This is a genomic window from Spirosoma soli (genome assembly GCF_042684525.1).
In the GTDB taxonomy this organism is placed as follows: Bacteria; Bacteroidota; Bacteroidia; order Cytophagales; family Spirosomataceae; genus Spirosoma; species Spirosoma soli.
In genome coordinates this window covers 279082-609954 of the sequence record NZ_JBHULN010000002.1, presented here as the reverse complement: position 1 = coordinate 609954, position 330873 = coordinate 279082, and the positions used below count along the sequence as shown (strand labels likewise).

Sequence of the window (330873 nt, the reverse complement as noted above, 5' to 3'; positions counted from 1 at the left end):
GCGGCAGGAGGGATCTTCGGGGAAATCGAAAAGACAGCATACCGAAGATCCCTCCTGCCGCACCGGCGGACCGGTCGGGATGACAAAAACACGCTCCAATCCGCAGGAATTGAAATACCAAAAACAAAACACTAAACAGCTTCTTTACAAGTGCATCGTTTAACAGAATGAAAATTCTATAGTATTCATATTGTGATTACTAGTATTAGCAAAATATTATTTTAATAATTAAAATACAATTAAAATTATTATAATACTAATCGGGCGTAGATAGGAGGTTTGTATGGCTGACGGCAGATTATACATTTGTGAGAATTTATGTTTTCTAACCTAACATAATTACACAGATGAATAAAGTTTTAATACTAAGCTTGCTGATTTGCTTGCTCTCGGTGTCGGCCTGGGCGCAGGACCGACGTATCATCGGTAAGGTAACGACAGCGGAGGATGGTTCGCCACTTCCAGGGGTTTCGGTTGTTTTGAAAGGAACAACAAAGGGTACAACCACCGATGCCGCTGGTGTTTATGATTTTAGCGTACCGAAAGGCGCCACACTCATTTTCAGCTTTGTGGGGGTCACTACGCAAGAGATTAAGATTGGCAACGAGTCAGAATTAAACGTTAGTCTGGCGTCCGATTCGCGCTTACTTACCGAAGTAGTCGTAACGGGTAGTGGAATTGAGACCAGTAAGGCTAAATTAGGAATTGCCGTTGAGAGTGTTTCGGGTAAGAACCTCCCACAAACTCCTACAGCCTCCATTGACCAGGCGCTGGTCGGTAAAATCCCGGGTGCGCAGATTTCCTCTGTTAGTGGTAATCCGGGCGATCCGGTGAACATCTTACTGCGAGGTATCAACTCCGTGCAGGGTGGTACCAAGCCCTTGATCATGGTGGACGGTGTTCAGGTAGCAGCTACGGATATTAACTCGCTTGATTTAAGCAATGTAGATCGGATCGAGGTAGCTCAGGGAGCGGCTTCTGCATCAATATATGGAGCACAGGGGGCTAACGGCGTTATTCAGGTTTTCACCAAGCGCGGCAAGAAAGGTCGGATCGCCGTTAACTTTTCGACGAGCTACGCATCCAACGAGTTTCTGAATACCGGAAACGTGCATAAGGCTGAGCTGCACCCATACCTGACGGACGCGAATAATAACATCGTTGATACAAAAGGAAATATACTGTCGATTAATGACTACGGTTCACTGACTGGCTTGTCTTATCAATACGGTGGGGCAACGCGTTACGCCATTCAGGACATTCGGAACGTAGCCGACAAACCGTACAATGCCAATCTGAAATATTACGATCACTTCAAGCAGATTTTTCAGACGGGTTCTACTACCAACAACACCATTAATATTTCGGGGGCTTCGGAAAAGAGCGATTTTAACATTGCCGTTGCCAATAACCACAACGTAACGCCAATCCTGAAAAACGGCTATATCGACCGGAGCAACATATCGGCCAACTTAGGCACGGAACTGTTTAAAGGCTTTTCAATTCGGTCAACGACGCAACTGGTCTATACCAAGAATACCTTAAAACCAGGTCTGGGCGCTGCTGGTGGGCAGTACTACGGACTGGGCAACTCGCTTGGTAACATTGGCCGGGTCTACGGATTTTTGAATACCTCGCCCTTCTTTGATCTGACGGCCCGCGACAAAGACGGAAACTACCCCTACAAGCAATTGGCCGACTTCGTCAGCATCAATGCCAACAATCCGTATTACAATTTGCAGTATACAGACGGTCTGGATAACAAAATCGACGTTATTCAGAACTTCGACGCCAACTATAAGATCAACAAATTTGTGGAACTGGACGCCAAATATGGCATCAACTACCGGAACGAAAACGCCCGGTGGACGTACTACAACCAGTCGCAGAACGCCAGCGTAGCTTATTTCGGCGGAGCAAATTTTGCCAGTACGTTCGCCCCCGATAATACTGGTGAAATTGACAACTGGCAGTACAGTTCTACTTTTCAGAACTTTCTGGCTACGGCTTATCTGCGCACGGATTTTCAGAATGATTTTCATATCAATCTCCCCATTCAGACCAGTACGCAGGTTTCGTTTGATTACCGGAAGAATAAGTACACGGAATACGACACCTATGGGTTAGGACTGGGTCTCGCTCCGCCGTATAACATCCAGTCTACCTCGTCGCAGGCGGTGTATTTCGATTACGTCCGGCCGTTTGTGACCTACGGGTATTTAGTGAATCAGAAAGTTGATTTCGGCGATTACGGTGGTGTAACGGCCGGCTTCCGCAGCGACTGGTCCTCCGCTTTCGGAGGAGGATCAACTCCGTTTACCTTCCCGCACTTTGATGGCCACATTGCTCCGCTCGCATTTTTTAAGAACAGTGCCCTCTCGAATACCTTGCCGTACTTCAAGCTTCGGGCGGCTTATGGTGAAGCGGGTATTCAGCCGGGTGCGTTCGACCGGTATCCCGTTCTTGGCCAGCAGAATTTGGGAACTGGCCTGACCTATGCTATACCGGTCACGAGCAATAACCCCAATTTGCAGGTAGAAGTCTCGAAAGAGTTTGAAGCCGGTACTGACTTTACAATTGGTGGGAATTCGGGACGTACATGGCTCAACTCGATCTCTGGTTCGTTCACGTACTGGAAACGTAAAAGTCAGAACGTCATCTACACGGTCAGTGTACCGCCATCAACCGGCTCAACGGGGCAGTTGACCAATGCCATCGACATGTCGTCGAACGGAGTTCAGTTCCAGCTAATGCTGCCTATTTACAATGCTAAAGGACTGAAATGGGATTTCACAACCAACTTCGGTCATCAAATCTCTAAAATTGACGCTATTGCCGGAGGAGCCGATATTATCCTGACGTCAAACGCGGGTAGTACGTCCCTGGCCTTAACGCCGGGTCAACCCATCGGGCAGGTATATGGCTATAAACTGCTGACCAGCCTGGATTATACCCGTCAGGACGGCACTCGGTATATCCAGCCCGGCGACGAAAATCAGTATACCATCGTTGACGGAAAGGTGGTAAACAAAACAACTTACCAGATGCAGTTCACCGACGAGGTGTACCCGCTGATGAACCCGAACCCCAAGTTTAACGTGTCGTTCATCAACGGGATTACCTTCCGCGATTTCCTGACGCTGAACTTCCAGTTCGATTGGGTGTATGGCAGCCATCTGTATAATCAGACGAAAGAGTGGATGTATCGGGATGGCATCAGTGGCGACTTCTCCAAACCCGTCACGATTGACGGCAAAACGGGTGCCTACACGGCTTATTGGTCCAGTGCCTACTACAACCTGTGGGGCAGCCTGCGCGGAGCGGGTAACAACGCCACTAAAGAATTCTTCGTGGAAGATGCTTCGTTCGTTCGGCTGCGGAACATTTCGCTCGCATTCGATCTGGCCAAGGTTATCAAACTGCCTTACCTGAACCGGTGCCAATTAGTACTGACGGGACGCAACATCCTCACATTTACGAAGTATACCGGCTACGATCCTGAAATCAGTTCGGGTTCGCCAAACTCCTCGTTCGACCGGGGTGTCGATCACAGTACGTTACCAAATACAAAGTCATACCAGGTTGGACTGAACTTTGGGTTCTAATCGTTGACCATTTTTTCGACTATGAAACTCATGAATACATATAAAATTTTCTCTACCGTTTGTTTCGCAGCCATGATGCTAGGGGGCGTATCCTGTAAAGAGCAACTGGATGTCGGCAATCCCAATGCCCCTACGGTGGACGCCAACGTCAATAACGAAACGGGGCTGATCCAATTGGCGCAGGGGGGGGTGTACATCAATGGCTTTGCCGGTAATGGACAGGACACCTGGCTGGGTGACAGCTACTTTTCACTGCCTTTAGGCTATCAGGAACTAATGGCTGATCACGTCGGAGCGGATGCCTCCAATAACCAGGTTACCACCATTGCACAGCCCGATTACATTATTCTGGACGATGGCACTAAGCAAACGAACCCATCCCCTCAGATTGGTATCATCCGGTCGTATAATACGCGGGCGGCTACGGGCAATGCCAACAATGCCATTTATTACCAGTGGCTAAATATGTACTCGCTCAACAATGCCTGTAATGTGGTGCTGAGCCTTGTCGATGGTATTAAGTTCTCAGGTGATGCTACTTCCCGCGCCAACACGGTCAAGGCCTGGTGCTACTGGTGGAAGGGGTACGCTTATGCCTCGATTGGTTCAATGTATTACTCAGGACTGATTAATGACAAGGCCAGTTCGACCAACGGTAATTACGTTCTGCACGATGCTATTATCAACCAGTCGAATACATACTTCAATCAGGCGGCCACAACGCTGTCAGGTATTAGCAGCGCTGCGGACTATCAGGCCGTTCTGAAGCAGTTGATTCCGGCCGGAAACCAGGTCGGTCGTGGTGGAGTTCCGACGGTTGATATGTGGAAACGGAGCATCAACACCATGCTGGCCCGCAACATTGTGGCCAACAAACTGGCACCGTTTGTAAACGGTAATCCCGATGCCAAAATTGGTAAATCATCGACAACGGCAATGACGGCCGCTGACTGGAACAGTGTGCTGACGCTGGCAACGAACGGAATCCGCAAAGATGACATCGTTTTCACGGGCAGAAGCACCGACAAAAACTCGTTTTTTTCCGCCACAGGTGGTACGGTAGCGGCCCTGACAACAGGAGTCAACAACAGTACTACGTTCAAGATCAGTGAGCGGTTCATCCAGAATTTCAATCCGGGCGATAAGCGGTTCACTAATAATTTTAACACCGCCAACACCTACAAAAACAACTATATCTACACGACTCGGTACAACGTCATCGATGGAGGTGCCGGAGCGCCGGGAGTTTATGTATTCGGAACCACGGCTGTCGGTGCTTATGAGGTGTTTATTGCCGGTAGCTACGAAGAAAACGCCTTAATGCTGGCCGAAGCTAATATGCGACTGGGCAATATTGAAGCAGGATTAGGCTTCGTAGATGCGGTCCGAAGCTACCAGGGGGCAGGCGTTGCGACCGTTGCGGGTACAGGACTAAACCTGTCAAAAGCATTGACCGAGCTAACGAAGGAACGGCAGGTTGCTCTGTTTAATCGGGGGGTAGCCTATTATGATCTTCGTCGCTGGGGCTGGACTTACGACATCGCCAACGGCGGTGGCAGCTATGGTAACACCGTAGTGACAACAGCTGGAGTCGTGAATAAAAACGTCACGATTAACTACAACTTCCTCGATTACTGGGATGTGCCAGCCGACGAATCAGTATTGAACCCATCGGCCAGCGGAGTGGTCACTAAAAACCCTAATTTTTAGTCGATAAGGTAAACAATCGACTGGATGTAAGGCGGTGGAAACCCGCGACTCTAACGTCTTAAGTCGTGGGTTTCCACCCGCCTTACAACTGGTCCGAATATTTATAAACGAAACGGCTTTGGGAACTCCCGAGGCCGTTTCGTTTATGGAGAACGGTTCTATGGGCAGTTCCACATTAATTTTTTGGTAAACAACAGGAGGCTTCAACAAAAAGAAGTAGACTTGAGTCTAAGATGTCATTTAAAAATAGTAGCTGACCCTGGGTGTATAACTGAGGATGAACTGAATATATAAGACAACCTTATTTTTTCGTTTAGAAAATAGTACCTTGTACGGCTTTTCGTTCGTACTTATAGGGCAAAAGTGTGGATCAACGCTAAAAGATTTTGTTTGGATTTTTAACCTCTACATGAGAAACTATTACGTTTTTGTTTGCGGAGCCTTACTGGCTCTGTTGCCCGGTTTGCTGTTGGCCCAAGGTCAACGTATATCGGGTAGAGTAACATCCGCCCAGGATGGCCAGGCGTTGCCCGGAGTAAATATTGTTGTTCGCGGAACAACCAACGGCGTGAGCACGGATGCCAACGGTAACTATAGTATCACGGTTCCTGGCGCTAGTGCGGTTCTTCTTCTTTCCTCTATTGGCTTAACCGCCCAGGAGATAACGGTTGGCAATCGCACGGTCATTAACGTGCAGATGCAGGAAGCGCTCAATGAACTGGCCCAGGTGGTTGTAACGGGATACAACACCGCCCAACGGAAAGATATTACCGGGTCTATTGCGTCGATTACGCCTGATAAATTCAAAGATATTCCCGTTGCCAGCTTCGACCAGGCTTTACAAGGGCAGGCAGCTGGCGTGCAGGTATCTCAGTCGTCTGGTACGCCCGGAGGTGGACTCACGGTTCGGGTGCGGGGTAATACGTCCATCTCCGCATCGAATCGGCCACTGTTTATCGTCGACGGTGTACCGGTAGAAGACGGGGCACTGTCCGCCCGCGAATTTGGTGGTCAAAATGACAACGCGTTTGCGATGTTTAACCCGAACGACATTGAATCGATTCAAGTCCTGAAAGACGCGTCGGCCAAAGCCATTTATGGTTCACGGGCAGCTAATGGCGTGGTGCTGGTTACCACAAAACGGGGTAAGTCTAACCAGAAAACCACCTTTACCGCTGATGTGCAGCGTGGCATGACCGACGTAACGCGTCGCCCTGATCTATTAAATTCTACTGAGCTATTAGAGTTGCAGCGAGAAGCTGTTACCAACGCAGGCTTAGATCCCGATAAGCTCGGCCTGATAAAAGGCGTTACGGATGGTATCAATACCGACTGGATTGATGCGGTACTCCGGAAAGGCATTTACCAGCAGTATCAGTTATCGGCTCAGGGAGGAAATGACCGTACGCAGTTCTACATCAGTGGTAATATGCGTGACGAAGAAGGCGTTCAACTGAATAATCGGTTCACACGCTACACTGGCCAGGTGCGGTTAGATCATAAGGTAAATTCAAAAATTTCCTTTGGCACCAACCTGACCTTGTCGAGAGCTACAAATCATCGGGTCAAAGGCGATAACTTTCTGGATGGCGTGTATTCAGGCGCCATCAAAAGCTTACCATATTACTCACCTTACGATGAGCAAGGGCAGCTCTACGGACCGAGCAGCCCAAACTATGCTGGCTTTCCTAACTTCAACCCAGTTGGGCAGGCAGTATTACCACGGTTCGTTACGTATACCGATAAACTGCTTGGTGGACTCTATGCCGAGTATGAAATTATACCCAATCTACGATTTCGGTCGAAGGTGAGCATCGATTACAATAACATTACCGAGGATAACTTTGAACCAAGATCTACAGCTATCGGTGGTTTTTTAGAAAGCGTTGGCCGACAAGGATATGGCGTTTTTATAAATTCGGCCTTGTCAACGTTTATCAACACAAACACGCTGACCTATAACTTTCAGAAAGAAGAGAAACATCACTTTAATACACTGCTGGGTTTCGAAGTTCTGAAGCGTACCGAACGTAGCGGCAATGTTTCAGGCCGATTGTTTCCCAGTGATGATTTCACGTACATTACGTCGGCAGGTATTGTTGACCAGGGATCATCGTCGTTAGTCAACAGCGGTTTGATTTCCACCTTTGGTGAGGTGCGCTATGATTACGACGAAAAATATCTGGCAACGATAACGGCTCGCTACGATGGCTCATCGCGATTCGGCCAGGATCGGCGCTTTGGTTTATTCCCATCAGCGTCGGTAGCCTGGCGCCTTTCGGGCGAAGAGTTTATGCAGCCCTTTCGCTTCCTGAACGACCTAAAAATTCGAGCCAGTTACGGCTTTACTGGTAACGAACGAATTGGTGATTTTCAGTTTCTCGGAACCTGGGCATCGGTTACGTATAGCGGATCGACAGGCGTTGGTCCTGCAGCATTGGCCAACCCTGCCTTGCAGTGGGAGCGTACGCGCGAAGCGAACATTGGCTTGGATGCTTCCTTATATAATGGTCGGTTCAACGTAACATTCGACGCTTACGATAACCTAACTGACAAACTCCTGTTCGCTCAACCCATTCCGCAGACAACCGGTTTTGCAAGTGTGCAGGGTAACATCGGAAAGGTATCAAACCGAGGGCTCGAACTGACAATTAACACGGTAAATATTGATGGTCCTATTCGTTGGGTTACGGATCTGAACTTGTCGCGTAACATCAACAAGGTGGTGGAGTTGGCTAGCACTGAACCCGTATTTCGGGGCTACACGGCGGATGGGGTTGGATCTACTAACGTAATTCTGGCGGGCCAGCCCTTAGGGACGTTTTGGGGACTTAAGTTCCTGGGCGTCGACCCCGCCACAGGTAATGCTATCTACGATGATAAAAACGGGGACGGCCGGATTACAACTGATGATGCACAGGTTATTGGTAATGCACAGCCCAAACTGTTTGGTGGTCTGACAAATAAGGTATCCTGGAAAGGCATTGATGTAAGCGCGTTCTTGCAGTTTTCCTATGGCAACAGTACGCTCAACTACAGCAACGCAACGCTTCTTAACTCAGGTGCAGACATACAAAACAATCAAACCAGAAAAGCACTACAGCGCTGGCGGAAAGAAGGTGACATTACCAGCGTACCCAAGTACGTTTTCCAGAACTCCTATAACAACTATCTCAGCAGCCGATTCCTGGAAGACGGGTCTTACTTACGCTTAAAAAACGTATCAATTGGGTATAACCTGGACAAAAAATGGATTAGCCGATTCAAACTAGCGAATGTCCGAGTCTATGCATCTGCCACGAATCTGTTAACCTTTACCCGCTATTCGGGGGCCGATCCGGAAGTAAGCACGCTCGACGGTTCGACTACGGCTCAAGGCATCGACTTCTTTACGCTCCCCCAAATAAAAACGGTGATCGGCGGCTTAACCATAAATTTCTAAGTCGCTCCCATTTACTATTCAGTCTGTTTCAACATGAATCGATTCTCACGATATTGTATCTTGCTGGTGCTGGTTAGCATGGCTTCCTGCCGGGAAGTCCTGGAACCCAAATCAGTAGACCTCCTGGAAGATAACCTGGTACTGAATGAACCCGCCGACGTGCAGCCAGTTCGTATTGGGTTATACAGTGCGTTGCGCGCAACGGCGGCCCCGACTGTAATCGCCGGTGACTTCACCGCTGATTATATTCAGCATAACGGTACGTTCACCGACTACCGAGAGCTGGCCACCAAGCAAATTACACCGGCTAATGGTGCTGTTAGTGCACTATGGGGTAGCCTGTATCGAACCATTTACGTAGCTAATTTTATCATCGAGCGGTTGCCGCAGGTGACTGGTGTTACGGAAGCTACCCGTAAATCGGTACTGGCCGAAGCGCGATTTATGCGGGGCTATGCTAATTTCATTGCCACCAATACCTACGGCGACGTTCCTCAGGTAACTACAATTGATCAGATTGCTAACCGGACGGTACCCAGGACGCCTAAGGCTACGATTCTGGCTTCTGTGTTAGCTGATTATCAGGCTGCACTAACCGACCTGCCTAACATTACTACCGCGTCGACCAACGTAACAAATAATGCAACGTATCTAAACAAAATCACTTGCCGAGCAGCGTTGGCCCGCTATTATTTGTATCAAAAGAATTGGGCACAGGCTGAATCGTTTGCATCGCAGGTGATTAGTTCGGGAGTGTACACGCTGGTTCCAAATTATCAGGATGTAGTGGTGAAAGACTTCATTCCAGAGTCTATTCTTGAGGTCGGCTATAACTTAACCGATGACCCCGGTACGGGCAATTTTGCCCTCAACAACTTATTTGTTAGCCGTCGGGAGGTGATTCCCTCTAATCAGCTGGTGGCTTCACTTGTCAATACCGAATCGGGGGAGCGCGTTCAGACTATTACGTTTAATGCGCAGAATCAACGGGGAAATGATAATGGCTGGACCGTCCGGAAGTACGGGACGGGTACCGAAGATAATAATAATATTGTGCTCATGCGGCTGGCTGAGATGTATCTGATTCGGGCAGAAGCCCGGGCTCAGCAAGGTAAATTGGCCGGAGCAGACGGGGCCGTTGCCGATCTGAACGTGCTCCGGACCCGGGCAAAGGCACCGGCGGTTGCTGTGGCTAACCAGGCGGATGTCTTATCGGCGGTTGAACGGGAACGGGTGTATGAACTCGCTTTTGAGGGGCATCGCTGGTACGATCTCGTTCGCACGGGGCGGGCGCAGGCGGTTATGTCGGCCTTTTCGCCAAACTGGAATGTTCGTTACGAACTTTGGCCTATTCCGCAAAGTGAAATTCAACAAAATACAGCCTTACAGGGAAAGCAAAATCCTGGCTACTAATCAGCGACAGACCCACTGACATTGAATATCGACAGTATGAAAACAATACTAAATGACCGACGAACGAAGCAGCTAGGGCGCTGGCTGTTAGGGCTGATTCCTGTAATTGCGGTCGGCTGGATTGGGCTCGCCTGCGAAGAGCAGGACTTGGACCGCACGTTTCAAGGGCCGTATTTCGTTCGGTTTACCGATTCAACGCTGACGTATAAAGAGAGTTATAGTCAGCCGATTTCTATTCGAGTGCACAACGTTGGCCCGATACTCAGTCAGCCAATTACGGTTAATTATACCGTAAGCGGTTCGGCTCGGGAAGGAAAGGATTACACATTGCCCGATACGAAAGGTACGGTCATCATTCCGGCGAACAAGAGTTTTGGTGAAATTAAGCTTCAGCTCATTAACAACGCCAATAATATCCTGGAGTCGCAATCCCTGACCTTTACGCTTACCGGTGTGCAACCCAGTTCACTACAGGTTGGCTTTGGTAAAGACGGCATTGTGGGTAAAACGATGACGTTCGTTATTCAGGACGAGTGTCTGTTTGGCGGTTTCTATACCGGTGCACAACGCGTAGGCACCACCAATGCCAGTGTATCGAACGTAGAGATAACCAGCACCAACTGCAAAGACTACCGTTTGAGTAACTGGAACATTGGTGGGTACCTGTTTAATTTCAATGCCATCAAGCCGACGTTGACATTTACTGACAATGGCGACAACTCGCTGACGATTCCACCCCAGGCGAATGCTGAACTTGGGTCGACGGATACATTACGGGGCAATGGCTCATGGAATCCTCGGGATCGCCGGATCACGCTGAACATTCAGGCAAAGATTCGCATAAGCAATGAGCCTGTTCGCGATACAACAATTGCATTCACACAGACCTATACACCACAATAAAAGGTAGTTAGGTTAAACTAAATTAGTTGAAATACAGAAATTCAGCATTATGCGCACATTAATACGCTTATTCCTCATTCCTACAGCGATAGGATGGCTGTTGGGTGGGTGTTCCGAGAAAATTGAACCCAAGCCCATCACGTACTCCCAATTGCTCACCGGAACTACCCAAAAAACCTGGCGAGTGGTGTCCTTTCAGGTATTTGATGAAGGTGATGGATCAGGTACACTTCCAATTGCTCAAAGTGGTATAGACGCCTGCATTACCGATGATTTATACACGTTCTACGCGGGTAGCGAGCGGAAACTTGAAATCAGCGAAGGGGCGTCAAAATGTAACCCAGGCGACCCGGATATTTTCCTGACTGATACCTGGGCGCTCGTTAATGCGAATGCGTCCCTTGAATTTCCACTGACAATTCTTGGTGGTACGTACCCGTGGACCCTTAAAAGTATAACTGATCGAGCGTTTACAATCGAATACTACTTTGAGGATATTGATGCTAGTTATCGCTTCACGTTTAATTCTGTTTCTAAATAGGCTTATGTTTCGATCATTACTCAGCATATGTCTGTTCCTTGTAGTTACTGGTTGTAGCCTATACGCTCAGACGCCCCGCAAGCCGGAACAGTGCGCTACCATGGAAATGGATAGCCTGTTGCGGGCAAAATACCCACAGTTAGGAACGCTTAACGACTTCGAGCGGGATCTGCAGCGCAAGATGCTCGACATTAAGAAGCGGCTACAGTCGGCACGGATGGCCGCACCGGTCATTACCATCCCCATTATTGTGCACGTTGTCCATAACGGCGAAGCCGTTGGGGTAGGACGTAACATCAGCCAGGCGCAGGTTCGGGCGCAGTTAGAAACACTGAACGAGGATTTTCGCCGGAAGCTTAACACGCGGGGTTTTAATAACAATCCGGCTGGCGCAGATATTGAAATAGAATTTTGTTTGGCGGCCCTCGATCAGCAAGGGCGAACCATGCCCGAACCAGGAATTGACCGTATCAACGGCAACCGGGCCAACTGGAGCCGCGATGACATTGAAGGTGTTCTAAAACCAAGTACGTACTGGAATCCCGATAAATATTTTAATGTCTGGGTGCTTGACTTTGCCTCGGGCGAAAATCTACTGGGGTATGCTCAGTTCCCGAGCCAGTCGAATTTGCCCGGTATTCCCACTGCGTCACCAGGTAGTACGGATGGAGTAGTGATCTTGTATCGATCCTTCGGTAATGCCGAAAAAGGCAACTTTCCTGTCATGCAGGCTCCCTATAACCTGGGCCGGACTTTAACCCACGAAACAGGACACTGGCTGGGCCTGCGACACATCTGGGGCGATGCCAACTGCGGAGATGACTTTTGTGGCGATACACCCCCTCAATCGTCCGAAAGCCGGGGTTGTCAGACGGGTCGGGTTAGCTGCGGAGGCACGAACATGGTGCAAAACTACATGGATTACTCCGACGACGGCTGTATGAATATTTTCACCAACGATCAAAAAACGCGCATCCGGACGGTTATGGAAATAAGCCCACGCCGGGCCAGCCTGCTCACCTCGAACGTTTGTGGAACGCAGGTGGTTACCCGGCCACAGCCCAACTTCCGCGCCGAATCCCAACGCGTTTTGCTCGGTGGACAGGTACGGTTCAATGACCTTTCGGGCGGCTTTCCTACCCGATGGGAATGGACATTTGAAGGAGGGACGCCCGCCACTTCGACCGAACAGAACCCAACCGTTACGTACTCGCAACCCGGCAAATTCAAGGTAACGTTGGTAACCACAAACAGTGTCGGCCAGTCCGACCCACTGACACGCACCGAATACATCGAAGTATTGAATGCCGGTTTGTGCGACAATCAAACCAATTTCAATGGTAGTAACACCGTACTGCGGGAGCCAGGCGGAACAGGCTACGTAGCCGGTCAGAATAGCAAACGCACCCAGGCCGTATCGGAGTTTTTTGATAACTCCTTAGGCTACAGTAACCTGGCGGGAGCAGCGCTAAAGTTCGGTGTGGCTAAGGCCGCTGCCGGTGCCGCTACCGAATCGATAGTGACCGTCACCGTATGGAACGGCCGCGGTTTTCAGAACGGCCCTGGCGCTATTCTGGAACAGAAAGACGTTCCTTTACGCGTTATTCTGGACGATGTGGCCAACAACCGTACCACCAATGTTACGTTCGACCGGAATGTACCCGTGAGTGGTTTGCCGTTCCACATTGGTGTTACGTTGACCTATGCGGCTGGCGACACGGTAGCCCTAACGACAACCCAGAATGGGCAGTCTGTTTTTGCAACGGCCTGGCGCCAAAACCGACAGGGCGACTGGTTACGTTATGCCGATAGTCTTGGGTTGAATGTAGCGCATAACGTGGCAGCTCGTGTGGGTATGAAGTCGTCGGTACAGGTCGCGTCTTCCTCTATATTCATCAACCCCGGTGAAACGGTCACGCTGAACGCACGGGGAGCCAGTGTATTCAACTGGTCAGGACCAGGATTAAGCAGCACTCTGGGACCGCAGGTGACTGCTCAACCGACACAAACGACATCGTATACCGTGTCGGGCACGGGGACCGATTTGTGCAGCACGTCGGCGGTAGTTACTGTAAACGTTCGGGCCGGTACCGTAACGGCTACTCCATCTACGGTGGATCAGGCGCTGGAAGTTACGCCAAACCCCAGCGACGGACTGATGATGGTAATGCTGAAGGGGGCGCAACGAGGAGCATTGACGCTCAGCGTCCGGAATTTAAGCGGAGCCGAGTTGGTTCAACAGAAACACCAGAAGACGACGGACGTATTTCAGCAGCCGCTGAGCTTACAAACTGCGTCGGGTGGGGTCTACATTGTTGAAGTCAGAATAGGGGAAACGACGTATCGAAAACGGGTTGTGAAGCGGTGATCGTGGCTAACGCTCAGTTCGTTGTCTATAAAAATAACCGCCCACAAAACCGTAAAACCGCCCAGAAAGAATCAGTAGCTACGCAAGCTGAAGAGACAACATTTTTGCCAGAAATCTGTTTTTTTCAGCGCAACGCTTATTTAACACGTTAACTAACATGAAAACGAGTCATTTTACTTTACCTACCTGGCTGTTGGTTATAGGAATGCTGGTAGGAGTAATTGGCTGTAGTTTGTTCATAAGTGATCAGCAAACGGTCGGCCGACTTTTGTTAGGTCTTGGGTCAGTTAGTACCTTATCCGGGTCTGTTCTTCTTCTAGTTCGTCTGAATAGGAGAAACAATTTGGGGGTATAACCTTGATCTATGTTTGTTGGAACTAAAAACGCGAACCAGACTCTGGTTCGCGTTTTTAGCTTTAATTTAAACAATAAGCCGACTAACAGCCTGTTTAAGCATCTTAAATCGGGCCATATCCCGGATTTTGTACCAGATTTTTGTTGGTATCAATCTCACGCTGCGGGATTGGTAAAACTAGGTTATCTGCGTTAAATGGCGTCGTACCTACCGAGCCTTTAGTACGTTTAACATCAGCAAGGCGTTGACCTTCAAACGATAATTCAAGCCGCCGTTCCAGTAGAATGGCATTTAAGTCAACTGTCGTTAAAGGCGTAGCCTTCGCCCGGTTGCGTATTAGATTAACGTCTTCGAGTGGAGAGGCACCAACGCTCGTGTTCAAGCGTAAGTTAGCTTCCGCGCGAATCAGATACATTTCGGCCAGACGCACTACCGGTACATCACCGAACTGATCGTTAAACTTGCTGGTAAACGTATTGATACTCGCCGTGTTAATAAATTGTCCACGAACATCTCCGGCTCCGTAAAGCTGTAGGAACTGTTGCTGTAACCGAATGTCGCCCCGGCCCTGGTTCAACGAAGACGCGAAATAGGTGTTTAGATCATTTGTGCCGTCCTGGGTCGACACAACAATTCTGAAGATGACTTCTGCCTGATTTCCGGCAGATGCGTCGGTGAATACGTCGGCAAAACTAGGAGCCAATGAATAGGTACCCGATTCAATAACACGGTTAGCGGCATCTCTGGCTGAGGCATAATTCTGCTGTTGAAGATACACACGGGCCAATATAGCTTGTGCAGCTCCTTTGGTAGCAAAACCAATATTACTCTGTTCGGCTGGTAGTAATTCTTCTGCTTTAGTCAGGTCGTCTAACGCCTGAGCGTATACTTCGGCAACCGTGTTTCTAGCCCGAAGGTCAGCGTCTGAGATCGACCCAGTTGGCGTTAACACTATCGGAACGCCCAAGTTCTGAGCGGGGGTACCATCGCCCCAATCCTTAGCAAACGCCTTAACCAGCTCGAAATACAACGCTCCACGAATGAAGCGAGCCTGGCCTTCCACACTACTGCGATTGTCTTCGCTAACCTTATCTAAAGCCGAAAGCACATTGTTTGCCCGGTTGATAGTGTTATAACCGTCAAGCCAAAAATCTCGAACAACCGCATTGGATGGCGCAACAGTCCGCGCCGATAGCTCTAACAGCGTAGAAAAGGTACCATTAAAGTTGAAGTCCCGGTTGTTGCCCAGTAGCTCGCTAATGTACTGAATTCCTCCACCGTAAAGATTAATGCTACTTAACCCATCATAAGCGCCAGTGAGCGTAATCTGAACGTCTTGTTCAGTATTTAAAGCTTGAGAAGCCTCAATACTCGTAGTCGGAACAACGTCTAACCGACTGTCACAAGCGGTGACCAGCAGGGCCGTTACGCCAACGTATAACCAGTGTTTTATTGATATAGTCATGTTCGAAAAAAGCATGGTGAAATGTGAGCTACTCGTTAAAAGCCAATGTTGATACCGCCGGTGATGGTACGCGCCTGCGGAGCGGTATAAAAGTCGTAGCCTTGTGCAATGTTGGTTACTGTATCATCAGCGTTAACTTCGGGGTCCCAACCCGTATACTTCGTGAACGTAAGCAGGTTCTGGCCCGTCACAAAGAAGCGTACCGAGTTCAACTTCACCTTATTAATCAGCTCTTTGGGCAGATTGTAAGACAGCGTAGCCGTGCGTAAACGAACAAACGACCCATCCTGAATATATCGGCTGGAGGCTTGTGAGCCATTGGCCCGGTAGAATCGAGCTTCTGGTACGTTCGTAATCGGATTCTCTGGTGTCCAGGCCGCTAACTGATCGGCCGTTTGGTTGTCTTCGTAAATACCGTTCGCCGACGAATACTGACCAACGCCATAGAAGTTGATCTTGTTGCCAAACACACCATTGAAGAACACGCTCAGGCTAATTCCTTTGTAGGTAAACGTGTTGGTAACACCACCTGTCCACTTGGGTAGCGGACTGCCGATTACTACGCGCGTAGCCTGGTTATAAGTATTTGTTGTAGCCCGGTCGACACCAGTTACGTTTCCGTCTGAATCCGTAATCGGTGTATTTTTATACCAAAGAGCGTTACCGTTAGCCGGATCAACACCCGCATATTCGGCAGTAAAGAACACGCCCAACGGCTGTCCCTCAACGGCACGGCTCATCGCGCTGAATCCGCCTTCGATAATCTGATCTTGTAAGTTGGTAACCTTATTCAGGTTGGTGGCGATGTTTATACTTGTGCTCCAGCGGAAGGCTCCCACTGTGTTATCCGTATTGAGCACAAATTCAAAACCCTTGTTCTCCAAGCTACCCACGTTGCGGAATTGTGACGCGAAGCCACTCGTTCCCGGTACATTTACGTTGAGCAGCAGACCCGTTGTCTGCTTGTTATAATAATCTACTTCACCGTTGATTCGGTTATTGAGAAAACCAAAATCAATACCTACGTCAACCTGATCGGTAGTTTCCCATTTCAGATCTGGGTTGGCCAATTGGAAAGGGCGTTGGCCGGGGAGCGTCGAATAACTGGCATCACCCGTAAACAGGCCTAACTGCGGAAAGTTCTGTAAAGAGACGTTGCCTGCTGTTTGAATATCTGCATTACCCGTTCTGCCATAGCTGGCACGTAGCTTAAGAAAGCTGAGGACTGTACTATTCTTCAGGAAGTCTTCCTCCGTGAGTACCCAACCAGCCGACACCGCCGGGAAGAAACCGTAACGGCTATTGCTACCAAAGCGAGACGAACCGTCGACGCGGGCGCTTACGCCGAGGAGATAGCGGTCAGCAAATTTGTAGTTTGCCCGGGCAAAGTAAGATAGGAAGCGAAAATCTGATTGATCGGACGAGCCTGCACTGATGACGGCTGCACTGGCAATTTGCCGATACGCATCGGATGGAAAATCTCGTCCTTCGACAGAGTTAAGTTTACGCTGCGATTGTTGGTAAGACATCCCTACGGTTCCATCAATTCCGTGTTTGCCAATTAGCGTGCTGTACGAAAAGAAGTTGTTCGTGTTGTAGTTCTCAACCCGGTTAAAGCGGTTTTGACCTAAACCTTGCGGAGCACTGGAGTTTCGGGCCGTTTTGCTGTTGTAATACCGCTCTTCCTGCTGATTCAGAACGTCCAGACCGAACTCCGAGCGGAACGTTAACCCCTTGGCAATGGCAATCTGACCATAGGCGCTGCTGATGTTGCGATAGACGGTAGTGTTGAAAATCGCATTTCCCAGGTTAATCCGTGGGTTATAATACAGAGGAATGGTAGGATCGCCAGGAGGAGTTCCTATTTCTAAACCAGTCGCTGGATCAATGGACGGTGTTAATGGTATTAACGCATTAATTTGTAACGGGTTGTCAAACTGGCGGTCGCCCGAAAGCCGTTGGTTAAGCGTTCTTGTCAATCCCATATTCAAGCCTACCCGAACACGATCCGAAATGCGGTGGTCCAGATTAATCCGACCTGTATAACGCGTCAGTGCATTGCCGATCAAAATACCTTTCTGGTCAAGGAGTTGACCGGAGATGAAAAAGGATGTTTTTTCATTTCCACCATTTAAGCTCAGATCGTATTGCTGGAAAGGTGCATCCTGAAAGGCTAAATCGCCCCAGTTGGTCGAGCGCCAGGTTGTAGAATCAGCTGGATTAAATGTGCCGAGTGACTGAGCCTGGAAAAAATCTTCGATATAAGTAGACCGTGAGTCCGGATCGCTTGGATCAGTTCCATCAATCCGGTCTCGATTAGCCGCAGCCCGTCGGTAGAACTTTACGTACTCTGGAGTGTTCATGAACCGTACGTTATTAGTAGGTTTACTTGACCCATATTGAGCACCAAAATTGACGTTCGTGCGACCCGCTTTCCCTTTCTTTGTCGTGATCAGGACAACCCCGTTAGCCGCTCGTGACCCGTAAATTGCAGCCGCCGAAGCATCCTTAAGAATCTCGATCGATTCAATGTCCTGTGGGTTAATGTCCGTTAATGGACTGGTTGGAGCGGCATTGATACTCAGGTTTTCGGTGGTGATGGGAATACCATCAACTACGTATAAAGGCTGATTAGAGGCTGACACCGACGATTGACCTCGTACCCGCACCTGAATTCCCTGACCTAGTTTTCCAGAACCGCCGTTGACTTGCACACCAGCGGCTTTACCCTGAAGAGCCTGATCAAAGGTAGTTACGGGTTGATCCTGGATATCGGCTGCCTTGACCCGCGCGATATTACCCGTCAATTCACGTTTGATCTGCGCGCCAAATCCTGTTACAACGACTTCGTTCAGGTTTCGGACGTCTGTTTTCAACGTAATGTTAATGATGGAGCGATTGCCAACCCGCTCTTCAGCCGAAGTGAAACCAATAAAGCTAAAAACGAGTGTTGCCTCTTCGCTGGCCGTAATTCGGTAATCACCCGTTTCGTTGGTGAGTGTACCCTGTGATTGCCCCTTAACAGCCACTGACACTCCGGGTAGCCCACTTCCATCGTCTGAAGACGTGATTCTACCAGTAACCACTCGACTCTGCGCATAGCCAATCTGCGATGTCATAAACAATAACAGAAGGCTGACCTGTAGGAGTATTTTCATATTCATTCGTTAAAATTGATGAGAAGCTAAATTGTAAAAATACAATATGAAATCGAATAACAAAACTCCTGACAATTCGTACTTCGCGCTCAAGACGCAAATTGTTAAAATATAAATTTGATAATCGAGCCTATTATCAAAATAAAGTACTAGATAAAATCAATAGACTTATAAATGAGTATAATCGGTGTCCGTAGCTATGTATTTGAAAAATTATATAGCGTTGACAATGATAATTCTTTATTTGACTAATTCTGTAAAGTCGCCTTGTGAGATAGAGTAATCTATTTGTAAATTTAATTTGCTGAGCGTTGTTTTTTTACGTGAATCAAGACGCTTTATAAATGTTGCCGATAGATCAGGCTTAAACCATGTAATACCGGTTATTGTCTAAACGTTACAGCTAACGCCCAGTGAACAACGACCATGAACCGCATAGTACTTCCATTTCTTTTCTTGCTCCTGCTCGCACCAGGGCTGCACGCCCAAGTGCAGTATACGACCGAAAACCCCCGCGTGGACGATGTCAATGATCGTGATGTATCCATAAAGCGCGTAGAGTTAACGGAACAGTACACAATTATCTACATGAAGTATAAGGCCAAAGGGGAGGGGGGAGGACAGCAGGCATGGCCTTTCTCAATCCCCATGCCTAACGGACGGCGTTCTGTACCGATCCCCGACGTAACGACCAACACAATTATGTTTGAGCCAACTGCCCGCCTGTATGTGAATCAGGGAGAGCGTTCGTTTAAATTTATTCGGGCCGAAAATATTCCTATCGAAAAAAGGCGGGAGGTAGAGGCTGGTGAGCAAGTTAATTTCGTAGTTTATTTTGAGCGGGTAGCTCCTGGATACACCACTTTTGACTTATTTGAGTGCCGAGATAGTCGGGGAAGCGTTTGCTTCAACTTCTGGGGGGTTCATATTATTAACCCAGCCAGGAAGCCGAAGGATACCTATGCCCAACGTACGCCAAAGCCAAGAGTACAACCGCAGGTTCAGCCGAAAGCACAAACGCCCCGCTACACACCCCGAACTACACCTGGTGTGGGTACGCCTGACCCGGCACCAACTCAGCCACAGATAGAGCCTGCTCCCACGCCCTCAGCAGTAGCCATCAACGGGGTCACGCGGGATGCCCGCACCCAAAAACCCATTGGCGCAACGGTTACGTATAAACTGATATCGGGAGCCGAAGCCGCAGGCGACGATCCGGCCGACTCTGTACTCAGCGACAGTCCAACGGGAAAGTATAAGATTCCGGTGGGTCGGCGGGGTGTTTATGCCGTAACGGCCTCGGCTAAAGGCTATTTTAGCCAGAGCGATACGCTGGCCACTAACCGCATTGACGTAGCCCGTGATTTTGACCTGGTGCCGATCAAGACCGGAGAAAAGATTACGCTTAAGAATATTTATTTCAATGCATCGCAGTTTGACTTAAAACCCGAATCGTTTCCGGAACTCGACCGGCTGGTTGTCGTGATGCAGGATAACCCAACCATGAACATTCGCCTGGAAGGACACACGGATACAGTCGGTGATTTCGACGCCAATGTCGAACTGTCGCGCAACCGGGTTAATGAAGTAAAGCGTTATTTAGTGGGTAAAGGCATTCGAGCCGACCGGATTGATACGGTTGGTTATGGTCCGTCGCGGCCTATCAACACGAACAAGAGCCTGAAAGAGCGTCCCGAAAACCGGCGGGTCGAAATGGTGATTGTGAAGGTTTAGCCTTAGTAACCGCAAAGACGCAAGGTTTTCGCAAAGGCCGCATGGATAAATTCTTTGTGCCCTTTGCGCCATCTTCGCGTCTTTGCGGTTAAAGACTATATGAAACCTGACTTTAACCTTACCCTTGTTCTCAGCCGGATTGAAGACGCCATCAAGCCCTTCCCGAAGGCCGCCATGTTTGCGTTATTCGAGCGTGGTTACAACAGCCTGTTCGAGCAGCTGATTTCCTGCATCATCTCTATCCGAACGCTCGACGAAACGACAATTCCGGTTTCGCTACGCTTGTTCGAAGCAGCCCGAACGCCCGAGCAGTTGCTGGCGCTCGATATTCCGACCCTTACCGAGCTGTTATACGGCACAACGTATCCTGATCAGAAGGCCTACACCATGCATGGCATCGCCGAACGAATCATCAATGAGTTCAACGGTGAGCTGCCTGCCGATTATGCTACGTTAACGTCGTTAAAAGGTGTTGGTCCAAAATGTGCTAACCTTGCGTTAGGAGTTGCCACCGGGCAGGCTGCCATCAGTGTTGACATTCACGTGCATCGCGTGGTGAACCGCTGGGGTTATGTACACGCCAAACAACCCGAACAAACCTTGAAGGTACTTGAAGCGCAGGTACCCCGCGAGCAATGGGTTGATATTAACCGGCTATTGATGCCATTCGGTAAGCACATCTGCACCGGAACGCTCCCCCATTGTTCGGCCTGCCCGGTTCTCGAGTGGTGCGAGCAAGTTGGAGTCGATCGGCATCGCTAACGTGGGTAGCCTAACTACGTAGTGAGGAGTTTGGGCGTCGTTTCATTGACATACCCGTGCTTGATTATTGATTAATTTTCTCTGAACTCATTATAAGTGAGTAGTAGCTCTACTTTGTAGTGATTTGATAGTAAGAAAATTACCAAACGCTATGCGAGCGAGAATCCATCGATTACTACACGCCGGTTTATACACAGTTACTTTGCTGATTCATGGGCCACTGTCTGCCCAGGAGGCACAACCCAAACCCGTTGCCATTGACGTTGATTTGGCGAAGGACAAAGGACCTATGAAGCCAATCTGGGCGTGGTTCGGCTACGATGAACCGAATTACACCTATATGAAAGACGGCAAAAAGCTGCTTACTGAAATCTCGAAGTTGAGCAAAGTGCCGGTCAATGTACGGGCTCATAGTCTGCTGGTAACCGGCGACGGCACCGCTGCCCTGAAATGGGGTTCGACCAATGCCTACACAGAAGACAAGAAAGGAAACCCGATTTACGACTGGACCATTGTTGATAAAATATTCGATACGTATATCGAGCGGGGCATGAAACCCATCGCACAAATCGGCTTTATGCCCGAGGCATTGTCGACAAAACCGCAACCGTATCGGCACAATTGGAGTCCCGGCGATAAATACAATGACATTTACACGGGCTGGGCCTACCCGCCAAAAGACTACAAAAAATGGAGCGAATTGGTCTATCAGTGGGTGACGCATTCAGTACAACGATACGGTAAGCAGGAGGTGGAAAGCTGGTACTGGGAGTTATGGAATGAGCCCAACATTGGTTACTGGAAAGGAACACCCGAAGAATACATTAAACTCTATGATTACACGGCCGACGCGGTAAAGCGGGCTTTACCAACCGCCAAAGTTGGTGGCCCTGAAGTAACCGGCCCGGCCTGGGAGGTCTCCGAAAAATTTATGAGGGCCTTTTTGGACCACGTTGTCAGCGGCACGAATTACGTGACCGGCAAAACCGGTTCGCCACTTGATTTTATTACGTTTCACGCCAAGGGCGATCCAAAGGTAGTCAACGGTGCTGTGCAGATGAATATGGGGAAGCAGCTGCGCGACATCGATAAAGGCTTCGAAATAGTGGCTTCGTACCCAACGCTAAAACAGTTACCCATCATCATCGGTGAGTCTGATCCGGAAGGGTGCGCTGCCTGCTCCGAAGATTTCCACCCCCAGAACGCGTATCGAAATGGCACCATGTATTCCAGCTATACCGCAGCTTCGTTTGCCCGGAAATATGATTTGGCCGAGGCTCGTGGCGTTAACTTAGTAGGGGCCGTAACCTGGGCTTTTGAGTTCGAAGATCAGCCCTGGTTTAGAGGGTTCCGCGATCTGGCTACCAACGGGGTAGACAAACCCGTGCTCAACGTATTCCGTATGTTCGGTATGATGGAAGGCAATCGGGTAGCGGTAAGCAATGGGCTGGCTTATGATTATGCAAAGGTGCGGGACGAAAGTGTTCGCAAAGGCGCTGACATCAATGCGCTGGCCAGCAAAAACGCGCAAACCGCCACGGTTATGGTGTGGAACTACCACGACGATAACGTACCCGCCCCCGCTGCTCCCGTCTCAGTTACCGTGAAAGGCGTTCCGGCCACGAAAGTGTTGGTAGAGCATTACCGCATCGATCGCCAATTTAGCAACTCGTATGAAGCCTGGAAACGAATGGGATCGCCTAAAAGCCCAACGGCTGAGCAAGTTGCCGAGTTAGAAAAGGCGGGGCAGCTTCAACTGCTTGGTTCACCTGAATGGATACCGGTAAAAAACAGTCAGGCAGCTCTGAATTTTACGTTACCTCGCCAGGGCGTATCGCTGCTTAAGCTTACGTGGCAATAGATTTATGCCTTAAGGGCCCCCGAAAATTCTAAAGTAGCTGTTTTAAGTCAGCGATGGTGAGCGAAGTCTCAGACTATGCTCAACAGGCTACTCAGATACCTACTTGTTCGGGGTCGTAGTTAGCGTTTCTTTCAAGCTAGCCAGCGTAGCCCGGCAGGCCCTGTCTATTTGCTGATAAAGCTCAGCTTGTTCGGCCGCTATTTTCTCGACCAGCTGCTCGTTTTTGACATCGCTGTCGGCCGCTTTTTTTATTTCTTCAACCGTCGAGCTCGTTGCCCGGACGGGTAGGGTAAGGCCGTCTCCTTCTACGACCAGATCGGTTATGGTGGCCCGATAGCGCCCAATTTTAGCTTCTACAGTAAGCGTATAACGTACGTTTCGTTTTTCGATCGGATAAAATGACCTGACGAATACTATGCCATGTACATCATCACGCTGCTGCTCGGCTTCGTTACTAGCCGTGTAGTGCTGATCGGCCCACGAGCGAATTTGGGTGTACACCTGCCGGGCGGGCAGCGCCGGGTTAGATAAACGTACGATCTCCTGGTACTGCACCTGCCCCGCTTCGTTAGTTGGGAGCGTAAACTGGGCAAGGGCCGTTGTGGAGAGGAGTAAGAAGAAAAAGATAGTTTTCATAAGGCATGATAAACCACACAGGCGTTACTTGGCCCAGCGGCAACACTAAATTGGCTCAAAACAGCACGCAAAGGTACGAGTTATTGAGTTTAGACAGTAAGCGCCCTGGTTAGGAAAAGACAAATGAAGATCCATACTGCCTAATGGCTACTTATGCCTGAGCGCATATCGAGCGGGAACTTTATGGTAAAGGTTGTGCCCTGGTTTTCCTGACTTTGAACCGTAATTGTACCGCCCTGGAGTTCGACAAACTGACGCGTAATGACCAGGCCCAGGCCTGATCCCGGAATACTGATCGCGTTTCTGGCGCGGTAGAACGTTTCAAACAAGTGGGGTAAGTCTTCTGCCGGAATGCCAATGCCTCGGTCAACAACCAATAAACTAACCTGGTGCTCGCAGAAGCGGATGTGCAGTTCGGGGTCTTGTTTTGAGAACTTGAACGCGTTGGAAAGCAGGTTGACCAACACATGGGTCATGAGCTTATCGTCGAGGTAAACCAAGTGGGGCGTTCCATCAACGTGTAGTTGCAAGGTTCGCTTGTCGTTCCATTGATGAAAGTGAGTGGCGATTACGTCTTTGGCTAAGGCAAGAATATCAGTCAGCCGCGGGTTGAAGGCGATTTTACCCGCTTCAATCTTACCTATGGTTAGTATGTCCGATAATAGATCGCTGAAGTTAGCGATCTCTTTTTGAATAACACCCAGGTGCCGTTCAACAGATGCTTTAGCGGAGGCATCGGGGCGATTTAAGTACATTTTTACGAGATCTACGCTCGACTGAATGGTGGAGAGTGGCGTTCGGAACTCATGCGAAGCTGTGGATACAAACTGCGATTTAAGCTGGTTCAACTCTTGCTCCCGTTGCAACGAGGTCTGCAATACCAGTTCCTTTTCTTTCTGCCCGGTAATGTCATTCGCGATACCAATATAACGGATTGGCGAGCCATTGGCGTCTTTCGTGATAAACGTGCGGACGCTAATCCACCGGATGCCATCAATGGCCTTCATCCGGTATTGCACGGAGCCATCTTCACCGCTACGGTACCTGGCCCAGGCAGCAATAGCTACGTCTTTATCTTCATCGATGATAGTGTCCATGTACGTAGCTTCATTTTCGTACAGGCTTCGACACGAGCGACCCCAAACCCGTTCGTAAGCCGGGTTGATGTAGAGCAACCGGAAAGGATTGGCCGCATGAATCCAGAACACTTCATCGACGTTTTCGGCGAAGTCACGGAAGCGTTGTTCGCTTTCGCGGAGAGCATCCAGTGACTGTTTGCGCTCGGTTATATCCGTAATGGTGCCGGTAGAGCCAATCGGCTGACCTTCATTATCGAGCATAACATGCGCCAGAATCTCTGCCCAGCGGTGCTCCCCTGTTTTGTGCTGGTACTGAATTATGTAAGGAAAAGACGTCTTTTTGTGGACAATCAGGTCCTCAAAAAGTTGTATGGTTAACGGGCGATCGGCGGGGTCGACCAAGGCATTGAAGGGCTGTCCCAGCGATTCGGTTACGGTGAACCCGGTGATTTCTTCCCAGGCTGGGTTCAGGAATGTCCAACAGCCATACAAGTCTGTCTGGAACACAATTTCCTTTAAATTATTGACTAGCGAACGGTAGCGTTCTTCACTGGCTCGAAGATCTAGTTCGGTTTGCTTTCGTTTGGTGACGTCCCAGCTGACACCGACCATTTTCTCGGGTTTACCATCTTTGCCTAATACTAACCGACTATGCGTTTCCAAATAACGTAGTTGTCCGTCTGGGCGAATGATACGCTTCTCCCCGCCAATGGGCTCATCGTGTTCGGACATTCGCTCGACGTGGAGGCTTTGTATAAAAGCTAGATCATCAGGGTGAACAAGCTTTAAAAAATCGTTCATGTGGCCGCCAAAGGTATCGGCCGACGTACCGTGCATCTCGTGCTGGCGCTCATCCCAGAACAGGGAAAAATCTGTTAAATCCAGCTCCCAAATGCCTTGTCTGGCCGCCCAGGTAGCCAGTTGAAGGCGATGGTTGGCCGTGCGTAACTGTTCTTCAGATTCCCGTTGCTCCGTAATGTCCCGGGCTGATGCATAAATCAGGTTTTCGTGGGCAATGGCGTTCCACTCAATCAGGCAATAACTCCCGTCTTTCTTTCGCATTCGATTAATCACCCTGTCGAGAGGTAGTCGATCAACAATCTTACGGATATTGTCTATGGTACCTTGTCGGTCATCAGGGTGGACTAATTCCATAAAATTACGGCTTAGAATTTCCGCGGTTGTGTAACCAAACGTGGTTTCCCAGGAGCGATTAATCTTTAACAACGTACCATCTGCCTCGGCAATGCAGTGCAGATCAAGAGAGGCTTCGAAGAAGGTTTCTAACTCATCTTTTTTCCGCTCAAGCTCTAATTTGGCAGTCTTCAGGGCTGTAATGTCGGTTGCCATACCAACGTAGCCCATAATCAATCCCGTTTCGTCTTGCAGAACACTGATGGTTACTAAAGCTGGAATCGTTCGGCCTTCTTTACCATTCAGCTTGCATTCGAGAGAATAGTAACCTTGGTTGGTCAGGTTTAATCGATACGCGGACGAGTCGGCCTGATAGGAATAGTCGTGCCGATAAGAAAGTACGGCTGAACCGGAATTATTAGGATCAAACACCAGGGTTGGATGCACTTTGCCGATAAGTTCATCTGCCTTGTAGCCCAGGAGTTTTTCGGCCGCGGGGTTAACGGATTGAATTAATCCACTGGTGTCGGTTGAAACAATCGCTAGTCCGGCATGTTCGAGAATAGCGTTCTGCAAAGCCGATAACTGCCTGATTTCCGCGGTTCGTTCGACAACGCGTTGTTCCAGCAATTCAGTATGTTGCTTAACCTGGTCTCGGAGTTGCTGCTGATATAATGCAATTGATAACTGGCGGCCTACTTCCTGAGCAATCTCAAGTTGCTCTTCGGGGAAAAAATTCGGAGTTTTGGACACAAGGATAAAAACACCAATGTACTGGTCCTGGCTAAACAAAGGAACCAACGCCATCGACCGGAATCCACGGTCGTATAAATTTAGCATAGGTGGTATCCAGGGATTGTCAGTCGTCAATTCCTGGATAGAAATTGTTCGGCCGGCCAGTAGCTTTTCGGTATAGAAAAAGCGAGCTGGCAAGACAATATCGGGGTAAGCATCTACGATGCCATCGACAAGCCTTCCTTCAGCACGGGCAAGCCCCTGGGCGTGGTCGATACTGAAAATGAGCAGCCGTTCGCAGGGAATCAAATCGTTAATATGCTGTAAGGCAATAATGGCTGGATGTTTGTCGGTAAGGCTATTCTCCAGTAGAGCTTTGTCGATACGTTGTAGGCCCTCTAGGCGTTTGTACGTTCGCTGTACGGTTTGTTCGTTCTGCTGGCGATTCAGCGCATTGACAACGATACCCGCGAACGTCTTTAACAAAACGATGTCTCTCTCATCCCAGTCCCGTTCCTGCCGGACGCTGGTAAAGCCAATTAGACCCTGTTGGTTCGTAAGCTTGAGAGGAATGCTCAATATTGATTGTACGCCCTGGGTTTGTAGACCTAGTTTCACTTCAGCCGCCTGAGGAGGGAGCTCATCCAATGACCTAATGCAGATAATCTGGTTCTTGTCTATCATTTCGCGCCACCAGCTGTATTGGCCAACGGGTCGATTCTGTAGCAGATGTTTCTGGGGCTGAATGCCCGAAGCACACCATTCGTAAAGACAGGTCATAAATTGCCGATCCTTGGAATACATGGAAATGTAAACCCGGTCGGCCTGATTGTAAATGCCAATCTGTTGTAATGCATCGACAATACATGATTCTAATAGCTCAGTGTTAATGTTGATCAAACGGCTGGACAACGATGAGATGATTGACTCTAGTTTTAGACGTCGCACTATATCCGCTTCGATTCGTTTGCGATCAGTAATGTCCCGACAATAAGCAACTACGTTACCGTTGATGTGAAACATCGACACATTTAGCCATAATGACTGACCGTCGCGTTGGTAGTGATGATCGTAATCAAGCGTTTCTCCCTGCTCACTAATGCTGACCAGTTTGCTGAAAAAGCCGTTTTCTGTCCCACTAGGATAGAACTCTAACAAGGTCTGGACCTTTATTTCTTCCCAGTTTTTAGTCATTAAAGTTGCCATCAGCTGGTTTATCAGCACAGGCTGAAAATCAATGATAACTCCGGATTCGTTTCGGATGGGTGCCCACACCGCTGAAGCTCCGGGCAACTTATCCAACAGGTCTTTGAGTACTCCCTGTTGTTGAATAGCTGTATCTGCCAGAGGTACATTTTCGATACGCTCCAACATAACCACATAGCCCGTGTGGAGGGCGCTGAATCGAAAGCGGGTAAGGCCTTGTCTATTGATTATGGCATCAATGGTTGCTGATCCTGTCAGATCCAACTGATGGTACACGCTATTCAGCGATGTAGCAAGGCTGTCTTTGAGCCATGCTGAAAGCATATTACCCGGCTGAATGAGAGTTGGATCAAAAGAGAAATAAGCACCTGCCTGCGGGTTGGCCCACCGGATGATCAGATCAATAAGGGTATGGTCTTGGCTCCAGACGGGATCACACAGGAGCGTGCCAAAACCAGTATCAGCCGAATTGAAATTTGATGACACGGATGTAGAGTAAGACAAGCTCATAGGTGTTTGATGGGCACGAAAGCAGTATTAAATCTACTATTATTAGCTGATTAAGGACTTAACATAACTTAAGCGATGAAAAAAAAGACGTCTGAGTCAAAAAATACGCGTCTAGCTTTGTAACTGGCACCTTCCTTGCAGGATACCTAAGTATAAACGCAGACAAGGTCAGTAATTACCTATTCTATCAGCTATCGGAACTATGCACGCTCTTAAAGTCAACCCATCAGTTACGCGGAATTACAATCAGGCTGGCAAAGCCAATTGGGAAGTAGAAGCTGAACGCCTTCATCGTAATTTTCATGTCATTAGCGCCATCCTTAACCAATCGGCTGGCCTACCCTGTGAAACGGTAAAACGGTACCAGACTCTCCAAGATACGATATTGGATACAATGGATAATTTATTGACCGAACTTGAGCATGCTGATCGGGCAAACAAGCTGAATCAATGCGAGAGCTTTAACCAGTTTCTCAAGCAACATGCCTTGGTGATGAAAACTTTAAACACCCGCGTGGATAATTTAATAACGGAAATTACCGCGTAAGGTAAAACACAACGCTGCAAAGGCTATCTATGAACCCGTATCGTCAGGTAGGTAAGCCGTTAGACTGATTATTCTGCCGAAACCGTAGCGGTGATATTTGATTTGCTTCCTTGAAGGAAGACGAAAAGTAAGATAAGCTACTGAAACCACATCGGCTGGCAATCCATTGCAGACTCTGATCGGTTTGTATTAGATATTCGGCGGCCTTCAACAGGCGATATTCTCTTATGATTTCACCGAAGCCTCGCTGAAAATAGCGTTTTAGGTTTCGCTGTAAGGTTGATAAGCTCATGTTCATTGCCTCCGCCATCTGATCTATGGTAAACGAGGAATTGGCAAAGTTCCGTTCGAGCTGTTCTGTAAATTGGCGAATAAATTGAAAGTCAGCTTCTTCGCTGGCTACGGTCTTCTGTAGCTGATGAATGAGTAAGTCTTTCTGCTGATTGATGATGTTGTTGACTTTAAGTAACAACTCTTTGTGCAGAAAGGGCTTTTGCAGGTAATCGATGGCTCCCTCTTCCAGTCCCTGAAGCATGTCTTGCTGCGATACCTTAGCCGTCAGGAAAATAAGTGGAATTGAACGGTACAACACGCTGCGTTTGATGGCCCGGATAAACTCGATGCCGTCCATTTCGGGCATCATGATGTCACATAAAATTAAATCTGGTGTGAAAGATGACAGCAAAGCCAGGGCCTCTGCTCCATTCATAGCTGACCCAACCTCATGATTGTCGAGTTCAAGTTGTTCACTGATATTCAATCGGAGTTGCTCTTCGTCTTCAACAACTAAAACTTTTGCCATACGTATTGCGCTACGTGATATTTCGCTTGCCGAACTGCTCCTTGTGCTTTTATTACGAATGAGGGCCTTTTTCGGAGCTTCATCCTTCCTGTTACCTGCATCAAATGCTGACCTCATTGTAAGCTAAGTAAATTTATCAGTTCTCTATGTTATCTTAAAATATTTTTTAGTAACCGTTTAGTGACTAGCCTACCGGAATAAGGCTTTACCAAGGCCTCATCTTTGTATTTCTCTTCGTTTTTAAGCGTGCCACAAGTTTGAGTTACGTTCGCTCTGGTAGTGCGTGCTGCCTTATAGCGGCCGAAATTGGGCTTGGCATACAGTAACGATGAGTGCTGGCCTTTCCGTAAAAGTTAGGACTGACCAGCATAGTGTCACCGTTTATACTGTCGCTCTGCACTAGCCGTTACGTTAATTGTGTTAATTTGACACTTAAACTGGCCAATCCAGTAGCCGTACATGCATTCATGCTTAACTTCGTCCGCCAAAACTATGCGTGAGTGCATCGTTTCGTGTGTTCGTATAGCTGGCATAGTTTAGTGGATTTCGTTTAAAAAGTGTACAGAGGGTTGAAAATCAAACAGTAACGTAATAAATAAATGAAAATTCGAACAGGTTTTCTGCTCTTCTTTTTGCTAACAACCTTACTAGGAGTCGCCCAGACGATCTCAATTACCGAAACGCAAGCGAATAAGTCTTTTTCCGTTCGTTGGGGCAATGCTGACCGACTAACGGGAGGAACCGGAGCGATGCAGAATAAGGCTGGCTCATGGCCCGTACAGAAAACAGTCCGTAACGATGTGGCCTTGCTCACGTTGCAAACTGATAATGCCGACATAAAATCTCAGGAGTTCGCCGGGGTTTTCTTTGATAACATTCCTCAACTGAAGCGTGGGGTTACGCTCTGGCGTTACAAACCCTGGAACAGCTGGACGAAACCCATAGCCATTACGGATGCCACTAAAATGCAGGACTGGGATGTTCAGTTTTTCTACTGGCAGTATGCCGACGGCATCTACGGTGCTGCTGTGCCCATGAGCGGTAGCGGTTTCCGAACGACCTTGGGTAGTCAAGGGAGCCAGTGGGGCAGTAAGTCGGTGAGTTACGCCGAAAACAAGCCCGTGAAAACGATACCGGCCATTGCCGTTGCTTTCGGAAAAGATCCCTATGAACTTTTCGAGCGCATCTACCAAACGGCTTTGTCGGCCATGGGTAAAGGAGAGAATGTAAGCGCTAAAAAAACGCTGCCCGAACCGATGCAGTACATGGGCTGGTGTACCTGGAACTCGTCAGACAATGGCAATAAGCTCGACGAAGAGCATGTGCTGGAAGGCATCAAAACCTTTAGTGACCGAAAGTTTCCGCTCGGTTGGGTCTTGTTCGACGATGGGTGGTTTACGCACCGGAACCAGCAGCTGCAATCGCTGCAACCTGATCCAAAGAAGTTTCCTAACGGGTTCAAGCCATTAATCGACAAGTTGAAAACGCAGTATGGCGTTAAGTACACGGGCGTATGGCACGCCTTTGATGGCTACTGGAACGGCATCGATCCCGAGTCTGAACTAGGGCAACGCTACAACGGGCAGCTGTTCTCGTGGGTACAGCGCCAGTCGCCCGTCGGCAAAGATTCTACGTTGAAGACGTATCACTTTATCCGGCCCGACAGTGATTCCCTGACCACTTTCTTCGACAGTTGGCACCGCTATCTTAAGGGCGAAGGCATTGATTTCCTGAAGGTAGACAATCAACTGGTAGCCGAGCGAATGGCATTGAACACGTACCCAATTTTTAGTTTGTCGGAGGCTATCCACAAAGCGCTCTATAAATCAATTGATAAGCACTTTAACGGAGCGGTTATCAATTGCATGGACATGACGGCCGACGCTTATCTGAATTTTGGCACTTCGGCCGTAGCCAGAGCCGTTGAGGACTATTTCCCAGCCGACAAGGGAAAGACCTACAACCTGGAAGAAGGCAATGCTGCCGCCCACGTGTTGCAGGCGGTGTACAACTCACTGTACTTCTCGCAGATGGCTATTCCTGACTTTGACATGTTCGAGTCGTATAACCCCAATGCGGTTTTCCATGCCCTTGCTCGTACCCTTAACAACGGACCGATCTACATTACCGACAAGCCCGGCAAACAAGATTTTGAGTTACTGAACCGGCTCGTGTTTGCCGACGGAAAATCAATAAGAGCGACAACTCCCTTGCTGCCCACCGAAGACTGCCTGTTTCAGGTGCAGGCCCCTCAACTCTTCAAAGCCTATTCGTTTGCCGGTTCAACCGGACTGCTGGCTTTGTTCAACGCGGCCGATACGGAGCAGGTGAAGGGCATCTTTCGGCCGGCCGACATCAAAGGCCTTAAAGGCGATCAATTTGCGTTGTATGATTATTTCTCGGGCAAAACACGCATCGCCAAACGAACGGACTCATTCCCAGTGAGTCTGTCCCGAATGGGATACCAACTACATTACGTAGTTCCGGTTAAAAATGGATTTGCCCCGTTCGGCCTAACGAACAAGTATAATGCGCCAGCCACAATCACTAAAGAAGAAAGAAGTGCTTCAAAAGCGATAGTACGTCTGTACGAGTCGGGTACGTTCAGCGCTTATGCTGCCAAATCGCCTAAACAAGTGTCGTTAGAAGGCGGAAAAGCGCTAAAGTGGACGTTTACCAATAACTTACTCACCGTGAACATACCCGCCGACGTAGCGAAGCCGTCAGTGGTTATTGTCTGGTAGTTTATCGGTAATGGCGGGCGTTTAGTCTGCGTCCAACTCTCCTAAACAGAAGCTCCATCATTGCTTTCATTGAAAGCAATGATGGAGCTTCTGTTTAGGAACTGCTCGGCTAGCACGGTAGCTGTGAAGCTAGCTATATTCGTTGATGGTAATTGTAATTGCTACTATAAAGCACCCTTATCTCTGTTATTTCTTCTATAATGTCCCTAATTGGACAGTTTTTGTCCCAAATAGGATAGCCACTTTGCTCAGAAAACAGCCATTTTTGAGCCTTTCAAACATGTGATTGGTTAGTCATCTCTAAATAGCAAATTCAACGTGTGAATATGAGTAGCATGTTGTATGGTTATAGTAATAAGTACTTAATTGATTTTGATTGTCAATTTGTGTGAAACGCAAGGTATAACTCTCTTACAGGGCAAATACCCTTAAAATGCTTGCTTGTCAATAGTTTATTCAGGAGCCGCAGGAGTGTTGTTAATACCTGCCGAAAAATAAATGTTAGTAATTATTATCATGATTTCACTAGTCTATGTGAAGGTATTAGCAGTCAGACCTACTAACTTGTAACTCAGATTTGCATTAGCATAAGATAATCGCCTTAAACTGATGGAGAATCGTGGGTGAACCCATTGTGTGAGTCACTCAATTAGCATGCAGAAATGGACCGTTTGAACTCAGATTACAGGTTTCGAACAGCCTATTAATATAATACTTGACCGTAACATACTCACCTTCTTTTGATCAATGAAAAACAGCTGTGTTTTCATCTTCCTCATTGCGTGTTTCCAAATTAGCTGCAGCCAGAAAGCTGTAGTTCGCTTTGCACAAAAGCCACCAGAATTGGCCTCTGGGGATGCGCTGACGGAGATTATGCTCGTCAACAAATCGCCAAGAATTGTTCTCCGTGTCCCTAATACGCGCAAAGGGGTTACGAATACGCAGGGCACTACCAGTAATCAGTCGGCAGTAGTCAACCCTGTTATCGTTAGACAGGCCGGTAATGGCCGTTCAGCTCCCAAGATACAGTATGTAGAATCGCAGTATGATGAAACAGCTTTGTATAACGCGATCGAAAAGCAGCTTTTCAAAGAAGGTTTCAGCGTTCGCGACCGAGGTCTGTTCAACGAGGTATTAGATGCCAACCAAAGTGTTGCGTATTCTAAGATCAGCTCATTGACTAACACCGATCTGATCCTGGAGCTTGTCCGATTAGATAATCCGGTCGGTTATACAACTAATGTTTGCTTTACGGAAGGCGATGACCAGCAACGACTGATTAACGAGTACCGTGATATGCGTGGTGCTTCGGTTGAATTTAAACTGGTCCACGTAAAGACCAATGAAATTGTCGGCTCCTACAAAATTCATTACACGCCCTGTCTGGGAGGATGCAGAGGACTGTATAAAAAAGCCGGTGGGCAAGGTGTCTTCGTCAGTAATTTTTGGTTAAAACCCGGCGAAAAGGCTCAGCTGCGTAAGATTAGCAGCCGAGCTTATCAGTCCTTAGATCAAGATGAGCTTGAAGCCTTTATCACTGATGCAACTCACCAGCTTGTCAAATCAATGCGTTAGTCACACCAATAATTCTAATTCATGAAGCAATATCTACCCCTACTACTTTTATTTCTTAGTTTAACGTCAAAGCTTTTGGCTCAGGACGTAATCTATACAGCGAATGGTAACCGGCTGCCTAACGCACGTATTACCGATATTACCGATGACCGAGTCGTATTTTCTGTGCTGAAGGACAATGTGCCCAGTACGTATAGCTTGCAACGTCAGAACGTGCTGGTGGCTTTCAGAAAAGGTAATTTTCTGGTCGTCAGTAAACTCAGTCCCGAGCTAGACCAGGCTAAACAGGAATTACAAACGTTTTTGACGACAACTGTCTGGCAGGATAAAGACTTCTTACTACGTGCTGTACCATTTGAAGTTATTCCGGCAAAAATTTCTCTTGAAAACGATGATATTGTTAACTATTTGACGAACGACGGCAAATCAGCGTCAATCTCAAAAGGGGAACTTATTGCCATTTTCTATAAGGACGGACGGCATAGCTTAATCCGGGAAGCCACTGAGATAGCTCCAATATTAGCGACTGTACAGAAGCCTCTCAGCGCTAACTCAACAGCAGTTCCACCACAGACAACTAATGTAACGCCTGCTTCAGCTCCTGAGCCTGCCCCTATTAAAAAACCAGATCTAGAAGCTACCGTTCCATCTGCAAACTCAGATTCGCCTTCGGCAACTCCAGCCCGGCCGACAAGTAAGCTGGTTCTTAGTGAAGAAGAGTACCAGCAATACCGCAAGAAAGCTCTGGACAGGGTAGAAGAATTTGCTTCCTACCTGAAAATCATCGCGAACAAATCTAACTCTGACTACGAAAGAAATCAGGCTATCGAACAAGCCGTAAGCTTGTTTATGCCAGCCTCTACCATGGAAGTAACTTCCAACAGTCAGCCCGGCGCTCGCCGTTATCCGATTCGTACATACCTGACTAATTTGAAAAGACTTAATTATAAGTCAGTTAACATTGAATGGACCGAAATTCAGTACCTCAAAGAATTGTCTCAGGCGGCAGACGGAAATTATTACGGGGTTATAACCGGTCAGCAAACCTTTATCGGCTACGGCCGTAACACGCAGTATACTGATATAACCCAGAAGAATGTCCGGGTTAAGTTAGAGCGCTACCATATGGTTAAAAATGGCCAGGATGATGTGCGGTGGAATCTGTTACTAGGTTCTATTGGCGTATCAGCTCAAGCTCAGTAAATGAATATGAACTTGACCTGGTTGCTAACCACATGGCTAAGTGCGGCTCCGCTGCTGGTCCAGGGACAGCAGCCGGATTCTTTAGCTATTTACCTCCAGGGTCAGCTTGTTGACTATAAAACCCATCAGCCTTTGGATTCCGCCCGTTTTTTCGCGAGAACAGCTAGCCGTCGCCAGAAGGTAGGGACTAGCGATTCTACGGGAATGTTTACCGCTGCACTGCCTTTTGGGACAACGGCAATTCGTATTGAACGAGCCGGTTACCGGCCTCAAACGATTCCAGTAGAGCTCGTTGCCCGCCGGTACAACGCACCCGTTACATTGGTAATTCCACTTATTCCAACGGATAAACAGACATTAAACACCCCTTATTTACAGACCGAACAGACCAGCTATGTACTGCTCGATAGCGCTTCTAATCAATCTAGTAGGGATAGCAACCATGTTCAGCACAATACGTTCCTCGTTACTGATGCTATTCAAGGTAAGCCTCTTTCGGCTACCGTCTGCTTTCAATATACCCAGACTGGAGATAAACGCTGTCTGGGTACCAACGCACAAGGCTGGCTTCAGCGCGACTTCGACCAGAAAGACATTGTCGCCTTAGAGGTACGGTCCGACGGCTACCAATCTTACAACGGCAACCTGATTGTTGAGCAGCTAAATGGCCAATCTCTGCAACATGAAATACGGCTGCAACGTGAACTAACCCTGTTTTCCGTTAACGCGCCAGAAGCAACGCACTGTGAATTACGGACAAAGGAGAAAACGGTTTCCTTACTAGTTGTACCGGGTTACGCACACCAATATGTTTCCTATGATTTAGTCCCGGGTTCGTATGAATTGGCCGTAAGCTACGGGGACAAGGTGACCCGACGCTCGGTTCGCCTAAATAAGGGATTAAATTTTATGTCGGTTAACCAACCGTCTGTGAACCTCGTACCGGCACCGGCCCCTGTTCTCCGGCCGGAAGCTGCCGCTGTTGAGGTAACCGCCAAACCGGCTCTTTCGCTACCCGATACCATTCCAATGATCTACTTTGAGCAGGGTAGCTATCAACTAAGGCCCGATTCTCAGGATGTGTTGACGCAGGTGGCGCGTTATCTGAAAGCTAACCCAGCTTATACATTACAGATCACGGGGCATACGGATAACGTTGGTAATCCACAGATTAACCAAACCTTATCACAATACCGGGCGCTTGCTACGGCTAAGTTCTTAACTGATAGGGGTGTTCCTGACAGCCGATTAACAAAAAATGGAATTGGCAGTAACCAACCAATTGCTCCGAACGATACCGAAACTAATAAAGCGCTCAACCGACGAGTTTCTTTAAAACTAATTTCTGCTCAATGAGAGAACGTTACTCATCAAAGTTTCTTCTTTGGATTATTCTGCTGGTTGAGGCTGTTGGTTGTCATCAGGAGCCTAAAATACCGGCTTCCGCCATTCCGGGCACTTGTCAGATCTACCGAATTGCGAATATTAACGAAGGGCTTCGTGATACGACAACCTACTTATACAATGCCTTTGGCCATGTTGAAGAGGTTAACTACCGGCAATGGACGAATGGTGTTCTAACAACAAGCACCCAACAAAATTTTACATATTCAGCTGACCATTTTCTGCTATCTCAGGTCGACAAAACGACTACATACACAGCAGGCAGCAAAACACAAAACAATACAGGTTATATCTATACGTATCAGGATGGGCTGATTCAGCAGGTATCAATCAATAATGCCTTGTCAGGGCAATTGCTTGGTTTTAAAAAATATGCCTTCGAAAACGGGAAGCTTAAGACATACACCGAAACTAATGCGCAACAGCAACCCATTCGCGTCTACACATTTGATGGAGGTGGTAAGCTGACGCAGTTCACAGAGCAGGGAGCCTCGCCCATGGTATCGAACGGTAAGATTAAAGAGAAGACGCTGACCGACGGAACGACAATCTATTATGAATTTGACAACCAGGGGCAGCTAATAAGCGATTCTACAATTTCTAGTACTAGTCAGATAAAGCGGACATACGCATACGACAATGCTCCGTACTGGAACAAAACACAGCTTTTACTACGTGGCATTCCCTCGCCCGATCTGGGCGGACATACATTCGTTCATAACATGACGATGAATACCATCATACAAGTGCAGAATGGTCGTTCCATCCAGAACCAAAAATTTGAATATAAGCGCACATATACTAAAGCTGGCTACACACTAGGCTATGCAAGAAGTGATGGGGCACGACAAAATATTGTATATGCGAATTGCCTATGAAAAATACGTTTACATTCTTTTTATTACTTATAGCGGTGGTAAGTACACCGGTGTTAGCCCAAAAAGGCGCTAAAAAGATTTACGTTGCTCGTGTGAACAATAGTGACACGACTATCACCGGACGAGACAGGAATGAAATTACGTTTCAGGCCAAGAATACTATTAAAAATCTGGAAGAGTTATTGGGGCTAATAGTAACCGTCACTAGCGAAGCTGAACTGGATAAAGCCATCAAAGACAGCTATTTGCCAAATGAGAATCAGATTTTTTATAATGATGGTGTTGTCGTGGAAGATGACATTGATCCGACACATACTTCCTCAAAAAACACCGCCGATTTACCCGTAGATCGGTATCTGAAAAATCTGTTAATATTCTATTCTAAGTCCGACACTTCAACCATTAAATTCTCCAGAATCATAACGTCTTCGCTTATAGAGGGGAAGGCCTATCTATACGTAAAAGTGTTTTTCACTTCAACGTTCAATGGTAAATACAACGACCAGACTAATAATCAGATCAATGTGGCTTATCAGCCAGTACAGCGTGTAGCCGAGCTAAGAACCGAGAAAGTAAATGGTAAATGGCGCACACTCATTGTGCGTCTGGGCTTTCCGCAGCCCGATGAAAGCTTAACGAATGAAACCAAGCCGGTTATTTCGAACAACTCTATTCCTAAGCAACCAATTAAGGGTAAGCTTTACTCCTATCGTAGCACTGACAATGCTTCAGATTCTATAACGGCTAGATGGGACAAGAGCTGGCTCAATGTAGTTCGCTCGACCACGGATAAAGTACCTGTTGGCTTCTACCAATATCGCAAAATTGACAATACCAGCCAGGCGTATGTAAGCATTACGCTGACCAACAAGGATCGGTTACTCGCCTTCAGGCAGGCCAACGGCTCAAAACTTGCCTTTGGTCAGGTGGTCTCCTCCAATCGATTACTGGCCTGGATTCAGATCATTGCCGGAACGGCTGCCTTAGGCGCAAGCTATGTTGGTTATAGTTCGCTTCAAAGCAGCCACAACGCGTATAGCGACCGGCTAACGGCTCTCAATTCTGAGTATGCCATCTGGCAAACGTTAACGCAACAGCCCGGTGGCAGTTCTGCACCACCTATGACTTTTAACAGTTATGCGCAGCCTGGTATTTACGCAGTCTACGGAGGGGGGCTCGTTGGTAGTGGATTGATAATCAACGGTATCCGGCAACTAATAAGGGCCGGAAAAATAAAAGCATTAAGTAAGTAGAGAGGTATTTGCCGTAGCTATAACACCATCATTACAATGAATAGTAGTTCGTATCGAAGTTGTCAGGTTCTCCTGCTGGTATTGTTCATCAGCTTAGGTGTAGTAAAGGCACAGACGACCCTGACGCTTTCTTATGGCGATCCTGCCGCCGACCCTAGTTTAGCTTTCGACGGAAATGTTTTTCAAGTAGGCAACATGGTTGGGGATGCCCCAATCTTTGCCAAATTCGGTGGGACGGGTACGCGGTTTTTTCAGATAGAATCACCGGGTGAGGGCAAGACGATTACTGTAACCAAAGATGGCTTCTTCTCAATACGTCCCACTACCAGTACCGTTATTGATCAATCTAAAATCAAAAGCTTTACCGGAGTAGTAAGCGGCTCGATTAATATAACTGTTAAGCCGTTAAGCATTACTACGGTTAGTGCAAACGTAGCAACGGATGTGACGCCCGGTACTGAGATTACAGCTTCGTATGTCATAGGATCTGGGAGGTTTCCATCAGAACTAACGGCTAATGGTTTCAAGCTTCAACTGTTAACGAGTGGTGGAACGCTTATAGGCGATCTGATAAATTCTAATGATCAATACAGCGGTCGGGAGCAGCAGAATGCCAGCGTTGGAGGAGTACGGTACATTAAAGGGACCATTCCTGGCAATACGGCTTCTGGCTCATATCGGGTTCGGGTCGTTACGCAGGGACTAAATGCTGACAATCTTACAGGAAGCCAGAGTAGTCTATTTACTGTTAAGGCTAATATGACCCCGGCTATTATCCCTGGTAGTGTTGGTACGGGCAGTTATTGTGCTGGTTCTACCGTGTCATTTCCTTTCTCGACTACTGGCACATTCCCCGCTGGTAATTCATTTAAAGTTCAGCTAATCGATGTGACTGGCGCTGTTCTGCAAGATCTACCGGGTATAAGCTCGTCTTCTCCAATTCGGGCCGTTCTGCCGACCTGGCCCAGCAACGGTAATTACCGATTCCGTTTAGCTGCGACCGCTACGAACGTGGTAAGCGCTACCAGCAAAATAAACGTGGCAGCATTGCCAACCATGACTATCTCGGGGAGTTCGACAATCACGGCTGGTGCGACGGCTCCCGTCCAGTTAACCTTTACCGGAACGCCCCCCTGGTCAGTTACCTACATAGACAATGGCCTCACACGGACAGCTACTTCATCGGTCAGTTCAACAACAGTTACGCCGACGTTTACTTCGTCAACCTTTTACGACAGAGCGTTTATCCGGAGTTTTAGAGATGCTGGTTGCGGAGCCGGTGACAGCATCAGTGGGTATGCTCAAATCACGGTTACGCAACTAACGATTACAACCGGAACACTATCCGGAACCTACTGCCCAGGCACAGCCATTCCCGTTTCGTTTACAGCTAGTGGATCACTACCCAATGGGGCTGTCAACCAGGTTCAGATTTCGGACATTAACGGAAATTTTCAGAACGGACTGGTTATTGGCAGTAGCACCGGCACGAACTCGATTACCGCCATAATCCCTCAATCAATAACTCCCGGCACAGGCTACAGAATTCGAGTTGTACTTCAAAGCAATAATTCTGTTAATGCTGTTGCCAGTAATATAATAATTGGTCGGCCAGATGCGCCCAAAGTATCAGATGTTTTCTTTTGTGAAGGAACAACGACAACGTTACTAAGTGCTACAGGAGTGGGCAGTTTTAAGTGGTACTCTTCGAGTAGTGACCCTCAGCCGTTGACTGGTGCGCCTACACCGCCAAATGATAAAGCTAGCATTTACTACGTCAGCCAAACCGCGAATGGTTGCGAAAGCCTGCGGGCGGCCATCAACGTAACGCCGATAGCTGTCCCGGCCGCACCGACGATTAGTAGTGTGTCGCTCTGTCAGGGAGCACAAGGACAGTTCCCAGCCTCAATTTCTGGTGTATCGTGGTACACCGCCGTAACAGGGGGTACTCCTTCTGCTCAACCTCCGGTTATTAATAGCCAGATCATTGGAGACCAGACTTTTTACGCTTCGCAAACAGTGAATGGTTGCGAAAGCCTGCGGGCAGCCGTGAAAGCTACGGTTGTAGCCGTTCCAACATCCCCGACAGTGACAGCGCAAATTTCCATCTGTCAATATGCAACGCCTGGTTCTCTAACGGCAGCCGGGACGGGTTTAAGCTGGTATGGCCAATCCGGGAAGTTGATAGCAGCCCCGACGCCTAATACGTCTACTGCTGGTGCGCAATCGTATTCGGTTAGTCAGACGGAAAAAGGGTGTGAGGGGCCACGCGCTTCAATCAGTGTAAGTATTCAAGCGGCCCCAGCTTCTCCGGTAGCTAATTCGGTATCACTTTGCTCTGGAACGTCTGCTGTCCCATTAAGTGCTAAAGGAGATAATCTAAAATGGTACGAAACGAATGTAAGCTCTCAATCGCTCACCAATGCACCCACGCCACCAAACGATAAGTCAAGTGTGTATTACGTTAGCCAAACCGTAAATGATGGTTGCGAAAGTCTGCGTCAGGCCGTATCTGTAACGGTTGTGGCGCTTCCCGAAGCACCAAAGGTGAATAGCGTTTCAGTTTGCCAGGGAGCGCAGGGCCAGTTCTCAGCGTCGATTCCGGGGGCATTGTGGTACTCAACCCCTACGGGTGGGCCCCCATCTACGCAACCGCCATTGCTGAATAGCCAGTCCTCAGGAGAACAGACCGTTTACGTTTCACAAACGATTAATGGTTGTGAAAGCCCGCGGGCAGCCGTCAAAGCCATTATCAATCCAAATCCAGATGTGCCAACTGTACAGTCGGTACGGTTGTGTCAGAACACCATTTCAAAACCCCTAACGGCAGGAGGGGTAGCTTTAACATGGTATGGCCAGTCAGGGAAGTTGGCAGGAGCGCCCACACCGCAAACCTCAACTTCAGGTGTACAATCGTATTCTGTCAGCCAGACAGTCAATGGCTGCGAGAGTTCACGCTCAACCATAAGTGTGACGGTGTTGCCTGCTCCAGTTACGCCATTGGCTAGTTCCATCCGCTATTGTGTTGAGGAAACGGCACGGCCACTTTCTGCAACGGCTACAGCAGGTAACACCATCAAATGGTATACGGATTCATTGGGCGGGTCTCCCAGGTCCGAATCGCCTAGTTTCTTCACGACGGAGCCTAAAGTCTACACTTTTTATGTAACGCAAACCGATGCTAACAACTGTGAAAGCGCCCGTTTCCCCGTCGTCGTCTCGGTTGTTGCTCCTCCGCCAGCTCCCACTGTTACCGCGACTCAAGCGGTATGCCAAGGCGCTCGGGTGGGGCCGCTGACAGCCAGTCCCAGCACGGGCCTGAGTTGGCAAGGACCAGGCATTGTAGGTTCTAGTGATACGGCTCCAACGCCTGATACGTCACAGCCCAACGCCTTTACATATTCTGTTGTTCAAAAAGCCGGTAGCTGTACAAGTCCCGCGGCTCGAATAATATTCACTGTTCGGCCAATGCCAGACAGACCTTTGGTGCCATCCACCGCTGTTTTCTGTATTGGTACGACTGCTACACCGTTGTCAGCGACGGCGACAGGGCGGCTAACCTGGTATACGACTGCTGACCGTAGCGGAACACCTTTAACTCAAGTGATTCCCGTTACGGATCGGGCTAGCTTAACAACCTACTACGTTACGCAGAAAGATGAGTTCAATTGTGAAAGTCTGACTCGTGAAGTCCAGGTTCGGGTATCCGCGAAAGCAACCGCCCGGCTTACCGGTGACGGTGACGTATACCCCGGCGACAGTACTGCCATTCGTATTCGATTCACGGGGGACGGCCCCTGGACATTTATGGATTGGGACGGTTTCCCCAGAAATGCAACGGATTCTCTTTACGTAAGGTGGGTACGTCCAACTAAGAACACCACCTATGCCATCAAGAACTTGGTTAGTGCTTGTGGCGCGGGTGATAATGGCAATGAATACACGCTGGTTGTCAGAGCTCCGCTGGCTATACAGCCATTGACCGAACCAGTCCAGCTAACTGTTTATCCAAATCCGACGGTGAGCGATGTATCTGTGGACTGGAATGTACCAACCCGGCAAACGATCGAAATACAACTCTTCAACGCCGAAGGTAAGATCATCCGACACATTACGCGACAAACAAATGGTCAGCTTCAAACCGAATTATTGAAGCTAAGCAATCAACCCGCAGGTATGTATTATCTGCGCTTAACGACGCCTAAAAATGGTGTCGTGACAAAGTCTGTTGTTAAAGAGTAAAGCACAATTGTAGAATGAAACCTCATATATAATTAATCACCTAATAAATAATAGACATGTCTACTGGACTCTTCGGCTCGTTACTTGAGCTAATTAGTATCATTTCAGGAGGGCTGGCAAAGCTCACACCCGCGCAGTTGGGCTTAACTTTTGCGGCTGCTGTTGGAATAACTACTCTATGTGCCTGGGTTTGCCTTCATTATGTACAGCTTTGGAACAAGCGGTTTCAACTTACAATGACGCACAAAGTACTTACTGCACTGGCTTGCACTTTAACCTTCTTCTTCGTCTTAGCGTTTGCTGGCTTGGCCTTCATGAAGGAAGTTACCCTAGCTCGTATTACCATATGGCAAGCGACCATCAAGATTGACCCAGTTTGGTCACGAGAAACGCTACACAAAACGTATGAGTCAGTAAAAAAAATAGGTAAAGAAGATTTTTCAAACTTCCCAAGTTATGAGGTTGGGGTGCCTATATCTCAAAGCGAATCAAAACTGATAGTTGCCGAAACATACTCTAACGAAGCTTGTAAAAATTTTGACGCACAACATCCTTTCTTGAGTAAAGTTGTCTGGGCTTCCCCCAATGTTCCGACTAGGATTGTTCAGGAAGATGTAGAAGCTTATTTCAAAAATAAACAGGGTCAAGTTTATCCTACAGAACGAGCCGTCGATTTAGCCGCTGATCATATCAAAACTCAGCTTACACAGCAAGCACCACGCGTTGTAACATTATCACGTATTGGATTAGTAATAGCTTTTTTATTGGTGCAGTTAATACCTTTTGGATTGATTGGGTACGCAGCATACACTGATATTCGAAGCAGCTTCAAATCTGCGTAAAACTCAAGTATTTCACATTTACATAATACAATTATGGCTAATCATTTACTTATTGTCTCCGGTGGTACTGGAGGTAAAGTTGTAAGAGCATTCAAAAAAAATGTATACCAACAGTTTAGGAATCAGCCACCCAGCAACATCGAATACTTGTATGTGGATTCCAGCCGTGATGAAGTAGCTAAGATAGCTGAGTGGGAGGTATTAGGCGAATCAATTGCATTAGGAACTAGTAATTTTCTAGAGCTCAAGTCAGATAACTTAGCAAGTAAATTTGCTGAAATTGAAAGGTACCCTGGTGTAAAAGAATTCATTGGTGATAGAAACGAGTGGATTGGTCTAATTAATGATTCAAAAGGTCAAAAAACGGCTGGAATGCAGCGTCGGCGCATGGGTAGAATCCTTTTTGCAGGTAACGCTAATGATTTTAATAGTGCCCTTACAGATAGAGTTACAAAGCTTAGAAACAATACAAAGGAGTCGGATATTACCTTTCATGTTTGCGCAGGTTTAGCAGGAGGGACAGGAAGCGGTTCAATTGTAGACATTATTACGCAAATACGTAATTTATTTCCTGCTAATAATGCGGATTACACAATTCTTCTTTATGTCTATCTGCCGGAGGACACAACAAATTGGAATACTGTATTAGATTTCTACCATGCCAATGGTTATGCTGCTCTGCTTGAATTGAATGCGCTTAGTACAGGAGCATTACGTCCTTATGATGTAACAGGGCAGAAGGGACAACTTAATGTTGATACGCCATTTACTGGTTGTTATGTGTTTTCAAACCAGAATGAAAATGGAATCACCGTTGATAAAGAGACTGAGCTTCCTAATATAGTTGCCGATTTCCTGTACCAAAAGACGATTGGTTTAACTCAGATTTCATCCGAACTGCATCGTATTGAGTCAGGAGAAAATGGTGATCCAACGCCTGAAATGGCTGTAGGGAGTAAGACCGCTGAACGTAGCAAGCGATTCCTGAGCTTTGGAATTAAACGTATTGCAATCCCAGAGCAGGAGATAAAAGAATACTTGACGTTCAATCTTGCCAAACAGGCGGCTCTTCAGTTGCGCTTTAATAACTGGGTAGACGTATCTGGTTTTGCAAACAGCCCAAAGAACAACAGCTTTAATGAATACGTCCGACGGGACGATAAGTTGCAAGGATGGTACCTGACATTAAAGCATATCACACTTTCAGAGCCTGTATTAATAGATGAAAGTAGTAGAAAGTGGAAGGCATTTGAAACGCATTGGCGTGATAAGCTTAATTTTTTTAAGCCGCTGGCCAAACAAAGTGATAAGAAATTTTGGATTGATTCTTTAAAGTCATTAGCCTTAAAAGAATTTGAGGAAGATTTTAGGAGATCGGGTGGAGTAGTGAAATTTTTTGAAGCTAAGCGTAAGGATAAGCGGGATATGGCCCGTGAAATTCGAGGAAGAATTGAGGCCGAGTTTTTTGGTGAATGGCGAAGCGGAGATTTGTCTATTTATGATTTAGGACGAAAGATTGATGCCTTGGTTGATTACTTACGCTCTGATATCGCAAAAGGACTGGATGATAAAATAGAATCTCTCAAAAAACTTGAAGAAAAGGCGAAAGAGTTGATTCTACAGAATGACATAAACTGGGCTAAGATTGGTATTATTTCTGACTGGCTTAACAAGCGGGATGAAATTTTTGAAGCTCAAGTGATAACTATTCAGGATGAATACCGAGTTCGTACCGAAATAGAAGGCGTAAAGTTCGCTCGTGAGTTTGTGCCAGAAATTTTAGAACAGCTCGAGTTGTTGAAACACGAAATCACTGTGGCTGGTGGAACTGTTAACGACGGAATAGCCATATTTGAACAAAACATTCAGTCTCGCTGTAATGACCGTGAATGGACTTCAGAAACTGCTGCCGACAGTGTAGAAGTTTTCAAACAGCAGTTAGTTCCATTTTATGAACCTAGTCGAGTTAAAGACGTTGTTCGACGCTTTAGCAGAGATGTAAAAATTCAAGGCCCGCAAACAGCCAAAGTACGAGACGCAATAACAAAATTATTAGGTGAAGATCGGTTAACTTTCGTCGACTTCAACAATCGATTACAGAAAAACGCATTCTCAACAGAACTTGAAAAGGTATGCCAGGAAAACGCTTTAGCTATAGAAAAAGACTTAGCTAAACAAGAGCGTTTACTGGGTATGAATGTTATTGAAAAGCTACAACGGCGATACGAAGGTAATAAGTCGGCTCTGCGAGACTTGACAGGCCAGCTCATGAAATACGCTGGCTGTTATATATTATTTAATCAGAATGAAGTAGGTAAGTCGGGAGATGGATTGTCATCAGGCCCTGCTAAGCGTACTCTTTTTGTAATTCTACCAAAAAATTCAACTACAAATTACGCCACATTTATTGACGACTTGAAAGACGCGTTTGAGTTCAACAGAAATTCACAAACTGAACTCAAGTTTTTAGAAGCTGATTCGAGTGAGTATCGAATTACACTCATGGCTGTTACCAGTCTATTTCCTCTTCGTTACTTAACTCAAACTGAGCGCCTACGCGAAAAATATAGCCTACGCTTACAAAAGCCTGACACTATAAGAGCCAAAATGCTTCTCCATCTTCAAGACGATGGAGCTGGCTTGCCTAGCTTGTTTGCTCCTACACAGCAAGAACTAGTTGATCTACTCTATAAGAAGCGAGTTGATTCAGTACCTATCTTATTACTAGCTTATGCCATGAAGATAGTCAAAGAAAGAAAAAATGAGGAAGGTTACAGCAAATTGGCATTGGTAAAGGTCGATATGTTTGGTGACGAAGAATCTGTGTTCTTTATGGAGAAATCGCTTAGCAGTTCGTGGAAGTCTTTAGCGGAAGACCATATTAGTCAACTTTCTTCTATAGTAGAGCAAGAAAGCCAGACCAAGTATAGACATAAAAGTCGCAAAGATGAACTAGTAGAGGAGATCAAGAATACGGTTATCCAACTTAAGCAGGATGGTAGTGATGCTGATTATAAGCTCTTTAAAGATGCAGCTGTCAAATTAATAACGGAGTTGCAGAAAGACCAGTGATTTACTCGTTCAGTATATTGTTATATATAATTCACACTCACTTTGATGATAAGATACGGCATCTGTACTAATCAAGGGGAATGCCCTAAGGCTGATTCCTCTGAAATTATACCAATTCAGGGGGCTAAAGATTTAGTTTGTCCGAATTGTGGCAATGAACTATATCAGGTTCCTAAGCCACCTCCAACGGGTCGAAGATGGCTCAAACCGGCTTTGATTATAGGCCTTTTATGCATATCAATAGGCTTAGTCTGGGCCTTTTGGCCGGTGCCCCAAAAACCGTTAGTAGTGAAAATTTTAGGATTAAATTGTCAAACTGGCGTATTATCATTGACTACTACAGGTGGTGATGATAATGCAGTAACGTATGGAGTAGACGGCATAAAATCAGGACAAGAATCTAACGAATTTATCATTCCTGATTCTATGCGTAATGATAAACGACTATTTGTAAATGCTTCACAAAACGGAAACAAAGTAGAAACTACTTTTACTACAAGTTGTGTAACTGCACCTCCATCAGATTCAACAACGGTTGGGGAAGGAGTAGGACCAACTGGACCAGGAGAAAAGGGAGCCAAACCTCCTCGTAGTATAACATGGACCCGAGTACCAGGCAGTGAGTTTTGTGATGATCTTACTGAGTGTGTTCAAGTTTATAGTGAAAGGAGTAATCTAGGGCAAGTCAGAGAACGAAGAATTGAGAATTGTGCTGACTGCGGGGCCGCAAAAAAGTAAGGCCAATTAAGATCGCCCTCAGCCATTAGATTACCTAAACCTTTATAACTCCTAAACCCTTACCAATATGGATTTCAAAGATCAGATTAAGCAGCTCGGTGACCGGGTTGCTCGCTTGAAAGAGTCTATCCAAACCGAAGAAGCAACTAAGACGGCTCTCATCTTACCGTTTCTGCAAACACTTGGCTATGACGTGTTCAATCCCCTGGAAGTTGTCCCTGAGTTTATCAGCGACATTGGTACCAAGAAAGGGGAGAAGGTTGATTACGCCGTCATGAGAGAAAGCGCCGATGGCAGCCCCGCTGAGCCCTGTATGCTTATTGAGTGCAAGCACTGGAAACAGTCGCTTACGCTGCACGACAATCAGTTGCTACGTTACTTCCACGTCACGAAAGCCCGATTCGGTGTGCTTACTAACGGGATCGTTTATCGTTTTTACACAGACTTGCAGGAGGCTAACAAAATGGACGAAAAACCATTTCTGGAAGTCAACCTGCTGGACCTGCGTGACAATCAGGTAGAAGAGTTAAAGAAGTTCCATAAGTCGTATTTCGACGTTGAAACTATTATATCAACGGCTAGCGAGCTGAAGTACACCGGCGAATTGAAAGTGCTTATTCAGCACGAAATGGCGGCTCCTTCGGATGCTTTGGTGCGTTACTTCGCCAAGCAGGTTTACAGCGGCACGCTTACCGCTAAAATGATGGAGTACTTTACGAATCTAGTTCGTAAGTCTTACCAGCACACGTTCTCTGATCAGATAACGGATCGATTAAAGACTGCTCTGGGGCAGGAGGAAATAGTTGCTCCTCAACCCGTGGCTATGGAGTTGCCTGTTACGTCTGCTGCCGAGGAAAAGAAAGCGCCAACCATTGTAACGACTCAGGAGGAGCTGGAAGGATTTTACATAGTTAGAGCGATCCTCAGAAACACAATTGACGCTAACCGAATCGTACACCGCGACGCCCAATCATACTTTGCCATATTACTGGACGATAATAACCGTAAACCCATTTGCCGATTGCATCTCAACGGTAGTAAGAAAGCAATCACAGTCTTTGATGAAAACAGAGCTGAGCAGCGATACGAGATAAGCAGCATCAACGACATTTTTCTTTACAGTGAGGCTTTACAGAAAGCATTGTCAGCTTACGAAAAGCCAGTTGTGTCATAACACTGATTGAGTCGTAAGAACTTATTCCCTGAAAAATCATAGTAAGTTCTCACGGCCTTTTTGTTGTTTATAAATACAATACTTCATAAAAATTCACCCATGAAACGACTGCTACTTATTCTGCTGCTTTTCGCGTCGAGCCTGGTATCGTTTGCTCAGGTTCATGTACGGGGGTATTATCGCAAGAATGGCACTTACGTTGAGCCCCATGTCCGTACTCGTCCAAATCACACGATAACTGACAACTACAGCTATCCAGGTAACTATAACCCGAATACTGGCCGAATAACGGGTGGTTCGGTTAGAACACGTAGTTCTGTTACTTCGGCACCAACGCCGGATAGTGATGATTCGCCAGTTACTACAACCTATTCTGAACCTAGTCCGGTAGCGAAGGATAAAGCGACCTGGGCTACAACCAGCACAACAGCCTCTTCACAGCAACTATACGCCCAAGCAGAGCCAAATGCAGCTCTAAAAGCAGCACCAAGCTATATGGCTAACTCAAGCTATGCGATTCCCAAAGGAGCAGTTGTGAAAGTCACGAAACATGATGAATACTACTATCGGGCAGAAGCAAATGGATACAGTGGGTATTTATGCAAATGTCAAGTGAGGAGGACGTATACCAATTTGTGATTAAAGATTTTCATTTTACGAGAAAGCCAATGTCAGCGTTGGCATTGGCTTTCTTCTTATCAGGCGAAATCAATTAATACCCTGTCTCGTTAATGTCCGCTCACTTTAAACAAAGCGGTGTGCTGTCGGTTTGTCTATCTTAACAGGTAGCCAATCCTATGAGTTGGCTAAATTCTTACACTAAAACCAAGAGTATGAAAACGACAGTAATCGCGATTTGCTGTGCCCTTTTTATGGCGGCTCAGCCTTCTATGGGACAGGCAGTACAAGAGAAAAAAGCCATTAAGAAAGAGACGAAAGCTGAGAAGAAAATAGCAAAGGCTGAAACGAAAGTGATGAACGCTCAGGAGCATAAAGGCGTTGAGATTCCACACGTGTCTGACCCTAAGACACGTACCGCCAAGGCCGAAAAGAAGGTAGAGAAAGCCGTGAAGAAAGAGCTGAAGAGTGATTCTAAAGAGTTAAAAGCAGTAGCTAAAGTGAAGAAGAAGCAGGGCGAAAAGGCCGTTGACTAGCTTCTGGCTCACTAACCATACTTTTATACAAAAGCCGATTCTGAGTCAGAATCGGCTTTTTGTTGTAGTCTCATAGTGACTACCTACTATATTGGATAACCAGCTATTTAAGTCGGCATTTGCCAAATTTGTAGTAAACCGCTAGCAAAAAGGCACTGATTAGGCTTGCTATTCGTTAGTTTTGGTATCCAGAATTTTATTATCATTCTAGCCATGAGCCAGTGCGTTATTGACGTAGAAAACAGCAAACAGGCCGACGCCCTGATTCGGTACCGGGAGTCGCTTGACTTTGTTAAGCTTACTCCTGTGGAGCAGGGCCGTAAAGTGCAGGCTGCCGCTGAGGCTAAGGCTTTTTTGAAAGGGCTTCCTGACCAGTCGGCTGAACAGTCAGATTTTGCTCTTTACGCGCTTCAAGTCACTGGCTTGCGAGATAGGTCATCCATAATAACTCACGTTAAATATACCGAGTCTTCGTAGCTGGATTATTGAAACCATCCCATCGTTTGTATAAACCACAAAAAAGCCCAGACCTGAAAAGGTTGGGCTTTTTGTTTGGTGGTCGCGACGGGAATCGAACCCATATCAAACGTTTAGGAAACGTCTATTCTATCCGTTGAACTACGCAACCTGCAATAATACTTTATTAGTCTCAACGGGAATCGAACCCATATCAAACGTTAAGGAAACAGCTCGGTCCAGCGTTCTGGTTCTATCTGTTGAACTACAGGACCAAAAAGTAGAGACGCAAGATTTTGCGTCTCTACAGTCAATACAAAAATGCCAAAAATCCGTTAACCTGCCAAACCATCGCCAAACTCGGCTGATTCTGTGAGGGGTACGTTCACCCAGTTGGGGTAGATCTGGTAGTGTTTTTCTTTCACCAGATCGTACAACAGCTCACGTAATTCGCCAACGTTCTCACCTGTTTCGGCCGAAATGAAGGCTACGTAATCGGCCCTTTTGGTCAGATACGTCCTCTTCAGATATTGTAGGGCGGTTTGCTTTCGCACGGCTACCGGAATTGCTACGTCATAATCAGCGGATTCGTGTTCGTCTTCATCCTGATCATTCGACTGCACTTTATCGGTCCATTCGTCCCTTGGCACAAATTGGTCCATTTTGTTGAAGACCAGCACCATTGGCTTATCGGCGGCATTGATGTCGGCCAGCGTCTGGTTAACGACCTCAATTTGCTCCTCAAAGTTAGGATGCGATACGTCCACGACGTGAACCAGGATGTCTGCTTCACGTACTTCATCAAGCGTTGATTTGAACGACTCGATAAGCATGGTCGGCAGTTTGCGAATGAACCCAACCGTATCCGTCAACAGGAACGGAATATTACCGAGCGTCACCTTCCGTACGGTCGAATCAACCGTCGCGAAGAGTTTATTTTCGGCGAACACGTCCGTCTTGGCCATCGTGCGCATCAGCGTCGACTTACCAACGTTGGTGTAGCCGACCAGCGCCACGCGTACCAGTCGATCACGCTCTTTCCGGCGCGTCTGGCTCTGTTTGTCAATCTTGGCCAGCTTATCTTTCAGAAACGCAATCCGGTCTTTCACGATCCGGCGGTCCGTTTCGAGCTCTTTCTCACCGGGTCCACGCATCCCGACGCCCCCTTTCTGGCTCGTCAAGTGGCTCCACATCCGAGTTAGTCGCGGATACATATACTGATACTGGGCTAACTCAACCTGCACGCGGGCCTGGGCCGTTTGCGCACGTAGTGAGAAGATATTCAGAATCAGTAAGCTTCGGTCGAGGACCTTCACTTCCTTAAATTCGGCTTCCAGGTTCCGCACCTGCGCGGGAGTCAGATCATCATCGAAAATGATGGAATCTACCGGATTGTCGAGAATAAAGGTCTTAATCTCATCCAGCTTTCCTTTACCCACGAAGGTGCGGGTATCGGGTCGGTCGAGTTTCTGGGTAAACGATTTAATGGTTCTAACGCCCGATGTCTCGGCCAGAAACGCTAATTCATCCAGGTATTCTTTCGTTTGGTCGACGGTCTGCTTTTGCGTAATCAGCGCGACCAGAACGGCGGTTTCGGGTTGTTTATGGGTGTCGATCATAAAGTAATTCAATGTTGAAAAATAGCACACAACGGCTTAGCTGTTGTGTATGAAGAGAACATTCAGGCATTACTCTAAACTTGGAAAAAATGCCTGAAAACACACGCTATACTTAGTTAACGGGCCCCTTCGGGGAAAAGTTTCGGCTGGAAAACAGCTCAGAAAGGCTAGTTTTGCCTATACCTGAACGGTTTTCCAACGTCCTCTTCGGAACACCCAGATCGCAATTACGGCCAACAGGGTTTCGCTGATGGCCACCGACCAGAACACGCCAGGCGGACCCCAATCGAAGAACATAGCCAGCGCATAGGCCAGCGGAATTTCGACCAGCCAGAAGCACACAATGTTGATCAGCGTGGGCGTTCGGGTATCGCCTGCGCCGTTCAGCGCCTGACTCAGCACCATGCCATACGCCATGAACACGTAGCCAATGCAAAATACCCGTAAACACTCGACGGCCACCGTAACAATAGCTGTTTCCTTGTTAAACAGGCCTACAACCTCAACCGCCCCGATGAAGAAGCCGATGCCTACTGCCACCAGGAAGAGCATATTGCAGAAAGCCGCTCGCCAGGCCGAAGTGGCTGCCCGTTCGGGTTGCCCAGCGCCCAGGTTCTGTCCCACCAGGGTAGCCGCGGCATTGGCCATGCCCCAGGATGGCAAAATCGTGAACACAATGATTCGGATGGCAATCGTGTACCCCGCCACTACGTCGCTACCGAAGGTTGACAATACCCGCGTCAGGAATACCCAGCTGGCGGACCCCACCAGAAACTGACTCGTACCGCCAATACCGAGCTTAATCAGGTTGCGGATGATGTCGGCATTGGGTGTCAAGTCGGTGCTGCGCACCTGCACCGTATTACCGGCCCGTGTCAGCGCGTAAAGCTGATACAGCACCCCGACTGTACGACCGGTTGTCGTGGCTACCGCCGATCCTAATACACCCATTTCCGGAATTGGTCCATAACCGAAAATGAACACCGGACACAGTACAATGTTGATGCCATTGGCCAGCCATAACGAGCGCATGGCAATAGACGCTTCGCCTGCACCCCGCAAACAGCCACTTAGTGTGTGCAGTAAGACAATAGCCGGGGCACTCGCAAAAATCATTTGAGTGAAGCCAACGCCATTGGCAATTAGCCGCTCGTCGCCACCCATCAGGCGCAAGATGGTATCGGCGAACAGGTAGCCGGGCAGGCCCATGAGTACCGCCAGCGTCACCGATACCAAGATAACCTGGCCAACGGCCGTGCTGGCCCCGCGTGGATTATCTTCGCCAATACGCCGGGAGACCAGTGCCGTGGCGGCTGTGCTCAGGCCAATGGCGATTGAATACACGAGTGTCAGCACTGACTCGGTCAGGCCGACCGTGGCAATGGCTTCCGTACCGATTTTGGCAACGAAAAAAACGTCCACTACCGCAAAGAGCGACTCCATGACCATCTCCAGAATCATCGGGACGGACAGCAGGAAAATAGCTCGGTTGATGCTACCGGATGTGAAATTGGTCTCCGAACCGCGCAATGCGGCCAGGAATAACCGTAAGAATTTGGTCATTGATGCAAAACGACTATGCCGCAGCCCGACAGCTACTGACACGCACGTATAAAAATGATGGTAAAGATGAAAATGAGCCACCCAGGCGGGTAGCAGAAACTTGGGAGAGAAAGAAAAACCTACGTAAGGTTTTTAAGCGAGGAACTTCATGGGCGTTGTAGGACCGCCAGTGCGGACGCGTTTAGCGATGCAAACTTATGAATTTATTTTTGAGAAAGTCAAAAACTCTTGAGTAAACGGTCATTATGTGCCAGATTAGTCGGCCTGTTGGCAAACCATCGGGCCGGGAGGGGGTTATTGAATTATGCCACATCAACCTAGTACGCTCGATGAGATCGCAGCGTTTTTGCAGAAAGAGTTCGCCACCGAACGTTATCCCAACAATGAACAGGGCGGTATTTATAAAGCCACGAATCGGTCCATTCAACGGCTTGGTCTGGCACTTGAGCCATTTCCTGGCATAGAAGAGTGGGTTGAGCAATCGGCCATAGATGCCCTGTGGTTGCATCGCCCCTGGCAGCTCGATCTCGACACATGGCCGTCGGACGTTGGTGTTCTCTATCATCATCTTCCATTCGATGAGACTCTGGCCATGGGATTTAGTCCTAGAATGGCTACGGCCTTGGGCGCACTGGACCAACTTCAACCATTGGAAGGCAAGCAAGCCACGAACGAATCGGGTGAATTGCTTCCACAGCGCCCAATCGGCATGCTCTTCAACGGTGATGAACAAGAATTTGACGGGTGGCTACACCTGGTAAAAACGATGTTTGGCGGCTATGACCGGGCTGAAGCCGGCCGTAGTTTAGTAAATAGCCGAACGGGAATTAGCCGACTAGCCGTGGTGGGGGCCATGAATGACAGCCTGATTCGGGAGGCCGCCGATCGGGGAGCCGAGCTGTATATTACTGGCCAATACCGAAAACAAGCGCAGGAAGCCGTTGACGAAACCGGAATTGCCGTTATTGCCGTTGGGCATCGCCGTAGCGAAGAGTGGGGGTTAGGCGCACTAGCCGAGCTACTACGTGAACGCTGGCCAGCCTTGACGGTTGCCGATACTGCTGATTTCAGAATAACGACCTAATGTCAATTTGTAGCGCTGGTAACACCTTTGACTTTACGGTAAAGCCCTCCCCACGTACTAAATCTTGTACCGACGCAATGCAGTACAATTCATATTTGCCGGTTTCGGCCAGGCTGTATACCTCAATTTCCTGATTTTGCGGATCGGCAATCCAGTACTCAGGAATGGCGAATCGCTCGTAAATATCTCGCTTGTCAAAACGGTCCCGCCGTATGGATGAGGGCGAAATTATTTCAACGACCAGATCGGGCACGTACATAATGCCGTCATTGGTAATCAACGCCTTGTTCACTTCTGATACAAAAATCAGGTCGGGTTGGGGCGCATTGTAATCATTGAGAAAAACGTCAATTGGGGCATAAAATACCTCACCTAATTTTTTCTCGGTAACATGGTTATCAAGTTGACGTAATAACAAACGCGATAAACGTTGATGCCAAGGGGTAGGTGCGTTTTTCTTCATGATTTCACCATCGAGAAGCTCGTATTGGAAGGGGTCGTTGTCGTCGAACTCCATCTCCCGAAACTCCCGATACGTCAACTGGCGGAGGGCAACTGCTTCCATGCGTTTTTAGAATTTTATCAAATCTACCAATTTCACGCTAAATCCGCTACGGAATATCGCGTGGGTCAGGCGCTACCCGCGTGTTGTCGTAAAAGGTGTTCATGGTTGCCATGTCTTCTTCAGAAATCTCAAAATCCAGCACGTCGAAGTTAGCCTGGATACGCTCTTTTTTTACCGATTTAGGGATTGTAATGACGTCGTGCTGCAAGGACCACCGGACCAGAAGCTGGTACGTTGATTTGCCATACTTCTCAGCGATTGCCACGAGCCGGGGATCGTTCTGTTTTTCACCACGCACTAAAGGCGCATACCCTTCGGGCTTGATATTTTTCTGGCGGCAGTAGTCCAGCACGTCGGGCAGATAACAATAGGGGCTAAATTCGAATTGGTTAACGGCGGGCGTTACGTTTGCCTGTTCAAAGAGCTCGTCCAGATGCGCTTGGTAATAGTTCGAGACACCAATGGCCCTTGCGCGCCCATCGGCATAAATTTTCTCCAGGGCTTTCCAGGTATCACGTCGGTGTTCTTGAACCGGCCAGTGAATAAGGTATAGGTCCACGACGTCGATCCGAAGGCGCTCCAGACTTCGTTCAAAAGCCCGTAAGGTACGATCGTATCCCTGGTCGTCGTTCCAGACTTTTGTTGTGATAAACACTTCGTTGCGGGGCAGGTTTGTAGCCTGAAGGGCATCGGCCACCTGACGCTCATTGCCGTAGGCAGAAGCCGTATCGATCAGACGACAACCCGCTTCGAGTGCCCATTCGACGGCTTGTTGTACTTCGCTGTTGTGGCTAGGCGCGTAGACGCCGAGGCCTAGCATGGGCATCTCGACGCCGTTATTTAACGTAGTAACTGGTATATTCATGGGCAGGGGGTGATTCTTTTATTGTAATGATAAAACAGGGTAAGATGTTTTATAACGTGCTTGTCACCAAATTTGTCGTAGTAAGGCGGATCAACATCAGATTCGTCTTTTAATAGTGTCGGCTACCTCCTTATGCGTATACTTTACCTGGTTGGGTTTATTGGTTGGTTCAGCACATTGCCCGCGTTAGCGCAGCCGGTCGATACGGCCAAACGAATGCACTATTCGGTAGAAATAGGTGGTCTGGCGGCATCGAGCGAGCAAACGCCGTTTTGGTTACGGACGAATCAATACGGAACCGTACCGTTGCGGGGTTCTTTTGGTACGTTACGCCTGGGGGTGTCGCGAGACTATGCTCCTGGACCCGACTCAATAACTAAACGTAAAAAACGCTTTGATTGGGGGGGAGGGCTTTTCGCCGTGACTAATATTGGACCTGCTTCCACCTCAGTTAACCCGGCGTTTCTGTTGCCTGATGCCTTTGTAAAGGTTCGTTTTGGTAAGCTCGAATTGTACGGCGGTAACCGACGAGAAGTCATTGGGTTAGGCGACACCGTATTGACGTCGGGCTTCGTGGCCTGGTCTGGCAATGCGTTGCCCTTTCCTAAAATTCAGCTGCACTTACCGGAATTTATTCCGGTGCCGTTCACCAAAAAACTGATTGCGATTCGGGCGGGTTACGCGCACGGCTGGTTTGCCAACACATACATACAAGGGAGTTACCTGCATCAAAAATATTTGTACGGACGTATCGGTAAGCCAAACTGGTCTGTCAAGATCTACGCCGGCATTAATCACCAGGTACAATGGGGAGGGCACGCCGATTATTTAATCAATCCAACGTTGTCTGTTAATGGTAATCTGCCCACTTCGTTCCAGGATTACGTGTCGCTTGTGACAGGCCGTTATCCCAAGGATATCCAGAACGACCGATTCACCGGTTTCGACGGTGAGAACCGCATTGGCAACCATATAGGTAGTTATGATCTGGCCGTCGAGTGGACCCGCCCCAAAAGTAAGTGGTTACTGTATCATCAGCATATTTACGAAGATGCATCGGGCCTGGCTTTGCAAAACGTACCCGATGGCCTGACGGGACTACGTTACGCAAATCGTTCTGCTCACAAAACACGGTTTCAAATACAACGGGTTGTGCTGGAGTGGCTTAGTACGACCAATCAAAGTGGGTCTATCTTCGATCAGACGGCTCGCTACCAGGGAGGTGATAACTACTTCAATCATAGCCAGTATCGGGAAGGGTGGTCGTATAAAGGGCGCACGCTCGGCACACCATTCATTGCCCCTCGGACTACGTTGTCGTCAGCCGTTAATAATGCCTATACTGGGGGAGGCTTCTTCCCCGATAATCGTGTAATAGCCTGGTACACGGGCATTCGTGGTGCGTTTCGTCAAGGCCCGTTGCTAACCCTGCGGGCGTCGTACAGCCGTAACTTCGGTACGTTTAGTCAACCATACACAAGCCCTTTTCATCAATTTTCGAGTCTTATCATGGCTCAGTGGCCTCTACACCAGGCAAAGGGAATGGAGTTAACAACTTCGTTTTCGGTCGATCGAGGGGATCTGCTCCCCAAATCTACTGGTGGTTATCTTGGTCTTAAAAAATTATTTTAATTAATTGATTATTAATACGTTAAATTAAGGCTGGGAGTTGGTTTAAGACCGCATAATATATTTTAATTAATTTTTAATTATAAGCAATCCAGGGGCGCTAAGTTGCCGTATAGAGTGGTGCATTGTTCATATTCAATTCGTGCAGAACAACTTTTCAATTAATGACGACCATGCTTTACAAGAAAAGATTGCGCATCGTTGCTGGTTTACTAGCGGTTGGTTCGTTACTAACCCTAAATGCCTGTCGGGATTTACAGGAGCAGCTTACGCCACAGGACGGAATTTCGAGAGGTAGCGGCCGCCTATCCGCCGACCTCATGTTCTACGTGTTGACGGACAATAATCAATTATTGCAACTCAACTCACAAAACCCATCCGCCGTGATGAGAACCATCACGCTCACTGGCGTACAGGGCAGTGAACGTCTGGTGGCGATTGACTACCGCCCAGCAACGGGGCAGTTGTACGGCGTGAGTAACAACAGCCGTTTATACATGATTAACGTGGTAAACGGTGTGGCAACGGCACTAGGTACTGGCCCGTTCTCGCCGTCGGTGAACGGCGATGTGGTGGCGTTTGATTTTAACCCTACAGTTGACCGCATCCGTCTGGTTACCAACCGTGGTCAAAACCTGCGGCTGAATCCTGAAACAGGAACTGTTGCTGCAACTGACGGCCCGATTAATGGCGTAGCGGGTGTATCAATCAACGGCGTAGCTTACACCAACAACCGCTCGGGGGTTACCACGACAACCTTATATGACATTGATCCTATTACGGACAAGCTGTATCGTCAGGACCCACCAAACAACGGTACGCTGGTTGAGGTTGGCGGATTGGGTGTAGACATTGCAGGTACGGGTAGCTTCGACATTGCTCCGAATGGCGACGCAGTTGCCGTTTTGATCAGTGGTGTCACCCAGGGCTTTTATCAGATAAACTTAAGTAATGGACGGGCTGAGCGGCTTGGCGATTTGCCTAATGTGAGCATCGTTGGACTGGCTATTCCGACCGAGCCCGTAGCGTATGCCGTTGACGGTAGTAACAACCTGATCATCTTCAATCCGATGAATCCTAACCCGATTACTAAAGCAATAACGGGTTTACAAAGTGGTGAGATGATTTATGGAATTGATTTCCGCCCGGCCAATGGTCAGCTGTATGCCGTAGGTAGCACCTATCGCCTTTACACGATTAATACGTCGAATGGTGCAGCAACTGTGGTTGGCTCAGGTCCATTTGGTACCTTGTCGGGTAACGACATCGCGTTTGACTTCAATCCGACAGTTGACCGGATTCGTCTTATTAGCAATTCTGGACAAAATCTGCGCTTGAATCCGAACGATGGAACGATCGCTGCTACAGATGGCAGCCTGAACCCTGGTTCGCCTAACGTAACGGCTGCCGCCTACACGAACAACTTCGCTGGCGCAACAACGACGACGTTATACGACATTGATACCCGGACAGGAACGGCTATGTTAGCTCGCCAGAACCCACCGAACAATGGTACGCTGGAAATGATCGGTTCGCTCGGTATTGGTGCCGAAGGTGGTAATGGCTTCGACATTGGTGGAGCAAGCAATGTTGGGTATGCCTTGCTACGTACAGGGGGGGTAGCTCGGATCTATACAATTAATCTGACGAGCGGTGCCGCTACGAACGCTATCAATTTCCCCGGCAACATCACATCTATCCGTGGTTTTGCTATCGGTCTAGGTTTCTAACAACAGATGCCTAATAAAAACAGCCCTCCTTACGCTCAGGTAAGGAGGGCTGTTTGCGTTTGAATGCCATAAAGTTTGAGCAGAATCATTGAGCTATATATCGCTCGAAGAAGTTCTCGGGGCAATAATTTCAGTGGTTTGGACTTGTTTTAAGAGCAGAAGATGTTTTTCATCGCCAGTAATAAGAAAGTTTGCCTGAACTGAAAGCGCAGTTTGCAAAACATAATTGTCGTCTGGATCAGGAGAATTGGTAGGAAGTTGATTGACTGGTATGACTACCTGACTATCTGCCTTTATTTGAGCTATAATCTCTTCCTGAAGTGTAGGAGGAAGCCGAAATTTCTCTCGACTTAAGACATCTTTGAGTTTATCAAGCATCCACTCTGAGGTGTAAAGGATATAGCGCTCAGCACAATATCTGTACACTTGATCGGCGTAACCTTTGAAAATAAAAGCTGAAATTAAAACCTTGGTGTCGAAGACAATCGATGTAGAGGCTGGTAAACGCAGGGCCGTTTCCGATACATAACTAGCAAAATAATTACGAAACAAACAGCCCCTTTGTCGTTTCAGTGTTGGGTAATAGTAAGCCTTTGTTTCGAAGTTATGAAATTTCTCTATAAATATCGTCTTCGGTAAGGAAGCCTGCGGCCTCTACATAGGGCTGAGTTCTCGACCGAATTTGATCCATGCGGTATTGACGCAAATAGTTATTGATTGCTTTTCGAATCAAGTCCGTTTCGGGCGTCTGCATTGATTCAGATACTTGTTTAAGCTCGACAGCTTGTTTGTCATCTAGTTCAACTGATACAACAGTCATAGCTTTATAAGTAAAACAGAGCAATGTAAATATCTACCTACTAAACGAAAATCGCAATAAAACACTTGTGCCACGCTCCTTTAAGCGTGGCACAATGATAAGTAATCAATAACTAATTACCGGCTCAGGTACAGATTTCGTTCGCCGTAGACCTTCTGGAAGAAGTCGTCCGTCAAGTCGTCGATGAAATAGATACCTTCTCCCGTAGATTTCATCTCCGGCCCCAGCTCCTTATTAACGTTTGGAAACTTGTTGAAGGAGAAAACCGGGATCTTGATCGCATAGCCTTTCTTCACCGGTTTGAAGTCGAAATCCTTCACTTTTTTGTCGCCCAGCATCACCTTTGTTGCGTAATTAACGTAAGGCTCCTGATAGGCTTTGCAAATGAACGGAACCGTCCGGCTCGCCCGTGGATTGGCTTCAATGATATAGACAACCTCGTTCTTCACGGCGAACTGGATATTAATCAGGCCAACCGTTTTCAGCGCAACCGCAATCTTCCGGGTGTGCTCTTCAATCTGTCGAATGACGTTATCGCTTAGGTCGAAAGCTGGCAATACGGCGTAGGAGTCGCCCGAGTGGATACCGGCTGGTTCGATGTGTTCCATGATGCCAATGATATACACGTCTTCACCATCGCAGATAGCATCAGCTTCGGCCTCAATGGCGTTTTCGAGGAAGTGGTCGAGCAGAATGTTATTATCTGGAATATCCTGCAGGATTTTCATCACGTGCTGTTCCAGCTCACTCTCGTTGATAACGATTTTCATATTCTGCCCACCCAAGACGTAGCTTGGCCGTACCAGCAATGGGAAACCCAATTCGCGCGACAACTCCAGTGCCCCTTCGGCTTCCCGTACCGTGCCAAACTTCGGATACGGAATGTTCAGATCACGTAATAAGGCCGAGAAATGCCCCCGATCTTCGGCCAGGTCAAGGGCTTCCCAACTCGTACCGATGATTTTGATACCATACCGAGTCAACTTTTCGGCCATTTTTAGGGCCGTTTGACCACCCAATTGCACGATAACGCCTTCGGGCTGTTCGTGCATGATGATCGCATGAACATGCTCCCAGAACACCGGCTCAAAATACAACTTATCGGCAATGTCAGGATCGGTCGAAACCGTTTCTGGATTGCAGTTAATCATGATGGTTTCATAACCTGCTTCCTTAGCCGCCAGCACACCATGAACGCATGAGTAATCAAACTCAATACCTTGCCCAATCCGGTTAGGACCCGAGCCAAGCACAACGACCTTTTTCCGGTTACTGCGGACCGATTCGTTGCCCGGCAATTCAGAAACCGGTTCGGGCCGATCAGTTGTGATCGGAACCTGGTTATTGAATGTTGAGTAATAATAAGGTGTTTTGGCCTCAAACTCAGCCGCGCAGGTATCCACGCATTTATAGACTCGACGGATGTTGTGCCGCTGCCGATAGTCGTATATCTTACTTTCTTTTACGCTGAGGATATGCGCCAACTGGCGGTCGGCGTATCCTTTTTGTTTTGCCGTGCGCAGTAGCTCAGGGGGCAGATCGTCCAGGTCGTATTTCTCAATTTCGCGCTCCAGTTCAATCAGTTCTTCAATCTGATGCAGGAACCAGGGGTCAATCTTGGTTAATTGCTGGATGGTACGGAACGACATACCCGCTTTGAAGGCGTCGTAAATATGAAACAGCCGATTCCAGCTCGGGTGCTGAAGGCTTTGGGTTAAGGCATCGCGATCGGCTAATTCACGACCGTCGGCACCAAGCCCGTTCCGCCGGATTTCGAGCGACTGGCAAGCCTTTTGGAGGGCCTCCTGGAAGTTACGACCAATACCCATCGCTTCGCCAACCGATTTCATCTGGAGTCCCAGACTGCGATCTGCACCCGGAAATTTATCGAAGTTCCAGCGGGGTACTTTTACAATCACATAGTCGATGGCGGGTTCGAAGAAGGCCGAGGTGGTACCCGTAATGGGGTTTATCAACTCATCCAGGTTATACCCGACCGCCATTTTAGCGGCAATCTTCGCAATGGGGTAACCCGTTGCTTTTGAGGCCAGTGCCGATGATCGGCTCACCCGTGGATTAACTTCAATGACAATAATATCGTCGGTTTGCGGATTGACCGAAAACTGGATGTTACATCCACCGGCAAACTGGCCAATGCCGCTCATGACCCGAATGGCCAGGTCGCGCATTTGCTGGTACAGCGTATCGGGTAGGGTCATGGCCGGAGCAACCGTGATGCTGTCGCCGGTGTGGATACCCATGGGGTCAAAGTTCTCGATGGAGCAGATAATGACAAAATTACCGTTGTTATCGCGCAGCAACTCTAGTTCATACTCTTTCCAGCCCATCACACTTTGTTCGACAAGCACCTCATGAACGGGCGACGCGTGCAAACCATTGGTGAGTGCCTTATCAAAATCTTCGGGACGATTAACGAAGCCACCGCCGGTACCACCCAGCGTAAACGACGGCCGGATAACGAGCGGGAAGCCAATTTCCTGCGCAATTTCTTTACCTTCCAGAAACGAGCGGGCTGTACGGCCTTTACAAACGCCCGCGCCAAGTTCCAGCATTAGCAACCGAAATTTCTCCCGGTCTTCGGTGGTTTCAATGGCCTTAATGTCTACACCAATAATCTGGACACCGTATTTCGTCCAGATACCGGCCTTGTCGCAGTCAATGGCCAGGTTCAGGGCCGTTTGACCACCCATCGTTGGCAATACAGCGTCGATGGGTCTGCCCATCTCCTGGTGTTTTTTCAGGATGTCGACGATGGATTTTTTCTCCAGAGGCAGCAGGTACACATAATCGGCGTTGATCGGGTCGGTCATGATCGTGGCCGGGTTAGAATTGATCAACGATACTTCTATACCTTCATCGCGAATGGAGCGGGCGGCTTGTGAGCCAGCGTAGTCGAACTCGCACGCCTGACCAATAACGATGGGGCCAGAGCCAATAATAAGAACCGAGCGTATGTTAGTGTTTTTAGGCATTTTTTAGCGAAGCATTGACAAACGAATGATGGCTACTAAATACTGACAGATAAGATGTGGCTGTTAGATCGTTGACGGGTGGCCAAAAATCCTGCAAAATTAGTATATGCTGACCAAAGGAGTACCAACCGATAAAAAAAAGATAGGATTCTTCTTTAACCTGGTAAAGACTCTCTATCAACCTGTCGTAAAATAACTCTTAGTTGGAAAACGGGCTTCGGTAGCCTATTTTTGATTTAATTCTTTTTTAATCTGCGACTATGCCTCGCTTTTATGTACCGCTTGTTTGCACGCTTGTTGGCTTCATGGCCTTCACCTGTGTGCGAGACTTTCCAGCTACAGCGCCTTATAGCCCTGCTGTAAAACCTACCCCTCCAACGGGCGGGTTACCTCCACAGGAGCAACCTGCTGCCCCCAAACGCTTGTTTATTGCCAACGAGAAAGTGCGGCTTGCCATTGATCTCAACATGGGAGGGGCTATCAATTACCTCGCTGAAGCTGGCACTAGTGAAAACATGGTCAATAACTTTGATCTGGGTAGGCAAATACAGACCGCCTTCTACGGTGGACCTTATCCGTACTCGGTCAATGGAAAGCAGCCTGTTGCTGCATGGCTTAATCTCGGATGGAATCCGGTTCAAACAGGAGATTATTACAACCATCCAGCTCGCGTATTGAGCTATCAACAAACGGGGAATCAGTTATACGTCAAGACGATTCCGCTGATATGGCCTCTGTTTGATGAACCCGCCGATTGCGTGATGGAACACTGGATCGAGCTTCAGGGCAATAGTGTTCATGTTCGTTGCCGGGTTAACGTGAACCGACTCGATACTACGCAGTATAGTGCCCGTGGTCAGGAAACGCCTTGCGTGTACCTCAACGGACCATACTACCGCTATGTGCTCTACGATGGTTCACAGCCTTTCACGAATGCGCCGGTTACCGAAACGACTGATCGAGAGAATACTAACCGCTACGGTACCGAAAATTGGGTGGCTATCCTGAACGAGCAGGGGCGGGGCGTGGGCTTATACCGGCCGAATGTGTACCGGTATAAAACTATTGGTTTCGGAACACCTAAAGTAGGTACTGAAGCGGATGGATCGAGTGGCTACATGAGTAATGACGACTACCTGGTCATTGATCATAACGGTCAATATGAATATGACTATTATTTGATAGTGGGCTCATTGAGTGACATTCGACAGTTTGCCTACAGCCAACCCAGACCAACGCCAGGCCCTAACTTTATTTTTGCGAAAGATCGGCAGGGATGGTATTATAATAATGTTCGGGATCGGGGCTGGCCAATTCAGAATGGACTGGATGTTCGCTGGGAACGAATCGATACTACAAAAGCTGACTTTCGGCTTATGAGCCCGACTGTGTTCTGGAAAGCCACTGACGTACCTAAACTATACGTTCAGGCTGCGTTTAAAACAAAAGGTACTTCAGCACGCCTAAGCTGGAGAAAGCCGGGCGACTTTGACTTTCTGCCGGTTAGTGACCGCTATACAACCTTTCCAATCATTGGGGATGGTCAGCTACGGACCTACGAAATTGATCTGAGCCGAGTCGGAGGCTGGGATGGCGTTATATCGCAGATTAGCCTGGACCCTACCGCGGCAAAAGACTACGAAAAAGGGTCTACCCTACGATTGCAAAGTGTAACGTTTAGTCGGCCGAATGGCTGATAAATAAATAGATTTATTGGTAATTGTGTATTGAAGCCTACGATTTAGCAACAAATGATTACCAATCGACAAGCATGGTACGAAACAAGAATTGGGTAGTTTGTTGATGAGTCATCAACAAACTACCCAATTCTTGTTTTACGCTATTAGAACCTAAGCGATGAACGGTCCAGCAATGGCCAGTACCTGCTCTTTGGTAAGGATCTCATCGAACGCTTCCGACGAACGATCAGCGTTGATGTTACCTGGTAGTGTTGTCAGGTTAACGCCAGCCTGAGTGATGCTACCTTCGCCCGCATAGATAGCGGCCGGTAGTCCACTCGCATCAGAGTTGGTGATCCAGCCTTTCTGGCCACGCAGGAAACGGATACGAGCCGCGTGACGCGCTTCTACCGAGTGGATCTGAAGAGCTACCGTCAGAACAGCCGGAGCCGAAATCAGATTGGCAGCCTGACCTTTGTAAGCACGAACACCGGTATCTTCGAATGCCTGAGCAAGTGCGTAGTTCGTCTGTACATCAGAGAATACAGTTGGGAAAGCGCCTTTCGCCGTGAAATCGAAATTAGGCTTCCTGATGGCTGCTGAACCCAACGCCCCCTGAAGTAAGCTTACGTGTGCATTCTCGTGCTTGGCGATTTGCTCGTAATAAGCACGCGCTGCAGCCGGAATGATGCCTGACGACAAACTTCTGTTATAGAATTCAGCCTCCAGAAACTCTAGTGTCAGCGCATAGTTCAATACGTCAACAACAACGTTGTTTTGAGCATATGCTTTGTTAAGCACGGCCGAAAAAGCCAGCGGAGTTACTCCGGCCAAAGCCTTCTTCATCCAGCTCTGAAATACGTGGCGACGCGAGACATGGTCTAAACGCTCATAGACATCAGCGTCCACCTTTTCAATATCATTCAGTATGTTTTGCAGATTCATGGCTATGGGGGGAATTAAGCACGACGAGGCAGTTGCATGCCATTAATGGTTTCGTAGATGTACGGAGACACTATAGCTAATACCTCTGTCGGTACACGGATTTCTTCCAGACCAGAGTTCGGGTAGATGACCTCGTCACCAGCAAATGACCGTCCCTGTGGGTCCAGCAACGTAGCGATGATTGCTGCGTGACGGGCTTCAACCGACACAATCTGGCCAGCAATTGTTAGGTAAGCTGCGCTCTGGATATATTGGCCAGCTCCATTATAAGCCGATACGCCAATGTTCTCAAATACCCGGGCAGTTCCTAGTACCGATGCACGGCTGCTGAAGTTGATGCTGGTGAAGTCAGGTGTTAGGCCAGGAATAGCTGCACTGCCCAAAGCTGCTTTCAGGAATTCGCGGTGAACAATTTCATGATCGCGAATATCAGATAAGATCTGACGCTCAGCGTCTGTAATACCTGAGTAAGGCGTCATGACAGCTTGCGTGTAGAACGCAGCTTCTAATTGTTCCAGCGCATAAGCGTAATTCAAAACACCTACGTCGTTGGTACCAAGGTCGCCAAGGTCAATCGTTCTGTAACCAGCGCGGGCCGAGCCTCTGGCGCTCGTGGTTGGGTCCATAACCTGATCGTGGCAGGCACTGAGCGCAACACCAGCGGCAGCCGTAGCCCCGAGGTAGCGCATAAACATCCGGCGACCAAGCGCTGCAGACTCTTTGCCTGTCAGCAACTGACGAACGTCAGTGTGGTCTTGGGGTAGTTTCTCCATTGAGTTGCAAAAAGTTTAGTGGTATCATTCTCCGTCCCTCGGAGAATCGCAATAACTACGTGCAATTGAGCTCGCCGGTTTTTTACTTTTTGATAAACTTTTGGAGAAATCTCAGGTAATTGAGCCAACGGCCCAAATTCAGCCGTTTACTCAATGAAAACTAGAAGTTTTGAATCAAATAATTGTAAAATAATACGGTATATGTATTTAGTAGAGAATAATTTTTACATAAAATGTTTGAAATTATATAATGTAAATGTTTTCATATATTAGCGCTGTTTAGTATTTTGTTTTTGGCATTTCAATTCCTACGGATTGGAACGTGTTTTTGTCATCCCTCCTGCCGCACTGGCGGACCGGTCGGGATGACAAAAACACCCAGATTTTATAAATCCTAAACAGCTTCATTTCCTGTGTTACGATTGATAATGACTCATTGGTTTTGTTATATCGGAGTGGTTCTAAAGTTGTCGGAAAAGTCGCGCGCTCACAAACATTTGAATGCAACCAGAGTTCTATTGATTAATTCACAACTATCGCAATCAATTGTTATGATTAAGAACGAAGAAATTGTTGATGACCTCAATGACCTTGTCAAGATCAACAACGACCGTATTCAAGGCTATGAAAAAGCGGTTGAAGACAATGAAGACCCGCAATTAGACGATCTGTTTCGGCACTACGTAATTCAGAGCCAGAATTTCCGCAGCCAACTTGCTGATCACATCGTACGTATCGATGGATCGGGTGTTACCGACGCAACGTCGACTGACGTGTCGAGCAAAATTCACCGGGCGTGGATCGACATTAAAGCGGCTATCACAGGTAAAGATCGTGACACCGTATTGAGTTCAGTCGAATTTGGCGAAAACGTAGCGGTTGAAGCGTATCAGAATGCAATCGAAAAAGATCACATTCCGGCATATATCAAAGAAGATTTGCAAAAGCAGCTTGTTGAATTGAAAGCGGCTTACGAAAAAGTAAAAGCCTTGCATAAAGCAGCTTAACCGAGTCATCAGTAAACGTAAAAAGGGAAGACTTCAACAACTGAGGTCTTCCCTTTTTACGTTTACTGACTTCTTACCGTGACTGCGCAATCCGGGCTGATACGTCGTCCAGAACTTCGGCTAGTTGGTTTAGTTGGCCAACCAGGCCAACGTCGTTTGATTCGTGGGCAGCCTGCTTCGTCAGTTTACTGAGTGTATGCAATGATCCAGCAATTTGTGGAGCTTTACCTTCCGTTAGCGAACGCTTTAAAGCATACAACTCATCGGCAATGTTTTCCAGCGTTTGATTGCCTTCGCCGAGAGCCTGGCTCCACTGATCAATGAGATCGCCGACCGGAGCAATACGCTCGGCGCCCTGCTGGAGCCGTTGCAAGGTATTGACAAGCAATTGTTGCGGGTCTTGATTCAACTGAGTTGCCATAACAAACGTGGGTTTAGTGAAGCTTATTTCGGTATCGGCATGTCCTGAAAATCTTCTTCGGTCAGCTTGATCGTTGCGCCCTGCACGTTTTCCTCAAGGTGCTTAACTGACGATGTACCCGCAATGGGCAGCATCACTGGCGAGGCAGCCAGCAGCCAGGCTAAGGCAATCTGGTAATCCGTTGCATTATGGCGTTGCGCTACCCGACTGATCGCTTTTTCTGCCTGTAAATTACCCGCGCTAAGCGGATACCACGGAATGAACGCAATGTTCTGCGCTTCACAATACTTCAATACGTCGTTCCACTTCTGTTCGCCAAAGTTATACATGTTCTGTACCGACACGACGTCAAAATAGTCCTGAGCCTGTTCAATTTGCTCAACGCTCACTTCCGAAAGGCCAATGTGCCGGATCTTACCCGCCTGTTGTGCTTCCTGTAAAAAACCGAGGTACTCTTCTGCCGGAACTTTGTCGTCGAAGCGGTGAAGCTGATACAGATCAATACGCTCTAGTTTCAGTCGTTTTAAACTACCATTCAAGGCTTCTTCCAGGTGCTTACGGCTGCCGTCAACGGGCCACTGATTCGGACCAGTCCGTAGCAGACCGCCTTTTGTGCCAATTACCAGACCGTCGGGGTAGGGGTAAAGCGCTTCGGCGATGAGTTCTTCTGAAACATAGGGGCCGTAGCTATCGGCGGTATCGATAAAGTTGATGCCCAAGTCAAGACATCGTTTCAGCACCCGAATCGCTTCGTCGTGATCTTTGGGCGGTCCCCAAATGCCGTCACCGGTAATACGCATCGCGCCGTAAGCCATTCGGTTGACCGTCAGGTCTCCGCCGATCGTGATAGTGCCCGCCTGCAGGGCCGGTTGTTGTGTGCTTGCTTGCATAATGGGTAAGATTATTGTTAATAAATGTTAAGCTGCTCTTACAGATGCCGCTGTACTATACATCTACTGCGTAACTTAGAAAACTGTTTTATGAAACGACAAATCTCACTTCTGTTCGCCTTGCTACCATTAGTGTCTCTGGCTCAGACGCAACCGAAGAGCAAGCAAAATGACCTGTTAGGTCAGGGTAAGTTTAGCATTGGGTTAGGCCTTGGCGGAGGCACAGGCGGATCTACCGGAACTTATGGACGGGTAGCTCCGCGGGCGCAGTATTTCGTGAAGAATGGCTGGTCTGTGAACGTCGAGGGACGCCATGAGACCAACGGAAAGCAGTACAGTTACTCAGGCGCAGGCTTAACGACGCGGTATTACGTATTGCGCACCAATAAGGTGACCATATTTGGTCAAGCTGGTTATTTCTACGGGAGGAGCCGTAACCGTACGTACACGTTTGAGCTAACAGCAGCCGGAGGAACGTTGCGGGTTGAAGAAACGAACCAGTTTGGAATGGCTAATGCGGGTATCGGGGCCCAATACAAAGTGGGTAAGCGGTGGTCGCTCGAAGCCTTACATGAATATAATTATGGCCGTTGTATGTCCGATAACTCTATGCAACAAACCCGAACGACGATAGGGATGAATTTTTTACTTAAGAAGCCATAATTAACGAGTCATTCATCGTCATTATCTGTTATTCGTTGTAAAGGCGATAAATGACAAATAATGACTACGTTTCTACCGCTTCTCGATCCCATCCAGCACCCGCCGGATAACGTTGGCGCGCTGCATGAAGTCAAGCGAGGTTTTTATGTCCTGGTTGTCGATTACCTGTTTGAACTGTTGCAGAAATTCAATGTAAGCGGCCAGTGCATCGGAGACATTGACGCGGTTCTGGTCGAAGATAGGCGCCCACATCTGGGGAGAACTTTTGGCCAGTCGTACGGTCGAGCCAAAGCCTGTACTCGCCATATCAAAAATGGCCTGTTCATCTTTTTCCTTCTCTAAAACGGTCAGGCCAAGGGCAAATGCACTGATGTGACTTAAGTGCGACACGTAGGCCAGGTGTAGGTCATGCTCCTGGGGCGTCATGTAAAATAGCTTCATGCCAATGTCGCGGAATAGGCTTTCGGCCAGCGTTACGCTTTCGGGGTTGCTTTTCTCCCGGTCGCAGATGATGAGGTTCTTTCCCGGAAGCAACTCCCGAAACGCTGCCCCCGGACCGGAGTTTTCGGTACCGGCCATTGGGTGTGCTGCCACGAACTGCGCTCGCTTGGTGTGTTGGTCGGCCACTGCGCAGATTAGTTCTTTGGTGGAGCCCAGATCAAGTACGGTAGCTCCCTGAGGCACCAGATCAAGCACTAGGGGCAACAAATCGATAATGACGTTAACGGGCGTAGCCAGCACAACCAGGTTGCTTTGTGCCACGGCATCGTTCAGCGGAAGAATTTCATCGACAATACCTTTCGCCAGGGCTAGTTGCCCATTGACGGGCGAGGCATCGACGCCGATGAAGCGCATTTTCGGGTATTTTTCACGAACGGCGAGGGCGAACGAACCGCCGAGGAGGCCGATGCCTATGATGGAAACAGTCATCTGAACCGGGATTTAACAGATTTTTGGATAAAACAGATTTTGTATGCTGCGCTCACTTTACTATCTATCTTTATTGACGCGTCGGACGTGGGGATTTAGCACTCGCTTGAATTCTAAGCTTGACGCCCCAAAATTGATGAGGAGCCCTATTTTGAGGTTATATGTCTCCAAATAATTGATAGCTTGAGCCAGATGAACTTCTTCCAATCTAATAATAGCTTTGAGTTCAACCATTACTTTTTCTTCAATTAGAAAATCGGCCTGACGCGTTCTCATTAGCATGCCTTTGTAAAAGATTGGCATGTCACCTCTCTTGCAAAGCCAACAGCCAATTGCTCAAGCTCGTGAGCCAATGCTCGTTAATAAATTACCTCTTGAAATCCGTTACCCAATACTCTGTGTACTTCCATTGAGCACCCAATAATCCGGTGCGTTAAGTCTTTATGTCTAAAGTCCTGCTGCATTTTTGATACGGTGTGGTTAATGATATTATAAATCAAGATTAGTAAGTACAAAAAACTATATGCTCTTGCAGAGCAAACAAAATCTGTTTTATCCTAAAATCCGTTGAATCGCGGTTCGGATACGCTCCTCCGGCAGGCACAACGACACCCGTATATACCGATTGCCCTTAGGACCAAAAATGAAGCCGGGGGCGATGAAAACATGCTTATTGTACAGCAGATCGTCCACCAGCGTTTCAGCAGACTCGACCGTGTCGGGGAGTTTGGCCCAGATAAATAAGCCTTCCTGATCAGTGGTATAGGTGCAGCCAAGGGCATCCAGCAACGCATGAACGGCGTCCAGACGGCCTTGATACACCGCATTCCGTTCGCGGTGCCAGTCGTCGGAGTTATCAAGCGCTTCGGCAGCAGCGTCCATGAGTGGTTTGAACTGACCCGAATCGACATTGCTTTTGATGGTAAGTACAGCGTCGACATACGCTTTCGCACCCGCCATCCAGCCGATACGCCAGCCCGCCATGTTATGCGATTTGCTCAGCGAGTTTAATTCAACCGCTACGTCTTTAGCGCCGTCTACCGACAGCAAACTGACCGGTGACTTTTTATTCAGAATTAGGCTATAGGGGTTATCGTGACAAAGCAGAACCTTGTGCTCATGCGCGAACCGAACGGCCCGCTCGAACAAGGCGTGGGTGGCTGGTGCGCCCGTTGGCATATGCGGATAGTTCAGCCAGATAATTTTAGTAGAGGTAGGCGAACCAGCCACCAGATCAGCCATGGCTTCCCAATCGGGTTGCCAGCCGTTATGCTCCTGTAACGGATACTCACTCACCTTGGCGCCAACCATCTGGCTAACGGCCCGATAGGCAGGATAGCCCAGTTCAGGCACCAAAACGCCATCGCCTTCATTCAGGAAAGTCAGCGATATATGGGTAATGCCTTCTTTCGAGCCGATGAGGGGTAAAACCTCCGTGTCGGCATCGAGCGTAACGCCATAGGTGTGCGCGTAAAAACGAGTAATGGCCTGACGTAATGCTGGAGTGCCTTTATAGGATTGGTAACCATGTGAACCGGGCTGCCGGGCCGACGCAATGAGCGCATCAATCGTGTTCTCCGAAGGCATCAGATCGGGGTTCCCGATCCCAATATTAATAACGTCGTGACCAGCCGCCTGAAGGCGACGTACTTCGGCTAATTTGACGGAAAAGTAGTACTCCTGCGTTTGGTCGGCGCGGTGAGCGAGGGGAATAATCACTTGTCTGAACCGGAATGTTACAAGATTAGAAACGATTTACAGGATTAGCTTGCTGAGCTGAAAGTGGGCTGCAAAGATACGTGGTTTTCGCTGGAGTGAGATAGATAACCGTTCCCTGATGCACGTACCTGGCCCATCAAAGGGCCTTTGCCGCTGCTGAGCCAGTTGATGCCCATAAGTACTTTAACAACGGAGCCGCGCAGAGTGCCTGAATCATGCCGCCGTTTTCAACGATCTCCCGCGCTTGTTTGGGCGATACCAAGTGAACCGTAATTTCTTCGGTAGCTTCAAGGGCTGGGGCTTGTTTCAATTCTACGCCCGTGGCTAAAAACGAGTGGTTGACATTTGTATGCGTCCCCGGATTGGCCGATAGGGTCATCAGGGGTTCCCAATGACCACCACCGAAGCCCGTTTCTTCCAAAAGTTCGCGTTGGGCAGCGGCCAGTGGCTCTTCGCCAGCGTCGACAACGCCCGCACAGAGTTCATAGTGAACGTCGGCAATGCCGTGGCGGTATTGCCGGATGAGCACCAGTTGCCCATCAGTCGTGACGGCCACAACGTTGATCCAGTCAGGATACTCAAGGATGAAGTAATCGGGAATATAACCGCCATTGGCCATCCGAACGGCGTCTTTACGAACGTTTAGCCAGGGTACCTGAAAAATGTATTCGGCGTTTTCAACCTGCCACGGTCTGGGATCATTTTCATGTGTCATAACCCCAAAGGTAGGCACGGCTACCGGACTAATTCATCCGCAAACCGTAGGTATTGCTCCCAGTCATAGTTTGTTACGTCGTGTTTGCCTGTTCGGTCATGGTAGCGGACCGTCTGCCCAACCGGCTGATCTATAGCTGGAAAAGTCGTAGTGCCTAGGCCCGTTTTTCCATATAATCGATAAATAGGTTCTGCGCCAACAGCCCCTAAAAATTCGCCTTTCGGGTCTGACCATTGATCGCCATCGGCACTGGCTACGTAGAGTGGGCGAGGGGCAATGAGGGCGAGTAATTCGTGCTGATCAATGGGGAGTTCGGCCACCCGTTTGTTGTAGGACTTGTATTGTTTACAAAACCAATGAGGAAAGCTGGTATTGATCCGCTCGACCGTTTCGCCGTACCAACGACGAGCCAGGGCCGCTCCCCCTTCGCCAGATTCGTTCAGCACAACAGCTGCGAAACGTTCGTCTTGTGCGCCCGCCCACGCAGCTGCTTTACCAATCCGCGAATGGCCAAAGGCAATAACGCGCTTACTGTCTATACCAGGTTCTGTTTGCAGGTAGTCCAGCATGCGGCTCATGCCCCAGGCCCACGCCCCAATGGCTCCCCAATTGGTAGCCTTCGTCGTGTCGCCCAGCACCGATCGAATGCCCGTCTGCCAGCCTTGCGGATAATCAGGTTCAATGTCACCGTAGTAGGCTGTCGCGACGGCATAGCCACGCGCCAGAATGGTGTCTAGCGGCCAGCGCCGGGCCTGCATACCGCGCGACTTCTCAGTAGCCCGACTGTTAACTGAAACTTCGCCAATGGCATTAGTCATCCAACGCGTTGACAGCGGAACGTCGGACTCATTGGTGATGCAGTGATTACCGCAGAAGTTTAATCCTAAAAATACGGGCGATGGCTTTTTAGCGGCTTTGGGCACGTAGAGCACAACGTCAATGGGTTGCAGTTTCGGGTAGTCAGCGAAGAAGATAGACACCTGCTTTCGAATGGCCTTGCCGCCGAGTGCATTTGGCTCGGTATGCGTCGTTTGAAAACGCAAACGGACCGACTGGTTTGGGGTCTGGCCATATACATTATCTGCAAACAATTGCAGCAGTTCAGTTCGTCGTTTCGCCCATTCACCTTTGGTCGTCACCTTTTTTCCGTTGGTCATGCGCAACGGATCGGGCAATGTGTAAGTGCCAACTTTGGCTTCGTCGTAGTTGTACGTTGGCTCCGACGCCTGACCTGCAGCGAACCGGATTGTGAAAAAGCTGATGGATACTCCGAGTAAGATTCGATTCATGAAAATGCAGGGCGTACTAGTTGTTTAGAAAAGCTGAACAAGCCGTTTTTCATACTGATACAGGCCTCAATGAATGTGAAATTACACAGTCGTCGACCGTTACTTTTATCGCTTTTTTACCTGATTCATATTAACCGGCTTGTCTGATTCGTTCTCTAAGCGGTTTTTGCATCCGCAATTTGCTCGTACAACACAACCTGATGAAAAACGCCTTTTCTTTCTTCGTTGCTCTGTTATGCCTTTTTCTTTCATCCTGTCACCGGCCTACCGCCTATTTTCAGCGGACACCCCATGCCGCTGCTTCCCGCCTGCCAACTAACTCGTTCGCAACTCCAGCTAATGAGATAAGACAAGACTCGCTGGTCAACACTACTCCAGTCGATTCAGCGATTAGAGCCTCAGCTGATGTGGCTCTGGTAAGTGTACGCACGCAACCTTCTGCTGCTTTGCAGACAAAGGCACGTATTGAGCGCCGGGTGCATCGGATGCAGTCGTTGCTGAAACGCAATGCCGAATCTGTTGAAAAACAGCCACGGCCAAAACCTAAGCCGAAAAATCAGTTGCGGCTCGGTAACCGGATTCGTCAGGGCTTAGGTATTCCACTACGCGAAGAACTCAACTGGTGGCAACGCATCAGCTGGAAGCTAAAAGCATCGGTCATTATTATTCTCGTTGCCGTATTATTCGCTATTCTGCACGTTACGCTGTTAGCCATTATCTTCGGTATCATTGGCGCTTTCCTGCTCATTAGTGGCTTAAAGAAGTCGTTTAAAGTGCGAAGGCCGTGGTTCTGATAAGGTAATGCACAAGCTTCACTAAGTATATTTAACAACCTTTTAATTAATATTCTGCCGTAATTCGAGCGGGGAGATTGTTATTTTGTCCAGTCTCGACCATACGAATGAACGCAAAAACATCGCTATACCTCCTGTTGTTTATCAGTGGTTTAAGCCTGACTGCTTCCGGACAGGCTTCCCTGACGTTACGTCAGACGTTGCAATTAGTGCGGACGAACAGTCCCGTTTTGCGCGTTGAACAATTGAATATTAATGCCGCGCAGGCCGACCAGGTCACGGCTAATTTGCGGCCAAATCCGGTTCTCAACAACCAGACACTCTTTCAATTAAACCAAGTACCCGCCACCCCAGTATCCGATGCTGTTGGGCCGTTCAGTCGGCAGCGTCGGCAATTCTGGTTGCAAGCCACCAAAGAGTTTGATGTCTTTAATAAACGGCAGTATCGAAATCGGTTTGCTGAGGCCAGTACAAACGTGGCTGTACGGAGCGTAGCCGAAACCGAACGGGGCCTACTATTCGATGCCGCCAACCGTTTTCTGGATGCCTGGTACGCTCGCATTCAACTGGCCCTGTTGCAACGGGCTAAAGCGAATGTTGATACACTCGTTCAATTAAATAAGGTTCGGCTGAAAGATCTGGTGATTAGTAGTACTGATCTGACGAGAACCCAGCTGATTTCGGATCAATACGACCTTCAGACTCGTACGGCCCAGCAAGACCTCCGTAATCGCCTGAACGAGTTGCGGCTAGCGTTAGGAGCAACTGATAGCGTTAATGTGGCGATGAATGATTCCATCGTGAACCCCGCCGTTCTCAATCCACTTGGCTTATTTCCATCTGTGAATGCTAGTTCGGATAGTCTCCTGCGTTTAGCCGCGACGACTCGCACCGACGTTCAGGTGGCCGAAGCCAATATAGAAGCGGCACGACGTAATGTGGATTTGCAGCGCGTTCTGGCTAAGCCCAGCAACGAGGCTGGTTTTATCTGGAACCCCCAAAACGCCGTTCCATACGCGGGCGTGTTTTTAACCCTTGAGTTGCCGGTTTACGCCCGTAACCAGGGCGAGATACAAAAGTCGCAGGTGTTGCAGGAGCAGGCCGGCCGAGCAGCCGCGTTAGTGCAGGCGCAGATTCGATCGGAGGTGCAGAGTGCCTACCAATCATTTATGACCAGCCGTCAGAATATTGAACGTTACACAACCATCCGGCGCGATGCCGACCGAGTGCTGGCATCGGTGCGGTACGCTTACCTCCGGGGAGCCACTACCCTGATTGACTTTCTACAGGCGCAAAGCTCGTGGTTCGATACCCAGACGGCCTATTACCAAACTTTATATACCTACCGTCAAAATTATGTTCGGCTGCTATACGTGACCGGACAGATCAACTCCTATTAAGAAATGACTATTCGCTACTCCATTTTTCTGTTGGCTTTTCTTATCCTGTCCTGTAAAGACAAGCCGAAGCCCGCAGTGGTGTCGGTGCCACGCCCAACGGTTAGTACGGACGGCGTACGCATTACATTTCCGGATGCCGCTATGATTCGTGCTTTTGCTACGCAGCCTGCCAAACCTGAAGCCATTCGGACCGACTTTGCAGCTCCTGGCCACGTGGCAGCAATGGTCCTTCGTTCCAGCGAAAGTCCGGCCGAGCGGCTTGTGCTTTTCGACGATCCCGATTTGTCGGACAACTATACGGCCATCTTGCAGCACCGGATCAACATCCAGACCCAGCGTGGTAACCTCGACCGGGTGAAGGATTTACAGGCTCATGGGGCGGCTTCGGGTAAAGAAGTCATTGAAGCACAGACGCAACTGGCCAACGAGCAGGCGGCCATCATTTCGGATGAAGCGACGCTTAAATTGGCGGGTTTTGATCCCGAAGCTCTTCGTCGGGCGCAGCCGAATACAATCCTGGTGGTCTGCGAAATACCCGAAAATCAATTAGGTAGTATCAAAAAAGGATTACCCTGTACGCTAAGCTTTGCTTCGTTCCCGAACGAAAAATTTACCGGACGGATCGACGATGTAAACGATTTTGTCGACAACACAACGCGGCAAATTAAACTGCGCATTGCTGTCAGCAACCCGGACGGACGGTTGAAAGCAGGAATGTTCGCAACCGTGCAGTTCGGCGTTACCGAGGGTAAGTTTTTGACCATCTCTCGGGATGCCGTCGTGACGGTTCAGGGACAAGATTACGTGTTTGTGAAAACCGGGCCACAAGCCGTTGAGCGCCGATCTGTGCAACTGGGCCAGCAACGCGATGATCGCATTGTGGTGTTAAACGGCCTTCGCGAAAACGAGTCTGTCGTTGTCAGCAATGTGCTGCAATTAAAGGGCTTAAGCTTTGGGTATTAGATGTATGGTCTAACCATAGGATTAGCTGTGGTGGAACTGGCTTACGAGGCTAACCCGCGGGTTGGCCCAAACGAAAATAGATGATCCAGAAACTAATAACATTTTCCCTCCGCAACCGCTGGGTCGTCGTGGGGCTGGCTGCAGCGATGATGGGGCTGGGGCTCTGGTGTTTCAAGATGTTGAAGATTGAAGCCTACCCCGATATAGCGGACACGAACGTTATCATCATTGCCAAGTATGATGGACGTGCGGCCGAGGAGGTTGAACAACAGGTGACCATCCCCATCGAGCGGGTGCTAAACAACGTACCGCACGTAACGGATCGCCGGTCGCGCACGATTTTTGGGCTATCGGTGGTGCAATTGAATTTCGACGAAACGGTAACGGATTACTTCGCCCGTCAGCAAGTTATTGAGCGATTGAGCGGGGCCGAACTGCCCGATGGTGTCGAGCCTGAGCTGGCTCCGCTCACTACGGCCGTCGGTGAAATTTACCGCTATGTAATTGAAGCGCCGGAAAGCATGACGCCCATGCAACTGCGCGATTTGCAGGACTGGACAATTATTCCGCAACTATTACAGGTACCCGGCATTGCCGACGTGACCAATTTTGGCGGACCCGTCAAGCAGTTTCAGGTAATTCCCGACCCGGCGAAGCTGCGTAAGTTTTCGCTCTCATTGCAGGATGTAATTGACGCCATCCAGAAAAACAATCAGAACACGGGTGGTAACATCGTAGCGCGTGGCGGACAAGGGTTTGCCGTGCGCGGCTTAGGTGCGCTCAAAACGCCCGATGATATTGGTAATATTGTACTCAAAACGAACGAAGGCGTACCGGTATTCGTCCGCGACGTAGCCAGTGTAGAGATCAACCCGCCCTCTCCATCAGGTATTTTAGGGTACCGAATTCCCGACGAGAAACTAGACGTCGTTGGTGCAACTGAAGGGATTGTATTGTTACGTCGGGGCGAAAATCCGAGTGAGGTTCTGGGCTTGCTAAAGAACAAGATCACCGACCTGGAAGCGAACGAACTGCCCAAAGGTGTTCACCTGCGCGTGCTTTACGACCGCGGCTTTTTGATTGACCACTCATTGGAAACCGTGGCTCACACGCTGTTCGAAGGGGTTTCGGTGGTCATTATCGTATTGGTTTTCTTCCTCGGGAGCCTGCGCACGGCTTTGGTGGTAACAGCGACGATTCCGTTTGCCTTACTATTTGCGTTTATCCTGATGAAGTTCGTTGGTATCCCGGCTAACCTGCTGTCGTTAGGGGCTATTGACTTCGGCATCATTGTGGACGGAGCCTGCGTTATGGCCGAACATTTAGTCCGGAAATACCGGGGCGCGACCGAGGAGGACAAGCGCAGGGGTGTCTTCCGGGCGACGGTGGAAGCGGCCGGTGAAGTAGCCAACGAAATCTTTTTCTCGGTGCTCATCATCATTCTGGCGTACCTCCCCATCCTGACCATGCAGCGGGTTGAAGGTAAACTGTTTTCGCCTATGGCCCTCACGCTGGCCTTTGCCGTCGTTGGCTCGATGGTGTTTGCGCTGACGGCTATTCCGGTGCTGATTTCGATGGCCTTCCGCAAACAAATGGCGATAGGGCAGCCGGCCAAAAAGCCCTACGAGAATATCCTGTTGCACTTCCTCGAACGGGGGTATCGCTGGCTACTGGGCCGCATACTGAAACGGCCAGCCTTTGTGGTAGGCCTGCTGGCAACGGTGGTCCTGGCGCTGACCGCGCTGGGCATCCGGCTAGGTACCGAATTTTTGCCGGAACTGGACGAAGGGTCAATTTTTATGCGGGCGTTCATGCCGTCAGGAATTACGGTGCAGGAGAACGCCAAGATTGCTCCCAAAATCCGCGATGTTATCGGCAAATACAAGCCCGTCAGCTTCGTTATCACGCAGTCGGGCCGTAACGATGACGGCACTGACCCTTTCCCCAGTGATCGAACTGAAATACTGATCGGGCTGAAAGATTACAGTACGTGGGCCGACAGCATTTCCAAGAAAGAACTCGTACGCACGATGCAGACGGAGCTGACAAACGCGTTTCCGGGCGCATTTTTCTCGTCGGGACAACCGATTATCGACCAGGTAATGGAAATCGTGACGGGCAGCGCGGCCGACCTGGCTATCTCGGTTGTGGGCAACGACTTAAACCTGATGCGGTCCAAAGCCGACAGCATTGCCCAGATTGTTCGCCAGACGCCAGGGGCTGTTGCTGTTAATCTGGAGCAGGAAGGGCCGCAGGACCAGCTAGCCATCCGCATCAACCGGCCAGCGGCAGCCCGTTACGGTATCAACGTGTCCGAAATTGAGGGCATGATTGAAGCGGCTATTGGTGGTAAAGCCATCGGTTCCATTTACGACGAAGCCAAGCGGTACGACATTTTGGTGCGGTTCACGCCCGAGAGCCGGGGCAGCATCGACGCTATCCGGCAGTTGCAGGTCACCTCAGCGACGGGTGCGTTAATCCCAATGGACGAACTGGCTGATATCCGGTACGTACAGGGGCAAACCAACATCTACCGCATCAATGGCAAGCGCATGGTGACCGTCCGGACCAACATCCGCGACCGTGACCAAGGCGGCTTTGTGGCTGACGTACGCCAACAGATTGAACGGAATGTACACATCCCGCAGGGCTACCAGGTCATTTATGGAGGACAATTCGAGAACTTAGAGCGGGCCAGCAGGCAGTTGGGCGTTGTTATTCCGCTCACGCTGGTAATTATCTTCGGCATCCTGCTGGCTTTCTACCGGAACGTTCGCGAGGCCGCCATTGCTATGTCCTGTGTGTTGCTGGCGTTGCCGGGCGGTATCGTGGCGCTGTTGCTGCGGGGGTATCACTTTAACATTTCGGCGGGCGTTGGCTTTGTGTCGCTCTTCGGGATCTGTGTGATGACGGGTATTTTGTTTGTATCAAGCATCAACCTCAAGCTTACGCAAAACCTGAGCTTAATGGAGGCCATCCGAGAGTCGGCCATTGAGCAGTTCCGGCTGCGGGTGATGGTGATTCTGCTGGCGATGATTGGCTTATTCCCAGCCGCCCTGTCGGGGGGCATCGGCTCTGACATTCAGCGCCCGCTGGCAACGGTCATCATCGGTGGTTTGGCTACCACTTTATTGTTTGCGCCCCTGATTATTCCGCCCTTGTTTTACGTAGTCAATCGGCATGTGAAGCGTTCTGATTTTACGAATGACAAAGGCAAACACCTATCCGAACCAATTGAGGAAGGAACCGAAATTTAAGCTCTTTGTCAATCGCTGTCAGGTATGGTCAAGTGCTGTTAATGGCTAATCTATTGCACAACTAACTTTACCTGACCACACTTGTCTAGTCCTGACAACGATTGACCAGTCTTGGCTTTTTTATTTAATAAACCGAATCGTTACGGGGTAGCGGTAGTATTCACCGTTGTTGGCTTTAATGGCTGCAATGATGGTGAAGATGAGCCAAATCACTCCAACCAGCCACATCAGTACCAAGCCGATTAGTAATAGAAACAACACAAATGAGATTGCAGCTGCAATGGCCATCGTAATGTTGAAGTTGACCGCTTCTTTGCCGTGGAAGTCCACAAACGCTGACTTCTCTTTCTGAATCTGCCAAATGATCAACGGACCTACTAAGCTGCCAACAAGGGTGAATAAGCCTGTCAATGCGCTTAAATGTGTCAGCATAGCCCACATCCGTTCGTCGGACTGACTCATAGGGACGGGGGTAGGAGATAAGGGCGGGGTAGGGGGAGGAGTTTCCACAGTGAAAAGCAGTTTGATTTTATAAGTAAGTTGGTGCAAAAAATTGGTTATCACAACGTTTCGGTGAGAAACTAAGTCGACGTATATACCAACCGTAACCATTTATTGTTGCTGGTAGTACCGCATTGGCACCGCTTCAGGAAGCATTCTTTAACGCGCCCATAATCCAGGCCTGGATAGCCGTCTGCAGGCTAAATAATACCAAGTTTTTTTGTAATAAATTATAGCTGTCTGAGGCTTGATAAATATGAAATTTTTCATGTAATTTTGGGAGTCAGTACTTATCTGTAAACTCAGTTATTCATCAAACATGAAGGCTGGGGTAAGCTACAGGTTGTTACATTGTAAAAGCCTTGTGTATAGCTTCTTTCATTGTGGCAATTTGCTGACTATTAGCTTGTTACATCTCCCTCTTTTTGTGGCCGGTTCGTTTGGTTTTTTGCAACTAAAAGCAGTGGCAAATGTGTTTTTAGTATGTACTGCACCTACGTTCCCTCAAGAAGTATTATCGTGGAAGTTTAGATCAGCGTGGCTGACTGGCTACGCTGTGTAAAGACAAGATCTGACAACTGTTTCGGTGGGCAGACTTTTGGTGGCTCTCGGTTCATCATTGAGTAATGAACAGGGCATTTAATTAATTGGGCTAATCCCCGTCGCAATGTTACTTAACTTAAAATATGGAGAAAACAGTTCGGATTGTCCCCGACCAGGATAGTCTGATGCATGACAACCTAATTGCCCACATGGGCTACCCAAAAGAACAGGCAGACAAGGCAAACGAAGCCTTTGATGAGTCTGTCAAGCAATTCCTTCGCGATTGGATCGAGAATGGCACCGTAGCAGCGGTCAGAAGCCTGGACGTTGAAATTGATACCGACGACTTTATTGAACATGGTGCCCTGCGGAGCTTCTTTAAACACACGGACGATGCCCTCGAACGGCTACTCGACAACGAGAGCATTGCCCGCCACCTGCTTCGACCTATTGATCAAGTTTACTTTCAGAATGATGCGTATGAGCCGTTGCTGGCCAAGTTTGAGCAGCGGATCTATAATTTAGCCGCGCACCGTGAACACCTTGAAGTGCCTTTTCGGTACAGCGGTACCAGCCGCCAGGGGGCGCATGGCGATACGGTTGGTGCTATAGACGAACACACGGGACAGCCTAAAGAAGATATTGGTACGTATTTCGGTACCCGACGTTCAGACACAACGGCTCTGAATATTTTGGCTCGCGAGCTACGTCTGGAAGCGTTGTTAACGGTCACCTTGCCTATCCATGTCATTGCAGAAGGCTACATGGAGGATTCACTCCGCGTGGTTAAAGCAACTGCTGAGCGATTGCATGAGGAAGGCGACAGGCAGCCACATTGCTTCCTGATCCAGCGCCGTCACGCTGCTGATGACCGTCATTTGGGAGCCGCTTTATTGATTATGAATTCAGCGCACCCTGACAAGCCGCAACGGGTTATCTTCTGCGATACGTTGAATCCTTCAGGCGTTCCGCCCTGGTGGCATAAGTTTAAGCATAAGCTGGATATAGTGTTTCCGCAGCCTGAGGAAAGTGCACCCGTATCAGCTTTCCTTGAAGACGGTGGCGTCAACTTGCAACGGCTGCACGACGGAGTGCCGGTTCGTCACCAGGATATTGACTGTGCGTTTTATACCTATGCGATGGTACGGGCGCTTATTCAGTTGGCGAAATTAGACCCGGCTTTGATTTTGACTGGGCACATCAAAGAGATTGTTAGCCACATGACCGCTCGCATGCCTGAATATTTTGAGCAGGCTAACCAACCCCGGCATCCTGACGTGGTGCGGGAAGCAAACGTAGTGCGTCGGTGGAATACAGGCCATGAAGCGTTGAAGAATAGAATGCCAATCAAAGGAACTGAGCAGATAGTTCAGGAGCCGTATATAGCTGAAGTTGCCTAGGCGAGTTTAGCAGGATATATTAGAAGCTGTTAAGGGTGCTGAGCTTGTCATGTGACTGGTTTGATACGCTTAACAGCTTTTTTTGTATCTCTGACACTGCTACGTCTCAATCATAATCATGTAAAGTCTTGTCGTGTTCTAACTGCAATACGTGAAACTGTATGGAGCCATTGATAGTCTTGATCGAGACACTTCAGCCTATTTCTAATGAACTCAAGGCCGCGCTTATGAAAACACTTAGGCGTGAGGTGCTTCCCGATAAGCATTGGCTACTGCAACCCGGCCAGGTATCGGACCGAATCTACTTCGTTGAACAGGGCGTGGTACGGGGCTATTACATTAAACAGGGGCTTCAGGGAGACGGCCGAGAGGTTACGTCGTGGTTCATGCGAGAGGGTGATTTTATTATATCCATTATCAGCTTCTACACCCGGCAACCTGCCCGAGAGTATATTGAGCTGCTTGAAGATAGCATTGTGTGGTCTATCTCGTATGATCAGTTGCAGCAACTTTACCGCGACTTCCCGGAGTTCAACGCTGTAGGACGGATGCTGACTGAAAAGTACTATGCCCTAAGTGAGCTTCGGACGCAAAACCTACGCATGCAAACCGCGCCTGAGCGATACAGTCAGTTAACGAACGATTTTCCCGATATCCTGCAACGGGTTCCGCTTAAACACATTGCTTCTCATCTGGGCATTTCACCCGAAACCTTAAGTCGACTACGCGGTCGGCGAAATTGATATTCGTCAATTTTTGGCTGCAAAGCAGATGGTTGATTTGGGTATTGTTTCACCCAAATTTAATCGCTATGTTACCTGTTATTTTTGCTGTATTTGCTGGCTGTTTCGTGCTCGAACGGCTTATTCCTGGCTGGAAATTGCCGACTGTTCCGACCTGGACAATTCGTGTTTTGGCCATCAACTTTGTGCAGTTGATTGTTGTCGTTGTTGCTGGATTCACCTGGGAGAAGTGGCTATCAGCTTTTTCTGTATTTCACCTGTCTGATCAGGTTGGTAACGTTGCTGGGGGCGTTATTGCGTATATCATCGCAACCTTTATCTTTTATTGGTGGCACCGGTGGCGCCACACGGTTGATTTTCTGTGGACACACTTTCATCAGATTCACCACAGTCCACAACGGCTGGAAGTTATTACGTCTTTCTACAAGCATCCACTCGAAATGACGGTCAATTCGGTTATTGGGAGTCTGCTTGTTTACACGTTACTGAGGTTAAATGCCGAGGCTGGCGCAATATATACGTTGTGTACGGCGCTGGGCGAGTTTTTCTATCACACCAACGTCAAAACACCACAATGGATCGGGTATGTTTTTCAACGTCCGGAGATGCATCGCATCCATCATGAGTACGAGAAGCACACCAGTAATTACGGAGATATTGTCTGGTGGGACATGTTGTTTGGCACTTACCAGAATCCGAAAGAGTTTCGTTCAACCTGCGGCTTTGATGAAGAAAAAGAATTGCGATTAGGCGATATGCTCCGGTTTAAAGATGTGCATCAGGAGTAAACAGATAAGCCTCCGCACATTGCGGAGGCTTATCTGTTTATGCAACTTGCCGAAATTGGTCATTGATAGGTATTAATCTAAGCTCGTCAATGTCGCGGTTTACTTCGTACAGAGTATCTGGATCAAACGCCAATGGACTTTGTTGTTTGATCTCAGCACCGCCCTCAAAAGTTAAATGTTGAATTGGAATGTTAACCCAATGCTTCAGCAACGGATACGTACTTGAACGACACTTACCATGTTCATGAGGGGTTTCACTTTGCTTCCAGCATCAGTTTGAAAGTAACTAGATTGATAACGGTTATTTTGGGAAACTCAACCGTGGCCAGTACCTGATAATGGCGGTCTTCGGTTACGATGAAGTCAGCGTTAGCGGCAAAAGCACAATTGACAAATTTATCGTCATCAGGATCATGAGTGATCATATCCATCAGGTGAAAATAAATTTCCACCTGATGGATATGATCAGATTGGGTCAGCAACTGATAAACGGCTTCAGAAACATCCGGATTAAAATAATGGCTAACCAGCTCAACGTATTCAGTCAGAATTTCATTAGAGATGTATAAATCGAACTGTTTTTGCCGGATGGCCTGAAACAACCAATAATATTGAGATCGCTCTGATATCGACACCAGTAGGCAGTTTGTATCTAATACAACTCTCATCCTGCCTTGTTTTTGCGCAGGTCAGCCTTTAGCCATTCATTCATCATATCGTTTGAATAACCTTTTTCATCCCATACCTGATTAGCTGCTTTTGCCGCTTTCTCAGCGAAATAATCAACAATGCGCTGATTGATAGCTAGCAAATCTTCTTCCGAAACCTGGTTGGCATAGAGTTTTAGTAAGCGCATCTGCAGGTTTGATAATGGCGGATTCGTAGACATAATCGTGTCTGTTTTAACGAAGTTACGACAATTCCACCACGCAGTCGTCCTGCTCCACCACGGTTCCTTCCTGCAAGACGATTTTAGCTACTTTACCCTCTTTTTGGGCCGCCACAATACTTTCCATTTTCATGGCTTCAATCACAAATAGCGGCTGATTCTTCTTCACAGCATCGCCTTCTTTTACCAGGATACGCGTTAGTCGACCCTGAAGTGGGGCACCTACATCACCGTCTTTGCTAACTTTTGGATTGATTGCCTTCTCAACCTTCGACGCTTTGTCGCGCACCTGTACTTGGCGACTCTGACCGTTCAGCTCAAACGTAATCGTTCGCATGCCATACTCATCCGGCTCCGACATGAACAGCAGTCGAACCAGAATATTTTTACCTTCCTCAATGTTGATCAGGATCTCCTCGTTCTCTTTTAAACCATAGAAGAAGGCAGGAGTTGGAATCACGCTTACGTCGCCGTATTGGTCATTAGCTTTGTAATATTCCTCGTACACTTTGGGGTACATCTGGTACGAGAGGTAGTCTACGAAGCCATCGTTGTTTGGATATTTTTCCTTGAAGGAAGTAAAGTCCTGATCAAAGTCAATCGGCTTTAGGTGCTCGTTCGGGCGACCGGTGATGGGTTCTTCTCCCTTCAGAACTGCCTGCTGGATATCTTGCGGGAAACCACCGACAGGTTGTCCTAACTCGCCTTTGAAAAAGCCTTTGACCGATTCAGGGAAGGCTAGCGAATCACCTTTCTCCCGAACATCATCGGCCGTCAGATTATTGGCCGTCATGAAGATGGCCATATCACCCACCACTTTTGACGATGGCGTCACTTTTACGATGTCGCCGAATAGTTGATTGGCAATAACGTAGTTCTTCTTCAGCGTCTCGAACTTATCACCCAGACCGGTGGCAATGGCTTGCGGCTTTAAGTTTGAATACTGACCGCCGGGTATTTCGTTTTCGTACACCTCGGCGCTCCCTGCTTTCATGCCTGACTCAAACGGATAGTAGTATTCCCGAACGTCTTCCCAATAGTTGGAGTAGGCGTTGAGGGACGGCAGGTTTATAGGGCATTCGCGTTCGTGGCCCTGCATCATGGCTACCACGGAGTTAAAGTTAGGCTGTGAGGTTAGACCCGATAAGGCGCCCAGGGCACAATCGACAATATCGACGTTGGCATCAATCGCCTTCAGATAGGTTGCAGCCTGGATACCCGCCGTATCGTGCGTATGCAGGTGAATGGGAATACTTACGGCTTGCTTTAGCTCACGTACCAGTACCTCGGCGGCTAGCGGCTTCAATAGTCCGGCCATGTCTTTAATGGCTAGCAAATGCGCTCCTTCATCTTCAAGCTGGCGGGCTAGGTCGAGGTAATATTGTAATGTGTATTTTGGGTGGGCGGGACTTAGCATATCACCTGTATAGCAAATAGCAGCCTCGCAAAGGGCGTCGGTACGCTCACGAACAGCCCGAATGCTTACTTTCATGGCTTCGATCCAGTTCAGCGAATCAAAAATCCGGAAAACGTCAATACCGGTTTCCCAGGATTGCTCCACAAACTTCTCGATCAGGTTGTCGGGGTAGGCTGAGTAACCCACGGCGTTTGAGCCACGGAACAGCATTTGCAGCAGCATGTTTGGCATGGCTTCGCGCAGGGCTGCCAATCGCTTCCAGGGACTTTCGTAGAGGAAGCGCATCGATACATCGAACGTAGCGCCACCCCAAACTTCCATTGAAAACAGTTCAGGATGATTTTTAGCAAAACCTTCGGCAACCTTCTGCAAATCCTGCGTTCGGACGCGCGTCGCCAGCAAAGATTGATGTCCGTCGCGGAACGTAGTATCTGTATACAGAACGCACTTCTGGTCTTGCACCCATTGCACAAACTTCTCGCGACCGAGTTCTTTGAGCCGATTACGGTTGCCATCGGGATAAGTCCCGTAAATATCGTAAGGCGGCACAATGGGCGTGCGGAATACCTTACTATCATCTTTCTTCTTCACCTCCGGATTGCCATTAACAATCACATCGGCCAGGTAGTTGAGGACTCGGGTCGAGCGATCCTGAGGAGCGCGGAGGTTAAATAACTCAGGGTGATTTTCAATGAACGAAACTCGTGCTTCACCCCGCTGAAAAATTGGGTGGCTAATAACATTCAGCAGGAAGCCAATATTTGTTTTAACCCCCCGTATCCGGAACTCGACTAAGGCCCGTGTCAGTCGCTGCGTGGCCCCTTTCAACGTACGGCCCCGTGCCGACACCTTCACAATCATGGAGTCGAAGTAGGGCGAGATTTTCATGCCCGCATAGCTGCTGCCTTCGTCTAAGCGAATGCCAAAACCGGCTGCGTTGCGGTAAGCGATGATGGTACCGAAGTCGGGCTTGAAACCATTGGCAGGATCTTCAGTGGTAATCCGGCACTGAATAGCGTAACCATTAAGCGGTACTTCATCCTGATGATTGATATAAATACCATTGTCGGACAGTTTGTAGCCCATCGCGATCAGGATCTGGGTCCGCACGATGTCAATGCCCGTTACTTCCTCCGTAATGGTGTGTTCAACCTGGATACGCGGGTTAACCTCAATGAAGTAGATCGTTTCATTCTTATCAACCAGGAATTCGACCGTACCCGCATTGGAATAGTTCACCGCGCGTCCGAGTTGCAACGCGTATTCATACAGCTTGGTCTTCGTTTCCTGTCGTAAGCCGAATGATGGCGCGACTTCAACTACTTTCTGGAAACGCCGTTGTACCGAGCAATCACGTTCGTAGAGGTGAACGATGTTGCCATGCTGATCGCCCAACAACTGCACCTCAATATGCTTGGGGTCTTCAATGAATTTTTCGAGAAAGATCGTGTCGTCTCCGAAGGCGTTGCGGGCTTCGTTTTTAGCTTCTGTGAATGCTTTCTCAAATTGTTCGGCTTCGCGCACAACCCGCATTCCGCGACCGCCACCACCGGCAGCTGCTTTCACCATTACCGGAAAGCCAATCCGCTCGGCTTCGCTAAGGGCGAATTGCGGAGTCATGTTTTCCTCCCGCGAATCCGGAATCATCGGAACGCCCGCTTTCGTGGCTAAGTTTTTCGCCCGCACTTTATCGCCTAGTGCGTCCATCGCTTCGGGCGACGGACCGACGAAAATGATACCCTCTTCACGGCACCGACGAGCCAGTTTGACGTTTTCAGACAGAAAGCCGTAACCGGGATGAATGGCGTCGATTTGGTGTCGTTTGGCCAATAGAACGATGCCTTCTACGTCCAGGTACGGTTTTAACGGTTCATCGTCGCGGCCAATCTGGTAGGCTTCGTCAGCTTTGTAGCGGTGGAGTGAATAGCGGTCTTCATAGGTATAGACAGCGACGGTTGTAATGCCTAATTCGGTGGCGGCCCGCATGATGCGGATGGCGATTTCGCCCCGGTTGGCGACCAATAAGCGTTTAATCGGGCGGATGTAGTCCTTCATAATTATCAACAAAAACGGCTTCAGGCTATACTGGTGTCAAATGACAAGGCAAGATTGTTGAAAATTTTGAAAAATGGAGGACCGGCGGTATAAACGTTGGATAAGATAGTTTTTTCCGGGAATATTACAGGAGATGTTAAGCGCATAGGCCTTATTTGCTCCCTGATAGTCGCCTGTGCTTATAACACCCCTCGCTTTTTCAACTCGAAAAAGCACTGGGCAGTGGCCAGCCGGTCGGCCTGGGCGTTGTGCAGGCCACGCATAGGTTTGTTAAACAGCAAGGCATACAGCTCGTCTAATTTAAGCCAGTCACCGGTTTTCGATATGAGCCGACTTGCCTCCATGGTGCACACTGTTGGTTTGGCTAAAAATTCTGCCTGGCGTCCTGCCCGGACAAATTCAGCTCCAATTACATTATAATCCAGTTCGATAAAATGCCCAGCCCAACTGTTAGCGTGTTCAATGACAGCGCTTAATTGGGTCAGAACACGGGTAAGTGGCAGTCCATATGCCTGCGCTTCTTCGGGCCGAATACCATGAACGCGTTGTGCTTCCCGGTTCCAGCGGTAGCCGTCGGGTTGTACTATACACGAATCACTGCTAAGTTCGTGACCTGTTTCGTCGTACAATCCCCACGAAACTGAAATTAAACGGGGCCAGTTAGACGTGTCAGTGTAAGACAGTTCATACAACTGGGGTAGACCATTGGTTTCAGTATCAACAATCAAATAGGTCATATGGATGAGGGGTTGGTAATGTGGTCAGTTACACAACTATTTTAAATACCCGCTTCTGCGTGAACGCTTGGTTTATACAGGCTGGACGTATTGCTTCGCAGTCTATAGTTTTTAACGAACGATATGATATCGGCCTTACTTCGCTACGTTAGCTGTCTGGATACGCACCACCGCCTGATGATTGCCTTACCCGTGTCAATCATTGCTTATTTTATAATACCAGCGGATTTTGATACGCCAGCACGTATTACCATTGTGTGGGTGTCGTATGCCATGACCGTATTGTCTCTGGTCTGGACCTCAATTATCTTGCTCCATCCACGAGATCTACCCCGCATCTCGAAGATTCAGGATTCGAGTCGTACGGTGATTCTAATATTTGTGGTCGGAGCGGCCGTAGCAAGTTTGTTTGCCGTTATTGCTTTGCTCGACGGTATGGGGAAAACCGACCGCCTGGCTCACATACTATTAGCGGTTCTGGCCGTAGCCTGTGCCTGGGGCCTGGTACACACGGTGTTTACTATTCGCTATGCTCACTTGTATTATGGTAATCAGTCAGACCCCGCAAAACGGCCCGGCGGCCTTGACTTTCCGCACGAACCAGAACCAGATTACCTTGATTTCGCGTACTTCTCCTTCGTTATTGGTATGACCAGTCAGGTGTCTGATGTGGCCATTGGTTCGCGACCCATACGACGGACGGCTCTGGCTCATGGTGTTGTGTCGTTTGTATTCAATACCATCATCATTGCCCTAACCATTAGTAGCCTTTCGGGTGCGCTTTAACTGGATCGTTTAGTTTGTCTTTTGGCTTTCTCCTGTTGCTCTTTTTCATAGGCTTCACGCTGCCGTTTATCAGAGATCAAATTGCGGTACAGGCCGTTGAGGACGTAAATGTCATCCACCTCATCAATGAGTCGGTGGAGGTGTTCGCGGACTTGAGTAATGTTCATTACTGGTTAGCTTGTTGATTCAAATTCGTCGTTCTGACTGAACAACTCGTCTAAGGTGACGATGTTTGTAAAACCCCGTAGTCGCAGACCATGAGCAAAAGGCTTATCGCGAGTAAGTAAAGGTATATTCAACTGCAAAGCCAGAGCTACGTAAGCAGTATCTTTTTGGTCAATGTCCTTACAAAGCAGAAACGCCTGATAATAGTTTTGAGTCGTTATCAACAGATTTGGAACGACTGTCAGCCTGCAAACACAGAAAGTGTGAATTTCCTGAATTGCTCCGCCGACAACTTCGTGCGTTGAAGGATAACTTCCTGATAGATCTGCATTTCTTCCAACGCAAAATCAGCCGTAAAAAATCGATTGTCGGCCAGAAGCTTCAGGTAAAAATCGTGTCCACTGATGAGACAGCCAAATAGAACGTTTGCGTCAATAACGAACTCGCGAGGATGCTATGGTGACACCATGTGTCGGAAGAAGTAATGCGACAAGTACAAGTCGCCACCCAACTGCCTCTTAGTTGGAGTAATTTTGATGGATAGATATCCCTGGATTTATAGTCGGAAGCAATTTTACTTAAAAGCTTCTGGTGGAAGCTTATCTTTTATCGTATGCTTATAAGTCTCCCAAACCTTTTGGCGCGACTCTTCCATCATACTTTCCCAGTCAATATCCGATTCATCCAGATTTTTCTTTATTTCTTGTGCTTCCCGACTAAGTTCTTCCCAAGCCAGTAGCCGCTCAAATCGTTCGGCCAGGGCTTGTGCTCCATAACGGGCCAATACATCATCACTGACTTTTATCTGAATTGTTGTCATCGTAGGAAAGCTCATCTATCAAATATAACAAATTAGCTGTTGTTTTGGCTCAATGGAAAAAGAAATAGCCCAGCGCAATGCCGGCAATGACACCCATTAAGTCCGCAAACAAACCAAACGGAATGGCGTAACGTGAGTTGCGAATGCCCACCGAGCCGAAGTACAACGCTACGATGTAAAACGTTGTGTCGGCCGCGCCCTGGAACATGCAGGCCAGGCGTCCTACGAACGAGTCAGGACCGAACTGTTTCATCGCATCAATCATTAGCGCCCGCGACCCCGAACCGCTAAGTGGCCGCATGAGGGCTACAGGTAGAGCATCGGTAAACTCGGTGTTCAGTCCCGTGAAGCTGAAACCGTATTTCAAGCCGTCGATAACGTAGTCCATTGCACCCGAACTGCGAAAGGCGCTGATCGCAACCAGCATACCAACCAGGTATGGAATGATCCGTACGGAGGTTTCAAAACCACCTTTGGCCCCCTCGATGAATGCGTCGAAGATATCTACCTTTTTACGCATGGCTCCCAGCAGGAACGATACAATGATGAGCATCAGAATAAGGTTGCCCGTTACCTTCGATATAACCTCAATCTCTTCTTTAGTCTTCGTGGAGAGATACCACAAGGCCAGCCCAATTAAAGCGGTGATACCTCCAAGCCAGCCAAGCACGGTGCTGTTGATCAGGTTGATCCGTTGCTTGACGGCTACCGCCACCATGCTTACAACAGTGGCAACGTAAGTAGCAATCAGACACGGAATAAAAATGTCCGATGGGTCTTTTGCTCCTAGAACGGCCCGTTGAGCCATGATGCTGAGCGGAATGATCGTCAGGCCCGACGTATGCAGCACCAAAAACATGATTTGCGCATTAGAGGCCGTCTCTTTGGTTGGGTTCAACTCCTGTAAGCTAGCCATTGCTTTTAGGCCAAAGGGCGTAGCGGCATTATCCAGACCAAGCATGTTGGCCGAGAAGTTCATAATCATCTGGCCGTTGGCGGGGTGATCTCTGGGTACTTCAGGAAACAGTTTGTGGAAGAATGGGCCAATGATACGGGCTAAGAAGTTGATAGCCCCAGCCTTTTCGCCTATGTTCAGCAAACCTAGGAAAAACGTCATTACGCCCGCCAGTGGCAGCGCAATGTCCATCACCGCAACTTTTGAAGAATCGAATAAACCTTCGACAATGACTTTAAAGATTTCGGTGTCGCCGAGAAAGATTAATTTGACTAAGGCGACCAGAAAAGCAATGACAAAGAAAGCAACCCAAATGTAGTTAAGTGCCATGTACGGTTAGGTTTGGTGAGCAAAGTAGCGGGTTTTGGCTTTATTTGTGGTATGAAATCACATAAAAAAGTTGTAACGCAGCTATGCATACAGATACACAGAATCTCCGTGTACCTCTGTGTTTTCTTTGTGTATCTCTGTGTCACAACTGTTTTTGCACAGAGTAAATTAGAAACAGCTATGCAAAAGCAAGGCTTAGTCGATGTGCAGAAAGTAGACCCAACTATCCTGGTAGAGCTAAAATATTCAACTACCGATAATTTTGTCGGTAAGGACGTATATGGCGACTTAACCCGTGCCTATATGCAACCTATGGCCGCTCGTAAACTAGCTGAGGCCAGCAAATATTTGCAGGAAAAACACCCGGATTTACGTCTGTTAGTGTATGATGCCGCCCGACCCCGCTCGGCCCAGTGGAATCTCTGGAATGCGTTGCCGAATATGCCCGAGGGGGAGCGTCAGAAATACGTAGCGGACCCAAGAAAAGGCTCCATTCATAACTATGGCTGCGCCGTTGACCTAACCGTGGCGACGAAGGACGGTAAACCGCTTGACATGGGTACCAAGTACGACTACTTCGGTGAGCTGGCTTATCCGTCCAAAGAAGCTGAGTTGCTCAAAGCAGGTAAATTAACCAAACAACAGATTGAGAACCGGCAAATTCTGCGTACGGCCATGCTACAGGGCGGCTTCAGCCGAATCGAATTTGAATGGTGGCATTTCAATTCACTCTCCCGGGAAAAGGCTAAGATGGCGTTTCGAATTGTGGAGTGATTCGGACGATTAGGCACACAGAACACAAAGATTTTTCTATTCTGTGTGCCTATGTGTTTACAATCAACTCTGATTTTACTTGTCCTCGTTGTAATTCCTGGCCAGCCGTTCAAACTCGTCAATGATCGTGTGGCGGTGCGGATGGCCCATTCTAAAGATCAGTGATAAGTAATACGTAATACCATTTGTATCGGGGAAACTGGTGTCAATTTTGAGAAATCCCGAGTCGTTAAATTCATAAAACCAGGCGCCAAACTTACGAACACGAGCCATGTGCCGGGCATCGGCGGTTTCGCAGATGTAAAGCAGAATCCTCTCTTTATCGACAAAGAAATCATGGCAGATAGCGGCAATGGTTACTGCGATGGCTGGGTCTAGACGAGGCTTGCTAGAAGTTGGGCGTGTCAGATCAATGACTAATTCATAAACCTGTTCCCTAATTTCAGAATAAGCTTCAAATAAATATGGCGTAGGTTTGAATTTAACAGTATAGGCAGCGCCTTGAACTGTTGTAAACAAGTAAGAATTAAACTCGTCCCCAGCAAATCTAAATTTATACGGATTGATATTTTCGCTGAGCATTCTGATCGTCCAATTCTCTTACAATTCGCTGTATCTCTGGATCATTTTTAAATGCTTCCCGCATCTGCCGTTTCGTCTCGCGCTTTTCGGCCGCAAGTCGACGCAGCAACGCAATTGTTTCATTCGGAGCCTCCTGATCGTTTGTCGGTTTCATAGTATTTGTCTCTTTCTGACGAAGATAACACTTCTCCATTCAAAACACCAGATTATCAATCAATCGCACGTTACCCAGGTGAGCCGCCAGACAGATGGCCGTTTGACCCGGCGCCAGCACTTCACCGACGGATTGAAGCGTATCGGCATTGACAATGTCGACGTATTCCAGCCGAAAATTAGGGTTTGTCGTGAAGAAACCCGTTACAGCAGCTTTCGCCTGACTAGTGCTCTGACCTTCCATCAGTAAATCATGAGCAAGCGTTAATGCTTTGTACAGCAGGGGAGCCTGTTCGCGCTCTCCGGGGGCGAGGTTCCGGTTCCGTGACGACATCGCCAACCCATCGTTCTCGCGAACAGTTGGGCAACGAATTAAATCAACCGGAAAGCTCAGATCACGGATCAGTCGACGTACTACGGCAACCTGCTGTAAGTCTTTCTGACCGAAATAAGCCCGATTAGGCTGCACAATGTTAAACAGTTTAGCCACTACAATGCCTACACCGTTGAAATGCCCCGGCCGAAAAGCTCCCTCCATCACAGTCTCCAACTCGCCAAAATTCAGTTTCAACACCGGAGATTCGACATACATTTCATTTACAGACGGAGTAAAGACAATATCACAACCTGCTGCTTCCAGCTTTTGGCAGTCTTCTTCGAGCGTACGTGGGTAGCGAGCCAGATCGTCGGGGTTGTTGAATTGAACAGGGTTAACAAAGATGCTACTGACAATAACATCGTTGTCTCGTTTAGCTGTGTCAATCAGAGTAATATGGCCGTCGTGTAGGGCACCCATGGTTGGCACGAGGGCAATGCTATGAGCGGCATGGAGTGAATTAAGGTGTTGACGGAGAGTTGCAATAGTTTCGAAACGAAGCATAGAGCGTGGGGCGAAGGGCCAGGGGCGAAGGGTTTAGGGAGCCATGAAACGTACGAACGTGTCGTTCACTTACCTCTTGCCCCAGGCCCCGAGCCCTCAGCTTTTTTTGCACAAATCTTATTGAAATACGGGAAAAAATTGTATAATTTTGCAAGTTTTTTAGTTCTCTCAGACAACACACGCTTCCCTTATTATGAGCAAACTACGTATCCTCTACGTTGCCAGCGAAATCAATCCTTTCCTGAAAACGTCTGATGTCGCTGACTTCGTCCGCAAACTGCCACAGGCAATGCAGGAGCGGGGGATGGAGATCCGAATTCTGGTGCCGCGCTTCGGGCTGATTAACGAACGCAAGAACCGGTTACATGAAGTGGTGCGGTTGTCAGGTATCAATATTGCGGTGGGCGACGAAGAGAAACCATTGATTATCAAGGTAGCCTCTATCCCCACGGCCAAGTTACAAGTCTATTTTATTGACAACGAAGACTATTTCCAGCGGAAGTACGTTTTCCATGACAAAGAAAACCGGTTCTACGATGACAATGACGAGCGGGCTATTTTCTTTTGCAAAGGCGTTTTAGAAACCGTTAAGAAGCTTGGCTGGGCTCCCGACATCGTTCATTGCAATGACTGGATGACGGCGCTGATTCCGCTCTATCTTAAAACAACCTACCGCAACGACCCGATGTTTAAGGACACCAAATCGGTCTTTACGGTCTATAATAACGCGTTTGAGCACCGCTTTGAAGGCGACATCATTGAGAAAGCCCGCATGATGGACATTGATGATGAAATGCTGGCAGAATTGAAAACGGCCGATTTTCAGGGATTCATTCGTATCGGTAGTGCTTATGCCGACGCCGTTGTGCGAGCGGAAGAAGAGTCGAGCGAAAGCCTGAATGCCATTTTAACTGATTTACCCGAACATAAATTTGATGCTGCCGAAGATGAAGATGTCGCAGAACGCTATTATAACCTCTACACGCAACTGGCTGGCTAGTTGGAGCACCCGTCTTTTCTTACTGGCGGGGGCGGTAGCGGGGGTTATAGCCTGCGAAGAACCTAAAGAGATTGGATTGCCACCCACCACACCGGTGGATGTTTCATATACTGACACGATCACAGTCACGCGAGAGACGATTCGGTTCGACTCGGTACGTAGCAACGATCAAGGTAACCTGATGGTGGGCCGATACGTCGACCCTGTGTTCGGGAAAGTTCAGGCCAGAGCCTTCTTCGAGCTTAGTCAATATAGCACCGCAGGCGATTTCGTTGTTAATGACTCAGCAACGACTAATCCGACGCCTGCTAACCGTATTATCTATGACTCAACGCGGTTGTTCCTGGACTACGACCGATTTAACTCCTTCTATGGTGATACGACGCAAGCGCAGGAGTTACAGCTTTATCGCTTAACCGATAGTCTGATCACAAAAGCTAATTATGACATCAGTAGTAGCGTACCAGCCGAAAGCCAACCGCTGATTCGGCAGGTAATTCGACCGCGTCCTACAACTACCGACTCGTTATCGTTCCGTCTAGCGTTACCCGACGCGATTGGTCGTGAACTGATGACGCTGGCGAACACCGACGCAGGTAAACTAGCTAATCCTGCTTTGTTTAAAGCAAAAATTCAGCGTGGATTTTTGCTGACATCGACCAGTAATGATCGAGCAGCTGTTTTAAGTTTTTCGCGGTTATCAGCGGTGTATGTTTACTTCCACGTTGAAGGCGAGAAAACCACGAAGATCCAGGCATTTTTGTTGAATGGTAAACGCTTTAACCAGATAACAGCTGACCGAAACGGTACGCCTTTAGCGTCGTTGCAGCGTGGTCAGACATTGTCTTCTACTGCCGCCAACGGCCGCACCTTTGTGCAGCCGGCTACGGGGGTGACAACGAAATTGACATTTCCAACGCTGGTGAATCTGGTGAGGTCAGGTCGGGTTGCCATTAACCGGGCTGATCTGGTCATTACGCCCGCAAATTCAAACGGCGCTACAGTATATTTTCCGCCATATTTGGCACTGGCTGAGGCCGATGAGCAGAATCGTCTGCGTCGGCTACCAATAGGAGGTTTTCCGTTCATGGTACCCTCCATCGGGCCTGAAACTCGTTTAGCAAGTAGCTTTTTTGGGGCACAACTAGTAGCACGGGCTTCTCGAACTAATGAATACACGTTCGATATGAGTGGCTATCTGCAATCAATCGTTACGAACCTCAGCCCGAACACAGGATTGGCGTTAATGACTCCAAGTAGCTCGCTGTTTTCAGTGTCACAATCTACCGGACAAGGTGTTGATAACAGTCAACTGTATCTCACTGACCGTGTCTGGCGGATGGAGCTGAATGGCAACACCAGCGTGAAACTGATTGTGTTCTATACGACATCACAATAAGCTGGCGATTGCCAATCCAATTTACATTTTCGCGAAAAGAGCCGGACATTCCGGCTTTTTTCCGTTTATTTTACTTTTAAAGGCATTCTGGCACTGGTAGCCTTGCCGGTGAATTCGGGAGATAACACCTAAACAGATTAATCTATGTGTGGCATTGTAGCCTATGTTGGACATCGGGAAGCGTGTCCGTTGGTGATAAAAGGGTTGAAACGGCTTGAATACCGCGGTTATGACAGTGCGGGCGTAGCGCTGATGAACGGCCAGGGACTAAAAGTCTACAAAAAGAAAGGCAAAGTGGCTGCGCTGGAGCAGGAGCTAGCCGGCAAAGATACGCACGCCACAGTGGGCATGGGGCACACACGCTGGGCAACCCACGGAGAGCCAAACGACGTCAATGCCCACCCACATTATTCGTTTCATCGCAAGCTGGCCATCATACACAATGGCATTATCGAGAACTACGCGGCTATCAAGCAGGCGTTGCTGAAGAAAGGGCATACTTTCACGAGCGAAACCGACACCGAAGTACTAGGGCAATTCATTGAAGACATTTGGGAGAACAATGGGGGCACTCTCGAAGACGCCGTGCGGCTGGCGTTGCAGGAGGTAGTTGGAGCCTATGCCATCGTGATCATGAACGAAGCCGACCCTACGCAACTTATTGCAGCCCGAAAAGGCTCGCCATTGGTGATTGGTGTAGGCGAGAATGAGTTTTTTCTTGCTTCCGACGCTACCCCAATTGTTGAATACACCAAGGACGTTATTTATCTGAACGATTATGAGATTGCCGTTATTAAAGACGGTGAACTCAGAGTGGTAACGCTGGATAACACAACGACAACGCCTTACGTGCACAAGATAGAGCTGGAGTTGGAAGCCATCGAAAAAGGTGGTTTCGATCACTTCATGCTCAAGGAAATCTTTGAACAGCCCCGCTCCATTGCCGACTCGATGCGGGGGCGTGTCCAGGCTGACGCGGGTCATTTACAGCTGGGTGGACTACGCGATTACCTGGATAAACTAGCCAAGTCAAAGCGGATTGTCATTATTGGCTGCGGAACGTCGTGGCATGCTGGTCTGGTTGCTGAATACATCTTTGAAGAGCTCGCCCGGATTCCCGTCGAAGTAGAATATGCCTCGGAGTTTCGTTACCGAAATCCAATCATAAAAGAAGGCGATATCGTCATTGCTATTTCGCAGTCGGGTGAAACCGCCGATACGTTGGCCGCCATCGAATTAGCTAAGTCAAAAGGAGCAACGATTTTCGGCGTTTGTAACGTAGTGGGCTCGTCTATCGCGCGCGCAACTGATGCAGGTGCCTACACCCACGCTGGTCCAGAAATTGGTGTCGCCAGCACCAAAGCGTTTACGGCTCAGGTAACGGTGCTCACATTGATGGCCTTAGCCGCAGCGAAGCGCAAAGGCACTATTTCTGACTCCTTGTTCCGGCAGTTGCTGGCTGAATTGGAGAGTGTGCCGGCAAAGGTTGAAAGGGTATTACAGGCGGCCGACAAGATTAAGGAGATCGCCTACATCTTTACCTATGCCCGCAACTTTATCTATTTAGGCCGCGGACTGAACTTCCCGGTTGCGCTGGAAGGGGCATTGAAGCTAAAAGAAATCAGCTACATTCATGCCGAGGGGTATCCAGCAGCTGAAATGAAGCACGGACCAATTGCACTTATCGACGAAGATATGCCCGTGGTTGTGATCGCTACAAAAGACTCTTCCTACGAAAAAGTTGTTTCCAATATTCAGGAAGTGAAGGCCCGCAAAGGCCGCGTTATTGCGATTACCACGGAAGGCGACACGCACCTCCCTGGCATGGTTGACTTTACGATTGAAATCCCTAAAGTTCATGACGTTCTGATGCCGCTGATTTCAGTAGTGCCTTTGCAACTGCTGGCCTACGACATTGCCGTGATGCGGGGCCGCAACGTTGACCAGCCCCGGAACCTGGCCAAGTCGGTGACGGTAGAATAATGAAACCTTTTCATGAAAAGGCCATTGCTTTGTCAGAGCAATGGCTTTTTTATTTTCTCCGGGCAACCCTTTTGCAAGAACTGGCATTTCTGTCCTTAGAATCGATTTTGGTAATCAGTTCCGCTCATGTCGCAGCAGCTTGTCGAACAGTGTCAACGAGGTAATGCCTTCGCCCAAAAGCGGCTGTTCGACCAGTATGCTAACCGGTTGTTTCGCGTGAGTCTGCGCTACGTTCGCAATGAGCTCGAAGCTGAAGAGGTGTTGATGAACGGGTTCTTAAAGGCCTTTCGAGGCATTGTTGACTTTACGTACCGCGACGATAACGGTTTGGAAGCCTGGCTACGACGTATTGTGGTGAACGAAGCGCTGCAACATCTGCGAGCCAACCGGAGCTTACCGTTGTTCCAGGCCGAAGAAACGGCGGATGTCCAGCCCGACCCAGCGCCGTTACCCGATGCCGGGCTAGACGTTGAACGTATCTACGGGCTTATCCGCGAGTTGCCGACGGGCTATCGAACGGTATTTAACTTATACGTAATCGAGGGCTACACCCATCGTGAAATTGCCGAGCAACTGCATATTTCAGAAAACACATCAAAATCACAATTAAGCAAAGCAAGAGCCTTGCTTCAGGAACGATTAATTCAGTACGGTTATGAAGCAGAAATCCGACGAATCTCTTGATCAGTGGGTTCGGCAGTCGCTTGACCGCCTGCCCGACGCTCCTCCGCCCGGCTCAGCTTTTGATACTGAACGCTTGTGGGGCCAGATGTGGCCGCAAGTTGCGGCAACGCCCATCGGTTGGCAACGGCTGGCAGGATGGTGGATAGCAGCGTGCGTAACTGGTCTGATACTGGGAGTAGTCTGGATAGGGCAGTTGGCCGAAAACAAGCCTCTAGCGACGCAAAAACCGCAATTACTACCCGCTACACCCAAGGAAAAACCAGCCATGAACCTTACCGATCGACAGTTGGCTCAGGAGTTGGTTAGTCATCGGCAGGTAAAACCGGTAACGATGCACCGAGTAGCGGCTAAACAACTGATCAGGACTAAGCCTCAACCTACGGTGCACGTTACGGAGCCCATAGCAGCTGTTGCCCAATTAGTAGAAGCTTTGATAACGCCAGATACGGCGGCTACCTCAGTGGTAGCTAAACCAGTTGAGCCGGTGAGAACGATTGCTGCTAAACCGGCTAGCCGACGCTTCCGGGTAGTGCATGAAAACGAACTGCGGGCAGAAGAAGAAGCTCGACCTAAACTGTATCGTTCCGAACACTTTGTCAGATTGGGCACTGGAAGTCAACGAGCCATAGACGATGTTCGGCCATCATCCCCCATTATATTGCCTCTGACAACAAAAACAAATCAATAAATATGCGAACAATCAACTGGGTTGCCTTGCTCCTGATGAGCATGGCCGGGAATGTTATGGCTCAACCAAGCGGCCCACGCTTAGCAGAACCAGGCGCCAAACGTAAATACAACGGCCTGAGCCATATTGAGGTTGATTTAGGGCAGCGTAACACCTTGCTGGTCGGCTTTGATCGGTACGCTCAGGTTCAGGCGCGGCAAAACGTCGACTCGGTGCTTCGGTTGTTTGTGGCTGATTACCGAAAAGTACAGGATACAACGCAGAGTCCGACACGTGCTGTTCATGCGCTGTTTCGGCTTGGCGAGGCTGATCGAGGGGTGGACCTACGTTATACACCTCAGACCACTGAATCGTTTCGGTTCAGTGATGGCGAAGAACCGGCGGCTGTTAAAAAGCAACAAGATACGCTGCAAGTCGTGTGGTCAATTACAGGAAACCAGGCAACCTACTATGATTTCAGTATCTACCTGCTCGTTAACGATCTGAGCGATATTGAGCGATTCCTGAAAGCGGGCGGAGTTAATGCTAACCTACGAAAGGCACTTGAGTCAGTACAACAATACAAGGGGCATGATCTAACGAGTCCTCGCATGTCATTTGATATGATTCAGCAGGACAATAAAGAAGCTCGTTTTTTAAGCCCTGGTTTAGCGAAAAGTCCCTTCATTAGCTTTCAGCCAGGCGTGGGTGTTGGTTTAATTCGCAATCAGTGGGTGCCGTCGCTGAATTTTGAGGTGCAGTTTGTTCCGACTCAGCTCCACAATGTAGGGTATTCGGTCAGTTACCTATCTAACTTTTTCTTCTCGCAATCTAATTTGAATGACCGCCTTCAGACATTTCGCAATGATTTTCTGAATGTAGGAGTAGCATTTTACTATTTCAACAAAGATGGTCAGACATCTGCTTTTAGTCGACAGATATTTTCGTTTTACGTAGGAATCCCGGTACATAGAAGCGGATTCTATTTTGATCGGGATGCCGTACGATTGAGTGGTACTGCGTATCAGAAGGGTCTCTTTAAAGTCCAGCCAGAATTGTACATGAACGGCTTCTTTAGGCATGTCAATCCTGGCTTGAAACTAGTTGTTGGACTCTAAATTTAACCAGCATAGAGGAAGGTTTTAGAGAGTCTGTTTGGTGCTGGTTATCCACTCGTTTAATGCCGATAAATTTACCCTGTTATCTTTATGTTATCGCTTTGTTATCAGTGGTTTGTTGCTTATATTTACCTCCCCGATTACAATCAACAACCATACTAATGATGCCGGGTTTTGGCTTACAAACCAACGCTCGGTTTCCTCAACCGCATGAAGCGAGGACGCACAAATCCGAACCAACTCCAGATTGATTTTCTGGCGGCTTTCCGCCGGATGCTCATTAGCCTCGGTAGTCCCGAGAATCTACCCGTTAACGAAAGCTTGTTCATGCGCATGACCGATCAGTGGGAAAGCACCCACGTCATGCCAGCCGACCTATTATTTCACAAAAGCCCGGTTGAAGCTGTCGTTTTTCGGCTGCAGAAAGCCGACCGCGATAGTGGTACTGATCGCCTACGCTTTCCCGACGAAATGATTGCCGGTGAGATTCGCGGAGAACAGGGCTTAACCGGCTTTTCGGCTAAGTTTCGTGAGCAAGGCTGGATCATTCTTCCTGCCGAGCTATCGGCTATGTACAAAAACTTATTCCTTACTATTCTGACGGCTTCTATCGGACTGGAGCATTTGTATCCCTCCCGTACCGAGTTGCTGTCCGAGGCCGAACGTGTAGCGCTGGCTGCGATGCTTTCGGAAGATGAAGTGCGTAAGTTTTTTGGCCTGCGGCTTTCGAAATTTCCGGATAGCTTCCGCAGCGAAGTAGCCAACTACTTCAATTTGCCATTCGATTACGTCCTGAAACGGGCCAACCATTTAGGATTAGTTTCGGAGCAGGTGATTGAAGAGTCTCGCAGTAATACCCAACCGCTACGTTCGGCAACGCTACGGCGTCCGCAGAGCAGTCGGGCCGCGTAGGTGGGGCACCGTAGAGCTGAATTAAGCGTTAAGTATTTATTACTACCTTTCTAGATAGTAGATAAAGACCCTAGTAAAGCCATAACTTAACAAAGTTTAGCTTTAAATTGCCGGTTAAAGACGTGAACGTGTTTAACCGGTTTTTTTATGCGCTTATTTCTAAAAATTCTTTTAGGTAGTATCATGGCCTTGGGAGTATTGGCAGTCATCATGCATTTCCGAGCCAAAAGCCAACGAGAAGAAGAAAAAGCCTATCACACCGGACTACCCAAAAATCTTACCCTCTCCAGCCGCTCGTTTCCTCCCAATGGCGATATGCCCGTGAATTGTACTTGCAAAGGACAGGAGCTGTCGCCCGCACTGGCGTGGGAAGGTAATCAGCCCGACGCTGAATCCTATGTGGTGCTGGCAACGGATTACGACGTGCCAACGCCTGCCTTTCCTGTATTCAACTTATCGCACTGGGTCGTGTTTAATCTACCTGCATCGGCTCGTAGTTTGCCCGAGGGAGCCTCGGCCGAGCAGATGCGAATGCTGGGTGGTAAAGTTGGTAAGAACTCAACTGGTGATTCGAAATACATCGGCCCTTGCCCGCCCCTTGGTCGCCATGGCTATGTGTTCCGCGTTTATGCGCTCGATGAGCCTTTATCCTTTACTGTCATACCCGACAAGCAAACCATTCTGAACGCAATGAAAGGGCACATTTTAGGGTATGGCGAATTGACTGGCTATTTTGGAAAGTAAGCCTGTGCATACCCTCTCTCCGACAAACTAATCCCTGGCCTTCAGGCGCGTGACTACCCGACCAAGCACTATGGCTGCTGACGAAAGTCTAAAGTGTGAAAGACAAAAAAACGTAGTGTGCGGTTGCTGACAAATGAACTGCCAGCAGGTTGCTGAACAAACTGATTCATGTAACCAAGCTGCGCCGTCAGGCTCTTGCTGAACGGGTATGAGACCCCAACAAAGAAGCGATTCTGGTCAAAATAATTATAGGTGATCTGTTTGCCTGCATTAACAAACACTTCATCCTGCAGAACAAAGTTGGGGACTCCTGGCTGGATGGTTTCGCCCTTGAACGGTATTTGAAGCATGAAGTTGTACCGGAACCGCCAATTGAAGCCATAACCGTCGGCCAGCTGATCGCCCTGAACGCGGTGGTTGAACCGTTGCTCAGCCCTGACCCATTGTAGTAAGTTAAAACGCCCGGCCCGGCCCGTCCACCAGACTTGTTGCCAGGGCCGATGCTCAGGACGAATCGTGCCGCTGGGCGATAAGGCAGATCCAGCGTACGCGTAGCCCGCCGTGAGCCGCAGATTATCGTTTACGTAATAAGTTAGCCCGGCCCGAACCAGATTCAGGTTTAAACGGTCCAGAAAGTCGGTACGTCGGTGATGAAGGTCTACCCAGATACCCCAATGGTTACTGAATCGGGTCTGGTTGAAATATCCTAGCCAGGCTTGCTCTTGTTGCTGAACGAACTTAACCGGCGGTTGCGTCGGCTGCTGCGCCTGAACTAGACTCGAAGCAAGTAGTAAGAAGATAAGCAGTACTATTTTTTTCATAAAAGTGAACAAGAAGCTGAAATTGACTTTTTCCGCGAATAGCTAGATTCAAAACAAGAAAAAGAGTAAGACATTAAAATAATTAGGTCTTCTGTTTGGAAGTGGCAGCAATATACTACTTCCTTTGTAATCCCTATTAAATCAATAGGTTATAAGTACTAATAGTCTATCTACAACCGGGAGTATAGGGAGAATTAGTGCAAATATCTCATAGAGTATTATTAAAAGCCAACACAAATAACCAGAATGCGACACAAACCTGTCTGTTGAGGACATAAATCTACCATCTGTTAAATGAATGTGCCTGCTTAGAAAAGCGCACAATTGTGAGTTAACAAAGCCATTAAAGCGCCAGGGCGGCTCCCCTAGTTTTTTAACTTTTCGCATATGCAGGGCTGTTTTTGCGGGCCACTGCTCAACGAAGACTCTACACTAAATGCAATTGAGAATGAAACAAGTTTTAACATTAATGCTTTTTATAGGGGCCATTCTTGTTCCTCTGTTCTTGTCCGCTCAGGATGCCCCCATTATCAACGCGACTGTATCCGGAAAAGTCATTGACGCCCGCACCAAAGAATCATTGATCGGGGCCACCGTAACCATCAAAGGAACAACGAACGGCAGTACTACAGACCTGAACGGGCAATTTAATCTGATCACGGGTCAGAAGCTTCCCTTCACCGTTGTTGTTTCCTTCGTCGGTTATCAGCCTAAAGAATCCGTTATAAACGATAGTAACGTAGAAATTGAGCTTGAAGAAGGGGCCAATCAGTTAGCCGACGTGACGATTACTTCCCGTCGTCGTCAGGAGTCAGCACAGGATGTACCCATTCCAATCTCCATTGTGAGTGGTACCCGCGCTGAGGATGCCGGTGCTTTCAACGTAAACCGGCTGAAAGAGCTAGTACCAACTGTTCAGTTATATGCCTCAAATGCCCGAAACACAACGCTTAACATTCGCGGTTTAGGCTCTACGTATGGGTTGACAAACGATGGAATTGATCCGGGCGTTGGTTTTTACGTGGATGGTGTTTACTACGCTCGCCCGGCGGCAACGGCACTCGATTTTATCGATATTGAACAGGTAGAAGTGTTGAGAGGTCCTCAGGGGACGCTATTCGGTAAAAATACGACCGCCGGAGCCTTTAACATTACGACGCGCCCGGCCGGTTTTGTTCCGAGCGGAACGTTTGAATTGAGTTATGGCAATTATGGGTTCATTCAGGCCAAGGGATCACTCACGGGGCCATTGAGCAAGAAGCTGGCCGCGCGGATATCGTTTACCGGTACACAACGAAACGGGACGTTTTTCAATGTCCATACCCAACTGCCAATCAATGACATTAACAACATCGGCGTGCGCGGGCAACTTTTATACACCCCAACCGATAACGTAAAGATTACCTTGATTGGGGATGTCTCTGACCAGAAACCCAATGGGTATGGCTGGCCGGTAGCCGGGGTTGTTCCTACCAAACGAGCTGCGTATCGGCAGTTCAACGCCATCATTGCTGATTTAAATTACAAACTTCCCTATTCAAGCGCTTTTGAACGAATTGTTGATCTGGATACACCCTCAAAAGCGGATAACCAGCTTGGTGGGGTGTCGCTGAATGCCGATATTAAACTCGGCGGTGGCACATTAACGTCTACAACGGCCTGGCGGTATTGGAAGTGGAACCCATTGAACGACCGTGACTATATCGGCTTGCCAGTCTTTACAATTTCTGCCGGCAACTCGGTACACGATCAGTGGTCGCAGGAAATACGGTACTCTGGCAAGGTCTCGTCTCGATTGAGTGGTGTTGTTGGGGTATTTGGTCTTTGGCAGGATCTGCGATCTGATCCTGTTCAGACCGAAGAAGCTGGTTCTGCCCAATGGCGTTTTGCCCAAAGCTCGACCAGTGCCCTTTGGAAAACCCCGGGTCTGTTCGATAACTTCGGGATTCGCACCACTAACCGCATCCAGAGCACAGGTTTAGCGGCTTTTGGTCAGCTTGACTGGGCTGTAACAGATCGAATCCATGTTTTACCGGGCATCCGTTATAACTACGATAAGAAGGTAGCCAACTACAAACGGGAGACCTACGGTGGTCTGCAAACGACTGATCCGGCTTTATTAGCTTTAAAGAACGGCGTATATACGAATCAGGCGTTCGACATTGACGTGTCAGAGGGTAATTTCTCTGGCCAGCTGACCCTTCAATACAGAGCAAGTAATGCTTTTAATGCGTTCGGCACCTACTCGATAAGCTACAAACCCGTTGGGGTTAATATTGGTGGCTTGCCAACGGCCAATGGACAGGTGTTACTCGATCTGGCCCGAGTGAAGCCTGAGTTCGTAACTCACTACGAATTCGGTGTAAAAACGAAGCCTTCTCCGAGTTCTGTTCTGAACATTGTGTTCCATAATACCGAGATTAAAGACTTTCAGACGCAGGTACAAACGCCTGAGCCGGGGGTAAACCGAGGCTATCTGGCCAATGCCGAGAAAGTTCGGGTCATGGGGGTTGAAGTAGACGGAAATATTCGGGTAGCTAATTTTTTAACCTTGAACACAGCCATCGCTTACACCGATGGCAAGTACGTAACATTCCGTAATGCGCCAGTGCCACTTGAAGAAACGGGCGGAGAACAAGCTTTTAAAGACATTTCGGGGGGTGTGTTGCCCGGTATTTCAAAATGGTCAGGTTCTGTAGGGGGAGAAGCAACCGCCCGCGGAAAGCTCATCAGCCTGAAAGGAAATTACTTTTTTGGGGTAGATGCCTTCTATCGCTCGTCGTTTTCGTCGAGCCCATCTCCATCTCAGTATTTAAATATCGAGGGATATTCACTGATAAACGGCCGAATTGGCTTTAGAGCGTCCACCGGAATTACGATTTTCCTCTGGGGTAGAAATCTGTTCAATACCAATTACTACGAGCAGTTGCTGGCGGCTCCCGGAAGTGCCGGGCATTATGCCGGTATTTTGGGCGATCCCAGAACGTACGGCGTTACGTTGCGATATTCGTTCTAAACACCTGGCCAGACTCAATACGTTGCGCGGTTTTAGTCTGGCTCAAGCTAAAATGACATAACATAACTAGCTCCGGCTGTTTCCTCCACGAGTTTACTTGGACGAAACGCCCGGAGCTAGTTTTTAAATCGGCTGTTAACCGATTCGCGTATCTTTGCCAACCTTTGTATGGATCGAATACAACGTGTGGCTTTTCTAACTTAAATCTATGAGACAATTACTTCTATTTCTGTACTTTGCGTTATTGGTAAGTGCCAGTGCCTGGGCGCAGACCACTATTTCGGGACGAGTGACCGATTCAAAAAGTCAGCCTCTCCCCGGCGTCAATGTCCTTGTCAAAGGAACAACAACCGGAACTGTTACCAAACCGGACGGACAGTTTTCCCTTCAAACAAGCGAGTCGCTTCCCTTGACATTACAAGTGTCTTTTATCGGTTACGGTCGGCAAAACGTGGTCGTGCGGGGTAATAACTTTCGTAGCGTCGATATCAAACTTGTAGAAGAGGCTATTCTGACCGATGAAGTGGTGGTGTCGGCAAGCCGTGTACCCGAAGATATTCAGAAAGCGCCCGTGACGGTTGAAAAGCTGGGTGCCCGCCAGTTTGCCAACTCACCGGCCGCTACGCCCTTCGATGCGCTGCAGAATGTAAAAGGCGTTGATCTGCTGACGCAGAGCCTGACGTTTAAATCAGTAAACGTGCGGGGCTTTGGGGCGAACAATAACAACCGTTTCCTGCAACTTACGGATGGCATGGACAACCGCTCACCGGGCCTGGGCTTTGGCTTTGGTACGGTAGCCGGCGTGTCGGACCTCGACGTGGAGAGTATTGAACTGATTCCCGGCGCATCATCAGCTTTGTATGGCCCCGATGCCTTGCAGGGGTTGATGCTCACAACCAGCAAGAACCCATTTACGTATCAGGGCCTGAGCGCTCAGGTGAAAGTCGGGGCCAACAACTTTGGTAAAACCGGCTTCGGGCCGAAGCCTTACCTGGATTACGCCATTCGGTACGCCAAACAGCTCGGTACGCGTTTTGCCTTCAAGGTGAACTTTCAGCGGTTGACCGGCACTGATTTCATTGCTGACGATTATAGTGATCGCTCTACCAGCGCCCGAACCGGATTTTTTAGTACCGATCCTGACCGGGGGGGCATTGCTACGGGTATCGGTTACGTGCCCAATAACGATCCCAACACGAACTTTCAATACGATGGCGTCAACAACTACGGCGATGACATCAATAACGGCGGAGCATTTCGTTTTCCTAGTAACTACGCTAACACACTGCTGCGAAATCAGCTGGTTACCCGCACAGGCTATACTGAATTGGAGGTGCTGGGTAACAACGGTAAAGTGTTTAACAACCGGGCTAACGTATCCCTGCATTACAAATTAACTGACAAGATTGAAGCATCGCTGGGTTGGTATTACGGCAACGGCAACTTCATCCGTACGGCTAGCTTTCGGGAGTATTTCCCCGATTATCGACGGAATCAGTTCAAAGCTGAGGTGCGCGGAGAGAACTTCTTCCTGCGGGCGTATACGACCCAACAAAAGGCCGAAGGCTGGAACATTGGCCAGACGGCGCGGGCCATTAATGAAACCTGGAAGCCGCTGGCCATAACCGTGCCTGGCGCACCGGGGCAGCCGTCGGTGCTGACCGGCGGCTGGGCGTCTGAATTTGGCCTGGCATATTTCGACGGGGGAAAAAATGGGGGTATTGAGCAAGCGCGGTCGGTGGCTGATCGGGGGCGGTATCTGCCCGGGTCACCCGAATTTAACCGCCTGCGGGACGCTTACGCCAATACGTTCAATACAGACTTTATTCCGGGATCGACGACGGCTCGGGGCTTACGCTTCCGCGACAATTCGCAGCTGTGGCACTATGAAGGCATGTATAACTTCACAAAGCTGCTGAATGATGCCGTCGACGTTATTGCTGGGGCCAGCCTGCGCCATTACGCACTCGAGTCGGGTGGAACGGCTTTCCCACGTCGTCCTGACGGCTCCGAGTACACGATCAACGAAGTAGGTGCTTACGTACAGGCGTCCAAAAACCTTGCCTTCGGTGACCTGACAGTGAAGCCAACCGTGGCCGTTCGGTACGACAAAAATCAATATTTAAAAGGAGGATTGACGCCCCGAGCGTCGGCTGTGGTGAGCTATGGCGTGCATAACCTTCGGGCGTCGTGGCAATCGGCCTTCCGCAATCCGTCGCCGGGCCAGTTGTTTGCCATTCCGGCGGCTGGCCTGGCTGGTGAAATAGGCGGGTTACCGCAGGCCTATAACGGAGCCGGGCTGAACACGAATCCGGGTTATTTGCAGGTAGAAGTAACGCCGTACCAAAACAACACGGCAACCGCTGCTACGCCCCAGCCCTTTGTGGTTGACCCGAGCCGGTTCACGACCGAGAAAATCAAGACCTGGGAGATCGGGTATAAAACATTGGTCAGCAATAAATTTTACGTAGACATGTTCTATTTCGCGAGCCGATATACCGATTTCATCGCGGCCCAAACCGTTTACCAGTTGCTGACGCCAGGTGGTGGACCAACAGCGTTACTGACGTCTTCCAACTACCGAACGCTGCAGGTGAACTTCAATAATACCAACGAAATCTTCGTCCGCGGGGCTGGCATTGGTGCGGAGTACGGTTTCGGAAAAGGGTATACGTTGAGCGGCAACTACACTTATCAGAATGGCTTAGTCACGGCACGCGATGCCCGTGGTAACATTCGCAATGATTTGTCGGGTGTGCCGGTTGTGAAACGAAAAATGAGTAATCCTGAAGTGGCGCAACTAGGCCGTAACTTCTTTATCTCACCCGAAAATCGGTATAATATCAGCCTTAGCAACACCCGCCTGACCGACCGGCTTGGTGCCACCATCACCTACCGCTGGACCGACCGAACCTGGGTGGAGCAGGGCATAACCCAAGGCGACATCTGGCTGCCTTCGTGGAGCAGTGTTGACGCACAGGTATCGTACAAAGTTCCGTCGTTCAAATCGGTGGTGAAGTTGGGTGGCACGAATATTCTAAACAAATACTACGCGCAGGGTTACGGGTTAGCCCGTATCGGTGGCTTGTACTACGTAAGCATTACGTTTGACGAGTTGATGCGGTAGCTAAAAAGGGTGGGGATGAATCCCTACCCTTTTTGTTATATTTGGTAAAAACAGAAGTCTATGTTAACTACAATAGAGGCAACTTACGAAAATGGCCAGATTATTTGGAACGAACAGCCGCCAGTTTAGGACAAGCGTAAGGTATTAGTTACGTTTCTAGAAGATGGCGATGAATTGCCTAAAAGACGTCAGGCAGGTTCATTGAAAGGTAAAATCCATGTTCCAGATGATTTCAACGAACCGTTGGGTGATTTGAAAGATTACACGTAAACTACATGACTCTACTTATAGATACACAAGTGCTACTATGGTTTCAGGAAGATAACACGCAACTATCTCTTGCCAATAAATTAATCCTTGAAGATTCACTTAATACAATTTGGGTTAGCCAAGTTTCCCTCATTGAAATAGCGATTAAACTAAAGATTGGCAAACTGCCCGAATTTGTTATTAACCTGTCTGCTTTGATAGACCACATACAAGCAGACGGATTTAAGATTTTACCTTTGCAAAATGAGCAATCAGTAACTATAACGATATCCCCCTTTTTGAGGAGCACCGTGACCCCTTTGATTGGCTTATCCTAGCAACAGCCCTGCATGAAGGTTGGCCTGTAATGTCAGCCGACTCAAAATTTCAGTTATACAAAAACCAGGTCGACGTTATCTGGTAACCCTATGCCTGACTTTCGTTCGTCTATTATCTATCAAATTTATCCCCGCAGCTTCAACGACTCCGATGGCGATGGAGAAGGTGACCTGATGGGTATTATCCAAAAGCTGGATTACCTGCACGATTTGGGGGTGGATATTCTTTGGCTGAGCCCCATTTTTCAATCGCCGAATGCCGACAACGGCTACGATGTCAGCGACTACGAAGCCATTCAACCTGCGTTCGGCACTATGGATGACTTCGATGAGTTACTGGCTGGTGTGCACAAGCGGGGCATGAAACTGGTGCTCGACTTGGTGGTCAATCACAGTTCCGATGAGCACCCCTGGTTTGTGGAAAGCCGGAAAGGCAAAGACAATCCATACCGGGATTATTACATCTGGCGTGCCCCCAAAGACGGAGGCTTTCCTAACGACTGGGTTTCTATCTTCTCCGGTCCGGCCTGGACATTTGACGAAGCTACCGGGGAGTATTACCTACATTTATTCCTTGACAAACAACCTGATCTGAACTGGGAGAATCCAAAACTGCGCCAGGATGTGTACAAGATGATGCGTTTCTGGTTCGACAAGGGCGTAGACGGTTTCCGGATGGACGTTATTCCGTTTCTGTCCAAAGATCAGTCGTTTCCTAATTATCCACCCGGCCGGTTTGCCGATGCGTCGGTCTACGCGAATGGACCACGCATCCACGAGTTTTTGCAGGAGATGAACCGCGAAGTACTTAGCCGTTACGACCGTGGCGATGGACCGCCCATAAGTATTGGTGAAGGCATTGGCGTAACGGCGGAGCTGGCGAACCTATACGTGGGTAAAGACCGGCATGAGCTAGACATGATCTATCACTTCGACCATGCCGTGCCCCGCGACGAACACCACTTCCTGAAACGAGCGCCCGAGTTTACGTTGCTGGAGCTAAAGCGCGTCTTCGATACATGGAACGTAGCGCTTGAACAGGAAGGAGGCACCGGAAAAGGCTGGCAGAACATCTATTTTGGTAATCATGACAATCCGCGGGTTGTTTCTCGCTTTGGCGATGTTGAGCACTATCATTATGAGTCGGCGACGATGCTTGCTACCGTTCTGTTAACCCAGCGCGGCACGCCCACTATTTACCAGGGCGACGAAATCGGGATGACCAATTGCCAGTTCAACAGTATCCACGAGTTCAACGATGTGCAGGTATTGAACGCCTACAAAGCCTTGTCTGGATCGGCCGAATTCTCTGACGAAGCCTTTCTGAAATCAGTGAATTACATTGCCCGCGATCACGCCCGTACGCCCATGCAATGGTTCAACGAACGCAATGCGGGTTTCACCACGGGACGGCCCTGGCTCAACGTAAATCTGAACTACACGAAAATCAACGTAGCGGACCAGCAGGTGCGCGATGATTCAATTCTGAGCTTTTATAAACGGTTGACTCGCTGGCGGAGAAAGACGCCTGCCATCTGGGACGGTACCTACAACGATTTGCTACCCAATCACCCAACCGTGTGGGCCTATGAGCGGGTGCTAGACGAGGAGCGAATCGTTGTTTTAGCCAATTTCTCCGACGATGAAGTGTATGTGCCACAGGTAGAAGCGGGTGAGGTGATTTTGTCGAATTATGCTAGTCAATCGTTCACGTTGCAACCTTTTGAAGCGAGAATACTAGTGGGTTATTAAAATAAATAAACGCAGAGTCAACAGAGAAAGACGCGGAGGACGCGGAGAATAACTCTGTGCTTTCTGCGAAAACTCAGTGCTCTCTGCGTTTAGCTCATGCTCTCCCAACTCCAAACCATTGATATTATCGTCCTGATCCTGATGCTGGCCATTATGCCAACGGCCGGGATCATCATCGCGCTCCGGAAGAAGACCGCCGAAGACTACTTTCTGGCTGGGCGGAACATCAAGTGGTGGGCGGTGGCCGGGTCGGTGTTCGGGACGAATATCAGCTCGTTTCACCTGATCGGGATGCTGGGCATTGGCTACTCGATTGGGTTCGTGCAGGCGCATTACGAAATCGTTTTCCCGGCTATTTTGCTGCTGTGCTTCGTCTTCCTGACATCCTACCGACGGCTGGACGTATTTACCCTCTCGCAATACCTCGAAGTCCGCTATAACGACAAGGCGCGGCTGCTCTATACCATTCTGTTAATATTGATTATTCTGGTGCAGTTGGTCGGGTCGTTTTACGTTGGTAGCCTAACCTTGCAGTGGCTGTTTGGTGGCACGAGCTTTGAGATGTCATATGCAACGGGACTGCTGCTGATAGGTCTGATTACGTGTTCCTATACCATCTGGGGCGGTATGGAGTCCATCGTCATCACTGATACGATCCAGACCGTAATGATGTTGGCGGCCGGAACCGCCGTGGCTTACTTTACACTAAGCCAACCCGAAATTGGGGGCTTTACGGGTTTGTTAAATCTCGATGCGGCCCAGCCACGCGAGTTGCAGAAGATGCACCTCTACCTACCCAGCAACCACCCGAATCTGCCGTGGACGGGTATCTTCACGGGCTTGCTGCTGCAACACTGCTTTAACTTCTCGACCAACCAGTTTTTAGTGCAGCGCGTCCTAGCCGCTAACTCCGATACCGACGCTCGCCGTGGAGTTATCGCCAGTGGCTTTCTAAAACTAACGATTCCCTTTTTCAGCATCTCAGCGGGTGTAGCTGCGTATTACCTTTTTCGTTCGCGCTTCGGAGCCGTAGATTTTAACTCTGATAACGCGTTTCTAAAACTGGTTGAAACGGTCATTCCACACGGAACCGGCTTGGTGGGCATGATCCTGGCGGGGCTGACAGCTGCTACGTTCTCGTCGGTGGATTCGATGATGAACGCGGCTACGACGCTGCTAACGGTCGATGTGTACCAGAAATACGTAAACCCGAAAGCCACTGACAAGCAAATTGTGCGTTTCGGGCGGCTTATGATTTTGGTTATGGTCGTGGCCAGCATTGCCCTGGCGTTGTGGACCTACACGCCCGACCGTACCAACAACTTCATGCTGAAAGTATCGTCGCAACTGTCTTACTTCACGCCGGGCATTATGGTCGCGTTCTTTGTGGGTATCCTCTGGCGGGGCGCGTCGGCGCGGGCGGCCGTCATTGCGATGGCTGCGGCTCCTTTCTACGGTTTGCTGGCCGAGTTCATTTACAACAATTTCCTCGGTACCAATCCTGCTGTTGCGGCTGTCTTTGGTGCAAAACTCAACTTCATGCACCGGGTGTTTCTCACCTTCGTGCTGACTCTATCGACGCTCGTTTTACTAAGCCGGATTGCCTTTCCAAATCTTCGGCCAGAAGGGTTCGAGCGGTTGCGTGTCGACATTGACGCGGGGCAGTTGGCGCGAGCAGTTGGCCTGTTTCTGCTGGTGCAGGCCGTGTTTGTTGGGTTGATTTTCATCGGTGGCTTCTCGCCCAAAAGCGTTGCTGTCTGGGCGGCTTTCGCTACGTTCGGGTTGTTTCTTCTGCAAAAGAGCGAAAGAGTGAATGAGCGAAAGGGTGAAGTCGTGGCTCGCGCTGGTTTTAGCTTCAATAGCGACCTGCTTTGGGCTGGGTTGCTAACAGCCATTAGTGTGGGCGTGTTGTATTATTTTGCGTAGATGATTATGTTAGTTAAAATAAAACGAAAATGGTAGCGGGACATAAACTTTCAAACTTGCAACAGGAGCTGTTAAAGTTATACGCCCAAGATGTAAGTGAGACGGATCTGCAAAATATCCGTGAACTGATTGGTCAGTATTTTGCTCAGCGACTTACAGACATAGCTGATAAGGCTTGGAACGAACAGGGCTGGAGTGAGCAAACCATGCAAGATTGGCTAAATGATGATAAACAGTAGTCAATGAATGTTGTTCTAGACACAAATATATTATTGGTATCGCTACCAAGCCACTCTCCTTTCCATCCCATATATCAAGCTCTGCGTCAGCATCGTTACACAGCATTTGTTACAAATGAGATATTGACGGAGTATGAAGAGCAGATAGGTTTTAGGTTGGGTATTGTACGTACTGATGTACAAATCAGAGAACTGCTTAATCTGCCAGGTATGCATTTGATCGATGCGTATTACCGTTGGCAACTAATTACGGCTGATATTGATGATAACAAGTTTGCCGATTGTGCTATCGCTTGTGGGGCTGATTATCTAGTTACTAACGACCGGCATTTCGACGTTCTCAAGACAGTAACGTTTCCTGTTGTACAGGTCATTCGTGCAGAGGAGTTCTTAAACGTGCTGGCTACACTAACTTAACAATCTCTGGTTAAGCGTCACCCCTTCGATAACCTTATCAATTAACATACAGATAAAACTGGCGTAATATGGAGGACAGGCGCCGGGCGTAGCTTTGCGGTTTGGTTAGACACTTACCTTAACCAGCCCTGTAATGTCACGCAAACACACAATCAAGCGAAGAGCGTTTATCGAAAAATCCGCCTTGGGCGTAGGTGGACTAATCTTTTCAACCGTACTGGTGGGCAGTTGTACCGACCACCAGGGCCCGAATCCTAACGACCCCAACCAACAGGGCCGTTTCGATTACAACGTCGCCAGCTTTGACCCCACCGATAACCAGATCATCCTCTGGACACGCATAACACCAGCCAATGATGCTAGTCCTAAAGTTACTCTAACCTACCAGCTTGCCACCGACAATGCGTTCAACTCGGTAGTCAAAACCGAGATGGTTGATGCCGCTGCGGCCGACGATTTCACGGTTAGCATCGACATCAGCGGCCTGGCGTCGAACACGAAGTACTTTTACCGGTTCACGATTACCAACACGGCCGTAACGTCGCCGGTTGGTGAAACCAAAACGCTGCCCAAAGGCGCTGAATTGGGAGAAGTTAAACTTGCCGTGTGCTCCTGCTCAAACTATCCGTATGGCTTGTTCAACGTGTATGGCGCGATGGCTAATTCGGAAGCCGACGTAGTGCTGCATCTTGGCGATTACATCTACGAATACGGACAGGGGCAATACGGTACGAGTGCTAATACAAATGCGTTGGGTCGTGCACATCAGCCCGCCAACGAAATCCTTAGTCTGTCGGACTACCGAACTCGCTACAAGCAATACCGTAGCGATCCGCAGCTGCAACTGGCGCACCAGAAAAAGCCGTTTATCTGCGTTTGGGACGACCATGAGCTGACTAACGACGCTTACAAGGACGGTGCCCAAAACCACCAGCCCAACGAAGGTGATTTTAACGTTCGGAAAGCAAACGCGCTGAAGGCGTACCACGAATACATCGGCGTCCGGACGCAGATAGATGCTCAGATTTACCGCTCCTTCACGTTCGGCAATATCCTGGATCTGCATATGCTCGATACGCGCATCATCGGCCGGGACAAGCAGCTTGACTATTCGTCGTACTTCACCAGCAACGGTCAGTTGAACGCAGCTGCCTTCCAACAGGCCTGGTTAGACCCGAACCGGACGATACTGGGCAAAGAGCAATTGGCCTGGTTGGGTGGGGCCCTTGCCGCCGGACGAGCAACCTGGCAGGTGTTGGGCCAGCAAGTGCTGATGGCGAAGATGTTCGTTCCGGCCGAACTCTTAGTGGTCATTGCTCGGGTTGCCGCCGAAGTGGGTGCGCAAGGCTCCGTCAGTCCTGCTACGAACCAGCAGTTCCAAACCTTGCTGACGACCCTGACCCAGATTAAAGCCCGAGTGGTGGCAAACGACCCTACGCTCACTCCGCAGGAAATTGCCCGGGTGAAAACGGTTTTGCCCTACAACTTAGATGCCTGGGATGGCTACCCGGTTGAGCGGGAAATTGTATTCGGTCTGGCTAAGGGCAAGAAGTTAGTGGCACTGGCCGGCGACACCCACAACGCCTGGTATTCGGACCTGACCGCCAACGACGGCACTAAAGTTGGCCGCGAGGTGGCTACACCATCCGTAACGTCGCCGGGCTTTGAATCGATTCTCGGCAGCAATCCCGCGGCAATCGCCGGTTTTGAACAAGCGTTGGCGCTTCTGATTGACGATCTACAGTATTTGGACGCTACCCGGAGAGGCTACACCATCGTGAGCTTCAGCACCAGCCGCGTCGCAGCCGAGTGGCGCTACGTGCCGACCATCACGACGCCAACGGTAGCGACAGCGGTAGGGCGGACGGAGACCTTTACGGCTTAATAATACCGCAGAAATAGAGACAGCCAGGGCTTTGGAAGAGGCTCTGGCTGTCTTCATTTACGTCATTGCGTTTGTGTTTAGAAGCTTATGCGTAAGCCACTGCAATCAATAGTACTGGTACTACGGACGAAAGATTTTGCTGTTATGGTAGTCAAGAAAAATCTTTGAAGGCTTATTAAGGTTTAGTTCAGGCAAGATGATAAGCTGTTTACCGTGGTATTGATAGTACTCTCGACCGTTATTAAATTCCTCTCTAATACGTTTGCTTACTTCAACTCGGTAATCAGGCGTAACAGTTATATAACCGTCGTCAAATAACTTGTGCATATCAGAACGCAGAAGTAAACCGTTGGCTATCTGGTTTGGGCCTGATTCTGAAAAAGGTTTAATATGAGCCGCTTCAAGTACAGGTAGTGTTTTCTCCCCCGTAATTGCGCATCTTTTTTGGTAAGCATCGATAACCGAAATTCGAAAAGCACCCTGCCCAATTCGTACTTTGCGTAACACGGGATTGCCATACTGTGGGAATTCTTCGGCTGCCAGAAAAGAATCTTGCTTACTAGGAGCAGCTATAAGATAACTAGCCAACGTTGTCTCCACCTGTTTCCATAAATCCGCGCCGATATCATTGCTAGTATTGTACTTTTTACCCTGTACAATACTATTAGCCCAATCTGCTGGCACAGGTATCCAGTCTTCCTTTTGAAAAAATACAGGATTAGTTAAAGCAATGCAGCCAATAGTTGGATTACGTTCTGAAGTTCTACGGTACGTTTGAATTACGGTTCGGAATTGTTCTATTGAGTCAAATCCATTGCGCGATTCGAACGCATCCCAGGCTAACGATAGTGGGAGTTGACTCTGAGCAGTAAAAAAGCCAATTCCTCCGATAGCGTTATAGGGATGCTTTAGTTTAAATAAAAACGCACCACCTGGTCGAAGTGCTCGAAATACGGTTTTACCGCCAGGTTGCCAAAAATTAACATCCTCAGGAGCACGGTTGCGTAAATAATTATACCAGCGCCAGTCTGTTACGCCTACATAATAGTCCATAATTCTAAAATAATAGCATTAATGTGTACAAACTAACTGCCATTTCTGAATTTGGATTGCTATATCGATAGACAGTTTCATATTTGTCTCTTTGTTTACATAAGAAGGCACTTTTTAGTAATTGCCGTAACTATATTTTATTTAATCAATTTTCATGCTTTCCCTAGGTCTTTACGAACAGCTCATCAGTAAAGTTATACATGCGAAACTCAATGAACTTGACCGGACGCAATTCTATGTAAAAAACGAACCACTCGACCGGGCGGAAGCCGCGCAGTATCTAACTAACTACCTTAGCCGAGTCATTCGGACGGCGCTTTCCTTGTTCAATAGTGAGGATAGTATTGAACGGCAGATTGACCTAGCGAATCGTATCATTCGGTTGTTACGCGATGAACTGGCCGATGAAGCGTTTGAAGATGACTTGGTGCACGTAGAAGGGCGGGTCTTGGCGGCTATTTTCGCCAAAACTAATGCGTCGTTTACCGACCTCGACCACTACTTGCAAGAGATAACACCAGCTACCCGGCTGTCGCAGAGCGAACTTTTCACGGGCAACAACAGAGGTATTTCGCTCGATACAGAATTGCGTAAAGAGATTCGGTCAGCGGATGAAATATGCTTTCTGGTGTCGTTTATCAAGTGGACTGGAATTCGCATTTTCGAACGGGAGTTGCGCGACTTCACGGATAGCGGCAGGCGACTGAACATTATCACAACTTCGTACATGGGTGCTACGGACCTGAAAGCCGTTGAGTTCTTGGCCAGCCTGAAGAACACAGAGGTTCGTATTTCCTACAATACTGACAACGAGCGTTTGCACGCCAAAGCTTATTTGTTCCTGCGCAATACAGGCTTTCACACGGGCTATATCGGCTCGTCAAACATCTCGCATTCGGCGTTAACGAGTGGACTGGAATGGAACTTGAAGATTACCACACTTGAGGTTAGTCACATCATCGACAAGTTTCGTAAGACATTTGATACATACTGGCATAATGCCGATTTTGAGCCGTTCGACCCAGTGCACGATGTGCCTAAATTAAATATCGCTCTGCGTCGGCAACGGGAACCGTCCCAGACAGATGTGTCCGTATATTTTGACCTGCGGCCGTTTCCTTACCAGCAGGAGATTTTGGAACATTTGCAAGCCGAACGAAGTCTGCATGGGCGTTTTCGAAATCTGGTGGTAGCAGCAACTGGTACCGGCAAAACGGTGCTGTCGGCGTTTGATTACAAACGATTTCGGCAAACTAGCGCGTCGGCCCGGTTGCTGTTTGTTGCGCACCGAAAGGAAATTCTCGAACAGGCCCTGACAACGTTTCGGGGTGTGTTGCGCGATGCCAACTTCGGCGAACTGTGGGTGGATGGCTTGGTACCCGACCGCTATGATCATGTTTTTGCGTCGGTGCAGACGCTCAATAACGTGGTGAGTAACCTGCCGATGACGGCCAACTATTATGACTACGTGGTCATTGATGAGGTGCACCACATCGCTGCCAACAGTTACCGGCCAATCCTGCGCAAGTTTGAGCCAATGATTTTGCTCGGCTTGACTGCTACGCCGGAGCGAGCCGACGGCGCTGATATTCTGGCTGACTTCTGTAACACTATTGCGGCAGAGATTCGCCTGCCCGAAGCACTTAACCGCAAACTCTTATGTCCGTTTCAATATTTCGGATTAACCGACACCGTGGACTTGTCGGGTGTTCAATGGCGGAACGGACGGTACGTTCCCGGTGAACTAACTCGACTTTACACAGCTAATGATACTCGCATAGGACAGATTATCAGCCAATTGAAGAAGTGCCTCAACGACCTGCACGATGTCCGAGCATTAGGGTTCTGCGTAAGCCAAGAACACGCGCAGTACATGGCCGAAAAGTTTACGCTGGCCGGTATTGAAGCCGATTATCTGGTCAGTGGCCGGACTGAAGACCGAGCTGAATTGCGTAATCGTCTCCGGGCAAAGGACATTAATTATCTGTTCGTGGTGGATATCTTCAACGAAGGCGTTGATATTCCTGAAGTTGATACGTTACTTTTTCTACGTCCGACCGAGAGCCTAACTGTCTTTCTACAACAACTTGGTCGAGGGCTGCGCTTGGCTGATGGAAAAGACTGCCTAACAGTGTTGGACTTTGTCGGTAACGCCCGGCCTGAATATCGGTTTGACGACAAGTTTCGAGCGCTGGTCGGCCGGACTAAAACGTCTATGCTGACAGAAGTTGAGCGTGATTTCCCACACTTGCCGCTGGGCTGCTCAATTGTACTTGAAAAGAAAGCCAAGGAGTACATCCTGCATAATATTCGCTCAGCCACGCAACTTACCCGTGGTCAATTAATCGCTAAAATCAGCAACTTTCGTCATCAAACGACGCTGCCTCTTACTCTTAAGAACTTTTGCGAATTAAACCACTTACCTCTGCCGCTAATATACAAACGTGGTAGCTGGTTGCGTCTTTGTGCCGAAGCTGGTGTTCGCGCCGACTTTGATACAGTTAACGAAGCCGAAATTGTGCGAGCAATCCGGCTTAAGTGGTTGTCGGGCGGATCGGTATCATACCTGTCGTTTGTTCGGCGGTTGGCTCACCAGCAGTTTGTCGTGGAAGTGAGTTCGTTATCGCCCCTCGAGCAGCAGTTTTGCCTAATGTTACATTACGACGTCTGGCAACAGGCAGGTGGCTTTGCCAGCCTGACCGAAAGCATCCGGGCTATCGGCCGTAACTCAGCGCTGGCGGAGGAAATTGTAGAGCTACTGAACATTCTCATTGACCGTATCGAAGTCGTTGAAAAATTTATAGACTTGCCGTACAACCAGCCGCTACGCGTTCACGGGCGCTACACTCGGGATCAGGTTCTGGCGGCTTTTGGCATTCATACATTTAGCAAACGCTCATCGTCACGGGAAGGCGTTGTGTATTCTGCAGAATTGAATACAGAATTGTTGTTTGTGACGCTTCAGAAAAGCGAGAAGGACTACTCGCCGACTACATTGTACAACGATTATGCCGTCAGTGAAGATCAGTTTCACTGGCAATCACAAAACCGCGTGTCACCCAACACGCCAACCGGACAGAGTTATATTCATCACCGTGAGCAGAGAAGGCATATTCTTCTGTTTGTTCGTGAAGCTAACACCGATGAGTACAACACGACGCTGAGTTATGTATTCCTGGGTAGGGTTAACTACCTCAATCATGAGGGCGCTCGACCAATGAACATTAATTGGCGGTTAGATGAGAGGCTCCCTGCTTACCTGTGGCGCGATACGCTTAAAATGGCGGTAGGATGAGTTTGCCAAGCCGCGCCTAAGCCTCTGCGTCATAGTCAATAATAAACCACTCGTGGTAAAGGGTAGTGAGGTAGAAGCCTTCGGGTTGGCGGTCGCAGATGGTCATGTACCCGGCCCCAAAGAGGCTGTCGTCGTACGTAACGTCTTTGAGATAAATGACCAGTTTGGTGTGGTCTTCGCTTAGGAAGTGATGCAAGATGGTAATGTTCGGGTGATGGCTTCGGCTAACTGGCAATAGTACACAATGGTCGCCTATCTGCATGAATTGCGGACGGGCCGCTACCTGATCAAAGTTGGGCATCATCCGAAAGATCACATCGTCCGGCTGGTAGCCTTTGAACTTCCATTCCCACGTTTCGGGACCTTCGTGCTTTTCCATGATGCGATCCCAGCGGCTGCTTTTAATCCGGTCGAGTGTCTGAGGTGCTAGGTCTTCTACACGCATAATTGCAACTCTAAATGTAGTTGAGGTAAAGAATGTATTTGTGTGGTCGTTTATCTTGTCACCCTGGAATCAACGACTCTTTAAACTTCGGCCGTTCCCGTTTCTTAGAAGCTTGTTCATAGGCGTACCCCATGGCGAGTAAGGGGCCTTCCTGGTACGCACCGGCAATGAGGGAGAAGCCGACCGGTAGGCCGTGTACGTTGCCCATGGGGACGGTCAGGTGAGGATAACCGGCCATCGCGGCTGGTGGGCAGAAGTAGAAGCCCGTGTCATAGTCGCCGTTAATCAGGTCGATGCAGCCCGCGAAGCCGATGCTGGTTCCTCCGATGGCATCCAGCTTATTTTCTGCCAGCAATTGGTCGATGCGTTTGCCCCAGGTGCGGGTTTTCGCCAGAGCGTCAGTGTATTCTTTGCTGGTCAAGTCGCCTTTGGCCTCACTGCTTTCGAGGGTTTCCTGTTTAAAGAAAGGCATGGCTTTGGCCTCGTTTTGTTTGTTGAAGGCAATCACGTCGGCTAGGGATTTAACCTTTGCATTGGCTTTCGATAGGTAGCGGTTCAGGCCGTCTTTAAACTCATATTGCAGCACCGTAAACTCGGCTCCGCCCGTCTCGCTAAGCTCCTTCATCATTTCGATTTCAACGACCGTAGCGCCCTGTTTTTTCAGGACCTCAATCGCTTCTTTGTAGAGACCAACAACGCTCTCATGTCCTTTCAGGAACGATTTTTCGATGCCAATACGCTTGCCGCGTAAGGCATCGGTTTTCAAAAACTGCGTGTAGTCGGTCGCGCTTTTACCACGGCTTTCGAGCGTAACGGCATCGTCGGGGTCGACGCCCACCAGCGCACCCAGCAGAATGGCTGCATCGGTTACAGTTCGCGTCATCGGTCCGGCGGTGTCCTGCGTTTGCGAGATGGGAATGATGCCGCTGCGACTGACTAAGCCTACCGTTGGCTTCAGACCGACAAGGCCACAATGGGACGCGGGGGCAATGATAGAGCCGTCGGTTTCGGTGCCCACCGCCACGGCGCACAGATTGGCCGATGCCGCCGAGCCGGACCCTGAACTGGAGCCGCTTGGATTTCGGTCCAATACGTAGGGATTACGGGTTTGTCCACCGCGGCTACTCCAGCCGCTGCTGGAACGGCTTGATCGGAAGTTAGCCCACTCGCTGAGGTTCGTTTTGCCCAATATGACCGCGCCCGCTTTTCGTAGCTGAGCGACGATAAAGGCATCTTTAGCCGCTTTATGGCCCTCCAACGCCAGTGACCCCGCGGTGGTCATCATCTGGTCGCCGGTGTCGATGTTGTCTTTGACGAGCACCGGAATGCCATGCATGGGGCCACGAACCTTACCATTTTTACGCTCTTGATCCATGGCTTTGGCCATTGTCAGGGCGTCGGGGTTGATTTCAATCACCGCGTTTAAGCGAGGGCCTTTCTTATCAATAGCCTCAATGCGGTCAAGGTAAAGCTTGGTGATGGATTCGGACGTGTACTCACCCGCCTGCATCTTTTTCTGCAAATCGGGGACGGTTAATTCATTAAGTTCAAACTCATCGACAAATGGCTTGTCGTCCTCGTTCGATTCGGCGGCTTTGGGTGATGAGCAGGAGGCCGCGGCTAGTGATGTGGCCGATACAGAAACGACTGAACTGTGCTTGATAAAGCTCCGTCTGTTCATGAAGAGGTGGGTAAATGATAAATTGATTCTACAAACTGGCCATTAAGTTAAGCATGCTTTCACATAATGCCGTTTCAATGATGAGAAAAGCCTGTCTCGTCTCGGAAACAGGCTTAAAGCATTTGAAAGGTAATCGATTAGATGGAGGAGTTAGGTGGGCAGCACAGGCCACGGAATGGGTAGGTTATGTCAAGATGCGATTACCGACTCTGTGGTTTGTGAGGAAACAAACCACTCACGCAATATCAATGCTCAAATAATTCGTGAGAACACAGACGATGGGATAAGTTCACGACTTCCGAGTACCCTAATTCCACGATGGGAGACGGTACCCCTACTCCACAAAATGCCAGCAGACACCGGCCAGGTCGATTATGTTTACTTCGCGGCCGTAGGGTTGGTCAGTAGGTTGGCTGATTCGTATACCGAATTTCTCGGGGAGTTGTCTGGCCGTTACGTCCTGATAAAACTCGTCGACGTTGGTGATACGGACGCTGAGCATGAAGTTTTCGGCAAAGGTGACGTTATCGTGCTTCTGTAAAATGAATTTGTTACCGTCGCGCTCGAAACCGACGTAGTCGCCAGCGTTCCAATTGACCTGAAAGCCCAATGCCTGAAAGAACTGCGTCGAGCTTTCAAAATTGCTTCCAGACGGGACAAATGGCTCAATTGAGAGAAATTTCATAGGAAAAGGGGATAGGAATAGATTGTCTTATCATTAGGCCAGCGCCCCTTGAAACAGTTGCAGCCGTTCGCGGAGGGTGTAGCTGCTCACTTCGGGGTTCCAGCCGCCCCGTACGCTGATCGAAAACGCCCGAATCTCTGGCGAGAGGGTTGCGTATTTGTCGAGCGCTTTGTACCAAACGGTGCGGTCGCGGTAAGGAGCCAGCAGGGCACGTGCCTGGCTCAACGCCCGGTGTTGCCGGGGCGACCAGATCGGCCGTTGCTTATAAGCCGCGCCCTGGCCGTTGAGCAAGTCGGGGAGGGAATACGGTGGGCACAGTGGCAACAATTCTGCCATCAGGTATAATCCCAGTTCGACGTTCAGGAGTCGGTTGGCTACCATGCCCGGCAAGGCGTGGCGGTAGCGCAGGCGAGTCGCCATAGGCTCCTGCCAGCGCATGAGGCTGGACAGGGCCGGGCGGACGGTGGGATGAGCGGAAGTTATTGCAGTGTTCATTAGTCTTTGTCGTTTTTGTTCTTCGTATCAAAGATCACACCCTGAGAACGTAAAGTTTTTACGTTGTTCTCTTGCCGCGCCACTATTTTCAATTATTTTTTTGCTTACGCTTTACTGCGGCAAAGCGGGTAGGGTAGGGAAGTAGTACACTCGAAATAGACCGTTGTCGTTAACGGCCCAATCTTCTTCGAGGGCCACGATGAATAACCACTTCGACACCTCGGCCTGGTAGGCCTGATAGCCTCGATTACGCAGAAACTGCTTCACAATAAGGCTCGATGTACTGCCTTCGGCCAAGATTAAGGTAGTGGCGGCCATGCGTACAGCCAAAGGGGTAATTTGCTTGAGTGCTGCGTTCATCTTAAACTTTAATTTTAACCATATACCGGATAGTCGACTGAGCCGGGTTGTACACAATGAATTCGTTTTTGAGCAGGCTAACGCCCCGCTGTGCAAACACGGAATCATACTTGGCGTCGACCTGTTTCAGCCGTTCGGCGTCCAGTTGCATGTGCCAGTTTTCGTGCTGCTTCACCACTAGTTGTTTTCCCACATGCACCTCATAAATAGCCAGATAGCCTTCGTGTTGCGTGCCTCGCGCCCAGGCTGATCCGTGCAGCGACGTGTAGTTCAACGACTTGCTGAATTGATCGGCAAAATAGATGCCATACCCAAACATCTTGCCGTTGATCACGGCATTCGCCGGGCGCAGCACCAGGCCGGTTTTCAGAATAGACAGCCAGTTTTCGCTGCGGCTTCCGTGCCAGAGCAGCTGGGTTTTGCGGTTCTTCTGCCGACCAACATACCCGTCGAAAGCAGCCTGCGTGTTGGCCTGTCGTACGCTGAACGCTGCGTCGAACTTGTCGGCGTCGGGACCCATCATGCGCGTAATGAGGGTCAGCACGCGCTCATCCGTAACGGGTTCCATCGTCAGGTTCAGCGATTCTAACAGCGAAGGCGGAGCCTGAGCGGGCGTGTCGTTCGTTTGGGTTAATTCAACCTGCCCACGCATTACGTCGAGCGTATCCTGTTCACTGGCCAGGCGGTCATGCAGCACCTGTAGATCGTCGACCGACTGGAGCGGTTGCTTCACCAGATGCTCGTGGACCTTGCCCATCTTGCGGGGAATAGTCTTGAACAGGTCGAGCAACTTGCGGTTGTACGCGTCGATGTCTACGCCAACGGCTACCAGGGCGGCCAGTTCATCGAGCAGCCGTTGCGCCGTTTCTACCTGTTTACGAGTCACTTCCTCTGCTGTGACGACGTAGTTCTGGTAGATTGAGCGGTTCGCTAATTCCAGGAGTCGGTTCATCAGAACGCGAACGGCAGGATCATCAATGGTGCTGGCGTCGGTAGCGGTCGTTGTCCGGGCAAAGAGGTGCGTCTGATCTACATAGCCTTTCGCCATTTTTTCGCGAAACTTCTTATCCCACTGCGCCAGCGGATAAGTCGCCGTACTGTGCGCGCCACCCACCCGGCCATACCGCACAGTGAACGTACCATTATCGTTCTCGCGCATCTCATAAAATTTGTTGTTGTTCTCCGCCGTCACCATGATCAGCTTGGCTACCCGCCCCGGTGGAGTCGGTGAAGTTTCGGGCTGGGGAACTGGTTTAGAAATAAGTTTGGGTTGAGGAAGGTCAGATAAGGGCTGAATTTGTTTTAACGCAACCGCGGGATTCATTACGTTCGTAAGCTGCTGTAATAGACTGGTAAGCATGGTACGCTACGCTTAAATACTTGAAAAAGAAAGGAGTGGTTAGGCTACTGTCTGGCGTAGGGTGATAATTCGGTTGCGGAAAAAACCAACGGTTTTCTCGCTGAAGCGGCTCCGGTCGGCGCTGATGTCGTAGGCCTGCAACCGCTCGGGAATGGTCACGTAGGCTTCCAGCAACGCATTCCAGATGTTGCTTTGCTGGATGTGGGCCAGCATGACCCGCCCCCGGTTGAGCAGCCGAAGTTGCTTCGGTGTCCAGGTCGGGCGGTCGAGGAACGAACTGCCGTTATCCGAAAGTAAATTTGGTAAGGCGTCGGGGGGAGCCGTTGGCAAAAGTTGTGAAATCAGGAACAATCCTACTTCTACATCCATAAGCTGTTGAGCCGACAACGTAGCGCGTTTGGTCGGACGCTGAGCCGATACGGTTGACCGCTGAGCGGCCGGGTATAGGGTCAGAAACTGATTCTGTGGCTGGGCTTGACATAGAGTGTTCATTAGTATCGTTGTTTAAAATTCACAGAACAAAGTTCTACCGGGCAAAACGTAATCTTTTTCCGTTCTTCTTTTTTTGTGAAAAATATTTTCGTGATGTTTGTTATTCCGTGCTTGTCATTCCGAGGAACGAGGAATGACAAACACAGACGCTCAGCCAATGACCACTTAATGATTACCTCCTATGCCCATTACCCGATCTGCGTTCCAGCGTTACCGACTCATTGATGAAATCATCAGTCGTTACCCGCGCCAGTATTCCAAACAACGGCTGTTTGAACTATGCCAGGACAAGTGCGGAATACGTTCGATCTCGTCGCTCGAAAAAGATATTCAACGCCTGCGTGAAGACCACGACGCGCCGATTGCGTATTGCAAACGGCGCAACGGTTATTACTACACTAACCCACAGTTTCGGCTGCTCAAGCTGATGCTCACGCCCGACGACATGGAAGCGATGGAGCAGGCTAGCGAGGTGCTGGCGGCAACGCAGGGGAGATCCGTAGCAAATGAGCTGGACAATGCCTTGCAACGCGTGCGCCAGAGTCTGGATATTATCCGCGAGGTAAAGCGCGATGCCGGTGCCGATGCTGGGGCATCGCGTCGGGTTGTGTATGTCGAAGAAAAAATTCTGGGCGGTAATCGTCAGTACGTACCGGTGCTGATTCGGGCTGTTAATCAAAATCGGCAGGTGGCGTTTCGGTACAGTAAACACGAAAATCCGACGCCAAATGAAGAGCGCCCCAAACTGCGCATTCTGCACCCAATCCTCCTGCGCGAAGTCTCCGAAAGTTGGTACGTGATCGGCTATGATGCCCCGAGCGGACGAGAGAAAACGTTTGCTCTCGACCGCATGAGCGACCTCGAAATACTGGATGATTCCTGCGATGTGCCGCCAAATATCTTAACCAATGTGAGTGAGTTGTTTGAGCATATTTATGGCATTACCGACAGCAGCGGCCCGGTTGAGGAGATCTTGTTGTCGTTCTCGCCCTTGTTCGGCCGATACGTAAAAGCAAAGCCTATTCACCAGTCTCAGGAAGTTATCAGCGATACCGACACCGAGTGTGTTGTTCGATTACGTTTGGCTCCTAACCGCGACTTATTAATGCACCTGCGGAGTTACGGTGATCACCTCAAAGTCTTGCAACCCCAAAGTCTGGTCGATGAACTTACAGAATCGTTACGAGCCGCTTTAGCCCGATACTGATGCGGAGTTAGCGATGTAACGTATATCTTGCTGGTTGAACCCTGTTTTATGGAAAACCAGTACCTACTGTATTTTTTTGGTCCACAGGCCGACTATTACCTTCAGGCTGCCGAAGACGTGCAGGAAGGGAAGATCAAGTTCAATCCGGCTGCGTTCTTGTGTGGTGTTTTGTGGATGGGTTATAGAAAGATGTACGTACAAGCCTTTATAACGCTTGTTATTATTCTTGCCGAAAGCTTTGCCGAGGATATCTTTTTTCCCGCTTTGAGTCAGAATAAAGGATTTGGCGTATTGAGTCCAATTATAGTAAACACAATCATCGGGTTCATTGCTAACCGACTGTATATAAACTTTGCCAAACGCCAGGTTGAAGCGGTTGTCAATCACTCAGCCGAAAAGCCTGACGAGGCCGTGCTGACATTGATACAGAAGAAGGGTGGCGTGGCCTGGTACGGTCCTATTCTGGTAGTGTTCATGATTCTCGTGATGGCTGTCGTACTGTTTCTTGTCGCTGATTTGTTCGGAATTGAGATTGCCTGAGTTATGCACACGTTTACTGCCCTTCTAAAACGCTTTGACAACAACGGCGAGAAAACCCGCTGGACATATATTGACATCCCTGATGATGTGAGCAAAGCACTAAAACCTGGTCAGAAGACATCGTTTCGCGTACGGGGTAAGCTAGATGAATATACAATCGAACGAGTTGCGTTGATTCCCATGGGCCGTTCGGAGTTTGCCGAAGGTGCGTTCATCATGGGAATTAATGCCGTAATGCGTAAGGCGCTTCGGAAAGAGAAAGGTGATACTGTGCAGGTAAGCATTGAACTGGATGATTCGCCTATGCCGCTATCAGATGATTTGATGGCCTGCCTGGGAGATGAGCCAAAAGCACTGGATTTTTTCAGTCAACTGACCAAAGGGCATCAGGTTTACTTCAGCAACTGGATTGAAAGCGCTAAAACCGTCGAGACCAAAACGAAACGTATTACACAAGCTGTGATGGGTTTGTCAATGGGGATGGGCTACCCGGAAATGATCCGGTATTTTAAGAGTAAGCGGTAGCTAATAGATTAAGAAAACTAACTTCCGTTCGATTAAATATATTTTACTCAGTGTATTGAGTAAAATAAGGTAACTCACATTCGTAATTACATTGATGCTGGCCGCATCGACTGTCCCCAGCTTTGCAGCTCGGTCGTTGACCATAACGTTGGGAAGAATACCCGTTGTTGCTGCACTGGAGGCAGGTAGGTTTGCCAGTTGGTGCCGCCTGTTGCTTTAACATCTCCCTGCTCTTTGTGCAAATGTTTCACCGCCGACCGCAGATGAGCCAGCTTCCAGCGGACGTTAACGCTCCAGTCATACTCGCGCAGACCCGCAATCAATTCATCGGTTGCCAATCCGGCTTGTTGTAACTCGCTGAAACGACGATACAGGTTTTTTGACCGATAGGTCTCCGCCAACCGAATCAGCCGCTGGCTATAATGCTGATCAAATTGCTGAAGAGCTAGTGTTTTTTGGTGAGTGACCAGATCAGTTGCTCCCTGTTTCCAATACATTGAATCGTACAACTCTGCAATGGTAGTTGTTTCGGTGGGGTGCTGCGTTGAAGCCAGTAGGTTGCTGAAATCCGTTGATGTAATCTCAATCTCCCGAAACTGTACCGACTGAAAGCCGCTGGTGGGAAGCAACGCCATCCTGAACTTTAAAAACTGCTCTCGATCCATGCCTGTGATCAGTACACCAAATGACTGCTCCAGCAAGGCGAAATATTGATTAACGCGTTTAATCCGGGCTGTGAAAAATGCACTTGTCAACGGTTCAGCGTCGGCAATCTGCGCAATTTCGTGCAGGATCAGTTTGAAGTACAACTCCGTAATCTGGTGGTACGTTACAAAGATTAGCTCGTCGGGATAAGGCGTTTTTGGTTTTTGCAGCGATAACAGCGTTTCCAGATGAATATAATCCCAATACGTCAGATAATCAGCTTGGAGTAAACCGTCGAGATAGGCTGCCAAATCCTGGCCAGTAGCGGCAAATTTCAGCTCTAACTGGTTAAGCTTGTCAATAAGTGATTCATGCATAGTTGTGTTACCTTTTCAGGGGCTAGAAGCAGGCAAAGGTCGTCACCAGATAAGTTGTTTGTGACCTTTGAGTTAAGCTTACGTTCTTTGCGCCTAAAATTTCAACCAATGACGTTAGAAAACAAAACTGTTATTATTTCCGGCGCATCGCGGGGCATCGGTCGGGCAACGGCTCTCCTGCTGGCTCAACATGGTGCAAACGTGGTCATTACCGCCCGGAATGTGATTGAACTCAAGCAAGTTGAGGCCGATGGACAAGGTAAAATCGTGGCCATTCCCGGCGACGTATCCAGCGAAGCTGATATGCAGCGCGTTGTGCAAACGGCGCTTGATCGTTTCGGGCGCCTTGACATTGTGATTAACAACGCGGGCTACGGCGTCTTCAAAAATGTTGATGAGATTTCCGTCGATGAGTGGGATGAACTCATGGCAACTAACGTCAAAGGGACGTTTCTGTTGACCAAAGCGGCTTTGCCAGCCCTCAAAGCACAAGGTTCAGGGCATGTTGTCGTGGTTGCATCAGACGTAGCGAAGCGCACCTTCGCGGGTGGATCGCTCTACACCGCCAGCAAATACGCCCAGGAAGCCTTTATGGGCGCGTTACGGAAAGAAGTTCGCCCGTTTGGTATTAAAGTAACGGGCGTTTATTCAGGGTTGGTCGACTCGCATTTCCATGAGAAAGGCCATGGTCACGAAACATCGCAAAACTGGCTCAAGGAGCAAGATATGGCTGAGTCGATGCTATTTATTGTCAGCCGCCCGGCCCACGTCGTGATTGATGAATTCATGATTCATCCGCTGGAGCAGGAGTATTAAGAGGTGGTTTAAACACAGAGCGGGTAGAGGTATCACAGAGTACACAGAGATTTTGTGATACTTCTGCTCGCTTTTCTGCTAGTCAACTGAACGTTTCAGGATTTCCCGTTCAAAAAACTCTCGTTGTTCTTTCGGTAGTTCGTAAAGAGCTTTTTCTTCTTTATTGAATACAAGTCGGCGGTACACATTAACATAAGAGGTGATAATCTCTAATCCGGCTCGATTTTGTAGCCATAGTTCCAAATTAGTTAGCTCTAATTCGGTAGCGGTTTGATTTTGTAAGAGCCGTCTTATCGTTTCTGCTAAATCTTCAATACCAGTATCATCTACTTCTAGATCAATAGCCTTCTGATAAGCCTCAATAGCCTGCCTATAATTGTCTTGCTGGCTGTAAGCTGAAGCAAGATTATACCAACCAATTATATAGTCTGGTTTTAATTGAGTTGATCTAAGAAAAGCCTTAAAGGCTAACTTACGCTCTCCTAACTCATCATAGGTCGCCCCTAAGTTGTTCCAGGCAAACGGATCATCTGGATTCAATTGTATGATTTTTAAGAATGCGTTAAGGGCTTGATCATAATCTTCTTGCATAACATAGATTATTCCTAGGTTGCGCCAAGCTGTTATATTAGATGGATTTAATTCTATGACTTTGGAAAAAGCGTAATGAACTTGTTGATATTCTTGCTGGTTGATATGAGCTAGCCCCATATTGTGCCAAGCAGACTCAAAGTCAGACTTTATTTGAGTTGCTTTCTTATAAGCACTTATAGCTTGCTCATAGTCGTTCAACCAATAAAAACTGCTACCCAAGCCATACCAAGCTATTTCAGACTTGGGATTTATTTCAACCGCTTGTTTATAAACGCTGATAGCTTCAGCATACTTATTCTGTTCGTGATAGATGTTACCTAACTCTATCAATTCTTTAATCTCTGGGTAACTTGTCTCCGCCCTAACTCCTAACTCCATTTGCAATCTCAATGCCTTTTCTCGAGCTTCCACTTCCCAGTAGAGCTTCTGCTTCTTTGATGGCTCAACTTCATTTTGGTATAAGTCTTCAAACCGAGCTTTCTGATTCTTAATTTCATCATGCGAATAATACAGCGCCAAGAAGTCAATAAACAATGACGTTATACCTTCGCGCTGTTCACCAATCTCAATAGCTATGCGTAGTAGCGGCTCTGATATATCGTACAGTTTATTGCGTTTGTCGCTGGGATCGGTTAGGGCGTCGATCAGGTGTTGACGTTGCAGTTCGCTGAGTTGCTTAGTCAGCGACGTGGTGCCGATAAAACAATTTTTGGCAATATCAGTGCCTTTCTGTGGCGTCTTTGCGAGGGCTAAATAGTGAAGAATCTTCTGTTGCTGAGCAGGTAAATAGCGAATGAACGTCTCGTAATAGGGCTTAAGGTCGTTCATCGTTTTCATGAAAATTACCGATAAGTCGGCTAACGTATCGGCTTTCAAAAACTCGTAGAACGTAACGAGTAATCGGTGGTTACCCTTTACTAATTCATGGATAGCCCGTACCTGTGCTCGGCCTTTACCAGCCAAATGCTCTAGCATGGTTGGATTCTTCTCCGTTTCGGCCAGCGTCGTTAGCAGCGCAAGCGAGTCTTCATACGAAAGCTTCTTGAGGTAGATAGGCGAAAAGAAACCATAAAAAGGTCGGTCCTCGCGGCCTAAGTCGGGGCTGATTGCCTGGGCCGTAGCAATAATACTGATGCGGTTGTGGCGGTAAAGCCAGGCGCGAAGTTTTGACTGTCCCTTTTCTCCTAACGCTTCTAAGATGTTGTCAAAGTTTTCGCTCAGAATCAATAGCGGTTTATCTCCTACGTAGTCGCTGATGAGCGTTTCAGCCACGGCCTCCTGACGTCGTTCGGGCGTCTCGCGGAGAATGTCTAACTGTTCTTCTAGTTGTATTTTGTCGGTGTCGTACCAGCGCATAAAGGCGTTGATAATCCGAATCAGAAAATCAAGGTAGCCAGAAATGCCGTATTCTTCTTCGGCACAATAAGCCACAACGACTTGCCGACTTTGCACCAAATCTGTGATCCGGTGGTACAATACTCGCAGCAGATGCGTTTTGCCCGCCCCACGCGGCCCCACCATAAACACTTGATGGTTAACGCCATTCGTAGCGATTTCCCGCACATACTTTGTCAGCAAGTCGGCTGTCTTTTCCCGGCCAATCAGCATTTTCTCTAAAATCTCGGGTTGAACGCTTTTAGCTCCGAAACTCAGGAAGGTGCTGAGTCCCGCCGTTGCGCTCGTCTGTTTTAGGCCTTGTTGAGTTTCCACCACCGTTTGATTAAGCTGTATTTGAAGGCAAAATGCCGAGTATCGTTCTCGTCGAATGTACGTGCCAACAATTCGTCTTGCCAGAGCGTGTTAAGCGCATTTTGTGTTTCGTGCTCATCGAACGAAAGCTGTGTTTTAAGGGCCTCTTCACTCATAGGCTCCTGAGCTTTGGCTAGTAGCTTCAAGCAGCCGTACATAGCTTTGGTCTGGTCAGAAGAATAGTACGTAGTTAACCGCTCGTCGAGCTGCTTAAAAATATCGTATGCGCTTCCCGTATCGGTTAGTATTGCCTTTACTGCTTCTTCAATAGTTTTGGCTGAAAGAAGACCATCGTGTTTTGTTCGACAAATCGAGAAGACGGCGTTGATAAAATAGGGTAGGTTGTTGCATGCTTCGGTAATCTGTTGAAAATAAGTTGTTCTGTTGTCAGCTATATCACATTCAAAATCGGATAAGTATAGGCATTCGCAAAGAAAGATGGCATCGTTACCACTCATAGGCGGCAAGTGGTACTCCACCGTATAATTAAGTGGCTCGCCGGTATATCGGTGATCTTTTTTCAGTTTGCCCAGTACCACCTTCATGCCGATAGAACCGCAAAACACGAATCGGATTCGGTCACTGTCTTTTAATGAGTAATGAATATTACGAAGCAGATCTAAAAAGGCCATCGCGTCTGCGGCTTTACCAGTACTAATCCATTCCCAAAGCATAATCGGCAGCTCGTCGAAGATGAGCGTTAGTCTTTCGCCCTTGTCAGCCTGACGGTCAGCTAAGTCTTCAATACAGGCTCGAAAAGCAGCTTCCCATTCTGTCTCAAACTGAGGTAGAGTAAAGCTGAACTCAACGTCGTTGTACTTAAGACTCGTTTTGGTACCAGTCAGCTTATTGTAGAGTTCGTGACACCGATGCATACCTACGCTTAACCAACCGTGTCTACCCTTGCTACGCAACTCATTAAGAATGACGTCGGTCAGCGATTGTACATTGGGCGTGCCTTGAAACATAAAATAAATCGCCTTATTGGGCTCATCGTTCATTATGCTCAGATAAGCAAACTTTTGCAGGAATAGGGTTTTTCCCATACGGCGAATGTCATTAAGTACGACACTTTGCCCCTCAAGCAGTTGTTTAAGATGATTTATCTCCTCTAAACGGCCTACTACTTTATCACTGCTAATAGTACCGGTTGTCGGTGAAAGTGGATAAGGATGGTGCATGTATTACGATCGATAGTCAGAGGTATAAATATAAGATGAATTTATCGTGAGATAAAAAAATCTTACAATATACTTTGACGCAAATAAAAGCAGTCAGCAATGTTATTGACTGTTTTATAATAATGGCGCTAGCTCACAACGTGTACTTCAATGCCAGATTCACAATGCGGCCTTCCAGAGGTGCCCAGACGGGGCGAAAAGTAGGTTGAACGATGGGGTTTGCTCCAGTCACGACGGTTTCGTAGTTGGCTTGTTTGATATTGAAGAGGTTTTCGCCATTTAAAACCAGGCGCCAGTGTTCATTGTAGTGGTACTCAGCTGCTCCGGCAAAGAACCAGTAATTGGGTACGCGCTGGTTGTTATAGAGATACTGTGTGCCGACAAAGGAGCTTTCAATTCCAAACCGGAAATGCTCATTTTCCCAGGCTATGGTAGTCGAGAATTTGTCTTGCGGGGCAAGGGGTAAATACGTGTTGTCGGACTGCCCGTCGCGACGGGCGAGTGTGTGGTTATAGCCCAGATACAATTCGTAGGCTTTGTACTCCAGTCGAACGTAGGTGTCTGTTCCCAGGCTAAACAGATTATAGGGAGCATTGATGAATTGTGTGTAAGCGCCCAGTGCGCTCGATGTGCTGGCGAACACCGAAACGACTGGTGTATTGACTCTCGTGTAGTAGAACGCCTGATCAACCTGTACCGAAAAGCCGCTTTCAAAAGTCTTTGTATAAGCAAGGTCTACGTTGGTACCTATGGACCGTTCTGCCTTTACGGTATTGACATCAATTGGCAGCAAACGCTGCGGAATCAGGCTGACGTTTAACTGGCCCGGTGTCTGATTCACAAACAAATTTGGCGCTTTATAGCCCGTACCAACACTCAGCCGTACCGTCCACGGGTCAGACGGCTTCAGTTTTACCGACAACCGGGGTAGGAAGAAGTTACCAAAGGTGTTATGATGATCGAAGCGCAGACCAGCCTGAACGGTAACCTTCTCGGACAGCTGCCAGTCGTCCTGGACAAAAGCCCCCAGCGTCTGATACGTGTAATCGACAAGTCGAGTGCTGTCACGGTCCCGCTCCGGCGTACCGGCCGTCGCGGGGTTCTTGCGGAATTGCTCCACAATCAGGTTTGCCCCGATGATCAGCTGCTGCTTGCCTACCCGCAACAGGTCGTTGCCTTCGAGATAAATGCACGACTGCTTGCCATCTGACAATCGTTGGTAGTCGACATTTTTCCGGTGGAATGTACTTACAGCTCCCTTGAGCGTGACGACGTTGTTCTCGGAGGTGTTCTGACTGGCGTTGAAGTCGACCGTATGCCGTTGAATGTCATTGATGTTTCGATAAGCATTCGCAGCCTCTCCCTGCAGAGCTGCCAGATAACCACCTTCGCGGTGCTCATTCGTAAATGTGTAGCCGACGTTCAGGCGCGTACGATCGGACGGGTTCCAGAAAAAGCGCGGGTGCAGATTGAACTGCCGGATCAGTGGACTATCGGTAAAGCCGTCGCCTGTTACGTCAACGGCCTGTTGGTCGGTGTAGCCTGTAAACAGCGTTAAGCCTATTTTGCCGTAGTTCTGCGAATAGTACGCGTTTGCATTGGTTTCTTTCAGATTAGATCGGTTAAGCAGAGCCGTAAACTCGGGCTTTGTTGAGGTTGGGGTTTTTGAGACGATATTGATCAGACCGCCGATTGCTCCACCCCCGTACAGTGTGGACACAGACCCTTTGATGACTTCAATTTGCTTGAGATCTAACGGCGGAATCTGCAAGACGCCGAGATTACCCGAAAAGCCTTCGTACAGCGGTAAACCATCGCGCAGAATTTGGGTGTATTTCGGGTCGAGGCCCTGCATCCGGATGGCCTGGTTGCCATTCACGGCCGATGTGCGCTGGACGTGAATAATGGAAATATCGCCCAGAATACTACTGACGTTACCAGGCACAACGGCACTTTCTTCATCCATATCTTCCTGTCCCAGCACTTCAACCTTAATGGGTAAGTCTTCAATGCGCGAGTTGGTGCGTGTAGCGGTCACCGTTACTTCGTCGAGCGATTCGTCCTGGCTATGTAGGCGAAAAACGAGGGTATCCGTGCCGGGTGTTAGAGAGAGTTGAGCTGCTTCGTAACCGAGGGCGGTGGCCGTTAATACGCTGACGCTGATCGGTAGATCGGTGAACTGCGCCAGTCCATCAACGTTAGTGACGGCCCCGGTAATGGGCTTGGTTACCGTGCGGACCGTAGCGCCAATGATGGGTTCGTGGGAAAGACTATCCTCAACGCGGACGGTAAGGCGCCTTTGAGCAAGTAGTGGAAAGGCTGCTAATGTAAAGAGTAAAAGCAACGATATGTGCCTCATAGGTAGCGATTTGGGAATCGAAAGATACGGTTCCCAAATCGCTAAAAATCAATTGTGAGCGCTTTTTTAACCGAATTTTAAGTATTTCTACTGACTCCACTCGGTTGGTGTGCGGTCCCAGCGGTGACCCTTCAACTCCTGCAACAGCTCCGCCGGTAAACCTCGTCCGTCGCTAACGGCGGTGTTGGCTTCTACGTTGCGCAACTGCCGCATGCCCGGAATGGTGGTGTGTACATCGGGGTTGCTCAAGATGAAGCGCAGGGCCATTTCTGGCATTGTCATGCCTTCTGGAATGATCGGCTTAAGGGCATCGGCGTGGTCGACACTGCTGTTCAGGTTTTCGGGTACAAAGTAAGTCGAACGCCAGTCGTTAGCCGGAAATGTTGTTTCCTTAGTGAAGGTGCCTGTGAGCGTTCCTTCGTCAAACGGCACCCGAGCAATAATGCCCAGGTTCATTTCTTTGCAGAGCGGAAACAGACGGTCTTCCGGATTCTGGTCGAATATGTTATAAATGACCTGCACGGCGTCGATGAGGCCGGTTCGTAAGGTGTTTAGGCTGTTGTCGGGCTCCCAGCGGTTGACCGAAATTCCCCAGGCTCGCACCTTACCCTGCTCCGTCAGTTTGGTGATGGCTTCTTTCCACTCATCGCGGGTGGCCCAGGCGTCTTCCCAAACGTGAAACTGCATCAGATCAATGGTGTCAACGCCGAGGTTTTGCAGACTTTTATTGGTGTATTCTACGATGTAGTCGGCAGGAAAGACGTCGTCTAACTGAAACTCTGGCTTGGATGGCCATTGCCGGTTTTTGGGCGGAATCTTCGTAGCTGCGTAAAGCTTCTTGCTTAGATTACGTTTTAATAAGTCGCCCAGAATCTGTTCGCTCAAACCAGACCCGTAGCCCCAGGCGGTATCGAAAAAGTTGCAACCACGTTCGACGGCGCGGTCGAGCGCCTGGTCGATTTGAGATCGTTCGTTGCCAGTCCAGTCGGCCAGACCCCACATGCCGTAGCCAATTTCAGAAACGTCCCAGCCTGTGCGGCCAAATGTACGGTATTGCATAAAAGTATTCTGGACGTCTACGTCCGGGTGTTGAGTGTTTGAGATATGCTGTTAACGGCGCAAACATCGTACATTTAACATGAACTTACATAGCTGGTCGCCAGGACACCAGGCTGGTCAGTATACACTTATGCTCATTCGCATCGTTCGCATGACGTTTCAGGCGGATAAACTCGCCGACTTTCACACCATCTTTGACAACTCCAAACACCACATACGGTCATTTCCGGGCAATCGGCATCTGGAACTTCTGCGTGACCCTGATCACCCCAACGTTCGCATGACGTATAGCTTATGGGAGTCAGCCGATGCGCTCGAAGCGTATCGGCAAAGTGAGTTGTTCCGTACAACCTGGGGAGCAACAAAGGCGCTCTTCGCCGAGAAGCCAGTGGCTTTTTCGGGGGAGCAGCTGGAAGTGGTTTAGTGTAGGAAAGCGTCGGTTCGTAGGTTATTAAAATTGATTGCCAACAATCCTTTGCCTTGTAGATAAGCGCAAAAGTTTAAATCATCCGTTAAAACCAAGTAATTCTCTTCGGCAACGCGATGAATAACTGCATCACTTAATCCAAACTTGAGATAGCTTTTGGGGTAAGCTCTCATTGTGGGCATGCTGTCATAAAAGATTTCGTCCATCGCTTCGGCAATACTCTCTAGCAATGCAAGCGCCTTCTGTTCTTTACACGTGTAACCCTCAAGGAGGTTGCTGGTTTCTGTAAGTATGTTCGGTGTAGTGACCACCCTTCTAAATCGCTCAACGAAAGAGTATAGTAACTTATAATCTTCGGCTGAATAAAGACTAGTGCGTTTGTAGCTATTAATTTGATCCAGGCCTAACTGACCTACTACCAGTAAAACTAACAGATTTGTGTCTACTAATAATCCCCTGCTATTTCGAAGCTCAGTTAGGGTCATTACCAGGCATTCTTATCTTCATAGATTCAACTTTTCCATTTTCCGCGTCTATCTTAAAGACTTTGTACTTTCTCTGGACTTTAGGTTGAAGTATGGCCGTTAAAGTTGAAGCAGGTTCATTCTCCACTGGAAAGCTCAACGTGATAAGCCAATAATGCTGAGTTTCGTCAAGTTCTACTTCTTCTATTAACTCACCATTTATATCAGGATAAATGTCTTTGTAAAAATTTAGGGCGTTTCTAGCCGCATCTCGAACGGAAACCATAGCAAATAGAAAGTTAGAACGAATTTGCAATATTATCACAAACAGTAAAATTAGGTATAGCTAAGTCATACTACAAAGTACTGTTTTCTGAAAATAAAGGAAGGCGCTCTTCGCCGAGAAGCCAGTGGCTTTTTCGGGGGAGCAGCTGGAAGTGGTTTAAGCTATCTCGTAGTCTTTACTGCGACGACTTTTATAAAATTTGGTTTAAACGATTTTGCCAAAACAATAATCGGCTCCTAGTTCTATTGACAATATACGCTCATACAAGGTGTTATTATTACATTAAAAAAGGTATATTAGTATTATATACTCAAAATGACGTTACAATTACCTCATTCTTAGTGGTTAAAGGTGAAAATGATAAAAAATAGGCCATTTAGGCAATAATTATCAGTAGAAGAAGGATAGAAAAATTTTGCTAAACTGGCAGTTGAGTTCTTAAAAATGATAAAATAGTACTATATTGCTGCATGATAAAGCGTATAACTTTGTCATTATAATATATACTCAAATCATGAAGTTTTATTTGCAGAAAGTTGCGTTGATACTCTGCTTGTTAGTGGGCAGTGTCAGTGTTCTTGTTGCCCAGGACCGATCGATAAGCGGTAAGGTCAATGATGAGAAAGGAGAAGGCTTACCAGGAGCAACGGTCCTTGTGAAAGGAACGACCATTGGCGTCAGCACCGACGTGAATGGTGCCTTTACGTTGAGCGTACCAGCAACTGGTAAGGTGTTGGTGATTTCATCCGTTGGTATGCAACCGACGGAGGTAGAGATTGGCAACCAAACAACGTTTACCGTTTCGCTTAAGGCGGACGTGAAAGCGCTGGACGAGGTTGTCGTGGTTGGTTATGGCACCGTTCGTAAAAGTGACGTAACGGGTTCGGTAGCCTCGATCAAATCGCAGGACTTAACCCAGATTGCTACGCCAAACGTTACGCAGGCAATTCAGGGTCGGGTAGCGGGTGTCGACGTTACGTCGAACAGTGGCGAACCAGGTGGAGCAGCGCGTATCCGGATTCGGGGCGTTGGTACCATCAACAACTCTGATCCGCTCTACGTGGTCGATGGTTTCCAGACGGGTGATATCAGCTTTTTAGCACCCGGCGACATTGAGTCGATGGAAATCCTGAAAGATGCGTCGGCAACGGCGATCTACGGTTCGCGTGGTGCCAATGGTGTGGTGCTGATTACAACCAAGCGCGGTAAAGCAGGTAAGCCCAAGTTTTCGGCGGATAGCTACGTGGGTGTGCAACAGGCCTGGCGGACACAAAACATGCTGAGCGCAGCTGATTACGCTACGTTACGGCTGGAAGCGTACAAAAACGATGGAGCTACGCTCGATCCAACTAGTAGTCAGTATCAGCGGTTGACAGCTGCTCAGCAGGGTAATTTACAAGGAACCGACTGGCAGAAAGAAGTACTGCAAACGGGTAAAATTCAGAATTACAGCCTGAACGTAATGGGTGGTACCGACGTATCGCGGTATAGCCTGACCGGTACGTACTTTAGCCAGGATGGTATCGTGAAGAATTCCGGCCTGAAGAAATACTTTATCCGGTTCAACAACGATTACAACCTGGCGTCCTGGTTAACGGCGGGGCTGTCGGCTGCGTATTCGTACACCGACCGTAACCCAACCGGTAATGACTTATACGCTGGGTTGCTAACAACGGCCCTCCGGGTTGATCCGATCGCGCCTGTTCGTGATCCGATGACGGGCAACTGGGGCCGGGCCGACATTTCGTACGAGAATAACCCCGCACGTATTGCGAGCGAACAGGCCGGTAACAAGAACTATTATAGTCTGTTCAACGCCAACGCCTATGCCGAAGCTAGTTTCCTGAAGAAGTTTAAATTCCGGTCGCAGTTTGGTATTAATTATGGCAATACGCACAATAAGAGCTACTTACCACAGTTCCGGGTCGACGTAGTTGAGCAGCGGGCAAACAGCTCGTTGACTGAGCTGCGCAGCCAGCAAACACAGTGGGTGGCCTCAAACTACCTGACTTACACGAACGATTTCGGAAAAGATCATCATTTGACCGTATTAGCAGGTACGGAATCGCAGCGGAACCGGTTTGATGGATTCCAGATCACAGCGTATGACGTACCCGCTGAAACCGACCTGCGGTATCTGTCGTCGAGCCGCAATGCTACGACGTATAACTTAGGTACGGTATTGCCATCTGATGAATCGCTGCTGTCATTCTACGGTCGGGCGAACTACAATTACAAAGACCGATATCTGCTGACGGCTACGTTGCGGTACGATGGTTCGTCGCGTTTCCTGAGTCAGTATCGTTGGGGCACGTTCCCATCGTTTGCCCTCGGCTGGAACATCGCTGAGGAGTCATTCATGCGGGATCTGCGGGCGATCAGTACGCTGAAGCTGCGCGCTGGCTGGGGACAGGTTGGTAACCAGAACTCGGCTGCTAACTACGGCTACGTAACTACCCTGGCAGGCGGTAACCGCTACATCATTGGTGGTCAGACGGTGGAAGGCTTTGCGCCGACGACGGCCAGCAACCCGCAGCTGAAGTGGGAAACCACCACCAGCACCAACGTAGGGATCGACGCTGGCTTCTTTAACAACACGTTGAACCTGACGGCCGATTATTTTATCAAGAACACGAGCGACATGATCGTTCGGGTGCCCATTCCCGTATTCGCCGGTATTGGTCCGCCGAACGTGAACGCCGGTAGCATGCAGAATAAAGGTATCGAGCTGGCGCTTAACTATCGGAATCAAACCGAAAGCGGTTTCCGCTACGACGTGGGAGTGAACTTCACACACATCAAAAACCAGGTAACCAGTTTAGGAGGTGGATCGCCAATTGAGTCGGCCGACGTAAGCCGGGTTGGTAACATTACCCGCACCGAAGTGGGCCGCGAAATCTCGTACTTCTATGGCTTGAAAACGGACGGGATCTTCCATAATGCTCAAGAGCTGGCGGCTTATAAGGAGCAGATTCCGGATACGAAAGCACAGGTGGGTGATGTGAAGTTTGTTGACCTGAACGGTGATCGGGTTATCGACGATAAAGACCGGACGTACCTGGGAAGTGCTACGCCAAGCTTTACGTATGGCTTCAACACGAACCTGGGTTACAAAAACTTCGACCTGCGCGTTTTCTTCCAGGGCGTACAGGGAGCTGAAATTGTGAATGCACTGGGTTATTTCACGCGTAACTCGAATGGTCAGGCCAATTCGGTGGCTTCTCGTCTGGACCGCTGGACGCCGGAGAATCCGACTACCAACGAGCCACGCATGACCATCGCCGACGTAAACCAGAACTACCGCTTCAGCGATCGGTACGTAGAAGACGGCAGCTACCTGCGCCTGAAGAACGTAACGCTGGGGTACACTCTGCCAACGGCGCTGACATCGAAGTGGAAAATCAACACCGTTCGGGCTTACGTTTCGGTGGATAACCTGCTGACCTTTACCAAATATACGGGCCTCGACCCCGAAATTGGTGATTATGGATACAACGGTAACTACAACCCGCTGGCGTATGGTGTCGACGTGGGTACGTACCCGCAGCCACGCACAACCCGCTTTGGTTTAACCGTCAATTTCTAATACTTAATCAACTGACACTGGAAGTCTGAGCCAGAACGCTTCGGGCTTTCAGTGTCAATTACAAAATCTCAACATAGCGAATGAACTTGAAATATGGATTTGTTGCCTTACTGGTTACGGCCGGTCTGGTAACGCAGAGTTGCAGTGATTTTCTGCAGAAAGATCCGCTGGGCCGGGATACGGACCAAAACTTCTTTAACGATGCCAACAACGCCGTACTGGCCATTAACGCTGCCTACGACGTAGCGTCCTGGGATGAAGGTAGCGATGCGGTGTATAACTACATCCCGCATAACTACGAATGGATGTTTGGCGATATGTTGTCGGACGATTCGGAGAAGGGGAGCAACCCCGGCGACTTTCCGCAGCTGACCGAGCTGAAAGAATGGCGGGCTAGTGCCGGTAATGACCAGGCACGGGCTGTTTGGGGCAACATGTATCAGGGTATCTACCGGGCTAACCTGGTACTCCAGAACATTCAGAATTCGCCCATTGACACCACGTTGAAAAACCGAATCATTGGCGAAGCACACTTCCTGCGTGGTTACTTCTATTCGTATCTGGTTCGTTTGTACGGTGGAGTTCCTTTGTTCAGCGCACCCGTGTTGCCAACAGAATACCGCAGTGCGAAACGGGCCTCGGTTAGTGAAACATACGCATTCATCGAAGCTGATTTGAACGCAGCCATCAAAGCGTTGCCGGAGAAAAGTGGGTATGGTGCTGGTGATGTTGGCCGGGCTACCAAAGGAGCGGCTCGCGGTTATCTGGCGCGTGCCATCATGTATCAGCTCGGTACGGATAACTCGCGCAACCACACCTGGCAGGAAGTTTATGATCTGACGGATGCCATCGTGAAATCGGGTCAGTATAGCCTGACGCCAAACTACGCCCAGATCTTCGAAGAAGAAGGCGAAAACAATATGGAGTCTGTTTTCGAAATTCAGTTTTCGGAGTCCAACATCACCTGGGGCCAGCAGAAGATCGGTACGCAGAACAACATCATTCAGAACAACCGGACTACCTGGGGCTGGGGCTTTAACAACCCGACTCAGGATTTAGTGAACGAGTTTGAGCCGAATGATCCCCGCAAACCAAATACCGTGTATGGTAACGGCGACGTTGTATTGGGCGTAAAACAAGTGGTACCGTATCCGGCCGAAAACGCAACGGGCTACCTGAACCGCAAGGCGGCTATTGTGAAGCCAAACACACCCAACTCGTCTCCGCAGAACATCCGCAAGCTGCGTTACGCTGACGTCCTGTTGATGAAAGCCGAAGCCGCAGCCCGGACGGGTAAAGAAGGTGAAACCCGCGACATCCTGAACCAGATTCGCGACCGTGCCCGTAAATCAACGCTGCCGAAAGGTTCGGTAGAAGGTACGCTGACCTACGAGCCCGCCAACACGCCAGCAACTGCATTGCCCGCAATTAGCGCATCCGTATCGGGGCAGGCGTTGATTGACGCAGTATTGCACGAGCGCCGGGTTGAATTAGGCATGGAAGCCTTGCGTTTCTGGGATTTGGTTCGCACGGGCCGTTACTTCAGCAAGCTACCGGCTACCGTTCGGGCTGCTGCACAGAGCAAAAGCATCACGACAAATACGGTGAATCCGATTCCGGTGCTGCCCATCCCAATTAACGAAGTGCAGTCATGGGGCTTACAACAGAACCCCGGCTATTAATTACTACTGATAGAGTTAGCTTAACTATCTTTCCCCGCTTCCATGATGGAAGCGGGGATTTTTTGTGTTTTAAAAGAAGTGATCTTCTCTTGCACGCTAATGATTTACCTGCATAGGTCGCGGTAAAACGCTTTATCACCGGGTCGCATCTGCCACACTAGTAGGCAGTTCATAAAGCAGCCATGTTTTATTATGGATGGAAGCGGCCCGCTGTCGGATCAGCTTTATGAAGTCGGTAATGCCCAACGGCTCGTTGCCATTCGCGTGAATAAGCACCAGGCTACCGTCTTTAGGTTGTTGATTTTTAGCCAGCCAGGCGTCGCTACCGATGGGAAGTAACCCAAATGCCAGCACCTTATCGAAGATGACCTTATCCGACACCAAACCCGGAAACCGGAAAAAAGCCGATGGCGTAAGCCCGTTGCGGAGCATTGCCTGCTCGTTGAGCAAAATCTCGTCGCTGAGGTTCGTGTTGGTTTCCAGAAGGAAGTTGTCGGCAAGAGGTAAACGAGGGTTGTAACGGTGATGGTAGGAATGGTTAACCCACGTAATGGCCAGCAAGCCCTGACTTTCCAGATTCTTCAGGTAAACCAGATCTTTCTGATGGCTTTCCATCCACAGTCCCGTGATCGTAATCGTAACAGGAACGGGTTTTTCTTCGGGTTCAAAGGCGGCTATCAGCTGTTCGAATACCGAGCGGGTAAGCGGCTTTGTTGATGGGCATAAATCAATCGTCAGGCTAAAGCCTCGTTCGGTAGTATCGGCCCGCTCAATCCCGGCATCGGTAAGGTTGGTAGCGCGGGCTTTCTCTCGTGCCAGGGCCCGACCATAAGGCGTAGCTTGTAGCTGTGTCTTTATGGCAGACCAGGGCAGAAACTGAATCGTTCGGGTGGGTAAGGTGGCAATGGAGGTTTCCAGGGTAACCGAGTTCAGGACCAGGTAGCGTGTCTGGCCATCTTGTTGCCACTGGCGCAAGACAACCCGGCGAGGTTGTTCGCGCGTTAACCCAAATGAGGTCCGGTAATTAATCAGTTGCGCCAGCGAAGGAAAGGCAGCGCCAACGACCAGGTAGGCTATGACCGTAAAGCGTATCGTATAGATAACGGTCATAGTAGTATTTGGTAACCGCTGTTTTTTCATACTGTCAGTGTTCTGTAAGTCGTCGCCGTTTCCAATCTTTAACTGAGGCTGCCGGTTGTCTTTATCGAACCAAAGCCAGGGGTAAAATTGATAAAGTGGCCAGCCGGGCCTGGCTCAATGGCAAAGATGCATACAACGGGGTTTATAAGTAAAATAGACGTAAATTATCCTTTAAAAGACAGCTAATTACGTGTTATGCAATGCCGACTTCTACTCGTTTGGATTGTTATCTGCTGGAGGGCCTGGCTCATGCCGTATGCCTTGGGTCAGACGGTGACAACTACGCTGACCGGTCACATAACCGATGCCGCAACGGGTAAGCCTTTACCATTTGCCAATGTCTACCTGAACGGCACCACGCAGGGAGCCGCTACTGATGCGCAGGGCTACTTTACTCTCGCTAACGTACCGCTGGGCACGGTCGAGGTGGTCGCGTCATTTTTAGGCTACCAAACCGAACGTCGAACGTTGCGGCTTGATGACCCACAGGCGCAGACAATCAATTTTCGGCTGAAACCAGATGATCGGACGCTGAGTGGTGTAACGGTAAAAGCCCGCAAAAAGGATAAAGTCTGGGAAAAGCAGCTCCGGGAGTTCAAACGCGAAATACTAGGGCAACCCTACGGGAATCAGTGCCTGATTGTTAATAATTACGTACTTGAGTTCACTGAAAAAGATGGGCACCTACAGGCGAAAGCCACTGAACCACTCATTATTGAAAATCAGGCGCTCGGCTACCGGCTTTGGTACGACCTGCAATACTTCGATGCTCATAACGGACACGTTTATTACGCGGGTTCGACGCGGTTTGAGGATATGCCTTCCACCGACGAGCGGCAGGCGAATCGGTTTCGGCGCAACCGAATGACCGCTTACCGTGGTTCGTTACGTCACCTGATGGCAAGCTTAGTCGCGGGAACGTACGAGCAGGAAGGATTTTTGGTGTATCAGGAAGATCCTACCGTACCGATCACGGTTGTGGGGGTAACCGCAACTTTGCAGGCGGCCCTCAACCGCCATTTGCTACCGCTTAGGCTCAACGAGATTATTCAGCCCGGTAAACTCGCTTTTGAGCGACGGCTGGTATCTAAGCGACAATTAGCCGTTTTCTACACAAAAGCTACGTCGCAGTACTCCCCCTATCGCGATGCACGCTACGCCTATTCGCAGCTGGTTTTGCCCAGTGGGCAGATGCAGTTCACGACCGATGGCTGGATTACGTCGCCGAATGGGATGGAAGTGCAAGGATCGCTCGCTGACGACCGGCTCTCGACGCTCTTGCCCGCCGACTGGAAGCCGAGTGTGAACGGAGTCGACCCGTCGGCCGGTGGTCCTACCCTCGCCAAAGGAAAGCTGCTGCCGCTCGATGCCCGCATGGGGCGGATTCGGGACGAATTCACGAAACGGTTTCGCTACCTCTCGCCGGGAGTGTTCGTGCAAGTCGATAAACCGTTCTACGCCACCGGCGACCGGCTCTGGCTGAGCGCTTATCTGTTCGATACGCCCACACATCGCCTGCCCATCGGCGAAACAGCACTGCACGTTGATCTGCTCAGCCCATCGGGTCAACTAGTGCAACACCAATGGTTGCATGTCGTAGACGGCCGTGCCGTAGGCGACTTTCGGTTGTCCGATACGTTAATGTCGGGCACGTATCGGCTGCGCGCTTATACGGATGAGGACGAAGGGCAACCTCGACCCGCTTTCGAGCGAACCATTGCTCTGTACAACCTCATGCAGGGGGGAGCCGCTGCCAGACATGACACCGCCCAAATGCTCGATGTACAACTACTGCCGGAAGGTGGCCGTTGGGTGGCTGGGTTACCCGCTCGACTGGGCATAAAAGCGCTTGGACCCGATGGCCGCGGACGAACGGTGTCCGGACGAATTGTCGATAGTAGTGGCACTGAAGTAGCTAAGTTCGCCAGCAATCGATTCGGGATGGGCAACGTAACCATAACGCCCCAGTCAGGCAGGCGGTATTATGCCGAAATAAGAGGAAGTAGCCGCAAACAGTTAGTTCCGCTGCCCCCGGCTGAACCAAGCGGAATCGTTATGTCGGCGGATGTCGTCAGCGATAGTACGCAACTGCTCATTGACGTAGCAAGTACCAGCGGCTCCTCCACAGATCTGGTGTACGTCCTGATCCAACAACGAGGTCAGATTGTAGGTCAGCAGAAAATTCAACTGGAGAAAGGCATTGCCAGATTAACGTTGCCCCTGGCTACGCTTCCAACGGGTCTTAATCAGATTACGTTATACGACGGCATAGCCCAGCCCCAGGCCGAACGTTTAGTGTTCATACCCGAGCGGCTGCCGCCCGTAAACCTGACGCTGACGCCGAATAAAGCGCGTTTTCAACCGCGCGAACAGGTCATCATAAACATGAATGTGAACGATGATGGGCAGCCTGCCGTGGCCACCTTGTCGGCCTCTATAACCGACGCGGAGCAGATTCCCGACGATACCGTAGCGGCCACTGTTCAGACGCATTTATTATTGACCGATGAACTCCGCGGACGCGTTGAAGAACCTAACGTTTATGTGAAAGACAATACACTGGAAACGCGTCGGGCACTGGATAACTTACTGTTAACTCAGGGTTGGCGACGAGTGAGTGGCACACCCGAAACGGATTTGTTGGGAGGGGTGTCGGTAACAGGCCGAATCCTGAATGCTAAAAACGAACCGATACCAGGTGCCCAGCTTGTGCTGGCTTCCACCGTGCCGAACCGCTCGTTTGTGCGGTCGGCGGGTGCTGATGAACGTGGCCATTTTCGGTTAGCTGGCCTGCCCATTGCCGATACAACCCAACTCATTGCACAACTCACCGATCGGCAGTTCAAGGACATTCCTCCCAAAGATGCTCGCATTGAACTGGAATCGGTGGGTACTAAATGGAAGCCGGATACGTTTACCAGAATGCCCAACTGGGCAGCTTTAAAAGCGCAACTCGACGCTGCCAAAATCCGGCAAGACGCCGACCCTAACCTATACCGCGATAAAACGGTAACTGTGCTGAAAGAAGTGACCGTTCGCGCCCGAAAACGCGATGAACGCCCGGAAGACATTCGGCGAATGAGTCTGCACAATGGTGCCGATGCAACGATTCTAATCGATGATAACTCCCCCCGGTTTTCCAATCTGTACGAGATGATCCAGGGGCGATTGCCTGGAGTCACGGTCACCTCCATGACATCGGCTTCGGCGGGCGGAGGGTATCAGGTTATTATTAGAGGCATTGGTACGCTCCAGAGTGGTACGTCACCGCTATTCCTGATGGATGGTATGCCGGTTCGGGAGGATGATTCGGGAACCGCGCTGCTTAGTTTCAGCCCCGGCGATATTGAGCGCATCGAATTAATGAAAAACGGTGGGACTGCCGGCATCTACGGCGTCCGGGGCGGGAACGGCGTCATCGCTTTTTACAGCAAACGCTTCCGGCCCGATCAGGTCGATAAAAAGCCGAAGAGTGGCATGATGCCCTTATCCGTCATTGGGTTCCCCTCGGTTCAGCGTGAGTTTTACGTGCCGCGTTACGAAGGCCAGCCCGAAGAAACAGCTTTGGTCGATCGTCGGGATGTACTGTACTGGAAGCCATTAATAAAAACTGATGCCAATGGTCAGACCCGACTCATGTTTCCGCTCTCCGACGTAGTGCGGACGTTGCGGGTAACCGTGCAGGGTATCACCAACGATGGTCGACCCGTTACGAGCGTAGCGTTGATTCGAGTACAGTAATCGTTTGAGGCTTTCAATAGAATTACTGCTTAACGGCTTTCAAAGGTGGCCTCCCGGCTGATGTTTACCCGTAGCAAACACAGTCCGGTTCGTTGCTGGCCTACGGGGAGCCTTACCTGCTGCACTTGCGGATGAGCCGGTAGCTGTTGATCAAGAACAACCCGCCCCCGGTATTGTCTCCGTGCTGGCTGCCCATGACGCTGGCAGTCAGTCAACGGTTAAGATCAGTAAAATGAATACAGGAACAAGACGTATCAAGGACTGGGCTAGAGCGACTTAATTTCTACTGCGGAATAAACGAACCGGTGCGGCTATAGATGATAGTGCCATTGCTCAGTTCAACATAAGCCCGGAAATAGTGTACTCCTTTGTCTGTTACTACCAATGATACGGAGACCGGTAAAACAGGCCTTCTGGCAGCTACTAAGCCATCATTGCTGAGTGTGGTTGGCAATTGGTTGGTCATGGAATAACATACGCCAACGTCAGTTATACTGATCTCAGGGGCTGAAATAGGATTACCTCCTAACGCGAAGGTCACTGTCCATCTTGAGCTTGACGTGGCCACAAGATCGTACGTGTACACCTGGATTGGGCTTAACTCTTTTGGGTCAACATTCCAGGACGAGCACCCTGCCAGCAAAAAACTGCTCAGGATAAATGAAACTAAAGACAGTTGGTATGATCTTACAAACCTGCGCATGATGTTGGCGGTCTATCAGCCAGCAAATAACCGTACCAGCTTTTGAAATTAAATAAAGAAATTATTGATTGTCAGTACCTTTGAGCGAACGGTACTAAAACAAAGTTATAGTTAAGAGATTATTGCTTTGGGCTGCTTTAGCTGATAATTAGCCATCCAGGCAACCGTAGCCAGGCAAAGCGCGAACCACCCGAATGGTACCCGCAGATCGAGTAGTGACAAGGCGCCAAACACCAGCGTTGTTACGAAGCTAGCCAGCCCCTGCATAGCCTGATTGATACCGAATACTTCGCCCCGGTCTTCGTCGGTCGTGCGCTGCGCCATCAGTCCTTCAATCAACCCCTGAATGAGCGAAAGGGTCAGGCAGTCGATCGTAATGAGAATATACAACCAGAGCGTCGACGAGCCAACCAGCCCATAACTGCCCAGCACCGGAGCACCAATTAGTGCAAACCAGAATATAGCCCGGCGCTGGTTGATCCGGTCAGCAATGTAGGCGTAAAACACGTAGCTGATAACGATACTCAGGCCACCGAAATACATGAAAAAATAGGAGATGTCCTTAGCGTCCATACGCAGTTCGCCAAAGCTGACGAACGTAACAAAATAGTTGTAGTAGCCCGTGCTTAGCGTCAGTGCCAGTTGCATCAGAACCAAGCGTTTAAGGCCTGGGTGCTGTTGGTCTTTGGCGGTTAGGCGAGACCAGAGCGTGTGAACATTAATTGACTGAACAAGCTCTGCTTTCAGGGCCGCAGCTTCAACGCCGGGCGGATTGGGGTGAGTTTCTTTCAGAAGCCAGCTCAACAGCATATTGACGCCCGATAGCGTAACGGCGAAAATGGCGACAACCTTGGCCTGCTCACCCTGAACTACGTTGAAGGTGGTTAGCAAGAGCCCCGACGCAGCTGGACCGACTACAAAGCCCAGTGAGATAATGGAGCCTTCGATACCCAGGTTTCGGAATAACTGCTCTTTGGGCGAAATATCGGTGATGGCCGAGCGAACCGTGGCATACATGCCATTAGTAGTACCGTCGCTTAATCGGTTGGCAAAATAAAAACCTATCCGGACCGGCAATAGTAAACAATTGGCCAGAAACGTACCGACGGCTGAAACAATGAAGATAGGCCGTCGGCCGTAACCGTCAGATAATTTACCGAGCAGTGGAGCCGAAAACAGTTGCACACCTAAAAACAAAGCAGTACCCACGGCCAGCCATAACTGCGGCCGCTGATGTCCCTTTACAAACTCCGGTAGGATAGGGCTGATGGCCGAGCCGACAATGACATCAATCAGAATGATGCTGTAAATCAATGTTAGGCGATAATCTCGGGCGGTCGGGTGTTTTGGCATGAACAAATCAGCTAACCCAGACAAAGAAGTCTGGTGATGGTTTAGTAACCTGACCGGACGCCAATAAGGTTTTAATTTTTACAACCCATTGGTTAGAGAATCGTTACATAAACATGAAGACAACCAACAATACGATCTTGATTACCGGTGGCGCTACCGGCATTGGACTCGCTTTGGCCGAAACGTTTTTAAGAGCACGTAACACAGTAGTTATCTGTGGTCGGCGCGAAGATCGGCTGGCCGAAGCCAAAGCTAAGTTTCCTGCCTTACACACCTATACCTGCGATGTTAGTCAAGCCACTGAACGTGAACGGTTAGTAACTTGGTTAACCGAAAATTTTCCGGGGCTGAACGTATTAGTGAACAATGCCGGTATTCAGCAGATGCTCTCGTTTGCCGACCAACCGGTTGCCTTAGACCGCATTGAACAGGAGTTGGCCACGAACGTAACAGCACCCATTCACTTAACCTCATTGCTGCTGCCTTTATTGACGAAACAAGCCGAATCGGCTGTCCTGAATGTCTCGTCGGGGCTGGCGTTTACTCCCCTGGCGGCTGTGCCGGTCTACTGCGCTACGAAAGCAGCCTTACACTCTTTCACGCTGTCATTGCGCTATCAACTGCGCCATACATCGGTCAAGGTTTTTGAAGTAGTGCCTCCTATCGTAAACACTGAGCTGGGCGGTACTGGCCGTGACGAACGAGGACAGCAAGATCGGGGTATTCCGCCGTCTGATGTAGCTCAAGAAACGTTGGCTGGGCTTCAGGCCGATACGCCCGAAATTTTAGTCGGCATGGCGCAGAACCTATATAACCAGCGGGAGAAGCTCTTCCCGATGATCAATCATTAGAATTTGAAGACGTAAAACTGGCAGTCATACATCTTTCCAAACTCTTCGATCAACCGCCGTCGGGTGGGTTCGAAGCCGTTGCGTTCATAGAACTGCATCAGCGCCGGCCGTGTGGCATCAGTTTCGAGCTGCAGTTCATGAATGCCACGGCTTAGACAGGTTGAGCGGCAAAAATCCAGAATAGGCTGGAACATGTTCTGACCGCTAAACTGCCGCCGAATGGCTAGTTTATGAATGAAACCGGCTGTGTTGTCGGGCACATCGGCGTAATACAGCGGGTCGGACCATTGCAGAATAAAAACGGCTGCTGGTTCAGCGTCGGCATACATTACGTAGAAATTATTCTGCGTGTACTCATCGACTAAGTTTGGGTAGGTCAGGTCATCGATCGCCCAGAGTTCACGGTCGTTGTCAACCAGCCATTGCGCTACTTCGCGCAGGACGGTGATGGCCACATCGGGCTGGTCGTTTCTGAAGGTAAATTGCATGTGAACTTGTTCACTTGTAAGAAGTAATAATTTGTAAGAGCCGACCACAGTCTGTGAGACTTGCTGTTTAAGGCGGCTAAACTATCTAACTTTTTAACTGAAGTAGGTCGATGCCGACGCAGCCTCAAAGCTGATGTGTTGACACCTTTCTACTCAAAAAATGAACTATCCATCACGATTATAAAATTTTGTCGTTAGGATAGCTTCAAATTTAAATAGCTCCTTCAAACGAGCAGCAGCTTTGGTCTCACTTAGTTGGTCGGTACAATTTTTAATCTCATAAAGAGAGTTTGTTCCGATCATTACTGGAAAAGCCAAACGTTTCAAACCTGTATACACAAACACTTTTCTGTAGATATTAGTGGTATCAGCTGACCAAGTTGCTCTCATTGATGAGATAGAGAGTTATCGAGTCAGAATATAATCCCTTAAACATGGACTTCGTTGTTGTAAAATCTGTATTGCATACATCTATGGTGTTCAAGCCAACTACGGGCCATGCCCCTTCAGATTACATCCACTAGCGACGTTTATGTACAGCTTTAAAAACTATTGTTAAAATAAAGACGTCAAAAGCTCTCGTAAACGACTATTTCTTATATCATTGCTTCTTACCAAGGCCTGATCCATCATCGACTACTTTGCTTAACGCCGATACGCCGTTCTCGTCGAACGCTTCAATGGCAAAATAGTACGGTACATCAACGTTTAAGGCGCGCAACTCAAACTTATTGTTTAAGCCAACGCTCGGGTCGTCGTGCCAGAACTGGTACGTCTGGTAAAGCTTGTCCGGAGCAATGCCCCAGCGGATGTTATACCCCACGGCACCTGGCACTTTCGACCAGCTTATGTCGGCATTCCGCTGGTCTTTCTGCCGTTTGGCCGTCAAGGTCGCAGGGGTAGCAGGGGCTTTGCCAAGACCATTGCCGAACACCCGAAAGGCGTTAATGGCCAACGTTGGTCCGGCCACGTAAATGTGCTCGTAACGGACATAGCGTGCGCGGGTAGGTTGCTCTAATTCAACGTAAGCGCAGGCCCGGTCACGTTTCGGTTCCTTGCCTAGATCAGCTACTACCTTCCACTTCTTGTTGTCGGTCGACGTCAGAATTTTGAACTGGGTGTACACCGTCGAGTCGGAGTCAAAAATCGTTTGTTTGTAGTCAATGTAATCGACCTGGACAGCCTTAATGTCGCGGTCGGCTCCGAGGTCAATAGTCAGCGTTTCGCCGGGCTTGTTTTGCCTGGCCACCCAGAATGTGCGCGGGTTTTCGTCAGTTACCCGATCCGCGCTCAACGTGTCGGTGGGCGCGGCTGCTATGGTTGAGGATGCGGTTACTGATTTGCGGTAGGAGAGGAGCATCCAGCCCGTGAACAGCTCATCGCGATTCTTCCATTCTTTGGTCGGTAAATAATGGGGAAAATCGCCGAAGCGGGTGTTCGCAAACAGCTGGTCGTCTTTGTCGAAACCGGCCGGGTTCATCACAATCCGACGTTCCATGCCCCAATTGTAGCCAATCCAGGTGGTACCCGTATTCCAGTAATTGCCAAAGTTGTCCTGAAACGTATTGCCGTGGCCACAGCCTGTTGCAAATCCCCCCGGTTTGTAGGCAACCGGATTGTATGGCGCATACTCGAACGGCCCGAGTGGATCTTTGCCGACGTACGTACCATTGCCATACACGTTGTACTCGGTACCCGGAGCGCCATATTGCAGGTAGTATTTGCCGTTGTGTTTGGTCATCCAGGCCCCTTCTGTAAATGGCTTGAATGGGTCCGAGTGATTCGGTCCAAAGCGCTCCCAGCCGTGTTTGTAGGGGTCAAGCCAGAACATGGCTTTGTAGGCCTGAGCCGGATTATCGCCCGCATAGGTCAGGTTGCGGCTTTTGTCTAGCTCGGCTCCGAAAATGGGATACACATTCGACGAGCCCCAATACATATACCATTTGTCGGTATCGTCGTCATGAAACAACGCCGGGTCCCAGGGGCCAATGTCTTTCGGAAGCCGGGGAAGCCAGCGGTTGTAGAACTTGAGTTTCCCTTTCTGGGGCTCGGTAGAAATAAAGATGGGTCGCTGCTCGAAAGTGGACTGAAACAAGTAGAGCGTATCACGCACAGACAAGGCCGCCGGAGCACACATATCTTCCATGGGCCACTTGTCCGGCACAATGAATGTCCAGTTGACTAAATCCTTGGAATGCCACCAACCACCCTGAATCGTGACAAACAGATAGTACTCCTTCTTATGATTGATGATGACAGGGTCGGCTCCGGAACGGTAGGATATTTTCTCGTTTAACTGCTCGAAATTGTACCGATAGCTAATGTCCATCGGATTGCAGTAGGTCCGCTGTTGGGAGTGAGCAGTAAAGGAGAAACTGCTCAATAAGGCGAAATAGAAAGACAAGATAAGGCGCTTCATGTTGTAATAAGCAACCAGGCCGACTGTCTTACTACTCAACCTGAGCGCCTTCGTCGGCAAGGTAGTGGCCGATGTTAAACGTCTGGCCGTCGAACAGTTCCAGATCGCGGTTCCACGGGAGCACCGGAGCGATCCATGGTGAGCCAGGCGTCAGCGTTACGTTTGGCAACCATCGGCTGTTGTGAGCTGGTAAACACCCAGATTACTTTATCAGAGCCGAAGTCAAGTAGTTTCTTTGTCTTGCGGTTGGCATAGTTGAAGTCGGCAAATAGCCTAGCCATCCAGGTTTGATATATCGGCTTTTAGGTCAATTGCAACGGCTACTTTCGCCGGAACGTTCGTGTAGTGGGTGTTGATTTTGTCAGGTGTCAAAACGTTCCGTTCGTACATAGTCGGTTAATCTTACACCGCGACCGATAAAGAGATGGCTGCTAAATCTTCCTCCATCAGTTCCTTGTGTAGCCCGACACCTGCCAGACTGCCATTGGCGACAGCGACCGAAACTTGCCGTAGCAAGGTGCTGTTGTCACCCGCAGCGTACAGACCTGGTACGTTCGTCTGTCCGAATTGAGTTGTTTTAACCAATCCCATGTCCGTTAGTTCGCTACCTAACTGTTCGGCCAAACTGGAATGTTGACGAAACGGAACCCGACTGAAGATAGCTGTTAGCTCGTGACGAGAGCCGTTTTGGGACCGGAGGGCTTGCAGGTTGCCGTCCTCATGCTCAAGTCTGCCAACAAGATCTTCAACAATAGGAACACCAAGTTGAGCGATGGTTTGCCGTTGATTATCGGTCAATGCCGCCGGGCCATTGGTAAACAAGGTGAGGCTTTTGCTCCAGTTCTGAATCAGGCGAACCATTTCGTAGGCCGTTTCGCCATTCGCTAAAATGCCGAGTGGCTGGCTATGAACCTCGTAGCCATGACAAAACGGACAGTGAAGCACCGATCGGCCCCAGCAATCCGCAAAACCACCAATGTCGGGCATTATGTCTTCAACGCCCGTTGCCAACAATAACCTGCGCGAGGTAAACCGATGTCCCGTGACGGTTTCAACCACAAAACCAGTCGAATGCTTAGTAGCGTTAACGGCCAAACCGGTCAGCCACGTAACGGTTGGGTAAGCGAGTACTTGGGCTTTCGCGATGACCGTAATCTGGGCGGGCGTTGCGCCATCCTGGGTCAGGAAATTATGCGAATGGGGTGTTTGCCGGTTGCAGGGCTTGCCACTATCAACGATCAATACATTGCGTAGCGAACGACCAAGAAGCATGGCTGCACTCAAACCAGCGTGGCTACCTCCCACAATAATTACATCATATCTTGTCTCAGCGTCCATATCAAGTAGGTTTATGGATACGAAACTATTATGAATTTTCCTTAAATGCAACAATGTTGCATTTAAGATGCTCACTATTTTAACAAAACATAGGAGAGCGAGTTGGTCAATCAGTTGATTACTAAACTTCAGGATTGATGCAAACTCAACGGAAAGACATGGAAGGAAAAGTGGCGTTCATTACGGGGGCTGGTTCGGGCATTGGCAAAGCTGCGGCTTTGTTGCTGGCTAAAGAAGGGGCAAAAGTGGTAGCGCTCAGTCGAACACAGGATGAAGTTGATCAAACGGTTGATGAGATCAAAAAAGTTGGCGGACAAGGAATCGCTATTGCCGCTGACATTTCTAGTCCTGACGACATGCAGCGGGCCTATACTGAAGTCGAACGACAATACGGCCGGTTAGACATTGTGTTTGCGAACGCTGGTATCAACGGTGTGTGGGCGCCCATCGACGAGCTTGAGCCAGAAGAGTGGAACAAAACCATTAATGTTAATCTGACCGGTACGTTTCTGACGGTCAAATATGCCTTGCCGATGCTTAAGCGGCAGGGCGGGTCAATCATTATTACGGCGTCGGTCAATGGTACGCGTATCTTTAGCAACACAGGAGCCACGGCCTATTCGTCTACCAAAGCCGCTCAGGTGGCATTTACCAAAATGGCTGCTCTGGAGCTGGCCAAACACCGCATTCGTGTGAATGTCGTATGTCCGGGAGCCATTGAGACGAATATTGAAGAAAGTACTGAAAAACGCGACATTGAGCAGGAAAAAGAGCCCGTTGAGTTTCCAGAAGGGAAAATTCCGCTCACCGACGGTAAGCCCGGTACGAGTGAGCAGGTAGCTGACCTTGTGCTGTTTTTGGCGTCTGACCGCTCCAGCCACATCACCGGAACACCGATCTGGATTGACGGAGCCGAGTCGCTGATTATGGGTTAAAATTTATATTACTTTTACAGACCAATGAGGACAACGCATCCCGGTTTCAGCAGCCCGAACGCGTAGTTCTTGTTGGTCTTCTATGATTGCTCAGACCCCCGAACCGCCTTACTACGCCGTTATTTTCACCTCGCTCCGCACCGACATTGACGATGGCTATGGCGATACCGCCATCCGCATGGTTGAACTAGCACACCAGCAACCGGGCTTCCTGGGTGTCGAGTCGGCTCGCGACGAGCTGGGCATCACCGTCTCGTACTGGGAAAGCCTCGACGCTATTCGTAGCTGGAAGCAGCACGCTGAGCACCGGTTGGCTCAGGAGCGGGGCCGGAAGCTATGGTACGAGACGTATAAGACACGAATCTGCAAAGTCGAACGCGACTACGGGGCTGAGTTACTCTAAAACACACATTTTTAAAGGAACTCTTCATTTGTGTAACAGTGTTACAAACACATTATGTCACGTAAGGCCGCTTATCAGGAATCATTAAAGCAAGATATTCTTCGTCAAACGCTCGCGATAGCCGGAGAAGAGGGGTGGCCAAATGTGTCGACGCGCAAAATAGCGGACCGCTTGCAAACTAGTACGACAGCGATCTATCATTATTTTGGTGGGAAAGAAGCTATTTTAATTGAGTTGCAACGCGATGGTTTCCGTCGGTTACATGATGTACAGGCCGCAGCGCTGGCCATTCATCCCGACGACCCAGAGCAGCAACTAGTTGATGTGTCGCTGGCTGTATTGCAGTTTGCCTATGAGTATCCTGAGTTGTATGCCGTCATGTTTAGCCTGGACGGGGTGAGCTGTCATAGTAATGATGCCGTTGAAGAAATGGCGGCTACGGGCGATATGCTCAAAGCTATACTTGCCAAGTTGACGAAGCAGGATGTTCATTCGGTGTTAGCGCATTGGGGAGCCACTATTCAGGGGTTTGTAGCAATGGCCCGGAATGAGTCTAGTCCAGGTGCTGATGAACGATTCAAACAATACGTAACGGAGTCAATGCAGCGCTTCGTAAAGGGCTTGTAGCCTTTTATTTTTGCCTTTATTAAAACAGTGTTATAGTTTAAAACGAGTGAATTAATCAATTTTTACACGTCAAACCAATTTATCTTCTAATGTCATGGCAACACTAACCAATTCCGCTGTCAATACCCGAAAGTTGTTATATCTGGTACCAATCGCTGGTCTCGCGGCCGCTATTCTGAATGCCATCCTATTTCTGATCGGCTCGTCGACGGGCGCTTTTTCTCCGGATTATATTAACCCCAACACAGGTCAACCGATTACGGTTGGGCCGGTAATTATGGCCTCTATTGTGCCAGCATTGGTAGCAGGAATCCTCCTGGCATTGCTTAACCGCTTTACGAAGAACCCATTGAAGATTTTTAACATCATTGCGCTTGTGGTTTTCGTACTAATGTTCGCCACTCCTCTCATGTTACCTAACGCACCAATGGGTATGGTTGTCATCCTGGAATTGATGCACGTTGTTGTAGCGGGCGTAGTGGTTTGGGTATTCAATAAATACGCTAAGAACTAACAGTCGTCTAGATGAAGGTAAACAAGCCTGGCCCGAGACGTCTCGGGCCAGACTTGTTTACAGACAAGTGTAATCGCACTGTAGCCTACTGTTTTCGAGGTAAATCAAGGTAAAATCGGATCAAAGCGATTCTTTTACGATGGTTTCCAATAAGTTGTTCAACAACCAAGTAAGCAACGCAACAGATGCGTATTGCCAACCGGATGTTGTGTTGTTAAATAAGCATTGACTTAACAATTTTCGGCTTCGCAGTCTTTTTCTGCAATCACTTCCGTTTCGAGGGTAGCATGGCCAATGCCCATATGTAATAACCTATGGCGAACGTCAGCTTTGAGGGTTGTTTCGTCGGCATCAGACAGGCCGGGCTGCAAGACAAGGTGAGCGGTCAGGGCGTTTTCGGTTGTGCTCATAGCCCACACGTGCACATGATGCACATCGCGAACGCCCGCCACGGCCCGCAGGTCAGTTAACACAGCGTTGAGGTCAATACCAGCCGGAACACCATCGAGCGAGAGCCTGACACTATCGCTCAAGAGTCGCCATGTGGAACCCAGGATAACGGCGGCAACGACTAAGCCAATGATCGGATCAAGCCAAACCCAGTTGGTATAACTGATCACGATACCTGCAACAACTACGCCGAGCGAAACCAGGGCGTCGGCCATCAGGTGAAGGTAAGCACCTTTAACATTGAGATCATGGTCTTTATCCCGGAAAAACAGTAGAGCGGATACTGTATTAACGATAATGCCCAAACCAGCAACCCAGGCTACCGGTCCGCCGGCAACCGGTTCCGGATGGCGAAATCGTTGTAGGCTTTCCCAGGTAATTGCGCCAATGGTGACGAGAAGGATAACGGCGTTTGTCAGCGAGGCCAGCACCGTGCTCTTGCGGTAACCATACGTAAAGTTGGTTGTGTTACGTACCCGCGCCAGCCGGAACGCTAACAGCGAAAGCAATAATCCAGCAACGTCGCTAAGGTTGTGTCCGGCGTCGGCCACCAAAGCCAGCGAGTTGTAATAAAATCCCAAAATAAATTCAACAGCAACGTAAACTGTATTTAACACCGCACCGATAATCAGCGCCCGATTGACGTTTGTCAACGTGGTAGGGCCATGATGATGGTGATCGTGTTCGTGAGTATGAGAATGTGCGTGTGCCATCGGTTCTTACTGCCTAAACTGGATTGCGCCGTTAAAAATTCGGCCATTTATTGACCAGTTCATAGTAGAAATGTAAATAGTTATGATGAAATTTGGCTAGACATGTATTCTATAGAAAAGCAAGGCTAGTAATGGCCAGGTAAATTATTGGGATGCATGCGGCTGTTAAGCAACATTTTACTATGCATGTATAGACGTAGTACTCATGGTTAAAAACGATAATTGCCTTGATGTGTGAAATAAGTCAGCCAAACTACCTGCAAATTAGTTATTGAGTCATACTTCCCTATCAAACACTAAGCGAAGACCTTAACTACCGTGTTATGAATTTCACCGGACCTTACGATAAACAAGTTGCTGATCAGTATAAGACAGCCCGTATTACACCACTATGGAGTGGTTGGGAGTTCGGGCACAAATCCCTTCTGGCGAATAGTGCCGCCGGTTGGCTAGCCTTAGCCCGAGAAAAACAATGGCAGCTTCCGGCTCCGTTGCGCCATAATTTGATATCTGGTGAGTGGGCTGTTGTGATCACGGATACCGCTCAGGTTATACAGTACGTCAATAGCCGCTTTGAACAGATGTCGGGCTATGCTAGTCACGAGGTGACGGGGCGCAGCCCAAGTATGCTGCAGGGAAATAATACGGATCAGCTGACCCGGCAACGCATAAAGCGAGCGCTCGAACAACAAAAGCCAGTAGACGAACGGTTGTTAAATTACCGGAAAGATCAAACGCCGTATTGGTGTAATGTATCGATTCGTCCGATATTTAATCGGCAGAAAGAATTAGTCAATTTCATCGCCTTCGAGCAGGAAACAGTGCTTGAAGACCAGCTCGTTTGTCGCTAAAGCGTTACGGGAGACATGCTGAAATAAAGGTGCGAAGCCGGGCCCGAAATTATTCTGGGTAACTGCATCGTTTACAAGATAGCAGCCTCTACCTTTGCGGACGTTATCCCCCAGTTATGCGGTCTGTCCTGCTTCACGTACTGCTTATTGCAACGCTGCTGCCAACCATCAGCCCGTGGGGAACCATTGCGTATTATCACGCTAATAAGGATTACATTGCCCGGGTTCTCTGCGAGAACAGAGACCGCCCCGAACTCCATTGCGACGGTAAATGCTACCTTGCCAAAAAACTGAAAGCCCAGCAGGATAAACAGGATAAAGAAACTACGGAGCGCGTACAGAATACGCCCGTATTGCAACTGTTTTGCCAGGCTGATCTGCCATTTCAGTTTGGCTCGGTCTGGACGGCGTCTGAGGTAGTTCGTTTTTCGACGTATCGTTTTCCCTCTTACCTGAGCCCATCAACGGGCCTGTTTCGTCCGCCCCAGTGTTAAGTCGAGTTTGCGCTAACCTTGTAGGTTTCAAAAATCTATAAGGTTTATAGGCATTCACCTCTGTTTTCTCGACTTAAACAAACTTTCATGAAATTCACTATACTGCTCATAACCTGCGGGTTGTGGGTCATTGGTGCATGCTGTGCAGTAGCGCAGGGCACGAAACAGGGTCTTGTTTTTGACTCTCAAACAAAAGAACCGCTGCCCGGGGTAGCTCTGTCGTCGCCCGATGGCAAATCGGGCACTACTACCGACGCTAACGGACGCTTCTCACTGACTGTTGACTGGATAAAAATTGTGGTAACCGCTGTTGGTTATCGTCGGCAGGAAGTTGTATTGACGCCTGGCCATCCTATCCGTATTGCGCTCGAACCCGCCGTTGAGGATTTGCAAACGGTCGTTGTCACGGGTAATCGCGAAGCGGCTCTGCGAACCGAAACGCCCATTGCGATCTCGAAGCTGTCACCCAAGCTGATCGACGAAACTAAGCCAACGAGCCTCTACGAAGTCATCAACAAAACGCCGGGTGTGCTGATGGTGAACCTGAATAACGAGCAGCATATGATGGCCATTCGGCAGCCGATGACGACCAACGCTTATTTTCTGTACATGGAAGATGGCGTACCTATTCGGCCAATGGGCGTGTTCAACCATAATGCCCTGCTCGAAATGAATCAGTTCACGGTCAGTTCGATTGAGGTAGTTAAGGGGCCGGTATCATCCATCTATGGGCCCGAAGCCGTTGGTGGAGCCGTTAACTTCGTTACACAACGCCCAACGGCCGTACCAACAGCCCGCGTCGGGGTTCAGTTTGATCAGTGGGGATACCAGCGGCTTCAGTTCGGGGCCGGGGCTACCCAGGGAAAGTTTGGTATATACGTTGGTGGCTTCATGTCGCGTCAGCGCAATTCGTGGTTGGCTAGTTCCGATTACAATAAATCGTCGTATTTCACCCGGCTCGAATACGCCTTTACGTCACGCACCCGGCTGACTGGTACGCTGTCATATAACGACTACAACTCTCAAACCAGCGGCAGTGTAGACAGCACCGCCTTTTTCGCCCGGCAGTACGTTAGCACAACGGATTTTACGTATCGCAAAACGTTCTCGCTACGTAGCCGCTTAACGCTCGAACATAATTGGAAGAACGCCGGGGCCGGTGCATCGGCGCAGTCGTTTATTACAGCTTTCGTTCGGGACAATAGCGTCGGGCAAAATCCGGCTTACTCGATTCGGTGGACTACTGGCTCGTTGACTGCTACAGGGCAGATTAACAGTAATGACTTTAAGAGTTACGGATTCATCGCGCAGCACACGCAACCGATCCGTTTCCTGAACAGCAAGTTAATTGCAGGGGCTACGCTCGACTTGTCGCCTAATACCTATTATGCGTACCAAACCGAACTGGCAGCAGATTTGCGACCGGATAAGAAGTCGGTACTCCGCTATACCCAGTTGCGGGAGCGGCCAGACGTTCAACTGGCCAATTATCAGGCTGATATTCATAACACAGCGGCCTATCTGCAATACGATCTTGAGCCGCTGCCTAAGCTGCGCGTGTCGGCGGGGGTGCGCTACGACCGGATGGCGTTTGATTACATAAATGCCTTGGACAAAAGTTCGGGTGGGAAGTCGTACAGCCAGGTAACGCCGAAGATTGGAGCCACTTACGATCTGGGTAATGGCAAAGGGCTCTACGCCAACTATGCCAAAGGGTTTGCGCCACCGGCACTCACGTCGATTTTCCTCAAACGAACCACGCCAACGCCTTCTGGTGACCTGTTCTATTACAACCTTCAGCCGGCCAAATTCGATAATATGGAGATTGGCGGCTGGGCTTCACTTCTGAACAATAAGGTTTATGTAGACGGGGCAGTTTATCAGATGAATGGCTCGAACGAACTGCTCAATATTCGTCAGCCCGACAATTCCGTTGATTATCAATCGGCAGGCCGTACGTTGCACCGGGGGGTGGAGTTAGGCGTAACGTATCGGCCGTCGAAGCAGGTGTTCGTCCGGTTGGGTGGTACACATGCCGTGCACCGATTCGTTGAATTTACGCTTAGCCAGCGGGCGACTGATGCCGTGCAGAATGTCAACGGTAAGGACATGCCGTCGGCTCCCCGCTGGCTCTGGAATACCGAAATCAGCTACTATCCGGTCTGGCTCAAGAATTTCCGTACGTCGGTGGAATGGCAGCACGTGTCGGGTTGGTTTCAGAACCAGATCAATACCGTCAGCTACGGCGGCTACGATTTTGCCAATGTTCGCGCAGGGTATCAATGGAAAGGTATTGAGGTCTTCACCAACGTGCTCAACGTGACGAACGCGCTCTTTGCCACCAATGCCACCCGAGGCAACAATGCCACTGATCGAACGACATACACCCCAGCCGCTCCACGCACGTTTGTGGTTGGCGTACAGTATAGTTTCTCAGGTAAATGAAAACGGTTAAACGCAGAGGGGCAAGAGGAAGCGCAGAGTGCGCTGCGAGCATCTTTGTTCTCTCTGCGTTTAAAAAATTAAACTATGAAAAGCTTATTTATCGCAATTCTATTCTTCGGTTTGATCGCCGAAAATCCGATCCGGCAAATAACCGTATCTAATCCAAAATTTGTTGGGGCCGTACCGCGTTTGACCACCGATGCGGCTGGGAACCCTCTCTTAAGCTGGGTTGAGAAGACGGGTGAAAAAGAAGCTGCTTTTTACTTCGCTGTCTCAAAAAATGATAGTAACGACGGACAAGGGCCGGTGTTTGGCGAAAAAGTGCGCGTAAAAGCGCCGGTAACAATGTCTACCCACGCCGAGGGAATGCCGAAAATTGCTGTCAAAGCAGACGGCACAATACTGGCTGTTTATGAAGTACCGCGTCCAACGGCAGCGTCGCGTTTCGCCGGTGACTTATTGTACACGATGTCAATCGATAACGGAAAAACCTGGCTGGAGCCGCAGCCGGTCCATCAGGATGCTACACCGGGAAAGAGCCATTCATTCAGCAACATCACTCGTTTGCCCAATGGCGAAATCGGCGTGGTCTGGTTGGACGAGAAGCTACCGGGCCAGGAGGGGCGACCCGTTAAATTCGCTCAGACAACATCCGGAAAGGGCTTTGGCACGGCTGTACTTGTTGATGATAATGCCTGCCAGTGCTGCCGAACGAACGTTTTTGTCGATGCCGAACAGCGTGTTCATGTAACCTACCGTGATTTGTTACCCGGCGCCAAAGTAGAGATCGCTTCCCGCGACATCAGCCACGCTGTCTCGACGGATGGCGGAAAAACGTTCAGTAAACCTAACGTGATTTACGCCGATCATTGGCAAGTCAACGCCTGTCCACACGCGGGGCCAGATGTTACGCAGGTTGGAAAGGATATTGTGGCTACCTGGTTTTCAGGGAAGGAAAACGCCGTCGGCCTACGGCTGGCTCGCTTAGGGTCTGACAAGCTGGTAGCGAGCGTACTGTCGAACCGGGCGAAACATCCGCAGGTAGCGACTGTTGATGGGCAACTCGTCTGGCTGTGGGACGAAGCCATTTCAAAAGATGGTTCTAATGAAATGGGAACGTTTGTACAGCGTATTGCCATGCAGCGAATCAGCGGTCAGAAGAACGGTTCTACTACGTATCTGACGCCTGAAACCATCAATGCAGCCTACCCGGCCGTGCTGGCGACCAAAGACGGACTGTTGGTGGCTTACGAAGCAAAGAAAGGTGAGGAGAACGTAAGCATTGTAGTACAACTCATAGACGTGTCATTATGAAATGATAACGGGTTGTAAGTCAGTATAAAACATGGCCGTATTCAAATTCTAAATCATTAACGCACAGAATATGAAATTCATCATCAGTTGGCTGCTCCTCGTTGGTTTATTTAGTAAGGAGGGTGAGCCAAAACAGACCACCGTTGTCATTCTGCTTTATCCGGGTGTTGAGCTGCTGGACTTTGCAGGACCTCTGGAAGTATTTAGCCTGATGGAAAATACGAAAGTTGTAACGGTAGCGGCTAAACCGGGCTCGTTGGCCATCATGAAAAAAACACTTACCATTACGCCCGACTACCCTTTGGAAACCTGTCCGCAGCCCGACATCCTGGTTGTACCGGGGGCATCGCCCGACCACATTCGTACCGTAGTCGATGACGCGGCCGTTATCAACTGGATTCGGCAAACTACACCTAAGCGGGCCCTTACTATGTCGGTCTGTACGGGGGCTTACGTATTGGCAAAAGCAGGACTGTTTACCGGGAAAACAGTTACAACCCACTGGGCGTCGACCCAAATGTTGCAGCAGATGAATGCCGATGCGCGGGTCATGGAACATACCCGATTTGTCGAAGATGGCAAACTAGTCACAACGGCGGGGGTATCGGCGGGTATCGATGGAGCGCTGCGTGTCGTTTCCCGTTTAAAAGGCCCCGCAGCGGCCCGTTCAATCGCAGAAACTATCGAATACGATAAGTGGGACCCTAACTCTGGGTTGATTGTCGGCCAGCAACCGCCCACAAAGGGGATCAGGTCTGGTAAGAAGCAAGCTGTGGCAAAGCCCGTCAGTCCGATTAAGCCCGCTGGGCCTGGCACTGCTTTGGCAACGGATGGCGTTGATCCCGTTTGTGGTATGACCGTTCAGAAAGGAACGGCTGTCACGATGATGTTCGGGGCAACGCGGTACGGGTTTTGCAGTGAAATTTGCCGCACTCGATTTAAACGCGAACCCGCCAAATACGTAAGCCGGTAAAAGCGGGAGTAGGGTTGTTGTAGACTTCGCTAAGTAGCACGCTGGATGAAGCTCTGCCTACTATGTCTGCGGAAAATATCGGTAGGTGGAGCTCTTTACACAACGGTTAGTTTGTCAGACGCGGCTGATCGTTGATTTTATAAACTATTTAATTTGAGCCTATTCAATGATTTCGGGCAATGTTCGTTACTCATTTACCAGGCCTTCTATTCTATGCTTCGTCGACTACCACCCATCATTCAGTTCATTTTCTTTAGCATGATCGGTATTTGCCTTGGGTCAATGGTTGGCTTAGGGTACGAATTTCTTGAGCGGCCATTCAGCGCTACAAACGCCGTTGTCTGGTTGTTTATCACAATAGTCAGCGGAGGTATTGTAACCCTGATTTATCTATATGGTCGTAATCGATTAGGATAAACAAGTGGGCCAAAGTAAGCACTGTGAAAGCTATGAAAAACAACGTTTTCTATATTTTGTTAACCCTGATGGTCATGGGCTTGGCTATTTGGGCGTGTGATACGACAGATACTGAATTTTCTGGTCCAACCCCATCGGGACGGATGAACATTCTGTTCGATAACGTAGTGGGTTCATCAGACCTCGCGCTCGGAACAGGTACCTACCAGAATGCGGCTGGCGAGTCGTTCAACGTAACCAAGTTCAACTACTTCATCAGTAACATTCGACTCCGTAAAGAAGACGGTAGCGAATACGTTGTTCCGCAGGACAGCAGCTATTTTCTGGTCGAGGAAAGTCGGCCTGCGTCGCAGACTCTTACGTTAAGGAACATTCCGACGGGTAACTACACTGGTATGACGTTCCTAATAGGTGTAGACAGCTTGCGTAGTTCGGCTGATATGAGCCTGCGAACGGGTGTTCTAGACCCCGGCCTGACCACCCATGACCCTATGTATTGGGAATGGAATTCCGGCTATATCTTCGTGAAACTAGAAGGCACTTCATCGGCGGCTCCTGCAACACAAAACAATGAGTTCATGTACCACGTGGGCGGATTTGGGGTCATAAAAAAAATCAATAACCTGCGTTCTGCTACCGTGACGTTCAGTGGCGATTTGGCGAAAGTTGAGAGGGCTACCGTGCCCACCATACGCTTAAAGACCGACGTGCTTAAACTCTTCAACGGGCCCACGCAAGTCAGTATCGCCCAGCATTCGTCAGTGATGTTCGAGCCTTATTCGAGCAACATTGCCGATAATTACAGGCAGATGATTAGCTACGACCGGATTCAGGCAAATTAGTAAGGCTAATGAAAACGTCTATCACGAAGCGTATTGGATTGTCGATCAGTATAGCTCTGTTTGGGCTGGCGGTCGCCTGTCAGACGCAGACGGGGAACGATCCGGAGCCCGTACCGCCCCCAACCGGCGGCACAACCTATAAGCCTGAACCCTATTCCTTCCGTAAGCCCAGTAATTTTCCTGATATAGCCTACAATCTGGCCAATAACCCGTTAACGTTTGATGGCGTTGCTTTAGGAAAAGCCTTGTTCTATGACCCGCAATTATCGCGCGACAGCACCATTAGCTGTGGGTTTTGCCATCAGCAGTTCGCTGGTTTTGGCCACTCCGATCATGCACTAAGTCATGGTATCGATAGTAAGTTCGGTACCCGCAACGTGCCGGGGCTATTCAACTTAGCCTGGAGCCGGGAGTTTTTCTGGGATGGTGGTGTAACGAACCTGGATGAATTACCCATTTCGCCGATTCAGAATCCGGTCGAGATGGATCTCCAATTCTCGAGCGCACTGGCGCGGGTTCAACAAAGCCCCAAGTACCCACCTATGTTTAGGAAAGCATTCGGATCGGATACCGTAACGACAGCCCGCTTTTTGAAAGCTATTTCGCAGTTTTTGCTAACCTTGGTGTCGGCCGATTCGCGCTACGATAAGTACGTCCGCAAAGAAGCGGGGGGCGATCTGACTCCGGATGAACTGGCAGGATTGACTCTTTTTCAACAAAAATGCGCGAGCTGCCACGCAACGGACCTGTTTACGGACCACACGTACCGCAACAATGGGCTCCCGGCCAGTAACATCAATGACCAGGGCCGGTTTATCATTACGCAGAATGAAGCCGACCGGCTGAAATTTAAAGTGCCGAGCCTACGCAACGTTGAGCGGACGCCCCCCTACATGCACGATGGCCGGTTTACAACGCTGGAGCAAGTGCTGAATCACTACGCTACTGGTGTGAAAGACAGCCCCACGCTCGACCCAGCCTTAAAAGCCAATGGGCAGCTAGGTATCCCGTTGACAGCCACAGAGCAGAAACAGCTGGCCGCTTTCCTACGCACGCTGACCGACGATCAGTTTATTAACAACAGGGCTTTTGCGCCTAATTAGTCAGAACCGGGAAGCTGATACATCCCAGTTCTAATGCGCGTGATTCAATCGGTGCTGACGAATGTTCACTAAGTGCGTCATAACCAGGCCGGCTGATGCGATATAGGCCAGGTATTCAAACACTGGGGAGGCCTCTTCTAATAAGAGAGCGGCAGTAAAGAGCGCCAGAAAGCCCCATAAACTTTTCTTTACAATCGGAGAAGCGTAGTGCCGTGTAGCCGAATAAACGGCTAGTATATTGACGATAATGAAGACGTAGTCCAGACTTAAATAGCCAAAGCGAAGTTTCTCGTCCTGCAATACAGTAGTTGTCATCAGCAATACGGGTGTGACAAGGCAATGAATAATGCACAGCACCGAACCAGTGATACCAATGTAATCAGCTTTTCTAGAGAGGAGGTCTGTTTTCATGGGCAAGCGCAAAAATACGACGTATTCATGAATCGCACTTTCCATCAACCCAGTTTTTTGCAACTAAGTTGCGAATAATTGATGATTTTTATTTAACCCTCCTTCTGAAGCGCTGACTATGAGGCTAGTACCTCAGTATCCTAATTGGCTTTACTGAGTAACGTGTAGCCCGTCAATTTGCCTTTTTTATCGTAATTCTCCGACTTTATGTCGAACAACATATTGTTCGCCCGGTAGCTAACCGTTCGCATTTTGTTACGTACGGGTATACCCATCACTCGGGTTTCGTAGTTGATATCCGCCGTAATCTTGTACGTATCATAGGAACCAGCGGGTGTCGTTACTGCTTGTTGACTTTCCACCTGTCTGTTCAATAACGTCATATTCATCTGGGCCATCGGTGCGCCGTCCATATACATTTCGGCTTCCATTAGTCCATCATCAAGTTTTTGGCCCACGCTCAATTTAGCTGGATAAACGATTGTATTGGTCTTCATCTTTAGCTCCTGCTTTGAATTGGCCCCCAGAACGCCCATACCCAGGCCAGACATATCGGCCACTAACTCGTTGCCTGTGCAGGTATAGCGGATGGTGGACGGTTCACGTTGATTTCCTTTTTCATCCTGGAATTTTGCTACGATGTCGATAACTGTTGAACCACCTTCTTTGTGAACGTCTTTAATCTGGTAATCAATTTTGCCGATAGGCTTGTCATTCGTATTATACATCGTCAGTTCGTAGTTCATGCCCGACTTAAAAGCCATTCCCAGGCAGTCCTGTGCCTGACCAGCGACCTGAACCGCTATCACAAGCAGAAAAGCAAAAAGTAGTTGTTCCATAAGACGCAGTGTTTTAACGCTTTGTCGTTAAAGCTACGTATTGAAGAAACGCCAGATGGGAACCTTTGAGGGAACGGGGAGAGAATTATGATTTATGAGGTACGAATATGACTGACCAAGCCAGTTGTGCATAAGTCATAATTCGTAAATCACAAATCGCAACTTTCTACGCCCACATCATACTAATGACGCCCATGAGCATGATGAGCTTGCAGAGGTTGCTGAGATATCCGAAATCGCGCCGAGTGTCGGCAAAAACGAGTCGGTAGGTAAGCCAGGTGATTGGCACAAGTAATAAGAGGAAAATGTAGCCAAGACGTGGGTTGTCCAGCGAATGAGCAATCAAAAACATGGTCATGATGAACGACCCAATAAGCCCGTAGAGGAGGTATTTAGTACGGCGCAAACCCCAGACAATCGGTAGCGTCCGGCAGCCGAAGCGCGCATCTCCGCGAATGTCCTGCATGTCTTTAATGATTTCCCGAACGAGCGAAATGCCAAACGAGAACAACGCATAAATTAAGAGCATATCGGCGTTTTGCCGGTAATACACCGCCAGAACAATCAGCGAAAGGGCTGTCAGCAGCGAAATCACGAGGTTGCCAATGAAGGGTTGTCGCTTAAACTGCGCGGAATAGAACCACAAAAGCGATACCGACATAACATCGGCCAGAAAGACCCATTTACTCAGGTAAAGCCCAATCAGACAGCCAATAACGTTCAGCACCTGATGAGCTCCCATGGCGACTCGGCGTTTCAGATAACGACCGATAACCACCCGCTCGGGTTTGTTGATAAGGTCAATCTTAATGTCGAAGTAATCGTTGATGATGTAGCCAGCCGCGGCAATGCAAACTGTCGATAAGGAGAGAAGCCAGATAGTCGGATCAACCAAAAGCCGGGGCCATTCGGCACGGGGGCCAACCAGAAAGATCCGGGCCATAAATTGCGTCAGCACAACAATCAGCAGATTCTGCACCCGAATGAGCCGCAGAAAGCCGAAAGCAAAGGCCGAGAAAGGAATGGACTGACGCGCTACCATGATGGTTTTTTGCAAAAATACGCGATTTTCGGGCATACAGGGCAACAGCAAATCTGTTTGCCCGGCCCATAGACTAAGTTGTTGTAGCTATTCGGCAATAAAAAGATAGCTATGCTCCGCAGAGAAGCGTTTGTGCCAGCGCCCTTTGGAGCATAGCTATCTGAATGGTTTTATTTGAATGGAGTATGGGTAAACGGGAACATGTAGAATTGTGGGCGGTACGTTATCGTTCGGCCAGTTCCTGCATCTGGACCCGAACCTTCATTCGAGGCTGTTCTCCGCTGGGGACGATCACAATGATGTTGTCTGAGACGGTTTCACCATTCGTGAGCATGTGGCCCGCCTGAACCTGTATGGTATTCGTTACCGTTTTTCCTTCGGCGTTTTTACTGGTTGTCGAATACGGCACCGAAAATGGCCGCGCCCGAACGGTGCTGCTTTTCGATGTTAAGCGGGCACCGGTAGCGTTCAAGCAGTCGAACTGGGCGAGCTGGTCCTGATTTTGCAGCCCGAACGGCGTCTGACGAGGAAAAAAGAGTTTCGTGCAACCACTTTTGTTGGTTACGTAGATGCTCAATTCATACCGGCTGAATGTATCCTTGCCAACTTCCTTTTTTGATTCATTGCGAATAGCAAACCCGTACTCAATACCGTTGAGTTGGGCCGGTTGGTCTTCGGTAATATCATACGCTGTTTGCGCAACACTGGGCAAGGTAGTGAACACGCTACAAAGGCAGATGAGGGTCGTAAATAAGTGCTTCATAAATGAGAAAGAGGACGTTATTTTATGGCTTGCAACTTACAAAGAAAACAAAACGTCATCCAGCTATTTATCGTGACCGGTAAGAGTAGATAGTAATGACCAACAGTTAATGTGTAGTTCACACAGCAACGGGATTCTTTTTGCCCTGGTTTGTTGTTGAGTAGCAAACCGTTCCTTACGTATGAAAATTGGCATTGTGTGCTACCCGACATTCGGGGGCAGTGGCGTCGTGGCTACCGAACTAGGCAAGGCGTTGGCTAAGAATGGCCACCAGATTCACTTCATCACCTATCAACAGCCACCCCGGCTCGATTTCTTCAATGAAAATGTATTCTACCACGAAGTTAACATCCCTTCATATCCCCTCTTTCAATACGCTCCGTACGAATCAGCCTTAGCGAGCGAAATGGTTAATGTAGTGACCAACGAAAACGTTGATTTGCTGCATGTTCACTACGCGATTCCGCACGCGTCGGCGGCCTACATGGCCAAGATGATTCTGCGTTCACAGGGACGAACGGTGCCGGTGGTAACAACGCTGCACGGTACCGACATTACACTGGTGGGAAAAGACGCGTCGTATGAGCCGGTTGTTACGTTCAGCATCAACGAATCGGATGGTGTTACGTCTGTCTCGGAGAATTTGCGGCAGGATACGTACGCTCATTTCAACGTTCACCGTGAAATTGAGGTGATTCCGAATTTCATTGACCTGGACCGTTTCAAGCGGCAACAGAAAGAGCACTTCAAAAAAGCCATTTGCCCAAACGGCGAAAAATTGATTGTGCATACGTCGAATTTCCGGCGGGTGAAACGTATCGACGATGCTGTCATGATGTTCTATAATGTGCAGCAACAGATACCAGCTAAGCTGCTTCTTGTAGGCGACGGACCCGAACGGGCACGCATCGAACGACTGGTGCGCGACTTGGGCATCTATGATCAGGTGCGGTTTCTGGGTAAGTTAGACGCCGTGGAAGAGGTCCTGTCGGTCGCTGATCTGTTCGTGATGCCTTCTGAAAACGAAAGTTTCGGTTTGGCCGCTCTCGAAGCCATGGCGTGCCAGGTTCCCCTGATCACGTCGAATGCCGGTGGCCTGCCCGAACTAAACGTGCAGGGCGTAACGGGTTTCTTAAGCCCCGTAGGCGACGTCGACGACATGGTTAAGAATGCGCTCTATATTTTAGATGATGAGCATTTACCTACTTTTCAAGAAAATGCACTGGCGCGGGCCAAAGAGTTCGAGCTATCGCGTATCTTGCCCCTCTACGAAGCCCATTATGAACGGGTGCTGACAAGTAGCAGTGAGCAGTCAACCGCCAACAGTATTCGTGTATGAAATGTTATCTATACAGATGATGGCTAGTGGTGGCTGTTGGCTGATAACTGATCTCTGAAACGATGAACCCAAATATTCCTCGCACCGACCGTACGCGTGTAGTCATTGTCGGCGCTGGTTTTGGCGGCCTACGACTCGCCCGCAAACTTTCGCAACGAAAGGAATTCCAGGTCGTGCTGATTAACAAACAGAATTACCATGAGTTTCAGCCGCTTTATTACCAGGTGGCTACCGCCGGATTAGAAGCCAACTCAATTCTGTTCCCATTGCGGGCGGTTTTTGGCAATTGCAAGAACGTGCATATCCGGGTCACCAACGTAACGGGGGTTCGCACCACCGACAAAGCTGTTGATACTGATCTGGGGCCGATTGAGTATGACTACCTCGTTATGGCTACGGGCGCGGATACCAACTTTTTCAATCAGCAAAATATCATTGAAAAGGCATTACCCATGAAATCGGTAGCCGAAGCGATTGCGCTACGTAACCGAATGCTACAAAACTTCGAGGATGCCTTAAGCGTTGAGACCGAAGACGAGAAAGAAGGGCTGATGGATGTGGTGGTGGTTGGCGGAGGACCAACGGGCGTTGAACTTTGCGGGACCCTGGCCGAAATGCGCAAGACAGTGCTGCCCCGCGACTACCCGGAACTCGACTTTAAGATGATGGATATCTATCTGATTGAGTCGGGTGGTGAGTTGCTGGGTCCCATGTCGGTGCAGTCGCAAACCCACTCGCTGGACTATTTGCAGGAGCTGGGTGTCAACGTTCGGCTCAATACGCGCGTAAAGGATTTTGACGGTCGTGTTGTCACCATGAACGATGGCTCAACGCTTCGAACGAATAACCTCATCTGGGCGGCTGGGGTTAAGGCCAATCCACTGGCGGGCCTGCCCCCTGAGGTTATCGGCCGGGGCGGACGCGTGACGGTCAACCGGTATAATCAGATACAGGGCTTCACTGATGTCTTTGCCATTGGCGATGTGGCTATGATGGTCGAGGAAAAGTGGCCTAATGGGCACCCACAAGTAGCTCAGCCAGCCATTCAGCAAGGCAAGCACCTGGCTAAAAACTTGTTGCACCTGGTCCGTAATGAACAAATGGAGGAGTTTACATACCGAGACTTGGGCACAATGGCAACCATCGGTCGGGGTCTAGCCGTAGTCGATCTGCCTTTTTTGAAGTTTCAGGGATTTTTTGCGTGGCTAACGTGGTTGTTCGTTCACCTAATGGCCATCGTTGGCGTAAAAAACCGGCTGGCCATTTTCATCAACTGGATGTTCAACTATTTAACGTACAATAACTCGTTACGTTTAATTATTCGTCAGAAGCTGCCCAAAGGCGATATGTCTGCCATGCAGGAGAAACTTTCTGACCAATTAGAAGTTAGTAAGACAGTATAAGAATATAGTAAACCAGATTTACTATCTGGGTCTGCCAAACCAAATTTTCCTTGTATTTTCGCGACATTAATTGGGTACAACTCTATGGAAGAAACTACTGATACACTAAGAACGATGGCCGGACACGGTAAGACCCGGCCTAAGAATAGTGGAACGAAGAAGCTGTTCGACAATCCAATCTTGGAGGCACTTTCGCGAACGCACATCATGATTCCTATATCGATGTGGTTAATTTTGTCCGCGTTTTTGGGCTGGTATGCGTTTACGTATACAGATATGGGAACGGGTATGATTGCGACTCTATTTGTAGTAGGCTTATTTTCGTTTACGCTGTTTGAGTATATTCTGCACCGCTATTTGTACCACATAGCACCCACAACGCCACAGCGGGCTAAAATTCAATACACCTTTCACGGTGTTCACCACGAATACCCGAAAGACAAAACGCGCCTGGCCATGCCACCGGCATTGGCCATTTTCGTAGCCGCCTTCTTTTTCGGTTTGTTTTTCCTGATGATGGGCGAAGCGGCTTATGCCTTCTTTCCCGGATTTCTGGTAGGTTATTCGGGGTATCTGGCTACGCACTTCATTGTGCACGCCTATGCCCCACCAAAGAATTTCTTCAAACAGCTGTGGGTGAACCACAGCGTTCACCATTACAAAAATCCCGAAAGTAACTACGGTGTTTCATCGCCGTTCTGGGATTACATTTTTGGTTCGTTCCAGAAATAACTAGCACTAGTTGCCTAACAAAAAGTCCCGACCAGTATAAATTGGTCGGGACTTTTTGTTGTAGTAAAAAAACATGAGTTACTCCCCACTCGGTCGTTTCAGTAGTTCAGTTAGGCCAGCGGGCTGGCCAAAATCAGGCGAGCCGTCTGCTTTCCAGGTAAACGCTTGCATCCGAATTGAGCGTTGATCTCCGCATCCCTGGCCGGGTCCAGGATTGGCATGGTAAACAAGCCAGTTTTCCTGCGGTCCGGTGGTTGAATTAGTAGGTGTGGTGAAAAAGCTGTTATGGCCAACACCATACGTTCCGTTGGTTCCATAGGGGCCAAAGACGGGTGTGGGCGATTTCGTCCAGGATTTAGCGTCGAGGAGGTTGGCGGTGGTATCTGCTGAGAGTTGGCCTAAAGCATACAGATCCGTACCGCAATAGCTGGCTGAATAGATCAAAAATAGTTTGTTGTTATGCACCAGAAACTCTGGACCTTCGTTAACGCCAAACCCCTGCTTTTCCCAGGCGTAATCGGGTGTTGAGATACGAACGCGCGGTCCTTCGGCGGTCCAGGGATTTGTGAGTTTGCAGAGATAAAGGTTTTGCTGGCCGCCCATTTCATTCTCCCAACCCGACCAGGCGAAGTAAAGCTGACCATTTAATGGCAGTATCGTTCCATCAATCGCCCATTTGTTGTCAGCTAAATTCAACGGGCCTTTATCGGCCCAGGTGCCTTGTGTTGGGTCGGCGGATTCATTTTCGAGCACAAACATTCGGTGGGTGGCGTCGACTCCGTTGTTGTCAGCGGCATAATAGATGTACCATTTGCCGTTGATGTTATGTAGCTCCGGTGCCCAGATGTCGCGCGAATTTGGGCCGGTAGCTGGTGGTGTCCATACCGTAAACGATGGAGCTACACCCAGGCGGCTCATGGTTCGCGTTTTGTAGATACGGAGGTTTCTGGCCGTTGTGTGCATAACGTAATAATAACCGTCTTTGTACGTAACCCAGGGGTCAGGCCCTACAGTGAGCAATGGATTACGGAACTTGCCAACCGTATCTGCCGCTGTAACGGGCGGGGTAGGAGCGTTTGACGATGTATCCGCCGATTTACACGCGTAGAAGGCAACTAGTAAAAGAAACAGGTAGTTTTTCATGGTTAAGCCTGATGGGTTTAAACACAGAGTCAACAGAGAAATACAGAGCACACCGAGATAATTCTCTATGCAACTCTTTCTTCTCTGTTGACTCTGTGTTTAAAAAAGCTAATAATTCGGGTTCTGAGTCAGATTTGGATTCAGGTCGCGTTCCTGCTGGGGAATCGGCAGCAATTCATCCTGGCCGACCGTAAACGTAGCGAAACCCGGGTCACGGCTGGCCAGTTGCGGACCCAGATCGCCCCACCGGGCCAGATCATTCCAGCGCCAGCCTTCGCCCGACAACTCCGTGACTCGCTCATGCTTAAGTTGATTTAAAAACTGGGCCTGCGTTAGACCGGGCCTCGCCGTTGAAAGTGGCACCAGTCCCGCCCGTTGCCGCACCTGATCGACATAGGGATACGCTTGTGCCGTCTGCCCCACTGCATTAAGCGCTTCGGCATACATCAACAATACGTCGGCGTAACGAATGTAGCGCCAGTTGTTGGGCGAACGAAAATCCTCCTGATTTCTCCAGTGATCGTTCAGGAATTTACGGAACCACACGCGCGGGTTATCCGTGCCGTAACGTTGCAGGAACGTCTGACCGTAGAACTGCGTGAAAGCTGGCCCGCGCGCATCCGTTGAGTCAAACAAAAACGAGGCTTCCAGCCGCGGATCACGCGCTCCTGTTGTAGTAGGTTCATAAAATTCACGCACAGGCCAGCGATTTGCTTCGCCATCCGAAAAACCAATGGGCGATGGGGCAAAAAACTGAGCAATTGAGGTTCCGTAGTTCTGGTTGGGCGTTTCGGTATCATCGTCGGTATATTCGGCCGGATTCGCTTCAAATTGCCATTCAAACACGGATTCCCGGTTGTTTTCCGTCGTAATCAAAAAGTTATCCCGGTAGTTGGGCACCAGCGAGTAGATATTTTTGCCTTCACCCGTCACCAGCCACTGGAGGGGTGTTAAGGCTTCGTTGTATTTCCGCTGTTGCAGATAGGCCCGCGCCAGCAGAGCATAGGCGGCTCCCCGCGTTGCCCGGCCCACATCGGTGGCGCCGTATGCCGTGGGTAGGGCCGGTGCTGCCTGCGTGAGGTCTTGCTCGATTTGTGCCCATACTTGGGCAATGGTTCCTGAGGTAGGCCGGTCAGTAAGCATAGAGGGTGTCAGAACCAGCGGTACGTTACCAAAAAGCGTTACCAGATGAAAGTAAAACATCGCCCGCAGGAACTTGGCCTCGCCCAGATAACGGGCCCTAAGGGTGTCGTCCATCTGAATACTGGGCACGTTGGCCAGGACCTGGTTAGCCCGGTTGATGCCAATGTAATTATCGTTCCAGATACTGTAGGCATTCGCGTAGTTGTAATCGGTTACTAAGAACCGGTCCATGTTATTGACAATTTCGGAGTTGGGGCTTTGACTACGGCCTTCGTCGGAGCGGATGATGTAGTAGAACTGCATCCAGCGGGTAATACCCGTTCGGTGGGTCGTGCTGTAAATGGCATTGACGCCCGCCAGTGCATCGTCGGCCGTTCGCCAGAAAACCTCGGTGGTTATCTGGTTTGGGTTGGCAATATTTAAGTCCCGCTCGCAGCCCACCAGCGTAATCAGCGCCAGCAGGGGGAGGAAAATCAGTTTATTTTTCATGATTAGTTTCGTTAGGAGAGTGTTCACTACAGATCACAGTTCAGGCCAATGGAAATCACGCGAGGGGAAGGCCAGTGGCCATTATCAACGCCCCGTTCCTGAATGTTGGCTCCCGTTACGTCAGGATCAAGTCCGGAGTACCCGGTAATGGTGAACAGGTTTTGTCCGCTGATGTAGACTCTGGCTCCCCGTACCTTAAACCGGTTGGCTAACTCTTTCGGCAGATTATAGCCTAACTCGATGTTCCGCATCCGCACGTAGGACGCGTTTTCGAGCCAACGATCGGTGTAGACGAGGTTGTTGTTACTGATGCCGACATCACCTGCCTCTAGCCCTAAGCGAGGGTCGGAGGTGGTGGTGTTGGTTGGCGTCCACGGATTGAGGTCACTGCGGAAGTTGGTGTTCTGATAACTGTCCAGAATGCGCCGAACGTCGTTATAAACGGTATAGCCGAACGTACCTACCAATTGGATGTTTACCGAAAAACTCTTGTATGACCCGTTAAACTGGGCACCAGTCTGTAGCTTTGGCCAGGGCGATGTCACAAACGTCCGGTCGCTCTGATCAATTTTACCGTCACCCCGGTCGGGTATGCCGTCGTTGTTTGTATCGACGGTTGGTTGGTCTACATACCGGATGTCACCCGGTTTGGCGAACGGCTGGACCAGCGAGCCATCCGGCCCCCGGTAGTTATTGATTTCCTCCTGGTTCTGGAATATACCATTGGTTTTCAGTACGTACCACTGCCCAACCGGGTTGCCGACCTGCGAACGGGTATTGCCGCTCTGGATGTAATTGATGCCCTGTCCCTGATTACCAACGCTCTCAACCCGGTTTTTAATCGTGGTGAAGTTAGCCGACACGTCCCATTTGAAGTCGTGCTTGGTGCTGCGGTAAGTAGCCGCGAACTCGACGCCCCGGTTGCGAATGGAGGCCGTGTTAACGTAGGGATTACCCCGTAAATTACCCAGGTAACCCGGTACCGTCAGGTTCAGGATCGCATTCGACGAAAGGGAATTGTAAAAGTTGATTTCGGTAAAGATGCGGTTATTCAGGAAGCTGGCCGTTACACCGATATTCTGTTGAATGCGGTCTTCCCACCGAATGTCAGGGTTGGCGATCTGCGCCTGATACGCCCCCACGTTCGGTAGCTGATCGGTGCCCAGAATGGCCCGTGGGTTGCTGTTGATGTAAGCATTGTACGGAAAGGAGCCCAGGGTTGGCACGACAATGCCCAGCTTACCGTACGACGCGTTCAGCTTCAGCTCCGAAATCCAGTCGACCGCGAAAAATTTCTCCTGACTAATGCGCCAGGCCGCGGCTACAGATGGGAAAAAGCCGGTTCGATTGTTAGCCCCGAATCGTGAGTCCTGATCGACACGGCCCGTCAGCGTGAACAGGTATCTGTCATTGTAAGTGTAATTGATCCGCCCCAGATACCCCAGAATTCGGTAATAGTCGGGAGTGCCCCCGGCGGAGTTAGAAACCCCCGTGGCCGCGCCAATGGTCGTAAAATACTGTCCGCCCCCGAAACCAAGATTCGTCCGTGAGCCAGACGTTATGTCGCTGCGGGTCGTTTGCTGGCTGATACCCACCACGCCGTTGATACTGTGGGAGCCGAAGGTGCGGTCGAAGTTCAGCGTATTCTCGAACAGAAAACTTCGGTACTGCGACCGGTCTTCGGCAACCGAGGTCGGCACCGGCGAGGCCGTATATCGGTACAGGCCCAGATACCGCAGGTTTTGCGTGTAGTTGAAGCTGGCGTCCAGACCTGCGTTGAAGCGGTAGGTGAGCCAGTCGGCAAATTTGAATTCGATGAAACCATTCCCAACGAGCCGGGCTACGTTGGTGCGGCTGGGAGCCAGGTTACGGGCGGCAACGGGGTTAAACGCGTAGCTTACGGCATTGATAGAGCCAATGCCGTAGCCTTGTGGGTTGTTAGCACTTATGTAGCTCGGGTCCTGCACCGGGATAACCGGCAGGTTATACGCCATGTCGTAAATTGGATTTACATCGGCGGGCTGGTTCTGCGTATTTGAGTTGGTGAGTACGAGGTTTTCGCCGACTGTAAAGCGGTTCAGCACGCTCCGGGTATTAATCCGCAGACTGGCCCGGTTAAAGTTACTACCAATGACGTAGCCCGTGTTATTGAAGTAACTTCCCGATATCAGATATTGCCCGGTTTTAGTCCCGCCCGACAGGTTGATGTTATAATCCTGCAAACTACCCGTACGCAGCACCTGATCTTGCCAGTCGGTATTGATGTTCGGGTTAAAGGTAGCTTCGGCTACGCTGCTTAACGGAGTTTGGCCTGCGTTCAGGTATTGTTGCCGCTGAGTAGCTGCAAACTGAGATGCATTCATGACATCCCAGCGTCTGTAGGCTTGTTGAATACCGTACTTAGCCGTAAACGACACTCTGGCTGGCCCTTCTTTTCCTTGTTTAGTCGTGATGATGATTACCCCGTTGGCGGCTCGTGACCCGTAAATCGCAGCCGCCGAGGCATCTTTCAAAATCTGAATAGACTCAATATCGTCGGTGTTGATGGTCGGGTTGGCATCAGCAATCATACCGTCGACCACATACAGCGGATCGGTATTGAGAAAGCTGGCTACTCCCCGGATTTGAATCGATGCCTGCTGCCCCGGTACGCCGGTGTTTCGTACCGTTACCCCCGGTGCCAAGCCCTGAATGGATTCGGGCAATGACTGCGCCGTTACCCGGTTGGCTTCGGTTGGATTAATCGCATCGTTGGCCCCGGTTACGTCCCGCTTCCGAACGGCCTGGTAACCAATGACGACAACTTCATTTAGCTCAGTCGCGCTGGGGACCAGTCTGACATCAACGGTGCTTCGGTTATTAACTACTACGTCCTGCGAGGTATAGCCAATAAATGAAAAGGTTAGTGTCGCGTTTCCATCGGGTACCGTTAACGTGTATACACCTTCAGGATTGGTTGTCGTGCCCGTGTTGGTTCCTTTTAGAACGACCGTAACGCCAGGTAACGGACTACCCTTTTCGTCGAGTACGCGCCCGGTAACGGTGATGGCGGCCTCGGGCTTCAAAACTACGTCACTGCTCAGGGTCGAGAGAGAGGCACTGGCTGAGTTATCAACGGGTGCTGCTTTGTCGACCTTTGGGCTAGCCGCCTGAATGACAAAGAGGTTGTCTTTTACCTTGCGGTACTGTAGTCCCTGCGATTCAGTAAGCTGTTTCAAGGCCTGTTCGAGCGGCAGACCGGTTATGTCTACCTCCGTCTGACGACCGACAATCAATTGTTCGTCGTAGGCAAAACTTATGTTAAACCGCTTTTCTAAGTCGACCAGGGCTTTTTTCAGTGAGCGACTGTGGCGGCTTCTAGGTTGAGTAGCCGGTTCCCGGTAAGCTGTGTTTTCCAGGCTGGTTTGGGCACGGCTTATAAACTGTGCCACCGATGGCTGCGGAATGGCGTAGGTACCCAGGCCAGTCAGCAGCATCGAAAGAGTCATATACCTGTTTTTCATAAGAGAGCGTATTGTAGATTCACTGGTTAGTTATTCGTGTTTAAGGTTTGTTGATTGCGTTGTAGAATAATACGCTCGCCCTCACGCCGAACGCTGAGGTTAAAGGTGAGCGAGAGGGTGGTTAGCAAGGTTTCAATACTGTGATCAGAGAGATTGCCCGTAAACCGGCGGTTGGCCAGGTCAGCGTCTTCAAAAACGAGATCCAGACCGTAGGTATCCCGCAGTTGCTGCGCAATGTCGCTGAGTGGCGTGTTCTCGAACAAAAACTGACGCTGCACCCAGGACGTATGCAACTGCGGCTTTTCGTCTTTTACTTCCACCTTTCCGACACTCGGCTGAATGGTGGCGAACTGACCCGGCTTCAGCTCAACGACCCGGCTTTGCCGTACACCCGGTTTAGAAAGCTGTACCCGGCCTTCCACGAGCGTAACGGCGGTATTGCCCCGGCGTGTGTTTACATTAAATTGCGTTCCCAACACAGTAATGTCTACCCCTGGTGTGTGCGTAATAAACTTTATTAAACCACCAGCTACTGCTCCGCGGGGAAGTTGATAGCTGAGGTGTTGCTTTTTGGCAACTTTAAAGAATCCCTCACCGTCGAGCCAGACTTCCCGGGGCTTGTTGCCGCTCCAGTCATCTGTGAAGGTTAAAGTCGAATTCCCGTTCAACAAGACCGTTGAGCCATCGGGCAACGTAACGCTCCGGTTTTCTCCGAACGTTGTATGAATGCGTTGTGGACTGGGGTGAAGGAGATAGTACATCGTTCCACCTGCAATCAGTAACAAACCGGTTAGAGACGCAGCAATTCGACTGATAAAACGGCGTTGCTGCCAAAGAGGTCTGATTGGAGAGGCTGATAGTGATGTATCGGCCCGCTGCTGGTTGTCGAAAGCCTGCAACAGTACCTGATGGATGCGTTGCTGGCTGGCATCCGTCAGGTCGTCGTGATTCGTACGTAGGTGTAATAATATCGACGCTGCTTCGTCGATATTGGCTTGTTGCTCCGGATACTTGAGCATGAACGTGTGCCAGAACGTCATGTTCTGCTCAGTGGGTTGCAATACCCACTGGCGGAACGCGTTGTCCAGTACAAAATCACGCGTTTCAAACTGGTGGTACGGTTTTTTCATTCAGTAGCAATGACTCGTCTACCACCAAAAGGATATTAAATCAGCTATTATCCCCCCGGAAAGAGGAAAGTTTTTAGAAGGAAAGTTCTAAAACGTAGGAACAATGCGCTCAGCGATTTATAAGCCACTGATCAGTAGCATCGTCAGCAAATCAACAGGTATTCGTTTTTGTAGGGCCGCAATGGCTTTGTAGATGACCTTATAAGCCGACGTCGTTTCAATGCCCATGATACCAGCGATCTCGTCGTAGCTGAGGTCATCGAAAAACTTTAAAAACAACGCTTCTTTCTGACGCGCGGGCAAGTGGTTTAGCTCACGTAATACAGCTTCGGAGCGCTCTCGGCTGATTTGCGAATCGAGCCAGGTGGGTTCGTAGTGAAATTCAATTTTGAAATCGATATCCTGTTGAGGATGGTTGGAGAACCGCTGCTGCTCGGTTAGTTTTCGGACAAGCTCGCGCCGGAGCGAACGCATCAAATAAAACTTTATTGAGTCAGTCTGCCCAAGGCGTTCGCGCGTTTCAAGGATGGTTAAGAACAGATCTTGTAGGCAGTCTTCGGTCAGTTGCCGATCTTGAGCAATTTTGTAGCCGTAGTTGTAAAGTACCTTGGCATACTTGCCATACATGAATGAGTAAGCCGTTTTGCTGCCATTCAAAAAGTCGTTCCAGATCTGGGCATCTGTCGCGTTCTGGTAGTTGAGTAAGCTGTCCACGTCAGCAAAAAGCGAAGTTTACTGGTAAAGCTACGTATTTTGCTTTTACCCGTCCGCTCTGTATGCTGTATTTTTTACTATTTCTTCTTTTTAAACTACTATGAATAGGGCTTTAAACGGCTCGCAACTCGAACAACGACATCGGTACGTTATTTAAGCTTCTCATTGTTGATATGCCGGGTAGCATCCCGTATGTTTTTCTTCTCTAGATTTTTCTGAAAGGCTTCGGTCAGGTTAACTCCTGTCTGGTTTGCCAGACAGATAAGTACCCAGAGGACATCGGCCATCTCGTCGCCGAGGTCTTTGTTTTTGTCAGACTCTTTTTCGGATTGCTCACCGTAGCGCCGGGCTATGATTCGGGCGACTTCGCCAACCTCTTCAGTTAACATCGCCATATTTGTCAACTCGTTGAAGTAGCGAACACCGACGGTTTTTATCCAATCGTCAACGACGGCCTGGGCATTTTCTAAAGTCATAAGGGTATTTGGTTTACGATAACAATGGGCTGACGTATGGGTGTTGCTGACGCGTCAGCCCACTGTAGACCAGACTCCTATTTTTCAGGTACAAATGTTAGTGAGCTGAACTGGTCCTCGACAAAGGCTTCCTGGGCGAGGTCCTGCAACTGCTCGGCCGTAACGGCTTTAATGTCGTTGAAGATGTCGTTCAGGGCTTCGACCCGGTCAATATCAAGCAGGCTTTTTGCCATCATGAGCATGAAGCTATTGTTACTTTCTTCAGCCATAGCCAATTGGCCAATCAGTTGCTCCTTCGTCTGGTGCAATTGCAGCGTTGTGAGTCGTTGCTCCCGCAGCCGCTTCAGCTCTTTCATGATCAGAACGTGGGCCTTGTCTACCTTTTTAGGGTCGGTTCCAAAATAGATACCCAGAAAACCTGTGTCCAGATAAGGTGTAAAACTAGCGTCGATAGAATAAACCAGGCCGTACTTCTCGCGCAGGTTCAGGTTCAGCCGGGAGTTCATGCCGGGACCTCCGAGTAGGTTGACCAGCATAAAGAACGGCAATCGACGCGGGTCGGTCAGGCCATAGGCGGGTCGGCCCAGGGCGCACTGAGCCTGCGTGATTGGGCGCTCAACGCGGGTTTGGCGCGGTGCGTAATCCGTTGGCGTTTTGCGCTGGCGGGCAGAATGTTGAGTCGGCACATCGCGCAGGTATTTCTCCGCAACTTTTATGACCTGCTTAAAGGGCAGATTACTGACCGACGCAAACACAATCCGGCTCGTGTCGTAGTTCTCGGCAATGAACCGTTGCAGGTCTTCCCGCCGGAACGAGCTAACCGTTTCGGTCGTGCCCAGAATGTTGCCACCGAGCGCATGGTTCGGGAATACAAGCTCATCGAAATCGTCCTGAATGGCGTCCTCTGGTGAGTCGTAATACATCGCCATCTCTTCGAGAATAACACCCCGTTCGCGTTCGATCTGTTTTTCGGGGAAAACCGAATGAAATGTAATATCAGCCAGTAGTTCAGTTGCTTTCTCAAAATGAGCCCCCAGCACAGAGGCATGAAAGCATACTTTTTCTTTGGTCGTATATGCATTTAATTCGCCCCCCACCGTTTCTAATCGGGTAATGATGTGGTACGATTTTCGTTTCTCCGTACCTTTGAAGGCCATATGCTCCCAAAAGTGAGCTAATCCCTGCTGATGGGGCTGTTCATCACGGCTCCCAATGTCCAGCATAATACCGCAATGAGCAATCTGCGTATGCGGTATTTGTTTATGTGCAATGCGGATTCCGTTGGGTAATGTATAAACTTCGTAATCTTCCATTCTGTCAATTGACGCACTTAGCGTACTAATGATAACCGTAACCAATCCACCCCGGTTCCTACTCATTCAAACCGCCTTCATCGGCGACGTTATTCTGGCGACGGCATTACTGGAGCAACTGCACACAGCAAGGCCCGATATAGTGCTGGACGTACTGGTGCGCAAAGGTAACGAGAGCTTGCTGGCCAACCATCCGTTCCTGAACGAAGTATTGGTCTGGGACAAAAAGGAAGGTAAATACAGCAGCCTGTGGCGACTGTTGCAAATCATTCGGGCGCGCCAATACGACTTGGTTATCAATCTCCAACGGTATGCATCGACGGGATTATTAACGATATTTTCTGATGCAAAAATGACCGTCGGTTTCGATAAGAATCCGTTGTCACGGTTTTTTACCAAACGCGTCATCCATCAGTTTGAACCCGGCGTTCATGAGGTAGACCGAAATGTGAAGCTGGTGACTAATCTACCTGCCTCCTTTGGCGCCATTAATGTAGGGCGGACGCGGGCAAAGCCGAGACTATATCCCTCACCCGCCGATTACGAAGCTGTAAAATCGTACCAAAACCAGCCATACGTTTGCATTGCGCCCATGTCGGTTTGGTTTACAAAGCAGTACCCCGCCGAGCGCTGGGTGGAGTTGATCAAGGCCTTACCCGAGCATCTGACGGTGTATTTGCTTGGTGCACCCACCGACGCATCATCTTGTGATGCCATCATGGCCTTGTCGGGCCGTAAATCAGGGATTGTGAATCTGGCGGGGAAGTTAAGTCTGTTGCAATCGGCAGCTCTTCAGCAGGGGGCAGTCATGAACTACGTCAACGACTCGGCTCCTTTGCACCTGTGCTCAGCCATGAATGCCCCAACGACAGCCGTTTTTTGCTCAACTGTGCCGGAGTTTGGGTATGGGCCGCTGGCCGATAAATCGCGGGTGGTACAAACGCCCGAAGAACTTGATTGTAAGCCGTGTAACCTGCATGGGCGCAAGGCTTGCCCGTTAGGTCATTATCAGTGTGCCTGGGGCATCCGGGTAGGAGAACTGGCCAAATTGTCATAAACGCTTATTCGTAAAACCGAGCCCAATGCTTCATGGTCCAGAGCACAATGCGATCGGCCAGATACGGAAAATACCGGTTCATGTAGTAGTTAAGTTTGCCAGCCGGCGACAGTATAGTTTTTTGCCGACGTCGGCGAATGTGTTTTAGAATGGCCTGGGCGACTTGGGCCTGGGTCATCTGCCAGCGCGGGTTTCGGTAGGCAATCGGGACGGGCTGGCCCAGGGCATCCAGCACCCGCTTGTCAGGGTCGTTTTGGGTAAAGCCAATGTGCACAACGCCAAACTGAATTCCCGTATCGTGCAGCTCGAGCCGGAGTGTATGAGCGAGGTTGACAAGAGCAGCTTTCCCCGCGCAGTAAGCGGAACCGCTTGGCATGCCGTTGAGCGCCGAAATGCTTGATATAAACGTAACGCTTCCCGCTGATTCGGTCAGATAAGGTAAGGCTGCTTTCAATGGATAAACCGAACCATAGACGTTACTATTCAGCACACGTTCGAACACGTCAGGGGTCAGATCGGCAAAATAAGCCCTCATCGAAATGCTGGCGTTGGTGATGAGAATGTCAATCCGGCCGTAAGCGTTGATGGCGGTTTCAATCAGGGTCTGGCATTGGCTATAATCCGTTACGTCGGCTACGCAACTAACCACCGAATGGCCTAGCTCTCGAAGCTCATGTTGTGTCTGTTCGAGTCGATCAGCGTGCAAACCATTCAATACAACCCTGGCCCCCTGTTCGCATAGTTCGCGCGCTGTTGCCCGGCCAATGCCCGACTCAGAGCCCGTCACTATTGCTACTTTATCTGTAAAGGCCGTTACCTGACTCGTTCGACGACGTTTAAAATCCTGCGCTTCTGAAGATACCGTAGTTGCAAGTTCATTTGAAAGGCCATCTGGCTGTTTAGGGGAGGTAACCATGCTGTCGGAACCAGTCGAAGGCTTCCTCAATGGCGGCTCGGACGGGTGTTTGTGGTAAATGAAGTTCATGAATTGCTTTCGTAACGCTGAAATAGTGGCCGTCGTTGGCTACGGCGACCATGGACGAATTGAGTTGCGCTGGGTGACCGGTCAGCCGGGTCTTCCAGTCGCTCAACCGGCCAAGCATCGATGCCAGCATCGGCGGAATCGATACCGGTGGTAAACGGGTGTGCATCACTTCCGCCATAAGCGCAAAAGCCTCCCGATAGCTAAGATTTTGATTTCCTAAAATATACGACTGTCCAATCCGCCCCATCGTTAAGGCATTGATGGTTGCTGTGGCGACGTCAGAGACATGGACATAGTTTTTTCCTCCGGCCGGAATACCTACCAGTTCCCGTTGATACAAGGCCAACAATAACCTGTTTGAGGTGATTTTATAGTCGAGTGGCCCAAGCATGAACGTTGGGTGTACCAGCACCGCGGGCAGCTTGTTCTGTTGTACGGCTTGCAATACCATATCTGTGGCCATGCGCTTACTATCCATATAATCCAGACCGTAACGCTTGCCCATATATGGATACAATTCATCGCCCGGACTCTTTTTAGTACCAAAGCCAAATACATTAGCCGTACCCACAAACACAACCCGCTCGATCTGCGCTTCAGTGGCTGCCGCCAGCACAGCGGCCGTTCCGCCGACGTTTACATCTACAACCGCCTGAGAACGGGCTGGGTTTACCTGCGCTAACGCACCGGCATGAATCACATGATCGCACCCGTAAATAGCCGCTCGTACGTTCACCATATCGCGTAGGTCACCGGTCCAGACATCCAACGGCAGGCCTTCGAGCCCCCGTCGATCACTGCCCGGACGTACAAAAGCCCGCACGGCGTATCCACGCCGGAGGAGTTCCCGACACAGATGCCCACCCAGAAAGCCATTTGCACCCGTCAGTAATACTGTCTTCATTCGCGACGAACAGATGGTTTGTGATATATGCACTACCGTGGCTATAACCGAATAGTAAACCTGGCGGTTGGCTAAGCCAGAACTATCGGTGGTTCAGCATTCGCTTATACGTTCGGGCAATGTGGGTTGGCGCTACGTTCATAAAAAATAAAGAGAAGGCCGTAAGGTTGGCTACCTGCACTCGTAACCAGCTGTTGGCTTCGTACTTACGAGCTGACACAATTACGTCTTTCGGGATGATGCAAAACTGGGCCACTTCCCGAATGCGAACGATAATGTCAAAATCTTCCATTACGACATACCGTTCCCGGAAGCCGCCCAGCTGATCGAATAAGGTACGCGTAATGAATAGGGTTTGGTCGCCCCCGCGGCTCATAAGGCCCGGAAACCGCGTACCGTAGCTGTTTAACCGCAGCAGTGGATGAGCCGATGCAAAGCGGAAACGGTAGCAGCCCGCGTCGTTACCTTCGGCAATAGCCTTAGTTATATCACTCACGAAATCGGGGTGAATCTGTACGTCGGCATGAACGAAATACAGCACTTCGCCCTTGGTCAGGCTTGCGCCATAGTTCATCTGGGCGGCACGACCGGCCATAGGGGAGACCACTATCTGGGCACCGGCTTCACGGGCTCGATCAACCGTTTGATCAGTGCTACCTCCGTCAACAACGAGAATGTCAGCCAGGTGGTTACCACCGTAATGTTGCAAATCGCGTACGAGCTGGCCAATGTTATCTGCTTCGTTGAACGTTGGGATGATAACAGTAAGCGTCATAAACAGTAACAGTTATTGGTGTTCGCAATTTTGGGTAAGCTTCCAACAGGTTCGTTCCGGCACCTGTTAACTCAAGTGCTGATATCGGGTCACTGATACCTGTTAAAATGCTTCCCCAATCGTTAAATATAATCCGGTAGACTGCTTTCCCAAACCGTAGTCGGCACGGATGTTTAAACCATCGTTGTTGATTCGGAACCTAAAACCAGCTCCGTACGCTCCTTTAGGATCGCTGAAGCGAACGACCTGTTTATCATCGCCAAGGAAGCCAACTGCTCCGAAGAGTACAGCTGACAGACGTTTCCAGACTGTGAAGCGGGTCTCGGCCTGCAACAACGTCATGTTATCATCGCGGTAGCGGCCTTCGTAGTAACCACGCATGCGTCGGCCACCACCCAGCAGGGATAAAGCGCTAAAGGGAGCTACCCCGTCTGTGATACTTACGACGTAGTTAAATGCCAGGATTGCCCGGTAGTTGAGTTTGCAATACGACGATACGTCAACCACATATCGATTATAACGGAAGTTACTGCCAATGAATCGACTATGGCCCAGGTACGAAAAATCGGCAATGATACCTTTGGTTGGATAAAACACATTGTCTCGGGTGTCATAGAAAACGCCCAGTCCGGCTCCGGCCATTCGCCCACCCAAACCTCCGGGTACCGTTCCGCTCGCTAGCAGACCGTTGGGTTCTACCCGAGTGATGTCATAGTTCTCGTATTCGTAGCGCAACCCAGCATATAGGTGTGGAATAAGCCGACGTAATGCATTCAGACGAATACGTGGGTAATTAACGGCGTAATTTTCGGCGGGTACTTCACGCTGCCCTAATCCATAAAAATTGTAACTATACTGATAATAACCCGCTTCGCCGTAGATGTAAAACTGGTTTCGGTCGTAAAAAACCTGAAACGGTACAAACAGAAGCACTTGCCTGTTTTGCGTATACGCCCCCAGGAATTGAATGTTTGATGGGCGTGGCTGGTCATAAATCGGGAGAGCTACCCGAGAGCGGGCCGAATCGCTTCGGACGAATTGGTAATCGCGTTTAAACCGGAAAGTGGCTGATAGAACGGCCCCAAACGCAAAACGTGTTTCGGGTGTGTAGTAAACAATCGGAAAAGGAAATAGACTGACCGGCTTCTTGACCGAGTCGGCAGGTTGAGCCGTAAGCCTACCTAAGCCAGTTATGATGATCAGAATATATAAAGAAAAACGTCGAGACCCCATTGGGCAGTAAACTGATAGGGAATGATATACGGGTGGGCAGAAAGACAGGATTCCAGTTTTTATTATGGGTACAATAAGCCCGGTCAACGTAATTATTGACCGGGCTTATTGTACCTATATACTGTTTATCGATTTGAGTAGGACGATAGATTCACTGCATATTTCGTTGGTATTTTTGCATCTGTCGTCATTACACCACGTACGAAATAAGTAATTGCCGCACCTGGTTGAATACCGGTATAAAAGATGGTTCCCGTTGTTACAGGGATCGCTCCGTTCACTTTTGCCTGAAAGTTGGCAGTACGTAATAGACCTGATTTGTAATCAGCAGGAAAGGGGATGCTTACAAAAGCGCTGGCTTTACCTGGTGCGACTGTCGGTATTATGTCTTTTCCATCATACGTCAAGGTAACATCGGTTGCGTTGGGGACGAGATTTACTATCCGTACGAAAAATGTATTACCGCTGATGGCGGGAATATCATCGGTTACTAACAATGTGCTATATGTGGGCGCCAAACCAGTAGCAAAAAGCGAGTATTGTTTCCCTGCTTCTGCTTCTAGGTCGGCCGAGAGCAAAGGAGTTGTAAGAGTACCATTCGTTGCGGCCACAATCTTCAGCTTAGTCGTTCCAATTGGAATAGAAGAGTATTCCGCACTGGGGAAAATCGATGAAGATGAATACAGCAAACTGCCCGTTGGGTTCGTTGTCGTGACGGCCGCTCCTGATATTCGCCGATCATTCACGTACACATCAACAGCGGGGGCATCTGGAGCCGCATGAATAAAGCGTACTTGTGCACCCGTTGCTGGCTGGACGTCTTGCAACACATTAAATTTATCGCCACAGCCACTTACCACTATACTGATTAAGGCTACGCAGCTTGTTATCCAAAAATTTCTCATGTTTCATTAATGCGTTTACTTGGTTGAAAACCAAAGTTCTTTTGTATGGTATTCGGGCAGGGTAGCACCTATGTTCGCTAAAGGAACGCGATTCCAGATAAATTCAGAATTGTACCGGGGGCGCATCCGCTGTACAAGCTTGCCCTGGTTATCAGGAAACAAACCAGTACCTGTTGGGATAAAATAGCCTGTGTAAATGGCTGGGTCATATTGAAACCGGCGGAGATCAACCCAGGTCTCTAACGAGCCATGCATGAATAGAGCAATGTACTTCTGAAGCATGATATCGCGTATGGTCAGGGCATCTGGGGTCTGAATCACGGCTTTGCTACTCATGTACTTGGTTATTTCTGCGGCTGGAATAGGCGCAACCGTCACATCAACGCTATTCGTCCATTCTATATTGGCCTGGATACCCTTGCGATACGCATCTAAGGCTGTTGCCCGGTCTCCTTTTCGGAAAGCGGCTTCCGCTTTCATAAACTGTATCTCAGCATACGTAACGATCGGGTGTATAGCATCATCCTTAAATAAAAATTTACCCGTTCCGGCCGTAGGAGTAGTAGCGGGCGAATAGCCGAATAAAAATGGAATTCGTTTGGTATTTCCCGTGACGTTATTGGGGTCGCCCAGTGTCGGTGTTACGCCCCGGTAAACACCATCGGGCGAGGGCGAAAACATCAGTGGCAGGCGAGGGTCAAGCACCCCATTAGACAGTGTACCATCGAGTAGGCCAATTATAAATGTAGTGGGCCGAAACGTATTGACGTTGCCACGGCGTGGGCCAAAAAAATTGGCGTCGTTGGATGAGCTGGCGCGGTGGGTTACGTTGAAATTATCGGCATTACTAGCCAGCGACTTATCACAGTACTCAATTACTTTATCAGCATTAAAGGTAGCTTTATTACTCTGGTGCAGCATATTCCGGGCTAAGACAGAGTATATGAACTTAACCCATTTGGTTTTGTCACCCTTATAAGCTAGATCACCAGGACGGGTGGCGGCTGAAGGCTCTTTGCCATCAGTACGGGCCAAATCAGCAAGAGCTTCTTCACTGAGCCGGACGACTTCCTTATAGACGTCTTCTTGGGGATCGAAGTCGAACTGATAGCGTTCACTATCCCAGGCTTGCTTTAAAATCATCTCGCCATATAAATCGGTCGATGATTGCCAGCTCCAGGCACGAATGGCTTTCGCAATACCAACCAGGTCGTACCGCTGGGTTTTCTCGCCGTCCTCAATCATGAGGTCAATGTTGCGGCCGATGCGCCAGTAGTGCGTACTCCATTTTTCGCCCCCCAGGTCACCCGAACCGAATATATAACCATGCCGGTCCCAGGTGTCACCGCTGGCCGAACTGGCAAAATATTGGGCGTATTTGCCAACGTAACGCGTATCCCACGCTTCGCCACGTGCCATGTTAGCAATGATAGGTGGAAGCAGGGCATTACCGTCCGACACCTGCGGAAAACTGGGATCAGCGTTGATGTCTAAGTATTCGTTACAACTGCTCAGGCCAAATCCAAGGGCCGTCAGAAGTAGAAAAAGATGTTTTTTCATTGATGATATGAATTACTTAACCAATGAGAAGATTAACTTCTACACGTCAATGTCTAATTAAAATCCAACCCGAATACCAAATGAGAGCCCACGTGGCACGGCCAATTTACCAAAGTCGAATCCGGCAGCTCCGGCTCCCTGTGAGGTGGCGGTTGTGCCATTAACGTTCGGGTCGGCACCGGTATAGTTGGTCAGTAGAAACAGGTCGGTACCTGTTACGAACACGCCCACTCGCCGAATTACCTTCGTCCGATCGAGCCATTGAGCCGGGAACGTATAATTCAAGGTTAGGTCGCGCAGACGCATCCAGTTTATGTCGCGCTCAATGAAAGCAGATTCGGGTAAAGCCGAAAAATAGTCGCTGCGATACAAAGGCGTAACCTGAACGGTGTTGACGGTAGGGGTTGCGGTATTCTCTTTTCCGTCGCGTAATACCCCCGAGAATACCACAGGTTGATCGCGGTTGAGTGTGTTTCTGCTTAGACCGGTGCGGAACATGTACATTTCGTTACCATTGAAAACGTCGCCCCCTTTGCGAATATCCAGGAGGAATGACAAACTCAAATTTTTGTACCGGAACGAGTTTGTTAAGCCAATTGTGAAATCGGGAGTGCGGTCACCGATGGGCAAAAAATTCGTGTTTGTAATTGGTAGACCCGTTGAGGGATTGATAAGAATTTGCCCCTGCGCGTTTCTTAGATAGTCGTAGCCACCAAAGGCAAGAGCCGATCCCGCTCCCCGAAGGTCTTCGGGTCTTAACGACTGTTCGGGGAAATAGTCGGCTACGTTTTTGACAAAAGCCGACGCCCGGATGTTGCCGTAAAGCCAGGTGTCGGAGTTGTAATATTCTGGTACGTTGGCTGCTGGAAGGGTCAGCACGGCCGTGCGGTAGCGCGAGAAGTTGGCGATAACATCCCAGCTAAAATCTGCTGTTTTGATCGGCTTACCCGTCAGGGCAAATTCAATCCCTTTCGTGGAAAATGAACCTCCATTCAGCAGGCCAAATACGAAGCCTGTACCATAGCTGAGTCGTTGCTCCACAATCTGGTCGATCCGGCGCGTGTCGTAGTAGGCTAGATCTAGTCCTAACCGACCATTATAGAGCTGTACTTCGCCACCAATTTCCATACTCTTACCGAACTCTGGCTTGAGATTGGGGTTGCCTGCATAGAAATTGTAACCAAAGCCGCCCCCAGTGGTAGTTTGTGTTGTCAGACTCGATAAAACGCGGTAAGGACGGGCATCTTTACCCACCTCGGCGTAAGAGGCCCGCAGTTTGGCAAATGATACCACCCGATTACCTTGCAAACCTGGTAGTTCAGTTAGGACGAAGCTACCACTCACCGATGGGTAGAAGAAAGACCGGGATTGGATTGGCATTGTTGATGTCCAGTCATTACGCCCGGTTACGGTTAAGTAAACTAAGTCGCCGTAACCGAACGTAAACTGGCCAAGTAAACTGACTACACGTCGTTGCAGAATTGTCAGCTTGTGGTTTCGTGAAATAGGATCAGTATTATTCGACGAGTTGTAATCGGGTATATACACGTTCTCGCCGTAAGTAGCTGTAGTTAGCTCACGAGAGTCATACAGGTCACCACCCAGCAGTAACGATGTTTTGATTTTACTGCCGAATGATTGGCGAATGGTTGTCAATACGTTACTAGTCAGAATACGGCTACTCTGAGTGTAGTTCTCAATCGCTCCTCGTCGGCTTAAGCCTTCATTGGTTTCGGGGTGAATGAAATTATTACCATTAGTAATGGCTAAGTCAGTACCAATACGTCCGGTAATGTTGAGCCAGGAGGTTGGGTCGAACTTTACGCCCAGCCGCCCGATGGTACGATTGGTCTGGTCGCTGCTTTGGTTCCGGTTAACGTTGAAGAGCGGATTGTCTAATTCGCCCCCCGCTTCCGTTACAATGCGCCGACGGGAGCCGTCTTGATTGAGGTACGTGCTAATGTCATCATTGGCAGGCCAGGTTAGCAGATTAATAAGGTAGCCAAAGGTGCCCGCCGGTTGCTTTTGAATCTTGTTGCTGGTGTATTGTAAGGAAGGGGTTATTTCCAGCTTCGAGCTGATGGTCGACGTCAGATTGAGCGAAAGATTTAGAATTTGCGATCCGGTGTTGGGTATAGTACCCTGTGCGTCGGTGAAGCTGCTTGACGCCCGGTAAGTGAGTTTTTCCGTACCGCCGTCGAACGTTAGGTTGTGCCGCTGCGTGAAGGCGTCCCGGAAAAACGTCCTTGGATTGTCAAAAATAGGAGTACCTTCCGGATATTTCGGCCCTAAAAAAGACAGGGCAGTAGGACTAGGAGTGCCAGCTACGCCCCGTCCATAAACGGTCTGAGTTTTGGGATAACGATACACATGATCAACCCGAAATACGTTGTCGTAACTAACGTTACTGCGTCCAGCTTTACCTTTCTTAGTTGTAATGATTATGGCTCCGGCAGCCGCATTAATACCGTAAAGCGCTGCCGCTTCTGGTCCTTTTAAGACGGATATACTCTCAATATCGTTGGGATTAATATCGGCGGCACGGTTCAGGTAGTCACTGTTTCGGTTTGGCCCGTCTGAAACCAGGGCACCCTGACTGAACGTGCTGTTGTTAATAGGTAAACCGTCAACAACGAACAATGGAGAGTTATCGCCCCCAATAGAGTTTACACCCCGTAGCTGAATTTGCACAGAGGCACCCGGCAGTCCGCTCGTGGTTGACATTTGTAGACCCGGTACCCGACCCTGAAGCGATGTTAGGAAGTTCTCGCGTTGCGTTTCTGCCAACTCGGCTCCTTTAACTTCGCTGACCGCATAGCCCAATGACCGCTTCTCCTGTTTAATGCCGAGCGCCGTTACGACGACTTCATTTAGTGCGTTGTCTTCCTGCTTCAACACGACGTTTATGACATCGGCATTGCCTACAGTAATGTCCTGATTGGTTGTGCCAATAAAACTAACCCGGAGTGTTTGGCCTTTACTGGCCTGAATGCGGAAATTTCCGCTGGCATCAGTGGTGGTGCCACGTGTTGTACCCTGGACAACTACGCTGGCTCCAGGAATGGGGGCGTTGTCTTCGGCTGAAGTGACTTTACCCGTGATCGTGCGATCTTGGGCGTATGCATCCAAAAAAGTGGCTGCACTCAGCAGCACCAGGAACATACTACGTACAAATAGCTGCATAAGCAGAATAAGAGTAGGTTAAAAATTGATGAAAATTGTTTCAAAAATCTAGTAAAAGGAGCAAGAAAACAACCAATCCTAGTATTTATACAGAATAAAAGAAATTAGGATTAAAATGAGAAAAAATTTAAACGTATATAAACATTATATTTTGTAAAAAGACAGACAAGTAAAATTTTATAGAGGTGTCAGTAAAAATTATTAAAAGACTATTTTGATTTTACATTAAAGGCCTATATTTGATTCATTAAAATGTAGTTAAAGGATTGTCTTTCCCAGAACGGGTTGCTCACTGGCCGCACTTGTGGAGCAACCGGTTAATCGGCGAGTCAGCTGGCTATAACCAGTCGCTCGTCAAAGAGCTTGAGTTAGCTGAGCTGAAAGGCTCATAGCTACACATCTAGCTCGTACCAGAGTTGAATTACCCTAGGTTAGCCAGCTAACAATAGGGTAATTGAAGTACCTCATTTTATCTGCATGTATTGCTGTGTTTCACCTGCTAACCGTGAGGTTGGCAAGGGCAGTTGCCGTACGCCCGGTTAGTTCGGGCGGTTCGGATCGGGCGGCCAGTATCCGGCATCGCCCGAGCGACCGGGAGTACGTAACTGTCGTAATTTTTCCGATTCTTATGCCTAAACGACTACTGATCTGGTTTTTTTGCTGGGTTTGTGCAGGGACAACTACGTTCGCTCAAAACCGCGTACTGACAGGTACCGTCATCTCCGCCGAAGAGGGGCCGCTGCCCGGTGTCAACGTTGTGCTGAAAGGAACAACAATTGGCACAACAACCGACGCAAAAGGTAAATACTCGCTTAGTGTGCCCGGCGATGATGCCGTGTTGACCTTTAGCTCCATTGGTTTCACGACCGAAGAAACTAAAGTAGGCAACCGCTCCGTGTTGGATTTTACGTTACGGTCTGATGTGCGAGCGCTCTCCGAAGTTGTTGTTACGGCTTTCGGGGTCAAAAAAGAAGTGAAATCGCTGGGTTATGGTGTGCAGGAAATAAAAGGTCAGCAACTGACCGAAGCCCGCACGACCAACGTAGTCAACGGTTTATCGGGGAAAGTGGCCGGTTTGCGCGTTAGTAGCAATGGCGGGCCAGGCACCGGCTCTACGGTTCAAATCCGGGGGGCATCATCGGTGTCGGGCAACAATCAGCCACTGGTAGTTATCGACGGTGTGCCCATTCAGCAAACGTTCGATAAGCAGTTTGGCTCGGGATTGGCGGAAATTAATCCTGACAACATTCAGGAAATGACCGTGCTGAAAGGGCCCAATGCCGCGGCTTTGTATGGCTCCAGGGCGGCCAACGGGGTTATTCTCGTAACAACAAAAAATGGCGCCGGTACGAAAGGCATTGGTGTCGAAATCAATTCAAACACTACGTTCGAGCGGCCCTGGATCAAACCTGATTTCCAGAATACCTACGGGGGGGGGAACGGTTACCGCACCTGGTACAATGATGGCTGGAGTGGTTCGATCACTGATCCGCTTGAAATCAGCCAGTATCGAGCCGCTTATGGCCCCAACGCACCCCTGAACGGTACGGAAGGTACCGACGAAAGCTGGGGCGCTCCCCTGGACGGGCGGCTCGTTCGGCAATGGTGGACGGGCAAAGACGTGGCTCCGCTGACTCCTCAGCCAAACAACTGGGACGAATATTGGCAAACGGGCAAAACCTTTACCAACAACATTGCCCTGTCAGGTGGCAATGACAAAGGAAATTTCCGAATTAGCATTGGGCGGCTCGATCAGCAGGGAATCATGTACTACAATGATTTCCATCGCAATAACTTCAAATTTAACTCAGGCTATAACTTTACGCCTAAGCTGAATGTCACTTTATCCGCCGAATATATCAAGTCGGGTTCGAAGAACCGGGGCTATACCGAGGGGCAGCAGTTCATCTGGGCGCACCGGCATGTATCCTGGGATCAACTGCGTGACTACGAAACCTACCAGAATATAAGCATCAATCGGGCGCTACCGGGTAAACCGGCCGACACCGATCCGCCGAACTGGCAGCATACCTTTTTTACTAACCCGTATTTTACCCAGACTAAGCTGCCTTACGGGAATGATAAAGACAGGTTAGTCGGTAACATTGCACTGAACTACAAGATTCTACCGTCGCTGAGCTTGCTGGTACGTTCGGGTACGGACGTCTGGACAGATACACGCATCAACGTGCTGAACTTTGAGCGAGTCCGTAACGGTAATACGACGCCAGGTTCATACTCGGAAGAAGTGCTACGGCGTCAGGAAACCAACAGCGACTTTATTTTCACGTTCAATAAAGCCCTTACGAGTGACATCACCATTAATGCGCAGGCGGGTGGTATCAGCCGCACCAACTATTACAAGCGCAACTATTTGAAAGTAGGTCAGTTGGTTGTCGACGGTGTTTATAACGCGGGTAACGCTAACCCCAGCCAGAACACAGCTGAAAGTGCTATCGAAAAATCACAGGTGAACAGTGCTTTCGGGTCGGCCGAATTTGGCTGGCGTAATTCGTTGTTCGTTAATGCAACGGCCCGTAACGACTGGTCGAGTACGTTGCCCGCCGAAGCTCGTTCGTATTTTTACCCATCCGTGTCGGTCAGTGGCGTAGTAACCGAGCTGCTGAATTTGCAAAGCCGCGTATTATCATTTGCTAAAGTGCGGGCTAGCTGGGCGCAGGTTGGTAATGATGCTGATCCGTATCAACTGCTGCAAACTTTCCGGGCCAATGGCTCGTGGAATGGCTCCGTTCCGGAATTCTACGAGAACAAGAAGATTGCCAACTCGACGCTAAAACCCGAGATCACAACCGGTACTGAGCTAGGGTTAGACCTTCGTTTCCTGAAAGGTCGAATCGGTCTCGATCTGACGTATTACAACCAGGTGTCGCGTAACCAGATTCTTGGCGTCGAAATCTCGAAAGCCAGTGGCTATGATACGCGCATCTTGAACGCGGGTAAAATATCGAACCAGGGAGTAGAAATCGTACTGACCGGCTCGCCGGTACGCTTGCCTAATGGCTTCAGCTGGGAAACAACCCTGAATTTTGCCCGTAACCGCAACAAAGTGCTTGAACTGGCTGAAGGGCTAACTACGTATGTGCTCTACAGCCGCCAGGGGCTAAACTCAGAAGCCCGCGTTGGTCAGCCCTATGGGACGTTGTACGGAATTGGTTTCGAACATGCTCCCGATGGGCAGATAATCTATGGTGCCAACGGCTATCCGGTTGTTTCGTCGACCCCTCGGGTGCTGGGTAACATTCAACCCAACTGGACGGGCGGCTGGCAAAATACCTTCAGCTACAAAGGCATTGTGTTGTCGGCTCTGGTTGACGTGCGGTCGGGAGGCAGCCTGTTCGACGAAGGAACGGGCACCGCTCGCTGGACAGGCCAGTATGCCGAAACGGCGCTGGGTCGCGAAGAAGGCATTATTGGCAAAGGCGTCGTAAACGTTGGTACGGCCGAAAGTCCGAATTACGTACCGAACACAACCATCGTTCCGGCTAATGCGCTTTACGGTTACAACAACCCGCGCCGGTATCATGAAGCCGCTATTTTCGACGCCAGCTACGTCAAGCTACGTGAGGTAACGCTGGGTTACCAGATCCCCGCGGCTTTTCTTACTCGTGTGAAGATTCGTTCCGCCAAGATTTCGCTGGTGGGCCGTAATGTGCTGATGCTGTTCAAGAATACGCCCCACATTGATCCGGAAGCCGACCGCTTTGGTGCCAACTCGCAGGGATTTGCCTATGGTGAACTGCCAAGTAGCCGAAGCATGGGCGTAAATCTGAATCTTTCATTCTAAACCCTCTGTGAATCTCCTGTTGCTCCGTGCATCTCTGTGTCCCAATTTTTCATGCCACAGAGATACTCCAAGACGCACAGAGAGACACAGAGAAAAAAACCATGAAAAAGATACTTATTGTACTCATCAGTCTGTTCATTGTCTCGTCTTGCACCAAGGATTTCGATACGATGAACGTAGACCCCAACAACCCAACAGCGGTTGGGCCACAATACCTGCTGCCCTACGCCATTGAAGCCTCCGTTGACCGTTACTGGGGTAGTAACATTCGGTTTGAGCGATTGAATCTGGACGGCGCTATGCTCTGGATGCAGTACCTGACCCGAAATATTTACTCCAACGAAGGCGACAACTACGGCATTTCGGTAGCCTTCTATAACAACAATTGGAAAGGTTTTTATAATGATGGTCTGGTCAACTTTCAGCGTATTGTAACCTTGTCTCAGGCCGGTGGAAAATACCAGAACGCTAACTACGAAGGAATTGGCCTGGTGATGCGAACATGGGTGTACTCGATTCTGACCGACGTGTATGGGGCTGTACCTTATTCGGAAGCCATCAAAGGAACGGCCGAAGCACCCGTTTACACGCCGTCCTACGATGCCATGGATAAAGTTTATGCCGGTATGCTGGCCGACCTTAAAACGGCTAACGAAAAACTAAGCACGAGCGGCCCAGCCGTATCGGGTGATATTCTGTACGGGGGCGACATTCTGAAATGGAAGAAGTTCGCCAACTCACTCCGGCTGCGTCTGGCTAACCGGCAAGCCGCGAAGAAACCAGCTGAGTCGAAAGCCATTATGGCCGAAATTCTGGGTGACGCGACGAAGTACCCAATCTTCACCAGTAACGCTGACAACGCTACGTTGAAGCACACGGCAACCCGCCCGAGCAACAACGAATGGAACGAAGTAATGGTGTTTGGCAGCCGGACCGACTGGAACATCAGCAAGACGCTGGCCGATAAACTCAATGGCTTAAACGACGCTCGAATAACGGTATACGCTCAGCCCAACAAAGAAGGCAAATACGTCGGTCATGCCAATGGTCTGCCCGATGCCATTGCCACCACGTATCTGGCCACAAGTTCGATGCTGGGGTCTTACTTTATGCAAACGACCACCCCGAGTGTGTTGATGACCTACGCCGAACTAAACCTGACGCTGGCCGAAGCCGCCGTTGACGGTGATATTACCGGCGATGCACAAGCCTATTTCGAAAAGGGAATGACCGCATCATTTGACCAGTATGGGCTGAAAATAACCGACGCCTACTTGAAGAATATCGGTCAGGCTTCCAAAGAGAAAATCATGGAGCAGAAGTGGATTGCGCTCTTTGGGCAAGGCATTGAGGCCTGGACTGAATATCGTCGGACGGGTTTACCAGTGCTACCTCCTAAAGATCCTCGGGCTATTTTCGAGAATGATGGCGTGCTGCCAACCCGAATTAAATACCCAACGTCGGAGTATTCGCTCAATGAAGCAAACGTTCGGAAAGGGGTAACCACCAATGGGGGCGACGACACCATGAAGACGAAACTGTGGTGGGCAGAGAAGTAGTACTGTTTTAATGATACTTTGCCAACGAATGTTGGTAATAATATTATATATACAAAATATTATGAGCACAAAGTTAATATTAAGCGTAATTTTATGTGCCGTAGCTGCGGTCAGCTGCACAAAAGTAGATGATCCCTTCGTGGATCGTGTTGTGGCTCCGGTGTTAGTTGTTATTGACAACGCAACTGGCGATGGAGGAGGACAAACGGGAGAGCCAGTTGTTTCGCAGAAAGTAGCGGGACCGGTAACGATGGCTGTCAGGATTTACGAGCTTAATAAGAGCGGCCTTTTAGATAACAAAGTTGGCATTGACTCGATTCCGGTGACGGCGCTGGCTATTACGCTTACTAAACGCGATGGAACAGTTCTTGGGAACCTGACAACGAACGAAGCTGGTAAAGCAAGTATCTCAAAAACCTGGACTGAGCTTGGCGTGACCGCTCCGGCTGCGGGTAGCAGCGTTCTGTTAACCTGGCGCGGAGAATACAAAGGTCAGGCATTCAGTCGCTTGTCGCGGGTGCAGGCAGTTAATTGAAATCGTAGTTCATAAACAAAGAAAACCTTTCTACTATGTCCATCAACCGTCGTGACTGGCTTCGGGCCAGCGTCCTATCTGGATTAGGTCTGGCTGCGGCCCCTGCTGCGTACTGCGAACCCTGGCTATATACAGCTGAGGCAGGAGCGTTGCCTGTGCTTCCTCCTAAAGGAGTTAAGATCAAAGCACGTTTGTCGGCTAACGAAAACCCATACGGCCCTTCGCCTAAAGCCTTAAAAGCAATTTCGGAGGCATCATCGGACGGCTACCTGTATCCCATGCAGTATGGAGCCCAGCTTCGGAAGATGATTGCCGAGCAGGAAGGGGTATCCGAAGAGCAAATTCTGCTTAGCCCAGGCTCCGGTTCCTTATTGGTAGCGGCTGGCATGTATTACGCTAACATCAAACCCGGTGGTAGCATTATTGCCGCCGACCCGACCTATGAGCAACTGATGCGGGCGGCTGTGCAGCATGGCATAAAATGGGAAAAAGTGCCCTTAACGGCGGGCGGCTACGACCATAATCTGGCCGAAATGGAAAAACGCGTTTCCGATAATACGAATCTGGTATACGTAAACAACCCTAACAACCCAACGGGCATTACTATAGACCCGGTGGCGTTGCGGGCTTTCGTTGACCGGGTGTCGGCAAAGAAACCAGTGTTTGTCGACGAAGCCTATATCCATTACACCAGCGATCCGGCTAAACACAGCGTTATCGAAAACGTTCGTAAAGGCCAGAATGTGTTGGTAGCCCGTACCTTCTCAAAAATATATGGTATGGCTGGTTTGCGAATGGGGTACATGGTCGGACAGCCCGATACGCTGGCCGCTATTTCTAAATGGGGTGGTGGAGCCGGTGGTTTAAGTATGACAACCATCCGCGCGGCACTGGCCTGTTATCAGGACGATGAGTTCATTAAATACTCGCTGTCGAAAGGGCTGGAGGCAAGGGAGTACCTGTACCAAACGCTGAAGCAGAATGGGTATACGTACCTGCCGTCCGGCACTAATTTCGTTCTGTTCCCAATCCGCACGAAAGGCGAAGACTTCGTTGCGAAGATGATGGAACAGGGCGTAAGCGTTCGGCAATGGAAATTCGACGGACAATACTGGTGCCGCGTTAGCCTGGGCACCATGCCACAGATGCAGGCATTCGCCGAAGGATTGAAAATAGTATCGTAAGTGCTGCTAAAAAATGCGGATGTAGCCGTAGACTAGGTTAAAACTGAGATTATCAGCTGCAACCTAGCCTACGGCTACAAGCACGTTCTATCGGTATTACATTTTTATAGTTTGATCCCTAATTTTTTCGCAATATCAGCGAACATATCTGGGTCAATGTCAAATGCCCCCGGCGCATCAAGTTGTGGCTCTTCTTCAAGGTCAGGGGCTGGTACGCCCGGAATAGCGCCTTCGATAAATTCTAGTTCCTCGCCCGTCTCGGGGTGGGTTCCGTTCCAGATTAAACCTGCTTGCTTATAGTCGTCCTGGCTAAAGGTGTACAGCTTCAGGTGCAGCTTATTTTCCATAAACTTCTTTGCTTCAGGAAAGGCAGCATTGCTTAGGTTCGGAATCGGTAGCAGTTTGGTCACGTTGACGCCCGTTAAGACTTCCAGTGCCTTTGCGTAGGCTACTACGTGCAACCCACCGCGCACGAGCAGATAGCCAACCATGGTGCGAGCTGTAGGGTCATCTACCATTTCGTAGACGCGCATTTTGTTCGCTCTGGCACCACATTCCAGGAAGAAGTTGTGTAACAAGTCTAATTTCAGATTACCGCTGCTGAACACGTTTTCGCCGGTCCAGAAGCGACCCATTGAGTCCATCGGTAACGCAGACTGCCCACTCGCTATAAAATGACTTGTGTTACGGGCATCAACACCATTGGCGAGCGGAGTTGTGCTTGGGTCCATACCTCGTTTGCTGGCCCCTGTCAGAAGTAGGTTGGTGGTGTAGGCAACAACTTCAATATGGCCATATTCTTCACCAGCGATACTACAAATCAAGTCGTAAAACGGGCGAAGCTTGTTACGGCCCCGGAAATTAAACGATTGATAGGTGTAATTCATTAAGGTCGACATCTCGCCGAACTTTCCCCCTAAGAGTTCCTGCACGGCAGCTGCGCTGTTGGGCGACGGATTTTTTGGTTTCGGTAGCTCAATGGGGAGCTGGTCCATTTTAAGAATCATAGCCTTGTGTTTTAGTGGTTGAAAGGAATTATGAGTTCTTATAACCAACTAAAACTATAGACTTTAGTTAACAAAAAAGATGGAAATGGTGAAAAACAGACGGAGTGGGACGTCAAACTAAGGCTATAGGGTAAAATTACATCGTACTCAAAAGTGAAAGGCGCTCTAGTTCCATAGTGCTGCGTCAGTTTACCAGCCGTGAAGGAAATGCCCAGAATAGGTATTTTAAAAAATAAGTTTGTCTTGTTAATGAAACAGACACTGCCTAAAAGGCTGATTGGGTTTGGCTAATGTATCAACCGTAAAAAGACTTTCAGCCGATTTGCTGGCCTTGACTAACACAGTTCTACTTACTTCTTTCCATTTACACACTGGACCGCTCGACACATCTGCTTCAAACACTAACTCCGCATCACCCTTGTGATACCAAATGGCGTTTTCCCTTTGTTCATTAAGCGGAGCGTCAGGAACTGCGTATTTTACTTTATAGTACTTGTCTTTAGGTATAGAAGCATAGTTAGCAAGAATGTGTAAAACAGCTTTATTTTGGGCGTCAAGCCTGGTCTTAAAGTCTCCTATGTTGACATACCCACCGTTGATAAATGGAGTATCGCATCCCAGCATAATGCCCAAAAGTAGAATATATGTATGGTTAAGAACTTTCATATATAAGCTTTAATTTGAAATTAGGAGTGCTGCGCTATTACCTAGAGAAGAGCATACAAGATACAAGAAACAGGAAATAATAAGATTGATAGCTTCTGTACTATAATGAGCTACTCCCGAACTGTTACCGGCCTGGTAGGATCAATTTTTAGCCAGAGCAGAGCACTGACCAATAAGCAACCGGCAATCAAAAACAGAGGATAGTTAAAGTTGTGCGTCTGTTCGACAATCATACCGAACAGTATGGTGATGAAAAAACCGCCTAGTTGTCCGGCAAAATTCATAGAGCCCGTTACTGCCCCGGCGTTACGTTGTCCAATGTCAACGCAAACGGCAAATGCCACCGGTAAGGCTAAATCTTTCAGTAGGACGCAGGTTGCTAATAAGTAGCCAGCTGTCTGGTTGTCGCTGGCGAGACCTGCCAGCAAAAAGAATACACTTGACAAGCCCAGGCCACCCGCTCCAACAACCCGTCGGCCGATTTTAAGCCCGTAGCGTTTCGTGAGGGCATCGCTGAGTAATCCACCGACTAAACAGCCAACAGCCCCCAAAAAATAAGAGAGTGAGATAAAGTTTTTCGTGTCGTCTTCGCTCAGGCCGCGCCCTTCCTGAAAATACGTAGATGACCAGTTAGTGAAAAAATATGAGCCGTAGAAAAATAAGTGACACATCAGCATCAACGCCCACAAGTCAGGATTACGCAAAATGGTTTGCCACGGAATTCGGTGATCAGACGTTCGTATTTTTCGGCCTGATTCGATGGTGTGTAGTTCAGCAGGCGTAACACCTGCTTTTTCGGTGGGCTCGTCCCGAAACCACGTGTACCAGCCTACGGCCCAGACAACACCCACCAGACCAAGTATGGCAAAGGCCCACCGCCAACCCGCCCAGTGCACTAACGGAATCACCAATAAAGGCGTTAACGCACCACCTAACCGACCGGCTGCCCAGATAACGGATTGCGCCCGGCCGACTTCAACGGCGGGGAACCAGCGTGATATTACAATCGACGCGTTTGGATAGGCTCCAGCTTCGCCAATACCGAATAGAAAGCGGACAATTAATAAATACAGAAAACTAGTGGCCGTACCGGTTAGCATCGTAAATCCCGACCACCACAATACCACTCGGGTGAGTACCCGGCGAGGGCCGAGGCTGTCGCCCATGGTGCCGGTTGGAATTTCGAACAGGGCGTAGGCCAACGAAAATGCGCCCAGTATCCAGCCAAACTGCTGGTTGTCTAACCCTAAATCGGCTTTGACATATTTGCTGACCACATTCATGCAAACGCGGTCGAGATAGGTAATGGTTGACAGTAAGAAGAGAACCGTTAAGACCCGGTAGCGAACGTTCATAAAGAGGCAGTGGGAAAAGGATATATACCGTGGTGAGTACTGAGAAGGGATGACTCCGCGAAAGACGTGAAATTAGATACTAGTGTTTGATAATTGATGAGTAAGACGAGTTGAAGAAGTAAAGATTTTCTGGATTTATTCCGAAAATGTGGGTTTCTCTTCAGGTTCCGTACTTTTACACTATGTCGACCGTATCAATTGCTCCGCTTGCCGAAAGCCTGCCTGTTTTTCTGGAATCCAACGATTTCTCGTCTGTTGCTGTTATTGTTGATAATCATACGTTTAAGTTCTGCTACCCTGATATTAAGCCTTTATTACCCAAGCACACCCTGGTACGCATCAAAGCAGGGGAGGAGCAGAAGCACATTGCTACCTGCGAGTTAATTTGGGATGCGCTGACGCGGGCTAGTTTCGACCGTCATGCACTGCTCATCAATTTAGGCGGGGGCGTTATTGGCGACATGGGTGGTTTCTGCGCGGCTACGTATAAACGGGGCATTGCGTTTGCGCAGCTACCCACTACACTGCTTTCTCAGGTAGACGCCAGCGTCGGTGGTAAACTCGGTATTGATTTCCGGGGCTATAAAAACCACATAGGCGTGTTTCAGCAGCCGAATGCTGTGCTGATTGATCCCTCGTTTCTGCAAACCTTGCCCGAGCGGGAGTTACGGTCGGGCTTCGCCGAGGTTATTAAGCACTGCCTGATTGCCGATGTCAGCATGTGGGATGAGATTCGCCGACGTGACCTTAATGAACAGGACTGGACTACGTTGGTGGCCCACTCGGTGGCGCTGAAGGAGCGGGTTGTTGAACAGGACCCTACCGAGAAAGGACTACGTAAGATTCTCAACTTTGGCCATACGCTGGGTCATGCTGTTGAAACGTACTTTTTAGAGCAGCCGCGAAAGCGCCTTTTACATGGCGAAGCCATTGCCGTCGGAATGGTAGCCGAAGCGTTTATCGCCTATCAGAAAAAGATGATTGACGAAACGTTGCTGACACAAATCGAAGAATACCTGTTTGCCGTATATGGAAACGTGCGACTAATGGATGGAGACACGGAGCCTGTTCTGGCGCTAACGTTACAGGACAAGAAAAACCGGGGACATCAGGTGCGTATGTCATTGCTTGATGGGCCAGGAAGCTGCGCCTATGATGTGCCGGTTACAGCCGCCGAAATGCGTCGCGGACTAGATTTTTACCGAGGCTTAAACAAGCATTAAAATTTGGCTTTACACTATTGTTTGCCAAACATTTACGTCTATATTTGGGTTCGACGGAAAGACTAACACTGCTATTCAATAAATATAGTTCAAACTATCGAAAACTCTTTACAGACTGTAGTATGAAAAAGTGCATTGGGATTCTGTTTGCATTAGCTGTTATCACTATTGCCGGTTGTTCGCCCAGCCGTTTATTCGTTGAACACGATTACAGTTACGAAGGCCATTTTAAGAACTACGAATCGTTCAATTTTTTGGAATGTGAATTTGTCGACTCTACCTTACTATGCTCCGATATTCAGGATGCCATCCGGCACCAGATGGAGGCTCGGGGGTATCGGGTCAGCAACCGGAATCCGAATTTGCTTATCTCTTATAATATTTTCCGCTCTGACCTCCGTTTTCGGGGGTATCAGCAGCCGGTTATTAAAGATTGGGTAGTGCGCGAAGACGATGATGCTACCTATAAGCGTATTGATTACAACCTGGATGAAGGCACCCTAATGATCTCATTGATCGACGCTGAGTCGTATCAGGTGATCTGGAAAGGCTATGCATCGAAGATGATGCGTAATCAAAACTTTAAGAATAACTACTTCAAAGGAATCGTCCGGTCAATCTTTGACCAGTATCCTTTGATGGCTACGGCACGATAAGGATTGCCAATCCATTGTCTGCATAAAAAAGGCGAGGCTTCTGTGTCTCGCCTTTTTTATGCTAATTCATGGGTTTTGTGGAGAATATATTGGATTACTTGGTCAACTCTTTGAAGATTCCCTCCAGCGAGTTTTCCTGTTGACGCAGTCCAATGAGAGTGAGGTCCTGATCGGCGGCTAAACGAAAAATAGTCGCTCGAAGATCAGCATTGCGGGCGGCTGTGATCCGGTATTGTCCTTTTCCCAGTGGTTCAACCTGCTCCACACCTGGTACGGTCATTAAGACGTCCGGCGCCATTAGCTCATTTTCAAACTCTGCTACGACAATTATATGTTCACCGGCCGATGCGCGTCGTAACTGGCTCAATGGGCTATCGGCCACAATCTGCCCTCGGTTAATAATAACTACCCGGTCGCAAACCGCTTCGACCTCCTGCATAATGTGGGTTGAGAACAATACGGTTTTATCGCGTCCTGCTTCCTGGATCACCTGCCTGATTTCGGTCAGTTGGTTAGGGTCAAGGCCGGTGGTTGGTTCGTCAAGAATCAAAACCGGCGGGTTATGGAGCAGGGCCTGGGCTAAACCAACCCGTTGACGATACCCTTTGGAAAGTTGACCAATGCGTTTATGCTGCTCGCGTTGCAGCCCTACCAATTCAACCATATCGCTAATGCGTCGACTTAGCGCCGAGCCACGCAGACCATGCAGGGAGCCGGCAAAGCGTAAATATTCTTTAACGTATAGGTCTAAATACAGTGGATTGTGTTCGGGCAGATAGCCAACGCTACGCCGTACGTCCATGGGTTGCGTCCGAACATCAAAGCCATTCACCTCAACCGTGCCTTCAGTAGGGGGGAGGTATCCAGTCGTAATTTTCATGGTTGTCGACTTTCCTGCCCCATTAGGGCCAAGAAAACCGACAATCTCACCGGGCTGGACGGTCAATGAAATCTGATTAACAGCGCGCTGACTACCGTACTCTTTAGTCAGGTTCTGGACCCGAATGGACATGGCGTATAAAGAATAATAAATAGGTAACGACCAAGGATGGCTGATTGCGTATTACTAATGCTCAATTAACGTACAAAAACCGGAAAGTATCTCTATTTTTAGCGGTTTAACGCAGATAGACACCGTTTTTCGCCAGGTATACATGTCCATTTTCCGTAAAAAATCCGTAACTCAGGCCATTGGTGACGCTGGCAAACACGATTCATCGAACCTCATGAAAGTGTTGGGCGTCCGCGATTTAACCTCGTTAGGTATTGCTGCCATCATCGGGGCCGGTATATTTAGTACCATTGGTCGGGCTAGTTTCAACGGAGGGCCGGCGGTGTCGTTACTCTTCGTTTTTACGGCCATTGCCTGCGTCTTTACAGCACTAAGCTATGCCCAGTTTGCCAGTACAGTTCCGGTAAGTGGCAGCGCCTATACGTATGCTTACGTATCGTTTGGGGAGATTTTCGCCTGGATTATTGGCTGGGCGCTGATTCTCGAATACGCTGTTTCGAACATGGTGGTAGCCATTTCGTGGTCAGAGTATTTTACATCCATGCTAGCAGGCTTCGGCATAAAATTTCCGGGATGGCTGGCAACAGACTATGGATCAGCGCATCGGGCCTATGAACAGGTTCGGGCGGCTGGAGCAGGAGCGGCTTCATTGCCAGAGAATTTACGAGCTTTGGCTAGTGCCTACGAAGCCGCACCTGCCTTAGGTAATTTACGTGTCATCATGGATTTGCCCGCTGGCTTAATCACTGTGCTGATTACAGCCCTTGTGTATATCGGTATTAAAGAGTCACGTAATGCCAGCAACCTGCTGGTGGTACTTAAGCTGATTGTTATTGGGTTAGTTATTGCGGTTGGGGCTTTTTATGTCAAGCCTGCAAACTGGTCGCCCTTTGCGCCCAATGGAGTAGGTGGTGTGCTGAGTGGCGTGGCGTCGGTGTTTTTTGCGTTTATCGGCTTTGACTCAATTTCGACGACGGCTGAAGAGTGCCGCAATCCACAACGCGATCTGCCTCGTGCCATGATCTACTGCCTCGTGATCTGTACGGTTCTTTACGTGTTAATCACGCTTGTTCTGACGGGGATGGTTAATTTCAAAGAACTGGGTGTGGACGATCCGCTGGCGTACGTATTCCAGAAATTGAATCTCGATTTCATGGCAGGGGTCATTTCGGTGAGTGCAGTTGTCGCGATCACGAGTGCCTTGCTGGCTTATCAGTTGGGCCAGCCACGGATCTGGATGACTATGAGTCGGGACGGACTGCTTTGGCCTAAGTTCTCCCAGATTCACCCTAAATATCGGACACCGTCGTTTGCCACCATCATTACAGGGGTGCTGGTAGCGGTTCCTTCGCTGTTTCTGGACATGCAGTTTTTCATCGACCTGACCAGCGTCGGTACGTTCTTCGCCTTTATTCTCGTTTGCGGAGGAATCCTTTACCTTGATGCTAAAGGGATTTCAGCTCAGTCAAAATTTCGGGTACCCTACGTTAACGGTAAATATTTAATTGGGCTTGGTTTCATTGCAACATTCGCTTATGCCGTTTACGCGGGGGGCATGTTACATGCGGCCGAAGAGAAGCCTCTGCTGTTCGTTTTCTGGGCAACCTGGGCAACGCTATCAGTGTTAGCCTATCAGCGTAACTTTTCGTTGTTGCCCGTATTGGGTATCCTGACGAACCTGTACCTGATGACAGAATTGGGCGTTACAAACTGGGCTATTTTTCTGGTTTGGCTCGCTATTGGGCTGGTTATTTATTTCTCGTACGGATTTCGTAAGAGTAAGCTGGCGTCAAGGGAGCTAATTTCATCGTAGCCACTGATTAGAGCGTCATAGTTCGATCTATTACCTGCCGAAAAACATGATATGCTGCTGGGGTAAGCGCTTATCATTGTTTAGCAGCTTTAATCCAACCGCTTTCATTTCTTTGGTTGCCTGTGCTACGCTCAGCTTGTGAAGCTCTTTAATGGGAACGTTCGGATCTTCGGCCCGATACTCGACTAATGCCACCCGGCCACCTGGCTTCAGGGCCGCTACAATGTGCTTCATCATCTCCTGCGGGTAGGAAAATTCGTGGTAAGCATCAATTAAGATGGCCAGATCGATGCTGTTAGCTGGTAGCTTAGGGTCTGATTCGGTACCTAAAACAGGCTGGACATTCGTAACCTTGTGTTTCGCCTTGCCTTCGTTTAAGTAGGTAATCATCTCCGGTTGAATGTCGACGGCTACTATTTTGCCTTTAGGTACTTTAGGTGCCATCATAAATGTAAAATATCCAGTTCCGGCTCCAATATCGGCGACTACATCTGTGGGCTTCAGGTTTAATGCCTGCAACAGTAAGTCGGTACGTTCTTCCTGTTCGCGCTCCGGACGGTCGAGCCATGACGCACCGAGGTGTCCCATAACCTGGGCAATCTCACGACCCTGATAAACCTTGCCGGTGCCATCACGACTGGCTTCCGTGAAGCGATATATTTTTGATGAGTCGCCCGGCGAAGACGTAGCGGTTTGTTGTTGAGATGAGCCTCGTTCGCAAGCGAACAACAAGGGAAACAGTAGAATCAGGAGACGCAGCATGGGTTATATGTTAGTTGTAGTATTTAAACCATCTGTGCCTGAAACGGTTGTTCAAACGAATCAAATTCATACGTTTATCTTATGAACCTCATTTTACACTTGTTACTCGATGCCGCCGTAATTTTCGGGCTGGCCTACCTAATGCCCCAGGTTGATGTGAAGAACTTTGGTACAGCACTATTGATTGCCGTGTTGCTCGGACTACTTAATTTTTTTGTGGGCTGGATCATACGCTTCCCGCTCAACCTGATTACATTTTTCCTGCTCACGGGTATTGTCCGCATTATTGTGACAGCGGTCCTGCTCAAGCTGATTGACAGCTTTCTGGACAGCTTTACCATCGTTGGCTTCTGGCCAGCGCTGGTCATTGCGATAGCGGTAGCCGTAGCGGGGTCGCTCATCGATCGGTCCGCGCCAACTCAGGAAATGGTTGAATCGGGTTACGTAGTGAGTCTGCTCTCCAGTCTACGGCTAGTTTGATCAGAAAGAGGTACACATAAAAAAGCCGCGTCAGCAACGACGCGGCTTTTATTTTACTTATGAAATCAATGTCTTAGTCACTCCGACGACCGCCCATTAACAGGCTGGCGTAATAAAGCAACGTAGCCAATGAGCCTAAAGCAGCTACTACATAAGTCATAGCAGCCCACCAAAGTGCGTCTTTTGCGTAGCCGTACTCACGCTGGTTTACGACACCATTCGTCTGAATCCAGGCCAGTGCCCGGTTACTGGCGTCGAACTCTACAGGCAGCGTTACGAAGCTGAAGAGCGTTGTTAAGGCAAATAAGCCAACACCAATCGCGAGCGGTATGGGCGTTGATTGTAATAACAAGACACCCGCTAACAGCACCCATTGTAAATAACGGGATGAGACGGTCAATACCGGCACCATCGCCGAACGGAACTGTAAAGGGCCATAAGCAACCTTATGCTGAACGGCGTGCCCACATTCGTGAGCTGCTACAGCCGCAGCCGCTACGCTCCGGCCGTAATAAACGTCAGCACTCAGGTTAACCGTCTTGTCTTGTGGGTTATAATGGTCGGTTAGCATGCCTTCGACGGACATTACCCGAACATCATAGATACCGTTCTGACGCAGCATCTCCTGCGCTACTTCGGCACCGCTCAGGCCATTGCTCAAACCGATTTGAGAATACTCGTTAAACTTGCTTCGTAACCTCCAGCTCACAAAAGCGCTGAGGCCGAAGATTACTATCATGATTATCCAGATCATTGTTGGTTAGTCAGGTTTGTGGTTATTATAACCGAGATATAGCCTGCTCGGTTATTAGTAAAACAATAGTTTGCCCTAAAAAGTATCCCACACCTTTAACCATTTATCAAGTCTATGGGCCACTTAACAACACGGCTCAGCCTATAGGTATAGACTGAGCCGTGTTACTCGGTTAGCAAAGAGGAAAGTTATAGGGGATTTTGTCGAGTCAGCACGAACTCTTTATGAAGTAAGCGCCAGCCCTTATAAACGACTGCACGCAGGGTGCGGGAGTCGCGCATTTCTATCTCAACGTCGAACGAATTACCGGTTTTAGGATGAATGAGCTGACCACCCGACCATCCGCTGCCGTCGAACATTAAATCAGTAAATAGAAGCTGGTTCTTGGTTAATCCATACTCCTTCTTGCCGGCGGGACTTACTTCGGCAATACGGCCAAAATAACGATCTCCCGCACGGTACACCTCTACGCTGGACCCCCGGCCCGGAAATAACCAGCGCCCCAAAATTTGATCGGCCGTGCGGTCTGTTGGGGCTTTTGCGGATACAGGTAGTAAGACGAGTAGGAATAGGCTCCATGCCACCACAAGGCTTCGGTTCAGTAGCAAGGTCATGGGTTTGTTGTCGGTTTACGGGGTGATACGTTATTTACATCAACGAGTAACCCGGCTACTGCATCGGTGGCGTCGCGTAACAGGGACTTAAAAATAAGCAGCTTATTTGTAAATTCCCATTAACATTATAGATTAAAGATTACCGTAACATAATGTCAGCATGGTTTGATCGATCCGCGATAATTGTAAGAAGATATTTATTTGTCCTATACAGGCTATTTTTGCCGCTTAATAACTTTGCTTTATACGCTCAATAAGGGCAGTTGTAGAATAGCCGGGTACTAGAGAAATCGTTTCGACCCGGCCCCCGCGGCCCATCACCAAATCCGCACCGACAATGGTATCGATGGTGTAATCGTTGCCTTTGACAAGAATGTCGGGTCGGACGGCCTCAATGAGTTCAATAGGAGTAGGTTCGCTAAATAACGTAACAGCATCCACAAATTCGAGAGCGGCCATAAGCCGGGCGCGGGCGTACTCGTTCACAACCGGGCGAAGCGGCCCTTTAATGCAGCTGACCGACGCATCGGTGTTGAGTCCCAAAATCAGCCGATCTCCAAGATTACGCGCTTTTTCAAGGTAATCGATATGGCCAAGATGAACAATATCGAAGCAACCGTTCGTGAAAACAAGCTGCTGACCTTCTGCTCGCCACTGGTTGGCCTGGCTAATGACTTGATCGCGGGTAAGAATCTTAGACTCGGTCATAAAAATTCGCTTAGCCTAAGCGGATCGCTTTGGGGTCGTCTAAAACGTCGGCGGCTGTCGTAGCCTTGTTCCGGCGGAGCAGGACAACCAATAGGCTTAAAATGCCCAATATGATGATCATAAGCGTCGAAACGCCGTGGATAAATGTCGCCAGCACCTGGCCATCCTGACTGGTTAGTCCATACAGCAGGGCTACCTGGCCCACCAATAAGTGAAACGAGCCGATACCCCCAGGGGTAGGAGCTGCCATGCCTAACGAGCCTACCACCAAAATTGTGAGGCCAGCGAGTGGACCCAGATTGGCTGTGGCTGGCATGGCAAAAAACAAGGTGTAAGACATTAAGTAATACATTGTCCAGATCAGCACCGTGTGAAACAGGAACGCGCCCGGTCGGCGCAACTTCCGGACGCTTAGAAGCCCTTCCAGCAAACCAACTACAAAAGCACTGACTTTCTGATAAAGTGGGTGACGTCCCAAAGCTTCACGGTAGCGATTGAATAGAAACCAGCTTAACAAGCCTACTCCCAGCACAATAGCACCCACCAGCACTAACACGCCTGAGCCACTTGATCCCTTCGGTAATTTACCACCCAGGAACTCCATAAAAAACTGGCTCAGCCGGTCAAATTCGAGTATGAACGTAGCGGCCAGCAGAATTAGTAACATCAATACATCGAACAAACGCTCGGCGACAACCGTCCCAAAGCTAACGTTTACGGGTACGGCCGACAGACGATAAAGCGTACCGCAGCGGGCCACTTCACCGGCGCGGGGCAGCGCCAGGTTGGCCAGGTAGCCCGTCAGGACACTCGTTGTAGCGTCGACCGCGGTGGGTCGTTGCGGCACAACTGGCTCCAGCAGAATACGCCAGCGCTCGGCCCGACTCCAGTGAGCCACAAACGTCAACACGATCGACAGCAGCACCCACCGATAATCAGCTGCGCTAATTTTCTGCCATAAGTCCGCTGCGTCGAGGTGGCTTTGCTGAAACGTAAACCAGAGAAGGCCGCCTGCAATAGCCAGCGAGATGAGGTATTTGAGGATGTTCTTGACATTCATACTGTGAAATAGGGCAAAAAGCCGCAAAGCGAAAAGGGAGGAACGGAAAAAAGGACGATTATCATCAAATCCTATTCTCTATGCCTCCCTTTGGTTTAACGCGTGTATCTTATCCGTTTACCAGTCGGTTGTTATCATCCGGAAAAACGACGATGGGCTTATAAGCCTTTGCTTCTTCGGGCGTCATCATGCCGTACGAAATGATGATCACGATATCACCGACCTGCGCACGCCGGGCGGCTGCTCCATTCAGACACACAATGCCGGTGCCTCGTTCTCCTTTAATGACATAGGTGATGAGCCGTTCGCCGTTGTTGTTATTCACAACATGAACCTGCTCGTTTTCAAACAGACCAGCGGCATCCATAAGGTCTTCATCAATGGTAATACTGCCGACGTAATTAAGTTCTGCCTGAGTGACTTTGACGCGGTGGAGTTTTGATTTCAGTACGTTGACGAACATGATTGGTTAGTGTACCATTTTAGGGCGGCAAAGGTACGGGAAAGACCGGCCCTTACCAACGGTACCCCAAAAACAGCCCCTTCATAGGCTTGGTTCCAGGACCCCTGGTCGAGAACAGTCAGATATGAAGAAGTGGCTCATAGCTCATGACTACCTCTTGAGCATACCCGACCACCTACTTAATAGACAGCCATTTCGGGTTCAATGTCGCGTGCCCAGGCGTTGATGCCGCCGTCGAGGTTGTACAAATTCGTGAGGCCATCCTGCGTGTACAGATATTGGACGACGTTGGCCGAGCGGATGCCGTGGTGACAATAAATAACAACGGGCCGGTCGGTCGGGATGCGCTTGCGGTTGTTAGGAATCATGCCAACCGGAATCAAAACGGCCCCTTCCAGGTGGCACAGATCGTACTCCGGCCGTTCACGAACGTCCAGAAGAAAGATGTTCTCGCCCATCGATAGCCGCTCGGCCAGCTCGCGGGTCGACATTTTCTGAGGGCCTGCTGCAACAGGTGTCGGCCGTGCCCCCGCTGAGGTTAAGCCTTGTCGGGCGAGCTCTTCGGCGTCGGCCCGGCGTTTGGTCTTGATCTTTTGCTGATTCATGCTCAACAGATCGACCATGAGCAGGTGTTCGCTCAGCGATTGCCCAATACCCGTGATGAGTTTAATGACTTCGTTGGCCTGATACGTACCGATCACGCCCGGCAGCACGCCCAGCACGCCTGTATCATTGCAATTCGGTATTTCGATTTGGTTCGGGTATTCCGGAAAAAGACAGCGATAGGTTGGTCCTCGGCGGCCGTTGCCCAGGTCAGCATTAAGTACTGCTACCTGCCCTTCGAAGCGGTGGATGGCTCCGTACACAAACGGCTTGCCGAGCGCAACGCAAACGTCGTTGACCAGGTAACGTACTTTAAAATTGTCTGTACAATCGACTACAACGTCGTACTCTTCAATGATAGAACGGGCATTGCCAAGATCCAGCGCCATGGTGTACGTATCGAACGTGAGGTCTGGATTAAGTCGATTCAGATGGTTGACGGCAACTTTTGCCTTAGGTTGACCTACTTCATCGGTGGTGTATAATACTTGCCGCTGTAGGTTGCTCAGGTCCACCACGTCGGGATCAATAACGCCGATTGTTCCGACACCAGCTGCTGTAAGGTACATTAGTACGGGGCAACCTAACCCTCCGGCGCCTACAACGAGCACTCGGGCGTTCTTTAACAATAGCTGACCCGTTGGGCCGATTTCCGGGAGGTTCAGGTGTTTCTGATAACGTTGTTTTTCGGCGGGTAATAAGGCTGTCGCTTCCATAATGATGTTCATTGAGCAACCCAAAACCATGTTGCTATAATCCAACAGATTTACTAGGTCTAAAATTGCGCCAAAGTAGAATCTAACGTAAATATTTTGTGAACGTCCCGGATGTACGTTTTTTTGCTAGTATTGTCCCGACAAAATCCTAACGATTCTCAACTATGAACTACCCGCGTGTATCTGTCGTTGGTCTGCTCGCCCTCGCACTGACCCTTAACGTAAAGACCATCGCTAACACTACTAATCCCGAAAAACCGAAAAAAGGCAAGTGGGAAACTTTATTTGATGGGAAGTCACTGACCGGCTGGCACATCTATCTGAAAGCGGGTCAGCCCGTATCGGACAAGTGGACGGTCGATGACGGCGCTATCCATCTCGTATCGGGTGGTGCTGGCGACCTGGTGACCGACAAGGAATACGGAAACTTTGAACTGGAAGTTGAATGGAAAATTGCCGAAGGCGGCAACAGCGGCATCATCTACCACGTTCATGAAGATCCTAAATACAAAGCCACGTATCAGACCGGCCCAGAAATGCAGGTGCTGGATAACGAGCGCCACCCCGACGCCAAGCAGGGCCGCGACGGCAACCGGACCGCAGGCGCCCTTTATGACCTGCAAAAGCCCATTACCCCCGGTGCAGCCAAACCCGCTGGTGAATGGAATAAGGCTAAGCTGGTTGTTAACAATGGCAAAGCCGAGCAATACCTGAACGGTAAAAAGACGGCTGAGTACCCCACAAGCGGTCCTGAGTGGGATAAAATGGTAGCCGAAAGTAAATTTAAGGGGTGGGACGGCTTTGGTAAATACGCTACTGGCCATATCGCCCTGCAAGACCACGGCAATAAGGTGTGGTACCGTAATATTCGTATTCGCGAGCTATAATTCAAGAATGAAAGAGCGAGAGAGTGAGTGAGCGGAAGAGCTCCTCACACGGTTCGCTCTTTCGCTCATTCACTCTTTCACTTATTATGATACGCCGAACGGCCCTGAAAACCCTAACTGGTACGGCCCTGACCTTGCCAGCCCTGACCGACTCCCTTGCCCATTCTATGACAACTTCTGAACAAGCGACTACCGTACTGAAAGGTCGTATCAACCACTCGGTCTGTCGGTGGTGTTACAGCAAAATATCCCTGGATGACCTTTGCAAAGCCGCCAAAGAAATGGGCATCAAGTCCATCGATCTGACTGGACCCGACGAGTGGCCCACCTTGAAAAAATATGGGTTGACCTGTGCACTGCCGCAGGGAGCGGGCAAAGGCATTAACGACGGCTTCAATGATCCGAAGCTTCATGATGAACTCGTTGCCAGCTACGAAGCCATCTTCCCAAAGTTAAAAGAAGCTGGTCTGAATACGGTTATCTGCTTTTCGGGCAATCGCCGGGGAATGAGCGACGAGAAGGGACTTGAGAACTGCGCCGTTGGTCTGAAGCGCCTGATGCCAAGTGCGGAGAAGTACGGAATCACGATGATTATGGAATTGCTCAACAGCAAAGTCAATCATAAAGATTACATGTGCGATCACACGGCCTGGGGCGTAGACCTCTGCAAGCGCGTTGGCTCGGAAAACTTTAAACTGCTGTACGATATTTATCACATGCAGATCATGGAGGGGGATATCATTCGTACCATTCGTGACAGCAGCAAGTATATCGGCCACTATCATACGGGTGGAAATCCGGGCCGCAATGAAATCGACGACACGCAGGAGTTGTATTACCCGGCTATCATGAAGGCCATTGTCGAGACGGGTTTCAAAGGGTACGTAGCCCAGGAATTCATTCCAAAGCGCGACCCGCTGACAAGCTTAAAAGAAGCAGTGCTGATATGTGATGTGTAGTTAGATAGAATTGCTTTGAGCAAGAAGGCTCTCCCGCTGGCGGGGAGCCTTCTTGCGTTTACAAGCGGAATAGAATGGGGCAAAGACCTGACAAGTCGAACGTAATCGCTATTAACGAAGAGCAGGCCGATTCATTTAACCATTTTTTAATGCGATCTAGGAGAAAAGTAAGGTAAGTGTCCCAAACAGGACAGGAATTGTCCCAAATCGGTAAGCCCGATTCTGGCGGCAAAACTATGTTTGCAGGGCTTAAGCAATCTTTTTGTTCGATTAATGCCATTCTCTTATCAATAAGTTTTATGGAAGACAAATACAGTATGACAGGCCTTAAATGGATTATGCTTCTTATTGTCCTGATCAATTGTGCCCGGTTTACCCAGGCCGCCCCAGCGTGGATTGTTAAACCAGACGTTACTTCTTCACTGGTTTTAGTTCAGCCAACCTACAACTGCCAGACTGGCGCCATTAGGTTCAATGGCATTACCCGGGCCAATGCGACGGATAACTTCGGTACGGTGGAACAAGGGCTGCGTAAGGATCCTAGCATCGGGAGTTACCATCGACTCGCCCACCAGTGGCACCGGCCTTGTGGGGCAGAGCTTACGCAACAGGCCCGGCCCAATTACCATCAATCACGGCCATACAAGATGACAAAACCGCGCAGTACACGTTTGACCTGAAGGCTTATGTGAGCGCCTATTGTGGTTACGTACCCCCTTCGGGTGGCTCATCTATTACCACGCTGACTTTATTGCCGCCCACGTATGACTGTGGCAGTGGAGCATTTACCTTCCGCACGAGCGGGGGCGATGGTTCGGCAGTTGAGTACCAGGCCAATAGTATTATTAGCTGGACAACGAATCCGAACCAGTTTGTAGACCAGGAAAGCCGAACGGCCAACGATGTGCAACCCTTCACGCTCATGGCCCACCAGAGCGGACAGGTTGTAACGTAACGTATACTTGGAACCTGAAAGCCGCCTGTGGACGCGCCAGGGTAGCGGTACCGGCGCTTGAGAGCAAACTAAAGGTGACCGTTCTGGGTAACCCTATCAGCGAGCAACTGCGTGTCAGGATTGAAGGTGTTAAGGGCCAGACGCTCGGTATTCAGTTAACTGACGTGAACGGACGGTTGATCGAAAATAGAACGTTGGAGTCGACGCAAGCTACTGAGGGACAGCAGTTTGATGTAAGCCGGCAGCAATCAGGTTTGTTATTGCTACGGACAACGTCTGCTATGCAAAGTAGCACCGTGAAAATCATAAAGCGTTAATTCAGCTATTAGTGAAGGCGGGAATGACTGGTGACCTTAAGTTGCCGAGTCAGTCCCGCTTTTTACAATTTATAATTTTTGTATTCTCCAATTCGCCAGCCGGTCAGCTTTTCAATAAATGTCAGTAAGCGTACGCGGGGCGTGTAATGTTTCTGGCTGGTATCAAAAGTAAACGGCCAGTTCAGGCGGTTGACCCGGGGTTGCATCACTGCTGGGTGTGTACCCGTAAAGTGAGTTAATGCGTCGATCTGACTGTAATCGAAGGCTTCTGCGGCCGTAGTTGGCGCTTCGTTTGAATCGTCGTTATGATAAAACCGGTGCATACTTTGTAGACGTTCAGTCTGCGTTTTTGGGGGTTTTACCCAACCGTAGTGATAAATGTGCGCGTCGATTAGCTTCACCTTCAGTTTACGGTTGTCGCGTGTTCGGAACCCCTGCGCATCTTTATACGATACGACCTTACCCGTATTACGAATCACCCGGATCTCGTGCCGATACCATCGTCGGGAGGCACCAACGTAGCTATAGGAACCGTAAAAATGGATGTATTTAAACAGTAAACCCTCCACACTAGCATCATTCAAGTAGGCCTGCATAGCTTCCCTTACTACAGGAATGTCATTTTCATGAAGCACCTCGTCGCCCTGAATATAAAAGGCCCAATCAGCATCGGGCGAAACGGCCGCGAGCGCTTTATCGGTTTCCTGTGCCAACACCTGCCCGCCCGCCCGGGCGTTCGGGTCCCAGATAGTATGAATGATTCTAATTTTATCGGAAGGTATCGCTTCGATTAAGGCAAGTGTATTGTCGCTTGAATCACCAACTGCTATCACGAACTCGTCACAAAGGGGCAGGATGGACGTAATCGCTTCAACAATCGGGTAATCGAATCGAACGGCGTTACGTATAAAACTGAACCCTACTACTTTCATGGAATATAAGATGACCAAACGGTTGTCACTGTATGCTTTTTAGTAAGTACGCAGAATGTCCGCTTTTTCACTGATGAATTATTTACTGCTTCACCGTTGTGGCAAAAGTACTGGATTCTCCGGGTTCTGAATTAACTTACTGCACCGGTTATGTATCGGAAGAACAAATTAGCACTTATTGACCCGAACTGGCGCTGATGAGTAGAATAAGCAATGGCTGGTATTATTTGTACGAACGACAGCGCCCTTTCAGGAGACTATAAGGCGTTGGCACCATACCCGATAGTAATTTGTTGGTTTGGTATCTTAGAGCATTGCAGACACTTGTCTGAAGTATACATGGAAAATCGTTTTGTCGAAAAAGCTACCGGTGCCATCGCTGACCGCTACCGGTTGTCAATTTTATTGGAATTGTCGCGCAAGGGAAGCCTGACCAGTACTGATATTCAGGAACTGACGGGCTTGTCGCAGCCCTGCGTGTCTCACCATGTAAAACAGCTAACGGAAAGTGGTTTGGTAAATGCACAAAAAGAGGGCCGGAATCTACACCTCACGCTCAACAAAGAATCACTGCAGCAATTATCAGGCTTTCTGGAAAAACTCACCTGAGTTTTTTTAATGTAAAACATTCAAACTTTTAAATATTTGATTGTGTTGTCTGCTCGAATCCAAATTTCAACACGACAAACAACACTCATGGCACAAAAACTTTTTTCGGAAGCAACACTGGGTGCACTGACGCTAGCCAACCACATCGTCATGGCTCCCATGACCCGAAACCGGGCAACTGCCGATCATAATGTGACCGACATTATGGCAACGTATTACGCTCAGCGTGCGTCAGCCGGATTAATCATTACAGAAGGCATTGCTCCCTCGGCCAACGGTAATGGCTACGCCCGTGTACCTGGGTTATATACGGCCGCCCAAGTTGCAGGCTGGAAGAAAGTTACGGAAGCTGTTCATGCCAAAGGCGGGCGGATTTTTGCCCAACTTATGCATAGTGGACGCATTGGGCATCCGGTTAACATGCACGAAGGGGCCGAGGTAATTGCTCCGTCGGCCATCGCGGCTGGAGGTCAAATTTATACCGATACCGATGGCATGCAGGATCATCCAACGCCCCGTGCGCTGACCACGGAGGAGGTGAAGCTGGTTGTTCAGGAGTTTGTCCAGGCGGCTAAGAACGCAATTGAGGCTGGTTTCGACGGTGTCGAGCTTCACGGCGCTAACGGCTACCTGATTGAGCAGTTCTTACGTTCCAGCAGCAATCAGCGGACGGACGAGTATGGCGGCTCAGCTGAAAACAATGCTCGTTTCGCTCTGGAAATTGCCGAAGCAGTCAGTAAGGCCATTGGAAAAGATAAAACCGGCATTCGGCTGTCTCCCTATGGTGTTTTTAACGACATGCCCTATTCACCAGCCGATGACGAGATCTACACATACGTAGCTGATAAGCTATCAGATTACGTGGTTTACGTTCACTTAGTCGATCATACGTCTATGGGTGCCCCAGCCGTTGATCCAGCAATTGTAGAAGCCATTCGGGCTACCTATGAAGGTGCGCTTATTTTGAGTGGAGGCTACGACGCAGAACGTGCAGAGCAAGCGTTGCAAAGCGGCCAGGCTGACTTAATTGCATTCGGTCGCCCGTTCATCGCTAACCCTGACTTAGTTGATCGGCTGAAAGAAGGCGCTGAACTCGCCCAGCCTGATTTTAATACATTCTACACACCGGGTGAGCAAGGATATATTGATTATCCAGCTTTAGAAGAATTAAAGGCTTCGTAAGCGTAAAAGTAGGTAACATCATTAACGTACAGTACTAAGCGGTAGTAGGTGCCGTTATATAAGTAGCCCGAGCAGATGGATGTCTATCTGCTCGGGCTACTTATGTTTTAGAGGTATTCTAACTTTAGAACTGAAGCTCGCCAAAGCACCGAATTTAGTATCTGATTTGTTCATATATCATTAATGTGTATCAACGGTTATCGAGTCGTTTTTTAAGACGTAGACTAACATATGAAGGCCGCCTAGTATGTGATAAATTATTTTTTAATCAGGATAAATAACTACTTTTCATAAAGTAACTTATTTGTGAATGTTATAAGAGGTACAGTAACAAAAAATTTATGTAAAGGTAGAAGGTTACTAACCAGGATATGTAATAAATAAATTAGGTAAAAAACTACTAAAAATAATTTAATATATTTTATAAATCTAAAGTTCGTGATTATACGTATATAGGGGCCTTTTAAATATTAACTTATTGAAGATCAATAAAATATACATCATATTATTAAACAGAAATCTGCGTACAGATACTTTAGTTGAACCAGCTAATACGGCTAACAAAAGAGATTAATAATGTAAAATTAGTTTGTACAAGCAGAAAATTGGACTTTTTTCAAACTACATCTTTCGCTAATATTTTATAATCTATTGATTTCGTATTCTAATGCCCTATAAAAAGCTATTTGTAATGGTACAGCAATTTGTATTTATTCAATAACGATTCTCTTAAAAAGACTAATATTTTATTTACTAAATCAAAATAAAATAAATTTTAGAGTAACTTCAGATTGACATTTAATTTATTAGATATAGATTCGTGTCCTTTAATGGGTAAATGCTACGCAATAGTAGTTGTAAACTGGCTTAAAGGTTAATTGGATATTCTTCTATTCAACAAAATTTTACTATCTCAATGGCACGTGCGCAATCTTCTTCGTGAAAGCCTCTCACTGTGATTGTTAGGCTGTTCGCCTTCCCTTATGGTAGAGCACTTCTCTACGCCAGGCATTTACTCATTGTCGTAAATCCCCTGCTACGCATCGACTAGTTACGGAGTCAATCTTCAACCAAACATATCTATGAATAGACGGCTACACCTTGTCAGCCATGTAGTGAGCGGGTTGGCGTTAACAGTTCTCGGGAGAAAAATCAATACCCAGCATTTGTTTACGTCGTTAGGTAGCGCTGTAGCCATTACGTCAAGCGCTTACACTAAGAAGATTGGAGAGTTGCTCGACAGGGTGCATCGTGCTGATTGGCTACCGACTCCTTTCAACATCTGTTCTCTAGGAGCTACTACTGAAAAGAATCTTCTTCACTGTTCTTCCAATACGTCAAAGTTCTTTCGGTTCAACACGTTCACAGCTATGGCTCACCAGACGTGTAAGGATGAGTTTGCAACCACTTTTTCAATTCAACTTTAATCAGACATCTCATGCGAATATTTCTATTCCTGCTGATTAGCTGGTTACGCCAATTACTCAGTTTTCTGATTGGCTCTAAACCAGTCACCTCTTTGCCTTTTAGGACGCCCTTATCTGTATGGCACCGACTGCTGTATGCTAAGCTGGCCGTCAAGCACCGCATCTACCTCGCGGGTATGACGTTGGTGCTGTTTCTGCCATTCGGGGCTAAGGCGCAACTTATAAGCATAAATGCCCCGGGACCAGTATGTGCAGGACAGTCCGTAAATGTATCTGTATTAGCAGGAACATTGCCTCTCAATGCTGTCAACCTTCAAGTATCAAGCCCAAGTGGCCTTACATCGACTGTTGGCTCCGGTAATAGTCTGATAACGGTTAATACCTCACCGACTTTAACTACCGGAGTAAGAAACTTAACAGTAACAGCCAGTCCTTTAGGTGTAGGCTTGCCTCTTACGCTGCAAGTTCCGATCACAGTTACCGGTCTGCCTGTTCTTACCCCTCAAATTCCTACAACAGCCACTGCTGGTAGTGTACTGAATCTGGCTAGTTGCACATCAGGTACAGTAAGCTACACATTAGCCGGTGGTACTACTGGAATTGGCCCATTGACTTTGACACCAGCATTGGCAGGTCAATCGATTACGGTGGCCTGCTCGGATGGACCTTGTTCAAGTGCTCCAACAACGTTGAATCTGCCAACACTCAATGCCGGTCTGGGTTTGCAGGCACCGGGCTCGGTCTGCGTGGGTGCCCCTGTCTCCTTGACCCTGCTGCCGACTAACCTGGATCTGGGTCAGGCTGGGCTGACCATCACGGCCAGCACGCCTACCGGAGCCTTGGATGTGAATGTGCTCAACGGGGGCGTGATCGCCATCTCGGGGGGTAACCTGACGGTGGGACTCAACTCGGTGACGGTGACGGCCAGCCTGGCGGGAGTGCCGCTGGCTTCGGCCACCACCAACCTCAACGTACTGGAGCTGCCCACGGCGCCCAGCTCTCCGGGCACCCTGACGGCTACGGTGGGCAGTGTGCTGTCTGTGACGGGCCTGTGCCCAACGGGCACCACGCTGACCGTGCCGGGCAACCTGGTAGGCTTAGGCACCATCCCCGTCTCGACCAGTGCCGCTGGCTTGCAGAGTTTGACAGTGCTGTGTACCAACGGTACGTGCTTGAGTTTACCGACTATCGTCAATGTCGATGTACTTAACCCTGTGGTAGCGAGCTTAGCCCTGCAAGCGCCGGGCTCAGTGTGCGTGGGTGCCCCTGCCTCACTGACCTTACTGCCGACTAACCTGGATCTGGGTCAGGCCGGTTTGGCTATCACGGCCAGCACGCCTACCGGAGCCTTGGATGTGAATGTGCTCAACGGGGGCGTGATCGCCATCTCGGGGGGTAACCTGACGGTGGGACTCAACTCGGTGACGGTGACGGCCAGCCTGGCGGGAGTGCCGCTGGCTTCGGCCACCACCAACCTCAACGTACTGGAGCTGCCCACGGCGCCCAGCTCTCCGGGCACCCTGACGGCTACGGTGGGCAGTGTGCTGTCTGTGTCGGGCCTGTGCCCAACGGGCACCACGCTGACCGTGCCGGGCAACCTGGTAGGCTTAGGCACCATCCCCGTCTCGACCAGTGCCGCTGGCTTGCAGAGCCTGACGGTCTTGTGTACCAACGGCACCTGTTTAAGTTTACCGACTATCGTCAATGTCGATGTGCTCAACCCTGTGGTAGCGAGCTTAGCCCTGCAAGCGCCGGGCTCAGTGTGCGTGGGTGCCCCTGTCTCCTTGACCTTGCTGCCGACCAACCTGGATCTGGGTCAGGCTGGGCTGACCATCACGGCCAGCACACCAAGCGGAGCCTTGGATGTGAATGTGCTCAACGGGGGCGTGATCGCCATCTCGGGAGGCAACCTGACGGTAGGACTCAACTCGGTGACGGTAACGGCCAGCCTGGCGGGAGTGCCGCTGGCTTCGGCCACCACCAACCTCAACGTACTGGACCTGCCCACGGCGCCCAGCTCTCCGGGCACCCTGACGGCTACGGTGGGCAGTGTGCTGTCTGTGTCGGGCCTGTGCCCAACGGGCACCACGCTGACCGTACCGGGTAACCTGGTAGGCTTAGGCACCATCCCTGTCTCAACGAGTGCCGCTGGCTTGCAGAGCCTGACGGTCTTGTGTACCAACGGCACCTGTTTAAGTTTACCGACTATCGTCAATGTCGATGTACTTAACCCTGTGGTAGCGAGCTTAGCCCTGCAAGCGCCGGGCTCAGTGTGCGTGGGTGCCCCTGCCTCACTGACCTTGCTGCCGACTAACCTGGATCTGGGTCAGGCTGGGCTGACCATCACGGCCAGCACGCCTACCGGAGCCTTGGATGTGAATGTGCTCAACGGGGGCGTGATCGCCATCTCGGGAGGCAACCTGACGGTAGGACTCAACTCGGTGACGGTGACGGCCAGCCTGGCGGGAGTGCCGCTGGCTTCGGCCACCACCAACCTCAACGTACTGGAGCTGCCCACGGCGCCCAGCTCTCCGGGCACCCTGACGGCTACGGTGGGCAGTGTGCTGTCTGTGTCGGGCCTGTGCCCAACGGGCACCACGCTGACCGTACCGGGTAACCTGGTAGGCTTAGGCACCATCCCTGTCTCAACGAGTGCCGCTGGCTTGCAGAGCCTGACGGTCTTGTGTACCAACGGCACCTGTTTAAGTTTACCGACTATCGTCAATGTCGATGTACTTAACCCTGTGGTAGCGAGCTTAGCCCTGCAAGCACCGGGTTCGGTCTGCGTGGGTGCTCCTGTCTCCTTGACCCTGCTGCCGACTAACCTGGATCTGGGTCAGGCTGGGCTGACCATCACGGCCAGCACACCAAGCGGAACGCTAACAGTAGGAGCACTAAGCTCTAATGGGGTTGTCTCTGTATCGGGTGGCAACCTAACGGTAGGCGATGATGTGCCCATCAGCGTGAGCGTAAGTCTGGGTGGGGTGCCTCTGGCCAGTACCACCGCTACGCTGGATGTGCTGGCTCAACCTGAGGCTCCTAGCCAGCCAGGCACCTTGACGGCCACTATAGGCAGCGTGTTGTCCGTGACGGGTTTATGTCCAGCGGGCACACTGGTCAACCTAACCAATCTGGGCGATCTGAGCGGTATCGTTAGTGTTTCTGTTACCTCGGCAGATGTGCAAAGTCTGACGGTGCTCTGCAACAACGGCGGCTGTTTGAGTTTGCCGACCATCATTGATTTAGATGTAAACGCAGTTACTCCCATCTTCTCAGTGTCTGCAGCTGCATCTATCTGTTTCGGTCAGCCTCTATCGTTGACTGTACTCCCATCCAATTTCGGTATTAACGATGGTGTAGTTAGTCTCTCTATTACTGGGCCCGTCGGAATAGATGTTTCTGCAATTAATGATGAAGGTGTTGCGACTATCAACGGATTGCCTGCAGGCAACCAAAATTTAACAGTAACAGCTTTCGTAGCAGGTCAACCTGTCGCTAGTGTTCAGGTGCCGGTGAGCGTAGCCAATGTTCAGCCTCCTGTGGTTGTTACAGCATCAGGGCAAACATATCCAGCCGGTCAGACTTCTTTATCAGTTGTTCAAAACTCAGGCGATGTGTTGTTTAACGCTAGCTGTTCTACTGGTACAGTAAGCTACACTGGTTCTAACGGTGCTATTGGGAATGGAGATATAACCGTAGCAACATCGGCTACCGGAGTGTTTAGCTTCTCTGCTGTATGTACGCAAGGGGGATGTGTAAGCCCCGCTACCGTTGTTAGCTTGACGGTTGTAGCACCGGTGCCTAACCAGGCCCCGGTACTCTCGCAGAGCCTGACCTCACCCATCAATGGTACAGTAGGGGTAGGGGTAAGCATTCCTACGGCCTATGCCTTCTCCGATCCGGAGGGCGGCCCGCTGAGCTTCAGCTCCCCCAACCTGCCAGCATCGTTAAGTATCGATGCAGGTACGGGCCTGATCACGGGGGCTCCTTCAACGAGTGGTACCTTCGGGATCACCGTGGTAGTGAGTGATCCACAAAGTCTAACAGCGAGTGGTAGCTTTGATCTGATCGTGGTGCCAGCAGCTGTGCCTAACCAGGCACCAGTGCTGAGTCAGTCCCTGACCTCACCGATCAATGGTACAGTAGGGGTAGGGGTAAGCATTCCTACGGCTTATGCCTTCTCCGATCCGGAGGGCGGCCCGCTGAGCTTCAGCTCGCCTAACCTGCCAGCATCGTTAAGTATCGATGCGGGTACGGGCCTGATCACAGGCGCTCCTTCAACGAGTGGTACCTTCGGGATCACCGTGGTAGTGAGTGATCCACAAAGTCTAACAGCGAGTGGTAGCTTTGATCTGATCGTGGTGCCAGCGGCTGTGCCTAACCAGGCACCGGTGCTCTCGCAGAGCCTGACCTCACCCATCAATGGTACAGTAGGGGTAGGGGTAAGCATTCCTACGGCCTATGCCTTCTCCGATCCGGAGGGCGGCCCGCTGAGCTTCAGCTCCCCCAACCTGCCAGCATCGTTAAGTATCGATGCAGGTACGGGCCTGATCACGGGGGCTCCTTCAACGAGTGGTACCTTCGGGATCACCGTGGTAGTGAGTGATCCACAAAGTCTAACAGCGAGTGGTAGCTTTGATCTGATCGTAGTGCCAGCGGCTGTGCCTAACCAGGCACCGGTGCTCTCGCAGAGCCTGACCTCACCCATCAATGGTACAGTAGGGGTAGGGGTAAGCATTCCTACGGCCTATGCCTTCTCCGATCCGGAGGGCGGCCCGCTGAGCTTCAGCTCCCCCAACCTGCCAGCATCGCTGAGCATTGATGCAGGTACGGGCCTGATCACAGGCGCTCCTTCAACGAGTGGTACCTTCGGGATCACCGTGGTAGCGAGTGATCCACAAAGTCTAACAGCGAGTGGTAGCTTTGATCTGATCGTGGTGCCAGCAGCTGTGCCTAACCAGGCCCCGGTGCTGAGTCAGTCGCTAACCTCACCCATCAATGCGACGGTGGGCGTGGGGGTGAGCATTCCTACGGCCTATGCCTTCTCCGATCCGGAGGGCGGCCCGCTGAGCTTCAGCTCCCCCAACCTGCCAGCATCGTTAAGTATCGATGCAGGTACGGGCCTGATCACGGGGGCTCCTTCAACGAGTGGTACCTTCGGGATCACCGTGGTAGTGAGTGATCCACAAAGTCTAACAGCGAGTGGTAGCTTTGATCTGATCGTGGTGCCAGCGGCTGTGCCTAACCAGGCACCGGTGCTCTCGCAGAGCCTGACCTCACCCATCAATGGTACAGTAGGGGTAGGGGTGAGCATTCCTACGGCCTATGCCTTCTCCGATCCGGAGGGCGGCCCGCTGAGCTTCAGCTCCCCCAACCTGCCAGCATCGCTGAGCATTGATGCAGGTACAGGGGTGATCACGGGCGCTCCTTCAACGAGTGGTACCTTCGGGATCACCGTGGTAGCGAGTGATCCACAAAGTCTAACAGCGAGTGGTAGCTTTGATCTGATCGTGGTGCCAGCGGCTGTGCCTAACCAGGCACCGGTGCTCTCGCAGAGCCTGACCTCACCCATCAATGGTACAGTAGGGGTAGGGGTAAGCATTCCTACGGCCTATGCCTTCTCCGATCCGGAGGGCGGCCCGCTGAGCTTCAGCTCCCCCAACCTGCCAGCATCGTTAAGTATCGATGCAGGTACGGGCCTGATCACGGGGGCTCCTTCAACGAGTGGTACCTTCGGGATCACCGTGGTAGTGAGTGATCCACAAAGTCTAACAGCGAGTGGTAGCTTTGATCTGATCGTGGTGCCAGCAGCTGTGCCTAACCAGGCACCAGTGCTGAGTCAGTCCCTGACCTCACCGATCAATGGTACAGTAGGGGTAGGGGTAAGCATTCCTACGGCCTATGCCTTCTCCGATCCGGAGGGCGGCCCGCTGAGCTTCAGCTCCCCCAACCTGCCAGCATCGCTGAGCATTGATGCAGGTACAGGGGTGATCACGGGCGCTCCTTCAACGAGTGGTACCTTCGGGATCACCGTGGTAGTGAGTGATCCACAAAGTCTAACAGCGAGTGGTAGCTTTGATCTGATCGTGGTGCCAGCGGCTGTGCCTAACCAGGCACCGGTACTCTCGCAGAGCCTGACCTCACCCATCAATGGTACAGTAGGGGTAGGGGTAAGCATTCCTACGGCCTATGCCTTCTCCGATCCGGAGGGCGGCCCGCTGAGCTTCAGCTCCCCCAACCTGCCAGCATCGCTGAGCATTGATGCGGGTACGGGCCTGATCACGGGGGCTCCTTCAACGAGTGGTACCTTCGGGATCACCGTGGTAGTGAGTGATCCACAAAGTCTAACAGCGAGTGGTAGCTTTGATCTGATCGTAGTGCCAGCAGCTGTGCCTAACCAGGCCCCGGTACTCTCGCAGAGCCTGACCTCACCCATCAATGCGACGGTAGGGGTAGGGGTAAGCATTCCTACGGCCTATGCCTTCTCCGATCCGGAGGGCGGCCCGCTGAGCTTCAGCTCCCCCAACCTGCCAGCATCGCTGAGCATTGATGCAGGTACAGGGGTGATCACGGGGGCTCCTTCAACGAGTGGTACCTTCGGGATCACCGTGGTAGTGAGTGATCCACAAAGTCTAACAACGAGTGGCAGCTTTGATCTGATCGTGGTGCCAGCAGCTGTGCCTAACCAGGCACCGGTGCTGAGTCAGTCGCTAACCTCACCCATCAACGCGACGGTGGGCGTGGGGGTGAGCATTCCTACGGCTTATGCCTTCTCCGATCCGGAGGGCGGCCCGCTGAGCTTCAGCTCGCCCAACCTGCCAGCATCGCTGAGCATTGATGCGGGTACCGGGGTGATCACGGGGGCTCCTTCAACGAGTGGTACCTTCGGGATCACCGTGGTAGCGAGTGATCCACAAAGTCTAACAGCGAGTGGTAGCTTTGATCTGATCGTGGTGCCAGCGGCTGTGCCTAACCAGGCACCGGTACTCTCGCAGAGCCTGACCTCACCCATCAATGGTACAGTAGGGGTAGGGGTAAGCATCCCTACGGCTTATGCCTTCTCCGATCCGGAGGGCGGCCCGCTGAGCTTCAGCTCGCCTAACCTGCCAGCATCGTTAAGCATCGATGCGGGTACGGGGCTGATCACGGGCGCTCCTTCAACGAGTGGTACCTTCGGGATCACCGTGGTAGCGAGTGATCCACAAAGTCTAACAGCGAGTGGTAGCTTTGATCTGATTGTAGTGCCAGCAGCTGTGCCTAACCAGGCACCGGTGCTGAGCCAGTCGCTGACCTCACCCATCAACGCAACAGTAGGGGTAGGGGTAAGCATCCCCACGGCTTATGCCTTCGCTGACCCTGAGGGTGGACCGCTGAGCTTCAGCTCCCCTAACTTACCTGCTTCCTTAAGCATCGATGCGGGTACGGGGCTGATCACGGGCGCTCCTTCAACGAGTGGTACCTTCGGGATCACCGTGGTAGTGAGTGATCCACAAAGTCTAACAGCGAGTGGTAGCTTTGATCTGATCGTAGTACCAGCGGCTGTGCCTAACCAGGCACCGGTACTCTCGCAGAGCCTGACCTCACCCATCAACGCAACAGTAGGGGTAGGGGTAAGCATTCCTACGGCCTATGCCTTCTCCGATCCGGAGGGCGGCCCGCTGAGCTTCAGCTCCCCCAACCTGCCAGCATCGCTGAGCATTGATGCAGGTACAGGGGTGATCACGGGGGCTCCTTCAACGAGTGGTACCTTCGGGATCACCGTAGTGGTGAGTGATCCACAAAGTCTAACAGCGAGTGGTAGCTTTGATCTGATCGTAGTGCCAGCGGCTGTGCCTAACCAGGCACCGGTACTCTCGCAGAGCCTGACCTCACCCATCAATGGTACAGTAGGGGTAGGGGTAAGCATCCCTACGGCTTATGCCTTCTCCGATCCGGAGGGCGGCCCGCTGAGCTTCAGCTCCCCCAACCTACCTGCTTCCTTGAGTATCGATGCGGGTACAGGGGTGATCACGGGGGCTCCTTCAACGAGTGGTACCTTCGGGATCACCGTGGTAGTGAGTGATCCACAAAGTCTAACAGCGAGTGGTAGCTTTGATCTGATCGTAGTGCCAGCAGCTGTGCCTAACCAGGCCCCGGTACTCTCGCAGAGCCTGACCTCACCCATCAATGCGACGGTAGGGGTAGGGGTAAGCATTCCTACGGCCTATGCCTTCTCCGATCCGGAGGGCGGCCCGCTGAGCTTCAGCTCCCCCAACCTGCCAGCATCGCTGAGCATTGATGCGGGTACCGGGGTGATCACAGGCGCTCCTTCAACGAGTGGTACCTTCGGGATCACCGTGGTAGTGAGTGATCCACAAAGTCTAACAGCGAGTGGTAGCTTTGATCTGATCGTAGTACCAGCGGCTGTGCCTAACCAGGCACCGGTGCTGAGTCAGTCCCTGACCTCACCCATCAACGCGACGGTGGGCGTGGGGGTGAGCATTCCTACGGCCTATGCCTTCTCCGATCCGGAGGGCGGCCCGCTGAGCTTCAGCTCGCCCAACCTGCCAGCATCGCTGAGCATTGATGCAGGTACAGGGGTGATCACGGGGGCTCCTTCAACGAGTGGTACCTTCGGGATCACCGTAGTGGTGAGTGATCCACAAAGTCTAACAGCGAGTGGTAGCTTTGATCTGATCGTAGTGCCAGCGGCTGTGCCTAACCAGGCACCAGTGCTGAGTCAGTCGCTAACCTCACCGATCAATGGTACAGTAGGGGTGGGCGTGAGCATTCCTACGGCTTATGCCTTCTCCGATCCGGAGGGCGGCCCGCTGAGCTTCAGCTCCCCCAACCTGCCAGCATCGTTAAGTATCGATGCGGGTACCGGGGTGATCACAGGCGCTCCTTCAACGAGTGGTACCTTCGGGATCACCGTGGTAGCGAGTGATCCACAAAGTCTAACAGCGAGTGGTAGCTTTGATCTGATCGTAGTGCCAGCGGCTGTGCCTAACCAGGCACCGGTGCTCTCGCAAAGCCTGACCTCACCGATCAACGCGACGGTGGGCGTGGGGGTAAGCATTCCTACGGCTTATGCCTTCTCCGATCCGGAGGGCGGCCCGCTGAGCTTCAGCTCGCCTAACCTGCCAGCATCGTTAAGTATCGATGCGGGTACCGGGGTGATCACAGGCGCTCCTTCAACGAGTGGTACCTTCGGGATCACCGTGGTAGTGAGTGATCCACAAAGTCTAACAGCGAGTGGTAGCTTTGATCTGATCGTAGTACCAGCGGCTGTGCCTAACCAGGCACCGGTGCTGAGTCAGTCCCTGACCTCACCCATCAATGCGACGGTGGGCGTGGGGGTGAGCATTCCTACGGCCTATGCCTTCTCCGATCCGGAGGGCGGCCCGCTGAGCTTCAGCTCGCCCAACCTGCCAGCATCGCTGAGCATTGATGCGGGTACAGGGGTGATCACGGGGGCTCCTTCAACGAGTGGTACCTTCGGGATCACCGTAGTGGTGAGTGATCCACAAAGTCTAACAGCGAGTGGTAGCTTTGATCTGATCGTGGTGCCAGCAGCTGTGCCTAACCAGGCCCCGGTGCTGAGTCAGTCGCTAACCTCACCCATCAACGCGACGGTGGGCGTGGGCGTGAGCATTCCTACGGCCTATGCCTTCTCCGATCCGGAGGGCGGCCCGCTGAGCTTCAGCTCCCCCAACCTGCCAGCATCGCTGAGCATTGATGCGGGTACGGGCCTGATCACAGGCGCTCCTTCAACGAGTGGTACCTTCGGGATCACCGTGGTAGTGAGTGATCCACAAAGTCTAACAGCGAGTGGTAGCTTTGATCTGATCGTAGTGCCAGCGGCTGTGCCTAACCAGGCACCAGTGTTAAATAACCAACTACCTGACCAGGTAGCTACCGTAGGCACAAGCTTCAGCTACACCATTCCGGCTAACACCTTCTCGGATCCCGAGAGTGGCAGCCTGACGGTGAGTGTGACCAACCTGCCACCAGGTATCAGCTTTAATGCCACGACGGGAGTAATCTCGGGAACGCCTACTACTACGACGGGTTCGCCCTTCAGTGTAACCGTGACGGCAACGGACCCTCAGGGTGCCAGTGTGAGCGATGAGTTTATCTTCACCATTAACCCTGTGCCCAACCAGGCACCGGTGCTCTCGCAGAGCCTGACTTCACCGATCAACGCGACGGTAGGGGTAGGGGTAAGCATTCCTACGGCTTATGCCTTCTCCGATCCGGAGAGCCAGACGCTGAGCTTCAGCTCGCCTAACCTACCTGCTTCCTTGAGTATCGATGCGGGCACGGGCGTGATCACGGGGGCTCCTTCAACGAGTGGTACCTTCGGGATCACCGTAGTAGTGAGTGATCTCGGTGGACTGACGGCAAACGGTAGCTTTACGTTGATTGTAGCGCCAGCGGTAACGCCTAATAATCCGCCGACCTTGACGGGTACGCCGATTAGTTCACCGCAGTCAGCGACGGTAGGGGTAGCGTATAGCACAACTACAGCAGCTGCCTTTACTGATACAGATGCGCTGACCTTCACGGCCGGTCCGCTGCCCCAGGGCGTTAGCATTGATCCGATTACGGGTATCATCTCAGGGACGCCTAGTACGACCGTAGGTTCGCCCTTCACGGTGACGGTAACGGCCACGGATACGGGAGGTGGCTCGGTGAGCACGACGTATATCCTAAGTGTGGTATCGCCTGCTGCTCCTGTTTGCGGTAGCAGTAACTTAGATGGTACACCACTGCGGGCAACGCGGCCGATCTTCGATTGTGCAACGCTGACCTCAACGGGAGCTATCAAGTTCACGGCGGCTGGTGGTAATGCATCAGGCGGAGTGATTGAGTTCAAAGCCATCGGCATCACCGACTGGACGACCAACTGCAACGTGGTCATCGACCGTGAAACACGAACGGCTTGTGATGCCTCACCGCTGGAGATCCAGACTCGTCAGCTGGTCAACGGCCAGTATGTGATGGGTACGTCGTACGTGTTCAACATCCGTCAGGAGTGCCCCATCCAGGGTTGCGGTACCATCCAGCCAACCAACCGGGCACCGGTGGTCAACGCAGGTATACCTGACCAGACCACCAAGGTGGGTGTTGCCTTCGACTATACACTGCCTCAGAACGCCTTCAGCGATCCAGACGGTGATGAGTTGTTGTACGCTGTAAGCCAGCTGCCAGCCGGTCTGACCTTCAGCAGCCGCCGGTTCGGTGGTACGGCTCAGACGGAAGGCACCTACCCAATAACGGTAACTGCTTTCGACAATAACGGTGGTTCGGTGTCTACCACCTTCAACATCATTGTCCGGCCTGCCGATGGTGTGCCGCCAACCAACACCTGTGGTAGCAGTAACTTAGATGGTACACCACTGCGGGCAACGCGGCCGATCTTCGATTGTGCAACGCTGACCTCAACGGGAGCTATCAAGTTCACGGCGGCTGGTGGTAATGCATCGGGCGGAGTGATTGAGTTCAAAGCCATCGGCATCACCGACTGGACGACCAACTGCAACGTGGTCATCGACCGTGAAACACGAACGGCTTGTGATGCCTCACCGCTGGAGATCCAGACTCGTCAGCTGGTCAACGGCCAGTATGTGATGGGTACGTCGTACGTGTTCAACATCCGTCAGGAGTGCCCCATCCAGGGTTGCGGTACCATCCAGCCAACCAACCGGGCACCGGTGGTCAACGCAGGTATACCTGACCAGACCACCAAGGTGGGTGTTGCCTTCGACTATACACTGCCTCAGAACGCCTTCAGCGATCCAGACGGTGATGAGTTGTTGTACGCTGTAAGCCAGCTGCCAGCCGGTCTGACCTTCAGCAGCCGCCGGTTCGGTGGTACGGCTCAGACGGAAGGCACCTACCCAATAACGGTAACTGCTTTCGACAACAACGGAGGGGAGGTATCGACTACCTTCAACATCATTGTCCAGTCCGCCAATGTCGTCTTGCCGCCATCAGCCAACACCTGTGGTAGCAGTAACTTAGACGGTACACCACTGCGGGCAACGCGGCCGATCTTCGATTGTGCTAGCTTGACCTCGACAGGAGCTATCAAGTTCACTGGTACGGGTGGCTACAGTTGGGGTGGTGTGATTGAGTTCAGGGCAGTAGGTGTCACGGACTGGACGACCAACTGCAATGTGATCATCGACCGCGAGACGCGTACGGCTTGCGATGCAGCGCCGATCGAGATTCAGATCCGCCAGCTGGTCAACGGTAATTACGTTACAGGCATGCCATTCTTGTTCAACATCCGTCAGGAGTGCCCCATCCAGGGTTGTCCTGCTCAGGGACGTCAGGCACTATCAAAAACAGAGGAGACTCCGTTGGAGGTGCAAGTGTTTGGTAACCCTGTTCAGGGCGAGACAGTTGATGTCGAAGTACGTGGTGCGAAAGATAAAGCACTTCGCCTGGTCATGACTGATATGCAGGGCCGTGTTGTAAGCGAACAGACTGTTGAGAAAGCAAATGACAGCGAGCGTCAGACGGTACGAATAGGCCGTGTAAGTGGGCTCTATCTGTTACGCGCATCGACGCCGACGCAAACAACTACGGTAAAGGTGATGAAGCAATAAACACTTGTTGAGTCACTGAATGAACGCGGCCTCCCGAGCAATCAGGAGGCCGCGTTTTTATAATTTAATGTGAATTATGGATGGTTGATAGTGTAAAAGCTTGTTAGTAAGTCAGTATACCGCAGTAGAAATTTTTGTCATCCCGACGCAAAGAGGAATCTTCGGGTGAGGCTGGTATTCTCTCTAACGGCAGAAGTCGGGATGACAAAAAGCTCAATTATGGCTGTAACATTATCCATAATTCACATTAATTTACAGATACGCTTTCTGTCTAATCGGCTAAATGAGTCTGGACCAGGGACAAATGCAAAAATCTTGATAAATCCTCAATCACTTAAAAGCCCCGACCAGGATTGGTTCGGGGCTTTTAAGTGATTGTATAAAGAAAGATCTACACTAAAACAGCCTTCAAAATCTGGTCGAGGATGAGTCGGCCATCGGTATTATTAAGGGCAGGATCAGCCGCCCGCTCAGGGTGTGGCATCATGCCAAATACGTTTTTGCCTTTGTTGGTTACACCCGCAATGTTCTCCAGACTACCGTTTGGGTTGGCAGCTTCGGTAACCGCTCCGGTTTCGTCGCAGTAACGGAACAGTACCTGCCCGTTGTCGTTTAATTCTTTAAGTGTATCGGCATCGGCAAAATAGCGGCCTTCGCCATGAGCCATCGGAATTTTGTAGGCAGCCCGGTCCAGACCAGCGGTTAACAAGGCATCGGGTGATTGAGGAGTCAAAAAAACGTTCTTGCAGATGTACTGCTGGTTCGCATTCTGAAGTAACACACCCGGAACGAGCCGGGCTTCGGCCAGAATCTGGAAACCGTTGCAAATACCCATCAGATACCCACCCCGATTGGCATGAGCAATAACTTCATTCATGATAGGCGAAAACCGTGCTACGGCTCCCGTGCGGAGGTAATCACCGTACGAAAAGCCACCTGGTAAAATGATAAAGTCACAACCCTGCAGGTCGTGGTCTTTGTGCCAGAGTTTAACGACCTCCTGGTCCATGAGTTCCAGCGTATCAACCGCGTCCTGATCGCAGTTAGAGCCGGGGAAAACAACAACGCCGAATTTCATTAGTGAAAGAGTGAATGAGCGAAAGGGCGAAAAAAGTAGTATCAACCACTTACTCGTTCTTTCACTCGTTGATTTACAAAAATACAAACTTTATTTCACCTCGACTGACTGCCCTGCTACGTTTGCCTTGCCCCGCTCGAAGGTTAAGTCAATTCGACCGAGGTTAATACCAGCAAATCCAACCTGGTTAATCCAGACCGGTTGCCCGTCGAGGTTGTTAACGGCCACCGGGGCGTCCAGAAACGTGTGTGTATGCCCACCAATGATGAGGTCAATGTTGCGCGTGCGTGCCGCCAATACGTTGTCCGAAACCGTTGGGCCGTCGTATTTGAAGCCAAGGTGTGACAAGCAAACAACGTAATCACATTTTTTCTCGTTCCGAAGCCGGGTGGCCATGTCACTGCCAACTTCGATGGGATCAAGGTACTTTGTTTCGCGGTAAGCATCTTTCGGAATAAGCCCCTCGGGCTGAATGCCTACTCCGAACACACCTACCCGAACGCCATTGGGCGTAAAGACTTTGTAGGGCATTGTCCGGCCGTCGAGCACAGTGTTTTTAAAGTCGTAGTTCGCAATTAAGATTGGAAACTTGGCTTTGCCGAACTGCGTAACCATGTTGTCGATGCCGCCATCGAAGTCGTGGTTCCCGATCGTACCGGCATCGTAGCCAAGCTGGTTCATGGCCAGAATTTCGGGCTCGCCTTTGTAGAGGTTAAAATAAGGCGTTCCCTGAAATATATCGCCCGCGTCGAACAGTAATACGTTCTCTTGCTCTTTTCTGATTTTTTGGATGAGCGTGGCCCGACGCGCAATGCCGCCTTTGCCCGCGTTCCGGCTGCCGTCCATAGGAAACGGATCTAATCGGCTATGCACATCGTTGGTGTGCAGAATCGTTAATGATGTCGATTTGAGCTGAGGGTTAAATCCGGCATGGCCAGCCCCAGCGAGCAGATCGGGGGTCACGGAGCCAACAACGGCGGCTGTTCCGAGTAATTTTAGAAATTGGCGTCTATTCGATGCTGATGCGTCCATCGGAAAGCGGATTAATGGGTTGACCTGTTTTGCCCTGCTGCCGGAAGTAATCAATCAGAGCGTCGCGGATGAGATAATTAATGTTTTCGCGCTTTACGGGGTTTTTCAGAAAACCGGCATTGTCGCCCCCCTCAGCTACGTAGTCGCTCATGGCCACCGTATACGTTTCGTTGGGCTGCAACGTACGGCCGTTGGTGAACTGAACGGATTGCACCTTGCCTTCATGAATTTTAGCCCGTAACCCACCGATGACTAGCTTATTGCCATCGGCAAAGTGATTAAGCAGCTGTTGCATCATAGTACCCGTCACCGTCAGGACGACCAACTGATTGTCGAACGGCATAACTTCGAAAATAGAGCCGGTCGTGATGTTTCCCTCGGGTAAATTGTTACGAATACCTCCGTAATTGAGGTGAGCGCAGTCAATGGGTTTGCCATAGCGTTGGCTGGCCTGTTGCAGCAGCGCATCCGTTAAGAGGTCGTTGAGTGGTCCTTCGGGTTGTCCTTTTTCAATGCGACCCGTTGAACGCGTCAACACCTCGTTCATAGTTTTATCCAGACCCTGGCGGTAAGGCTTCAAAAAATTAGCAACGCCACTGTCGGCCGGCGCCGTTACCGAGTCGACCCCAATGCGATTCGCCGTTCGATTGGTTAGGTGATAGCCCGTGTTACAGGCCGATAAACCAGCCAGCGCTATCAGCAAAAAATATTTTTTCATACGTATATGCAAGTTCGGAAAGTCTGATCAACGCTACGTTAACAAACCATTATAAAGTCACTACTCTACGGCTATAGACCGCACATTGAACAGGCCAATGTCAGTATTGACCGTTACTCCACCGACCGATTTAATCCGGGTAATCGTCCATTCCTGAGTAGGTCGGATGGTTTGCCAGTTACCCGCCCCCACGCGAACCTCAACGGGCAGATCAAATCCATTCGCGTCGGCTACCCAGCGATGACTAATTTCAAGTTCATCAGCGCTTTTGGCATTGACCTTATATTCCAGCGTTGGCAGACTGGCGTAATGCAGGTATTGATCGAACAAAGGTTTAAGATTAACCCCTGTTTTCTGGCATAAGAAATTAACCACCTCGTCCGTACTAACCACGGAGCGCTGCTTTTCCACCGCCAGTGCTTTGAGAGCCGCAAACCAGGTGGCATCGTTGCCCACGGCGAAGCGGAGCGTGTGCAACATCCACGAACCCTTGTAATAAATGTCAGTATCTTTCTGGTCGGCGTTGACGTCCATCGGACCAATCATGGGATACTTGTTCTGAATGAGTTTGCGTTGCGTGCGCAGATAGTCGATTGTTCTGGGTAGCCCCTGCGTACACTCCATAAACAGGGCTTCGCTATAGGTTGTAAACGACTCATGAATCCACATTTCGGCATGGTCGGCGCAACTCAGGCTATTGCCGAAGTATTCGTGGCCACTCTCATGAATGATGATGAAATCGAAGCCAAACGGGTTATTTTTGTATATGTTTCCGTAGGCGACAGCACTCTGGTGTTCCATGCCCCAGTACGGTGTCTCGACTAGTTTATAGCCATCGCGCCAGAACGGGTATTTGCCAAAATGGGTCTCGTAGCAAGCCAGCATGGTTTTTACCTGCTCGAAATGCACCTTAGCCTTTTCAACGTTGGCTGGTAAGACATAATAATCCAGGGCCAGTTTCTGACCATCCTTAGCCGTGTACGTATCGGAAAAATGAGCGTAATCGGTAATGTTCAGCGTTACGTTGTAATTGTTGATTGGGTAATGTACAAACCACGTCCATTCGGTTTGTTTACCGTCTTTAGTCGGCTTCTGGCTGACGAATTTGCCGTTTGATACGCAGGTGAGGCCTTTGGGGACCCGGCATTGAATACGCATCGAGTCAGGCTCGTCGGAAAGGTGATCTTTATTGGGCCACCACAAACTCGCGCCGATCCGTTCGCAGGCTACCGTCACCCAGTCGGCATTCTTGGCCGTCGTTGAATCCTTCCGCCAGACAAAGCCACCATCCCAGGGCGCATTCCGAGCAATATGCGGATTGCCGGCATATGTAATGATAAGTTCATGCATTTGCCCAACTGCCTGCGCATCGTTCATTGTGATGAAAATGGCGTCGCCGTCGCGGACATATGTAAGTGGTTTTTTACCCTGGGTAATCGACTTTACCTGCATGTTGGCAAATAAATCGACCTGCATGCGCCGAAACGGTTCGACAACTTTGTAACGGATGGTATTGCTGCCCTCAATCCGTTTAGCGGCTGGGTTAACACTCAGACTAAGATCGTAGAACGTTACGTCGTAGCAGGTACGCTCGGGGCGTAGGCTACCCCGTAGTGAGTCGGCATGGGTAAAGCGTTCGGGGAGCGCCGATGTTGACTGCGCCAGACCAGGAGAAATAGAAACAAAAGAAAGGAGCAGTCCGCAAGCTGCTTTACCAAATACATTCATGAATAAAGTCCGGGAATCGCTATAGAAAATTGATGAAAGTGACAGCTTAGTGCAGGTGATCGGGTAATACAATGACGGTGGGTTCGGGGCGGTAGCTGACTTTACGAATTCGGCCAAATCCGCCCAAGCCAATCTGTAAATTAATCAGCCCGCCCGAGAAAGGCTTTGAATCGAGCATAGGACTATACGAAATTTTCGTCCGCACAAACCAGAAGTTATCTTCCGATTGATCGGGCTTATCAGTGTTGTCGCCAAGCTTAATGTCGAATAATACCCCAATGTCTGGCGCGTGGTTTTGCAACGAAAAATCTTTGTAGCGTTCGTCATTCCGATCGCCCGGGAGCAGATTCAGCAAGCGATAGCCAATGTAGGGAATCAGTCGGGTACGGGGCGAATCGTATGCTACCCGGCCAAAGCCTATTTCTACTAGAGTTGGACTAACGCGCATGCCCGTTTCCCAGGATTGATTTTTGTAAGAGAAACCCGACCGGATGGTGCCGTTATAGAGGGTTGGATAAAGCAGAAACATCGTCCGGCCTACAGCAATGTCTATTCCCAGGGCGGCACCTGCCGATGTGCCAAGCGTTTGTGCCAAAGGGCCAGTCGATAAGGCCGCCCCTGCCCCCAAAAATATACCATAGCCTACCTTTGACGAGCGATAAGTTGTTATCAGGTCGGGCGTACTGTAGAGACGTTGCACCACCTGCCGTTGCCAGCGCTGTAAAGCGGGTAAGTCGTCGCCACCACCCGTTTCGGCCCTGAACCGATTAACTTCGGCGCCTAGCTCGGCGTTGGTTAGGTACTCGATCTGCTTTGCCTTGTTCTTGAACTGCCGATCGGTGCCCAGGGCAATCAGTTTCGCTTTCATCTGGCGCGTATGCACTTCAACCAGATCGAACAGCACCTGATTGTAAGCCAGCGTGCGTTCATTGCGGGCCGTCTCTGATACCCACGATGTATTGCGGAACATCAGGCAAAAGGCATCAATAGCATGCTGGCTTCCCAGTGAGGTGGGCCGCACTTCGTAACCAATCTGGTAATAAAATTCTGAACCACCTAAGCCCGGCTGCGTTGGCGAATGAAAATCGGATAATTGCAGACGTCGGGTAGCGCTCCAGTGCAGCGTGTCGATCGTAGCCTGCTGCGCTAAGCAGAGCAGAGGAGACAGCATCAACAGCAGCAGCAAGCGGTTCATGAAAGGAAGCGGGCGAAAAGTACAAAGGTAACGAAGCCAGGAGATTGTAAACCAGCGGGTTCGTTATTGAATTGGAACAAATATAGTATAAAAATGCGCGGCTCCATTGCTGAAGCCGCGCGTATGTCTGAACTAGGATTTAGAGGATTTTAAAGATTAATAAGATTTTGTTTCCTACTGCTGAGAGTCTTTTGCAAAATCCTTTCAATCTTGTTAAAATCTTGGTTCAGACTTAGTACCGGTACATTTCTGATTTGAACGGACCTTCAACCGTTACGCCAATGTAATCAGCTTGCTCCTGCTCCAGCGGCTCCAGCTTAGCGCCAACGTGAGCAAGGTGTAAAGCCGCTACCTTCTCGTCCAGTTTCTTCGGCAGTACGTATACTTTGTTTTCGTACTTTTCCGAGTTCGCCCACAGCTCTAACTGCGCCAGGGTTTGGTTCGAGAACGAACACGACATCACAAACGATGGGTGACCCATAGCGCAGCCCAGGTTCACCAACCGGCCTTCGGCCAGCACGATGATTTCCTTGCCGTCTACTTCATACATGTCGACCTGTGGTTTGATCTGGCTCTTGCTGTGGCCGTAATTTTCGTTCAACCAGGCCATGTCGATCTCGTTGTCGAAGTGACCGATGTTGCAGACAATGGCTTTGTCACGCATGGCTTTGAAGTGCCGATCTTTAATGATGCGGACGTTACCCGTAGCCGTTACAAAGATCTGCGCGCGGGGAACGGCTTCATCCATAGGGACAACTTCGTAGCCATCCATAGCCGCCTGCAGGGCGCAGATCGGGTCAATTTCCGTTACCAATACGCGGCAACCAGCGCCCCGTAGCGACTCAGCTGAACCTTTACCCACGTCGCCGTAGCCAGCGACAACCGCTACCTTACCGGCCAGCATCAGGTCGGTAGCGCGACGGATGGCGTCAACCAGCGACTCACGGCAACCATATTTATTATCAAACTTCGACTTCGTTACCGAGTCGTTCACATTGATAGCAGGCAGGTGCAGCGTTCCGTTTTTCATCCGCTCGTACAGGCGGTGAACCCCCGTGGTCGTTTCTTCTGACAGACCTTTGATGCCCTGAATCAGCTCTGGGTATACGTCGAAGACCATGTTGGTCAGGTCGCCACCGTCGTCGAGGATCATGTTGAGTGGCTGACGATCTTCACCGAAGAACAATGTCTGTTCGATACACCAGTTAAATTCTTCTTCGTTCATGCCTTTCCAGGCGTACACCGGAATACCAGCAGCAGCAATGGCGGCAGCGGCATGGTCCTGCGTTGAGAAGATGTTACACGACGACCAGGTCACATCGGCGCCAAGCTCAACCAGCGTTTCGATCAGTACGGCCGTTTGGATGGTCATGTGAAGACACCCAGCAATGCGGGCACCCTGAAGCGGTTTCGACGGGCCATATTCGGCACGGAGGGCCATCAGACCGGGCATTTCGGCTTCGGCGAGCCGGATTTCCTTGCGGCCCCACTCGGCCAGCGCGATGTCCTTAACCTTGTAAGGGACGTACGTGGAGGTTTGCATACAGCAGTTTATAGTTTTCGGTTTACAATTCTCGACTTACAGTTTTTCAATGGAGAAACCAGTAGACCAGATTGTTTCCTTAGGAAAATGCAAATTTAAGATTCATTGCCGACAAAGACTAACCCTTAGCTCTATAGATTGCTCATTTTACTACGGCAATAGCCTCGATCTCAATCAAAACATCGCTGTCGTACAGCGCCTGAACACCCACGTAGGTACTCGCGGGCGGGTTTGGGCTCGTGTAATACTGGTTACGAACCTCCCGGACGATACCAATTTTTTCGGCGTCGGTGCCCACGACGTAGGTCGTAGTTTTGACCACATCAGCGAACGTAGCGCCGACGGCGGCCAGGGCTGTTTTCATGTTTTCGAACACCTGCCGGGTCTGGGCCCTGAAGTCGCTTTTGTGCATAATTTCGCCTTTCGAGTTGGCTGATACCTGACCCGAGATGTATACAGTTCGGCCACCCTGAGCCACTACCACCTGCGTGTAGCCTTTAGAAGCCGCCAAGGTAGGCGGGTTGATGTGCTGTATCTGCTGTGCCAGCAGGTTTGTGCAAAATAAAAGTAGAACAGTCAACAATTGACAAAAGCGGGTAAACATATGAGTAGAGTTGTTGATCAACACAAAGCTACTGTACAACAACGTAATAAGAATTTGCTGATCAGGGTCTTATTGACGACTTTGTACATAAATATAAACCCTGGCTTGACACGGCTTTTGTGGCTGTCAATCAGGAAATGCTGGCCAGGCAGACGCATAACTTGCTGGCGTCTCTTCTCGAAATGGAAACCCAACTGGCCGAACGCGCTTTTTTCGACCGCGTCCAGGATAAATTAACTCAATCGTCATAGTCATCATGAGCAACATTTCCATCATTCCGTACGCACCTGTATATCAACCCGATTTTAAACGGCTGAACGTCGAGTGGATTTCCCACTATTTCACGGTAGAGCCGCACGACCTTGAGCAGTTAGATCATCCCGAGATTCACGTATTGCCGAATCAGGGGCAAATATTCTTTGCTAAACGTCAGGTGGCGGACGATTCGGACAGGGGTATTGTAGGGTGCGTAGCCGTTGTTAACATGGGTGCGTTGGGTTTCGAGCTGGCTAAAATGGCGGTGTCACCATCAGCGCAGGGGCAGGGAATCGGTCGGATGCTGTGCGAAGCAGCCATTAATTACGCTCGGCAGATAGGCGTGAAAGCCTTATGGCTCGAATCGAACCGACGATTGACGCCCGCCCTGACGATGTACGAAAAGGTGGGCTTTCGGGAAGTGCCGCGCCTGGAAACGCCCTACGCCCGTGCCGATATCCGAATGGAAATGCGTTTATGAGCTAAAAAACGAATGTCTTATCCGGCGCAAGTGTAAAAGAAGGTCAGCCTTAACAAAACTAGTGCAGTGTAAGATTTTGTGTTCTTAGGCCAGACTTGTCTGGTATAGCGGTTGGCTGTAGCCTGAACGGCCACGCCTGGGCTACAGCCATTAGTTAAAATTATAAACAGGGTATTATCTTTCTACTGCTCCATGGCTGACCAGTTAAATTTATCGTTTTCGGCCGGGGTTTTGGACTGCTGCATCAGGGTAAGCATCGCTTTCACCCTGGTTGAATTTTTCGACGCTACGTTTTGGCGCTCGCCAACATCACGGCTCAACTCATATAGCTCCAGTACTTCCGGTTTACCCTTTTCTTTCAACCGGACAAGTTTCCAGTTACCCTGAACAACGGCCTCTTTCAGCGCGCCCTCGTTGAATTGCCAATACAGGTAATCGTGTTGCTTTTGCGGTTTGCCCGTCAGCGCCGGTACGAAGGAGAGGCCATCGTGTTTGGTAGGTGTGGGAGTTCCCGTCAACTGAGTAAACGTGGGCAGCATGTCCCAGAATGCCCAGATGTCGTCGTTAGTGCGACCGGCGGGTACGCGACCCGGCGCGCGGGCAATCATAGGCACGCGGATACCGCCTTCGTACATATCCCGTTTGATGCCCCGCAGTGGGCCATTGCTATCGAAATAGTCGGGGTCACCTCCCCCTTCTTTGTGCGGTCCGTTGTCGCTGGTGAAAAACACGTACGTATTATCATCAAGGCCTAATTCCTTCACTAACGCCAGCACCCGACCTACATCGCTATCCAGCTTGGTAATCATAGCGGCAAATGCAGCGTGGGGTTTCAATTGAGTGTGGTACGTACGGCGGTTTTGGTAGAACGGAGTTTCGGGACCAAACTTGCTGCTTCCGTCCGCGTTGAGGAACGGTTTCATATACTTCTCGGGTAATCCTAGTTCCGCGTGCGGAATCGTCACTGGCAGGTACAGAAAGAACGGCTCGTTTCGGTTGGCTTTAACGAATGCTAGCGCCCGATCCATGATCAGGTCATGGGAGTATTGAGTAGTGTCCATCGGTACCTTCCGAATCTGTCGGTTCTTCACCTCGAACAAATGATCCGTGTAGTAATTATGGGCATGGCGCTGATTCAGGTAGCCAAAGAACTCGTCGAACCCTTTGCGTTCGGGCGAGCCAGCATCGTCTTCGCGTCCGAGCCCCCATTTTCCAAACATGCCGGTTTTATAGCCATTGGCCTGCAAACGCTGTACTACTGTCGTATCCTGCTCGCGCAATGACACATCGCCATTACCACGAACGTAGGCATGCCCCATGTGCAGCCCCGTCATCAGGGCACAACGTGACGGTGCGCAAACCGTATTGCCGGAATAATGGCGTGTGAAGCGCGTGCCTTCTTTAGCCATCCGGTCGATGTTTGGCGTCGGTACTCGGCTGGACGGATTGTAGCAGGTCAGGTTTCCGTAGCCCAGATCATCTGCCATGATATAGATAATATTGGGCCGTTTTTTGGTTGGTGACTGTTGAGCCCAGCTAAAGCTGATGATAAGCAAACAAAGAAGCGAGAGGTAAGCGAATCGTCGGTACATAAGTTGAGAAGAGCTGTGAAAGCATATCAATGTGTTTATAAGATTTTACGATCAAATCACTACTCAAACAAACAGCTAACAATTCCACTACGGTACGATTAGAAGTTGAAGAGCGTATCCTGTTGTGTCCATCGGTCATCAATTTCAATTCCACTACGGTACGATTAGAAGCCTTAAAGGCGTACATGGCCGTGACGGCGGTGCCGAATTTCAATTCCACTACGGTACGATTAGAAGAAAACGATTCCTTCTCATCGCGTACTGGCTAACTAATTTCAATTCCACTACGGTACGATTAGAAGCGATATAGTAGCCACCCTGGAAGTAGCGACCGGCGAATTTCAATTCCACTACGGTACGATTAGAAGGTATTGCTTGGCCCCTAACCTTACCGAAATCTACCCATTTCAATTCCACTACGGTACGATTAGAAGGGTTTTTTTCAGGCATAAGTCACCCCTAACTGTACATATTTCAATTCCACTACGGTACGATTAGAAGTCGCATCATTTGCGGCTTTTCAACAACACCGTTCACATTTCAATTCCACTACGGTACGATTAGAAGCCGCTCAGATCATTGACGTGATTGGACAGGCTAGCTATTTCAATTCCACTACGGTACGATTAGAAGTCGTGGAACTACTACCGGCAAGGCCGGGACGAAGTAATTTCAATTCCACTACGGTACGATTAGAAGTATCAACCACCTGCTCGACGAGTTGAGCCAACAAAATTTCAATTCCACTACGGTACGATTAGAAGCGTAGCCGGCTACGTTATTGATCGAATCGACACAATTTCAATTCCACTACGGTACGATTAGAAGAGCCTAACTGAAATAGACATAACAGAAAATAAAATTAATTTCAATTCCACTACGGTACGATTAGAAGCTCGTAAGATTTACCAGCAACCTCTGTCGTGGCAAAATTTCAATTCCACTACGGTACGATTAGAAGTAGTGAGTTGTCGCAACTCAACAACTTGATGCCATATTTCAATTCCACTACGGTACGATTAGAAGGCCGTCACTCGTCTACCGGTAGCCATTGGCTGCCAGATTTCAATTCCACTACGGTACGATTAGAAGCACCCGACCCCCGGCTGGTACATATTCGAGATAGTATATTTCAATTCCACTACGGTACGATTAGAAGGCTGCTGCGATAGCTTGTATTCGTGGGCGTAGCTGTATTTCAATTCCACTACGGTACGATTAGAAGAGTACCGCGCTGGCTTACCGCCCGATATGACTAGCACATTTCAATTCCACTACGGTACGATTAGAAGTTCCATTTGTTTCGCGTTCAGTTTCACAAGTCGAGATTTCAATTCCACTACGGTACGATTAGAAGACATCTAAAGGGTTGCAAAACGCTCTCCATATATTTATTTCAATTCCACTACGGTACGATTAGAAGTTTTGACGCCTTCGCACGTAGCCAAAGTATTGATTGAATTTCAATTCCACTACGGTACGATTAGAAGTTTTGACGCCTTCGCACGTAGCCAAAGTATTGATTGAATTTCAATTCCACTACGGTACGATTAGAAGAGCCCCGTTAGCGTCTCTAATTAAAATCTCTAGCATATTTCAATTCCACTACGGTACGATTAGAAGCGATGCCCAACGTCCGGTTCGGGCTTTTTTATTTCTATTTCAATTCCACTACGGTACGATTAGAAGGGCTACTCGGTCGATACGTCGCCAGTCACTATACCAATTTCAATTCCACTACGGTACGATTAGAAGATCGATGCTAAGATTTTCTTCGTAGCCATTAAGCATATTTCAATTCCACTACGGTACGATTAGAAGCTTTTGGTCTTGAATGTATTTCTTAATGGTTTCCTCATTTCAATTCCACTACGGTACGATTAGAAGTAGCGGGTTTGACAGAAGAGGCCTGACCGCCTTTTAATTTCAATTCCACTACGGTACGATTAGAAGATCCATCCGGGCCACCACCTGTGCCCCCTCGTCAAATTTCAATTCCACTACGGTACGATTAGAAGCCGACCTGAGCGGTGCCGACCTGAGCGGTGCCAACCATTTCAATTCCACTACGGTACGATTAGAAGCATTAATGACCACTCCGGTCCCTTTGGCGTACCTGATTTCAATTCCACTACGGTACGATTAGAAGCCGGTTATTCAAGGTGAATGTTTTGCGTTTGAAGTATTTCAATTCCACTACGGTACGATTAGAAGGTACCAGAAATCATACAGCGGATTGTAAGGAATCAATTTCAATTCCACTACGGTACGATTAGAAGCCGGCTTACTGAATTAGATATGCCGGTTCAAACGGATTTCAATTCCACTACGGTACGATTAGAAGTTGGGCTCCAGTAAACGAACCTGCCCCCAATCAATATTTCAATTCCACTACGGTACGATTAGAAGTCCCCATCCGTGGCGTCGAGTTCCCCCCAACAACGCATTTCAATTCCACTACGGTACGATTAGAAGAGGAGAGAGGATGGAAGAACAGGTAAAAGCAATACAATTTCAATTCCACTACGGTACGATTAGAAGGTTTGGCGGGGAGCAGGGGCTGGGCCGTCTCGTCGGATTTCAATTCCACTACGGTACGATTAGAAGATGTACAATACGACCTGCTCTAACTGTTTAATGTCCATTTCAATTCCACTACGGTACGATTAGAAGGATGGAACCCACCCCAACGCGACCGGTCATGGTTATTTCAATTCCACTACGGTACGATTAGAAGCGGTTGGCTTTAATCTGCAACTCGTCGGCTAAATCCATTTCAATTCCACTACGGTACGATTAGAAGGTCGCAGCAGATCATTCCCGGCACGGGGCAAACCGATTTCAATTCCACTACGGTACGATTAGAAGGTATCGCCCCCGGCCAGGGGCACGGTTTCGAGGCCTATTTCAATTCCACTACGGTACGATTAGAAGAGGCTTTTTATCCCAACATCAATCCCAATACTATTCATTTCAATTCCACTACGGTACGATTAGAAGCCCGAAGCCGCTCGCTCATCCCTATAACATCGACATATTTCAATTCCACTACGGTACGATTAGAAGCCGAAACGCCCCTGGTCGAACAGTCATCATTCGAGAATTTCAATTCCACTACGGTACGATTAGAAGTGGAATTCGCCCGGAATGATGGCTTCGATACGTTATTTCAATTCCACTACGGTACGATTAGAAGATTTTTGAAGAGAACCTGTTTGCAAGGGGTCGTAAATTTCAATTCCACTACGGTACGATTAGAAGTACCTGTCCGGATCACCCGATGCCAAGTTAGATTTATTTCAATTCCACTACGGTACGATTAGAAGACGAAAGTGGTGAAGACTTGTTCGGAAACCCCCTCATTTCAATTCCACTACGGTACGATTAGAAGTAAACAGATCAATGTAGTTAACGCCGTACGTGTCGGATTTCAATTCCACTACGGTACGATTAGAAGAAGGATAGAATTTGGTTCGCTTTATTTCGTCGGTTAGATTTCAATTCCACTACGGTACGATTAGAAGATCCAATGTCTGTAGGACAAACGTGCTGATTTGCATTTCAATTCCACTACGGTACGATTAGAAGTTCGATTCGTGGCGACGTAAAGCCCGACCAATCAATATTTCAATTCCACTACGGTACGATTAGAAGCTTCGGGCAGGTTAAGAATGCTTTCATCCGGCTCTAATTTCAATTCCACTACGGTACGATTAGAAGCACGAACGGCCCCACGACGGCCCCTAACGTTATATATTTCAATTCCACTACGGTACGATTAGAAGAGCGTTTCGCCCTACGTCGTTGGCGATTCGGCTGTATTTCAATTCCACTACGGTACGATTAGAAGCGGTTTTCCGGCTGACCTGCGTTTGGATTTCCTGCATTTCAATTCCACTACGGTACGATTAGAAGCTACGGATTGCAGCCGGGCTTACTTCTTCTCACAAATTTCAATTCCACTACGGTACGATTAGAAGCCTTAACCCTCAGTTCAACGTCAGCGGCTTCGCCTTATTTCAATTCCACTACGGTACGATTAGAAGGATTTGGTACGGCCGCTCAAACACGCCTGGGAAGGATTTCAATTCCACTACGGTACGATTAGAAGCTCAATTTCTTCAAACGAGCGAAGGTCGAAGCTCAGGATTTCAATTCCACTACGGTACGATTAGAAGTAGCTCCTGTTTGAGTTGTTCGTTCATTGGATTAATATTTCAATTCCACTACGGTACGATTAGAAGGGCGGCTTAGCTCATTACCTGGTTTAATCTCTCACCATTTCAATTCCACTACGGTACGATTAGAAGCTCAGCTCGATCAAGACTATGACCGGCTCAATCCCATTTCAATTCCACTACGGTACGATTAGAAGCGTTGTTGTAGAAATTCTCAAAGACGGCTTTAACCATTTCAATTCCACTACGGTACGATTAGAAGATAGCGGCTTTGTAGGGCTGGTCGTTGGTATACCTTATTTCAATTCCACTACGGTACGATTAGAAGTTTTGAGTGCGTATTTTTTGGCGTATGCTTCGACGCATTTCAATTCCACTACGGTACGATTAGAAGAATTTTACTAGGTTATCTAAAAAATATGTAGTAACTATTTCAATTCCACTACGGTACGATTAGAAGACTTTTGGAGAGTAAAACTTAAGGCACGTACATTTAATTTCAATTCCACTACGGTACGATTAGAAGCATGCGACACCTGCCGGTGTTGGGTGTTAAATACATATTTCAATTCCACTACGGTACGATTAGAAGTGCCACCGCCGAAATTGCCGGTACTACAGCACGCATATTTCAATTCCACTACGGTACGATTAGAAGGCACGCGCCTATCCGAGCGCAACGCTGAACACATATATTTCAATTCCACTACGGTACGATTAGAAGTTCGCTCCAGCTCACTAATGCGCTGGTCTTTAAACTATTTCAATTCCACTACGGTACGATTAGAAGAACGTTAACCATTTGGACAGATGGAAGAATGGCCGCATTTCAATTCCACTACGGTACGATTAGAAGTTGTAGTTAGTCATGGGTGTTGTTGGGTTAATTCGATTTCAATTCCACTACGGTACGATTAGAAGTCAAAACGCGAATACATCGCCATGGCTTTGCTCAAATTTCAATTCCACTACGGTACGATTAGAAGGAACGGGGGTGGGGTGGTTGTCGTTGTGGTCATGGCATTTCAATTCCACTACGGTACGATTAGAAGTGAGTACGACCAGGAGGGGTGGGGAGCTATCACTTAATTTCAATTCCACTACGGTACGATTAGAAGACTCATCAATTAATTGTCGCTCAACTGTCCGTTTAATTTCAATTCCACTACGGTACGATTAGAAGCTGGCAATTTTCACACATATACCATGCGTCAATAGTATTTCAATTCCACTACGGTACGATTAGAAGGGCAAAGTTCGGAATTCGATATGAGTCAATTACAGCATTTCAATTCCACTACGGTACGATTAGAAGCAAACCAGCCGACCCAGGCGAGTCGGCGGTTTGCGGATTTCAATTCCACTACGGTACGATTAGAAGCCCGAAAAACGTTCTGCGACTGGTGCATCAACGAACATTTCAATTCCACTACGGTACGATTAGAAGCATTGTGTTTAACATGGTGTCGCAGAGGCTTAATAATTTCAATTCCACTACGGTACGATTAGAAGTAAGTTGTTTAGACCTGCTCAAGGCCGTGGCCTTAAATTTCAATTCCACTACGGTACGATTAGAAGTTTTATATCCCGCGTGGTAACGCTACCCGCGTCGGATTTCAATTCCACTACGGTACGATTAGAAGTTATAGAACCCTCAATGTTTTTACATATATTATTTGATTTCAATTCCACTACGGTACGATTAGAAGCTCCAATGAAGGCCTTAAAAGTTCAATGCTATCCAATTTCAATTCCACTACGGTACGATTAGAAGAGGACGGTTACGGCCCGTCGATTTGCTGTTAACCGGATTTCAATTCCACTACGGTACGATTAGAAGCCGGCTGGTCCCCTGTGGAAGCTATACAAAGCCCTATTTCAATTCCACTACGGTACGATTAGAAGTATTCGGGTAGACGCGGAACGGTGGTTTAAAATCCATTTCAATTCCACTACGGTACGATTAGAAGGGTTACTGGCTGCTACGGCTTCATTGTCCCGGCCCCATTTCAATTCCACTACGGTACGATTAGAAGCTTTGTAGGGCTGGTCGTTGGTATAGGCTTGACCAGATTTCAATTCCACTACGGTACGATTAGAAGCTTTGTAGGGCTGGTCGTTGGTATAGGCTTGACCAGATTTCAATTCCACTACGGTACGATTAGAAGATCCGATTTTAGGGGGAGACGGCCGACCCGTGTTCAAATTTCAATTCCACTACGGTACGATTAGAAGGGGTTCAGGAGAATCCGGTTGGCCGCATTGAATCTCATTTCAATTCCACTACGGTACGATTAGAAGACTTTTTCCATTTCCTTGTTCATTGCGGACATTGCTATTTCAATTCCACTACGGTACGATTAGAAGAATGTCCAGCACGAAACCGTAAGTTTCGGTGTCCCCCATTTCAATTCCACTACGGTACGATTAGAAGCCTTCTCACCGCAACGGGTAACGCGAAGGGTATCCATTTCAATTCCACTACGGTACGATTAGAAGTTACCGGTGGAGCGGCATACAAAAAGGCGAAATCATATTTCAATTCCACTACGGTACGATTAGAAGCTTAGGTGCATCAAAACCCATTTCCCTGTTGGCTTCATTTCAATTCCACTACGGTACGATTAGAAGTTATCGCCGTTTAATCAATTCAATGTATTTTATTTTATTTCAATTCCACTACGGTACGATTAGAAGTAGCCAGGCGGGTACGTCCGCTTTTTTTAAGATCAGATTTCAATTCCACTACGGTACGATTAGAAGGGTTATTGCTGGGATTAAAAAAGGCGATTTTCCGTCATTTCAATTCCACTACGGTACGATTAGAAGACCATGCTGACCCTCATATACATACCCCCGCAACTCATTTCAATTCCACTACGGTACGATTAGAAGTGGTGGGTAATAGATACCCAAAAGCCGCGTAACCGTATTTCAATTCCACTACGGTACGATTAGAAGAACGGATCGACCGCTTTGTCAACGGAAGAGAATGATATTTCAATTCCACTACGGTACGATTAGAAGGAATGACGTGGCCGTGAACGATTCGGTTATCAATCAATTTCAATTCCACTACGGTACGATTAGAAGTTGTTGGGTGAGTGATTAGGATAACACCGTAGGGTTATTTCAATTCCACTACGGTACGATTAGAAGTCAGCAATGACATATCACTATTAGGCTCAATAATATTTCAATTCCACTACGGTACGATTAGAAGACGATGCAAGCGTGTAAATGTTAGCACCGCTTCGCTATTTCAATTCCACTACGGTACGATTAGAAGGCTCGGATTTACCGATAATGAAAGTAGGTGAATCATATTTCAATTCCACTACGGTACGATTAGAAGTGCGACCGTCACGAGAAATATTACAGCGTAGACCTTATTTCAATTCCACTACGGTACGATTAGAAGGCGGTTAACCGCCGTACACCTTTATCTCTATCAATAATTTCAATTCCACTACGGTACGATTAGAAGTGACGAAGCCGCGAAACGTGAACAGTTAAAGAGTCATTTCAATTCCACTACGGTACGATTAGAAGCATCGAGCCGTTTCCCTACGAAGAGGGCCGGGTTTAATTTCAATTCCACTACGGTACGATTAGAAGAAAACATTGATCCCGAATTGGGCAAGCCTCACGAAAATTTCAATTCCACTACGGTACGATTAGAAGGGAATTTGCGGGTATGATTTACGACGTCGGACTTTTATTTCAATTCCACTACGGTACGATTAGAAGTCTTGTGCAAAAGCTATAGCAACCCAATAAGTAACAATTTCAATTCCACTACGGTACGATTAGAAGGTCAAACCGCGCCGTCTCGTTTGGCGTTTTGTTGTTATTTCAATTCCACTACGGTACGATTAGAAGACCAATAACCGAACGCTCATAAATTCCACAAAAACAATTTCAATTCCACTACGGTACGATTAGAAGCGCCAAAGTGATTGCCATAATCTGCATCCTGATTAATTTCAATTCCACTACGGTACGATTAGAAGTTGCCTGCAAAGCCGGGTTGCCCTCGTTGTCGACAAATTTCAATTCCACTACGGTACGATTAGAAGAGCGTGGAGACGCTGGCCGCTGGTACGCGCTTCCACATTTCAATTCCACTACGGTACGATTAGAAGTATAAAACAATGACCGAAACCGACAACATCCGCCAGATTTCAATTCCACTACGGTACGATTAGAAGACTTGCGCCTTACTCAGGAACGCGGTTTTCAAACGTATTTCAATTCCACTACGGTACGATTAGAAGCGCTTAATAGCACCGACATTCACAACCTCACCGAATTTCAATTCCACTACGGTACGATTAGAAGGAATACCCCGCCCCCGGTTGATGCGGGCCTGAAGCAATTTCAATTCCACTACGGTACGATTAGAAGGGTTAGCCCGGCGGGTGTGCATTTCCTGCGTCCATTATTTCAATTCCACTACGGTACGATTAGAAGGTTCAATCCTGCGTATCCATCAAAATCAATCCCATCATTTCAATTCCACTACGGTACGATTAGAAGCCCAAAAACCCGACGTGGCCGTTCGTTTTATTCGTATTTCAATTCCACTACGGTACGATTAGAAGTTGCCTGCAAAGCCGGGTTGCCCTCGTTGTCGACAAATTTCAATTCCACTACGGTACGATTAGAAGAGCGTGGAGACGCTGGCCGCTGGTACGCGCTTCCACATTTCAATTCCACTACGGTACGATTAGAAGTATAAAACAATGACCGAAACCGACAACATCCGCCAGATTTCAATTCCACTACGGTACGATTAGAAGACTTGCGCCTTACTCAGGAACGCGGTTTTCAAACGTATTTCAATTCCACTACGGTACGATTAGAAGCGCTTAATAGCACCGACATTCACAACCTCACCGAATTTCAATTCCACTACGGTACGATTAGAAGGAATACCCCGCCCCCGGTTGATGCGGGCCTGAAGCAATTTCAATTCCACTACGGTACGATTAGAAGGGTTAGCCCGGCGGGTGTGCATTTCCTGCGTCCATTATTTCAATTCCACTACGGTACGATTAGAAGGTTCAATCCTGCGTATCCATCAAAATCAATCCCATCATTTCAATTCCACTACGGTACGATTAGAAGCCCAAAAACCCGACGTGGCCGTTCGTTTTATTCGTATTTCAATTCCACTACGGTACGATTAGAAGACGAACATTTTAGCTGGAAAACAGGCGACTTTACGGATTTCAATTCCACTACGGTACGATTAGAAGGGGGATACCCTCACGCAGCACTGACGAGCCACTCTTATTTCAATTCCACTACGGTACGATTAGAAGATTTCTTTCTTAGAAAATCTACCGTTACTCCACACCATTTCAATTCCACTACGGTACGATTAGAAGGTCTCGTCGGTGATGAGCTGCATCGCCGTGATTTTGATTTCAATTCCACTACGGTACGATTAGAAGTGTTTGATGAAGGGCCGAGCGCATGACGGCTGATAAATTTCAATTCCACTACGGTACGATTAGAAGTAATGACCGCGAATGATTCAATACGATAGTCGATACATTTCAATTCCACTACGGTACGATTAGAAGTGTTATGCCGATGGTTCCGTTATGTCGCTGGTCCAAATTTCAATTCCACTACGGTACGATTAGAAGGAAGATTTTTTAACGTACTACTCTAATTTCAGTAAATTTCAATTCCACTACGGTACGATTAGAAGTCGAGCGACATCCCCGTGAAATCCCGGTTCCCTGCTATTTCAATTCCACTACGGTACGATTAGAAGTGTGCCCCGCGCCCGTCAAAGGGGCAATGAGCCAAAATTTCAATTCCACTACGGTACGATTAGAAGGTTTGTGCCCACGCTCAAAACGGTGCTGGACTCGCATTTCAATTCCACTACGGTACGATTAGAAGTCAGCTCGGGACCAAAATCCTCCGCGGCTTTCGTGATTTCAATTCCACTACGGTACGATTAGAAGCGTTCCGGTGTACAATTGTCCCGCGCCCTGTACGCATTTCAATTCCACTACGGTACGATTAGAAGAACAATACAATGTAATGTGTTTCTTTCGTGAAATTAATTTCAATTCCACTACGGTACGATTAGAAGTTGCTTTTCGTGGTTGCCCGTTCGGATTACCACTTATTTCAATTCCACTACGGTACGATTAGAAGCGGCAGCTCGGGCGTAGAACTCAGCGCCGGTCAGCAATTTCAATTCCACTACGGTACGATTAGAAGGCGGCAGCTCGGGCGTAGAACTCAGCGCCGGTCAGCAATTTCAATTCCACTACGGTACGATTAGAAGCCCCTTGCCGAATCTGACCTTTAGCTTCGGTCGACATTTCAATTCCACTACGGTACGATTAGAAGCTGACGAAGAAAACCTTGATCCATTGCGGCCTGAAATTTCAATTCCACTACGGTACGATTAGAAGTGCGGCCTGGGAGGCTGTCTTGATTGAGCCTGAATTGATTTCAATTCCACTACGGTACGATTAGAAGTTAATCAGCATCAACAATCTAATCAATATATAACAAATTTCAATTCCACTACGGTACGATTAGAAGGAAAAGCTCTGAAGCTGAATATCTGGAAAAGCTCGAATTTCAATTCCACTACGGTACGATTAGAAGGCTGTGAGCGTAGCGAAACACACTTTCGTTGTTGGGATTTCAATTCCACTACGGTACGATTAGAAGGTGGTTTATGAAAGGGGGTTTCGTTCATACAATGCTATTTCAATTCCACTACGGTACGATTAGAAGTACAGAACATGCGCCGGGCGTTACGCTCATGGTTTAATTTCAATTCCACTACGGTACGATTAGAAGCCGTGGCCGGCAGAAGGGGAAGAAACGCCCGGTCCGATTTCAATTCCACTACGGTACGATTAGAAGGGGCAAAATTGCGGTGAACTGGTCAAAGCTTACCAAATTTCAATTCCACTACGGTACGATTAGAAGCAGCGACTTCAGCGCGGCTTGCGCTCCGTTAATGAATTTCAATTCCACTACGGTACGATTAGAAGGTCCTTTTTTGCCGTTCCGGTTTGTCTGATCTTCCTATTTCAATTCCACTACGGTACGATTAGAAGACCAACCGCCAAGTCATCAACCATTAGTTCATCAAATTTCAATTCCACTACGGTACGATTAGAAGTATCGGTTCATGAAGCCGCTGAAGCCGTCAACGCCTATTTCAATTCCACTACGGTACGATTAGAAGACCAATTCCCCGGCCGTAATTGTGACGCCTTCAGAATTTCAATTCCACTACGGTACGATTAGAAGAAGTCGTCAGCTTGTTCAAGATTCCATCCGTAGAAAATTTCAATTCCACTACGGTACGATTAGAAGTTGGTCAATTCAATGCCTCCATAAATTCCTTCAACCATTTCAATTCCACTACGGTACGATTAGAAGTATCAGCGGTTAACAGGTTTCAAGATGGTTGACACAATTTCAATTCCACTACGGTACGATTAGAAGTACCATCTCCAATCCGACCACGCAAACCCTGACAAGATTTCAATTCCACTACGGTACGATTAGAAGTGTCGATCATTTCGCCCTCTGAGCGGTAGCCAAACAATTTCAATTCCACTACGGTACGATTAGAAGTCAGACCGACGGACTAGCGGGCCTGTACCGATACAAATTTCAATTCCACTACGGTACGATTAGAAGTCCGCCACCCGCAACGATTGCCACCAGCCGTTTACCATTTCAATTCCACTACGGTACGATTAGAAGCGGGCTTGCAGCAGCTTATCAACAAACTACGACCGCATTTCAATTCCACTACGGTACGATTAGAAGTGCCAACCGGGACGGTTCCTACACGGGCATTCCCATTTCAATTCCACTACGGTACGATTAGAAGCAACGCTGGGTTGCAGCTCATTGTCCGTAAACGCTTATTTCAATTCCACTACGGTACGATTAGAAGAGGTCGGGGCCGATGAGTTGGACAATCCAATGATCTATTTCAATTCCACTACGGTACGATTAGAAGTATTTCAACTTAGGTATGTACTTAGAGGGTAAGTCAATTTCAATTCCACTACGGTACGATTAGAAGTCTAAGCGGGCTAAATACTCGAAACAGTTATAAGTAATTTCAATTCCACTACGGTACGATTAGAAGCCAAACGCGGCGGCGTATCCGTCACTTTTTTTTAAAATTTCAATTCCACTACGGTACGATTAGAAGCCGGGCGGCGTAATTAGCAACGGCACGTTTGAGTTAATTTCAATTCCACTACGGTACGATTAGAAGTAACACTTGATCAACATTTAGGGCTTGCTTATCGGTATTTCAATTCCACTACGGTACGATTAGAAGAAGCAACGGACGAAACCCTAACGCCCGAAATGGAAGATTTCAATTCCACTACGGTACGATTAGAAGTACCCGCCGAAAAAAAGTCCGTTTTATCGGCGGTGAATTTCAATTCCACTACGGTACGATTAGAAGCTTGGTCTTGATGTATCGCTACTTCCCTTAAACACCATTTCAATTCCACTACGGTACGATTAGAAGCCGTGAAAATACGGACGAAAAAAGGGCTTTGCAAAGCCCTGACGCAGTTTAAATTGCATGGTTTCTTAATCAAAAGTCGTCAACCAGCAGTTGTACGAAAATACTGGCCGATTGACGACTCGTTGATGGTCAGCTTATTAAGCGCTAACAAGCCCCATCATGGTATGGAAAGACCATTGGTCAAAGAACAAAAACGGATGATCGACGACGTAGCCCTTATAAAAAGTCATCGGTCGACTGACGCTCGACACCTACAATTTCCTTTTCCAACCACTTTTGATCGCGGTTTTTGAACAGGATTAGGCTGTCTTCATCATCCTTCATGATACGTCTGGCTTCGTACAACAATTCGCGTAGTTGCACTTCGGTCATCTCACCCTCAAAGACCGAATTTTGAATCCAGTTCATGTACCGCCGACAGAGTTTCAGCATCTTTCCGACGCGTTTCTGTCCCATGTCATACACCAGAATTACATACATAATCAAACAGTAAAATCTGACCGCCGAAGCGGAGAGAATGAGTGAATGAGCGATTAGCTGGCGCGAAATTTTTATTTCGCTTCGGCGGTCAGATTTTACCGCACCGGCCGACCGGTCTTTCACTCTGTAAACTTACCACCATGCTTTAAATGGTTTGTATTCTTCCAAACCCAGCAAATGCTTTTGCAATTTGTAACACTCCAGCTTGACCAGGTGCCGATAACTGACGCTACGTCCTAAGGATCGGTGCTTAATCGTTTCCTTTAGCTGCTCATCGAAACCCTGCACGAATCGTTTGCGGGCGGCTTCTTTCAGGACACAGCCACCGACCTCGGCCCGGAAATCGGACGGTTGTAGCTGGCGTTTATTAATCATCCGGAAAATCAGACGGTCTACCAGAATAGGCTTGAATACCTCCGCCAAATCCAATGCCAGTGAGTACCGACGAGCACCCGGCTCGTGCAGAAAACTAATCGTCGGATTCAACTGTGTGTGGTAAATTGTGCTGAGGCAGGCCGTGTAGCAAAGCATGTTGCCGAACGAGATCAGGGCGTTTAATTCGTTTTGGGGTGGGCGTTTACTGCGACCATCCATGCAGAATGTCTGCCCCACAATGGCGTCGAAACAACCGTAGTACGTCTGGCGGATGTTGCCTTCGATTCCCATCAGTATTGGCACCTCGGTCGCGGTCGGAACGCTCGCCAATAGTTGTTCGATGATCTGAATGGCTTCGGTCAATTCTTTGGCCTTGTCCCGGTTGTCGTAGTATTTCAATACGCGCAGGATGTTGTTGGCTGCTCCTTCCACGAACCGACGCGCAATCTCGATCCGTTTTTTGGCCGACATATAGTGCTTCGTCTGATCGACCTGCATCTTACCGGCCAGCAGATACTCGCGGGGCATAAACGAGCCGGTGTAATGTTCGTAGTAGTTGAAGAAATGAACGGCTATGCCTTCCTGACCCAGAAAATTGTACAAAGCGCTGTTGGCATCCAGACTGCCGAATACGTACAGGTCACCCACCTGCTCAATGGGCAGATAGCGGGTCTGGCCTTCGTTACCGGCTTCATCGACCGGAGTGTACTTCAATGTATTGTCTTTGCGGCTCATCCGGCCCGCGTTGAAGAGGTATTTCGGTTGTTTCATAAGGGTTTTTTGACAGGTTTTTTTGACAGGATGGACAGGATAAAACAGGATTTTTTGTTTGATCTATTCATCCTGTTTTATCCTGTCCATCCTGTCAAAAAACTAAGATGCATACGTTCGATATTTCCGCTTCACCTCAACCCGACTCCCAAAGTTGATGAGCAGACCAATCTCATTGCCCGTCGCGGTCAGATAATTGACCAGTTGTAATTCGTGTTTGGGATGAATCGCTTCTACGGCCTTCAACTCCAGAATAACGTGTCCCTCGACGAATAGATCGGCTACAAAATCACCCACTTGTTGATCACGATAATAGACAGGAATGCCCACCTGTTGCTCGGCCAGCAAACCGCGATGGCGCAGTTCTACCAAGAGTGCGTTTTCGTACACTTTCTCTAAAAATCCGGGCCCCAAGGCGTTATGAACGGCATAAGCTGCTGCAATGATTTGGTGGGTAAGGTCGGTGTGTTGCATTGCTATAGATTTTTTGACAGGATGGACATGATGAGCAGGATTTTTAATGATAGAAAAATATCTTGTTTTATCCGAGTCGTCGGCCCGGCTGTCCATCCTGTCAAAAAATTACTCTTCTTCAACATAACAAAAATCAAAATAGCTGCACGACCGGCATTTCGACTTGGCGATCCGGCCGGGACACTGTTCACGCTCGACAATCCGCTCGATGTCGCGTATCCAGCTTTCGACCATCGGTATGTCCTCGTCAGTCAACTGAACGGTTTCGGTCTGGCGGAGCTTGGGATATTCAATCAGACCCGTTGCACCGTCGACGCCGTTTTTGCGGAGCAGATACAGATAAAACTGTACCTGCGCAATGTGCGAATGTTCGAGCTTATCCGACTTCTTGATCTCATGCACCACCTTGTCGTATGGATCGTAGAAATCGATCTTGGAGCCGTCGAGGATAATTTCGCGGTAGCGTTCGGCGCGTTGCGGATAGGCGTGTTCGTGCAGTTGCTTACCTTCGGCTACGGCCTCCGATGTATGTTCCATGCGGATATGATTAGCGTGAAGCCACATCTTCCGATGGCAGAGATGATAGTAGTTAATTAAGGTTGCGGTGGGAAGCATGGTTGGTTAACGGTTCAGGAAGTAGGTACGAAACTGTTCAAGTTCGGCGTTTTCAACTTCCAGGTATTTGGTGAAAATTTTATCGCCGACCTGATGCCGCAATGCCGAAATACCCACGTCAATTAGCCGTAACCCCTGCTCGGTTAAAAGGATATTGTCGAAAGCAAGACCGTCGAGGTCCGATGGCCGACGTAAGTCCCGATGCACAAATCCGGCCTGATGCAGTTGGTGAAGTTCATCAGCGAAGACATCGTACCAAAGTTCCCGGCGCTCAATTTCATAAGCCCGATAATCGATTGGGCGAATCCGCTCCATCACCAGCATTTCGGCCTGCAACTCGTCGTTGTAATCGAGCCGAACGAAGTGAGCAACCAGGTCGTTGATCTTATTGGCGAACTTCATTTTCTCGGCTTCCGACCCAATATCAGAACGGGTATCACCCAGAAACAGCTTAGCCACCTCCGTATCAGACAGCACGATGACGGTGTTATTCGCACCAGATGATAGTTGCCGAGGGTATTTCATGGGCAGAGTTATAGTAAATTGTCAGTTTCTGGCCATTCTTCCTGCTCATCATAATCAAGTCCAAGTTCAGAACTGTAGCCACGGTTGATGAGGTAGTAAGGCAGGTTAAGCAGTTTCTTTTTTGTTTCTAATACGTGTACCTCTTTACGCAAACTGCCCTCACGCATCAGTTGAACGAACTTCTGTTTGCGAATCTGAACTTGCAACGCTTCTGCTTCGATAAAGTCAAACGAGGCCAAATGAGCTTTATATTCTTCCCAAAGCACAGTTGGCAGCACCTTTACGCCATCAAACTTTTTGTAAAATGCTTCTTCGTTATCTCGGCTATGAAGCAACGGAATTAGTTCGTTGACGTTAGCCTTAAAGAGCCGGTACGTATCTTCAAAATCGTTTCGTTGCCGCTGATTCCAATCGGGATAAACAGCGTCAATCCACTTTCCTAACTCATTCTCTTGGATAATACCGTCGTGTTGGTTGGCGATTTTCTTCAACACGTTGACCGTATCATTCACCACTTGGGTATCATAGATGAACTTATCAGTTGGGTTAGCTTGGTCAAAAATGATAACCTCGCATACACCTTTTGCTCGTTTGCGATTTACACGGCCAAATCTCTGAAGCAAAGCGTCGACAGGAGCCGGTTCGCTGAAAAGCACATCAAAATCAATATCTAAGCTGACTTCAATAGCTTGTGTACCAATAAGCAACTGCACAGAATCTGCATTGCCCTGCTCCGCCTTTAGTAAGTCCTTTTCGTGCTTTGAGCGGTCTCGCCCGTTGAAAGCACTGTGTAGCAGAATAGCACCCTTGGCCGACGGTTTCAAGGTTTTATACACCGCTTGGGCTTGTCGAACCGTATTACAAACAACTAGCACTTTTTGTCCTTTATCAAGGCGCTGTCTAATCATGATGAGGTTGTCAGCTAATAAGCCGCTCTCGACAACTACCCGATGACGTACAAATTGTTGATACACATCATCGGCAGCCGTAATTGGCATAAATGAGCCAACGGAAGCCTGTAGTTCATTTTGAAGGAAGGTGGGCATGGTGGCTGTCATGATGAAAACCTTCCCGTTCAAGCGCTGCGTAACAAACTCAAGCAATACCTTGATTTGTGCAACTACATCCGGCTGGTAGGCGTGAATCTCGTCAAAGATGAAGTAGCTACCCACCCACTCAAAAATGCCCTGTTCAAACCCTTTTAAACCGTAAAGATGCTTAAGTAGTTGAAAAGGCGTTACCACTTTGAGTGGAGTTTGTAGCGTTCTGAACTTTTCTGCGATACTTTTTAGGGCTTCTTTCTTCTGGCTTTTTACATATTGCGCTTCGTCCAGATATTGGTTCAGGTAGGCGGCTAACTTACCATGTACCATACCTGCTTTCTGGTCTGGAATACCGCCTTTTTTATCATTCAATCGCTCAAACATGGCATTGATAGAGGCCGTGAATGGAAGTATGTAGAAGACCCGTCCGCTACCATTTTCCTGCATTTGCCGCTGAACCCATAGCAACGCACTTTCTGTTTTACCAGAACCAGTAGGAGAGGTCAAGATCACATTGCCTACCGTACCTTCTGATTCTTTTTGGTGCTGGTAGAAGTTTAGACCTTTTTGCTGTAGATCAAGCTCTTTCTGCTGCAAAAAATCAAAGTCAGTGGGCAGCAAAAACGGCACGTTGTCAATGCGGGCCGAACCCATGTGGTCGCAGTGCTTCAGCGCGCCAAACAGCAATAATAAGTTCAGGTAATCAGGATGGGACGCCACGTAGGCAAGCTTCTGCACATAAGCGTTAATGAGTTCTCCGGGTTGTTTAGCGACTAATGGGCCTAATTGAACGCCAAATAAGCCACTTAGATAGTCCTTCACCCATGCAGTATTTACCTTTTTAAATTCATCCGCAAAGTTCAATAAATCATCCTCATCCGGCTCGTAACCCCAAGCAGGCAGACCTTGATAAACAGGACGGATATACTTGTCCTGTAAGTCGTTGTAACTCTTGTGATGACCCGCTACGGCCAGACGAATCAGCGCGTGAACATCGGACGAGATGGACGAATAAGCATCCAGAAACGGCAACGAGAATAACTCATGTCGCTGACGCAACCAGTTATTGGGTTTATCGCCCAATACGTTCTGGAACTCACGATGGGTTTTTCCCAAATCATGAAAAATGATGGCAATCCGCAGGGCCTCCCATAAATCAATTGTTACGCCAGTTAAGCGATTTAGTTGTGGGAAGCCCTGCATCAGCCAGTCTCGAATCAGCAGACAGTCAGCAACGTGTTGTTCAAGCGATAAGGGCGGATCTGATTTAGCAAGCATCATGATCTGGTAGGTCTAATTGGTCAACTCGAAAGCTGAGAAGTCGAGTTGATGCAAATACACGTCGACGGCATCTTTACCTAACGTCTTATCGTGAACACCACTTAACCGACTGGTGACCGACCGGGTTTGCCAGTTTAGTACCGAATACGGTTCCGTGCCGATGTTTTGTCGGGGGATGGTGTCGGTAAAGTATTTGGGCAGGGCTTGAATCGTGCCGGGCAGATAGTTTTTGGTAAACGGGACAACCTGCCCACGAATTTGCGTTGCGTTAGTTACCTCGGCAAAGTCAATGGCTTCATCACTAATCCGCTCAACTGTAGCCAAATCATTCATACGCCCCATCACTAAAGGGAAGTACGGTTGACGGAAATAACCGGCGATAGCTGACTGGTTGGTATAAATCCGCAGGAACGTATCGAACATAAATTCCCGGCGCATGATGTTCGTATTGACATTGTTGTTGGGCTGACCGGTTCGTTTATCCACTTCAATTTGGTAGATCGTTTCCAGATCGACGCACTTGGCTCCGTACTGAAAATAATAGCCAATCGTCAATTGCTGATGAGGTAAATACCGACCGGCAGCCGCGTTGATAAGCCCCAACACCGTACTGATTGGCGGCACTTCCAGAGTAGGTTGGAAACCGCTAATCAGGTTTGGATATCGGAAACTGGCCGTCCAACTCGTCAGGTCAATGGTATAGAGCTTCATACAAACTGATCGTCAAGCTGCTTGCAGTACCCGTCAATGGCTTCACCAACAGATACGTATCTGACAGTTGGATAGTCGTCACCAAGCGTTAGTAGCTCTTGCAATTCAGTGTGATGTTGGTCCATAAATCCGCTACGTCTGCCCACGAAGACAGTCCCAACGATCTGATCCTTATATTCCTTCAGGACCTCTTTTAATCCGTCAACATTGAGCGAAACGGCCTCAATACGGGTTCGGTCGGCTACTTCAGTTTTCGCAACGTGCGAAAACGGATGATTACCAGACGTAGTGGTTGCCAGCACGATAAACTTAGGCGTTACGTCGGCCAGATTGTTCGTTTGCATGGCCCCACCTGAGATTGTTTTCAGGGCAGCGATAGTGTCCTTGCTGCGCTTTAATCGAACCGATTTTTCAAGTTGAACCAGAGGGTGCCCCGTTATCGTATCCGTAACTTCAGTTGAGCCGTTTGCCAAAAACTCCTCCCGTTGTTTAATAGTCAGGTTCTTGAAGCCAGTTCGATTCACTGTCGAGAACGTACCAACCTGCCCCAGGTCAAGTGAAAACATTCCCTTCATGATGGCCGAATATTCCTGTTTGCTGTACGGAACAGGGTCGCCATCCTGACGCGACATAGTAGACCAGTGTTCTTCGGTGCGGGTACTACCGACAGCCACAATAGCCGAATTTTTCAGCGGTGATGTGCGCGTAACGGTTGCGTTCTCTAAAACCGGCTTACCTTTTTTGTCCACTACGGGGGTACCATTCTCGTCAATCTTAGCATCCTTCGTTGCCTTCATGTAGCCGAATACGTCATCATCGTCAAACTTGAAAGGATTCGCATCGGTGTAGGCGACTTTGTTTTCACGAGTAATCGGCGAAACAGACCAACCGTAGTTGTTACGCAACGCTTCACGCCACCAATACCGCCACGCCTGCCCTGACACGTAAGGGTACGTCAGACCGTTTTTCTTGATGGTTTTCGTAGCGGTTGCATTGTCAAAGTTGCTGGAACTACTCTTGCCTGCATTGTTCAGGGCGACCACATCCACATCAATCAGGATGAAGCCTTGTGTTTTTAAGGTCATGGGTTATGCTTCGTTTTGGTTGTTGGTTTCGTCTGATTGTTCTTCGTCATCTGTTTCGCCTGTATCTAAACCGAGCAGGTTTAGTTCGTGCATTTTCTGATATACTGCTATCAGCAATACATCACGTATCTCTTTCCATCCGATGCCATCGGGGAACAGATAATACGCGTAATCCTCCACCGTCAAAATCGGCTCTTTGGCATTGGCATCGTAGTTCCTCTTGACCAGCCGCAGGAGCAGTTGCCGAACGTCATTTGGGTTTTTGCAACCGTTCAGCTTTGTGACATCTTTCAAAATGTCATCCTCACTTCGACTGACCGTGATAAAATCAGCCAATTGTTTAATTTTTTCAAGGGTTCGTTTTTCCATATTTCTAATAAGCAGTTGGTATTTCTCAATGATTGCAAACCGGAGTGGCTGTTTCCGTTTCCAGAGCCAGCGGATGAATTCATCATGCAACGGTTTTCCCTCAAGTAGCTTTTGGTAGATGCGGTTACGCCAGTTCTTGTATGTGTCTTGCTCAACGGCATTGCCTTTATCATCAATCCAGGCATCGGCATTTGGGCGGTACTTGGCAGTCTTAAACTTTGAACTGCTGTAGTACGACCGCACAAAGCGTTGCCAGTCTTCACGATTATGAATTGTCAGGCAGGAGGCATAGAACCGAAAGATATTGGTTGGCAGCGCGTAAAGGTCAATAGTTGGCCCCGCGCCGAAGTTGGTGAAGTGCAGCAGATTCAAGTCTGTATCCTTACCCTCAATGCCTGATTCTTCATTGAAGGCCAACGCGTCAGGCATCTTTGATATACACTGCTCTGCAAAGCCAAAAAGGGCATTTGCCGGGTTAGTAAATTCTGAGCTCAACAACCCCGGCTCCGGTGCAGAAGTTAAGTTCAACAGATTGCGACGGCAATTTTCCCGAACGAAAAATTCCGTTACGGATTGGTTGTTACTGTAAATGAGCGCAATCTTATCACTCAACTTTACTACGCCGAGTGCTACAAAGAAGATTTGGATGATAACCTCTTTAGATAAGTATAGCCCTGGCTCAAACGAAGCGTAGAAATTGACAAACGTACCCGAGCCGGATAAAATGTGATTATCACGACCAGCCTTATACAAGCGTGTATGTTGACCCGAAATCCGGCAATATCCTTCTTTGCCTATCAAGTCGTCACTGAGCAGTTTCTCAAAGTAGTTTACTGTCTCAGAAACTTTTCGATTCGAATCAAAAGCCCCCTGCGTAATAGTCGAATTCAGGAACAGCGCATTGAGTTTAGCATCCCACTTATACACATAGATGGCTGTTACTTTACCAATAAGTTCCAACAGCGACAGATGTTTGTACGCGTCGTGTTGAATCAGGTAGGCAATCACATATCCGCCAACGTCGGCAAAAGGATCGCCGGTAGGTTGGGTATAAGACGTCGTATCAAAGGGTTCTAATAAAATAGCCATATCTTGTTGTTGAGAATCTTATGCAATTTATGAGGCACTAGCCAGTTTGTAAATCTGCGAAAAAAGATTTTCTTTTGCGCTTATCATTACGACGTACAGCAGATAGGAATCGAAATTATCTTGTCGAGTGAGAATCTATTTTTTAATCGTACCAAAGCTGTAGCCGTGCCACGTAAACTTGGAATCTTTGTATGAATAACCTTTCATTTAATTACAACTTTGACGCCTTAGACTTGGTCCGACTACACAAAGAAGATAGTATCACTCGCGACGAGATGATTTATGTATTCGAGAAACCTTCGCACCGTGTTATACAGGAGGGTGGTCCAGAACTGACAGATATTATCCATCTTCAAACGGAATACACGCCTAAACGCCGTATTATCCGAGTTGCCTATGCATCTGATGGCGAAACGGTTTTCTTCCTCGGTGCTAAGATTGCCGACGAGGATGAAGTGAATAAATACTACTGTGGGTAGAATTATTTTTCATTTCAGCGCTGAATGTGTTTGAGTGGAATTGAAACTTGATTCTCTATGTTTCTAATCGTACCTGAGTGGAATTGAAATAGGATTTACCTTACCTTTGGTACAAGCAACCGGGCTTTTTACTAGTATCTGCATGGAATTGAAACATGGTTCTATGGCGGGTTTTGTATTATAGTCTGTCTTTTTTCGTACCTAAGTAGAATTGAAACAGAAAAATTATGGAAACGAAACCTAAGCTTAGTCATATCCGGAACCCATTCGCTGGGGCTGCCGACGAGAAAGCTGTCTGGAAAAAGCTGTCTGAAAACTCGCGCCCTACTTCCAAAGAGGAATTTCTTGAAAAAGCAAGACGAGCTCGTCAGCTGCGGAAAGATGATTGATGAAAATGTCATATAAAAAGAAATTATGGCATCAGCAATTGAAAACCCGGATCATAAATTACCCGCAACCCATTTCTTAAGCGGCAAATAAGCTACGGCTGAAGAGGCAGCCAAAGCCAAAAATGAGCCGCTTATTGCTTTGCTGAAGAAGTTGGATGTTAAGGTTGTTTCTAAGTAGTAACCACTCCTACACACCCAAATCCCTCTGCGTTATACCTGCCCGCACCCGCCAGTACGGCCAGTTCCAGCAACTCGCTGGGGCCAGACAACTCGAACGTAAAGCCGTAGTAGCCGCGCACTTGCGTCTGCTCGCGGGAGCCTTCTTTGATCGTTACTAGTCTTGACCGGGGTTGAGCCTCCCGATTGCCATTCGGTAACAGTCGATACGTTAGGGATGATACGTCCCAATCATCGTTGGGAGCAGCTCCGGCTGGTACGACGGTTTGCAGGCTACCCCATTTTGCCAGTAGGTTCGATACCAGCAACGGTCCGAATTGCTCGTCGGCCGGATGTAGGTATTGGTCCATGCCGCGTTCCGATTTCTCCGCAATCACCATCGGCGACAGTGTCCGCAACGTAACGGTTTCGCTTGTAATCTCCACCGGTATGGCTTCCACGCGCTCGATCACAAACTCCGCCCGATGCTGGGGGGAAGCAATCACGCAACGCTGGTCCTGAAACAGGCCCATAATGAAATGCTGGGCGGCCTTATCCACGTAGAAACTGACAATCCATTCGATAGTGGGCGAGTTTACCCATAAGCCACCGACTTTGGGGTCGGCTTTGGCTCCCGGCATAATCAGGTCCGAGAACGTAAAGAGTTTGAACCGGCGGGTGCTCGAAAACTCGTAGCCTTTCCCATGCAGAAAATCGGCGTACTGTTTGTCGGCATCGGCCAGCACAGCGTAAATAAACGCACTGAGCCGATACGCGTAATTGAACGGCACCAGTGTCTGGCGGGCGGTGGGAGTAAGGGTTAGTCGAAACTGCATGACGGATGGTTCAAAGTAGAGGAACGGCCTTCGTATGAATTAATGGAACGAAGTACGAAAAGGTGATTGACAGGTTGTGTCATAAACGAAATTCGGCCACTCGATTTCGCAAATACGTCCTAAATTCGGCTGGTTCGATAACCTGCACTTCGCCGGGCAGCCCCAGCACAAACCGGCCAATACCGCGCCAGTCGCGCACACGCCCCCGCCAACCGTAAGCAAACGATGTATCGGCTGGTGCGTCACAGCGCTGGAACGTATCGGGTCGGGCGGCCGGAAACTCTTCGATCAGCAGCCGATAGGCCCGGTCAGTGAGGTGCAGCTCAACAGGAAGCCAGCACGGACCTGTCCAGGAGAAAAGATCAATTAGCGTATCGGTTGCCTGATACTGCGCCGGTTGATCGGTCAGCTCGACGGCGTCAATACGCTTGGTCCGAAAGGTTTTTACGGTAGCCGACGCTGGTTCATAGGCTTCCAGCGTAGCGTAGTCGTCGGAGAAAGATAGGGGCTCAACGAGCCGGTCGCTGATCGTGTTTGAGTTGGTCGAATGATACCGGATGAGTTGCACGGCTACCCGTTCGCGAATACCTTCGGCCAGTTTACCCACAATCTGCCCCTGATGAATGTCGGCCAGCCCATCGGCTAGTGGTACCAACGTACTGCTGAGGAACAACTTCTGGCGGATACCGGCCAGTAGCGGATTCGAGTCAGTTACTCCGGCCAGCGCGTGTCGGATGAGGTCCGTTTCTTCTTCCGTGAAGGCGTCGGGATGATTGGGGCCAGGCCCGAACAAAAAGAAACGTTTGGTTTGCAGGTTCGAGTCAATCGAATAGCCAACCGTTTCCAGAAAGTCAAGGTATCGGTAGACGGATCGTTCGGATAGATCGACAGCGTCCGCTAACTGGCTGATAGTACGACCCGGCTGCTGATGGAGCAGCCGAATAAGCTTAAACACGCGCAGGAGTTTAGCCTGAGGAATCATAAGGGTTACGGCAGATAGAACTTAATCACTCTGAGCGTAATGTTATACTTTCCGTCGGCCAAACCCTAATAGAGATGAATGATTATTTATTAATAGGTAGGCCGATTGATTTAACGTAAAGAGTGCTGATGACTACCCCTCACTTCAGATAGGGTCGCAGCACCTTGGCCCACCGCCGGTAGCCTTCAGGTTTCATGTGCAGACTGTCTGGCTTGAACAATTCGCCTACGGGCTGGCCGTTGGCCTGGAGCATTACGGGCTGTATGTCCACAAAAGACGTATTACGCTGATTCGCTAGAAACTGGCTGATAAGCCGGTTGGCTTCCTTAACTTCGCTAAAGTACGCCCGGCGCGAAGGACTTGGCTTAATCGAGATAAACGTGAACGGAACATTGGGTAACTTCTTCCGAACGTAGCGGAATAGCGTCACGAAGCGCTCGTACGTCTGCTGGCCGGTTTGCTTACCGGTTGCAATGTCGTTCTCCCCGGCATAAAGCACAACTTGTTTTGGCTGATACCGCACAATGACCCGGTCGGCATACCGGATAACGTCGCTGAGTTCAGAGCCGCCAAACCCGCGATTCAGCACCACTTTATCCGGAAAGTACCCTTGTAGGCTATCCCACAACCGGATGGATGAACTACCCGTGAATAAAATAGGCTGTCGGGGTGGGGGAGTTGTTTTGTCAGTGGCTTCGAATGCCCGGATTTCTGATTCAAACGGCGGTAGCGTCTGGGCCTGTATTGTTACTGACATTCCCCATACTACCACTGTAACAACTCTAATCATGTAAATCATAAGAATCAGATAAATCTTGGTCTCAAATAAATTGTACCACCGTTTCTAGACTCATGCCCCGCGAGCCTTTTATCAGGATGTGCGTATCCGTCATGGGGTTGTCCATGATCCAGTTGTGCAGCGAAAATTTGTCGGGGAAGTAATAGGCGTTTGGCAAATGGGCGAGCGCGTATTTCATGTCTTTACCCGCCAGGATAACCAGATCGAAGTTACTGTCGGCAATCAGCTTGCCCAGGGCAGCATGTTCAGCTTCGCTTTCGTCGCCCAGCTCATACATGTCGCCCAGAATCACCACTTTGCGCCTGGCGGGCGTAGCGGCAAATTGCCGGATGGCAGCCGCCATTGAACTGGGGTTGGCGTTGTAGGCATCCAGCAGCACCGTGTTCGATCCTTTAACGATTACCTGCGACCGGTTGTTGGTTGGGGTGTAGTCGGCCACGGCGCGGTTGGCGTCTTCGGGCGATACGCCAAAATACTGACCAATGGCCAAGGCCGCCAGCATGTTGTCGAAATTGTAACGGCCGGGTAAGTGAGTCGTTACGTCGTGGCCCGTCACATCGCGGTAGATTACCACGGGCGATTCCTGAACGAGTTCAACGGGGTCGCCGGGGTAAAAAATGGCTTCGGCAAAGGTAGTTTCGGAGCGTAATGTTTTCAGTCGCTCCCGATACATGGCCGTCAGCGTAGTGTCGCGGGAGTTGATGAAGACGGTTTTTGCGTGCTGAGCCAGGAAATCATACAACTCGCCTTTGCCTTTCCGGACGCCTTCAATGCCGCCGAAGCCTTCCAGGTGAGCTTTGCCAACGTTGGTAATGAGGCCGTGGGTAGGCTGGGCAATGGAGCAAAGCAACTCAATCTCTTTCTGGTGATTCGCGCCCATTTCCACGACGGCCATCTCACACTGTTCGTTCAGCGACAGCAGGGTGAGTGGCACGCCGATGTGATTGTTCAGGTTGCCAACGGTAGCGTAGGTCCGGTACTTTTTCGACAGCACGGCTGCAATCAGCTCTTTGGTCGTTGTTTTGCCATTGGAGCCCGTCAGCGCAATGACTGGAAAGGTAAACGTTTGGCGGTGATGCCGGGCGAGGTCTTGTAAGGCCGTCAGGCAATCGGATACCAGCAGGTAGCGGGCGGGGTTCTGAGTAGCAACTACTTCATCATCGACCAACGCGTATTTGGCACCCGAGGCAATGGCTTGTTCGGCAAACTGATTGCCATCGAAATTCGCACCTTTAAGGGCAACAAACAAGCAGTTGGGAGTAATCCGGCGGGTATCAATTGATACGCCGGTGCATTCCAGAAATTTATGGTACAGTTGTTCGGTCGAAAGCATCACAAAAGATGGGGTTCGTCGTTCTTACGTAGTGGCATCATCTGCCAACTCGATCGGTACGCACGTACGGGCGTCAGATGATGAAAAGAATCGTCCAAAGATAGATGAAAAAGGCGTTTACGCTCTTCGGTTGTCTGCTGGCTGTAGCCGCTCTGGCTCAGTCTGGCAGAAAAATATCATTCCAATATGACCAGCGTCCTACTGTCAGCATCGACGGTCGAACGCTGCTAAACCCCTGGGTGGGTGGCCTCAATGCCACGCAGTACTCAACCATTCGCCTAAACGACGACAACCGCGACGATCTGGTGGTGTTCGACCGGACAACCGACAAAGTCAGTACGTTTATTGCGATTGATAACCCGGCTGGCGGTGGTCTGGCCTGGCAGTATGCGCCTGAGTACGAAACGATCTTTCCGTTTGTGTACAGCTGGATGCTGCTGGTTGATTACGACGGCGACGGTCGCAAAGACATCTTCACCTACGGCGCTGGAACGGTTCGCGTATTTCGCAATGAATTGCAGAATAGTAAGACTACCTTCCGCCAGATAACTGACCGAATCATAACGGAAGGCTTTAACGGGCAGTTACCGTTATACGTCGCCCTGACGGACATCCCCGCTATTGTGGATTACGACGGCGATGGTGATGTCGACATCATCACCTTCGATTCGAGTGGCAACCTGGTGGCTTATCAGCAAAATATGAGTGTAGAAACGACCGGCAAAAAAGATGGTCTGAATTACAAGCGCATGGGCGGGACCTGCTGGGGGCATTTCAGCAAAGAGTATTGCAATGATTTTATGTTCGGCATTCAGTGTGATGACGGAGCCGGGCGCATTGATCCCAGGCCGAGTGGGGCCAAACCCCAGCATACGGGGAATACGTTGACGGTGCTCGATGCGAACGGCGACGGGACCAACGATTTGCTGTTTGGCTTTGTCAGCTGCGAAAACGTGGCCATGCTACGCAACGCCGGACCTAACAATGACAAAGCCAACTTCACAAGCTATGATAGCCTTTATCCCGGCCCTACTCCAATCCGTTTTCCGGCGTTTCCGGCTACATTCTGGGAAGATGTAGACGGCGATGGGCAAAAAGACTTACTGGCTTCGCCTAATGTTGAGACCAACGAGAATCAGGCTTTTGACTTTCAGGCGTCGGGCTGGTACTACAAAAATGCGGGTACCAACGAAAAACCTGATTTCAGGCTGGTGCAGAAGGATTTCCTGCAAAACGAAATGATTGATTTGGGCGAGCGGGCCGCCCCGGCGCTGGCCGACCTGGATGGCGACGGCGATATGGATATGCTGGTTGGCGTTGGGTACACCGGACCACGGTACAACAGTGCGTATCGGGCAGGAATCTGGCAATTTGAAAACAAAGGCACTACGCAAAACCCGGCTTTCGTATTGGTCACGACAGATTACCTGGGCCTGAAAAAATCCACCAACTTAAACGATGTAGCACCTTACTTTGTCGATGTCGACCTGAACGGAAGTGTTGACTTAGTACTGTTTGGTACGGGTGTACAAAGCACCGAAGTTCGGGTGTTACTGAATGAAGCGGCACAAGGAGCCGCTGCTCAATACGATCTGACTAAGGCTGTTCGCTGGGCAGTATCCAGTTTTATGGAGGTGAGCGATTTGCCGACATTAACCGATATAGATCGTGATGGCAAACTGGACCTTCTCCTGGGAAAGAGCGATGGTACTATTGATTATTACCGCAATGCCGGAACGGCGACCAATCCTGTGTTCCAGCTGCAAAACCAAAATTTCGGGGGCTTTACTGTCGACGATTCTTTTTACACCGGCGCGCGCTCTTTAGTTGTTGCCGATGTGAATGGCGACCGCAAGAATGAATTAATTGCGGCAGCCCTTAATGGCACGGTTCGAATCTATAATTTCCCCGATCGACCCGATCAGCCGCTCACGCTCCTTGATTCACTGCCTACTATAGGCTTACCTGGTAAAGCCTTGATGGCCGCCGTTGCCGACCTCGACGGCGACCAACTGCCCGATCTGATGCTGGGCAGTCGGGGAGGAGGGTTGCGATACCTCAAAAATACCTCCTCAAAAGCAACTGGCTCTCCAGAAGATCCGACAGTCCCCTGGGCCTACCCAAACCCGACGGATCGTTACCTAACCATTCGGGCTCCGCACGATGGACAGGTTGAGTTGATCTCATTATCGGGGCAGATCGTAATTGCGAGCCAGCCAGTTCGGGCCGATGCTGACACAGTGCTGGATGTGAGCGGCCTGCCCGACGCTACCTATCTGTTACGGTTAACGGCCCCAAACCAGTCGGCGATGGTGCAGAAAATAGTTGTCTGGAAGTAGCCGCAAACTCTTTTGGGGATTCGTGGTTAGTGAATTATTGACGCGTTGCCCACCGATATGTACAAATGTATCGGTAGGTATGAGGTCACCAACTGAGCATCACTAACCTTGGCGTTTGCTCGCCAGAAGCCGTTTTTATCATGGAAAGTACAAACAATGCTGATCAGCAGCCAATAGATGGAAATACCGGTGGCCCTCTGGAAGGGATGTCGCCCCAGCATAACAACCTGCCACCGAATAACGAAGATGAAGACGTTACCGTGTATGCGGGCTTAGGTGTTAACAACGACCCCGACGTCATGAACCGCCCCGATGATGAGGCCGCCGACACGCTTTTATTTACCGACACGGCTACGGCTCGCCACGCCACCGACGAAGTCTCGAATGGTGAGGACATAGACGATTTGCCCGAAGACCTGCTGGACGACGATTTGTCGGACGATGAATTAGATCAAGAGATTTCCGAGCTCGCCGAGGAAGAAGAGGAAGGGAACGAACGGTATTAAGTAAAGTCGTCAGCCATTGTCAAGTACAGTCAGGTGTGGTCAAGTAGTGTAGCCTGCAGATGAATAGCAGGTAACTACTCTTGACTGTGCCTGACCATATTTGACTCCTTCGACCCCGCCTGACGGTTAATGACTACCCAATCACCAGGGTGTCTATATACGGCTCATCGGGTAAATACACCGTAAACGTAGCACCCGAACCCGGCCGGCTCTGTGCCCCCACATAGCCCTTGTGGTTTTCTACGGCTTTCTGCACAATGGCTAGCCCGATGCCCGTTCCCTGATAAGTATTCCGGGTGTGTAGCCGTTGGAAAACAGTGAAAATTCGGTCGAGGTACTTCTCGTCAAAGCCAATGCCATCGTCAACGATGCGGATGGCAAAAAAAGCCTGGTCCAGGTACGGGTCCGCAACGGCCTGCCCCGGCAGCGGAACAATCTCCCGACCCGTTAATCGCTGACATTCTACCTGAATGCGCGGGATAGAGCCCGGCTTCACAAACTTCAGCGCGTTACTTAGTAAGTTTTGGAATACCTGCCGAAGTTGAACCGCATCGCCTGTTACCAGGGGCAGCGACGTAACATCGAGTACCGCCTGTTTGGTTTGAATGGCCGTTTCCAGATCAGTTAGCACATCGTTGATTACCTGTCCTAAATTGACCCGTTCAAACGGGCGCTTCTGCGATGATAATCTGGAGTAGGATAACAGGTCGCAAATGAGTGTGTTCATGCGGCCGGCCGCCGACTGCATTCGTTCGAGCAGATCCTTACTTTGAGCGCTGATGGTACCCTCCGACTGATGGCGCAGCATCTCCCCGAACGACTGAATTTTGCGTAACGGTTCCTGCAAATCGTGGCTGGTGATATAGGCAAACCGCTCCAGGCTTTGGTTTGACCGTTGCAGGTTGTCAATGGATTTCTGCAATTCCTGCTCGTATCGCTTGGTTGCCGTAATGTCAACAAACGTGACCAGAACGCCATCGGCGAGTTTGCTGGTCGAGATGTCGAACCAGGTGTTTACCCCATCATACGTATAAAAGCTTTCAAATCGCTGTGCTTCGCCGGTTTCAATGGTATGCACATACCGGGCGAATATATCCGATGCGTGGGCTGCGGGGTACAACGCCGACATGGTATTGCCAATCATCTGGCCGAGCGGTGTATTCGTAATGCGGGCGGCTGCTTCATTGGCCAATCGAATGCGCAGGTCACTGACCTTTCGTGAGCCAGGGAGTCCGAACACATCAAGGCCTTTGTTTTCGCGGATGGCCTCGTAAGCAATTACGCCGTTAATGGAGCCGTTTAATACGTTTTCAACGAGTAACGTTTGTTGCTTTAACACCGTGATGTCGGTGAACGAAGCGGCAAACCCGTCGCCATGCTTCTGAAGTTTGAGGGCATACCAGCGCTCTTTGGGCTGGTTCGTGGCCCGGTAGTTTACTTCGGTTTCGTAAGGTTCATCATGCTCAACTACATGGCGGGCGTGTTGCCAGATACCCGTTGCAACTGTATTGGGGAATAAATCGGCTCCCGTGTGGTTGAGCATATCCGGTTCGCTCTTTCCGGCAATCTCTTCGGCTTTTCGGTTGGCCAGCACCAGCCGAAAATCCTGAATCTGGCCCGTTGATGTGCGCAGGCAGTCAAATAACATGATGCCACTGCCCGACAAATTCAAAGCTGCCCGAAGCTGAATGGGACTCTCCGAAGGTGTAGTGGATGCGCTTTTCATGGTTGTTGAGTTGTTACGGTGCTAACTTGAAGGAAAGCACTATTGTCAACTAGATGAATAACTAATTTGTTTTGGTCTAATTTACTGGTAACCAAGCAGTAAAGGTTGACCCCTGGTTAACTTGGCTATGGGCCGTCAGCAGGCCGCTGTGGTTTTCGACAATCTTTCGGGCCAACGCCAGCCCAATGCCGTTTCCTTTATACCGACTGCGCCCGTGTAATCGTTGGAAAATGGTAAAAATCCGATCCAGATACTTTTCTTCAAAACCAATGCCATCGTCCTGAATAGACACTGTTACGAACTCCCGATTGGTAGTAACAAGCTGCGGTGGTAGTGAGTTCTTATCTGGAACTGTAGCCGAAACAATTAACCGGGGAACCGTATCGGGCTTATGAAAAACCAGGGCATTGTTCAACAAGCAAAAAAACAACTGCTGTAGCTGAGCTGCGTCACCGGGAATGACCGGTAACAGGTCGATTTCGATCACGGCCTGCTTCTCTTCAATTAAGGGCTGCAAATCGTCCATCGCTCGTTCTAACACCCGGTTCAGTACGACTGCGTCGAAGTCGATCTGTCGGGATGTGAGCCGCGAGTAAGCCAGCAAGTCCTTCACTAGTCCCTGCATGCGGTGGGCTGAGCTCTGCATCCGCTGGATAAGGTCGCGAATACCCTCGTCGGTATCGTGACTTAAGCGCTCGAAGAGCAGGTCGCTGAACGATTGAATCTTACGTAACGGTTCCTGCAAGTCATGACTGGCTACGTAGGCGAACTGCTCCAGACTCTGATTCGTCCGCTTAAGCTCTCGAACCGTCCGCTCCAGCTGTTGTTGGCTCTCTTTAAGCTCTGAAATATCCTGGAAGGTTACGATCAGGCCGTCGTTCAGTTTGCTGACAGAAGTCCAGTACCAGCCCTCCAGCCCGTCGTGTGGATAGCTTAAATCGTAGAGAACAGACTTGCCGGTTTCAACAACTTCGATGTACTGATCAAAAATGGATTTCTCTTTCTGGCTCCCGCTTTTATCGGGAAAGGACACCAGCCGTGTAGTAGGAAAGAGCGTCAGAAACGTTGACTGAGCAATTTGTTCTGCCGTATAACCGCTAAGCAATTTGGTGGCCTGATTCGTTAGCTTGAACCGGAAATCAACGATCTGATTATGCTCGTTCCGAATGCTCTGGAGCACCATGATGCCATTGAACGAGCTGCCAATAACTTCCTGCAGTAGGAGGGCTTGTTCCCGTTCGGCAAGGATGCGGTTTTTCTGTTCGCTTACCTCCATAAACGAGATGACAACGCCCCGATCTTCCCAGCGGCTAATGGTTAGGTCGAACCAGCCCGAATAGCCAAGGTTGGTTGTGTAATAAAGCTCCTGTTGATATTGCTGGCCCGTTATCACAACCTCAGCGGCTCGTTGCCAGACACCAGCCGCTACGGCATTCGGAAACAGAACCGTGGCCAGTTGTCCGTGGATCTCCTGCGCCGGACGATCGGTAAACTGTTCATAATGGCGATTGATGAACAAATACCGAAAGTCGACGATAGTTCCTTGGTCATCACGAACCGCTTCACATAGAGCAATGGCATTGGCCGAATGCTGGAGAGCGGTTTCGTACAAGGCTAAATCAGAAAGCGTAGCAGGAGAGCCAGCGTTCATTACTAATTAAAATTGGAGTCGTTACAGTGAGTTGATTCAGAATTGTAAATTCCAAACCATAAAATTACACAGAACTAATATAGGATGGTAAGCTATCTGTGTAAAGCTGCGGTATTCTGCATTAAATCGTATTGTAGTAGTAGCCAGGTCGCCGGTTCAATCGCTTAAACTAACAATTCAGCTAATTGATAGGCAGGCTGTATGGGCACAGTCTAACTTTGGGCGAAGAAAACAATTATGACTCATCTTCGCCAGCCTCCAGTTTTTTTACCGAAGCGCAATGAAAAGTTGAGTGGATCGATCAATAGGTAGCAAAACAGTAGGAAAGATAGGCTTTGGTGCTTACCATTCGGACTTAGGCAATCTACATATGAAATTATGGATTCTGTGGGTGACTAGCGCCGTAGCGCTGACTGTAGGTGGGCTAACGGCTTTCCGACCAGCGCCGACACCGCCCAAAAACATCATCTTCATCCTGTCTGACGACCACCGTTACGACTTCATGGGGTTTACGGGCAAGGTGGCGGGTTTACAAACGCCCAATCTCGACCGGCTGGCGCGCGAGGGGGCACACCTCCAGAATGCGTTTGTATCAACGGCCCTATGCTCGCCCAGCCGGGCCAGTATCCTGACGGGGCAGTACGCACATACGCACAAAGTGGTCGACAATTTTGCCCCGCTAACGAAAGGGCTGCTATTTTTCCCGCAGTATCTGCAAAAGGCGGGCTATCAAACGGCTTTTCTGGGGAAATGGCACATGGGTAACACCGACGATCAGCCGCAGCCGGGCTTTAATTACTGGCTCAGCTTCCAGGGGCAGGGCGTTTATTACAATCCAACGTTCAACATCAACGGAAAGCGGGTTGCCCACGGCGACAGTAGTTACACCACTACGCTACTGACGGACTATGCGCTGAAGTGGCTCGATGGGTTAGACAAGAAGAAACCGTTTATGCTGTATTTATCGCATAAAGCGGTTCATTCGGAGTTTCAGCCCGCGCGTAAAGACAAGGGGAAGTATGCTAACATGCCCATTAACTATCCCGCTTCTATGTACCTCACGGCGACGGACAGCAGCAAACGCTGGGCCGGGCCAACGCTTGGCCCTGACCCAATAGCCAGTCCTGAAAACGGACTTGGCAAAGTAAACATGCGCGACATGCCGAATTGGGTAAAAAAACAGCGCTATAGCTGGCACGGTGTCGATTATATGTACCACGGCCAGATCGGATTCAATGATTTTTACCACCAGTACGCCGAAACATTGCTGGGCATTGATGAGAGCGTAGGCCGGGTACTGAAATGGCTGGAGGATAACCACCTGAGCGAAAATACGATGGTTGTCTACATGGGCGACAACGGGTTCAGCTTTGGCGAACGGGGTTTGATCGATAAGCGCCACATGTACGAAGAATCCATGCGGGTACCGCTGCTGGTGCGTTGCCCAACGGTGGTTAAGCCCGGCACGAAAGTTACGTCGGTGATTCAGAATATCGACATTGCCCCTACGCTAATGGCCTATGCCGGCTTGCCTACTCCGGCCCAGATGCAGGGTGCTTCGTTCCTGCCCATTCTCCAGGGAAAGGCTATCCCCTGGAAGAACCGGGCGTTTTACGAGTATTATTGGGAAACCGATTTTCCGCAGACGCCCACTATGTTCGGGGTTCGAACGGATCGTTACAAGTATATTTTTAACTATGGTGTCTGGGAGGCCAACGAGCTATACGATCTGGAAAGTGATCCGCAGGAAGTCAACAACCTGATTCGCAGCCCGGACCATCAGCAACTAGCCGGTCAGCTGCGCGATCAGGTGTTCGACTGGCTGGAAGGGACGGGTGGCATGCAAATACCCTTGCACCGCATCCGTCAGAAACGATTTGACCACATCAATAAAGGAACCTATTGAGTATGTCGGGTATCCCTTACGTTAGCTTTGTTAACAAGGTTAAACTGCTGTTGCGCCTGAAAACGGCCGGATGGGTTGGCGTGCTCCTGGTAACGGCTGCCTGCCAGAAAAAGTCGGATGCATGCCCATTTACCAGCGGTATTATGGTATGTGGGCAGACCGACAATAGGCCGCCGGTCGAACCGGAAGTTAAGGCGGCTGTTTGCGTTCCTTTGGATATGGTCTTTGTGCGGGGTGGTCGCACTCAGATTGGGGTTACCGATGGCATGAAGTCAGACTATGATTGCTGACAGCGCCTATCGGGTCGATATCAGCAGCCCCTACAGCAAAACGCCAGCGACTACTCGTCTACCCGTTTTTGGTCTCGACAGAAGTTTGAACGATCAGTTGGTGACCCGTAACCTATCGATACAGGTACAAAACAGCTATTGTAACCAATACACGGCCCAGCCGCTATCCAGACAACCCGACAGCGCGGCTTTTACGGTATTGCCGATGAGCGCTACCTGCTGGATGCTTGTACACGTTTCCCGGTCATGGAAGAAGTGCTGAGCGAATACGTACCGGGTGTGCAGGTACGTCGGCAGAACAAGTAATTCATGTTACGAGTCTGTAACGTTCCTTACAAAGAGATTTTCACGGATAATCCGCTGATCTTACTGGATGGGGTTCCTGTTTATAATACGGATCGACTGATGGCGTTCAGGCCATTGAAGATTAAAGCGTTGGATGTAGTTGCGCGACGCTATTTCCTGGGCTACTCGTTGTTACCCGGTATCATTAGCTTTAAGACGTACAAAGGTGATTTAGCCGGTTTTTAGCTAGACCCGCGTCAGGTAACGCTGGAGTATGATGGGCTACAGGCGCAGCGGGAGTTTTACGCTCCTCAATACGTAACACCTGCTCAGAAAGAAAGCCGCCTACCCGATTTGAGAAGCCTCTTATATTGGAATCCACAACTCACTATGGGCCCGGATGGTGAGGCAATTACTACATTCTACACCTCCGGCCAGCAAGGGCGTTATCTGATTGTTGTGCAGGACATAACGGCCGATGGGCGGTTTACCAGCAGTCAACAAGGCATCACGATTGGAAATGAGATGAAGTGAGACGCCAGCGAGGTGGGATAGAACTAAAAAGTCCTAAAGGAATTTTCCTCTAGGACTTTTTAGTTTTTAGAGCCTCCTACGGGACTTGAACTGGTGTGTTTAACTAATTCATTATCAGAAGTATTGTTAATAGTAGTGTCAGTAGGGGACGGAATAGGGGACGGATTGTAAAATAAGATAAAGTTTTTCCGAAATAGGGGACGGGTACACGACCTCGTAAGTATCTTTGATCTAAATCGAGCGGCCGTACTGCACTACGTGTGCCGGTCACTTGGTTTGGTCAGAGCCGGGCGGGTGGTTCCCCCGGCTCATCGGGTCGGGTGGGTGGTTCCCCCGACCTTTTTTATGATTTGCCGAAGCTGGAAGATTTACCTAGTGTAGTTACCAGAAATGGATACTTTCAGAAGAGTCTGATTAAATTTGCCTAATTGTCACATTTTCCACCAATTAGTCAATTAAAGATTAAATGAAAAATAATTTACTATCGTTAATACCCTGCCTGTTGTTATTTGTTCCGGCTCTAGCTCAAACGGATGTGATTAATGTAACGCCTACTGGCAGTAGTGACCGTAACAGCGTCTTTGTCGGCTATTTGGCAGGTAGCGGTAATAGCAACACGGGTAATTACAACGTCTTCGTTGGTACAGGTGCTGGCAGCAATAACACAACAGGTGTTTTTAATACATTTGTTGGAGGAGGGTCTGGTAATAAGAATACCATTGCCTCGTTGAACACGTTCTTAGGGATTAACTCTGGCAATGCTAATACAACAGGTGCGGTTAATACTTTTTTAGGAGCATTTGCGGGCTACCAAAATACGACCGGTGCTTTTAATGCATTTCTGGGTGCTCAAGCTGGTCGTTTCAACGCGACAGGTGCTGATAATACTTTCTTAGGCTATTTTGCCGGTACTCAAAACAGTAGCGGTTTTGAAAATACTTATGTGGGCAGTCGGGCCGGATCTAATGCCACTGCCGAGGGTAATACGTTTGTAGGCTACAAAGCGGGTGAGAAAGTGTCCACTGGTACTAATAACACCTTCGTTGGCAGACAAGCAGGTGAAAATGTGACTACCGGCAGCAACAACATTATCGTCGGGCCTAGTTCTGGCACGGCTGTTATCGATGGTAGTGAGAATGTACTAATCGGTTATAATAGCCAAGCTGAACATAACCTTTACAATGCCACTGCTATTGGTACAGGCTCAAGAGTTACTATTAGTAATGCCCTTATCTTAGGTAACCAGGTTAATGTAGGGATTGGCACTAGTGCGCCTTCTACGCGATTGGAAGTTGTTAGTGAAATAGCGGACGTGAGTGGTTTACGGCTAACTAATCTCACCACTAACAGCCCAGCTGCTAAGTCAACCGACCAATTTTTAACTGTTAATGAACTGGGTGATGTAATAAAGGCTCGTTATCAACTCCGAATCAATAGTGCTGATGAGTGGAGCGATAAAGTTTTTGCGCCGACTTACCAACTTCGTCCCTTAGCATCTGTAGCCGCCTATGTGCGTGAGAAGGGTCATTTACCCGGCGTACCATCGGCAAATGAGGTAGTGAAAGTAGGTGTTGATCTAGTCAAGATGAACGCAACGTTACTCGAGAAAGTGGAGGAACTGACTTTATATTTAATTCAACAGCAGAAACGGGTTGAGCAACTAGAAAACCAAGTTAGACAACTAAGTAAACCTTAATTATCTTGCCTTTAATAAAGGCAATGAATTTTTTCATTAGAGCCGGGCGGGTGGTTCCCCCGGTTCAGCGGGTCGGGTGGGTGGTTCCCCCGACCTTTTTTGTTTACGGCTCTTTACCAACTTCTAACAGGTTGCTGACATGCGAACAGTAACGCCTTCCCAAAACTATTTTGACGGAATAAAGTATAATGTAGTTGTATTATATATACTTTGGCTATAATATAGCAACTATCTTGTATTCTGATCGCTGCATTGTGTATGACCGATGGGTTGAAACCGGGTCAATTAGTACGGGCTATCGTTGAACACCGCTACTTAATTCCCTTATTTTCTAGTACTGTCCATGCCGGGTTCCCCTCCCCGGCTGACAACTTTATTGAGGAAGCCTTAAGCCTGGAATCATTGTGTTTAGTGCATCCTGAAGCAACTCGGTTTTATAGGGTGAAAGGGGACTGCATGATAGACGCCCGCATTCACGAGGGAGACGTATTAGTAGTTGATTGCGCTATTGACCCTTCCCCCCGGTTACTACACGGTAAAATCGTTGTGGCCGCTATTGATGGTGAATTCATTGTCCGCTGGTTCGTCAGCAAAGAGCCGTTAGTTGTGCTCATGCCCGCAAATCAAGACTATTCACCTATCTATCTGCAACCGGATGAACAGGCGTCAATCGTTGGTGTAGTCGTACGTATTGTTGCCCAACCGCCCCGTAAACCGCCGTTATGATCGCCTTACTAGACGCTAACAACTTCTACGTTTCGTGTGAGCGTAGTTTCAACCCGGCTCTCGAAAACCGCCCGGTCGTTATTCTGTCGAATAATGACGGGTGCGTAGTTGCCCGCTCGAACGAGGCAAAGGCACTAGGTATTCCAATGGGTGCTCCGTTTTTTCAGTTGGCCGAACTAATCCAGACCAACAACATAAAAGTACATAGCTCTAATTATACCTTGTACGGCGATATGAGCGCCCGGTTAATGAGCCTGATCGGGCGGTTTGTTGAGGGGTTGGAAGTCAACAGCATTGATGAAGCATTTTTAGACCTTAGCTATTACGCGGCCGGTCATGCTGATTTATTGGCGTTGGCTCATCAGATCCGTAACGCGTCGGCACAGTGGCTCCGTTTGCCGGTCAGCATCGGCATTGCGCCCACTAAGAGTTTGACCAAAGTAGCCAACTGGTACGCCAAACGGGAGACCTCAGCAAATGGCGTGGTTTGGCTCCGTGATGAGGTTGCGATTAACAACGCCCTGGCTGACTTTAGCGTGGGGGAATTGTGGGGTGTTGGTTCTCGTTACGCGGCCTTATTACGACGGAATGGTATTAAAACGGCCTTGCAGTTTCGGAACACAAACCCCGAATGGATAGCACAGCACATGACCGTTAACGGGCTGCGGTTGGCTTACGAATTGCAGGGTACGCCGTGCAAATTGTTAGAAATTGAGCCGCCCGTTAAAAAGAGTGTATGCACAGCGCCAAGTTTCGGTGGTCCCGTTATCGACAAAAAGATGATGGGGGAGGCCCTCGTCAATCACATAGCACGAGCGGGGGAAAAGTTAAGAAAACAGCAGTCAGCCGCGGGTGTTCTTACGGTGTTCATTCACACAAACCGGTTCAAACGTTCGCCCAACGGTCAGCCCGCTAAACAATATTACAACAGCCAGACGGTTCAATTGCCCCACCCTACAGCCAGCCCGGTAGAGTTAAGCCGGTATGCCTTAGCCGCCTTGGACCTGATCTATCAGCCGGGTTACGAGTACCAGAAGATTGGCGTCATACTGTCGGCGTTGGTCGCTGACGACTACCGACAACAAGGGGTGTTTGTTAACGGCCCTGATGAACGACTCGCTAAACTAGCTAAGACGGTTGACCAACTCAACAAACGATTTGGCCGTGACCGGGTGCGGATGGCGAAACAGGGGTTTGAACGTATTTGGCAGATGAAACAACAATGGTTATCCCCATGCTACACAACTCGATGGACCGACATACCAACAGTAAAGTAAGGTAACTTGTCTATCTAGGATTGATCGGCCAATCGTCCCATTCTTCGTAGTCCATACTTCGATCAATAAAGGGATGGGATGCGGCATTTGTTTTCCTATTGAATATAGGCCAACTGAGAATTTTGCCTGTGAGTATGATTGCCTGAGATAAAATGAGTCCGAATAAGTTCATTGAAGCGACGGTAGGTAATAATGAAGCTGCAATATAGCCTGCTCAAAGTCTATATCTATAGGCCTTCCTTTTCTTAGACCAGATTATTACCATTATCCTTCAAATATACTGAAACGTTACTTGTTGAATACCTAAGATAAGCTATTGTTTACATATGAAAACGCTGATACCCCCCTCCTGAATTTTGACAGCGTATATTTTGGGTTAGGCTACCGGTCGTGAATCTGGTTACGAGTAGAGAATTAACATACCCCTCCCTGCCTGCCTGCTCATACCGTACTTGGTCAACTAACCACGCAGTAAACTTTACATGAACTCATTATCTTTTGAGCTAATTTGCCTTTCTGGTTTTAGCCAACTGACCCGTACTTTATTCACCCGTGACCTATTCTGAATTTGAAGCCCGCTGGAAACCGGCGGGCGGTGCTGAACGCGCCAACTATGGTCTGTTCCTCTCTGACCTTTGTGACCTCATCGGCGTACCACATCCTGACCCTACTACTGACAACCCTACGCAAGATGCCTACGTGCTCGAACGGGCGGTTGAGTTTAACGACCATGGCAAACGTAGTACCGGCCGGATTGACCTCTACAAACGCGGCTGTTTTGTGTTGGAGACTAAACAGGGGACAGAAACGCCTGACCAGCAGAAGGCATTAGAACGGGCTGAACTTGGTCTACCAGCCGAAAAACGCCGGAAAGGGCACGCTGTACGCGGAACAACCAAATGGCAACAAATGATGCAGACCGCCCGCCAACAGGCGTTAGGGTACGTGCGGGCGTTGCCAGCCGATGAACCCCGACCCCTATTTGTGTTGGTGGCCGATGTTGGCTACTGCATTGACGTGTATAGCAATTTTGCGGGCGTTGGTGATCAATTTGTGCCGTTTCCTGACCAAACTCGTTTCCGACTCCCGTTGTCGAAACTAGCTGATGAGGAAACGCGGGCTATGCTCAGACTCATCTTTACGGACCCGCGCGAACTGGACCCTAGTCGACGGGCGGCCCGTGTAACGCGTGAACTAGCGGAATACTTGGCTAAACTTTCCACTCAGTTAGAACGTGCCGGACACGCGCCGGACTTGGTAGCTCAGTTTTTAATGAGGTGCCTGTTTACTATGTTTTCGGAGGACGTTGGCCTGATCCCTAAAGATTCGTTCACGGGGATGCTGCGCCAATACGCACAGCCTGACCTACGCGAATTTTTGCCCGATGCCTTACAAACTCTTTGGCGTACGATGGACACGGGCGGTTTTTCGCCTGACCTGAAGGCCCGGCTACGCAAGTTTAACGGTAAACTCTTTCACGATGCCAGAGCACTACCGCTTACGGCCGACCAAATGACCTTGCTGCTCAAGGCGGCTGAAGCTGACTGGACCGCTGTAGAACCGGCCATTTTTGGTACACTCCTAGAACGGGCGTTAGATCCCCGCGAACGGCATAGTTTAGGAGCGCACTACACCCCGCGCCGGTACGTGGAGCGGTTGGTACTCCCTACGGTGCTGGAACCTTTGCGCCGGGAATGGTCGGCTGCTCAGGCTGCGGCCGCACAGTTGTTGAATGAAGGCAAAGACAAAAACGCCCGTGCCGAACTGGAACGGTTCTTACGTCGGCTAACGAGTATCAAAATACTTGATCCGGCCTGTGGTTCGGGTAATTTCTTATACGTAACGCTCGAACACCTGAAACGGCTAGAGGGGGAGGTATTGGCGGCTATCAACTCATACGGACAAACGGCCCTGCTCAACCTTAGCGGAGGTACGACTATTTCACCTCGGCAACTGTTGGGGCTGGAGCTGAACCCCCGCGCAGCTGCTATTGCCGATGTAGTGCTGAAAATCGGTTATCTGCAATGGCACCTCAGAACTCACGGCATGAGTGAGTTACCCGAACCGTTGTTAGACGAATACGAGAACATACACCAACAGGACGCCGTATTGCAGCACGGCCCGCCCTTACCTCGCGTTGATACCAACGGACAACCCGTTACGCGTTGGGACGGTGTAACAACCAAACTACACCCCGTAACCGGCCAACCCGTGCCCGACGAAAACGCCCGTGTGACGGTTTATGACTATCCCAATCCCTGCCCCGCTGAATGGCCGCAAGCTGAGTTTATCGTTGGCAATCCGCCGTTCGTGGGTCCCGCCCGGATGCGTGACGCCTTAGGCGATGGTTACACGGAAGCGTTACGTAAGACGTATAAAGGCAAAGTGCCAGATTCGGCTGACCTGGTCATGTACTGGTGGTATAACGCGGCTGAACAGGTGAAACAGGGGACCGCCGAAAAATTCGGATTCATTACGACGAACAGCCTAAAACAAACGTTTAACCGGCGCGTGATGCAGCCTTTTTTAGAAGGCGACAAATCGGCGTTGGTCTTAACCTTTGCCATTCCTGATCATCCGTGGGTTGAAAGTGCTGACGGGGCGGCTGTGCGGATTGCAATGACTGTGGCAGAGCGCAGGGGCAACGGCACAACGATCGGAAACTTATTGGCGGTTAAGTCTGAAAGCGTTCCCATGGGAGACGATGCCGCTGATGTTTCATTTATCATACAACAAGGGACAATCTTATCTGATTTAACAATTGGTGCTGAACTTGATTCAGCAAGGGCGTTGAAGGCTAATGAGGACTTATCTAATCGGGGAATGCAACTCTATGGAGCAGGATTTATTCTAAACGAAGAACAAGTAAAGTTCATACTGGAGAAAGAACCTGCTAGCTCAGCAATTATAAAAGGCTACTTGAACGGAAAAGATTTCACAGGTAACAGCCGTGGGGTCAAGGTAATCGATCTTTTTGGCCTACTTGACAGCGAAGCATTAGCTAAATACCCAACATCTTATCAGCACATATTAGAACGGGTAAAACCAGAACGGGACTTAAGTAAAGAACCGAATGTCAAAAAGAAGTGGTGGTTATTTGGTCGTAATAGAGAAGATTTAAGAGCTGCCATTAGGCCGATCACCCGATACATTGCTACTGTTGAAACGGCGAAACACCGGACGTTTCAATTCTTGAGCGCTGAGATATTGCCAGATAATATGTTGGTTGCTATTGCGCTAGAAGATGCCTATTACTTAGGAGTGTTGTCTAGTCGGCTACACATAACGTGGGCATTAGCAGCGGGTGGGGATTTGGGGGGTAATACACCCCGCTATAACAAAACCCGCTGTTTTGACCCGTTCCCATTTCCTGATGCAACACCGCAACAGCAGGCCCGTATTCGTGAGTTAGCAGAACAACTAGACGCACACCGCAAACGCCAACAGGTCGCACACGCTACGTTGACATTAACTGACCTCTACAACGTGGTCGAAAAGTTGAAGGCTGGTGAAGCACTCAACCCGAAAGAACAGACTATCAATCAGCAGGGGTTGGCGTCGGTCGTGCTCAGTCTGCATCAACAGATTGACGCGGCCGTTGCCGATGCCTATGGCTGGCCGCACGATTTGCCAGAGAGCGAAATACTAACCCGCCTTGTTCGTCTGAACCACGAACGAGCCGCCGAAGAAGCTGCCGGTCATATTCGATACCTACGCCCTGAATACCAAGCGCCTGGACAACAGCAGTTAGGTATCAACCTGCCATCTACAGCAGCCGTAACAGCAAATACACCCGTTACTGAAGCTAGTAAACAAGAATGGCCGAAAGAATTGGCCCAACAGATGCAGGCTGTACGGGATGCTGTTCAGCAGGCGGGCGTTCCGCTCAGTGCCAAACAGGTTGCCGCCTTTTTCCAGCGTACCAAACCTGAGAAGGTACAACCGCTGTTAGATACGTTGGCTGCGTTGGCCCTGGTGCGCCAAACGCCGGAAGGTGCCTACGCTATGTAAAAATTTGAAACGCCCTGCGGAGGCTGTCAAATTTTTACTTCGTAGGGCGTTCCTTTCCAGTAGTCGAGTATAGCTCTTTCCTCATCAGTAAGGTGTATCATTTCTGACAGCGGAAACAAAAACTGTTGCTGACCCTCCCGCTCGTAAAGACTCCGGCTCAATCGTCGCCGTAGGTTATTGCGCCGGTTACTGTCTTGGTTTCTGACGTTGTGAGCCGCCCGGCTATACTCGTCCTCTTTTGACCCTTTGGCGTACTGCCGGTGCTGGTGGTCGAGCGTCAGCATTAGGTCATCATTGTTACGTAGCATTGCCGCTGATACAAACCGTTGCCCCGGTTGCGGCCGGTCAATAGTTACACCTGTAACCGGACAGACAACCGCGCCTGGTTGGGACGGGTGGCCGGGTTTGCCCTTGTCACAAAGTACCTCGGAATATAAAGGGTTAATTTGTGACATACCGCCGTTTGAGGGGTCGGTTAATTCGTGACAGTCGGGCGGGGTTGGGTCGGTTAATTTGTGACACGTTTCCCCTTGATCTCTCGCTGTTTCTTCGCTGTTTCTACTGTCTACTTTGGTGTTGCAAATGTCAGGTTTTGACCCATTTTGCCTTACCGTTTTACAGTCGTTAAATCGTGTCAGCAGTTTATCATCTACGGCCGTTAGTTGCAACCATGTTTGTTCAATGAGCGTTGAAACGTCACAATGCCAGTTGCTACCGTGTTGATTGAGTAGGGTCCGAAAACGGTCTTTGTTGCGGCTCAGTTGTTGGCGGTGAGCTGCGGCCTGTCGAGGGGTCAGGCTGTCGGGAGTATGCCAGTAGCGCGGGTTACGGCATTGTTGATAAATTGCCCGTTCTTTAACCGTCAATGTCTTTGAGTTGATTGCCAGATCATCAAACAGGATTTCGTTAAACGCACCGACCAACAAGGCCCCCAACGGCCTGTAATTCGCTACATTCAGCAAGTCCGCCAACGTGCGTAACTGAACATCTGTACCGTCAAAGTACCTCATCTTCCTAACCCGAATCTCAAACCGTAACAGGTCACCGTCTAACCCCTTCTGTTTGCCTTTATCGTACAACTTCACGGCGTAGCGTTGTCGATCACAAATGTAGTAGGGGGTTGGACTATGACAGTCTTTTGCAAACGGCTGATTCTTGTAGCAGATGAGGTTATCTAACACCTGGCTAACCGGAAACGGCAATTCAAGATTTACGCCAAACTCTAGGTTGTTGATAACCGAGTCAAACAAGTTGAACCCGTAATCATTCACTAATTGATCGAGCGTCAGGAGTAGGTCGTTTGCCGTATATTGGTCGGCGTTGTGTATGCCGTTGTTGTAGAACTTGTGTAAACTACCTTTCACCTCAACTCTGTACCTCTGACCCGTTCGGCGGGGTACGAGCCGAAAGGTTAGCCCTCGGTCATCTGCCTCACGTACTGGATTAAGAACTACTCCCGTTTGGCCGTCAACCAGTGCCCCAAACGTCAGGCGGTCATTCTTCAGAAGTGAATCGACCGCTACCGATACGTCCTGTATTTTGATTCCGTCGAACATGGCATAGTGAACCCGCCCCGCGTGGATTCGCCCCCACGGATAACATGTGGTCATTGCCCACGCGGGGGCGGTTCGTTACGTGAGAAGTGAGTTAGAGTAGACCCCGGCCAACAACGTCGGCCACAAACGCGGCCCGGTCTTTAGGGAAAGGGTAATAAGCCGGGAAATAGCGAAGAACCATACGTCCGGCGTCAGCCGAGAAGTGGACGAGTATGCCGTTACGGACTTTACTTCCGCCTTGTCCGAATGTCATCACATTGCCAATGTAAACGCCTATGTGATCGGTACGTTGTAGGCCAGTAAAGAACTTGATCGTTCGCCCTGCGGCTTTACCCGTTCCTTTCTTCTGCGTTTCGGGACCGCGTAAGATGAACTCTGCGTCTATCTTGTCATTGAATCGCCGTTCCTCGACTGTCAACTCACGCGGAACCTTACAAAACCCCGGCTCACATTCTTTGACAACGTACCGGCCCCGGTCAACGTCAAGGCGGTACGTCAGGCGGTGCGATGTAGGTAAATAGGTCATTGGCCCCGGCCCTCCTGAGCCTTATTCTTAAAACGACGGGATTCTTTGAGCGCGGCTAAAACGTCGGCGCGACGGTAACGAACCCGGCCGTTGATCTTCAGAGGAACTAGCACAGCCGGTCGGCCGTCGGTGTCCTGTGCCCATTCATGCAATGTGGTCAGGCTAACCCCGATGTGGTCAGCCGTTTGTCGGCGCGTGAGCAGTTCGGGGAGGTCCGAACCCTCGGGGACGGGTGGTGTGTAGGTAGCCAGTTCAGAACGAACGGCAATTCGGACCAGTTCGGTTAGCTGGTCAGGTGTGACATTGATTTGTGTTACTGTGCCGTACATAGCCGTAGTTGATTTAATACGGCTCAAAGTTGGCGGGTATTAGTACGGGGGGTACAAGCGGGGGTACCCCCAATTTATCAAGTACGACGCATTTTCTTAATGTCAGATCGGATTACTTGTATTTCGGTAATTACAGCCTCAACATTTAATAGTCGAGCCACCTTCTCAACCGCGTCAAGGTCAGCAATTTTGTATGGAATCTGTAAGACTGTAAACGATTTTCGATCATAGAGCATTTGATTTACTTTCATATTTGCTCCCTTTGCCCCTTTTATGTCATTGTTGAAATCTAGCCCTGTAAGTAACGCAATAGCACGTAATTCGGGTGCGTCATCGCTGTTGGCTGGTTTCCTTGGAAACAATCCCTTTTGTTGTAGTAGTCGAACAAATAGTAATTTCTGAGGTGCAGACAAACCCTTCTCTGGGGCTTGTTCTTGTTGTTCTGTCTTTACTGATTGAGTTTTTTCAGTGTCCAACTTGTCTAAGCCAAACAAACCATAGTACTTAGCAAGGGCATGATCTATTTTCTTCAGAAGTCCTGCAATTTGTTTCAGATTATTAGCAAAATCTATCAGACTTGATCCAAGCCATGCGTTTATTTTTATACCGTTTATATACGGTCCTACATTAAACAAAGGAGGATTGTTGATCCATTTATAATAGACTGGTACTCTTAGTAAATATTCTCCTATCTCGCTATCAATAATTTTTTTATAAACAAGTCTATCGCTCTCACTCATCTTGAACAAATTTCCCCTCAACTCATTCTCAAACGCTATTACATCATAAGTGGTTATTTCAGTATTAGTCTCATATCTGGTTTGGAAACCGTCCTTATGGAATAAGTCGTTAAAAGAACCTAAGTTAAATCCTAAGTCATCGGCTTTAATCGGGTTTTTACTCAAAATCATCAAAACTGAATCAGCAGTTTCACAGTAGTGTACACAGATGGATCTTAAGATGCCTAATTGATTACTAGCTATTTCCATCAGGTCAAATCTTGGTTTGGTCGTTAATCAGTAATCAATATTCTCCCGGTGGTCAGCCGGTGGTCTTACAGCTTATATGGTATTTTTAGGTTTTGATTGAATCTGGGTAATGAAAAAGTTAAACCCGCGCTACCCTTGAGATTGTTATACAGGTGTTCTCCTTTTACAATTAAGATACACTAAATGCGTTAGGCGGCATTCTCCAAATCTTTGTAATGCAGTATGACCCGGCCTAAGTCAACCGCTCGTACCTCATCTGCGTTTAAAGTTTCAACACCTACCGTGTCGCCTTTGGCGTTGATAAATTCCACTTCATACAGATCGCCACTCCCGTAGATGTGAACAACGGTTCCTACGTCCCCACGCCGTAATCCAATGGCCGGGCGGTCAGTGAGCAAGGCTACTAAATCAAGTTCTTGAATCATAATTTTAGCTAGTTGGGTATGCAGTTATTAATCTTGGTTCCTCATCAGGCGGCTCAACCGCCCAAACGGTTAACAATAGGTATGTTTTACCGTTGGGGGCATCAATCGAGCCAACAACGACGTATTTACGCCCTACCCGGTTGGGTAATTCATCAACAACCGAACCAGAACAGGCCAACCGTAGCAGGTCGGCCCGTAGTTGTTCGCCTTTGTCAATAGGATAGCCAATGAGTTCGTAAAACCGGGCCTTGCTCTTTCCGTCGGGGTGGTTAGGATTGAGTAGGTACTTATACAATTTAATATCCTCAACTCGTGCCTTTTCACAGTCTGGTAATTGATTTCCCATTGAATAGGTCAGGCTACTTTGTGCAAGAGTAAAACCGGAACGGTTGAGGCAATACCCGAAAAATGCGGATGCTCCAGCATCAACAGCGCGTTTTGCTCCGATGAAATTTTGATATAGCGCAAAAACACAGCCTCCGAACGGTGGCCAGTAATCTTCATTATTGAAACGGTCGGAACCTTTGCTAAAAATGCGTTGGTAGCGAACGAACGGCGGGCGGTGTGGGTCGTAACCATTTCGCACTTTTCTAAATAGCGCGTTTCCTTCCTACCGCCTTTGGTCCGGCTCACTTCTACGGCGTCAGTCAACCCGGCTAGGCGGCACAACTCTTTTAAATAGTCGTTCATCTTCTGGTTCGTAATCGTGCGCGGTGGTATGCCTTCATACTTTGCCAGAATAGATAGCACTTTAGGGTTAAGAGGTATGGAAACCCGTTCCGATGTTTTGAGCGTCTTACGCGTCAAAATACGGCCGTTGTGGGTAATGTTTTCCGGTCTTAGCTCTGAGAAGTCGGAGAAACGTAAACCTGTGTAACAACCAATCAGGAACAGGTCACGAACGCGGTCAAGCCGGGAGTTAGTAGATAAGTTGAGGCTATAAAGTTGAGTTAGTTCGTCGTCAGTCAGGTAAACGTTATCTACGTCCTCCACCAACTTTTTAAAATCACGATGCTGAAAGATTAAGTTCGTGTGCATCCCGTCATAATGGGCCTGTTTCAGCATTACTTTCAAGTCCTTCAGCAGCGTACCTACATAGTTGAGCGTCAGACCCCGGCCGGTTAGCCATAGTTTGAAGGCGTTGTAGTAGTCAAGCGTATAGGCGTCGTAATCGGTAGAGTTTCCTGTTTCGGTTCGATACCGCTCCAGAACACGTTTCAGTTTCATGTACCCGGCTAGGGTGTAGGCTGCGTAATGAACGCTACGAGCGTTTAGCCGTTTACCTGCCTTTGCCTCTGTAACGAATCGTTCGATATAGGCCGTAAACGGCTCATGTACTACCGCTACATCATCAACGGGTTTAACTTTCTTTGCCCGGCCTAATTCTGTGTCAAGGTGTTGTTTGATCGTTTCGTTGTCGAGCGGGATTTGAGCGAGTTGCAGCGCGGTTAAAACCTTCTTGGTTGCTGACCGCCAACGGTCGAGGTGAGCGTTTAACGTTTCAAACGGTTCACGAGCGGCCCGGCTCTTTTGATTGGTGTAGGCACGTTGGGCGGTTGCGTTCCACTGGTACGGCTCAATAGTCAGGCCGGTTGAGGTCTTAAACCGGGTGTTTTCGTATCGAAAAACAAGGTTAATGAGCGTTGGCCGGTCAGCGCGGGCGTCTTTGAGCAGGAACTTAACGTCCTTATCAGATATGGTTTTCACTGGTCTAACTTGGTTTGGTCACCACCAAGTTACGAATTATATCTTTACGAGGGGACGGAATAGGGGACGGATTTACTTTACAAAACCGTATTTATTTTAATAAGGCTAGATAAAGAAAAAAGGCTAACCAGTTGATTTTGAGCTATTACACTCATTAACTGATTAGCCTTTATAAGAAAAAAGAGCCTCCTACGGGATTCGAACCTGCGACCTACGCATTACGAATGCGTCGCTCTACCAGCTGAGCTAAGGAGGCACAAGCAATAGGTGAAAAGCCTATTTGCTGCATTTGAGGCTGCAAATATAATGGTGAGGAATTTAATAACGCAAGTATCCGTTCTATTTTTGGTAAATTTGCGTCATGATTTCCATCACAAACCTATCGTACTATCTCGGCAGCCGGGCGCTCTATGAAAATGCCTCGCTCCACATCAAGCCTAACCAAAAAATCGGTCTGATTGGTCTCAACGGCACCGGTAAGTCGACGTTGCTTCGCATTATCAATGGAGAGTATCAGCCCGATGGCGGTACTATCTCCAAAGCAGGCGATGTTACGCTTGGTTTCCTGAATCAGGATTTGCTTTCGTACCAGACCGACGACTCAATTCTGTCGGTGGCTATGCAGGCGTTTGCCCGGCAGAACCAGTTGCAAAAGCAGATTGATGAGTTGCTCCACGAAATGGAGACCAACTACCGCGATGAACTGGTTGATAAACTCGGTAAAGTGCAGGAAGAGTTTGACGCGCTGGATGGATATACAATCCAGTCGAAGGCAGAGGAAATTCTGGAAGGTCTTGGCTTTTCGACCGACGATCTGCATCAGCCACTGAAGCAATTCTCGGGTGGCTGGCGGATGCGGGTTATGCTGGCTAAACTGCTATTGCAGAAGCCGTCGCTATTAATGCTTGACGAGCCAACCAACCACTTGGACCTTCCTTCTATTCAGTGGGTTGAAAAATATATTCAGACCTACGAAGGAGCGGTGATCGTTGTTTCGCACGACCGTGAGTTTCTCGATAATGTTATTGATGTAACTGTGGAAGTGGCGGGTGCTAAACTCAACTACTACCCTGGTAATTACTCATTCTATCTGGAAGAAAAGGCGTTACGTAACGAAATTCAGAAGGGAGCCTATGAGAACCAGCAGGCGAAAATTAGGCAGACAGAGCGATTCATTGAACGCTTTAAGGCGAAAGCTACCAAAGCTAAGCAAGCTCAAAGCCGCGTAAAGCAACTGGCTCGCATGGAATTAGTAGATGCGGTCATTGACGAAACGGCACGGGTAAACTTCAAATTCCAGTTCTCTACCCAGCCAGGTCGCCATATTCTGCACCTTGATGATATTACGAAGCACTATGGTCCTAAGCGCATTCTTACCCATGCTGATATTCGGCTCGAACGGGGCGATAAGGTAGCGCTGATTGGTGCTAATGGCCGTGGTAAGTCTACGCTCTTACGGATTATTTCTGGCTCAGAACCGCTTAACGATGGTCGTCGGCAATTGGGGCATAACGTGTCGTTCAGTTTCTACGCGCAGCACCAATTAGAGTCGCTGAGTGTAGAGGACAGTTTGCTGGAAGAACTAAAGCACGCCAACCCGACTAAAACGGAAGGTGAATTGCGGGGGGTACTAGGTTGCTTTTTGTTCTCAAACGATGAGGTGTTTAAAAAGATTAAGGTGTTGTCGGGGGGCGAAAAATCCCGCGTAGCGCTGGCTAAGGTGTTGCTTTCACAAGCCAACTTCCTGCTGCTTGACGAGCCGACCAACCACCTGGACATGCAGTCGGTGAACATCCTGATTCAGGCCCTCGAACAATACGAAGGCACATACGTAGTGGTTTCGCACGACCGGTACTTCGTTTCGCAGATCGCCAATAAAATCTGGTACATCGAAGACGAGCAGATCAAAGAATACCCCGGCACGTACGATGAATATGAGTGGTGGCAAGAGGAACGTAAGGAAGGCCGAGGAGGTGATTCTGAAAAGAGTAAGCCTGAGCCACCGAAATCTGTCTCTGCGCCATCGACCAACGGCCATTCGGTGAACGGAAATGGGCAGAAAACTACTAACGGTCGGGCATCTGATGAAGAACGAAAGGAATGGCAGAAGACATTGAAAAAGTTAACTCAGCAAGCTGAAGATTCCGAAATGAAGATCAGTAAACTGGAAGAGCGTAAAAAACGGCTCGAAACCGAGTTGGCTGACCCCGCAACGTATGGCGATGATAAGCTGATGCAGGCTAAAAACGATGAGTATCGACGCGTAACGGCAGAGATTAATCAATTACAGAATGAATGGGAAACCGCCATGCTGGAAGCCGAAGAGTGGGAAAAGAAGCTAGCGTAATTAACGATATATTCTTGTTGAAAAGCCGCTGGTATTCATTACTGGCGGCTTTTTTATTATAATTCTGCTTACTCTGGGTAAGTATAGATTCAAATCGCTTACTCAGCTAAGACGGCATTCATGTTATCCTAGAAGAATGTAGATGAAAATGGCTCCACTTGAAAAGGCAACCCAACTCAATAAGGCTAACAACGTAGCTGCCCCAGTCTTGAAATATTGAATAGGTCGATTGTAATTGAGAAACTGGTAATAAGCAACGGTTAAGTAAGACAGCTGGAATAAGAGCAGCAGGCGGTTCAGAAAGGGCAAGTAGGCGTTTAATAGTAACCCTAACGTGAGGGTCACAATGATGCTGACCAGCGAGAAAAAGCTGGAGAAGAAGACATTGGCGACCAGATGCTCGGCGTAATTAATGTCGGTGCGCCGGAAGTATAGCCAGAATACCAACGTGAACACTGGTATGGCCACCAAACCAACAATATTGATGTGCTTTTCAATAAAGGCCATAGCCGCCCGCTGACGTTCAGTACGAGGTTGTGATGCCTTAGGTATGGCTGGCGACACCTGCTGTGCTGACGTGGCTGCTGGATTGGCTCGCCCCGTATACGGTTTGATGAAGCTATTGACAGTGATGTTAAGTCCTAACACTAACAACAGGAACGTAAACGGATTGAAATATTTTTTGCGTTTTCCTTCTAACACATACTCACGAGCAGCAATGCCCGGCTGAGTGGCCAACGCTTTGGTCAGTTTAAAAACACCTTTGTCGGCATGGGTGAAGGCGTGAAAAACTTCGTGGAATATATGTGGCAGGTTAAAGCGGTGGATGTGCGCATCCTGACCACAACTGGGACAGTATCTAAACTCTGTTTCTAAATCGGCTGTGCAGTTGGGGCAAGTTTTTGTAGAGGTTAAGGTCATAGCCGGGATGAGTGAGATGTTCTGTATGCAAAATACAAATTATGCCTATACCGTCTAACAACCTGTTAGTTATCGTTCTGGTACTTCACGAAGCCGTTGTCAGCGAATGCGTTTTAAGCGCCTGCGAAACGGTCTGCTGAATGCCCTGGCAAATGGTATCGACGGGTAGGTCGTTAGCGTCCATGCCAAACGGATTCTCAATTTCTTCGGCAATGATTTCCAGACTGGCTAGCACGTAGAACACAAACATGACGAACGGAATCACCAAGTAATGCAGATTGGAAACGTAACCCAGCGGTAACGTAATACAGTACGTGAAGATGAATTTTTTAATAAACGAGCTGTAAGAATAAGGAATAGGGGTATTTCGGATGCGCTCGCAGGCTCCGCAAATATCCATGAGTGACTGAACTTCGGTGTTGAGCAGTAATAGGTGTTCTGGTAATAAAGTGCCCTGACGTTGTAAGTCGTTAATCTTACCAAAAATAGCCAGCGCGATTTGCTGCGGTACGTGTTCGTTCAGTTGTAAATTAGATAGGCTAAACGAAGGGCTGGGGGCGAATTCTTTTTCGGTTGATTGATGACGCAGGTGGTTCTTCAGTGAGAAGGCAAAGTTGGGAATCATCGCCTGAAAGAACTGCCGAGTTTCTGCGTCCTCGGGACCTAATAGCTGGTGCAGTTTAAGCGCTAAGTTGCGGCTGTTGTTCACTAGTGATCCCCATAGCTTGCGGCCTTCCCACCAGCGGTCGTAGGCGGTATTCGTGCGGAAGACGAGCAGCATCGAGATCACAAAACTAAGTAGGGTGTGCAACAGCGAAAAGTTCTTCAGGTGGGGATTATCGGCTAGGCCAACTAGTTCGATGGCGTGAACGACAATGAAGGAATACAGGCCAATGCCTATGATAACCGGAAGCAACTTCCGCACCGTATCGGCCCGATTCAATGTTGTCAGGAATCGAAACCACTCTTTTGGATTGTAATCAACCATATTTGATTAGGTTCTGTGCCAGGGAATCTTACTGGTTTTACGCAACTATACGAGTTTATCAACGTTTACTAACCGTTTCCTATTGAAAATTACGTTGAATGATCGCATATCGCCGACTACTTATTTGCCTTATACTAGGGTGGGTACTGACTCCAGGATTTGCCCAGCAACTTCAACCCGTAGACCGAATTCATGACCCTAAAGTTGAAACGGTATTGCTGTATCCACTCGTGGGGGGTAATCCCAACGATCCTGCCTTAACGTTAAATCCACCGGTCATATCACTCGATGAGCAAGTGAACCTGCAACTTGAGTTCGATGATCTGACGGCTAATTATCGGTCGTTCCGGGCCAAGTTAATCCATTGCAACGCCGATTGGCAGCGCTCGGTGCTTAATGATATTGAATTTACGTATGAATACAATGATAATCCAATTACGGATTATCAGGTGTCGATCAACACCAAAATTCCGTACTATCACTATCGCTTTACTGTTCCCCGGGTTAAACTACCCGGTAACTATCTGCTGGTGGTTTACGACGAGCGCAATCGCGAGAATATTATTCTGACGCGTCGGTTTATGACATACCAAAACCGATTGACAGTAGGAGCGGGTGGACGCTTCTCTACGGACCCGTCACGGCAGTTTTCGGATCAGCAAATTGATCTGACAATTGACTATAAAGGTTACCAGGTCATTTCGCCACAGGATGATTTTAAAGTGGTTATCCGGCAGAATTACCGTGACGACCGCGAGATCAGGGGGCTGCGTCCAACCAACGTCCGGGCGTTTGACCAGGTGCTGGAATACCGTTTGATCGATCTGAGCAACACCATGCCCGGTGGCAACGAATTCCGGTTCTTCGACATACGGACGGTGCTTTCCCGCGCTAACTATATCGACCGCATCGAACGACCCGCTGACCGTAACATCGCTTACGTGCAGGTCGACCAGCAGCGCAGCCGGGGACCTTATATCCAAAGTGATGATTTCAACGGGCAATACGTCATCGACCAGCGAGAAACGGGCAATGGGGCCATTAACGGCGATTACGTTGAGACGGTGTTTACACTCAAAACGGCTCAGGTACCGGGTGCCGATGTCTACGTAAATGGAGCTTTTAACCTGTGGAGACTGGACGACCGTAACCGCATGACCTTCGACCCAACACTGGGAGCGTATCGGGCTGCTGTATTGCTGAAACAGGGCGTTTACAATTATGATTACATCCTGCAGTCAGTCAGCCAGCCGTCGAAAGTAGATGAGAGCTTCATCGAAGGCAGCTTTTCGGCGACGGAAAATGATTACGAGGTGTTTGTGTACCATCGCCCGCCCGCAGCCCGCGCCGATCAATTAGTATCGTATCGAAGAATAGGGCTGAACAAGCGGAAGTGATTAGTCTGTTTCCTCTTCTTGCATGGCCTCTTTGTAAGGTCTGTACGATAGGAAGTACCAGATAATAATCAGCACAACCGCCATCAAAGGAATCCATACGTAGTCAGGCAGATAAACGAAAGAAAAATAGATGGCCATCAGGTAGCCTAAGGGGAGAAATGATAGTAGGTTAATTTGGAGACTGACTTTCAGGATTAATACAATCACTAACACTATAGTCAATAGTGTGAGATCAGCGATGAACATTGAACTGATACTTAGTTCCTGTACGATATAGTCAGCAAGGCTATTTTTGTAATAGTATAGGGTCGCAGCTGTCAGCAAACCGAATAACCGAATTGTAGACGTTGATGCGGGCTTTATCATAACCGAACGGCGTATAACTTTTCTTTACTATAAGTAACAAACTATCCAGTGATCTATCAATAAAAAAGGCGGACAAGATGTCCGCCCTGTTTTATGCGCTGTGCAGAAACTCCATAATATCGCCGTCCTGAACGACATATTCTTTTCCTTCAACCGCTAGTTTGCCCGCTTCACGAACGCCCGCTTCGGTTTTGAACTGAACAAAGTCGGGCAATTTCATGACCTGCGCCCGAATGAACTTCTTCTCAAAATCAGAGTGGATCACACCTGCGGCCTGTGGGGCTTTCCAGCCCTGATGAATGGTCCAGGCTCGCACCTCTTTAACACCGGCCGTAAAATACGTGATCAGGCCCAGCAGTCTGTAAGACGCCTTAATCAGTTTGCTCAGGCCCGATTCGGTCAGGCCATATTCGCTCAGGAACATCTCGCGCTCTTCGGGGTCTTCGATTTCGGCAATCTGCGACTCGATGCCTGCGCTGATCACGATCACTTCGGCACCTTCGTCTTTTACGGCCTCACGGAGCGTATCGGAATACGCATTGCCGTTTGGCAGCGAACCTTCGTCCACATTGGCTACGTAAATAACAGGCTTGATGGTCAACAACGAGATGTCGCCAATGGCTGCTTCGCGATCTTCAGGGGAAATCTGTACCGTACGAGCACTTTTACCGGCTTCCAGTGCCGTTTTATATTGCTTTAGTACCTCTAGCTCGGCTTTTGCTTTGGCATCGCCCACCTGGGCAGCTTTCGCAATCCGTTGAATCTTCTTATCGACCGACTCTAAATCTTTCAGCTGAAGTTCGGCATCAATGATTTCTTTGTCGGCAACCGGATTCACCTTGCCTTCCACGTGGACGATGTTTTCATCCTCAAAACAGCGAATAACGTGTACGATGGCATCCACTTCCCGGATATTAGCCAGGAACTTGTTGCCTAGTCCGGCACCCTGGCTTGCACCTTTCACGAGTCCGGCAATGTCCACAAACTCGATGATGGTCGGTACGACTCGCTGTGGCTTCACGAGCCCTTCGAGCGTGTCTAACCGCTCATCGGGCACCGTCACGACGCCAACGTTTGGTTCTATTGTGCAGAATGGGTAGTTAGCCGCTTCGGCCTTCCCACTCGAAATTGCGTTAAATAAGGTCGATTTACCTACGTTTGGTAAACCTACGATTCCACATTGTAAGCCCATATGTCAATGAGCGAATGAGTGAATGAGTGAATGAGTGATTATGCTGATATACAGTTAAGCCACTCGTTCGCTCATTCGCTCATTCACTCTTTTTAAGTTTTCCACAAAAATACAACCCTAGTGGCGGACCACAAAAAAAGCCTTCGGCATGAGCCGAAGGCTAATGATGCAGGTAAGTTACCTGATAATAGTATTTACTTCTAAACTATTAAATGTACAGTTGATTCATTCGATCAATTTTTGATTTGATTACTCCCACTTCAATTCGCTGGCGAAGTCATCTTGCTCGTCCCGCTCGCGTTGGGCAAACTGCGTAAAATCGACGTCGGGCATGAGCTCAGTTTTGACGTGTTCGACCGTTTCCTGAAGGGCTTCAATAAATTTATCGAAGTCTTCTTTATAGAGGAACATCTTGTGTTTTTCGTACACAAATCCTTCACCCTGCGGGTGACGCCGGCTCTCTGTGATGGTGAGGTAATAGTCGTTGGCGCGGGTGGATTTGACATCGAAAAAATAAGTTCGTTTCCCCGCCCTAACCCGTTTTGAGTAGATTTTCTCTCGTTCTCTTTCGTCCACAATCCGTGAGGTTTAGTACGTTCACAACCGCTAAAGTACGTTCAAACGGGTAAGAACAAAAAGAAAGCAGGGAAATATATTTGGGGAATAAATAACCCTAAATGTTGATAGAGTTGTGGAGACCGCTCCACAGTTTTTTGGCTAAACGCTTGGTTGTTAAGCCTGTTCGGTTTATCTTTGTTTACAGGAGTTGCACTTTTTGGAGACGGAGGGGATGTGTGATGTCAATTGACATTCCCTCCGTCTATTTTTTCACGTAACCAAAAGCTGTATGAGTTTAATCATGTCTCTTATGCTGTTTTTTAGTGGCATAAAACCGGCGGAGGCCCTTCCGGGCCTCATACAGAAAGGCAAAGCGTCTTTTTATTCCAAGAAGTTTAATGGTCGTAAGACCGCTTATGGTGAGCGTGTTGATGCCGAATCCCTCGCCGGCGCTCACCGATCCCTTCCTTTAAACACCTTAGTGGAGGTCACCAACCTGGACAACCAACGATCAATAATTGTACGAATCAATGATCGGGGTCCTTTTTCGAAAGGTCGGGTGATCGATTTAACCCACGCAGCTGCTCACGCCCTTGGCATGGTTTCCAGGGGAGTTGCTAATGTGTCACTTCGGGTTGTTGGCAAAGGCCGCGATGTTGCTTATGCCCCTGTCTTATCGGTTTTCACTACACCCGCCGATTTTCAGCCGATGCTGGAGCCGGTTCTGTAGACTACCGCGTTACGCAAACCGAACCGTTTAGTACCCCTTTATGCAATTCCTGGCTGGGGTATCGAACGGTTCGGTTTTTTCGTTACTATCTTAGCAACCCGTGAGGTCGGCAGACCACTTAAGCGTCGGACCGCCGAGCGGAGCCCTTTAACCCGTTGCTTAGATTCATCCCATGAAACAGCCCCTTAATCTTGGTCAGGTACGCTCGTTTGGTAACGTCGAGTTTCTGGCTCGCCAGTTAGTCGAAGGATTCATCACTGGACTTCATAAATCGCCTTTTCATGGCTTTTCGGTGGAATTTGCCGAACACCGGCTTTACAATACGGGCGAAACAACGCGGCACATCGACTGGAAGGTATACGGCAAAACCGAAAAATTGTTCGTTAAACGCTACGAAGAGGAAACGAACCTGCGTTGCCATTTACTGATCGATACGTCGTCATCCATGTATTATCCGGAAGCGAATTACGGGAAGATGACCTTTAGCGTCATGGCGTCGGCTTGCTTAGCGTATATGCTCCAGCGTCAAAAAGACGCCGTTAGCCTGACCACCTTCGCCGATACGATTGATTTGCAGACGCCGACAAAATCGACGCCTTCGCACGTGCACAAGCTGTTCACGCAGCTGGACCTGTTAATGCAGCAGCCTAAGCCGTTACGTAAGACCTCGGCGGCCGACGTCATCCATCAGGTAGCCGAGAAGATCAACAAGCGGTCGCTGGTGGTTATCTTCAGTGATATGTTCGAGAACGCCGAGAAAAGTGATGCGTTGTTTTCGGCCTTGCAGCACCTGCGCCACAATCTGCATGAGGTGCTGGTATTTCACGTTACCGACAAGAAAACAGAAGAAGATTTCTCATTCGACGAACGCCCGTATGAGTTCATTGACTTAGAAACGGGAGAGAAGGTAAAATTGCAGCCGGGTCAGGTACGTGAAACGTATCAGCAGGCGGTTAGATCGTATTTCCAGGAGTTGAAAATGCGGTGTGGCCAGTACAAAATCGACTTCATCGAAGCCGACATTGCCCAAGGCTTTGATCAGATTTTGACGGCCTATCTCGTGAAGCGAACAAAGATGAAATAGCTGCCCGCCTGCAAATACATTTATTTGAAGGTTTTTCTCATAATGACAATGCCCGCAATGCCAGTATCCAGGCTATAAGGGTGAGTGCATTTCGGACGTAGTTAAGAACAATCCACAACGAAACGGAGCGAGTAACCTGTGCAGACGAAAGTTGGTCGGCCTTTTGAAGCTTAAGGGCCGTTGGAATGAAAAAAGAGAAGGTACTCACTCGCTCAATACAGGTTACTACCACTGCGGCAATCCACCAATCGCGCATGGGTTGGTTTGATTGCCAGGCCATGACAAGATTAGCCAACGTAATGAGCGTAAGTGGTATAGTGGTCGTAAATGCCCAGAATTTCCGGCCGGTGTCTATGTCCCGCATGGCGTCTACATTAACCCGGTAGACAGACGTAGCCAGTTTACTAAACCACAAAGGAATAACAATTCGTGTTTCATAGAGCCCTGCCCCGAGGGCCACACTAAGGTTTAAGAGGAGTAACGATAATAAAATGTGATTGGTGTAATCCATCGTTTTAGCGATCAGGGTTGGTCAAGAGAGTGATTATTCATTGGTGACATAAACCTAAACGGTTATGCTGACGTACGCTGACAAACGAGAGTGAACCTACCTTTGGCATGGGTGAACACCGGTTAATTGATTGATAGAAGAGGAATAGTATATGCTATTATTTCGTATACTGTTCATTACCTAACGCAAACGCCCCTCTGTGCAGAGGGGCGTTTGCCATTCAAACCACTGGCAAACCTTTCTTTGCTATTTCTTCGGCGTGCTTTTCAAAATACCGATTAATAAATTCTCACATGTACAGGTCTAATCTTAATTATTTGGTGATACAGACTTGCTGGCTTGTAACTATCTATGCAGTCTAATCGACATATTCAGCATGAAACAGATCACTTATCAAAAGAGAACTTTATCAGCTTCTTAATAGAAGAAAGCCTTCTATAACGAACACACAATTTTAAACTTAACGTCACCATCCATTCAATCAATTCATAATGAACTTTGTAACCAAATCCTGGGCAATGGCCCTCGCATTAGTTGTTAGCCTCTGGTCTTGTACTGACCATCGGCTCAATGAAAATCAACAACCACGGCTTCGGCTCAAGCGTACCATTAGTACGGTACCAGGCTCAGCGGGTACCACTGAATTCTTTTACGATGCTCAGGGTAGAGAAGCCTCATTTGTATCGGGTGATTATAAAGGCATCTTTGAATATGCAAACACAAACCGGATTCAAAGGTTTTTCTTTATAATTCCAGGTGGCTCATTTCCAGGAGAGTACAATCTATTTACTTATAACAGTGCTAATCCTGAAGGAGGGGTAAACGTCCTTACCTCTACGTTGAGAGCAATCATAAATGGAGATTATATTAAAGGTGATGAACGAAGAAATTATACCTTATATCCTATAGTGAATCAAAAAGGGCAATTTTCAGAGGTTCCTGTTAATAGCCCTTTCGGTGTAACTTCTGACTTAACTTATGCTGGTAATAATCTGATACAAAAAATTACAAGACCACTACGTGCAGGACTGACTACAAACGTCACTTATGAGTACGATGACAAAGCCAATCCTTTTTATGGTTTGATTGGCTTAGAAGGAGTTAGTGGAATTCCAAGTTTATACAACCGAAATAACGTAACCAAAGTAACCACCGAGGTTCAAGGAAATCCTACTCCCCAAATAGTAGTAACTCAATATGAATATAATGCCCAGGGGTTACCTACGAAAGCTACGACGGGTGGAGGAGAGATACGGTTTGAATATGAGACTTATTAGTCGTTGGTTACACTTGGCATAATAAAAAAGCCGCTTGCTTAAACCAAGCGGCTTTTTTATTATGCCAAACTAAGTGAACAGGCATTTACTTCTTCACGCTGGCCTTTGCATTGGCTGGTGCCACGGCTGGTTTCTGAGTAGCCGCTTGCTTTTTGTGAAAAAGAATGAAGCTTTCAATGTCTTCGGCCGGAAGTTTACGGGCTAAAATCTTTTTGTTTTTATCGAGCACGTAGACGGTCGGCGTGGTCCAGACGTCATATTGACGCTGAAAGTTGGTTCGGAACGTATAGTCAAAACCGTTGATGGCTTTCTGTAGCTTGAATTCTTTAATAAACTTCTTCCATTCTTCAGGGCTGTCTTCTACGGCAATCGCTACAACTTCAACGCCTTTGCCTTTGTAAGCATCGACGAACTTCTGCACTTTAGGAGCGCTCTCGCGGCAATGTCCGCAGTGAGGAGCGTAGAAGTACACGACCGTATAATCGGCTTTGATATTCGATAGCACAATGGGTTTACGAAGTGTGTCGCTCACATTTGGCGCGACGAGTGTTTTGCCGACGAGGTTCGGCTTAAGCGTAGCTACACGTTCCCCAATTTTGCGAATCGTTGAGGTGTCCGTTACGGGCATAATGCCGGTAGCGTAGTATTTTTCGAACATGTGTACAAATACACCGTCGGTTCCCACCACTTTGGGTTGTTCGTACTGACTGGTGATGTAATAAATCGTGTATGAGAGTATCTCTTTATTCTTGCCGGCCTGCGCTTTGCCAACCACGTAATCCGCTTCTTTAATCAAGGAATCGGACGTTTGTACGGTTAATTCTTTAAAGTAACGATCCAGCTTCCGTTGTAGGACCGGCGTCCGGACGAACCGTTCGTCGGAGAAATCGAAATCATCCCAAAAATGATTTTTGAAATAGTTGAAAACCCAAACCGAATCGGGCCGCCCATTGGCGGCTTTAGGGGCTGGCGGAACATCGGGTTCGGCCGACGCTTTCAATAATTTAACGGCAAATGTGTTGGCGTTGTCCTTCAAGAACTGAGTACGCTGAACCTGGGCTTTCTTTTGCAGGTCATTCATCTGCTTATCAAGCAAAGCATTCGATGCCGCATCATTACGTATTTTCTTCTGTAAGTTCAGTGCCTGCGCTTCGTCATACAGTCTGCCGAGCTGCTGCTGATAATCGTAGAACAGCTCATTTTCTTTCGAGCCGGTGACCTTCATATTCTTGATTACGTTGGCGGTGTCGGTATCGAAGGTAAACTCCTGATCGTCGGTGATGATGAATTCAACGTACCGGCTCTTGGGTAATACGGTAATGTACAGCCCTTCTGGTAAATGCTGCTTTCCTTCAAAAACCAGATTCCCATTCGCATCAGATCGGGCGGTGTCCTTAGGAATATATTGCCCTGAGCCGAAGTAGTGAGCGAACAAGACGGTGGTTGTATCTTTTAATCCCTTAACGTGGCCAGTTATCTTGAATCCACTAGACGACGCCGTAGTTGCCGACTGCGCCCATGCAGCAGGAGTTATAAACAAGCCAAAGAGGCCAATCAGGAGGAGGTGTTTCATACAAGTAGGAACGTATCTTCGCGGCAGAATAGAGACAAATTTACGGTTTTTGGCGGTAAGTTATTGTCTACAAAACGTTTGCCATGCCTTGCCTAGTCTATGTTTTATTTCTTTTCTAAAACCCTGAATTATCTGCTCACGCCCGCTGGATGGTTGGTGGTAAGTTTGATGTTAGCCGTTTTTCTCAAAAAACCATTACGTCGGCGTCAATTCGCCGGTACTGCGTTAGGAATCTTCTGGTTATTCAGCAATGCATTCTTGACCAATGAGTTAGCCCTCGCCTGGGAATACGCACCCGCACCTAAACCGGTTGATTCAACCCTGTCGGTTGCTGTTTTGCTAACCGGGGGCATGATTAACGTCATGAAAGAGATGCCAGCGCCGGATAAGTCGAGCCGCTTCTTACTCGACCGAGAGGCCGACCGTGCCGGACAAACACTGTACCTGTATAAAACCGGCGCTGTACGGAAAATCCTGATCAGTGGTGGCGAAGGTAACTTACCGTTTAAAGCGAAAAGCGTTAGTGACGAAGGACATACGATTGCTCGATTTTTCATAACAGCTGGCGTTCGGCCGAGTGATATTATTTTGGAAAACAAGTCGCGTAATACGCACGAAAACGCTGTTTTTTCGGCGAACGTGTTACGTCAGCGCTTCAACACGAATCGCTGTGTGTTGGTCACATCTGCTTTTCACATGCGCCGGGCAGCCGCCTGTTTTCAGAAGGAAGGCGTTAATGTGACGCCGTTTCCCAGTAGCTTTCTAAGCCACCGACGCCTGTATGCCCCTGGCGAGTGGTTACTACCCAGCGAAGAAGCCTTCGCCGACGCTTATTTTCTAGTGAAAGAACTGGTTGGCTACGTGATGTATAAAGCCGTCGGATATTGTTGACGCGGTAATTAGTTGTCACTCATTGTCATGAATCAGAAGCAGTTTGCATCAGCGCTGTTGAGCGAAGTTTCAAACTTCGCTCGGGCGTTATCCGGTCTCCGACCGGTGTTGGTACTAGTACATCTCTACCGGTCAGAGACCGGATAACACCAGAGCATAGTCTCAGACTATGCTCAACAGGGAGCTGAGGTCGCGGATTACCACTCGCGTTACAACTAATACCCGTCTACTTAAACGTAAACCAGTGACTTAGCCAAACTTCTGATCCATGCATTAAGTAGTATACTTTACACCGACAAGATTTTCACCATCCTCAGTAAGTCCTCGTTAATAGGCTTGGGTAGTCGGATGGTATCTTTAAACGGGGTGTATACCAACTCGTTGTTGACAATGCCCGCCATTACGTTTTTCTCGCCACTCATAAGCCCTTCTAAAGCGCCTAAGCCCAAACGGCTGGCCAGAATCCGGTCGTAGGCCGTTGGGATACCTCCGCGTTGAATGTGCCCCAACGTTGTTACGCGCATATCAATATCCGACTCGACCTGCTGACGGATTTTTTCGGAGATTTCAGTAGCATTACCTTCTTCTTCGCCTTCGGCGACAACAATGATGGATGAGGCTTTCTGGCGGCTCCAACCCGATTTAAGCGTTTCAACTACTTCAGAAATGGGCGTTAATACTTCGGGTACCATAACTAACTCAGCCCCACCGGCAATACCCGACTGAATGGCGATGTAGCCCGAGTCGCGGCCCATTACTTCAATAAAGAAGATGCGATCGTGAGAGTCAGCCGTATCGCGGATTTTGTCGATCGCTTCGAGCGCCGTATTTACAGCCGTGTCGAAACCAATGGTATAGTCGGTGCCGTATAAGTCGTTATCAATAGTACCGGGTGCGCCAACCGTCGGAATCCCGTACTCATCATAGAAGAGAGTAGCTCCTGTAAACGTACCGTTTCCGCCGATGGCAACCAGACCTTCAATACCAAATTTCTGAAGTTGATCATAGGCTTTGGCGCGTCCTTCAGGCGTCATAAATTCTTTACTGCGGGCTGATTTCAGGATGGTGCCTCCGCGCTGAACAATATTGCTTACTGAGTGCGAAGACATCTGAAAAATATCGCCGTTTATCATTCCGCTGTACCCCCGGCGGATACCAAATACTTCGAGACCGTGATAGACCGCCCCTCGGACAACCGCCCGAATGCAGGCGTTCATACCCGGCGCGTCGCCACCCGAGGTAAAAACAGCTATTCTTTTCATTGGTTAAGTTTATTTTTTGCGATAAAAGGACAAAGAAGGTAAGGATTTGCTGGAATGAACCGCGCAAATTTATCGGCATTTCCCAATCTAAAGGCACTCTCAACGGAATTATCCATTTAGATTAACGTATTTTCCACAAAGTAGGGGATTAAATCTCATAAGCGCCCACTTCAAGTTGAGATGTTTTGTCGGTTCTTAAATTGCCACGCCCGCCATAGAATCTGCCCGTGATTGAGTAAAGTTGGCAACAATCCGAAATGCGTAACCAACACGTTGAACCGGTCCGTTAATGAGCGTCGGTGCTGCTGTACAGACAAACCGCCGATCAGGTATTTGCACAAGATGAAAGGCACATATTCAATGCGTTTAGCCGCTTTCAGGCAACGAATCTCCCAATCTAAATCGGCGCTCAGGTTATCGGTTGGGTAGTCGGGCGCAATGCTCTGTTTTGCCACAAAGGCCTGATGGCACACTTTCATGCCAAGGGCCATGTCTCGCCAGGTAAGGTTGCGGGGTAACGTATGCGGAGTAACCTGGCTCCGCAGACCAACCGTTGAGCCGTCGTCGCGTACGAACAGCGCATCGCTATAATATATATCTGAACTTGTTGCCTTAATTTGGGCAAGCAATTTGGGTAACGTTTGCGCGTCATGCAGTTCATCGCCTGCGTTCATGAACCAAACATAATTGCCAGTGGCTCGGTGTAGCCCTTTGTTCATGGCATCGTATAAGCCCTTGTCAGGCTCCGAAACCCAATTCGTAATTAAGTGCTCATGCCGCTTTATGATATCCAGCGTACCATCTTTTGAGGCTCCGTCAACGATGATGTACTCGTAGTTGGTGGTTTCCTGAGCCGCGAGACTCAGAATCGTACGCTCCAGAAACCGCTCGGCGTTGTAAGTGATCGTGATGATAGAGACGGTTGGCATAAATGGCGAAAGAGCGAAAGAGCGAAAGAGCGAAAGAGTATAACCGCTCTTTCACTCTTTCACCATTTCACTCTTCAATTTCGTGTATAATTCAACATATTGCCCGGCTACAACATCCTCCGAAAACCGGGCTTCGGCAGATTGACGAGCGTTTTGTCGTAAAGCATCGGGTTGTGTATGCATGAGTATAAACGCCAGACCATCGGCTAACTCCTGCGCTGAACCGACTTTGGCAAGGTAGCCATTCTGTCGGTGGTCAATCATTTCGGGAATACCGCCCGTACGAAACCCAACAACCGGCGTACCGCAGGCTAACGACTCAATAACCGTGTTTGGTAGATTATCTTCTAGTGAAGGGACAACCATTACGTCGGCAGCATTATAAGCGGCTACTACCTCTTCTTCGGTCGTTAGAATGCCCAAATGCCGAACCGGATAAGGCAGTTCATCGAACAAATAGGAGCGGCCTTTCCCGAAGACAAGGATTTCGGGCTGTAGATCGGGCTGTTGCTGATGTAACAGTGTTAATGCCTCCGCGAAGTAACGAAAGCCTTTCCGTGAATCTGTCACGTTTGCACTACCGAACAATAGGCGTGGACGATTGTCTTTTGGTAACTCAAAATGGTCATTGGCGGCCGTGCGTTCAATCGGTCGGAACGCATCCTGGTCGATGGCATACGGAATTACCTGAAACGGGAAATTTCGCAAGAGCGTACTGCGTAAACCTTCGTTGGCTAACCAGTGGCTGGGAGGTGTGAAATGAATAGCCGGTTTGTCGAACAGTTTCGTTTTTTGCTCGAAGACACGGTAAGACAAATCTCGCTCGCCGGGTTTTTTCAGGTAGGGACATGAACGGCAGTGCGTCAAAAAATGATCGCATCCGCGCGAGTAATGACAACCACCCGTAAAGGCCCATTGGTCGTGCAAGGTCCACACAATAGGCTTGCCCAGGTCAACTAATGAACGAAGCCCGTCAATGGATAAAAAGCCGAAATTAATCCAGTGCAGGTGCAGGATGTCGGCCTGCATAATAGCGTCGTGAAAGGTTAAGCCTGCGCCGAACACCGCTGGCGAAAACTGAAACCGAACGGATCGATCACGTTCATAGGGCAGAAAGTACAGACGCTCGGCTACGAAACGCCCAAAGGCCAGTTGCTCCGACAAGAGATTACTGGCCAGGTACTGTACATTCGGCGCTGGACGGTGCTTTTCCTGCCGATTCGACGTACCAACGAGCATAGTACTCTCCACCTGCCCGTGTTTTTGCAAGGCCTGATGAAGTCGCGTGGCTGCTACTGCCGCCCCGCCAAAGAGGTGATAGGTGCTAAGGTGTGTAACTCTCACCGGCCCAACAGTTGATTGAACTTCTTGACGACCTCCGGCCAGAAACCAATGCCCCAGACACGCCCCCAGATGCGTCGGCGCGAGTAGGCTTCCATTTCGGCAAAAATGGGGTCCGCAAAACGGCTTTTCGCTTTCTGCGTCAGTATCAGCGCAAAGCCGTGCTGCTTCAGCGTCGTGGCGAAAACCCAGCCGAGCAGTAAGTTCCGTTGGGTAAGCATGGCCTCGTCGGCAAAGCGGTTGAGGTAGGTCATCTCACCCCAAACGGCACTGTTCTTGAGTGAAAAGAGCACAAACTTTTTCAATAATGGCTGGCTTGTGAAACTATCCAGAAGGGCGGGCGTAATGCGCGGTGAGCCCTTTGGTAAAAGCTCTGCCAACCAGTGGCTGCCCGTTTCTTCCATAAACTGCAATACCTTGTACAGCTTATCTTCGCCATCGTAGATAGAGGCAATGCCTGGTTCAAACTCAGCCGTCAGCACCCGACGGGTGCGGTCGTCGCCAAGGTTGCGAAACAACCGTAGATCGGTGCCCTGCGAGTCGGTTTTAAACCAGTCTACCTGCTTTACGTTCAGGCTGTCCAGCGTCGAACGTAGGCTGCGGGTTTTAAGCTGAACAACCTTCGTGGGCTCAAACTTAGGTGCAAAAGCATACTCCTGAATCAGATCGGGCCGGGGCCGCAGCAGACTGGAACAGTGGGGCGATGCAGTTAAGTAGAAGGCTGATGTTTCGGTTTCCTGCTCGGCTGGTTCAGAATCGGTTAATGGTGACCCGGTAACGATATGGTTGAAGGTATATAGCTTACGAAAGTGACTTGACTCGCTTTCGACGTAGCCAAAATCACGATCATCGGCATCGAAAGCAATACAAATCGCATGTTTAGCGAAGGCTTTCCAACGCCCGTGTAACTGCCCCGACGCGCCAATGTCCACCAGAACAGGCGGTTCATTTTGGAATTCAGAGCGGCTTAATATCTTATCAATCATTAGAGAAACGGCATTAAATAGTCATTGGTTGTCATTCGTTGCGAGTTATTGCCTGCAATTAATGCCAATCAACAACTAATCGATGACCAGTAATGACTATGTTCTATACGCAAAAATAGTCAATTGTAAGTCCATGACCGTGTTGCCGCGGTACTGACGATTAATGAGCGGTTTGATACGGTGTTGCGCTGTGTCGACGTAATACCGGAAACCACTTTCGGTTAGTATCTGCAATAACTCGGGCAATGTCTGTGGCTGACCGATGTAGGCATGATATTCGACAAACAGGTTCTGCACGTGAGCCAGGGCATCGCGGCAATCTTTCAAAACGGGTACTTCGGCACCTTCAATGTCAATCTTGAGCATATCGATGCGCAATTCTTGCAGGAGTACATCCCGAAGCCGCACCGATGGTACACGATGAACGTTGGTAGCGACAAATACCGATGAAACGTCATCGCCCGCGCTGCCGAAATCAACGCCCGAATCGTCTGTCCAGACGGCTTTTTCCACGACATCGACATTCGTTACGCCATTAGTGACTAGGTTACTACGTAAGGTCTTTGCGGTTTCAGCATCGGCTTCGTAGGCAACAATCTTTGCCTTAGGATAGTGGCGACTGAAATAAATGACACTTGTACCAATATTCGATCCACAATCGATAATAACGGGTGTAGATGACGATGTTGGAAAGGCATAGCTTTCGTCCACAAAAATCTCTTTCACTTGCCAAAAGAACATCAGGCTGTCCGGCGTTCGGAAGCGCAGTCCGTTGAAAGTCAACGTTGCAGCCTGATTTCGGCGGGTGCCGCCCGCTGTGAGCAGTAACCACAAAAACTTTCGTCCGTTAGCAGAGCTGAGGAGCCGGTAGGCATCAGTAAAGAGAAACGAGAATAATGTTTTCACGGGCGCAAGTTACGGACTGACAGACTTACGACGGTTCAACCAAGCGCCTGTCAGAAGTTGATTTATGTCCGGCGAAATCTTTAAAAAATATATTAAGCCGCCAAAAATTATGGTGATAAAGGCTGAACGTAAGGCTACATCAACTCCTACCTGCCATAAGTTACCGGAAAGATAAGGAGCCTGAACAGCCAGTGCCCACACCAGCAGTCCCACCGCAATAACGGCCAGATTACGCCAGGTAAACGGCTGCAGGCCGAATTTATACCAGACGAATCCGGTGCGGGCAGCATTGAACAACGCCGTCGCAATAGCTGCACCAATCGCTGCACCTTCTAGCCCAAATACGGGAATAAGTGCCCGGGTTGTAGTTATCGTGACGGCAACCATCAGAATAAAAAAAAGTGAATCGAAGGCGTAGTAGCGCGAGGTAGCCAGGATTGTGCCGTTAACACCAGTGGCCATGTCGATCAGTTTACCAAAGCCAATCCAGAGAATGACGTAATAACCCGCTTCGTATCCTTTCGGCAAAACCTCAAACACGCTGGGCAGATTGGCTGCAATACCAACGAATACCAACGTACCAACAACCAGTTGGCTCAAGCAGCTTTTGCGGTAAATATTGGAAATGTTAGCAAGGTCGTTGGCCTTCCATGAATCGGCAATAACTACCCCTGACACTTTGTAAAGCATCGTCGCGGGAGCGGCAATCACCGTTCCAAAGTTGGCGCTGATACTATAAATACCCGTTTGGGCCAGGCCGAGCGCATCGTTCACCAAGTACTTGTCAATGTGCAGAATCACCTGCGACGAAAGGCCGGTAAGCAGGGTTAAAGACGCGTAGCGAAACAGCTCCCGACGTAGTTCGGGTGTTAGTTGCAGTTGCTTCGGATCAAGAGTAAAGTGCCCGTCGCGGATTACTTTGGCGACCATTAAAAGCATCTGCACACCGTATGACCCCATCCACAACGCCAGCAGAGTCGGGAAGGTAATCCAGTCAAACCAGTAGACAATTACGGCGCATAGCAGTAATAAGCGTTGCAGAAACTGCTGAAGAAAGGTACCCGTAACGCTGTCGTAAAGTAGTTTAGCGTAATTATCAAAAAGATTGAAAAACAGCGTAAAAAACGTGAGCGGTATGAGCAGATAATAATACTGCACAAACAGCGCTGACTTCTCAGCGTTCTCGGCTACAATGTATGGCCGGAATGACCAGAGAATGAACACGCTCAGGGCAAATCCCAGCAGCGATACGCCTGAGGCTAATAACAGAAAACCGCCGTGCCCCTGCTCATAATTTCGGAAATAGGGGAAATAGCGACCTCCGGCCCCGTTAATACCAAGATTTGAAAATTGCGTTAGGATAATAGATAACGCGATCAGCAAACCAATCAGGCCGTTCTGGTCGGGAGTAAGAACCTTAGGCAACAGCAAGCCCATCGTCACAAAGCCGATGACGATGCCCGCGTACGTGAAAATCGTTCCCTGAATGGTTTGCCGCTTGATGATACCCATTATAAAGAGTGAAAGAGCGAGTGAGTGAAAGAGTGAAAAGCCAATGTCAGGCGCTCTTCCACTCTTTCGCTCTTTCACTCTTTACAACTAAAGACCAGCTGAGGGCCGTTCCTGCTGGAATGTCTTGTGTTGCAGTTTGCCCCAGAATGTCGTCGTAATAGCGCGTATGGAGACCATTGGCCGGGCGGATGCTCCGAACGTTCTCGGGTGTAAATGGCTCACCCGCCTGTACGTCTTTCACTACGTACAACGACCGCTTAAATTGCAGGCTCTTTTCCTCTTTCGGCGTCATGGTGTAGCTAACCTGTCCCATTGCCAGGAACGCCCGTTCCGTTTCGATAACCAGACTGTGTAGTTCTTCAGGTTCGAGCGAAAAGGCCGAGTCAACACCTCCATCGGCTCGGCGGAGCGTAAAATGTTTCTCGATGACAACGGCTCCCAAAGCTACCGCAGCTACCGATGCGCCAATGCCCATCGTGTGGTCCGACAGACCCACCGGTACGTCGAACAACTGCCGCATATGAGGAATCGTGAGCAAATTGGTAGTTTCAGGTGTGGCGGGGTAAGTGCTGGTACACTTTAGCAGAATAAGGTCTTTGCAGCCATTGGCACGTAAGACCTTCACCGACTCGTCGAGGTCGGCAACGGTTGAAACGCCCGTGCTCATGATGACGGGTTTCCCCGTCTGGGCTACCTTCTTAAGAAGAATGTGATCCGTGTTTTCGAAGGAAGCGATCTTATAGAGAGGTACGTCGAGCGATTCGAGGAAATCAACGGCCGTTGTATCGAACGGGGAGCTAAAGGCAACCATGCCATGTTGCTGCGCTCGTTCGAAGATTGGTGCGTGCCACTCCCAGGGCGTGTAAGCCTGCTCGTACAGCTTATACAAATTTTTGTCGGCCCACAGCGACTTAGCATCGCGGATGTAAAATTCCTCCGAAGCTCCGTTGAACGTAATGGTGTCGGGCGTGTAGGTCTGCAATTTAAGGGCGTGGGCACCCGCCTTTGCTGCAGCATCGACTAGTTCGAGAGCCCGGTCAAGCGACTGATTATGATTGCCCGACATCTCGGCGATAATGAAGGGCCGGTGCGACGGGCTGATTGTATAAGTAGCAACCTGAATCGGTTGGTGTTGGCTCATGCAGGTAATGTGTAAACTAAGCTCTTAACCGCAAATTTATCGCTTTCGTGCGAGAATGTGAACCCGGCCTTCTCGAACGACCGAATAGATGCTTGGTTATCAAGCTTAATGTAAGCGTGAATGGTAACGTCGCCCCACGTCTTGCGACAGGCTTTGCAGCCTTGTCTTATCAACTCGCTGGCTAAACCTTTACCCCGCTGGTGAGCGTCGACTGATACGCCGATGATGATTTCGTCGGGCATATCAGCAACTGGTGTGCGCTCGAACCGAACCTGTCCAACGGGGTGATTTGACTCGTTCTCAAATACCAGCATCAACGTATTGGAATCCGTGAGTTTTCGAGTGAACCAGGACGTATGAGTTTCCAGCGAAATCGGAGCCGAATTGAACGACTGCCGCCGTGTATCCGGGTCATTTGCCCAGGCATAGTACAACTGGGCGTCGTCGGGTTGGGCTAATCGGTGATGAATCATAGGCGATTAAACAGATCTCGAAAACGCTCGGGCGAGCGACCATCAAACAATCGGCGTTGGTTAGCAAGCGTATCGGTTACGTTCTCCGGAGAGAACTGAAAGGATTGAATGGCCAGTTTGAGCAGTTTGTCTAAAGCGATGACAGGCGTTAACCGAGTCAGTAAAGTTGGAAAATTAACTGATAACGCCAGCTTTTCTTCGGACAAAAACTGCGCGATACGAGCCTGATTTTCCGCCGTAACAATCCCAATCAATGGCCGATTGACAGCACAAACTTCGTAGGCGACGGTGCTACAAGCTGTGATAGCTAAACTGCACTGCATTAATTCGTTCACCATCTGGCTGGCAGACAAATTTTGTAAAATAGCCAGGTTTGGTAAATGAGCTCGAAAAGCTTCAATAGCAGTCCGGTTAGGGTGAAATGGGCCTAAAACAATCCGTACGGGTAAAGTTGAATCTACCTGCTGAATCGCTTCAAGCACCGTCAGCGAGGTATTCTGCGGATCGGCTCCGCCCAGACTAACGAAAATGGGCCCGTCGACTGGCGGCTCTCCGAAGCCATCTGGCTTTAAAAACTCTGACCGAAGTAAAGCGTAATGCGGACCTAAACAGAATTGAGTATAAGGCTCCGCGTCGTAATCGGTTGGCCGAACACCACCAGCGTGGTTGATGATGACGTCAGCTACGTAATGACCCGTGACTAAGTCGTCAATGACTACCAGCTTTCGAGCACGCGAACGGACACTATTTTGAAACGATTTGTCGAACGAGTAGCCATCCAAAACGACAATGTCATCGGGAATAATACTATCCAGAAAAACAGTTTCTACCGATGAAGTTGGTAACGGATCGACTGTTAAACCGGCTGTTTCCATCAAAGCCCGAACGTCTGGGGCTGGGTCAACGATTGCCAATCGCATCGAAAATTGATCGCTCAGTATATTGGCTAAAGCCAAACAGCGCATGACATGCCCCAGGCCAATTTGAGCGTTACCATCGGCGCGGAAAAGGAGTTGCTTCATGGATATGTGTTGCTAAGTAGATAAAACCGCACCGGCCGGGTCATCGTCGGATTACTATCCTTTTCTCATTCGATACTTGAGCTCTGCTATGGCCCAGTCGTCTTCGGTGTCAATATCCTGAGCTGCCACTTCGGCAATGATGATGCCCCCTGAGTTTTCGGTAATCAGGCGCTGATTAGCCTGAAACGCGCCAACATTGAAGAAGTAAAATTGGCCCGCGTCGTGGTAAGCGGGTTCTAAATCCTGCGAACGCGTCATAGCATGTTCAGGGTGCAACCACTGCACTTTCCCGTCTCGCAGTAACACCGCCCGTTGAATGGGAAAACTAAAACGCTGTACCGGATAAACGGTATCGAATTGCTGCTCTGTTAGAGAAGAGAATGCACCCTGAAGTAAGGCTGGCGTAACGAATGGCGCAGTAGGGTAGAGGCAACAGGCGTATTCGAAATTTTTGTCCTGATCAGTGTATTGGCTCAGTACTTCGCGCAGTACATCGGCAGTCGAAGCAAAGTCATCAGCCGTTTCGGGTCGACGCATAAACGGTACAACAGCGCCGTAATGACGGGCAACATCCGCGATTTCGGTATCGTCGGTCGAGACCATTACTTCATCAAACAGACCCGACTGCAAAGCGGCCTCAATCACATAGGCAATAATGGGCTTGCCCAAAAAAGGTCGGATGTTTTTGCGAGGAATGCGCTTGCTGCCGCCCCGGGCCGGAATGATGGCAATGACGGACATCAGGCTACTTTCCCAAGCAAGTACATACTATCGACATTACCCTGCTCGGCCGCCGTTACATACGGGAACAAACTCTGTTTTACCATACGTAATTCCGGGAACTGCTGCTCGAAAAGTTTTCCATAATCGGCCTTCCACAAAAATCCTTCATTTCCCCGGTACGGAATCGCTTTTAGCTCGTCGTTGTAGTACTCAAAGCCCCAGATAAACCGACGGCTACAACGAACCATTTCGCTCATGAACTTCGGCAGATCGTTAGGGGCGATGTGAATCAATACGCCGTTTGTGCAGACTACGTCGAAAAAACCGTCGCGGAAGGGCAAGTCAAATCCCGATCCCTGAATGATGTTAATGCCGGTGGTGTGTTGCTTTGCTTTCTCAACAGCGTAAGGCTGGAGCTCAACACCGTATAAGTTGGTGAAGCCCATGCTCTGTAAACCGCGGAGCTGCATGCCGGTGTTGCAACCTACTTCCAGTATGCGGGCGTCGCGGGGCAAGTCGTTAATGAATTGCGCATTAATGTCAATTTTGGTCAGACCCCAGGTTTGCCGGTAAAAATCGTCCCATGCCTGCGGATCATAGGTGTTACGGTCTGTGTATTGCTGACCGAAATCACTGGACCAAAATTGCTCTTGTTGTGTATTGATCATTGGTTTACAATATGAGGTGAGGCTTCGTTATTTCTTAACCACGTAACAAGGGGTAATGGCGAACGGAAGCCGCTTGATGTCAACGGGCTTGTCGGCAAAGAATTCTTCAACGGCCGCGTTGGCACCGGGAAACACGTTGGCGTAGTCGTCCAGCAGGATCACCCCGCCCCGAACCACCCGATCGTACAGGTGGGTAAGCACGGCTTTGGTAGGCTCATAGACATCCACGTCAATGTTTAAGAACGAGATGCGTAATTCAGGGTGCTGCTCCACATAAGCTGGAATGGTCTGGCAGACGTCGCCTTGCACCAACTCGACGTTCTGATCTGACTTTTTGTGTCGCAATACTTCCATAAGCTGATCGGGGCTGATGCCCTGTTCGCCCGAATCGGCAATGAATTTAGAGCGCCATTTCTGATCACCTTCGAACGCCGTTTCTGGGAATTCACCAAAGGCGTCAAATCCAATGATTTTTTTAGCCGCCGGATTGCTTAACAACTGCCGGAACATCGCAAAACGCACGAACGAAGCTCCTTTAAAAACGCCACACTCAACAATGGCTCCAGGCAAGTCAACCGTCAGTTTATAGAGTTCGTAATGGGCCAGCACTTTCGCCATTCGGCTGCTATCTGCGGAGAGATAAAAGTTGTTTTCGTACTCGAACGATTTGCTGAAATCGGGCAGTTGAATCATTAGTTGTAGGCATTGGTGGTCATTAAGTGGTCATTGATTGTCATTTATCGTGCTCTACAACAAATGACCACTTAATGACTATTTAAAAAACATGGTCGGCAGCGACGGCACCGTTCGCGTGAAAATCAAAATAGAAACCGTTGACGTAGGGATTGTCGGCCTGAGCCGCTACCCATCCCGATGCCCCACCGAAGAAAGCCGCTAACTCCGAATCTTCAGCCAAAGCAAGTCGACGCTGACCGTTGGCAGGAATGAATAGCGTACGCGTTAGGACCTCGTTGTCGGCTTCGCGGTGAAAGGTTAACTGAACCGTGGCCGGACGGTCATAATGTTTCAAAGGTGATCCATTGGTAAACGCAATTTCTGACTCACCCACATTGACAAACGGGGCCCAACGGAACGTGCCTCCTTTTTTCAGTACGTTTGGATTGCCCAACGAGGGCGCAAAGCACACGTTTGACGGTAGCTCGGCCGGGCGGTTCTGATAGCCAACATTGAGCCCGAACTTCAACCGGGTTGGAATCCGGCTTTTATCGTCCCAGTTCGCGTAAACACTCACGAGGGTAGCCGCATGAGGGTCAATTTGTAGTGACTCGGCAATGGTACCAAGATCAAGCGGCTGATAAAGGTTATCATCACTTGCAACAAGCTGGTAGTCCGAAGCTGAGTTTAACAAATGACCGTCGTTGTCAAAGAAGTCGAATGTAAGCCGGAAGTTAGAGGGTGAAAACGTCGGGTAAACGACCAAGCGGGTGTAGCGTCCGTCGGTAATATACAGCGGAACCAGGACTGATGCATCATGAAAAGCCTCATCGAGCCGGTTCCAGTACGATTGCACATCACTGAACGGCGAGCAGTCGTAATACGAATGCGTAATGCTGATTGACGCTGTACGGGTGTCAAAATTGCCAACGGTGAAGCGCGGGAAAAAGCCTTCGAAGTTATGCCCCAGTTTAATGGTACCGGCCGCGTCGCCGAGCCAATCGTGCAGCGGCAGATGATCCTTTAGTTCAAGAAAACGCGTTTCGAAGGCTGCCAGTGGAGCCAGCGTAAATGTGCCATCAAACAACTTTCCCTGCTGATCAATGACCTGATATGTCAGCGTTGGATTATCGTTAGCGATCGGTCCGTTGGTGAAGCCTACAAACGGCGACAGTGTGTCGCTGCCGTAAATATCAAAACCGGATTCGCGGGCCTGATACGTTTCATTCTGGCGTAGATCCTCAATGTCGTTATACACCCGACCAACGGTATGAACGGCTGTGCTGAATGTGTCGGAATAATAAACTAGCACGAAAGCCGGATAGGGGAAAATCAGGTCCTGCGTGGAGAAAATTTCCAGCTCCAGCGAGCCGGTGAAATCGTCGCCAATCAGGTCTGCAAATTCATTCAGTTGAATTGAATAGGCTTTCGCTGAATTGACACATAGATACTTGCGGCCAACGACTTCGCCCGGTTGATTGCGAAGTGTATACAGTAAGCCAATCTCGCGAATATGTCGTTTCAGGAGCCAATAGCCCATAAAAATGACTTTCGACGAGTATTGACTATTATGCAACACCGGAAAAATCGCTGACGACCGAAAGACGGGCTTCCGTTTCAGGTCAATCGTTTCGCCGACACTCTGAGTGGCTTGTAAGTGGCTATAATACGAGCGCATGATTACAATGATTTATGTCAACGACAAAACTCAAGCACTGAAGCTATAACGTACGTTTGTTCTTCATCCGTGAGCGTCGGAAACATGGGTAAGCTTAAACAACGCGCGTAATACTGTTCCGCGTTCGGAAGGTCGCCGGGTTTCCAACCAAATTGCCGGTAATACGGCATCAAATGCACCGGAATGTAATGCACCTGCGCCATGATATTTCGAGTTCGTAAAAAGTCGTATAAACCCTTGCGATCATCCACTTGGATTACATAAAGATGATACGCATGGTTTACGCCTTCGGGCGGCACAATGGTCGTGATGTTCGTACCAGCAAACGCATCATCGTAGCGTTTGGCAATCTCACGTCGACGGTCGAGCATAGCATCGACACGCTGCAACTGACTCGTTCCCAGGGCTGCCTGCATGTCGGTCAGGCGGTAGTTGTAGCCCAGTTCCTGAAGTTCCATATACCACCCACCGCGCTCGGGCTCTCCAGCATAAGGCTCCGTAAAGTCGCCGGGCTTGTTGGTGATGCCGTGCGTTCGGAGCCGGAGCAAGTGTTTGTACAGGACTTCGTCGTTGGTGGTAATCATCCCGCCTTCACCTGCGGCAATGTGCTTAACGGGGTGGAAACTGAAAATCGCCAACTCCGCCAGCGATCCGTCACCACATCGGTGCGCCAGGCCCTGTGCATCAACGAACGAGCCACCCGGCGAATGACAGCTATCTTCCAGCAGCCATAACCCGTATTCGTCCGCCAGTTCACGAAACGCTGTTAAGTCGACTGGGTAACCCGCGAAATCAACCGGTATGATGCCTGCAAAGTAACCTTTAGGATGCTGTTCGATGAGCCTTCTGACGGCGTTTACGTCCAGCAGGGCTGTATCTGGATCAATGTCTGCGAAATAGACCTCACCACCACAGTAGCGAACGCAGTTTGCCGATGCCGAAAACGTAATAGGCGTAGTAATGACGCGGGTCCCTTCCGTAACGCCGAGTGCCATGCAACACAGGTGCAACGCAGCCGTACCGTTAGCAACAGCCACGGCATAACGACAGCCAATGTATTCAGCAAAAGCTGTCTCGAAAGCGTTAATGTGTGGGCCTTGAGTTAGAAAAGGACCGCGCAAGACATCCGCCACGGCGTCAATATCGTCGTCCGTGATGTGCTGGCGGCCGTATGGAATGGCTTGATTCATGAGTAAGGCGGGTGGGAACCCGCTTTAGTAACGTTACAGAGGACAGACTTCGTCCACCTTACGCAACAGAAAAACTTGGATCAACGTGCTCACGAATCTGCTCCCGTAACTGCTCAACATTTAGCCAGTCGGTGTTGGTACCCGAGTTGTACTTAAAGCCCATGTCAACCGTCCGACCGTTGAACGCTTTCAAGTAGTCGTCTACGCTCCAAGTTGGTGTCGATGGAGTGATTACATAATATTTATCTGTTTCAACGGTGTTCAAGGCGTCGGTTTCGGTAATCATCTCCTCGTGTAGCTTTTCCCCAGGACGAATACCCACAATGCGCTGCTCGCAGTCAGGGCCAATAGCCGTTGCTACGTCGGTAATACGGTACGATGGAATCTTGGGTACATATATCTCACCCCCCCAGGCATGTTCCAGCGCGTACAACACCATTTCTACGCCTTCTTCGAGCGAGATATTAAAACGCGTCATGTCAGGATGCGTGATGGGTAACACACCTTCTTTACGTTTTTCCAAAAAGAAGGGCACTACTGAACCACGCGAGCCGATCACGTTACCGTAACGAACGACCGAAAATCGTAGGTCGCGGCTACCTTTCATATTATTAGCCGCTACGAAAAGTTTGTCAGAGCAGAGCTTAGTAGCACCGTAGAGGTTGATTGGAGCCGCTGCCTTGTCGGTCGAAAGCGCCACTACGCGCTGTACACCGTTGTCCAACGCGGCATTGATAACGTTTTCGGCACCAAACACGTTGGTTTTGATGCACTCCATTGGATTATACTCAGCAGCGGGCACTTGCTTCAGGGCAGCCGCGTGGATAATTATATCCACCCCTTCACAAGCCCGTTTGAGCCGCTCGCCATCGCGCACATCGCCAATAAAAAACCGGATGGATTTGTATTTCGATTGCGGATAGTGCTGCGCCATTTCGAACTGTTTCAGTTCGTCACGCGAATACACAACCAGGCGTTTGAGGTTTGGGTACCGTTCGTACACCATTTCAACGAATTTTTTGCCGAAGGAGCCGGTTCCGCCTGTAATCAGAATTGATTTATTAGTTAAGTCAAGCATGTTTTGAAGAGTAAGTCAGGTCTTATGAGTTGGTTTTCGTTTCGTCGCTTAGTTCGCTGACGGATTGGTTACCTGACCGGTTGAGTTGTACGCGTTCGAACGCGTCAATGTAACTTTTAGCACTGGCGTTCAGGATCCGGACGCCTTTGTAATCAGCGTACTCCCGGAGCATTTCATAGCCACGAAAGACCTTATGTAATGACAGAAATTGACTGGCCATTGTAAACGTCTTCGTTCGGTGTGGGTCGCTATAAACCGGGGCAAACGCAGCGTCTTTGGGCTTATCGTAAAAGTGAATTTGTTTGATCAAAAGCTGGTTCTGGTCGTCTATCCGAATCTGTTCATGCCAGGAGGTATCTGCCCCGAATAAGAAAATCTGTTTAAAACCACGGTTAATCGACAGGTTCAGTGCCGTAACAATAACCGTCTGCGCTTGCAACATCCCCATGTTCGTGCTGTAAAGCCAATGCCTGAACCAGGCAAAACCCCGCACAATGGTTGGGTTATAATACACTATTTTGATAACGGGATTGCCGACTTCAACCTTACGAATGAAGTAAGACCCTTTGCCAAAGTTAGGCACGAACAGGCGCATCGGCCAGTCGACCCGGCTAATCAAAGCGGCTATAATTTGGTGCAGATCTTCGCGTCCGACGGTCGTTTCGTTGAACGTAAAACAGTTTGGATCGGCCAGTACGTAGTTAGCCGGGCGAAGCCGCGTAAAGTGGTCCGTAGCCGCAAAAAAATTCACACACACCAACTCCGTTTCCAGCAGGAAATCGAGGTGATTGGCCAGGGAGTCGCTCAACGAAGGCCCATTGCCCAGGACCGAGCAGTAGGGCTGTTCCGGAGCAGGCAATGAAACACCCCAACGCGAGCGTATCAGTATCTTTGCCAGCGATAGCAACGAATGCGTCAGGTTTGAGATAAAGGTAACTGCCGAGTTAAAGGCGACTTCAAGCATTAACGTATGCCACCCAGTGTACTGGATATTTGGTGTTTTTCTACAAAATTACGCAAAAAAACGCTGGCAACCCGTTCATAACTGCTTCTCGAAAGTCAGCTTTGACGACTCCTGAGCACCGAGGTTTCGTTTAAAGCGCATCAGGCTCGGTTTAGGTTGATGATTCCCGTCGAGTGATACGCCAAGATCAAGTAAGCGAATGCCTTGCTGCTGACAATACGTGTACAAGCCGTTAACAAGCATAACCATCGGACTGAATGTGTTGTAGTCAGGATTGGAAGCGGGCAGGAAATTGTACAGAATATCTTCCCGTACTCGTACAACTACACTCAAAGCCGTGATCACTAAGCCATGATTGACGACAAAAACTCTAAATTCATCGGGAAATCGCTTAAGCAGATCGGCTAATCGTGCCGTGCTTATTGAAAGAGGGTAGTTTCTTGCGTGGAGAATGTCGCTTATGAATGAAATGACAGCATCGATGTCAGGGTCCATCCATTGCCTGAATACAAAACCAGCTTGTTGGCATTTCCGCAACCGACGGCGTTCTGCCGCAATCAGAACCTCGTCATAAGGCGTGCTGGTTACGGGTAAATAAGCGTTTGCGTAGCTTCTTGTAAGGTTAAAGCCTTGTTGCACAAGCAACTTTATCAGCCGGTTTGCCTGTTGAGGAGCGTAACAATGGGGGTAATTGATAAGGCGTAGGATAATCGCGCCCGTAGCCGTGGCTGTTTGAGTAAGCGTTTGAACAAACTTGTTCAGTACAGAATCTGGCAAGGATTCCGCGAATTCAATTGATCCGAAGGGTGCGGCCGTTGGACTAACCGCTTCGGTGGACTGTACAAAAAAAGCGCAACGAGCTTCGGCCAGCCGGGTGCTGCAATTCACAGCGGTAATTAGGTGGAAGCAGCCATTGTGCTGCTGCCGTAGATGAGTTTCCTCATTGAAGAAAAAGCCACGCTCAAAGTAGGCAGGAATGGCGTCGGCTGATGGATGCTGCTGATGTAAGATGCGGTATTGTGTCATGCATTCGCAAAGTAGCCGAACAAGCCTGATAAGCGTTGGGTATTGGCTAGCTCATAGATTTATTCGTCAAAATCTAACAAAAGTCATAGTTCTGAAAGAAGACGAATGAAAGGCTAAAAGTTATGAAACGTAGTAGTCGTAACGTTGAGGGTAAACTAGTTAATGATTAGTTAGACATAAGCTATAAAGTGTATTCGTATTAAGAAAAATAGTAAAATAATGCCATTGGTAACTAGCTAACGTATTGAAGTGACCTCGCAAACGGCGTCGGGTCGTAATGAAATAACAGGCCAAATTACACGATAGGTTAATACCTAGACTGATATGAGTGAACCTTTTACGCCCAATGTCCGAGGAGCAAGTAGAGAGCTTGGTTTTGTACGTCGATTCACAAGCGTATTGAGATCTCTTGAAAAGGGCAGCATTATTTTTTTGTATCCACACCATTTATTAAATAAATCAGGCTGGTTGGTACTGCTGGCCAGCCTGATTTTTACCGCAAATTCACAGGCGCAAACGCATGATCTTAGGCTAGAAAATACGAAGCCACAGGCTATGTTAGCCATTAACAGAGTAATAAGAATACAGAATAACCACTTACCAGTCAACCAGCGCACAGAAGATTGCCCAACGATTACGAACACCAATATAACCGCACTTTCGGTGTGCTCAGGTCAACTGGTTGATGGTCTGCAAGTAAACACGAGCGCAACGAATCCGCCTTATGTGATTGAGTTTGTTCGTTTCGATTCTGCTCAAGCAAACCCTTATCTAGGCAAAAACGGTGTTCACTTGGGAGAGATACATCCGTTTGATGGTAAAGCCACTGCAACAGACGTGCCGTTTCCAGAAAATACGACCGTAGTTGACAAGGTATATTACGTGTACGCTTGCCTGAAACCAGAACCTGATATTTCTGTATGTAGTCCCTTTGCGCTAATCACGGTAACTATTAATCCCAGGCTAACCACATGTTTACCGTTGGTTATTCGGAAGACTAAACGCGCCTTTAGCGCGCAGCGATAGGGCTGTAGGCGCCGTAAAAACAAAAAGCCAACCTGATTAGGATGGCTTCCTTTGTAGCAATCAATGGATAACAAGGACTATATTCGTTTCTTTTTAACGAGCTGCGAATACACTAATTGAATGATCCCATCTTTAAGCCCTAAATCTGGAACAATGATCTGTTGGGCACCGGCCCAGCGCATAACCGAAATATAGATGTCGGCCGCTGGAACGATGACGTCGGCCCGGTCGGCATTCAAACGTAGTTTATTGATACGGTCCTCCTGACTGAAACCGGCAATGTAATTTCGAATGCGTTCTATTTCCGAGAGTGTGGTATCGGCCTCCGAGGTTTTCGAGGCCAGATTGAACAGCTTGCTGATGTTGCCGCCTGTGCCCACTGCCACAATCTCCTGTGAGGAGTCTACGTTCTCTTCAACCCAATCTTCAATTTTGCGCCAGGCTCCTTTGGTTTCTTTTCCTTCGAGTAGTCGCACCGAACCAATCTTGAATGATTTAGAGTTAATCTTCTGGCGGTTCTTATAAATATTCAACTCCGTACTGCCGCCCCCCACGTCAATGTGTAAAAATTGACGATCATCCAGGGCCTGAACAACGACATTGTTGATCAGTTCGGCTTCCTTCTGACCGTCGATGATGTGAATCTTTACCCCTGTAGCTGCCTCTATGCGCTTGGCAATTTCGTGACCGTTGGAGGCTTCCCGCATAGCAGAGGTTGCACAAGCCATATACTCTTCAACTTCATGAAGCTCCATGAGCAGTTTGTAAACCTGCATCAGTTTAGTCGTACGCGCTTCGCTTTCAGGCGTCAATTCGCCAAAATTAAACACATCATGACCCAATCGGAGCGGGAACCGAACGTATTCGACGCGCTTGAAGCTAACGACATCGTCGTTGTGTAATATCGTTGAAATTTGCAGGCGAGCTGCGTTAGAACCGATGTCAATGGCTGCCAGTTTCACAATAACGAAGTGTAACGTAAGGTTGTATTCAGAAGGCCAAAGGTACCATTTTTTGTAAACGATTGCAGTTGGTCCTCCTGGCTGACCGATCACTCAAAGCTACTGTTGAAAACTAAAAAGTGCCGTTTAGCGGTGCGGAACTTTCCCCCGATTCTCATACCTTTGTTGTCCATTAAGGTTTATGTGCTGATAATGAATATTTTAGGAATCTCGGCTTTTTATCACGACTCAGCAGCTGCTTTAATCGAAGATGGAAAGATTATAGCTGCCGCTCAGGAAGAACGATTCACTCGCAAAAAGCACGATCCCAATTTCCCTAGCAACGCCATTCGGTACTGCCTGGAGTATGGTGGAATTTCTCTCAATAAACTAGATGCTATCGTCTTCTACGATAAGCCCCTGTTGAAGTTCGAACGGCTGCTTGAAACGTATTACACGTTTGCTCCCAAGGGACTTTCGTCTTTCCTGAAAGCCATGCCAGTCTGGATGAAAGACAAGTTGTTTTTGAAACGGCTGATTCGCGACGAACTCGAAGCTATAGGCTACGATAAGAAAAAACCAGTCAAACTACTGTTTCCGGAACACCATCTTTCCCATGCGGCCAGCGCCTATTATCCGTCCGCGTTTGACAAAGCCGCTATCCTGACGCTTGATGGAGTAGGGGAGTGGGCCACCGCGTCCATTTGCCTGGGTGAAGGACCGAACATCACGAGCCTGAAAGAATTGCACTTCCCGCACTCGCTAGGGTTGTTGTATTCAGCCTTTACATACTTTCTGGGGTTTCGGGTAAACTCGGGTGAGTACAAATTAATGGGCTTGGCACCCTACGGTAATCCGAGTTCTCCCGATGTCACTCGTTACGTCGAAACCATTAAAAAAGAACTCGTCGAGTGCAAAGAAGATGGATCGATCTGGCTGAATCAGGACTATTTTGATTACGCGACGGGCCTGCGGATGGTACACGAAAAGAAATGGGAGGCATTGTTTGGCTTTCCGAAACGTAACCCTGACGACGAACTTACGGCTGAGCATTGTAACCTTGGCCTGGCTATCCAGCATGTAACCGAAGATATCGTTATTAAC

At 49.2% G+C, this 330873-nt stretch carries 267 protein-coding genes, 3 tRNA genes and 1 CRISPR repeat array (1 of these 271 only partly in view); of the genes, 122 read left to right on the top strand and 148 right to left on the bottom strand.

Features of this window, described 5'->3' with window-relative positions; genetic code table 11:
* The first annotated feature begins 347 nt into the window (after positions 1 to 347).
* From ACFSUS_RS06090 to ACFSUS_RS06060, 7 genes are all read left to right on the top strand, one after another.
* The gene (locus tag ACFSUS_RS06090; RefSeq protein ID WP_381520507.1) at positions 348 to 3605 is read left to right on the top strand and encodes a SusC/RagA family TonB-linked outer membrane protein; all 3258 of its coding nucleotides are present in this window, start codon (positions 348 to 350) and stop codon (positions 3603 to 3605) included.
* 30 nt (positions 3606 to 3635) lie between these two features.
* Entirely contained in the window at positions 3636 to 5315 is a 1680-nt protein-coding gene (locus tag ACFSUS_RS06085; protein WP_381520502.1) for a RagB/SusD family nutrient uptake outer membrane protein, read from the top strand.
* Positions 5316 to 5724: 409 nt separating this feature from the next.
* Positions 5725 to 8757, top strand: coding sequence for a SusC/RagA family TonB-linked outer membrane protein (locus ACFSUS_RS06080; RefSeq protein ID WP_381520498.1), 3033 nt, complete (start codon positions 5725 to 5727; stop codon positions 8755 to 8757).
* 33 nt (positions 8758 to 8790) lie between these two features.
* Positions 8791 to 10170, top strand: a complete 1380-nt coding sequence (locus ACFSUS_RS06075; protein ID WP_381520495.1) for a RagB/SusD family nutrient uptake outer membrane protein — start codon at positions 8791 to 8793, stop codon at positions 10168 to 10170.
* Positions 10171 to 10206: 36 nt separating this feature from the next.
* Positions 10207 to 11073 carry a hypothetical protein gene (locus ACFSUS_RS06070; RefSeq protein ID WP_381520493.1) on the top strand — a complete coding sequence of 289 codons (867 nt, stop codon included), beginning with the start codon at positions 10207 to 10209 and terminating at the stop codon, positions 11071 to 11073.
* A 49-nt stretch (positions 11074 to 11122) separates the two neighbouring features.
* Positions 11123 to 11614, top strand: coding sequence for a hypothetical protein (locus ACFSUS_RS06065; protein ID WP_381520490.1), 492 nt, complete (start codon positions 11123 to 11125; stop codon positions 11612 to 11614).
* Positions 11615 to 11618: 4 nt separating this feature from the next.
* Positions 11619 to 13982, top strand: a complete 2364-nt coding sequence (locus ACFSUS_RS06060; RefSeq protein WP_381520488.1) for a M43 family zinc metalloprotease — start codon at positions 11619 to 11621, stop codon at positions 13980 to 13982.
* Between the two features lie 458 nt (positions 13983 to 14440).
* On the opposite strand, the gene ACFSUS_RS06055 is transcribed toward ACFSUS_RS06060, so the two are convergent.
* Positions 14441 to 15802 carry a RagB/SusD family nutrient uptake outer membrane protein gene (locus tag ACFSUS_RS06055; RefSeq protein WP_381520485.1) on the bottom strand — a complete coding sequence of 454 codons (1362 nt, stop codon included), beginning with the start codon at positions 15800 to 15802 and terminating at the stop codon, positions 14441 to 14443.
* 35 nt (positions 15803 to 15837) lie between these two features.
* Positions 15838 to 18960: a SusC/RagA family TonB-linked outer membrane protein gene (locus tag ACFSUS_RS06050; protein ID WP_381520482.1), complete on the bottom strand. Its 3123-nt coding sequence runs from the start codon at positions 18958 to 18960 to the stop codon at positions 15838 to 15840.
* A 426-nt stretch (positions 18961 to 19386) separates the two neighbouring features.
* Between ACFSUS_RS06050 and ACFSUS_RS06045 the strand changes: the two genes are divergently transcribed.
* From ACFSUS_RS06045 to ACFSUS_RS06035, 3 genes are all read left to right on the top strand, one after another.
* A complete protein-coding gene (locus ACFSUS_RS06045; protein ID WP_381520479.1) occupies positions 19387 to 20694 on the top strand; it encodes an OmpA family protein in 1308 nt (435 codons plus the stop codon).
* 99 nt (positions 20695 to 20793) lie between these two features.
* Complete coding sequence (locus ACFSUS_RS06040; protein WP_381520476.1) at positions 20794 to 21456, top strand: endonuclease III domain-containing protein; 663 nt, start codon at positions 20794 to 20796, stop codon at positions 21454 to 21456.
* Positions 21457 to 21607: 151 nt separating this feature from the next.
* Positions 21608 to 23317, top strand: coding sequence for a GH39 family glycosyl hydrolase (locus tag ACFSUS_RS06035; RefSeq protein ID WP_381520474.1), 1710 nt, complete (start codon positions 21608 to 21610; stop codon positions 23315 to 23317).
* Between the two features lie 99 nt (positions 23318 to 23416).
* Here ACFSUS_RS06035 and ACFSUS_RS06030 read toward each other — a convergent pair whose 3' ends face one another.
* The gene (locus ACFSUS_RS06030) at positions 23417 to 23953 is read right to left on the bottom strand and encodes a hypothetical protein (protein WP_381520471.1); all 537 of its coding nucleotides are present in this window, start codon (positions 23951 to 23953) and stop codon (positions 23417 to 23419) included.
* A 140-nt stretch (positions 23954 to 24093) separates the two neighbouring features.
* Positions 24094 to 28617: a PAS domain S-box protein gene (locus ACFSUS_RS06025; RefSeq protein WP_381520469.1), complete on the bottom strand. Its 4524-nt coding sequence runs from the start codon at positions 28615 to 28617 to the stop codon at positions 24094 to 24096.
* Between the two features lie 202 nt (positions 28618 to 28819).
* Between ACFSUS_RS06025 and ACFSUS_RS06020 the strand changes: the two genes are divergently transcribed.
* Positions 28820 to 29164, top strand: a complete 345-nt coding sequence (locus ACFSUS_RS06020; RefSeq protein WP_381520466.1) for a hypothetical protein — start codon at positions 28820 to 28822, stop codon at positions 29162 to 29164.
* Between the two features lie 43 nt (positions 29165 to 29207).
* On the opposite strand, the gene ACFSUS_RS06015 is transcribed toward ACFSUS_RS06020, so the two are convergent.
* Positions 29208 to 29966 carry a response regulator gene (locus tag ACFSUS_RS06015; protein WP_381520463.1) on the bottom strand — a complete coding sequence of 253 codons (759 nt, stop codon included), beginning with the start codon at positions 29964 to 29966 and terminating at the stop codon, positions 29208 to 29210.
* A 599-nt stretch (positions 29967 to 30565) separates the two neighbouring features.
* Between ACFSUS_RS06015 and ACFSUS_RS06010 the strand changes: the two genes are divergently transcribed.
* The 14 genes from ACFSUS_RS06010 (at position 30566) to ACFSUS_RS05945 (ending at position 50722) form a co-directional block, all read left to right on the top strand.
* Complete coding sequence (locus ACFSUS_RS06010) at positions 30566 to 32710, top strand: Sip1-related alpha-galactosidase (RefSeq protein ID WP_381520459.1); 2145 nt, start codon at positions 30566 to 30568, stop codon at positions 32708 to 32710.
* A gap of 747 nt (positions 32711 to 33457) precedes the next feature.
* Positions 33458 to 34285, top strand: coding sequence for a hypothetical protein (locus ACFSUS_RS06005; protein ID WP_381520456.1), 828 nt, complete (start codon positions 33458 to 33460; stop codon positions 34283 to 34285).
* Positions 34286 to 34306: 21 nt separating this feature from the next.
* Positions 34307 to 35488 (top strand): hypothetical protein, encoded by a 1182-nt coding sequence (locus tag ACFSUS_RS06000; protein WP_381520453.1) that lies wholly within the window; start codon positions 34307 to 34309, stop codon positions 35486 to 35488.
* Between the two features lie 6 nt (positions 35489 to 35494).
* On the top strand, positions 35495 to 36844 hold the full coding sequence (locus tag ACFSUS_RS05995) for an OmpA family protein (RefSeq protein WP_381520451.1): 1350 nt from the start codon (positions 35495 to 35497) through the stop codon (positions 36842 to 36844).
* Positions 36841 to 37770 (top strand): hypothetical protein, encoded by a 930-nt coding sequence (locus tag ACFSUS_RS05990; RefSeq protein WP_381520448.1) that lies wholly within the window; start codon positions 36841 to 36843, stop codon positions 37768 to 37770. Before ACFSUS_RS05995 ends, ACFSUS_RS05990 begins: the two co-directional genes overlap by 4 nt.
* Positions 37767 to 39023, top strand: coding sequence for a hypothetical protein (locus ACFSUS_RS05985; protein ID WP_381520446.1), 1257 nt, complete (start codon positions 37767 to 37769; stop codon positions 39021 to 39023). The genes ACFSUS_RS05990 and ACFSUS_RS05985 overlap by 4 nt, the downstream gene beginning before the upstream one ends.
* Positions 39024 to 39059: 36 nt before the next feature.
* Positions 39060 to 43265, top strand: a complete 4206-nt coding sequence (locus ACFSUS_RS05980; RefSeq protein WP_381520443.1) for an Ig-like domain-containing protein — start codon at positions 39060 to 39062, stop codon at positions 43263 to 43265.
* A 56-nt stretch (positions 43266 to 43321) separates the two neighbouring features.
* Positions 43322 to 44107 (top strand): hypothetical protein, encoded by a 786-nt coding sequence (locus tag ACFSUS_RS05975; protein ID WP_381520440.1) that lies wholly within the window; start codon positions 43322 to 43324, stop codon positions 44105 to 44107.
* A 33-nt stretch (positions 44108 to 44140) separates the two neighbouring features.
* A complete protein-coding gene (locus ACFSUS_RS05970) occupies positions 44141 to 47179 on the top strand; it encodes a tubulin-like doman-containing protein (RefSeq protein ID WP_381520437.1) in 3039 nt (1012 codons plus the stop codon).
* A gap of 288 nt (positions 47180 to 47467) precedes the next feature.
* Positions 47468 to 47917: a hypothetical protein gene (locus ACFSUS_RS05965; RefSeq protein WP_381520435.1), complete on the top strand. Its 450-nt coding sequence runs from the start codon at positions 47468 to 47470 to the stop codon at positions 47915 to 47917.
* Between the two features lie 67 nt (positions 47918 to 47984).
* On the top strand, positions 47985 to 49091 hold the full coding sequence (locus ACFSUS_RS05960; RefSeq protein WP_381520432.1) for a type I restriction endonuclease: 1107 nt from the start codon (positions 47985 to 47987) through the stop codon (positions 49089 to 49091).
* Positions 49092 to 49190: 99 nt separating this feature from the next.
* Positions 49191 to 49730, top strand: coding sequence for a hypothetical protein (locus ACFSUS_RS05955; RefSeq protein WP_381520430.1), 540 nt, complete (start codon positions 49191 to 49193; stop codon positions 49728 to 49730).
* 194 nt (positions 49731 to 49924) lie between these two features.
* Positions 49925 to 50245: a hypothetical protein gene (locus tag ACFSUS_RS05950; RefSeq protein WP_381520427.1), complete on the top strand. Its 321-nt coding sequence runs from the start codon at positions 49925 to 49927 to the stop codon at positions 50243 to 50245.
* A gap of 213 nt (positions 50246 to 50458) precedes the next feature.
* Positions 50459 to 50722, top strand: coding sequence for a hypothetical protein (locus tag ACFSUS_RS05945; protein WP_381520424.1), 264 nt, complete (start codon positions 50459 to 50461; stop codon positions 50720 to 50722).
* A gap of 76 nt (positions 50723 to 50798) precedes the next feature.
* On the opposite strand, the gene ACFSUS_RS05940 is transcribed toward ACFSUS_RS05945, so the two are convergent.
* The 4 genes from ACFSUS_RS05940 to ACFSUS_RS05925 all read right to left on the bottom strand — a co-directional run bounded on the left by ACFSUS_RS05940 (position 50799) and on the right by ACFSUS_RS05925 (position 53883).
* Positions 50799 to 50873: transfer RNA gene (locus tag ACFSUS_RS05940), tRNA-Arg, on the bottom strand.
* Positions 50874 to 50889: 16 nt separating this feature from the next.
* Positions 50890 to 50976: transfer RNA gene (locus ACFSUS_RS05935), tRNA-OTHER, on the bottom strand.
* 60 nt (positions 50977 to 51036) lie between these two features.
* A complete protein-coding gene (gene hflX, locus ACFSUS_RS05930) occupies positions 51037 to 52320 on the bottom strand; it encodes a GTPase HflX (protein WP_381520420.1) in 1284 nt (427 codons plus the stop codon).
* A gap of 177 nt (positions 52321 to 52497) precedes the next feature.
* Positions 52498 to 53883: an MATE family efflux transporter gene (locus ACFSUS_RS05925; protein WP_381520417.1), complete on the bottom strand. Its 1386-nt coding sequence runs from the start codon at positions 53881 to 53883 to the stop codon at positions 52498 to 52500.
* 304 nt (positions 53884 to 54187) lie between these two features.
* Here ACFSUS_RS05925 and ACFSUS_RS05920 point away from each other — a divergent pair, with 304 nt between their 5' ends.
* Complete coding sequence (locus tag ACFSUS_RS05920; protein WP_381520414.1) at positions 54188 to 54967, top strand: Nif3-like dinuclear metal center hexameric protein; 780 nt, start codon at positions 54188 to 54190, stop codon at positions 54965 to 54967.
* On the opposite strand, the gene ACFSUS_RS05915 is transcribed toward ACFSUS_RS05920, so the two are convergent.
* On the bottom strand, positions 54951 to 55532 hold the full coding sequence (locus ACFSUS_RS05915) for a Uma2 family endonuclease (protein WP_381520411.1): 582 nt from the start codon (positions 55530 to 55532) through the stop codon (positions 54951 to 54953). The genes ACFSUS_RS05920 and ACFSUS_RS05915 overlap by 17 nt on opposite strands.
* A gap of 46 nt (positions 55533 to 55578) precedes the next feature.
* Positions 55579 to 56397, bottom strand: a complete 819-nt coding sequence (locus ACFSUS_RS05910; protein ID WP_381520408.1) for an aldo/keto reductase — start codon at positions 56395 to 56397, stop codon at positions 55579 to 55581.
* Between the two features lie 132 nt (positions 56398 to 56529).
* On the opposite strand from ACFSUS_RS05910, the gene ACFSUS_RS05905 reads away from it, so the two are divergent.
* Together ACFSUS_RS05905 and ACFSUS_RS05900 are read left to right on the top strand one after the other, a co-directional pair.
* On the top strand, positions 56530 to 58029 hold the full coding sequence (locus tag ACFSUS_RS05905) for a capsule assembly Wzi family protein (RefSeq protein WP_381520405.1): 1500 nt from the start codon (positions 56530 to 56532) through the stop codon (positions 58027 to 58029).
* A 170-nt stretch (positions 58030 to 58199) separates the two neighbouring features.
* Positions 58200 to 59756, top strand: a complete 1557-nt coding sequence (locus ACFSUS_RS05900) for a DUF4394 domain-containing protein (RefSeq protein ID WP_381520402.1) — start codon at positions 58200 to 58202, stop codon at positions 59754 to 59756.
* 93 nt (positions 59757 to 59849) lie between these two features.
* On the opposite strand, the gene ACFSUS_RS05895 is transcribed toward ACFSUS_RS05900, so the two are convergent.
* From ACFSUS_RS05895 to carB, 3 genes are all read right to left on the bottom strand, one after another.
* Positions 59850 to 60308: a putative toxin-antitoxin system toxin component, PIN family gene (locus ACFSUS_RS05895; RefSeq protein WP_381520399.1), complete on the bottom strand. Its 459-nt coding sequence runs from the start codon at positions 60306 to 60308 to the stop codon at positions 59850 to 59852.
* A gap of 52 nt (positions 60309 to 60360) precedes the next feature.
* The gene (locus ACFSUS_RS05890; protein WP_381520397.1) at positions 60361 to 60576 is read right to left on the bottom strand and encodes a ribbon-helix-helix domain-containing protein; all 216 of its coding nucleotides are present in this window, start codon (positions 60574 to 60576) and stop codon (positions 60361 to 60363) included.
* A 116-nt stretch (positions 60577 to 60692) separates the two neighbouring features.
* The gene (gene carB / locus ACFSUS_RS05885; protein ID WP_381520394.1) at positions 60693 to 63569 is read right to left on the bottom strand and encodes a carbamoyl-phosphate synthase large subunit; all 2877 of its coding nucleotides are present in this window, start codon (positions 63567 to 63569) and stop codon (positions 60693 to 60695) included.
* Positions 63570 to 63829: 260 nt separating this feature from the next.
* Between carB and ACFSUS_RS05880 the strand changes: the two genes are divergently transcribed.
* Positions 63830 to 65266, top strand: a complete 1437-nt coding sequence (locus ACFSUS_RS05880; protein WP_381520391.1) for a hypothetical protein — start codon at positions 63830 to 63832, stop codon at positions 65264 to 65266.
* A 153-nt stretch (positions 65267 to 65419) separates the two neighbouring features.
* Here ACFSUS_RS05880 and ACFSUS_RS05875 read toward each other — a convergent pair whose 3' ends face one another.
* Complete coding sequence (locus ACFSUS_RS05875) at positions 65420 to 66193, bottom strand: ferritin-like domain-containing protein (RefSeq protein ID WP_381520388.1); 774 nt, start codon at positions 66191 to 66193, stop codon at positions 65420 to 65422.
* A 14-nt stretch (positions 66194 to 66207) separates the two neighbouring features.
* A complete protein-coding gene (locus ACFSUS_RS05870; RefSeq protein ID WP_381520385.1) occupies positions 66208 to 66966 on the bottom strand; it encodes a ferritin-like domain-containing protein in 759 nt (252 codons plus the stop codon).
* A gap of 551 nt (positions 66967 to 67517) precedes the next feature.
* On the opposite strand from ACFSUS_RS05870, the gene ACFSUS_RS05865 reads away from it, so the two are divergent.
* Positions 67518 to 67973, top strand: coding sequence for a ferritin-like domain-containing protein (locus ACFSUS_RS05865; protein WP_381520382.1), 456 nt, complete (start codon positions 67518 to 67520; stop codon positions 67971 to 67973).
* Between the two features lie 73 nt (positions 67974 to 68046).
* Here the strand turns inward: ACFSUS_RS05865 and ACFSUS_RS05860 are convergent, their stop codons facing one another.
* Both ACFSUS_RS05860 and ACFSUS_RS05855 read right to left on the bottom strand, forming a co-directional pair.
* Positions 68047 to 68394 (bottom strand): hypothetical protein, encoded by a 348-nt coding sequence (locus ACFSUS_RS05860; protein WP_381520379.1) that lies wholly within the window; start codon positions 68392 to 68394, stop codon positions 68047 to 68049.
* 23 nt (positions 68395 to 68417) lie between these two features.
* Entirely contained in the window at positions 68418 to 69284 is an 867-nt protein-coding gene (locus ACFSUS_RS05855; RefSeq protein ID WP_381520376.1) for an aldo/keto reductase, read from the bottom strand.
* Between the two features lie 90 nt (positions 69285 to 69374).
* Between ACFSUS_RS05855 and ACFSUS_RS05850 the strand changes: the two genes are divergently transcribed.
* Positions 69375 to 69947: an outer membrane protein gene (locus tag ACFSUS_RS05850; RefSeq protein WP_381520373.1), complete on the top strand. Its 573-nt coding sequence runs from the start codon at positions 69375 to 69377 to the stop codon at positions 69945 to 69947.
* A gap of 72 nt (positions 69948 to 70019) precedes the next feature.
* Here ACFSUS_RS05850 and ACFSUS_RS05845 read toward each other — a convergent pair whose 3' ends face one another.
* The 6 genes from ACFSUS_RS05845 to ACFSUS_RS05820 all read right to left on the bottom strand — a co-directional run bounded on the left by ACFSUS_RS05845 (position 70020) and on the right by ACFSUS_RS05820 (position 74600).
* Positions 70020 to 70877 (bottom strand): prephenate dehydrogenase, encoded by an 858-nt coding sequence (locus ACFSUS_RS05845; RefSeq protein ID WP_381520370.1) that lies wholly within the window; start codon positions 70875 to 70877, stop codon positions 70020 to 70022.
* Positions 70878 to 70937: 60 nt separating this feature from the next.
* Positions 70938 to 71153, bottom strand: a complete 216-nt coding sequence (locus tag ACFSUS_RS05840; protein WP_381520367.1) for a GxxExxY protein — start codon at positions 71151 to 71153, stop codon at positions 70938 to 70940.
* A gap of 83 nt (positions 71154 to 71236) precedes the next feature.
* Positions 71237 to 71287, bottom strand: a complete 51-nt coding sequence (locus tag ACFSUS_RS05835; RefSeq protein ID WP_381520532.1) for a hypothetical protein — start codon at positions 71285 to 71287, stop codon at positions 71237 to 71239.
* Between the two features lie 142 nt (positions 71288 to 71429).
* Positions 71430 to 72596, bottom strand: a complete 1167-nt coding sequence (locus ACFSUS_RS05830) for a pyridoxal phosphate-dependent aminotransferase (protein ID WP_381520364.1) — start codon at positions 72594 to 72596, stop codon at positions 71430 to 71432.
* Positions 72597 to 72732: 136 nt separating this feature from the next.
* Positions 72733 to 73311 carry an NUDIX hydrolase gene (locus ACFSUS_RS05825; protein ID WP_381520361.1) on the bottom strand — a complete coding sequence of 193 codons (579 nt, stop codon included), beginning with the start codon at positions 73309 to 73311 and terminating at the stop codon, positions 72733 to 72735.
* Between the two features lie 20 nt (positions 73312 to 73331).
* Complete coding sequence (locus ACFSUS_RS05820; protein WP_381520359.1) at positions 73332 to 74600, bottom strand: alpha/beta hydrolase family protein; 1269 nt, start codon at positions 74598 to 74600, stop codon at positions 73332 to 73334.
* Between the two features lie 200 nt (positions 74601 to 74800).
* On the opposite strand from ACFSUS_RS05820, the gene ACFSUS_RS05815 reads away from it, so the two are divergent.
* From ACFSUS_RS05815 to ACFSUS_RS05800, 4 genes are all read left to right on the top strand, one after another.
* Positions 74801 to 75394: a hypothetical protein gene (locus tag ACFSUS_RS05815; RefSeq protein ID WP_381520356.1), complete on the top strand. Its 594-nt coding sequence runs from the start codon at positions 74801 to 74803 to the stop codon at positions 75392 to 75394.
* A gap of 107 nt (positions 75395 to 75501) precedes the next feature.
* Complete coding sequence (locus ACFSUS_RS05810; protein ID WP_381520353.1) at positions 75502 to 76794, top strand: TolC family protein; 1293 nt, start codon at positions 75502 to 75504, stop codon at positions 76792 to 76794.
* A gap of 3 nt (positions 76795 to 76797) precedes the next feature.
* On the top strand, positions 76798 to 77757 hold the full coding sequence (locus ACFSUS_RS05805) for an efflux RND transporter periplasmic adaptor subunit (protein WP_381520350.1): 960 nt from the start codon (positions 76798 to 76800) through the stop codon (positions 77755 to 77757).
* An 80-nt stretch (positions 77758 to 77837) separates the two neighbouring features.
* On the top strand, positions 77838 to 81014 hold the full coding sequence (locus ACFSUS_RS05800) for an efflux RND transporter permease subunit (RefSeq protein WP_381520347.1): 3177 nt from the start codon (positions 77838 to 77840) through the stop codon (positions 81012 to 81014).
* A 120-nt stretch (positions 81015 to 81134) separates the two neighbouring features.
* Here the strand turns inward: ACFSUS_RS05800 and ACFSUS_RS05795 are convergent, their stop codons facing one another.
* Positions 81135 to 81524, bottom strand: a complete 390-nt coding sequence (locus ACFSUS_RS05795; RefSeq protein ID WP_381520344.1) for a DUF4870 domain-containing protein — start codon at positions 81522 to 81524, stop codon at positions 81135 to 81137.
* 677 nt (positions 81525 to 82201) lie between these two features.
* Between ACFSUS_RS05795 and ACFSUS_RS05790 the strand changes: the two genes are divergently transcribed.
* The 3 genes from ACFSUS_RS05790 to ACFSUS_RS05780 all read left to right on the top strand — a co-directional run bounded on the left by ACFSUS_RS05790 (position 82202) and on the right by ACFSUS_RS05780 (position 84989).
* On the top strand, positions 82202 to 83458 hold the full coding sequence (locus ACFSUS_RS05790) for a hypothetical protein (RefSeq protein ID WP_381520341.1): 1257 nt from the start codon (positions 82202 to 82204) through the stop codon (positions 83456 to 83458).
* 227 nt (positions 83459 to 83685) lie between these two features.
* On the top strand, positions 83686 to 84201 hold the full coding sequence (locus tag ACFSUS_RS05785) for a Crp/Fnr family transcriptional regulator (protein WP_381520338.1): 516 nt from the start codon (positions 83686 to 83688) through the stop codon (positions 84199 to 84201).
* 68 nt (positions 84202 to 84269) lie between these two features.
* Complete coding sequence (locus ACFSUS_RS05780; protein ID WP_381520336.1) at positions 84270 to 84989, top strand: sterol desaturase family protein; 720 nt, start codon at positions 84270 to 84272, stop codon at positions 84987 to 84989.
* A 254-nt stretch (positions 84990 to 85243) separates the two neighbouring features.
* On the opposite strand, the gene ACFSUS_RS05775 is transcribed toward ACFSUS_RS05780, so the two are convergent.
* The 4 genes from ACFSUS_RS05775 to ACFSUS_RS05760 all read right to left on the bottom strand — a co-directional run bounded on the left by ACFSUS_RS05775 (position 85244) and on the right by ACFSUS_RS05760 (position 90087).
* On the bottom strand, positions 85244 to 85657 hold the full coding sequence (locus ACFSUS_RS05775) for a putative toxin-antitoxin system toxin component, PIN family (RefSeq protein WP_381520333.1): 414 nt from the start codon (positions 85655 to 85657) through the stop codon (positions 85244 to 85246).
* Positions 85654 to 85878 carry a hypothetical protein gene (locus ACFSUS_RS05770; RefSeq protein ID WP_381520330.1) on the bottom strand — a complete coding sequence of 75 codons (225 nt, stop codon included), beginning with the start codon at positions 85876 to 85878 and terminating at the stop codon, positions 85654 to 85656. The genes ACFSUS_RS05775 and ACFSUS_RS05770 overlap by 4 nt, the downstream gene beginning before the upstream one ends.
* Before the next feature lie 22 nt (positions 85879 to 85900).
* A complete protein-coding gene (locus ACFSUS_RS05765; protein ID WP_381520326.1) occupies positions 85901 to 89350 on the bottom strand; it encodes a pyruvate carboxylase in 3450 nt (1149 codons plus the stop codon).
* A 179-nt stretch (positions 89351 to 89529) separates the two neighbouring features.
* Positions 89530 to 90087, bottom strand: coding sequence for a 3'-5' exonuclease (locus ACFSUS_RS05760; RefSeq protein ID WP_381520323.1), 558 nt, complete (start codon positions 90085 to 90087; stop codon positions 89530 to 89532).
* A 123-nt stretch (positions 90088 to 90210) separates the two neighbouring features.
* On the opposite strand from ACFSUS_RS05760, the gene ACFSUS_RS05755 reads away from it, so the two are divergent.
* Complete coding sequence (locus ACFSUS_RS05755) at positions 90211 to 90873, top strand: DUF1345 domain-containing protein (protein ID WP_381520320.1); 663 nt, start codon at positions 90211 to 90213, stop codon at positions 90871 to 90873.
* On the opposite strand, the gene ACFSUS_RS05750 is transcribed toward ACFSUS_RS05755, so the two are convergent.
* From ACFSUS_RS05750 to ACFSUS_RS05730, 5 genes are all read right to left on the bottom strand, one after another.
* On the bottom strand, positions 90870 to 91040 hold the full coding sequence (locus ACFSUS_RS05750; RefSeq protein WP_381520317.1) for a hypothetical protein: 171 nt from the start codon (positions 91038 to 91040) through the stop codon (positions 90870 to 90872). The two genes, ACFSUS_RS05755 and ACFSUS_RS05750, sit on opposite strands and share 4 nt — an antisense overlap.
* A gap of 6 nt (positions 91041 to 91046) precedes the next feature.
* Positions 91047 to 91283, bottom strand: a complete 237-nt coding sequence (locus ACFSUS_RS05745; RefSeq protein ID WP_381520529.1) for a PIN domain-containing protein — start codon at positions 91281 to 91283, stop codon at positions 91047 to 91049.
* The gene (locus ACFSUS_RS05740) at positions 91280 to 91474 is read right to left on the bottom strand and encodes a PIN domain-containing protein (protein WP_381520526.1); all 195 of its coding nucleotides are present in this window, start codon (positions 91472 to 91474) and stop codon (positions 91280 to 91282) included. Before ACFSUS_RS05740 ends, ACFSUS_RS05745 begins: the two co-directional genes overlap by 4 nt.
* A gap of 138 nt (positions 91475 to 91612) precedes the next feature.
* On the bottom strand, positions 91613 to 91858 hold the full coding sequence (locus tag ACFSUS_RS05735) for a hypothetical protein (protein WP_381520314.1): 246 nt from the start codon (positions 91856 to 91858) through the stop codon (positions 91613 to 91615).
* A 49-nt stretch (positions 91859 to 91907) separates the two neighbouring features.
* Positions 91908 to 93143, bottom strand: a complete 1236-nt coding sequence (locus ACFSUS_RS05730; RefSeq protein WP_381520311.1) for a nucleoside recognition domain-containing protein — start codon at positions 93141 to 93143, stop codon at positions 91908 to 91910.
* A 180-nt stretch (positions 93144 to 93323) separates the two neighbouring features.
* Here ACFSUS_RS05730 and ACFSUS_RS05725 point away from each other — a divergent pair, with 180 nt between their 5' ends.
* Positions 93324 to 93917 carry a M15 family metallopeptidase gene (locus ACFSUS_RS05725; protein ID WP_381520308.1) on the top strand — a complete coding sequence of 198 codons (594 nt, stop codon included), beginning with the start codon at positions 93324 to 93326 and terminating at the stop codon, positions 93915 to 93917.
* 75 nt (positions 93918 to 93992) lie between these two features.
* Here the strand turns inward: ACFSUS_RS05725 and ACFSUS_RS05720 are convergent, their stop codons facing one another.
* The 3 genes from ACFSUS_RS05720 to panC are packed head-to-tail and all read right to left on the bottom strand — an operon-like array spanning position 93993 to position 95532.
* Positions 93993 to 94499 carry a DUF6169 family protein gene (locus ACFSUS_RS05720; RefSeq protein ID WP_381520306.1) on the bottom strand — a complete coding sequence of 169 codons (507 nt, stop codon included), beginning with the start codon at positions 94497 to 94499 and terminating at the stop codon, positions 93993 to 93995.
* Entirely contained in the window at positions 94471 to 94653 is a 183-nt protein-coding gene (locus ACFSUS_RS05715) for a hypothetical protein (RefSeq protein ID WP_381520303.1), read from the bottom strand. Before ACFSUS_RS05715 ends, ACFSUS_RS05720 begins: the two co-directional genes overlap by 29 nt.
* A gap of 39 nt (positions 94654 to 94692) precedes the next feature.
* Complete coding sequence (gene panC / locus ACFSUS_RS05710) at positions 94693 to 95532, bottom strand: pantoate--beta-alanine ligase (protein WP_381520300.1); 840 nt, start codon at positions 95530 to 95532, stop codon at positions 94693 to 94695.
* A 193-nt stretch (positions 95533 to 95725) separates the two neighbouring features.
* Here panC and ACFSUS_RS05705 point away from each other — a divergent pair, with 193 nt between their 5' ends.
* The 8 genes from ACFSUS_RS05705 (at position 95726) to ACFSUS_RS05670 (ending at position 104039) form a co-directional block, all read left to right on the top strand.
* Positions 95726 to 96532: a glycogen/starch synthase gene (locus tag ACFSUS_RS05705; RefSeq protein WP_381520298.1), complete on the top strand. Its 807-nt coding sequence runs from the start codon at positions 95726 to 95728 to the stop codon at positions 96530 to 96532.
* Positions 96468 to 97931, top strand: coding sequence for a DUF4270 family protein (locus tag ACFSUS_RS05700; RefSeq protein WP_381520295.1), 1464 nt, complete (start codon positions 96468 to 96470; stop codon positions 97929 to 97931). The genes ACFSUS_RS05705 and ACFSUS_RS05700 overlap by 65 nt, the downstream gene beginning before the upstream one ends.
* Before the next feature lie 144 nt (positions 97932 to 98075).
* Positions 98076 to 99914, top strand: a complete 1839-nt coding sequence (gene glmS / locus ACFSUS_RS05695) for a glutamine--fructose-6-phosphate transaminase (isomerizing) (RefSeq protein ID WP_381520293.1) — start codon at positions 98076 to 98078, stop codon at positions 99912 to 99914.
* 126 nt (positions 99915 to 100040) lie between these two features.
* The gene (locus ACFSUS_RS05690) at positions 100041 to 100598 is read left to right on the top strand and encodes an RNA polymerase sigma factor (RefSeq protein WP_381520290.1); all 558 of its coding nucleotides are present in this window, start codon (positions 100041 to 100043) and stop codon (positions 100596 to 100598) included.
* On the top strand, positions 100570 to 101286 hold the full coding sequence (locus ACFSUS_RS05685) for a hypothetical protein (protein WP_381520287.1): 717 nt from the start codon (positions 100570 to 100572) through the stop codon (positions 101284 to 101286). The genes ACFSUS_RS05690 and ACFSUS_RS05685 overlap by 29 nt, the downstream gene beginning before the upstream one ends.
* 2 nt (positions 101287 to 101288) lie before the next feature.
* Positions 101289 to 102383, top strand: a complete 1095-nt coding sequence (locus ACFSUS_RS05680) for a hypothetical protein (RefSeq protein WP_381520285.1) — start codon at positions 101289 to 101291, stop codon at positions 102381 to 102383.
* A 210-nt stretch (positions 102384 to 102593) separates the two neighbouring features.
* A complete protein-coding gene (locus ACFSUS_RS05675) occupies positions 102594 to 103295 on the top strand; it encodes a hypothetical protein (protein WP_381520283.1) in 702 nt (233 codons plus the stop codon).
* A 147-nt stretch (positions 103296 to 103442) separates the two neighbouring features.
* Positions 103443 to 104039 (top strand): YbhB/YbcL family Raf kinase inhibitor-like protein, encoded by a 597-nt coding sequence (locus tag ACFSUS_RS05670; RefSeq protein ID WP_381520280.1) that lies wholly within the window; start codon positions 103443 to 103445, stop codon positions 104037 to 104039.
* Positions 104040 to 104107: 68 nt separating this feature from the next.
* Here the strand turns inward: ACFSUS_RS05670 and ACFSUS_RS05665 are convergent, their stop codons facing one another.
* Positions 104108 to 104860 (bottom strand): DUF2490 domain-containing protein, encoded by a 753-nt coding sequence (locus tag ACFSUS_RS05665; protein WP_381520278.1) that lies wholly within the window; start codon positions 104858 to 104860, stop codon positions 104108 to 104110.
* Positions 104861 to 105308: 448 nt separating this feature from the next.
* Between ACFSUS_RS05665 and ACFSUS_RS05660 the strand changes: the two genes are divergently transcribed.
* The 9 genes from ACFSUS_RS05660 (at position 105309) to ACFSUS_RS05620 (ending at position 117809) form a co-directional block, all read left to right on the top strand.
* Positions 105309 to 107876, top strand: a complete 2568-nt coding sequence (locus tag ACFSUS_RS05660; protein ID WP_381520275.1) for a TonB-dependent receptor — start codon at positions 105309 to 105311, stop codon at positions 107874 to 107876.
* 208 nt (positions 107877 to 108084) lie between these two features.
* Positions 108085 to 111003 (top strand): TonB-dependent receptor domain-containing protein, encoded by a 2919-nt coding sequence (locus ACFSUS_RS05655; RefSeq protein ID WP_381520273.1) that lies wholly within the window; start codon positions 108085 to 108087, stop codon positions 111001 to 111003.
* Positions 111004 to 111177: 174 nt separating this feature from the next.
* Entirely contained in the window at positions 111178 to 111273 is a 96-nt protein-coding gene (locus ACFSUS_RS05650; RefSeq protein ID WP_381520270.1) for a DUF2281 domain-containing protein, read from the top strand.
* Positions 111274 to 111278: 5 nt separating this feature from the next.
* A complete protein-coding gene (locus ACFSUS_RS05645; protein ID WP_381520267.1) occupies positions 111279 to 111590 on the top strand; it encodes a type II toxin-antitoxin system VapC family toxin in 312 nt (103 codons plus the stop codon).
* Between the two features lie 90 nt (positions 111591 to 111680).
* Positions 111681 to 113342: a glycoside hydrolase family 13 protein gene (locus tag ACFSUS_RS05640; RefSeq protein WP_381520265.1), complete on the top strand. Its 1662-nt coding sequence runs from the start codon at positions 111681 to 111683 to the stop codon at positions 113340 to 113342.
* Positions 113343 to 113438: 96 nt separating this feature from the next.
* Positions 113439 to 115268: an SLC5 family protein gene (locus ACFSUS_RS05635; protein ID WP_381520262.1), complete on the top strand. Its 1830-nt coding sequence runs from the start codon at positions 113439 to 113441 to the stop codon at positions 115266 to 115268.
* 29 nt (positions 115269 to 115297) lie between these two features.
* Positions 115298 to 115507, top strand: coding sequence for a hypothetical protein (locus ACFSUS_RS05630; RefSeq protein WP_381520259.1), 210 nt, complete (start codon positions 115298 to 115300; stop codon positions 115505 to 115507).
* Between the two features lie 3 nt (positions 115508 to 115510).
* Entirely contained in the window at positions 115511 to 115924 is a 414-nt protein-coding gene (locus tag ACFSUS_RS05625) for a putative toxin-antitoxin system toxin component, PIN family (protein WP_381520257.1), read from the top strand.
* Between the two features lie 133 nt (positions 115925 to 116057).
* Positions 116058 to 117809 (top strand): alkaline phosphatase D family protein, encoded by a 1752-nt coding sequence (locus tag ACFSUS_RS05620; RefSeq protein ID WP_381520254.1) that lies wholly within the window; start codon positions 116058 to 116060, stop codon positions 117807 to 117809.
* 120 nt (positions 117810 to 117929) lie between these two features.
* Here the strand turns inward: ACFSUS_RS05620 and ACFSUS_RS05615 are convergent, their stop codons facing one another.
* Positions 117930 to 118862, bottom strand: coding sequence for an HNH endonuclease (locus ACFSUS_RS05615; RefSeq protein WP_381520251.1), 933 nt, complete (start codon positions 118860 to 118862; stop codon positions 117930 to 117932).
* Positions 118863 to 119016: 154 nt separating this feature from the next.
* Between ACFSUS_RS05615 and ACFSUS_RS05610 the strand changes: the two genes are divergently transcribed.
* Positions 119017 to 122157 (top strand): DUF3427 domain-containing protein, encoded by a 3141-nt coding sequence (locus tag ACFSUS_RS05610; RefSeq protein ID WP_381520249.1) that lies wholly within the window; start codon positions 119017 to 119019, stop codon positions 122155 to 122157.
* 16 nt (positions 122158 to 122173) lie between these two features.
* On the opposite strand, the gene ACFSUS_RS05605 is transcribed toward ACFSUS_RS05610, so the two are convergent.
* The 7 genes from ACFSUS_RS05605 to ACFSUS_RS05575 form a co-directional block, all read right to left on the bottom strand.
* Entirely contained in the window at positions 122174 to 122602 is a 429-nt protein-coding gene (locus ACFSUS_RS05605; protein WP_381520246.1) for a hypothetical protein, read from the bottom strand.
* A gap of 58 nt (positions 122603 to 122660) precedes the next feature.
* Positions 122661 to 124283 carry an amidase gene (locus ACFSUS_RS05600; protein WP_381520244.1) on the bottom strand — a complete coding sequence of 541 codons (1623 nt, stop codon included), beginning with the start codon at positions 124281 to 124283 and terminating at the stop codon, positions 122661 to 122663.
* A 334-nt stretch (positions 124284 to 124617) separates the two neighbouring features.
* Positions 124618 to 124968, bottom strand: a complete 351-nt coding sequence (locus tag ACFSUS_RS05595; protein WP_381520241.1) for a VOC family protein — start codon at positions 124966 to 124968, stop codon at positions 124618 to 124620.
* A gap of 33 nt (positions 124969 to 125001) precedes the next feature.
* Positions 125002 to 125463 carry a pPIWI_RE_Z domain-containing protein gene (locus ACFSUS_RS05590; RefSeq protein WP_381520239.1) on the bottom strand — a complete coding sequence of 154 codons (462 nt, stop codon included), beginning with the start codon at positions 125461 to 125463 and terminating at the stop codon, positions 125002 to 125004.
* Positions 125464 to 125574: 111 nt separating this feature from the next.
* The gene (locus ACFSUS_RS05585) at positions 125575 to 125823 is read right to left on the bottom strand and encodes a hypothetical protein (protein ID WP_381520236.1); all 249 of its coding nucleotides are present in this window, start codon (positions 125821 to 125823) and stop codon (positions 125575 to 125577) included.
* A gap of 1 nt (position 125824) precedes the next feature.
* Positions 125825 to 127183 (bottom strand): WGR domain-containing protein, encoded by a 1359-nt coding sequence (locus ACFSUS_RS05580; protein ID WP_381520234.1) that lies wholly within the window; start codon positions 127181 to 127183, stop codon positions 125825 to 125827.
* A 39-nt stretch (positions 127184 to 127222) separates the two neighbouring features.
* Positions 127223 to 127675, bottom strand: coding sequence for a pPIWI_RE_Z domain-containing protein (locus ACFSUS_RS05575; RefSeq protein WP_381520231.1), 453 nt, complete (start codon positions 127673 to 127675; stop codon positions 127223 to 127225).
* Positions 127676 to 127856: 181 nt separating this feature from the next.
* Between ACFSUS_RS05575 and ACFSUS_RS05570 the strand changes: the two genes are divergently transcribed.
* Genes ACFSUS_RS05570 through ACFSUS_RS05560 form a run of 3 tightly spaced genes read left to right on the top strand, consistent with a single transcriptional unit; the run spans position 127857 to position 129947 of the window.
* Positions 127857 to 128882: a helix-turn-helix transcriptional regulator gene (locus ACFSUS_RS05570; protein WP_381520228.1), complete on the top strand. Its 1026-nt coding sequence runs from the start codon at positions 127857 to 127859 to the stop codon at positions 128880 to 128882.
* A 48-nt stretch (positions 128883 to 128930) separates the two neighbouring features.
* On the top strand, positions 128931 to 129422 hold the full coding sequence (locus tag ACFSUS_RS05565) for a DUF2628 domain-containing protein (protein ID WP_381520225.1): 492 nt from the start codon (positions 128931 to 128933) through the stop codon (positions 129420 to 129422).
* Positions 129423 to 129425: 3 nt separating this feature from the next.
* The gene (locus tag ACFSUS_RS05560) at positions 129426 to 129947 is read left to right on the top strand and encodes a DUF1905 domain-containing protein (RefSeq protein ID WP_381520222.1); all 522 of its coding nucleotides are present in this window, start codon (positions 129426 to 129428) and stop codon (positions 129945 to 129947) included.
* Between the two features lie 86 nt (positions 129948 to 130033).
* On the opposite strand, the gene ACFSUS_RS05555 is transcribed toward ACFSUS_RS05560, so the two are convergent.
* On the bottom strand, positions 130034 to 130969 hold the full coding sequence (locus tag ACFSUS_RS05555) for a tryptophan 2,3-dioxygenase family protein (RefSeq protein WP_381520221.1): 936 nt from the start codon (positions 130967 to 130969) through the stop codon (positions 130034 to 130036).
* A 108-nt stretch (positions 130970 to 131077) separates the two neighbouring features.
* On the opposite strand from ACFSUS_RS05555, the gene ACFSUS_RS05550 reads away from it, so the two are divergent.
* A complete protein-coding gene (locus ACFSUS_RS05550) occupies positions 131078 to 131785 on the top strand; it encodes an SDR family oxidoreductase (RefSeq protein ID WP_381520219.1) in 708 nt (235 codons plus the stop codon).
* A 78-nt stretch (positions 131786 to 131863) separates the two neighbouring features.
* On the opposite strand, the gene ACFSUS_RS05545 is transcribed toward ACFSUS_RS05550, so the two are convergent.
* From ACFSUS_RS05545 to ACFSUS_RS05530, 4 genes are all read right to left on the bottom strand, one after another.
* Positions 131864 to 134089, bottom strand: a complete 2226-nt coding sequence (locus ACFSUS_RS05545; RefSeq protein ID WP_381520216.1) for a tetratricopeptide repeat protein — start codon at positions 134087 to 134089, stop codon at positions 131864 to 131866.
* Positions 134068 to 135174 carry an ATP-binding protein gene (locus ACFSUS_RS05540; RefSeq protein WP_381520213.1) on the bottom strand — a complete coding sequence of 369 codons (1107 nt, stop codon included), beginning with the start codon at positions 135172 to 135174 and terminating at the stop codon, positions 134068 to 134070. The genes ACFSUS_RS05545 and ACFSUS_RS05540 overlap by 22 nt, the downstream gene beginning before the upstream one ends.
* 268 nt (positions 135175 to 135442) lie before the next feature.
* Positions 135443 to 137668 carry a TonB-dependent receptor gene (locus tag ACFSUS_RS05535; protein WP_381520210.1) on the bottom strand — a complete coding sequence of 742 codons (2226 nt, stop codon included), beginning with the start codon at positions 137666 to 137668 and terminating at the stop codon, positions 135443 to 135445.
* Positions 137669 to 137755: 87 nt separating this feature from the next.
* Entirely contained in the window at positions 137756 to 138727 is a 972-nt protein-coding gene (locus ACFSUS_RS05530) for an aldo/keto reductase (protein ID WP_381520207.1), read from the bottom strand.
* A gap of 130 nt (positions 138728 to 138857) precedes the next feature.
* On the opposite strand from ACFSUS_RS05530, the gene ACFSUS_RS05525 reads away from it, so the two are divergent.
* A complete protein-coding gene (locus ACFSUS_RS05525; protein WP_381520524.1) occupies positions 138858 to 139151 on the top strand; it encodes a putative quinol monooxygenase in 294 nt (97 codons plus the stop codon).
* Here the strand turns inward: ACFSUS_RS05525 and ACFSUS_RS05520 are convergent.
* Together ACFSUS_RS05520 and ACFSUS_RS05515 are read right to left on the bottom strand one after the other, a co-directional pair.
* Complete coding sequence (locus ACFSUS_RS05520; protein WP_381520205.1) at positions 139148 to 139639, bottom strand: PIN domain-containing protein; 492 nt, start codon at positions 139637 to 139639, stop codon at positions 139148 to 139150. The two genes, ACFSUS_RS05525 and ACFSUS_RS05520, sit on opposite strands and share 4 nt — an antisense overlap.
* Positions 139626 to 139904 carry a hypothetical protein gene (locus tag ACFSUS_RS05515; RefSeq protein WP_381520204.1) on the bottom strand — a complete coding sequence of 93 codons (279 nt, stop codon included), beginning with the start codon at positions 139902 to 139904 and terminating at the stop codon, positions 139626 to 139628. The genes ACFSUS_RS05520 and ACFSUS_RS05515 overlap by 14 nt, the downstream gene beginning before the upstream one ends.
* A 514-nt stretch (positions 139905 to 140418) precedes the next feature.
* Here ACFSUS_RS05515 and ACFSUS_RS05510 point away from each other — a divergent pair.
* Positions 140419 to 143490 carry a SusC/RagA family TonB-linked outer membrane protein gene (locus ACFSUS_RS05510; protein WP_381520201.1) on the top strand — a complete coding sequence of 1024 codons (3072 nt, stop codon included), beginning with the start codon at positions 140419 to 140421 and terminating at the stop codon, positions 143488 to 143490.
* Positions 143491 to 143570: 80 nt separating this feature from the next.
* Positions 143571 to 145172, top strand: a complete 1602-nt coding sequence (locus tag ACFSUS_RS05505) for a RagB/SusD family nutrient uptake outer membrane protein (protein WP_381520198.1) — start codon at positions 143571 to 143573, stop codon at positions 145170 to 145172.
* 135 nt (positions 145173 to 145307) lie between these two features.
* On the opposite strand, the gene ACFSUS_RS05500 is transcribed toward ACFSUS_RS05505, so the two are convergent.
* Positions 145308 to 146282, bottom strand: coding sequence for a polysaccharide deacetylase family protein (locus ACFSUS_RS05500; RefSeq protein ID WP_381520195.1), 975 nt, complete (start codon positions 146280 to 146282; stop codon positions 145308 to 145310).
* A gap of 225 nt (positions 146283 to 146507) precedes the next feature.
* On the opposite strand from ACFSUS_RS05500, the gene ACFSUS_RS05495 reads away from it, so the two are divergent.
* Positions 146508 to 150053, top strand: coding sequence for a carboxypeptidase regulatory-like domain-containing protein (locus ACFSUS_RS05495; RefSeq protein WP_381520194.1), 3546 nt, complete (start codon positions 146508 to 146510; stop codon positions 150051 to 150053).
* Positions 150054 to 150336: 283 nt separating this feature from the next.
* Here the strand turns inward: ACFSUS_RS05495 and ACFSUS_RS05490 are convergent, their stop codons facing one another.
* The gene (locus ACFSUS_RS05490) at positions 150337 to 150756 is read right to left on the bottom strand and encodes a hypothetical protein (protein ID WP_381520191.1); all 420 of its coding nucleotides are present in this window, start codon (positions 150754 to 150756) and stop codon (positions 150337 to 150339) included.
* Positions 150757 to 150867: 111 nt separating this feature from the next.
* Positions 150868 to 152109, bottom strand: a complete 1242-nt coding sequence (locus tag ACFSUS_RS05485) for an MFS transporter (RefSeq protein WP_381520190.1) — start codon at positions 152107 to 152109, stop codon at positions 150868 to 150870.
* 113 nt (positions 152110 to 152222) lie between these two features.
* Here ACFSUS_RS05485 and ACFSUS_RS05480 point away from each other — a divergent pair, with 113 nt between their 5' ends.
* Positions 152223 to 152960 carry an SDR family oxidoreductase gene (locus ACFSUS_RS05480; RefSeq protein ID WP_381520187.1) on the top strand — a complete coding sequence of 246 codons (738 nt, stop codon included), beginning with the start codon at positions 152223 to 152225 and terminating at the stop codon, positions 152958 to 152960.
* Here ACFSUS_RS05480 and ACFSUS_RS05475 read toward each other — a convergent pair.
* From ACFSUS_RS05475 to ACFSUS_RS05455, 5 genes are all read right to left on the bottom strand, one after another.
* Positions 152957 to 153448: a GNAT family N-acetyltransferase gene (locus ACFSUS_RS05475; RefSeq protein WP_381520185.1), complete on the bottom strand. Its 492-nt coding sequence runs from the start codon at positions 153446 to 153448 to the stop codon at positions 152957 to 152959. The two genes, ACFSUS_RS05480 and ACFSUS_RS05475, sit on opposite strands and share 4 nt — an antisense overlap.
* Before the next feature lie 165 nt (positions 153449 to 153613).
* A complete protein-coding gene (locus ACFSUS_RS05470) occupies positions 153614 to 153838 on the bottom strand; it encodes a hypothetical protein (RefSeq protein WP_381520183.1) in 225 nt (74 codons plus the stop codon).
* 211 nt (positions 153839 to 154049) lie between these two features.
* Positions 154050 to 155867 (bottom strand): family 43 glycosylhydrolase, encoded by a 1818-nt coding sequence (locus tag ACFSUS_RS05465; RefSeq protein WP_381520181.1) that lies wholly within the window; start codon positions 155865 to 155867, stop codon positions 154050 to 154052.
* Between the two features lie 74 nt (positions 155868 to 155941).
* Positions 155942 to 156148 carry a hypothetical protein gene (locus ACFSUS_RS05460; protein WP_381520178.1) on the bottom strand — a complete coding sequence of 69 codons (207 nt, stop codon included), beginning with the start codon at positions 156146 to 156148 and terminating at the stop codon, positions 155942 to 155944.
* A gap of 121 nt (positions 156149 to 156269) precedes the next feature.
* Positions 156270 to 157205, bottom strand: a complete 936-nt coding sequence (locus tag ACFSUS_RS05455; protein ID WP_381520175.1) for an NAD(P)/FAD-dependent oxidoreductase — start codon at positions 157203 to 157205, stop codon at positions 156270 to 156272.
* Between the two features lie 137 nt (positions 157206 to 157342).
* Here ACFSUS_RS05455 and ACFSUS_RS05450 point away from each other — a divergent pair, with 137 nt between their 5' ends.
* From ACFSUS_RS05450 to ACFSUS_RS05435, 4 genes are all read left to right on the top strand, one after another.
* A complete protein-coding gene (locus ACFSUS_RS05450) occupies positions 157343 to 158140 on the top strand; it encodes an SDR family oxidoreductase (protein WP_381520172.1) in 798 nt (265 codons plus the stop codon).
* Positions 158141 to 158222: 82 nt separating this feature from the next.
* Positions 158223 to 158543: an antibiotic biosynthesis monooxygenase family protein gene (locus ACFSUS_RS05445; protein WP_381520170.1), complete on the top strand. Its 321-nt coding sequence runs from the start codon at positions 158223 to 158225 to the stop codon at positions 158541 to 158543.
* Positions 158544 to 158597: 54 nt separating this feature from the next.
* Positions 158598 to 159170, top strand: a complete 573-nt coding sequence (locus tag ACFSUS_RS05440) for a TetR/AcrR family transcriptional regulator (protein ID WP_381520168.1) — start codon at positions 158598 to 158600, stop codon at positions 159168 to 159170.
* Between the two features lie 94 nt (positions 159171 to 159264).
* Positions 159265 to 159684 (top strand): DUF6069 family protein, encoded by a 420-nt coding sequence (locus ACFSUS_RS05435; protein ID WP_381520166.1) that lies wholly within the window; start codon positions 159265 to 159267, stop codon positions 159682 to 159684.
* A gap of 230 nt (positions 159685 to 159914) precedes the next feature.
* Here the strand turns inward: ACFSUS_RS05435 and ACFSUS_RS05430 are convergent, their stop codons facing one another.
* Complete coding sequence (locus tag ACFSUS_RS05430) at positions 159915 to 160847, bottom strand: cation diffusion facilitator family transporter (RefSeq protein ID WP_381520163.1); 933 nt, start codon at positions 160845 to 160847, stop codon at positions 159915 to 159917.
* A 323-nt stretch (positions 160848 to 161170) separates the two neighbouring features.
* On the opposite strand from ACFSUS_RS05430, the gene ACFSUS_RS05425 reads away from it, so the two are divergent.
* From ACFSUS_RS05425 to ACFSUS_RS05390, 8 genes are all read left to right on the top strand, one after another.
* Complete coding sequence (locus ACFSUS_RS05425) at positions 161171 to 161698, top strand: PAS domain-containing protein (protein WP_381520159.1); 528 nt, start codon at positions 161171 to 161173, stop codon at positions 161696 to 161698.
* A 116-nt stretch (positions 161699 to 161814) separates the two neighbouring features.
* The gene (locus tag ACFSUS_RS05420; protein WP_381520156.1) at positions 161815 to 162192 is read left to right on the top strand and encodes a hypothetical protein; all 378 of its coding nucleotides are present in this window, start codon (positions 161815 to 161817) and stop codon (positions 162190 to 162192) included.
* An 87-nt stretch (positions 162193 to 162279) separates the two neighbouring features.
* Complete coding sequence (locus ACFSUS_RS05415) at positions 162280 to 164637, top strand: TonB-dependent receptor (RefSeq protein ID WP_381520155.1); 2358 nt, start codon at positions 162280 to 162282, stop codon at positions 164635 to 164637.
* An 84-nt stretch (positions 164638 to 164721) separates the two neighbouring features.
* Positions 164722 to 165951 carry an exo-alpha-sialidase gene (locus tag ACFSUS_RS05410; RefSeq protein ID WP_381520152.1) on the top strand — a complete coding sequence of 410 codons (1230 nt, stop codon included), beginning with the start codon at positions 164722 to 164724 and terminating at the stop codon, positions 165949 to 165951.
* 70 nt (positions 165952 to 166021) lie between these two features.
* The gene (locus ACFSUS_RS05405) at positions 166022 to 166924 is read left to right on the top strand and encodes a DJ-1/PfpI family protein (RefSeq protein ID WP_381520149.1); all 903 of its coding nucleotides are present in this window, start codon (positions 166022 to 166024) and stop codon (positions 166922 to 166924) included.
* Between the two features lie 213 nt (positions 166925 to 167137).
* Entirely contained in the window at positions 167138 to 167341 is a 204-nt protein-coding gene (locus ACFSUS_RS05400) for a hypothetical protein (RefSeq protein ID WP_381520146.1), read from the top strand.
* Between the two features lie 32 nt (positions 167342 to 167373).
* Complete coding sequence (locus ACFSUS_RS05395; RefSeq protein WP_381520143.1) at positions 167374 to 168183, top strand: MbnP family protein; 810 nt, start codon at positions 167374 to 167376, stop codon at positions 168181 to 168183.
* 8 nt (positions 168184 to 168191) lie between these two features.
* Positions 168192 to 169286, top strand: coding sequence for a cytochrome-c peroxidase (locus tag ACFSUS_RS05390; RefSeq protein WP_381520141.1), 1095 nt, complete (start codon positions 168192 to 168194; stop codon positions 169284 to 169286).
* Positions 169287 to 169316: 30 nt separating this feature from the next.
* Here the strand turns inward: ACFSUS_RS05390 and ACFSUS_RS05385 are convergent, their stop codons facing one another.
* From ACFSUS_RS05385 to ACFSUS_RS05370, 4 genes are all read right to left on the bottom strand, one after another.
* Complete coding sequence (locus tag ACFSUS_RS05385) at positions 169317 to 169697, bottom strand: MerC domain-containing protein (protein WP_381520139.1); 381 nt, start codon at positions 169695 to 169697, stop codon at positions 169317 to 169319.
* Positions 169698 to 169837: 140 nt separating this feature from the next.
* Positions 169838 to 170536 carry a TapB family protein gene (locus ACFSUS_RS05380; RefSeq protein ID WP_381520138.1) on the bottom strand — a complete coding sequence of 233 codons (699 nt, stop codon included), beginning with the start codon at positions 170534 to 170536 and terminating at the stop codon, positions 169838 to 169840.
* A 166-nt stretch (positions 170537 to 170702) separates the two neighbouring features.
* Positions 170703 to 171578, bottom strand: a complete 876-nt coding sequence (locus tag ACFSUS_RS05375; protein ID WP_381520521.1) for a geranylgeranylglycerol-phosphate geranylgeranyltransferase — start codon at positions 171576 to 171578, stop codon at positions 170703 to 170705.
* Between the two features lie 223 nt (positions 171579 to 171801).
* Positions 171802 to 172341: an ABC transporter permease gene (locus tag ACFSUS_RS05370; RefSeq protein ID WP_381520135.1), complete on the bottom strand. Its 540-nt coding sequence runs from the start codon at positions 172339 to 172341 to the stop codon at positions 171802 to 171804.
* Positions 172342 to 172522: 181 nt separating this feature from the next.
* On the opposite strand from ACFSUS_RS05370, the gene bshA reads away from it, so the two are divergent.
* The 3 genes from bshA to ACFSUS_RS05355 all read left to right on the top strand — a co-directional run bounded on the left by bshA (position 172523) and on the right by ACFSUS_RS05355 (position 175815).
* Positions 172523 to 173680 (top strand): N-acetyl-alpha-D-glucosaminyl L-malate synthase BshA, encoded by a 1158-nt coding sequence (gene bshA / locus ACFSUS_RS05365; protein ID WP_381520133.1) that lies wholly within the window; start codon positions 172523 to 172525, stop codon positions 173678 to 173680.
* A gap of 62 nt (positions 173681 to 173742) precedes the next feature.
* Positions 173743 to 175083 (top strand): NAD(P)/FAD-dependent oxidoreductase, encoded by a 1341-nt coding sequence (locus ACFSUS_RS05360; protein WP_381520130.1) that lies wholly within the window; start codon positions 173743 to 173745, stop codon positions 175081 to 175083.
* A gap of 84 nt (positions 175084 to 175167) precedes the next feature.
* Positions 175168 to 175815: a sterol desaturase family protein gene (locus ACFSUS_RS05355; RefSeq protein WP_381520127.1), complete on the top strand. Its 648-nt coding sequence runs from the start codon at positions 175168 to 175170 to the stop codon at positions 175813 to 175815.
* Between the two features lie 78 nt (positions 175816 to 175893).
* Here the strand turns inward: ACFSUS_RS05355 and ACFSUS_RS05350 are convergent, their stop codons facing one another.
* The 7 genes from ACFSUS_RS05350 to ACFSUS_RS05320 all read right to left on the bottom strand — a co-directional run bounded on the left by ACFSUS_RS05350 (position 175894) and on the right by ACFSUS_RS05320 (position 185726).
* Positions 175894 to 176958: a glycoside hydrolase family 43 protein gene (locus ACFSUS_RS05350; RefSeq protein ID WP_381520124.1), complete on the bottom strand. Its 1065-nt coding sequence runs from the start codon at positions 176956 to 176958 to the stop codon at positions 175894 to 175896.
* A gap of 108 nt (positions 176959 to 177066) precedes the next feature.
* Positions 177067 to 178590, bottom strand: a complete 1524-nt coding sequence (locus tag ACFSUS_RS05345) for a RagB/SusD family nutrient uptake outer membrane protein (protein WP_381520121.1) — start codon at positions 178588 to 178590, stop codon at positions 177067 to 177069.
* Between the two features lie 26 nt (positions 178591 to 178616).
* On the bottom strand, positions 178617 to 182093 hold the full coding sequence (locus ACFSUS_RS05340; protein ID WP_381520119.1) for a SusC/RagA family TonB-linked outer membrane protein: 3477 nt from the start codon (positions 182091 to 182093) through the stop codon (positions 178617 to 178619).
* A 26-nt stretch (positions 182094 to 182119) separates the two neighbouring features.
* The gene (locus ACFSUS_RS05335; RefSeq protein ID WP_381520116.1) at positions 182120 to 183223 is read right to left on the bottom strand and encodes a FecR family protein; all 1104 of its coding nucleotides are present in this window, start codon (positions 183221 to 183223) and stop codon (positions 182120 to 182122) included.
* Positions 183224 to 183340: 117 nt separating this feature from the next.
* Positions 183341 to 183937, bottom strand: coding sequence for an RNA polymerase sigma factor (locus ACFSUS_RS05330; RefSeq protein ID WP_381520114.1), 597 nt, complete (start codon positions 183935 to 183937; stop codon positions 183341 to 183343).
* Positions 183938 to 184086: 149 nt separating this feature from the next.
* A complete protein-coding gene (locus tag ACFSUS_RS05325; protein WP_381520111.1) occupies positions 184087 to 184413 on the bottom strand; it encodes a nucleotide pyrophosphohydrolase in 327 nt (108 codons plus the stop codon).
* 77 nt (positions 184414 to 184490) lie between these two features.
* Positions 184491 to 185726, bottom strand: coding sequence for a M16 family metallopeptidase (locus ACFSUS_RS05320; RefSeq protein WP_381520108.1), 1236 nt, complete (start codon positions 185724 to 185726; stop codon positions 184491 to 184493).
* Between the two features lie 28 nt (positions 185727 to 185754).
* On the opposite strand from ACFSUS_RS05320, the gene ACFSUS_RS05315 reads away from it, so the two are divergent.
* Entirely contained in the window at positions 185755 to 186783 is a 1029-nt protein-coding gene (locus ACFSUS_RS05315) for a glycosyltransferase family 9 protein (RefSeq protein WP_381520106.1), read from the top strand.
* A gap of 4 nt (positions 186784 to 186787) precedes the next feature.
* On the opposite strand, the gene ACFSUS_RS05310 is transcribed toward ACFSUS_RS05315, so the two are convergent.
* The 7 genes from ACFSUS_RS05310 to ACFSUS_RS05280 all read right to left on the bottom strand — a co-directional run bounded on the left by ACFSUS_RS05310 (position 186788) and on the right by ACFSUS_RS05280 (position 196328).
* Positions 186788 to 187699, bottom strand: coding sequence for an SDR family oxidoreductase (locus ACFSUS_RS05310; protein ID WP_381520103.1), 912 nt, complete (start codon positions 187697 to 187699; stop codon positions 186788 to 186790).
* Entirely contained in the window at positions 187683 to 188672 is a 990-nt protein-coding gene (locus ACFSUS_RS05305) for an NAD-dependent epimerase/dehydratase family protein (protein WP_381520101.1), read from the bottom strand. The genes ACFSUS_RS05310 and ACFSUS_RS05305 overlap by 17 nt, the downstream gene beginning before the upstream one ends.
* 82 nt (positions 188673 to 188754) lie before the next feature.
* Positions 188755 to 189447 (bottom strand): TIGR04283 family arsenosugar biosynthesis glycosyltransferase, encoded by a 693-nt coding sequence (locus ACFSUS_RS05300; protein ID WP_381520098.1) that lies wholly within the window; start codon positions 189445 to 189447, stop codon positions 188755 to 188757.
* Positions 189448 to 189549: 102 nt separating this feature from the next.
* On the bottom strand, positions 189550 to 190680 hold the full coding sequence (locus ACFSUS_RS05295) for a BamA/TamA family outer membrane protein (protein ID WP_381520096.1): 1131 nt from the start codon (positions 190678 to 190680) through the stop codon (positions 189550 to 189552).
* 125 nt (positions 190681 to 190805) lie between these two features.
* On the bottom strand, positions 190806 to 191585 hold the full coding sequence (locus ACFSUS_RS05290) for a DUF4397 domain-containing protein (protein WP_381520093.1): 780 nt from the start codon (positions 191583 to 191585) through the stop codon (positions 190806 to 190808).
* A gap of 15 nt (positions 191586 to 191600) precedes the next feature.
* The gene (locus ACFSUS_RS05285) at positions 191601 to 193145 is read right to left on the bottom strand and encodes a SusD/RagB family nutrient-binding outer membrane lipoprotein (RefSeq protein ID WP_381520091.1); all 1545 of its coding nucleotides are present in this window, start codon (positions 193143 to 193145) and stop codon (positions 191601 to 191603) included.
* Positions 193146 to 193202: 57 nt separating this feature from the next.
* A complete protein-coding gene (locus tag ACFSUS_RS05280) occupies positions 193203 to 196328 on the bottom strand; it encodes a SusC/RagA family TonB-linked outer membrane protein (RefSeq protein ID WP_381520088.1) in 3126 nt (1041 codons plus the stop codon).
* 628 nt (positions 196329 to 196956) lie between these two features.
* Here ACFSUS_RS05280 and ACFSUS_RS05275 point away from each other — a divergent pair.
* The 4 genes from ACFSUS_RS05275 (at position 196957) to ACFSUS_RS05260 (ending at position 203411) form a co-directional block, all read left to right on the top strand.
* The gene (locus ACFSUS_RS05275; protein ID WP_381520518.1) at positions 196957 to 200133 is read left to right on the top strand and encodes a SusC/RagA family TonB-linked outer membrane protein; all 3177 of its coding nucleotides are present in this window, start codon (positions 196957 to 196959) and stop codon (positions 200131 to 200133) included.
* Positions 200134 to 200234: 101 nt separating this feature from the next.
* Positions 200235 to 201692, top strand: a complete 1458-nt coding sequence (locus ACFSUS_RS05270; protein ID WP_381520085.1) for a SusD/RagB family nutrient-binding outer membrane lipoprotein — start codon at positions 200235 to 200237, stop codon at positions 201690 to 201692.
* 61 nt (positions 201693 to 201753) lie between these two features.
* Positions 201754 to 202227, top strand: coding sequence for a hypothetical protein (locus ACFSUS_RS05265; RefSeq protein WP_381520083.1), 474 nt, complete (start codon positions 201754 to 201756; stop codon positions 202225 to 202227).
* 35 nt (positions 202228 to 202262) lie between these two features.
* A complete protein-coding gene (locus ACFSUS_RS05260; protein ID WP_381520081.1) occupies positions 202263 to 203411 on the top strand; it encodes a pyridoxal phosphate-dependent aminotransferase in 1149 nt (382 codons plus the stop codon).
* A gap of 104 nt (positions 203412 to 203515) precedes the next feature.
* On the opposite strand, the gene ACFSUS_RS05255 is transcribed toward ACFSUS_RS05260, so the two are convergent.
* The 3 genes from ACFSUS_RS05255 to ACFSUS_RS05245 all read right to left on the bottom strand — a co-directional run bounded on the left by ACFSUS_RS05255 (position 203516) and on the right by ACFSUS_RS05245 (position 206439).
* Positions 203516 to 204418 carry a manganese catalase family protein gene (locus ACFSUS_RS05255; protein WP_381520078.1) on the bottom strand — a complete coding sequence of 301 codons (903 nt, stop codon included), beginning with the start codon at positions 204416 to 204418 and terminating at the stop codon, positions 203516 to 203518.
* A gap of 246 nt (positions 204419 to 204664) precedes the next feature.
* Positions 204665 to 205084 (bottom strand): hypothetical protein, encoded by a 420-nt coding sequence (locus tag ACFSUS_RS05250; protein ID WP_381520075.1) that lies wholly within the window; start codon positions 205082 to 205084, stop codon positions 204665 to 204667.
* Positions 205085 to 205194: 110 nt separating this feature from the next.
* Positions 205195 to 206439, bottom strand: a complete 1245-nt coding sequence (locus tag ACFSUS_RS05245) for an MFS transporter (RefSeq protein WP_381520074.1) — start codon at positions 206437 to 206439, stop codon at positions 205195 to 205197.
* Positions 206440 to 206621: 182 nt separating this feature from the next.
* Here ACFSUS_RS05245 and aroB point away from each other — a divergent pair, with 182 nt between their 5' ends.
* Together aroB and ACFSUS_RS05235 are read left to right on the top strand one after the other, a co-directional pair.
* Complete coding sequence (gene aroB, locus ACFSUS_RS05240) at positions 206622 to 207662, top strand: 3-dehydroquinate synthase (protein ID WP_381520071.1); 1041 nt, start codon at positions 206622 to 206624, stop codon at positions 207660 to 207662.
* A gap of 122 nt (positions 207663 to 207784) precedes the next feature.
* A complete protein-coding gene (locus ACFSUS_RS05235; protein ID WP_381520068.1) occupies positions 207785 to 208318 on the top strand; it encodes a DUF4136 domain-containing protein in 534 nt (177 codons plus the stop codon).
* Positions 208319 to 208412: 94 nt separating this feature from the next.
* Here ACFSUS_RS05235 and gldA read toward each other — a convergent pair whose 3' ends face one another.
* Positions 208413 to 209330, bottom strand: a complete 918-nt coding sequence (gene gldA, locus ACFSUS_RS05230; protein WP_381520065.1) for a gliding motility-associated ABC transporter ATP-binding subunit GldA — start codon at positions 209328 to 209330, stop codon at positions 208413 to 208415.
* Between the two features lie 142 nt (positions 209331 to 209472).
* On the opposite strand from gldA, the gene ACFSUS_RS05225 reads away from it, so the two are divergent.
* A complete protein-coding gene (locus ACFSUS_RS05225; RefSeq protein ID WP_381520063.1) occupies positions 209473 to 211143 on the top strand; it encodes an amino acid permease in 1671 nt (556 codons plus the stop codon).
* Between the two features lie 30 nt (positions 211144 to 211173).
* Here ACFSUS_RS05225 and ACFSUS_RS05220 read toward each other — a convergent pair whose 3' ends face one another.
* On the bottom strand, positions 211174 to 211905 hold the full coding sequence (locus tag ACFSUS_RS05220; protein WP_381520060.1) for a class I SAM-dependent methyltransferase: 732 nt from the start codon (positions 211903 to 211905) through the stop codon (positions 211174 to 211176).
* Positions 211906 to 211986: 81 nt separating this feature from the next.
* On the opposite strand from ACFSUS_RS05220, the gene ACFSUS_RS05215 reads away from it, so the two are divergent.
* Positions 211987 to 212385: a phage holin family protein gene (locus ACFSUS_RS05215; protein WP_381520057.1), complete on the top strand. Its 399-nt coding sequence runs from the start codon at positions 211987 to 211989 to the stop codon at positions 212383 to 212385.
* 73 nt (positions 212386 to 212458) lie between these two features.
* On the opposite strand, the gene ACFSUS_RS05210 is transcribed toward ACFSUS_RS05215, so the two are convergent.
* From ACFSUS_RS05210 to moeB, 6 genes are all read right to left on the bottom strand, one after another.
* Complete coding sequence (locus ACFSUS_RS05210) at positions 212459 to 213124, bottom strand: zinc metallopeptidase (RefSeq protein WP_381520054.1); 666 nt, start codon at positions 213122 to 213124, stop codon at positions 212459 to 212461.
* A 203-nt stretch (positions 213125 to 213327) separates the two neighbouring features.
* Positions 213328 to 213753 carry a DUF2147 domain-containing protein gene (locus ACFSUS_RS05205; RefSeq protein ID WP_381520051.1) on the bottom strand — a complete coding sequence of 142 codons (426 nt, stop codon included), beginning with the start codon at positions 213751 to 213753 and terminating at the stop codon, positions 213328 to 213330.
* 228 nt (positions 213754 to 213981) lie between these two features.
* Positions 213982 to 214461 carry a D-glycero-beta-D-manno-heptose 1-phosphate adenylyltransferase gene (rfaE2, locus tag ACFSUS_RS05200; RefSeq protein ID WP_381520049.1) on the bottom strand — a complete coding sequence of 160 codons (480 nt, stop codon included), beginning with the start codon at positions 214459 to 214461 and terminating at the stop codon, positions 213982 to 213984.
* Positions 214462 to 214471: 10 nt separating this feature from the next.
* Positions 214472 to 215521, bottom strand: a complete 1050-nt coding sequence (locus tag ACFSUS_RS05195) for a lysylphosphatidylglycerol synthase transmembrane domain-containing protein (protein ID WP_381520048.1) — start codon at positions 215519 to 215521, stop codon at positions 214472 to 214474.
* 109 nt (positions 215522 to 215630) lie between these two features.
* Entirely contained in the window at positions 215631 to 215984 is a 354-nt protein-coding gene (panD, locus tag ACFSUS_RS05190) for an aspartate 1-decarboxylase (RefSeq protein WP_381520045.1), read from the bottom strand.
* A 179-nt stretch (positions 215985 to 216163) separates the two neighbouring features.
* Positions 216164 to 217303 carry a molybdopterin-synthase adenylyltransferase MoeB gene (gene moeB / locus ACFSUS_RS05185; RefSeq protein WP_381520042.1) on the bottom strand — a complete coding sequence of 380 codons (1140 nt, stop codon included), beginning with the start codon at positions 217301 to 217303 and terminating at the stop codon, positions 216164 to 216166.
* 164 nt (positions 217304 to 217467) lie between these two features.
* On the opposite strand from moeB, the gene ACFSUS_RS05180 reads away from it, so the two are divergent.
* The 4 genes from ACFSUS_RS05180 (at position 217468) to ACFSUS_RS05165 (ending at position 220421) form a co-directional block, all read left to right on the top strand.
* Entirely contained in the window at positions 217468 to 218190 is a 723-nt protein-coding gene (locus tag ACFSUS_RS05180; RefSeq protein ID WP_381520040.1) for a 3-keto-disaccharide hydrolase, read from the top strand.
* Positions 218191 to 218276: 86 nt separating this feature from the next.
* Complete coding sequence (locus tag ACFSUS_RS05175) at positions 218277 to 219149, top strand: hydroxypyruvate isomerase family protein (protein WP_381520037.1); 873 nt, start codon at positions 218277 to 218279, stop codon at positions 219147 to 219149.
* 574 nt (positions 219150 to 219723) lie between these two features.
* Positions 219724 to 220104: a hypothetical protein gene (locus ACFSUS_RS05170; protein ID WP_381520034.1), complete on the top strand. Its 381-nt coding sequence runs from the start codon at positions 219724 to 219726 to the stop codon at positions 220102 to 220104.
* Positions 220105 to 220178: 74 nt separating this feature from the next.
* Positions 220179 to 220421 (top strand): T9SS type A sorting domain-containing protein, encoded by a 243-nt coding sequence (locus ACFSUS_RS05165; protein WP_381520032.1) that lies wholly within the window; start codon positions 220179 to 220181, stop codon positions 220419 to 220421.
* 62 nt (positions 220422 to 220483) lie between these two features.
* Here ACFSUS_RS05165 and ACFSUS_RS05160 read toward each other — a convergent pair whose 3' ends face one another.
* Positions 220484 to 221353, bottom strand: a complete 870-nt coding sequence (locus tag ACFSUS_RS05160; protein ID WP_381520029.1) for a glycosyltransferase family protein — start codon at positions 221351 to 221353, stop codon at positions 220484 to 220486.
* A 339-nt stretch (positions 221354 to 221692) separates the two neighbouring features.
* Here ACFSUS_RS05160 and ACFSUS_RS05155 point away from each other — a divergent pair, with 339 nt between their 5' ends.
* From ACFSUS_RS05155 to ACFSUS_RS05145, 3 genes are all read left to right on the top strand, one after another.
* Positions 221693 to 221962, top strand: a complete 270-nt coding sequence (locus ACFSUS_RS05155) for an ArsR/SmtB family transcription factor (RefSeq protein WP_381520027.1) — start codon at positions 221693 to 221695, stop codon at positions 221960 to 221962.
* A gap of 87 nt (positions 221963 to 222049) precedes the next feature.
* Positions 222050 to 223144: an alkene reductase gene (locus tag ACFSUS_RS05150; protein WP_381520024.1), complete on the top strand. Its 1095-nt coding sequence runs from the start codon at positions 222050 to 222052 to the stop codon at positions 223142 to 223144.
* A 1438-nt stretch (positions 223145 to 224582) separates the two neighbouring features.
* Complete coding sequence (locus ACFSUS_RS05145; protein WP_381520021.1) at positions 224583 to 237167, top strand: putative Ig domain-containing protein; 12585 nt, start codon at positions 224583 to 224585, stop codon at positions 237165 to 237167.
* A 391-nt stretch (positions 237168 to 237558) separates the two neighbouring features.
* On the opposite strand, the gene purQ is transcribed toward ACFSUS_RS05145, so the two are convergent.
* The 7 genes from purQ to ACFSUS_RS05110 all read right to left on the bottom strand — a co-directional run bounded on the left by purQ (position 237559) and on the right by ACFSUS_RS05110 (position 245065).
* Positions 237559 to 238245 (bottom strand): phosphoribosylformylglycinamidine synthase subunit PurQ, encoded by a 687-nt coding sequence (gene purQ / locus ACFSUS_RS05140; RefSeq protein ID WP_381520019.1) that lies wholly within the window; start codon positions 238243 to 238245, stop codon positions 237559 to 237561.
* Positions 238246 to 238335: 90 nt separating this feature from the next.
* The gene (locus ACFSUS_RS05135; RefSeq protein WP_381520017.1) at positions 238336 to 239277 is read right to left on the bottom strand and encodes a bifunctional metallophosphatase/5'-nucleotidase; all 942 of its coding nucleotides are present in this window, start codon (positions 239275 to 239277) and stop codon (positions 238336 to 238338) included.
* Entirely contained in the window at positions 239255 to 239995 is a 741-nt protein-coding gene (locus ACFSUS_RS05130) for a 5'-nucleotidase C-terminal domain-containing protein (protein WP_381520014.1), read from the bottom strand. Before ACFSUS_RS05130 ends, ACFSUS_RS05135 begins: the two co-directional genes overlap by 23 nt.
* 60 nt (positions 239996 to 240055) lie before the next feature.
* The gene (locus tag ACFSUS_RS05125; RefSeq protein ID WP_381520011.1) at positions 240056 to 241723 is read right to left on the bottom strand and encodes a M1 family metallopeptidase; all 1668 of its coding nucleotides are present in this window, start codon (positions 241721 to 241723) and stop codon (positions 240056 to 240058) included.
* Between the two features lie 46 nt (positions 241724 to 241769).
* Positions 241770 to 242918 carry a hypothetical protein gene (locus ACFSUS_RS05120; RefSeq protein WP_381520009.1) on the bottom strand — a complete coding sequence of 383 codons (1149 nt, stop codon included), beginning with the start codon at positions 242916 to 242918 and terminating at the stop codon, positions 241770 to 241772.
* 232 nt (positions 242919 to 243150) lie between these two features.
* Entirely contained in the window at positions 243151 to 244461 is a 1311-nt protein-coding gene (ahcY, locus tag ACFSUS_RS05115; protein ID WP_381520006.1) for an adenosylhomocysteinase, read from the bottom strand.
* Between the two features lie 142 nt (positions 244462 to 244603).
* Positions 244604 to 245065: a RidA family protein gene (locus ACFSUS_RS05110; RefSeq protein WP_381520003.1), complete on the bottom strand. Its 462-nt coding sequence runs from the start codon at positions 245063 to 245065 to the stop codon at positions 244604 to 244606.
* Positions 245066 to 245184: 119 nt separating this feature from the next.
* Here ACFSUS_RS05110 and ACFSUS_RS05105 point away from each other — a divergent pair, with 119 nt between their 5' ends.
* Entirely contained in the window at positions 245185 to 245316 is a 132-nt protein-coding gene (locus ACFSUS_RS05105; protein ID WP_381520001.1) for a hypothetical protein, read from the top strand.
* A 5-nt stretch (positions 245317 to 245321) separates the two neighbouring features.
* Positions 245322 to 245801: a GNAT family N-acetyltransferase gene (locus ACFSUS_RS05100; RefSeq protein ID WP_381519998.1), complete on the top strand. Its 480-nt coding sequence runs from the start codon at positions 245322 to 245324 to the stop codon at positions 245799 to 245801.
* A 182-nt stretch (positions 245802 to 245983) separates the two neighbouring features.
* On the opposite strand, the gene ACFSUS_RS05095 is transcribed toward ACFSUS_RS05100, so the two are convergent.
* From ACFSUS_RS05095 to cas8a1, 10 genes are all read right to left on the bottom strand, one after another.
* The gene (locus tag ACFSUS_RS05095; RefSeq protein ID WP_381519996.1) at positions 245984 to 247393 is read right to left on the bottom strand and encodes an arylsulfatase; all 1410 of its coding nucleotides are present in this window, start codon (positions 247391 to 247393) and stop codon (positions 245984 to 245986) included.
* Between the two features lie 75 nt (positions 247394 to 247468).
* A CRISPR array of direct repeats spans positions 247469 to 260122; the repeat unit is 30 nt; unit sequence ATTTCAATTCCACTACGGTACGATTAGAAG.
* A gap of 216 nt (positions 260123 to 260338) precedes the next feature.
* Complete coding sequence (gene cas2, locus ACFSUS_RS05090; RefSeq protein ID WP_381519993.1) at positions 260339 to 260602, bottom strand: CRISPR-associated endonuclease Cas2; 264 nt, start codon at positions 260600 to 260602, stop codon at positions 260339 to 260341.
* 132 nt (positions 260603 to 260734) lie between these two features.
* The gene (cas1b, locus tag ACFSUS_RS05085; protein ID WP_381519990.1) at positions 260735 to 261748 is read right to left on the bottom strand and encodes a type I-B CRISPR-associated endonuclease Cas1b; all 1014 of its coding nucleotides are present in this window, start codon (positions 261746 to 261748) and stop codon (positions 260735 to 260737) included.
* A gap of 102 nt (positions 261749 to 261850) precedes the next feature.
* Entirely contained in the window at positions 261851 to 262222 is a 372-nt protein-coding gene (locus ACFSUS_RS05080) for a GxxExxY protein (protein WP_381519987.1), read from the bottom strand.
* Positions 262223 to 262330: 108 nt separating this feature from the next.
* Positions 262331 to 262837 (bottom strand): CRISPR-associated protein Cas4, encoded by a 507-nt coding sequence (gene cas4, locus ACFSUS_RS05075; protein WP_381519984.1) that lies wholly within the window; start codon positions 262835 to 262837, stop codon positions 262331 to 262333.
* 6 nt (positions 262838 to 262843) lie between these two features.
* Positions 262844 to 263362 (bottom strand): hypothetical protein, encoded by a 519-nt coding sequence (locus tag ACFSUS_RS05070; protein WP_381519981.1) that lies wholly within the window; start codon positions 263360 to 263362, stop codon positions 262844 to 262846.
* 8 nt (positions 263363 to 263370) lie between these two features.
* On the bottom strand, positions 263371 to 265686 hold the full coding sequence (gene cas3, locus ACFSUS_RS05065) for a CRISPR-associated helicase Cas3' (RefSeq protein ID WP_381519978.1): 2316 nt from the start codon (positions 265684 to 265686) through the stop codon (positions 263371 to 263373).
* 12 nt (positions 265687 to 265698) lie between these two features.
* On the bottom strand, positions 265699 to 266397 hold the full coding sequence (cas5b, locus tag ACFSUS_RS05060; protein ID WP_381519977.1) for a type I-B CRISPR-associated protein Cas5b: 699 nt from the start codon (positions 266395 to 266397) through the stop codon (positions 265699 to 265701).
* Positions 266394 to 267482, bottom strand: coding sequence for a type I-B CRISPR-associated protein Cas7/Cst2/DevR (gene cas7i / locus ACFSUS_RS05055; protein ID WP_381519974.1), 1089 nt, complete (start codon positions 267480 to 267482; stop codon positions 266394 to 266396). Before cas7i ends, cas5b begins: the two co-directional genes overlap by 4 nt.
* A 3-nt stretch (positions 267483 to 267485) precedes the next feature.
* Positions 267486 to 268940 (bottom strand): type I-B CRISPR-associated protein Cas8b1/Cst1, encoded by a 1455-nt coding sequence (gene cas8a1 / locus ACFSUS_RS05050; protein ID WP_381519971.1) that lies wholly within the window; start codon positions 268938 to 268940, stop codon positions 267486 to 267488.
* A gap of 191 nt (positions 268941 to 269131) precedes the next feature.
* Between cas8a1 and ACFSUS_RS05045 the strand changes: the two genes are divergently transcribed.
* Complete coding sequence (locus ACFSUS_RS05045) at positions 269132 to 269419, top strand: hypothetical protein (RefSeq protein ID WP_381519969.1); 288 nt, start codon at positions 269132 to 269134, stop codon at positions 269417 to 269419.
* A gap of 227 nt (positions 269420 to 269646) precedes the next feature.
* Positions 269647 to 269808, top strand: a complete 162-nt coding sequence (locus ACFSUS_RS05040; protein ID WP_381519967.1) for a hypothetical protein — start codon at positions 269647 to 269649, stop codon at positions 269806 to 269808.
* A 170-nt stretch (positions 269809 to 269978) separates the two neighbouring features.
* Here ACFSUS_RS05040 and cas6 read toward each other — a convergent pair whose 3' ends face one another.
* The 4 genes from cas6 to ACFSUS_RS05020 form a co-directional block, all read right to left on the bottom strand.
* On the bottom strand, positions 269979 to 270800 hold the full coding sequence (cas6, locus tag ACFSUS_RS05035; protein WP_381519965.1) for a CRISPR-associated endoribonuclease Cas6: 822 nt from the start codon (positions 270798 to 270800) through the stop codon (positions 269979 to 269981).
* A 79-nt stretch (positions 270801 to 270879) separates the two neighbouring features.
* Positions 270880 to 271782, bottom strand: coding sequence for a helix-turn-helix transcriptional regulator (locus ACFSUS_RS05030; protein ID WP_381519962.1), 903 nt, complete (start codon positions 271780 to 271782; stop codon positions 270880 to 270882).
* A 139-nt stretch (positions 271783 to 271921) separates the two neighbouring features.
* Complete coding sequence (locus ACFSUS_RS05025) at positions 271922 to 272572, bottom strand: GDSL-type esterase/lipase family protein (protein ID WP_381519959.1); 651 nt, start codon at positions 272570 to 272572, stop codon at positions 271922 to 271924.
* A gap of 31 nt (positions 272573 to 272603) precedes the next feature.
* A complete protein-coding gene (locus tag ACFSUS_RS05020) occupies positions 272604 to 273914 on the bottom strand; it encodes a UDP-N-acetylmuramoyl-tripeptide--D-alanyl-D-alanine ligase (protein ID WP_381519956.1) in 1311 nt (436 codons plus the stop codon).
* A 104-nt stretch (positions 273915 to 274018) separates the two neighbouring features.
* On the opposite strand from ACFSUS_RS05020, the gene ACFSUS_RS05015 reads away from it, so the two are divergent.
* Positions 274019 to 276253 (top strand): FG-GAP-like repeat-containing protein, encoded by a 2235-nt coding sequence (locus ACFSUS_RS05015; RefSeq protein ID WP_381519953.1) that lies wholly within the window; start codon positions 274019 to 274021, stop codon positions 276251 to 276253.
* Positions 276254 to 276393: 140 nt separating this feature from the next.
* Positions 276394 to 276759 carry a hypothetical protein gene (locus ACFSUS_RS05010; protein WP_381519950.1) on the top strand — a complete coding sequence of 122 codons (366 nt, stop codon included), beginning with the start codon at positions 276394 to 276396 and terminating at the stop codon, positions 276757 to 276759.
* 133 nt (positions 276760 to 276892) lie between these two features.
* On the opposite strand, the gene ACFSUS_RS05005 is transcribed toward ACFSUS_RS05010, so the two are convergent.
* Together ACFSUS_RS05005 and ACFSUS_RS05000 are read right to left on the bottom strand one after the other, a co-directional pair.
* The gene (locus ACFSUS_RS05005) at positions 276893 to 278485 is read right to left on the bottom strand and encodes a sensor histidine kinase (protein WP_381519947.1); all 1593 of its coding nucleotides are present in this window, start codon (positions 278483 to 278485) and stop codon (positions 276893 to 276895) included.
* A 76-nt stretch (positions 278486 to 278561) separates the two neighbouring features.
* The gene (locus ACFSUS_RS05000; RefSeq protein WP_381519944.1) at positions 278562 to 280136 is read right to left on the bottom strand and encodes a sensor histidine kinase; all 1575 of its coding nucleotides are present in this window, start codon (positions 280134 to 280136) and stop codon (positions 278562 to 278564) included.
* A 370-nt stretch (positions 280137 to 280506) separates the two neighbouring features.
* Here ACFSUS_RS05000 and ACFSUS_RS04995 point away from each other — a divergent pair, with 370 nt between their 5' ends.
* The 10 genes from ACFSUS_RS04995 (at position 280507) to ACFSUS_RS04950 (ending at position 290861) form a co-directional block, all read left to right on the top strand.
* Positions 280507 to 282042, top strand: coding sequence for a sulfatase family protein (locus ACFSUS_RS04995; RefSeq protein ID WP_381519941.1), 1536 nt, complete (start codon positions 280507 to 280509; stop codon positions 282040 to 282042).
* A gap of 2 nt (positions 282043 to 282044) precedes the next feature.
* The gene (locus ACFSUS_RS04990; RefSeq protein WP_381519938.1) at positions 282045 to 282332 is read left to right on the top strand and encodes a hypothetical protein; all 288 of its coding nucleotides are present in this window, start codon (positions 282045 to 282047) and stop codon (positions 282330 to 282332) included.
* The gene (locus ACFSUS_RS04985) at positions 282322 to 282594 is read left to right on the top strand and encodes a hypothetical protein (protein ID WP_381519935.1); all 273 of its coding nucleotides are present in this window, start codon (positions 282322 to 282324) and stop codon (positions 282592 to 282594) included. The genes ACFSUS_RS04990 and ACFSUS_RS04985 overlap by 11 nt, the downstream gene beginning before the upstream one ends.
* A 47-nt stretch (positions 282595 to 282641) precedes the next feature.
* A complete protein-coding gene (locus ACFSUS_RS04980) occupies positions 282642 to 282863 on the top strand; it encodes a hypothetical protein (protein WP_381519932.1) in 222 nt (73 codons plus the stop codon).
* Positions 282864 to 283007: 144 nt separating this feature from the next.
* Positions 283008 to 283151 carry a hypothetical protein gene (locus ACFSUS_RS04975; protein WP_381519929.1) on the top strand — a complete coding sequence of 48 codons (144 nt, stop codon included), beginning with the start codon at positions 283008 to 283010 and terminating at the stop codon, positions 283149 to 283151.
* A 260-nt stretch (positions 283152 to 283411) separates the two neighbouring features.
* Positions 283412 to 283579 (top strand): hypothetical protein, encoded by a 168-nt coding sequence (locus tag ACFSUS_RS04970; protein WP_381519926.1) that lies wholly within the window; start codon positions 283412 to 283414, stop codon positions 283577 to 283579.
* A 38-nt stretch (positions 283580 to 283617) separates the two neighbouring features.
* A complete protein-coding gene (locus tag ACFSUS_RS04965) occupies positions 283618 to 284847 on the top strand; it encodes a hypothetical protein (RefSeq protein ID WP_381519923.1) in 1230 nt (409 codons plus the stop codon).
* 258 nt (positions 284848 to 285105) lie between these two features.
* On the top strand, positions 285106 to 285573 hold the full coding sequence (locus tag ACFSUS_RS04960) for a LexA family protein (protein ID WP_381519920.1): 468 nt from the start codon (positions 285106 to 285108) through the stop codon (positions 285571 to 285573).
* Positions 285570 to 286850 (top strand): Y-family DNA polymerase, encoded by a 1281-nt coding sequence (locus tag ACFSUS_RS04955; RefSeq protein ID WP_381519918.1) that lies wholly within the window; start codon positions 285570 to 285572, stop codon positions 286848 to 286850. The genes ACFSUS_RS04960 and ACFSUS_RS04955 overlap by 4 nt, the downstream gene beginning before the upstream one ends.
* Positions 286851 to 287402: 552 nt before the next feature.
* Complete coding sequence (locus ACFSUS_RS04950) at positions 287403 to 290861, top strand: class I SAM-dependent DNA methyltransferase (protein ID WP_381519915.1); 3459 nt, start codon at positions 287403 to 287405, stop codon at positions 290859 to 290861.
* Between the two features lie 26 nt (positions 290862 to 290887).
* Here the strand turns inward: ACFSUS_RS04950 and ACFSUS_RS04945 are convergent, their stop codons facing one another.
* The 8 genes from ACFSUS_RS04945 to ACFSUS_RS04910 form a co-directional block, all read right to left on the bottom strand.
* On the bottom strand, positions 290888 to 292471 hold the full coding sequence (locus ACFSUS_RS04945) for a hypothetical protein (protein ID WP_381519912.1): 1584 nt from the start codon (positions 292469 to 292471) through the stop codon (positions 290888 to 290890).
* Between the two features lie 37 nt (positions 292472 to 292508).
* A complete protein-coding gene (locus tag ACFSUS_RS04940; protein ID WP_381519910.1) occupies positions 292509 to 292943 on the bottom strand; it encodes a hypothetical protein in 435 nt (144 codons plus the stop codon).
* Complete coding sequence (locus tag ACFSUS_RS04935) at positions 292940 to 293272, bottom strand: helix-turn-helix transcriptional regulator (protein ID WP_381519907.1); 333 nt, start codon at positions 293270 to 293272, stop codon at positions 292940 to 292942. Before ACFSUS_RS04935 ends, ACFSUS_RS04940 begins: the two co-directional genes overlap by 4 nt.
* 77 nt (positions 293273 to 293349) lie before the next feature.
* Complete coding sequence (locus ACFSUS_RS04930) at positions 293350 to 294261, bottom strand: hypothetical protein (protein ID WP_381519905.1); 912 nt, start codon at positions 294259 to 294261, stop codon at positions 293350 to 293352.
* 188 nt (positions 294262 to 294449) lie between these two features.
* Positions 294450 to 294686, bottom strand: a complete 237-nt coding sequence (locus ACFSUS_RS04925) for a DUF4926 domain-containing protein (RefSeq protein WP_381519902.1) — start codon at positions 294684 to 294686, stop codon at positions 294450 to 294452.
* A 4-nt stretch (positions 294687 to 294690) separates the two neighbouring features.
* Positions 294691 to 295032, bottom strand: coding sequence for a DUF6883 domain-containing protein (locus ACFSUS_RS04920; RefSeq protein ID WP_381519899.1), 342 nt, complete (start codon positions 295030 to 295032; stop codon positions 294691 to 294693).
* 8 nt (positions 295033 to 295040) lie between these two features.
* The gene (locus tag ACFSUS_RS04915) at positions 295041 to 296393 is read right to left on the bottom strand and encodes a site-specific integrase (RefSeq protein ID WP_381519896.1); all 1353 of its coding nucleotides are present in this window, start codon (positions 296391 to 296393) and stop codon (positions 295041 to 295043) included.
* Positions 296394 to 296576: 183 nt separating this feature from the next.
* Positions 296577 to 296649 (bottom strand) — tRNA-Thr (locus tag ACFSUS_RS04910).
* A 105-nt stretch (positions 296650 to 296754) separates the two neighbouring features.
* Here ACFSUS_RS04910 and ACFSUS_RS04905 point away from each other — a divergent pair.
* Entirely contained in the window at positions 296755 to 298740 is a 1986-nt protein-coding gene (locus ACFSUS_RS04905; protein WP_381519893.1) for an ABC-F family ATP-binding cassette domain-containing protein, read from the top strand.
* 123 nt (positions 298741 to 298863) lie between these two features.
* Here the strand turns inward: ACFSUS_RS04905 and ACFSUS_RS04900 are convergent, their stop codons facing one another.
* Entirely contained in the window at positions 298864 to 299661 is a 798-nt protein-coding gene (locus ACFSUS_RS04900; RefSeq protein ID WP_381519890.1) for a DUF3667 domain-containing protein, read from the bottom strand.
* Positions 299662 to 299746: 85 nt separating this feature from the next.
* Positions 299747 to 300649, bottom strand: coding sequence for a bestrophin family protein (locus ACFSUS_RS04895; protein WP_381519887.1), 903 nt, complete (start codon positions 300647 to 300649; stop codon positions 299747 to 299749).
* Between the two features lie 98 nt (positions 300650 to 300747).
* On the opposite strand from ACFSUS_RS04895, the gene ACFSUS_RS04890 reads away from it, so the two are divergent.
* Positions 300748 to 302046, top strand: coding sequence for a type IX secretion system plug protein (locus tag ACFSUS_RS04890; protein ID WP_381519884.1), 1299 nt, complete (start codon positions 300748 to 300750; stop codon positions 302044 to 302046).
* On the opposite strand, the gene ACFSUS_RS04885 is transcribed toward ACFSUS_RS04890, so the two are convergent.
* The 3 genes from ACFSUS_RS04885 to ACFSUS_RS04875 form a co-directional block, all read right to left on the bottom strand.
* Positions 302047 to 302412 (bottom strand): hypothetical protein, encoded by a 366-nt coding sequence (locus ACFSUS_RS04885; RefSeq protein ID WP_381519881.1) that lies wholly within the window; start codon positions 302410 to 302412, stop codon positions 302047 to 302049.
* Positions 302413 to 302503: 91 nt separating this feature from the next.
* Positions 302504 to 303604, bottom strand: a complete 1101-nt coding sequence (gene ychF / locus ACFSUS_RS04880; protein WP_381519878.1) for a redox-regulated ATPase YchF — start codon at positions 303602 to 303604, stop codon at positions 302504 to 302506.
* Between the two features lie 249 nt (positions 303605 to 303853).
* Complete coding sequence (locus tag ACFSUS_RS04875) at positions 303854 to 304180, bottom strand: DUF3276 family protein (protein ID WP_381519875.1); 327 nt, start codon at positions 304178 to 304180, stop codon at positions 303854 to 303856.
* Between the two features lie 271 nt (positions 304181 to 304451).
* Between ACFSUS_RS04875 and ACFSUS_RS04870 the strand changes: the two genes are divergently transcribed.
* Positions 304452 to 304892: a septal ring lytic transglycosylase RlpA family protein gene (locus tag ACFSUS_RS04870; protein WP_381519872.1), complete on the top strand. Its 441-nt coding sequence runs from the start codon at positions 304452 to 304454 to the stop codon at positions 304890 to 304892.
* A gap of 172 nt (positions 304893 to 305064) precedes the next feature.
* Entirely contained in the window at positions 305065 to 305976 is a 912-nt protein-coding gene (locus tag ACFSUS_RS04865; protein ID WP_381519869.1) for a DUF58 domain-containing protein, read from the top strand.
* Positions 305977 to 306013: 37 nt separating this feature from the next.
* Here the strand turns inward: ACFSUS_RS04865 and ACFSUS_RS04860 are convergent, their stop codons facing one another.
* On the bottom strand, positions 306014 to 306487 hold the full coding sequence (locus ACFSUS_RS04860; RefSeq protein ID WP_381519866.1) for a DUF1772 domain-containing protein: 474 nt from the start codon (positions 306485 to 306487) through the stop codon (positions 306014 to 306016).
* 491 nt (positions 306488 to 306978) lie between these two features.
* Between ACFSUS_RS04860 and ACFSUS_RS04855 the strand changes: the two genes are divergently transcribed.
* The gene (locus ACFSUS_RS04855; protein WP_381519863.1) at positions 306979 to 307764 is read left to right on the top strand and encodes a hypothetical protein; all 786 of its coding nucleotides are present in this window, start codon (positions 306979 to 306981) and stop codon (positions 307762 to 307764) included.
* Between the two features lie 85 nt (positions 307765 to 307849).
* Here ACFSUS_RS04855 and ACFSUS_RS04850 read toward each other — a convergent pair whose 3' ends face one another.
* The gene (locus tag ACFSUS_RS04850; RefSeq protein WP_381519860.1) at positions 307850 to 309337 is read right to left on the bottom strand and encodes a thioredoxin-like domain-containing protein; all 1488 of its coding nucleotides are present in this window, start codon (positions 309335 to 309337) and stop codon (positions 307850 to 307852) included.
* A gap of 99 nt (positions 309338 to 309436) precedes the next feature.
* Here ACFSUS_RS04850 and ACFSUS_RS04845 point away from each other — a divergent pair, with 99 nt between their 5' ends.
* The gene (locus ACFSUS_RS04845; protein ID WP_381519857.1) at positions 309437 to 310228 is read left to right on the top strand and encodes a YdcF family protein; all 792 of its coding nucleotides are present in this window, start codon (positions 309437 to 309439) and stop codon (positions 310226 to 310228) included.
* A gap of 287 nt (positions 310229 to 310515) precedes the next feature.
* Here the strand turns inward: ACFSUS_RS04845 and pfkA are convergent, their stop codons facing one another.
* The 17 genes from pfkA to ACFSUS_RS04760 all read right to left on the bottom strand — a co-directional run bounded on the left by pfkA (position 310516) and on the right by ACFSUS_RS04760 (position 327802).
* Entirely contained in the window at positions 310516 to 311490 is a 975-nt protein-coding gene (gene pfkA, locus ACFSUS_RS04840; protein WP_381519854.1) for a 6-phosphofructokinase, read from the bottom strand.
* A 170-nt stretch (positions 311491 to 311660) separates the two neighbouring features.
* On the bottom strand, positions 311661 to 312419 hold the full coding sequence (locus tag ACFSUS_RS04835; protein WP_381519852.1) for a glycosyltransferase family 2 protein: 759 nt from the start codon (positions 312417 to 312419) through the stop codon (positions 311661 to 311663).
* 51 nt (positions 312420 to 312470) lie between these two features.
* The gene (locus ACFSUS_RS04830; protein ID WP_381519850.1) at positions 312471 to 313763 is read right to left on the bottom strand and encodes a glycosyltransferase family 4 protein; all 1293 of its coding nucleotides are present in this window, start codon (positions 313761 to 313763) and stop codon (positions 312471 to 312473) included.
* Positions 313760 to 314746: a hypothetical protein gene (locus ACFSUS_RS04825; RefSeq protein WP_381519847.1), complete on the bottom strand. Its 987-nt coding sequence runs from the start codon at positions 314744 to 314746 to the stop codon at positions 313760 to 313762. Before ACFSUS_RS04825 ends, ACFSUS_RS04830 begins: the two co-directional genes overlap by 4 nt.
* A gap of 96 nt (positions 314747 to 314842) precedes the next feature.
* Positions 314843 to 315652 (bottom strand): FkbM family methyltransferase, encoded by an 810-nt coding sequence (locus tag ACFSUS_RS04820; RefSeq protein WP_381519844.1) that lies wholly within the window; start codon positions 315650 to 315652, stop codon positions 314843 to 314845.
* A gap of 9 nt (positions 315653 to 315661) precedes the next feature.
* Complete coding sequence (locus ACFSUS_RS04815; RefSeq protein ID WP_381519841.1) at positions 315662 to 317242, bottom strand: lipopolysaccharide biosynthesis protein; 1581 nt, start codon at positions 317240 to 317242, stop codon at positions 315662 to 315664.
* The gene (pseI, locus tag ACFSUS_RS04810) at positions 317211 to 318305 is read right to left on the bottom strand and encodes a pseudaminic acid synthase (protein WP_381519838.1); all 1095 of its coding nucleotides are present in this window, start codon (positions 318303 to 318305) and stop codon (positions 317211 to 317213) included. Before pseI ends, ACFSUS_RS04815 begins: the two co-directional genes overlap by 32 nt.
* On the bottom strand, positions 318302 to 318778 hold the full coding sequence (locus ACFSUS_RS04805) for a GNAT family N-acetyltransferase (protein WP_381519835.1): 477 nt from the start codon (positions 318776 to 318778) through the stop codon (positions 318302 to 318304). The genes pseI and ACFSUS_RS04805 overlap by 4 nt, the downstream gene beginning before the upstream one ends.
* Entirely contained in the window at positions 318775 to 319800 is a 1026-nt protein-coding gene (pseG, locus tag ACFSUS_RS04800) for a UDP-2,4-diacetamido-2,4,6-trideoxy-beta-L-altropyranose hydrolase (protein ID WP_381519832.1), read from the bottom strand. The genes ACFSUS_RS04805 and pseG overlap by 4 nt, the downstream gene beginning before the upstream one ends.
* A gap of 54 nt (positions 319801 to 319854) precedes the next feature.
* On the bottom strand, positions 319855 to 320541 hold the full coding sequence (pseF, locus tag ACFSUS_RS04795; protein ID WP_381519829.1) for a pseudaminic acid cytidylyltransferase: 687 nt from the start codon (positions 320539 to 320541) through the stop codon (positions 319855 to 319857).
* Positions 320541 to 321191, bottom strand: a complete 651-nt coding sequence (locus tag ACFSUS_RS04790) for a pseudaminic acid biosynthesis-associated methylase (protein WP_381519827.1) — start codon at positions 321189 to 321191, stop codon at positions 320541 to 320543. Before ACFSUS_RS04790 ends, pseF begins: the two co-directional genes overlap by 1 nt.
* 27 nt (positions 321192 to 321218) lie before the next feature.
* Positions 321219 to 321884 (bottom strand): TylF/MycF/NovP-related O-methyltransferase, encoded by a 666-nt coding sequence (locus ACFSUS_RS04785; RefSeq protein ID WP_381519825.1) that lies wholly within the window; start codon positions 321882 to 321884, stop codon positions 321219 to 321221.
* 82 nt (positions 321885 to 321966) lie between these two features.
* The gene (locus ACFSUS_RS04780; protein WP_381519822.1) at positions 321967 to 323544 is read right to left on the bottom strand and encodes a hypothetical protein; all 1578 of its coding nucleotides are present in this window, start codon (positions 323542 to 323544) and stop codon (positions 321967 to 321969) included.
* 17 nt (positions 323545 to 323561) lie between these two features.
* Positions 323562 to 324734, bottom strand: a complete 1173-nt coding sequence (gene pseC, locus ACFSUS_RS04775; RefSeq protein ID WP_381519819.1) for a UDP-4-amino-4,6-dideoxy-N-acetyl-beta-L-altrosamine transaminase — start codon at positions 324732 to 324734, stop codon at positions 323562 to 323564.
* A 58-nt stretch (positions 324735 to 324792) separates the two neighbouring features.
* Positions 324793 to 325812 carry a UDP-N-acetylglucosamine 4,6-dehydratase (inverting) gene (gene pseB, locus ACFSUS_RS04770; protein ID WP_381519816.1) on the bottom strand — a complete coding sequence of 340 codons (1020 nt, stop codon included), beginning with the start codon at positions 325810 to 325812 and terminating at the stop codon, positions 324793 to 324795.
* Between the two features lie 22 nt (positions 325813 to 325834).
* Positions 325835 to 326776, bottom strand: coding sequence for a hypothetical protein (locus ACFSUS_RS04765; RefSeq protein ID WP_381519813.1), 942 nt, complete (start codon positions 326774 to 326776; stop codon positions 325835 to 325837).
* Between the two features lie 75 nt (positions 326777 to 326851).
* On the bottom strand, positions 326852 to 327802 hold the full coding sequence (locus ACFSUS_RS04760) for a GNAT family N-acetyltransferase (RefSeq protein WP_381519810.1): 951 nt from the start codon (positions 327800 to 327802) through the stop codon (positions 326852 to 326854).
* A 324-nt stretch (positions 327803 to 328126) separates the two neighbouring features.
* Between ACFSUS_RS04760 and ACFSUS_RS04755 the strand changes: the two genes are divergently transcribed.
* Positions 328127 to 328828, top strand: a complete 702-nt coding sequence (locus ACFSUS_RS04755) for a hypothetical protein (RefSeq protein WP_381519808.1) — start codon at positions 328127 to 328129, stop codon at positions 328826 to 328828.
* Positions 328829 to 328905: 77 nt separating this feature from the next.
* Here ACFSUS_RS04755 and ACFSUS_RS04750 read toward each other — a convergent pair whose 3' ends face one another.
* Positions 328906 to 329790 (bottom strand): Ppx/GppA phosphatase family protein, encoded by an 885-nt coding sequence (locus tag ACFSUS_RS04750; protein WP_381519805.1) that lies wholly within the window; start codon positions 329788 to 329790, stop codon positions 328906 to 328908.
* 192 nt (positions 329791 to 329982) lie between these two features.
* On the opposite strand from ACFSUS_RS04750, the gene ACFSUS_RS04745 reads away from it, so the two are divergent.
* Positions 329983 to 330873, top strand: the beginning of a protein-coding gene (locus ACFSUS_RS04745; RefSeq protein ID WP_381519803.1) for a carbamoyltransferase family protein. It continues 972 nt past the right edge of the window; 891 of the gene's 1863 nt are visible here — the first part of the coding sequence; the start codon lies at positions 329983 to 329985; the stop codon falls past the right edge of the window.

What these genes read in the sequence shown, in the direction of transcription:
- ACFSUS_RS06090 (WP_381520507.1), top strand. Translation starts at nt 348, where the DNA reads ATGAATAAAGTTTTAATACTAAGCTTGCTGATTTGCTTGCTCTCGGTG.
- ACFSUS_RS06085 (WP_381520502.1), top strand. Translation starts at nt 3,636, where the DNA reads ATGAATACATATAAAATTTTCTCTACCGTTTGTTTCGCAGCCATGATG.
- ACFSUS_RS06080 (WP_381520498.1), top strand. Translation starts at nt 5,725, where the DNA reads ATGAGAAACTATTACGTTTTTGTTTGCGGAGCCTTACTGGCTCTGTTG.
- ACFSUS_RS06075 (WP_381520495.1), top strand. Translation starts at nt 8,791, where the DNA reads ATGAATCGATTCTCACGATATTGTATCTTGCTGGTGCTGGTTAGCATG.
- ACFSUS_RS06070 (WP_381520493.1), top strand. Translation starts at nt 10,207, where the DNA reads ATGAAAACAATACTAAATGACCGACGAACGAAGCAGCTAGGGCGCTGG.
- ACFSUS_RS06065 (WP_381520490.1), top strand. Translation starts at nt 11,123, where the DNA reads ATGCGCACATTAATACGCTTATTCCTCATTCCTACAGCGATAGGATGG.
- ACFSUS_RS06060 (WP_381520488.1), top strand. Translation starts at nt 11,619, where the DNA reads ATGTTTCGATCATTACTCAGCATATGTCTGTTCCTTGTAGTTACTGGT.
- ACFSUS_RS06055 (WP_381520485.1), bottom strand. Translation starts at nt 15,802, where the DNA reads ATGACTATATCAATAAAACACTGGTTATACGTTGGCGTAACGGCCCTG.
- ACFSUS_RS06050 (WP_381520482.1), bottom strand. Translation starts at nt 18,960, where the DNA reads ATGAAAATACTCCTACAGGTCAGCCTTCTGTTATTGTTTATGACATCG.
- ACFSUS_RS06045 (WP_381520479.1), top strand. Translation starts at nt 19,387, where the DNA reads ATGAACCGCATAGTACTTCCATTTCTTTTCTTGCTCCTGCTCGCACCA.
- ACFSUS_RS06040 (WP_381520476.1), top strand. Translation starts at nt 20,794, where the DNA reads ATGAAACCTGACTTTAACCTTACCCTTGTTCTCAGCCGGATTGAAGAC.
- ACFSUS_RS06035 (WP_381520474.1), top strand. Translation starts at nt 21,608, where the DNA reads ATGCGAGCGAGAATCCATCGATTACTACACGCCGGTTTATACACAGTT.
- ACFSUS_RS06030 (WP_381520471.1), bottom strand. Translation starts at nt 23,953, where the DNA reads ATGAAAACTATCTTTTTCTTCTTACTCCTCTCCACAACGGCCCTTGCC.
- ACFSUS_RS06025 (WP_381520469.1), bottom strand. Translation starts at nt 28,617, where the DNA reads ATGAGCTTGTCTTACTCTACATCCGTGTCATCAAATTTCAATTCGGCT.
- ACFSUS_RS06020 (WP_381520466.1), top strand. Translation starts at nt 28,820, where the DNA reads ATGCACGCTCTTAAAGTCAACCCATCAGTTACGCGGAATTACAATCAG.
- ACFSUS_RS06015 (WP_381520463.1), bottom strand. Translation starts at nt 29,966, where the DNA reads ATGGCAAAAGTTTTAGTTGTTGAAGACGAAGAGCAACTCCGATTGAAT.
- ACFSUS_RS06010 (WP_381520459.1), top strand. Translation starts at nt 30,566, where the DNA reads ATGAAAATTCGAACAGGTTTTCTGCTCTTCTTTTTGCTAACAACCTTA.
- ACFSUS_RS06005 (WP_381520456.1), top strand. Translation starts at nt 33,458, where the DNA reads ATGAAAAACAGCTGTGTTTTCATCTTCCTCATTGCGTGTTTCCAAATT.
- ACFSUS_RS06000 (WP_381520453.1), top strand. Translation starts at nt 34,307, where the DNA reads ATGAAGCAATATCTACCCCTACTACTTTTATTTCTTAGTTTAACGTCA.
- ACFSUS_RS05995 (WP_381520451.1), top strand. Translation starts at nt 35,495, where the DNA reads ATGAACTTGACCTGGTTGCTAACCACATGGCTAAGTGCGGCTCCGCTG.
- ACFSUS_RS05990 (WP_381520448.1), top strand. Translation starts at nt 36,841, where the DNA reads ATGAGAGAACGTTACTCATCAAAGTTTCTTCTTTGGATTATTCTGCTG.
- ACFSUS_RS05985 (WP_381520446.1), top strand. Translation starts at nt 37,767, where the DNA reads ATGAAAAATACGTTTACATTCTTTTTATTACTTATAGCGGTGGTAAGT.
- ACFSUS_RS05980 (WP_381520443.1), top strand. Translation starts at nt 39,060, where the DNA reads ATGAATAGTAGTTCGTATCGAAGTTGTCAGGTTCTCCTGCTGGTATTG.
- ACFSUS_RS05975 (WP_381520440.1), top strand. Translation starts at nt 43,322, where the DNA reads ATGTCTACTGGACTCTTCGGCTCGTTACTTGAGCTAATTAGTATCATT.
- ACFSUS_RS05970 (WP_381520437.1), top strand. Translation starts at nt 44,141, where the DNA reads ATGGCTAATCATTTACTTATTGTCTCCGGTGGTACTGGAGGTAAAGTT.
- ACFSUS_RS05960 (WP_381520432.1), top strand. Translation starts at nt 47,985, where the DNA reads ATGGATTTCAAAGATCAGATTAAGCAGCTCGGTGACCGGGTTGCTCGC.
- ACFSUS_RS05955 (WP_381520430.1), top strand. Translation starts at nt 49,191, where the DNA reads ATGAAACGACTGCTACTTATTCTGCTGCTTTTCGCGTCGAGCCTGGTA.
- ACFSUS_RS05950 (WP_381520427.1), top strand. Translation starts at nt 49,925, where the DNA reads ATGAAAACGACAGTAATCGCGATTTGCTGTGCCCTTTTTATGGCGGCT.
- ACFSUS_RS05945 (WP_381520424.1), top strand. Translation starts at nt 50,459, where the DNA reads ATGAGCCAGTGCGTTATTGACGTAGAAAACAGCAAACAGGCCGACGCC.
- hflX (WP_381520420.1), bottom strand. Translation starts at nt 52,320, where the DNA reads ATGATCGACACCCATAAACAACCCGAAACCGCCGTTCTGGTCGCGCTG.
- ACFSUS_RS05925 (WP_381520417.1), bottom strand. Translation starts at nt 53,883, where the DNA reads ATGACCAAATTCTTACGGTTATTCCTGGCCGCATTGCGCGGTTCGGAG.
- ACFSUS_RS05920 (WP_381520414.1), top strand. Translation starts at nt 54,188, where the DNA reads ATGCCACATCAACCTAGTACGCTCGATGAGATCGCAGCGTTTTTGCAG.
- ACFSUS_RS05915 (WP_381520411.1), bottom strand. Translation starts at nt 55,532, where the DNA reads ATGGAAGCAGTTGCCCTCCGCCAGTTGACGTATCGGGAGTTTCGGGAG.
- ACFSUS_RS05910 (WP_381520408.1), bottom strand. Translation starts at nt 56,397, where the DNA reads ATGAATATACCAGTTACTACGTTAAATAACGGCGTCGAGATGCCCATG.
- ACFSUS_RS05905 (WP_381520405.1), top strand. Translation starts at nt 56,530, where the DNA reads ATGCGTATACTTTACCTGGTTGGGTTTATTGGTTGGTTCAGCACATTG.
- ACFSUS_RS05900 (WP_381520402.1), top strand. Translation starts at nt 58,200, where the DNA reads ATGCTTTACAAGAAAAGATTGCGCATCGTTGCTGGTTTACTAGCGGTT.
- ACFSUS_RS05890 (WP_381520397.1), bottom strand. Translation starts at nt 60,576, where the DNA reads ATGACTGTTGTATCAGTTGAACTAGATGACAAACAAGCTGTCGAGCTT.
- carB (WP_381520394.1), bottom strand. Translation starts at nt 63,569, where the DNA reads ATGCCTAAAAACACTAACATACGCTCGGTTCTTATTATTGGCTCTGGC.
- ACFSUS_RS05880 (WP_381520391.1), top strand. Translation starts at nt 63,830, where the DNA reads ATGCCTCGCTTTTATGTACCGCTTGTTTGCACGCTTGTTGGCTTCATG.
- ACFSUS_RS05875 (WP_381520388.1), bottom strand. Translation starts at nt 66,193, where the DNA reads ATGAATCTGCAAAACATACTGAATGATATTGAAAAGGTGGACGCTGAT.
- ACFSUS_RS05870 (WP_381520385.1), bottom strand. Translation starts at nt 66,966, where the DNA reads ATGGAGAAACTACCCCAAGACCACACTGACGTTCGTCAGTTGCTGACA.
- ACFSUS_RS05865 (WP_381520382.1), top strand. Translation starts at nt 67,518, where the DNA reads ATGATTAAGAACGAAGAAATTGTTGATGACCTCAATGACCTTGTCAAG.
- ACFSUS_RS05860 (WP_381520379.1), bottom strand. Translation starts at nt 68,394, where the DNA reads ATGGCAACTCAGTTGAATCAAGACCCGCAACAATTGCTTGTCAATACC.
- ACFSUS_RS05855 (WP_381520376.1), bottom strand. Translation starts at nt 69,284, where the DNA reads ATGCAAGCAAGCACACAACAACCGGCCCTGCAGGCGGGCACTATCACG.
- ACFSUS_RS05850 (WP_381520373.1), top strand. Translation starts at nt 69,375, where the DNA reads ATGAAACGACAAATCTCACTTCTGTTCGCCTTGCTACCATTAGTGTCT.
- ACFSUS_RS05845 (WP_381520370.1), bottom strand. Translation starts at nt 70,877, where the DNA reads ATGACTGTTTCCATCATAGGCATCGGCCTCCTCGGCGGTTCGTTCGCC.
- ACFSUS_RS05840 (WP_381520367.1), bottom strand. Translation starts at nt 71,153, where the DNA reads ATGAGAACGCGTCAGGCCGATTTTCTAATTGAAGAAAAAGTAATGGTT.
- ACFSUS_RS05825 (WP_381520361.1), bottom strand. Translation starts at nt 73,311, where the DNA reads ATGACACATGAAAATGATCCCAGACCGTGGCAGGTTGAAAACGCCGAA.
- ACFSUS_RS05820 (WP_381520359.1), bottom strand. Translation starts at nt 74,600, where the DNA reads ATGAATCGAATCTTACTCGGAGTATCCATCAGCTTTTTCACAATCCGG.
- ACFSUS_RS05815 (WP_381520356.1), top strand. Translation starts at nt 74,801, where the DNA reads ATGAAAAACGCCTTTTCTTTCTTCGTTGCTCTGTTATGCCTTTTTCTT.
- ACFSUS_RS05810 (WP_381520353.1), top strand. Translation starts at nt 75,502, where the DNA reads ATGAACGCAAAAACATCGCTATACCTCCTGTTGTTTATCAGTGGTTTA.
- ACFSUS_RS05805 (WP_381520350.1), top strand. Translation starts at nt 76,798, where the DNA reads ATGACTATTCGCTACTCCATTTTTCTGTTGGCTTTTCTTATCCTGTCC.
- ACFSUS_RS05800 (WP_381520347.1), top strand. Translation starts at nt 77,838, where the DNA reads ATGATCCAGAAACTAATAACATTTTCCCTCCGCAACCGCTGGGTCGTC.
- ACFSUS_RS05790 (WP_381520341.1), top strand. Translation starts at nt 82,202, where the DNA reads ATGGAGAAAACAGTTCGGATTGTCCCCGACCAGGATAGTCTGATGCAT.
- ACFSUS_RS05785 (WP_381520338.1), top strand. Translation starts at nt 83,686, where the DNA reads ATGAAAACACTTAGGCGTGAGGTGCTTCCCGATAAGCATTGGCTACTG.
- ACFSUS_RS05780 (WP_381520336.1), top strand. Translation starts at nt 84,270, where the DNA reads ATGTTACCTGTTATTTTTGCTGTATTTGCTGGCTGTTTCGTGCTCGAA.
- ACFSUS_RS05775 (WP_381520333.1), bottom strand. Translation starts at nt 85,657, where the DNA reads ATGAGAGTTGTATTAGATACAAACTGCCTACTGGTGTCGATATCAGAG.
- ACFSUS_RS05770 (WP_381520330.1), bottom strand. Translation starts at nt 85,878, where the DNA reads ATGTCTACGAATCCGCCATTATCAAACCTGCAGATGCGCTTACTAAAA.
- ACFSUS_RS05765 (WP_381520326.1), bottom strand. Translation starts at nt 89,350, where the DNA reads ATGAAGGACTACATCCGCCCGATTAAACGCTTATTGGTCGCCAACCGG.
- ACFSUS_RS05760 (WP_381520323.1), bottom strand. Translation starts at nt 90,087, where the DNA reads ATGACCTATTTGATTGTTGATACTGAAACCAATGGTCTACCCCAGTTG.
- ACFSUS_RS05755 (WP_381520320.1), top strand. Translation starts at nt 90,211, where the DNA reads ATGATATCGGCCTTACTTCGCTACGTTAGCTGTCTGGATACGCACCAC.
- ACFSUS_RS05750 (WP_381520317.1), bottom strand. Translation starts at nt 91,040, where the DNA reads ATGAACATTACTCAAGTCCGCGAACACCTCCACCGACTCATTGATGAG.
- ACFSUS_RS05735 (WP_381520314.1), bottom strand. Translation starts at nt 91,858, where the DNA reads ATGACAACAATTCAGATAAAAGTCAGTGATGATGTATTGGCCCGTTAT.
- ACFSUS_RS05730 (WP_381520311.1), bottom strand. Translation starts at nt 93,143, where the DNA reads ATGGCACTTAACTACATTTGGGTTGCTTTCTTTGTCATTGCTTTTCTG.
- ACFSUS_RS05725 (WP_381520308.1), top strand. Translation starts at nt 93,324, where the DNA reads ATGCAAAAGCAAGGCTTAGTCGATGTGCAGAAAGTAGACCCAACTATC.
- ACFSUS_RS05720 (WP_381520306.1), bottom strand. Translation starts at nt 94,499, where the DNA reads ATGCTCAGCGAAAATATCAATCCGTATAAATTTAGATTTGCTGGGGAC.
- ACFSUS_RS05715 (WP_381520303.1), bottom strand. Translation starts at nt 94,653, where the DNA reads ATGAAACCGACAAACGATCAGGAGGCTCCGAATGAAACAATTGCGTTG.
- panC (WP_381520300.1), bottom strand. Translation starts at nt 95,532, where the DNA reads ATGCTTCGTTTCGAAACTATTGCAACTCTCCGTCAACACCTTAATTCA.
- ACFSUS_RS05705 (WP_381520298.1), top strand. Translation starts at nt 95,726, where the DNA reads ATGAGCAAACTACGTATCCTCTACGTTGCCAGCGAAATCAATCCTTTC.
- ACFSUS_RS05700 (WP_381520295.1), top strand. Translation starts at nt 96,468, where the DNA reads ATGCTGCCGAAGATGAAGATGTCGCAGAACGCTATTATAACCTCTACA.
- glmS (WP_381520293.1), top strand. Translation starts at nt 98,076, where the DNA reads ATGTGTGGCATTGTAGCCTATGTTGGACATCGGGAAGCGTGTCCGTTG.
- ACFSUS_RS05690 (WP_381520290.1), top strand. Translation starts at nt 100,041, where the DNA reads ATGTCGCAGCAGCTTGTCGAACAGTGTCAACGAGGTAATGCCTTCGCC.
- ACFSUS_RS05685 (WP_381520287.1), top strand. Translation starts at nt 100,570, where the DNA reads ATGAAGCAGAAATCCGACGAATCTCTTGATCAGTGGGTTCGGCAGTCG.
- ACFSUS_RS05680 (WP_381520285.1), top strand. Translation starts at nt 101,289, where the DNA reads ATGCGAACAATCAACTGGGTTGCCTTGCTCCTGATGAGCATGGCCGGG.
- ACFSUS_RS05675 (WP_381520283.1), top strand. Translation starts at nt 102,594, where the DNA reads ATGAAGCGAGGACGCACAAATCCGAACCAACTCCAGATTGATTTTCTG.
- ACFSUS_RS05670 (WP_381520280.1), top strand. Translation starts at nt 103,443, where the DNA reads ATGCGCTTATTTCTAAAAATTCTTTTAGGTAGTATCATGGCCTTGGGA.
- ACFSUS_RS05665 (WP_381520278.1), bottom strand. Translation starts at nt 104,860, where the DNA reads ATGAAAAAAATAGTACTGCTTATCTTCTTACTACTTGCTTCGAGTCTA.
- ACFSUS_RS05660 (WP_381520275.1), top strand. Translation starts at nt 105,309, where the DNA reads ATGAAACAAGTTTTAACATTAATGCTTTTTATAGGGGCCATTCTTGTT.
- ACFSUS_RS05655 (WP_381520273.1), top strand. Translation starts at nt 108,085, where the DNA reads ATGAGACAATTACTTCTATTTCTGTACTTTGCGTTATTGGTAAGTGCC.
- ACFSUS_RS05645 (WP_381520267.1), top strand. Translation starts at nt 111,279, where the DNA reads ATGACTCTACTTATAGATACACAAGTGCTACTATGGTTTCAGGAAGAT.
- ACFSUS_RS05640 (WP_381520265.1), top strand. Translation starts at nt 111,681, where the DNA reads ATGCCTGACTTTCGTTCGTCTATTATCTATCAAATTTATCCCCGCAGC.
- ACFSUS_RS05635 (WP_381520262.1), top strand. Translation starts at nt 113,439, where the DNA reads ATGCTCTCCCAACTCCAAACCATTGATATTATCGTCCTGATCCTGATG.
- ACFSUS_RS05630 (WP_381520259.1), top strand. Translation starts at nt 115,298, where the DNA reads ATGGTAGCGGGACATAAACTTTCAAACTTGCAACAGGAGCTGTTAAAG.
- ACFSUS_RS05625 (WP_381520257.1), top strand. Translation starts at nt 115,511, where the DNA reads ATGAATGTTGTTCTAGACACAAATATATTATTGGTATCGCTACCAAGC.
- ACFSUS_RS05620 (WP_381520254.1), top strand. Translation starts at nt 116,058, where the DNA reads ATGTCACGCAAACACACAATCAAGCGAAGAGCGTTTATCGAAAAATCC.
- ACFSUS_RS05615 (WP_381520251.1), bottom strand. Translation starts at nt 118,862, where the DNA reads ATGGACTATTATGTAGGCGTAACAGACTGGCGCTGGTATAATTATTTA.
- ACFSUS_RS05610 (WP_381520249.1), top strand. Translation starts at nt 119,017, where the DNA reads ATGCTTTCCCTAGGTCTTTACGAACAGCTCATCAGTAAAGTTATACAT.
- ACFSUS_RS05605 (WP_381520246.1), bottom strand. Translation starts at nt 122,602, where the DNA reads ATGCGTGTAGAAGACCTAGCACCTCAGACACTCGACCGGATTAAAAGC.
- ACFSUS_RS05600 (WP_381520244.1), bottom strand. Translation starts at nt 124,283, where the DNA reads ATGAACAGACGGAGCTTTATCAAGCACAGTTCAGTCGTTTCTGTATCG.
- ACFSUS_RS05595 (WP_381520241.1), bottom strand. Translation starts at nt 124,968, where the DNA reads ATGAAATTTCTCTCAATTGAGCCATTTGTCCCGTCTGGAAGCAATTTT.
- ACFSUS_RS05590 (WP_381520239.1), bottom strand. Translation starts at nt 125,463, where the DNA reads ATGAACACTGCAATAACTTCCGCTCATCCCACCGTCCGCCCGGCCCTG.
- ACFSUS_RS05585 (WP_381520236.1), bottom strand. Translation starts at nt 125,823, where the DNA reads ATGAACGCAGCACTCAAGCAAATTACCCCTTTGGCTGTACGCATGGCC.
- ACFSUS_RS05580 (WP_381520234.1), bottom strand. Translation starts at nt 127,183, where the DNA reads ATGCTTACCAGTCTATTACAGCAGCTTACGAACGTAATGAATCCCGCG.
- ACFSUS_RS05575 (WP_381520231.1), bottom strand. Translation starts at nt 127,675, where the DNA reads ATGAACACTCTATGTCAAGCCCAGCCACAGAATCAGTTTCTGACCCTA.
- ACFSUS_RS05570 (WP_381520228.1), top strand. Translation starts at nt 127,857, where the DNA reads ATGCCCATTACCCGATCTGCGTTCCAGCGTTACCGACTCATTGATGAA.
- ACFSUS_RS05565 (WP_381520225.1), top strand. Translation starts at nt 128,931, where the DNA reads ATGGAAAACCAGTACCTACTGTATTTTTTTGGTCCACAGGCCGACTAT.
- ACFSUS_RS05560 (WP_381520222.1), top strand. Translation starts at nt 129,426, where the DNA reads ATGCACACGTTTACTGCCCTTCTAAAACGCTTTGACAACAACGGCGAG.
- ACFSUS_RS05555 (WP_381520221.1), bottom strand. Translation starts at nt 130,969, where the DNA reads ATGCATGAATCACTTATTGACAAGCTTAACCAGTTAGAGCTGAAATTT.
- ACFSUS_RS05550 (WP_381520219.1), top strand. Translation starts at nt 131,078, where the DNA reads ATGACGTTAGAAAACAAAACTGTTATTATTTCCGGCGCATCGCGGGGC.
- ACFSUS_RS05540 (WP_381520213.1), bottom strand. Translation starts at nt 135,174, where the DNA reads ATGGGAAAAACCCTATTCCTGCAAAAGTTTGCTTATCTGAGCATAATG.
- ACFSUS_RS05535 (WP_381520210.1), bottom strand. Translation starts at nt 137,668, where the DNA reads ATGAGGCACATATCGTTGCTTTTACTCTTTACATTAGCAGCCTTTCCA.
- ACFSUS_RS05530 (WP_381520207.1), bottom strand. Translation starts at nt 138,727, where the DNA reads ATGCAATACCGTACATTTGGCCGCACAGGCTGGGACGTTTCTGAAATT.
- ACFSUS_RS05525 (WP_381520524.1), top strand. Translation starts at nt 138,858, where the DNA reads ATGCTCATTCGCATCGTTCGCATGACGTTTCAGGCGGATAAACTCGCC.
- ACFSUS_RS05520 (WP_381520205.1), bottom strand. Translation starts at nt 139,639, where the DNA reads ATGACCCTAACTGAGCTTCGAAATAGCAGGGGATTATTAGTAGACACA.
- ACFSUS_RS05515 (WP_381520204.1), bottom strand. Translation starts at nt 139,904, where the DNA reads ATGGTTTCCGTTCGAGATGCGGCTAGAAACGCCCTAAATTTTTACAAA.
- ACFSUS_RS05510 (WP_381520201.1), top strand. Translation starts at nt 140,419, where the DNA reads ATGAAGTTTTATTTGCAGAAAGTTGCGTTGATACTCTGCTTGTTAGTG.
- ACFSUS_RS05505 (WP_381520198.1), top strand. Translation starts at nt 143,571, where the DNA reads ATGAACTTGAAATATGGATTTGTTGCCTTACTGGTTACGGCCGGTCTG.
- ACFSUS_RS05500 (WP_381520195.1), bottom strand. Translation starts at nt 146,282, where the DNA reads ATGACCGTTATCTATACGATACGCTTTACGGTCATAGCCTACCTGGTC.
- ACFSUS_RS05495 (WP_381520194.1), top strand. Translation starts at nt 146,508, where the DNA reads ATGCAATGCCGACTTCTACTCGTTTGGATTGTTATCTGCTGGAGGGCC.
- ACFSUS_RS05490 (WP_381520191.1), bottom strand. Translation starts at nt 150,756, where the DNA reads ATGCGCAGGTTTGTAAGATCATACCAACTGTCTTTAGTTTCATTTATC.
- ACFSUS_RS05485 (WP_381520190.1), bottom strand. Translation starts at nt 152,109, where the DNA reads ATGCCAAAACACCCGACCGCCCGAGATTATCGCCTAACATTGATTTAC.
- ACFSUS_RS05480 (WP_381520187.1), top strand. Translation starts at nt 152,223, where the DNA reads ATGAAGACAACCAACAATACGATCTTGATTACCGGTGGCGCTACCGGC.
- ACFSUS_RS05475 (WP_381520185.1), bottom strand. Translation starts at nt 153,448, where the DNA reads ATGCAATTTACCTTCAGAAACGACCAGCCCGATGTGGCCATCACCGTC.
- ACFSUS_RS05470 (WP_381520183.1), bottom strand. Translation starts at nt 153,838, where the DNA reads ATGAGAGCAACTTGGTCAGCTGATACCACTAATATCTACAGAAAAGTG.
- ACFSUS_RS05465 (WP_381520181.1), bottom strand. Translation starts at nt 155,867, where the DNA reads ATGAAGCGCCTTATCTTGTCTTTCTATTTCGCCTTATTGAGCAGTTTC.
- ACFSUS_RS05460 (WP_381520178.1), bottom strand. Translation starts at nt 156,148, where the DNA reads ATGGCTAGGCTATTTGCCGACTTCAACTATGCCAACCGCAAGACAAAG.
- ACFSUS_RS05455 (WP_381520175.1), bottom strand. Translation starts at nt 157,205, where the DNA reads ATGGACGCTGAGACAAGATATGATGTAATTATTGTGGGAGGTAGCCAC.
- ACFSUS_RS05450 (WP_381520172.1), top strand. Translation starts at nt 157,343, where the DNA reads ATGCAAACTCAACGGAAAGACATGGAAGGAAAAGTGGCGTTCATTACG.
- ACFSUS_RS05445 (WP_381520170.1), top strand. Translation starts at nt 158,223, where the DNA reads ATGATTGCTCAGACCCCCGAACCGCCTTACTACGCCGTTATTTTCACC.
- ACFSUS_RS05440 (WP_381520168.1), top strand. Translation starts at nt 158,598, where the DNA reads ATGTCACGTAAGGCCGCTTATCAGGAATCATTAAAGCAAGATATTCTT.
- ACFSUS_RS05435 (WP_381520166.1), top strand. Translation starts at nt 159,265, where the DNA reads ATGGCAACACTAACCAATTCCGCTGTCAATACCCGAAAGTTGTTATAT.
- ACFSUS_RS05430 (WP_381520163.1), bottom strand. Translation starts at nt 160,847, where the DNA reads ATGGCACACGCACATTCTCATACTCACGAACACGATCACCATCATCAT.
- ACFSUS_RS05425 (WP_381520159.1), top strand. Translation starts at nt 161,171, where the DNA reads ATGAATTTCACCGGACCTTACGATAAACAAGTTGCTGATCAGTATAAG.
- ACFSUS_RS05420 (WP_381520156.1), top strand. Translation starts at nt 161,815, where the DNA reads ATGCGGTCTGTCCTGCTTCACGTACTGCTTATTGCAACGCTGCTGCCA.
- ACFSUS_RS05415 (WP_381520155.1), top strand. Translation starts at nt 162,280, where the DNA reads ATGAAATTCACTATACTGCTCATAACCTGCGGGTTGTGGGTCATTGGT.
- ACFSUS_RS05410 (WP_381520152.1), top strand. Translation starts at nt 164,722, where the DNA reads ATGAAAAGCTTATTTATCGCAATTCTATTCTTCGGTTTGATCGCCGAA.
- ACFSUS_RS05405 (WP_381520149.1), top strand. Translation starts at nt 166,022, where the DNA reads ATGAAATTCATCATCAGTTGGCTGCTCCTCGTTGGTTTATTTAGTAAG.
- ACFSUS_RS05400 (WP_381520146.1), top strand. Translation starts at nt 167,138, where the DNA reads ATGCTTCGTCGACTACCACCCATCATTCAGTTCATTTTCTTTAGCATG.
- ACFSUS_RS05395 (WP_381520143.1), top strand. Translation starts at nt 167,374, where the DNA reads ATGAAAAACAACGTTTTCTATATTTTGTTAACCCTGATGGTCATGGGC.
- ACFSUS_RS05390 (WP_381520141.1), top strand. Translation starts at nt 168,192, where the DNA reads ATGAAAACGTCTATCACGAAGCGTATTGGATTGTCGATCAGTATAGCT.
- ACFSUS_RS05385 (WP_381520139.1), bottom strand. Translation starts at nt 169,697, where the DNA reads ATGAAAACAGACCTCCTCTCTAGAAAAGCTGATTACATTGGTATCACT.
- ACFSUS_RS05380 (WP_381520138.1), bottom strand. Translation starts at nt 170,536, where the DNA reads ATGGAACAACTACTTTTTGCTTTTCTGCTTGTGATAGCGGTTCAGGTC.
- ACFSUS_RS05375 (WP_381520521.1), bottom strand. Translation starts at nt 171,578, where the DNA reads ATGGTAGCGCGTCAGTCCATTCCTTTCTCGGCCTTTGCTTTCGGCTTT.
- ACFSUS_RS05370 (WP_381520135.1), bottom strand. Translation starts at nt 172,341, where the DNA reads ATGAAGCACTTATTTACGACCCTCATCTGCCTTTGTAGCGTGTTCACT.
- bshA (WP_381520133.1), top strand. Translation starts at nt 172,523, where the DNA reads ATGAAAATTGGCATTGTGTGCTACCCGACATTCGGGGGCAGTGGCGTC.
- ACFSUS_RS05360 (WP_381520130.1), top strand. Translation starts at nt 173,743, where the DNA reads ATGAACCCAAATATTCCTCGCACCGACCGTACGCGTGTAGTCATTGTC.
- ACFSUS_RS05355 (WP_381520127.1), top strand. Translation starts at nt 175,168, where the DNA reads ATGGAAGAAACTACTGATACACTAAGAACGATGGCCGGACACGGTAAG.
- ACFSUS_RS05350 (WP_381520124.1), bottom strand. Translation starts at nt 176,958, where the DNA reads ATGAAAAACTACCTGTTTCTTTTACTAGTTGCCTTCTACGCGTGTAAA.
- ACFSUS_RS05345 (WP_381520121.1), bottom strand. Translation starts at nt 178,590, where the DNA reads ATGAAAAATAAACTGATTTTCCTCCCCCTGCTGGCGCTGATTACGCTG.
- ACFSUS_RS05340 (WP_381520119.1), bottom strand. Translation starts at nt 182,093, where the DNA reads ATGAAAAACAGGTATATGACTCTTTCGATGCTGCTGACTGGCCTGGGT.
- ACFSUS_RS05335 (WP_381520116.1), bottom strand. Translation starts at nt 183,223, where the DNA reads ATGAAAAAACCGTACCACCAGTTTGAAACGCGTGATTTTGTACTGGAC.
- ACFSUS_RS05325 (WP_381520111.1), bottom strand. Translation starts at nt 184,413, where the DNA reads ATGACTTTAGAAAATGCCCAGGCCGTCGTTGACGATTGGATAAAAACC.
- ACFSUS_RS05320 (WP_381520108.1), bottom strand. Translation starts at nt 185,726, where the DNA reads ATGGAAGATTACGAAGTTTATACATTACCCAACGGAATCCGCATTGCA.
- ACFSUS_RS05315 (WP_381520106.1), top strand. Translation starts at nt 185,755, where the DNA reads ATGATAACCGTAACCAATCCACCCCGGTTCCTACTCATTCAAACCGCC.
- ACFSUS_RS05310 (WP_381520103.1), bottom strand. Translation starts at nt 187,699, where the DNA reads ATGGTTACCTCCCCTAAACAGCCAGATGGCCTTTCAAATGAACTTGCA.
- ACFSUS_RS05305 (WP_381520101.1), bottom strand. Translation starts at nt 188,672, where the DNA reads ATGAAGACAGTATTACTGACGGGTGCAAATGGCTTTCTGGGTGGGCAT.
- ACFSUS_RS05300 (WP_381520098.1), bottom strand. Translation starts at nt 189,447, where the DNA reads ATGACGCTTACTGTTATCATCCCAACGTTCAACGAAGCAGATAACATT.
- ACFSUS_RS05295 (WP_381520096.1), bottom strand. Translation starts at nt 190,680, where the DNA reads ATGGGGTCTCGACGTTTTTCTTTATATATTCTGATCATCATAACTGGC.
- ACFSUS_RS05290 (WP_381520093.1), bottom strand. Translation starts at nt 191,585, where the DNA reads ATGAGAAATTTTTGGATAACAAGCTGCGTAGCCTTAATCAGTATAGTG.
- ACFSUS_RS05285 (WP_381520091.1), bottom strand. Translation starts at nt 193,145, where the DNA reads ATGAAAAAACATCTTTTTCTACTTCTGACGGCCCTTGGATTTGGCCTG.
- ACFSUS_RS05280 (WP_381520088.1), bottom strand. Translation starts at nt 196,328, where the DNA reads ATGCAGCTATTTGTACGTAGTATGTTCCTGGTGCTGCTGAGTGCAGCC.
- ACFSUS_RS05275 (WP_381520518.1), top strand. Translation starts at nt 196,957, where the DNA reads ATGCCTAAACGACTACTGATCTGGTTTTTTTGCTGGGTTTGTGCAGGG.
- ACFSUS_RS05270 (WP_381520085.1), top strand. Translation starts at nt 200,235, where the DNA reads ATGAAAAAGATACTTATTGTACTCATCAGTCTGTTCATTGTCTCGTCT.
- ACFSUS_RS05265 (WP_381520083.1), top strand. Translation starts at nt 201,754, where the DNA reads ATGAGCACAAAGTTAATATTAAGCGTAATTTTATGTGCCGTAGCTGCG.
- ACFSUS_RS05260 (WP_381520081.1), top strand. Translation starts at nt 202,263, where the DNA reads ATGTCCATCAACCGTCGTGACTGGCTTCGGGCCAGCGTCCTATCTGGA.
- ACFSUS_RS05255 (WP_381520078.1), bottom strand. Translation starts at nt 204,418, where the DNA reads ATGATTCTTAAAATGGACCAGCTCCCCATTGAGCTACCGAAACCAAAA.
- ACFSUS_RS05250 (WP_381520075.1), bottom strand. Translation starts at nt 205,084, where the DNA reads ATGAAAGTTCTTAACCATACATATATTCTACTTTTGGGCATTATGCTG.
- ACFSUS_RS05245 (WP_381520074.1), bottom strand. Translation starts at nt 206,439, where the DNA reads ATGAACGTTCGCTACCGGGTCTTAACGGTTCTCTTCTTACTGTCAACC.
- aroB (WP_381520071.1), top strand. Translation starts at nt 206,622, where the DNA reads ATGTCGACCGTATCAATTGCTCCGCTTGCCGAAAGCCTGCCTGTTTTT.
- ACFSUS_RS05235 (WP_381520068.1), top strand. Translation starts at nt 207,785, where the DNA reads ATGAAAAAGTGCATTGGGATTCTGTTTGCATTAGCTGTTATCACTATT.
- gldA (WP_381520065.1), bottom strand. Translation starts at nt 209,330, where the DNA reads ATGTCCATTCGGGTCCAGAACCTGACTAAAGAGTACGGTAGTCAGCGC.
- ACFSUS_RS05225 (WP_381520063.1), top strand. Translation starts at nt 209,473, where the DNA reads ATGTCCATTTTCCGTAAAAAATCCGTAACTCAGGCCATTGGTGACGCT.
- ACFSUS_RS05220 (WP_381520060.1), bottom strand. Translation starts at nt 211,905, where the DNA reads ATGCTGCGTCTCCTGATTCTACTGTTTCCCTTGTTGTTCGCTTGCGAA.
- ACFSUS_RS05215 (WP_381520057.1), top strand. Translation starts at nt 211,987, where the DNA reads ATGAACCTCATTTTACACTTGTTACTCGATGCCGCCGTAATTTTCGGG.
- ACFSUS_RS05210 (WP_381520054.1), bottom strand. Translation starts at nt 213,124, where the DNA reads ATGATAGTAATCTTCGGCCTCAGCGCTTTTGTGAGCTGGAGGTTACGA.
- ACFSUS_RS05205 (WP_381520051.1), bottom strand. Translation starts at nt 213,753, where the DNA reads ATGACCTTGCTACTGAACCGAAGCCTTGTGGTGGCATGGAGCCTATTC.
- rfaE2 (WP_381520049.1), bottom strand. Translation starts at nt 214,461, where the DNA reads ATGACCGAGTCTAAGATTCTTACCCGCGATCAAGTCATTAGCCAGGCC.
- ACFSUS_RS05195 (WP_381520048.1), bottom strand. Translation starts at nt 215,521, where the DNA reads ATGAATGTCAAGAACATCCTCAAATACCTCATCTCGCTGGCTATTGCA.
- panD (WP_381520045.1), bottom strand. Translation starts at nt 215,984, where the DNA reads ATGTTCGTCAACGTACTGAAATCAAAACTCCACCGCGTCAAAGTCACT.
- moeB (WP_381520042.1), bottom strand. Translation starts at nt 217,303, where the DNA reads ATGGAAGCGACAGCCTTATTACCCGCCGAAAAACAACGTTATCAGAAA.
- ACFSUS_RS05180 (WP_381520040.1), top strand. Translation starts at nt 217,468, where the DNA reads ATGAACTACCCGCGTGTATCTGTCGTTGGTCTGCTCGCCCTCGCACTG.
- ACFSUS_RS05175 (WP_381520037.1), top strand. Translation starts at nt 218,277, where the DNA reads ATGATACGCCGAACGGCCCTGAAAACCCTAACTGGTACGGCCCTGACC.
- ACFSUS_RS05160 (WP_381520029.1), bottom strand. Translation starts at nt 221,353, where the DNA reads ATGAAAGTAGTAGGGTTCAGTTTTATACGTAACGCCGTTCGATTCGAT.
- ACFSUS_RS05155 (WP_381520027.1), top strand. Translation starts at nt 221,693, where the DNA reads ATGGAAAATCGTTTTGTCGAAAAAGCTACCGGTGCCATCGCTGACCGC.
- ACFSUS_RS05150 (WP_381520024.1), top strand. Translation starts at nt 222,050, where the DNA reads ATGGCACAAAAACTTTTTTCGGAAGCAACACTGGGTGCACTGACGCTA.
- ACFSUS_RS05145 (WP_381520021.1), top strand. Translation starts at nt 224,583, where the DNA reads ATGCGAATATTTCTATTCCTGCTGATTAGCTGGTTACGCCAATTACTC.
- purQ (WP_381520019.1), bottom strand. Translation starts at nt 238,245, where the DNA reads ATGAAATTCGGCGTTGTTGTTTTCCCCGGCTCTAACTGCGATCAGGAC.
- ACFSUS_RS05135 (WP_381520017.1), bottom strand. Translation starts at nt 239,277, where the DNA reads ATGGACGCATCAGCATCGAATAGACGCCAATTTCTAAAATTACTCGGA.
- ACFSUS_RS05130 (WP_381520014.1), bottom strand. Translation starts at nt 239,995, where the DNA reads ATGAAAAAATATTTTTTGCTGATAGCGCTGGCTGGTTTATCGGCCTGT.
- ACFSUS_RS05125 (WP_381520011.1), bottom strand. Translation starts at nt 241,723, where the DNA reads ATGAATGTATTTGGTAAAGCAGCTTGCGGACTGCTCCTTTCTTTTGTT.
- ACFSUS_RS05120 (WP_381520009.1), bottom strand. Translation starts at nt 242,918, where the DNA reads ATGAACCGCTTGCTGCTGCTGTTGATGCTGTCTCCTCTGCTCTGCTTA.
- ahcY (WP_381520006.1), bottom strand. Translation starts at nt 244,461, where the DNA reads ATGCAAACCTCCACGTACGTCCCTTACAAGGTTAAGGACATCGCGCTG.
- ACFSUS_RS05110 (WP_381520003.1), bottom strand. Translation starts at nt 245,065, where the DNA reads ATGTTTACCCGCTTTTGTCAATTGTTGACTGTTCTACTTTTATTTTGC.
- ACFSUS_RS05100 (WP_381519998.1), top strand. Translation starts at nt 245,322, where the DNA reads ATGAGCAACATTTCCATCATTCCGTACGCACCTGTATATCAACCCGAT.
- ACFSUS_RS05095 (WP_381519996.1), bottom strand. Translation starts at nt 247,393, where the DNA reads ATGTACCGACGATTCGCTTACCTCTCGCTTCTTTGTTTGCTTATCATC.
- cas2 (WP_381519993.1), bottom strand. Translation starts at nt 260,602, where the DNA reads ATGTATGTAATTCTGGTGTATGACATGGGACAGAAACGCGTCGGAAAG.
- cas1b (WP_381519990.1), bottom strand. Translation starts at nt 261,748, where the DNA reads ATGAAACAACCGAAATACCTCTTCAACGCGGGCCGGATGAGCCGCAAA.
- ACFSUS_RS05080 (WP_381519987.1), bottom strand. Translation starts at nt 262,222, where the DNA reads ATGCAACACACCGACCTTACCCACCAAATCATTGCAGCAGCTTATGCC.
- cas4 (WP_381519984.1), bottom strand. Translation starts at nt 262,837, where the DNA reads ATGCTTCCCACCGCAACCTTAATTAACTACTATCATCTCTGCCATCGG.
- ACFSUS_RS05070 (WP_381519981.1), bottom strand. Translation starts at nt 263,362, where the DNA reads ATGAAATACCCTCGGCAACTATCATCTGGTGCGAATAACACCGTCATC.
- cas3 (WP_381519978.1), bottom strand. Translation starts at nt 265,686, where the DNA reads ATGATGCTTGCTAAATCAGATCCGCCCTTATCGCTTGAACAACACGTT.
- cas5b (WP_381519977.1), bottom strand. Translation starts at nt 266,397, where the DNA reads ATGAAGCTCTATACCATTGACCTGACGAGTTGGACGGCCAGTTTCCGA.
- cas7i (WP_381519974.1), bottom strand. Translation starts at nt 267,482, where the DNA reads ATGACCTTAAAAACACAAGGCTTCATCCTGATTGATGTGGATGTGGTC.
- cas8a1 (WP_381519971.1), bottom strand. Translation starts at nt 268,940, where the DNA reads ATGGCTATTTTATTAGAACCCTTTGATACGACGTCTTATACCCAACCT.
- ACFSUS_RS05045 (WP_381519969.1), top strand. Translation starts at nt 269,132, where the DNA reads ATGAATAACCTTTCATTTAATTACAACTTTGACGCCTTAGACTTGGTC.
- ACFSUS_RS05040 (WP_381519967.1), top strand. Translation starts at nt 269,647, where the DNA reads ATGGAAACGAAACCTAAGCTTAGTCATATCCGGAACCCATTCGCTGGG.
- cas6 (WP_381519965.1), bottom strand. Translation starts at nt 270,800, where the DNA reads ATGCAGTTTCGACTAACCCTTACTCCCACCGCCCGCCAGACACTGGTG.
- ACFSUS_RS05030 (WP_381519962.1), bottom strand. Translation starts at nt 271,782, where the DNA reads ATGATTCCTCAGGCTAAACTCCTGCGCGTGTTTAAGCTTATTCGGCTG.
- ACFSUS_RS05025 (WP_381519959.1), bottom strand. Translation starts at nt 272,572, where the DNA reads ATGATTAGAGTTGTTACAGTGGTAGTATGGGGAATGTCAGTAACAATA.
- ACFSUS_RS05020 (WP_381519956.1), bottom strand. Translation starts at nt 273,914, where the DNA reads ATGCTTTCGACCGAACAACTGTACCATAAATTTCTGGAATGCACCGGC.
- ACFSUS_RS05015 (WP_381519953.1), top strand. Translation starts at nt 274,019, where the DNA reads ATGAAAAAGGCGTTTACGCTCTTCGGTTGTCTGCTGGCTGTAGCCGCT.
- ACFSUS_RS05010 (WP_381519950.1), top strand. Translation starts at nt 276,394, where the DNA reads ATGGAAAGTACAAACAATGCTGATCAGCAGCCAATAGATGGAAATACC.
- ACFSUS_RS05005 (WP_381519947.1), bottom strand. Translation starts at nt 278,485, where the DNA reads ATGAAAAGCGCATCCACTACACCTTCGGAGAGTCCCATTCAGCTTCGG.
- ACFSUS_RS05000 (WP_381519944.1), bottom strand. Translation starts at nt 280,136, where the DNA reads ATGAACGCTGGCTCTCCTGCTACGCTTTCTGATTTAGCCTTGTACGAA.
- ACFSUS_RS04995 (WP_381519941.1), top strand. Translation starts at nt 280,507, where the DNA reads ATGAAATTATGGATTCTGTGGGTGACTAGCGCCGTAGCGCTGACTGTA.
- ACFSUS_RS04990 (WP_381519938.1), top strand. Translation starts at nt 282,045, where the DNA reads ATGTCGGGTATCCCTTACGTTAGCTTTGTTAACAAGGTTAAACTGCTG.
- ACFSUS_RS04985 (WP_381519935.1), top strand. Translation starts at nt 282,322, where the DNA reads ATGATTGCTGACAGCGCCTATCGGGTCGATATCAGCAGCCCCTACAGC.
- ACFSUS_RS04980 (WP_381519932.1), top strand. Translation starts at nt 282,642, where the DNA reads ATGTTACGAGTCTGTAACGTTCCTTACAAAGAGATTTTCACGGATAAT.
- ACFSUS_RS04975 (WP_381519929.1), top strand. Translation starts at nt 283,008, where the DNA reads ATGGGCCCGGATGGTGAGGCAATTACTACATTCTACACCTCCGGCCAG.
- ACFSUS_RS04965 (WP_381519923.1), top strand. Translation starts at nt 283,618, where the DNA reads ATGAAAAATAATTTACTATCGTTAATACCCTGCCTGTTGTTATTTGTT.
- ACFSUS_RS04960 (WP_381519920.1), top strand. Translation starts at nt 285,106, where the DNA reads ATGACCGATGGGTTGAAACCGGGTCAATTAGTACGGGCTATCGTTGAA.
- ACFSUS_RS04955 (WP_381519918.1), top strand. Translation starts at nt 285,570, where the DNA reads ATGATCGCCTTACTAGACGCTAACAACTTCTACGTTTCGTGTGAGCGT.
- ACFSUS_RS04945 (WP_381519912.1), bottom strand. Translation starts at nt 292,471, where the DNA reads ATGACCACATGTTATCCGTGGGGGCGAATCCACGCGGGGCGGGTTCAC.
- ACFSUS_RS04940 (WP_381519910.1), bottom strand. Translation starts at nt 292,943, where the DNA reads ATGACCTATTTACCTACATCGCACCGCCTGACGTACCGCCTTGACGTT.
- ACFSUS_RS04935 (WP_381519907.1), bottom strand. Translation starts at nt 293,272, where the DNA reads ATGTACGGCACAGTAACACAAATCAATGTCACACCTGACCAGCTAACC.
- ACFSUS_RS04930 (WP_381519905.1), bottom strand. Translation starts at nt 294,261, where the DNA reads ATGGAAATAGCTAGTAATCAATTAGGCATCTTAAGATCCATCTGTGTA.
- ACFSUS_RS04925 (WP_381519902.1), bottom strand. Translation starts at nt 294,686, where the DNA reads ATGATTCAAGAACTTGATTTAGTAGCCTTGCTCACTGACCGCCCGGCC.
- ACFSUS_RS04920 (WP_381519899.1), bottom strand. Translation starts at nt 295,032, where the DNA reads ATGGGAAATCAATTACCAGACTGTGAAAAGGCACGAGTTGAGGATATT.
- ACFSUS_RS04905 (WP_381519893.1), top strand. Translation starts at nt 296,755, where the DNA reads ATGATTTCCATCACAAACCTATCGTACTATCTCGGCAGCCGGGCGCTC.
- ACFSUS_RS04900 (WP_381519890.1), bottom strand. Translation starts at nt 299,661, where the DNA reads ATGACCTTAACCTCTACAAAAACTTGCCCCAACTGCACAGCCGATTTA.
- ACFSUS_RS04895 (WP_381519887.1), bottom strand. Translation starts at nt 300,649, where the DNA reads ATGGTTGATTACAATCCAAAAGAGTGGTTTCGATTCCTGACAACATTG.
- ACFSUS_RS04890 (WP_381519884.1), top strand. Translation starts at nt 300,748, where the DNA reads ATGATCGCATATCGCCGACTACTTATTTGCCTTATACTAGGGTGGGTA.
- ACFSUS_RS04885 (WP_381519881.1), bottom strand. Translation starts at nt 302,412, where the DNA reads ATGATAAAGCCCGCATCAACGTCTACAATTCGGTTATTCGGTTTGCTG.
- ychF (WP_381519878.1), bottom strand. Translation starts at nt 303,604, where the DNA reads ATGGGCTTACAATGTGGAATCGTAGGTTTACCAAACGTAGGTAAATCG.
- ACFSUS_RS04870 (WP_381519872.1), top strand. Translation starts at nt 304,452, where the DNA reads ATGAGTTTAATCATGTCTCTTATGCTGTTTTTTAGTGGCATAAAACCG.
- ACFSUS_RS04865 (WP_381519869.1), top strand. Translation starts at nt 305,065, where the DNA reads ATGAAACAGCCCCTTAATCTTGGTCAGGTACGCTCGTTTGGTAACGTC.
- ACFSUS_RS04860 (WP_381519866.1), bottom strand. Translation starts at nt 306,487, where the DNA reads ATGGATTACACCAATCACATTTTATTATCGTTACTCCTCTTAAACCTT.
- ACFSUS_RS04855 (WP_381519863.1), top strand. Translation starts at nt 306,979, where the DNA reads ATGAACTTTGTAACCAAATCCTGGGCAATGGCCCTCGCATTAGTTGTT.
- ACFSUS_RS04850 (WP_381519860.1), bottom strand. Translation starts at nt 309,337, where the DNA reads ATGAAACACCTCCTCCTGATTGGCCTCTTTGGCTTGTTTATAACTCCT.
- ACFSUS_RS04845 (WP_381519857.1), top strand. Translation starts at nt 309,437, where the DNA reads ATGTTTTATTTCTTTTCTAAAACCCTGAATTATCTGCTCACGCCCGCT.
- pfkA (WP_381519854.1), bottom strand. Translation starts at nt 311,490, where the DNA reads ATGAAAAGAATAGCTGTTTTTACCTCGGGTGGCGACGCGCCGGGTATG.
- ACFSUS_RS04835 (WP_381519852.1), bottom strand. Translation starts at nt 312,419, where the DNA reads ATGCCAACCGTCTCTATCATCACGATCACTTACAACGCCGAGCGGTTT.
- ACFSUS_RS04825 (WP_381519847.1), bottom strand. Translation starts at nt 314,746, where the DNA reads ATGATTGATAAGATATTAAGCCGCTCTGAATTCCAAAATGAACCGCCT.
- pseI (WP_381519838.1), bottom strand. Translation starts at nt 318,305, where the DNA reads ATGAGCCAACACCAACCGATTCAGGTTGCTACTTATACAATCAGCCCG.
- ACFSUS_RS04805 (WP_381519835.1), bottom strand. Translation starts at nt 318,778, where the DNA reads ATGATTCATCACCGATTAGCCCAACCCGACGACGCCCAGTTGTACTAT.
- pseG (WP_381519832.1), bottom strand. Translation starts at nt 319,800, where the DNA reads ATGAAGCAACTCCTTTTCCGCGCCGATGGTAACGCTCAAATTGGCCTG.
- pseF (WP_381519829.1), bottom strand. Translation starts at nt 320,541, where the DNA reads ATGTCCGTCATTGCCATCATTCCGGCCCGGGGCGGCAGCAAGCGCATT.
- ACFSUS_RS04790 (WP_381519827.1), bottom strand. Translation starts at nt 321,191, where the DNA reads ATGATCAATACACAACAAGAGCAATTTTGGTCCAGTGATTTCGGTCAG.
- ACFSUS_RS04785 (WP_381519825.1), bottom strand. Translation starts at nt 321,884, where the DNA reads ATGATTCAACTGCCCGATTTCAGCAAATCGTTCGAGTACGAAAACAAC.
- ACFSUS_RS04780 (WP_381519822.1), bottom strand. Translation starts at nt 323,544, where the DNA reads ATGCGCTCGTATTATAGCCACTTACAAGCCACTCAGAGTGTCGGCGAA.
- pseC (WP_381519819.1), bottom strand. Translation starts at nt 324,734, where the DNA reads ATGAATCAAGCCATTCCATACGGCCGCCAGCACATCACGGACGACGAT.
- pseB (WP_381519816.1), bottom strand. Translation starts at nt 325,812, where the DNA reads ATGCTTGACTTAACTAATAAATCAATTCTGATTACAGGCGGAACCGGC.
- ACFSUS_RS04765 (WP_381519813.1), bottom strand. Translation starts at nt 326,776, where the DNA reads ATGCTTGAAGTCGCCTTTAACTCGGCAGTTACCTTTATCTCAAACCTG.
- ACFSUS_RS04760 (WP_381519810.1), bottom strand. Translation starts at nt 327,802, where the DNA reads ATGACACAATACCGCATCTTACATCAGCAGCATCCATCAGCCGACGCC.
- ACFSUS_RS04755 (WP_381519808.1), top strand. Translation starts at nt 328,127, where the DNA reads ATGAGTGAACCTTTTACGCCCAATGTCCGAGGAGCAAGTAGAGAGCTT.